Source organism: Candidatus Nitrotoga arctica (assembly GCF_918378365.1).
In the GTDB taxonomy this organism is placed as follows: Bacteria; Pseudomonadota; Gammaproteobacteria; order Burkholderiales; family Gallionellaceae; genus Nitrotoga; species Nitrotoga arctica.
Genome location: NZ_OU912926.1, coordinates 2,473,451 through 2,934,823 on the forward strand (window position 1 = coordinate 2,473,451; position 461,373 = coordinate 2,934,823).

Genomic DNA, 461,373 nt, shown 5'->3' on the forward strand with positions numbered 1-461,373 from the left:
CAACAACGGAATGAACTCGTCGGGTCCCACCAGCCCACGCACAGAATGCTGCCAACGCAACAACGCCTCAAAGCCTGTAATTTTTCCGGTGGTGCAACTCACTTTGGGCTGGTAATAGAGCAGGAATTCGCCATTGCTCAGCGCGTAGCGCAGGTCTGTTTCCAGCCGCATCTTGTCTTGCGCGTTCCGGTTCATCTCCATCGTAAAAAACTGATAAGTGTTGCGCCCCTGATTCTTGGCCCGATACATCGCTGTGTGGGCGTTGTGAATCAGAGACGCACTATCGTCGGCATCATCCGGGAACAAGGTAATGCCAACACTAGCCCAGACGAACAGCTCCTTGCCGTCAATCAGGTACGGCCCAGCGCAACTATCGATCACTTTACGCGCTACCATCGTCGCGTCCTCGCTACGGGCAATCTCCGGCAGGATGATGCAGAACTCATCCACGCCCAGACATCCAACTGTGCCAGTGTCATCCAAACATGCCGTGAGGCGGCGTGCAACTTCCTGCAGCAGACCGTCGCCGATACTGTGCCCTAGCGTGTCAATGACCATCTTGAAATTATCTAGACTGACTGACAATACCGCCAATAGCCACTTGTTGCGCCGTGCCGCCATCACCCCTTGATCCAGGCGGTCGTGAATCAGGGTGCGGTTGGGCAGTCCGGTGACAACGTCGTAGTAAGCCAGATAATTTAGCTGCTGCTCTTTTTTGATGTGATCAATCGCGAACGCGATGTCGCCAGTCAATTCGGTTAACAGCTTCATTTCTTCCTCATGGAAGAATTCGCTCTCGCTGGCGTATAGCGCGAACACGCCTACTACTTTATCCGAAACAATGAGCGGCAAAACAGCCATCGAGCGAACTTCTGATTCGGTGTATTTCTTATTGAACAAAACCCTGGAGTCGTTTTTCGAATCGTTGGACACGACGGACTTTTTCTCCCTTATCGTCAGCGCGAGCATGGTATTGGATGCAGTCTCACTGGATGATAATACGTCTTTGATAGCGGTCAGGAGAGCCTCGTCCTTGCCCGCAGAGGCAATAGGAACAATTTTCATTGTGCTCCGATCCACGAGGGCTATCATGGCCATGCGGAACCCGCCTACCTCGACCGCTATCCGGCAAGCCTCCCTGAATAGCTCGTCGCGTTCACGCACGCGCATGATGAGTGTGTTAATACCGCTAAGCATGGCATATACGCGGTTGAGATATATGATACTGGCTTGCGCTTTCTTGCGTTCAGTGATGTCTTCGCCGATGCTGGCCGTTCCGATCACGTCGCCGGCTCCCGACCGTAACACCGAATTGTTCCAGCGAATGAACCGACGCTCGCCGGAACGTGTGAGGATCTCGTTCTCGTGATGCCTTTCTTCGGACTGGTTGGCGAGGAGCGCCGCGAAAAAAGAATTTTTTAAATCGTTAATTTCTGGTGGTATGAAAAGCTCAAACCAGTTTTGCCCAATAACCTCCCCGAGTTGCCAATCGGTCAGGTGCAGTAAATACTCGTTGCAGTACGTAATCCTACCTTCGCAATCGAGCATCACTGAAACCAGCTCTACATTTCCCAGTAGGTCGCAAAAGCGACGCTCGCTTTCGCGCAGTTCCTGCGCGACCTTTTTTCGCTCCGTTATGTTCAAGTGCATAACCACGACGCCATTCGGATGATCATCAGCCAAGGGAGTTACCATCAACAGGAACCAGCACTGTTCTGTCGACGAATGACAGGAATATTCAAGCGAAAAGCTTTTAACTCCGCCACCCAGCACCGATCGAATCCCTGCGGCGGCCTGGTGCGCCTCAGATGCGCCCTCTCCCCGTGCGCTATCGCAAATCTCTAAGTAATTAACGCCGACCCCATGCCCTTGGCCCTGGATCGCATTCGTGCTGGCAAATCGCCGCCATGCCTCGTTCACCGATACGATGAGTCCTTGGGTATCAAGCAAAGCGATATGCGCGGGCAATGCGTTGAGAATGGCGGCCTCGCTGTGGCGCATGTGATCCTGGGCGCGCCGCAGCAAGAATGGCCGGCCATCATGACCCGCCACCGTATCCACCTGGCCTGCCGTTAGTTCCTCCAAGCGTTGCTCGGTGTGACGTAGAGTCTCAATTAACGCAGAAATTTTCTCACTCGAGTCTTCCAGAGATGGCGGGTCTTTGGGGTTCATGGCGCGACGACTTCCAGATTCAAAGCACGCAATACGATCTGGGTGTGATTGAGTGAACCTACGATTATTTGGACGGGGGACGGCGCCAGTTTGATCAGAGTCGGGGTCAGGAATACACCGTCTATCAGTGCACGCTTCGGTTCCCGAAACACATCTACGATTTCAATCTCGTGCCGATTCGTAAGGTGCGCCCGACAAAGTGCGGTAAGGTTGGCAATCGCCTGCGCGGAGTTCGGCGCATCACCTGCGACATACAGCCGGAATTTGAACATGGTTTGTGGGCTCATAGTAAGCTCATTTCCGATCGGGCTTTGTTGCATCTGCCCCACGCAACTCTTCCATGCGAGTGAGGCCTTGCGATATCTCCCCCTTGCGGCTTTCCGTAGTACGTACCAACAATTCTTTTTCGACTTGCTTTGCCAAGAGTTCCGTCTGCAGCGATTTCACTCGCACCTCGAGCTCGGCCTCTTCGGCATCGAGCCTGACGCGCTTAAGCTTCATAGCGACTTCGTTGACCTCGTTCGCGACCCGGTCGGCGCGTTCCTTTTGCCAGCGCAACGCACCCATCAAAACCTCACCGCCTGCAGTATAGGTGTCGGTCAGTGTCACACCCGAATCGCTGAGGATCAGCTCGCGCACTTGGTTCGAATGCGCCGTGCCACGGGACTTGATGATGGACAAGCCCCGGTTGCGCTCCCCGGCCTGAAGTAAATAGTTGAGGTGGATCCAGGTGTCCGCGATCTTCGATATCTGTAAGGACGAATTGCCTTCCGACTGACTGGACATCTCGTCAAGCAAGCTAGTGCAGACCAGGGTCGTGCCGTTAGCCTTAGACCAGTCAATTAACCGTTCTGCCACACTGCGCGCGGTCAATGCATTGCCGGATTTGGACCATGTGGAGACTGGATCGATCACCAGACAACGAGCTTTGTGCTCCTTAGCAAGCGTCTTGATGCGCGCAAGAAATGTTTCTGCACTACCGGTGATGGTGCGAGCTGAGATCATGCGCAGACTCCCGCTTTTTACGTAACGACCAAGCTGGATACCTACCGAAGCCAGGTTACGAATCACCTCGGCCCCGTCGGAATCAAAACTCACGAACAGCGTGCGCTCGCCGCGCTGACAGGCTGCATCCGCGAACGCACCACTCAAAGTGGTTTTGGCCGTGCCTGAGAATCCCGTGATCAGCACACTGGCGCCGCGGTAATAGCCGCCGCCCAACATAGTATCGAGCCGCTCCACTCCGCTGGAAATGCGCTCGTTGGTTATCTTGGCGTCTACACGGCTCGGCGTATGCGCGACGGCGACCTCCAGTCCATTTTTGCCGATCACAAACGGTAATTCATCTTCATCGAAGCTGGAGCCACGATACTTCTGAACGCGCATGTTGCGTTGCGACACGCCTAAAATCACGCTGTGATTGAGGATCACGGTGCAATCCACCAAGAAGTGTATGAAGCTGAAAGGCGGTTCGCTCCTGGTGCTTATATATTCCCCACCAGCCTTAAGGGTAATGATGCCTGTCAGTTCACGCGCCAATAACCACTCATGCAATCTACAGACCTCCCGCCTTCTCGCCGCCTCATCAGGAAGCAGTGCCAATATGACATCCATGGCATCGAACACAATACGCCGCGTCCTTGTTTCATTGGACTTAGCCTCCAGCACCGCGAGCATCCCTCTGAGATCGAAATCCCCCGACTGGACCATGTCGGGCATTGGGTTGATATCCATGAAAAATAGTTTTTTCCGCTGCAACTCCGCGAGTTTCCACCCAAAGCTTTCGGCATTGGCCACGATGCGCTTTGAGTTTTCCTCAAAAGCGACAAAAATACCCGATTCTTTGCACTCTTCCGCGCCATACACCAAAAATTGCAGCGAAAGTACGGTCTTGCCGGAACCTGGCCCACCTACCAGCAACGTCGTGCGGCCGTGTGGCAAACCTCCGCCAGTGATTTCATCAAAACCGGCGATGCCAGTCGGTGCTTTGCTTGCCACCTTTAAAATGGGAGATCGGACAGATTTCATCTTTACTCCTGTAGGAAGAATAATGAACTCGGCCACCGCGATGGCGGTTGATAATAAGCATCTGATGCTTTGGTTGCAATTCGCTCGACCATTTGTTGCGGATGCCCAACATGAAAGAACGAGACCTGACGTTTACCAGGCATTGCCTTGGAGGGGTAGGCTAATAACCTTAGACCAAGACTCGAATCCGATAGACACAAGAGTTGGGTACCTCCAGCGTCGTAGTCGAGAACGAAAGCGCGGGAATTGCTAGCAGACATATATAGTCTCCTGTCGAAACATGGAATGGTTCCGAATACAGATCACGCAGAAAAAATCGCGTGAAAGCACGGAAAAAACGGGTTAGGTCATTAGATCAGGAGAATGATGATGACCCACAACTTCTTAAAGTATATCACCTTGTTTGCTATAGATGAATACGCGATAACACGCATAAATTACCCATCTAATCGAGCAGCTTCCAATAGAAAATTTCTGTATTATTCGGTTAATACTAAATGAACTTAGCTGATTCTCGTCCTCTCCCTGTTCAGTTTTGAATTCGCCTCAGGTAACTTCACATCTGAAGCAGATCGACTTCCCTGACCCATTAAATTGATTACCAGTCTGCAAAGCAGCTACCATCAATAGCCCTGTTGCAATTGCTATACAGGCCGCATTATCGTCTTGATTCTGGAAATCAACGATTTGATAGTTTGCTTGACCAGTTGATAAGCTGGCCATTGATCCAGGTAAGAGTGAATCAGATTGAGGTGAAACATCACTTTGTTATATAGCCCAGCAAACCAACGAACTTGCATGAGTGCCGGTCGAGTCAAGTTGAAAATACGGGAAAATAGCGCCATACCAAGCAGCTTGGCCACCACAAAAATTGCGGTACCCAAAAGCCAATGCCCAGATGCAATAGCATGCAATCCAATGAATTTGGCCGGAATTAATATTAAGCTGGGTAGTAAAAAAACAAACATAGCCCAGCGGGGTGGCAGTGCCGCGATATGACGTTCTATCGCATGGATCAAGGATAGCGTTCCAAGCCGAGCCATCAGCCGTTCCGTTTGATCCCAGATAAACTCTTCAATCAAGAAGAACATGGCAACAAGCCAAGTGAGCGGAACGAGGATGAAGCGTTTCATTTTGGAGGGATTTTTATAGGGACGATTTGTTGTCTATAGTAGCCTAGCCAAACTGCAACGGTTAAGATTTGTAGCTTAGCCACCCAGACAATAATCGTCTCGCTCGTTACCTAGTATTCAATAATAGTCATATCCTTAAAATATTCCGAGGTTATGCTCACAGTATCCATGAGCCTGGACCATCCGATTCATCTATCCGACAATAGAAAATCGCCATGCTAAAAGCTATCGAAAATGGTGCGAAGCCGCGCTCTAGAGCGAGCGCTTTGTGTTGATGGCAGCGATTGGGGCGAGCGATGCCGACTTGATTGAGACTAAATAGCTAACCAGCGCAAAATCATAAAGCTCAGGATAGTACTTAAAACCCATGCAAATTTCAGAATGCGTCGAAAGTAACTCTTTCAGTCCAGCCCGTTAATCCGTAAATGATGTGTTTTCATTGTGTTGCCGGCATTAATACTTATAGCATTACTACTGAATCAGCAAACGAAAAAATATCAAGGACGTAATGGGCAGTTCGGGCATTTTGATCGTTCAATTTTTTTGCTAAAACAGCATTCCAGCGACTGCGCCAGATAGCTTGTGGATCGACGGCAAGCTATAAAGGGTATGCCTTGAACTTGCGCCACGTTACGAAAATGGCGCATCACGTTATGGCCCAAAAAATCCGTGAATAATATCAAAAGTTCTGTATTCCTTGGCAAGCCATGTTGTTTGCGCTGATGTGATACATGCCGTCCAGTGATATGACGGGTAATGTTTATGTTCCAATCAGAAAGTAATTCAGGAATATTTCCCAAGCGATCCGCACCTATTAAAATTGCATTCATAACAATCACCTAAATAATTATCGGTATACAACGGGCTGCATTTGCTGCTTCTTAACCAAGGCGAAATGTCATGGTTAATATGAAAACTAAATTTAATCTTTACGAAGCAAGCAGTCCGTGAAATCGTAATATACACTTAAATATAACGATAATTCAAGCCGTTTCCGTAATAATACTGAACGACTCAGCTGCTCATTGATAATATGATTTGTAATCAATTAATTACGTCCTATCGTCGGACGTCTGTCCGTTCCGTTAAAATCGACTAATGGATTTTATTTGGGATAAGCCTTAATTTATTTTGCAGTGACATAACATGTCGTTATCGTGTTGTTGCAGACTGGTCTAGAACGGAAATTCGCTCTTTCGGTACCATTCAAAATTCCATAATGAACGCATATAGCACTCTTTTGAATCATTTTTTCTGCATACCGGAAAAACACAAAATAGAACTTATTCCTCCTCATTGAATTGGGTAAATTACAAGGTAAAAATAACCTGTTACCATGATGTGCACAGTCAAAACGGCTAGTTCCGATATACTTTAATTACGAAATGGAATGGACATTAAGAATGGAGCCAAAAGAAAGTTCGATTGAATTACATGGTTCAGTATGGATGACGGTGGGAGGTGAAAATTTTGGTGGTCCGGGCCGCATTGGCTTGCTCTCTAAAATCGCCGAATGCGGCTCCATTTCCCAAGCAGCCAAGTCCATCAAGATGAGTTACAAGGCCGCTTGGGATGCCATTGACAACATGAACAATTTGTCAGGCGAACCATTGGTGGAACGGGTAACGGGGGGCAAGGGCGGCGGCGGTACCCGATTGACTCGGCGCGGCGAGCAATTAGTAGAGAGCTTCAGAATCATAGAACGGGAACATCGTGAATTTGTTGATCGACTCAGTCGGCAGGCTGAGGGAGTCGCGAGCGATTTTTTATTGATTAAACGAATGAACATGAAAACCAGTGCCCGCAACCAGTTTCTAGGCAAAGTCTCAGCAATCAAACGCGGGGCCGCCAACGACGAAATCGAACTGAAAATAGTCGGAGGGGAAAAAATTGTCGCTATCATTACTCACGAGAGCACAGAGGGACTTGGGTTGTGTCTCGGCGCAGAAATGTTCGCCCTCATCAAGTCATCATCGGTAATTGTCGTGATAGATGATAAAAGCACTAATTTTTCCGCCCGCAATCGTTTACGCGGCACCATTTCTCGCGTGAACTCCGGGGCAGTCAATACGGAAGTGATCATTGATTTGGCTGGCGGAGGCTCGATTGCTGCCATCATCACAAACGGAAGCGCTAGTTCGCTCGGACTCGTTGTTGGGGCGAAAGCCATGGGAATTTTTAAAGCATCCAGTGTGATTTTGGGTATTACAGCATAAGCTGGTGTAACGAGGGCACTTGATTGAACTTATGAAAGCTGCAAAATATCAATATACTTTTGTGTTGTTAACACTGAAAGATCCGTATTCGAGTCGTTCCTGAAATTGTTCTGAATTATTCTGACTAGAAAAAAACAACGTTGACCAAACTTATGCGATCCAAGCGTCCTGCGGAGTAAGGCCACAAGCCCGCCGATCTGTGCGATAGAGCATAGAAGTGCCAATGGTTATATATTAATATATACTGCGCTTTGTATCACCTGTTATCAATTGTTTTTTCTAACTTAGGAGAATAAATATGAAAACCAGTGCCCGTAACCAGTTTCAAGGCAAGGTAACGAATGTCAAACAAGGTTCTGTCAACGACGAGGTTGAGCTGGAAGTGGCTGGAGGGAAAATCGTCGCTATAGTCACTCATGAGAGCGCAGATGGACTTGGATTACAAGTTGGGGCAAAGGCATTCGCACTCATTAAATCCTCATCAATCATTATTGCGACTGACAATAAGGGAGCAAAGTTTTCTGCCCGTAATTCTCTGAATGGTACCATTTCACAAGTGAAATCCGGTGCAGTCAATTCTGAAGTGATAATCGGGCTTGAAGGTGGCGCTTCTGTTGCGGCTATTGTCACTAACGAAAGTTGCAAGTCACTCGGACTCGCTGTTGGTATGCCAGCTACCGCAATCTTCAAAGCATCAAGCGTGATCATCGGGACTCAAACGTAACTTTCGAGTTATTCCAAACTAAATATGTCGTTAAATTAGGGTGAATTCAAAATTCAAACGTCGCCTGCTTTTGTAGTCGAGCAGGCGGTGTTTCGTTTATGCCGATAAACTGGTCGTTTTTTGACACATTAAATATACCACTTTCCTTCTCCTGTCCAAGGCATGGCATCTTGCAGATACAACGCTTGAGCCTTGAAATTTTAGTGCGCTTTGATTCTCGTCTCTGTAAACACTACTAATAACACGATCCAATTTCTATTTTCATTATCAATTCGGTCTAAATAGTTTCAAACGGCATGTTTTATGCATGAATCCAGGAAGAAGAAGCAAATCCTTCTCGCTTGCCATCCATTATGTTCATGCAATTATCAGGCAACCTTAGCGAGATTATGATTTTTTGCCATGCGTTATTTAGTGTGCTACATTTCGCTCATGCCATCCCAAAATAAAATTGGAAACTTTAGGGCATCACTGTCACTTTGCTTAAACAGTGGCGGATGGATTTCCCCGCGAAGACTCGAATTACTCGCCGCGATTGGTCGAACAAATTCAATTAGCAATGGCGCAAAAGCGGTCGGCATGACTTACAGAGGGGCTTGGGTAGCAGTTGAAGAAATGAACAGTCTAGCTGGAGTACCTCTGGTCAAGTCATGGCAAGGAGGACACGGAGGAGGCGGAGCCGAACTAACTGAAATAGGGAAGCAACTAGTAGTTGAATTGAGTCGCCTCAGTGCATTACAAACACAGTTATTTCAGTCAGTTGCAGTATTGGATGAATTCGATTAATAACAAACGCTGGATAATTTTCATAACTGCCAAGGTAATTTAAATGAGAACAAGTGCGCGTAATACGTTGAAAGGGATTATTGAAACAGTTATTGATGGAGTAGTTAATTCAGAGGTCACACTTAGGTTAGAAAGTGGTACTGCTGTATACGCTATTGTAACAATCGAAAGTGCACGGTTACTCGGCCTTGTGCCAGGAAAAGTTGCCTATGCGCTAATCAAATCATCGTGGGTGATATTGGCACTGGCGGACGAAAAGATCACAACCTCGGCACGTAATCGACTGTGTGGGGTGGTCAGCCGAATCGAAAAGGGTGCTGTAAACACTGAAGTGGCAATTGATCTTGGCAATGACAATAGTCTGGTTTCAATCATCACCAATGAATCGCAAAATTTCCTCAAATTCTCGATTGGTAGTCCAGCTTGTGCATTAATCAAGGCTTCTCACGTTCTTATTGCCGTTAATGAATAACTGTAACCAATAAGTAGTAATACCGCAGTTAATGCGGTTTTTTTTAATTAGCGCTGTATATATTTTTATATTTCGAATTTAGATAGTTTACTCAGGGGAGATCATGATCAAAACTTTTTATTGCCCACTAGGCAAAATGATAAATAAGGCAGTCAGTTTCAAGAAAGTTACAAAATTAATAGAATTTCGCGATTCAGATCTTTTTAAAATTAAAATGTCAGAATCAAGTCTAAGAGCCGGTATTTTGGCGAGTAGTTTGTTAGTGGCATCCCCCTATTCCGCAGCACTGGAAAATACACAGTTAAAACCGCAAATAGGAGAATTGGGTCAGGAAATACCCGCAATGGAGCAATCGCAAGTAATCGCCCAAGCGGATACTTCCTTGCAAGTACAAAAAACAACTAAAACTGAAACATCAGAAGTTAAGACCCCGGCTAAGGCTCCGGCTCAGACGCCTAGTTATTATGTTCAATACCGTAGCTCTGGGTTAGCCCTTCAAACTGAACCCCCTCGCTATGTCAAGCAAGCTAATAAAACATGGCTTAAAGATATTGACGGTTGGCAAGATGTTAATTGGTTGGACCTGGGTGTAGAAGCTCGACTTCGTTATGAATCTCGTGAAAATGACTTTCGCCGAAGAACAGATACAGTGGATGAACCCATCTCATTACGGACACGCCTTTATGCTGCTGTAAAAAACAAATTTGACCCATTACGCGCTACCTTTGAATTCCAAGATTCTAGACGTTTTAACCAGGGATACCCGTATACCAATTTGGAGGTCAATAAAACAGAATTTATTCAAGGTTATGGAGAATTATATTTTAAGGATGCACTGGGTGTGGATGATCTGGGTAACGATAGGCCGCTCAGTCTGCGAGCGGGACGTATGGCTTTTGAATTAACAGACAAACGCTTGGTTGCACGAAATGAATATCGTAATACCACGAATAATTTCCAAGGTTACCGTGCAGTTTTAGGCCAAAAAAATAGCGACTGGCAAGGAACTGTCTTTGCCTTTAATCCAATAGTTCGTTTTATGGAGCAAGCGGACAAAGCCAATGAAGGTCAGTGGTTCTACGGGGCTATGTTTGATGTGCGCAAATGGTCAAACATAGCCACGCTGCAACCTTATTACTACTTGCTGCAACAAAATGGCAGTAAGGTAAAATATGCTTCGACGGGCGCACTTGCCATCGCAGCCGACAAAACCAATCGTGAAATTAACACCGGGGGCTTGCGTGCCTATGGGATAGTAAGCAATACCGGTATCGATTGGGACTTGAACTATGTCAAACAATGGGGTACCGATAACGGGCAGAATCACGATGCCTATGGTTATAACGCGGAAGCAGGTTATACCTTCAACCATGCTTGGAAACCCCGTGTCATGGCCAATTTAGGCTATGCCAGCGGCGATAAAAATCCAAATGACAATAAAAGTCAACGTTTTGAGCGTTTATTCGGCTTTGCCAGACCGTGGTCCCATACTGATTATATCCAGATGGAAAATATCCATGCCACTAAGATTCGCGGAGAGTTCAACCCTACCGCTACCTTAAAACTTGATTTTGGCTATAGCTGGTACAAACTAGCCAGTGCCACCGATCGCTGGGCTGGGGGAAACAACTTGCGCGACACAACGGGAAAAAGCGGCAAGGATATAGGCAATGAATTTGACATGCGTGCGCAATTTCCAATCAATAAGTACTTAGGGATGGTCATCGGCTATTCCTACTTCATGGCGGGGGATTTTGCCATTGCGACATCCCAGAAAGCGACGCCTGGAAGGGGTGAAAACTCCCACCTAGTATGGATAGACGCTACTGTAGTCGCATTTTAATTCCAACCAATAAAAAGGAGTTTTACCATGATTAAAGTTTTTCACACTCTTGCTATCGCAGTAGCATTCGCGATTGGATCCAGCATCGCAATGGCAGAAAACATCACGATCGTCGTCGCTTCCAGTGTTAAATTTGCTATGACCGATATCGTGAATAAATTTAATGCCGAACACCGCAATGATGAAGTAAAGACTATTTATGGCGCATCAGGAAAATTTGCTGCACAAATCCAGAATGGCGCGCCTTTTGATATATTTTTCGCGGCGGACACTAATTTTCCGCAGATGCTGAAGAAAGAAGGGCTAACGAGCACTGATCCAGTAGTTTATGCGGTTGGCCGACTGGTAATTTGGTCTTCAACGACGGATGCCACTAAGCTGACCCTGCAAAAACTTTCTGAATCGACCATTCGTAAACTGGCCATCGCCAACCCCGAACTGGCACCCTACGGTATGCGTGCCAAGGAAGCGATGAAATCAGCCGGAGTGTGGGAAAAAATCAAGGACAAGCTCGTCTTTGGCGAAAATGTTGAACATACCGCACAGATGGTAAGTACCGGGGCAGCCGATGCCGGGCTTATTCCCCTTTCGCTGGCGCTTAATCCTGCAATGGTTAAACAAGGTGGCTATAGCTTAATTGATGACGGTCTTCATGAACCGTTGGCACAATCCTTCGTTATCACGAAGCGAGCCAAAGACAGCTCACTTGCACGGCGATTTGCGGCTTACTTCCAGACGCCCGAAGCGCGCAAAATCATGGAAAGCTATGGCTTTGTGGTGCCTAAAAAATAACAGGTTGAAAAATGGATGTTGGAGTACTGATGTTGGAGTACTTAAGACAAAGCTTGAGTTTGAGTGCAGAGGATTGGACGGCAATCTGGCTTACGCTACGGCTTTGTCTATATACGACCCTAATTTTGATGGTGATTGCCACGCCGATTGCGTGGTGGTTAACTAGCGGATGCTCTGCCAGTCGAACCGCCGTGCAGGCGGTGGTTGCCTTGCCGCTGGTGTTACCGCCCACCGTGCTGGGATTTTATCTCTTGATCACGCTGGGCCCGCGCGGTTTTATCGGCGGAACGTTAGAGAACATGGGACTCCATCATCTTGCCTTTACTTTTGAGGGCATATTGATCGGCTCAGTGTTGTATTCCATGCCCTTTGCCGTACAACCCTTGCAGCAAGCCTTCACTAATCTGGGGCGACGCCCGATTGAGGAGGCTGCCTCACTCGGCGCAGGTCCGATAGATTGTTTCTTTAGCGTCATTTTACCGATGACTAAAAGTGGCTTCATCGTTGCCCTGACCCTCACTTTCGCTCACACCATGGGCGAGTTCGGGGTCGTCCTGATGGTGGGCGGCAATATTCCGGGCGTGACCCACGTATTATCAACCACCATCTATGGCTATACTGAAGGGATGCAGTATGCCGCTGCGGGAAGACTGAGTCTGATGCTATTGATCCTCGCGTTTATCGTACTGTTTGTGGTGTACCGGTTTAATCGAGGTTTTGAGATGGTAAAACCATGACCGTGTCAGTACGTGCCCGGATTACCCGTTCAAATTTTGTTTTTGATGTCGATGTTGATTGGCCCGCGGAGGGTGTCACCGTTCTGTTCGGACGTTCCGGCTCGGGTAAGACGACATTGCTGCGACTGATTGCCGGTCTGGAGCGCCCGAGCGACGCGCGCGTGAGCTTTCGCCATGAAGTTTGGCTGAATGGACGCAGCTGGGTACCCCTCCATCGGCGTCGGATCGCCATGGTTTTTCAAGAAGCCAGTTTATTACCCCATCTATCTGTACGTGAAAATCTCCTCTACGGTTACAAGCGCACCCCGATTGCGGAGCGTAAACTCCATCTGGATGAAGTGGTTCGTATGTTGGGCATCGAAAACCTGATTGGACGTAATATTAATAAACTTTCCGGTGGGGAGCGTCAGCGTGTTGCCTTGGGGCGTGCGCTGTTGACCAGTCCGCGCCTGCTCTTGATGGATGAGCCCCTTTCGGCGCTCGATACTCAAACCAAGCGGGAGATTCTTCCCTATTTCGAGCGCTTGGTCGAAGAAGCGGATGTGCCGATTGTCTATGTTACCCATGCGCCCGCCGAAGTAGAGCGTCTTGCAGACCGAGTGGTGTTTTTGCGGGATGGACGCATCGACCGCGTTGAAACGCTCAAACACACCTTATCTCGGTCGGATTCCCCGCTGTTTCACGATGACGGCGTGGTGTCGGTCATCAAAGGTCAGCTGGGGCAGAAAGAGCATGGGTTAACGTCTTTTTATGTTGGCCAAGATTGTTTTTGGTTGAGCACCCCTATTTATTCAGATAGCGTTGGCAAGTCGCAACGTTTGCGTATTCTTGCCAAGGATATAGGAATCGCGCTCACTAAACCGGAGAACACGAGTCTGTTGAACGTATTGCCCGTGACCGTGCAGCGTATAGACCCCGCTCGTGAGGGGCACGTGCTGCTGGGTTTACGGTTAAGTGAAGGGCAAAATCTGTTCGCTGAAATCACTGCATGGTCACGTGATCGACTCGACTTACGCAAAGGACTTGTCGTGTATGCCATGATCAAGACGGTTGCGTTGGCGGAGTAAAGATAAATCAGATGTGTTGAAACTTAGACGGACAGAATGTCTATTCTGCGCGGAGGAGTTTTGCGTTTATTTTTGAGTAACCCATATGCTACTGGCCTACATTACACCACGCCTGTTAAGCGATATTTAGTTGGACTCAAAAAATAAAATTGGAACTGCCGAAAGTAAAAGTGACAATATAAATATCGGTATCACGCGCAAGTCGCCGACAAGGATATCAAGCTTGCTGTCGGTGAAAAATATGCCGAGTGTTGCGTATTCCAAATGTAATGAGCCAGCCTCGACCCCGAGACGGTCGAGCGCGGCTGCGCGCAGTTCAGCAATGAGAGAGCAGGTCTTGGTTCTCGTTTCCATCATACGCCCCTCACGCGCTCGCTGGACGATGGGCAAAATGTAGTTTGGTATTGCCGTACTCGCCAGCCAGGTCATCGCGTTCGGCATTGATTAGCCCGGCCTCATCCAGACATTTGCAGAACTGTTCGACGTGGCATAGCTGGTGGCTGTTGGTTAGCATCCCCTTGTCCAGATCGCGCATGCCACCCGGGACGGTTTCGCAAGCTTCGAGGCAGAACCAGTGGGCGCAACACAGTTCACCTCCCGGTAACAGACGGGAGGCGATAGCGGCCAGCGAATTGGCAGTGAATTTGCGCACAGAATAGAGGTTGTGAAAGCGTACCGCGTAATCGAATAACTCTGCGGTCGGTGGATCGAGCGGTGTACCCGCTACGACGCGGCAGCGCCCGGCTAGTCCGCTTGTAGCGATAATTTCTTCGGTGTGCGCCAAAGCATCCGGCATAACGACTACGGTAACGCGTGCATTCGTAAACTGTTGGCAGAGCGCAGCGGCGAGCAAGCCGTTGTCTCCATCGAAGCAAAGCAAGTTACGCACGCGCGCGAGATCACGGCGTGTTACCAGGTAGGCAACAAGACGGCGCGCCTCCCCTAGAAATGGATGTAACGTCAAGGGTAAGGCCTTCGCAGGTGTCTTTGGTGTCCATCCCTCCGACATGAATCCGGTAAGATCAGACCAGCCGCAGGATGAATCGTACATATTATCGATCACTTTCGCCTGGCACCATGGACTTGTCGAGCACAAAACATCGCTCATTTCTTGCGCCAAGGCATAGGTGCCGTTCTGCCTGACTAGCAAGCCAGCGTCTTCAAGTGCCTGCAGAAAACCGCCGAGATGGCTGCCACGCAGCCTCAGCGAGGCAGCGATTGCAGATTTTTATGCTGGTCCGTGGTGCTCCAGCCAGTCGAACTGGCCACTCTTATAGCCTGCGCGCAGCACCTGGAAGACTTTAAACCCATCGCCGATGCGGCGAATGACAGCAACAGACGGTGGCGGTTCGAGGGTGTTGAGATCGACCTTGCCACTTGTCAGATTGATATCCATATCCATCTTCCTATTCGCATTCATCTTCATGTTCTATCTCCTAACGTTAATGATGTGAATCAAATCATTTTGCTATTTGCATGGTGCGTGGTCCGCCCGCGAGAATCTCAGTTGCCTGAGATTGTGTAATGGTGATTCCGAAAAGTTCGTGGTAAAAACGCCGCGTTTCGGCCACCAGATCGAGGTCTGCGAATAGCTTTAAATGAAACTGCTTGGCTGCCCACAGGATAGTGAGCGGTTGCTCAGCCGTACGGTTTCCCCATGTATGCGCGCCGCAGGGCGCCACCAGATGCTAATGGCGCGAATGCCGATCAACAGTCCATGTTCCAACTCGTGGCTGGTAACGAACAAGCTTATGTCTTCGATAACTGACGGCAGCCACGATATGCGAAGGGGATAGCTATATCTTCGACACGCAGGGCCATCATCTAAGTCGATGACCCTGATACCTCCTCGCATCTTGCCGGAATGATTATTCGACAATCCTGCGCACCTCGATCTCTTTCAGCCACTTGACATGGCGCGGACCGGTGCGGATATCTTTGGTAGAAATAAGTGCGATACGTCCTTCTTCTTTCGCTAAAGGTTGCCCGTCTTTTTCGAAGAACACCATCACTCCCTCTCCGACCGGGGAATTGAATATTTCATTCAATGAGAATATGACCTTATAGTCATCACTAGCGATGGCGATGATGGCCATCTTTTTGACATCATTGTGATGGTGCGAAACGACTACTGCCTTTTCTAGAATGTCACGGAGCAGAACGCCTTTCATTTTTACAGGCTTGCCTCCAAACTGACCGACAACCTGAGTTTCGCTGATTTGATGAGCGGGAAACTGCTTCAAGTCGTCTACGTTCAGGATGAGTTTGTGTTCCACAACGCCAGAAACGGAAATGCTCGTTGTCTCAAACTTGGATGGGTCGGTTACGATAGCGGCAGCAAAAGTGCTTCCGGCCAGGAGGACAGCGGCGAGGCAGAAACTGCTGCGGATGAAGTGAATCATGGGGTTTTCCTTTTAATTAAAATTGATAGCTGGCTTTGGCAAACCACATACGCCCAGGATTCGGAAACCCGTTGGCGAGCGAGTAATTCTTGTCTGCCAGGTTGTTGACGCCCACCTCAGCAAAGAGGCTTTTAGTAGGACGGTAGACTCCTTTCAGATTCATGGTGGTGAATCCCGCGAGCTCCATCGTGTTCGATACCCATCTACTACTGTTGTGTTCGACGAAGCCCACGAGGTCGATATAGCCATTCAGATGAGCAATCGCATTGGCAGTCAGCTTCTGCCGCGGCACATCAATTACTTTATTTGTCGGGTCACTGACATTTTTGAGGTCGGTATAAGTGTAGTTGCCACCTAATTCCATCCAGGAAAGAACCGGGCTGCGCAATCCAAGCTCAATTCCCGATGCGTGTACCCTGCCAATATTTTGCATCTGACATTTGGCGGTAGATATGCAACTGGAAGCGACAGTTCCGACGAATTGCGATTGAATCTTGTCGCTGATATCGCTGTAATAGATTGCCGCCTCAGCTTTGGCACCTTGCCATGGTCGGCCTTGGTAGCCGATCTCATAATTAATGGATTGTTCTGGTTGCAAATCCGGATTTTCAATGAAGGAGCCTAAGCGTTGGGAATAACGATCCTTGAGAGTAGGCAAACGCGTTTTTTGCGCTACCGTAGTGTAGAACCGAACCCTCTCCGACCAATCGTAGAACAACCCGGCCTGCGCATTATTGGCTGATTTGGCGCTGGGTAATGAATACGGATTGCCCAGGTTGAATACCGTATCAGGCCGAAGTTGATGGTGAGCGAGGCCAAGGGAAAGATTCAGCACGGAATTAATCTTGATATTGTCTTCCGCCGCATAGGAAACGAGCGTGTCCTTGTAAATGGTGGTAGTGCTTGCAAAGGCATCCAATTCCGTATGTTCATTGGTCTTGTAGTGCGTGACTAAGCGCACGGTATGTGCACGAAAGCGCACTGACTCCAGCTCAATCGAGCCGCCACTGGTACGGTCGTTGTATATACTGCGCCCGGTTGCGACACTTCCCAAACCAGAAGTCTTCAACGTAGAGTAGGTGCCGTCGGTATAGCTGTCGACCTCATTGTCAAATTTATCGTGATAAAGGCGAAATTTCACAGCTTCGGAGCTCCCCAGTGTGGTTTTTGAAATAAAATAAAGGCTTTCCTTATTCCAGTAGGGCCACTTCCAGTATCGAGCAGCGGCAGGGTCGGTAGACTCCGGTTGTCCCTTTTCACCATCCTGTTTGTAGTAACTGATCGTATATTCGTCACTGGCGTTTGGCGTCAGGCCGACCTTGAGAGAAAGCTTGTCATCCTTGCGGTAAGAGTTATTTCTTTTACCGCCATTTTCTGTGGCTGTTGGCCTAAAATCGGACGACAGCGGAAAGTAATCGCTCTCCAAATGCGATACGCCAGCCTGCAGATACCATTTTCCTTGGTTGGTACCCACATTGGCCTGCCCTAACCGCTCATTGCCAGAACCGAAGCCAACCGAGGCATCGCCCTCAAATGTGGCTTTTGGCTTACGGGAGATCAAATTAATAGCACCCCCGATGGCATTGGGGCCATACGCGACCGAACTGAACCCTTTAGCAAGCTGGATGGCGGCAAGATCAGCGGTGGTGAAGCGATTAAAATCTACATAACCGTCATACGGGACATAAACCGGAATACCGTCAATGAAAAGTGGAACTTGGCGCGAATCGAAACCTCGGACCGAGATCATTTTTTCATTGCGGGAGTTGTTCGACAACGTGACACCGGAGAGCAGATTTAGCGCGTCACCGACGTTGTCGCGGTTGAATTGCCGCATTTCTTTCTGAGTGACAACCGATGCAACCTGATCTTCGCCGATTTCGCCGACATGCAAGGGAGTTGCAGAAACAGTGATGGTGCCCAGTTCAAATGGCATTGCTTTAATGCTCGCTTGCTCGGCCCATCCCGGCGATGTGCCTCCAAGAGCCATGAGAACAACTGTAAGTAAGGGTTTTTTGAGGTTCCGATTAACCGGGGTCAATGCCCGCCTTTTTAATCCTGTCTTATGCATATTTTCCCTGAGTTAAAAGTTCTGAATAATTGATATGTAAAAAACACCACTTCCATATCGTTATATAATTTAAAATATAACGATATGGAAGTCAAGCACCACTTTGATTACCGTTTATGCCGAGGCAAGGCGAACTAACGTTGTACTAAAGAAAAAATCAGGAGGCGGTAGACATGACTAACATTAATAAAAGCAAACGAAACGACAACATTTTTACACAAAGTAAAAATTGTCAAAAGATACGTAGAGTTGACATGAAAGCAAGTATTCGCAAAACACCACGCAAAGAAACTGATCGAAATGCGAAAGAGTTTTCCCCGGATTTTGAAGGGTAACGCTGCACACAGCGGCGAAACGTATAAAGGGGTAGATGTTCCATAAATTGCGCGAACACCAATTTACTTAAGAACATGATGCAAAATCTCGGGGAGAAAATTGCAGTTCCCAAAAATTCACGTTCAAATGGGTGATACCCCTAAACATACTATTCCCCATTCAAAATCAATATATTATTTGTCTTGGCAAAATTGCCGTACACTTCTGCCAACCTGCGGTTCTATCCACACCAGTATCGGCAAGATTGCAGGTCGCTGGACAAATTCAGGGCAACAGCAGTGGGCAAAAGAAACACATAGACTTTCAGGTATTTCTTGACGATGCTATTACAGAAGAAGCAACGGAACGCGGGATTTACATTATTTTGGATAATCTATCAACCCATAAAGGGAATGCCGACTGGCTCGCCGCTCACCCCAACGGGACACTTCACTTTACGCCCGCGTCGGCGAATTGGCTCAATCAGATTAAAATATGATTTGGAATTTTGCAGCGTGAAGTATTGCGGGAAGCAAGTTTCAAGAGTATTGACAAGCTTGCGCAAGCCATTAAAGATTTCACGGCCGTATACAATATAAATGCATCGCCGTGCATTTGGCGCAAGCGTGAAGTTAATAGGACTCAACTCCACAATACTATCTTTAATTTATATAATTAATACTGGCTGTATGTTTGAAAGGGAATACGCCATGCGATCAGCAAACTTATCAGTAATTTCAACCGAGTTGCGTCAACGATTAAAAAGACTTTGGGCAGCATGCCTGCTCCCACTCTATAAGCACACTATTCTGGTGTTAAGCATTATCTTTTGTAGCGGTACGTTGCTGGCTTTGTGGTATCTATCTCACGCCACGACCACCCTGATGCAGTCCGCAGCACTGCAGGGCATTACTATGCATGCAGAATCTCTAATGGAGTTACGCAACTTATACACATCTGAAGTTGTGGATCGCTTGAGCGACCACAACATTGAAGTGACCCACGATTACCTGGATAAACCGGGCGCTATCCCGTTACCTGCCACCTTTAGTATGGAACTCGGCAGAAGGATTAGCTTGCTCGGTTCTGGCATGGTGGTGCGTTTATATAGCAATTACCCCTTTCCCTGGCGCAAGGACGGCGGTGCACATGATGATTTTGAACAGCAAGCTTTGGCAGCGTTGCAAGCGCATCCGCAACAGCCGTACTACCGTTTTGAAAATTTTCAGGGACGCGCATCGCTACGTTACGCGACGGCGGATGTCATGCACGCGGAATGTATAAGCTGCCACAATGCACGTCCAGACAGCCCTAAGCATGACTGGAAAGTCGGTGATGTGCGCGGTGTGCTAGAGATTATTCGGCCATTGGACAGTGTAGTGGCGCAAAGTCACGCTGATCTGCGCGACGTCTTTATTCTCTTTGGCGCGCTGCTGGCACTGGGGTTGGGGGCGCTCGCACTGGTAATCACACGCTTACGTCGTGTGTCAGTGGAATTAGAAGATCAAGTAGTGCAGCGTACCACCCAACTGGCTGCGGCCAACCAAGAGTTGGAGGCATTCAGCTATTCGGTGTCGCATGATTTGCGTGCGCCGCTACGCAGCATAGATGGCTTCAGCCGAGCCTTACTCGACGACTATAGTGCGCACCTGGACGAAACGGGTAAAGATTATTTGCAACGGGTACGCGCGGCTACCCAGCGCATGGGGCAGTTGATTGACGATATGCTTAAGCTATCGCGCGTCACACGTAGTGAAATGAGTTTTGAGACGGTGAACTTGAGCATGTTGGCACAGACGGTGGCCGACGAATTGCAACAAGCACAGCCCGAACGTCACGTGGAATTCGTTTGTACGCCAGGAATGACGGTACGGGGCGATGCCCACTTACTGAGAGTAGCGCTGGAGAATCTATTGGGCAATGCGTGGAAATTTACTTCTAAACGCGAACAAGCACATATCGAAATCGGTGTAACTCACCAAGTCGAAGCATCTGTGTACTTCGTTCGTGACAATGGAGCAGGATTTGACATGGCATACGTCGGCAAACTTTTTGCTGCATTTCAGCGGCTGCACGCCATGACCGAATTTCCCGGTACCGGGATTGGATTAGCTACGGTGCAGCGCATAATCCACCGCCACGGTGGTCGAGTATGGGCGGAAGGGGAACCTGATAAGGGTTCGACATTTTATTTCACTTTGCCATAAATAAGCGTGTGTTCCACTCACCATGAACTCTAATTAGGCAATTATCAACAAATAAGGAAACCGCATGGGTAATAAATTTATTTTGCTGGTCGAGGACAATCCCGATGACGAAGCGCTTACCCTGCGTGCGCTCAAGCAAAACCGTATCGACAACGGAGTAGTGGTGGCGCGCGATGGGGCAGAAGCACTCGATTATCTGTTTGGAAAAGGGAAATATGCGGAGCGTGACCTGAATGCAATGCCGGCGCTAATCTTGCTTGATTTAAAATTGCCTAAAGTGGATGGCCTTGAAGTATTGAAGCAATTGCGTGCAGACCCTCTAACCGCACTGTTACCGGTGGCTATTCTCACCTCCTCGAGCGAGGAGCATGATCTGATAGCGGGCTATAAACTCGGTCTTAATAGCTATATCCTTAAGCCAGTGGATTTTGACCAGTTTACTGAGGCGGTGCGCAACCTGGGGATATATTGGCTGGCAATCAACGAAACGCCTCCAAGAGGTAGACGCGCAAAATGAACAAGCCAACATTGCGTACGCTGATCATTGAGGACTCGGAAGATGATGCACTACTATTGACGCGATATTTACAGCAAACCCATGAACTCATTCATGTGCGAGTAGATAGCGCAGAAGGCTTGAGTCAGGCCCTGAAACAGGGTGAATGGGACTTGGTGCTTTCAGACCACTCTATGCCAGGCTTTGACTCATTCGCTGCGTTACAAATTGTGCAGCAAAGTGGACGTGATCTGCCGTTTATTATTGTTTCCGGTGCCATCGGTGAAGACTTGGCCGTGGCGGCGATCAAGGCAGGGGCGCATGACTACCTGCTAAAGAGCAATTTGAAGCGTCTGATTCCCGCTATCGAGCGCGAGTTACAGGCGGCGCAAGCGCGACGCACCCATTTTCAGTCCGAGCAGCGCTTCCGCGCGACGTTCGAACAAGCCGCGGTTGGCATCGCACATGTCGGGCTGGATGGGCGCTGGCTGCGCGTCAACCACAAACTGTGCGTCATCACTGGCTACTCTGAAGAAGAACTCCTGACACACGATCGTCCGAGCATCACTTATCCCGACGATATGCCGGACGAACTGAATAGTATGCAGCAGTTACTGGCTGGCGATGTTCCTAGCTCGACCAAGGAAATACGCTATACACGCAAGGACGGTTCGCCAGTGTGGGTCAATCTTACATGGTCGCTTACTCGCACTTCCACTGGTGAGCCGGATTATTTTATTGAGGTGATCGAGGATATTACCGAACGAAAAGAGGCCACGGAACGGCTCCGACTATTCGCGCGCATATTCGATACCATCAATGAAGGCGTAGCAGTGACAGATGCCAGTAACAATATTATGTTAGTCAATCCGGCTTTTTCCACCATTACCGGTTACAGCGCTACTGAGGCAATTGGCAAGAACCCGCGGATTCTTCATTCCGGATTGATGGACAAGATGTTTTACGACAAAATGTGGCAGAGTATCAAAAAGACTGGCCGTTGGCAGGGCGAAATAACTGACCGCCGCAAGAACGGAGAGAGTTACGTTGAGTGGTTGAGCATTAGCACGATGAAGGACGAACGGGGCGAATTTAGTCACCATATTGCGGTGGTTTCCGATATCAGCGAGCGCAAGGCGGCAGAAGAACGCATGGTCCACATTGCGCAGCACGATTTTCTCACCGGTCTGCCTAATCGCATGATGCTGCATGATCGTCTAACACAGGCGATTGCTCATGCTGAACGCGAACAGCGTAAGGTGGCCGTTATGTTCCTTGATTTGGATCGCTTCAAGGCTATTAACGACACATTGGGTCACCTCACCGGCGACAAGCTATTACAGCTTGTCGCCGGTCGCATCAACAGTGTTGCACGCACGAGTGATACGGTCAGTCGGCTAGGCGGCGACGAATTTGCCATCATGTTGCCGTATATTGAAAATACGGATGATATTGCCATGATTGCCCTAAAGCTCCTGGCATCCATTGCCGGCCCTTATGTAGTCGATGGCAACGAAATTGAAGTGACCACCAGCATCGGCATCAGCGTGTTCCCGGAAGATGGGACCGACAGTGAATCTCTGATAGCGCATGCTGACGCCGCGATGTACCAAGCTAAGGGGAATGGGCGTAATAATTACCAGTTTTTCACCCGTGAGATGAACCGACGGACACTTGAACGAATATTGATCAAGAATAAGTTGAGTCACGCTTTGGAACGGAACGAATTATTTCTACTTTACCAACCACAAGTGGATTTGCAAAGCGGTCACATCATCGGTGCGGAAGCGCTGGTTCGCTGGGATAATCCCCTGCATGGAAAAGTTTTGCCAGCGCAATTCATCCCCATCGCGGAAGAAAATGGTCTGATCCCTCCAATTGGTGAATGGGTGTTGCGCGAGGCCTGTCGCCAGAACCAGGAGTGGCGCAAGCTGGGGTTAATGAAAATTACCATGGCGGTAAACCTTTCGTCCGTGCAGTTCCGCCAGAAGAATCTCGGCGAAACAATTAAGGCGATTCTTAGTGAAAGCGGCCTGGCTCCGTCTGGCCTGGAGCTTGAAATTACCGAAGGTGTCGTCATGCAGGATGCGGAAGCCGCAATTTTATTGCTGGAGGACATGAAGGCGATGGGGCTGAAACTGTCGGTGGATGATTTTGGTACGGGCTATTCCAGTTTAAGCTACCTCAAGCGCTTTCCAATTGATAAGTTTAAGATTGATCAATCGTTTGTACGCGATTTGACGACAGATACGGATGATGCGGTAATTGTAAGCACCATTATTTCAATGGCTCATAGCCTCAAGCTAAAAGTTATCGCCGAAGGGGTGGAAACCGCCGAACAATTGGCTTTTCTGAAACAGCAGGGATGTGATGAGATACAGGGTTATTACTTCAGTCAACCCGTAAGCGCTGAGGAGTTCACCAAGCTTCTTTCTTCAGGTAGGGGATTATTTGAACTTTAGATGTAGTCGTTTTCCTGAAAGTAAATCTTTCCCCAGCTGTCATAAACTCTCTTAAGAAACACCTCCCAACCAACTGATTTTAAAAAGTAGAGTTAAGCGGGCTGTTCATTGACGACGAGTTTCATCCCCATTTTTTCAGCGCGCTGGGCTAGTTGCCGCAACACTCTTTCGCGATAGCGTTCTTCGTAGTAGTCCTGCCCTTGGTCGGTATATTCTTCTCCCTTGGTAAGCATGGTGTAAATCAGGCGTGCCAACTTGTGCGCGGCGGCGGTTACGGCTTTAGGTTTGTCCATGCGCCCGCACATCCTGCGGAAATATGCGCCCAGCGCCGACTGGCTGCTGCGCAATGCTGCTGCGGCCAATCTCAAGGCTTGGGCCGCCCGGTTGGCTACGCGCTTGGTCTTGCCGCTCATCACTTTGCCTCCGGTAATCTTGGTGCCGGGGCATAGCCCCAGCCAACTCGCGAAGTGCCCTGCCGTGGGGAAGCGCGACATGTCCGCCCCGGTCTCGGAGATCACCGCAAGCGCGGTGGTGACGTCGATGCCGTCGATGCGCGTAAGATCAACTCCGCACATCCTGAACAATTGCGTGCGCAGATCAAACTTCGGCGCGTTGCGGGCGCGACCACGCTTCTTTCCCTTCGCTGGTTCGCCGTCATGAACTTGCAGGCTTTGCAATTGCCCCTCGATCTCACGGTCGCACTCGGCTAGCTGTGTGCCGATGAAATCGAACATATCCAGCGCTTGCTTGAGCGCAAACAGATGCTCTGCGCGCCAGTTGCCTTGCAGGCTTTTTGCGATTTCGTCAGCGGTAGCGCGAATGCGCACATTCTTCATTGCGGCCAGCACTTGACCGTCGCGCTCGCCAGCGACAATGGCGCGCAGAATCTTTTGCCCCGTCTCGCCGACCACGTCCGAGATGACGTTGGTGAGCTGGATGTTCATCTGCGTGAGCGCCTTTTGCATGCGCTGCACATGCGTGCCCTGGCTTCTCAAAAGCATCCCGCGCTGGCGCCATAGAGAGCGCAATACGCACACGGCTTCGGTAGGACGAAATGCGCCGCGAAGCAAACCGTAGGTCATGAGTTGCTGCAACCATTGGCAGTCCAGCACGTCAGACTTGCGGCCCGAGACATTTTTGACGTGGCGCGCATTGACCAGAAACACTTTGAAGCCGCGCGATTCCAGAAGCTCGAACAAAGGGATCCAGTACACGCCCGTGGATTCCATCGCGACCGTGTCCACCCCGCAAGCGTCGAGCCAGTCGGCCAAGGCGTTGAGGTCAACCGTAAAGCTCGAAAACTCCCGGACAGGCTCGTCGTCCCTGTCCGGCGGCACAGATACGTAATGGGACGAACTACCGATATCGACTCCAGCCGCATGGGGATGGGTGATCGTTAAAGGCTCTCTGGATTTGCCGGGTTTGATACTGATTTTTTGCTTGCGTTGCACCATGATTATCTCCATCATTCGTTTTGGAATGTGGTGCCACATCGGGTACGTCGTCAAGCTCACTCTCTTAAACGGGATATCGGCCAAGCGTCCCAACAACGCCAAGCCAATTCATCAATGTCGATGACGTCACCCATGACCACGCTAACCCTCGGGCAATATGCACCATTGCTATTCCGGTCTTCCGTGGCACCTCATTCCACTTTGCCACATTCGGAGAGCGACGTGTTTCTTCGGCGCGATTTGCGGCACGGGGCCGATTACTACGCTAACCCTTCAATATCAATTATTCTTTCTCGTTACTGAGGACCATCAGAGCTTGGCAAGAAAAAACGTATGGTGCTGTTCGCAAATTTCAGACTCTGTCCTTAAGAAATACTCGATGCATAGACCAGCTCCATTATTTAAATTCCTCTGAAATATTTCGTCGTTTACTCCAGCTGCTTGCTATAAGAAATGGGGGGTGCAGCCTGGTAGGGTCGGATGGTATTATTCACACCTTAATGAAACAGAAGAATAAGTACTTTTTTTAAGATTGGTGAACAGATGAACAGCAGCGAAATCCGTCTGAAATTTTTAGATTATTTTGCCTCCCAAGAGCACATTATTGTGCCTTCCAGCCCATTGGTGCCAAGCAATGACCCTACGTTGTTGTTCACCAACTCCGGTATGGTGCAGTTCAAAGATTGCTTCCTCGGCCACGACAAGCGTCCGTATGTACGCGCTACGTCTTCGCAGCGCTGTGTGCGTGCGGGTGGTAAGCACAATGACCTGGAAAACGTGGGTTATACCGCACGGCATCATACATTCTTCGAGATGTTGGGTAATTTCAGCTTTGGTGACTATTTTAAACTCAGTGCCATCAAATATGCATGGGAATTGCTCACTGTGATTTATAAGTTGCCAGCTGACAAGCTGTGGGTAACAGTTTACGCCGAGGATGATGAGGCTTATGACATCTGGTCTAATGAAATAGGCGTACCCGTCGAGCGCATTGTGCGTATCGGTGACAATCATGGCAAGCGCTATGTCTCCGATAATTTCTGGCAGATGGCAGACACCGGGCCATGCGGTCCATGTTCGGAAATTTTCTACGACCATGGGCCTGATGTTTGGGGCGGCCCTCCGGGCAGTGCGGAGGCCGATGGTGATCGCTATATTGAAATCTGGAACTTGGTATTCATGCAATACAACCGCGATGACAACGGTGTGCTGCACCCGTTGCCTAAGCCATCGGTGGATACTGGCATGGGATTGGAGCGCATCGCGGCAGTATTGCAACACGTGCATTCCAATTACGATATTGACTTGTTCCAGAACCTTATCTGTGCGGCGGCGCGCGAAACGAACACTAACGACCTTACCAATAACTCGCTCAAGGTGATCGCTGACCATATTCGTGCTTGTTCCTTTTTAATTGTGGATGGGGTGATTCCCGGCAATGAAGGGCGCGGTTATGTGCTGCGCCGTATTATCCGCCGTGCCATCCGGCATGGTTATAAACTGGGTTGTCGCGCAGCATTTTTCCATAAGATAGTAGTTGATCTTGCCAGAGAAATGGGCGGGGCATATCCCGAGTTAGTCGCAGCGCAAGCGGGGGTGACTGAGGTACTGCGTATCGAGGAAGAGCGTTTTTTTGAGACTATTGAGCATGGTATGAAAATGCTTGAAGTAGCACTCGATAAAATCGTAACGGATGGCCTTGGTTTTGATGTTAGCTCGAGTAATGGAAAAGGTCGAGAGGAAGGCAAGTTGCTTCAACCAAAAATCCTTGTGGGACATATTGCTTTTACTTTGCACGACACTTATGGCTTTCCACTCGACCTGACACAGGATGTATGTCGTGAGCATGGTGTCATTGTTGATGAAGTTGGTTTTAATGATGCCATGACACGTCAGCGCGAACAGGCGCGCGCGGCGGGAAAGTTCAAGATAGGTGCGGGGCTGGAATATGAGGGCGTGAAAACGCAATTCCACGGGTACGAAAAACTGGTTACGCAGGGCAAGGTAGTGGCGTTGTACAAGGATGGCGTGGCTGTGCAAGAGCTTTCCGCTTCTGATACCGGTATTGTGGTGCTAGACAATACGCCGTTCTACGCGGAATCTGGCGGGCAAGTGGGTGACGTAGGCGTGCTGCAAATCTCCTCCAATAATCCAACGCTTTTTGTTGTAGAAGATACACAGAAAATCCAACCCGATGTGTTTGGTCACCACGGACAAGTAAAGAGTGGTTTGATCAAGGTGGGCGACTCAGTCGAAGCTATTGTCGATAAAGCTGCGCGCGCGCGCACCATCCGTAACCACTCAGTCACGCACCTGATGCACCGGGTGCTACGTGATGTATTGGGTGCGCATGTGCAACAGAAGGGTTCGCTGGTAGATCAGACAAAAACACGCTTTGACTTTAGCCACAACGCACCGATGACCGATATGCAAATCCGCGAAGTGGAAAATCGTGTGAACCATGCCATTCAGGCGAATGCTGCGGTGAACGCGCAAGTGATGACTTATGACGATGCACTAAAATCTGGTGCCATGGCATTGTTCGGTGAAAAATATGGTGATGAAGTGCGCGTGTTAGGCATGGGCGAATTTTCCACAGAACTATGCGGTGGTACACATGTTCAGCGCACCGGCGACATCGGTTTATTCAAGATTGTAATGGAAAGCGGTGTAGCTGCTGGCATCCGCCGTGTTGAGGCGATCACCGGGGAGGGCGCGCTGAACTGGGTGCAACAGCTGGATGCAAAAGTACATGAGGTCGCCGCCACACTTAAGGTACAGCCACACGAACTAACCCAACGTGTTGCGCTAATGCAAGAGACGATAAAGGCGGTTGAAAAAGAACTTGCTACCTTGAAATCTAAATTAGCTTCTTCGCAAAGTGAAGATTTGGCAAGTCAGGCTATAGAAATTAACGGCGTCAAGATAGTAGCTGCACTTTTGGAAGGTGCGGATATTAAGATATTACGTGAGACACTGGACAAATTGAAAGATAAGCTTAAATCGGCGGCCATCGTATTAGCTGCCGTGGCTGATGGAAAAGTTATGCTTATTGCTGGTGTGACCGCTGATATTACCGAAAAAGTAAAAGCGGGAGAATTGGTTAATGTGGTGGCGCAGCAGGTGGGCGGAAAAGGCGGTGGCCGCGCGGATATGGCTCAAGCAGGGGGTACGCAACCCGAATACCTGGCCACAGCGCTTGCATCTGTATCGGCTTGGGTAAAGAGAAAGCTATAGCAAAATCAAATCCAAGCAGGGATAGGCAATTTTTTGCATGTTATCGCTATGCAATATCCCTGCTAGAAAGGCTTCCTTATCTGACTGAAATATTGATCTCCGAAACACATATGCATTCGTTCTTAGCATCCTGTTTTTTACTACCAGTAAGGACTTCCAAACCGACCTCGCCATGGACCCCAAGGGTTATACCAGTACGGCCCATAACTATTATAGTAAGGATACTGTGACCCATAATATGAATAGGGAATGAGCTTCGGCCATAAGTAGACTGTTTCGGCGATGATCTGAGGATAGTGATATTCGTATTCGCCAAGCTTGCGCACTGTGACACCTTGAATATTACCAATTATTGTCACCTCACGGCCTTTTGCATACACTTCGGGATCGTAAAAGTCGGGGGCACAGGCAATGAAGCGCCCCCAAGTCATATCAGTTTCCAGAGGTCTTGCATTACTGTCCAATGGATGACTCACTATCTCAAAACACGTCTCATTCTTGCCTGGTTCCGTATTTGCAATACTGCCCCCCCAACGTACACGCTGACCTACAAAATTATCGTTTTGGGCGGTGCTTGGCGTAACTTCAACAAATGAGCCAACTGCCAGCGGCTTTGGAACGGTAACACAACCAGCAACTGCAATTGGTAGCAGAAAAAGAAAAATCCAGCGATTCATGGAAGCCTCCTTAAGTTTTATAAATTCTTTAATAGTATTGACACCTACTAGCCAAGTTGCACAGCGCTTCAGATAATGCATAAATTGTTTAACATAAATCAAATTAAGTGTCTAGCACTATTGGTCATTCAACATGTCACCCCTCTACCCACCGCAGCAAAGACATAACTGAAGCGTACTGGTGGTAGCTAGCGCGATGAAAAATCGCAGCAATGAAATAGAGTTCGGCACATGCCACGGTGTTCGTTTGGCTACCGCGAGGAATGTAATCTTCGGGTAAAGAAGATGTTTCTGGTCAAGCACGGTTGTTTTGAAGCCATTATGGTTGAAGCGTTGTGTAACGAGAAAGCTGTAGGCCGCACAACGCACAGAGTGACATGATGATTGAAAGCCCTACCAGCCCCGTCCTCTGAATGCGAGAGGCTAAATTTCTGCTTGAGTTCCTATGTAGCTTTATCGGGGGGCGGAAAAGAAAAATTATTTTGATGGCTCTGGTTGAGTTTCGGGCCATTCGATCAGCAACCACTCCTCAGTACGCATCTCGGGTCAAAATAATGAGCGGGGCAGTGACCACGAAAAAAATGGATAAAGGCTCACTATGGCCCCCACCAAACGATATGCCAAGCTTTTTTCGGCAATGCCAGAACTAATACCTTCACCACTACAGTAAAACTAGGCGTCCATCAAACTTCAACCGTAACAATTGATTATATTGATGTGCCTATTATTCAGGAATAATGCATTCATACATAATAATCAACATATTTTGCGGAAACAAAACCCGAAGCCCGACAGGCTACTAGCCATCATTCTTGCCGCTAGAACTCTCTTGGTACGCTAAGGAAACAGATTATTTATTTTCGTCTGCAGAAAAAGATTTCATGGTAATGTCAGCGTGTTTTTTAGCATCCGCAAGATATGCTTGGAACATTTCATCACTAGTTATTTGACGCAGTTGTTGCATATAACCGGCATGCTTGGTCTCGTTGATGGAAGTAACTTCTTTGATTGCATCGATACGAACCAGTTCATAGCCATTCTGTGCATTTTCGATGCCCACATATGCCGGAAGAATAGCCACGTTTGCTTGGAATACTTGACGAGCCAGACTATTATCAAGCTCAGCATGTTGTTCGCGCGTAATGGTAGTCGGCACTGTCCATTCCACATTAACCTTCTCACCACGTTGCAACTGCGCCAACACCAGTTGGCCCTCTTTGACCGCAAACTCTAACGCTTGCTTACGCAGTAGTTTCTGACGAATACCCTCACTCACTTCCCTCAACGAGCGAGTGCTAACTGGCTTATATTCCAGCAACCGTGCCGCGAACAAGGTATTGGGTGCGATCTCGATGGCTGCGCTATTGCGCTTTTTCTTCGTTACATCTTCAGCGAACACAGCTTGCAATGCTTTGTCCGTCCAAGGCAATGCTCCAACCTGTTTTTTGTTCAACCAACCGCTTTGCTGTAGCGGCATTTTTACCAGTTCTGCAGCTGGTTTTAGAGTATCACTCTGCTCATACACAATATTACTAAATTTCTCTGCCAACTCTGCAAACTTATCATTTGCTTTTTGCAGTTTTAATCTCTGCGCAATAGCACTCTTTACTTCAATCAACGAGGAAGTTTTAGCAGGATTCACCGCCAACAGCTTGATAATGTGAAAGCCAAAATCCGTTTGTACCAAACCGCTAATTTCCCCTATCTTAAGCTTGAATACGGCCTCCTCAAAAGGCTTGACCATCATACCAGGTCCAAACTGGCCAAGACCCCCTCCGCTCGCAGCGGAGCCAGGATCCTGAGAATGTTGTTTAGCTAGCTCGGCGAATTTATCCGGTGACTGCTTAACCTGCTGTAACACCTGCTCTGCCTTAGCTTTGGCAGCCAACTTATCTGCATCGGATGCCTGCGCGGCCGTCGCAATCAGGATATGCGCCGCCTGGCGCTGTTCAGGTGAACCAAATTCATTCTGATGCTCTTCATAATATTTCTTAATTTCATCATCATCCACTGTCACTTGTGATTGCAATGCATCGGCTGAGAATGTCACGTACTCCACCCGCACTTGCTCATCCGTCTGAAACTCTTTCAGATTCATATCATAATAACTTTGAACCGCAGCTTCATCCACTTTCGCCCGTTTTAGGTATGATTCAAAAGAAATTTTTGCCACAGCAACAACGCGCTGCTGTTCATTCAAGCGTATTAAATTATTCGCAGTTATACTTGATGCATAACCATTCCGCATATACGCATCAATCAACTGACGCATATATAGTTCTCGTGCTACGCTTGCCTCAAATGTCAGCGGCGACATTTTCTCACGGCGCAATACTGATTCGTAAAGCTGCTTGTCGAATTTCCCATCTTTCTGAAACACCTCAATGCCAGCGATACTCTGAGCCAAATATTTCTCGCTTACAGTTAACCCAATGGAACGCGCCTGCGACATCAACAAACGTTGGCTAACCAAACTTTCCAGAATCGAGCGTTTTATTTCGGGCTTATCAAACATAGCTTGATCATAGTTACTACCCATCATTTTACGCATTCTATCCTGCTGCTGGCGCGCAGCTTGATCGAACTCCGCTTGATTGATTTTCTCACCGTTTACCGTAGCTAAAGCCTCGCTATGAGATGATTTGTTGTAAGAATCCACACCCCAAAATGCAAACGTCAAAATGATGAGCAACAACACGATTTGTACGAACCGTCTGTTCCCATGCACGAAATCAAACATAATAGCCGCCCGATATAGTTTATTTACAATAAATGAAAAAAAGGCGAACTTTCGTTCGCCTTAATATGGCGGAGTGGACGGGACTCGAACCCGCGACCCCCGGCGTGACAGGCCGGTATTCTAACCAACTGAACTACCACTCCAATAACTAAACAGCTGGTGGGTGCTGAGGGGTTCGAACCCCCGACATTCGCCTTGTAAGGGCGACGCTCTACCAGCTGAGCTAAGCACCCAATAAAAATAGCATTTTACAGCATTCTTTAGACCTTTACCAGCACAGAATTTCGGTACTTCACTGCCTGGAACTTGATCAACTCGCTAGTACTAGCGTGCGTCAATGCTTAATCACAGTAGCACGATTCTCGTCCGCCACCAAAATTGGATTGACTACTGGCACAGCCTCCGGTAGCGGTTCTGGCTTACGCTCCAAGGCCATTTCCAACACCTGTTCAATCCATTTAACCGGATGAATATCAAGTTTATTTTTTACGTTATCGGGGATCTCAACAAGATCCTTGGTATTTTCTTCCGGAATCAAAACAACTTTAATGCCACCACGTTGAGCCGCCAGCAACTTCTCTTTTAATCCACCAATCGGTAGCACCTCACCCCGCAGCGTAATTTCCCCGGTCATTGCCACATCAGCACGCACCGGAATGCCAGTCAATGCCGAGACTATCGACGTACAAATACCTACACCCGCACTCGGCCCGTCTTTTGGAGTAGCACCTTCAGGTAAATGGATATGTAAATCAGTCTTTTGATAAAAATCATCAGAAATACCCAAACTGCGAGCGCGGCTACGCACTACGCTAAGTGCAGCTTGAATCGATTCTTTCATAACCTCGCCCAACTTACCAGTAGGAGTAATATTACCTTTACCCGGCAATACCGCAGTTTCAATAGTTAGCAACTCACCGCCAACTTCTGTCCACGCCAACCCGGTTACTTGTCCAACTTGGTTATGTTTCTCTGCGATTCCATAGCTATAACGCCGCACCCCAAGATATTTTTCCAGGTTACGAGCATTCACCGTTACCTTGCTATCACGCCCTTTAAGCAACAGCGCTTTCACCACTTTACGGCAAATCTTGGAAAGCTCTCGATCCAACCCCCGCACTCCCGCTTCACGGGTGTAATAACGCAATATGTCACGAATTGCGCTTTCTGAAATACCAATTTCTTCAAGCTTCAATCCATTGTTTTTAAGTGCTTTTGGAATTAAATAATGCATCGCAATATTTACTTTTTCGTCTTCGGTATAACTTGACACGTGAATAATTTCCATGCGATCCAAAAGCGGAGCGGGGATATTCATGGTATTTGCGGTCGCAACAAACATTACATCAGACAAGTCATATTCGACTTCGACATAATGATCGACAAAAGTATGGTTCTGCTCTGGATCAAGCACCTCAAGCAGGGCCGATGAAGGGTCGCCACGAAAATCCATACCCATCTTATCTACTTCGTCAAGTAGGAACAACGGATTTTTCACGCCAACTTTAGTCATGTTCTGCAAAATTTTACCAGGCATAGAACCAATATAAGTGCGGCGATGGCCACGAATTTCTGACTCATCACGCACCCCGCCTAGCGACATGCGAATAAATTTACGGCCTGTCGCCCGTGCAATAGACTGACCAAGCGAAGTCTTACCAACACCCGGTGGCCCAACCAAACATAAGATAGGCGCTTTCATCTTGTCGACGCGTTGCTGCACCGCAAGATACTCCACGATACGTTCCTTTACCTTCTCCAATCCATAGTGATCCGCTTCCAAAATTTCTTCGGCAGATTTCAAGTCATTGTTAATCTTTGTTTTCTTTTTCCAAGGCAAACCAACCAACACATCAATGTAGTTACGCACTACAGTCGCCTCAGCAGACATAGGAGACATTAAGCGCAATTTTTTCATTTCGGCTTCAGCCTTGGCACGCGCTTCCTTAGGCAAGTGCGCAGCCTTGATTTTCTTTGCCAATTCTTCGAAATCTGCACCATCCTCACCTTCGCCCAACTCCTTCTGTATCGCTTTTACTTGCTCATTCAAGTAATACTCGCGTTGGCTCTTTTCCATCTGCCGTTTGACACGTCCGCGAATGCGTTTTTCTACTTGCAGGATGTCGAGCTCGGCTTCCAGTAAGCCCAGCAAATGATCAAGACGCTTTCGAACGTCAAAGATTTCCAATATCTCCTGCTTTTGCTCCAGTTTAAGTGGCAAATGCGCTGCTATAGTATCCGCTAATCGTCCGGAATCATCTATGCCAGCCAAAGACGTTAGCGTTTCTGGCGGGATCCTCTTGTTGAGCTTAACATATTGGTCAAATTGATTAATTAAAGCACGACGCATAGCTTCTGCTTCATTATCCAAACTGTCATCTACAGGAACTGGGTCAATGTCCGCATCAAAATGACTTTTTTCATCCAGCACGCGCAATATTTTTGCACGTTGCGTGCCCTCCACAAGAACCTTTACGGTACCGTCAGGCAACTTGAGCATCTGCAAAATATTAGCAATACTACCAACGCGATACAAATCATCCGCGGCAGGCTCATCTTTAGCGGCAGTTTTCTGCGCCACCAATACGATGCTCTTACCCGCTTCCATAGCGGATTCCAGCGCCTTGATTGATTTCGCACGTCCAACAAACAATGGAATGACCATGTGTGGAAACACAACTACATCGCGTAACGGAAGTAATGGAAAAAAACTGGAAACAAGTACATTAGTATCATGCTCAGTCATGGCAGGAAACTCCTCTGTGGATTAACTTGATAGTTAGATGAGGGCGTAGCGAAATAATTCAAGTCAAGATACAAAATCGCCACGCATCAATTTAATTTAGGATGCCACTATAGATACCTAAGCTGCCCTGGATGTATCCGCGTATATCACAATCGGTTTAATTTCGCCATTTGTGCTGCTTACATCCAGCACTACCTTGCTCACATTGTCCATCGAAGGCAGATCGTACATAATATCAAGCAAGGAATGCTCCAGAATGGAGCGCAAGCCACGCGCACCCGTCTTACGTTCCAGCGCTTTCTTGGCAATAGCCTCCAATACACCCTCATGGAACTCCATATCCACGCCTTCCATCGCGAACAATTTATGATATTGTTTGGTCAAGGCATTTCTTGGTTCGGTCAAAATTTGAATTAATGCCGCCTCATCCAGCTCCTCCAGTGTAGCAACCACTGGCAGGCGCCCAACAAATTCTGGGATCAAACCAAACTTGATCAAATCTTCCGGCTCCACATTACGTAGCACCGCACCTACACTCTTCTCGTTACCACGCTTGGCGAGGCTTGCGCCAAAACCAATACCGGCTTTCTCTGAGCGATTGAGTATGACCTTCTCCATGCCATCGAACGCTCCGCCGCATATAAAAAGAATATTGGTCGTATCCACCTGCAAAAATTCGGTATTGGGATGTTTACGACCACCCTGTGGCGGCACAGACGCCTTGGTGCCCTCGATCAGCTTGAGGAGCGCCTGTTGCACCCCTTCGCCGGAAACATCACGAGTGATAGAAGGGTTGTCTGATTTGCGGGAAATCTTATCAATTTCGTCGATATAAATGATACCGCGCTGAGCACGCTCCACGTCATAATCGCACGCTTGCAATAGCTTCAGAATAATATTCTCGACATCTTCCCCAACATACCCCGCTTCAGTCAGCGTAGTAGCATCGGCCATCACAAAAGGTACATCAAGCAGACGCGCCAAGGTTTGCGCCAACAAGGTTTTTCCCGAACCAGTCGGACCGAGCAGTAAAATATTGCTCTTGGCCAGTTCTACTCCATCCTTGTTAGTACTTTTCAAGCGCTTATAATGGTTATAAACCGCCACAGACAAAATTTTCTTGGCATGTTCCTGACCAATTACATATTCGTCGAGACGCGCACGAATTTCATGGGGCACAAGCAGATCAGCCTTGTCTGTCTTGCCAGACACAACACTATTAACTTCCTCACGTATGATGTCATTGCAAAGCTCGACACATTCGTCGCACACGAATACAGAAGGCCCCGCAATCAGTTTGCGAACTTCATGCTGGCTCTTGCCGCAAAATGAGCAGTACAATAGTTTGTCGCCCTTGCTTTTATCCAGCACCATTCATATCCTCCTGTTTTGTTATCACCTACATTTATTTACCTATCGACTAAGCATGCAGTTGTTTAAGCGCGCTTATCCAGCACTTTATCTACCAAGCCATACTCGACTGCTTCAGTCGCATTTAAGAATTTATCGCGTTCACTGTCGCGGGCAATTTCCTCGACATTGCGACCAGTGTGCTGGGCCATCAGGGCATAAAGTCGCTCGCGCAGGCTCAGAATATATCTGGCATGAATCTCGATATCCGTCGCCTGCCCCTGAAATCCTCCCAACGGCTGATGAATCATCACCGAAGAATTAGGCAAAACAAAGCGCTTTCCCTTTGCACCGGCCTGCAATAAAAAAGCACCCATCGATGCCGCCATGCCGATACACAGCGTAGAAACTTCCGGCTTTATGAATTGCATAGTGTCATAAATCGCCATGCCTGCAGAAATAGAACCGCCGGGCGAATTAATATAGAGATGAATCTCCTTATCTGGATTTTCCGACTCAAGAAACAAGAATTGTGCCACCACCAAATTAGCGGTCATATCATTGATGTTGCCAACTAAAAATATTACCCGCTCCTTAAGCAGACGTGAATAAATGTCGTATGCACGTTCCCCCCGCCCGCTGGTTTCTATCACCATCGGAATCATTCCGATGTTTTGCGGGTCCTCATTATTTTGAGGTATTTCGCTATACATCACGCGGCATTCTCCATCAATTCGTTAAATTCCATCGCCTTCTCTGTCACCTTGACAGCACCCGTCACCCAAACCACTACGTTGTCCTCAAGCACCAAGTTTTCTGCGTCTTGCAAGCGTACCGGATCATTATAGTGCCACTGCACCACTTCTTCTGGGTTGTCATAACTTTGTGCATAATCCTGAACCAGCGCTTTAATCTGTTCAGGTTTAGCGTGCAAATCATATTTCTCTACCAGCTCCGTCAAGATCAGACTCAACTTGACACGCTTTTGCGCACGTTCAGTAAACAGTTCAAGTGGTAACGATTCTTCCCCCTTCGGCATTTCTATTCTGCGCTTTTTCATATCGCGCAGAGCTTGCTGCATCAAGCTTTGCGCTTCAGCATCCAATAGCGCCTTAGGTATCTCCAATTGAGTAACTTTCAGCAAGGTAGCCATTGCACTATCTTTGTTACGCACCATTAAGCGACGCTTGATTTCTCTCTCTAAATTATCGCGAATTTCAACTTTGAGCTTATTCACATCGCCATCTTCTATGCCGAGTAACTTGGCAAAGTTAGCATCAATCTCTGGCAAATGCTGCTCTTCTACCTTGTGCAAGATAATGGTAAAAGTCGCTGATTTACCAGCCACTTTCTCTGCCTGATAGTCTGCCGGAAAAGTCATGTCGAACGATTTAGTTTCCCCAGCCTTCATGCCAATGATAGCATTTTCAAAATCTGGTAATAGGCGCCCCACACCCAGCAACACAGCTAAGTTCCTGGCCTCACCGCCTTCAAATATTTTGCCTTCCAGTAAACCACTAAAATCAATATGCACCCTGTCTCCATTTTGCGCCGCGCGATCAGCCACTTCAAATGTCGCGTGCTGCTTACGCAAAGTAGCAATCGTAGTATCAACATCGGCATCACTCAGGGTATAAACCGCTTGCTCAATGCTTTCAGCGCTAATATCACCCAATACGACTTCAGGATAAACCTCAAAAGTCGCACTATATTCGATCCACAAAGCATCTGGATCGGTGGTCTTAACCTCAAAAGCAGGATAACCAACCACTTTCAACTGGTTATCCTGCGCTTCTTTGGCAAAGGACTGCCGCAAAGCATCTTGTAACACTTCCTGCTGTATTTGCGCACCGTGTTTTTGCTCCAAAATCTTGAACGGCACCTTGCCCGGCCTGAAACCAGGCACCTCAGCGGTACGTGCCAGATTCTTCAGGCGCGCTTCCATTTCACTGCTCACCAGTTGCAGAGGGATGGATGCATTAAGGCGGCGCTCCAACCCGCTCATGATTTCTATACTCGACATGCTAACTTTCCTTAGGTTAATAAGTGAATTCTTCAGTTGGTGCGAAAGGAGAGACTCGAACTCTCACGCCTTGCGGCGCTGGAACCTAAATCCAGTGCGTCTACCAATTCCGCCACTTTCGCCATTCCAATTACACGGTTATTGTAGCATATGATAAGTAGATAGTCGGTAGGCCTAGAAGGGAAATGTCAGCCTATTTTTAAGATGGTGCGCCTATACGATGTGCCATGCAGCACCTTCTGAAATACTTCAGATAATTACGAAGCCTCATTGGAAATTCGATAAGCGCGAAACATTCAGGTCATATATGGATCGTGCGTTTATCCACCGCCAGAGCCGCTTCATGCATCGCTTCAGACAATGATGGATGTGCATGAATAGTACGCGCCAAATCGTCACTACTGGCCGAAAATGCCATCGCCAGCACTGCCTGCTGAATGAGCTCAGATGCCATCGGACCTATAATATGCACGCCGAGAATACGATCTGTATTAGCATCGGCGATGATTTTAATAAATCCCGTTGTATCACCCAAGGCGCGAGCACGTCCATTAGCAAGAAAGGGGAATTGCCCAGCCTTATAAGCAACACCCACTGCCTTAAGCTGCTGTTCAGTCTTACCCACCCAAGCGATTTCCGGGGCGGTATACATCACATTCGGCACCAAATTCAAGTCGCTGCCCCCCACCTGTCCGGCGATCAATTCCGCCACCATCACGCCCTCCTCCGACGCCTTGTGCGCCAGCATCGGGCCCCGCACCACATCACCCACCGCATACACATGTGGCAGGCTGGTACGGCACTGCTCATCCACTTCAATGCGCCCGGCAGCGTCCAATTTGAGTCCAACCGCTTCTACGCTCAGACCTTGCGTATTTGGCACACGCCCAACGGCAACGATCAGCTTGTCTGCGACCAATTCCTGCGCGGCCCCATGTATATCACGCCAATTAATTTTTACAGCCTCAGCAGACTGAATGACACCATCAATCTGTACTCCCAAGTGGATAGCCAATTTCTGCTTGGTAAAAGCACGCAACGCTTCTTTCGCCACTTGCTCATCGGCGGCAGGAAGAAATGCGGGCGAGGCTTCCAGTAACGTCACCTCAGCCCCCAATCTACGCCACACACTGCCAAGTTCCAGCCCAATAACTCCCGCACCGATGATAGCGAGGCGCTTGGGCGTCTCGCTAAAACTCAAAGCCCCTACATTATCCACAATCTGCACTCCATCCAATGGGGCTTGCTGCAAAATGCGCGACGTCGAACCAGTGGCAACGATAATGTGCTTCGCCCTCACTTCCTCCCCATCCGTAATTCCGACACGCCAAACATCGCCATCCCGACCGAGAATTTGAGCCCTGCCGTGTAGCGAGTCCACCTTATTTTTCTTGAATAACTGACTAATGCCCAGTGTGAAATCGGACACGATCTTATTCTTGCGCGCCACCATTTTTAACACATCCACACTCGCGTTATCGGCACATATGCCGTGCGCAGCAAAATCATGTGTCAGACGCTCAAAGTTTTCTGAGGATTCCAGCAAGGCTTTGGAAGGTATACAGCCCACATTAAGACAAGTTCCACCCAAACTGGGCTTGCCTTGTGCGCCTTTCCAATCGTCAATACAGACTGTATGCAGCCCTAATTGAGTACAACGTATCGCCGCCACATAACCACCAGGGCCAGCACCGATAACTACAACATCAAATGATTTCGACATAATGAAATTTTTTTATTAAGCTCTAGCCGTAAGAAATTTTAAATTTTCATTCCAGCCGTGATTGGCAAAAGCACACTTACAAATCCAGCAGTACTCGTCCCGGATATTCCAACACCTCTTTGATAGTGGCGAGAAATAATACGGCATCACGCCCATCAACGATGCGGTGATCATAAGACAGTGCGAGGTAATTCATTGGTCGAATGACGACTTGACCATTTTCGGCCACGGGTCTGTCTTTGGTGGCATGAATACCGAGGATGGCGCTCTGCGGCGGGTTGATAATCGGGGTAGAGAGCATGGAGCCGAACACGCCCCCGTTGGAAATGGAGAAGGTCCCGCCAGTCAATTCTTCCAACGTAATCTTACCGTCCTTGGCACGCGCACCGAAATCAATGATTTGTCTTTCGATATCGGCTAGCGAAAGTTTGTCAGCATCACGGATGATAGGCACCACCAAACCGCGCTCGCTGCCGATTGCCACGCCGATATCGTAATAACCGTGATAGATGATATCCGTCCCATCTACCGATGCATTCACCACCGGGAATTTATGCAACGCAAGCAGCGTGGCCTTGATAAAAAATGACATGAAACCGAGCTTTACGCCATGCTTCTTTTCAAAAGCATCCTTGTAATGATTGCGCAACTCAATTACTGGCAGCATATTCACTTCATTAAAAGTAGTGAGAATTGCGGCATTCTGTTGCGATTGCAGCAAGCGTTCGGCGATGCGCTGACGGATGCGCGTCATCGGCACGCGCTGTTCCACACGCCCACCCGCTGTAGGTTGCGGAACCGCAGTGGCTGGCACAGCCGCTTTTTCCTGAACCGCAATCAACACATCTTCCTTGATAACACGCCCATCACGCCCACTACCGCTAATCGCAGCAGTATCAATTTTATTTTCTGCTGCGATCTTCTGCGCCGCAGGCATCACGGCAGCTTGCTCCTTGGCCATCACATCTGCTTGCGCGGCGCGGCTCAAATCAGGTTTGGCATCGGTATCCAGTAGGGCAATCACCTCATTGCTGGTCACCTTGTCACCATTCTGCTTTAGAATTTTGGTCAGCACTCCAGACTTGATAGCGGGCAACTCTAAAACCACCTTGTCGGTCTCAATGTCGATCAGATTCTCACCTTCAGCCACAGCTTCACCCGGCTGCTTGTGCCAAGATACCAGGGTGGCTTCGGAAACCGATTCGGAAAGCTGCGGCACTTTCACTTCAATTTGCATGCTGTCTTGCTCCTGATTTGATGTCGAGATCGCAGCGGAATGCAGCGTCTATCACCGCCTTCTGTTGTTCATTATGCACTGCCAAATAGCCGGCTGCGGGCGATGCCGAGGAAGATCGCAACGCGTAAGCAAGCCTCATGCCGTCACGCAGATGGCGCAGCAGATAATGCTGAATGCGATGCCACGCGCCCTGATTGCCCGGCTCTTCTTGACACCACAGCAATTCCGTTGCATTTGGATAACTGGCAATTTGTGCCTCGAAAGCACTATGCGGAAAAGGATAAAGTTGCTCCAGTCGGATAATCGCAACCTCTTCCGGAGACAAGGACTTCAGCAAGGTATTTTGAATGCCGCGTTCGTGTCGCGCGGCCTTAAGCTCATAATAAATTTTTCCACTACACACAATAATACGCCGCACCTTGGCAGCTTCCAACGCATCCACTTCTCCAATCACTGGCTGAAATGAACCTTGAGCCAACTCATTCAGCGGCGAAGATGCATCCTTGCTGCGCAACATGCTTTTGGGCGTAAACACAATAAGCGGCTTGCGTATCGGGCGTAGCATCTGACGGCGCAGCAAATGGAACAGCTGAGCTGGCGTGGAAGGGATACACACTTGAATATTGTAATCTGCACATAGCTGTAGATAGCGCTCAATACGCCCAGACGAATGTTCCGGCCCCTGCCCTTCGTAGCCATGGGGCAAAAACATCACCAGCCCGCACATGCGTCCCCACTTGGCCTCTCCCGACGAAATGAATTGATCAATTACCACCTGCGCACCATTAGCGAAATCGCCGAACTGCCCCTCCCATATAACCAGCGAATTGGGTTCAGCGCTAGCATAACCATACTCAAATGCCAGCACCGCTTCTTCCGAAAGAATGGAATCAATCACGATAAAATCGGCCTGATCCGGCGCAATATTTTGCAAGGGAATGTGATAGCCCTTGTCCCACTGCACTCGATTTTGGTCGTGCAGCACGGCATGACGATGGAAAAAGGTACCGCGCGCGCTGTCCTCCCCAGATAAACGAACCGGAATACCCTCAGCTACCAAGCTGGCATATGCCATGTTTTCCGCCATGCCCCAATCCAAAGCGAGTTCGCCATTACCCATGGCACGGCGGTCGGCAATAATTTTTTCCACTCGCGACTGAAGCTTGAAATCCGTCGGCACGTCTGTCAGCCGCTCAGCCAATTTTTGCAACTGTTCGCGCGGTACGGCAGTAGTCACCGCCACGTTCCAAGGCACACCACTCCTGAATTTAGACCAGTTTACTGCATGTTCCTTATTGAAATCATTCAGTACTGGCTGGATCGGATTGATGCCCTCATCCATCGCCCGACGATAGGCCGCGATCATTGCCTCCGGCTCTCCTTCCGCCATCACGTTTTGTTCTAGCAGGCGTTTAGCATACAAAGCACGTGTGCCCGGATGCTGATTAATATAACGGTACATGAACGGCTGTGTGACCATTGGCTCATCCTGCTCGTTATGACCCAGCTTGCGGAAACAAACCATATCAATTACGACATCCCTTTTAAAGGTCATGCGGTAATCCAGTGCAATTTCGGCAATTAACAATACCGCTTCAGGATCATCCCCATTCACATGAAAAATCGGGGCCTCTATCATCTTCGCCACATCGGTACAGTGCGCAGAAGATCGGGCGTCACGCTTGTCCGAAGTCGTAAAACCGATCTGGTTGTTAATAATGATATGCACTGTACCGCCCGTGTGGTAGCCGCGCGTTTGGGACAAGCTGAACGTTTCCATGATCACGCCTTGACCGGCGAAAGCTGCATCGCCATGTAGCAATACCGGCATTACCTCGCGCCCTTCCTTGTCACCACGACGGTGCTGACGCGCCCGTACCGAGCCTTCTACCACCGGATTCACGATTTCCAAGTGCGAGGGATTAAACGCTAAAGCCAAGTGCATTGCTCCGCCCGGCGTAGAAATGTCCGAGGAAAAACCTTGGTGATATTTCACATCGCCAGAAGTCAACTGTTCACTGTGTTTACCTTCAAATTCAGCAAACAAATCACGCGGCAGCTTGCCTAGCGTATTCACTACCACATTCAAGCGTCCGCGATGCGCCATGCCGATAACTGTCTCGCGTACGCCCTGCGTGCCTGCACGTTGCAGTAAATGTTCAAGCATAGGAATAAGCGATTCACCGCCCTCCAGAGAAAAACGCTTCTGGCCGACATACTTGGTATGCAGATAGCGCTCCAGCGTTTCGGCAGCAGTCAGCCGCTCCAGGATACGATGCTGCATATCGGCGCTGTAATGGGACTGACCGCGCACACTCTCCAAGCGATTTTGAATCCAGCGCTTCTGCACAACATCATTGATGTACATATACTCTGAACCTATGCTGCCACAATAGGTCTGGCGCACCAGCTGCAGAATTTCTCGCAGCATCATGCGTGGCGATCCCACCAGAGAGCCTGTCTCGAATGTAATATCCCTATCCGCCTCCGTAAGACCATAAAAAGCTGGATCTAATTCGGGCACTTCAGGCTTGAGATGCCGGTTAAGTGGATCGAGGCTGGCACAGTACACCCCGAGGAAGCGATGGGCATTGATAAGTCGCAGTACAGCCACCTGCTTGCGCGCCATTTCAGCATCTTGGGTTGCGCCTTGCGCGCCAGTTAACGGCAACGCAGCAAAAGCACGCACCACTGGGCTATGTGCCAAATCTTGCAGCACCGCGCTCGGCATCTTTTGTAGGACATCAAAATAAGCTCGCCAACCATCCGAAACCAAAGCAGGGTCGGTCAAATACGCCTCATATAGACCTTCAATGTACGGCGCATTAGCACCAAACAACATAGAGTTGCCCAGCATGGTTTGCATTACCGACGTCATGTATGATTACCCATCTGTTTATGCCGCCATATCTTTGCGCTTCATTGCTTTATCAAACTTCCGCACTTGGGTCTCAGATAGCTTCAATATGATATGCACCCACAGCGCATAAATACCTCCGGCCTCTAAGTTTTCCCTGTGTGAGTTTTTCGATCTTACTTTAGCGCTTGGCAAGCGGTATAAAATTCCGCTGCGTCGCACCCTGATACAACTGACGTGGACGACCAATCTTACGCTCGCTGTCGGCGATCATTTCATTCCATTGCGACACCCAGCCTATGGTGCGTGCCACGGCAAAGATAACTGTGAACATATTGCTGGGGATACCCAACGCGCGTAGCACAATTCCGGAATAAAAATCCACATTGGGATACAGCTTACGCTCTATAAAGTATTCATCCCTCAACGCAATCTGCTCTAATTCCAGCGCCATTAAAAATAGAGGATCCTTCTCCAACTTCAGCTCTTTAAGCACCTCATAACAAGTAGCGCGCATCACTTTTGCGCGCGGATCCATGTTTTTGTATACCCGATGGCCAAAGCCCATCAGACGGTATTTTTTGTCCTTCACACCCTTTATAAAATCAGCCACGCGCGACACATCACCGATCTCTTCCAACATTTTCAGCACTGCCTCATTCGCGCCACCGTGCGCCGGCCCCCACAGTGCTGCAATGCCGGAAGAAACACAAGCAAATGGATTTGCTCCACTGGAACCCGCTAGCCGTACGGTCGAAGTCGAAGCGTTCTGTTCGTGATCAGCGTGCAGTATCAAAATCCGCTCCAGTGCACGCACCAGCTTCGAGTTCGGCACATAGTCTTCTGCCGGAGTGGCGAACATCATGTACATGAAGTTTTCCACGTAGCTGAATTCATTCTTAGGGAACATGAATGGAAAGCCGGTGTAGTACTTGTAGGTCATTGCGGCGATGGTCGGCACTTTGGCCAGCAGGCGTAATGCCGAGATTTCGCGATGTTCCGGGTTATTAATATCAAGCGAATCATGATAAAAAGCCGACAACGCACCCACCACCCCCACCATTACCGCCATCGGATGAGCATCGCGGCGGAAGCCGTTAAAAAAACGGGCAAGCTGATCATGCACCATGGTGTGCTGCATAACCTTTCCCTTGAACTCGCTTTTCTGCACTGCATTCGGTAATTCCCCATGCAGCAGCAAGTAGCACACTTCTAGAAAGTCCGACTTTTCCGCCAATTGTTCGATAGGATAACCACGGTAATACAGCAACCCGGCATCGCCATCAATGAAAGTGATACTGGAAGAGCAACTAGCGGTGGAAACGAAAGCCGGATCGTAAGTAAACATGCCGAGCTTACCTAATCCGCGGATGTCGATCACATCAGGACCCAGAGTCCCGGACAGTATTGGCAATTCGATACTACGGCCATCATCCAGCATCAGTGTTGCAACGCGTTTTTCTTTCATTACGCCTCCTGTTTTCACATCTTAATGTAGAGCAGATCACGCTGCTAAAGTTCAAACTGCCTGAAGTAATACTAGCACCGCACACCGTTCACTTTGCAGCGGCGAAGGCCGCGTGTTGGTAATCATATCCCACAGTGTCGGGTCGGGCATATCCAGCAACGTATCAAATGCAGCCTGCTGCGCCTTATTCAAATTTGCATAATGCTGCTCGATAAATCGACCCAGCACGATGTCAAGTTCCAATAGACCGCGTCGACAACGCCAGCGCACACGTTCCAGTTCTTTCATACCGTACGCTTCACCATCAGAGCTTTTATTTTTCCTATGGCTGCCGTGGGATTCAAACCTTTGGGACATACATCCACACAATTCATAATCGTGTGGCATCGAAACAGTCGGTACGGATCTTCCAGATTATCCAGTCGCTCACTCGTTGCCTGATCGCGGCTATCGACGATAAAACGATAGGCTTGCAGTAAACCGGCAGGACCTACAAACTTATCCGGGTTCCACCAAAATGATGGGCAAGCAGTCGTGCAACACGCGCACAGAATACATTCATACAAACCATCCAACTCGGCGCGCTGCGCCGGCGACTGTAAGCGCTCGGTTTCCGGCGGCGGATCGTTATTCACCAAATAAGGCTTGATCGAATGGTACTGCTTGAAAAACTGCGTCATGTCCACGATCAAGTCACGTATCACTGGCAGGCCGGGCAATGGACGCAATTCAATTGGTTGTTTCAAACTGGACAACTGCGTGATGCAAGCCAAGCCATTGCGCCCATTTATATTCATGGCATCCGAACCGCAGACTCCTTCACGACAAGATTTGCGCAAACTCAGGCTGTCGTCTTGCTCCCTGAGAAGAAGCAGCGCATCCAGCAACATCATATCGCCCGCTTCTATGTCCAGCTCATAATTGCGCATATAAGGCTGCTCATCGGTTTCTGGGTTATACCGATAAATTTTGAACTTCATGGTTTTATTCCTCTGCTCATCGCTTCGAGTAATCTGCCTACGTCATCATTCGCACTTGCCAAACCGCTCACCTCAAAATAATTACAAGTTCACCGCCTATTTTTGAACGCGTCCTCGTGTATAGCTACGCTAGTACGCTTTATTTTTTGCTAAATTATATTGAATGCTTCAGTCACTGGCCGCACACCAGATAGTTGTTTTGCATATGACTGCAAAGCTTTTCACACAAGAGCGGCAATCACGACGGCTTACGCCACTTCGATAAGATTGATCAAGTTCCAGTGCTGTGGCAGCCCGACAGAGTTACCAACTTACAATTATTTGATTTTATGAAAAAATTATTTATGTTAAGGCTAGCACTTTCAAAATCGTAACCATTTCCTGGTACCTATTTTTCCAACTTATACAGCGGGAAGTTGTTGCGCTGATTTTTTTATCAGAAAAAGCACTACGAAATTCATCATCACTAGGGTAAACAAATTGCATAGCCTCCAATACAGCTGCTGCAGTGCTGATATCGCCACGTGAAATTTTTTGGGCCACTGAATAATAAATACTCTCTTGTTTATTCGTCGGCTGGCCGCCAATTACAATGTAACGAAACGAAATCGCTATACAATTGCGTAACACACGCTCAAAGTCATTAGCAGATAGCATTCGATGTGCTGCTACAAGCAATGGAAAAGGCTGACGCACTCTAAGCAAGTGCAAGTCTCGAATATACTCCTTGTGATTTACAGACCATTGTGATAATTCCACCTGGGTAAGTGCCAGATAGCTATTAATATCCTCTTCCATACCCTGTAATAGTTTGAAAACTTCCTCACGGCTTGCAACACGGGAACGTATGGTTCTGAAAAGTTCGGACTGCCTGACAAAGGTATGGCGACTAATCCAGTGCACCAGCAAAAAATCAGGAAAACTCTCGCTACCCAAGCAAACTACCATTGCTTCCCAACGATCTTCCAACGCTTTCATTTCATGAAGATGATCCTTATCACCATACAGCACAGAGAAGAGATGGTTTTTCAGCAAATCCGTTGAAGATAGACTTATACCGCGCGCATTGAGTGTTTCAAATACTTTATAGGCATTAAGCCCATCAGTCACACTAATAACAGTAAAGAATAGCCTGTCACTGATTGATTCTACTAGACTGGCCAACGTTACTCCCTCATCCCCGCCAGCAATTTTTGTATATTCACTCATTTTCATCGCAAACCATTCAAATGCTTTGCACAGTCTGCGTTCAGATTCCTTACAACCACTCTGAAAAAAATGATCTAGCGGAATCAAGTAATTTTGAAAATAAACATCGTTATTACGATTGAGCGTGAGCTTGGTTCGTGACACCAACGTTACAGGATCAAGATAGGTAATGTAGGTTTGACGAATTTGATCCATTCGTTGCTGATTATTTTCCGGATTGTTTTTCTCTGCGATCAATCGCGCTAAATTCTTGAGCGCCGCTAGAGTAATCAGCATGAGGGTCGTCAAACGCTGCTGCCCTTCAATCACATCGAATGTTCTGTTATCTTTCGATTGCAATACAAGGTGACCCATATAGTGCGCGGGTTCGCCGTCGGCCTGAATAACCCTCATAATATCTGCCCACAAATCTCCCCATTCATGTTCCGTCCAGCTATAGTCCGGCTGAAAATGAGGTATGCGGTAACTCAAACCACTACTGATCAACTTACGATAAGTATTATTTTCCGTTTTAAAATCAGTTACAGACACGTTTCAATCTCCTGATCAGTACACCCGCGCCTTAAGTGGAAATGATTCCACACTCAATGGCTTCAGCCGAACCGGCTTGTAATCCAGTTTTTGCCCTTCGCTGAAATATAGTGAATGCTTCAGCCAGTGATCGTCGTCGCGTTCCGGGAAGTCATCGCGCGCGTGGCCGCCACGACTTTCTTGTCTCGCCGCAGCGGAAACCATGGTGGCTTGCGCCACTTCGATTAGATTATCGAGTTCCAATGCCTCCACGCATGCAGTATTGAATACCTTACTTTGATCATTAATCATGGTATTTTTGACACGCTCGGCCACTGTGCGAATTTTTTCCACCCCTTGAGTCAGCAGGTCCGGAAACCGAAATACACCGCAATGATTTTGCATCACGCGCCGCATCTCTGCCCCCACTTCGGCCACACTCTCACCATTTTTTTGTGATTTCAGTCTTGCAAGACGTGCCAGCGGACGCTCAGCAGCATCGTGTGGCAATGGTTTTGGATGCGGGTTACGCTGCAAGTCCTCGATAATCTGCCGCGCCACCTCACGCCCGAACACCAACAGATCAAGCAATGAATTGCAGCCCAGCCGGTTAGCGCCATGCACTGACACGCAAGCGCATTCACCCACCGCATAAAACCCCTGCACCACTTCTTCTGGCCCTGTTTTATAAGGGGCGACCACTTGGCCATGATAATTAGTGGGAATGCCCCCCATCATATAATGCGCAGTGGGCACCACCGGAATGGGGTCCAGAGCCGGATCAACATGCGCGAACTTTAGGGAAATCTCCCGGATACCGGGTAAGCGCTGACGAATGACAGCATCACCAATGTGGTCCACTTTCAACAAAACATGATCGCCATGTTTGCCGCAACCGCGCCCTTCCTTGATCTCAGTAGCGATGGCGCGTGACACCACATCGCGGCTGGCGAGGTCTTGGGCGTTTGGCGCATAGCGCAACATAAAACGCTCACCGTCTTTGTTGATGAGATAGCCACCCTCCCCGCGTACACCTTCTGAAATCAGCACGCCCGCGCCGTACACGCCAGTGGGATGAAACTGGAAAAATTCCATGTCCTCCAGCGGAATACCAGCACGAGCTGCCATGCCTAGGCCGTCACCGGTATTAATATAAGCATTGGTACTAGCCTGAAAAATGCGCGCCGCGCCTCCGGTAGCAAACAGCGTGGCGCGCGCCTGCAAAATCATCACTTCACTGGTTTCAATTTCCATTGCCACCACGCCGAGAACATCACCGTCTTCGTCGCGGATTAAATCCAGAGCCATCCACTCCACGAAAAAGATGGTATTGCTCTGCATATTTTTTTGATACAACGTATGCAACAAAGCATGGCCAGTACGATCAGCAGCAGCACAGGCGCGCTGCACTGGGTTCTTGCCATAGTCTTGCATGTGGCCGCCGAATGAGCGCTGATAAATTTTGCCATTTTCCAAACGATCGAATGGCATGCCAAAGTGTTCCAATTCATACACAACTTCCGGTGCCGCGCGACACATGAATTCAATGGCATCTTGATCGCCCAGATAATCCGAACCTTTCACCGTGTCGTACATGTGCCAATGCCAATTGTCCTCGCTGATATTACCCAACGATGCCGCAATACCACCTTGCGCCGCTACCGTGTGCGAGCGAGTGGGAAAAACCTTGGATAATACCGCCACCTTCAAGCCCGCCTCGGACAGTGCCAAAGCCGCGCGCATCCCGGCGCCACCCGCCCCCACGATTACAACGTCAAATGTACGTTTAGCCACTGCCATCACATTCCCCACAAAATTTGTACTGCCCAAATCGAATACAGCAACAGCGCCATTATCACCAGTACATATATCACAAGGCGTGTTCTTGCCGACTTGACGTAATCCATGACAATGTCACGAACACCAATCCATGCATGAAAAAAAACGGCAAATAGAAACAGCAACGAGAACGAACGCATCACCAAGTTCGAAAATAACCCTGTCCAGGTATTGTAATCAAGTCCGATCCAGATATTGCTTTCAAAACGGGAATGCAGCACCACATAGCCCGCAATGAAAAGCGTATAGGCCACCATCAGAACAGCGGTAACACGCTGCACCAGCCAATCCCGCAATCCATAATGCGCGCCGGTTACGATGCGATCTACCATAGCCACGCTCCTATTAGCAAGGTTAAACCCCAACTCACAAACAACACCCACTTGCTACTGGCACGTGCCTGCGCCAGCCCAACGCCAATATGCATGTCAATCGCGAGATAGCGTATTCCAGCGCACAGATGATGTAAAAATGCCCACAACAGACTAATCAAAATTAATTTGCTTAAGGGATATCGTAGCGTAGCGGCCAATTGAGTATATGTCTCGATAGAAAACAAGCTGTACTGCAGCATCTTCAAAAACAGCGGCAAGGTTAAAAACAGTAACAATCCGCTAACACGATGCAAAATAGATACAAAGCCTGGCAAGGGCAATTTGATCAAGCGCAAGTCAAGATGTATAGGGCGATTTTTATTCATTGGCGCACACGAAGTGGAGTTATAAACCAACGTTTGTAATTTTACACATGATGAGTAATTAATTATAAATCAGAAATATAAACGACCAATGGATACCTGAAATAAGGAGCAAGCATACCCTATTGTTAGCAATGAATTGTCGTTGTATGCCCACATGCTGTCGAACCTTTCACTCTTCAAGAATGGTGTTCAACTAGTTATGAGATAAGCTGGAAAAATAGAGTCTGATGCTTCTGTAAAATACTGGGACGTGAACTGACCGAAATCAGGATGGAGCACGATCTGCTAAAAAATGGCGACCTACTTTACGAGGGTAATCGCGGTAAAGTAGGATCGAATGGAGAAATTACGACAACATTATTCCGATGACGTTGATGAACCGAGTTTTTGAGGTTTCGAAGAGCGGGTTTTATGAAAAACAACTTGCTGCTTAACCCGTTAGACTCCACTGCTAAAAACCGACCTCAAGTAACGATTGAACTTATTGGACAAGTTTCTCATGTTTTTTATGTCACAGTTAAGACTCAATTTATTTAGCATTGCGATGTGCTAAAAAATCTGCCTGTTGCAGTTTAACGAGTGCGTGGATATCTTTCTCGACAGGCTGATAAAGAGGGCGGATCTTACGCACAACGATATTGTTCGCTTCTTTAACATCGTCTGTACGTAAAGCAATTAATACGGGTTTCAAACCCTCATTAATGAATCTATTTCGGTTAGCGGCAAATTTCTCGGCCAGTGTTCGTTCAGCGGGTGTGAGGTGGTTAGCCATGTAGGCCTTCCATGTTTGTTCTATTTCCGCAATATTTTCTTCGACCTGTGCCGTATTGTGGCTAATCACTTCGGGCGTCGGTGTTACCAGGGTAGACGCGACTGCAAGTCGGTTTTCCAATAGTAATACTTCAATATGCGCCACCTGTTCGAGCGGAATCGTGCGGTCCTGCTGGGCAACTTTCAGACCTTGCTCGGTCTTGCTCATGCCGACAATCAATAGCGGTAGAGCACAGAGCATTCCAAACAGCAGCGCCAGCTGAACCCGTCCGAAACCATTAACAATGAGTGGGCCTCTAATATGGGTCAATTCTTCTTCAAGGGGTTCATATCCTTTGCTGACTTTTCTGCCCGCGAGGGGGTGATTGGAGAAAGGCTGGAACCGGTCGAAGCCTTTCACGATGACGGTACCGCCCGTGTGCGTATAGTCTTCTTCAAAGTGTTTGAGAAATTCCATGAAACTATGGTCAACCAGTTTGGCCTTGGAGAAGTCCAGTTCTACTTTTTTTCCGGTTTTTAATTGGTTGAACGCATTTTTAAAGCCCATCAGGTTGGAGAATATGGCAGCGCCCTGAATGGTTAAGTTATATTCATCTTCTTTTTCTTTCAGGGTGTAACGCGCCTTGAACATGCTGCGTAGGGGAGCTCCATTGACAATATGGATGATAAATTTGGCTACGATGCCTGAGGCGATTCCTATCAGTAGATCCGTCGCGATGGTTGCGGCAATGGTGATTAAAAAGACCACTAATTGCTCACTCCCAATTTTGTAGGTTTTGTAGAACAGCGACGGGGAAGCGAGTACGTAACCCACAAATATCAACATGGCTGCCAGTGCGGCATTGGGGATCATTTCAATCACGGGGATCATCAGGAGCATGGCCACCAGCAAGAAGAAGCCATGAAAGAAATTGGCCCAGACGGTACGACCACCAAAGCGTACATTGGCTGAGCTACGTGCGACTTCAGATATCATCGGGAGTCCGCCCAATAATCCCGAGACGACATTACCAGCTCCGACGGCAGCCAGGTCTTTGTTGAAATCCGACTGCCGCTTCCAGGGGTCCAGTCCATCCACCGCTTTGACGGTCAGCAATGATTCCAGGCTGCCTACGGCCAGGAGCATGAAGACATATTTCCAGAACACAAAAGTGGTGATGGCAGAGAAATCGGGGTTGTATCCGACTGAAGCCCAGAAGTTGCCGATATGAACCAGGGCATGAGCGGGTTGTGTGGTGTTGAAGTCCAACATGAAAGCCGCGGGAATGGCGATTAACAGCACGATCATGGGGGCCGGAATTTTTTTCAAGAAGTTGATTTTTATTTTCGGCATACCGAATAAGATGATCAAACTGATCATGCCAATGATGGCAATCGGTTGATTGGCGTGCATGACAGAGTCGGGAATGCGTTCCAAAAGTCCAATGGGATCCAGTCCTTTTAATGTGGACGGGTCAATTCCCAGCAAGATATGGATTTGTTTGGAAAAGATGATTATTCCGATGGCCGCCAGCATGCCGTGCACGGCCGAATGCGGTATAAAATCACTGAGTGAACCGGCTTTCAAGAAGCCTAGAATGATTTGAATCCATGAAGCAACGACAATGACGCCAAGAGCAAGATGCCAGCCTTCCGGACCGCCGCCCAGTTCGGTGACACATCCTGCACAGATGGTGATTAAGCCCGCAGCAGGGCCTTTGATGGTCAGACGTGAGCCGGCAAAGAAGCTGACAAATAGACCTCCAATCATGGCGGTAAGCACGCCCATCGCAGGGGGAAATTCGCTGGCTTTCGCGATGCCTAAACTGAGCGGTAACGCCAGCAGGAAGACCAGAAATCCCGAGATGAAATCAAATCGAAAATTTTCCTTTAATCCGGCTATACCCTCTTTGGGAAAAGATGATTGAATGGAACTCATGATATGTTGCTCCTAATTGTTGGGCAAAAACTTCCGGCTTGACAGTCGTAGGGTTAGGGTCTTTTTTTACGGCGCTTTTAACCGTACTGACTGATTGTCAATATACGATTTATCCGGCGGTTTATTGTCTAGCATGGGGGGCTGTCTTTTTGCTTATAGAGACCGACGCTACGTGACAGCATCGAGTAGCTCACTTCCAGCATCACCATCAGACTAATCAAATCTTGCTTCTTCCGAGAGAACACCAAACTATTCGGCCAATGCCGCAAAAATCTTGGTTCCTTAATTAGCATAATCAATTTTCACTCCTCTATTAATTATCATGTTCACCATGGTTTGTATTGAGAATTCCCCATTCAATTCTAATTAAGAAGACCTGTTCGGATGTGCATGATAAGTTTTAATATGAGGCCCAAGAAAGATACGCGCATACATTCTAATCAGTGAAAGTCCCGAAATTACGTAACTTAAGGCAGCGAGAAATACCAGGCTAGCCTGATCTTCATGAATGTGAGTAAATATTAGTTCTACCCCAATAAATGTTGGAGTCATTGGGAATGACATAAGGCCTAAACAAGCTAATAGAAAAATAAAAGCTAATCTAGGATGCTCGTAAGAGTGACCTTGAAATTGATCTAAGGTGATTTTGTGTTCGTGAGATTTGAGTTCATTCAGGCAAGCGTAGCCTAAGACACCTGAAATAATTACGCCACTTAAATACAGAATGATTTCATTGGTACTTATATCGCCATTTAACGAAATAGCGAGAGGTCTATATAGATGCATGACAATTACTAAGACCCAACTTAGCAGAGCATTTTTTCTTTCTGCAAATGATTTGAGCAGCATCACCAAACCAATAAATGCAAAAAATTCAGGTAAGTATTTGTATACTTCTTTTGGTATTAACTCTTCATTGAATAAGCAGATTAGACCAATAAGATAGGTCACAATAAAGAAAATAAAAACTTCTTTTCCTGAGAAAAAATTTAATTTTCTACCACACCATTTTAATGGGTTCCAAAAGAAACGATATACGAAGCTATCCAGATTAAACTCTTTAAGACATAACAAATAAATTGAGTACTCTACTTTTTTGAGAACTGAATTTCTATCAATATAATGACGTGGAATAAAATTATAAAATTGCTCGCGAATCATATAGCTTACGACCGAGGGCGACACCAATAGTTGATAGGTTCTTAAAAAGGCGTTTCCGGCAAAATGTATTAAAGCAAGGCCGTGAAAACCTAAAGCAATTTCAATAAAAATCAGCCCAATTTGTGCAATCGAGGAATAGGCAATTTGCGTTTTAACGGATGACTGGACTCGTGCAATTCCTGTCGCAACAATACTAGTCAATAAACCTAAACATATGACCGTTATTACTATGGAAGTAAGGTGTTCCCAAAAAGGAAATGTTCTTAATAAAAGGAATGCACCTAAATGAACTGAGAGCGATCCATAAAAAATTGCACTGGATGGAGTTGGACCTTCCATTGCTCTTGGAACCCAGGAAGAGAAAGGAAGTTGACCTGATTTTACTGCGGCGGCAAGTAATATCATTAACGAAATAAGAACACCCAGGAGAGGATGGTTTTGAAGATGCTCGCTAATAAATTGTTTATCGGTTAATTCTGAAAAATTAATATTTTTACGCCATAAATAATGATTCATCCACATAACAATGAGTAAACTCATATCGGCAATACGAAATACTGTAAAGACCTTGAGTGCATTTTTTATAGGCAAATATCTATCTCTATAAAATCCAATCAACAAAAACGAAGAAAAACCAAGTATCTCCCAGCCCACAAACAAGGTCTCAAAATTTCCTGAAAATATTATTATGTTATAGCCAATATAAAAGAAAAGAATGATGTTAAAAAATCGTTTGTAACCACTTTCTCTATGAAGATACCAACGGCAATATTGTGTCACCAGAAATGTCAGTGCCGAACCAACAAATAGATAAACAGCACTGATTTTATCAAAATAAAAAGAGACTAGAAATTGATACTCTTTTGTTTTAAAAAGAATAATCTCACTTTTCTCAAGTGTTGGATGATTATAGAGTAGCCATATAATCAGGAATACCCAAGAAATAATTAAATGCAAACCCACGGTGAAAAGAACAGTCCGTGAGACAGCATTTTCCATTTTATCTGGGATAAACAGACTAAAAATAAATCCCACAAATGGTATGAGTATAAAAAATTGAAGCAGTGCTGTAAGTAGCAAAGTCATATTAAAACCTTAATTAATTAAGTAGACTGGCAAATTCTCTTTAGTGGCTTCAACTATATGTGTTGATTCTGCTGCTTTAACTGATTCAATTAAAGTAATCGCATCCGAAATAGAGCCAAGAGCTCGTGTTAATGGACGGTAAAGAGAGAAGCTCCCGTCTTTAAATAAGAAAATCTCGCGCGTCTCTGGATTTACTGCAACTAGCAGAACCCACTCATTCAAATAAAATTCATAATTTGCTGGTAGCTGATTAATTGCTCCCAATACAATTTCAGGAAAGTGTTCAACAATAACCAGGAGACGGATAGGATCATGAACTTCAATCATCTGACTTGGGAGACCTGATCTTAAGTCGCCATCACTGCCATTAGCCACGCCAATAAGTCCCATAACATTATGGGGAAGCTTGGTTCCTGCACCCAGTTTGTAATTGTCAACACGTGAAAAAAAATATTCGAGACTGATACCCCCCATAACCGGTGCAATAGGTTTCATAACATTACATAGATACTTTCCTTCAGGATCCAGCCTATAATCGTAAGAGCTCATAGACGACCGCCTATCTAGATAGATGTCCTTTGATAAAGTTCGCCTGCCGACAAAACAAACTGCGTTGGTTGAATGGTTAAGTTCTTGTCGAGGTTCGAATAATGAAACTGATCTCCTAAGAATTTCTCCATGAATTTTTTTAGCGCTCAAGTTAGTATCAATTGACACTAATCTTCTCGATCTTTCTTTTGAATTTAAATCCAAAGCCTTGACAAAAACGGGGGTGTTTTTTTTATGGTTTGTCGAATTCACAGGAGAAAGTAAGTTCTCATCGAAATAAGTGATTTCGTCACGCGTAGTATCATGAAGGGCGCCTAGAAATTGTGTTTCTATGGGAATGACTAGCCCTCTTGAACTCAACAATGCTCTAACTTCAGAGTGATTAGCCATCACGCAAAATACTCTTGCATTAACTGAACCAGGCCTACCTCCACAAGCTCCGCAGTCATAAGCACAATAATGAGGATTATTAATACTGGTTGCACCATGTCCAACAACATAGACAATTGATGCGAAATCTTTGACAAGTCCAATGCTGGTTAAAATTGTTTCTACTCTTTGAGTCATCTCCTCGATTGTAAATCCCACTTGTAAATCGTTTTCCCGATGGTTCGTAAATTTGTTCTCAACAGTAAGGTTCGAAGCCTTATCCATATGTGCAATCGGTGAGGCCATGGCAGGCATCGCGGAAGGTCGAAAAATATTCAGTGCCAGTTTAAATCCTGACAACAATCCCAATGTTTGAGTAACTAGCCAGCCTCGAAAAAGAGAATGTGATACTTTAGAAAAATAGGCTTCTTTCTTCCTCTTTTTTTTGGTTTCTGTTTCCTTAATTAAATATTTTGGTGTAACAGGTGCAGGACAACATTTTGTATAGAATTTTCCATGCTCAGGTTGAAAATAGAATTCAACGCCAAAGAATCCAGGTGTAGCAAAAGTTTCACATTCAGAATCAATTCTTTCAAGGTAACGACGGAAGGAAAGCTCCCTATCATCGATACATGTAAACACTTGAAAACTTTTGTGGAATGGTACTGTTTCCTCCTTCTTTTTTTGCAATTGAATAGCGGCAAGCACTTGATCATAATAAGACCATTCAAAAGCATCTTGCCAAATTGAAAGGACTTCATCCAATTCTGTGTTGGGAACTTCATCAAAAAGCTCTACAGGTCTGTTTTTTAAATTGCTGCCCATTGGCAACCAATCCTCTTCCAATTGGAAGTCAAGTGCATCAATCTCTAATAAGAGTTCAAAAACAATTAAGTCATGAATTGATATTTTTTTTGGGTTCAACAGAGATTGCGGTTGATCCTCAACAGTGGACACCATACCCGACCAACCTTGATGTGCAAATTGCTGATCATATAAATATTGCTTGTAAAGCGATTCGGCACCAACAAGAATTTTTAGTAAATCTTCAATTTTACAATTGCCCTTAAGAAGGAGTTCTTTAGCTCTTTTTCTTTTAAAGAAACTTGTAAAACTGTTTGCTTCTATTTCTCTCATTGAAGAAAGAAAGCCTTTATGCCCAACAGGAAAACCCCATATTGAAATTCCCTGATCAAGATAGCTACAAAGAATTCTGAAAAGCAGTGGATGTACAAATAAATCCAGGTCTATGCGGTATTGCTCTTTCCAATTTAATCGCAGCAAACCAATTCTTGATGAAATAGAAGTGTCATATTTCTTGCTAAGCACATTTTTCATCCATTCATTTACATGCTCTAAACCCTTTCTTTCAGCAATCGTTCTTTTTAGAATATCTTCCCGGATACGTGTAGATATATAGAGCGATCTATAATCTTCTAACTGAAGGGAGACAAAATAACCAAATATTTTTGATGCATGACGAATGCCATCATAGAACTTAAGATGCTGAAATGCATGTAACGTGTTGTGATGAATAAAATCTTTTAGTGGGGCTTGACTAGGCAAATAGTGCTTCAATTCATGAAGTACTTCTTGTTCATTAAAAATAGAATTATTTGAATTCATTGTTATAAGCTCTATGTAGTGTTCTTTTTCTTTAAACCGATTGTGGCAATTAAAATTTTTTTTAATTAACGTGACGCACTACTTCTAAATATTTGGTAAATTATTCTTAATTTTTAAAATGGTATGGGTAATGTATGTTTATGAAAAAATCTTGTCAAACTGAAGCTTGATATATGTCGATCATCAAAATTTGATGATTTTTACTCATTTATACGTTACTGACTTTACTTTTCTTTATTTTTAAATATGATAATAACCAAAACGATACATAAAAAAATAGTGATTCGCCTTGCTGAAATTCGTGATGTTTTAGTTATCACTCAATTTAATCAAGCGATGGCTTTCGAAACAGAAAAAAAAGAATTAATACCGAAAGTAGTATCAAAAGGTGTCACAAAAATTTTAAAAAATTCTAATTTTGGATTTTATGTGATCGCTGAACGTAACAAGGAAGTCATTGGATCACTAATGGTAACTACCGAATGGAGCGATTGGCGAAATGGTATGTTTTGGTGGATTCAAAGCGTTTACATCAAGCCAGATGAGCGTCGAAAAAAGATTTATACCCAGCTATATAATTTTGTTAAAGAGTCTGCGAAAAATAACCCCAGTATTTGCGGGTTTCGTCTTTATGTGGAAAATGAAAATATTCTTGCCAAAAACACATATGAAGCTCTTGGCATGATGGAAACAGGTTATCGGATATACGAAGAACTGAAACCAGAAACTCACAAGTAGATCGTGTATTCAGGGAATTTCGTGCTCGTTTCATCGGTAAGCCCAGTCCGTGCACTTCTTTTGGAAAGCTTCGACCTTGCTCTCACCCGCCGCAGAGATGTCTTTAAACAATTTTTTTCGCGTTATTCAGTGCCAAGGCAGCATTATTGCCACTCTAACTCAGTTATAGTTCAAAACCATGTACCCTATTTTGAACCACTCCTTCCGCTCATCCAACTACTGCCAACCTCCACCAAGTGATTTATAAAGATCCACCATTGCGTCAATTTGTTTTTGTTTCGTTTCAATTAAATCTTTTTTGGCATCCAAGGTATCCCTTTGTGCCAATAGCACATCCAGATAGTCCACACGGGCAGATTTGAATAGCTGGTTAGCAACCTCAATTGATTGGGCAAGCGCTTCCACTTGGCTTGTCTTAAGCTGATAGTTTTTGTCGAGGTTATCGATATTTGAAATTTGATTCGCTACTTCCGTATAAGCTTTTATAATACTTTGCTCATACTCATAAGCCGCCTGAATCTGCTTGGCATTGGCGTTTTTATATTCCGCTATGATGGCATTTTTATTGATCAGCGGAGCCACTAACCCTCCGACGATAGTGGCCGCCAAGGACTCTGGCGTATTGATCAGGTATTTAAGTGCGAAAGCATCATACCCTATTCCGGCGTTTATGCTAAAGGAGGGATAGAAATTTGCCCTAGCCACCTTTATGTTTAATGCCGCTGCCGATAATTCAAGCTCCGCTTGCCTAATATCAGGCCTATTTTGTAGCAATTGTGACGGAATACCTGTCTTAAGCACTTTAGGTTTTAACTCCATAAAACCACTAGAAGCACGCTGGATAGGCTGCGGCGTTCTCCCTAACAAGAAATTTATCCGGTTTACAACAACATTAACATGTTGATTTAATTCGTATATTTTACTTTTGTTTTTTGCCACTTCTGCTTCATAACGTCTGACGGCAAGTGCGGTTGTCCTTGCATACAGCTGTAGTTGCTTGACCATCTCCAAACCATTTTGCTGGATACTAATATTTTCCTCTAAATTCTTAAGCTGGTTGTCCAAGGTAAGCAGTTCATAGTACGAATGGGCTACTTCAGCGACCAGATTGGTCACTAAAAAATTTTTACCTTCTTTTGATGCCATATACTCGAGAACAGCCACCTGTTTCGCATTCCGCAACTTTTTCCATACGTCGATCTCCCAGGTTGAAAAGAGCCCAAAGTGAAAATCGCCCAAGTACGTAGGGAAGGCTTGGCCATTGGCTCTTGGGAGATTTTCGTCAACAGCGCCATTGCGCGTAAACTGGCCGGTTCTGTCCCCGCCTGCACCAGCACCAATATTTACAAATGGTAAATATTGGCCTCTACGCGCTTGAATTTCATTCTGTGCAACACTGATGCGCTGCATCATGATATTAATTTCTTTATTGTTAACAACAGCTATATCTATCAAACTTAATAAATTAGGATCATCGAAAAAATCTTTCCATTTAATACTCGCCGTATTGGTCTGTTCCGAAATGCCCGCTTTATAACCAGCAGGAAGACGCGTGTCTTCTTTTTTGATTATTACCTCAGGAGTACCACAGGCTTGCAACACCAGCCCCAAAACGCCTAAAGCCATAAACTGAAATGTTTTAGTTTTCGTTGTCATTTGGGCCGTAGTGATAAGTTTCGGTTAAAGGATCAAGGTCTTCATGTTGAATTAATTTTTTGCCTTCTATCATTTTGGCAAACATATAATAAAGCCCTGGAATAATGATGACACCAAACACGGTACCGAAAAGCATCCCACCCAGCGCTGAGGTACCAATTGTTCTGTTGCCTACTGCGCCCGCCCCCGTAGCCATCGCTAAGGGTACCAGCCCGGCTATAAAGGCAAAGGAAGTCATCAAAATCGGTCGAAAGCGCTCTTTTGCACCCGCAATCGCCGCTTCTAAAACAGTCATGCCTTGGGTTTGCTTCTGGGTTGCAAATTCGACAATCAATACCGCATTTTTGCCGAGCAAACCAATTAACATAATCATTCCCAATTGAGAATAGACATCATTGGCAAGCCCTAATCCTTTTAATAATAAGAAAGCACCGAAAATACCGGGGGGCAGCGAACATAGCACGACCAAAGGCAAAACAAAGCTTTCGTATTGTGCGGCTAACACCAGGTAAACAAACATGATAACGATCGCGAAGATCAGCAGGGCTTCATTGCCCCGGAGGGCTTCATCAAATGACAAGCCTTCCCAGGCAACCTCAAAACCATGCGGCAAAGTGGCTTTCGCAACCTCTTCAACTGCGTTGATGGCCGCACCAGTGGTATAACCCGTTGCGGGCTCGGCGCGGATCGCCGCCGAGTTATAGAGGTTGTAACGTGTGATCTCGTTGGGTCCCTGCTTTTTCACCATAGTCATAAAGGCGGAGTACGGCACCATTTCGCCTTTATCATTTTTTACAAAATATTTCAACACATCCTCAGGGGAACGCCGGAATTCCGGCAAGGCCTGGGCGTAGACTTTAAAAAAGTTATTGAAGCGAATAAAGCCCTGTTCATAGGTACTGCCGATCATGATGTCCAGGTGATTCATCGCTTTTTCGATGGTAACCCCTTTTTGCATGGCCAGTTTATTGTCGATGACCAGTTCGTATTGCGGATAATTGGCCGCATAAAAGGTAAACAAGCCGGTCAGTTCCTTACGTTTACGCATCGCATCCATAAACGTTTGGTTAATTTTATCGAACTCGAAATAATCCGTGTCTAATGTCTTGTCTAATAAGCGAAACGCCAAGCCCGATGCCGCTCCGTATCCCGGCACTGCCGGAGGTTGAAAAAACTCGATGACTGCGCCCAAGTTATGGGTTTTTTCCTCCAACTCGTGGATAACATCTAGTACCGAATGTTTACGTTGCGACCAATCTTTCAGGTTGATAATACTGGTGCCTGCATTCGATCCGCGGCCTTCGGTGAGTATTTCGTAGCCGGCTAAGGAAGAAACCGATTGTACGCCTTCGATTTTTGCTGCTATCACTTCCAGTTGCCGTGCCACTCTGTTGGTCACTTCGATGGTTGAGCCGGGCGGTGTTTGAATAATCGCATAAATCATGCCTTGGTCTTCGCCAGGAATAAAGCCCTCAGGCAAGGTTTTATCGATCATGAAAACGCCGAAGCCAAACCCGGCCAACACCAAAAGCGTGACAATGCGCCGGGTGACCGTGACATTCAACAATTTGATGTAGCGCCCGGTGACCTTTTCGAAAACAGAGTTAAAACCATCGATGAAAAGGCTGATTGGATTTTTCCGTTTCGGCTGGCCGTGGGTGTTTTTAAGGATCATGGCACACAGTACCGGGGCAAGCGATAAAGCCACAACTGCTGAAATAATGATCGACGACGCCATAGCGATAGAGAACTGTCGATAAAACACCCCGACCGGCCCTGGCATAAACGCAATTGGGATGAACACCGACACCATGACCAGTGTAATCGCCACAATGGCGCCGCCAATTTCCCCCAATACTTTTCGGGAGGCCTCATATGGGCTGCAATTTTCGGCTGCCATTTTTGCATGCACAGCCTCTACCACCACAATGGCATCATCGACCACAATACCGATAGCCAAGACCAAGGCAAACAAGGTGATGAGGTTAATGGAAAGCCCGAACGCAGACATAACGGCGAATGCTCCGACCAGCGAAACCGGTACCGCAAGAATGGGGATCAAGGTAGAGCGCCAGTCGCCGAGGAAAATAAAGACCACCAAGGAGACCAATATGAAGGCTTCAACCAAGGTGTGTAGCACTTTTTCGATGGACGCATCAACGAAACGCGACACATCGTAATTGATTTCGTATTCCATGCCTTCCGGGAAGGACTTTTTCATTTCTTCCAGTTTTTCCTTCACATTCTCTATGACCTTTTGGGCATTAGTGCCGTAGTTTTGCTTCAGCACGATAGACGCCGAAGGGTACCCGTCTTTATCAGAGAAAATATTATAGAACTCGCTGTTTAGATCGACCCTGGCAACGTCTTTAATGCGCAGAATTTCGCCGGTCGGGGTAGACCGGATAATAATGTCTCCATATTCTTCCGGCTTGTTGAAACGTCCTTTATAGACCAGCACATACTCTTTGGATTGGGCGGCTATGCCTGTGCTTTGTCCCAGTCGACCAGGACGTCCGATAATGCTTTGATTCCCGATGGCCTCCATCACCTCCTCTGACGAGACGCTATAGGCCCGCATCCGTTCCGGATTCAGCCAAATCCGCATCGCATATTGGCGGGCGCCCAATATGGTTGCTTGGGCGATTCCAGTAATGCGCTGAATTTCCGGAATAACATTGACGTAGGCATAATTAAATAGAAGCTTCTGATCGGCGTTTTTATCTTTGCTGAAGAGGTTGACATACATGAGCATGCTGGGCTGGACGAAGTTCACAATCACGCCTTCCAACTGCACCAGTGTGGGCAGTCTGCTCATCATCTGATCCACGCGCGTCTTCACATTAACCATCGCGATATTGGGATCGACACCTAGATTGAAATACACTTGAATGGTCGCTTCGCCAGCGCTGGTCGCATCCGAAGTAATGTATTTCATGCCGGGCACGCCATTGATAGCGCGTTCTAACATAATCAGGGACGATTTCACCAGTACATCGGCACTGGAACCGGGAAACGATATCGAAACCGTGACCCGCGGCGGCGCAATATCTGGAAACTGGGAAATGGGCAATGATTTCATTGCCACAAACCCCATAAACAGGAACATCAGCGATAACACGATCGCCATTACAGGTCTCTTGAGAAAAATATTAAACATGGTTTAATCCTGACCTGAAGGGTTACTCTGTATACAATTTCTTCAACTCTGAGCGAACCTTTTGGGGTGGCCTTAAATCGATCTTCACCTTTTCTCCAGGACGAACTTTGCGTATACCTTCGAGCAGAATCCTGTCAGTGTCATTCAGGCCATCTTTAACAATAAATAGCTGTGGCAATTCGGCCTCTATATGGATCAGCCTTTGCTCCACTTTTTCTTCTTTATTGATGACGTAGACATAGGTTTTATCCATGATTTCGAACGTCGCTTTTTGGGGGATGAGCATGGCGTTTGGGTAAGGCTTGGCCATTAGAATTGTTCCTGTCTCACCATGCCTGAGAATTTTGTCCGGGTTAGCGAACAAGGCACGGAATTGGATATTACCGGAGGTATTATTAAAATCACCTACAATTGCTTCAATAACACCCTTTTGATTGAAAATCTCGCCATCTGCCATTCTTAGCTGTACTTCTTCACCGATTTTGTCTTTTTTTTGCGTCTTAAAGTTTAGGTATTGGGCTTCTGGGACATTGAAATAGACCCATAATTGACTGACGTCAGACAGTGTCGTCAACACCGCACCTTCATCGAGAAGGCTGCCGACCCTAACAACTAAATGATCCATAATCCCTTCAAAAGGTGCTTTGATATCGGTGAAACCTAAACGGGTTTCCGCCATTTTCACTTCCGCCTTGGCCTTATCTAATTTTGCTTTTGCCAAAGCCAATTCATTGGTCGATACGATATTCTTATCAGCCAAGCCTTTGGTATTAAGGTATTCGATGTTCATATTCTGCGCTTCGGCTTGCGCTTTAAGAAGTTCTGCCTGATAGATATTGGGCATGATCTTGAACATAGGCTGTCCCTTTTTTATCAATTGCCCTTCATCCACAAAAATATCCTGTAAGTAGCCCTTTTCCAAAGAGCGTACATCAATATGCCTAATGGCCTGAATCTGACAGACATAGTCTTTCATGACGAAAGTGTCTTCACGAAACGGTGTAGTCGCCCCATATTTTGGCATTTCTTCATGTGTCTCGGTTTCTGCCTTAAGATGACATCCACTCAATAATAGGGTGGCGATTAAGCCTAGAACTACGGATGATTTAGTGATCATTTTTATGGCCTTTACATTGCAAGGGAGCAAAGTATTGTGTTAAGGGACTAAAATTTTTTAACGTGCGTTCTATCATTAAAAATATTTAGTAAATTATTTTAAATATTAAAATGACATGGTTAATGTATGTTTAGGTAAAAATCTTGTCAAACGGAAGCTTGATATATGGCGAAGCATCAATTTTTGATTATTTTTATTCGCACCGGATACTAATAAATATGGTAATAATTCAATTTATTCATAGCACTAAGATAGGGAAGAACGAATGTACTATGCTAAAAGTCGATATGCAGAATTATTTTGCCAACATCAAATTGGCAGGTAAACCAACATTTTTGTCAGTTTTGCCGAAGTCTTATTTTTTTATATTACCTTCCCAATTACTGAGCTGGCGATACGGAGCGTCGTAAGGTAGTGTCTTGTCCAAACAATATTCACGATGAATCCCGAGATTGCATTGGAACGGATACGCTGAGACATCTCAGCGGGTAGCCGTGGGCGCGGTGTTGGCAGCAGCTAATTAAGGTAATCAAACTGTCTTTCAGGGGCTTCACTGAAATGGTCATCTGCTACCGGTCGGCATTCCCTCGGTTACCCCCGGTAGGACACCGCGGACTGCACCAATTCCGAGCCAAACAACGCCACTGGATAAACCGATGTGCTCGTCACCATGGTGCACAGGCGAATCAATCGGGATTCAGGACTTGAAGCAGAACTTTGGACTAAGCCCTATGAAGGAATGAGCTAGCGAGGGTTTCATCATCACGCCACTCAGAGCATCGCTCCTTACGGGACGAACGAGCCTGATGATCCGTATTTTGAAATCACCCAAGATGGCTGGCATCTTTTCCGAGGTCGAAAAATGGGGATTGATCTCCATCGAGAATATTTTTGGGTTTGCGTGAATGATCATTGAAAACCCTCCCCTTTGCGGGAACAGGTGCAAGGCGCATTTTCCCGATATCACAAACCTTGTCGGGACTTTAATGTTAAATTTACTTACCGATTACACGAAGACCCAATTGATTCTACCTATCAAGCCAAATTATTGATGCATTTACATTGGAGAACGCTAATGATTAATTCAAATTTATCGAACAATCCACCCCACTCCGAACAGTGGCCAAGCTTAGCCTTTCAAGCATGGAAAGATACCTACGCGACGCTACACCTGTGGACACAGATTGTCGGCAAAATCCGGCTCGTTCAGACGCCGTGGGTCAATCACTCCTGGCACGTAACCCTCTATGTAACGACGCGCGGTCTGACCACATCGCCCATCACCTACGGTACGCGCACATTCCAGATTGATTTTGACTTCATCGACCACCGGCTCGTGATCCAAACGAGTGAGGGGGCTGTTAAAACGCTGGCACTTCAGCCTCGCTCAGTTGCTGATTTTTACAAAGAACTACTTGCGAATCTGTCCGACCTTGGCATTAACGTCAAAATTCACACAACGCCTAACGAAATAGCCGATGCCATCCCCTTCGAGAAAGATCATATCCACGCATCCTATGACGCAAAGTATGCCAACCAATTCTGGCGCGTTCTGGTGCAAGTAGATCGTGTATTCAAAGAATTCCGTGCTCGTTTCATCGGCAAGTCCAGTCCAGTGCACTTTTTTTGGGGAAGCTTCGATCTTGCCCTCACCCGCTTTTCCGGACGCCCAGCCCCCAGTCACCCTGGCGGCGTACCCAATCTGCCCAATTGGGTCGCACGCGAAGCATACTCGCACGAAGTGAGTAGCTGCGGATTCTGGCCGGGAGGCGGACCGGTACCCTATCCGGTCTTCTATGCGTATGCTTACCCCGAGCCGCAGGGATACAATATGGCTCAATTGCGCCCCGATGGGACCACATATCACTCTATATTGCGCGAGTTTGTCTTGCCATATGATGATGTGCGACTCGCAGAGTCACCTGACACGATGCTGCTTGATTTCCTGCAGAGCAGCTACGAGGCAGCCGCCAACCTGAGCGGCTGGGATCGTCCAGCGCTTGAGCGGATTGCGCAATTATAAATTATCGGCTTAATTTTTCCGACAGCTTAATCCATACTGACTTGTTTCTACCCTGACATGCTGGAACGTAATTATGCCGCGCCCGCGCAATGCATTGCACGCCCATTTTTTCATTTTCCATTACCGGTAATTTGAAAATTACCTTAACGGTGCCTGCCATGCACTCTTGCTCAAGCATGCTTGTCGTTACTTTGCAGAATTCTAATATCGCGCTTCAACAGGCGATTCGATCTTCATACCATGATAGTAAGGATTGCGTATGTTGCACCGAGCACAACGCCCATGCCTAATCGTCTTCTTAAATTGACTAATGATTGACGTAATCAGGAAAATGAATGAGGCGTTACGCGAATACATGAAGCAACATGCCAAGCCGGATTGAATCTGTGAAATATAAATCCCCGCTACAAGGATTTATATGAACCAAAAATCTTCTTGGCGTGCCAATAACTGTCCTTACAGCTAAAAAAAGCACCAGTCGCCCAGTGCTTGATTTTTTACTTAAGGGGCTTAGGCCGATTTACGACGACGCGCCAAACCAAAACCAAACAGTCCCGCACTCATCAATAGTAAAGTAGTTGGTTCTGGGACGGTTACAAAATCACAGTCTGTGCAGGGAGGGTTGGTACCTTCACGAACATACAATGATAGGTGTGATAAGTCAGGTATTTTTCCACCATTATTTAGAAAGTTAATTGACCATGTGCCGCCATCATTACCGTCAAATTTTACATCATCCAGTAACCACGCACCAAAACGATCACTTGCTTTCAGCACTACAATAAAATCCAAGAATGTTGGTAGGATGGTAGGAAAATTTGTATCAGTACCAGTTAGTGCCCAGTCGCCGCTTTTACCAGCAGTTGTGGTCAAGCTAAAATTGATGCCCAAAAAAGTGCCAGTGCCAGTGCCGGTAGCGCCGGGCGTATCGTCTTTTGCTAGAAGTTTCCATAGGTCAGTACTCCCGCCCCATAACGACGCTAGCTCGGTATTTATAGTGCCTTTTACATTATCATTGCCCATTATGACGCCGTAACAATCATTGGAAGCAGCACCATTATAGGTCACGTTGCTTTTCTGCATTCCACCAGGATTTGGGTTGCTAACGCTACAAAGTGCTGCAGCTGATGCGCCGCCCGCAAACATCATCAATGCAGTGGTGACAATACCGTATTTTAAAAGTTTATTCATGATTCTTCCTTGAGAAATTTAAAAAAGACATATATTTCTTACTGACAAGCAATATTTGTGCCACAATTTAATCTATTCCTTAACATGATGTATCTACAGTGTGTATCTGTTTATACTATGACTTTGGTGCAATCTTTTTGTCTGGACTGTAAAGTATTTCGACAAACAAAAAGCCGAACGCCGAGCCCGCAGAAATTGGTGGTTGGAGAGATCGCCAAAATCAATGAACGATAAGGCGCATCAAGAAACCATTACCGCAGAAAAACGTACTCCGACGCGGAAGCTTATTTAAAAATGATGATTGCAAGGGGTTTAAGTACGGGGTGTATGCAGGGACTGCATGGAAACGAGAGTTCACGACCAATTCATCATCTGTATTAATGGCTTTCAAGTAGTCCTTAAAGCCCAGATACCGAAAGCCTTCGAATAACGTATTATTTTTTATACTTCTTCATCCATTCACTGGCCCGTCGCTGGGCTTCGGCAATTTCTGCTGGCGTCATGAACGATTCCACAATTCCCAGCCCGCTTCCTATATCTTCATCATCGCCCATGCCTGCGATGTTATTAACCCATTCACCAGCAACTTTAAACCATTTACCCCCTGCACCAGCAATATTGAACCACTTATGCGCTTCAATGTAGTCCCGGGGAACGCCCAAGCCCATGTCGTACATGACTCCCAGATTATTTTGAGCCTCTACATCGCCCTGCTCTGCAGCCTTGTTCCACCAAAACACAGCTTGCTGGGTATCCTGAGGAACGCCTATACCGTTGTCATACATGAATCCCAGTTTAAATTGCGCATGTACGACTCCCTGCTCTGCAGCCTTGCCATACCAAGACACAGCCTGGTCGTCATCCTGAACAACGCCGTTGCCCTCTTCATACATAAAGCCCAATTTGTATTGGGCCTGCGCAATCCCCTGCTCTGCAGCCTTGCCATACCAAGACACAGCTTGCGTGTAGTCCTGCGTAACGCCTTGGCCTTTTTCGTACATGAGACCTAGTGTGTATTGCGCCAATGCATCTCCTTTCTCTACCGCCTTGTTATACCAGTGCACAGCCTGCTCGTAATCTTGTGTAACGCCCTGACCTTTGTAATACATAACTCCCAAATTGAATTGAGCCTCCGCAAAACCCTGATCTGCGACCTTATGATACCAATGCATAGCCTGTTGGTAGTCCTTTTTAATCCCTTGACCATCGGCATACATACCTGCCAGATAAAATTGCGCTTCCACATGTCCATGCTCCGCAGCTTTTTTTAATGATTCAGCAGCTTTTATATAGTCCTTGCGGTCAACAAACTTCATCCCATCCTCAAAGTTTTTTGCAACATCTTGAGGTGTCAGTACTGCCATGAAATCGTCCTTCCCATTGATAACCACATAATTTTTCTCCTTAATTCAATTTAAAGCAAAATGAATAATTACAATATAGTTTAGCGCATCTTTACTTCCCGAAAATTATTCCATTATATTAAACGATTGCGCTAATTGCAGAGTATTACGAGCATTGACGTAATAAAGGAGCAAATGCAACAAACGATAGAGCCACTTAACCACCAGCCCCTCACATTTGCTGGATGTTAGGTCGCAGCATGAAGTAATATTCTGGTTAAATAATACCCCAGGCCAACACATTAATCATTACACTTAGAACTTTAATCCATTAATTATACAGTAACATCAATATGATAGCTCCAAGTATTGCGGTCAATGAAAGAACGCGGATCGACACCTTGCGGTCATTCAATATTTTGGATACTTCTCCGGAAGAACGTTTTGATCGCATTACTCGCTTAGCCAAACATCTCTTCAACGTGCCCATTGCTCTAGTCAGTTTAGTGGACACGGACCGTCAGTGGTTTAAATCATGCATGGGCCTTTCTGTTAGTGAAACGCCTCGCAACATTTCCTTTAGCGGACATGCAATTCTGGGCGATGACATCTTCATAGTGCCCGACACGCTTCTCGACAAACGTTTTTACAACAATCCACTTGTTACTAGTGGCCCAAGCATTCGTTTTTACGCAGGATGTCCTTTGGCAGTTCCGAATGGAAGCAAACTGGGCACCCTTTGCCTGATCGATAACAGGCCACGCATGTTGAATAACGAGGAGCGCAAACTCCTACAAGAACTTGCCTGCATGGTTGAGCAAGAAATTGCAAAGGTCCAGACGGTAACCAAGGATTCAACCACGCTACCTAACCGCCGAACCTCCGAGACACTGACACAGCGTGCATTGAAAGTTTGTCACCGTATAAAAAAACCTACGCCTTTGCAGTTTAAGGAGAGTTCTATATCTCAAGGTTTGTGTACGTCATGCGCCTATGTAGGTAAAACGAAAAGTATAATCAAAGGTAACGTCAACACCGGGATCATCCTCTGGTTTTTCTTCTTGATTCCGGGCTTAATTTATTCAATTTGGCGTTTTCGTTCTCGGCATGAGGTATGCCCAATCTGTAATCGAGCAACGATTATTCCGGCTGTGTCTCCCAAAGCCCAGCAAATCATTCGTGAAAACCGGGCAGCAAAAACCCCCGTTACGAGCCAGGATTTGAAACAACCATCGAAAGCAGCTATTGAAGTAGAGAAAGCAGTTGGAATAAATATACAAACCAGCAGCACATCTTCCCCCTCCAGCAGCCAACATATTGATATTAGACAGACTGTCAAGAATATTGATGCGCTACCCGCCATGCCGGTCATTGCACAAAAACTACTGGCGCTACAGATCAATAGCGACGAAAACGAACGGGAAATGTTAATGCTGATCGAGCAAGACTCGCAGATCTCAGCAAAAATTATCGGACTATCCAATTCAGCAAAGCTTGGCTCCACACGAAAGTCAACGTCAGTAAAAGAGGCTGCGATCTTACTAGGCATGAGCCGTGTCAAATCGATTGCAACTGGCATCGCCATCATGTCCTTTTCGACCAAAGTATCCACGGGTAAATTTAAGGCACAGGATCTTTGGTTGCATAGCTTTGGCATTGCGTTTGCCATGCTCGGCATCGCCCGTGCCATGCCCGCAAAGATCCGCCCTAACGATGATCAAGTTTTTTTGGCTGGCATACTGCACGACATAGGCTATCTTGCGCTCGCTTTCCTGGATCCAAAACGGAGCGATGATCTGCATGCCCTCTTGTCAGCAGAATCTGATCGTCCTGTGCTAAGTATAGAACGGGAAATGCTGGAAATATGCCACGACGAATTAGGTGCAGAGCTAGCGCGCCACTGGAATTTGCCGGATGAAATTATTGCCGTGCTGCGCTACCACCATACACCAGATGTAGTCGAAGCGGCAGCGGGACAACCAATGGTGCACATGATCAGCTTGGCAGAAAAATTGCTGGCTTCCTTTGGCATTAATGAGCACGTCGATGCCAACATCAGCGACGAGGATTGGGAAGTTTTGGGCATCGATCCAAGTAAGGCTGAGGAAATTGGGGTTGAGGTAGCGGAACAAGCGGAACAGGCTGCGGCAGCATATTGATTGTCAAACAGCGCCCAATACATTCCACTCACCAGTCCCCTTATTATGCATACAGCGAATGGGGCGATACGCCGACATGCATATTAGCGCTGCTAATTATCGACGCTATTGAATACAACTGGGCATTTCGTGCCATACTTCAAATACCCAATTCAGCAACCTGTACATCAGCTGGCTGATCAAACGCTGGAAATGTAACAGATACGATGTAATTTCAATTTAGAACAAGAACTTGAGCAAGCAGTATCTTTACCAAGTACTCAATGTGGATATTACCAAACACTATCCTTCAGTTTCTCAATTTCTCTTCGATCGCGTTTGGTTGGCCTTCCTCTGAGAAAAGTGGGCATCGGCTGTGCTTTTAACTCATCCGATAGTTCTTTCCTGCGCCGGAGACTTTCTTCCGTCTCTCTGTAAAGCATCTGTGCTTGGGGAGCTGGCCCTCGTTTACTGGAAAGAGCTAATACCTCTACCAGGAATTGATATGGCCCAATACGGATAGAAAGCATATCGCCTACTGCTACCGATTTTGCAGGCTTGACACGCACGCCGTTGCATAAAACCTTGCCGCACTCTAAAGCGTCTACAGATAAAGATCGTGTTTTGAAGAAACGTGCAGCGCATAGCCATCTGTCTATGCGAAATTTGACGTCATCATTTTTTTCGTCAAGGGTATTCATAAATTATAAGTTGTGAAGTATAGAAAGCCAGGACAGTGTTTCCGCCCTTTGGATTTTTTGGCTGCGATTTTAGCCAACCTTTCATTAATATAATAAATTGATTATGTAGTATTTTTATACTCACCTCAAAATCTCATGACCCCCAAACTGAAAGAAATAGTTACTTAATAAAAACTATAACATAGCACAATAACCCGGCACAACAATTCACCAAGGCCCAATTTTTTGAACAGAAAAAATTGACAATTTCCCCATTCTCCCTACAATTCGCTCCTCAGATTTATCTTTTGGGTTGTTAGCTCAGTTGGTAGAGCATCGGACTCTTAATCCGTTGGTCGTGTGTTCGAGTCACACACAACCCACCAAATTTTAAGAAAAGTATCAACAAATTACAGCGATATTTTTACTGTCAAGTAGCAAGCTCTGCTCCGCAAAAAATATGGGCGACATGACGATCTTTATTTGCAAACATTAAAAATATAAATGTAACGGGGAGCAATAAGTATTTTCTGTTTCACTGCAATCATAAAAGCTGTCCAACCTGAGGTTCTCGAAAATGCCGTATTTCAAGGGAACAAACGACCCACAACAATCTTTCCGATGATCGCCCCACATGCCGAACTAAGCGGCCCGCGACTCTCAATCTGCCTCGCCTTGAGGTACGCTACCGACTCCAGGCTGATCAATCCGGTTATTTGCGGCTTGAATGTTTCCTGACCTGCGCCAGCTCACGGCCAAAATCTTTAACCTGCACCGGATTGACGATGGAAACCATCACGCCAGCATCCACGAGCGCCATGACAGCTTGTTCGTGATAGATGCCGGTGGCTTCCATGACGATATGCAATTCTTCTGGGGAAACGTTTTGTTTGGCAACCCAAGTCAGCAAATCAACAATGTCTTACTGGATGTTATTCACTACTTTCGTCTTGCGCTTGCGCTGCCTCAGCCATGCTCGATTATCTGTTCCCGCTGGAGTCGCCCGGGCGTTATCAGGTATTGGGCCGGGCCGCTTACCTAGCCTATACAACTGACTCACGACAGGGGTAGAAGGGGCTAAGATGCTGCGTGCCCCACCTATCAAGCCTTGTAGACGGGTTCGAACCGGGGCATACTGCATAAATTAATTTATTTCAGATAGAAGAAATTCTGATAGAGAATCATAAAGGACAAGCAACTGGAAAACATATGCAATGATCAACGATCCATTGCTCATCAAATCAGGCCCTAGAAACCCAAGAGATCGTTGCTATAAATGTGCAGATGAGCAAAAGTATGGATTGGCCATCACTGGATAAGATAAAGAGGGCAAATTATGAAACTCATAACATTAATCGCCTTGATCAGCCTCACCGGTTGCGCTGCTAAATCTGACCATAACCCGCTTCAATTGAGCGAGCAAGAAAAAAAGGATCGGTCTACTTGTATGGACAAAGTAGCAAAAGAAATGTCCAAGAATCCAACTGGATATGGCATGGAGAGCAGCGCTATGAACGGGTTCAATATTTCTCTGCGTGAAGGTGAGCTGATAAACCTTTGCATGAAAGCAAAGGGGGCTTATTAAGCCTGAATGAAATCTAAAAAGTATGCGGGGTAGCGGTTAACTCTCCTTCTCATGAATAACAAGGTATTTTTTATAAAAATCGACTAAAATTTTATGAATTTATTTGACTCTGACGAAGTAAAAAAACGTGTAGATAAAGTTTGGGAGCGGGTCTTTTTAAATTGTAATTCCGTATTAAGACAATCAAAAATTTACGGTTTTTATTGCTGCCAAGAAGTACCTCATCCCAATATGCATGCGCTGATAGTTCATTTGAACATTTTTTCTGCTGTAATGAATATTTTGGTAACGCAAGGAATGGAGACTGGCGTGGATTACGACCAAACGAGGTTAATTTTAAATGCCAAAGAGCAATTAACAAAAATGGAACGTGTGGCCGCCGCAATAACTGCAAATAATAAAAAAGACTATCAAATGGCAATCCAAGATATGGAAAAGAAAACCTCATTGAAGCTTGCACCGTTATTAATTACAGACAAATTGCTACTGCTTGAATCAAAAAAACGGTCCGCTATTGATAGATCAGATTAAATATTAAGCCGGGTGACCCGTGCTTTACTCAGTAAATAGCAGGGACGACCCTGCCTTTTAAATCATAAATTGAGGACGACCTTATTTTTTCGGGAGGAATTATGGCTTGGGTCATTCTCACCATCGCTGGACTTTTTGAAGTAGGATGGGCTATCGGTCTCAAATATACAAATGGCTTTACCAAGCTATGGCCGACCGTAGGAACGGTAGCGGCCATGCTCATCAGCTTGACACTTCTTGGTATTGCCATGAAAGATTTGCCAGTTGGAACAGCCTACGCGGTCTGGACCGGGGTTGGAGCTGTCGGAACCGTCTTCTTGGGGATTTTTTTGTTCGGCGACTCTGCCGCAGTAGGCCGGTTGATTTGCGTTGGACTGATTCTTGCTGGGATCATCGGTTTAAAAATTCTTTCCCCTTCCTAAGTTCGAATTAGTGGATAAACGATGCACAGGGGGCGATATTCTCAAAATTACACCACGGATTGGAATGAACTAATGGTTGTTGGGAAAATATAAAACTAAAAAAAACCGCTCTAATCCTGGGGGGAGGGAGCGGCGAAGGGAGGTTTAAATTGATTTCTAGATTAACTTTAGCCTCTTAACATTACATGACTATGACAATCAATATTTTTTAGATACTGAAATCCAATTAAAATTGAGAATGAGGTCATTCTAATTGTTAGATTTACCTTGGTATGCAAGGCAGCTGACATATAGGGGATTGTATTTATATCGGGCGTGGCTGCCTGAACAAGGGTATATCGCATAGGGGATTCATGGTATCGCCAATTCCTGGCAATAAATAAATCCGCTCGCTCTCAACTCAATGGAAGCGAGCGGAAAGGGCTGTTAAACATGAAGTCCTCTATTTCATGGTGTCAGAGGAACCTCAGGTTAAAAATAATCAGAGGGAAATTTTGCACTCCATAGCAAGAAGCAGAAAAATACGCGCATAGAACTGACCGATGCGTATAGCGTATCTATCGAACGCTTCAACAAGCCGCATATTCCTAAAGAAGACTTGATTGCCAATAAGCACAGTGGTTTTCAGCGCTCACGACCGATACAAGCCCCTAACGATAAACTTTTCCTATCTGCCAATTCGAAAACATTTTCTCCGCTGCTTCGCGTTGTTCTGGAGTCAAGGTGATTGAATCACGTAATTTTTTTGCGTTGACATTACCGCCATATTCGACAGCCAGATTGGACCACACATAGGACAGCAGCTCGTCCTTCTGCACCCCACTACCTAGGTAGTACGCCAAAGCGAGGTTGTACTGTGCATCGGTATTTCCGTGAGCAGCCGCTTTCTGCCATAACTCAGCAGCCTTAACGACATCCTTTGGCACACCTTCGCCAAAATAGTACATTGACCCGAGATTTAACTGTGCATCTGGATATCCCTGCATTACTGCCTTCTGCCATAGCTCAAGTGCTTTGGTAACATTCCTCGGCACAACTTCGCCTTTGTTGTATATCACCCCCAGGGCGAACTGTGCATGGGCAAACCCCCGCTCTGCCGCATTCTGCCACCATTCAAAGGCCTTGGCGGGGTCCTTCGGTATACCCTTGCTGTCGCGGTATAGCCAACCAAGGTTTAGCTGCGCATCGGCATTCCCTTGCGCCGATGCCTTCTGCAGCCAATCTACAGCCTTGACATAATCCCTGGGAACACCGTCGCCGTTGACATACAACAGCCCAAGGCCAGCTTGTGCCTTGACATGGCCCTGTACTGCAGCTTTCTCATACCACTCTGCGGCCTTGCGTGTATCCTTGGCCAAGATTTTATTATCCCCACCGGTATCGTACATCCAGGCTAAATCATACTGTGCGTTTGCATCACCAGATTCCGCATACACTCTCAATTGCGCAAGATTCTCTTCTGCCTCCTGATTTACTGATGATTGTGACATTGACTGACCATACGCACTCACCGCAACAGCAAACAACAATGTAAGGAGCACTTTTCCTGTAATGCGCATATAAATATGTACCAATGACATTTTTAGACCTCATTCAAATTCATCATGTCCGCCGACTAGCGAAGTGTTAATGGAAAACGATTATCAAACTAATAACTATTATTTTACGTTGTAAACGTTAACGCACATTATCCACCCGTATCTCCATAGTATTTCACGCCTGACTTAACTTTCGCACAGGGCATAGAGTTAACCGGTGATGTGACTTTCGTGTAGCTCGGATGGAATATGAAGTTGGATAGCTAACCAACGTTGTCATTATTTTACCAATCAATTCCCCTACCGGCTCAATATCTGTCCCGGCTTCCAGTTTGCAGACAATCGTTCTGCTTCGGCGCGTTGGACAGAATTCAAATTAGTTAAGTCGCGTAATTTTTTCGCATTGTCATTACCATGTGCAACAGCCAAATTGTGCCATGCATAAGCCAACACACCATCCTTTGCCACGCCCTTACCATTCTGGTACATCCATCCAAGACTGGTCTGCGCTTGGGCAAGACCCTGCGCTGCCGCTTTTTGATACCATTCCACAGCCTTAGTGGCATCTTTCTTTACGCCTTCGCCTGTGAGGTAAATCGACCCGAGTTCAAACTGGGCCTTGGAGTACCCTTGGGCTGCTGCTTTCTGATACCACTCTGCGGCCTTGATCGGGTCTTTAGCGACGCTAGTCACAGTTTCCCCACTGCCATACATTGCCCCGAGTTCAAACTGAGCCTTGGGGTACCCTTGAGCTGCTGCTTTTTGATACCACTCCACGGCCTTGTCGGCATCTACAGTTACACCGATGCCGTTGGCATATACCCATCCTAGGCGGGTCTGAGCGCTGACATCTCCGGCCTCTGCTTGCTTTTGAACTTGCTCCAAACTATTTGTTACGGTCGATACTTCTTCTGCTAAAACATAGCCATTCAATGTCAAAAGCAAGGTCACAAACTGTACAATTATTCTCATATTGGCCCCATCGTTATTACGTTATAGAAAATGCTGCCGCATGCACTACCTTCCCAACTTGCTTTGAGTAAGTTACTTCAATATAGTTCGCAGGCAATAATTGTCAAGAGCTAATTTACATGCCTGTAGCAAGCAAAAAAAATGTTCAAGTGTGAAATAAAAAGCAAGTTTTATTTTAAGATAAACAATCTAAATTCACACTGACCATTACTACGTAGTTAATGTAAATGACGTAGCACAGGTGCACTAAAAAAACTTGGTATTTCCATCAACTGAATAGCGTGCGCAGTTTCCCGGCATCAGGTTGGTGAATCACTCCCTTTTCGGTAATCAGCGCTGTAACCAATTCTGCAGGTGTAATATCAAACGAAGGGTTACGTATCTGCACACCCTGCGCAGCCCAGTGGAAATCTCGAAAGCCTTTTACCTCATCTGCATGACGTTCTTCGATGGGAATATCCACACCGCTTGTGATAGACATGTCTATCGTGGAAAGCGGACAGGCTACATAGAAAGGAATGTGGTGGCGTTGTGCCAGCACGGCGACCATATAGGTGCCAATCTTGTTAGCGACATCGCCATTCGCGGCTACGCGATCCGTACCGACCACTACGGCATCCACTTCGCCGCGACTCATCATGTAGCCAGCCATATTATCAGTGATGAGGGTCACCGGAATTTTTTCCTGCACCATCTCCCATGCGGTCAGGCGCGCACCTTGTAGGAAAGGACGTGTTTCGTCAGCAATAACGGAAATTTTTTTCCCTGCCTCCACAGCGGACCGAATGACACCCAACGCAGTGCCATGGCCAGCTGTAGCCAGCGCTCCGGCATTGCAATGAGTCAATACATGTGCACCGTCCCGCAACAATTCGGCACCGTGCGACCCCAGAGCGCGATTGATGCGAATATCTTCGGCAAAAATCTCATGCGCCTCGGCCAACAGGCACATAGCTACTTGCCTGTTGGATTCATTCGATACGCTTTGCCATACCTGCTTCATGCGGGCTAACGCCCAAAACAAATTGACCGCAGTCGGCCTGCTTTGAGCCAGCGTATTAAAACCTTCATTCATCCCACGCTGGAAGGATTCATCCGTAACAGAAAGCAAACGCAGTGCCTCCAGCGCCACGCCGTAGGCTGCTGCCACGCCGATGGCTGGAGCGCCACGCACCACCATACTGCGGATACCTTCGGCCACAGCAGCGGCAGAGTCATATGACAAGTAAATAAACGTCGCAGGCAAAACGCGCTGATCTATCATCTCCAGCACACCATCCGACCAACGCAGAGTTTCAACTTTCATAGGGTGCCTCAAAAATTGCCATTCCCATTATCGTAATTATCCAGTTTGTAATTTCTCTGGACTACTACCCTTATTGAATGACAGCAATCACAATTGTGCAGGTGTTCAGTCACCCTCAAATTCACACAGCGCAAACACACTGTAGCCAAGTTTCTCTAAGCGCTTACGTCCACCAACATCGGGTAGATCAATGACAAAACAGCATTCAACAATTTGGCCACCAATCTTCTCAATCAGCCTGGTTGCCGCCTCCGCCGTACCGCCAGTAGCAATTAGATCATCCACAAGCAATACCCTTTCGCCTGAAGTAATCGCATCGGTATGAACTTCAATACGGTCAGTACCATATTCCAGTTCGTAGTCATGCCCTATAGTTTCTGCCGGCAACTTGCCTTGTTTACGAATCGGCACAAAACCTTTACCCAAAGCATAAGCCAGCGGCGCTCCTACGATAAAACCTCGCGCTTCAATACCCATCACCTTGTCGATTTCCATATCAGCATAACGACGTACCAACTCGTTTATGGTGATCCTGAAACCTATCGGATCCTTAAGGAGGGAAGTGATATCGCGAAACATGATATTCGGCTTGGGATAGTGCGGAATGGTGCGAATAAGAGATTTGATAGGCATATATCTTCAGGTTGTTAGGTGCATTTTTTGTAATCGACAAATTTTTCTTGCACGTCGTGCATTTGTTGCGACGTAAGAATGTGCGGTTCACCTGCCTGCAAAGCGCGCCAGTACAATTCGCACAAAAATTCGACCTCGATGGTTACCGTCAACGCATCCGTTAAATCAGAGCCCAGCGCAATCATGCCGTGGTTAGCCAGCAAGCAGGCTTTACGACCCTCCAGCGCGGACAATGCATAGTCTGAAAGCGTCTGTTCGCCAAACAACGCATAGGGTGTGCAACGGATCGTATTGCCGCCCGCCGCGGCGATCATGTAATGCACGGGTGGAACATCCTTGCGCAAACAGGCCAACGTGGTGGCAAACGCTGAATGCGTGTGGATGACAGCGCCCACGTCAGGACGGTTGGCTAGAATGTCACGATGGAAGCGCCACTCGCTGGTGGGCTTACCACCACACAAAACATTGCCATTCAAATCCATACGGACCATGTCGGCGGGGGTCATTTTCGCCACCGACATCGCAGACGGCGTAATCAATATGCCATCACCACAACGCACGGCCGCATTGCCGGAAGTACCGCGATTCAAACCTTGATCGAGCAAACGCTGGGACGCATCCAGTAACTCTAGGCGCAGGCCATCTTCCCCGGATGACATCAGGGCTTACCTTTCAACACCCGGCCCGCAATAGCATCCAGCTTTTCAATCATGGCTGCATCGCGCACTTCCGGCGCAGTAATGAGCGCGAATTCCAACGCCGAGCGACAACTACAGGCATCGGCCAGAGCATCAGTGCGCACTTTCGGAATGACATGCTTTACCAGCGTTTTCGCCTTGTCGGCATTTTCGGCGAGTATCTTGATGATCTGCCCTACCGTTACATGCTCATGATCGGGATGCCAACAATCATAGTCAGTGACCATCGCCACGGTGGCGTAACACAACTCTGCCTCACGGGCGAGCTTAGCCTCTGGCATGTTGGTCATGCCAATTACATCGCACCCCCAAGTACGATAGAGATTCGATTCAGCCAGACTCGAAAACTGCGGCCCTTCCATAACCAGATAAGTACCGCCACGAACGATAGGGATATTTGCCTCTTTCGCGGCCATCTCAATATGATCACCCAGCCTTTTGCAAACAGGGTAGGCCATAGAAACATGCGCCACCAATCCCGTGCCAAAAAAAGACTTATTGCGCGCAAAAGTACGATCGATAAATTGATCAACAATCACGAACGTGCCCGGCGGCAAGTCTTCGCGCAAGGAACCAACGGCGCTAACTGAAATGACATCGGTCACCCCTACCCGCTTCAGCACGTCGATATTGGCGTGAAAATTAATTTCGGTCGGAGGAATTCTGTGTCCGCGACCATGACGGGGCAAAAACACAATATTGTGACCGTCCAGTTCACCGAACAATAACTCGCTGGACGGTTCGCCGAACGGCGAAGTGACCTTTTCCCAGCGCTTGTTGGTCAACCCGGCAATGTCGTAAATCCCGCTGCCGCCGATGATGCCGATTCTTTCTGGTACATGGATCATGGTTGTCCGTAATTATTTTATATTTACAGGCAGATTGAAACAGGAAGTACAGTTTTATTCAAGACAATGAATGCTTGCCCACGCGATTGCCTTTAACAAACGTTGGTATGATACCCATCCATTTCCTACTTGAACTCTGCAAGCGTAGGTTGGCGCTGAGCTTGCGAAGCCCAACACGAAATCAAGTGGGCCAGACTTGACACAACGTTAGGCCGAATGCGTGATGTCAAGACTTGACCCAATACTGTTTGGTTAATAAAAATAAGTTAAATAAAATCAACTTACTGAACAGAAAAAACACTCCGTCAAACGCGCTATCCGAACAGTATTGAGACTTGACCCCTTTATTATTGAGTGGTGGTTGATGATTTCGAACGTAGAGTTAACCAGCCGCGCTTTTGACGGTCTGGTTGAACGTGGAGTTGATGGTCATACGTTTACTGGACGAGTCCGATTCGTCGCACCTCAGTTTCGGTAGCCATAACGATGCACTCCACTTCGCACGCCATCGCGCCGAGAATGTGTGCCGCTGGATATCCGCGAATAACCTCGATTTCGTCAAAAGATACACAGTAGGCACCATTAACGTTGTACTCAATTTTCGCATCATTAGAAGTGACAGCAAATACGACCTCATTTTTTCTGCGATCCCAGATTGGTGGCGGGATGCGGCAGTCACCGCCAGACCCACGAATTTTCAAGTTCATGTTACTGAGAAACTGGCAGGCCGGAACAAGAAGCCTATGTTTGTTAATGTTATTAGCTTTGTTGAGTGCCCAGATCAGGTCATTCCCTCCCTGATAAGGCTGGAACCCGCGAAAGATCGCAACAATCTCACTAGGGATATTTTTGCAATTCATCGTAATAATGCTTTCGAGATTCATTGCATCGTCGCCGATGGGAAAGTATGCCTTTCTAGGATCACCCACGCCAGCCGCGACAGCGACTGCGTATCCGGCTTGATCAAGCGCGGCTCTGAGATTTTCGAGCGCGTCTGCGGCGATTTCCCCGAAGCTGTCGGGGATTGTGGTGCTGAATTTGATCTTATGAAGTTGGTCAATGCCATTAGTGTCGGTCTCAACAGCATGGGAGCATGGGTAATCCACAAGGAATTTATTGATCCTTCCATTGAGGTCGTGGATGTGTACCTTAGCGCGAGAGATGCGGCGCTTTGAGCTGTTGAATGGGTCAGTCATAAAAATCAAAGAGATCAAGTCTTGACACAACGTTAGGCCGGATGCGTGATGTCAAGGCTTGACCCCTTTATTAATGTCGTAAATCCCGCTGCCGCCGATTATGCCGATTCTTTCTGGTACATGAATCATACTTGTCCGTAATCGTTTTATGTTTACAAGCGGATTGAAACAGGAAGTACAATTTTATTCAAGGCAATGAATGCTAGCCCACGCTATTGCCTTTAGCAAACGTTGGTATGATAGCCATCCATTACCTACTTGAACTCTGAACTCAATATGAAACTTGCGGTTGCACAAATCAATTGCATGCTGGGTGACTTGGCGGGCAATTCTGCCAAGATCCTTGCTTATGCAGAACAGGCCAAGCAACAGGGAGCCACTTTGCTACTTACGCCTGAGTTAAGCTTATGCGGTTATCCACCAGAAGACCTGCTGTTACGAAGTGGGTTTTACCGCACCTGTGATCTGGCATTGCAAGAACTTGCGCAACAAATTTGGGGGCTCACCGTGGTAGTTGGGCACCCGCATGAAGTAGACGACAAGCGCTACAACGCTGTCTCTGTGTTGCGCGACGGCCAGATCATCGCCACCTATCACAAGCATGAATTGCCGAACTACAGTGTGTTCGACGAAAGACGCTATTTCACGCCCGGTAACTCCCCCTGCATATTTGAAATGCAGGGCGTCAAATTTGCACTTAACATTTGTGCTGACATCTGGGAGGATCATACAGCGCAACGTGCATACGAAGCAGGAGCGCAGGTATTGTTGGTGCTGAATGCCTCACCATATCACATCGACAAACAGTCATTGCGCTATAAAATCATTCGTAATCGTATCGGTGAAACCGGTCTGGCGGTAATATATGCCAACATGGTGGGCGGACAGGATGAATTAGTGTTCGATGGCGCTTCGTTTGCGATGGATGCACACGGCACGTTAACGCATCACTTCGTTTCTTTTGAAGAAACGCTTGGACTGATTGAAATCCATGACGGCAAGCTAATGACTGGCGAGAGAATCCCTGCTCACAAACATGAGGACAGTATCTATCGCGCGCTGTGCCTGGGAGTCCGGGACTATATCGGCAAGAACCGTTTTCCGGGTGTGTTATTGGGTTTATCCGGAGGGATCGATTCGGCGCTGACATTGGCGGTAGCGGTAGATGCGCTGGGCGCAGACAAGGTACATGCGGTAATGATGCCATCGCCTTATACCGCGCAAATTAGCCTGGATGATGCGCGCGAAATGGCCGTAACGCTGGGTGTGCGCTACGATGAATTGGACATCAAGCCGACGTTTGATGCTTATCTCACTACATTAGAGGGTATGTTCAAGGGACTAACACCGAACACCACCGAAGAAAATTTACAGGCTCGCATACGAGGCAATTTGTTGATGGCCTTGTCCAACAAGTTCGGCTCTTTAGTGCTGACAACGGGCAACAAATCGGAAATGACCGTCGGCTATTGCACCCTATACGGCGATATGGCGGGCGGTTTTGCAGTGCTCAAAGACGTCAGCAAAACCTGGGTATATCGTCTGGCTACCTACCGTAACAGTTTGAGCAGGGTGATCCCGGAGCGCATCATCACACGACCGCCCAGCGCGGAATTAAAGCCCGATCAGACCGACCAAGATAGCTTGCCACCTTATGATGTGCTTGATGGCATAATGTTTCATTATGTGGAGCAGAATTTAACCATCGCTGAGATAGTGGCACATGGCTATACCGAGACGGATGTATATCGGGTGGTGAATATGATCCGCGTCAACGAATACAAACGCCGCCAAGCACCCGTTGGAGTGCGTATTACCGACCGCGGCTTTGGCAAGGACTGGCGCTATCCGATCACCGTGCGTTATCAGGACGGCTTTTAGATAAGCTATACTTAACAACATCTATACATTCGAGAACATCCATGAAAAAAATCGAAGCGATCATCAAACCGTTCAAACTCGATGAAGTGCGTGAAGCACTTTCAGAACTGGGGGTCAGCGGATTAACTGTGACCGATGTGAAAGGATTCGGACGACAGAAGGGGCATACCGAGCTGTATCGCGGCGCAGAATATGTAGTGGATTTTTTGCCCAAGATCAAAATAGAGGTAGTGATTGTTGCTTCTCTGCTGGACGCGGCAGTGAACGCCATCATTAAGGCAGCACATACCGGTAAGATTGGTGACGGCAAAATTTTTGTTACTTCAGTAGAACAAATCATCCGAATCCGTACAGGTGAGACGGACGAATCAGCAATTTAAGATTTTCGTTCATTCTCTTCGCAATACATTAAAAATCTCAAATCGGACGAATTCTCGATGAAGGGTGGAAACCTCTGATCTGAATGCGGTAACGTGTTAAATAATTCTGGATCTTTTAAAATTTGCACGCAAATACAAGCCATGCACTCTTCCGAATAGTCGAGAAATCCAGTAAAGTAGTTGCCCGCCATAACCAATAAGAGCAAAACCGATGAGTACAAAAGGGCAACAATTACAAGACCCGTTCCTGAATGCACTACGTAAGGAACATGTGCAGGTCGCCATTTATCTGGTAAATGGCATCAAATTGCAAGGTCAGGTCGAATCATTCGACCAGTATGTAGTACTCCTGAAGAACACAATCACACAAATGGTTTACAAGCACGCCATTTCCACCATTGTTCCCGCACGCGCCATAACCATTCCATTTGATGCTGAGTAATGCACAAAAGCACTGCGGTAATTAACACGGCAGTATTAGTCAGCCTGGATTTTGGTGCGCCGGATTATGCAGAAAGCCTTGAGGAATTGCGACTGCTGGCAGAAAGTGCAGGTGTGCGTTGCATCGCATTAGTGGAAGGGCGGCGGCATCGTCCTGATGCGTCATTATTTGCGGGGAGCGGTAAGGTGGATGAAATCTCCGCCATTGTCGAACAGAACGACGTTCCGCTGGTTATTTTTAACCACGACTTGTCCCCTGCGCAAATGCGCAATCTGACCGCTAGAATTAAGGCTCGTGTGATTGACCGCACCATGCTGATCCTGGATATCTTTGCCTTGCGCGCTCAAAGCCATGAAGGTAAGGTACAGGTGGAACTGGCCCAGCTTAAATATCTTTCCACACGTTTGGTCGGGATGAATACCGACATGGGCCAACAGAAATACGCAGTAGGTGCTCGCGGTCCAGGCGAAACACAGTTGGAACTGGATAGACGCAAACTGGATAAACGTGTAGTTTTATTGAAAGAGCGCCTAGAGAAGCTTCATCGCCATCGCCAAGTGCTACGCCGGTCACGTACACGATCAGATGTGTTATCGGTATCTATCGTTGGCTACACTAACGCGGGCAAGTCTACTTTATTTAATAAATTGACCCACTCGAATGCATATGTTGCAGATCAGTTGTTTGCCACGCTCGATACAACTGCTCGGCGCGTATATATCGAGGGATCGGGTCAGGTGGTATTGTCAGATACGGTAGGCTTCATTCGTCATCTGCCGCATAGTTTAATTGCAGCCTTTCGCAGCACATTAGACGAAACGGCGCAGGCCGATTTGCTACTGCATGTAGTGGATGCAAACAGCTCGGAACGGTTTGATCAGATAGCTGAAGTTAATAAAGTATTGCTGGAAATTGGCGCACAGCATATCCCGCAGATTTTGATATTCAATAAGATTGATTTACAGGATTTACCGGCGGGTGTGCAACGTGACGATTATGCTAGAATTGCGCGCATTTATTTGAGCGCTAAAACTGGCGCAGGTATAGATGAATTGCGTACGGCGTTGGCGGAAGTATGTAATACCCGAACACAATGGGATGTCCCTGCAACTAAATAATTGATTAAATAGGATGAGTTATGGGATTGAATGACCCCCAATGGGGCAACAAAAACGGTGGCGGCCCACCAGACATAGAAGCAGTGTTGCGCGATATCAATAAAAAAATCTCCGCACTGTTCGGCAACAAGGGCGGTGGCACCGGAAACACTGGCGGTGGAAACAACTCTAATAAATTCAATGCCAGCATCGGCTTGATTGCAGTGGTAGTTGCACTGATCTGGATCGCTAGCGGGTTTTACATCGTGGACGCTAGTCAGCGCGGCGTGGTGTTACGTTTCGGTAGTTTTGTCGAGACCACTCAGCCCGGCCCACGCTGGCATATGCCATTCCCTATTGAGTCCGTCGAAGTCGTGAACATTAGTCAAGTCAGGACAGTGGAAATCGGTTACCGTGACAACGTCAAAAACAAGATTTTAAAAGAGTCGCTGATGTTGACCGATGATGAAAATATTATCGATATTCAATTCGCTGTTCAATACTTCTTGAAAGACCCAGGCGAATACTTGTTTAATAACCGCGCACCGGATGAGAATGTACGTCAAGCGGCAGAAACCTCAATACGTGAAATCGTTGGCAAAAACAAGATGGACTTCGTGCTGTACGAAGGACGCGAACAGGTAGCTGCGGCCACTACCAAACTCGCCCAAGACATTTTGGATCGCTATAAATCCGGGATCCTGTTGAGCAAAGTTACCATGCAAAATGCGCAACCGCCTGAACAAGTGCAGGCCGCATTCGACGATGCGGTTAAAGCGGGACAGGACAGGGAGCGCCAGAAGAACGAAGGCCAGGCTTACGCCAATGATGTAATACCGAGAGCAAAGGGTGCCGCGGCACGTCTGATGCAGGAGGCCGAAGGTTATCGCCAGCGCGTGATCGCGAGTGCCGAGGGTGATGCCAGCCGCTTCCAACAAGTGCTGCTGGAATATGAGAAAGCACCTGTTGTTACTCGTGAACGCATGTATATCGACATGATGCAACAAATTTTGACCAGCACAAGTAAAGTGATGGTGGATCAGAAGAATGGTAACAACCTGCTGTACCTGCCGTTGGACAAGTTGATTCAAAGCACAGCGCAGGGTGGCCTACCTTTACCGGAAACACAAGCAGCGGGCCATATTGATCAACAAGCGGCTTCGTCTGCACCGATAAATGAAAGTGCGGCACTCATGCCGCGCGCACGCGAGGAATTACGCGGCCGCAACAGGGAGGCACGTCAATGAAACCTAATTTTGTCAATATTTTGATGGGTGCAGCCGCAGTATTAATCTTGCTCAGTCTCAGTATGTTCGTGGTAGATCAACGCCAGACGGTCATCGTATTACAACTTGGCGAAATGGTAGGAGTGAAGACCGCACCCGGTCTCTATTTCAAAATCCCGCTGATACAGAATGTACGTTATTTCGACTCGCGCATTTTGACCTTTGATAGCGTGGAACCAGAACGTTTTATCACAGCTGAAAAGAAAAACGTGATGGTGGATTCCTTCGTAAAGTGGCGCATCGCCGATGTAAAGCAGTATTACCTCAGTGTGAGCGGAGACGAGATCCGTGCAAAAACACGTTTGATGCAAACAGTAAACTCAAGCATGCGTGAGGAGTTCGGCAAACGAACTATTAACGAAGTGGTGTCCGGCGAACGTGAAAAAATCATGAATACTCTGCGTCAAAAAGCCGATTTAGACGCACGAAAAATCGGCGTACAAGTACTGGATGTACGCCTGAAACGGGTGGATTTCCCAACTGAGATCAGTGAATCAGTATATCGCCGGATGGATGCCGAGCGTAAACGCGTTGCCAATGAGCTACGTGCAACCGGTAATGCCGAAAGTGAGAAGATTCGCGCCGATGCTGACCGGCAACGAGAAGTGACGCTCGCCGATGCATACCGTGACGCACAAAAAATAAAGGGGGATGGTGATGCAAAATCATCTGCAATTTATGCTGCTGCATTTGGCCGTAATGCAGAGTTTTATGCATTTTATCGCAGCATGGATGCCTATAAACAAAGCTTCAAGAACAAGAGCGATGTCATGGTGATGGATCCCAGCTCCGCATTCTTTAAATATCTCAAGGGTTCCAGTAAACCGGGCAAATAAGTAGAGGTTTTCAATATGCTGACTTATTGGTTTATCGGGTTGGCATTGATGCTGGTTATTGAAGGTATCATGCCGTTTCTATTTCCTGCCTTGTGGCGCGAGGCGCTTCGCAAACTGGTACTGTTTTCTGATGGACAAATCCGTTTTTTAGGCCTCACTGCCATGCTATCAGGGCTGCTGTTACTGTATTGGGTAAAATAATGCCGAATTCAAATTGGCTATTGCCAGAATACATTCAAGATATCTTGCCGGACGAGGCATGGCGCATTGAAAGCATGCGCGCCAATGTACTTGAACTGCTGCGCCTGTCCGGTTATCAATTAGTAGCACCACCGCTGTTGGAATATGCCGAGTCTCTACAGATCATTGGCAACCATGATATGGACTTGCGCACTTTTAAGCTGGTTGACCAATTGAGTGGACGTACCTTGGCCCTGCGCGCCGACATTACGCCACAGGTAGCGCGCATTGACGCACATTTGCTCAATCGTCAAGGCATAACCCGGCTGTGCTATGCCGGCAGCGTACTCCACACCCAGCCTGCGGGATTAATGCGCACGCGCGAATTATTACAGATTGGTGCAGAGCTATATGGTCACAGCGGTTTGGAAAGTGATTTGGAGGTGCAGCGTTTAATGCTCCAGGCTTTGACTTTACTCGGTGTCGAAGGAGTTCATCTTGATCTTGGCCATGTTGCGCTTTTTCGCGCGCTAATCAATCGCGCGGGAATCCCGAAAAAACTGGAAATAGAATTGTCCAACGCATTGCAAGGCAAGAATGTGCCTGCATTGCGCCCATTAGTAGCTGATTTGATGCCTGAAGTGAAAAATGCGCTGTTGGCATTACCTAAATTGTACGGTGGGATAGAGGTGATAGAACACGCCCGTGCGACGTTGCCAAACTATCCTGAAGTGGCGGCAGCGCTGAATGAGCTGGAACAAGCTGCGGGTCATCTGCAACCTCTGGCACATAGCATTGGCATCGATCTTGCCGAGCTGCGAGGCTATCACTACCACAGTGGCATGGTATTTGCCGCTTATCATGCAGGCAGCCATGATGCCATCGCTGTGGGCGGACGCTATGACGACGTAGGTAAAAGCTTCGGCCGCGCCCGCCCCGCCACCGGCTTTAGCATGGATTTACGCCAGTTGCATGGCTTGCTGGCGCAACACTCGCAACCTATGGGCATATTGGCACCACATCGTGATGATTCAGCACTCCATGAAAAAATCGCGCAGTTGCGCGCACAGGGGCACGCAGTGGTAGTTGATTTTTTGGACGCTTTGGAACTGCGCACTGAACTCAATTGTGACAGCGAACTAATCATGCGCGATGGTGCATGGCACGTGGAAAAAATGAAATTTTAAATTTATCCCCACTTACCGAAGAGGTGGGGACAGTTTTGAATGCCAACGATCAATAGTAAATCAGGAATCAGTAATGTCGAAAAATGTTGTAGTTATCGGGACGCAGTGGGGCGATGAAGGCAAGGGTAAGATAGTCGATTGGCTCACTGATCACTCGCAAGGCGTGGTGCGCTTCCAAGGCGGCCACAATGCCGGACATACACTCGTAATTGGTGGCAAAAAAACCGTACTGCACCTCATTCCCTCTGGCATCCTGCGCGAGCATGTGATGTGTTACATCGGCAACGGTGTGGTGGTATCGCCACAGGCGCTGCTTAAAGAGATGGATGGTTTGGCTGCTGCCGGTGTGGATGTCTATAGCCGCCTGCGTATTTCCGAAGCGTGCCCATTGATTTTACCTTATCACGAGGCCTTGGATAAAGCTCGTGAGTTGGCTAAGGGCGCAGCTAAAATTGGGACTACCGGACGCGGTATCGGCCCCGCTTATGAAGACAAGGTAGCGCGTCGTGCCATCCGTCTTCAAGACCTGTTCCACCGTAAGCGCTTCGCCGCCAAGCTGGGAGAGGTGCTGGATTATCACAACTTCGTATTGAAGAATTATTTCAACACCGAAACAGTTGATTTCCAGAAGACATTAGACAACACGCTAGCGCTGGCTGAGCGCATCAAACCATTGGTGCTGGACGTGCCGCGCGCTTTGTATGAGGCGAACAAAGCCGGGTTGAATCTACTATTTGAAGGCGCGCAGGGCACTTTGCTGGATATAGATCATGGCACTTATCCTTTCGTTACTTCCAGCAACTGCATCGCAGGAGCGGCTTGCACGGGTAGCGGTGTCGGCCCGCAGATGTTGCATTACGTACTTGGAATCACCAAAGCATATACCACACGCGTTGGATCCGGCCCCTTTCCAACCGAATTAGACGACGAAGTGGGTAAGCATCTGGCAGAGAAAGGGCATGAATTTGGCTCAACCACCGGACGCGCACGCCGTTGTGGCTGGTTTGATGCGGCTGCGCTCAAGCGTTCCATTCAAATTAACGGCGTGTCAGGCTTATGCGTAACTAAGTTGGATGTGCTGGATGGGGTTCAAACGCTACGCTTAGGCGTGGGCTATCGTAGCGAAGGACAGTACAGCGACATCCTGCCAGTCGGTGCGGAATCCCTGGTTGGCTGTGAGCCGATATATGAAGACATGCCAGGCTGGAGTGGCAGCACAGTAGGGGTGAAGCGTTATGAAAACCTGCCGCTGGAAGCGCGCAACTATCTTCAACGCATTGCAGAAATTTGTGAAGTGCCGGTTGACATGGTTTCCACTGGATCAGATCGCGATGAAACCATCGTGTTGCGTCATCCATTCGAGTGCTAAGTAATTTTTGGCATTGAGAACTTAATAACACAGCAGAACCAGGCCACGGCGTTTATTGTTTCATGATTGCGTGGATGTAATTGCTGGGGATAGCATATGAAATACCGCTCGGGTGGGTTAACACGTTTTCTTTAGTGCCTTTTACAAATACCATATTGAGGATGCCAAAAACTTTTCCTGTTTTAGGGTCAAACAGCGGACTGCCGCTATTTCCGGGATAAGCAGTTCCATCCAGTTGAAATACCAAATAGGGTGCTCGAAGTCGCTTGATTATATTGATGTCAAGCTGTTTCGTGGATAGTGCTGGGATAACAATAGGGGTAATAGCCGAAATAATGGCTTGGTGCGTCACCGGATAGAGTCCCAGCACCATGCCAATGGGAAATCCGGTAAAGGCGACTGTTTCTCCCTCTTTTACAGTATCTGAATCTCCGATTACCAAGGCAGGCAAGGCTTCGCCACTTATTTTCAACAACGCCAAATCATGCTCAACATCAACCTCGACTATAGTCGCAGACCGAGCCTTGGCTGATGCACCGCGACCAACGAAAACAGCCAACGATTCCTTTTTTTCCGTGTTTAGATTTTGCGGAACGACATGGGCATTGGTAATGATATGGAGACCATCACCTACAGCAAATCCCGTTCCAAGAAAATTGGCTGGTGGTGCGCGAGTTTGTAATATGGTTCCGATAGCTACAATAGAAGGCCTGACTATTTCTATGGTCTGGGAGAGCTCACCCCCAGATGCGTTACCAAAATGGCAACACAGGGCCAAAAAAGAGGTCCATATGAATTCAACAGTGAATCGTTTTTTTCGATTATCAAATAAGAGCCCAACCACCTTAAGGTTCTCTCCCTTGCGCTTAATATAGTAACGGTACTGATTAAAATAGCGCGTATTTTCAACATCCAGCTTGGACAATAAGTGAACAAACAAGCGACTGAAACGCCAGCTCCCAACAGACAAATCGATAAGTACCTTGGTAACGGAACGGTCGCATATACAGCCATCATTAGTCACTATAATCCCCCAAAATATTGAATTTTCCTTTCCAATTATGCGCTTCGGTCGATGTCAAGACAAGCGTAACAAAAGTAATAGCGGCTCAGAAGACCTCGCAATAGCGTATTCAATTTCTAATTCCATTTACAGTCTCATGTTCTGTGGCTACTTGAGTAACCGACTGGGGTATCAACCGACACCATTGAATACCATTACGATTTTGTCGTTTGGGTACTGATCTCGCATAACGTTCCATCCGAAAACAGCAATGCGCAGCGAACTATTTTTCCAGCATAAACGGTCTGCATCGCGACACGATATTCCTGCATCTGCACACTATGAGACATAAAATCTGACGGTGCGCCGGTCTTGTAATCGAGTATCCATACTTCGTCGTCAAACTCCACCAATCGGTCGATGCGGCGCAGTTCGCCGCGCGCATTGACATAAGACATTTCATTGCAAGCCCCACGGTATTGCTGCGGATCGAAGAAACGTTGCAATGCCGGTAATGCCAACAGGTGTTGTGCCTGTTGCCAGAGCGATTCCATGTCGCTGGGCGAAATGTCACACTGTAGCTGCAGCGCCATTTTGTCAGTTATCGCTCTTTTTTTCATATCATCATTTGCAAATAAGGCAGAGGTGCCTAGCACAGCTGGCGAAGATGCGCTTAAATGTTGCAGCAACGTGTGTAACCCAATACCTTGCCGCTGCGCAGCGGTGGAACGCATCGCGCGCTGACCAGTGGGTAATGGACGCAATAATCCCGCATCAATTTCAGTAGTGATTACAGGTAAAACAGGAGCGAGATTATTGGCCGCAATCAGCAAGGGATTGTCGCCCTCCTCCACAGCCGCCGAAATGCGGCCATACCAGGAAGTTTCTTTAAATCCGCCATTTCCACTAACCAGCAGCGCTTGTTTCGCACGCGTCATGGCGACATACAGCAAATTCATTTCTTCACGCCGAATATAATCTTCCTCGGCATCAAAATAAGCCACTCGCTTGGCTCCGCGTCTACGCTTATCCGTAAATAGCGAGAAATGTACGGGTCGCAGTGCGTTGGGAGGCCAATCGAGCAGCACGTCATAATTATCTGGTTTACGTTGCGTATCGTTGGCATCAAGCAGCCACACGATGGGTGCCTCCAGCCCCTTGGCCTCATGCACGGTGTAAATACGCACGGCATTACCAACTTCACCTACCTTGCCCTCGTCCGGAGATTCATTGTTGTCAGCTGCGCGAAGTTCTCTCAACTCAGCAAGAAAGCGGGGCAAGCTGGGATAGCGTCCTGCATCCACATTCAGCGCAATCTCAATAAAGGCTTGCAGATTGGCGCGAATCGTTTCATACAGTTCGACAGGCAGCGTAGCTGCATACCGATGCAACACATCGCCCTCAAAATAGATGCGATCAAGCAGATCATGAACTGGCAATTTGTCGGCGCGATCCAGCCAATTATTCAGCAGGCGATATGCACGCGACAACTCGGCAGATGCTGCGCCGCTCTGTACACAGCGTTGCAGCCGTGACCACCAGCTACCAGCGATTTCGTCTTGAGCCAATTGCATTAAATCGCCATCGGAGCAGGCGAAAATAGGGGAACGCAGCACTTGCGCTAATTCTAAATTGGCGAACGGGGTGATCAGAAAGGTTAGTAATGCCTGTATATCTTCCGCTTCCAACGTGTCCAGCAGCCCGCCACGTCGCGAAGTTAAAAAGGGAATGCGGTACGTACGCAAGGCGTTCTCATACACTCGTAAATGGGTGCGCTTGCGTACCAGAACCATAATGTCACAATATTCTGCGCGCCGCACTGTGCCGTCAGCATCGTGCACACTCCAGTGCGCCATGATATCGGCAATGCCAGCGGCAAACTGCTGCGCCTCAGCTTCACGCTCGCCGGTCGCTTGTTCGATACGCGCTTCCCGCAAAGGGTTACGCAACCAACCCGGTCTACTCAGCACGTCAATCTCTGCCGAATTTTCAATTATCGCTAGCGGCAAGGCAGTGACGAAACCTGGTAAATTCGTGTGATGCGCGATGTGTGTTTCAAAATCCACGAAGCCTTCCGGCTGCGAATCAAACACATTATTTACCGCTTGCAGCACTGCTGGAGCATTGCGCCGCGTGATATTCTGGTTAAGAGGATACGCGCCAAATTCTTGTTGCAGCCATGCACTCACTTCTCCGAATAGGCGCGCATCGGCACGACGAAAGCGGTAAATGGATTGCTTGGGATCACCCACCACAAAAACGTTTGGCCGCGATTCCACTGCAGCAGAAGCAGCAAACCAGGCTTGCAGAATCTGCCATTGCACCGGATTGGTATCCTGAAATTCGTCCAGCAAAACGTGTTTGTAGCGGCTATCCAATTTGTACTGCATATACTCGGCACAATCGCTCTGATTGAGCAGGCGGCACACCTGCCATTCCACATCAGTAAAATCCATTAACTGCTGACGCAGTTTCAAATCCTGATAATGTTGCAGCACTGCTGCCCCGCAATGCAACGCGGCCTGGTTCATACGCAGCACTTCGCGCTCTGCCAACGCGTCACGCACCGACTGCAGAGATTTAAATAGTGCACAACAAAGGTTGGCATAAAGTTCTGCGTCCTGTCCTTTATTGGCCTTGAGTTTGCGCGGCTCACCCTTATCGGTATAAAGCCCGTCACTTAGTGCTTCGAAACGTGCACGTGCATCTTGTAAACGTAAAGCTTCAGCCAGCATGCACGCGTCTTTCTGTTGTGCTGCTGAGCCACTTTGTAACAAGTTTGCAAATGTCTGTACGATTAATTCGAAATCTTTATCCAGCAGCATCACAAGCGAGGCATCCTCGGGATCAACATCCAGTTTGATACGAAGTTGCTCCATCGCGTAGCCCACCGCGTCTTCCTGACCGCTGGTATAAGCCCACCATTCGGCTCGCTTCTGTACAAAATTCTTCAGCAGCGTGCGCGTACTGTGTAAACCATATTCCGCAAACAACCATTGCATCTCTTGCGCAGTGACATCGTCAGGTGCGGCACGCAGGCTATTGGCAAACATTTGCCATGCTTCCTCATACAGAACCGAAGTGCGCTCCAGCAATTGCATACCTATAAGCAGACCAGCATTCAAGGGTGCGCGCTGAATGATCTGTATGAACCAGCCGTGAAAAGTATTGATGGTAATAGCAGGTTGCGCCATTAGACAGTCGCGATACAGACTTCGCGCGCGCGCCAGCAGTTTATCGCTTACATCGTGCAATTCACGCTCCACAAGAAAAGCACGCACAGCGATATCATCTTGCGTGGCAAGAAAATGTAACCATTCGTGCAAGCGCGCCTGCATTTCCTGCGCGGCTTTTCGTGTGAAAGTGATGGCTAAAATTTCTCCAGGCTTAACACCAGCCAACAGCAAACGCAGAATTCGTGACACCAGCAGCCAAGTTTTGCCGCTGCCCGCGCAGGCTTCCACGACAACGCTGTGCTGAGGGTTGAGAGCAATGAAATTGTTCATTGCATGCTCCACATTCCTTACATCTCTTCCATTAGCGTTCATTCCATTCCGATTTCCGGCATAGCCCGCGCATCTCGCAATACTGGCATGCCTCTGCCGTCCCATGCGCGGGCAATGCTGCACCACTGCGCATCTGTTCGAACACTTCCAACAGGCGCGCGATATTTGCCTGCGCCAGATCAGCCACGTCCTGTGGTGGCGCAACTGCAATCACCTTGTCTTTTTCGATACTGATAAATGCGGCTTCTTCAGCCTCATATACGTAGGCATAGCAAGCCAGTTGAACGTCCTCGCCTGCTTCTTTGAGCTTATTGCGTAATCTGGCCGCATCCATCATCTTGTAATCCAGCACGCGCACTGCGCTACCTCCCTTGGCCTGCACATCTACACGGTCTAACCGTCCGTGCATAAGCAAATCAGCAGTCAATGGCAATTCAAACGGCACTTCTCCACTTTGATATCGCCAACCTTCCGCTTCATTTTTTAACTGTTCGTCCAGATATGAGGGGATTGCTTGCTGCCAACGCAATAGCCAAGCACGCGCTAAATAATCGCGTTGCACAGCAGGCGCAAAAATCTCGACACTGATGCGCAGCAGGGCCGAATCCAGATCGGCGCGCAGATGATTGCCCAGCACCTGATATTGCTCATGGAAGCGCCGCAGAATGTCATGTACCCATTCACCATAATCGCGTTTCTCCACGTCTTCACGCACCTCATCCATTTCATTGAGGTGCAAAATATGGCGGGCATAAAATTGATAGGGACAAGCCACCAGACTGTTATAGCCGCTAGCTGAAATACGTTTCGGAATAAGTCCTTGCCGCGCGACTGGCGCAGGCATTGCAGCCGCAGGGGGCAGTGGAAATTCTGCACTGCGCACCTGCGTGCTTTCAAGCAATTTATCCCATTCCCCCGGCTTTATTGTTAGATCGTCGCCATAAGCCAACTCGTGCAGGGCACGCAGCATTTCGAAACAGGGACTCAACAGATTTGCTTCGCCACTTTTGCTGGCTTGCCAGGTAACCAACACGGTGTCATTCATAGCGAGCAATGCCAGTAACTCATCGCGCTGCTGAGCCAAATACACTTCGCGCGTCGGCAAGCCAAGTGTAATGCGCACCGCATCATTGAACCACCGTCCGCTGTTGTCAGTGCCCGGCAGATGTGCGGCATCACAACCAAGCATCAGCACTGCATCGAAGCTGCGCCAGCGCGTTGCGGCAAGATGGGTGAGTAACACCGGGCTGTCGATAGTTATATCAAGGAAGGTGTGCTCATCGAGTTGTTGCGCCAGCCAATGACGCCACTCGGTCAGGCTAACGCGCGTGGTATCGACATGCAGTTCACGCTGCCAGTTTTGCAGCGCCTGCAGCAACTGTATGCCGGCATCATCCATCTTCAGCCCCTGCACTATGCCGAGAATTTCCAGGCTGGAGTAAAGCGCGCATAGCCAGCCGGACAGCGTATCGTTTTTTTTATGCAAAACCTCTGCCGCCTGACGCAACCGTATCAATGCCATCCGCATCTCAACATTACCCTGCGTCAAATCGAAAAATGTATCAAGATGCGCCACCACGCCATGCCTGCGCACCAGTTGTTCAAGCTGATAGACCGTCTGCTTACGCTCGCACACGGCTTGATCGGCAAAGATGAATGGCGATTTGAGCAAGTCGAGTAAATCCTGATAGTAGAAATCACTTTGCAGCGCATCCAGCCAGCGCATTAACACCGTACTCACGGATAACGTTGAGAGTTTCCAGCCTGTTTCGTCGCATACCAGTACGCCAGCACGCTCCAGCAATGCACGCATACGCCTTGCTACTATGCGATCTTGTGCGACGATGGCAATGTTTTTCTTACCTGCCAGCAACCAGCGCCGTATCTGTACCTCGGCGGCACGCGCTTCTTGTTCCAAACCATGAGCGCCAAAAAAGCGCAAACGGTGCCCCAATGCAGCGTGAGGGAAATGTTTTTGCAGGTGATTGGCTTGCTCACGCAATGACAGGGCATCCATCTCCTCCACCCTCTCCTGCGAGCGAGAGTTGCCTACCACTTCCTTCAAGTTATCGTGCACCCCTCTCTCATTTTCCGTTGGAATATGGTCAGGAAAGCGAGGCCGGCTGGAGGCGATGATGCGCATCGCCGCACATTCTGGCTGTCGTGATGTCAACTCGCGCAAATCAATAATCATCACAGACGCGCGTTTATGATATGCCTCCAGGAAGCGTACTTCAGCCGCGGCAAGATCTGAGGTCAATAACACATACAGCGGTAACTCAGCTTGCTGCGCGAGTTGTGCCAAGCTCTGCTGATAAGCGCGTGCGGTATCGAGTTCGCCACTATTATTCATCGCATACCATAGTTCATACACTACGCGTGCCTCGAACTGCATGGCGATGCCACGTTTGGACTGATAGGCTTGTTCCAATTGCAATAGAAAATCTTCGGCACTTTGTGGCAGCGTGACATGATTTTGTGTCAGTTCATCCAGCAAAATCAACAGTTCACGCGTGATACTCCATAGATCAGCATCGGCAAACCAACGTCGCGCGCGCAGTGCCTGATACAAAGTGGTGATACGGCAAGTGTCGGGAATAACAGATAGTGCGAGGGGAACGGACTGAACCCAATCATTTAGCGTAACCATCTGCGGCAATAAAATCACAGGCAGGTTGGCTACACGTGCCAAACTTTGCGCCAATGGTTGTGACACATGGTAATTGGGCAACAATACCCTGGCACGGCGCAGATCAGGTATTTCGTGAGAATGCTGCGTCAGAATGACGCGTGCAACAGAATCAAAAAAAACAGTGGCGGTTGATGCATTACTTTGCGGTATCGGGTTCAACGCTTATTACCTCTATCGTCATTCCCGCGCAGGCGAGCATCATTAATACTTATCGATTGAAAGATAAATAAATTACGCACCCACTGATGTACTTTGCATACTCATGTTCTTCATTACTGCTTGCGCGGGAACAAAGAACTATGAGCCTTTAGCGATACCACTGAAGCAATAAATAACGAGGGATGCGCTAACATTTGCATATCTCTATCAACAGATTCAACACTCAAAAAACATATTCTCGTAATGTGAAAGAAATATTTCAGCGCATCAGCAGCTTATCCATTCCTGTCAAGCCATCCTCGTCCTTCCCATCCTTTGACCCACCAGGATAGTTCCGCTCTTCCTCACCAGGAGCATATTCCTTCTCCAACAGATGCAACTTGTTCTTCACTTCTTTCCACTCATCTGCATCAGCAGGTGGATCCTTTTTCTCTACAATACACTTCCATACCTTACAGAGCTCTGCATTCAGCGCACTGAATTGCCGTTGGTCTTCGGGTAAATCATCCTCGGCATAAATTGCATTGACTGGGCATTCGGCAACACACAGAGTGCAGTCTATGCATTCATCCGGGTCAATCACCAAGCTATTCGGCCCTTCGTAAAAACAATCCACAGGGCAAACTTCAACACAGTCAGTATATTTGCATTTGATACAAGCTTCGGTAACTACGTAGGTCATGGATTCAAACTCCTATTGAAATATGTTTGCCATTTTAAACAAAATACAGGTCAGTGTCAGCTATAGCGACCTAATTATTCAGAGTAAAGCGAGTCTGAATCCAATTTCTCACCGTCCCGCTGCATGCTGTTGTTAGGCAGATTTGAGAATGGAGTCAATTTGGAACTACCTTACCAGCCTTTACCATCTTAATGTAGGTAATACAATCCTCAAGTTCGCCGTCAGCAAGCAACCCGCGCCGGTAATTTTCGCGCAGAAATTCGTCAGCGTTCTGCGCGTGTTTTCGTGAGTTGCACTCAAAACACGCCGCGACGAGATTCCTGAAAGAATGGCTGACTCCGTCAGTCTGCGGGGAAATATGGTCGATCGACGCGTTCTGCGAATCGATGGGTCGTAGGCAATAGCGGCATTTGTCTTCGTCGCGGGCAACGATTCTCGCTCGATTCTCAGGCGTCGAAAAAAAATCGATGATCTCTACGTCGACCTCGTGCTCGTGCGTGTGATCGACGATCAAGCCAGGTATCTCATGTGGCAAGAACACTTCAACCTCGGTGCCTTCATGGGTCTTGCGAACAATCTTGATGACCCGCTTTTCTTCAAGCGACCGAAGCTTTCTTGGGACATTGTTGCGCGCGAGTTCGGATGCATCCTTCCGGCCTTTGCCAAGTTTGGGCCCAATTGATCGCGCCGGCACCACAATTTTCCGGATTCCGGAAAAATATGTGTGCCGAAAAAGGTAGTGGTAGAGCATTTGCTCAAACGGATCCAGCGTGGGGGCAAGGAAGTCTTGAATCTCTACAATGATTTCTTCTAGCGGTCTCATGTCGCGTTCATCTGCCTAACGTTTTTAAGTTAAGGGGCGCATTGCCCACAGCGCCATTGGAAAAAAAGAAACTGGGGGGCAGACTCGATTTAATCTCCCAATTTATCTTGAGTCTGACCAATACATTTCGTAATCATTTAATGGTTATCGCTTTTGTCCCACTCTATCAATGCATAAGCAGAATGATTATGTATTGATTCAAAATTCTCCGACTCAACCACATACGCCTCAATACGCTCGTCACGATTGAGCGCTGCTGCGACATCGCGCACCATATCTTCAACGAACTTGGGGTTATCATAAGCTCGTTCAGTGACAAATTTCTCATCTGGACGCTTAAGTAAACCATACAGTTCACAAGATGCCTGCTCCTCGGCATAACGCACCACCTCCTCTATCCATACAGAACGGCCGGTACGCACGGTAATAGTCACATGTGAACGTTGATTGTGTGCACCTCGCTCAGATATTTTTTTGGAGCATGGGCACAGGCTGGTTACCGGCACTACTACCTTCATAGTGAAGCGGTATTGCCCGTTGTTAATTTCGCCAATAAAGGTAACGTCGTAGTCCAACAAGCTCTGCACACCAGAGATCGGGGCAGTCTTATTGATAAAATATGGGAAGCTCATTTCGATGTGGCCAGACTGAGCCTCTAACTTCTTAACCATCTCGCGTAGAATGCTTTCAAATGACTCTACGGAAATCTCCCGCCCATGATGGTTGAGTATCTCAACAAAACGCGACATGTGCGTGCCTTTGAAATTGTGCGGCAGGTGCACATACATATTAAAAGTGGCAACGGTATGCTGCACCCCCGTGTTTTTGTCTTTAACTTGCACTGGATGACGAATACTCTTGATGCCGACTTTGTTGATCGCCAGATGGCGCGTATCAGCCATGCTTTGTACATCAGGAATAAGTGTAGCCTGGGGAGAGTTCATGTTTGCGCAATGTAATAGCTAGAAATACAAGAATTCGGATAAATTTAATGACATTAATATAGTCTGTAGCGTTATCAACCGATACCTTACTGAGGCTATCAACTACCAAAAATAGGTGGATTAACGCAGCTTGAATGTAGACAAAAAGTCGTCTAACCGCATTAAGCTAAACGTACGTAAGTCAAAGCATTAAGATCATGGACAAAAGTTCAATACGACAGACATAAGGTAAAACCTTGTGGAGTCCCCTGGAAGACCAGGGGATTACATCATAAAATTACCTTTTAACTCGGTTGCTTGACTACACGTAAATAAGGTTTAACTGTTTTCCAACCTTCTGGGAACATTGTCTTTGCATCATCATCAGATACCGACGGTACGATAATCACGTCATCACCATCTTTCCAATTGACAGGCGTCGCGACTTTATATCTGGCGGTTAACTGCATGGAATCCAGAACACGTAAGATCTCATCAAAATTTCGACCTGTGGACATCGGGTAGGTAAGTGTCAATTTAATCTTTTTATCTGGACCAATAATAAAAACTGAGCGAACAGTTGCATTAGTAGCCGCAGTACGACCCTCGGATGTACCCGTTTCTTCAGCGGGTAACATGTTATAAAGCTTTGCTATAGTTAAATTTTCATCACCGATCATAGGGTAATTAACAGCATAACCTTGTGTTTCTTGAATATCTTTTGCCCATTTTGTATGGTTTTCCACTGGATCGACGCTTAATCCAATTATTTTGCAGTTTCGTTTTTTAAATTCCGGCTCTAGTTTTGCCATGTACCCTAATTCAGTTGTACATACTGGCGTAAAATCTTTTGGATGAGAAAATAATATTGCCCAACCGTTGCCAATCCACTCATGAAAATTAATAGTACCTTGAGTTGTGGGGGCAGTAAAATTTGGTGCTTCATCATTAATCCGTAGTGACATGGTCAATCCTCCGTTTATATTGAAATTATGTCGTAACACCTTTTACTACTACATATTGATTACACACTTATTTTTTGCAATCAAATATATTTTTTGTGAATTTTCACTCGTCAAAAGTATACTTCAAAATAAATCTAATAATCCGTTGATCTGATTTATATATTTAGCGAGACCCAAGTTAACTTAAGAACATCTTTATCAATTATAAATTCTGTAGCAATACAGTACTTTAATTTATAAAGACATTTTTTGACGAATTGAGGCAACGATACCTGTTTCGTCCAAACCGCACATAGCCAACATTTTTTCTGTCTCTCCTTGCTCCAAAAAACTATCTGGTAATCCGAGTTGGAGTAGCGCATTTGTCATACCGTATTGTTGCAAACACTCCGCCACCGCGCTACCCGCACCGCCTTGGATAGCATTTTCTTCTATAGTTACAAGCAAAGCATGCTCGCGTCCCAAATGCAGCACCAGCTCTGTATCCAGAGGCTTAACAAAGCGCATGTTAGCAACCGTGGCATTAAGTGATTCCGCAGCGTCAAGAGCTGGGCCAAGCATAGAACCAAAAGACAAAATTGCTACCCCTGAGCCCGCACGACGCACTTCCCCCTTGCCCACCGGCAGCGCATGCATTTCCTTACGTGATGCAATACCCGGTCCATAGCCCCGCGGATAACGCACAGCCGTCGGGCTATCCAGCTGAAACGCAGTGTATAAGAGCTGACGGCACTCGTTTTCGTCAGAAGGAACCATTACTGTCATGTTGGGGATGCAGCGCAAAAAACTCAGATCAAAACTACCCGCATGCGTAGCGCCATCAGCACCGACCAGCCCGGCACGATCTATCGCCAGCAGCACCGGCAGGTTTTGAATCGCGATATCGTGTATCAGTTGGTCGTAAGCTCGTTGCAAAAAAGTAGAATAAATCGCCACGACCGGCTTGTAACCTTCACACGCAAGCCCGGCGGCGAAGGTCAGTGCATGCTGTTCGGCAATACCTACGTCGAAATAACGTTGTGGAAATTTTTTTGAAAATTCAACCAGGCCGGAACCCTCACACATGGCAGGGGTAATGCCTACTAAACGCTTATCCTGTTCTGCCATATCGCACAACCATTCGCCAAAAACCTGGGTGTAAGTAGGCTTGCTGGGTTGCCCTTCAATATTTCTCTGAACAGGTTTGGTAACGATGCCTTGCTCTGGATCAAACTTGCCCACGCCATGATAGAGCAGGCAATCTTCCTCTGCGTGAGTGTAGCCTTTGCCTTTTTGCGTGACAACATGCAGAAATTGCGGCCCTTTTAGCTGACGTATGTTTCCAAGAGTTGTGATTAAGGTATCAAGATCGTGCCCATCAATAGGGCCAATGTAATTGAAACCAAATTCTTCAAACAACGTACCCGGTGTAACCATGCCCTTGACATGCTCCTCGGCACGCTTAGCAAATTCAAGTACTGGCGGCATGCCTTTCAGCATTTTTTCACTACCGCGTCGCACGGCAGAATAAAAACGTCCTGACATCAACTTGGCAAAATAATTATTGAGCGCACCGACTGGCCTCGAGATGGACATGTCATTGTCATTAAGGATCACCAACAGGTTAGTATTCATCGCACCAGCATTGTTAAGTGCCTCAAATGCCATGCCACCGCTCATCGCACCATCACCAATAATAGCCACCGCACAGCGATCGCTTCCATCAATTTTCGCCGCCACCGACATTCCCAGAGCTGCGCTGATCGATGTGCTGGAATGCGCGGTACCGAAGGCATCGTAGACACTTTCAGCGCGATTAGGGAAACCTGAAATACCACCTGCCATGCGCAGGGTTTTCATTGCTTCGCGGCGTTCCGTAAGTATCTTGTGTGCATAGGTTTGATGACCCACATCCCACACCAACCTATCATAGGGTGTATTAAAAACGTAGTGCAATGCAATGGTTAACTCTATCGTACCGAGATTGGAAGATAGGTGACCACCCGTTTTACTCACAGACTCCACCAAGAACTGACGCAACTCGTCCGCCAGTTGCGGCAATTGCTTGCGATCCAACTGACGCAAGACTTCCGGGGTATTGATGGTATTAAGCAGCGAAACCATCAAAACTTTCTTAATAAAATAAAATTAGCCATCTCACATAGGCGACGTGCTGGCTCACCAAACTCCGCCAGAGCTTCCAATGCTTCGCTATGCAATTCCGCCGCCATCTGTTTAGCTGCCTGCACGCCAAGCAGCGTGACATAAGTAGGCTTGTCCTGTTTGGCATCCTTACCTGCGGTTTTGCCTAAAGTGACAGTGTCCGCCTCACTATCGAGTACATCGTCCACCACCTGAAAAGCCAATCCAACGCATTTCCCGTAGCGATCAAGCCTAGCCAATTCCACTTCCCCTAGCGCAGACCCACACTGGGCACCGAGCAAAACAGCAGCACGAATCAACGCACCCGTTTTATGAATATGCATGAATTCAAGTTCCGGCACGCTCAGCTGATTGCCCACACTCGTTAAATCAATCGCTTGTCCGCCCGCCATGCCACGCGACCCGGATGCTGTAGCCAATAGCTTGATCATAGCCAATTGTTGCACGGCATCATTACTGAGTTGATGCTCGGTCAGCAACTGAAACGCCAAACTTTGCAAACTGTCGCCGACCAGCAGCGCAGTGGCATCATCGTACTCCACATGACAGGTAGGTTTGCCTCGTCGAAGCACATCGTTATCCATGCATGGCATGTCGTCGTGTACCAATGAATAAGCGTGAATCAGTTCGACGGCAGCAGCGACTATGCTGACACGCATGCTGTCCGCCCCGACCAAATCACCGGCAGCAAAAGCCAACAGCGGGCGCACACGCTTACCCCCATCCAATACACTGTAGCGCATGGCTGCGTGCAGACGCTGCGGAGCAATATCCGGTTGTGGCAACAGCTGTTGTAACTGATCCTCGAAACGACTCTGGTGGGAACTCGCCCAAATTTGAAAATCAATGCCAAGCATCTTAGGTCTAGTCATCTTCTCGCTTGGCAAAATCACTCACACTAGTAGGATTGGTAGAAAAATTTTGTAGCGTGCCTTCTTCCAGAATACGCACCTGCTGCTGCGCATCCTCCAAACGGCCTCGGCAAATCTGTAACAGCTCAGCACCGCGCCGGTAAGCTGACAGCGAGTCTTCCAACGACAGCTTGCCCACCTCCATATCAGCGACTACCTGCTCCAGTTCGGCCAGTGCTACCTCAAAGCTGGGTGTTTTTTGGGATTTTACTACCATGTATGTACATTCCATTTGCTAAAGTTGCGGCGTATTTTACCTTAACCTGAATCTTATGCTCTTCCGTCGCGAAATGCGTTAAGTCAGGGGCCAATATTTTTTCAATATTGTCATATTAAACCTGTTCATTCTCTCGAGTCATACCCATTCCTGATTAGCCACAAAACTCAGCAGGCTCATCTGGTGAGCCTGCTGATCTTGGCTATGCCATCACCACGCGCCATAATTACGGATACTGTAAGTATCAAGTTCACTGCTCTTAAAGATCCAGTTCAATACTCAGCTTATTTTCGTTCTTTAAGTAAGTCACGAATTTCCGTAAGGAGCACCTCTTCATTTGAAATTTTTGGCAGCTCTGCCGGTTTCTCTTCCGATTCCCTCTTTAATGAATTTATACCTTTTATTGCCACAAATATTGCAAAAGCAATAATCGCAAAATCAATCATTGACTGGATGAACTTCCCGTAGCTGATCACAACAGCTGGTGCTCCGCCTCTGGCCTCCTGAACGGTGAACGCCAAACTGGAAAAATCAACTCCGCCTAAGAGAACTCCAATTGGAGGCATAATTATATCGCCAACAAAAGACGAGACAATTTTACCAAATGCAGCTCCAATAATAATGCCTACGGCCATGTCAATAACATTACCCTTGACAGCAAACTCCTTGAATTCTTTCATCATGCCCATGATATTTCTCCTTCATATTAAGGTGATTGAATATATTATCATTGTGACTTAAAACTCAATTCCCATCAGTATTGCCATGGATACCTCCGTTTCTTGGATCTAGCTGCCCCTAAACAAGCCTCCAAACTCATCTGACTGATGGGTCTAGACTTTAAGTTTAACATCCAACGAAAACAATTGGGCACAACAAAAGGGGAGGCAAAACTAGTTCCTAAGCCGCAGCAATTGAACGTAGCAGTAACCGGACGCTACGCGGCTTTATCGCGCACCGTCCGGTTGACTGCCGAGTCAGTTGCAGCTATGTAACATGGGAATATGGAGAAGATGAAACGGTGGGGTCGGAGTACCACCGCGAAAGCAATTTAGTTCAACGTACGTTATAGCCAATATGTTAGTGTGAACATAGCCTTCTCTTAGGGTCATCAAGCATTAACACGACGCTTAAATTCGCCAGTACGTGTATCAATTTCAATATGATCACCAATTTCGCAAAATGCAGCCACCTGCAACTCTATACCGGAACCAATTTTGGCAGGCTTCATTACTTTGCCGGAGGTATCACCACGCGCTGCCGGTTCGGTGTAGATAATTTCGCGTACGACAGTATTGGGCAGGTCCACCGAAATGGCTTTATCGTTATAAAAGACCATCTCGCAGGCCATACCGTCTTCGAGGTAATTGAGCGATTCACCTAAGTTTTCTTTTTCTACCTCATACTGATTGTAATCAGCATCCATAAACACATACATAGGATCAGCAAAGTAAGAATAAGTAGCATCCTTTCGATCAAGCAAAACCATTTCAAATTTGTCGTCTGCCCTGTATATTGCCTCGCTCGGCGAGTCTGTTAACAAATTCTTGAATTTCATTTTAACGACCGAACCATTACGGCCCGAGCGGGTATATTCTGCTTTTAACACCACCATGGGGTCGCTACCGACCATCACAACGTTACCTGCGCGCAGTTCTTGTGCTATTTTCATGTCTGCTTACCTTAAATCTAATTTACATTCTAAACTGCCTATTCTATCAATTTTTTGAACAAAATTCAGCAAATTCAAAACAAGGCTATTGCCGGATAAATGTTGCGACCATTCGCGCGCATGCCTCTGCAATAGCGCTATGTGCTCCCAATAATCGTCCCAAGCAGTCTTTAAGCTTGTCGAGGCCGCTTGGCCTCCATTGTGTTCAATGTTCCATCCTTGCCACAAGCTATACAATGCTTGTGTTGCGTCTGGCTGCAGTCCAGAACAATACAAATCCATGAAAGCGCTCAATTTTTTTATATGCACCTTGTCCTGTTGAGGATAGATGTGCCAAACAAATGGCTTGCCCGCCCATTGCGCGCGTACGCAAGAATCTTCCCCTCGCACAAAGTTAAGATCACAAGCCCACAACAGCTCGTCGTAACGCTCCTGCGCGATAAACGGTAATACGCGGACTTCCAAATTACCGTGCTGCAATGTGTCACCCGCTACAACAAGTTCCCTCCCAAAAAAGGCTGCTACCTGAGGCAACACACAGTCTTCCGGCACTAAACACAGCATTGGGATATTGGCCTTCGCCCAAATAGAAAATAATTCTGGCAGCGCAATGTTTTCATAACAGAATAATGACACACGCACTTCATCAGGTTTAGGCAATGGCACGTCCAGTGCTCGCCAAAATGCAGCCTGCGTGTGCAGCTCACTCTGAAATGCATCACGTCGTGCGATGAGATCTCGCTCCAGCAGCAGACCTCCAGTTTGTAAGGTGAATCCCGGGAAAAAGAAATATTTGGTGATGGGCAAAGAAGGATTTGGTGAGGGTAGACAATGACACCCAGCCACCCATTCTTCCGCACTGAGGTATTCCAAGTTAACCCAAATCGGTTTGTACTCTTGTCCCACTATCGCTGCCACGTAGCACTCGGGCAGTTCACATGCGAACGCCTCGATCACCAGTTGCGCCGGCTCTATCTTTGGAAATGGAAGCTCCAAAAAAGTTGAATTCCAGTGTCTGATTTCCACGCCAAGACAATGCTGTATTTGCATATCTGGGCTGATTGCCGGGTGTAACCTGCGAAAACTCAACAAATCGTCCACCCATAGTCGCACTGTCATATCATGCTCGTGCACCAGTTGTTTAGCCAACCTCCAGCACACACCAATGTCACCGAAATTGTCTATCACGGCACAAAAGATATCGCAGGTAATCGGTTTATTCATTCCATTCGTAATGTGCATTTAAAATCATTTTTATTTTCTAAATAAAAAAGCCCCATACCAAGGGGCTTTTTTATCACACTATGTTTTCAACCTTTACTCTGAAACAGGAACTCCAGGCTCTGGCACAATAAGAGCCTTCATACTCAAGCGTAAGCGTCCTTTCTCATCAGCCTCCAGCACTTTGACTTTTACAATCTGACCTTCTTTCAGGACATCCGACACAACATTAATGCGCTCATTTGAAATTTGCGAGATGTGAAGCAAACCATCTTTCCCAGGCATGATATTCACAATCGCACCAAAATCCAACAGTTTGACAACCGGGCCTTCATAAATTTTGCCTACCTCAACTTCCGCTACAATATCCTCAATACGTCTTTTTGCTAACATTCCCCCTTCACCGCTAATACTGGCAATAGTTACGTTACCTTCATCGTCGATATCGATAGTAGTACCCGTTTCCTCAGTTAACGCGCGTATCACAGCACCGCCCTTGCCAATCACATCACGAATTTTCTCCGGGTTGATCTTAATTTTAATCATGCGTGGGGCATGTGCCGACACCTCTTCACGTACCGCAGGCATGGCCTGCTTCATGATACCAAGAATATGCAAGCGTCCTTCGCGCGCTTGGCTCAAGGCAACTTGCATAATTTCACTTGTTATCCCGTTGATCTTGATGTCCATTTGTAGTGCAGTAATACCCTGTTCTGACCCCGCCACCTTAAAATCCATGTCACCCAGATAATCTTCGTCGCCAAGAATGTCGGTCAGTACAGCAAAACGATTGCCTTCTTTAATCAAACCCATGGCGATACCTGCCACATGAGTCTTGACTGGCACTCCGGCATCCATCATCGCCAAGCAACCGCCACATACTGAAGCCATTGAACTGGATCCATTCGACTCAGTGATTTCAGAAACCACGCGAATGGAATATCCGAATTCATCCTCACTCGGCAACGTTGCAACTAGGGCACGCTTTGCCAAACGACCATGGCCAATTTCACGTCGCTTTGGTGTACCGACGCGACCAGTTTCGCCGGTGGAATATGGGGGGAAATTATAATGAAGCATAAAGCGATCCAAATATTCGCCTTGCAACGCATCGATTTTCTGCGCATCGCGTGCAGTGCCTAGAGTGGCCACTACCAGTGCCTGAGTTTCACCACGGGTAAACAGGGCCGAACCATGCGTGCGTGGTAATACGCCAGTGCGTATGGTAATTGGACGCACGGTACGTGTGTCACGCCCGTCGATCCGCGGTTCACCGCTTAGTATCTGGCCGCGCACAATTTTAGATTCCAGTGCTTGGAACAGATCATTAAGATGATTTTTTGGTACCGAACCATTTTCCGATGCAAACACAGCTTCCAAAACGCGCGTACGAATCGCGTCCACCTGATTGGTACGCGCCTGTTTCTCGCGAACGGCATAAGCTTGCTGTAAGCTATTTTCGGCCAGTTCGGCAATTTTTGAACTCAACAAAATGTCATGAACAGGTGGATTCCAATCCCAATCCGGTGCACCAACTGCATCCGCCATTTCGATGATTGCCTGAATCACTGCTTGCATTTGCTGGTGGCCAAACATGACTGCGCCCAGCATGATGTCTTCAGGTAGTTCTTGTGCTTCTGACTCCACCATCAAGACTGCCTGTTCCGTACCAGCAACAACTAGATCCATCTTGGATAGAGTAAGTTCATCTGCAGTCGGGTTGAGTACATATTCACCGTTAAGATAACCGACGCGCGCCGCGCCTATGGGACCATCAAAGGGAATTCCGGACAGCGCCAAGGCAGCAGAGGCACCAATCATGGCAGGAATATCAGAATCAATCTGATTATCGGAAGATATCACCGTAGCAACGATTTGCACTTCATTATAAAAACCTTCCGGGAACAACGGGCGCAACGGACGATCGATCAAACGAGACGTCAAGACTTCCTTTTCGCTAGGACGTCCTTCACGTCGAAAGAAACCGCCTGGAATCTTGCCTGCAGCATAGGTACGTTCCTGATAATCCACAGTCAATGGGAAGAAATCTTGGTCCGGTTTGGCATTTTTCCTGCCTACCACGGTAACCAGCACAACCGTATCATCCAGGCTGACAACAACTGCTCCACTAGCCTGACGTGCGATTTCCCCAGTTTCCAAGGTGAGCTGATGATTGCCATACGCTAATGTTTTCTTGTAGTGACTCAAAGTACGCCTCTCTGTGCATGACGTGGCGCTAATGCGCCATGGAATAAAACCATAACTGGGATAAATTCGCCCAAAACAACGTGGGTCGCATCTGCGACCCACTTAATATATTATTACTTGCGCAATTCCAAACGCTGAATCAATGCACGGTAGCTGCCCTCATTCTTGCCCTTAAGGTAATCCAGGAGCTTGCGGCGACGGCTCACCAATCGCAACAGACCGCGACGAGAATGGTGATCCTTTATGTGTTCCTTAAAATGACCAGTCAAGTAGTTAATACGAGCCGTCATCAGTGCAACCTGTACTTCTGGTGAGCCAGTATCACCTTTAATTCGTTGGTAATCAGTCACAATTTGCGCTTTTTGCGCTGCCGTAATAGACATAATATTCACACTCCACTAAATAAAAAAGTGCCGCATTTTACTCTCGAATGCGGCGGTTACTCAAGTCTATTCGGACAAGAACGATTCATTTTCTCGAGCGCCTCTATCAGAAATACCTTTAATAAAGCCGCAACCTATTCTATGCAAGCGGCGCTTTTAGCCACGCTGGACAACAATCTTACTGGAGTCAGTCGCTGTTCCATAAGATCGGCTACTCCAATGAAGCAACCTGCGCCATATAATCGAACTTTGCCGTCCGGCAATGCTGCTTCAATGGCAAGCCGCTGCCCTTGAGCAATGCGGGTCACTTGCACCACATCCAGATCAAACACAGGTAGATCCTGCAGCAAACTATCTAACGGTAAAATGTATGCCTCTCGTTCTAGCATGGTTACCGACTCCATCTGCGCCAAATTATATGCACCTTCAAGGCCAAATCGGCCAATCGCTGTACGGCGTAATCCTTGTAGGTGCGCACCACACCCCAAAGCCAATCCAATATCTTCGGCCAGCGTGCGCACATACGTGCCCTTACTGCAACGCACTGTAATCTCCATCTCGTCACCAGCGAAGCGCTCCAATATCAGCTCGTGTATGATCACGCTACGGCTTGCACGTATTACAGTTTCGCCCTTACGAATGTACTCATACAGTGGTTTTCCCTGATGTTTGATGGCGCTATGCATAGGCGGCATTTGCTGAATTTCACCGATAAAATTGCGTAACACCGCGCATACCTGTGCTTGATCCAACTCTACAGCATAGGTGCTGGTAATTTCGCCCTCGGCATCGCCCGTAGTAGTGGTTTGACCAAGCCGAATCAAGGCACAATAAGTTTTGTCCGCCTCCAGCAATGAGCTGGTGAACTTGGTAGCCTCGCCAAAACAAACAGGTAACAGACCAGTCGCCAAGGGATCAAGCGTACCAGTATGCCCCGCCTTCTCCGCCTGAAACAAGCGACGTACCTTTTGTAAGGCGATATTGGAACTGAGTCCTAGAGGCTTGTCGAACAACAAAACGCCATCTAATGGACGCATTATGCGGGTCATAATTATCTTCTCGAAACGTCCTTCGCTCCCTCCTTGTCAGGAAGAAGCGAGTGTTCGACTTCGCCCTCCTTTGACAAGCGGCCCAAAGGAGCTTCGGAAGAGCTGTTTAATGTTTTGTCGCTGGCAACCGCTTGATCAATAAGCTGCGATAAATGCGCGCCACGTTCAATCGACGGATCGTAAATAAAATGCAGTTGCGGCATGATGCGCAATTTCATTGAATGTGCGAGTTGGCTACGCAAATAACCGCTTGCATGCTCTAAGCCTTGCTGCACTGCATCGCTTACCCCGTCCAGGGTCGTGTAGAACACCTTGGCGTGGGAATAATCTTTGGTAACCTCAACTCCCGTGAGAGTGATCATGCGCACGCGCGGATCTTTCACTTCGAGGCGCAACAGTTGAGCCACCTCGCGCTGAATCTGCTCGGCTATCCGGTCTGTCCTGGCATAGCCTTTAGGCATTTAGAGGGCGGGCCACTTCGATTATTTCAAATACTTCAAGCTGATCGCCCACTTCAAGGTCATTAAAATTACGCAACGATAAACCACATTCGAAATTTGATCGCACTTCTTTAACGTCATCCTTAAAGCGTTTCAACGAATCCAGTTCGCCAGTATGAATAACCACATTGTTGTGCAGCACTCGTATCTGTGCATTACGCTTGATTATGCCACTGGTTACGTAGCAACCGACCACAGTGCCAATCTTGGAGATGACGAATACCTGACGTACTTCCACCATACCAAGGATAACTTCCTTTTTTTCCGGCGCCCGCATACCTGACAGAGCCGCTTTAATATCATCTACCATTTCGTAGATAACATTGTAGTACCGCACATCTACGCCAGCAGATTCCGCCAACTTGCGCGCAGCAACATCGGCACGGGTATTAAAACCAATCGCGATTGCCTTAGAAGCCAGTGCCAGGTTAATGTCGGATTCGCTGATCGCGCCCACGGCACTGTGAATCAGGTTAACTTTGACTTCATCGGTTGATAGTTTTTGCAGGGCATGTGCAATAGCTTCACAAGAACCCTGCACATCGGTCTTGATAATCAATGGCAGCATACGCACTTCACCTTCTGCCATCTGTTCGAACATATTTTCCAGCGTGGCGGCCTGCTGCTTGGCTAGTTTCACAGCACGGAACTTGCCTTGACGGAACAAAGCAATTTCACGTGCTTTCTTCTCATCCGAAAGTACTAGCACGCTTTCACCCGCTATAGGCACTTCGGATAACCCCTGAATCTCCACTGGAATTGACGGCCCTGCCTCATTTATTGCCTTACCATTCTCATCCAGCATGGCACGCACGCGTCCGGATACTACGCCGACTAGCACTGCATCACCCCGCTTCAAGGTACCAGACTGCACCAATATGGTCGCCACTGGCCCCTTGCCCTTATCCAACCTAGCTTCAATCACAATGCCCTTGGCCAAGCTCAATTTAGGTGCGGTGAGTTGCAGCAATTCAGCTTGCAATAACACACTTTCCAACAAGGAGTCGATACCTAGTCCGTTCTTTGCAGACACTTCAACAAACATGGTGTCACCGCCCCAGTCTTCCGGTACCACACCCTCGGCAACCAATTCTTGTTTTACGCGCTCGGAATTAGCATCAGGCTTATCAATCTTAGTCACCGCTACCACGATGGGTACGTTGGCTGCTTTGGCATGGTGGATTGCCTCTTTGGTCTGCGGCATTACACCATCGTCGGCTGCAACTACTAAAATCACAATGTCAGTCACTTTCGAACCGCGTGCCCTCATTGCCGTAAATGCCTCATGGCCCGGCGTATCAAGAAAAGTAACCATGCCGCGCGGGGTATTTACATGATAAGCGCCGATGTGCTGCGTGATGCCGCCTGCTTCGCCGCTGGCCACGCGGGTTCGACGGATGTAATCTAGCAATGAGGTCTTACCATGATCAACGTGACCCATCACGGTAACTACTGGAGCGCGCGGCTCGAGAGGAGCATTCTTGTGCTCTTCAGATTCTGTCAGGTAAGCACTAGGATCATCCGCTTTGGCTGGCTTGGCAATATGCCCCAATTCTTCCACCACAATCATCGCGGTTTCTTGATCCAGCACCTGATTAATGGTCACCATGGAGCCCAGTTTCATTAGTGCCTTGATAATTTCGATGGCTTTGATTGACATTTTCTGTGCCAATTCAGCGACACTTATTGTCTCTGGCACCATGACCTCATGCACGACGGGTTCAGTCGGCAAAGAGAAAGCATGCTGGGCAGTTTCTTCCTGCTTGACATGCTTGGCATGATGGCGTGGGCTAACATTTCCACGGCCAGCCGTCCAACCGCCAGGTCGCGCATCAATGACTGCCGGGGTGCGTTTTTTGTGACCAGCCTCGGTCCATGGACTGGCTTTATCTGGGGCGGCGGTTTTAACACCTTTTTTGGCCGCAGGCCGAACAACCTTATCACCAGGCTTGGGCATAGGCTTGTGCAGCGTACCTTCGGCCAAATCAGGTTTAGCAACAGCGATTGCCGCTACTTCGGTAATTGAAACCACATTGATTTCTGGCACTTTAATGGGCGGCACCACAGGTTCGACAACTGGCGCCGCTTTGCGTTTGGCGTGTTCTTTCTTGGCTTGGACTTCGGCGGCCTGGCGCGAGGCTAATTCTGCCTGATTACGTGCTTCTTCAGTACGCAGAGCAATCTCCTGCTCGCCTAATATTTCCGCTTTTGAGGTCTTTACTACAGCATGCGCTGGGATGACTTTTACTACAACAACAACTGGTTGTTCTATCTCGACAGCTGTGATTGGTGCAACCACGCGCTTCTTGCGCACTTCGACTTGAATGGTGCGGGCTCTGCCTGTGCTATCCGCCTTCTTGATCTCCGTGGTTTCACGGCGAGTCAATGTAATTTTTTTACTTTTGGCACTGCCACTACCATGCGTGCTGTGCAAATGCTCCAGCAATTGTGCCTTGTCCTGCTCCGATATGCTGTCTGATTCCTGCTGTTTGGCAATCCCGGCCGCCTGTAGTTGTTCAAGCAGCAATCCAACTGGCAAGCTGAGCTCGCCAGCAAACTGCGCTACATTCATTTTTCCCATCACTACCCCTTAACCCCCAAAATTTGAGACTTATAGCTCTCAATACTCAACAGAAACAGTAACCAGAACCGCTTTAAATAATTTATGCCCTCGCTAGTCTTTACCAAGCAAGATTTTGTTCATCGAATATGCATATATGACCGCATTGACCCTTATACAAAATTTGTATATTTAATAATATTTGGAATATCTATCATACAAATTTATGAATCGTTCGGGTTAACATAATTATCCTAAGTCAACTCCATTAAACAAACCAAGGAGCGCGGGCAGCCATAATTAACCGATTTGCGCGTTCTTCATCTATGCCCGCCTGTTCAACCAGTTCGTCCACGGCCAAATCAGCAAGCTGTTCCTGTGTGCCGATGCCCTTGCTTGCTAGAACGCGCGCGGTTTGCTCGTCCATACCATCAAGTTTAACCAAATCCTCAATGTTATGCTCCACCAGCTCTTCATTGACAATTGCTGCAGTCAGCAGAGCATTACGCGCACGGCTACGCAACTCATTCACTGTTGCCTCGTCCAGTGATTCGATTTCCAGCATTTCATTCAGTGGCACATAAGCCACTTCCTCTAGTGTATTAAAACCTTCCTGGACTAGAATATCCGCCACCTCTGCATCCACATCGAGCTTGCCCATGAATAAATCACGCACCTTGGAAAATTCCTGCTCATTCTTCTGGCTGGATTCCTCCATAGTCATAATATTAAGCTCCCATCCGGTCAACTCACTGGCCAAGCGTACATTCTGCCCATTTCGACCAATAGCCTGCGCAAGATTTTCTTCCTCAACTACCACATCCATGCTGTGATTGTCTTCATCTACCATAATGCTGGTCACGTCAGCGGGGGCCAGGGCATTGATTACACTGGTAGCAGGGTCTTCCGACCACAATACAATGTCAACACGCTCGCCCGCCAACTCATTGGTTACAGCCTGCACACGTGAGCCACGCATGCCCACACAAGTGCCAATCGGATCTATCCGCTTATCGTGGGAGCGTACCGATATCTTTGCGCGAACTCCTGGATCGCGCGCAGCACTAACTATCTCCAGCAGCCCCTCCTCAACTTCCGGAACTTCAAGTTCAAACAATTTAATCAAGAATTCAGGTGTGATGCGCGACAGGGTAATTTGCGGTCCACGTATTGAACGATCCACACGCAATAAATAGGCGCGCACACGATCTCCAACACGCATATTCTCTTTTGGAATCATCTGATCACGTGGCAGCAGCGCTTCAATCTTACCAAACTCGACGATGGCATTGCCACGCTCGATGCGCTTTACCGTGCCGGATATCAAATGCTCCTTTCGCTCCATGAAGTCACTTAGAATCTGTTCGCGCTCAGCGTCACGGATTTTCTGAAAGATCACCTGTTTGGCTGCTTGTGCACCTATACGTCCAAAGTCAATGGACTCTAAAGGCTCTTCAATAAATTCTTCCAACTGAATATCCGGATTACGTTTCCGAGCCTCGCTAAGCTTGACATGCAGATCAGGCGTTTCGAAAGTTTCATCATCCATTACCTGCCAGCAACGAAATGACACATATTCACCCGTGTTACGGTCAATACTGACACGTACATCAGACTCCTCGATAAAACGCTTCTTGGTTGCGGACGCCAAAGCAGACTCCAGCGCACCAAACACGATTCCCTTGTCCACGTTTTTTTCACGCGCCAAGGCATCAACTAACAATAAAACTTCACGACTCATCACTGCCTCCAACCAACCGGAATGTTTTTCAAACTAACACGCTCACTCGCTTATTTTTTATACTTAATATTTGTTATGTTAAATTTTATTTCAGCCAGATGCATAAGTAACCATCCTGCTCTTCCACATTGCGGGGCCAGACAAACACAACTTTTTTATGCATAACGCGTAAAGCGAATTTTAAAAGCATTCGTTTTAAGCAAATCGTTTACCGCAAGCAAACGGTCATAATATTAAAATGTAGGCACTAAATGCGCCTTATCCAAATTCGATAGCTCGATCAACACCTGCTTGTCATCCACATCTAACTGTAATACACCATTCTCAAGGCTACCGAGAATGCCGATGAAATTCTTACGACCTGCCAACGGGATGCGCAATTTTAACTGCGCCTTCTGGCCGCGAAAGCGTATAAAATCTGCTTCTTTCTTGATCGGCCGATCCAACCCCGGAGATGAAACTTCAAGGCGCCCGTAACTCACCCCCTCTACTGCAAGCAAGCGGGTCAGCTGGTGACTGACTAATTCACAATCTTTCACCGTAATTCCCATTACCTGATCGAGAAGTACTCGCATCAAGCCCCTGCCAGATAATTCAAAGTCAACTAACTCATACCCCAAGCCAGTCACCGTCGTTTCCACCAATCTCGCCACATCCATAATCATGCCCACAAATAAAAAATGGGCCTAGGCCCATCTGGAAAACTGCACGGATTATAGCAAAAATAATCTGTTAGTGGAAATTGACCTCACCTCATTATTATTCTACAGGATTTGTGCGGTCAATTATTTGGCTATGTCATCATTAAATAATGATGTAATTTTTATCTTAAATCTTTGCGTCGAATGACCTACAGAAAATTTCAATGGAGATCATCATGAGAAACGCAGAATTATTGAACTAACAATCCGACGAACAAAAACTACATTAGCAGAGCGAGTATTTCGCGGATTTCTCGGCGTAATTCAGACGAATTAGCGGATGGCTGAAGCAGTTTTAGCTGTGAATCTTCTACCCGTTGTTCGATAAAACTATTGAGGCGACCACGAGCTCCACTGATAGTGAAACCCTCTTCATATAGCAATTGCCTGATACGACGTATGAGTAAAACTTCATGATGCTGGTAGTAGCGCCGATTACCACCCCGTTTTACTGGTTTAAGTTGGGTAAACTCCTGCTCCCAATAACGCAATACATGCGCCTTGACCCCGCACAAGTCACTAACTTCGCCAATAGTAAAATACCGCTTCGCCGGAATCAATGGCAGGGCGGAATTAAGCTTGTGGTTTTCCATGATAGTTCATCTCTACCATACTCTTGAGTTTCTGGCTGGGATGAAAAGTGACTACACGACGTGCCGTTATAGGGATATCTTCGCCTGTCTTTGGATTGCGCCCGGGGCGCTGAGGCTTATCACGTAGCTGAAAATTGCCAAAACCGGACAGCTTGACACTTTCACCATGTTCAAGTTGAGCACGAATTTCCTCGAAATAGGACTCAACCATATCTTTGGCTTCACGCTTATTCAAGCCAACTTTGTCAAACAGTAAATCAGCGAGCTCTGCTTTGGTCAATGTCATTGATCACCCCTTATATACGCACCTGCGCACCATGCTGTTGCAAAACCGCGGTCAACCGCGCGATACTTAGTTCAATTTCACTATCAATTAATGTTTTTTGAGTATCTTGCAATAACACACGGAAAGCAAGGCTTTTTTTTCCATCCCCCACACCTTTGCCACGATATAGATCAAACAACGCAAACTCTGCCACATAAGAAGTATTACTTCCTAGCATAGCATCCAATAAAGATTGGACCGTTACACTTTCATCCACGACTACGGCAATATCGCGACGCACTGGCGGAAACTTAGAAATATCGATGGCATGTGGTACATCGGCTGATATCAAGGCATCAAGCTCAACCTCAAACCACACCACTGCCTGCGAAATTCCATACTGCTGCAACCACTTCGGATGCAACTCTCCTATCCAACCCACTACCTGTCCATGCAGCAATATTTGTGCCGAACGTCCAGGGTGTGAGGCAGGATGCGGTGACGCTAAAAAACTTAATAGCACGGGGGCAAACAGCGCTTCTACATCTGCCTTTACATCGTAAAAATCCACGCTGCGCACCGCTACACCCCATTGTTCAGGAAGCTGCGTGCCATAACACAATCCCGCGAACCGCTCACGTTGGGCATGACTTCCACCTGTAAAACACACTCCTGTTTCAAACAATCGCACACGCGATTGTTTACGTGCAAAGTTTATACGCAAGGCACCGATCAAACCACCTAAAAGACTGCTACGCATTACCGCCAATTGACTAGAGATGGGGTTTTTCAGAGTAACGGGCGTGGTATTAGCACACAAATCACGCTCGACCTCTGCATCAAGAAAAGCATAACTGATCGTTTCTTGATAGTCGCGTGCCACCATCAGTTGACGCATGCAAGATACTGAACGCAGTGTTTCTGTTTGCGGCACCATCATAACTGCAGTTTGTGGCGGCTGTGCCGGAATGTTATCGTAACCGGCTATCCGTGCGATTTCCTCGATCAAGTCCACTTCCAGTGACAGGTCAAAGCGATAGCTAGGCGGTGTTACATGGAAATCATCACCCTGCTGTTCAAATTTAAACTGCAAGCGTTGCAGCAAAGCGGTGATTTGGGCAGTATCCAGCATAATACCCAAAACGCGTTTTACTCGGCTGGTGCGTAACATTATCGTATCGCGTGCTGGCAATTTTCCATGCACCTCGCTGATCACCCCAGCTTGCCCACCACAAATTTCCAGCAACAATTGTGTTGCACGCTCCAGCGCCATGCGTGTCGCGGTGAAATCTACACCACGCTCAAAACGATATGAAGAATCAGTGGAAATGGTCAATCTACGCGCCTTTCCAACAATTACATCGGGTACGAAGAAGGCACTCTCCAGAAAGACATCACGAGTGGCTGTTTCCACGCTGCTGGCCGCGCCACCCATAATTCCAGCCAATGCCAGCAATCGCGTATCATCTGCAACCACCAGCATGTCATCCTGCAGCATGACGTTTTGTCCATTAAGCAAAGCCAATTCCTCATCCGCTCGCGCATAGCGCACTATAATGCCACCGGCAAGTTTTGCCAGGTCGTAGGCATGGAGGGGCTGACCTAGTTCAAGCATGACGTAATTGGTAATATCTACCACCGCGTTGATACTGCGCAGCCCGCCACGCTCCAAACGGCGCATCATCCATAACGGCGTCGCAGCAGCGGAATTCACACTGCGCACGATGCGGCCGCAATATAATCGGCAAGCTTCGGGAGCATCAATATTTACCGCTAAAGTTTCAGTCAAACTCGACAGAACGGGATCAATCTTCAGCGCATTCAATGTGCCGCCGGTAATCGCCGCCACTTCCCGCGCCACGCCCACCATGCTTAAGCAATCACTACGGTTAGGTGTGAGCTTCAAAGTGAACAGCATATCGTCTAATTCTAGATATTCGCGTAGCCCTCCCCCCACCGGCGCATCCTCAGGCAACAACCATAGACCTTGGCTGTCTTCGGCCAATCCCAATTCACTGGCAGAGCACAACATGCCGGAGGAATCGACATTGCGCACCTTGGCTTGCTTTATAACAAAGTCGCCTGGCAATACCGCCCCGATGCGCGCGCAAGGCACTTTCATACCAACGGCAACATTGGGTGCGCCGCAAACGATAGTCAATGGCGCAGCCTCACCTACATTGACCTGGCACAGACTTAGCCGATCCGCATTAGGATGTTTGATCACCTCCAGCACTTCCGCCACTATTACATTGCTGAATACAGGCGCAACTGATTCCAGCGCTTCCACTTCCAGCCCAGCCATGGTCAACGCATGAGCCAGCTCGAGGCTGGAAAGCTCGGGATTGATCCAGTACCTTAACCAATTCTCAGAAAATTTCATGCTAGTTGAATTGTTTCAAAAATTGTAAATCACCTTCATAGAACATGCGCAGATCAGCCACGCTATAGCGTAACATCGCCAAGCGCTCGACCCCAAGGCCGAAGGCAAAACCCAAATACTTTTCGCTATCAATATTGACGTGCTGCAGCACATTCGGATGTACCATACCACTGCCTAACACCTCGAGCCAGCCAGTATGGCTGCACACGCGACAACCCTTGCCATTGCACTGCACACACTGGATGTCCATCTCTGCCGACGGCTCGGTAAATGGAAAGAATGAGGGACGAAAACGAACCTGCAAATCATCGCGCTCGAAGAAACATTGCATAAAATTCGACAGCACGCCCTTTAGCATAGAGAAATTCACATCCTCATCGATCCACAGGCCTTCCACCTGATGAAACATGGGCGAATGGGTCACATCTGAATCGCAGCGGTACACCCGCCCCGGCGCAATAATTTTCAGTGGAGGTGCATTATTTTCCATATAGCGGATTTGCACCGGCGAAGTGTGGGTGCGCAATACATGCTTCTGGTCGACGTAAAACGTATCATGCATGGCACGTGCTGGGTGGTTCTCCGGAATATTGAGCGCTGTAAAGTTGTAAAAATCGCTCTCGATTTCCGGACCCGATGCCACAATAAAACCGAGTGAATGGAACAGGCTCTCAATACGCTCAAGCGTGCGCGTAACCGGATGCAACCCACCACAACCCAGCCCTCTGCCCGGCAGGGTGACATCCAGTGCCTCCGCCTTAAGTTTCAGCTGTAACTGGCTATACTGCAATGCCTCGCGTCTTTGCTGCAAGGCACTTTCGATACCCTGCTTGACATGGTTGATCCGCACTCCTGCTGCTGGCCGCTCTTCGGCGGACAGTTTGCCGAGACCTTTCAACAACACAGTCAAACGGCCTTCCTTGCCTAGATAGCGCGCCTTGGCTTGCTCCAATTCCGCTGCCTGTTCAATCGCAGCAAACTGTTGCAGCGCTTCGTCGAGAATTTTCTCAAGTTCTTGCATGACAATTATTTTTTATGTATCTACCCTGACAGGGGAGACAGAAAGGTTAGTGGCGTAATCTGGTCGAGATCGCAAACTGCAAGAAAGTCGCTCAGAAAAGTTAATTCCTAATCAAGCATATAACTTGAACTACTTTATACAAACAAAAAAGAGGCGCCAAACGCCTCTTAAATGTGGTTTAGCTTACGCTTAAACGCCGAGGCTGGCTTTGGCCTGTCCAACAATCTGTATGAAGGCAAGCTTATCAAATACGGCAATATCCGCCAACACCTTGCGGTCGATGCTAATTGCAGCTTTCTTCAAGCCGTTCATGAACACACTGTAGCTCAGTCCTTGCTCACGTGCCGCTGCATTAATACGTGCAATCCACAATGTACGGAACTGGCGCTTGCGTTGTCGACGATCACGATAGGCGTATTGGCCAGCCTTCATTACTGCTTCTTTGGCAATACGATAGACATTTTTACGGCGGCCACGATAACCCTTGGCCAGATCTAAAACTTTCTTATGGCGCGCTCGCGCCGTTACACCACGTTTAACTCTTGGCATGTTTACTCCTTATGCGTAGGGCATCATGGCGCGAATAGACGCCGTGTTGCTTGCGTGAACTTCGGTAGTACCACGCAATTGACGCTTGCTCTTGGTGGTCTTTTTGGTCAGGATGTGGCGCTTGAATGCTTGTGCGCGCTTAATGCTGCCGCCTGCACGCACTTTAAAACGCTTTGCAGCACCACTTTTTGTTTTCATTTTAGGCATAACAACTCCTTTATTTGATGACACCAGGAGGCTCCTGGCAGGAACACTTAAAAACCTGGGATCACTTATCTGGGACTGTTTACTGCTAGTCTGCTCTGACCAATCCCTTAACCCGAGCAAAATCAAAAATTACCACATTAAATTATTTTTTCTTCGGCGCCAGTACCATCACCATCTGACGACCCTCCATTTTAGGGTACTGTTCCACGGTACCGTGTTCCCCGAGATCAGCCATGACCCGTTCCATCATTTGCATGCCAATACCCTGATGCGCAATTTCACGCCCACGAAAACGTAACGTGATTTTGGTCTTATCACCTTCTCCTAGAAATCGAGTCAGGTTACGTAATTTGATATTGTAATCACCATCATCCGTGCCAGGCCTGAACTTGACTTCCTTTATCTGAATCTGCTTTTGTTTAAGCTTAGCCTCGTGCTGCTTCTTGCTCTCGGCATACTTGAACTTGCCAATATCCATGATACGACAAACCGGCGGCTCCGCCATCGGCGCAACTTCCACCAAATCCAAATCAGCCTCTTCAGCTAAGCGTAGCGCTTCCGCGACTGCCACAACACCGAGTGGCTCCCCTTCTACACCAACCAGCCGCACCTGAGGTGCTGTTATTTGCTCGTTAAGGCGTTGTTCTTTATCCTGAGCTATTGCAGTTTCTCCATCAAAAAATTAAACCGTACTACCCGCTTGCAGTTCCAATTGGAGGTGTTGTAATAACACCTCCATTGACATCTGCCCAAGATCCTCACCTTTTCGGGTTCGTACAGAAACTAAGTCAGCAGCCATTTCCTTATCGCCCACTATCAATTGATAAGGTAATTTTTGTAAGCTATATTCTCGTATTTTATAGGTAATTTTCTCATTGCGCAAATCCAAGTGCACACGAAACCCGGCTGCTCTCAAAGTTTCCGCAACTTGAGTAGCATAACCATTTTGTGCCTGTGAGATATTCACCACTGCCATCTGCACCGGTGACAACCACAGTGGGAAGGCCCCAGCATGGTGTTCGATAAGAATCCCCATAAAACGCTCTAAGGAGCCAAGAATAGCACGGTGCAGCATCACCGGCGCTTTGCGCGTGTTATCCTCATCCACATATTCCGCGCCCAAGCGTACCGGCAGATTAAAATCCAACTGAATGGTGCCGCATTGCCACACACGCCCCAGTGTGTCTTTCAAAGAGAATTCTATTTTCGGCCCATAGAATGCCCCTTCACCGGCTTGCAATTCATATTCCAGATTATTTTGACGTAATGCCGCAGCCAGTGCCGCCTCCGCCTTATCCCAAGTTTCATCGGAACCCACACGTTTCTCTGGGCGAGTCGAAAGCTTTACCAAAACATCATTGAAACCAAAATCTGCGTACACTTTTTGCAACATCACGATGAAATCCGCTACTTCACTTTCGATCTGACGTTCAGTACAGAAAACATGTGCATCATCCTGGGTAAAACCGCGCACACGCATCAAGCCATGCAGAGAACCAGACGGCTCGTTACGATGACAGGATCCAAATTCGGCCAGTCGCAAGGGTAACTCGCGATAACTGCGCAGGCCATAATTGAAAATCTGTACGTGCCCTGGACAATTCATCGGCTTCACCGCAAAATCCCGCGCCTCTGAATGGGTAGTGAACATATTGTCGTGATAATTTTCCCAATGTCCAGACTTCTCCCAGAGCGTGCGATCCATCATAGTTGGAGTGCGCACTTCCTGATAACCATACTCGCGGAACTTGACGCGCATGTAGTGCTCAACTACCTGCCATATGGCCCAGCCATTCGGATGCCAAAATACCATACCAGGTGCATCGTCTTGCATGTGGAACAAATTAAGCTGCTTGGCAAGTTTTCGATGATCACGTTTTTCCGCCTCTTCCAAGCGGTGTAGATAGGCATCAAGATCTTCCTTCTTAGCCCAGGCTGTACCATAAATACGCTGCAACATTGCATTGCGTTGATCGCCCCGCCAGTAAGCGCCAGCCACACTCATCAATTTGAACACCTTGAGCTTGCCAGTGGACGGCACATGCGGGCCACGGCACAGATCGGTGAAATCACCCTGAGTATAAAGTGACACGCCCTGCTCTACGGGAATAGATTCGATAATCTCCGCCTTGTAATGCTCACCTATGCTTTTGAAATAGGCCACCGCTTCATCGCGCGGTAGCTCTTTGCGCGTTACCGGAACATCGCGCTTGGCTAATTCCGCCATGCGTTTTTCAAGCGCCGCCAAATCATCTGGAGTAAACGGGCGTGCATAAGAAAAGTCATAGTAGAACCCGTTTTCAATCACCGGGCCAATAGTCACTTGAGCCTCGGGAAATAACTCCTTAACCGCGTAGGCCAGAAGGTGTGCAGTGGAATGGCGAATAATCTCTAGCCCGTCCTCGTCCTTATCGGTGATGATAGATAATTCTGCGTCAGAAAAAATAAGATGAGAGGTATCAACCAAATGCCCATCTACTTTTCCGGCTAACGCCGCACGCGCCAAGCCCGCGCCTATACTCTGTGCAACTTCGGCGACGGTAACGGGCTGCGCAAAACTGCGTTGCGAGCCATCTGGCAATGTAATACAAGGCATATTTAGATATCTATTAGTTAAAATAAAAGTAATGTACTCGCACCCTCAAATAAACCGCGTCATCCTCAAAGTGCGGCTAGAGCTATATTTATTATATTTATATTTTGTTAAGGGTGTGAATAATTTTGTATAAATGATCATATGGCAAAAGACTCCTGACTTTTAAAAGGAGTGAGCCAAGCCGAAGCAAGGAAAACACCCTCTTCTGATTAATCGGCCAACTACTGGCCCACTACCAAAAGCCTGCCGACCTTTTGGGTAAAGTTAATTTGCTCAAGCAATTCACCAAAATTGGCAGAAATCAAAACGTGCAGGGAATGAGAAACAAAAGATTGGAGGCTGAGGTTCAATCCCTGCGACAACGTTTTGGGGCAACCAAGCAGTTAGAGGCACAAACAATAAATTGAAAATTGAGCGCAAACAGCTAGTTCTGCGGCTACGGCGCGATTTATCTGAACCAAACCAGCGGTTGTCTGAGGTATTCTTGCCTTTGAGGAAACCTCCAGGCAATTTTATGAATCTGCAGGTAACATGATCGTGGATAAGACCAAAAGTGGCCTGCCTTCCAGTTCCCGATGCAAGGTTCCCGCAGCCAGAGTATCAAGAATATGCAGATATTCTGCTTTCGCCTGATACTTCTACGCCTATGTGCGAAGCGCGAAATCGGTCCAGATTTTCTAATACACGACAGCCATCTTTTTGATGAAATTAATGGCCATCAAATTAGTAGTATGTTGAAGATTGGGGTAGCAACGGCTCGTGAACTCGGATTTCAATAGACATTAACCATGAACGAGGACGATGCTTTCAAAGAGAAAACGGACGGATTTGATCTGCACGAATATATCCTACTTGTCGTTCTGACCGACGCAAAGGAGAGGGTGAACTCTTCAAATTTGGTTTCTAAAGTACCACCATGGAGGCCGTCGAACTCATCGACTCCCTACCACTCACTTCAAGACCGAGAGTGAGTATAAATATATGCGAATGCTGCCCAGCGTTTTTATCTTATCTATATTTTTTGTTATATATAAGCTGTATGAGAGGAATCATGCGTCATCAGAAAAATTATTGCGGAGATGTGGAAACAACTGAATAGCGCGACCTGTTGGTTACCGCCGGGAGCGATTATTGAAAGGGATATTTAGTGTAAGATGTTCAACTTTCTCACAAGGTGCTCTTGATAGTGCGTTCCGCAACTTCAATATTTATCCTTAAACCGGGTTATTGTTTTAGTGTCGGCAAGCCTTACGCCCATTGGACGTTGACCAAATGATATGCGCGCGTTGCAAAAGTATGAACGTGCGTCGTTCTTCGTGGAAGAAAAACGAAGATCACATGAACCACTTACTTTATGCGCCATACCGTTGCCGTGACTGCAAGCATCGATTCTTTAAATTCAGTGGGCCCTTCAAGCTTCCTGTCGCAGCCACCTTGGGTTTGCTTGCCGGCGTAGGTTTTCTTGTCACGATTTATCTACTATCCAAACCTGACCTTACCATCGCCTCTCCACACATCGCCCATGAAATAAAGCCAAGCAGAACGCTTATCCTCGAGAAAGCAAAACGGGGTAAAGCCGATGACCAATACGCTGCGGGCCTCATGTACATGCCAGGAGGCGAGTTCCCCATAAATTACAAGGAGGCACTGAAGTGGTTTGATTTGGCCGCCAAGCAGGGACATGCAGGGGCAGAATTCAATTTGGGTCTACTTTATAGAAATGGCCGTGGTGTATTGCAGGATTTCACGGCTGCCGCTCAATGGATTGAGAAAGCAGCCCACAAAGGTTATCCGGAAGCTCAATATCAGCTTGGAACATTTTACAAAACCGGTGAAGGCATCCAACGTGATCTAACACAAGCTTACGTCTGGTATAACCTCGCGTCCGCACAAGGCTATGAACCCGGCATTTCTGGACGAGATAATGTGGCAAATCTCATGAATGCAGCTGAAGTACTGAAAGCGCAAACGCTGTCGCGGAATTTCAAGCTAACGCCGTCCAATCATGGTGAGGACAAAACGCTTCCCAAGGATTTTTAACAGGTGCTCCTATCAAGTTATCTGCGCCACTTCTCGAACGGTTTGTGCGATGGTTTCCGCCCAGTGCCGAACTTTTTCACCATCCTCACCTTCCACCATCACACGTAACAACGGTTCGGTTCCAGAAGGCCTCAGCAATACTCTGCCACAACCATCAAGCGCCGTTTCGGCAGCCATCACCACTTCACGTATGCTGGCATGCGAAGAACAATCAGCCCCTCTGGCAACACGCACATTCAGTAATATTTGTGGATACAGTGTTAAATCTGAAACAGCTTGAGCCAGGGTCTGCTGGTTAACGCGAAGTGCATGCAATACTTGCAAGGCGGAGATGATGCCATCGCCCGTTGTGTGCCGATCGAGACAGATGATGTGGCCGGAATTTTCTCCGCCAAGTTGCCAGCCTTGTTGCAACATCGTTTCCATTACATGACGATCACCCACCTTGGCGCGCGCGAAGGGTACGTGCATGCGTTGCATGGCATGCTCGAAAGCCAGATTGGTCATTAGTGTTCCCACCACCCCGCCCTTAAGCGTACCCTGCACATGGCGGTGCTTGGCAATAATGTAGAGAAGCTGATCGCCATCGTACAAACATCCATCCGCGTCCACCATTACCAATCGGTCGCCGTCACCATCGAGGGCAATACCCAGATCGGCATGATGGTCTTTAACGGCTTGCTGCAAATTGGCTGGGGCAGTCGCACCATAACCGTCGTTGATGTTTATTCCATCCGGCTGCACACCGATAGTTATAACATCCGCACCCAGCTCGTGGAAAACATGTCGGGCAATGTGATAGCAAGCACCGTGCGCACAATCCACCACCAATTTCAAGCCACGCAAATCTAAATCGTAAGGAAAGCTACTCTTGCAAAACTCAATATAACGGCCTGCCGCATCTTGTAAGCGTTTGGCTTTGCCCAGCCTGGCCGAAGGCATGGTTTCTATTGATGTTTCCAGCCTGGCTTCGATGGCATATTCCGTTTCATCTGCTAGCTTGCTGCCTTGGCTGGAAAAAAACTTAATGCCATTATCCTCGAACAGATTATGCGAAGCAGAAATCACGATCCCCGCCTGCAAACGTAATGCACGAGTTAGATAAGCCACTGCAGGCGTTGGCACCGGTCCAGCCAGATAAACATCTACCCCAGCGGCAATCAAACCCGCCTGCAAAGCCGATTCAAGCAGATAGCCAGAAATACGCGTATCCTTGCCAATCAGTACTCCGGGATTTTCACCCCGTGATAAATGCCAATCTGCGGAAGCCAGCACTTTACCTGCGGAATAGCCCAAGTTCATAACAAATTCCGGCGTAATAGGATATTCACCCACCCGTCCGCGCACACCATCCGTACCAAAAAATTTTTTGCTCACAAGTCGATCCCCCTCACAGCGTTCAAAATTTTCAAGGCATCTACTGTGGCACGCACATCGTGCACGCGCACCATGCATGCTCCTCGCATCACTGCCAACAACGCTGCCGCTACGCTGGCATGTACTCGATGTTCTACGTCTTGGCCAGTAATTGTCCCCAGCATGGATTTACGCGATAACCCGGCTAATAGTGGTACACCCAGTACAGAAAATTTATCCAGATGCCTTAGCAGAGCGAGATTATGCGCCAAGGTTTTGTCAAAACCAAAACCCGGATCGACCATGATACGTTCCCGCGCGATGCCTGCCTTTTGCGCGGATACTATACGTGAACGCAAGAATTGAAGCACCTCTGCCACTACATCCTGATAGTGCGGCGGCTGCATAGCTTGGAGCGCGCCTTGTTTATGCATCAGGCACACCGCTACATCGCTGGCCGCCACGGCGGCCAGCGCATCCGGTTGTTGCAGCGCGTTGATATCATTGATCATGCTCGCTCCTGCCGCCAATGCCGAGCGCATCACTTCTGCTTTATAGGTATCAACTGAAAGAGGAACCGGGGCACCGTGCAAGCCTTCAATCACCGGCATGATGCGATCCAACTCTTCCTGCACGCTGATCGATAGCGCGCCGGGACGCGTGGATTCACCGCCTATGTCGAGAAGGTCAGCGCCTTCTTGAATCAGTTGATGTGCATGAATAAGCGCTGCATCATGTTGCGAATGACGCCCGCCATCATAGAATGAGTCGGGGGTGATATTGACGATGCCCATAACCAAAGTGCGGGACAAGTCCAACTTGAATGAGCCACAATGGAGAAGCATGTGATAGGTGAAGTAAAGGATAAAAGGGAAAATGGGAACATCTAAAAGCGCGGAAACATGCACCCCACCCCTTTCCCTTAAATCATCCTTCTCAGCTTTTCAAGCTCCCGGCGCTGGCTGAGGAGCAGATGGAGTTCCCGATGCTGTCGGTGCTGCATCCTGGGGCGGCTGGGCATCTTTGCTCGACTGAATGACCTTGGGCGGACGTGGCGGTTTACCGGCCATAATATCGTCGAGCTGGTCGGAATCCAAAGTTTCAAATTCAAGCAGTGCTTTCGCCATCGCTTCGACTTTGTCCCGATTGGCTTCGATCAGCCCTCGAGCCAATGCATACTGCTGGTCTATAATGCGGCGAATTTCCTCATCCACTTTCTGCATGGTAGCTTCTGAAACATTCTTGTGGGTAGTCACAGAGCGCCCAAGAAATACCTCGCCTTCGTTTTCGCCATATACCATCGTCCCCAAGGCTTCCGACATACCCCATTGTGTTACCATGCGGCGTGCCATTTCAGTGGCACGCTCAAAGTCATTGGAAGCTCCGGTAGTCATTTGGTGCATGAAAATCTCTTCCGCAATACGACCGCCGAACAATACCGCAAGCGTATCAAGGATCCGATTCTTATCCATGCTGTAACGATCTTCCGCTGGCAACTGCATGGTCAACCCCAACGCACGTCCACGCGGAATGATAGTAACCTTGTGAACCGGATCAGTTTTTGGCAGCAACTTTGCCACCACCGCGTGGCCGGATTCATGGTAAGCGGTGTTGCGACGTTCCTCCTCTGGCATGACAACTGAGCGGCGTTCCGCACCCATCATGATCTTATCCTTGGCTGCCTCGAAATCGTCCATTTCGACGAATCGCTTGCTGCGTCGTGCGGCAAACAACGCCGCCTCGTTTACCAGATTCGCCAGGTCAGCCCCAGACATACCAGGTGTACCACGCGCCAAAATATCGGCTTTCACGTCAGGCGCAATAGGCACTTTGCGCATGTGCACCATCAGAATCTGTTCGCGGCCACGAATATCCGGCAACGGCACTACTACTTGGCGATCAAAACGGCCCGGACGCAACAGTGCTGAGTCGAGTACATCGGGACGATTGGTCGCAGCGATTACAATCACGCCGCTGGCTCCTTCAAAACCATCCATTTCCACTAGCAACGCATTCAGGGTTTGTTCACGCTCATCATTGCCGCCGCCCAAGCCAGCACCGCGCTGGCGACCGACGGCATCAATTTCATCAATGAAGACAATGCACGGCGCCTGTTTCTTAGCTTGCTCGAACATGTCGCGCACGCGCGCCGCGCCCACGCCGACAAACATTTCTACAAAATCAGATCCAGAGATTGAAAAGAACGGTACATTAGCCTCACCCGCAATGGCCTTTGCCAGCAACGTTTTGCCGGTGCCGGGGCTACCCAGCAGCAACACCCCGCGCGGAATGCGGCCGCCCAAATTTTGAAATTTGGTTGGGTCGCGCAGGAAATCTACAATCTCGGATACTTCTTCCTTGGCCTCATCGCAACCTGCCACATCGGCAAAGGTAACACGTTCTTTAGTCTCGTCCAGCATGCGCGCCTTGCTCTTGCCAAAAGAGAAAAGCCCCCCCCCTTTACCGCCGCCTTGCATCTGGCGCATGAAAAAAACCCACACGCCAATGAGCAGCAGCATCGGGAACCACGAAACAAAAATACTCATCAGAAAAGATTGCTCTTCTTCCGGCTTGGCCTCAATCGTAACACCGTTCTTGATCAAGTCAGATACCAACCACAAATCTTGCGGCGCATAGCTGCTGATGCGCTTGCCATCGTTAGTAACAGCCTTGAGCATGCGTCCTTCGATAGTTACCTTGGTAATACTCCCCAGCCTGACTTCTTCCAGAAAGCGCGAGTAATCCACCTGCGTCTGCGAGGTCTGCTGCTGGCGCGTGTTGAATTGATTGAATACGGTCATCAGCACCAACGCCACGACCATCCAAATTCCGATACTCTTAAACAAGTTGTTCAAAGTTACTCCTTAACCCAGCGCATAGTCGCTACCATGCGTCCATTAAACTACGTCTGGCCCGATTACTCAAGGGCACCACTATAAATCCAACAATATTGCAATACTGCGTTGATCTACAGATTTTACCGCTTACATGTTAAACATACTGCCTGTTAAACTTAACTCGCGTCTTGTCTCAATTTAGAAAGTTGAATTTTCAAATGTACTCTCAAATTTTGAAGTTCCCAAGAGATACAGTTCATTACTTCGATCACGCGAAGAGTCTGGCTTACGCGTCACCACTCGAGCAAAGTAACTACGCATCAACTTAATATAGTCCTCAAAACCTACGCCTTGAAACACTTTCACCAGAAATGTGCCGCTTGGTTGCAAATGGCGTAATGAAAAGTCCAGCGCCAGTTCCGCCAAATGCATAGCACGTGCCTGATCGCTTATGTTGATGCCACTAATATTGGGGGACATATCAGAAATTACAAGTCCAATTTTCTTGCCACCCAGCTTGCTCTCAATTTGTGCCATCACACTGTCGTCGCGGAAATCACCTTGAATAAACTCTACGCCATGTATCGGGTGCAATGGCAACAGGTCGACTGCAATTACCTTGCCCCCTTCAGCCACCTTGATGGCAGCGACTTGCGACCAGCCGCCAGGGGCCGCACCCAAGTCAACCACCACCATACCACGTTTGAGTAGCCGGTCACGCTCATCAATTTCTAATAATTTATATGCCGCACGCGAACGGTAACCTTCCTTCTGCGCACGCTGCACATATGAATCATTAACATGTTCATGCATCCATTGTTTACTACTTTTAGATCGCTTCATCGTTTAAAATGTCAGCCTTATCAGGAGCCAATAAAATTGCTAACACTAACTGTATTACAACGCCAAAACCTCAAAGCGCGCGCTCATCCGCTTAAACCCACCGTCATGATTGGATCAGCAGGATTAACCCCCACCGTACTGGGAGAAATCTCCTGCGCCTTGAAAAGCCATGAATTAATCAAAATCAGGGTTATGAATGAGGATCGAGAAGCACGCTTAGTTATCTTGGAACAAATTTGCACACAATTGAACGCAGTAGCGGTGCAACATATTGGCAAAATCCTGGTGATATATCAACCACAAGAAGATGTACCCGAGAGGAAACCTGCACAACACAAAGGCAAGCGGCTCAGCAAAAAACAGTTGGGTAGCCGCTAAATTTCCCGGCCTTATAATTACGTCCTGCCACCTCTTGTGTAGAGGTGAGCGAGCAGCCATACCGCTCTTCCCAGATGCTTGAAAGGTCACTAGCAGCGCAAAACACTTATCTGCGTTTTTCTTATCCCTACCAAAGGTGCTTGGAAGACTTAAATATATTGCACATTCACGATCTCATATTCGCGAACACCGCCTGGAGCTTGAACTTCAGCTACATCTCCACTGTACTTACCGATCAGTGCCCGTGCAATTGGAGAGCTGATGGAAATCTTACCCTGCCTAATATCAGCTTCATCATCTCCGACAATCTGATAAGTCACCACATCGCCGCTTGCGAGATCTTCCAGCCTCACGGTCGCGCCAAACACACAACGGCCGTCCGCATTGATGGTCTTTGGATCTATTACTTGAGCATTACCCAGCTTGCTTCCCAACTCTAGAATGCGCCCCTCAACAAAACTTTGACGCTCTTTAGCCGCTTCATATTCAGCATTTTCAGACAAATCCCCTTGCGCGCGCGCTTCGGAAATGGCATTTATCACCCATGGGCGATCAACGGTTTTCAAATGATGCAGTTCGTTACGCAATAGTTCAGCACCTACCACGGTTAATGGAATCTTGCTCATACTGATTCTTCCTTCTTATGTTCTTAATGGATCAGACGCTGATGCTGCGTCTGCAAGTCATACACATGTAATTCAGCGATGTGCTGCATGCCCAAACAAGCTGCGCGCGCACCTGCCAGAGTTGTGTAATAAGTCACCCGTTTTTGCAATGCGGCATGACGGATAGAATAAGAATCTTGCATCGCGCTACGCTTACTATCCACGGTGTTAATAATCAGGCTGATTTCGCCGTTCTTGATCATATCCACGATGTGCGGACGACCTTCTGCCACCTTGTTCGCCACAGCTACAGCAACACCCGCGGCCGCTAATACCGTAGCGGTACCACGCGTGGCCAACACAGCAAAGCCCATATCGCGCAGGCTCTTGGCAATTTCCACGGCACCCAATTTATCCGCACCACGCACACTGATAAACACCTTGCCGGTGGAGGGTAATTTCACTCCCGCCGCCAATTGCGATTTAACAAAAGCTTCCGCAAAGGTGTCGCCCACACCCATTACCTCCCCCGTGGATTTCATTTCCGGGCCAAGAATGATATCCACACCGGGGAATTTAATAAATGGAAACACCGCCTCCTTGACCGAATAATATGATGGAATAACTTCTTTAGTCACGCCCTGCTGCGCCAAAGTTTTACCAACCATACAACGTGCAGCCACCTTGGCCAGCGGAATTCCAGTAGCTTTGGACACGAAGGGCACGGTACGTGAGGCGCGCGGATTTACTTCAAGTACAAATACAGATTCACCCTGAATGGCATACTGTACATTCATCAGGCCGACTACATTCAGCGCTCTGGCCATCGCCTTGGTCTGGCGGCGCAACTCATCCTGGAGCTGTGGCGACAAACTAAAAGGTGGTAAGGAACAGGCCGAGTCACCAGAATGTACCCCCGCCTCTTCAATGTGCTCCATAATGCCGCCGACCAGCACATCTGTACCGTCACTTACCGCATCCACATCTACCTCAATCGCATCATTAAGAAAGCGGTCGAGCAAAATCGGCATGCGTTCTGGAAAAATATTGGCGCTCTCCACTGCCTCGCGCATATAACGTTCCAAATCAGGCTGAGAATGAACAATCTCCATGGCACGCCCACCCAATACATTGCTGGGCCGCATCACCAGCGGGTAGCCAATCTCTTGCGCTGCCAGCACCGCCTGTTCCGACGTGCTGACCGTCCGATTAGGCGGTTGTTTTAAGTCCAATTGCTGCAACATCACACGGAAACGCGCACGGTCTTCCGCACAGTCGATCATGTCTGGCGTGGTGCCTATAATGGGCACACCGTTTTTCTCTAAGCCACGCGCCAGCTTCAACGGCGTCTGGCCCCCAAACTGCACGATCACACCAGCCGGCTTTTCCACAGCCACAATTTCCAGCACATCTTCCAACGTCAGCGGTTCGAAATACAGACGATCGGACGTATCATAATCAGTAGACACAGTCTCTGGATTACAATTAACCATGATGGTCTCATAGCCATCCTCACGCAACGCCAGCGCGGCATGCACACAGCAATAATCGAACTCGATTCCTTGACCAATACGATTAGGCCCACCACCCAGCACCATAATTTTTTTTCTGGTTGTAGGCTGTGCTTCACATTCCTCTTCATAGGTAGAATACATATAGGCAGTATCGGTAGCGAATTCAGCAGCACAAGTGTCCACCCGCTTGAACACCGGACGGATGCCCAGCGCACGGCGGCAAGCACGCACAGCAGCTGCATCACTTCCCAGCAACTTGGCCAAACGTTTATCCGAAAACCCCTTGCGTTTTAATCCACGCAATTCCCCCATATCCAGACTACCCAGCGTACGGCCCACCAGCGCAATTTCGCGCTTGATCAGGTCTTCGATCTGCACCAGGAACCAAGGGTCAATTTTGCTTAAGCCGAACACCTCTTCCAGTGTCATGCCCATGCGGAAAGCATCTCCCACATACCAGATGCGGTCCGGCCCTGGTGCGCCCAATTCAGCGGCAATCAACTCATGATCGGTTGTTTTTCCGTCTAGTCCATCCACCCCCACTTCCAGCCCACGTAGCGCCTTCTGAAACGATTCCTGAAAAGTGCGACCAATTGCCATCACTTCGCCCACTGATTTCATCTGTGTCGTTAAACGGTCATTGGCCTGCGTGAATTTCTCAAAAGCGAAACGTGGAATCTTGGTCACAACGTAATCTATTGTCGGCTCAAATGAAGCTGGAGTTGCCCCGCCCGTAATTTCATTCTTCAACTCATCCAGCGTGTATCCTACCGCCAGCTTCGCCGCCACTTTGGCAATTGGAAATCCAGTGGCCTTGGATGCCAGCGCCGAAGAACGCGATACGCGCGGATTCATCTCAATGACCACCATATGCCCATTTTCAGGATTAATGGCAAACTGTACGTTAGAGCCGCCCGTATCCACGCCAATTTCACGTAACACCGCAATGCTCGCATTGCGCATGATCTGGTATTCCTTGTCGGTCAGCGTCTGCGCTGGTGCCACAGTGATGGAGTCGCCAGTGTGCACACCCATCGGATCTAAATTTTCAATCGAGCAGACAATTATGCAGTTATCGGCGCGGTCACGCACCACTTCCATTTCGAACTCTTTCCAACCAAGCAGTGACTCTTCAATCAATAATTCCTTAGTGGGGCTAGCCTCCAGACCGCGCTCACAAATCTCTACGAACTCTTCACGATTATAAGCAATACCGCCGCCCGAGCCACCCATGGTAAAGGATGGACGGATAACTGTAGGAAAGCCCATCACCTGCTGCACCTGCAACGCCTCTTCCATACTATGCGCAATCGCCGAGCGCGCCGAGGCCAAGCCAATACGCGTCATCGCCTGCTTAAATTTTTCGCGGTCTTCCGCCATGTCGATGGCCTCGCGCGATGCGCCTATCATTTCCACACCGTACTTTTCCAGCACACCGTATTTAGCCAAATCTAGCGCGCAATTCAACGCGGTCTGTCCACCCATAGTAGGCAAGATCGCTTCCGGCCTTTCCTTGGCAATGATTTTTTCCACTATCCGCCAAGTGATCGGCTCAATATAGGTAGCATCCGCCATGTTTGGATCGGTCATGATGGTGGCCGGATTCGAATTCACCAAAATCACGCGATAACCTTCTTCACGTAACGCCTTACACGCCTGTACACCGGAATAATCAAATTCACACGCCTGTCCGATGATGATGGGACCCGCTCCGATGATCAGGATAGATTTTATGTCAGTACGTTTAGGCATATCAGGAACTCTTGCGCATCAGCGCCACGAAGCGATCAAACAAATAATCCACATCATGTGGGCCGGGGCTGGCTTCAGGATGACCTTGGAAACAGAACGCAGGCTTATCGGTCAACTCGAAGCCCTGTAACGTGCCATCGAACAGCGACACATGTGTCACACGTGCATTCGCCGGCAAGGTCGTCGCATCCACTGCAAAACCGTGGTTCTGACTGGTAATCATCACATGTTTACTCTGCAGGTCCTGAACCGGATGGTTTGCGCCTCGATGACCGAGTTTCATTTTCACCGTCTTAGCTCCCACTGCCAAGCTAAGAATCTGATGTCCCAGACAAATGCCGAACAACGGCACACCCACACGTAAAAATTGCTGCGTTGCCGCAATAGCATAATTGCACGGCTCAGGATCCCCCGGGCCATTTGGCAGTAACACTCCGTCCGGTTTGAGCGCCAATACATCTTCGGCACTGGTCTTAGCGGGCACAACTGTGATCTTGCAGCCGCGTTCGGCCAGCTTGCGCAGAATATTGTGCTTAGTGCCAAAGTCATATGCCACCACATGGAACTCGGAGCGCTCATTATTGCGGTAACCGTCCTTCAAATCCCACTCTCGTTGCGTCCAATCGTAATACTTTTCACAAGAGGCATGCTGCGCCAGATCCATTCCACCTAGCCCCACAAAGTCGCGCGCCGCATGTAGCGCCGCCCCCTCATCTATACCGGTGGCAATGCAGCCGTTCTGAGCACCCTTTTCGCGCAGAATGCGCGTTAACTTACGGGTGTCAATATCGGAAATTGCCACTATTTTATTGGCTTTAAGGTAATCAGACAGCGATTGGGTGCTGCGCCAGTTGCTCACCGTCAAGGACAAATCACGGATCACCAGTCCGCTGGCAAACACTTGGCGCGATTCTTCGTCCTCAACATTCATGCCCACATTGCCGATGTGAGGATAAGTCAGAGTGACAATTTGTTTAAAGTAAGATGGGTCAGTAAGAATTTCCTGGTAGCCGGTCATCGAGGTATTAAACACCACCTCGCCCACGCACATGCCAGAAACGCCAATGGCAGTACCACGAAACACCGTCCCATCGGCAAGCACAAGAATGGCAGGGTTCGTTTGCGACACCAGATCTCTCCAAGGTAGCTATTAGTCTTAACATTTCATAAATTCGCGTGATGATCGCGCAAGATTTTACGAGTTGGGAAATTTCCCCATCCCAGCGAACCTTACTTACTTGATTAGCCAGCTTTGTGAACGAACCAGGCTAAACACCCGATAGAACAACACCTTGCATGGCAACCAAAAAACCAAAGCGAGTACACGCCAATTTATGAAACATTCGGGCTAACAGCTCAGATGACATAAAGAAGCGGGACGAACCGATCGTTCATCCCGCCATTATTTTTTTGAATTATACCTCATAGCGAGGGGGGTATCAAATGCGAAACCTAATCTATCGGCTTAACTGAATTCACAGTCACCTGGTAAATAATCAGGCCACAGCCAGGGCTTTATTAATCACTACCCGCAGTTCTGAAGTAAAGTTGCATTTCAATGCCGTTATGTGACCTTTCTCGGACATTTTTTTCCAAGTTTTGCGGAGAATATTGAGCAGTTTTTCTTCTTCAAAATAACTATATTTATTAACAAACTCTACCAGATAATACTGAAGGAACACTAAGCCAACGACGTCTTCCAATATCTGGCTTTCCGGGTTGGTTTTAAGCTTTTCTTTGCGCAACAGCGCTTGTACATTAGCAATCATTTCCTCGTTGTAACCTACCTCGCGCATAATTCCACCAGTAATTTCACCGTGAAATTTAAACAATTCCATGCGCCAACATTTATAGCCTACCTTATCCATCGGATAATTGTCGCGTGCGATTTTCCAGCGGCAGATATGCTGACAACGCGCTGCCAGTTGTAATATTTCAGATGCATCAGGCTCAAAATGCTTAAGCATGGCAGTCATGCGTTTAGAATAGAGTAGTTCTTTGGGATAAATCAAACCCTCAAAAACATCTTGATTAGGATCAGCAGCGTTAGCGGCATCAAATTTGACAAACGCTTGTTCAAAGCGGGGGAAATTAGCGATCATGTTGCTATCTTTAGCATCTCAACACAATATTAAGCAAAATGATTGTGCTAAATATTAATTATTCTCTGTTGAAGAAGCGCACTACCTAAGCACTTACTTCAACCCAAGCACATCCTGCATGTCATACATCCCAGCCGCATTGACTTGCAAAAAACGTGCGGCGCGTAGCGCACCAAGAGCAAAAGTAGCGCGACTACTAGCCTTGTGAGTAATCTCGATACGTTCGCCGATGCCTGCAAATAGTACAGTATGGTCTCCCACAATGTCGCCACCGCGCACGGTGGCGAAGCCAATGGTGGACGGATCGCGTTCACCTGTAACACCTTCACGACCATATACAGCGCATTTAGCAAGATCGCGCCCCAGCGTTTTTGCAATTACTTCTCCCATGCCCAGCGCGGTTCCGGAGGGTGCATCTACTTTGTGACGGTGATGTGCTTCGATGATTTCAATATCATAGCCATGGCTTAACACTTTGGACGCCATTTCCAGCAACTTGAAGGTAAGATTTACGCCTACGCTCATGTTGGGAGCAAACACGATACCGATATGCTGCGCTGCCGCACCCAACTGCGCCTTTTGCTGCGCAGAAAGACCGGTGGTGCCGATAACCATCGGCACGCCGAGCTTTATACATACTCCAAGGTGATGCATCGTCCCTTCCGGGCGAGTAAAATCAATCAGCACATTCGCGCCTTGCAGAGCATCCTCCACATCATCGGTAATCCTCACGCCGCATGCGCTACCAGCCAACTCGCCTGCATTCTTCCCCAACTGCGGACTGGAAGTATGTTCCAAAGCCGCATGTAATGTCAGATCATCCGACTGTAGTATGCCTTCTAGCAAAGCCTTGCCCATTCGCCCGCTACAACCGGCAATTGCGATTTTTATTTTATTCATCGCTACTCCTTGAATATTTTCCAGGGCTAATTCTCGCCGGCCGGTTCAGCCGATACAGGCACGACCATCGCCGGTAGCGCGGGCATATTGCCATCGTCAATACGAGTTAGGGAGTCCCCCTCAAAATATAGCGTCATACGTTGCTTTTCAAGCAACTTACCCTTTTTTTCGAGCCGATAGACATAATCCCAACGGCTAGCATGAAAGGCATCATTGACCAATGGCGTGCCCAGGATAGCCTGCACCTGCAATCGCGTCATACCCAACTTGAGCTTATGACGCATCTCAGGAGTAACCATATTGCCTTGATTAATTTCCATCTTGTGAGCAGTGAACGAGGGTAGCTTAGGCATAGTTATTCCACTGCACGAAACGAGCAACGCAGAAACAACAATCAACTTAATGCGCATAGTAAAAGCCATGGATAATGGAACTTCAACATGATACATCAAAGCTGCATCAGAACGACAGATCGAGTCCTGCCTCAAGCATTTCAGCCGCATGTTTGCGCGTGGTATCAGTAATTCTTACTCCGCCCAACATACGCGCAATTTCCTCGATACGTTCCGCCCGATTGAGGATAGATATAGTACTCACAGTAGCACCGTTTCGGCTGGACTTGCTCACTTGCCATTGGGCATCCGCCATCGCTGCCACCTGCGGCAAATGCGTTACGCACATTACTTGATGTCGCTGTCCTACGCGCTTAAGCAAAGCACCAACGATCTCCGCCACACGCCCTCCTATGCCACTATCCACTTCGTCAAAGATCAACGTGGGCACGGTGGCTGCCTGACTGGCGGCCACCTGTATTGCCAGACTAATCCGCGATAATTCGCCACCAGAGGCAACTTTTGCCAAGCTGCGCAACGGCGAACCGGGATTGATCGCCACCTGAAATTCGAGTGCTTCCAGCCCCTGTGCATTTCCTTCGGCAAGTGGTTTCAGTGCCACAGCGAAGTTGCCGCCCTGCATGGCCAAAGTCTGCATTGCAGAAGTAATTTCACGCGATAATTTTTCAGCTGCTTTCTTGCGCACCGCACCCACTTTTTTCGCAGCAAACAGATACTGCTCACGCGCGGCAGCCTCTTGCTGCGCCAATGCGGCAAGGTCAGCATCGCTGCCCAGATCATCTAACCGCGCGACAATACACTGCAAGGCTCCGGGCAATTGCTCCGGCAATACCCGGTATTTGCGCGACGCATCCACCACCGCAGCCATGCGCTGTTCCTGCTCGCGTAATTTTTGCGGGTCAACGTCCACTTGCTGTGGATAATGACGTAACGCATACACGGCTTCCTGCAAATCGTTTTGGGCACTTTCCACAATATTAAGCGTGTCCTGCAAAGATCCGTCGAATTCAATGCCGACGCGTAAACGGACAGTAAGCGCATTCAATTGCGCAAGACAGGCAGTATCGGCCTCACTTAATATTTCCACGCCAAACTGTGCGGTTTCCAACAAGTCAGCGGCGTGCGACAGGCGCGCATATTCGCTCTGTAATTCCATCCACGCCTGTACTGTGAAGTTCAGCATTTCCAGCTCGTGCCGCTGGAACAACAGTAATTCACGCTCGCTAGCCACTTCTTCAGCTGTTTGCTCCAGTTTTGTATGGTGGCGAAGCAACGTTTGCCACGCACGGAATAATCCCGCCAACTCTCCCACCTCGCTTATCAAACCGGCATAGCCATCCAACAGGTCGCGCTGAGCATCGGGACGCAACAAGGATTGATGTGCATGCTGACCGTGGATATCGAGCAGATACTCACCCGCATCGCGCATCTGTTGCAACGTGGCGCTACGCCCATTAATGAAACCACGCGACCGTCCGTTGACATCCAGCACCCTACGCAGCAAGCATACATTCGCATCACCTACCAACTCTTGCTCGCGCAACCAGGATTGCAAATCGGGCAAGTCGGCTATATCGAATTCCGTACTGATCTCGGCGCGCTCACAACCGCTACGCACCATGCCCGCATCGCCACGCTCGCCCAACGCCAGCGACAATGCGTCAATCAAAATGGATTTACCCGCACCCGTCTCGCCAGTGAGCGCGGTGAAGCCGGAGGAAAAATCGAGCTCAAGGAAATCAACGATGACAAAATCGCGGATACTAAGAAACTTCAACATTACAATGTTTTATTCCAAAGCAATTTTTCACGCAATGTACGGTAATAGCTATGTCCTACTGGATGCAATAGACAAGCCGGCTTTGGATGACGTCTCACCAGCACTTTGTCATTTTCCTGCAAGTCAAAATAGGCGTGGCTATCAAAATGCACGCGCGCATCAGAAATACGGTGCGGCAGAATTTCCAGCAGCGATTCGCTTTTAACAACGATGGGACGATTGCTCAAGGTATGCGGACAGACAGGAACCAGAGCGATAAGGTCGAGTGAAGGATGCAAGATAGGGCCGCCAGCGGATAACGCATATGCTGTAGAGCCAGTAGGGGTCGCCACAATCAAACCATCTGCACGTTGAAGATATAGATACTCATCATCGATGCGCACTTCGAATTCAATCATGCTGCTGATATTGCCGCGGTGTAACACCACTTCGTTGAACGCTAGCGAACTAAATACCTCAATACCATCGCGCAAAATACAGGTAGCCAACAACATACGCTGCTCAGTGACGAAATTACCGCCCAGCATAGCGGCTATGGTTTGCTGCATGGTATCAAGCGAAATGTCAGTAAGAAAACCTAATCGCCCCTGATTCACTCCCACTAACGGAATACCGAGGGGGGCCAAGGTACGCGCAATGTTCAACATGGTTCCATCGCCGCCCAGCACGATAGCCAGATCTACCTCATCCCCCATCGTGTCCAGAGCCATAACTCTATAGTCGTGCTGTTTTAGGTGCTCGGCCGTGAGACTATCCACCACTACAGAAACATCTTGCTCGGAAAGAAATGCAGCCAACCGCAGCAACGGCCCGGTAATTTCCGGCGTCTTGTATTTTCCGATCAGAGCAACAGTTTTAAAAGGGAGTTTCATAGCATAAATTGTGGCTCTCTAAATTTTTTTTGCAATATCCCCTTCGGCATCCTCTTCGAATTTGGAATTGATAAAGTTCAATTCTCATTTAGAGCATAAATTTATCAAATAGAAACCATGGATGAAATTAAACCATAACAATAAATTAATTTCAAAGCACAAGCTCAAACATCACGGCCGAATTAGAGAAACACGGCATTACTAATCTGAATATTATTCAAGGTACTCGGTAACTAACCAGACGCTGGCTTGAGATAAATAATTCAACTACCCCCTTTATATAAGCAAACAAAAAAATGAGACTAGATAAAATTTAATAAATATAAATTACCCCCCACTTTATGGAAGCGTTCTGGCAAGACGAAACCCAACCTTGTATTCATAACGTTTTATCTCCTCGTTCCCCATACGATATGCGGAGCGCATAAACTTCGAACTGAATTTCCAAGAGCCGCCACGAATAACACGTCCTACAGACCTATCATTTCCAGATGTTTTTTGCACCCAAGCACTTCCATTCGTTGGCGCCCCTTTATAATTATTATGATAAGTATCCTCCGTCCATTCCCACACATTGCCTAACATGTCGTATAGACCAAAAGCATTGGGCTGGAAGCTGCCTACGGGGGCAGACTGTGCCCCTTCCCATGGCGTGGCAGATCCATCCCACTTGTTGCCGCAATCACTACAGTTAGCATTGTTACGCCCGACATCATTGCCCCAGTAAAAAGCGGTTGTCGTGCCAGCGCGAGCGGCATATTCCCATTCCGCTTCAGTCGGCAGACGGTAGTTCTTTCCAGTTTTCTTTGATAACCATTGGGCGTAGAGTTGAGCATCAAACCAATTGACACAGGAAACCGGTCGGTTATCAAACTCGCTGTCGCCCATAAGGTCTTTACGAAAGCCAAAGTCACCCGAATTACGGCCAACACGTTCTTCAACCCAACCGCTTTCGTTGACTGCCCAACATGTTCCCGCATCATGTTTTGTCTCGCCCACAAATGCTGCATATTGACCTCGAGTAACTTCAGTTTTACCCAAGGCAAAAGACGATAGGGTGACCCGATGAACAGGACCTTCATCAACGCCATGCCCGACCTCATCATCCGGCGAACCCATGTCAAAACTTCCTGCAGAGATGACTATCATTTCTGGGCAGCCTGGACAATCTTTGAACGTTCCCTTTTTAACCTCAACCGGCTCAGACTCGCGCTTTTTACCTGCAGCGTTGAGTTGCGCCGCGCCCAATTGAACCTCGACCTTTTTAATCGCACCGTCTCCCACACGGAGTTCTTGTTCAAATGTGCGATCATTAAAAGCATCAACTTTCTTTTGCACCCGCAACTTCAACGTGCCTTCAGGCACCTGCACGTCCAGAGGACATACGCCCTTGAGCTTATCGTCAACGAACACTTCAGCGTCCATATCATCAATTTTACAGGTGACACTTAACAACGATCCCTTCTTCGCCTCAACCTGCTCCAGGCTCAACGGTGCTGACGCCTGACGCTTGTCTTCGATGTTATTCTGCGGCGCACCCAATAACACTTCAATCGTTTTAATCACGTTATCGCCCACGCGAATTTCTTGCTCGAATATACGTGCATTGGAAGCATCAACTTTCTTTTGCACCTTCAACTTTAATGTGCCTTCTGGTACCAGCACATCCACAGGGCATTCACCCTTGAATTTGCCATTAACCAATACATCAGCGCCCACGTCATCACCTTTACAGGCTACACTCAGCGTAGAGTCAGCCGCATAGACGTTAGCGAATGCCGCTAGGGTTACGATTAGTAGGGTTGAAATATAAACTGATTTCATGGTTTCTCCGTTTAAAAAAATGATTGAGGTGGAAATTTTATTCATCTTAAAATCTTTACCGCCATTATTTATGGGCAGCATAATGCGTTAAACTCGTCGTCGCTGAGACTGGCTTGATGCAGAATGGCGCGTAATGTACCACGGGCAAGTTCATTATTGTCAGAACCACCCATTGAAAAATAGTTAATAACCTGCGGGATAATTTTGGGGGGGTATTGGATTTTTTTGAAAACAACCGCCTATAGCAATCTATATCCATAACCAGACTCTCGAACAATAAGTTCGGCTTGTGGTTTCGTTTGTAGTTCCTCTGTTAAACAAATAAATTTTCCTAATGACTTGACTTTCAAGACTTGGGACTACAGACCATTGAAGCGTAAAACATTTGATTATGAATATTAAAATTAAATTATATGGAGATATATGGAGATATCAAGTACAGAACAACATTACAATAACTTCCAGCTTACCAATTCGATATAATCGATATTTAACGATAACTTGTGAACCCTCAGTCTGACGCATTCATGTTTTTATGAAATAGTAGAAATATTTGTGCACGGCATATGACGAAGCTTGAATCCGCCAATGTTAAACTGCTGATATTCGAAACCGACCTCAATTATCGACCAACTCCGAACACAGCAAACCCTTATCGAAAAACGACGCCACTACTTCCAGATCAACTTTAATGTCAACAATTCTTAACAACCGCGCACAAATTTTGCTTAAGACATTGGTGGATCGCTATATTAACAATGGTCAGCCGGTAGGTTCGCGCGCGCTGCTGCAGTTTTCCGGTTTGGAAGTCAGCTCAGCTACTATTCGTAATGTAATGGCTGACCTCGAAGAAATGGGGCTGGTGAGCAGTCCGCACACTTCCGCTGGGCGCGTGCCGACAGCACGGGGCTATCGTTTGTTTATCGACACATTGATGGTGGTGCAACCGCTAGACAGCGCACGTGTGCAACAACTCGAACATCAATTGCAACCGGACAATCCTTCGCGCTTGCTAATGCAGGCGTCCAATTTGTTGTCTGAGCTCACCCATTTTGCGGGCGTGGTCGCCACGCCAAGACGCACCGCCATCACTGTGAGTCATGTCGAATTTTTACGCCTATCCAAAAAGAGAGTTCTGCTAATTATCGTAATGCCAAATGATGAGGTGGAGAACCGCGTATTACTGACACACAAGGACTATACTCAATCGCAGCTCACTGAAGCCGGCAATTTTTTAAGCCAGCACTATGCTGACTGCCCGTTCCAGGATATCCACCAACGCGTGCAGTCCGAGTTACATCAATTGCAACACGACCTGACCGCACTGATGAGCGCGGCGATGGTGGCAGGTGATGCGGTCATTGCACGAAAAAATGAAGATTACGTTATCAGTGGCGAGCGCAACCTTTTATATATAAACGATCTTTCTTCAAACATGCAACAGCTGCGCGGGCTGTTCAACGTATTCGAACAGAAAACCGAGCTGCTGCAGTTACTTGATGTAAGCCGCCATGCTCCCGGTGTGCATATTTTTGTAGGTAACGAATCCGGATTGCCCGGATTGGATGAATGCAGTGTAGTTAGTGCACCTTACACCTCTGACGGTCAGATAATTGGTACGCTGGCGGTGGTCGGTCCCAAGCGCATGAATTACGAAAAAGTCGTCCCGATTGTAGACATCACCTCCAAGCTGCTCAGCAATGCGCTGTCGCACCATTAGCAAAAACAAATATCAACATTAAAGGCACAGGAAAGACCAGTCCAAACTTTTTAATCGGTATTCTGTTTAGCTTTTCTCAGTAGAAAATTTCTTGGATACAACTTTATGCCTTACTCAACCGAACCCACCTATACCCACGGCACACCTGAAAAATGTGCCGTGTTATTGCTTAACCTTGGCACGCCGGATGCTCCCACTGCCCAAGCAGTCAAACCTTACTTGCGTGAATTCCTGGGCGACCCGCGCGTAGTGGAAATTCCAAAACTAGTTTGGTGGTTTATTTTGAACGGTATTATTCTTAACACTAGACCCAAGAAATCTGCCGCCAAATATGCCAGCATTTGGATGGCCGAAGGCTCACCCCTGAAAGTACATACTGAACGTCAAACCAGTCTGCTACAAGGCTATCTGGGGGAACGCACCCATGGCATGCCACTGGTGGTGGACTACGCCATGCGCTATGGCAATCCCTCCATTCCCAGCGTGCTAGCTAAACTCAAGGCGCAAAACTGTCAGCGCATCCTGCTTGTTCCGATGTATCCACAATATGCCGCCAGTGCAACCGGCACCGCATGGGATGTCATTTTTAACGAACTCACCAAACAGCGCAATATGCCCGCGCTACGCACTATTAAGCACTTCTACGACAACCCTGGCTACATTGCAGCCACTGTGCAAAACATTCGCGATTATTGGACACTGCATGGTCGTCCGGATCAGCTGGTGATGAGCTTTCACGGTTTACCGCGCTACACGCTGGAGAAGGGAGATCCTTATCACTGTGAATGCCAAACGAGCGGACGTCTGATAGCTGAGGCACTGCAACTGAATGCAGAACAATACACTGTTTGCTTCCAGTCGCGCTTCGGCCGCTCCGAATGGCTTCAACCTTATACCACTACCATACTTAAAAAATTAGGTATGAAAAAAACTAAACGCGTTGATGTAATCTGCCCTGGCTTCGTAGCAGACTGTTTGGAAACGCTGGAAGAGATTGCAATGGAAGGTAAAGAAGACTTTAGGCATGCAGGCGGTGGCGAATATCACTACATTCCTTGCCTCAATGAACGGCCAGGCTGGATACACGCCTTAGCAGATTTGGTCTTGGATAACCTACACGGCTGGCTGGATAAGCCGCAAGCGGCACAACTGGAACAGAGCCGCTTAAGGGCTCTGTCCATGGGCGCTAAGAGTTAACTTGTAAAACTAATGTGCATTGCTATATGAGTACCATCCAGCGGCACGAAATGCCTTTATATCCGGATAAAATTATCGCGGTAATACTTCATCTCATTGATAGATTCGTAAATATCGGCCAGCGCTTCATGCTTACCGTGTTTCTTTATTCCCTGAGCCACTTCTGGCTTCCAACGTTTAGCAAGTTCCTTAAGAGTACTTACATCCAAGTTACGATAGTGGAAATAGCTTTCCAATTGCGGCATCCAGCGTGCAAGAAAGCGACGGTCTTGGCAGATAGAATTGCCGCACATCGGTGATGTGCGGGCGGGCACATGTTCCTTGAGGAACTCCAGCATCTGAGCTTCCACTACTGCGTCGTCCAGCGTAGATGCTTTCACCTTGTCGATAAGACCAGATTTGCCATGGGTGGCTTTATTCCAGCTATCCATACCGTCCAATACGATATCTGCTTGGTGCACTACCAAAACCGGTGCTTCAACAATAGTATTCAGATCGCCATCAGTAATAACCAGCGCAACTTCAATAATGCGATCAGTTTCCGGAACTAGACCGGTCATCTCCATATCTATCCAAATGAGGTAGTTTTGATTTTGTGCCATAATTGACTGCGTATGTTTATTGAGATTACTGTCGAATAGGTATTGTGCCATATCAACACAACACGCCAATTATTTTTAATTAGTAAATAATAGCCAAGGCTCTGCTATAAAAAAACAACCAAATAACATCAATTACTTACAGTATATATTTTATATAAATATCAGAACACATGAATTCATTCCAATTTTCCGCGTTATTTATTGGCGCACTGTTATTAACTACGATCGCCCAAATGTGGCTGGCACGACGTCATCTTACCCACATCCAAACGCATCGCGCCGAAGTGCCATCGAATTTTCGCGAGCAGATAGACCTCTCAGCACACCAAAAAGCGGCAGACTACACAAGCGACAAAACGCGATTGACTATGCTGAGTACTCCATTCAATGCTCTGCTGCTATTCGTATTCACCCTCGGTGGTGGGGTGCAGTGGATCGCCGACTTATGGTTGACCACCGTTACCAATTCACTCATACAAGGCCTGGCGGTCATCCTAACGGTGCTGATACTTTCATCCCTGTTGGAAATGCCGTTCAGCTTGTACCGCACATTTGTCATTGAGGCGCGCTACGGCTTCAATAAAATGACGCTGGCAATGTATCTGGCCGATGCCGCGAAAAGCTTGTTGCTCGGCGCCCTATTCGGCTTACCATTATTATTCGGAGTATTGTGGCTGATGGAACGCATGGGCGCAAGCTGGTGGCTGTATGTTTGGGGGGTGTGGGTAACGTTCAATCTGCTACTACTATTCATCTATCCCTCTTTCATCGCACCGCTGTTCAACAAGTTCACCCCGCTGCAAGATGAGACGCTCAAAACACGTATTAAGGCACTATTACAAAAATGCGGATTCACCGCACAGGGGCTGTTCGTAATGGATGGCTCCAAGCGTACCTCACATGGAAACGCCTATTTCACGGGCTTCGGCAAAACCAAACGAATTGTGTTTTTCGACACCCTGCTGGAACGCCTCGTGCCAACAGAAATTGAGGCGGTACTAGCGCATGAGCTGGGACATTTTAAACGTCACCATGTGCTGAAACGTATCGTTTTCACCTTTGCTTTAAGCTTGGGATTCTTATGGCTGCTCGCACAATTGATGGAAGCAAACTGGTTCTACGTCGGACTCGGTGTTACTACCCCATCCACCGCGCTGGCGCTATTACTGTTCTTCATGATATTGCCAGTCTTCAGCTTTTTACTGCATCCGCTTATGAGCTACTACTCGCGCAAACATGAATTCGAGGCAGATGCCTATGCCGCGCAACAAACCAATGCACATAACCTCGCCAGCGCGCTGGTAAAGATGTACCAAGACAATGCTGCAACCCTTACGCCAGATCCGCTGTACTCCACGTTTTACGACTCGCATCCACCCGCTTTAATGCGTATTGCTCGATTACAAACTTTACAAAGAGCCTAATTATGAATAAATTTTTTATTATATTTTTGTTACTGTGCAGTACAACACAAGCCGACCCCTTTGCCGATGGCCAACCAGAAACCGGTAAAAAATTGTTCGACAAATACAAATGTAATAGCTGCCACAACGGCAAGATGGGCGGTGACGGTAATGCCATCTTCACGCGTCCCAACCGCAAAGTGACGGACCCGCAGCAGTTAACGGCTCAAATTAATGTATGCGCCAGTAATGTGGGTGCTAATTTTTCCACACAGGAAAAACTAGACCTCGCCGCCTATCTCAACAAGCATTTCTATAAATTCAAGTGAACGCTATGACAACCCTCTGTGATTTGGCAAACAAACAATGTAAACCTTGCGAAGGCGGTGTACAGCCGTTATCTCAAGATGAAATTAACGTTCTGATAAAGCAGCTGGATGGCTGGGTGCAGCGCGATCACACTATCGGTAAAATTTTCGAGTTCAAAAACTATTATCAGACCATGGCCTTCGTAAATGCAGTGGCATGGCTTTCGCACCGCGAAGATCATCATCCCGATCTGAGCGTAAGCTACAACAAGTGCCATGTAGAATATTCTACGCATGCCATTAAGGGCCTGTCGGAGAATGACTTCATCTGCGCCGCCAAGGTGGACGCCTTGCTTAAGGTTTGAACCTACCTATCCAAGGGCAAGTAATCGCCGCCTTCAGCCGCCAATATATGGTTGAACTGTCTGATGGAGAATTGCTACCCTGTCTAACACACGGCAAAAAAAGCGAAGTGGCATGTGGTGATATTGTAGAAATTCAGCGCATAAATGATGCGCAAGGGGTGATCAAACATATCCTGCCGCGCCAGACTTTACTGTACCGTTCTGATGCCTACCGCCAGAAACTCATTGCCGCCAACATTACACAAATTATTGTGGTCGTGGCAAGCGAACCTTCGTTCAGCGACGAACTTCTGGCGCGCTGCCTCATCGCCGCACACGACCAGCAACTTGCCACCCTCATTGTGCTGAATAAATGCGACTTGCTGGAAGCAGCAACGACTGCGCGTGCCCAACTAAAAGCCTACCGCGCCATCGGCTACCGTGTGCTGGAACTGTCTGCCAAAGAGAACGCGGCCCCTCTATGTCCCCTTTTACAAGGCCACACCAGTATACTGGTAGGGCAATCCGGCATGGGTAAATCCACCCTCATCAATAAATTACTACCGGATGCACAAGCAGCCACACGTGAAATTTCCACCGCACTGAATTCAGGAAAACACACCACCACCCACGCACGTCTCTATCACTTAAATACGGAAAGCCATTTGATAGACTGCCCTGGTGTGCAAGCATTCGGGCTACACCACCTGGATTTTGGTGCCATCGAAGCGGGCTTTGTGGAATTCGCAGCCTACCGTGGTCAGTGTCGCTTCCATAACTGTCGTCATACACATGAACCGGACTGCGCACTGAAAAAAACAGAACAAGAAGGAAAGATCGATACACGAAGACTAAAGCTGTTCCAGGAGATTAGCCAGAGCAAGTGCTGACCTGCATCCTTGAAAAGGCAGTGATTGATGACTTACTATTGATCCGGCACGAATTATTCATGAAGCCGCGTAGGCGACTTTTGGGTCGCCGAAATAACGGCGCACGCGTTCGGGGTTTTGCTCAAGCATGGTCATGTGATCAGTCGCAGCAGCTCTGAGTTTTGCCTTGGTGCGCACTGGCACCTTTGAAGTGATGACGTGCTTGAGATCTGCATTCAGTCTTTCTTCGGGGTTGAGTTCAGGGCTGTAGCTGGGCAAGTAGAACAACTCGATTTTCTGTGCGTTCTCGGCAGCCCAAGCCTTTACAGGTTTGCTGTGATGAACTCTCAAGTTGTCCAGTATCAGAAACACCTTGCGGTCTGTATCCTTGATGAGCGCCTCCAGAAATTCAATGAGCTTGTCGGAGTTAAATGCCTCATCAATAATCATCCAGCGCGTTTTACCCTGATTGGTTACCGTCGCAATCATCGATAGCTTGTGGCGCGTGCCGCCTACTGCGAACGTCACAGGTGTCTTGCCCACCGGCGCATAGCTCCTGCCTCTGACATCCGTGTTGACTAGCGCCGTCTCGTCGCCCCAGTGAATTTCCGCACCTTCTGTTTTTGCTCTGGCTTCAATGGCCGGATATTGTTCATCAAGCCAAGCCTGGACGGCTTCAGGCCGCTGCTCGTATGCTTTTTTAATGGGTTTTTGTGGTGTAAAACCCCAACGTGCCAAGTAGTTGCCTACTGCCCGAATAGACAGCTTGATACTGTGCGCCAGCTCAATGTGCTGGCGCACAGCGGGCCTGCTCCATAGCGCAAAATCCATCTTGAGTTGTTCGGGGCGTCTGTCGCAGATGGTTTGTTGAATCGCCAGCTCTTGGCTAATCGTCAAGCGACGTCCACTGCCAGGTTTTTTACCCCGAACGCCGGGCTTGAGTGCCCCCGAACCTTCAGCCTTATACAACCGCAGCGCCGTATTGACTGCCGTCCAGCTCAGTCCCGTTTGCACCACGATCTCCATCACCGCCATGCCTTTGCGGTGCATACGTATGACTTGCTTGCGTCGTTCATGCAGTACTTCTCGCGACTGCTTGCGGGCATCTTCTTTTTCCATACTCCATAGACATCGAAAACCAATAAAAATTCATTTATAAATCGTGCCGGGTCTATAATAGCCTCATTAAATAAGGAGCTAATATTACGGATACGTCAGATCCTCACTAACGTTGCCAACCCTAGCAGTAACAACAACACAATCCAGAATACCAGCGCGCGCCACACCAGACCTACAGTGCTTTGCATGAAGTCCACGTCAGCCTCATCTCCAATTCCCAATTCGGGACGATCCAGCGGCAAACCGCCCTGTGAAATGGGCAATCCAAGCCGTACACCAATCGCTCCCGCACCACTTGCCAGCACAATGCCAGCTTCAGGATCAGGCCAGTTTTGCGCCTGTGTACGCCAGCAATACACCGTGTCTTCAAAATCGCCAACAATAGCAAAGATCGTGGTGGTAAGGCGCAGCGGTAGCCATTCTATCCAATGATAGGCTTGTCGTGCGAACACGCCGAATTCGCTGAGTTCGGCATCACTCTGATTATCCCAACGCGTATAAATGAATTGCGACATACGATACAGGATTGCGCCAACTGGCCCCAGCCCCAGCAGCATTGTAATCACAAACCACACTATTATACCGAACACACGACGGTGCGAGGCCAGCAGCCCTTCTTCGATTGTGACACGCGCAACTTCCTCGTAATTCAATTCATGACATGATATTCCACGCCATGTGGAAAGGATGTTGCGCGCTTTGTCCAAATCGTTGTCACGGAGCGCTTGATGAATTTCAGTGTAGTAATGACTGAACTGACGGAAGCCCATGGTGAGATACAGTACCAGCACACTGAATGCCCAAGCGAACACCGGATGGATAAGGTACGATAACCAATACAGCGCAGCTGTCCCGCATAAGGGTAGTAGCACCGCAAGTAGCCAAGCAATCTTGCCATGCTTATGCTCACCCGTATTTAAGTGATGCTGAAAAAAATTGACATAGCGTGTCAGCCAAACAAACAAGTATTTGCGCGAAGCAAGCGGATGTAATTGTTCCAGCAACAGGGCGGCGATTAGTGAAAACAGGCTCATGGCATCTTAAGGTGCATAGGCTAAGTTAGCCCGCAAGATACCACACACATGATTATGCGACACACCATTAACCCAACCGCTTCATTATATGACACACACATTTGCTGTCATTTATTTGCCATGAAACATTTTGTTCAGTCGGATGTATGCATCTACACTGCTATTTCTATTATTGCAGATCAAACAAGTGAGCTTCGCCGGAATGGCCAGTTTTTGCGAGTTATTGCTACGCAATATTTTCCTACTACTGCCACAGCACCAACTCGCACGCGAATTTTAAAATTTGCAGGTTAAATAATCATTCCCGCCGCAACAGTATTATTCGTCGCCTCATCAATGACGATAAAGCTGCCCGTAAAGCGGTTTTTAATATAGCTGTCGAATACCAGCGGCTGTTGCACCTTCATCGCCACGCGAGCAATATCATTCATATTGAGCGTGGCGCTGCTGTGATGTTCCAGTGTATTAACATCCACACGATATTCAAGGCGCACGAACACACACTTCACCACACGCGTGGTGTGCTTGATAATGTATTTGCGATTCAGATCAAGCGGCGATTCAGACAGCCAGCACAGCATGGCCTCAAATTCCTTGGCAATTTGCGGCATAGTGACTGACTTCACAAACATATCGCCGCGCGAGATATCGATCTCATCCGTCAGGGTTAGCGTGACCGACTGTGGCGCGCAAGCACGTTGCAAGTTGCCGTCGTAGGTGACGATCTCCTTTACCTTGGTGGTGCGGCCGGAAGGCAGGATAGTAATTTCATCGCCCGCCGCGATAACACCTGACTCAATACGTCCCATGTAACCGCGGAAATCGTGATATTCCTGCGTCTGCGGACGGCACACCCATTGCACTGGGTAGCGGAAATCGGTAGTGTTGATGTCATGGTCAATCACCACATTTTCCAGCAATTCCAGCAATGGGCTGCCTTGATACCAATTTAAATTTTCGCCGCGCTCCACCACCATGTCGCCATTCAATGCCGACATTGGAATGCAGGTCATCTCATGCACGCCCAATTGCGCGGCAAATGCACGATACTCTGCGCAAATCGCGTCGAACGTTTCTTCCGAATAATTTACCATATCCATTTTGTTGACGGCCAGCACAATATGCGGCACACCCACCAGGCTGGCGATAAAAGTATGGCGGCGTGTTTGTGTCAGTACGCCCTTGCGTGCATCAATCAATATGACCGTAAGGTTCGCTGTGCTGGCTGCAGTAACCATGTTGCGCGTGTACTGCTCATGCCCAGGCGTATCGCCGATGATAAATTTGCGCTTGGGCGTAGCAAAATAACGATAAGCTACGTCAATGGTAATTCCCTGCTCGCGCTCCGCCTGCAAGCCATCGGTGAGTAGTGATAAATCCACTGCACCCATGCCGCCCCGCCGCTCACTGGTTTTAGTAATGGCAGAAAGTTGGTCTTCAAAAATAGACTTGGAATCATGTAACAAGCGGCCAATTAACGTACTCTTGCCGTCGTCAACGCTGCCGGCAGTGATAAAACGAAGTAGTTGTGTGGTATTGCTCATAATTAAAAGTAACCTTCTTTTTTGCGCAGTTCCATTGATGCCTCTGAGGTCTGATCATCCATACGTGTCGCACCACGCTCGGTAATGCGTGTGATTGCTGTTTCTTCAATAATTTCCTGCGCGTTGCGTGCATGCGACTCTACCGGACAGGTACAAGTCATATCGCCCACCGTACGGAAACGCACCATCATTTTTTCCACCGTTTCGCCTGACCTCGGCTGCACCAAATGTGACACGGGCAAAATACCATTGTCACGGCGAATCACTTCGCGTTCATGCGCGTAATAGATGTCTGGGATATATAGCTTCTCGCGTGAGATATATTCCCAAATATCCATTTCCGTCCAGTTACTGATCGGAAACACGCGAATATTTTCACCGGCATGCACCCGCGTGTTGTATGTATCCCACAACTCGGGGCGCTGATTCTTCGGATCCCACTGACCGAACTCGTCGCGAAAAGAAAAGATGCGCTCCTTGGCTCGTGCCTTCTCCTCGTCCCGGCGCGCACCGCCAATACAAGCATCGAAACCAAACTCGGCAATCGTTTCCAGTAAGGTCACAGACTGGAAGGCATTGCGTCCCTGATCTGCATTTTTCAGCACAATCGTTCCCTTCTTGATCGAGCCATCCAGCGAACGTACGATTAGCCGCTCGCCCAAATCAGATGCCAGTTTGTCGCGACAAGCGATCACTTCTGGAAAGTTATGCTCGGTATCAATGTGCACCAACGGGAACGGAAAGCGCGCCGGGCGGAAAGCCTTTTCTGCCAGGCGCAACATGACGATGGAGTCCTTGCCACCGGAGAATAACAGCGCAGGATTTTTGCATTCCGCCGCCACCTCTCGCATGATGTGGATAGATTCACTTTCCAGCACATCCAGATGGGTAAAAGGTTGATTACTCATTTTTTCTCAACTTCAAAAAATATAAATTCAAGATAACTGAATCTATGGTTCAACAAATAATGCGCCGCAGGTGAATTAAGGTACGCCTTTTCAGATATCTACCGAAAGCCAGAACAGACTATACCTGCTTAATCGGAGTAATTTTGTTCACATGCAAACCGCACTCCTTATTTTGCGTATCCTCCCACCACCAGCGCCCGGAGCGGATATCCTCACCTGGTGTGATTGCACGCGTACAGGGTGCGCAACCAATGCTGGGATAAAAACGATCATGCAGTTTGTTATATGGCACCTCATACTGCTTGAGATATTCCCACACTTCAGCGTTACTCCAGTCGAGCAGCGGATTGAATTTCTGTAAGCCGTTATCGACATCGAACGCCGATACCTGCAAAACACCCCGCGTGAGCGCCTGCTCATGACGCATACCTGTGATCCAGGCGCGTTTGCCCGATAAAGCACGACGCAGGGGCTCCACCTTGCGGATATGGCAGCAGCTCTTACGCAGCTCTACGCTGTCATAAAAGCCGTTCACCCCATTTTGGGCGACGTACTCTTCGATCCGCCGAGCATCTGGGAAAAAAATTTGCAGCGGCACGCTGTAATACGCACGAACCTCCTGCATCAGGTCATATGTTTCTTGCGGCAGACGCCCGGTGTCCAAGCTAAACATTTCGATGTCGGGCTGATATTTATTGATCAAATCGGTCAGCACCATGTCTTCCGCTCCCAGACTATTAGCAAAAATAACTGGCGCGTAGTCACGCGCAGCATTGGCCAATATAGTGCGTACTTGATCAATTTTTGGTTGCAACTCACTCATTTATTGAACCTGCTGTTGCAATTGCATCACGTTTTACACGACGGAACAGTGGTAATTTTTGATCCAGCGAAGTTTGATAGGTTTCTGAAAAATCCGTTAAACCCTTTAGCGCATCATGAATGTTCTTGTCCGGGCGCGGCGCAAAAGCATTAAAGCCGACGCGTTGCATGTAGAACATCTGGTCACGCAACACATCACCAATAGCGCGCAATTCGCCAACGTAGCCGAGACGGGCGCGTAGATTGTAAGCAATCGAATAACCACGGCCATCCGCAAATTTAGGAAAATCAACAGCGATGACGTCAAACTTTTCCACCTCGCCTTTCAATTCTTCCGGCCTCTCATTACTGGCCAGCCAAACACCCAGTTCAGCGCGATTTTGCAGCGTGGCCCGTTGCGCCTGCCACACTTTAAGTGGAACAATGATTTTTCCGGCAGGAACGGTGACTAATTCTGGCGTTTCATTTTCACTCAGGCGGAGGATGGTCCAATCATCGCTGACAACGGCTTTGTTTTTAATAATCATGATCGTTAAAACCTCGATTTACGTTGAACGGTATAATTATCAGGCTTCTGTATAAACCCATAAGCATTCTTATCAACAGCATCTTCTGCATCAATCGGTGTTGCGTACACATATTCTTTAAAGGGTGTCATGCCTATCCTGCGTACTGTGTCAATGAAAAGTTCTTCTTCAAAGCGCTCACGCACATAAACTTGCAGCAGCCTATCAATCACCTCAGGCATTTGTTGAAAGTTAAAAGATGGGCCAATTATTTTACCGATTGCAGCATCGTTACCCTGTGCACCACCAACCGACACTTGGTACCACTCACCCCCATCCTTCTTGTCGACGCCGATAACGCCAATATGTCCAACATGATTATGCCCGCACGCATTGACACAACCTGACATATTGAGCTCGATCTCACCAATATCATGTAGGAAATCAAGGTTATCGAAGCGCTCTGCAATCATTTTTGCAAGCGGGATCGATCTGGCAAATGCCAGGGTGCAGAAATCTGCACCAGGGCAGCAGATGATATCAGTCAGTAAACCAATGTTCGGCGATGCCATGCCATGCTCTGCTGCTTCTTTCCAAAGGCTGACAAGGTCAGATTGTTTAACGTCGGCCAGCACCAAATTCTGCTTATGCGTAACTCGCAGTTCGCCGAAGCTAAAACGATCTGCCATATCTGCCACGACATCCATTTGCTCCGCACTCGCATCTCCCGGTGCTATGCCCGTTTTCTTAAGTGACAGCACCACAACTGCATAGCCCGCAATTTTGTGGGGCTTCACGTTGCGCTGCAACCAGTTCGCAAAAGCTTTGTTCTCGGTCTTGTATGACGCCACACCCGGATCATTTGCCGGTAATGTTTCATAAGCGGGCTCTGTAAAGTAGGCCGCGACACGGTTCAGTTCTTCAACAGTTAACGTACCCGGGCCGTTTTTGATATCAGCCCAATCCGCTTCGACCTGGCGTCTAAACTCTTCAATCCCGAGGGCTTTAACCAGTATCTTGATGCGAGACTTGTACATATTGTCGCGGCGGCCATATTGGTTGTAGACACGCATGATGGATTCAATGTACGTCAACACATGCTGCCACGGCAAAAAGTCGCATATTTCGCTACCGATAATAGGGGTGCGTGCCGTACCGCCACCTACCAGCACGCGGAAACCAATTTCCCCTTGCTCATTCTTGAGCACAGACAGCCCAATGTCATGCACTGCGATCGCGGCGCGGTCTTCGGTTGCACCATTTATCGCAATCTTGAATTTGCGCGGCAAGTAGGCGAATTCTGGATGGAAAGTGCTCCACTGGCGCAGAATTTCGGCGTATGGACGCGGATCAATAATCTCATCCGCTGCAACGCCCGCATATTCATCGGACGTGATGTTGCGAATGCAGTTGCCGGAGGTTTGTATCCCGTGCATTTCAACTGTGGCAAGATCAGCCAATAAATCCGGTGTCTCTTCCAGCTTGATCCAATTGAACTGGAGATTTTGACGGGTCGTAAAGTGACCATAGCCACGGTCGTATTTACGCGCGATGTGCGCAAACATGCGCATCTGCGCAGAGGACACCAAACCATATGGTACAGCGATACGCAGCATATAAGCATGAATTTGCATATAAAGTCCGTTCTGCAATCGCAGCGGACGAAACTCATCTTCTGTCAGTTCATCTGACAAACGGCGGCGCACCTGGTCGCGATACTGAGCAACGCGCTCATCAACAATTTGATGGTCATAAACATCATATTTATACATTTTTTAATTTCCTTACATTAACGGCGCATTATAAAGCCAAGTTAAGTTAACCTTGCCTCCGCGGCCAATTTTTTAAACGCACTTTATCGATCAAACAACACTTTCAGTACAACATCAGCTTGATACCTATAATAGTCAACATGGTCGCCAGAATCGGGCGCAACACCTGGTCTGGAATCTTTATACCAAGATGGCTGCCCAGATAAATCCCGGGCAGCGAACCTAGCAACAAACTACCCAGCAGCCCGTAATTTACCGTACCCAGCGCGGCATGACCCAATCCGGCAATCAGGGTGAGCGGTACCGCGTGTGCAATGTCAGTACCGACGATCTTGGCCATAGGCGCGCGCGGATACAGGAACAGCAACACCACCACGCCCAACGCACCCGCACCAACCGATGAAATAGTTACCAGCACACCCAGAACCGCACCGGTTAAAATAGTCGCGCCGTTTAAATGATGTGCATGCAGTTCGAACATCGCACCATCCGGACGTTCCCCAAGCTTTTTCAAATACGGCTTAAGCAACAATGCTGCAGCAGTCAACAACAATGCAATGCTTAAAACGCTGGTAATAAGCGACTTCAGATGTTTCTCGTCCAGCGCCAAATAATGGAGCAGCGCCATACTGAGGAGAGCTGCGGGCAGGCTGCCCATCGCCAGCAGCTTGACCACCTTCCAATCCACCGTGCCGCGTCGTCCATGCACCCAACTACCGCCCATCTTTGTCAGCGACGCATACAGCAAGTCTGTGCCGACTGCCGTGGCCGGGGCAATGCCGAACACCAGCACCAGTACCGGTGTCATTAAGGAGCCGCCGCCAACGCCGGTCACACCGACCACAAAGCCGACTATAAAACCAGAAAATGTATAAAGCCAGTCCATCTAAACTCCCTAAAACGGCGCGCATGGTAGCGCACCTCCATATTGTTATCAAATAACATTATGTTAGTATTTTATAATCTATCGTTATAAGAAAAATTGCTATGAATTTACAACAATTGCGCTACCTGCATGAGATTGTTCAACATGAACTAAACATTTCCAATGCAGCGAAAGCTCTTTATACCTCACAACCCGGGTTGAGCAAGCAGATAAAACTTTTGGAAGAAGAGCTAGGGATCGAGATATTTGTGCGCAATAGCAAACGCCTCATCGCAATCACCGAACCAGGCAAGGCCGTGCTCGAAATTGCCCAGCGCATGCTTCATGATGTAGACAATTTAAAACAAGTGAGTCAGGAATTCCGCAGCCAGGATAGTGGTTCACTTACCATCGCCACCACCCATACTCAAGCACGCTATGCCTTGCCGCCAGTGGTCAAACAATTCATTAAACGTTATCCCAAAGTCAAACTCAACCTACATCAAGGCAGCCCCACCCAAATTGCACAACAAGTACTTAATGGAGAAGCAGACATCGCCATCGCTACTGAAAGCCTTATTATGTACGACGAACTGACAACCTTGCCATGCTATGAATGGCACCACTGCATCGTGGTGCCTACAGAGCACCCGCTATTGGCAGAAAAAAAGCTGACGCTGAAAAAAATTGCTCAATATCCCATCATTACTTACGACTTCGCATTTAGCGGGCGCGGCAAGATAAACGCCGCTTTCAATGCACACAACATTACTCCTAACATCGTACTCACGGCTATTGATGCGGATGTCATTAAAACCTATGTAGAATTAGGCTTGGGTATCGGCATTGTTGCCCAAATGGCATTCATTCCAGAGCGCGACCAGCTCTTACGCATGATAGATACCGGCAATCTATTTCAATCCAGCACCACGCGCATTGCCATCCGCCGCAACGAATTTCTGCGCGGCTATACTTATCACTTCATCGAGCTATTTGCCCCTCACCTTACCCGCGATGCAGTGACTAAAGCTTTGCGCGTTAAAAACACCTCTATAAATTCAAAATCCTGAGCGAGATCAAATCTGAGTGGAGTTTTATCGCGTTGCATATCTCGCACGAAGCATAGCCAGAACAATGCACCATTACTGAGTTAGCAGTGTGATGACATTAACTACGGGAAAACGAAGTGAGTAGGTTATCATAGGGTAAAAGATGCTTCGCTTTTCCGTCCTTTGCGGACAGACTACTTCAATGCAGCAGTCAGCGTAACCGAATTAAAATACAGCACCAAAACCACACAACATTCTGAATTTAGTAACATCATTCAAGGAAAACCATGCAACAAAAAAATATCAGCCCACGTTATAAACCTATGACGACTATCTTGTTTGGTAGCCGTTGGCTGCAACTGCCACTGTATCTTGGGCTAATCATTGCCCAATGCGTTTACGTATTCCACTTTATGGTAGAACTAACACACCTGGTCGCAAAAGTACCTAACCTTGGTGAAGCCGACATCATGCTGATCGTGCTCGGCTTGATCGATGTGGTGATGATTTCCAACTTGCTAATCATGGTGATTATAGGGGGCTACGAAACTTTCGTTTCGCGGTTAGATCTCGAAGGTCACCCGGATGAGCCGGACTGGCTATCGCATGTCAATGCAAATCTGCTTAAGATAAAGCTGGCTACAGCCATTATCGGCATCTCGTCCATCCACCTGCTAAAGACATTCATCAATGCCCCCAATCTGACTGAAAAAACCATGATGTGGCAAACTCTGATCCACATGGCATTCGTGGCTTCAGCGGTTTCAATGGCTTACATTGATCGCCTCATGGCACCCCCTCACGTTGCAACGAGGAACGTCAATGAGCACTGACGAATAATTATTGTTGGAGTACATTAATGTATGGCCGTGAATGCGGCCATACTCACAAAACTCTGACAGTCCGCAAAAATTCAACCGCACGAATTTATGTGGATATAAAGCATTGTAGGGCATCACTGGCACCTACCTTATGCAGCATTTCTTAAATTTTTTTCTGCTACCGCAGGGGCTTTCTCGGCAGCTTTCTGAAAACTTCTTCAATGACCGGTTCTGGCACATTGCTGCCGGTCGCGGTAGTCAGCTCACGGCCCAAAACAGTTGGTCGAACTCCTCCGAAGCGGGCTTTCAACGTTCGAGGTATGCCGCGTTCCCACATCTTTCTTCATTGCGCTCGCGCCAGATTCATTACCAGTAAGCGGCGCAGGATTTCTTCGTCTGCTATCTCCGGCGTGTAGTCGTTCCAACTGTAAGCCTTGGCGACAGCGGCATCCAGTACTTTGTGCGCATTATCCAACCATGCGGGGCGGGCATTATAGAGGTTGGTGAGAGTGCGTTTTTTCAGGTCGGCCTCGTGTCCGGGTTTGGCAACGGAGCGCGCTGGGTAGCCTGCTTTTTCTTCTTCCGGTGTGCGCACCCAATTCGCCCACTCTGGCGGGTTGAGCCAGGTCTCGCGTAGTTTGTTCAATTCTTGCGCGGATGCGGCAATCTCGGCGGCTGCGGGGTTGCTGTATTCGGCTGGTTCGAGGTTGGGTGTCAGTCCTTCGGGGAAAGGGAATGTTTCGAAACACGATTTGGCGTTATAGGTTGGCCTGCCTCCTTCGTCGCCATCTCCATGTTTGGACGAATTCGCTAATGACCAGATTTCGTGAATGCGCGTGGAAAGCACGCCAAAGGCCATGTCATCCTCACGCGCGATAGCGTAGAGGCGACTATCCGGCAGCACGCTAACATCCAGCCACGTGAACATCCTATGCTTGGCGACGCGCGGAGTAGCGATGTAGCGTTTGAGCGGGGCGAATGCGGCGCGTAAATCTGCCCCAGTTCTTCCGTGCAGCCACCATTTCGCCTTACGCCCCGAATCGTTCTGCGCATCACGCTGCGGCTTCACCTCGCGCAATACGAGGGCAAATGGCATCTCGTAGAGAGATGCTTCTTGTTCTGTGCGGTTTGTTCCAAAGTCGACAATCCAAGTATCAGAGGGGCGGCCTGTTAAATCCTGTCCGTTCGCCCACGGTCGTAACACATCGCTGTTCGGCTTACTGTTTGGATTGGGCTGTTTGAGCCATTGCCGCGCAAGCTCACCGGGAATGTCGAACGAACCAACTTTGACCGGACCTTGAAAGGCCACGCCCGTATTCTCATTCAGCGGCTTAGCCTGCGTGAGATTCAGCCCTTCGCCTGCAGTCAGGTCGGCGTGGATGTTCTCAACGGTCTTGCCATCCAGCACAGCACCCTCACCCTCCGCCCTCTCCCGAAGGGAGAGGGAACCAAAGCACACCAGCGACACGCGCACCGCAGCGCCTTCGTTGATCCATTCTTCATCCCTCCAAGCATTGAAGATGCGGGTGGTATCGCAGATTCGCGCCAGCACTTTTTGGTTCGAGCCTTTGCGCACGGATTGTGTGGCAACCAATCCGGAAAGCTGACAATTACCAGCTTCGATTTGTGCACGCGATTTCTCAAACCAGTATGTAACCAAGTCGGCACCGCCCGGCACGCGATCTACGTAGCACTTGCGCAAGGCTTCGGTGTATTCATCTCCCAACTCGCTGCGCATCTTCTTATCGCCTAAAAATGGCGGGTTGCCGATGATGACATTCACGGCAGGCCATTGGGCTTCGACAATATCCCCCTCGCCCTCTGGGAGAGGGGCTAGGGGTGAGGGTGATGCAGCTAGTTCATTCCAAAGATCTTGCAAAACCGATTCCGTTTCTTGCAACACTTGGTTATTCCAATAGCGAATGACGCGAATGCCCTGCTCTGCTATAAATTTTGTTCTAGCTTCGTCATATTCAATATTGTCCGCATGCTGACTGCCATCAAGTTCAACAGCGAGATTTGCCTCATGACAATAAAAGTCAATCACATAAGGCGGCACTGGATGTTGGCGACGAAATTTTTTACCTGCAAATCGCCGATCTCGAAGCAACATCCAAAGCAAATTTTCTGCGTCGGTCTGGTTTTGTCTTAACTCTCTGGCGAATGCTCTTAATTCAGGCGGAATATTTGTATCACTACAAACGGCACCCTTACCCCTAGTTCCTTTCCCAGAGGGCGATGGGAAAGAAAGTAGCGCATCGCGATTTTCAATATGGTCGAGCGGTTGCAGGATAGGGTTCTTGCGTATGGGATAGCCGTGTTTGAGCATCCACTGGATTTCACCAATCCACACGGTGACGCGTGCGAGTTCGGCGGCATAGGGATTAATTTCAATGCCCAGCACATTGGCGGGCGAACATTCGATGGTGATTTGCCGTTGTAGTCCCAAGGCTTCGGCTTCCAGATTTGCCCGATGTTCGAGGTCTTTCAGCGTGCGCAGGGCAAGGTATAGAAAGTTTCCGCTCCCGCACGCTGGGTCTAACACGCGAAAGGCTTTGAGCCGTTCGAGGTAGGTAATGAACACGGCTTGCGCGTCGCGTTCGGCCTTGTCGCCACTCTTCTTGCGCTTGGCAATGTATGTGGCAATCACGGCGTGCGCGACTTCCCATTCCGCTGCCAGCGGTTCAACGATAACGGGGTTGATGATGCGCAAGATGGATTTCTGGTCGGTGTAGTGCGCGCCGAGTTGGGAGCGTTTCTTGGGGTCCAGACCGCGTTCAAATAGCGTTCCGAATATCGAGGGTTCAATCCCGCTCCAATCGAGTTTGGATGCTTGGAACAATATCTTGATTTCGGCGGATTCAAGCGGCAGGACTTCGACCTTCTCGAACAGGCCGCCGTTGAACCATGCTATATCGTCTGCGCCGAAGTCGCCACCTTTACGCATGGAAGTAAACAAAGCTTCCAAGCGCGTGAACAGTTTAACCGGGTCGGTCTGGCTCTTGTCCAGCAAACGTTCAAACAGTTTGCCAGGAAGTAGTTCGGCATCTTCGGCGAACAGGCAAAACAGGCATTGGTTGAGGAAGTGCGCCACGGTCTGCGAGGCGTGTCCTCTGGCGTTCAATGATTGCGCGAGGGCGGCGAACTTGCCCGCTGCTTCTTCGGTGATTTGCGTGATAGTACGCTTCGGGTGGAACTTGTCCGGGTCGGTGAACAGCCAGCGCAGTTTGTCCAGATTTTCCGGTTCGCTGATTTCTTCCAGCGCGATCGTGTGAACTTCGCTGGGCGCGTTAGTAAAGTGTGTGTGGATTTCAATGATGTTGGTATCGCACACCACGAGCAACGGCGGGTTGTCCAACGCCAGCGCGTAGGTCATCAACTGTTTCAGGGCTTCGCCGAGGTTGCGCCGGGTGGCTTTATATTCAAACGCGAAGTGGCCTTGCTTCCACACGTCCGCCCAGCCTTGCCCGGCTCCGGTGCGCGTTGCCCCGCGCTCGAAGCAATAGGTATCGTAACTGGATGGGGAAGGGTGAGGAACGCTAACTAGAGCACACAGGTCAATAAAGTGGAGTTGGTAGCTAGCGCGCTCTTTAAGAGGGTTGTCTTTCCACTTCTGGATGAACTGTTGAGGAGTCATTTGCTCGGCAACCTATTTAACTCGCGTACCCCATCACGCACAAAGTGGTGAAATATCGAATGAGGCCAATCAACCGCACATTGTACATGCCCATTTTTAACCGGGTTGAAATGAATGTAATCGACATGGCGAGCAAAATCATTTTCATCACGAATTTGGTGTTCCCGGAATCGCCGTTGCCAGATAGTCGATTCGCGATGTTTGAGTTTTAATGCAGTCACCCAGTCGGCACAACGACAATCTTCTCTGCAGGATTGGCCGTGCCCCGCCGAAGCTTTGCTATCGTGGCTTTCGGCGCATCGTAAACATCTAAAAAACGAAAGATAAACGTGTCGGCATCAAAAGGCGTTTCCACCAGGTCTTTTTGAGCGACGATTCAATTTCGGCAATGTTCATGTGGAGCGTATCACCAGTTTCCGTTGTTCTAGCAAGTACGCTGGTTTATACCAAGGCTCATGCACAAGCCGATTCGGTGCTGCTGAAGTATCGGAGAGTGGAATTTTCAAGAGCGTAAGTAGTACTCTCTCAAGAAGGATGCTGAGATGCCAAGTCGCGACTGCCAAACCCTGGGGATGTAAGGCTTTCGGCCCACTATGCGCAAGTTTGTCCCTTACCTCTTTGAGTCCTGGTAATGGATCGGGTCCAGATAACGGCCAAAGATCGTCATTTTTTACGCTCCATGTCATCAATACCCACTCCAACCGTTGTAACAGGCTCAACCTCCCATTTTTTACCGTTTTAATGAAGCCTTCAATCCGCTCAACGACTTCAACAATAGCGCCCTGTTTCGCCGCCTCTAGTACTAACAAAAGTGCGTCGTCATCTTCTTTATGTTTGGCATTTCCAAATTTCGGTGCGAACGCTCTGCATGCTTCGAGTGCCTGAAACATCCGGAGAAAGCGTTCCGACACTTGCATATTTATGGAGGGCGTCAATCCTATTGACATGTGTTTGAATATATTTTTCATTTGCGGATCAAGTGCTGCCAGCTCTTTAGTGGCTGAACTCGTCAATGATGCAAAACTACGTTGATCGACCAGATAGTCATGCGGCTCGTAAGGAATATATTTGGTAGTTATTGGATCCAATGGGTATATCCAGATTTGCTCCTGCCGATCATCGTATCTCACTTCCCATCCCGACACGGCAATTCGTTGCCTACAAAAAACAGAGACCACCATTAGAGCCTCTTCAATATGTGAGAGATATTCCTCTGTGGTTTGGGTAGCCTCATAACCCAACTCGACAGCGGCGCAGAAGCCAGACTTTACAACTGCATTGTCGGGATTTGCTGAACGTGCGAACACCCATTCCCTCAATAATCGGACTCGTCCCAATTGTGGAATGTCCACTACATGAAGCTCTGCAGTTTGGCAGTTCGGTGTTTTACTTAGCGCAGAAAGCCAATTGTGTTCTGCTAAAAAAGCATTGCTGGTCAGGTGGAACCTGATACTTTTTTTAAAGTTTTGAAGCTGATCATTTCCGCTCGGCTTATTGAATCGCCTAGTCATCCTCAACTTGCCAATGTGTGTCAGTATAATCGGTGCCAAACCGGCGCGCCTTCGCGGCTGCCTATCCTGTGGCATATGCCTATATCACACGTCATCTAGCCAAAGCTCTATGCCACCAATTTGACCATTGATGTGACAAGGATTGAGAATTTCAGGGAGGGGCATCAATGCGACAGGGACACTGAGTTCGATTCGCGCGACATCGCCACCGACCAATGGAGGCCAGACGCGGCAGTCAATAATCACCGTTTGATCGTTCGCGCTTACCAGTTTACCGTCAAACTCGTAACACACTCCATCTACCAGTTCGATATCCATACCTTAGAGTTCCTTTGCATAAGCATTTTTAGCCAAGGATGGCACAAAGACGTATCCACCCGCTGAAGATGCAATGCCATTGGAGTTATCACCACCTGCGCACCAAGTCACGGCAAGTCAATACCAAACGCAAGAAAAGAGGTCTTCAGTATCTGATATGCAGCCGGAGCACTAGCGAGCGATTGAATAGTTGTTCCGAAGACGTTAAACATATTGAGTAGCTTTGTATCGTTGGGCGACTCGCTGCTAATCTCGGACGTACATTCCTGCACGATCTCCAATAGTTTTTGTCTTTCTGGCTCAGAGAGAGACGGCTCAATCTCAATAGCCTCCTTGAACTGTTGTAGTGAAGTAGCCAGTGATGCGCGTTCATTCTTACCGAGGTTCTGAATGACGTTTGCAACAGCGTTAGTACCTGTTTGAACCGAGCCAACATTCCCATTAAAAATGTAATTGTTAGTCCTGGGAGATACACCTTGAGTTTGAGGAGTTGATGATGAACCCAATAGAGGCAAGAACGGCTCTGCCTCGAACGGTGTGAGGTAGCGCAAATACTGCTTGAGAGCACCTCTGATGTTATTCGACAAAGTAGGAATGCACTCATCTCGAAGTTGCGCTGCCACTAATCCGGCGTTTTCGTCCGAAACCCCCTTTGCTTCGGCATCCTTCGACAACTGTATCGCAGAACCTTGGGCAGCTTCGGCACCCGCCAACATTCCAAGATTCATCAGCACTTCACTTGTCGAAACCTGCCTTGCCGACATGATTAAGGTGGACTTAAAGAACAATTTTTGCCCAAGATCACCTGCCAAATATCCCCACCTAAACTCATGGGAGGAGTGGTCAGCGCCCGTTATTCTGTCATCAAGTTTGAATTTCTCAATTTCGCTTTCAAAATAGCCTTGGGGGACGAAGTCACGCAAGTCGGTCAAGATCATTGCTCGAAGTTGTTTCAATATCCACCAGTCCATAACATCTCCGTCCGTCAGCACCGCACTAGCGCGGCATTGTATGCCGCATTGCGCTCACGCTTGCCGACCGATAACACCAGCACTGTGATGACATGATCCTGCACCTGGTACACCAGCCGAAAGCCTGCCGCCCGCAGCTTGATCTTGTAGAGATGGCTGCCACCACTGATGTGAGACGATTCCACACGAGGATTCTCTAGGCGTTCGCCCAGCTTTTTCTTGAATTGTTCCCTAATGGGCTTGTCCAGCTTGCTCCACTCACTCATCGCGCTTGGGTGGAAATCCAGCTCATAAGTCATTCAATTTGACCTTGATCGGCTGCTGACCATCGTTCAGGCGAACCTCGGCCAGCCGGCGTAGCTCCTCATCCTCCTGTTGGCCACTGTGCGCGTAGGTTGTTGGCACTCGTTTGAAATACTTCTTCAGTGCCCAACCACTGTGATATTGCTGACGTAGCCAGTCGTAGTACTCAATCTGAATCCACTTTCCTTGCTCTGCAAGAGGTTTCACAACTTCACGTGGGAAAAGTTTACTCACGATTAATGATCTATTTTCAGGATCAGACCGCACGGTGGCCACTCGATCAAGAACTACAAAGCGATCATTTGCTCTTTTTGTTTCTTTCTCGATTGCAATCAAAACAAGGTTGGACAATGCTTCAAGTTGGTTCTGTTGTTTCTCAAGAGACTGCCGCTGGAGTGCAAGCTCAGAATCTGTCTTGCCTTGCCATTTTCCCGAGGATAGTTCTTGCAGGTAGGGAATCAAAAAAACCGCAATAAAGCTTATCAACGCCATGAGTTCCATAGCCTTTCGACTTAACCCTATTCCGTTTTCTTGCTCCGCGGTTTCTTCAGTTACTTCTAGAAGCGTCCCATCAGCCCGAATGCCCAAAGCCACAAGCTGTGCCTCTATACCCCTTTCACCTAGAAGCCCAGCAAGTGTTGCAGCGGAAGACCAATCGATCACAGGTATTGTGAGTCTGCCAACCGACTCTTGAAGAACTTTGATGGCACCAACCGATTCCACAAGCCCTCTTGGCACCTCCCAGTGTTGGTGAGCGTCCTGGTATGACTTCATCAGCCGTGTAATCTGGCCAGATGCACTTGTCGCTGCAAGAACTTCTCGTGCATGACGTAGTGATGCCTGTATGCCTTCGTCCATGGCAGAAAAAGCACCAACCTGACCCGCAGCCTTAAATGTACGAGTAAGCTCATCACTCAACCATGCAGGTTTTGTGGCAATGTCTATCATACGTTGCCAGTTCGGATCAAATGCGTACTGCTTGCGGATGTCAGCAATTGGATCAAGCATCCGCTTAAAATAATCTTGCTGATCCAGCAACTGCTTGGCGTCCTGCAATGCTGCTAATTGCCCGACATATAATGCAGAGTTTGTGGCTTTGTTGATCTTGTGAACTTCCTCGGCAATACTGGAGTAGGGCTGAAGATGTTTAAGCCAATCAAGGCGAGCGTCTTCCATTCGGCGTAGCTCACTCGCTAACGTGCCACTAATTCCAAGCTGATCCCACTTAGAGCCCGCGCCAGCACTCATATAGCACCTTTACTATTGGCTTATCCAGACCCCAATGTACCGGAGTCAAATTGTTTTGACTATCTCCGCGGAATGAACAACGTATTGCCTATATCACCTCTTTTAGGATCAATGTATCCTTGCTCACCTGACGCCCGTTGCTGAAATGCAGCACTTCCCACAACTCTACAACTGTAAATCTTTCGAAAAATGAAAGCGAACGCAAGGTATCGAATTTCTCCGTCTCATAAATTTCATTCTGCTCTTAAAAGAGTGAACTAAAGGCAAAGAAAGATGATAGATCTTGAGCAAATTCATTACAATTCTGGTACTGTTGAGACAAATCCTTTTTCATAGCTCGCTGAACGATGGCATTCAGTTCATCTGGGATGTTTTTAGAAAAATCCTAAAAAGATTACTTGCTCAAACATGCTACCGCTTAATCAGCATGGCATCGCCATAACTGAAAAAACGGTATTGCCGTTCCACCGCATGGCTATAGGCGGCGAGCATTGCGTCCATGCCACCGAAAGCGCACACCAGCATCAGCAGGGTAGACTTGGGCAAATGGAAATTAGTTAGCAAAATATCCACCACTTTGAAACGGTAACCCGGAACAATGAAAATACTTGTTTCACCTTCCCCGGCTAGTAACCTGCCTTGTTGCGCCGCGCTTTCCAGCGCACGTAAACTGGTAGTGCCAACCGCGATGATCCGTCCACCTCGCGCCCGTGCCTGCAGAATAGCATCCACCGTTGCTTGTGGAATGACATAATGTTCGCTATGCATCACATGATCACGGACATTATCTACACGCACTGGCTGAAAAGTGCCAGCGCCGACATGTAAAGTTAGATAGGCGAGTTGCGTACCTTGAGCGCGTAAGGTGGCGAGCATTGCCTCATCAAAATGCAGCCCTGCCGTGGGCGCGGCTACCGAACCGGGCTGGCATGCGTATACCGTCTGATACCGCTCTTGGTCCTCGGCATTAGCTGCATGAGTAATATAGGGGGGTAGCGGCAACTGTCCGTATTGTTCCAGCAATGCCGACACATTCTCTGTGCTGTCAAAGCGCAAGCAGAAAAATTCTCGCTCGCGTCCCAGCACCGTAACGGGAAGATGCCCTGCCAGCAACAATCGGCTGCCCGACTTGGGCACATGGCTGGCGCGCACTTGGGCCAGCGCATGATGTTCGTCAAGAATACGCTCGATCAATACCTCAATTTTACCGCCGCTTTCCTTTACTCCGAACAGGCGCGCTTTCAGCACACGTGCATCATTCAACACCAGCAAATCATGTTCACGCACCAGGGATGGTAAATTAGCAAACATGGAGTCTTCTCTAGCCTCCCCGCGTATACACAACAAGCGACTGGCATCACGCCGTTCGGGTGGGTGTTGCGCGATCAAGTGCTCGGGAAGTGCGAAGTTAAATTCGTCGGTGAACATCACAAAATTTTGCAACCATTAAAACGCTTCGTCTTCGCGCAGGTAGCGCCATTGCCCGCTGGGCAAATCGCCCAATTTTATCTTGCCGATACGCACGCGCTTTAGCCCGGTAACTTTCAGTCCAACCAGTTCACACATGCGACGAATCTGACGTTTTTTGCCTTCGCGCAAAATAAAGCGCAATTGATCGTCATTCAGCCAGCTCACTCTGGCAGGCTTAAGCACCTCGCCGTCCAGTTTAAGACCGTGGTTCAACATGGATAGACCGTTAGCTGAAATTTTGCCCTGCACGCGCACCAGATATTCCTTGTCGAGGTCGGAATCTTCGCCGACAAGTTGTTTGGCGATGCGGCCATCCTGAGTCAATACCAGCAAACCCTGCGAATCAATATCCAGCCGGCCCGCAGGCGCGATGCCTTTCAAATGCATGGGATGAAAAGACAGCGGTGATTGATCGCTGGCAAAGCGTGATGAAGCATTAATCAGGGTAACTGCGGGCTTGTGGTTGTCTTCTGCCTGCCCGGAAACAAAACCGATCGGTTTATTCAGCAGGATCGTTACGCGCGTTTGCTGTTGTGCCTGGGCGGCGCGGTTCAACGTGATGCGCTGGGTGGGATCTATTTTCGTACCCAGTTCAGTTACTGGCTTGCCATCCACCAACACCCAACCACGTTCAATATAGCTGTCTGCCTCGCGGCGGGAGCACAAGCCCTGTTCGGACATCAGTTTTGAAAGGCGTATTTTTTCCATATTTTTTTGTAACCAAGTCCAATGCAGTAGTAGCAATACATACTGTGCGGCTATTCCAGAAACGATGCGGGACGCTATGCTACACGATTGCAACTCGTATTATTCCTATGGTTATGCCATTTGTTGCGAGCGCGCTTTAGATAAATAAGTAGAAGCCATTAAATCCACGTTGGCTATTCAGCAAGGAGAGCACTCTCCCGATCAGGAGAGCGTATCAAAAATATTGATTACAAAATTTTAAACAGAAACCGTCTGTTTGGAGAAGTCCAGACCCGCAACCTGATAAAAACTTTCCAGATCGCTTAAATCATCCAGCACCGCTGACGCTCCAGAAAAATCCTGCTTGCTTGTGTAGTGATTTATTGTGATGAAAGTTTTCAATCCAGCGGCCAAGCTGGAACGCAGGCCATTCTCAGAGTCCTCCAGCGCTATGCAATCAGCAGCATCGAGGCCCAGCCTCTCCAACACCCAATAATAAATGTCAGGCGCGGGTTTCTTGTGCTGGACGATATCGCCATAACCAATGACGTCGAACAGAGCTTCGCTATCCGCGCCCAATCCCTGTTGTAAAAGCGTGACGACGTTATCCAGCGATGTGGTGGTGGCAATGGCAAGCTTCAATCCTGCCTGTTTGGCTTCGGTAATCAGTCGTTTTATATTAGGGCGCAATGGAATGCCACCTTCGCGTAACATCGCGGTGTAATGCGCGGTCTTGACCAAATGGAGGTGTTTCACAAAACTTTCATAATCAGCTGGCTTCTGAAAACCAGGCACATAAGTAGTAATAAAATGATTGATTCGTTCTTTGCCGCCGGTCACTTTAAGCAACTTGTCATACAGGGCAACGTCCCAGTTCCAGTCAAGATGATTTTCCGCGAATGTTCTATTAAACGAGAGGCGATGGGCCTCTTCGGTATCTGCTAACGTGCCGTCTACGTCAAAAATTATAGCTTTAGTTTTCATTCCGAACCTTCCATTAGCGATTTAGCAATACTCATAAAAATTGCACCTTGCATCTTAAGTCGAATTCCAAGTTTCCACGGGCAATTATAAATAATATTGGAGAAGCCATATAATTGGCAAGATCAATCCGGCGGTAATTTTCTGTGAAATTCATTTCTACGTATCGATTCATTATTGCTTTTTGTCTTGGCTTGCTTACCGTTCTAGGCTTTGCACCCTTTTCACTATTCCCTCTTGTTATCTTTACACTAGCTGCACTGTTCTGGCTATGGCAACAGGCAAATGGGAAACGTGTGGCAGCATGGCTGGGATTTTTCTTTGGTTTTGGTTTATTCAGTGCCGGCATAGGCTGGCTATACATTGCGCAGCATGATTACGGCGACATGCCATTCTTACTGGCCCTCTCCACTACCGCTCTGTTTGCTGCATTCTTGGCGTTATTTCCCGCATTGATTGGTTATACACAGGCAAGGTTGCTAGCTCCTTCTTGGGCACGCTTGATACTGGTAATGCCTGCATTATGGGTACTTCTGGAATGGATACGCGGGTTGTTGTTCACTGGCTTTCCTTGGCTGACACTGGCTTATTCACAAGTATCTGCTAGCCCTTTGGTGGGATATGCACCAATATTCGGCGTTTATGGTGTATCACTAGCGGTGACGATAAGTGCAGGATTGCTGGCGCTATTATGGCAAATGCGTTGGAATGCTCAAGGGAAAGCGGCACTGGCGGCGCTGTTACTGCTATGGGCCAGCGCTACGGCACTTCGTACCATAGACTGGACACAGCCTGAAGGCGAACCGTTCAAGGTTGCATTGTTGCAAGGCAATATTCCGCAAGATCTCAAATTCCACGAAGAGAAGCTTATCGACACGCTGGAAACCTATCGCCGACTGGTGCTGCAAACCGATGCCCGTTTGATCATTTTACCGGAAACCGCACTACCACTGCTACGCCACAATCTGCCGGAAAATTACATGGATATTTTGCGCAAGCACGCCAGGCAAAACGGCGGCGATATACTTATCGGTGCATTTGAAAGTGACAATGAACTGCACTACAACAGCGTATTTACGCTTGGCACAGCGAATAGCCAAAACTACCGTAAAAACCATCTGGTGCCATTCGGCGAATTCATCCCATTGCGCCCAGCGTTGGGCTGGATCGTCAACGAAGTATTGAATATTCCCATGTCTGACTTAGCGCGTGGCGGGGAACGACAACAAGTATTGCGCATAGCGGGCCAACGCGTTGCCGTGCAGATTTGCTACGAGGATGTATTCGGCGAAGAAATCATTCGTTACTTGCCGGAGGCAAGCTTGCTGGTAAATGTTAGCAACGATGCCTGGTATGGCAAATCACATGCAGCGATGCAGCACAACCAGATCGCACAAATGCGCGCACTGGAAACAGGACGCATGATGCTGCGCGCCACGAACACTGGCGTAACCTCTATCATCAGGCGCGATGGCAGCATACAGCAGATGTTGCCACAACATGAGGAAGGCATACTCGTTGGACAGGTGCAGGGCTATACCGGCAGTACACCGTATGTGCGCTGGGGCAATGCGGCGGTGCTGATTATTTTGATAATGATGCTCGTCTTAGCCAAACTGGTGCAGCGAAGGTCACCCTTTCACCCACCTTCAGCGCACTCTCCCAGAGTAAGAAAATCAAGGTGACGAAACACATTGAGGAATTCACAATGAACTGGGTTTGCTACCTCATTTGTTGTGCGGACGGCACGCTGTATTGCGGCATCACCAATAATCTGAAAAAACGTCTGGCCGCGCACAATGCTGGTGAGGCGGCGAAATATACTCGCGGCCGTCGCCCAGTACGACTAATGCACGTCGAGCCATGCGCCGACAAATCCGCTGCCTTGAAGCGCGAGCTACAGATCAAAGAGTTATCGCGTGGCGAAAAACAGGCATTGTGCGGAATGATATGAAAGTCATCTATGAGGATCACCTAGCGCTGACCTTATCGTCAGGCATTACTAAGTCCGTATAGAGCCGATACAATTAATATCGACAGGCTTTTTTGACAAAAACAGGTGAAATATATATCATGCCCGCCTTATGTTTGAACGGCAATTTATAGATAGCTTGGACTTTGCTAATAACAACCGAGAGTTACGCGGTGAAATTGCAATGGCTCAAATGCCTCGGCTTCAAGATAAGCTGGTTGTTCTTGATGCTGGTTTTGAACACGATCACAAAGAAGACATTAGCTACATCCTGCGCGGTTTTCGTGACAGGAATGACAAACCAATGTTGGAAGTGAAACTGGACGGACTGTGCCAACTGCGGTGTCAGCGATGTTTACAGGGCTTAATTTATCCATTGAAGCTGGTTTCCCAGTTACTTTTGGTGAAAAACTGGGATGAATCTTCTGTTGAAGTAGAAGATGAGATAGATAGCATTTTAGTTGATAGTCATTTGGACGTGTTTTCCTTGTTTGAGGAAGAGATTTTACTGAATCTGCCATTTGCACCGAGACATCCTGTAGGCGTTTGTCGACCTGTGAAAGAAGGATATGTAGTGGAAGAGATAGATCGGATAAATAAAAACCCATTTGCTGTGCTGTCCGAATTGAAATACAAGTAGTTTTTTATTATAGGTTTTGCAAGGAGTTAATATGGCTGTTCAACAGAATAAAAAATCCCCATCCAAGCGTGGCATGCACCGCTCGCACGATTTTCTGGTTAGTCCGGCGCTGGCGGTTGAACCCTCCACTGGTGAACAACATCTGCGTCACCACATCAGTCCAACTGGCTATTATCGCGGCAAAAGAGTTATCAAAATAAAAGGCGACTAATCACACTTGCGGTAGCGGATACGCACCCCATAAAAAGGTGCAGACGCATCCATGTATCCAAAATCCAAGTTGAACAAAGCGTAAGAGGATCGCCTGGTGGATGTCACAATAGCCATTGATGCCATGGGTGGCGACCACGGAACGCGCGTCACCATTCCCGCTGCGGTAAGATATCTGAAACAACATCCAACCGATACGATCGTATTGGTTGGTTTGCCCGACGCCATCGAAGCTGAGTTGCGCACCATCAAAACGTCTATCGAGCCACGACTGCGTATCCAGGCAGCCAGTGAAGTGGTCGGCATGGACGAATCCCCGCAATTGGTGTTACGTAGCAAAAAAGATTCTTCCATGCGTGTCGCCATTAATCTTGTAAAAAATGGCGAGGCGTCTGCTTGCGTAAGTGCCGGAAATACTGGTGCATTGATGGCAACAGCGCGTTATGTACTTAAAATGCTGCCTGGTATAGACCGCCCCGCGATTGCTTCATTTCTGCCCACTTATAAGGGGCAAGTCTGTATGCTGGATCTTGGCGCGAATGTGGATTGTAACGCTGAGAATTTATTACAGTTCGCCCTGATGGGTACCGCTCTGGTTTATGCTATTGAACATAAAAATAATCCTACGGTAGGCCTGCTCAATATTGGAAGTGAAGATATTAAGGGCAATGAAATCGTCAAGCAAGCAAGTGAACTGTTGCGGCAAAGCGATTTAAATTTTTACGGCAATATCGAAGGCAACGATATTTTCAAAGGAGTAACTGACGTAGTAGTTTGTGACGGCTTTGTCGGGAATGTTGCACTAAAAACAACAGAGGGACTGGCGCAGATGTTGGGTGGTTTCCTGCGTGAAGAATTTAACCGTAATATGTTTACCAAATTGGCCGGGCTACTTGCCACTCCGGTACTCAAGGCATTCAAACGCCGTGTTGATCCCCGCCGTTACAACGGTGCCAGCCTATTGGGACTGAAAGGTATCGTGCTGAAAAGTCATGGCTCTGCCGATGCGTTCGCCTTCTTTTGCGCCATTGAACGTGCCGCCGAAGAAGCGCGCGGCGGCATGTTGCATCATATTAGCGAGCACATAGAGAAATGGCATGATGCATGCCAACAAAAGACAAGGGAGGCTTCCTGATATATTCAAAAATAATCGGTACCGGCAGCTACCTGCCGACCAAGGTGTTGACTAACTTCGACCTCGAGAAGCTGGTCGAAACTTCGCATGACTGGATTGTCACTCGCAGCGGCATTGTCGAACGGCATTTTGCCGCTGAAGGTGAGCAGGCCAGTGATATGGCATGGCATGCCAGCCAGCGTGCACTGGAGGCGGCTGGCATCGGCGTTGATGAAATTGACCTGGTCATTGTCGCTACAACCACGCCGGATCATATCCTACCCAGTACTGCGTGTATCCTGCAAGACAAGCTAGGCATTAAGAATGGCGCGGCCTTCGACGTGCAAGCTGTATGCAGCGGCTTTATTTATGCGTTAAATACCGCTGATCTGTTTATCCGAGGCGGGCAGGCACGCAATGCTTTAGTAGTAGGCGCCGAAGTGTTATCGCGCTTGCTTAACTGGGAAGATCGCACTACCTGTGTGTTGTTTGGTGATGGAGCGGGCGCGGTGATACTGCAGCGTAGCGATGTGCCGGGTATCTTGTCCGCCAAGTTACATGCCGACGGTAGCCATCGCAACAAGTTAAGTGCCGACGGCGGCATACGTGATGGCGCGATCTTCGGCAACCCTTACATTAAAATGGACGGTCAGGCGGTATTTAAGTTCGCTGTCAAGGTACTTAGTGAAGTAGTGGAAGAGGTGTTGGCCGAGAACAAGATGAAGTGTACCGACATCGATTGGCTCGTTCCTCACCAAGCCAATATTCGCATAATGGAAGCTACAGCCAAGAAACTTGGGCTGAGCATGGATAAAGTTGTGGTGACCGTTGCTCATCATGGGAATACGTCGGCGGCATCCATCCCACTAGCACTCGACACCGCAGTTCGGGATGGGCGTATTCAGTCCGGTCAGCATGTGCTACTGGAGGCAGTCGGCGGTGGTTTCACCTGGGGTGCAGTTTTACTGCGCTGGTAACTTCTCGTAATATTCTTCAAGTGCTTATAACTAAATTCGCTTTCGTTTTTCCAGGGCAAGGCTCGCAATCACGCGGCATGATGAACAATTATGCCGACTTCCCCGTAGTGCGTGACACCTTTGCCGAAGCTTCCGATATATTGCACCAAGACTTGTGGCAATTGGTTGCGGAAGGCAGTGATGCGGAACTCAACGCTACTGTAAATACGCAGCCGCTCATGCTGACTGCCGGAGTGGCGGTGTACCGCGCCTGGCAAAGCTTGAATGCTCCGACACCCGTATTGCTGGCTGGTCACAGCCTCGGCGAATATACCGCGCTGGTGATCGGGGGAGCGCTTCAATTTGCTGATGCTTTGCCATTGGTGCGTTATCGAGCTGAATGTATGCAGGACGCCGTACCGAACGGTGTAGGAGGCATCGCTGCAATTCTTGGGTTGGATGACGAAAGCGTGCTTAAGATGTGCATCGAAGCTGCTCAAGACGAAGTGTTGGAAGCCGTCAATTTCAACACACCCGGACAGGTAGTAATTGCCGGCCACCGTGCGGCGGTGGAACGCGGTATGGAGTTGGCCAAGGTTAGAGGTGCGAAACGTGCGTTAATGCTACCGATGAGCGTACCATCGCATTGCAGTCTATTACGTGGTGCGGCGGAATTGTTGCGAGTGAGATTAAATGACGTGACGATGCAAGCTCCCTCCATTCCTGTGCTGCACAATGCCGATGTAAAAAGCTATATGGATGTAGCCTCTATTAAAGATGCTCTCGTACGCCAGTTATATTCGCCGGTACGTTGGGTAGAAATCGTGCAATGTTTCAGTCAAAAATTTATTACACATAACGTGGAATGTGCACCAGGCAAAGTGCTGATGGGTCTGAACAAACGCATTGATACCAACCAACAGGCATTGGCACTGAACGATAGCATAGCCTTGAAATCCGCATGGGCAGCATTGTCATAAAACAACTGGAGGGTGAATGAGTTTGCAAGGACAGATCGCATTAATAACCGGCGCCAGTCGTGGCATCGGGCAGGGAATTGTGTTGGAACTAGGTAAACAGGGTGCAACCGTGATCGGCACTGCAACTACCAAAGATGGAGCACTGGCAATTAGTGACTATTTGGCAGCAGCTGGCCTCAAGGGCTGTGGCATGGCGCTGGACGTCAATGATGTCGTACAAATTGATCAGGTTATCAGCGAAACTCGAAAACAATATGGTGAAATTTCTATTTTGGTAAATAACGCGGGCATTACTCGCGACAATTTGCTAGCGCGCATGACCGATGAGGAATGGGACGACATCATGTCGACCAACCTGAAGTCTGTGTTTCGAATGAGTCGCGCCGTACTACGAGCCATGATGAAGGCACGCCATGGCCGCATTATCAATATTTCATCGGTGATAGGCAGTATGGGCAACGCGGGACAAGCTAATTACGCGGCCTCCAAGGCTGGCATCATCGGTTTCAGCAAATCGCTAGCTTGCGAAATTGGGAGTCGAAACATCACTGTTAATTGCATCGCACCCGGTTTTATCGCTACCGACATGACCGAGGCATTGTCGCAGCCCCAGCGTGACAAACTGGTTGAACATGTGCCGTTAAAACGCTTGGGGCAAGTGGCCGATGTTGCTGCCACCGTAGCATTCCTTGCCGGTCCAGGAGCGGCTTACATAACTGGCGCGACCTTACATGTAAATGGTGGAATATACATGGAGTGAGATAAATTTCAGTCGCGCTTTATCCTGCACAGACAAACGACTCTTTTCAAATTCCGGTGTCAAATGCTGTACCCAGTACATGTTCGTCTTGTGAGCAAACGTAAGGCTGCACTCTGCCCTTATCTCTACCAAATCGCAAACCGACAACTTATAGCGCAGATATTACCGAATGCAAAGTTCGGTCAATCTCTTGTTCGAAGTATCGTCCCATGCGCAATACCTCCATACTTTTTTAAGTTTGCCATCACTATCGTTCGTCAGTCGAAAAGATGTCAGTCTAGCCCATAGCGAAACTTGCATCAAAACAGTCCGCTATTAGCTCAACAGCACCGCTGTTCATACCTTCAAACGAGCTTTCGTATAAATCGACTTCTCAAGTATTAACGCCATGAACATCACTCTGTTTACTTCAAAACAAACGTTTGATACACTTGTTTAATTATTTGTTAAGAGAAGAAGAATATGATCGTCGTTATGCCCGATATGAATCTACCTGCTCTCAGCGTTTTATCGTTGAGCACCTCTCTGCATGATTACTGAGACAAAAATTAACTTGAGTGAGCAGACACGCGAACGCTTGCTTGCGGCCGCTCGTGTAGTTTTCGCGGAAAACGGTTTTCAAAACGCTACAGTACGTGAAATTTGCCGTCATGCAGAAGTCAATATTGCAGCGGTGAATTATTATTTTAGCAGTAAAGAAGCTTTGTTCGCTGCCACCTTGAATTTTGAGCCACTGCTAGCATTGTGCAAAAAAATCAATCAAGACTCCATCTGCGCCCAAGTGCGCTTACTAAATTTCATCCACGATTTTTTGATGCAACTGCTGGATAAAAAAGAATTCTCCGTGCAATGCCAATTCATGGCACGCGAACTGGCGGAGCCAACTCCAGTACTAGGGAAGATCGTGCAGGAAGCCATTGCACCGATACATCAGTTTGTCGCTAATCTAGTGCGCGAAATCGTGGGTAAACAAATCAGTGAAGCAGAATTGCGCCGCTGTGTGTTCAGTATTTTCGGCCAGTGCGTGTACTACCGTCACGGACAATCAGTAATTCAGCGATTGCATCCAAATTTGAGCTATGACCATAAAGAAATCGAAGCTATTGCGAAACATATCGGAGAATTTTCTCTTGCTGGTTTGAAGCAGATTACTCAAAACAAATGTCCGTGATTACCTGCGTTTAGCCATTCAGCAATTATTCTGAATATGTTTAGGAGGATTGTTATTTTTACGGATGACTTGGTTAAATTGAGAAAAATGATTTACTGGAGATATACATGAAACAAGACGCTTTCTTGTCAGTTTGCAAGGCAGCATGTGCAGCCATATTTTTTCCCATACTGCTTTCAGGTTGCGGTTCTGGTGACAGTCAACCAAAAACTGCAGCGGCTGCAACCCCTCCGCCTCCCGAAGTCGATGTAATCACTGTTACTCGAAGCTCAGTAGTTCTCACTCAAGATTTGCCCGGCCGCCTGCAAGCATATCGTACAGCCCAAGTACGAGCGAGAGTGGAAGGAGTGGTTGAAAAACGAAAATTTATCGAAGGCAGCAATGTTAAAGAGGGAGATTCGCTGTATCAGATTTTTTCACGCAACTATCAGACAACCCATGATGCGTCCAAAGCAGACGTAGCTGTTGCCCGTCAGACATTGGCGCGTTATAAATATCTTCTAGACGCAAAGGCAGTGAGCCGGCAAGAATATGAATTGGCAGAAGCCAAGCTCAAACAGGTCGAAGCAGCCTTTTCCAAGGCACGAGACGATTTGGACAACACCCGTGTACCTGCTCCTATTTCGGGTCGCATAGGGCGCTCCCAAATTACCGAAGGGGCACTCGTAGGCCGTAACGAAGCCACACTACTTGCAACTATCGAGCAAGTCCATCCTCTTTATGTCAACTTCACGCAATCGGGTGCGGATACTCTCCGCCTCCAGCAGGCAATTAAAGCTGGCAAGTTGACGCGAACCGCGTCAGCTGGAGTGGAGCTGGTTCTTGAAGATGGAAGTGTTTATCCCCAATCGGGCAAATTTCTGTTCTCAGATTTGGCCGTTGATCCCAGCACAAATAGCGTTTCACTCCGGGCAGAATTTCCAAATCCTAAACAAGAGCTGCTACCCGGGATGTTTGTTCGCATTCGCTTCCCAGAGGCGAATGTCGACAACGCTATCAGGATACCTCAACGTGCACTGCTAGCGGATGCACAGGGACAATTTGTGATGATTGTAGATCCACAGAGTAAGGTGGCAGTCCAGCGGGTTAAGACGGGCAGCATGGCGAGTGGGGATTTCATCATCACCGAGGGGTTAAAAGGCGGTGAACAGGTCATTGTTAACGGCTTGCAAAAAGTGCGGCCGGGCAGCGTTGTGAAGCCCGTACCCTTAAATCAAACTGCGAATGCAAATGCTCCGGCGGCAATAGCTCCCGCGAAAAAATAGAGGTTAACGTGTTAGCTAATTTCTTTATAGACCGTCCCATCTTTGCCTGGGTCATCACCTTAGCAATCCTCCTTGGCGGAGGACTCGCGCTACGTAGCTTGCCGGTTACCTCTTATCCGGCTGTGGCTCCTCCGGCTCTGGCTATTACGCTTAGCTATCCTGGTGCCTCCGCCCAAATAGTTGAGGAAACCTCCGTTGCCTTGATTGAGCAGGAATTGAACGGCATCGAACACTTGCTCTACATGGATTCGTCCTCCGAGCTTGGCCGCGGTACCATCACACTAACCTTCGAAGCTGGCTCTGATCTGGACATTGCCTCGGTCGAAACCCAAAACCGCATCAAGCGTGCCGAAGCGCGTTTGCCAGAGGATGTGCGCCGCTTGGGGGTAACTGTAGCGAAATCAGCCCGAAATTACTTGATGTTCGTCTCACTTGTTTCGCCAGACAAAAGCCACGATAACGTTGCGCTTGGCAGTTATGCGGCGGCTAACCTACTGGAGAGTATCCGCCGTGTGCCCGGGGTAGGTGAAGGAATACTCTTTGGCACCGAATATTCAATGCGAATATGGCTTCAGCCAGAACGACTTCATGCATTCAGCTTGACCCCAGGCGATGTTTCACGCGCGGTACGAGCGCAGAACATACAGCTTGCCATGGGCGAGCTTGGACAACTACCAGCAATGGCTGGACAACAATTGAACGCAGTCATCGTTACCCAAGGCAGATTGTCATCCCCTGAGGAATTCGGCAACATCATTGTGCGCGCCAACCCGGATGGCTCCACAGTGCGCATTAAAGACGTAGCGTCGGTGGAATTAGGGGCACAAGATTATTCCGTTGCCGCTCGTCTTGATGGTCAACCGTCTTCAGCCATAGCCATTCGCTTATCACCAGGTGCCAATGCCTTGGATACAGCTAAAGCTGTCAAAGCCAAGATGACGGAGCTAGCCAAATTTTTTCCAAAAGGAATCAATTGGGTAGTGCCTTATGACACCTCTCAATTTGTTGAAATATCCATCCGGGAAGTTGTGAAGACTTTGGCAGAAGCGATGGTCCTCGTTTTTTTGGTTATGTATCTATTCCTGGGAAGTCTTCGTGCCACTGTCATTCCCGCTATCGTTGTACCGATTGCTCTCATCGGAGCCACCGTGGGACTATACGTTGTAGGCTACTCAATCAACACTTTAACGCTATTTGCCATGGTGTTGGCCATCGGCATTGTGGTGGATGACGCCATTGTGGTAGTAGAAAATGTCGAACGCATCATGACCGAAGAAGGGCTACAGCCACGCGAAGCCACACGCAAGGCGATGGGGCAAATTATAAATGCCATTATCGCCATCACTTTGGTGCTAATGGCAGTATTCATTCCAATGGCTTTCTTTAGTGGTTCTGTCGGCGCCATCTATCGTCAATTCTCGGTAACGCTGATACTGACTATAGCCTTTTCAATGTTGATGGCGTTAACGTTAGCGCCAGCGCTGTGTGCCACATTGCTGAAACACACACCGGAAAATGAAAAAAAGCCTGGCAAGGGTTTCTTTGGCTGGTTTAATCGTTTTTTCAGCAGAACGACCCAACGCTATACATCTGGCGTGGGACACGTTTTGAAAAAAACTGGACTCTATCTGATTATCTATGCCGTCATTCTAATTGCAGTGGGGGGACTGTTTTCACGTTTGCCAACCAGCTTCCTGCCTGAGGAAGATCAAGGTTATTTTATTAGCGTGATCCAGTTGCCACCAGGTTCTACTAGTGAACGTACGCTTGAGGTTCTTACTCAAGTAGAGCAGTTTTATCTTAAACAGTCTGAAGTTGAGCACGTTATCGGGGTGGCTGGTTTTTCATTCTTTGGTCGTGGCCAGAATGCTGCTATTGCTTTCGTTCGGCTTAAGGGCTGGGATGCACGTCCTGCGCCAGAAAACTCTGCTTCTTCTCTAGTCCAACGCGCCAACATGACGTTGTTTCGCATCAAACAAGCCATGATTTTTTCCATTAACGTACCACCCATTCCAGAGTTAGCCGCTGTGGGCGGATTTGATTTTCGCTTGCAGGACCGCTCAGGCCAGGGACGTGAAAAACTACTTGAAGCGCGCAATATGGCATTGGGCATAGCCAGCCAAAATCCAGCATTAGTGGGCGTTCGGCCAGAAGGACAAGAAGCGGGGCCACAATTGCGGCTGGATATTGACCGATTAAAAGCGCGTGCCCTAGGCATCGATTTGGCTGATTTGAATGAAACCCTGCAATCGGCACTAGGCGTTGCCTATATCAACGACTTCGTGCGTGAAGGCCGCATTTTGCGGGTCCAAATGCAAGCAGAGTCCAGTGTAGGCACATCACCTGAGGAAATATTGCGCTTGCCTGTACGAAATGCTCAGGGCGCAATGGTACCCCTGTCCGAATTTGCTTCTCCGCGCTGGGATGTCGGGTCGCCGAAGCTGGATCGCTACAACGGCCTGCCATCAATGAAGATTTCCGGGGGTCCCGCTCCCGGTCGGAGCAGTGGCGATGCAATAGCAGCGATGGAGCAAGTGGCTAGCCAATTACCATCAGGTTTTGGTTTTGAATGGTCTGGAACCTCTTATGAGGAACGCCTGTCTGGCAGCCAGGCAATATTACTCTTTGGCCTTTCGTTAGTTGCCGTATTCCTGTGCTTGGCAGCGCTTTATGAGAGCTGGTCAATTCCAGTAGCAGTGCTGCTGGTAGTGCCCATCGGCATCCTTGGCGCATTGCTAGCCGTGACGTTGCGAGGCATGCCAAACGATGTTTATTTCAAGGTAGGGCTGATTGTTATCATCGGCCTTTCGTCCAAAAATGCGATCTTGATTATTGAATTTGCGCGTGATCTGCAGGAGCGTGGCTACAGTCTATTTGATGCTACGCTGGAAGCTTGCCGGTTAAGATTCCGTCCCATATTAATGACCTCAATCGCCTTCATTTTAGGCGTACTGCCCTTGGCTATTTCCACAGGTGCAGGGGCTAATGGTCGCCAAGCCATTGGCACTAGTGTCATTGGGGGGATGATAGCCGCGACGGTTCTGGCGGTATTCTTGGTGCCGGTATTTTTTGTTGTCATTCGTCGCATCTTCCCCGGTCATCCACGTCGGCATCAGGAAGACGATCATGCGTAACCCAAAAAATAGCGCAATCTATTGATATGAAACATTGCACAAATAACTATTTAACGAAGGCCAGAACATCGCTCGTGCTTATGTCTAGTGGTTTGTTACTAGCTGCATGCGCCGCTGGACCGAACTACCAACGTCCGGAAATGGATTTGCCAGAACATTGGGTAACCCAGCCAAGCACTATCAGTCCTACTACACAGAGGCCGGCAAATGCTGCTGGAGAACGTTGGTGGAGTCTGTATGCCGATCCGGTCCTTGATAAGATCGAAGATGAAGCACTTGCTCATAATGTGGATGCCCAAGTTGCCACTGCACGAATATTAGAAGCGCGTGCCCAACTCGGAATAACCGAATCAGATCAGTATCCAAAACTTAACGCCAATGGAGCTCAATCACGCACCAAAAGAAGTATTAACCCCGGGCTTTTTATACCTCCAGTACGTATCTTAGAGTTCTCGCGCGTCACCCTGGATGCCAGCTACGAGCTGGATTTATGGGGAAAATTTCGCCGCGCCAGCGAGGCTTCACGTGCTGATCTATTTGCGGCACAGTTTAACAGAGACTCTGTACGCTTATCACTCACTGCACAAGTGGCGCAGCAATATTTTGCTTTGCTATCAACAGATGCCCAAGAATCTGCGATACGTAAAGTATTAACCGGTCGTCAGGATAGGCTCGCATTAGATAAAAAGCGTTACCAAGTGGGCGTCATAGCTGAATATGACCTGCACCAATCTGAGGCTGATGCTGACGCTGCACAAGCGCAACTCATTTCCATTATTAAAACGCGTGACCAACAAGAAACAAGTCTCGCGTTGTTGCTGGGTCGCTCGCCACGCCATGTGATGAATGGCAAGTTGGAGCGTGGCAGTCCCACTCTTACTAACGTTTGGGTTCCCGATGGGTTACCGGCTGAATTACTACTGCGCAGACCAGATTTACAAGAAGCAGAGCAAAAGTTAATGGCAATGAATGCACGTATCGGCGTAGCGCGCGCGCAGTTCTTCCCTTCAATTAGTTTGACCTCCTATCTCGGCAGTGAAAGTATCTCTCTTTCTAATCTTTTCACCGGACCGGCGGGCGTTTTTCAGTTTGCCGCTGGTATTGGTCAGCCAATCTTTAATGCTGGTCGCATTAAATTTGGGGTACAGGTAGCAGAATCTCGTCGTGATCAGGCGTTAACTCAATATAAGCAGGCAGTCGCCAGCGCTTTCGCCGATGTGCGCAACGCTTTATTCGCACAAGAATCCGCGCGTCAGATACTAGCCGCCGAAAGCTCCCGTAGCAGGGCACTTTCGAAAGCTCATAAACAAGCGGAATTGCGATATCAAATAGGTATTTCCAGCCGCTTGGAATTATTGGATGTGGAACGGAATTACTTGCAAGCAGAACTCACCCGCATAGATGCACAGCGTGCCCAGCGTACTGCAGTTGCTGACTTGTTTAAAGCATTGGCTGGAGGGTGGCAGCAACCCACTGTTAAACCGACACAACGACTACCATCTTGAAAATAAATAACGTATGGACGCATCTTAAAATTAATTATCTTTGCCCATTTTTAAACTGAGCATTCCATTACTCATTACACCGAAATGCAAAAACTTGCAATTTCTTTTCAAAGCGATGATAATAAGCGCGAATTATTCGCATTTACATTTCTTGGATTTTTATAGTGTTTCTAACTAAAAAGAGATGAAAGCTTTTGGTGGCACTACATTTGCATTAGCTTCCGCTCTAATACAAGTTCTGTTATTGATATTTAAGAATTAGAATTTGTTTCATCAAAAGGGCGAAATAGTGATCAACACATATGGGCCGAATGAATAGGCTTTAAGCTACCCCTTGCAACAAGTTGAACTTTGTCGCGAAAATACTAAATATCAAATAAATCCGGGATGCCAACACCCATCGGCTTGCACACCTTAATGGAGAAGTCATGTTTCAAACACTGATGATTACCTTTCGAGAAGGCTTGGAAGCTTTTTTGATCATTGCAATTTCATTAATTTATTTAACACAAACTAACCGTCGCGAACTGATCCCTGCAGTGCATAGTGGCGTGGGCTTTGCGCTACTACTATCCGCATTGCTGGGGGTAGTACTGGCTCGCATCGGCGCTATTTCTCCATTTTGGATGGGGATAATGGCACTTGTTGCCGCCATATCAGTCATTTATTGCACAGTGCATATGAGCAAGATGGGCAAGTTTATGAAGAAAGAAATTACCGATGGCTTCAATAAAGCGTCGGAACAGTCTTCCAGCCGCGCCTGGATGGTCGCTTTCTTCTTTTCCGCATTTATGGTGGGACGTGAGGGAGTCGAAACAGCAACCATGATTGCTTCGCTCGCAGCGCAAGCAGAAACCTCGCATATGGCGATCGGAGCAGTGATTGGCGTGTTACTGGCAAGCTTACTCGCATGGGCTTGGGTCAAATTTGGGCGACGAATAAACTTACAGAAATTTTTTCAGTTTACCGCTGTCTTCATGACAATCTTTGCATTGCAATTAATATTCTATGCGTTCCATGAATTTACCGAAGCGGGTGCGCTACCTTTGGTCGATAACGCTTATTGGCATGTAGCCACCGAGCCTTGGTCACCAGAAGGTGAGTATAGTCAATGGTTTTCATATAGCTTTGGCATTTTACCTTTAGGTTGGTTAATCTATGCCTATTTCTCCGATCGGAAAACGAATACTGCTAAACCAGCCTCTTAGCTTGTCAACTTTCGTTTAATATGCCTTAATATTCAGTACAAGCAATGGCTTGCTAACCTCGCGCAATGGCAATTGCAATATAAAAACGGCACATGAGCGCAATATCATTATTTTCAGCACCACATCTCCCTATAATGACTTGGCCACAGGTCAAGCGCCTAGTACCATTGCTGTTGATCATCTTGCTTCACATGGGTTTTATCTATGCATTGCTAAACGGCTGGTTTTACCAAACCGAGCAAACATTACCAAAAGCCGAACAAGGACTACCAAAAGAAATATTTGTCAGCTTAATCACCGTTGACAATACACCAGAGCCCATGCCACCAGAACCTCAGCCAACACCACCAAAACCAGTGCCGGTTGTCAAGCAAACTGTCACTCCCCCACCGGTAATTCCGGTTATTAACAAAACACCGTCAGAACAAGCCATCACGGCACCGCCCGTTCCTCCACAACCACCTGTTCCACCTCAACCGGCGGTAGTGGCTCCGCCCTCTGAACCGGTGCCGCCCGCTCCACCTACGTCTGCGCCTCCGCCTCCCCCCTCTCAACCCAAGACTGTTTCAACCGGCGTGGAGTATCAACAAGCACCTGCACCGGAATATCCACCCCTCGCCAGACGCATGGGTGAAGAAGGACGGGTTACCCTTCGCGTATTGGTGAATGAAGCTGGCCGCCCGACCCGGGTCGATGTACAAAAAACATCAGGGTCGTCTCGGCTCGACGAAGCAGCGCGGCAAGCAGTCCTGCGCGCAATGTTCAAGCCGCATATCGAAGATGGCAGAGCGATCTCTGTTTATGCCATCGTGCCTATTACCTTTCATTTGGATAACTAAAGAAGGAATCATCATGCAAGCAAATCCTTACGGATTAGAAAGTTTATGGATCCAAGGCGATTTAATCACCAAGGGCGTCACTACAATACTTGTCGTTATGTCGATCGCATCCTGGTATGTGATTGTCACTAAAGCGCTGCAACTCTTGAGTTATCGTCGTGCATCACATGCTGCCGGTCACGCATTCTGGGATACCACCAACCTGACTGAAGGTGTTGCCACACTTGGCACCAACAATCCATTTTCCGATATCGCCCACGCAGGCATAACCGCCATGCGCCATCATGCTGCGCACAAAGGTCATTTGCACGACCAGCTATTAGTCAGCGATTGGGTTACGATGTCATTGCGGCAAGCGATAGATGAAACTTCCGGCAAACTTCAAGCCGGTATGGCGGTATTGGCATCGGTCGGTTCGACCGCGCCATTTGTCGGCCTGCTCGGTACGGTATGGGGTATTTATCACGCTCTTGTATCGATCGGCACTTCAGGACAAGCTAGTATCGACAAGGTTGCTGGACCAGTAGGCGAAGCATTGATTATGACCGCGCTAGGCTTAGCGGTAGCGATTCCCGCCACCTTTGGCTATAACGCTTTAGTCCGAAGCAATAAATCCACTATTGCAAAACTAAATAAATTCGGATTCGATTTGCACGCGCTGTTCATCACCGGCGCCCGTTCCTGCAGTACCGAGATTGTCGGCGATAATGGCGCTAAAATTGTCGCCGTCAGGAGTACATAATGGGAATGGGCTCCCTGTCCGATACGGACGACGACTTTAACCCGGAGATTAACACCACACCGTTAGTCGATGTCATGCTGGTATTGTTAATCATATTTATAATCACAATTCCGGTGATAAACCACAGCGTAAAAATTGATTTACCACGTGCGACCAACCAGCGCGATGAAATCAAACCGGAGAACATCAACCTGTCGATTGATGCGCAAGGCCTGATGTATTGGAATAACGAAACCATTGATGCGGCTCAAATGAATGCCCGTATCGCTGAAGCTTCGAAAAAGACACCACAGCCTGAACTGCATATACGTGCAGAACGTACTACTCAATACGAAAAAATTGTAGAGATCATGGCTGCTGCACAGTCGGGTGGTCTAAGTAAAATCGGATTCATAACTGACCCGCAAGATAAATAACGAGGCGATCATAGTTCATATGGGAGTACGTACTACGGCAAATTCCCTCAGAATATATTGAGCGCTTAACATGCACTCTTCTCCGCCCCATTATCGACTTCGGTATTTGACTTAACATCGCTCACTCTATTGATCAGTTTTGCCATACAGAAGTTGGTGTAAATCCAATAGGTACATTCGAAAGTATTAAAGACGTTGGTCTGGTAAAGTAATAGTTGCGCCGAACCTGTAGGCGGTACCGCTCTAAAAATTCAAAAATTGCTGTGAATGGAAACCAAATCCATCCCTGTAGCTTCATGCAAAAACATCAGGCCGAAAAAAATTATTTAAGTTAAGCATCATGAAAGGCCAGTAGGCAGCCATTTCTGGCATGATGCGGCTATCAATGGCAAAATATTCATACCATGTATTTTAAAGAGTGAATTTTAATTTAATAGTTTTTTAAAGGATAACCTAATGACTACGCCAAACGACCTCAAGACTGTCGGCCTCAAGACTACGCTGCCGCGCCTAAAAATCCTCAATCTGTTCGAAAATGCCGAGGTACGGCACTTAAGCGCCGAAGATGTTTATAAAATGCTTATCGGAGAGGGGCTCGATGTCGGTCTGGCAACGGTCTATCGTGTACTCACACAATTCGAGCAAGCAGGACTGCTTGTCCGTCACCACTTTGAAACTGGCAAAGCGGTATTCGAACTTAATAAAGGTGGACACCATGACCATTTAATATGTTTGCAATGTGGTCGGGTGGAAGAATTCCACGACCCAGCAATCGAAAAACGCCAAATAAAAATAGCCGATGAGCTTGGTTTCACGATCCGTGACCATGCGCTTTATCTTTATGCTGACTGTAGTAAGGTCAATTGCCCACACAAAACATAAATCAAACTCAAGGGCGAAGAGTATATTTTTAGCTCTTTAAAATAAGTATTGAATTAAGAGAGTGGCTTAAATCTGGTGTCCTAAACGGAAGAACAAGCCTGCTTCATGACGCCGCACTTTTAATAAGGGGAAAAGCCACCACATGATCCACCTCCAAACGGATCCCAATCCACTCACCGATGGCATGGTTATGGTGGCTCGACACCAGGGAAAGCACGCGGTTACCACCAGGCAGGCGCAAGGTATAAAGAATATCCGCACCACGAAACGCCTTGTGCTCGACTTGAGCTAAGAGGGAGCTTGCATCGTCATGGATAATATCGTCCGGGCGTAACAACACCTCCACCTCACACCCCTTTTTATTGCTACCATCATTACAGTCTACGGTAGAGTAAGCACTAGGAGTTTTGCTATACAGTGTACCCAGCTCGATTTCAACCTGGTTAGCGTTAAGTAACTTCCCCGGCAGTAAAACGCCTTTACCAACGAAATCCGCAACGAAGCGGTTCTCGGGCAGATGGTACAAATTGTAGGCTTTGTCCCACTGCTGGATCTCACCATCATGCATTACCCCTATCATGTCGCCCATGGCGAATGCTTCATGCTGATCGTGAGTAACAATAATAGCGGTAGCGCCCTGCTGCTTGAGTATATCGCGCACCTCCAGCGAAAGTCGTTCACGCAGCTCAACATCCAGATTAGAAAACGGCTCGTCCATTAACAATAAGTTCGGGCAGGGTGCTAGCGCGCGAGCTAATGCCACGCGCTGCTGCTGACCACCGGAAAGTTCATGCGGATAAGCATGGCCACTCCCTGCCAGACCTACTGTTTGCAACAACTCTTCCACACGCTTATTACGTTCGATGCGCGATTGCCCATGCAAGCCAAAGCCCACATTGGCGGCTACATTCAAATGCGGAAATAGAGCATAGTCCTGAAATACCATGCCGATACGACGCTTCTCGGCAGGAACAATAAAACCGGGTGCGCTCACTCGCTCACCATTAAGCACAATTTCACCACCAGAAATGGGCTCGAATCCGGCGATAGCGCGGAGTACGGTGGTCTTGCCGCACCCTGATGGGCCAAGCAGGCAGCCGATATCGCCAGTATTCAGTGCAAAGGAGAGATCGCGCAATACTCTACGTGCCGCGTAGGACTGACTGACGTGTTTAAGTTCAAGCAACATGATGAGTAGTCTTCAATTTTCTTTTTTATTTATTCAACCACATAGGCGTAACTCAGAAATCTCCCCCAAGGATCCAGAATGTCAGAAACTTCCTCTAACCTTTTTTATGGAATAGGGTGCCCTGCCTTGCCTTTGTTCAAACCTGATCCCCAACACACCAGCGCTACTTTGAGCGATATCTGATCAGGACAATCACTGGTGCTAGCCCGGCCAGTACCAGTGCCACGGCGGGTAATGCAGCGCGGTTCCACTCGCCTCCCGAGGTCATCTCGAACACCCGCACTGCCAGAGTATCCCAGCCAAACGGTCGCGTCATCAGAGTAATCGGCATTTCCTTCATCACGTCCACAAATACCAACGCCGCCGCTGTTAAAAGGCCGCCACGCAAGATTGGTAAATGCACCCGGGCGATTAAGCTGACACCAGACACACCCAAACTGCGCGCAGCCTCATCCACGCTACGGGTAATGCGATGCATTTGACTTTCTATCGGACTGTGGGCCACCGCCAGAAAGCGTACCAGATATGCCAGAAGCATTACCATCAAGGAACCTTGCAACAGCGGCGATTGCACCCAGCCCGCAGCCACAAATCGATTATCCAGCCATGCCACCGGAATGAATACCCCGACCGCCAGCACCGCCCCCGGTAGCGCGTAACCAATAGTGGCGATACGTGCCGTCATACGTAACAGCAAACCAGGATGCTGGCGGGCGCTATAGCTCAATAATAAGGCAACTGCCCCTGACAATAGCGCGGCCAAAGCAGCCAACGCCAACGAATGCCAGAAAAAATCCAAATATCGTACATCTAAATCTTGCTCCACTACTTCCGACGCCCAAAGCAACAACTGGGTGATAGGTATGATAAATCCCAGTGCCAGCACTACCAAACAAAAACCGGTAGCCAACCAAGCCTGAGCACCCGTAAGAAGAATGCGAGCCTGAACGCTGTGTTTGCCAGTCTGAGTATAGTGCATGCGTGTGCGGGTCTGCTGCTCTGCCAACAACACCACCAATACGAACACAATCAACAGTGAAGCTAGTTGCGAAGCAGCTTGAAGCGAAAACAGCGAGAACCACGCCTTATAGATAGCAGTAGTGAACGTATCGTAGTTGAATACCGCCACGGTGCCAAAATCCGCCAAGGTTTCCATCAGGGCCAACATCACGCCACCCACGATCCAAGGCCGCGCCATCGGCAGGGCCACCCGAAAAAACCCGACGGCGGGCGACAATCCGAGGGACTGCGCCACTTCCAGCGCATGCTTACCTTGGGTGAGAAAAGCATTTCGAGCAATCAGATAAACATAGGGATAAAGCGCAAATGTCATCACCGCAATAACACCGCCCCTCGAGCGTATCGAGGGGAACTCAATCGGCCCCCACCATTCTCGCACCAAGGTTTGTACCGGTCCGGTGAAATCAAGCAGGCCGATAGCGACAAATGCCGTCACATAGGCGGGAATTGCCAACGGCAATAATAGTGCCCAGGAAAACTGCTTGCGCCCTGGAAACTCACATACAGCCGTAAGCCACGCTAGGGAGACCCCCAATATTGCTACACCTAATCCCACCCCTAATACTAGCCAGAAAGTGTTGGTCAGCAATTGTGGCAGTTGATATTCCACCAGATGCGTCCAGATTTCTCGTTCCGGCGTCAGTAATGAGCTAAGCACTACAGCAACGGGAACCAAGGTGAGCATAGCAGTCAGCAATGCCGCTAAAACCCAACCGCTGGGCAAACGAAATTTAAAAATAAAAGCGCCCACAATGGGCGCTTTTGCAGTAGATGTAGGCAATTGCTGCATTTAGCTATTTATTTATATCTGGCACGATCCATTAATTTAACTGCAGCGGTTTGCAATTCACCCGCTTTAACCACGTTAAGGGGGTTTTGCTTGAATTCTCCCCAAGCCGCAACCGCAGCATCAGGCTTCACCTTAGGATTGACCGGATATTCCATGTTTACATCAGCAAACAGATTCTGCGCTTTTTCTGAAGATAGCCACTCAAGAAACTTAACGGCCTCTGCTTGATGTTTAGCATGACGAGTGATGCCTGCCCCAGAAATATTCACATGCACACCGCTGTCTTTCGTATCCTGATTTGGCCAGAAAATCGCCAGCGGAAGATTGGGTTTTTTCTTCATCAGACCACCAAAATAATAAGTGTTAACCACCGTTATATCACACTGGCCAGCGGCCACTGCGGCCATCGCTCGGGCATCGTCGGATATAGGAGAAGTGGCCAGATTAGCCACCCAGGATTTCATTATCTGTTCAGTTTTAGGCTCACCGTATTCCTGAATCATCATCGCCACCAGCGATTGGTTATACACCGACTTCGAAGTGCGTAAACATAGACGCCCTTTCCACTTTGGATTACCCAAATCTTCGTAGGTAGAAAGAGCAGCTGGTTTCACTTTGTCTTTGTTGTAAATGATGGTGCGGGCACGCACCGACAAACCGAACCACTGGTTAGCCGGGTCACGCAAATGGGCAGGAATATTATCTAACAGCGTCTGGGATTGCACTGGTTGCAATAGCCCCAGCTTGGTTGCTTGCCACAGGTTACCGGCGTCTACAGTAATCAGCATATCGGCGGGAGTATTGGCTCCCTCTGCTTTGAGCTTTTGTAGTAACGCCCCTTCCTTGTCAGTGAGGAACTTGATGCTGGTGCCGGTTTCCTTGGTGTAGGCGTCGAATAGTGGCTTGATGAGCTGTTCGTTACGAGCCGTATAAACCACAATTTCATTAGCCGCGTAAGTAGTCATTGCCACCGTTAGCATGGCAGTAGCAGCAAGAATGCCAGAAAAACGATGTAAAAACGACAGGCATTTGTCCATTTCTATAAACTCCAAAGTGTCAGTTAGATGAATTAAATGAAAAGAAAACCAAGCATGCACCAGTTAACCATAAGTGATCATTATTTTCCAATCCGATGAAAACATGCTCTCTATATATTTGTTCTTCTTGAAAAGCCTCGACTTTCATCCTGAACTAGACTAAAGGATGCGCCGCGCGCCATTAAAGCGTTTCACCCAATATCGCTCTCCCATGTCAGAGACCATCACACTATCGGATTTGCTGCTGGATGCGTGGACAAATCGATTGTCTCCCAGATAGATGCCAACGTGGGAAAATGTGCGCCTCATCGTATTAAAAAAAACCAGATCACCCAGCTGAAGTTCAGCCCGATGAATTTTCATACCAGCTCGACTAATGGCTCGTGCATTATGGGGTAGCAATATTCCAGTCGCTATGCTGTAAACGTGGCGCACGAAGCCACTGCAATCCATGCCAGTATCAAAAGACTGTCCGCCTAATTTATAACTCGTACCAATCAAACTCATGGCGTAGAGAAGTAACTCAGCATGCAAGCCCTCGTCGGCCTTGGAAAACATAGACGCATCGTTCTTAACAACGTCATCCGCCCAAGCGGATGGGAACGTGACAAGCAGCAAATTGACCAATAGAAGTATTATTAAACGCATGCAAACAATATAGTAATGTAGGTAAGAATTCGAAATTGACTTAGTGCAGCACATTTTAATTTGAAGAAGAATACCTCAAATGTGGCCTAAGAGGTATAAGAGCATTTTCCTGTCCCAAACGGCATCAGGCAAACGTTAAATCGATTATTACTTCTTCATGAAAAAGCGAAGTCTATAATTCAAGTGATCACTTTTTGTAGCTAAAATACCAGCATGTATCCAGTTTTTAAATCTTGCCAAGAATAATTGTAGTTTAACAGAATCAAACGACATGTTTTTCGTTCAACCTCTTTAGAGTCTCCGCTTTAAGGTTCATAACTTTGGCTGTTCAGGCTTAAACTTGATTGAGATGATTTAATTGGTTTTCAGCACGCAGTCTCTGAGTACTTAGTCAATAAAACCAAATATTTAGAGCTAATGATGGCGATAACCAAGATTCTTAACGTAGCAAGGCAATACGGTTAACTGATGTCGTCGTATAATAAGTTACAATTTTATCAAATCTGGGTTTGCAGATGTATGAGTACGGTATCATCACAACTTAACAATACTTTTTAAAGGAATCTTCATGTTAACAACAAAATACTGCGTAACTGGACGATGGCTACCGGCGTTAATCGCCAGCTTTGGTTTAACATGGGGAGTTAACGGATATACCTCGCCTCAATGGGATAATTTGCAAGCTGTAAACGAGAGTTACCAACAGGCGGTTAGCAGCCCCATACGTACCAGTGATGACAAGCGTGCTGATGCAACGCGCAAACCAGTAGAGTTCCTGCAGTTCGCCCAAGTACGGCCGGGTATGCTGGTACTGGATATTGCGGCAGGCGGAGGAAATACCTCGCAGCTACTCGCGCTGGCTGTTGGGAGCAAAGGAACCGTATGGGCGCAAGGTGACCAACAACGACCAGCACTCGCCAAACGATTGGCTGATCATCCCCAGTCGAATATCGTTCCGGTAATAAGCTCTTTCGAAGACCCTGTACCCAGTGATATACCCAAGCTGGACTTAATTACCATCAACTTGAGCTACCATGATATCGCCTATAAACCCGTTGACCGTACCAAACTGAACCAACGACTGTTTGATGCATTGAAACCTGGTGGACATCTCGTTGTAATTGATCACTCAGCAAAATCGGGCAGTGGGGTTTCAGCAGCAAAGTCACTTCATCGTATTGACGAAAAGGTCGTTGGGGAAGAATTCCTGAAAGCAGGTTTCCAGTTGGAAGAAGAGAGTAACTTCCTGCACAATCCGTCCGACCCTCGTGATCAAGCTTTCTTCAATATGAAAATTCCGTCAGACAAATTCGCCTTGCGCTTCGTCAAGCCCTGATAAATATAAACATTTATTGACGTGGACGCTAACCTACACATGTTTTGGACGTTAGCGTTCCATTGGTACCTGTCACTGTCACGCTCCAATAAATGTGATGACTGTACCTGCTAAAAATATCTTCAGCCTTGATATTTTGAAAAGATTTTTTTGTGATTCCACAATACTACTTAAGTGGCCGATGGATACTGATACTTATTGCCACCTTCGGCTTTGTATGTTGGGAATTGGCATGGGGAATAAATGGATATGCCGCGCCTGAATTAAACAACTCACAAACACTATCCGAACTTTACAAACAAGCAGCTACCAGCTCCATTCGAACTAATGAAGACAAGCGTGCTGATTCTTCACGCAAACCGATTGAATTCCTGCAGTTCACCCAAGTACGGCCCGGTATGCAAGTACTGGATATCGCGACTGGCAACGGATACACGACACAACTGCTTGCGCTGGTTGTTGGCAGCACCGGAACGGTATGGGCGCAAGGAGACCAGCAAAGGGCAGCATTCATCAAACGATTGACCGATCACCCCCAGCCAAACATTGTGCCAGTGATACGCCCTTTCGAAGACCCCATACCCAATGATGTGTCCAAACTAGATTTGATTACCAACATCATGAATTATCACAACAGTTCCTACATGACGGTTGCCCGTCGGGTCAGATTGAACCAGCGATTATTCAAGGCATTAAAGTCTGGCGGATACCTCATCGTGATCGACCACTCCACCCAGACGGGCACTGATATTACCTCGGCCAAGACGCTCCATCGTATTGACCAAGCTATCGTTTTGGATGAGATTCAAAAAGCCGGTTTCCGACTTGAACAAGAAAGCGACTTTCTTCGCAATCCGTCCGACCCTCGCAATCAAACTTATTTCGATATGGCAATACCGACAGACAAATTCGCATTTCGCTTCGTCAAGCCTTGATGGATGGAATAAGCATCCGTTGCCTTGGATGGCACAATGACGTAACCCACCATCTCGGGCCATATCTGAAAAAACAAACCATTTCTAAATCGAAAGCTGCCAGGGTGGGCACGCCTTATCGTACTTTTTTAATGTTGTAAGGACAAACCAGCTTGAACACGCGTTTCCTCGAGCAGTTACTTCAATCCTTCCGCCTTAAGCGCCGCCTGCACTGCGGGACGGACAGCTACACGAGCCACATATTCCTTAAGTTCCGGCCAAGCTGACATGTCGAACTTCAAAATATCAGACCAACGCAATACGGTGAACAGATAAGCATCTGCCACCGTAAACGTTTCGCCCATCACCCAAGACTTACCTTCGAGGTGCTTGGAGAGAAAATCCATGCGTTTGCCGAGGGTTTCAACCACCACCACCCGCCATTCCGCTGGCAGTTGTGGTTTGAACATCGCACCCATCCCCTTGTGAAGTTCAGAAGTAATGAAGTTAAGCATTTCCTGCAGGCGGTAGCGCTCCATCGTGCCGTTTGCGGGAGCGAGTTTCTTTTCGGGGACGAGATCGGCCAGATACTGAACAATGGCAGGGCCTTCCGTGAGCAGCTCACCGTTGTCGAGCAACAGCGCAGGCACATAACCTTTAGGATTATGCGTCCAGTAATCAGCCCCGTTTTCCTCTTTTTTAGTAGCGAGATCCACCTTCACCAATTCGAAAGGAAGCTGCAGTTCGCGCAGGGTAATATGGGGGGAAAGGGAACAGGCAGCGGGTGAATAAAAAAGCTTCATAAAAACTCTCCTGATGTATTGTTGGGTTGATTCGTTTCGGGGCAGACAAACAGCCCTGCCCTGCAGCCACTTACTAGATTAACCAGCTTATATTATACATCCATTAAAAATGCTCAACTTTAGACATTCAGCCTTCATTTTTACGTTATCCAAACGGCAACGCAATTAAAATTGAAACAATCAAAATTCTTGCTGTCTGCTATTGAAATAGCACCGCCGCCGTAGAACAAAAGGTGCAATTCGATGACTAAACCTCGCGGTCAACACGTACCACCTGCAAGCTACGCTTCCAGGTTATTTCCACGGTTTTGCAGCCTCATAGCCGGTTACCTCAAACATTAGGCTGCAATGGCACATCGGCACAAAGATTAAGCATGAAAGAAATGAAAATCTATGAAACTGCAGATGCTCTTCACCGTTTTACTGGCCAGCACATTGACTGCAGCTTGTTCTTCAGAACAGCTTTACGCTGCAGGCCGTAATGCCCAAAGGTCGGAATGCATCAAGCGCCCCGACACTCAAGAACGAGATCGTTGCCTCAAAGACGCGAGCCTCTCCCATGACGCTTACAAACGTGAAGTTGAAGACGTAAGCAAATAAGCAGACTAAGGCCACCATCGGCCTAACATTGCGTTGCACGTGGATGTCCACGCTTGCGCCTGCATGGGAAAGGTTTGTTGAACTTCCTTGAGCAACAGCAAGCAACAACATACTTAATCGATCAATTCGATCGTCAGGTTATCCGCCCACAGCGTTCCACCATCTTCCAGCATGACGCCTACTATCAGAGAATAGGCAGAAGACGGGATTTTGAGTTCGATAGTGTACTGCTTCCAGTCTTGCGTGCCTTTCACACGGACATTTTGCATGAAATTCCAAGCGAGAATTTGGCCACTTCCGTCATCTGCACGAAGGACGAGTGCGCCACCAGCTCCGCTGATGTCCACGCCTCTAAGCGAGCCAGCAAGCCGTACTGTCTTGTTGTGCCATGAGGAATGGACGCTGATCGATTGCTGGAGCAAACCAAAAGGCTCAGAGCCATGGCGCCTGATTCGCGCACTACTCGGAATGGAAAGCGCATTTTCCGCATCGGCCACAAAGGTATAGGAATTGCCTGAACCGTGCTCAATCTCTACCCAAGGACTCATCTTGCCTAGCTTGTCAGGATTGAACGAAGGATTTTTTAAGCTGATTACCGCATCGGGAGCTGGGCGTCTGGCTTGGCGGCGTGCGAATAGAGATGACAGGGCGGCAGGAGGTACTGCAACTTGCGTCACAGCAGATGTGGCTGGTGCTGACGGAGTATCTGCGCTAAGAGCATGGTTTGTATAGCCGGCGAGCAGGAGTACAACCCACAAATGGGATATTGAGTTATTCATAAATTTACAAAGATAAAGTGGTGCACAATTATAGTTTGTAGACATGGGTAGGGGTAAGCAGAAATCGTAATTTCGATGGACAATTTGTCAAGTTAACCTCCAACCTGCTGACGCTTATACTCCTTGCGTTTCATATCTAAATATTCGCTCTGCTCCAACTCATGTAGCTGGAGTGGGTAGCGCTCAGTGAACGCAAACCAGTCTCGCAGGCGCTTTTCCAGTTGTTGCTGAGGGCGCGCGGATAAAGCGCCGAGATAAGCATTTATTGCCAAAAAATAGCGCATGGTGTTGCGTTCCAGTGCTCCACGTATACCGCTGACATGAAGGGGCTGGCCGTCCGGCAGCTTTTTAATGACGGTGAATCCTACCTTGTCACTTCCCAACGTCTTCAGATAGGCCTGCATTGCAAGCTTTGCGGTAAAGCCATAGGCATACGAATAAGATAAGTGAATAAATGTTCCACCGTCTTTTAGAGGGATTGCTTCCAACATGAAGCGATAGTTTTTAGTGCCGAATGGACCTTTATCGGCGTCCAGAAAAATCTGGAAGTAATCAGCTGATATGGAATCAACTCGATATTTAAACTCCATTCGGGGGGCAATATTCAGCGCCTGCTCGGTTTTCCTGCCGATATGTACCGTGAGGTTACTGCCTGGTTTATCAACGGATTCACGACAATATTTGACATTCAGATGCAGGATCAGGATGTCGCACCAATGATTTGCTCCCTTAAGCGCTGTACTTACCGTTGCAAAGGGATAATCCATGAACGCATAGATGTCGCCCTTTAAGTCAGTTGACGTTTGACTGGAATCCAGATTAAGCGGTAATTGAAACTGGTTGTGGCTGAGTGTATCCCGCAATGCCAGGTACTTTGCGCGGAGGGATGCTGCTGAATTCGTGTCAGGGATATCGGCATGGGCGATTCCTGAACCTGCACTTATAAGGCAAGCGAGAAAAAGATGTATCACCCGCCACAGTCCCGTTTTTAATCTTTTTCTCACGTTACGTATTCTCCGTATCACGTTTAAGAGATCTGTCGTAACAGTTCTTCGCGTAGCGCTGTAATTGTCTGCGGTTGAATTAACGCTGCGCTGGCTATATGGAAGATGTCCTCGGCGCGTGCACCAAGCGTATTGATTTTGGCGCTACGTATTGCTATGCCATGCCGCGCCAGCACATGTGCGATACGCGCCAACAAACCGGGGCGGTCGCCTGCGATGATGGAAAGCAGATAATTGCCTTTATCATCTGACGTTATATTGATTTCGGATGCGATGGGAAAATGTTTGAGCTGGCGGGATATTCTCGCAGATTTTGGTACGGAGGGTTCATCGGCGGGGGCTATCTCGCGTGACAGTTCATACTCTATGTAATTCATTACATCGCGATATGCTGGCGTGCTATTACCTGCATCCATTGCCAGAAAGCTGTCCAACGCATAACCGTGCTGGGTGGTGTGGATCTTTGCTTCCATGATGTTGTAGTTCAGTCGCTCAAAAAAACCACAGATACGCGCAAAAATATAAGGCTGATCGGGGCTATATACCATCAACTGAATGCCTTCCCCGAGGGGGCTTAAACGTGTCTTGACGATGGCTGTTTCGCTATTGACTTGATGTGCCAACAGGCGAGTGTGCCAGGCAATTTCCTGCGGTTCGTGACGCAGAAAATACTCTGGGTCTAGTTGCGCCCACAGTGTTTCATGTACCTCAGGATCAATCGCATGCAAGCTTAGTATTTCCAGTGTGCGGGTGCGGATTTCGCCGATCTGATCGGCAATTTTACCGTCAACCATATAGCGGCGCGTTGCCCAGAACAGATCTTCAAGTAACTTGCCCTTCCAGGCATTCCATACTTTTGGGCTCGTGCCACGAATATCGGCCACAGTAAGCAAATACAACGCTACTAGATAACGATCATTTTTTATTTTTGCAGCAAATGCCGCGATCACATCCTGATCGGACAAGTCTTGTTTTTGTGCTGTGGTGGACATTGTTAGATGGTGCTCGACCAGCCATACCACCAGTTCGGTATCTTCTTGCGTTAGTCCGTGTTGTTTGCAAAAGCGTGCAGCGTCTGCACATCCCAGTATTGAATGGTCGCCGCCGCGTCCCTTGGCGATGTCGTGGAACAGTCCGGCGATATACAGCACCTCGACGCGCGCGAAATCCTTGATCAGCTTGTTACACAAGGGGTATTCATGCGCGTGTTCTGCCAAGGTTAAACGGCGCAGATTGCGTACCACCATCAGGATGTGCTCGTCTACCGTATAAACATGAAAAAGATCGTGCTGCATTTGCCCGACGATGCGACCAAACGCAGGTAGGTAGCGACCCAGAATGTCATTTTGATTCATGCGTCGCAGCGCATGGGTAAGGCCGTGTGGCTGGCGCAGGATAGCCATGAACAGTGCGCGGTTGTGTACATCGCGTCGGAATGCAGCGTCTATCTTATGACGTGCCCGCCACAGAGCGCGCAGAGTGGGGGCGGAAAATCCGCTCAGGTGTGGATGTTGTTCCAGTAACAGGAAACTTTCCATAATGGCGGATGGTTCGCTTTCGAACAGGGCTTCATCGCGTGCTTCGAGCAAATCATCACGCGTGATGAAGCGGGCATTTAGTGGATGTATTGCGCTAGCTTCCGGGAACAGGTGTGTATGCAAGTTTTGCAATAACACGGCATTGAGTTGTAGCACAGCTTGCTTAGTGCGGTAGTAGCGCTGCATCATGTGTTCGCTGGCACGGCGTACACCTGATGCAGTGATGTGCATTTGTTTCGCCAGGTCGGTCTGATAATCAAATAACAGGCGATCTTCACGCCGGCCGGCTAAATAATGCAGGCGAATGCGCAGGTTTTGCAGCAAAGCTTCGTGACGCGCGATGGCGCGCGCCTCAGGCACGGTAATCATGCCCGCCTTGGCCAGCTCGCGCCAGGTGTCGCCCAAGTTACAGGCGCGGCTAATCCACAGTACGGTCTGCAAATCGCGCAGACCACCAGGACTTTCTTTCAGGTTGGGTTCAAGATTATAGTCCGCGTCAATGAAGCGAGCGTGGCGCCGCTGTTGTTCATTTTGCTTGGCAAGGTAGAAAGCACGATGATCAAGGTGTAGTGTCAGCGTGCTGACCATTTCCTCAAACAGTTGGGGTGCGCCGATAATTAAACGTGCTTCTAATAGATTGGTCTGTACCGTAATATCGACCGATTCCTCTACGCATTGTGCAACGGTACGAATACTGTGACCGACTTCCAGGCCAATGTCCCACAGCAGACCAACCAGTTCCTGCAAATGTTGTTGCAATGCTGGGTCCGGTTCCTCCGGCAACAGTATTAGCAGGTCAATGTCGGACTTAGGATATAACTCGCTACGCCCATAGCCGCCCACACCAACGAGCGTTAGGTTTGGCGGCATGACGAGGAGTTGCCATACCGCGCGTAAATGCTCATCCACCAGCTTGGCGTGGCCACGCAGCAGGCGGGCTGGTTGCGCGTGACGTTCATAATCCTGTTGCAGGAATAATCGTGCAGCACGCAAGCTCTGACGGATTTCAGTGGCGCTTTGCACGGCTTATTTAAGGTGGAGGGGATGGAGATCCAGCAGAAACAGTCAGCACTTCAAAGCCAGATTCGGTTACCAGAATGGTGTGTTCCCACTGAGCCGACAAACTGTGATCCTTAGTCACGATGGTCCAGCCATCGCCGAGTTGAGTGATACCAGCCTTGCCTGCATTAATCATCGGTTCAATGGTGAAGATCATGCCCGCTTCGAGTTTCAACCCACTTTTAGGCTTTCCATAATGCAACACCTGTGGCTCTTCGTGAAATCCCCTACCGATGCCGTGGCCGCAGAATTCGCGTACCACGCTGTAGCCCAGCACTTCGACGAAGCTCTGGATGGCGTGGCCGATATCGCCCAAATATGCGCCGGGTTTGACCACACGGATGCCTCGCCACATCGCCTGATAAGTGATTTCGCACAACCGTTTTGCCTGGATGGATGTTTCGCCGACATGGAACATGCGGCTGGTATCGCCGTGATAGGCTTGTTTGATAGTGGTGACGTCTATATTTAGGACATCGCCGTTCTTGAGTTTTTTTTCACCCGGCACACCATGGCATACCTGATGATTGATGGAGGTACAAATGGATTTTGGATAGGGTGTATGTCCTGGTGGCGCGTAATTGAGCGGCGCAGGAATACATTGCTGAATATTCACCATGTAATCATGGCAGAGGCGATCAATTTCGCCCGTAGTAATACCAGCTTGTATAAAAGGTGTGATGTAGTCCAGCACTTCGCTAGCCAAGCGGCCTGCGATGCGCATTTTTTCTATTTCCTGAGTGGTCTTGATGCTAACGGGCATAATTACTTAGATTTTAAGATAAAACGGTGGCAAGCATAGTGGATAGCGACTGTCAGCACAACAGGGCACCTCTAAAAACCCAGCTATTGCGGTACAAAAGTGAGGCAAGCAGCAGATGCAAATTCTTTTCACCCTTGGCGTTTGAGCAAACTCTGAATTTTTAAAGGCGCCCAACAGTACGATTACCAGCAGAAACAAAAAAGGCACGCCTAAGCATGCCTTTTTGCTTTTAGCGAAAAAGTCGTTTAATGTTTAACGATTGCCGCTGTTGTGGCCACGTCCAGAGAAGCTGCTTGCCGGACGACGTTCCTGGCCAGCAGGACCCGTGTTGCCGGTGTTCCCATTACGCCGGGGTGCATTATCACCGAAACGATTGTGAGATTGGCCTTCCCGTCGAACGCCATCAGGATGACCATGGCGGCTGTCAGGGGAAGTATGGCGTCCGAATCCGCCGGGTTTGCCACGGGTGGTGGAGGGTTGTGAGCGCGGTTTGAATTTAGGTTCCAGACCGGCAACGATATGAGCAGTTATGCTCTGCCCGGTGTAGCGTTCGATCTTTTGCAGATTTCCGGCATCGCGGTTAGACGCAAACGATACTGCGATACCGGAAGATCCGGCGCGACCGGTACGGCCAATACGGTGCACATAGTCTTCGGCGGCCTTGGGCAGGTCAAAGTTGATTACGTGGGAAATACCCGGAACATCGATACCCCGTGCGGCCACGTCAGTCGCCACCAAAATACGCACTTGACCACGGCGCAAGTTAATCAAGGTGCGATTGCGTTCGCGCTGGTTCATATCGCCATGTAGCGCGGCGGCGGAATGTCCTTGGGACAGCAGTTTGTCAGCCAAAGCATCAGCATCGCGCTTGGTAGCAGTGAATACCAATGCTTGGTTCAAGTCCGTATCACGCAGTAAGTGATCCAGCAAACGGCCCTTGTGCGCCATGTCGTCCACATACATTAGGCGTTGTTCGATGTTTTCGTGACGTGCCTGCGTAGCTGCAACGCTTATGCGCTTTGGATTCGTGAGCAACCGTTTTGCCAGGTTGCCAATTACACCATCCAGTGTGGCGGAGAACAGCAGCGTTTGGCGTGTGGCCGGGGTGGCTGCGGCGATGCGCTCCACGTCATCAATGAAACCCATATCCAGCATGCGGTCGGCTTCGTCCAGCACCAACATTTCGAGGCGCGAGAAGTCGATACGGCCGCGTTCAATGTGATCAATCAAGCGACCCGGAGTAGCCACTAAAATATCTACTGGGCTGGACAGCAGTTTGTTTTGTAGCGGGTAGGGCATGCCACCGAGAATGCTCACTACTTTCAGGCGCATGTTCTTGCCGTATTTAGTGGCGGCGTCTGAAACCTGTTGTGCCAGTTCGCGTGTCGGGGTCAGCACCAGCACGCGCGGGCCCTTGCTACGCACGGCAGCAGGTTCGGCGATGCGGTGTAACGCTGGCAGTATGAAAGCGGCAGTTTTGCCGGTACCCGTCTGGGCAGATGCCATCAGATCGTGGCCCGCCATCACTTCGGGAATGGCTTCGGCCTGAATCGGCGAGGGCACGGTATAGCCGGATTCTTCTACAGCACTGAGGATTAAGGGATTCAATCCCAGAGAGGCAAAGGTAATAACTTTAATAGGTGCAGCTGTGTTTTCAATAGGCACGATTGTTCCTTAATTAATGATTAAATCAAAGCGCATGCGTGGCTAAAGCCACACAATAAAATTTAGTAGGGAGATCATAGACTCTACCAGCGCAAAACATCGTCGCTAACCGGTAAAAGCAAGACGCGTCAGAGACGCCAGAGGTCAGAAAACGATGAGCCAACGCTGCACGAATATCGCAGCGAGGGGCGCATTATACACAACTGAGTAACAATAGCCAGAAAATAAATCTGGACAGGCCTTGCTACCTGAGAAATAGCTGCAATAATTTTTATTCAAAATAGTAGTTTGGAATGAATTGTAATGTTTAGAGGTGTCCTTATGCTAGAATGCGCGCCCTTTATCTAGCTTAGGTCGTAAACATGTCGCGCGCACTCCGTAATATCGCCATCATTGCCCACGTTGATCATGGCAAAACCACCATGGTGGACAAGCTGCTGTCCCAGACGGCTACCTTCGCCGCGCACCAGCATATCGCTGAGCGCGTGATGGATAGTAACGATCTCGAGAAGGAACGAGGCATCACCATTCTGGCAAAAAACTGCGCAGTGGAATATGAAGGCGTCCATATCAACATCGTGGACACGCCAGGGCACGCTGATTTTGGTGGTGAGGTGGAACGCGTTCTGTCGATGGTGGACGGCGTGTTGTTGCTGGTAGATGCGGTGGAAGGCCCGATGCCGCAAACCCGTTTTGTTACGCGCAAGGCGCTGGCACTGGGTTTGCGTCCTATCGTGGTAATTAACAAGGTTGATCGGCCCGGCGCGAGACCAGAGTGGGTAGTAGACCATACTTTCGATTTGTTCGATAAGCTTGGCGCAACCGACGCACAAATGGATTTTCCGATAGTCTACGCCTCGGCGTTGAATGGTTACGCGACATTGGATTTGACGAACCCGAGCACGGATATGCGTCCATTATTCGATACCGTGTTAAAGCATGTGCCGGCGCCGGTTGGCGATATGGACGGGCCGCTGCAATTCCAAATTTCTGCGCTAGATTATTCCAGCTTTGTTGGACGCATCGGTGTTGGACGGGTTTCGCGGGGGCGAATTAAGCCTGGTCAAGAAGTCATGGTGCTGAATGGCGATAAACCGCCGAAGAAAGCACGGGTCAATCAGGTGCTGGGCTTCCGTGGTATCGAGCGGGTACAAATGGAAGAAGCGGGTGTTGGCGACATCATTCTGGTCAACGGTATCGAAGATATCGGAATTGGCGTTACCTTGACCGATATTAACCAGCCAGAAGCTTTACCTATGCCTAAAGTGGATGAGCCTACGTTAACTATGACCTTCCAAGTGAACAACTCCCCCTTGGCAGGACAAGAAGGCAAGTTCGTTACTAGCCGCCAGATTAAAGATCGTTTGACTAAAGAATTGTTGGTAAATGTGGCATTGCGCGTGGAAGAAACGGGTGAGACAGATTCTTTCCTGGTGTCGGGACGTGGTGAATTGCACTTGACCATTCTGCTAGAAAACATGCGTCGAGAGGGCTTTGAATTAGCTGTATCTAAACCGCGTGTGGTGTTTCGTGAAGTTAACGGTGAAAAATGTGAGCCGTATGAAATGCTCTCTGTGGACGTTGAAGAGACAAACCAGGGTGTGGTGATGGAAGAGCTGGGCCGCCGGCGCGGCGATTTGCAGGATATGCAGTCGGATGGAAGAGGCCGTGTGCGTTTGGAATATCGTATTCCGGCACGCAGCTTGATCGGTTTTCAAGGTGATTTTATGACTATGACCCGTGGCACCGGACTTATCTCGCATGTGTTCGACGACTACGGCCCGGTCAAGCCGGATATGCCAGGTCGTCATAATGGAGTGCTGGTTTCTCAAGACAATGGTGAGGCCGTGGCCTATGCCTTATGGAAATTGGAAGATCGCGGCCGCATGTTCGTTAGCCCCGGGGATAAATTGTATGAAGGCATGGTCATTGGCATACACAGTCGCGATAACGACCTTGTGGTTAACCCGATCAAAGGCAAGCAACTGACCAATGTGCGTTCCTCCGGCACGGATGAAGCAGTGCGCTTGACCACGCCAATTCAGCTGACGCTGGAATCTGCTGTTGAATTTATCGATGACGACGAGCTAGTGGAAATCACTCCGCTGTCCATACGTGTGCGCAAGCGTCATCTTACTGAACAAGATCGTAAGCGTGCTTCTCGGTAGTAGATAAATACGTATTTTAAATGTTAAACAAAAAGGGGCGTAAATGCCCCTTTTTTTACGCCGAAGAAGAATGTCACGGGTATCGTTTAGAATGCACAGCCATATGTAAAAGTTGAGGGCACCTCTATAAATCACTATTTCCGCCCAAATCCGGCTTCATCTATCGGTTTTATTTGGTACTCACCAAAGATCAGCGTCCGTCGCTCAGTCAAATATACATTCAAACCGTTAGGAGAAATAATTGTCGATCCAAGGGCCGTTACTCACAGTCCAACAAGGTAAAGACGGCACCTTCGTTCGTTGGCTAGAAGAACTGGGACTTAAAGAGTTTTTACAGAAGCATCCATTCCCGAAGTTAGTCGAGTGGGGCTGGCTTGTTCCTCAATACCGTTATTCCTTTCCGCCTGAGGAGTTCGAAAGCGATCCGGAATCTCCGGTAGCATATTGGCCACCTTTGCCAAGAGATGACCCGCTAGAGCAGTTGTGGGAGTCAGATTGGTACATCAAGACTATTGATGAGCCGCTCTGGTTCCTTCACCCGTTCTTCCGACCCACAGACGCTGCGGGCAAAATACTCCGTAATTATGGGCAGCCTTGGGATGCAATTTCTATCCCGCCCACAATCAATCAAGTTAATGGCGAAACTATTTGCCCTTATGTGGACTATTTTTTTCATTGGCAGGGCTACGCGTTGATAGATTTAATTCGGGCATCAGACTGCATTCCGCCTATCCTACATACACCCGATGTTAAGGAGCGTATGCAAGGCATTGTCCGCAATGTAGAGCGATTAGGTGATTGGAATCCAAATAGCTTTTTAACCGCTCCCCAGCGATGGGGTGGCTTCGCACAATCTATGACATGGATTTCCCATTACCACGCATTTCGCAATGCACTAGCAACGTGGAATCTCGCACATACGCGAGACCCTGAAGTCCACAAGCGCGGTTGCATCGAGTTGGCGTCCCATCTCGGTGTAACTGCGGAAACGCTCTCGACTGCTATTAAAAATGACTTCTTGCGACTAGCCGGTCAGTGGATAAAAACAAAAGATCGAAAGAATGTCTGGGTGGACTCTGCATGGACATGTCTTCAACAAGACATCTATTTTGCAGTGGAATGGCTATGCTACCTCACCGATAAAAAAATTGACTACTACTTAGAAAAATGGAGTCGGCCTAGTCACCAACAATACGATGGCACTGCGGAATTAATAGATGTTTTGCCATTTGAATTTTTCAGTGACCGATACTACTTCCTAGATATGGCGTCACATTATCTGAAACCATTTAATGAATTTCTTGCGGAGAATGAAAAGCTTGCCGACAGTCGGCTTAAAAACATTGTAGACAACCTACGTTCAGTGAATTACCCGTTCGACGGATTTCTAAGTTCATTTCGCCAGCTTCATGATGAACTAACATTTAAGCCTGAGGGTTCTGGAAAGCTTGATTTCCGCAACCGAAGGCCATTAGACTTTTATTCATTACTGGCAATTCGCGCAGAAGGTTGTTTAATGTTCGCGCTTCGTAAGTCGGGTGAGTTGGAGAAGATCACTTCATTGCCTCAATACATATCACATTTCGCTGCAAAACGAGGGCTTTCCCAACAGGCTGTTCAATTCTTCAGGGATAACAAAAACCTTGTCCAACTTCGTTCGCAACCTAAGACCCCAATTCGTGAGGTGATGAATTTGGTATTGAACACCACACCGCGCGAACAGCAGTTGGTGCGGGCTTTCCTGTGCTGTGTATTGGCTCGTAACTACTTCGCCCATCATCATTACCTTGACCAAGAATTGCTACGAAGCAAAGAATCCGCTTTCATGCTCGGTGGAATTATCTTGACGTTACTATTCCTGCTTGAATAATCAAGGATTGAAGTAATAATAAGGGCCAAATTTTTTGCAAGTTGCCATTCCTAAAAATGACCAAGGCGTATCTATCTTACTTGGCGAACGGCACTATAAAAGTATTGGAATACGTGTTCGCTATTTGCAAGTCGAGTTTGCGTAGGGTTTGATAAATCTCTAGCACTTTGTCCTGCTGACCGGAGCGGGAGTAAGCCTCACCCAGGTTATACCAGACACTTGCTTTTTCCGGTTCAATGCGAACCGCCTCTCGAAAGGCGGAAATCGCCTGCTCGTATTGTTTAAAATTGCCGTAAGCAATACCCACATTATTCCAGGCAGAGGCATATTCTGGATCAATGCGTAGTGCCTCCCGATAGGCCTGAATTGCTTGTTCATATTGTTTGATGTTGTTATGGATATTGCCCAGATTATTCCAAGCGTCGGCATATTCCGGCTGAATGCGTAGCACACTTCTATAGGCTTTAATTGCCTGCTCATATTGTTTGAGGTTTTTGTGGGCAATGCCCACGCTAAACCAAGCGTCCGCACTTACCGGCTCGGTTTTAACCCACTGCTGCGAAAGCTTCAACATTCCTTGCCAATCTTTTTTGTGCTCCAACGCAACGACGCGGTTAAGCCAAGCCAACCCGCTCTTTTTCGCTACCACCGGAGCGCCCTGAGCTCGTTTCGGCAGTTCCCCTATCCAATCTACGGGCAAAGCAAAGTTAAGATTTTGCCCCTCCGCGTGATAAAACGTGGTGATACCGATTAATTGCCCTTGGTCATCGAATAGCCCACCACCGCTGGAACCAAGAGAAATCGCGGCGGAGGTCTGAATATAGTCCGAGCCTTCATGTGGACGCAAACTGGAGATAAGTCCTTCGCTCAAGGTCAACTCCAGGTCTTCCGGTGCACCGATGGCATAGACGCGTTGGCCCACCTTAAGTTTTTTGGCTGTGCCCAAAAGAGCGGGGGGAGCTTGTAAATCCGGCACATTTAACTGGCACAGATCGCGACTAGGGTCTGAATATTGCATAGTGGCAGAAAATGTTTTGCCGGATTGCCGTACTTTTCGACTTTTGCCTCTTTTCGCAACATGACAATTAGTAATGACCTGGCCGGTGCCTATCACCACGCCACTGCCCTGCCCTATGAATTCATCCTTCGAATCGAAGATGTCCACTACCACAACGGAAGGCGACACTTGTTCAAAAATTTGTTCCGGTGTTTTGGCTACAGCAAGCGAAGAGAACAAAACAAGTATGAAACTGGCAGCCAGCACTGGGTAAAAATATTGGAATCTCATGATTTCCTCATTTTAATTTCTAGACAATGCCATGCATAGGCATTGGGTCAGTGAAAGCGGTTGGAAGACACGGCGTTGATTTAAATCCAACAAGTCAATATAACGATAATACAATCGAAGCAGTCATAATCTTTGGTTTAAAGTCATAAATTATCACGAGTATGTTTTCTGTTAAATACAGAAAACATATAAAACCCTCTTAACGAGGTTCAATTTTCCATAAATGCTGGGCGACGGACAACCAAGCACCTAACCAGCCAAGGTAGGCCGAGAATAACAACAGTGTAGAGCTCTCGCCTACAGAGGGTAAATGTAGCGTAAAGCTGCTGACATACAAATGCGTCAAGTCAGAGAGGCTGTTATTGAGCAAATATAAGCTGATGGTAATAATAAGCCACGCTGCACCAGCACCTAGCAGTCCCTGCAGAAGACCAAAGTACAGAAATGGGCGGCGAATGAAGGCATTAGTGGCGCCGATCAGTTTGGACACTTCGATTTCCTCGCGCTGGGTGAGGATTTGCAAACGGATCGTGTTGAAAGTAACGGCTACTAGCGCAAAGCTGAGCAGCACGGCAAGAATAAGTATAGCCAACAAGCCGAATTTGAGCATTGCGTCTAGCTTGTGTGCCCAAGCTGAATCCAATTGCACATGTTCGAGTTTAGGCCATTTTTGCAACTCATCGCGCAACGCTTCCAGCGCTTGCGCATCAGATATTTTTGGATAGATAACGTAAGCATCCGGCAGCGGGTTTTGTGCCAGTCCGCCGATTACGTCGGTCAGTCCCGTGGTTTGTTTGAGTTGCTCCAGCGCTTGGTCACGTGGCACAAACTTTACCTGGTTGATACCAGCATGTTGCTTTAATTGTTTGCCGATATGAGCGACGTCGTCCTTGCTGGCATCCATACTCAAGAAAATACTGATCTGAGGTGTACCAACTGCTTGTTCAGCCAGATTTTGTACGCTTTTAAGCAATAAATACATACCCGCTGGCAAGCTAAGTGCGATTCCAATGACTAGAATATTTAATAGGCTGGACAGTGGCGTGGTGAGGAAACGGCGCAAGGTGAACAGCAACACGTGAACATGCGATACCAGCCAGTTTTTCATGGGCACAATTCCCCATTTTTTAGTGCCAGCACGCGTCCCTTGAACTGGCGCAAAATGCTTTCGTCATGAGAGGAAATTAGCAGCGTGACGCCAACCTGATGGAACGATTTAAAAATACTCATGATGTCGTTGGCATAGTCCACATCAAGATTCCCGGTCGGTTCATCTGCCAGCAGGATTGAAGGGCGGTTGACTATGGCGCGTGCGATGCACAAACGTTGTTGTTCACCGCCAGACAGAGAAATCGGGCTGTTTTTTTCGCGCTTGAGCAAGCCTACCTTATCTAGCGCAGCCCGCACCCGCTTGGCGCTTTCGCGATGGTCGAAGCCGCAGATTCGCAGTGGCAACATTACGTTGTCAAACACGCTGCGATCGAACAGTATTTTATGATCCTGGAAAATTAAGCCAAGATTGCGACGCAGGTAGGGCAATGCCCCGCTTTGGATCGAACTGACGTTCTGTCCTTTGACTACAATGCTGCCAGAGCTGGGGCGTTCAATGGCGGCGATGAGCTTGAGCAAAGTGCTCTTGCCTGCACCGGAATGGCCGGTGAGGAATATCATTTCGCCTTCGGCGACCTCAAAACTAACATTTTTCAGTGCTTCATAACCTCCGGGGTAACGCTTGCATATTTGGCTAAACTGGATCATTCGTCCAGTCCCAGAAGTGCCGCGACGAAGTCTTCCGCTACAAATGGGCGCAGGTCATCCAGCCCTTCTCCCACGCCAATAAAGCGCAGGGGAATAGGATGCGCCTTGGCGATGGCAGCAATTACGCCGCCTTTGGCAGTACCATCCAGCTTGGTCAGTATCAGTCCCGTGACAGCCAGCGCATCGTCAAATGCCTTGACTTGGCTTAGCGCGTTCTGGCCAGTGTTTGCGTCCAGTACCAGCAGCACTTCATGGGGTGCACCGGGTAACGCCTTGGCGATAACGCGCTTGACCTTTTTAATTTCTTCCATCAAATGGATCTGGGTAGACAGACGTCCGGCAGTATCGGCCAGCACGATGTCGATTTTTCGTGCTTGGGCTGCTTGCACAGCATCGAAAATCACCGCTGCGGCATCGCCGCTCTGCTGGGCGATGACGGTAACATTGTTGCGCGCGCCCCACTCCATCAACTGTTCACGCGCAGCGGCACGGAAGGTATCGCCTGCGGCCAGCAGTACTGATTTGCCTTGCCCTTGAAAATACTTCGCCAGCTTGCCAATGGAGGTTGTTTTGCCAGCGCCGTTTACCCCGGCCAGCATAATGACGCAGGGATTATGTAAGCCCGTTTCCAAAGGCTGAGCCAGTGGCTTGAGCAGTTTAATCAGGTCGTACGCCAACGCCTCCTTTAGCTGAACTGCTTCAGTGAGTCGCTGCACTTTGACTTGTCGGCGCAACTCGGCCAGCAAGAAACGGGTTGCGTCCATTCCGACATCTGCGGTAATCAGAATGGTTTCCAGCTCCTCATACAGATCGTCGTCGATCTTGCCGCCTCGGCCAAACAAATCGGACATTTGATCGGCAGTGCGCGCCAGCCCGCACTTAAGTCGGCTGATCCAGCCGCTTTTTTTAGGCGTGTCTTCGACCGGGTTGGACTTGCTTTCAATTGGAATTTTTTTTAGGAAGCCGAACATTTTAAGGGAGTTTTGGGAGGTGGCAGAAAGATAACTAAATAGCGCATAATACACATCAGTCGTGGCGGCTTTTGCCGCCATCGTTATTCTATTCTGATTGAGTTGTTTTGGGCTAAAAAAATGCGTATACCAACATTAAAATATCTGCTGACTATTGCTGTTTTATGGCCTGCGATGCTTTTATTCGCTGTTAAGGCGCAAGCAGAGGTGTTTGAGAAGACTCTCGGCAATGGCCTTAAGGTCATAGTCAAGGAAGACCACCGTGCGCCAGTTATAGTTCAACAAATATGGTATCGCGCCGGCAGCATGGACGAAAATATTGGCGTCACCGGTATCGCACATGTGCTGGAACACATGATGTTCAAGGGCACCAAAAGCGTGCCGGTTGGGCAGTTTTCCAAGCGTATATCTGCTGCGGGCGGACGCGAAAATGCTTTCACCAGTAACGATTACACTGCATATTTCCAGCAGTTGCACAAATCCAAGTTACCTCTCGCCATGCAACTCGAATCCGATCGTATGCGCAACTTGCATCTGACGGAAACTGAATTCAGCAAAGAAATTAAAGTCGTTATGGAAGAGCGGCGCATGCGCACGGATGATGAGCCGCGCGCCCTGATGAATGAAAAATTGATGGCCGCGGCCTTTCAGGAACATCCTTACCGGACTCCAGTAATTGGCTGGATGAACGATTTGGAGACACTTTCCGTAAATGATGCCAAGACGTGGTATAAAAATTGGTACGTGCCCAATAATGCGACATTAGTCGTAGCAGGGGATGTGAAGGCGAGCGAAGTGTTTGCGCTGGCGCAACGTTTCTATGGCAGAATTCCAGCGCGTAGTTTGCCTGGGCGCAAACATTTTAGCGAGCCGCCGCAGTTAGGCGTGAAGCGCATTGTAGTAAAAGCTCCTGCGCAGCTGCCACATCTGGTAATGGCTTATCACGCCCCGACGCTACGTGACCCAGAGAAAGACTGGCAGCCCTATGCTTTGCAGATACTGGCCGGCATTCTCGATGGGAATGCTTCGGCGCGCTTGAACAAAACATTAGTGCGGGAAAAGCAACTGGCCAGCAATGTGGGCGCCGAATATGATGCCACCTCGCGCGGCCCAAGCCTGTTTATGTTAGAAGGTACCCCTAGCGAAGGCAAGAACGTGACGGAAATAGAAGATGGTTTGCGCGAACAAATAGCAATTCTAAAGCGTGACGGCGTGAGCGAAGATGAACTTAAACGCGCTAAGGCACAGGTGACTGCCAGTGAGGTGTACAAGCTCGATTCGCTGTTTTATCAAGCGATGCAGATTGGACAGATGGAAAGTATAGGACTGTCATACAAAACTATTCCCTTGATTCTGAAAAAATTGCAGGCGGTAACAGCGCAACAGGTGCAGGATGTGGCACGGGAATTTCTGCAGGACGACCAACTGACCATGGCCGTGCTTGAGCCACAGCCACTTTCCGGCAAACCGAAACAAATGAATAAAGGGGCAATACATGGACACTAAATTACTTGCCGCTGTGGTGTTGTTTCTAGCCGGCATCGCAACTGCACTCGCCACGCCCCATATCCAGCATTGGACATCGCCGAGCGGCGCGCGTGTATATTTTGTGGAGAACCATGATCTACCCATGCTCGATTTGACAGTGACTTTTGCCGCAGGAAGTAGCTTCGATGTGGCCGAAAAATCCGGATTGGCGGGGCTGACACATAGAATGCTGGATCTCGGTGCAGAAGGTTTGAGCGAGGACGACATCGCGCGAAATCTGGCCGACATTGGTGCACAATTTGGAAAGAATTTTGATGCGGATCGTGCGGGAATAAGTTTGCGCACATTGAGCAGTACTGCAGAACGCTTTCAGGCGCTGGATATTCTGGCGCGCGTGCTGCAACATCCGCTATTTCAAGAAGAGGTGTTGGCGCGAGAAAAGACACGCTTGATTGCTGGTTTAAAAGAAGACGAAACCAAACCGGAAAGGATTGCCGAAAAAGCTTTCAGCAAGGCCGTATTCGGTACCCATCCTTATGGTTTGCCATCGTCGGGTGAAGTCTCCACCGTAGAAAATATTCAGCGCACCGACACTGAAGCATTTTATCGTACACATTATTTGGCCAAAACTGCCGTGGTAGCCATTATGGGCGATGTGACGCGCGCCGAAGCTGAAGCTATCGCGCAAAATCTTACCGCGCAATTACCGCAAGGCATTGAGGCGGTGCAGGTTGCGCCGGTGGTCATGCAAATTAAAGCGAGTGAGCAGCGCATAGTACATCCGGCCACTCAGAGCCATATTTTGATGGGCGCACCCGGTTTGGCACGCAAAGATCCGGATTATTTTGCCCTTTATGTGGGCAACCACATTCTCGGCGGAGGAGGATTTGTATCCCGCCTGATGCACGAAATCCGCGAGAAACGCGGCCTTGCCTATAGTGTATATAGCTATTTTATACCGATGAAGTTGCCAGGCGCGTATCAGATCGGGCTGCAAACCAAAAAAAATCAAGCCGATGAAGCGCTGCAGCTAGTGCGCGCTACGCTGCGCGAGTTTATTGATAAAGGCGTGACGAAAAAGGAATTACAAGCATCCAAGCAAAATATTATTGGTGGTTTTCCGCTGCGTATCGATAGCAACAAAAAAATAGTTGACTACTTGAATGTCATTGGATTTTATGAGTTACCTTTGACCTATCTAGATGATTTTGTCGGAAATGTTGATAAAGTCACCATCGCGCAAATTCGCTCAGCCTTTGACCGACGCGTGAATCCAGATGCGATGGCCACTGTGATAGTCGGTGCTCCGGAGACCCCAAAGCCAGGTAACGAGGGAGCCGTGCAATAAATCGGATACGCATCATCGGTGGCACTCATCGTAGTCGTTGGGTGGAGTTTCCAGACGCGGAAGGCTTACGCCCCACACCAGATCGAGTGCGCGAGACTTTATTTAACTGGTTGGGGCAGAATCTTAATGGCACACGCTGTCTTGATTTGTTCGCTGGCAGTGGGATATTGGGATTAGAAGCGGCATCACGCGGTGCGACAGAAGTAGTAATGGTTGAGCGCAATCGTACGGTCTTTCGCGCTTTGCAAGAGACCATCATTAAATTAGCCTGTTCTAATGTATTGCTGCGTTGTGAAGATGGGTTAGAATTCGCGCGCCAAAAAAATGGGCTATTCGATGTCATTTTTCTTGACCCCCCGTTTCAGAGTGACCATCTGCCAAAATTGCTTCCCCTGCTTGCTGACAAGCTAACGCAAAACGGTATGGTGTATGTTGAAAGCGGTGCAGTATTTGAACCTGACAAAGCTTGGCAGGTGGTGAGACGTGCTAAAGCGGGTGCTGTGCATTATCAATTATTGAGATGCGAAAATGCGTTATAAGTATGATTAAAGTTATTTATCCTGGTACTTTTGATCCAATCACGCGCGGACACGAAGATGTAGTTCGCCGTGCCGCCGGGCTGTTCGGCGAAGTTGTGGTGGCTGTGGCAGAAAGTCGCAGTGTCACTTTGTTCACCATGGAAGAGCGTGTGGCCATGGCGAGTGAAATTTTCGCTGATTTTGTCAATGTCCGGGTGGAAGGTTTTTCTGGTTTGCTGATGAATTATGTGCGAACGCAAAATGCGCGCGTAGTATTGCGTGGCTTGCGCGCAGTATCGGATTTTGAATATGAATTTCAAATGGCGGGGATGAACCGCAGCCTGCATCCTGATGTCGAAACATTATTCTTGACGCCAGCGGAACATTACACCTTCATCTCCGCTAGTATAGTGCGTGAAATCGCGCGCTTTGGCGGCGACGTCAGTAAGTTTGTTTCACCTTTGGTGGCGATCAAATTGACTGAGAAAAAATTAACCTGATTTACAAAGGAACAGTGTGGCCCTGATTATTACCGACGAATGTATCAACTGCGACGTGTGCGAGCCAGAATGCCCGAACGATGCTATTTCACAAGGCGATACTATTTATTACATTAACCCTAGCAAATGCACCGAGTGCGTGGGACACTATGAAACGCCACAATGCGTGGAAGTTTGCCCGGTAGACTGCATTCCGCTCGACCCCGTTCATACGGAAAGCAGGGAGCAACTTCAAGCTAAATATGAAAAACTAATGGCAGCGAAGAACAAATAACAAGCGATGATTATTTAGCTGGAATGCTAATGGATCTGGATAAAATGACCAATCACCGCAATATGTTTTTCCGTATCTCTTTCCCCTTCCCTATCATTTGTAAAAATTACCCTGCACTGATGATGTTTATCAGTTGCTGGGCAATTAGTACCATACTCTCTTGACTTGGTGCTGGCCCATTATTCGCCTAACGCGGACAGCACCGAGCACCTTATCAAATCTTAAAGGGCTGCTGCGTCAGAAAACGCGCCGCCGCACCAAGCGTAAACAGATTAGGCGTCTGGTCGGCAGGCAAAAGAGTCTTAATAGCGGCATGAAATTTAGCATAATTGCCGCTGAAAGAGCCGTTGTTCCACACCTTTAACAGCTGCTCGGTAAATGCGCCGTTGTGGTCACCATCCATGGATGTCTGATTGTCCTGGCAACCAGAGATTAGAATTACCGCCGGCTTGAATTTTTTCGCAATCGCAGTTAGCCGCGGACTCACGGCCAGTTGGGCGAGCACGCTGTCCGGATCCGGTAGAGAAGCTTTGCCAGCGGCTTTAGCCACGTCTTGTTGCAGCTTATCGTAAAACGCTTGGTGCTCGCGATAGGTGCGCATGCCCACGGCAAGCGGCATCATCTTTGAGCGTCCAATCGTCGGCCAGATCATGCCGGGCTGCGGCGGTGCAGCACGTGTTACGGTGCCGCTATGGCAACTGTCAGAAAACACAAGCACGCGTACTCCTGTTGCAAATTGACTTAATTCAAAATACAACTCGTCGTCGATAAGTTGGCCGTCGTACAGGCACCAAGTCTCGTCTTGTTTATCCTCTTCTTCTCCAGTGACATCGGGAATTTGGCCGCCATGACCGGAATAGGTAAGGAAGAACAAGTCACCGGCTGTCAATTGCTTGGCGGCACTACGCATGGCAGCCAGCATATTGGCGCGCGTGCTCTTCTTAGTCAGCAACATGGTGGATTTCATGCCGCACGATTTGGCAATCGCCGCCATGTCCTTGGCATCGAACTCACAGGCATTGAGCTCGCCGCTCCAGCCACCATATGCAGTAGCGCTCACAGCATTCAGGCCAATGTGTAATGACATTGCCTTGGCTTTGGTTGTGGGTAATTTAGCTTTCTTTTCCATTTTAATCTCCTAGGTTAATGCCGCATGATATGCGGCAAAATTTTGATACTTGAGATAAAGTGACTGCGGTGCAATTGTAAATACACCCTGAGCGGCTTGGCAAACCTGCGACACACATTTTTATCAAGTTCAGTTCGATTTATATCCGATTTTTACTGTACGCGCTAAGCAATCATACGGCTCAGCGTGGTATAGGTGCGCAATCCATATCGAATAATTGTTGTATGATGAGCTGTAAATAAAAGTAGTCGTTCTTCCCCGCATTGAACTTCGAATAAAAGATTCTTAGCACCATTTTGCCTGCATAGTCTGCGTACCAAACGGCACCGGCATTAAATCGACATCATAAGATGCAAAATGCATTATTGAGATAATTGTCCGAACTGTGGCCTGATCAACAGCCAACAGTTTCAATTTAACGTGAAATGATACTTCAAGGATTAAAAAATGAGCCCGTTGGATGTAACCACGCTTAATCAGAAATTCGCCATTCCTGGACAACTCAAGTTCACTGAGGACGTGAACGGTTTGATAATTGCGTGCATTGCCAACGAACAAGCGCAATCTACCATTTCATTACAGGGTGCGCATGTCATGACCTTTGAGCCTGTGGGCGAAAAACCGGTCATTTGGCTTAGTCCTGCAGCCAAATTAGTACGCGGAAAATCCATTCGTGGCGGCGTGCCAATTTGTTGGCCATGGTTCGGTGCCCATGCAACCGACAGCACCTTTCCAGGTCATGGGTTTGCCCGTACCGTTCCCTGGCAAATTGTGGCCAGCGAAGTATTATCCGATGGCAGCACGCGCATCACCTTTGAATTACCACAGAGTTCAATTCCTGTTGCGCAATGGCCGCATGCTTGTCAAGTACGGAGCATCGTTACTATCGGCAAAGAGATGACCGTGGAACTTATCACCGAAAATACGGGCCAAATGATGTTTGAAATTGGCGAAGCGTTGCACACTTACTTCGCTATCAGCGATGTGAATAAAATTCGCATCACCGGTTTGGAAGGCTGCACTTATCTTGATAAGGTGGGCGATTGGCAACGCAGAACACAAGCAGGCGCAGTCACCATAGCTGCAGAAGTAGACCGCCTCTATGTGAATACCGACTCAGATTGTCTGATTGTTGACAGCGGCCATAAGCGCTGTATTCGTATTGCCAAGCGCGGCAGTCTTTCCACAGTAGTGTGGAACCCATGGGTAGAAAAGGCCACAAAAATGGGCGATTTCGGCAGCGATACGGGCTATTGCGGTATGGTCTGTGTAGAAAGTGCGAATGCGGCGGAGAATTGTGTTGAAGTCCCAGCGGGCGCAACTCATTCGTTGCATGTAACCTATAGTATTGAGAAAACACAATAGTCAAGATGTTGTTATGGGATCAAACGATGCAGGAAATTTATATGCTAATGCTAGATTTGGCTCCATCGATTCTTTTGACGGCGTAAGTAAGATTGATCTTGCGCTAGAAGTCGATTACCTGAAAAATTTTTGACTTTAAAGACGGTACCTACCGGCTACACCATTAAAAATAAAAGTGTTATGTCAAGACTCGACCCTTTCTTTGTTTTTCTATACCATAAGGACTTTCAAGCCGCCCGTTTTGGCTTGTTACTTTATGCTTCCTCCGTGCCTCTTACGCCATGAGAACGAAAGCGCGTTGAGCGATCAACTAGATCAATCATATGCTTTGCTGCATGAATTGTGAGCGGATGAGGGGTGTAGCCCGGCCTGGGAGAAATATAATCGGCCATTTCCCGAATGAGGTTGAGTTGATGGTCAGCGGCGTTAACGAGAAGGGAAGTCAGGACGTTCTCCAAGGCGATCACGCGCACCCTAAGCGCCACGAGTTCGACATTCGTCATCTCCGTCTGCTCGACACCATCCACACATGGTAAATCGGTATGGAGAGTATCACCATCTTTGTTTTCCCACCCAGCCAAAGCCTGAGCTAGCGGATTATTTTTTGTTAAAGCGTCTGAGTTATTGTCCACCATAGTTCCCTTCACCGATACCCCACACCCATGACATAATCTCGCAAAAGAGCCTCATCGTAACCTTTTTCTTCAAAAAGAATAAGGAGGGCATCCCGCTCATTGATGACGCCTAACGGTCTGAAATCATCATCTACGATAGGAACATGCAAAAAGCCCTTCTCTCTCATAAGCGACCACACATCTTGTAACAACTCATCGGGGTGACAGCAGATAACGTCCTTAGTCATCACCGTTCCAACGATAGCGTTACAACCACAGCCCTGACAAAGACTCATCTGGCGAACAACATCCGTTCTCGTCACAATGCCCACCATAACGCCACTCTTGTTACAAATAATGACAAGATTGTGGTGACTACCATCAATAGACTTGGCAGCCTCCGTCAGTGGAGCGTCGTCCGTGATTGTAACAAGACGCTCCCGCGCCAGAGGTAATATTTTTTTTACTAATGCCATCATATCCTTAGGGAAGCGCTGATTAACTCGCGTTTCAGAATTCACACATTTAAAAATCAATTTGTTACGCGCGAAATTCTGCGAAATTTTGAATTAATCAGCGTCTCCCTAGTTTTTACTGTTGATCATTGTAGCAGTGCTTTTCTGCTAAAGACAATGCGTAGTGTAGCGATTGTCAACGCTAAATAACAACATCCCTTGCTCACGCCGAGCGTCGGAGATATTGGTAACTGAGACGGATTTATCGATGTGCATTTTTCTCCAAGAATGACCCGCTACTGAATTGCAGATTAAAGGCTAAAGGACAGCATGGCAACTGGGGGCAGAGTAAATTTAAAGTTTCTGTTATGCCACCTTACAATTATTCACTTCACTAAGTTACTCTGCTCCCCCTTATACTGACCCCAGTTACACGTAGTACGGAAGTTTGAAGAAGACTGGGGAAAAATGTTGTAATGTTAAAACTGACCCCGTGCTTTGTGATTGAGAAGGAGCCAGTCCATGAAAATACTGATAACAGGCGGAACTGGATTAATTGGCCAAACATTATGCCCAGCATTACTGGCAGCGGGTCACACATTAAGGGTTTATAGCCGCCACCCTGATAAAGTCAATACCATATTGGGTGATCAAGTTACGCCACTCAATTCTTTGAAGACACTATCCGAGTCTGATTATTTTGAAGCCATTATCAATCTTGCTGGCGCACCGATTTTTGGTAAACGCTGGACGGATGAGCGCAAACGAGTCCTTCTACATAGCCGCATTGATGTTACTCAGGATCTGGTGAAGTTTATTGCGCGTGCGCAATCTAAGCCTGAAGTTTTCTTGAGTGGCTCAGCAATTGGCTTCTATGGTAACCAGGGCCATACCATACTTGATGAAACATCACCTGGCCAAGATGATTTTGGCCGCCAGCCTTGTGTCGAATGGGAAAACGAGGCAGTGAAAGCTAAGGAGCATGGTGTTCGAGTATGCCAATTACGCACAGGCCTGGTTGTTGGCAAAAATGGCGGTTTCTTACAACCGATGATACTGCCGTTCAAATTAGGGTTGGGTGGGCAACTTGGTAGTGGCGAACAATGGATGCCCTGGATTCATATCGACGACCATGTGGCCATTTGCTTGGCATTACTTAATAGCACTGAGCTTAATGGCCCATTTAACCTGACCGCACCTAACCCGGTTACTAACCATATATTTGCCCAAACGCTAGCAAAAACTCTTCATCGCCCCGCTTTTTTACCTGCACCAGCATGGATTCTTAAGCTCTTACTGGGTGAAATGTCTGAGTTACTACTAGGCAGTCAACGTGTTATTCCCAGGCGGATGTTGGGTGCTGATTATCAATTCAAGTTTACTGAATTGGGTGCAGCGCTACGTCAAGTTTTGTGTGATTAGATTATTAACACCGTGTGGGGGCAGGTTTTTCACACAAAAACATAACGTAAATTCGCTGTGATGAAATAAAACGATGCAGGTAGTTTATATAATATATGTAAGACACGATCCCGCTTCCCCACAAGATAGAATCAATCCAGTAACGAAATTCAATTCTGTTATAATTTAAAAAAGTGGTATTAGTTTCTAGTCTTCTTGCCACTGTCCATACTGGTTTTACAAACCCATCTATCTGCCTAAGACTGGCGCCATCAACGGCGACAGGCCGATTTTTTTCTAGGAATAATTTATGACTTTCTCAGCTCTCGGTTTGTCCGATGAAATCGTCCGCGCCGTTACCGAGCGTGGTTACACTGAACCGACGCCCATTCAGGCGCAGGCCATCCCGGTTGTGCTATCCGGCGGCGACCTGCTGGCTGGTGCACATACTGGCACCGGCAAGACTGCTGGTTTCACCCTGCCTATCCTGCAACGTCTTACTGCTTCTGCCAAACCTGTAACCGGTAAGGCACCAATTCGCGCGTTAGTTCTTATCCCTACGCGCGAGCTTGCCGCACAGGTAGAAGAGAGCGTGCGCGATTATGGCAAATACCTGAAACTTACCTCGATGACAATGATTGGTGGCGTTAACATTAATCCACAAATACAGCGCTTAAAAAGCCGTGTGGATATTTTAGTTGCCACACCTGGCCGGCTGCTCGATCACTTGCAGCAGAAAACGTTAGATCTGTCGCATATAGAAATACTGGTGCTGGATGAAGCCGACCGCATGCTGGACATGGGCTTCATTCGCGACATCAAAAAAATCTTGGCTATATTGCCCAGGCAGCGACAAAACCTGTTGTTTTCCGCTACCTTCTCCGACGAAATCAAAATGCTGGCCGATGGGCTGCTCAATAAACCGGCGATGATAGAAGTGGCGCGCCGCAACGCTACTGCAGAACTGATCACGCAGAAAATTTACCCAGTGGATCGCGAAAGAAAGCGTGAGTTGCTTACCCATCTTATCAAGGAATATAACTGGCATCAGGTGCTGGTGTTTACACGCACCAAACACGGTGCCAACAAGTTAGCTGAACAACTCAATAAGGACGACATTCCAGCGCTGGCCATCCATGGCAATAAGAGCCAAGCGGCACGCACTCGCGCATTGGCAGAATTTAAAACCGGCAAACTACAGGTGCTAGTGGCAACTGACATTGCTGCGCGTGGCATCGACATCATTGAATTGCCACACGTGGTCAACTTCGAGATGCCCAATGTATCGGAAGATTATGTCCACCGCATTGGACGCACCGGTCGCGCAGGCAGCGAAGGCGAGGCGAGTTCCCTGGTATGTATTGATGAACATAAGCTGCTGGGGGACATTGAGCGACTGACCAAGCGCGAAATTCCGGTTGTGCAAATACCCGGCTTCGAGCCAGATCCTCGCATCAAAGCAGAGCCTATTTTAAACGGTCAGAATCGCGGTCAAGGTGGGGAGCGTAAGCAAGGGCAAGGTCGAAGTCGTACTCCTCGGGCAGCGCCGCGTGCGGGCGGTGGTCAAGGCCGCACCAGTGTTGCTACTGCTACTACTGGTAAACCTGTTGCCCGCAAACCGGTATCACACCGTTCCGGTGGCTACAATCGCTAACCATGTTTTTGCCAAGACGCAGGGCCAGGTAATTAAGTAGATTAGCCCCGACACAATTAATAAATTTGTTTTTATTAAAATGAATCTCACAACAGACGAAAAAATCATAGCTGCGACGAAACTTTGGTTGGAGCGGGCCGTCATTGGCCTCAACTTGTGCCCGTTTGCCAAGGCCGTTCACGTGAAAAATCAGATACGCTATGTGGTGAGTTCTGCGGCCACACATGAGGATTTGCTAAGAGACCTCATGCGAGAGCTGGAAGTGTTGGCCGAAACGCCAGCAATAAATATCGACACAACCTTGCTTGTTCATCCCTATGTGCTCACTGATTTTCTTGAATACAACGATTTTCTCGATGTAGCCGATGCGGCGCTGGAAGACATGGATTTGGAAGGTGCGTTGCAAGTGGCCAGCTTTCACCCGCAGTATCAGTTTGCCGGAACGCAGCCTGACGATATCGAAAACTACACCAATCGGTCGCCGTACCCAATGCTGCATCTGCTACGCGAAGCGAGTGTCGTGCAGGCGGTGTCGGCTTTTCCTGAGGCCGAGAAAATATTCGACAAAAACATTGAGACACTGCGCCGTTTGGGTCACGCAGGCTGGAATGACTTGGGGCTGGTTAAGGCCAGTCCTCTCCTGGAAAATTAATAACTGCGCAAAGACCTTTAACGGTGACATCACCCACTTTCTCTTTACTTACCCCCGATTGCGTCATGAACGCGCTGGACAGCTTGAACTGCCGCAGCGATGGCCGTCTGTTAGCGCTAAACAGCTATGAGAACCGCGTCTATCAGGTAGGCATGGAAGAAGGCTCACCGCTGGTCGCAAAATTCTATCGGTCGGAACGCTGGACGAATGCGGCCATACTCGAAGAGCACACTTTCGTGCAGGCGTTGGTCGAGCGCGAAATTCCGGTGGTACCTGCTTTGGTGCTGGGTGGCAAAACACTGCACACCTTCGAAGGATTTCGCTTCGCCGTTTTTCCCAAACACGGCGGACGTGCGCCCGAACTTGAAGATCGAAACACGCTGGAATGGATGGGGCGCTTTCTGGGTCGCATCCACGCCATTGGTGCGCTCAAACCGTTTCAGCATCGCCCCACACTGGATATAGCGAGTTTCGGTGTAGAACCACTTGATTTTTTACTGACCAATAACTTTATCCCGGCTGATCTTGTTGCTGCCTATCGTAGCGTAGCAGAGCAGGCACTGGCTAGCGTGCGACATTGCTTTGAGCGTGCCGGCAGCAATGTAAAAACACTACGTCTACATGGGGATTGTCATGCAGGTAATGTGCTATGGACGGATGACGGTCCGCACTTCGTTGATTTTGACGATAGCCGCATGGGGCCTGCTGTGCAAGACTTGTGGATGCTGTTATCGGGCGAGCGTGCTGACATGGCGCGGCAGTTGAATGACGTGCTGGCAGGGTATAAAGACTTTTACGATTTTGATTCATGTGAGTTGCATCTGGTCGAAGCTCTGCGCACCTTGCGCCTGATACATTATTCCGCCTGGCTGGCTCAGCGATGGGACGATCCAGCCTTCAAGCAAGCCTTCCCGTGGTTTAATACTCAACGCTATTGGCAAGATCGCATTCTGGAATTGCGCGAGCAGATCGCGCTGATGGACGAGCCGCCACTATGGCCGGTTTGATTGATATGCAAGCTCGTTGCGCTTGCGGCAGCAAGAAAATTTTTACAGACTGTTGCGAGTGTTATATCGAGGGCAACACGCCTGCCCCCAGCGCTGAAGCTTTGATGCGTTCCCGCTATGTCGCTTACACATTGGGATGCGATGATTATTTACTGGCAACTTGGCATCCCTCTACTCGCGCCGTTACGTTGGATACAGTTGATAAAGTTGAGACAAAGTGGCTGGGGCTGGAGGTGAAACGCCATGAGTACAATCTTCAAGAACCGAACCGCGCCCTAGTGGAGTTTGTGGCGCGCTACAAAGCAGGGGGTCGTGCGTATCGACTGCACGAATTGAGTCGCTTCGTGCGCGAGGGCGACCTATGGTTTTATGTGGATGGAGACATTCACTAAGTTAGACTTAGCACCTTACAGCCCTTAGACTTACTTATTTTTTGCAATACATATTTCGCGAGAACATTCATCATGGCATCAGATTCTGTAACACAGCCTGTACTAGAAGCAATTGACGCACCCGCACCTGTTTCGCGTGATTTAATCACGCGCGAAGTGGCGCGCCGTCGCACCTTCGGCATCATCTCTCACCCGGATGCGGGCAAAACCACACTGACCGAAAAATTACTGCTATTTTCCGGCGCGATTCAATTGGCGGGTACGGTAAAGGCACGCAAGAGCGGTCGCCACGCAACGTCCGACTGGATGGACATCGAGAAGCAACGTGGTATCTCTGTAGCCAGCTCAGTGATGCAGTTCGAATATCGTAACCATGTCGTAAATTTGCTCGATACCCCCGGCCACCAGGATTTTTCCGAAGACACCTACCGCGTGCTCACCGCCGTAGATTCCGCGCTCATGGTTATTGACGCGGCCAAGGGCGTGGAAACGCAAACCATCAAATTGCTCAACGTGTGCCGTATGCGCAACACACCCATCATAACCTTCATTAACAAGATGGACCGTGAAACACGCGACCCGGTGGAATTGCTGGATGAGGTTGAGTCGGTACTTAATATCCAATGCGCACCGGTGACTTGGCCGCTGGGGATGGGCAAAACTTTTCGGGGTGTCTATCACTTATTGCGCGACGAAATTTTACTGTTCGCGGCAGGCGAAGAACGCGCCGATCAGGATTTTGAAATAGTTAAAGGCATCGATAACCCGCGTCTTGTGGAAATGTTCCCATTGGAAATAGGTCAGCTTAAAGCGGAAGTTGAACTACTGCATGGAGCTTCTCATCCTTTTGATCTTGCCGCGTTTCTGGCCGGCACGCAAACTCCCGTATTCTTTGGCTCCGCTATCAACAACTTCGGCGTGCGCGAAATTCTCAACGCCCTGTTGGATTGGGCACCGGCGCCGCGTGCACGGGATGCCACTGTACGTGTTGTCGCACCTAACGAGGCGGCTTTTACTGGCTTCGTGTTCAAGATACAAGCCAACATGGACGCAAATCATCGTGACCGCATCGCCTTCTTGCGTGTTTGCTCCGGGCGCTTCGAGCGTGGCATGAAGATCAAACACCTGCGTATTAACCGCGAAATTCGTGTATCCAACGTTGTCACCTTTATGGCCTCCAGCCGTGAGCAGGTAGAAGAAGCCTACGCTGGCGACATCATCGGCTTACCCAACCACGGCAACATGCAGATCGGCGACAGCTTTTCCGAAGGCGAATTATTGCAGTTCACCGGCATTCCTTATTTCGCACCAGACTTTTTCCGCTCCGTGCGCATCCGGAACCCGATCAAGGTCAAGCAACTGCATAAAGGTTTGCAGCAGCTGGGTGAAGAGGGCGCTGTACAAGTATTCAAACCAGTTAGTGGGGGTGATTTAATTCTAGGCGCGGTCGGCGTACTGCAGTTCGATGTCGTCGCCAGTCGCTTGATGGGCGAATACGGCGTGGATGCAGTATTCGATGGCACCAATACCACGAGCGCGCGCTGGGTAACTTGTGACGACAAAAAAATGCTCGCCGATTTTGAGAAGGCCCTATCGCACAATGTCGCCTACGATGCCGCCAGCAACATGGCCTATCTCGCACCGAACAGCGTCAATCTCAAACTCACCCAGGAACGCTGGCCGAAAGTAGTTTTCCACACCACGCGTGAACATGCGGTGAAACTGTAGTTGATTTTCTTCCATAAAGACTTCCATGCAACAATTTGAATTCAAGCTTAATGGCGAATTTATCGAGCTAAACCAACTGCTAAAAATGGTTGGCGTGTGCGATAGCGGCGGAGCGGGTAAGGTACTGGTCGCAGAAGGTGTGGTATCGGTGGACGGGCACGTGGAATTGCGCAAAACCTGCAAAATACGTGCAGGATCGGTGGTAACCCTAGGCGACGTGCGCATCACAGTGCTTGCATAATTTTCATGCTGTATATCTCCCACAACGTTACCATTGCTGATCATGAGATCGAGTTAACCGCCGTGCGTGCGCAGGGAGCAGGCGGTCAGAACGTCAACAAGGTTTCCAGCGCCGTGCATCTGCGTTTCGACATCAACGTCTCATCGTTGCCAGACGCTTTTAAAGCGCGGCTCTTTGAACTGCACGATCACCGTATCACCAAAGACGGCGTGATAATTATCAAGGCGCAGGAATTTCGCAGTCAGGAAATGAATCGTGGTGAAGCATTACGACGCTTGAAAGAGTTGGTGCAGAGTATCGCGGTGTTGCCCACCGTCCGTCGTGCAACAAAACCTACGCGCAGTTCGCAGAGGAAGCGTATGGACAGCAAAGCCAAGCATGGTGCAACTAAAAGTATGCGTGGCCGGGTGGTGGAATAATTTGACAGAAGCCTACTTCTGCATGAGACGGATCCAGGAGCTATATGGCTATTAAAGCAACCATCTTCAAAGCCAATCTGCAAATCGCAGACATGGAGCGTCACTATTACCAAGATCACGCGCTTACTCTTGCACGACATCCTTCTGAAACAGACGAGCGCATGATGGTGCGGCTGTTAGCCTTTGCGTTGCATGCCCATGAATATCTGGAGTTCGGCCAAGGGATGACCACTGATGATGAGGCAGATTTGTGGCGGAAAGATTTAACGGGTGCGATTGAGTTATGGATAGACGTCGGGCTTCCCGACGAAAAACTAATACGTAAAGCCTGCGGCCGCTCTAACCAGGTGATTGTTTATACCTATGGCGGTCGTGTCGCTGATATGTGGTTCGCACAAAACAGCAGTCAATTCGAACGACTCAGGAATCTGAGCGTGATTAACCTGCCGATGAAACATACGCGCGCCATCGCCAAGCTGGCTCAGCGCAACATGCAGTTGCAATGCACCATTCAGGATGGACAGATATGGTTGAGCGATGGGAATGACAGTGCGCAGGTGGAACGGGTGTTGCTAAAAGTCCCATCCACTCGCGGGCATTGAGCGCAACTAGTCGGCGCTCAACGACTTAGTCAATTTCAATCGCTGCCGCCACAACACAGCACTTGCCCAACTCAGCGCGGCAAGCATAACCAAGCCGCCCAGCGTATGCGCCAGCGCGCCCCAGTGCTGAGCATTGGGCCGCTGACCAAAGCTATCGAGTAGATATATCCAATCGTGCGGGCCATCTTCGCCGACGCTCCCTCCGAGCAAAATTAATTGCGGTCGCAGGGCATCATATATGTAGGGTGCAAGGTCTATCAAGCTGACACTTGTCCACCATAGCCCGATCGCCGCGCCGAAGTTGTCGCGATTTTTCCAGATAAAGGCGATAGCAATCCCGCCGGGTAATGCCAATTGGAACAAGCTGCCGCCGAGGATGGTGAGCCACTGACCGAAAGGCATAAACAACACGTGCCCGGCCTCATGGATAGGAAGCAGGATGTTGTGCATGAAGGAGCCGCCCATCTCGCCGCTGCGGTAATCATAAGAAAATAGTCTCCAGCTCCACCCTGCCAAGAGAACGAGCAGCAGACAACGCCCATAGAAAGATAGCTCATCCATCTGTTCCTTGGGCGTGAGAAAATCCTGCGTGCGTTTGCGCCAACTACGAGTGGTCGGGCCCGGGTCAGCATCGTAAGTCACGGGCACTTCTGTCAATGCTTGCCACTTAAAAAAATAAATGCCGCAGGCAGGGCATGCGGCATTGCTCGGTAAAGATTGCGGTAACTTGCATCCGCACTTGGGGCAATCAGTGTAGGTATCAGGCATTACTCTCGCGCTTTACCGGCAAGCTAGCCACAGACTTACCGAAAGCTGCACTGTACTGATTTAGGTGGACGAGCTTTCATCGTTAGCGTGACCGGATTGGTCTGAGGAAGACGGGGGTTTATCTTCTAATTTACGCTGCTTTTTTTCTTCTTTCTTTTTTTTCTTGGCTAATTCTTTTTGACGCTTTTCGAATTGAAAATTAGGTTGTACCAATTTGTCGCCTTTATTATTAGGATTTATTTAAATGCCCGATTTGCAGCCGCTATTTTCACACATTTACGACTAACCATGGGGGGTGCTTTGGGAGGACCCGTACAAACCGCGAAAAATTGATCTCATGCTGGCAATGAAACGTTCTGTGGATGGCTTGCCGGGCCATCGCGTCAAAAACAATCCCTCAATATCCCAAGCTGGCGGCACTGCGTTTGATCAGCAATGCACTATCATGCAGCGCTTTCCTTTCATCCTGATTCATCGGGGGTCGTAGCGTGGCTTGAACCCCGGTTTGTCCGATTATCAGCGGCAGGGAAAGCGCGACGTCGGTCACGCCTTCGACCTCCGGCACCACCGAGCAAGCGGTAAACACCGTGCGTTCGTCATAAAGAATGCAGCGGCTCAAGCGTGCAAGCGCGGCACCGATCCCATAATACGTAGCGCCTTTGCCATCGATGATGCGGTAAGCAGCGCGGCGTACGCTTTCGTCAACTTGTTTTTTAAAATCTGCCGTCAGCGGGCAGCCGCACGAAGCGGCAAACTGTTCCAGCGGGATGCCCGCTATCTCGGCGCCGGACCACAGCAGCACTTCTGAATCGCCGTGCTCACCCAGCACATACGCATGCACCGAACTCGGTGAAACCTTGCATAACTCACCAAGTAGCGCACGAAAGCGTGCAGTGTCGAGGATGGTTCCACTCCCGAGCACCCGGCCCGCCGGTAAACCGGCCAGCCTGTGTGTGATTTGCGTCATTACATCAAGCGGGTTGGTCGCCACCAGCAGAATGGCATCTGCCGCGTACCGCACGATCTGCGGCACAATGTCGGCAAAGATAGCGGCATTCCTTTGCAGCAGCTGCATGCGCATTTCACCCGGCAGCTGGCCGACACCCGCGGCTATGATCACTAATCCACATCCCGCTAGATCGGAAAAATCACCACTGCGAAGGTGAACCGGATGGGAAAATGGGGTCGCGTGCAGGATATCCATTACATGCGCTTCGGCCAGTGCGCGATTCTGATCGACCAGCACCAATTCGCTGCCCACTCCCTGTAACACTAGTGAGTAGGCGGTGGTACTGCCGACCTGCCCGATACCGACGATGCCAATTTTTAATGCAGTATTCAATATAGCCTTCCAAGCCGGATAACAGGGACAACAATTCAATTTCTCTCTACGTTTGGCCTTAAGCCAGGGCCATAGAAGGCTGCCTCCATTTTATTATTTTCTTTTACTCAAGAAACTGCTCGTAGTATTTCGTTATAAAACGCGGGTAAGCCAACTTTTTCGGAATTTTTACGTCGCCAGGCTGTAACCATTGTGTTTGGATTGGTGAGGCATTGCCGCCAAGCGTGTTAATCGCCAGCTTATTGTATTCCTGTGCGAAACGTTGCCAGCGAGGTTCTACAGGGTTGGAACAAATCGGGTCAAACGAGAACGAAATACCGGAACCACCCGAGTAAAGTCCGAAGGGTTTCTTCTCTTTTTCCGGGCGATGGACGAAATAGGTCGCCCATCCGTTCGGGGCATAGCCGGTCTGCTGTTCAAACTCCTTTGTAAATTTATAGGAGTCGACGATGACACGAGTAAGTTGCGCGATATCGTGTTCATAAAACTGGAAGTCAAGACGGCGCTCATCCGCTGATGGGCGCCAGTACTCGTTAACAAAATCATGGCGTGAGTAAATAAGCTCTTTGGGTTGCGGCACTTCGACCCCCTCAAATCCGTGCTGGATCGCCAAGCGTTTTGCGATGCGAAATTCCTCACAGGCAGGCTGTGACGAAACGGGCGTTACCGAACCGAAACCTGCCTTGAATCGCTCATCTAAGAAACTCGCCAGTTGATTAAGAAATACAATCGCAAACAAAGCGTCACACGCCTCACGTTTGCTAATCAACCGATGGGCAAGTTCCTCCGGCGACTGAAAAACTTCAAATGATATTTCTGACCTGCAAAGCGTAGCCGGACGTACTTCGATCTGGCATTCGACGACGATGCCGGAGAGTCCAAACGAACACTTGAACTCATAAAACACAATTCCATCGTTATAGTCAGACAGTGTGCGAAGCTTGCCTTTGTCGTCAACATAAGTCAGAGCGACGACATGCGCGGAAAAATAACCGAGGCCATCCAACGACGAATCCTTGGTATCGCCAACCGCGACGGAGCCTACGGTGGCCTCGCCGATTTCCGCCTGAAACGGGATTTCCATTCTACGTGCTTGAAGCCACATGTTGAGCTTTTTAAGGCGGCACCCCGCCTGCACCCGAACGACCTTTCTTCCTGTGCTGTCTGATTCGAGGCCTAGAATTTCGTCGAGCTTACGCGTACACAACATCGTCCCGCCGTCATTGACGATAGTAGATGTCACAGATAATAGTGAGCCAACCGGGTGGACAGGCGTTGGAAACCGCTGCTTATCGCACACCACGGCCTGCACATCAGCGTAGCTTATGGGTTCGACATAAACGGCGGGTTTCGTTGTATGGCTCAGTCCCCAATTGCTGCGAATATGGCCTTCATTTTCAAGCAAGCCATGATAGGGTTGAGAGATCGTAATATCATTCATTGAACACCTCGAACTGATGGTTAGGGACGAGTAATCAATCGTAAATTGCTGATACTGTTATCGAAGAACCCCATATTTTCTGATATCAGGCGCTTTGACGAGCAACGATTGAGCCTTCAAGAAAGCGTCTTGTACATGAGAGGATGTCATGTGGACATCTATAGCCGAATCGCTACTCCATTCTTCAATGAAGACGAACTCGGCGAGGTCGGTTTTATCTTGTACGAGCTGATAGCTGACACAACCCTTTTCTAATCGCGTGGGTTCAACAAGACCCAGCAATACAGATTTAAGTTCCTCAACTTTATCAAGCTGAGCAGTGATCCTCGCGATCACCCTTACCACTTCACCTGACATGTGCTACCTCCAAGTATCAATCGTTTAATGTTATTCCGGCGATGATTACATAATAAGACCACACATAAAAAAGACGAATAAGCAAATTGCTTATTTTTTGATTAAGAAAAATTTGTGGCTGTATGCAAATGAACCTGAATGTAGCCTCGTAAACTTCATGAGGTTGCCTCATGTCTGGTGAGTGGATAATTGAAACCAGGTCAACGAACCTTCAAAGTAATAGGGGCGGCATGTATCGGAAATTTTATGTCCAGCACGGACATCCATAAGATATAAAAAAACTGCATGACTACCTTGGCAGCCTGCTCCCGTTTTTCAGCGCAAATGCTTGCGTCCTTCCTTCGGATGTTCCTGCACTTGACAGGCGCGGCGGTAGGCCAGTAAGGTTTTCTGGGCGTGGCCCAGCACGCTGTCATAAGGATAATTGCCCGTTCCGTTCGCGACGCCGATCGGGAAACCGGTAAGCAGTTCTATGCCTTCGTTGGTATGCTCTGCGGTGTAAATATGAAATAAACCTTTAGCGACGGCCTTGATGACCTTGTGTTCCAACATCAGATTCCGGCGATTACGGTGTGGAATCAGCACGCCTTGGCTGCCGTCCAATCCGGCCGTTTCGCAGACACGAAAGTAACCTTCTATTTTTTCGTTAATCCCACCTACCGGCAACACTTCTCCATGCTGATTGACCGCGCCGGTAACCGCGATACCTTGCTTGAGAGGCAAACCCGACAAGGATGAAAGTAAAACATAAAGTTCGGCACAGGAAGCAGAATCACCCTCTACCCCGTAATAGTCCTGTTCAAACACAATTGATGCATTAAGCGCGAGCGGTGCAATATGGGCAAATAAGGCGGACAAGTAGTTCTGCAAAATGAACACGCCCTTATCATGAATTGGTCCGGACATTTCCACCTCGCGTCCAATATTGAGCAAGCCGTCTTCACCGGCAAAGGTGCGCGCCGTGACTCGTATCGGAAAGCCGAAGCGGTAATCTCTCAGATCTATTTGGGAAAGACCGTTGAGCTGGCCCACTTTCTCACCATGCACTGTAATCAGCACATCGCCTTCGGCGATGGATTCTTGCAAACGCTGATCGGGGTAATCGTGGCGCAAGATGTGCGCCTGAAGTGCAGCCTCTACATCCGCTGCATCAACTAAAAAACCGGCACGAGCGCGGCAGAGCGCAGCACTTTCCATTACCAGCGCCTCAGTACGGGCGAAGATCGCGCTTTGGCGAGATTGGTCGTCCGCTTCTCGATGGGAACCCTCTAGCAAACGTGCTACGGCGGCGGCGGAAAAATGCGGCAGCCCCATCTCCTGGCAAGCGTGGGCGATAAAAATTGACGAAGCGCGGCGGGTTTCAGCACTGGATAAAAAGCTTTCGGCAAAGTCTACCTTGACCCGAAAGCGGCGTGCGAACTCCGGATCCTCCTCCTGCAACTCATAATACTGTTCGCGCGAACCGATCAAAATGATCTTAACTTCAACCTTCACCGCCTCGGGTTCGAGGGAAACGGCCGCAATCGGTGTGAGAGCGGTACCCGGCTCTTCGATTTGCAGCTTGCCGCTACGCAACAAGCGCCGCAACTTCTCCCACACCATTTCATCGGCCAGCAGATCGCGTAGATGCAGCATGAGAAAACCCCCATGCGCTTTGTGCAAGCTACCAGCGCGTATGCGGGTAAAATCAGTTACCAACACATCGCTTTCGGTCTGATATTCAATGCTACCGAACAGTGAGCGGAATAATGGGTTATCTTCCACGATTACCGGTGCACCGCTCAGGCCATCATTGTCCACTACCAGATTAACTCGGTAACGGGATAACACTTTACTTAATGCCCCCTGCCGACTTTCCTCATCGGTATCGGAAACCTTGAACTGCTCCACATGATCAAGTATGTCCTGCATGACCTGCTCCAGATATGCACTCAGCTTGACGTAATCTTTGCTCTCCTGTTTCAATCCGTCCCTGATTCCCTGTAATTCATGATTCAACAACGGCTTCACGACTTGGCGCCGCAACGCCGCCAAGGCATCGTTCATAGCTCGCTCCAGCGGCCGGGTTTTCTCAAAATAGCTGGTAATCTTCGCGCGCAGTTCCTGCTCAGCCTGCTCTATCTCAGCCCGATGTTCTTTCGGCAAGACAAGCACTTCATCTTCAGTAAGTGCATGCCTTTTTTTACCCAGAAAAGTGAAAACCATGTGCCCTGCCTCGCGCTGAATTGCAAACTTGCGGGCTTCGGCAAATGCATCGAGTTCGGCGTAGTTCTTGCTTTCTTCTTCCTTGTAGGTTTTTTCAATGCGCTCGCTTTCTACTTTGAAACCCTGCCCCTCCAGGCATTGCGGTATTTCTGTCTGCAGGGATTTCGTCATTCGCGCCATAAGTTGACGCAGCAAGCGTCCCTGCCCGGCAGACAAATATAGAGCCTGCGGTCTTTCCGGTGCATCGAAATTGTGCAAATAGCATAAGTCGGGCGGCACCGCCTTATTTGCGGCAGCCACCTGCATCGCTTGCCTGAGCAGCGAAGAGCGGCCACTGCCGACTTCACCCAATACGAAAAGGTTATAGTCGGACTGGTCCATTTCAAGGCCAAAGCGGGCGGCCATTTCCGCGCGCTCCTGCCCGATCCAGGGTAGTGGATATGTCAGCAATTCTGAAGTATCAGAAAACCCAAGCGAATCGGGATCAATGTTGATGCGCAGGTCGGCGGCAGTCAGATTTGAGATCAGCATTTTTAAACCACAGAGTTACACAGGATTTTCGAATTGTAACCATTAATCTGGATTACATTATTCCTGTGTCAAGACGGATGCGCTTGTGAAGATTCGCACAGCATTGCCGACTCAGCCAAATTTAATCGCCGTGCTCACCCAGCTTTTCCAGCTTGGCTAGCCATCTCATGTATCACGTAACGAATGCGTAGTCGGAACTCCGCTAATCCGAACCGGGAGAGATATGTCAGTATGCTGAGTAATACGTCGATTGGCTTACTAAGCAAAAACTGGCAGTATAAGAAATAATTCTTGGCATTCTTATTGATTCGGCCAGATTATGTTTGAAGTCCGTTCGCCTTGAGCCCGTCGAAAGGTGAATGGGCTTCGACAAGCTCAGCTCGAACGGAGTTAATACTTCACCGTGCCGGATCAATCAAAAATAAGACAAGCTCATAATCCAATCAATTCGCGCTTGCACCAACTTGCACCAACTTGCACTCAACTTGTTGCTGACCTGCGCCCAAAAATATATTGGACTTAGCCGTGATCACTTTCAAACGCAAAGTTGCACTCAAGATTGCGATGGTATCGCTGGCCCTTGCCAGTATTGCCAGCCCTCTAGCTTGGTACATATCGCGTCTAAATGCCGAGAAAGGCATCGTCTCTTTTGCCATGGAAGAGTCACACCGTGTGCTAATGCACCGGCGCGACTCTCAAAGGATAGACATGGATGCTGAAAAGTCTGCCCGCACCTTGGTAGGAGGATTGTTTGAGATTGCGGAAATCTACGATTCAAACGGAATCAAACTGGCCGAGGCCATGACTGCTGAGGGGCAATTGCTTGAGCATGAAATCCACCATCACGCGCCGCCAAGCTATCAAGACTCCATGTATGAAAGCTTTAATTTGTCCGCAGATCGTTGGGTCTTGCAAGTGTTTACGCCCTTGCGGGAGGGGAATGGAAATCTGGCGGGCTACTTCGAAGGTACTCGTCTTGTCCCCGCGTGGCAAAAAAAACAGATTCTGGTGGATTCCCTTACGGTCGCTTTGATGGTGGGATTGGCATCTTTACTTTGTGGTGGCGTGCTATTCCCCGTCGTGATTCGTCTCTCCTCCGAAACTCAACGCAAAACTCAAGAGTTGCTTGAATCGCATATTTCGATGATGGAAGCGCTGGGACGTGCAATTGCCAAACGTGATTCGATTACGGGCGCGCACAACTATCGTGTGGCATGGGTATCCGCCATACTAGCCGAGACCCTCGGAATTAAGGGAGACAGGATGCAAGCATTGATTACCGGCAGTTTTTTACACGATACTGGAAAGATCGGGATTCCCGATGCGATTCTGCTCAAGCCAGCAAAGCTAACAGAGGATGAAATGAAAGTGATGCGCACTCACGTTACAATCGGCGAAGAAATCATCAGCGGCAGTGGCTGGCTGGATGGCGCTAGAGAGGTAGTAGCCGGCCACCATGAAAAATGGGACGGCTCAGGGTATCCGCGAGGACTAGCCGGTGAGGCCATCCCTTTAGTTGCACGCATATTTGCCATAGTTGATGTGTTTGACGCCCTATGTTCAAAACGTCCCTACAAGAACCCGCTACCGCTAACCGAGGTAATGGATATCCTTCAGAAAGGCTCGGGCACCCACTTTGACCCGAAATTACTCAAAGTGTTCTCAAGTATTGCCAGTAAAGTTTACGAAACGACCGTTCACGCATCTGAAGCAGAAATGAGAGCCCTAATGAAAAAAATGGTGCGACGGCACTTCGGCAACTAACCACCCTTACCAAATTTGTCTGGTTTAGTGTCTGAATAGATCAAACGCCTATTTTTGATGGCAGAAGGGATTTTTCCAGAAGTTCATCTGCAATAGCCATGAAATCCGTCTTGCCGTTAAACAGTTTAAATGCAGATCCGGCAATCTCTCTGCCGAGACGCCAATAACTATCAAACTGGTCTTCACCGTAAAACTGATCACTCGTCGATTCATGCGGAAACTCTGGGTGACTGTCCATGTACTGCCGTATTGCAGTATCCTCACTACCGTTCATTGAAGCCTTCAGATAGATGAGTACGCCCACCGTGCCATCACTATAATTGATACGGCCGACGGCAAAACGAGAGTCACTCCAGTCTGATTCCGTTTTTAAACGGATTGCGTCAACGTTAATCAGGATCTCAGTTTTGAAGTCTAACTGGCACATGCGGATTAATCTTGCAAGACCTTCGAATTTCAGCTCTGGATCGCACTCGGCATCGCTGATGATTATCACCCGACACTGGCGCCGTATCAATTCGTATGCGGCCAAATTCTCAAAATGACCGCCATCCGAAATCATAAGGTAATTTGAATTGTCATCGGCGGCGCCGAATAGTTCTTTGACCAAGTATCCTAAGCTGAACCAGGGCGACGAAGATTTGAGAGATCTTTTCGGATTCAGAAACCACCAGCCCAAACGCACATTAAATACAGTTAAAAGAAACGCCACTGTCGAGGACGTGTGATATCCCATATTGGGGCTCGCTGCTGCGCCTGAGACCGATATCGCTTGCGCAAGCGTAAGCTGACTATCCCGGCCACCATATTCGTCTATCGAGTGGTAACCCAATGGTTTTCTCACCCCAGTGAAGGGGTCTTTCGACAGATAGCTGCTGCCCACCGCGTAGGGCGTCAGTGTAAATGACGCACAGTGCCGTGTGTGGAGCGCAAGGTCACTCGATCCGCCCAAGTTCAGCGCACAGTTGATGATATGCAATGGACCCACCGGCAGATTCTGATCACCTGTTATTCCAAGATCAGCCAAGCGCAGATCATCATTTTCGTCGAAGTCGGTGAATTTCCGGGGACGCCGTTCTCCCGCAAGAAAACGCGCTGCGCCAAGATAACATCGTGAAAGGCGGCTTCGATAAAACGCATTCAGGCTAAATTCGTTGATGTCAACCCGCCAAGCCAGAAGAAATAGGCATGCAAATGTTAAACCCATCAACCTCCACACTACTGTAATAGGCGAATCATTCATATAATGCCAATGACGTAAGTGCAAATCGGAAATGGCATCCCAACCCCAGTCAATGCCAGAAATGCTTAGTAAAATTAGATGAAGTCCGGTTGAGATGCCGACAAACAGCCCTGCGATGAAGATAATTCGGACGACAGTAACGAACAGATTCAGAAGTTTTCTTGTGGTTGTTTTCTCGGATTTTGACCTTTGCCGCACGCCACCCTTTAAATCCAATTTTCCGGCCAAAAGTCCGGCCCGCGTAATTGCCAGCCAGCCGACAATTACAGAAACACCTTTCCAAGCATGACCGTCTAAGAGCCTGTTCACGATCTTCGCAGCAGCAGAACCAGGAAGGCAAGGTGGATGAATTGCAGGCTGGTATTGAGTTTGCGTTCGCAGTTCTTCCATAGCCGTCTGCATTTCTCCAACCAGGCGAAGCTGCGCTCAACCACCCAACGCTTTGGGATGACGGCGAAGGTGTGCAGTTCGTTGCGCTTGGCGATCTGCACCGATGCCCCCAGTATTTCATCGACTGCCAACGCAAATGGTCGACCTACATAACCACCGTCAGCCAGAATACGTTGTACCTGCGCAAGGCCTGGTTTGCACCGTGCCATCGCCTGCAAGATACCTTTCCGATCAGTGACCTCAGCGGTTGGTCACCGCAACTGCATGCGGTAGTCCTTGGGTATCCACCGCAATGTGGCGCTTGATTCCAGAGATCTTCTTGCCTGCGTCATAACTCTTCTGACCCGCCGTGTCCGTGTTTTTCACGCTCTGCGCGTCCACAATCAATAGCGTCGGCTGTGCGTTGCGCCCCTGTCTCGTACGGGCCACGCCAACTTGATTTTTTTAACGCCCGCTCCAGCAGGCTCATTCCTTCCTCGTCCTGCTCACTCCACTTGGCAAAGTAGGAGTGCACCGTGCGCCATTTCGGAAACTCCCTCGGTAGCATTCGCCACTGGCAGCCGCTCTTGAGCAGGTACAGTACCGCGCTCCAGACCTCATATAAGTCCACCGTGCGGGGCTTGGTACGCTTGCGCGCCCCTTCCAGCAAGGGCCTAATTTGCTCGAACTGCTCGCGGCTGATGTCGCTTGGGTATTTTTTCTTGCGCATTCGGACATTGTCTCGGATTTCAGCAAGATCGTGAACAGGCTCTAAGATAAATGCCGTCCATTTAGGCCCATAGACAGCCGCGACGACAATCATCGTCCAGACAAAACTATAGATGCCTAGATAGGCACCGAGGCGACTCAACCATTCTCGACCCGGTTCAGTCATTTGGCGCCCCATCATACCGATTAGCATTACGATCGACAAAAGAGACGCACACAGCACCATGACTGGCGCCCAGACGAATGCGAGCCATATGCCTTCGTAAGGGTCAACCTGTAATATCACCCCAAGCTGAGGATTCGCCCATCCGTGCATCATCAGGGTGATGGCACATAGAAGTACATAGAGGACTATCACAGCAGGGATCGGAGCAAGTAATGCTATGAACAGCCCCATTTTGCCTTCCCGTTTCGAAAACCATGAGATTACCCAAAGCGAAACCAGAACTAAGGAGAGCGGAAAAGCCAAATATTGCCACCCAAGCATGAAAATCCCACTAAAGCCCAACGTATTAAATTCATTGGGCGTATGATCCTCTCTTATTTTCCCCCAAAGGATTGCTGCAAATAGGTAACAGGTCACCATTATCGGAATTACGACCAATGCCTGCACCCAGCCTTGTGAATAATTGTTATGCTGGGGTGCGTCGTTTTCCTGCCAGATATGGCTTCTCTCACCTATTAAGCCTATCAATTTAAAAGCGCTTCTTAATAAGAAAAAACCGGTCAAAACCAAGACGCAAGCAACAGGCGCGGCAATAGTCCAATTAATTTCGTCATACGTAAAAAAATTAAAGTTAAAATAATGAATTGGTCCAACCGCCATAACAAGACAGATCACAACAGCAGTGAGGCTACGGGCCCAATATTTGGGTCTTAAAAACGGCACATCATTATTCCTAGAGGGCTGCCACTGATTACTCGCGATACCGACAACGGCTAAAATAAATAGCAAGACTGTCCATCGCCAATTCCCTAACTCAGGAAACCTAAGAAAAAGCTCAAACAGCAGTCGCGGCAGCAGGAGTAACACGGCGATAGCGAAAATCACCGTCAATTGAACGAGAAGTGTATTTCGAATCCAGACAGCAGCCATTGACCAGGAATCGGCACTTAAAAAACCCATCTTGGGCGACAGGTAATTGGAGTAGCGGCGCAGATGCCTGATGGATTCCGTCCAATTGGCCCGCTTATTGAGCCAATCCTCAGATGCATCTACGAATTTCTTCTTGTCCCCTGTGTATGCTTCAGCGTAGTTTGGATCTATTGGTTCATTGGGATTCTTGAGGCATTTATTAACTACATCTTTGCGTTCGGCGGCGCGCTTGCAGTTCGCACTCAGCCAAGCGCCTATGTAACCCCCACCCGATACGGTTGACAGGTAACCTATCTTTTCCAGCAGCCCGTGTGATTTCAACCCTTCGAGTACCCCAAGGCCAAAGGTGGCGCTCCGAATTCCGCCCCCGGAGAGTGCAAGACCGACAAGAGTACTTTTAACATTCTTCCCGTCTTCATTATTCATTTCATCGGGTGTTTTTCCCGTTTGACGAGAAAAAATGTGTCGATACTCCGCTTCAAATTCATCAGTTGATATATACGGATTTTCAGTACTCATAGTGGTTCCCCTTAAAAAAGCGCACTGCTTATCACTGTAACTCCGAAATCTGCTAATTCGAATTTAATCTAGTTGCCTATACTTTTAACAGGTCAAGCCAATGCTCGAATAGGCAACGGAGTGATTCTCTCCCTGTAATAATCCAACAATATCTTGCATCAACTGACGAGCTCTGAACAGTGCCCAGCTATGGACAGGGATATGATCACACGAGACGGTACAACGACCAAGTGAAAGGGAGATCGGATGCCATTTCGGGATACACTATATGAAAGTATGTCGCGTAGTGCGAAAGCTTGAAGGAGACCCAAATAAATGTAATGTTAGCCGACCCCATTCTTTCCTGGCTGTAACTGGTGCATCAGAGATGATGGTGATGAATTTTTAGAGGTGCATTTAAACATGGAGGGAAACCCTTCGATAAGTGCAAAAGGCTGTCTGAAAGTCAGCGAACTGTAAGAGCACAGTTAATACCCAGCTACTTGCGGCGGGTGCGTTGTTTTTTCCCATCTAATCTTTGGAGTTGTCTTGTTTAAACTAATTGGTGCCTTATTAGGTTTTTATTTCTGGGGGTTTTTCGGGGCCTTTATTGGTTATTTACTAGGAAGCTTTATTGATCGTTATCAAGCTTATGGTATGGGCGGAGTTAACCCGCTTAGCCAATCTCAGCGCCAATCAGTATTTCTTGAAACTGTTTTTATTTCAATGGGTAAACTGGCTAAAGCGGATGGCCATATCTCACAAGATGAAATTGATCATGTCGAACAGTTCATTCAAAAACTAGGAATGTCCGCTGAGCATAGGCAACAGGCCATCGCCCTTTTTAAGCAAGGAGCCGATGCAAATTTTGATATTAAGCCGAACTTAAATAAATTTATTGCCATTTGTGGCAATACGAATGATTTAAAGCAAATGTTGCTGGTCTATCTCATAGTCATGGCTTTATCTGATGGGCATATTCATTCAGATGAAGAAATAATGCTAAAAGACATTGCCCGTTATTTTGGTTATGACGAGGCTGCATTTAAGCGAATGCTGGATATGGTTTTAAACCAGTCGCACTTTGCTGGAGGGCAAACATCTTCCGCCACCAGTTTGGACGATGCCTATAAAGCGCTGGGCGTGAGCAAGGAAAGTAGCGACCCAGAAATCAAACGCGCTTACCGCAAGTTAATGAGCCAATATCACCCTGACAAGTTAATGGGCCAGGGTGTCCCTGAAGACATGATCGCTGTAGCAACTGAACAAGCAAAGGAAATACAGATTGCTTATAATTTAATTACCAAGAGTCGAAAGAAAACGGGGACGTAAATAGTTTTATGCAAACGGTCGTATGGCACTTAGTAAATCATAATTAAACACGCCATTCGCCATTACCAGCGAATTCATTCGCTGTTTAAAATATCATTCTTTCTCTAGTACTATTTATTCTTTCCTGCCATAAGTGACGAAATGATATTCCAATGCCTGGGGAGTTTCCTGACTGCATGGCTCGCGCGCCAATTCCTGCCATAGTTTTTTATCAAATTCCGGAAAATGAGCATCACCTGTTACGTCTTGCCTGATTTCAGTGAGGTAGATCGTGTCCACTAACGGCATGGCCAATGCGTAGAGTTCAGCGCCACCGACAATAAAAATTTCATCATCCCCCGCACAAGCACTTATCGCATCTTCCAGCGAGTACGCCATGATGCAGCCTTCAATCTTTAATGCGTGATTGCGTGTAACCACCACGGTAGTGCGACCGGGCAGGAGCTTACCGATAGAATCGAAAGTCTTGCGCCCCATAATAAGATGATGTCCCATGGTGAGCGATTTAAAACGTTTAAGATCCGCCGGGATATGCCAAGGCAGCCTGTTATTAAGCCCAATGGTACGATTACGGGCCATCGCAACAATGATTGCCACCCTGCCCTTCCCCATTTCTTCCCTTTGTTCGTTCATCATACCGCCACGGTAGCCTTGATCGCCGGATACGGGTCATACCCTTCCAGGCTAAAATCCTCAAACCTGAAGTCAAATATATTTTTCACATTGGGATTAAGGTGCATGACCGGAAGTAGTCGCGGCTCACGCGATAGTTGCAGCTCAGCCTGTTCCAGATGATTGAGGTACAGATGTGCATCCCCAAACGTATGAACCAAATCACCTGGTTTCAAGCCGCATACTTGCGCCATCATCATGGTGAGCAACGCGTAGGATGCGATATTAAACGGCACACCCAGAAAAATATCCGCGCTACGCTGATACAGCTGGCAGGAAAGCTTGCCATCCGACACATAGAACTGGAACATGACATGACAAGGCGCCAGCGCCATTTGATCCAGCTCCCCTACATTCCAGGCGGAAACAATCAAGCGGCGTGAATCAGGATTACATTTAATCTGTTCTATAACATCTGAAATCTGGTCAATGGTGAGACCGTCCCTTACTGTCCACGAGCGCCACTGTTTGCCATACACCGGACCAAGATTGCCATCCTCGTCCGCCCATTCATCCCAAATTCTGACTCCATTTTCCTTGAGATAGTGGATATTGGTATCGCCCTGCAAAAACCATAGCAACTCATGGATGATGGATTTCAAATGACATTTTTTGGTGGTGACCAGTGGAAAACCATGTTCCAGATTAAAGCGCATCTGATAACCAAAGATACTGATCGTGCCGGTTCCGGTGCGGTCGCTCTTCCTTGTGCCGTGATTCAGCACGTGCTTCAATAAATATAAATACTGGCGCATAAAGATTCAGGGAATTAGGTGATGACTGTTTGTATAATGCCAAACAATACATAAAATTTATTGAGGAACAAATGCTAGCACAACTTACTCTCTCCCTGACACCGCCCAAGAACCTGACTAATCAACATCTGCTGGTGCTGCTACCGAAAGCCAAAACGCTACCCCAAGACTTGCCGCATAGCGACTTACTCAAGACAGTGCTGGCACGACGCAGCCTCAAGGTAGATGAACTGACTAACACGCCGGTTTCTGCTAATGCAGCTAATGGCGCGTTGATGGCCTGGACGATGCTGGATTTTTCCAAGGATGCTTTCGCCATCCAGACCCAAGTGCGCAAAGCCATGCAATTGCTTCTGGCAGAAAAGCCCAAAAGCATTGCCATTGTGGTGCTGGGTGATCCTGCGCAACGCAAGCTGGCTGCAGAGCTGGCTGTGTATGGTGCATGGGTGAATAGCGCCCTATTGCCGGAACATAAGAAAAAAGACGAACGTAAACCGCTGCGAAAAATTGAACTATATGGTTTTGCCGACAAGCAAGCATTTGTATCACTCAAGGCGCAGGCCGAAGGCAATTTCCTATGCCGCGAACTGACTGTGCTTCCGCCTAACGAGCTTACTCCAGCTCTATATCGGGCGCGAGTAAAGATACTCGCGCAACAACATGGCTGGAAACATGTTGAGTTTGACCTTAAGAAACTGCGTAAATTGGGCGCGGGTGCTTTCGTGGCTGTGGCACAGGGCAGCGCTGACGAGGATGCCGCCATCGTACATCTGCGCTACACTCATCCGAAAGCCAAGCAAACCGTCGGGCTGGTAGGCAAGGGGATTTGCTTCGATACTGGCGGACACAACCTGAAACCAGCCCGCTATATGCATGGCATGCACGAGGACATGAATGGGTCGGCCGTAGCACTCGGCATCTTGCTTGCCGCGTCACAGTGTAAGTTGGAGGTGAATATCGATTGCTGGCTGGCAATCGCACAAAACCACATCAGCCCCAAAGCGTATAAGCAAAACGATATTGTAATTGCGCTGAATGGCACCACCATCGAAATTATTCACACCGATGCCGAAGGACGCATGGTACTAGCCGATACACTCACGCTGGCGGCACGTGCCAAACCAGATTTGATAATCGACTTCGCTACCCTGACTGGCAGCATGGCCGTGGCCTTAGGCGCGCGCTACAGCGGCGTGCTCGGTAACCGCGATGAACTTCTACAGCGTGCAGTCAGCGCAGGCAAGCAAAGCGGCGAACGCCTGTGCGCCTTCCCGCTGGATGACGACTATGAAGCTGCGCTAGATTCAAAAGTGGCTGACATCAAGCAATGCACGCTGGACGGCGAGGCCGATCACATCCTGGCCACCCGATTCCTAAAGCGCTTTGTCGAGGATACGCCCTGGTTGCATATCGATCTCTCCGCGAGCCGCTGCCCAGGAGGACTAGGCATCGTAGCAAGCGAAGTGACAGGATTTGGCGTGGCATGGGGGCTACGAATGCTGCTAGAAGGTTCGCTCTCAGTCTAGGGAGACGCTGATTAATTCAAAATTTCGCGGAATTTCGCACGTAACCAATTGATTTTAAAATTTGTTAACTTCTGAAACGCGAGTTAATCAGCGCTTCCCTAGGAATCGATCTCGAAAGTGAAAGCGAGAACATTGCCCGTCAATCCCGCCACAGCAAGAAACAATGCCGTGACCAAGCCCGCGTAACGATGGATACGCACCCAGAAAAGCCGGTCAAACCAGCTTTTCCAGAATGCCCGGCACGCCGGTAACGTCATGTCAGAAGTCGATGGTGGTCGACAACAGAATCGTGCGTGGTGCCGCGTAGGTTGCGATCTGGTACGAAGGAACGGTGTCCCAATAACGACGATCGGTCACATTTTCAACGCTGGCGCGAAAGATAACCGGCCGTCCATTGATTTTGATCGCGTAACGGGCACCCACGTCGAGCCGTGCCCATGACGGCACCTTGATCGTGTTGTCTGCATTAAAGGCCTGAGACGATGCATATTGCAACCGCGCAGTAGCGGTCAGGCCCGGCATGCGCGAGAGGTCCCACTCGCTACCGAGCTTCACCACCCATTCGGGCGCGCCTGCGGCTTCCTTCCCGTCGAACTGACCATTTTGCGTTTTGGTCAGCTTGGCGTCCATCTAGGTTACGCCGCCCAGTATCCGTACACCGGGTGCAGCCTCACCGGCAAGCTGAAATTCCAGCCCGCGATACGCTGTTCTCCCGCCACGAGGTAACGGTTAGATGCATTGAGAAAGCCGCTGGGTTTGCTGATCTGAAACGCGCTAAGGCTGGTGTAGAGTTTCCCCCAATCAATCTTGACGCCTGCTTCACCCTGCTTGGTGACAATAGGGGCGAATACTTCATTCGGGTTGACGGCAGTCGACAGAGCGACAGTACCTTGCGAAAGCGCCTCTACATAATTGGAATACAGCGACACTGCATTGGTCACCTTGAAGACCAATCCGACAGCAGCCGTCGTTTTGCTTTTCAGGTAATCTGATTCAAATGCGCCAGTGGCCCAGTTATAGGCGGTGACCTGAATCTCCTGGTAACGCACACCTAATGTCAACAAGATGCGCTCATCTAACATCGACAGCGTGTCGGCCAGCGCATAGCTGTTCATCCGTGTTGACGACAATTTCGTCAGCGGCTGGTTGAGGTCAAGATTTATCGGTTGGGGCAGGGTCACCGGTTGGTAGATATTGGAAGATGGCGAAGCGGCCAGTGTGGGCTGATAGTTGTGATATCGGAAGTGAATTGGGTCGCAGCAAGCACCATTTGATGCTTCACTGCACCCGTGGCAAAACGCAGGCGCATGTTGCCTTCCATGCTGCGGGTATCCGTATCGGACGCAAGCCCGCTTCCAAAGAAATCGACGTTGCCATTCGTGTTACTGAGAATTCCAAAGGGCGAGATCATGTCACGCTTCGAGCGCGAACCGCCATAGGCCATACCAAATGTAACATTGTCATTCGCGTCATAGTCTGCACGCACGACGCCAAAGATATTTTTCTTGTCCTGATATGACCATTCCGGCCAGACGTTGTTACTGCCAGAAGGTGCGAGCGGCAATGCAGCGGCAGAGACAAAGAAATTACTTTTTGCTCCATCAATGCGTTGCCTGCTGACGCCGAAGTCACCGCTGACGCGCAAGCGCTGTCCGCGGTAATCAAGCCCGGCGGTGAATGTACTGGCGCGTTGCTTTTCATGATCGACCTGCGTATTGCCATCGCGGTGGGATGCATTGATGCGCACGCCGAATGAGTTATCCGGCCCGAAGGGCCGACCAAGATCCAGGTGACCACCAACATTTCCATCGCTGAGATAAGACGTGGTGAATCGCGTCAGAGGGATGTCACCCGCTCTCTTAGGTACCAAGTTAATTGCCCCGCCCGCCGTACCTTTTGGGGCGCCGCCGTTGACAAGGGTGTTGGGGCCTTTTAGTACTTCGACGCGTTCGATGCCGTTAAGTAGGTTACCTTCCGCACTAGCAATCCCGTACAGGCCGTCAACGCCGATTTCCTCGCGATTGATGGCGAAACCACGGATGTAGAAATTATCGAAGTACCACGGGCCAGAGATTTGAATGGCAGCATCGTTGACCATGACGTCAGCGATGCTGCGCGCCTGCTGGTTGGTAATCAGTTCGGACGTATATGCAGTGACGTTGAACGGGATGTTCAGATTATTGATGTTACCGAGCATGCCGAGTCGCGCGCCGCGCGCCACCTGACCGCCGGCATAAGGCTTGGGCAGTCACCGGGCAGACGCGCACTGCTCCGCACCATCACTACGGGCAGCATGGCCTCGTCTTCTTTCGAGGCAGGAAATACGACCGACGCAGCGCGCAATATATAACCGCCATTCTCCAATTGCACCGATTGTAGTCCGGTACCCGTAAGCAAGGCAGCGAACGCAGCTTGTGTCATGTACTTTCCATTCAGTCCGGCGGTGGTCTTGTCAGCGGTCTGTTCAGCAGTGAAAGTCAGCAATACGTTGGCCGAGCTGGCCAGACTGCGCAGCGCGGGCGCCAAAGGACCGGCCGGTATATTGTAATTCTGTCCGGCACTCTGAAGTTGCTGAGCAGCAGCGGTCTGGGCCTGCGCGGGTACAGAAAACGCGACATAGAGGGAAATGCTGCATATCGCCATCGAGACTGCATGTGCAACGGGCCTTAACATGAACGGCTGGCCCTCTATCCGTTTAGATTGATTGATACAGCGATGTTCCGCTCGGCGCTCGTTGTCTGGCATAGTTTCCTCACAAGTTGGATGTTGAAAATAAAGTCCTCACTTGGTAGGTGCCGCGAGAAAGCGAATCGGGCAGACGAAAACGAAAATTTCCTTAAAAAAATTGCAACACCGGCTCCGGCAGCGCTTGTGGATCGATAGTAGGATCGATTGGAGAGACGAAATCTACAGATAGAGCCGAAGCGACATGCTACTTCGTGGCTTCGACCATTACCCAGTAGCGGGTGCGAAACCGCACCTGCACCGGTAGCACGCTCGGCAGCGTAGCGAGGATGCGATCGGTGTTGTGCAACGGGAACACCACGGAGAAGCGCAGGTTGGCCACGGCCGGGGCGCAACGCACAAGACCCGGACGGTAGCGACCCAGCTCAACCATGAAATCACCCAGGCGCACGTTGTCGGCCACGATCTGGCCGCGCGCCCAGGCAGAGTCCTGTTCGTCCAGGGCTACCGGAACGTCGAATGTGCTGCGCGTAAACCACATACGCTCGCCTGCCCGAAGCATCTGCGGCTGACCGCTGGCGTCAACCAGCGTAATCTCCACGGCGCTTTCCAGCACGGCCACGCTGGTATGGCCGGCCCACTGGCGCACGGCGAAACGGGTACCCAGGGCACGTATGCCGCCTTCGGCGGTTTCAACGATGAATGGTCGGAGATCAACCACGCCATCCGTCGCCGCGTGGGCGGTGACTATCATCACCTCGCCCGCCACCAGCCGCACCAACCTGCGATGCACATCAAAGTGCACATTGATAGCGCTACCGGTGTTAAGCGTGACGCGGGTGCCGTCATCCAAAGTTACACTACGCTGCTCGCCGGTACCGGTATGGTGGTCGGCCGCCGCCTGTTGCCAAGTCTGCGTGCGCGAGGCGAGCACGCCCGTAGTGCCGGTCACACCGCACCACAGCAACAAGTTGATGGCCTTACGGCGCCCAGGCGACTTCAGTTCGGCGGGCTTGGCATAAGGCGAGAGCGCCTTATAGGCCGCCTTCGGATCCATCACCTTAAGCCGACCGATGACGGCCTCAATATGCTTCCAGGCGCGCTCGTGATCCAAGTGGGCAGCACGCCATTGCTGCCAGCGCCGCCGATCCTCATCCGTCGCTTCGCCAGACATCAGCAGGGTCAGCCATTCGGCCGCCTGATCAGCAGTGGCGTCGCCGATCAACTGACCGCCTGCCATGGGCGGTGGGCGGATGCTATCAGTGGAACCAGACAGAGACATGGATAGGGGCTGACTGCGCTATGCAGCGAGTACAAAAAAACACTGCCGGTTAGCGCGCATCAGATACTGCTTGACGGAGCTGGTAGACACAGCCAGGCGCTCGGCAATCTCGGCGTAACTCAGCTCTTCCAGATGCGCGAGCAGGAAAGCTTCCTTCACCTGCGATGGCAGACCGTCCAGAACGCGATCAAGTTGCTGCAGGGCTTCCAACGCGAGCAATTGAGCCTCAGGCGAGGGTGCCAATTCCTCCGGCATCTCGGCCAGCATTTCCAGATAACCGGTTTCGAGCAATTGACGGCGGTAACGATGCGCCATCAACCTGCGGGCGATGGTAACCAGGAAAGGGCGCGGTTCACGGATATTACCGGCTGCTCCCGCCGTGATTACGCTAACGAAGGTATCCTGCGCCAAATCGGCAGCGACAAAGGAGTCACCCAGCTTGCGGCGCAGCCAGCCCTGCAACCAACCATGATGGTCAGCGTACAAAATGTCGATCTGCTGATGTAATGCGATATTGGTGACGGCCACGATCCCCTCCCGTGCTCAACGACCGGACAGGAAGAGCAGGCGCCGAACAGAAATGATAACTGTTATCAGTTTATAGAATTCATTGCATAGATGCAAATTATGCTTTCAGGCGGACTACGCCTAAGGATTGCGCCGCATCGACAGCGGGCTTGATGCGCTTTATCTTAACCATGACGATATCTAGAAACTTCAATTCTAAGCGCGACTGAAGGGAAAAGCAGAACGGATTTAGGAAGGCACCGACATACGGAAAATCTCATATTCTTTGGAGAAACTGACTGTGGCAAGCCTCAGTGAACGTCAGCCAATTTCAATGCTGACATCAGCATAAAATAAAAAAGCCCGGCATTTTCATGCCGGGCTTTTTTGATCTAATCAAGAACCGATTAAGGAGCCTGAATATTGGATGCTTGCTTACCTTTAGGGCCTTGTGTGACTTCAAAAGTAACCTTTTGGCCCTCTTGAAGAGACTTGAAGCCGCTCATGTTAATTGCTGAAAAGTGTGCAAACAAATCTTCGCTTCCATCATCGGGAGTGACAAATCCAAAACCTTTTGCGTCGTTAAACCATTTTACTGTACCAGTTGCCATGTGAATTACTTCCTTAACTAAAAACGAGGAAATCCCCCGCGAAACTATTTGAATCGAAGATTGCACATGGAAAAAACCAGTATCGCAAAAACTTTGAATCAAACGCCAGTCAACCTTATACACTTGTTAAGGGATATTGTCAAAGTAATTCACAGTACATCTCAAATCCATGTATATACGCCCATGCTTTCGTTGACTGTACCAGTGAATACTCATACCTAAAAAATGCCAGTACTTGTACTCCATGGTAAAAACCCAACAGATGAGGATACGAAAGACGTTTATATCGCTCCCTCCATGGATTTCATATTAACCCTGTCATAACTTGATCAAGTATACGTTCGATAACATCAAAAAAACCTCGTTTATACACCACTGCGCGAACAATATTACGCTTGATTGAAATCCGAACAAGCTTATGGCAATAACTGCCGCAAAACAAATTACGTCTAGTCGAAACGGAATTCATAAGTTTTCACCTTCAAACTCGGCAACATAGTTGATAATACCCACCACCCATGAAAATTATAAATGTTTCAATCTCTGATTCAGATTTCTGCTTATGTCCTTCCTGATTAAACTGCGCGAACGTCTTCTTGGTAAATCACTCGACCCTCTCAATCCATCTACGCGCCACAGCATTGTTCTGGTGTCGTTCCTTGCTTGGATCGGCTTAGGAGCAGATGGCTTATCTTCTTCTTGCTATGGCCCTGAAGAAGCCTTTCTGGCTCTCGGCACCCACACTCATTTGGGTCTCTATCTCGCACTGGCAACGGCATTCACGGTATTCATTATTGCCCTGGCCTATAATCAAGTTATTGATTTGTTCCCTACGGGAGGGGGTGGCTACAAGGTCGCAACACATTTAATAGGTCCACACGCAGGGCTGGTTTCAGGCGCAGCACTGATCGTGGACTATGTGCTGACCATTGCGATTTCAATTGCCAGCGGCGTGGATGCGTTGTTTAGCCTGTTCCCGGCCGAATTACAAAGTTTCAAACTGGGTAGCGAAATCGGATTACTCGTATTGCTGATCGTACTCAACCTACGCGGTATGAAAGAGTCCATTAAAATTCTGCTGCCGATTTTTCTCGGTTTCTTCGTCACCCATGCGCTGCTTATCGGTTACGGCATTATTGCCCACGCAGAAGGTTTGCCTGCTTTAATCCCAAATACCTTGAAAGAAACCTCCTCACTGGCTCAAGAGACCAGCTGGATATTCGTCTCCGCGTTATTTCTGCGTGCCTATTCGCTCGGTGGCGGCACGTACACTGGCATTGAAGCGGTATCCAACAATGTGAATATGCTGGCCGAGCCACGCATCCGCACCGGAAAGCTGACCATGCTGTACATGGCGCTATCCTTGGCCTTCACCGCGGGGGGCATCATCGTACTGTACTTATTGTGGGAGACTAAGCATGTAGACGGACAAACGCTAAATGCGGTTACCTTCCAGTCCATCATCAGCACGCTCGGTATGCCGACATGGGCTAACGGCAGCACGCTGGCGCTAGTACTTGCTCTGGAAGCGGGATTGCTGCTGGTTGCGGCTAATACCGGCTTTCTCGGTGGCCCGGCAGTTATGGCTAACATGGCGGCTGATTCATGGGTACCGCGCCAGTTTCTTCACCTCTCCTCGCGTTTGGTCACACAGAACGGCATCCTCGTAATGGGCGTGGCGGCGCTACTCATTCTGATTTGGAGCCAAGGCGATGTATCGCTGCTGGTGGTGCTATACAGTATTAACGTGTTCCTCACCTTCAGCTTGTCGCTGCTTGGTTTGTCCGTACACTGGTGGCGCCAACGGCTCAGCGTACGTACCTGGAAAAGAAAACTCGCGCTTTCCATGCTGGGGCTTTCTGTCACCGGCAGCATCCTGTTGGTCACTCTGGTAGAAAAATTCGGTGATGGCGGCTGGATGACAATACTGATCACCGGACTAGTCATCGGGTTCTGCCTGCTTATTCGCACGCATTATGACGAAACACGAGAAAAGTTGAAGGAGGTGGAAAAACTTTTTGCCCAAACAATTAAATTTGATCCAGGCACGCCTCAAAAACTTGATCCGGCATTACCCACTGCGATCTTCTTGGTTGACGAAAATCGCGGCGTGGGTATTCACACTATCATGTGGGTGTTGCGGCTGTTCCCCGGTCATTTCAAGAACTTCATTTTCCTGAACGCTGGTGAAGTTGATACCCAAAGCTTCGATAGCAACGCCACCCTCCGTACCATGCAGTATAAAATAGAAAATGCGCTATGCTATTACGCTGGATTTTCCCGCAGCCAGGACCTCAACGCGAGCTGGCGCATGGCTTATGGCACCGATCCGGTGATGGTCTTGGATAATTTAGTTCAAGAAGTCATGACCGAGTATCCGAACAGTGTTTGCTTTGCCACCAAACTAATTTTCGTGAACGACAACATGTTTGTGCGCTGGCTGCATAACCAGACCGCCCTGACCATGCAGCGCCGCTTGCACTTGCGCGGACAACAGATGGTCATTTTGCCGATGAAGGTAAGTTAATTCTTGGATCGACATAGGTAAGGCGCTCATCACTCAACAGCAGAAAGCACTTCAGGGTCAGTGGCGAAATCCCGGTAATATTCGCCACGTCTGAGTATAAAGTAGATAGTCCAAAAGCTTGTGTGCCCAAACACAATGGAGCGTTTGTAACCACCTTCAATTCCTTAAGCAATCGAGCATCAAAGCGAACGATGCAATCTTATATCTAATTGATATTAATAAAATTAATACGATGATAAACTGACTTAGGTAAAAAATTTTGCCTCAGCTAAGTGTCAGAATATTTAAGCAGAAATATCCTTCCTGAATCCGACAAGCCAATGTTTTCGCAACAATATATTATGGTAAATATTCAACATTAATGGTGATGTCCACCTTCGTCATGCGTATGACCATGTTCCAGCTCTTCGGCAGTAGCAGCACGTACATTGGTAACAATACCTACAAAGTTTAGCGTTTTGCCAGCAAGCGGATGGTTACCATCTACGGTCACTTCGGTATCGGTTACATCTACAACAGTATAGAGCGAGTAATCGTCATCGTCGCCATCTTCCACTCCTCCCTCGAACTGCATGCCAATGGTAATTTCATCCGGGAACAAATTGCGCGGCTCAACGTGCACCAGGTCGTGCTCATATTCTCCAAAAGCATCGTCCGGTTCCATCGTAATTTTAAGTTCAGCACCTACATCCTTACCTTGTAACGCTTCTTCCACAGTCGGAAATATTCCGTCATAACCACCATGCAGATAGCTGATAGGATCTTCTGTTTTTTCCAGCAGACTGCCGTTTGCATCAAATAACTCATAGCGCAACGATACAACAGTGTTTTTTGCAATTTTCATTTCAACTCCTTAATATCAGATTGAGAATTTCATCGGCATGGCCGTGTGCTTAAACACTATATAAAGCATGAAGTAACTTGCCTTGTTTGTCGATCACAAAAATGGAATGTTTAATTGAGATTTTTTATGTCCATCTACCTTTTTGTCCCCGTCCATTTTTTCCATAGAGCACTTCGTATTTTAGGCAAACTTTAGATTCTGCGTCTAAAAAAATCAGCGCAAATAGACCATATTTATCGCGAAAGTCAGTATGATTCAAGCGTTCGTCGCGACTAATTAGCATTTGCTAGCAACTGATGAACCAACTTCATTACGCGTGCCGATTAGCAAATACCATGATGTATTCGTTAATAAAATGAGCGTGATCAATCCAACGCTGCAGATTGCACTTTGATAAATTAAATCTAGTTTCATGTGGACGAAAATATTTTCGTGTGCATTAGCGTGGGTATAATACTAGTTATGAAAACCAATTCCACCATGCTTGGTGGGTTAACGACAGAAGCGTTTTTACGCGATTACTGGCAAAAAAAACCCTTACTCATTCGCCAAGCATTCTCGCAATTCAATGGATTGCTTGATCAATCACAGTTATTCACCTTGGCTTGCACTGAGGATGTGCAGTCACGCCTCGTGACCCAACGCCACGGTCAGTGGCAAGTGCAAAATGGCCCATTTAAAGCGACGAAGTTCGATAACTTGGGAAAAAGTCAGTGGACTGTACTGGTGCAAGGCGTGAATCAGCACCTGCCAGAAGGAGCCGCACTATTAAAGAATTTCAGCTTCATACCGCATGCGCGTTTGGATGATCTGATGGTGAGTTATGCCCCCAAAGGAGGGGGCGTGGGCGCGCATTTCGATTCTTATGATGTGTTTCTTTTGCAGGGTTCCGGCCATCGTCGCTGGCAAATTTCTGCACAACAGGATCATACACTGGTAGAAGATGCTCCATTGAGGATCCTGCAGCGCTTCCAAATGGAACAAGAGTGGGTGCTAGCACCAGGCGATATGCTTTACCTGCCGCCGCATTACGCTCATAACGGTATTGCCGAAAGCGATTGTATGACATATTCCATTGGTTTCCGCACCCCGACCTATCAAGAATTGGCGGAACAGTTTCTGGTGTACTTACAGGATCAAGTTTGCTTGGACGGCATGTATGTTGATCCGGATCTAAAAGTTCAACGCCATCCCTCAGAAATTAGTACGGATATGCTACATCAGGTAGCGCAGAGCATCCGGCGGATAAAATGGAGTAAGCGCGACATTGCCAATTTCATCGGTAGCTATCTCAGCGACCCTAAACCGCATATATTTTTTGATCCGCCTATGAAGCCACTTAGCCGTGCTCGCTTCGAACAGGCGATACAAACCTGCGGCATAGCGATGGCCCTGAAAACCCAAATGTTGTGTCATAACGGCGTGGTGTTCATTAATGGCATAGCACACACCGTCAGTAAATATGCTTATCGAGAATTACGTTCTCTCGCCGATGCGCGCCAGCTCGATTCCACTGAGGGTCTATCGCGGGAAGCATTTGAATTGCTTTATCTATGGTACACAGATGGATATATTGTACCTATTGTTAAGCAAGCAATAAGTAAATAAGCTTATTTTTAGAATGAATCGAATAAAAGGCATCAATTTTGATTGTATATCCTAAATATCTTACGTCACCTCTGCCAACGGTCTATAAATTAGGTTTCATATCCCTCAAGCCTCGCTTCGATAAAATGCGGATGATGGTTTCTATCCAGAGTTCAGCCACTGTCTTGGATTTGAAAAAATCACGATAAGTATCATTATTTGCTAGAATTATTGTATATATTGGTATAGAATGTTGCGTCTTCGCTGTAATTTACTGTAATTTAGCGTTGTAGCGGACTGAAATTCCCCGGTTTTGTATGTAAATTTAATTATTGTGAAGGAAAAGTAAATGAAACGTTTTGCTCTAGTTGCTGCCCTGTTGGCATTGTCCTTGACTGCTTGTGGCGAAAAGCCTAAGGCACCTGCAGTGGAAACTCCAGTTATTGTATCACCAGTTGTTGTAACACCTGCACCTGCTGTTGATGCTGCTGCTACTGCCGCTGGTAGTGCTGCAGAAGCCGCTGGTAGTGCTGCGGATGCCGCTGGTGCTGCTGCTACTGCGGCTGGTACTGCTGCTGATGCCGCTCATGGTGCTGCTGACGCTGCTAAGGATGCAATGAAGAAGTAATTTCTCTTCTTGCACATTGCACACTAAAAAGCCGATGTAAAGTCGGCTTTTTTATTTTCATATCTTACCTCTAAACAATTTCTCGCCAGGCAAGCCCTTCGTCTTGTCCAGCCACCGCAACCCATTCTGGGTTGCAATTGAGTGCTGTACTTAACGCATATACCGCCAGTTCAGGCGTGTTATTTTTACGGCTTAAATGTGCAGCCACAATATGCTGCAAACGGCTATAGTCCAACCGAGCCAGCAGTGCTGCCGCGTCCGCATTATTCAGATGTCCGAATCGTCCACCGACACGTTGTTTGAGACTTAGTGGGTAATTACTGTTGGCCAACAGTGCAGCATCATGATTGCATTCCAGCACCAACGCATCACAGCCGCTAAGCGTCACTTCGATATGAGGAGTGGAACAACCAATATCGGTCAATACCCCTAACCGTTTTGCACCATCGCTGAACATATACTGTACTGGCTCAGCCGCATCATGTGGCACAGGAAAAGGCTGCACCAACAACCCATCAATAGCGAAGGGACGATGAGAGTCAATTTTTGTCAGCTTGGGTATATTGCTGAGAAATTTGAATTGCGCGCGAAATGTGCCGTGCGTTAGCCATATCGGAATCGAATACTTACGTGCTAGCCGCGCTACTCCTGCAATGTGGTCGCCATGTTCATGCGTCACCACAATGCCGTTAAGACAACCAGGAGCCAAGCCAAGACGCGCCAGACGCATACAGGTGTCAGTTAGAGTAAAGCCGCAGTCCATTAATACAAAGGTTTTGCCAGCTTGCACTACCAATGCATTACCTTCGCTGCCGCTACCAAGTGAAGCGAAGCGCATCAATTAAGCTCGAACGCTACTTGGTCAACTGTTTGTACAATAGATCCATAATACGCTGCGTGGCTTGATCCTTACCACCACCTTGGTTGAGAACACTGACTTCACAACCAGCGTTATTCTCACGCACGGTCACCTGATAGCGTGCAGTTCCTTCGACCGAATTTTTAGTAGATTTTCGGTCGCTATCATTGCGCCAGAACATCAAATTATTGACCCAACTTTTCTTCGCTATATCCTTGCTCGCACTCACAAAGTATATGCCGCTGACTCTATCCTTGTCCTGCACCTCGATGCCCGCCTGATCTAACGCCAGTCCTATCTTGCGCCAACTTTTGTCAAATGGCTCGTTCAATATAATGATTTTGTTGCCGTTTATTTCTTGTAGCTTCGGCATGACGGCCTCTTGCGACTTAGGTATTTGCCCTGCCTGAACCTGGCCTTCCGTGCTACCGCCTAACTTGATCATCAATAACTGCAACATGTTGGCTTCCAGCTCAGGATCATTCGGACGAGGCCTCCATTTATAGCCGTTCTTATCCACATCCAACGCTTCTTCCATGCCGCTATGGCTAATATAAATTTCCGAACTGCTGCCATCCTTGCTACGCTCCAAGCGGGTACGATACATGTCCTGCACGCCAGATGAATGAAGTTTGTCGAATACCTTGCCAAGTATTTTACCTAAGCCACTTTGCTGAATTTTGGCGCGCCTCTCCGTCCAGTCTGTTTCGATGAGACCAGCCGCAGGATTGTCGGATTTGATGATAAAACCTTGTTCCTGCCAGAATTCTTTAACCAGCGGCCACACCTTCTCTACTTTTTCCCCCACGACTAGCCAACGCTGCGTGCCATTACGTTCTAAATGCACATTCTTCACTTCCGGCAAAACAGTGGTGTCAACACCAACTTGCGCCACTTGGCCTCCCTTAGCAAAATCAGAAAAATTTGTCACAATCTCGCCATCACTGCCCGGTATCGTATGTTGATTTCTAATTGCAGGAGTAGTCAGGTCAGGTGGAACTTCTAGCGCCGGGATCTTGATTGCGGCAGATTTATAATCAACACGCTTGTTTTCAATGCCAATGGCACTGCACCCGGCCAAAATCAATAATGAAAAAAATAATACGGTTAAATATAGTGTTCTCATGCCATCCCTGAAATTTTTTATTACCGTAAGTTTAATTATTTGAACATTGCATGATTAATAAATGCAATGACATTTCGGATACGCAGTAGCAAACGGAATCCGCGTTCCGCCATTTCTCCCACCATAGCGAGGAAATTGTACTGGTAATTGGTCTGAATTAAACTAAAACTAATTGATCGCTCCTGCCTGGCGCATCGCATCCTCAACTAGATCTTGGGAGACTAAAGACAGTGGTGTAAGCGGCAGGCGCAGTACATTTTTCATTTTTCCCATAGACGACACAGCCCATTTTACCGGTATAGGGTTGGCCTCAATAAACAAGTAGCGGTGCAACCCAAGCAAGCGGAAATTGATCTCGCGCGCCTTGACCACTTCACCGTTCAAGGCTGCTAAGCACATCTCATGCATTAACTTGGGTGCCACGTTGGCGGTAACAGAAATCGTGCCATGTGCGCCCAGCAGTATCAATGCCAACGCACTCGCATCATCACCACTGTAGATCGCGAAATCTTTGGGCGCCCGCTGTAATAGATCACTTCCACGCTCGATATCCCCACTTGCATCCTTAATGCCAACGATATTAGGAATCTGTGCCAAGCGCAGCACAATATCATTATGTATGCCCACACAAGTGCGTCCCGGCACGTTATAGAGGATATGCGGCATATCCACAGCCTCGGCAATAGCTTTGAAGTGCAAGTACAAACCTTCCTGTGTTGGCTTATTGTAATACGGCACCACTGTCAGCGAAGCATCTGCGCCTGCCTTTTTTGAGAAAGCTGCCAATTCGATAGCTTCTTTCGTTGAATTAGCGCCTGTTCCTGCAATCACTGGAATGCGCCCGGCCACGTGCTCCACTGCCACCTGAATCAACGACTCATGTTCAGTTAAATCCACCGTAGGCGATTCGCCTGTAGTGCCAACCACTACGATACCATCCGTGCCCTGCATAATATGAAAATCAATTAGTGCGCGGAACGCAGCTAAATCCAGACCGCCGTCTTCTTGCATTGGGGTCACGATTGCAACAATACTGCCCTTAATCATAGTGTTGGCAATGCTAAAATTGAATCGATCATTTAGGCCATTTATGTCTTAGTGAACGCCGAACAATTCAACATCAAAAATCAATGCTGCATTTGGCGGAATAGCACTTCCTGCCCCTCGTGCGCCATAACCCAAGTCAGCCGGAATAATGAGCGTGCGTTGACCGCCGACTTTCATACCAGCGACTCCTTGATCCCAGCCTTTAATTACGCGCCCTTCACCTAATGGAAAAGAAAAATGTGCACCACGATCGCGGGAACTATCAAATTTTGTACCTTTATTATTTGGCATGGTTGCATTATAAAGCCAGCCCGTGTAGTGCACGTCGACCGTTTTACCTGCTACGGCTTCTTTACCATCGCCAATTTTCTGATCTATTTTAATGAGTTTTGTAACAACAGTCGTTACATTATCGGCGGCAGAAAATGCATTCTGGGTCGGCAACATCATAGGTATAAGAAGCATGCCAGAAAATAATAATTTTTTAATTTTATACACAATCAAACCTCCGTAAAAAGTTAAGCATCCAATAGTATCATTTTAGGAAACATCTAGCAGCCTATCGAAATTACATCCATTTAAAAATAAAAAAATCAACCATCACCACTATGAAATAATATAACTAAATATTAATAAATAGTGAGTTGAATATCATTTCATGGCCGTCGAGCGAATATGCATCCATAACGCCAGCACAATACATTCTGCCGCCACAGATTGTTCAAACCCCACCAGCGCGCCTGATAGCTATACAAGCTTCACTGGCAAATGAATTTGTTCTTCAAATAGATCAAGCAGCATTTGCGTATCAAAAAGTTCTACGGCAATTTTAAGGTCTGTCTTGACGTTTAACCATTTCGAAAATCAGATAGCTCTCTCAAAACCAGACAATACTTAAGCTTAGTGGGATTCGTCGTAACTCATAGCAGTACCCTAAAGTATTTCTGCAACTTGTCGTAAAGTAAAATGTAAACATGTATTGGATTAGAAAGGTGAATTTTTAAATTACAAAATATTTTTCGTCATCCAACATATTGCTATCTTGATTTATTAACACTTTTGGAAGTGCAATGCAATTTAAGACTGTAATGAAAATTATTTATATTCGTAATAATTCGTTATTGTTATTATTTAAACCACTTAATATATAAAGTTTCAATCATCACTTATGATCAAAGGCAAATTAAATATTCCATTAGATTTCTTGTATACCAAGAGACCGCCTTTAGTCGGGGTCGATATTTGCTCGTCTTCAATCAAAATTGTGGAGCTAAGCGAATTAGCGAAAAAAAACGGCTATGTGATTGAGCATTATGCAATAGAACCATTGCCCCAAAACGCTGTAAGCGATGGCAACGTCAATGATCTGGAGGCAGTTTCGGAATGTCTGCGACGCGCTTGGAAACGAATGGGGACTCGCATTAAAAATATTAGCCTTGCACTTCCCGCTGCTGCCGTGATTAGCAAAAAAATTTTGCTGCCTAGTGGATTGAATGAGGAAGATATGGAGTATCAGGTGGAGGCAGAAGCAAATCAGTACATACCATTTGCTATTGACGAGGTTAACCTGGATTTTCAGGTCATAGGCCCAGCACCTGGCAATACTGCAGAAATCGAAATACTGTTGGCTGCCTCGCGTAATGCTAACGTTGAAGACCGCGTTGCTGTCGCACAAGTGGCCGGACTCAAGGTGATGGTGATGGATGTAGAGCATTACGCCGCTGAAATGGCATTTGATCAGGTCCGTTTGCAATTGCCGGGGGGCGCCACTGATCAATGCGTAGCGTTGGTAGATATAGGTGCAAACGTCATGAATGTAAACATAATGCGCAACGGGCAATCGGTGTACATGCGCGACCAACAAATGGGTGGTGATCAATTAACACAATATATCCAGAATGCGTTCGGCTTGTCCGCTGAGGAGGCAGAAGCAGGCAAACTTAATGGCGGATTGCCGGAAAATTACGAAAGCGACGTGCTGGCACCATTCCGCGAAAGCGTGGCGGGCGAAGTGTTTCGTGCCATTCAGCTTTTCTATACCTCAACCCAGTTCAACGAAGTAAGCTACATTGTTTTAGCTGGTGGCTGCGCAGCACTTTCTAATTTGGATGATGCTGTAGCAACACGTACACAGGTGAAAACACTGGTGGCGAATCCATTTGCTCACATGAGCTTATCCGGGCGCATTAATCAGCGCCAATTACAGATTGATGCGCCAGCGCTAATGATTGCCTGTGGTCTTGCGATGAGGAGGTTTGATCCTTCATGATACGCATTAATTTATTACCGCATCGTGCTGAGAAGCGCAAAGCGCGGCAGATTCAGTTCTACGCGTTCAGCGCCATCACGTTAGTGTTGGCAACAATGCTTGTTGGTTTTGTACATATTGTCATTAACACGCAAATTGAATATCAGGAACGCCGCAACCGATATCTGACAGATCAAATTGCCCTGCTAGACAAGCAGATCTCTGAAATAAAGCATCTAAAGATGGAGATTGCAGCACTGATGGAGCGGAAAACCGTGGTTGAAAAACTGCAAAGTACCCGCTCAGATGTGGTGCATCTACTGGATCAGATGTTAAATATTTTGCCAGAAAGCGTGTATTTAAAATCAATTAAACAGATTGGCAACAAAGTTGACCTGGTTGGCTTTACTCAGTCGAATGCGCGGGTATCCACTCTGATGCGCTCTATTGATAGTTCTCAATGGCTAGAATCGCCGACACTGGTTCAAATTTCTGCAACAACCGCGAATGCGAATGGGCCACGCTTGAATGAATTTACTCTGAATTTCAATTTGACCACTCAGGTACCAACAACCCCCGTTTCTCCGGTTAAGCCAGCTGGCACGAAAGGTTAGGTAAGATCATGAGACTGCTAGAAGATCTAAAGAATATTAACCCCAAAGACCCGGGCGGCTGGCCTTTGTTGGTGAAATTCAGCGCATTTGTGGCAATATTCGTGACCGTTTTACTTTTAGGTGCTGTATTTGACTGGAGGGATCGTTGGGAAGCGCTGAGCAATGCCAAACAAATTGAGACTACATTAAAAACAGATTTCAAGACCAAAAAGGCAATAGCCATCAATCTGGATGTTATCAATAAAAAACTTACGGAAGCCAGGCAATCGTTTGATGCGTTGCTGAAACAATTGCCGAGCAAGTCAGAAATGGACGCGTTGCTGACTGATATTAATCAGGCTGGCCTGGGTCACGGTCTCCAATTTGAATTGTTTAGACCCGGCGCCGAGATTATTACCGGCGTGTTTGCTGAGCAGGCAATTACCATTAAAGTAACGGGCAATTATGATGACATTGGTAAGTTTGCTAGCGATATTGCCCAATTGCCGCGCATCGTATCGTTAAGCGAAATTAGCATTAATCCAACGGGAGGACACCTGACTATGGATACGATAGCTAAAACATATCGCTATTTAGACGATGAAGAATTAACTGTTCAAAAACAATCGTCTAAAACCGCTGGAGCACACAAATGAGACCCGCTTATTTGCTGCTATTCACATCTTTATTGTTGTCTGCCTGTGCTGACGAGGAGTTTCAGGACTTGCGCAATTTCGTCAAAGACACTGGAAGTGGAATGCGTGGCAAGGTGGATCCACCCCCCGAGATTAAGCCTTATGAGCCATTTGTTTATGATAACTCTACAGCTTTGCCCGATCCATTCAAACCACGCAAGCCCGAAGTGAAAAGTGGCGATCTCCCTGGCCTCAATCAGCCGGATATGAAACGACGTCGAGAAACACTGGAAGAATCCCCATTAGAAAGTTTAAAGATGGTTGGTTTCCTTTATAAGACTAAAGTTGGTCATGCCATCGTACGCTCGTCGGATGGCAAGCTGCATCGAGTCAAGACAGGCAATTACCTGGGATCAAATTTTGGTCAAATTATTTCAGTCACAGAAACCGAAGTGAAAATCAAGGAAATCGTGCAAGATAGTGCGGGAGACTGGACGGAACGTATAAGTAGTTTGCCATTGATGGAATGAATGATTAGGGAGTGAAACATGAGACATTATAAAAACGCAGTCAAAAACCTTGTTTTGCTTGTTGTCGCAGCATTTGCGGTTTGTGCGTTAACTGCCCATGCACAAAGCAATACCAATGCGCAAAACGCTAACACACAAAATGCTAGCGCAGCAAATAGCATACAGTCGCTCAGCGTCAGCGCTGCACCGGGCGGCAAGCTGGTGCTTAAATTGGGTTTGAAGAATACGCTTACCAATCCGCCTTTAAATTTTGCAATCAGCAATCCGGCTCGCATAGTATTTGATTTCCCCAATACAACAAATGGGCTAGGCAAATCGACGCAGAAATTTGGCGTAGGTGAATTGCATAGCGCCAATATCGTGCAATCAGACAATCGCACCCGCTTGGTGATTAACCTCAATCAAACATTGGTTTATGACGCTCAAACACAGGGAACTAACCTGCTCATTACCCTGCAGGGCAAAGTTCCTGCGGCATCAGCGACAACAGCTACTGCACGATTTGCTGAGGCGAAGTCAGGTACCCAGAAATATAGCCTGCGTGATATTGTTTTTCGTCGTGGTGGGAATGGTGAAGGACGCATCCAGATAGACTTGTCTGATCCGGGTGTGGGTATAGGGGTTAAGCAGCAGGGTAAAAGCCTGATCGTGGACTTCATGAATACCAGTCTACCGCGCAACCTGCAACGTAAACTTGATGTAGTGGATTTCGGCACGCCAATACAAGGAATCGATACATTCATGCAGGGTGACCATGTGCGCATGGTCATCGAACCCAAGGGTTTGTGGGAGCACGTCGCATACCAGACGGATAACAAGTTTATCGTGGAAATAAAAGCAGTGGCGGATGACCCGAATAAACTATTGAAAAATAGACAGATAGGTTATGCGGGCGAAAAATTGACATTGAGCTTCCAGAATATTGCAGTGCGCGAAGCACTGAACGTTATTGCCGACTTTACTAATCTGAACATGGTGATCAGCGATTCCGTTAGCGGTAATCTCACCTTACGACTTAAGGATGTACCGTGGGATCAAGCATTACAAATCATTCTTGATTCACGCGGCTTGGACATGCGCAAGAACGGCAACGTGATCCAGGTTGCCCCGCGCGAGGAATTAGCAACCAAGGAAAAACTTAATTTAGCCGCGAATCAAGAAATCTTCGACCTTGAAGCTATCCACACGGAAAGTTACCGACTTGCTTATTCAAAAGGAGTGGAAATTGTCGCTTTGCTACAGAGTCCCACCCAGCGCATGCTCTCTAAACGTGGGAGCGCAGTGGTGGATGCACGCACTAATACTGTGTTCGTTCAAGATACGCCATCGCGTTTGGAGGAAGTACGCAAACTGATCAAGCAAGTTGACGTGGCGGTGCGCCAAGTAATGATTGAAGCACGTTTTGTTGAGGCAAGCGATACATTTACTCGAACCTTGGGCGGAAGATTAAGCTATACCGGGCCACCTCCACCTGGAGGCGGGTTTTCCATAGGTGGTGATCAACGTGGCTCTATAGGCGGCAGTGCTGGTGGTGGGGCAGTTAACCTGCCAGGAACCCCCGGGCTAATTGGTACTGGTGTGGTGACAGCGATGCTTTTCAACTCATCGGTGACCAAAATATTAGGATTGGAGTTGCAGGCATCCCAACTGAATGGAATAACTAAAAATATTGCTAGTCCTCGTGTGGTGACTGCAAATGGAACTGAGGCGATAATTGAACAAGGTGTCCAAATTCCCTATCAGACAGTTAGCCTCCAAGGAACAAATGTGTTATTTAAAAAGGCAATTTTAAGCCTTATCGTGACTCCTCAAATCACGCCTGATGATAATATCAACATGAAAGTAGAAGTAACTCAGGATTCTGTGGGCGAGATAATCAACACGACAACAGGGGGGGTGCCCAGTATTAATACGAAGAGAATCAGTACCCAAGTATTGATTGATAATGGGGGGACTGTTGTTATTGGCGGAGTCTACATTCAAGACGAGTTAAGATCGACTCCTAAGGTGCCGCTGTTAGGCGATATACCGATTCTTGGATGGCTATTTAAAAGTCAAACTAATACGAGTAACAAAAGGGAGTTATTGGTTTTCATTTCCCCCAAAATCCTGAGTGATAGCTTGAACCTGCGTTAAAAAATGGGTGTATGAACTTAAAAAGCCCGGCTATGCCGGGCTTTTTAAGTTGTAGAACAAAATGAACACGGTAATTTTCAGCTACAATTCGATCATGTATCCTATTAATAAAATACACCCCAAGCGTCTTTCCGGCAACATCTTCCTTGTAGGAATGATGGGGGCAGGGAAAACTACCGTAGGGAAATTACTCGCCCAGCAGTTAGGCAAGATTTTTGTAGACAGTGATGAAGAAATTCAGCAGCGTACTGGCGTAACTATCCCGCACATCTTTGATGTTGAAGGTGAGGCTGGTTTTCGTCAACGTGAAGCAAGCATAATTCAAGACTTGGTACTGCTCGACAACATCGTTTTAGCGACGGGGGGTGGCACGGTATTGAATGAGAATAGCCGCGTTGCATTGTGTTGCAATGGCATAGTGGTGTACCTGAAAAGCACAATTCATGACCTCTGGCAGCGAACCCGCCATGATCGCAATCGCCCGTTATTGCAAACAGCCGACCCACACGCCAAACTGAAAAATATGTATGAACAGCGCGATCCACTATATGCACAAGTGGCCAATTTGGTTATGCCTACCGGCAAACAAAGCGCGCAAAGTCTAGTTTTGCATTTGCAGCAAGAGCTAAACCGATTTTCGAAATTAAGTCATAATAACCATTGAGATTACTTTAAATCATGACAGCAGCGCATTTCCGTGCACCCGACTAATAATTCTACCCATTTTTAAATATAGAAAAACGAGCAATTTTGTTGGAAAGTCAGCTATTCAAAAGTAGTTTCCGCTCAAACCTATTGGGTTTTAACCTGCGCTGGAATCTTGGAATCCCAGAAATAACGGAGCAATTCATTCAGTCTGCGTCTGTACTCCTTCACAAGGTTATAGCTTTGCCCGCCATTCATTATGCAATCTTAACTAGAAGTTCTCAAAACTTATGCAAACATTAACCGTTGGGCTGGCAGAGCGTAGTTATCCTATTTATATAGGCAGTGACTTACTAGGATGTGCAGAATTACTATTACCGCACTTGCCCCACAAAAGAGCGGCAGTGGTGACCAACACTACCGTGGCACCATTGTACTTGGACCCCCTGCGCGCCACGCTGCAAGCTCATGGCGTGAACATGATACCCATCATCTTGCCGGATGGTGAACAACATAAGAATGCAGAAACGTTAGGGCTAATTTACGATGCACTGCTTTCCCATCGATGCGAACGCAACACACCATTGATCGCCTTGGGCGGGGGAGTGATAGGCGACATGACAGGCTATGCTGCCGCAACCTATTTGCGCGGCGTTCCTTTCATTCAAATTCCCACCACTCTGCTGGCACAGGTGGATTCATCGGTCGGCGGCAAGACCGGTATCAACCACCCGTTGGGTAAGAATATGATAGGTGCGTTTTACCAGCCGCAAGTTGTGCTTGCCGACATCACCACATTGAATACATTGTCGGATCAGGAGTTACGCGCGGGCATTGCGGAAGTCATAAAATACGGCCTGATCCGCGATCTATCTTTCTTCGAGTGGCTGGAACAAAACATGGAAAAATTATTGGCACGCGATGCGGATGCGCTGCAATACGCTATCACACGCAGTTGCCAAAACAAGGCCGAGGTAGTCGCTGCAGACGAGCGTGAAAATGGAGAACGCGCCCTGCTTAACCTAGGCCATACCTTCGGTCACGCTATCGAGACAGGTATGGGTTATGGTGCATGGCTACATGGCGAGGCAGTTGCTGCAGGTACCATTATGGCTGCCGATCTGTCGTGTCGCCTGGGTTGGCTAAGCAAGGAAGATACGGATCGCATCCGTGGTTTGTTTGAACGCGCTGGCTTACCGGTAATCGCGCCTGCTTTGGGAGTGGAGAAATACCTGCAATTGATGGGCCTGGACAAGAAAGTGGTTGGCGGCAAAATCCGTTTCGTGCTGCTTAAAAGCATCGGTTGTGCGGTGATAAGCGGGGACGTACAGCCGGAATTGTTGCGGCAAACTTTGGTGGCGAACAGCGCGCATGGCTGAACTTGCACCTTATGCGGTAACAGAGGGCAACACACGCGGCAGAATTGAGCGTGAGGAAGCGCCTTTTGGACGCAGCGAATTTCAACGTGATCGTGATCGCATCATCCATTCCACCGCCTTCCGTCGCCTGGAATATAAGACTCAGGTATTTGTTAACCATGAAGGCGACCTATTTCGCACCCGGTTGACTCACAGCATGGAAGTAGCACAAATCGCCCGCTCCATCGCGCGCTATCTGAAATTAAATGAAGATCTGGTGGAGGCTATATCGCTCGCTCACGATCTCGGCCACACACCATTCGGCCACGCCGGGCAGGATGCACTCAATGCCTGTATGAAGGATTACGGTGGCTTCGAGCACAACTTGCAATCGCTACGCGTGGTGGACGTACTCGAAGATCATTATGCCGCCTTCGATGGACTCAATCTGTGCTTCGAAACGCGCGAGGGTATTCTCAAACATTGCTCGCCGGTAAATGCCGCCAAGCTGGGTGCAGTGGGCGAGCGTTTCCTTAAGCAGCAGCGTCCTTCGCTGGAAGCGCAGATCGCCAATTTGGCCGATGAAATCGCCTACAACAACCATGATGTGGATGATGGGCTCCGCTCCGGATTAATTACACTGGAGCAATTTACCTCGGTGCGCTTATTTGCCAGTCATCTCGATGCTGTACGACTAGCCTACCCCGGCCTAGCCGAGCGCCGCCTGATTCACGAAACGATACGGCGCATGATTAATACACTTGCAACAGATTTAATCCATGAAACTGAAAAAAATATTCAGACTTATGCTGTGCATGACATCGCTGAGGTCCGCGCCGCGCCGCCGCTGGCAGCATTTAGTGCCGAAATCTATGACCAACAGCGCGAACTCAAAGCCTTTCTGCGTACGCATTTATATCGTCATTACCGCGTCATGCGCATGAGCGCCAAGGCGCGCCGCATCATCAGCGACCTATTTCAAGTATTCATGGAGGATAGCCGCCTGCTGCCTCCGCAGTTTCAGCAGCAGGCGCAAGCCGACCGTGCCCGCACCGTGTCCGACTACATCGCCGGTATGACTGATCGCTACGCCATCAAAGAGCACCAAAGGTTGTTTGCCGTTGAAGAAGGATGATTCCCGCTCTACTTCAATAATGAAGTCTGCGTCATTCCACAGACTTCTAAACTATTCAGCATAGATCGGATTAACGATAAACAAGGATACCTTGGATTCAAGCTCGAAGTGCGCCATTCCATATGCACGGTTGATCAAAGAATACCTGCTGCGAAGTTTTTTATACGAATTAAGATTCAAGTTACTATCCCCGCAAAAAACATGAGAATTTTTCAATCCATGCCAACTGCGGAACTTCCCTTATATAATGCCGCACCCTGAAACTTGGCTGTACTTAATTTTTCCATGCTGTTTTCTTCCTCACACTCCCGTCCACGTTACACCCATCTGTATGGCTCGTCCGATGCCCTGGCTCTGGCGCAATATGCCGAGCTGCATGTGCCGCTGGTGGTAATTGCCGCCAGCGCACTGGAAGCGCAGCGACTGGTGGAAGAGATTCCGTTTTTCTCTCCTGAGCTGCGTGTACATCTGTTGCCGGATTGGGAAACGCTGCCCTATGATCACTTCTCGCCGCATCAGGATCTCATCTCCGAGCGACTTGCTACGCTGCATCATATTCGCAGCCAGTCGTGTGATGTGATCGTCGTCCCGATAACCACTGCGCTATATCCGTTGTCCCCAGTGGAATATCTGGCTGCGTTCACATTCTTTCTTAAGTGCGGCGAGAAACTGGACATTGCCCAGTTGCGTGAACAAATGACATTGGCCGGTTATACCCATGTTCAGCAGGTGCTGACACCGGGCGAATACTGCGTGCGTGGTGGTTTGATTGACCTTTTCCCGATGGGCAGTAGTGTGCCTTACCGCATCGACTTGTTCGATGACGAAATTGATACTATCGCGACCTTCGATGTAGATACCCAACGCACCATTTATCCAGTGCGGGATATTCGCCTGTTACCGGCGCGCGAGTTTCCACTGGATGAGGCCGGACAAGCATGTTTTCGTCAAAATTTCCGCGATCGTTTCGAGGGTGATCCATCCAAAGCAAGCATTTACAAAGGTGTGAGCCGTGGCATCGCGCCCGCCGGGATTGAATATTACCTCCCCTTGTTTTTCGAGCGAACTGCCACATTATTTGATTATTTGCCTGCACATGCCACGCTGTGCATGCATCACAATGTGGATGCTGCCATTGCCACTTTTGCGAAAGATGCGCAGTCGCGCTACAACCTGCTTCGCGGTGACCCGCAACGTCCTTTACTGGAACCACACGAATTGTTTTTGAACGCAGAAAGTTTCTTTGTTGCTGCGAAAAATTTCAAACGTATCGATCTCATCACAAATACTCCCTCTTCCTCCCAAACTGACAATTCCGAGCAGAAAGAATGCGTAGAAGAGACTCCCCCTACTCTCTTTCAAGAAGAAAAGACACATAAAACCCTTACTTCTTGCGCTACCAAAAAATTGCCCGGCATCGCGGTAAATCGGCGCGCCGACATTCCGACACATGCACTTCAAAGCTTTCTACAAGATTACGCTGGCCGGGTATTATTGCTCGCCGACAGTTTGGGGCGGCGCGAAATAATGGCCGAGTATTTGCGCGAATACGGCCTGGTACCTGCACTGTGTGATAACTATGCGCAATTTCTCGCCGGTAACGATCACTTCATGCTTACCGTAGGGGCGCTGCAGAATGGTTTCATTCTGCAAGATGAACAATTAGCAATTATCACAGAAAGTGAGCTGTATGCCGCGCAGCCACGCAGCCGAATTGCGCGCACCACAAAGAAAAGCAATGTGGAAGGAATGCTGCGCGACCTGTCGGAGCTCAAGCCGGGCGATCCTGTGGTGCATGAACAGCATGGCATCGCGCGTTATCATGGCCTGATAAACCTTGATCTCGGCGAAGGCGAGAACGAATTTTTGTTGCTGGAGTACGCCGGTGGAGACAAGTTGTATGTTCCAGTGGCACAGCTGCATGTAATCAGCCGTTACAGTGGTGGAGCCCCGGAAACCGCACCGTTGCATAAGTTGGGCAGCGGCACTTGGGACAAGGCCAAACGTCGCGCCATGCAGCAGGTGCGCGATACCGCTGCCGAATTGCTCAATCTGTATGCCCAACGCGCCACGCGCAAAGGTCACCAATTCAAACTGTCACAACATGATTACGAGGCGTTCGCCGCCGGTTTTGGTTTTGAAGAAACACCTGATCAGGCCGCCGCCATTGAGGCGGTGGTCACTGATCTGCAGAGCGGCAAACCCATGGATCGGCTAATCTGCGGCGATGTGGGTTTTGGTAAAACGGAAGTGGCGCTGCGTGCTGCCTTTATTGCGGCGATGGATGATAAACAAGTAGCAGTACTGGTACCCACCACGCTGCTCACAGAACAACATTTCCAGAACTTCTGCAATCGTTTTGCCGACTGGCCCATCAAAATTGGCGAACTGTCGCGCTTCCGCTCCGCTAAGGAACAGGCTCAAACACTGAAAGACATGGAAGATGGCAAGCTAGACATTATCATCGGCACGCACAAGCTGATCCAGAAGGGTATTAAATTCCATAACTTGGGACTGATCATCATCGACGAGGAACACCGTTTCGGCGTGCAGCAGAAGGAGCGCCTCAAGGCGCTACGCGCCGAAGTTGACGTGCTCACCCTGACCGCCACGCCTATCCCGCGCACGCTGGCAATGTCTTTGGAAGGCCTGCGCGATTTCTCGGTGATTGCCACTGCACCGCAGCGCCGTCTGTCCATCAAGACCTTCGTCAGCAACTACAGCCAGGGCGTCATCCGTGAAGCGGTGCTACGCGAACTGAAGCGCGGCGGACAAATCTATTTCCTGCACAACGAGGTAGACACCATCGCCAATATGGCGGAAAAACTGGGTACTTTACTGCCTGAAGCACGTATCCGAGTAGCGCACGGCCAGATGGGAGAACGCGACTTGGAAGCGGTCATGCGTGATTTTTACCAACAGCGCTTTAATGTGCTGCTATGCACCACCATCATTGAAACCGGCATTGATGTACCCAGTGCCAATACCATCATCATGAACCGCGCGGACCGTTTTGGATTGGCGCAGCTACATCAGTTGCGCGGCCGGGTTGGGCGCTCGCACCACCAAGCGTATGCCTATTTATTGGTGGACAATATGGAGGGACTGACCGCACAGGCGAAGAAAAGATTGGAAGCTATCCAGGCCATGGAGCAACTAGGAAGCGGTTTCTATCTTGCGATGCATGATCTGGAAATTCGCGGCGCGGGCGAGGTGCTGGGCGAGTCACAAAGCGGTGAGATGCATGAGATTGGTTTTTCACTCTACACGGATATGCTCAACGCGGCCATTACCTCGCTCAGACTGGGCCATGAACCGGACATGGCCCACCCACTTGGGGTCGCCACCGAAATTAACCTGCATACCCCCGCCTTGCTGCCCAACAATTATTGCGGCGACATTCACCAACGGCTGGTGCTGTACAAACGTATGGCCAACTGCACCACATCAGAAGAACTGGACGACATGCATCAGGAGCTGATAGACCGCTTCGGTCTACTGCCGCCGCCTGCTCATACATTGCTTGATTGCCACCGTCTGCGCATCGCTGCCAAGCAGCTCGGCATTGTCAAGGTGGATGCTTCCAGCGAGGCGATTCAAATTCAGTTCATGCCAAATCCGCCCATAGATCCGATGCGCATCATCACGCTCATCCAGAGCAAGCGCCAATACAAATTGAATGGTCCGGACAAACTGAGAATTGAATTAAAATACGGCGATGTCGGCCAGCGTGTGTTGGCAATCAAGAACTTTTTTCATGAGCTATCATAAATCGTTTAGCTTCGTTACAACCATTGTCATACAGTCTTTGAGGGAATGAGAAGTCGTCTTTTCTCATCGCACCCAAATAAAATTCTATAAGCACATGAACTTCATTATTCAAGGCATTCAAGACATCGCCCCTGCTCATTTAACCTATCTTGCCGGGTTGACCACCGCATCCCGCATTGAACAGACCTCGACCCATACCTACCGACTGTATGATGCCAAGCCGCATGATGCCGTTGCTGCTTATTGTCACGAACACCAATTCGACTATGGCTATGTCCGTCCAAACCAGCATCTATCAGACTTTGGTTTGGTAGTGATGGACATGGATTCCACCCTCATCTCCATAGAATGTATCGACGAGGTGGCCGATATGGTCCACATTAAGCCGCAGGTAGCGGCCATCACTGAAGCCGCGATGCGCGGCGAGATTGATTTCAGTGAGAGCCTGTGTCGCCGTGTGGCATTGCTGGCTGGGCTGGAAGAAAGTGCATTGCAACGCGTGTATGACGAGCGTCTACAGCTCAATCACGGTGCTGAAGCCCTGTTGGCGAAACTAAAAGAATACGGTATCAAGACCATGTTGGTGTCGGGTGGCTTTGACTTTTTCGCTGACCGCTTGAAACAACGTCTGGGTCTCGACTACGCGCATGCCAATACACTGGAAATCATCAACGGCCAACTTACTGGTAAAGTACTCGGGGGTGTTCTCGACGCACAAGGTAAAGCTGATTGGTTGGTGCGTATCCGCGATAAATTGAAGCTTAAAGCGGAACAGGTTATTGCTATGGGCGACGGCGCCAACGATCTCAAGATGATGGCGCAAGCGGGCGTCAGTATCGCCTATCACGCCAAGCCGATAGTACTCGCACAGGCCAGTTATGCGTTTAACTTTGTGGGACTGGATGGGTTAGTGAATTTATTTGACAATTAAGTTCAATATCTTTAATTAAGCATCGGACATAAAAAACATACTTTACAATTAGCCAGAAGAGAAACCTGACGTCATGGATTTTAAAGAGTTTATTCTGTCTTTTAAGACACATACTGCGCCTATTCCGTTCACCGAGAAATTACGCAACGGCTTGATCGGTGGACTTGCCATCCTGCTCTTGGGATTAGTGCTCAAATATTTGCCACAGGCCAACTATCCTTTTGTCATGCTGGGTTCAATAGCGGCCTCTGCGGTGCTACTCTTTGCTGCACCCCATAGTCCGATGGCGCAACCATGGCCTGTGTTCGGTGGCCATTTAATTTCGGCGCTAGCAGGTTGGTTATGCAGCCAGTTCATTAGTGACCCATTATTAGCCGCAGGCTGTGCCGTGGGATTGGCGATCTTTCTGATGCATTACCTGAATTGCCTACATCCCCCGGGTGCATCCACGGCGCTCACGTTAGTGCTGTTCAGTGCACAATTTCACCCTATGGGTTGGCCATGGGTAGTATGTATCGTGCTGGCGAATATCGTAATTTCCTTGCTACTGGCATTACTGATCAACAACCTTCTGCCTGGCAGGAGTTACCCGGTGCGGCATACTCCCCAACCCATAGTACCAACAGATACTCGACCCAAGCACGTCCAACTGAAACAGACTGATATCGAATGGGCACTGACTCAAATGGATGGCGTGATCGACGTCAGCGAAGAAGACCTGGTCGAGATCTACGAGCTAGCCATTAACCATGCACGGAATCGTGACGGTAAAATTAGCGCTTGATCCGTTGCCATAGCACGTTTGTGATTATTTGTAATGCAAAGGAACCGAGATGAGTGACTTATTGGGTGACGCATTCGCTCCAAGCTTCGATAACCCATTGGAAATGCTGTTAGCGTGTCACGGCAAGATACAGTCACAGTGCGCCACGCTGCGCAAGTTACTGCAACACCTCTCCTCTCATGGCTGCGATGCGCAGGCACAACAAGCAGCGCAGGCCATCCTGCGCTATTTCGATACCGCCGGGCAGAATCACCATGACGACGAGGAGCAGGATTTATTCCCGTGCCTGCTCGCCACCCCAAACGCAGAGGTACACGAATTAATAGCGCGCTTGCTGGACGAGCACAAGGTGCTAAATGCGGCGTGGCAACAGTTGCGCCCTTTGTTACTTGGTATTGCAGAAGGCCGCGCGGCGGAGTTGGACATTAAAGTGGTGGAGCATTTCATCACAGTCCATGATCACCACATCTCCCTGGAAAATGCGCAGCTATTGCCACAAGCGGCAAAGCTGCTGGATCATATCCAACTGGAAACACTTGGTAGAAGCATGGCGGCACGGCGCGGGGTTGTGTTTCCAATACATGATCCTAATGACGGTTAATCCATTTATACGTCAATGGTGGAATAATTACTTCCTCGCATAAACCGATGAGGTAATTCATGCCACGACCACCGCAGAACAGGACAGACAAGGACAGGGTAGAGTAGAAAACAGGATCTCACCTGCCCTCCCTCATCAAACCGTGCCTGCAGTTTTGCGAGTTTTTGCTTCGCAAAAGCCCTGCCAACCCCAATTCCCGCACACGGCTTTCCGATGTTCTTCACGCCAAAGCATGCGCCGTTTTCCAGCCAGCCGTTGTCGGAACCTTATATAGCCCATAGCGCGTATAACGATAATTGGGGTTAGATCAAATTAAACTGATTGATGGTAGGCCGCTATACATATGAACCCACCGCAATAACAGCACCGACCCCGAGACCGTAGGGAATATGGGAAAGTGTGCTGGCAAGCAGTGCATTCGAACCTTGCGGCCCATGCTGCCCGAAAAAGCCCCAACCGAAAGATGGCAGAAGAACGAGCCAAGGCAGCAATGATGTAGTCAGGCCGAATAGCAAGCCGCCAAGCAAATGATTGCTGGGAAGGGGCAGCCCTGTGGCTTGGAAAAAAAGCGGGTAGATAAGCGCCACACCGCCACCGCCAACAAGGAAATGGAATGCCCATCCAGCCTTTACCTCGCATGTAGATGGCTTGGAATCGAGGATGTTGGCATGGACGAATTGTCCGCGCAGCAAGCCCAAGAACCAACGGCCAACCAAAGCGATATTTACGCCACTGGTAATGCCGACCTTGGCCGCATAAGTTTCGGTGACGTCCATGAGCACCGCACCAACCATGCCCCCTAGAAAAGCCCAAGCTAATATTTCCATCAGTTACCTCGCGTAGCCTGAGGTTTAAAGTAAGGGGCTGCCGTGCTCTTGCGGCGGTCCCGCTTGAATGCACGGTTGCTCGTTAGATATTTTTCGCAATGATGTGAGTTGGGATATTGTCGATACTTGATTGGTTTTTTTCTTCCCAGTACTGCTTCAGCCCGTCGTTACCTTTCTTCATTGCCCAGTCCGAGAGCAGCCCCCTGTCGCCCGTATAGGCGTAATAAGGTGCCGCCATTCCACAAGATGTTTGCATCTATAGACCCGGCACGATTTATAAGTGAACTTTTCTTGATTTTCGATGTCCATGGAGTATGGAAAAAGAAGATGCCCGCAAGCAGTCGCGAGAAGTACTGCATGAACGACGCAAGCAAGTCATTCGTATGCACCGCAAAGGTGTGGCGGTGATGGAGATCGTGGTGCAAACGGGACTGAGCTGGACGGCAGTCAATACGGCGCTGCGGTTGTATAAGGCTGAAGGTTCGGGGGCACTCAAGCCCGGCGTTCGGGGTAAAAAACCTGGCAGTGGACGTCGCTTGACGATTAGCCAAGAGCTGGCGATTCAACAAACCATCTGCGACAGACGCCCCGAACAACTCAAGATGGATTTTGCGCTATGGAGCAGGCCCGCTGTGCGCCAGCACATTGAGCTGGCGCACAGTATCAAGCTGTCTATTCGGGCAGTAGGCAACTACTTGGCACGTTGGGGTTTTACACCACAAAAACCCATTAAAAAAGCATACGAGCAGCGGCCTGAAGCCGTCCAGGCTTGGCTTGATGAACAATATCCGGCCATTGAAGCCAGAGCAAAAACAGAAGGTGCGGAAATTCACTGGGGCGACGAGACGGCGCTAGTCAACACGGATGTCAGAGGCAGGAGCTATGCGCCGGTGGGCAAGACACCTGTGACGTTCGCAGTAGGCGGCACGCGCCACAAGCTATCGATGATTGCGACGGTAACCAATCAGGGTAAAACGCGCTGGATGATTATTGATGAGGCATTTAACTCCGACAAGCTCATTGAATTTCTGGAGGCGCTCATCAAGGATACAGACCGCAAGGTGTTTCTGATACTGGACAACTTGAGAGTTCATCACAGCAAACCTGTAAAGGCTTGGGCTGCCGAGAACGCACAGAAAATCGAGTTGTTCTACTTGCCCAGCTACAGCCCTGAACTCAACCCCGAAGAAAGACTGAATGCGGATCTCAAACACGTCATCACTTCAAAGGTGCCAGTGCGCACCAAGGCAAAACTCAGAGCTGCTGCGACTGATCACATGATCATGCTTGAGCAAAACCCCGAACGCGTGCGCCGTTATTTCCGCGACCCAAAAGTCGCCTACGCGGCTTCATGAATAATTCGTGCCGGATCAATAGATCAATTGAAAGATCAAATATCTGACGTGCCCCGGGCAACGGATTGAAATGGGCGAAAAGCTTTCCCCAATCATCGTCGTTCTTGTGGACAACCCTTGCTGTTCCGTAAAGACGAAGAATAAGAGGCGGCCCTTCGAATGCGCAAAACATAATCGTCATGCGCGGGTTTTGCTGTACATGGGCTGATGTTTCGTTTCCGCTACCTGTTACGTTAAGCCAGATCGCCCGATTATTTTTTAAAACTCGAAAGGAGTCCATTCCCTTTGGAGATACATTAACTCGACTATCGCCAGTTGCCGTGCCCACGAAAAATATCTTTTGTTCAGAGATGAATTCAATCAATCGTTGAGAGAGTGCTTCGTATCGCTTACCCATGGCATTCCTTGATGTTTATGTTATAACCGGCACCGGCGGCCTTATCTCCGGCGTCCGTGTTGATGGATGGGTTGGGCGTCGTCTTCAAGGACTTGAGCTGCTCCAACCGACTTCCGAGAATGGCAAAGCCACGACTTACGCGTGGCGAAGATTTGCATTGGGGATACGACGCGACAGCCATAGTAGATATGCACCGATAACAACATCAACCGAGAAACAGAAAACGGGATACCAACCAGGAACACCAGCGTTTGTGATGAACTGACTATGCGTCAAGTCGTACAGCCCGTGAAGTATCCAGAATGCGCCGACCACTACCGCTGACTGACGGACGCTCACCAATGCGAAAACCAGCCCAACTACGACAAACGGAACACCGTAGATCATTTCTTTGACGCCCACAGCCTGCTCACCAGCTTGTAGAGCAAAAAATGCGTACAAGCTAGGCAGAGTGAGCAGACCAAATGAATACAACCAACTCTGCCCACGAATGATCCGTGCCAAGACTATCGTGAGAACACCTACCGCGACACCAATGAGGGCTTCAATCAAGACTCTCTCCTTCCTTTAGACGCATAACGTTTGAGCTAACCGGCACATTGTGGTGTGACGGCACTTGACCCAGAATGAAATGGCGGGGCAAATGACGACACGCTGCAATTTGTCCGATTGAGCGAATGGTTCCAACAAACGATTCAGATTGTGGCTCGCTTCGCGATCACAATCTAACCTTACTCGTTGAGCGCCCATATTCACAAGAAACTAGGCTGATGCCGTGGATGAAAAACGATTTGGCTCTTTGCCTTCCTGAACAGCCCACACGATCAGGACAATCCATCCGATTATTGGGATGAGCCAGAGAAGAAGAAACCATCCACTTCTATTAACGTCATGCAGCCGCCGTGCCCCCACTGCCAGAGACGGTAATAGAACTCCCAATGAAAATAGCCCTGACAATGTTTCGCTTACGATGCCTGATGCCGCTGACACGAGAAATGTAAAAAGGAAAAACCACCAGTACTCTGACCGAGGCGCGCGCCCGTCAAATGACGCATATTTTGAGAAGCAGGTGCTAATAGATTCACCAAACGTCATTTTGTCTCTCCCTATTTAAGTCGATTAGAACAACATGGGTGCAACAGCTTCGGATACCGATCGAGCACAGTTCATTCAGGTAGGGCGCCCAATTTGTAATATATCGCAAAACACGGGCAATGCTGAGCTAGCCGCCACTCTTTCCTACACTGGCTACCAACATTGATTTCTTAAGTAGCCAAGCCAGATAAACCGCTAATACAACGTCGCAAGAAAGGCAGAACATCGGCCACCAGACCGGAACGCCGGGGTTGCTGGTTACGAGTGCGTGGAAAAAGTCGAAAACGCTGTGAGCAAGTAGTGCTGCAACAATCAACCATAAATTTCGTTTGAACCCGAGAACAGCCACGCCAAAGAATATGGCAATAAAAATGAATTCAATCAACAGGGTTTTGCCTGATCCTCCCATGACCGCAAAAAGCCCATAGTAAGAAGCAATCACTACCATGATGGTTGGATAAAATACCCGGTCACGGTCAAACCCAATGAACGTTGCGGATAGTGACACAGCTAATGCGATCGCTAGACCTACAAAATATTCCATGCTTTTTCCTTTGCTCTTCTGTTCAGTTTAATCCACATGAACATCATTTTTACCTCAACAGTTTTTGCAGTTCGGCGGCAATCGGCATCCGTTTAAATATCCCTACATTCGTACCGCCAGTATTTCCGGTTGGGACAATGCCGATGCACGATCCTATTGCGCCCAACATGATGCGTAGCAGCTGCCCGCTCATTTCGCGCGAAGAGTTGCGCTGATAGCCGATTTTCAGCATGAACCAATGCGTCTGAACATGCCGCAGAACATGTCGTTGGCCCAGTATATGGACTGTCAAGCTTCTTGAACGCTTGATCAAGGTCGCCTGCATGGATCAGATGCCGAGCAGCGTAGAGCTCGGTGTCATAGGCTAGTGTCAGTGCAGTCCTTTTCATGTTGCGCTCCTTTTTGTTCTTAATATCCCGTTATTTCACAGATCATTTCTTTACAGGTGTCTCGATGATCGGCCCCGAGATGCTGCCCAGAAACGCGACAATGTCGGTTATTTCCGTTTCGGATAAGCGCAACGGCTTGCGTTCTGAATGTCCGACTGCGGCCTTCGGCGCACTGATGTAATGGTGAATCACTTCATTGAGCGTACCGATTTGACCAGCATGCATGTAAGGCGGCCTGAGCGCCACATTGCGCAGGCTGGGTACCTTGAAAGCGCCTTCCATTCCACGATCCTCTTTGGCCATGAATCGAAGTTCCTGGCACTGATCGTGTTTAGCATCACTAAATTGGCCAAGGCAATTAAATTCGTCGTTCAATACCTTGGCCAGTGCCACACTTCGCCCATGATCCGGTTTGGCAGGATCGCGTGGCGGCACACCGGTATTATGGAAATACTGATCTGTCAGCAGCGGCCCACCATGACACGTCACACACCCGCCTTTGCCGATGTAGATTCTAAGGCCATTGATTTCCTGCGGCTTGAGTAACTGCATTGCAGCGGGATCCTGTTTCAAGACTCCTTCGACGTAACGATCGAAACGCGATTCTCCATAATGAAGTGTTTTCTCATAAGTCGCGATTGCTTTGCCCATATTGGCAAAAATGCGTGAAATTTGATTCCGAGTAGTCGCATCGATTGCGTTCCAGGCCGCCTGCTCCGATGGCGAGCCATTTGGTCCTGCATTTCGTGGAAGTCGACCAAGGTCTGGCATGGGACCGAATATCGCTTCATACTCGCTCTGATAGTTCGCTTGCATGACGTGCGCATAAGCCAGACGGTTGCCCCCATGTTCAACACTATCCTCCAGCGGGCCGAGCGATTGAGCCCATATGCTGTCTTTGCGGCCATCCCAAAAGAACCAGGCGTTGTGACCTAACTCGGCAAGCGGCATTGCCCTGCGCGCGCCAATCCCGACACCCTTCCCAAGCGCACGACCGTCTTGGAACTGCTTCTTTGGATCGTGGCAACTGGCACATGAAACAGCACCGTTGCTACTGAAGCGCTCATCCGAAAAAATGCGTTTGCCAAGGTCGGCTGCCGCAGGCAAATTCTCGAACGCATTGGACGCATCTTTTGGTGTGGGTGGGAGTGCGCTGATCCGCAATGACGCCAGGGTCAAAAGTTCGCTCTGTGTCCAGCGCCCGTTAGTGTCGCCAACCACCTTACTCATCTCGGTTGAATTACTGGTTACAGATAAGCTGGAAAGCAGGACGACACCGGCAATCGCTGTAGCTATTAAAACGAGCTTGGACATTGTTCGACCTTTATTGAAGGCGCGCTATAGCAACTGAACCAGGTTGTTCAATAACCTTGTTAAAGGTCACTCTATCCGTGCCGAGCTTCGACGTAACTGCCAACTTGATTTCCCACCAGCCTGACATGCTGAACTTCATGCCCTCCAGCAGATACCGTCCGTCACCGAGCTCCTTGGTCACTTTAGGTTGAGTTGGAAAGCCGTGTCCATGCTGGGGCATTCCCCCGCTCACATCAATGTGGGCGTTGGAGACAGGATCACCTGACGGTGTTCTGACCTTTATTTCCCAAGCGTGCATCTTGTTGATGTCGATTGGGGTTACCAATGAATGCGCTTCAACCAGGTATATGTTCTGATCCGTTGTACGGCCCAGCGAGAGATTCAGGTTGTTCGGCACGGACATGCAGCCTGAAACCGCAATCAGTCCGAGGGACGAAATTATGAGAAGAATTTTTCTATACATTTTGATCACCTTGAAAAAGTATTGAGGTGTTGTGATCGATTGAAGACAAACTGCTCCTTCGATCACAACTCTTTTTTGTTTAGCCTTTGACACATGCGCAGTTATCACCGCATTGGCATTGAGAGCCGCAGTTGCAACTACTTTGTTCAGCCGGCTGCTGACAGCCGCATTGACAAGCCGCGCCGATGCAAGCATTACATTTACAAGTTGATTCGATAGATGTGTTCATGATGATTTTCCTTTTCAGTTAAATGGAGAAGATGTGTTGCGATCGATTGAAGACAAACTGCTCCTTCGATCACAACTTTTTTTGGTTTAGCCTTTGACGCATGCGCAGTTATCACCGCATTGGCATTGAGTGCCGCAGCTGCAACTCTTTTGTTCAGCCGACTGCTGACAGCCGCATTGGCAGGTTGCGCCGATGCAAGCATTACATGTACAAGCTGATTCGATAGATGTATTCATGATGACTTTCCTTTTCGGTTAAATGGAGAAGTCAGTGTAGGCGCCGGCATTGAAGCTAGCTTGAACGAAACGGCTATTCTGGTTGAATACTGATTGGCGCAACGCCAAACATCCGTTTGAAGGTGCGGGAAAAGTGGGCGGAGTCGGCAAACCCTCCCGCATATGACGCTTCGGTCAGACTTGCACCGGCTGCATAGGAGGAAATGGAGCTTCCAAGACGCAGCCATAGAATGTAAGGCCGGAAACGAATGCCGGTTTGCTCGATGAAAAGGTGGCGAAAACGTTCAGGGGACAAGTGCACAGCATCTGCAATGTCGGCGAGACTGATGGTTTGTCCAAGTCGCTCGTGTAGCAACTCTATCGCACGCAAAATTCGTTTGTCTACGGGTGTCGATGGTAGCGGGCTCGTTGCGGCCAGACTAATAATCACGGCGCGCGCGCAAGCAATTAAGTCCTGGTCAGCGCGTTTTTCATTGTATGCGGCAGCGAGGGTTGCAATGTCTGGAAGAATTGTTTCGTCGGAAAGCGATGTGATACCTTCGCAGAATCGCGCGCGTATTGCTTGGCCTTCGCATGATTCCGGCTCGACAAAAATCAGTGCGACAAGCTCGCCGCGCGCCTCGAAAGCGTGGGAATGGTGGGCCGGGACTATCGCTGCCGTATAATTTTTCCAGTCTTCACCGGGGCATCGGATCCGCAACTCGCCTTTAGAAAGCACCAATGTAATCTGGATTGCATGGTGAGAATGAAAACCGGTAGACTCTTCAGCACGCCCTATCCAAACACTCCCTCCCCGCCAAAACAAGATACGCCCGGTTCCGGTTTGCTTGATTCCACCTCGTAGCGAAGAAGCCATATAGTTACCCTCAGTTACGAACTATTTCACCGTTAACTAAAATGTTCTTCGTACTACGAGAAATGCCCGCCCTCATGCCCGATAGTCGTAAAGATTGGAAACTAGAAATTGGCAACAAGTAATCAAGTTTTCAATCCCCAGTCGCTCCTCTTGCACTTTATTCTTCGCTAATCTCCACCTTGGTCATCACGTCGCCTTGATTAATGGCATTGACCGCATCCATGCCTTCGATAACTTTGCCAAAAACCGTGTGCTTGCCATCCAAGTGGTTCTGGGGACTGTGGGTAATAAAGAATTGGCTACCGTTGCTGTTAGGGCCGGAGTTGGCCATGGAGAGATATCCGGTGCCATGTTTGAGCGGATTGCCACTGGTCTCATCTTCAAACTTATAGCCTGGCCCACCGCGTCCACTACCTGTGGGATCGCCGCCCTGAATCATAAAATCACTGATCACGCGGTGGAAAATGAGACCATCGTAGAAACCCTCACGCACCAGGAAAACAAAGTTGTTCACAGTCTTGGGAGCATGTTGCGGGTAAAGTTCGATCACAATGTTCCCGCGCTCAGTTACCACGGTAGCTGTGTATTTTTTATTAGGGTCAATCAGCATTGCAGGGGAGGTTGTCCATTGTTTTGACATTTTTCGGTTCCTTATGGTTTGTCTTGATAAAAAGTTAAAAGTTAAAAAACACTAGCAGATACTTAGAAAAAGTAATGGATGTGAGAATATTTAACTGTCCGATGCAGATATGTCAGAGTTATTGGCAGAAGAAGTTAGATAGGCTTTCTAATTGTTATCATCACCGCCCACACACCCAAGAGCACATACAAAAGCAGAGACCATTCCGGGATGCCCAAGCCAAGGAAAGTCCAGCCTTTTGCGGCACATTCACCGGAACCGTGCATAAGTTCCTGCCACACTTCTGCCATAGGGAAGTTTCCCAGCATGTACTCCAAACCTGGGCCGCAGGCAGGTACTTGATCTTTGGGCAAATGCTGAAGCCATATATGACGACTGGCAGCACTCACACCGCTCAACGCCAATAGTGCTATCAATGCTCCATACACTTTCGTACCGCGGCGTTTGGGGTTGTGCAGAGTGGCAATAGCAAACAGAACGAACATAGCAATGAAGATGAAGCGCTGGATCATGCATAAAGGGCAGGGCTCCTGATGCAGAACATATTGCAGATAGAGCGCTGTGCCGAACGCACCGGCGATGACCAACGTCCCGGCCAGATATAGCCAGCGATTTGAAAGAGTGCGCCACAGATTATAAATTTTCATTGTGCAACCTCTTTATTCACGCCATCTATATCAATTCAGGCGCAGGATTTCCTACTCAAGATTCTGAATTTATTGGGACACTACGATGGAGGGCTCTTGTTCGTTACGCAACTTGCTGATTTTATTTTTCAACAGTTCTATCGTGAAGTTCACTTCCTCCTCGGTGGTGAAGCGTCCCACGGTGAACCGAATCGAGCTGCGTGCCAATACATCGCTGCGTCCCAAACCACGTAGCACATAGGACGGCTCCAGGCTTGCCGAAGTGCAGGCAGACCCACTGGATACCGCAATATCGGTGATCGCTTTGGTCAGCGAATCACCATCCACATAGTTGAAACTGACATTCAGGTTATGCGATACACGCTGCTTAAGGTCGCCGTTCAGGTACACGTCTCCTATGCTGGACAGGCCGCGCCACAGGCTGTCACGTAACGTGCGGATGCGTTCGTTTTCTGTTGTCATTTCCGCTTGCGCTATGCGAAACGCTTCGCCCATGCCAACGATCTGGTGCGTTGCCAAGGTTCCTGAACGCATACCACGTTCATGCCCACCACCATGCATCTGTGCTTCCAGACGCACTCGTGGCTTGCGCCGCACATACAGCGCACCGATACCTTTTGGGCCATAAGTTTTGTGTGCGGAAAACGACATCAGGTCAACTTTCAAGCGCAGCAGGTCGATCACTATTTTTCCGGTAGCCTGCGCCGCATCAACATGGAACAGAATGCCACGCGCACGGCATATTTCACCGATCGCAGCAATATCTTGAATCACACCGATTTCGTTGTTGACATACATTACTGAAACAATGATGGTATCAGGACGCAATGCCGCCTTGAATTTATCCAGATCGAGTAAGCCATTCGGTTCGGAATCAAGGTACGTTGCAGAAAACCCTTGTCGCTCCAGTTCGCACACGGTATCGAGCACCGCCTTGTGCTCGATTTTCATCGTGACAATGTGCTTACCCTTATTCTGGTAGAAATATGCTGCGCCCTTCAGCGCCAGATTATTGGATTCGGTCGCACCTGAAGTCCAGACGATTTCTTTGGGGTCGGCGTTTACCAGTGCCGCCACCTGCTCACGCGCGCGTTCCACCGCCTCCTCCGCCACCTGACCATAGATATGGGGGCTTGCCGGGTTGCCGAACTTCTCTGTTAGATAGGGGATCATTGCTTCAGCAACACGCGGATCAACTGGCGTGGTCGCTGAATAGTCCAAGTAAATTGGGAGATGCAGACTCATTTTAATTTTGGATTCAAATTATGCCTCGCGCGCTAACGCCAGAAATTCCGTACGCAATGCCAGATTTGGTTGAAGTTCACCGAGCATCGCTGACGTGACGGTTTCTTCTCCCTCGGTGCTAATGCCGCGGCTTTCCATGCACATATGCCGACAGCGAATCACCACGCCCGCTGCTTTCGGTTCCAGATGCGTCATCAAGGCGTTGGCAATTTGAATGGTGAGCCGTTCTTGTACTTGTAATCGCCTGGAAAAACAATTGACCAAGCGCGTCAGCTTAGATAAACCCACTATTTTTCCGTTAGGAACATAACCGATCGTAGCTTTGCCAAAGAAAGGCGCCAGATGATGCTCACAATGACTATAAACAGGAATGCCTCGTATCACGATAAGTTCGTTGTACTCCTCAGCTCCATCTTCAAATACCTTTAGAAGTTCAGCCGGGTCTTGGGCATATCCGGAAGTCCAGTGCTTCCAGGCAGTAACAAGGCGAGACGGTGTTTCAACCAGACCGGCTCTATTGGGATCCTCTCCTAAACTCACCAGAAGCCGACGCCAGTCCTGCTCGGTAAACTGTTGTTCTGACATCTGTGCTTTTCCTGTCAATGTTGGTACCCTATAAAGCTTGGATCAATCCCAGCGGTTGTCGCGTACTTGAATCTCGTCGTCTTCGATGCGTACGGGAAAGGTAGCGGTCGGTTCGTAAGCAGGAGCAGTCAATGCCTCGCCAGTGCGGATGCTGAAACGTGCGCCGTGGCGAGGGCAAATAATCTGGTCGCCTTCGACCGTGCCGCCAGTGAGCCGGCCAGAATCATGAGTGCAGACGTCCTCAATGGCATAATATTGGCCTTCAAGATTGAATACCACCGCCTCCGCGCCATCCAAATCCACGACTCGCCACTCGCCTGGCGCAAGTTCACCGACACGCGCAACCGTCACCCAATCACTCATTCCAATTCCATTTTAATTGTTCCAGTGCGCTAATCTAGAGCTTGATACGAATTTATGTAGCAAGTCTTGAATAGATAAAGATGTTGCCGCAACTTATTCTCCAAAAGCCAATACTTGATTTAATAGGTTGGCATTGTGCTATCGACTTGCTGAGCCCAAGCATGGACGCCACCTGTCAAGTTGCTAACTTGAGTAAAACCATTCTGTTCTAAAAAAACCGCAATCTGCATACTGCGCATACCGTGATGGCAAATACAGACAATTGATTGCTCCGCATCTAACCCCGACAGCCTGTCAGGAATGGTATTCATCGGCATCGTCAACGCTCCGTCAATATGACAGGTTTGAAATTCCCATGGCTCACGCACGTCGAGCAATACTGGTTTATCTCGCGTTATATCCGAGAGCCATGCGGCTAAATCCGGTGCAGTTAAAGTTTGCATAATAGTGGGGCCATTTATTCGCGAATGAAATAAATATAGTTATCTGACTCTATTTAAATATATTCTTAAAACAGAAACTACAACTACACAGACAGGACTTCTATGTCCGGTTCAATCGTCCGAAGTAGGCTCGTGATACTGATGAGCGTGGCCGATGTCGAACTCGGACATGAACCGCACGCGCCTTGGAGATGCACGCTGAGAAAGTTGCCGGAGAAGCCGATTACATGCAGGTCGCCACCGTCGCTTCGCAGGTAGGGACGGATCTTTTCGTCAAGCATCGCGTTGATCTTATCGAAGCGCACTTGATCCTCTGGGCTAAGACCGGCAATTGCAACGGCCGCCGCTGCAACCAAGGCTTCCGAGGATTCATCCGCTGCAGGCGCCTCGCGAAGTGGCACGGCAATTAAGCGCGCCAACTGCGGCCAGTGTGCTTCACCGTCCTGCGTGACCGTTAGACAGCTATCAACATAAAACACATTGGTCACATGCTCGATATCGAACAGCGCAGAAGCCAGGGTATCGGACTTGGCCTCCTCGGCATTATCGTACGAGTGTGATATCCCCCATGTGAGTGGCTCTTTGAGCATGAACTTCACAGCGTTTGGGTTGGGTGTGTCTTCTATTTCAGCAATTTTTGGCATTTCTATTCCTTAAAAATTAAGGCCTCATTTTTAACGCCTTTGACAATCCCGTAAGCAATAGGTTGCAATAACCGCTTGTCCAAGCCCTCCTCTTTTAACTGTGCTGCTTGCACCAGTTTTTGCATATCGCCTTGCTTGAAAGTTTTGATCATGCTGGAGCTGCCGACAAGCTCGATCTAAAAATAGCACTGAAGGATGCTATAGGCACGATGAGATGCCCTTCATGTAATACATACGTAACTTATTCGTTAATAATATTCTAAACAGTTTTAATTATTTTCAGGCATCACCGATCGGAGCGTGCATTGGATCTTCTTCCGCCTCGGTCGAGGTAGTTGCTACTGCGTTAAACGCGCCATGCAGCGTATGCCAAGGCAGAATTGCACATTTGACACGTGTTGGCAAGTCGCTCACTCCAGCAAATACCGCAAGCCTGCCAATGTTGGGGCAGGCATCATAAGGGAGCTTGCCAGTCGCCATAGCGAGAAACTCCTGGATCAGTGTTTCCGCCTCCGCCCGTGTCTTGCCTTTAATAGCAGTCGTCATCATCGACGCAGATGCCTTGCAGATCGCGCAAGACTCCCCCTGAAATGCAATGTTATCGATACGTTCACCACCGAGTACGATATCCACGGTGATGTGATCACCACACAGCGGATTGTGTCCTACCGCATGATGGCTCGGATGTTCAATCGTGCCGTAATTACGCGGTTTTTTGTTGTGGTCAAGGATCACCTCTTGATAGAGAGATTTATAGTTAGTCATTATGTAAATATCTTCTGTACGGTGCGGATGCCGCCGATCAGTGCATCGACTTCATCCATGCTGTTGTAAAACGCAAACGATGCGCGCGAAGTGGCCGGCACATGCAAACGTTGCATAACTGGCTGTGCACAATGATGTCCAGTACGCACAGCAATACCTTCCTGATTGAGCAATGTGCCGATGTCATGTGGATGCACACCATCGACCGCAAAAGACAATACTGCGGCTTTGTGCTCGGCGGTGCCAATAATCCGCACGCCTGGCATAGAATTTATTTGCTCTGTTGCATATTCTAGCAGCGCGAGTTCATGCGCGGCTATTGCATCCATGCCGATCTCCGACAAGTAATCAACTGCAGCGCCAAGCCCAATTGCCGCCGCAATTGGCGGAGTGCCAGCCTCGAATTTATGCGGAATTGTGTTGTAGATGGTTTTTTCAAACGTCACCGACAAAATCATGTCGCCACCGCCCTTGAATGGCTGCATGTTTTCTAGCAGCGCAGCACGGCCGTAAAGAATGCCGATACCTGTCGGTCCGCACAGCTTGTGACCCGAAAATGCGTAGAAATCGCAGTCAAGATCCTGCACGTCAACCTTCATGTGCGGGGCTGCCTGCGCACCATCAACCAGCACCGGTACTCCGCGCGCATGTGCAAACGCAATCATTTCCTTTATCGGGTTTATCGTACCCAGCGCGTTTGAGACGTGCATCACGCCGACAAATTTGGTGCGTTCACTAAAAAGTTTCTCGTATTCGTCTATGAGCAACTCACCCGCATCGTTAATCGGTACCACACGGATCTTCGCGCCCTTTTCTTCAGCCAACATCTGCCACGGCACAATATTTGAATGATGCTCAAGCGTGGTCAGGATGATTTCGTCTCCAGCTCCGATGAACTTACGGCCATAACCATGCATCACCAGATTGATCGCATCGGTGGTACCACTGGTGAAGATCACTTCGCGCTCTTCATTCGCATTAATAAAGTGCTGTAACTTGCGACGTGCCTCCTCGAATTCAGAAGTTGCAACCTCTGACAAGTGATGCACCGCGCGATTGATATTGGCGTGCTGCGTCGTCTGGTAGCGCACCAAGCGGTCGATCACTTGCTGAGGCATCTGGCTCGAGGCAGCGTTGTCGAGATATATCAGCGGCTTGTCGTTGACCGTCAGCTTAAGGATTGGGAAATCAGCGCGAATGCGCTCAACATCGAATGCGGACGGCGATCGAATTTTTAGTGCGGTCTGGATTACGCTCATGGCTGGATTGTGGTCTGTTCGAGTACGGTTTGTTCAAGCTGGCATTTGAGTGATGAAATAGATATGCGTTCGATGATTTCGGCCCCGAATGCATAAGTAAGCATGTTACGCGCTGCTGTATCGGACAACCCGCGACTCTGCAAATAAAACACTTCCTCGTTGTCGAGCTGGCCGATGGTCGCGCCATGTGTGCACTTCACGTCGTCGGCGAAAATTTCAAGTTGCGGTTTGGTATCGACGTGGGCTTTGCTGGTCAATAGCAGGTTGCGACTGGACTGCCTGGAGTCGGTACGTTGTGCACCTTGGCGCACCATAATTTTGCCGTTGAATACCGCATGCGCACTGCCGCCGACGATACATTTGTGCATCTGATGACTTACGGCGTGCGGCTTCGCGTGGTCGATGCAGGTATGTGTATCGGCCAACTGACGCCCTGAGATTAGCGCCAGCCCGTCAACCGCACATTCGGCCTCCTCAGCTAACTGTACATTCAGGTTATAACGCGAAATGCGTGCGCCGAACGCGACACTCACCGACTGATAATTACTAGCCCGTGCGAGTGATACCGCACAGTTTGCAATATGGAACGCCTTCACGCCTTCACGCTGCACCCGGATATGGTTAACGCGCGCATTATCGACCAACGCGATTTCGGTCACTGCATTGGTGAAATAGGCATCTTCTTGCAATGAAACGTAATCCTCAATCACTGTCACTGCACTACCAGACTCGGCCAGCAACAAACAACGCGGGTAGCTTACGACATCCTTTTGCGTCGCAATGAATAGTAGATGTACCGGCACCGCAACTGAAATGTCACGTGGCACGACGATCAATGCCGCGTCATGCAGAAATGCAGTATTAAGGGCTGCGAATACATTGTCGCGGAATTCTGTGAGACGGCCCAGATATGGCTCGATTGCCGCTGCGTGCGCGGCAAATCCAGCTTCCAGATTGATAACCGTTACGCCATTGTCCGTGATGCCACTAGACAGCTGGGGAGCATAGACACCATCGACAAACACCAGCCGGGTAGTTGCTTCTTCAATATAAAAGCGCTCTATATCTGCGGCTTGGAGACTGATGGTTGCACGCACCGGATGGAATGACATCTTGGTAAGCAGCGAAATATCGGTAAAGCGCCATTCCTCGTCGCGCAGGGTGGGCACCGTCAGAACGCCGACGCGGTCAACCGCTTCCGCGCGTAGCGCGTTGAGCCACGCCAACGGACTTGCAGGCAAGTGCGGCTGTCCTGCCAGCAGACTTTCGAGGTACCCCGCATTAATTGTGCCGGGTGCGCTCATGCCGTCGCCCTCGCTGCAGCCTTGTGCTCGACCCCGACCCAATCGTAGCCGCGCGTTTCGAGTTCGAATGCAAGTTCCTTGCCGCCAGTTTTGATGATGCGGCCCGCTTCCATCACATGTACGTAATCGGGAACGATATAGTTCAACAGACGCTGGTAGTGCGTTACCAGCACGATCGCATTATCTTTATTAGCAAGCTGGTTGACGCCGTTGGCGACGATCCTAAGTGCGTCAATGTCGAGGCCGGAATCGGTCTCATCTAGTATCGCTAGTCGTGGGTCCAACATCGCCATTTGCAATATTTCGTTGCGCTTTTTTTCGCCACCGGAGAAGCCTTCGTTAACGCTACGCTCAAGAAAATCAGGACTCATTTCAAGCAGTTTCATCTTCTCGCGCACAAAATCATCAAACTCGAGCGGGTCGAGCTCTTCTTTGCCACGATGCGTCTGAACAGTATTATAAGTAAGACGCAAGAATTGGCTATTGCCGACGCCGGGTATCTCAATTGGATATTGGAAAGCAAGGAATACACCGGCTCGTGCACGCTCTTCGGGAGCAAGGTCGAGCAAGTTCCGGCCTTCGAACATCACTGTGCCGCCCGTGACTTCATAAGCTGAATGACCTGCGAGTATCTTGGAGAACGTGCTCTTGCCCGAGCCGTTTGGCCCCATAATGGCATGTATTTCGCCACTCCTTACCGTCAAGTCCAATCCTTTTAAAATTTCGGTACCATTTACGGTTGCGCATAGTCCGCGCACTTCGAGCAAAATCTTGCTGTCTTGGTAAATCATCCGACACTCCCTTCTAGTTTGAAACTGAGCAGTGCGGTTGCTTCGACCGCAAACTCCATTGGTAATTGTTGAAATACGTCTTTACAGAATCCATTAATAATCATTGATACTGCAGCCTCTGCGTTGATGCCGCGTTGTGCGAAGTAGAACAGCTGATCCTCACCGATCTTCGAAGTCGATGCCTCGTGTTCGACTTGGGAACTGTTGTTAGCTACTTGGATATAGGGAAAAGTGTGGGCACCGGACTGTTGACCAACCAACATCGAATCACATTGCGAATAATTGCGTGCACCAGTGGCGCTCGGCGCAATTTTGACCAATCCGCGGTAACTGTTGTTGGAATGGCCAGCCGAGATCCCTTTGCTGACTATGGTGCTGCGCGTATTTTTGCCGATATGTATCATTTTGGTGCCTGTATCGGCTTGCTGATAATGGTTGGTAACCGCGACGGAATAAAATTCACCGACCGAATTATCGCCAAGCAGCACACAGGAAGGATACTTCCAGGTGATAGCCGAGCCGGTTTCAACCTGGGTCCATGAAATGCGCGAGTTAACACCTTTGGCCAAGCCGCGCTTGGTCACGAAGTTGTAAATACCACCAATGCCATTTTCGTCACCCGCATACCAATTTTGCACTGTTGAATATTTGATGTCGGCGTTATCGAGCGCTACGAGTTCCACTACCGCCGCATGCAGCTGGTTACTGCTAAACGCAGGCGCGGTACAACCTTCAAGATAGGAGACCGAAGCCCCCTCCTCAGCAACAATCAACGTGCGCTCAAATTGACCTGATTCCTCAGTGTTGATGCGGAAATAGGTCGATAAATCCATTGGACATTTAACCCCCTTGGGGATATAGCAGAACGAGCCGTCGGTAAATACCGCCGAGTTGAGCGCGGCATAAAAATTATCGCTGGACGGAATCACGGTACCGAGATATTTTTTCACCAGCTCAGGATGATCAAGCACAGCCTCTGACATTGAACAGAAAATAACGCCAACTTCGGCAAGTTTATGCTTGTAAGTAGTCGCCACCGATACACTGTCAAAAATGACATCCACTGCAACGCCAGCAAGCGCCATGCGCTCATGTAACGGCACGCCAAGCTTCTCGAACGTACGTAACAATTCAGGATCGACCTCGTCCATGCTTTTCAATTTCGGCTTTTGCTTCGGCGCAGCATAGTAGCTGATCGCCTGGAAATCAATCTTCGGATAATGAACATTGGGCCACACGGGCTCTTCCATCTTGAGCCAAGCTTCGTAGGATTTGAGCCGGAACTCCAGCAACCACTCCGGTTCTTTTTTCTTGGCCGAAATCATCCGGATGGTATCTGCATTCAATCCCTTCGGCGCAACATCAGACTCGATGCTAGTGACGAAACCATGTTTATAAGGTTGGTTGACGAGGTTTTGCAGCGTTGCACTCATTGTGTTACCTCCGAGAAATCATCAAGATCGAAGAAAAAGGCTTGTCCATGGGTTACATGAGGCAATTAAATGGTTATACCGTTACTATGAATTTTGAACTATGGATTTTGCCGCCTCCCCTGTCAGGTTGAAGCTCTCACCACAGCCGCACATGCTGCCGACATTGGGATTGTCAAATTTAAACATCTGCTTAAGCCCTTCGGTCACAAAATCTAAACGCGAGCCGTTAATGTAGGACAGGGTATTGTCATTAAAGACAACCTTGGCGTTATGCGCTTCGAACATATGATCTCCCGCAAGCACTTCATCAGCATAGTCATAGGTATAAGCATAGCCGGAGCAGCCCACTTTTTTGACGCCGACGCGAAGAGCAAGGCCTTTCCCACGCTTTGCGAGTTGAGTTTGGATCTGTTTTGCTGCACTTTCAGTTAATGTAATCGCCATTATTTAACTCCTAATAGTAGCCGAATAGAACATCGAGCAAAGGCCAAGGAAAATCTCTAAGCCAATCTCCCTTATAATTTTAGATCTAGATCACATCGGAACAAGCGCTGGCTTAGCCATACTTTTGTTAATGCTTACCGTCTTAACTTCGGACTTGAGTTTAGTTGCACCGTCGACCAAGTTCTGCAAGCTTACCCCTGCCATATAGCCATATAAAGCTTCATTAAGCCCCATCCATAAATCATGTGTAATGCATTGTTTCTCGCCATGGCAATTAGCCTTTCCACCACACCGGGTAGCATCCACTGACTCATCCACTGCTACGACGATGTCGGCGACTGAAATTTGTGCGCTTGGTCGTGCTAGATAATACCCACCACCCGGGCCGCGCACTGCAACTACAATGTTGCGCTTACGCAACTTACCGAACAGCTGCTCAAGGTAAGATTGTGAAATTTTTTGGCGCTCACTAATGCTGGACAGTGTTACCGGGCCGCATCCGCCATACAACGCCAGATCAGCCATTGCCATCACGGCAAAACGCCCTTTAGTGGTAAGCCGCATGATTTCTCCCTGAGTTTGCATCGCACAAGATCAGCATCTTTATCTGTTATTCATGCCGACGTGAACTAGCTATTTATACTTTAAAAATAGCCGCATGATCATCACTCGAAATTTATGAAAATCCTTATTGGGAATAATAAAATACCCAACCAATTTAGTCAACTAATAACTTCAGTCAACAATTTTATTCAGGTAATTGGGATCAAACTTGTCGGCCGTGGCACGTTCCTCTTCGATGTTCACACCCATTTTCTCGAGTTGGTCCAGGATAAGATTGATGCGTTTATCTACCACCATGCCGTGTCCTAACAAGCCGTGAATAGCTTGCGCCAACGGATCATTCTGGTCATTGCTGATGCCATAAGCATTGAAACCCGGCCTCTTTGTAGCCTCATCAAGGATGCGCGCCGGAATCCCGGCAGCCGTCGCTCCCATCGGTACATTCTTCACTACCACGGCATTGGAGCCTATCTTGGCGCTATCGCCGATGGTAATAGGACCCAATATTTTGGCACCGGCCCCAACCACGACACCATTACCTAACGTGGGATGACGTTTGCCCTCTTTCCATGAAGTCCCGCCCAGCGTTACGCCGTGATACAAAGTACAATCATCACCGATCTCGGCGGTTTCACCGATCACCACACCCATGCCGTGATCAATGAAAAACCGCCGCCCAATCGTTGCCCCCGGATGAATCTCAATGCCGGTCAAAAAACGGCCCAAGTGAGACAAAAAGCGCGCCAGCCATTTCAGCTTTGCATACCATAACCAATGTGCCATGCGATGCACCAAGCGCGCATGAAATCCCGGGTAGCAGGTTATTACCTCAAATACACTGCGCGCTGCTGGATCGCGCGCAAATACGCTGTCTATATCTTCTTTAATCGATTGGAACATCAGGGCACCTAAAATTTACTCACTCAATTTATTTTTGTTTTGATCGTCGAGTTTTTGTTGCGTATTGTACTCAGTCGTAACTGTCAAAATACCACGCAGAATGTTCACTTCCTCAGGCTCCAGCCGTGCACGTGCATATAAACGACGCAATTTTTGCATCAGCTTGGTCGATTGCTTATCCCGTAAAAAACCAATTTCGGTAAGCGTGTCTTCCAAGTGCCGAAAAAATCTTTCCACCTGTTCCGCCGATGCCGGATTCAGTTCGGGCGGGGCATACTCTCCCTGTCCTGTAGCCAGGCGCAGTTCATAGCCTATCAGTTGCACCGCAGCCGCCAGATTAAGCGACGTATAAGCCGGGCTGGCAGGAATGCGCACAATGAAATGACAGCGCGCCAACTCATTATTGGTCAAACCGGACATTTCGGTACCAAACAGAAGCGCCACAGGTTGCTGCGTTGCCTGCTGCGCCAGTAGCGGCATCGCAGCGCGCGGAGTGAGTACTTCTTGCGAAATGTAGCGTGCACGTGCCGACATTCCCGCCACCAAAACCACGCCTTGCAACGCCTCGTCCAGCGAGCCACACACAACTGCGTTTTGCAGCACATCTGCCGCGCTGGCAGCCATCGCATCCGCTTGTTGATCAGGGAAACGTTGTGGATTAATCAAATACAGACTCTGCAGTCCCATGGTCTTCATCGCGCGTGCAGCCGCGCCAATATTGCCTGGGTGAGTGGTATGACTCAGTACCACACGTACATTATTTAAAATCTCTGGTTTATCCAAAGTGCAATTCACACTAAAATACGCTATCGGAACAATCCGACTGCTCATTAAAAAGGTTCGTTATGCATCCCATGCTCACCATCGCGGTGAAAGCCGCGCGTCGCGCCGGCAATTTGATCCACCGTGCTGCCGATAATCTTGACCACTTAACGGTCACCAAAAAATCTCACTCCGATTATGTCAGTGAGGTGGATCGCGCAGCCGAGCAAGCCATCATCACTACCTTACTGGATGCCTACCCAAACCACGCAATTCTAGCAGAAGAGAGTGGTGCCCGAGGCGACTCGGAATATGTTTGGATTATCGACCCGCTTGATGGCACCACTAACTTCCTGCACGGTTTTCAGCAATACGCCGTGTCCATCGCATTGCAGCACAATGGTGTATTGACCCAGGCAGTAATATATGACCCCACCAAAAATGACCTGTTCACCGCCACGCGTGGCAGCGGCGCTTATATAAATGACCGCCGTCTGCGTGTAAGCAAGCGCATCGAACTGGCCGACTGCCTGATAGGCACCGGATTTCCTTACACCAAGTTTGAGTATCTGGATGCCTACATGAACATCTTGCGCGACATGATGCAAAAGACCTCCGGCCTGCGCCGGCCCGGCTCTGCCGCACTTGATCTCGCCTACACGGCAGCGGGACGCTATGATGGTTTCTTTGAAATTGGCCTTAAACCCTGGGACATCGCGGCAGGATGTTTATTAATTACAGAAGCGGGCGGTCTGGTAGGTGACATGCAAGGTAACGATACCTTCCTCAAAAGTGGCAACCTTTGTGCAGGTAACCCAAAGGTATTCGCGCAGATGCTGCAAGTAATTGCTCCTCATCTGACAGAGGGGCTGAAATCCAGTAATTCATAAATGGTTCTAGTGCTAGCTGCAATAATTCGACCACAAAAATTTACGTGAACGTAAAACGTTATGAGGTAGCTGGAATATCAGAGTAAATGATCTTCCAGCGTGAGGTCTACTTTGCGTCGCTGTAATCTGAACTAAACCAATTTCTTCAACTGATACAATTTTTCCAGCGCCTCCTTTGGGCTAAGTTCATCAGGCGTGATATCACGCAACGAGGTCAATGCCGGATGTTCTGGCAGTTCGGGCAAGTCCGGCACGGCGCTGAATAAATCACCCTGCGGATTTTGTGCCGCGCTATTCTGTTCCAGTGTCTGCAATTGCTTACGTGCAATTTTAATTACGCTCCTCGGCACCCCCGCCAGAGCAGCCACCTGTAACCCATAGCTCTGGCTTGCCGCACCTTCGCTCACGCTGTGCAAAAATACAATGCTGTGCTTGTGTTCAATGGCGGCGAGATGAACGTTGGCAAGCTGAGTGTACTCATCGGCAAGCCGGGTCAATTCGAAGTAATGAGTGGCGAACAGGGTGTGGCTACAATTCTCTTCCAGCAAATGACGTGCGATGGCATAAGCCAGCGCCAAGCCATCGAAGGTAGAAGTACCGCGTCCGATTTCATCTACTAGAACTAAACTATTCTTGGTCGCGTTGTGCAGGATGTTGGCCGCTTCCATCATCTCTACCATAAAGGTGGAACGGCCGCTGGCGAGGTCATCCGAAGCACCGATGCGCGTAAAAATCTGGTCAATCTCGCCCAGCACGACTTCATCTGCCGGAACGAAGCTGCCACAGTGCGCGAGCAATGTAATCAGCGCGACTTGGCGCATATACGTGGATTTGCCGCCCATATTGGGACCGGTGATAAGCAGCATCTTGCGCGCGCTGTGCAGTTGGGTATCGTTGGCGATGAATTGCTCCACCTGTGCTTCCACCACCGGATGACGACCGCCACGGATGTGCAATACGGATTCTGCACTGAATGTTGGCGCGCTGAAATTCAATGTTGAAGCGCGTTCGGCGAAAGTAGCAAGCACATCCAGCTCGGCGATGGCGGCGGCAATGTGTTGCAACGGTAAAATATAAGGCGCCAGCTGATCCAGTAATTGTTCGTAGAGCAATTTCTCGCGAGCCAGCGCACGGTCATTGGCAGACAGCGCTTTGTCCTCGAAGGCTTTGAGTTCCGGTGTGATATAGCGTTCGGCATTTTTCAAGGTCTGGCGACGGCGGTAATCGTCCGGCACTTTGATGGACTGCACAAGCGACACCTCAATATAAAAACCATGCACACGGTTGTATTCGACTTTCAGGGTGGCAATGCCGCTGCGCGCCCGTTCGCGTGCTTCCAGCTGCAGCAGGAATTCGCCGCAATTGGTCTGAATGTTACGCAGTTCATCGAGATCAACATCATAGCCATCAGCGATAACGCCGCCTTCGCGCAGCATGCTCGATGGCTCCGCGCGCAACGTACGTTGCAACAGCGCGATTAGTTCGGCATCCGGCTGCAAGGCTACGGCCAGATCGTCTATCAGTTTCGAAGCATGGGTATTTGTTAATACTGCATGCAATTGCGGCAGTTGCGTGAGCGTGTCACGCAAGCCGGATAAATCGCGCGGACGTGCACTACGCAGAGCGATGCGCGCAGTAATGCGTTCTACGTCTACACAGGGTTTGAGTTGTTCATGAACAGTTTGATAAAGCGCCTGCCTACTGCTGAAGCTCTGCTCCCCCTGCCCCACTTGCGAAAAAGCAGTTGCCTGCAATTTGTCCACTGCATCCAGCCGTGCACGCAAGGTGATGCGGTCGCGCAGTGGGTGATGAAGCCAGTGGTTAAGCAAACGGCTGCCCATATTACTGGCGCAGGTATCCAGCAAGGAAAGCAGGGTGGGAGCAGGCTCGCCGCGCAAGGTCTGGGTGATTTCCAGATTGCGCCGAGTGGCGGCATCCATACGCACGAAATCCTCGGCGGCATAAACCTGAATGGCGTGCACATGGCTGATACCTTGCCCCTGTGTCAGCTTGGCATAACCAAGCAGCGCGCCCGCCGCTTCCAAGCCAAGGGTAAAATTATCACATCCGAAACCACTCAGGTCGTGCGTGGCAAACTGTTGGCACAGTGTGCGCCGAGCGGTTTCCAGATCAAAATTCCAAACAGGCAGTGACTTAATGACTGCTTTGTTTAGTGTCGGCTGAATGGCATTTTCGGCAAGCAGAATTTCTGAAATCTGCAAGCGTTCCAATTCGGCTGGCAAATTGTGTGCATCGGTTTCGCTGACGAAAAATTTGCCTGAAGCCAGATTCATCCAAGCCAGCCCCACCTTGCCGGAGCGCTCATGCAGCGCCAGCAACAGGCTGTCTTTCTTTTCATCCAACAGTGCGGAATCGGTGAGTGTGCCGGGGGTAACGATACGCATCACCTTGCGCTCCACCGGGCCCTTGCTGGTGGCGGGATCGCCGATCTGTTCGCATATGGCGATCGATTCTCCCAGTTTTACCAGCCGCGCCAAATATTGTTCAGCAGCATGGTAAGGCACGCCCGCCATTTTGATCGGCTGGCCATTGGTTGCGCCGCGCTGAGTGAGCGTAATGTCGAGCAGCTTGGCAGCGCGAACTGCGTCCTCATGGAATAGCTCGTAAAAATCTCCCATGCGATAGAAAAGCAGCATGTCGGGATACTCTGCCTTGATGCGCAGGTATTGTTGCATCATGGGGGTGTGCTTCGAGCCATCTACGCTGCCAGGCGGCGATTTATCAGTTTGTTCTTGTTCTATTTTCATTCAATTATTTTCGACTTAATTCAAATTACTCCAACCCGCAAAAGCAAAGCGTCGGCTTACGCTGCGCTAAGCCGACCTACGAGACTATTGTTATTTTATTTGCCCTAGTATCTAAACTCATAAATAACGAAACATATATTATACTGTCGCATACCCACCCCATGATGAGGAGCCTGCCATGCGACAGACTGAACTGTATCTTACCGACGAGGATCGTGAGTTGATCGAGACATATCGTACAAAGGGTTTGCACCATGCCCGAGAAGTCAATCGGGCACATATTTTATCTGCCCTTGATCGCGGGATCCCCGAAGCCCAGATCATGGCAGTTCTCGGCGTTGGACGAACCGCCATCTGGCGGACACGAAGCGCATATCTGGAGGATGGTGCCGAATATGCACTGTGCGATGTCGCGCGTCCCGGCAAGCCTCGGCAGTTTGCTACCGACGTCGAGGCGAAGATTACCGCTCTGGCCTGCTCGGAGCCGCCGGAAGGTGCCAGGCGCTGGACGCTCGAGTTGCTGGAACAGGCAGCGCAGAGGCAGGCGGATATTGGTCCGATCAGCCGCGAGACTATTCGCCGGCTGCTAAAAAAAACTGTCTCAAGCCATGGTGCAAGGTGATGTGGTGCATTGGCGCTTTGACCGAAGAATACCGGCAGCGAATGTATGACCTGCTCGATCTTTATGCCCGTCCGTTCCGGGCGGAAGAACCCGTGGTCTGTTTGGACGAGAAGAGCAAGCAGCTGCTCAAGGATACGCGGCCCCCTTTGCCAACCCAGCCCAACTCGTCCGCGAAGCAGGATTACGAGTATGTCCGCGCCGGTACTTGCAACCTGTTCGTGGCGGTCGAGCCAAAAGGAGGGCGGCGGACGGTCGTGATCACCGATCATCGCGCCAAGACCGACTTCGTGGCTTTCATACAGCACCTGCTCAAGCAGGTTTATGTCACGGCGCAGCGTATCCATCTGGTGATGGACAATCTCAACACCCACTTTCGCAAGTGCTTCGAGGAAGTGCTCGGTGCCAAGGAAGCAAAGGCACTGCTGCGACGTGTAGTCTTTCACTACACGCCGAAACATGCCAGTTGGCTCAACATGGCTGAAATCGAAATCGGTATTCTTGACCGCCAGTGCCTTGATCGACGCCTGCCAGACCGTGTTACGCTCACCGCCGAAGTGAATGCTTGGCAGTTGCGCCGTAACATGGAGCAACGTGGCATTGAGTGGACGTTCACTCGGCAGGATGCAGATACAAAAATGGCTAGACATTATGTTTTGTAATTAATGGGTTGTTATACTAGTACACCGTGCTGTTCGGTTCTATCAGTAAACCGTCCAACCATTCCTCAAACTCCTCGTAATTTTTCTTGGAGAATATTTTGCACTGGAATCGCTTGATCTCATCGTCCACAACCTTGCGCTTACATAGATTATGCATGTCCTTATCTGTCGTTAGTGCGTTTACATAAGGCACAAATGCAGAAACGTGGTCAATATCGTTTTGGCGAGACAGGCCAACGTAATTAAAGGGGCCAGGCTCGCATTGTTTGCCAGGAGCACTGGAATCTCACAGACTGCCCCCGTTTTTCAGACTACTATCGCCATGCAACACCCAACATCGGCATCAACCGATGGTCAGCTTGACCGGCTTGCCGACGCGACTAAGCATTTCCACCAGCGTGTCGATGGTGAACTTGGCCGTTTTCTTGTTCACCACATCAGACACGCGCGGCCGCGAGACCATTAGAATCTCGGCAGCCTCGGCCTGCTTTAAGTGATGTTCCACAATCCAGGTAGACAGCTCTTCCATCAGTTGCTGTTTCAGCAGCCGCGTGTCATTAATCTGTTTGCGGGACGCAGCCTGTAGGCGCTTGGCCTCGTCCGGCGCAAAACCCAGTTCCAAGAAGAGGTTCGCGCCCGGCTTTGTCACATGGCGAATTTCGGTGTCAATCGTCATTTCTTTGCCTTTCTCGAGTTAACCACGGCGCGATAACGCGCCTCGGCAATAGCTTTGTCCTGCTTGCTGCTCACCTGGGTCTTCTTCTGGAAGCAATGCAGGACGTAGATGGCTTCCTCGAATTTGGCGATATACATCACACGGTAGACGCCGCTCGCGTCCTTGACGCGAATCTCTTTCGTGCCAGCACCCACGTCATCGAACGGCTTCCAGTCGGTCGGCTCAAGCCCAGCCTGGACCTTGCTCAATTGGAAGCCTGCTTCCTTTCTTGGATCTTGCGGAAATGCCAGCAGATCGTCGTAGGCAGACCCCACCCAACGGATCTCTTTTTCATCGTCCATAAAATTTATATGTATAAAATATTATACGCGCCTGTGGTGCAAGTCAAGATGCTTTATAAAGAGAATCATCCGGTCGTCACCTCACTCCAGCAAGATTGATCCAAGCGCTGGGTAGAGGCTATTCAATTATTTAAGCCTTATTGCAGTACTGTTGTTCCTTGAGAAGCTCCCATTAGTTTATCTCGATTTTTTATTATTGCCTTCTTCAGTCAGGCTAACTACTTGGCATATTCACATGCTCTGGACGAAATCCGATTCCAATCAATCTGGCAGGAATCCGACGCAGGAATGGGAAGCGTGCCAAGAGTCGGATAAAAATCGGTGGTGAGAGCTGACCCTCACCATGCAACACGCGACTAATGACGCGGTTTTGAATGAAGAGTTGCATCCTTTGCGTCATATGCGTCGGCCACTCGCGTCGTTGCTGGACTCGGCGCAGATCTTCGGTAGTCAATTTGTTCGCACGTAACGGTGCAGCCAGCAAATTCGCTGCGGCGATTGCATCCTGGATCGCAAGATTGATACCGACGCCAGCGACCGGCGACATTGCGTGCGCTGCATCACCGAGACAAAGAAGGCCCGGGCGATACCACTGACGTAATCGATCAACCTGAACGGTGAGCAATTTTATCTCTTCCCAGTCTTGGAGTTCGTCGACACGGTCGGCCATAAATGGTGCAAGCTGCACGAGGTCGCTGCGGAACACGGATAGCCCTCTCTCTCGAATCTGCGCATGTGAGCCTTTCGGGATGACAAAGCCGCACTGCCAGTAATCGCCTCGGCTCAGCATGATGAATATCCGACCGGCATCGAAACGGCCGATAGGATATTCTGAATCGTCAGGCCGTCGTGAGAGCCGGAACCATAACACGTCCATCGGTGCGCCTAAATCCTCAACCTGCAAGCCTGCCTGTGCGCGGACAACTGAATGTCGACCATCTGCTCCCACGACCAGGCTCGCGTGCACCGTTAATGGTCCGTCCGGACTCATCGCCTGAACGCCAACGACATGCCCCGCTTCTTCAATGAGTCCAGTCACTTCAGAGTGCATCCGCAAGCTGAATGTTGGGTAGCAAACGGCACGATCGGCGAGGAAATTCAGGAAATCCCACTGCGGCATAAAAGCGATAAAACGGCACTGGGTTTTCAGATGGGTGAAATCCGCTATCGTCAGTTTCAAATTACCAAACTGACCATTGATCTGCGGCGCTTCTTGGTGTGGCAATTTCAATAGGTCTCTGAGTAATCCCAGTTCATGCATAACTTCCAGCGTCGAGGGATGAATCGTGTCTCCCCGGAAGTCCCTCAGAAAGTCCGCATGCTTTTCTAAAACCAATACCTCAACGCCCGCACGAGCCAATAGCAAACCCAGCATCATGCCCGCTGGACCACCCCCCGCAATGCAACATTGTACTGTTACCGTATTCATATCCGTCCTTACGAGTAAAGGGAAACATGAAGCAACGAAAGGCTATATTGCGAAACAGAACTTCACAAAAACAAAAGATAAACTAGAAATTTCAGCATTCCTTGTGCCGAAATTTACGCTCAATTTACTTATAAAATACGCTCGAATACAAAGCACGGAGATAGTTTTGCATGGGTCCCGATGTATTCATCGCCCGGCTTCACGTTCCGCTTTCCTTATATTTTCCAGGGCGGCCACGATGGTATGGCGAGGTGCGCCGATATTCATGCGCATAAATCCGCTACCGCCCTCGCCAAACAGAACACCGGGGCTCATGCCCACGCCGGCTTCATGCACGAAGAAATGCTTGAGTTGCGCATCGCTCATCCCTAGTGCACGGCAATCAAGCCATAGCAGGTAGGTGCCCTCTGGTTTGATAAGCCGGATTTTTGGGAGATGGGTAGCCAGATAATTTTCGACATAATCTCGCGTATCCCGCAGATAGGCCAGTAACTCATCCAGCCATGTCTCGCCTTCCCGGTAAGCGGCTTCGAAAGCGACGATACTAAAAGGATTGGATGCACTGATATGCATCCTGTCAAATATCTGAGTGATAGCCGCACGATGCTTAGTATCCGGCACGATGAGTGAGGAAAGATTCAGCCCAGGGATATTGAATGTTTTGCTGGGTGCGACGGCAGTAAGGATATGAGCCGAGTTCTCTGCCAGCGTCGCAAGCGTGGTGTGCTTATTTTCGGGGTAGATCAAATCAGCGTGGATTTCGTCTGAAAAAACGAGTAGGTCGTATTTTTTTGCAATTCGCAAGAGGTGCTCCAATTCCGGCTTGCTCCATACCCTGCCAACCGGGTTATGCGGTGAGCATAGCAACAGCAAACGCGCCTGTGCTGCACACTGTTCCAGGTGGTCGAAATCAATGGCATAGTGGCCGTTTTCCAGATGCAGCGGATTTTGTAGCAGCTTTCTACCGGTGTTTGTGACCGCCGAAAAAAATGGAAAATACACTGGCGGCTGTACGATTACCGATTCACCTGGCTGGGCAAAAGCCATGATAGCGGCGTGCAACGAGGGCACTACGCCGGGGCACATCATGATCCACTCACGCTGCACCTCCCAACCGTGGCGTCGCTTCAGCCAATCTATCAGCGATTCATACAAGCTGTCCGGGTATTGAGTGTAGCCATACACGGGATGAGCGGCGCGCTCGGCGAGGGCACGGGTTACAGCTGGCGGAGCAGCAAAATCCGTATCGGCAATCCACAACGGGATGACTTCGCCAGTGCCAAACATGCTTTTCCGCCCGTCATATTTGACACTGGCGGTATCGGAACGATTGATGTCGTGGTCAAAACTGCTGCTCAAGTAATTTCTCCTAGACCGTTGCTTCTGACAGCGTATGTAGAAATTTTTGCCGGGTTTCGCAGTTGGCAAAAAATCAACCGAAGCATGAAGGCGAGTGTGGCATTGAAACAGGCACAGTGCTCCGTCTAATTCGCCAAGAACAGTACTGCGATGCCGCTCAACTATTAATCCGGTACGATGAAGTATTAACTCCGTTCGGGCTGAGCTTGTCGAAGCCCATACACCTTTCGACAGGCTCAAGGCGAACGGACTTCAAACATAATCTGACCGAATCAATAACAGACCAAACGTAAAGTGAATTCTATTGTATCGAACGGTACAATATTCCACACTGCTTATTCTATGGAAAGGAAACCATGGATAACACTAACGATACACGCCGCTTCGTGCTGACCATAGCAGAATTGATCCTGCTGGTTATCACATCTTTCCTTACGGGCTGCGCCACGGTGGAAACCCGTCCCGCGGCACCTAAAGACGATGTTTTGACTACCTGCCAGACGCTGTACCAGAAAGTTGATGCCGCCATCGATCTTGCGGGAGTGCGCGACTACGGTTCATCGCCGGTTCGAGATTTTCCTTACTTGCGTACAACTCGCCTGCTCGCCTCGTTCCGCGGCGAATTGACCGCAGAGAAACACTGGACAGCATGGATCACGCACATGGCAGATTTGGATGCTGAGTCGCGTGCGCTGGAATTACGTAATCTGCCCACGTCGGTGAAGAGTCGTCACAACGGCAGCTTAGGTGAAGAACTCAACCGCTGTCGTGAACGCTTGCTTGCCGCCGATCTCACGCAACCGGAGCGCCGCGCTATGTTGCGCGATGCTACACGCGTTCCAGATGATTATGTCACCTGGTGGCAGGCGCTCGGCCTCTATCCACTCACTGCCCCGTTCGTTTCCACCAGAATTTCGGCTTGGCATACCGAGACCCACAACAGCTTCGCCACCCCGTTGGCAGCACTGCCAGTTGCAGGTGAACTGGTACGCTGGGCGTCATCGCCCGGTGCGCTGCTCACTGCTCCACAGGTGGGCGAAATTCTGCATCGCTCACTAGATCCGCTCGCTATTCCCATGCCAACGGACACCGACCTCGACCGGCTCTTCGACACCTTTGCCCCGGTATGGGAGGTGGATGTAATAGATAACAATGATCATATCGGAATGGCACGCTGGGAGAACGGGCCGGTGGTAGACGTGGCGCGCCCGACGTTATATCGCAAGGTCTCGCACACGCGTTTCGGCGATCAAGTGCTGTTGCAACTTAATTATATAGTCTGGTTTCCAGCGCGCTCCGGCAACGACATGTATGCCGGACAGCTAGACGGCCTTAACTGGCGAGTGACTTTAGGCCCGGACGGCGACCCATGGCTGTATGACGTTATCCATAACTGCGGTTGCTACCACGAATTCTTTCCCAGCCGCCACCTGCGTCTGCGCGACAACCTTCCCACTTTTTATTTCGAACCCCCACTGCTGCCGCAACCTGCACCTGAACAACAGCCGCTGGTGCTACGCATCGCTCCCGGCACTCACTTTATTCAGCGAATCTACCACGACGAATCACCACCGAAATTACTATCTGAATTACAGCCGATGGCCTGGGAAGAATACGATGTATTGCGTTCCCTGCCCACTGCTGACGGTTACCACAGCCTGTTCAGTAGATACGGTTTAATCGTCGGCACGGAGCGACCTGAGCGTTTTCTTTTGTGGCCAATGGGCATTCGCTCGCCGGGTGCGATGCGCCAGTGGGGGCGTCACGCCACCGCTTTTGTCGGCCGCCGCCATTTTGATGATGCTTTTCTCATCGAATCGCTATTCAAAAGCGTGCCATGAAGCAATTGCTATGCGGGTCACCCGCCAGACTGGGCAATGGCTACACGAGAAGATCCACCGCGTTGACGCCTAGGCGATCATGACCGACACTGATAACACTGGCATCATGCCCACAACTTGGTACCGCGATATCTAATTTAGTGCAAAATAACAGCGTAATTTTTGAGTACACAGTCAAATCTTCCAAACTTCCATAAGGAATTTCCATGAAGCGACGTACCGTACTACAAAGTCTTGCCCTGCTGACCACACTCCCCTTAATTTCGGCTTGTTCGCGCGACAGGGCAGCTACAAATACGACCAATGTCATAACAGTTACGCCTCTGAATAAACCACATGAGGCGTGGCGACCATTGGTTTCCGCTGATGCTTACCAGGTGCTGTTTGAAGAGGATACCGAACGGCAGAATAGTAGCGAGCTTAATCTTGAGCATCGTGATGGCAACTATATTTGTGCGGCTTGTTACTTGCCTTTGTTCGAAAGTGCGCACAAATTTGAAAGCGGCACGGGCTGGCCAAGTTTTACCCAGCCCATTGCGGGGCAGGTGGGAACAAAACGTGATTTCAAAATGATTCTGCCCCGCACTGAATACCACTGCGCGCGCTGCGGCGGCCACCAAGGCCATTTATTTAACGATGGCCCACCGCCACGTAATGAGCGCTGGTGCAATAACGGTATAGCGTTACGATTTATCCCGAAAGTCGAATCCTTACCAACGCTCAGGAGCTGATTATGACCCTATTGAACCTATTCATTTTTGATAAAAAAGCCCGCAGTGCGCTTAGTATTGCCTTGCTGATATTTGCCGTACTGTCTATCTGTGGGCAAGCAAGGGCACAAAATACGTCCGTAGTCTCCAACGAACGAACTGAACCCGTGATAAGCGTGGCTACTTTTGCTGGGGGCTGCTTCTGGTGCACCGAAGCAGATTTCGACAAAATACCGGGCGTGATATCCACTACATCGGGTTATATCGGCGGCACAGTGATTAATCCGACATACGAACTAGTATCTGCCGGTAAAACGGGGCACGTTGAAGCGGTGCAAGTGCGTTTTGATCCTGCCAAAACCAATTTCGCCAAACTGCTTGACGCATACTGGCCGACGATAGACCCGCTAACCCCTAATCGCCAATTTTGCGATAGTGGTACGCAGTACCGTAGCGTCATTTTTTATCACAATGCTGATCAACGACAGCAAGCTGAAACATCCCGAGCCGCGTTGGTATCTTCTGCACGTTTTACCCAACCCATTGTGACCGAGTTGTTGCCCGCTACAGAATTCTATCCAGCGGAGGAGTATCACCAAGATTTTCACACCAAGAACCCGATTCGTTACAAATACTATCGTTACACATGTGGTCGCGATGCTCGTCTGAAGCAGATATGGGGCAGCAAGAACTGATGATTTTTCACTACATTCGAACGGGAATACGCTACAAAGTAAGAATTCGCCCAAGGGTCATCAATATAGCTGAACGTAATCGATATACCCCGTTTCGTCTCCATAAATAACACTAAGTCCAAGCAGCAATGCTTGTTTGAATTTTTAACCATTTCATAAGGAAAAATATCATGAAACGTTTGTCAATTCGCAACCTCCATGTAAGCCTTGTTGCTGGAATCATCGCAGCCATGACGATGCAAACGGCATCTGTTGCCGCGCCGCAGTCGGCAACGGACACAATAACGATAGAGCGATCCAAGATTCTTACCCAGCCGGGTGTTTTTGGCGTATTTACGATGTTTAAACTGCGGCCAGAATGGAACAAGGTGCCTGCAACTGAGCGAATGGATAGCGCTGCTGAAGTAGCAAAACTGATCGAAAAACATAAAGATAATGTGCTGGTGGATCTTTATCTGACTCGCGGTCTGGAAACAAACTCCGACTTTTTCTTCCGTATAAATGCTTATGATCTCGCTAAGGCGCAGACATTCATGCGTGAGTTCCGGTCGACAACCATCGGTAAAAACGCTGACGTTTTCGATACACTGGTAGGCGTGACGAAGCCCTTAAACTACATCACAAAAGCCAAGTCACCCGAACTTAATGCCGGCCTCAGTGCAGCAACGTATATTGGCGACGCGCCTCGCTACGTTATCGTTATCCCCGTGAAGAAAAACGCAGAGTGGTGGAATCTATCATTTGAGCAACGGCTAAAGGAAATGGAGACCCATACCGTGCCAACACTTCCCTATCTGGTCAACGTCAAGCGCAAGCTCTATCACTCTACAGGGCTGGACGATATCGATTTCATCACTTACTTTGAGACCAACGATTTAATTGCCTTCAACAACTTATTAATCTCTCTCGCCTCAGTACCGGAGAACAAATATCACGTACGCTGGGGCAATCCAACCACACTCGGTACTATTCTCAGCCCGGAAAATGTTATCAAGGCTCTTTCTGAATAGGTTTCTCAATACTTGTCTAACAGGCGACCGCACATACACTGTTACAACAAAACCAAGACGATATGCACCGAACAGCATAATCACTGGATAAAATTTATGAATCGAGCAATGGCGCCATGAAGGTACTTGTGATCTTGGGACATCCACGTAGCCCCAGCCTATGTTCCGCCCTTGCAAACGCCTATGAAAATGGCGCGCTAGCGGCTGGTATGGAAATTGAGAAGATAGATTTGGGGGCGATCGACTTCGACCTTGACGTACATCCGGTTTCGCCGCGGGATCAGCCACTGGAACCTGATCTGGAACGTGCCTTGCAGCTCATCACGTGGGCAGATCATGTGGCTTTTATCTATCCTGCCTGGTGGGGAGTAGGACCAGCTCGACTTAAAGGATTTTTCGATCGGATACTGTTACCGGGATTTGCTTTCAGAGAACGTGACGACGGCCGCTTCGAGGGCTTGCTGACCGGCAAGACGGCCCATCTCATCACCACGTTAGATATGCCGCCTTGGGTATATCGATTCATCTACCGCGCCCCCGGTCACAATGCCATGAAGCGATCCGCGTTAGGCTTCTGTGGTATCACTACTACCCGCATTCTTGCGCTAGGTCCAGTAAAAGACTCCGAGCCGGTTCAACGAGCCCAGTGGCTGGAGCAAAGTCGAGGACTCGGTTTTTCCCTAAAGAATGGGGCCTTAAGCTATATCGATCGTATTACTACTAAGCTGAAAGCATGGCTCAAGGCGTTACGGCTCCAATTTTATCCGATGACCTGGATGGCTTACACGGTCGGCGCATTGGGCGCGGCCGCGGCAAGTGGAAACTGGAACCCATGGGTCTACTGGCTGGGTTATGCCTGTCTATTCTTTCTGGAAGCAGCCACGGTATTTACCAATGATTGGTTCGACTATGAAAGCGACCGTTGCAACCGCAATTTCGGCCCCTTTACTGGCGGCTCTCGGGTACTTGTGGATAAAAATCTAAGCTTCAGTGAACTACGTGTAGGCATCGTAATGTCATTGATGGCCGCCGCAGCCTGTACCGGCTTGCTTGTGGATTATCTTGCAGGCAACAGTGCTGTACCTATTGTAATTCTCATAATGACCGTGTTAGGGCTGGGTTATACGGCGCCTCCCCTGAAGCTCGCCTGGCGTGGGTTGGGAGAACTCAATGTAGCTGTCACCCACAGCTTTGGTGTAATACTGTGCGGCTATATATTCCAAGGTGGAGGCTGGAACAGCCCCTTTCCTTGGCTCATTAGCCTGCCGCTGCTTCTGGCGGTAATGCCGGCAATCATCCTCTCAGGTATCCCCGACTTCGAGGCAGATAAACAAGCTGGCAAGCGCACCTTGGTAGTACGCTTGGGATTAGGCTGGACAACACTGCTAGTTCTAGTTCTGGCCGCAGCGGCGCCATTGGTCGTGATACTTATCAAAGATCAGCCGGCTTTGCGCGGGAGCTTTCAAGGATTGCTACCGTGGGTACTTCCCCATGTTTGTCTACTCGGATTTCTGCTTTACCGTGCCTGGAGACAACAACGGCTATGCGGCCGCATTGATGGACTGATGGTGGCATCGCTGACCTATATCATTTGGTTTGGATTAGTTCCCTTGTTGCATTTAAAATGAGCTAGAAGTATCATCAAAAATGTATTAATTGCGCAGCACTATAAAACAATAAAGCTCGACTCAGCACTGCGTTGAACGCCATAAAAAACTGGACGTTCACAACCTATCCGCCATTTATTCCTTTTTAAAGCACCCTCATAAGGACGTTTCTGGTTTCGACTGTGTGCATATTGATAAGGGAAAAAAGATGTCAAGCTTACTGAAGATATCAGAGACGGTGGCAACTAAAAAAATATTCACGATACTTTTTGCGCTCATCGCTTTGCATATCACGATGTTTGATGTACACGCAGCGCCGACACTCGACAGTTCGTTCGGAAGCAGCGGCATCGTGCGCATCGGGGTGCCCTCCGGCGTAGAAAATAGGCCCTCCGCGTCCGTTCTGCAGCGCGACGGCAAATTGCTGCTCGCTGGTTGGACGTCAAAACGGCAAGCGCGTGCTTTTGTTCTCCGATTACTTCCGAACGGCGCTCCTGATGCCACGTTCGGCCAGAATGGCGTTGCCTTGTTCGATCTGCCCAATGTTTACGCAATCCAACAACTCGAGCAGGGTGCCGATGGTTCCATACTGATAAATGGGGCTAGCTCAAGCGGTTTTGTACTAACCCGGCTCACTGCGAGTGGTATCTTCGACACCAGCTTTGGCGCACAAGGTTTCTTCAGTGCGACAACAACCCCAGCGCGCTTCGTGCAACAGCCGGACGGTAGTCTGCTGATCGTTTCGGACGCCACGCAAGATTCGAACATCGCGTCAGGGGAGCAATTTATATTGCGGCTCACACGCCTTAATTCAGCTGGCGTGCCCGATTCGACCTATGCACCGAATGGCGAAAAGATACTCAGCGGCCTACCTTCGAATTTTAGGATGGACTCAGATGTTCCAGTTATTGCCGAACCTGATGGCGGATTTACAGTTATGGCAAGAGCGAACATTAACGGCGGCAACTATCTGTTGGTTCGCGTGACAGCCGCTGGCACACTCAATTTTGACTTTGGAAAAGACGGTTTAGTCTCGGGGTACGACTTGGGCAATCCCTCCGATATTCCGGTCAAAATGGTGCGCACCTCTAATGGCGGATTGCTTCTGATGGGCGATGCTCCGCCCCAAACAAGCGGCACAGTCGTGCTGTGGAGAGTCACTGCCGGCGGTTTAGCCGATACGTCTCTCGGCACTACCGGTCGACTTGAAATCGATAGTGGCGGCTTCCCTAGCTTCACTTTGCGATTGGCAGTATTGAGCGATGGTGGTATCGCATTAGTCAACTCCGTCAACGATGATGGGGCCATTACTGCGCGCGTGCGTCATTTCAATACCAGCGGAGTCCTAGATAGCGCTTTCGGTATTGCCGGCAGCACGACAATTGCACTTACCGGCTATAGCAGGTTCGCCGCCATCAGTGTCCTGCCAAATGACGCAGGCGGCTTATTGATACCAGCAAGTGTCACTCGGATCCTGACATGCGGCTTCACTTGCTTACCTCGCGGCGAAGATGTTGCCGTCGCAAATCTCAATAGAAACGGCCATCTCCAAACCAGCTATGGCCGAGGAAATGGCTTCGCTGTCGGTGTCGTGAACATCGCTGAATACAGCAACGACAAAATTGACACGATACTTGTTGATGCTTCAGACAAAATTGTGCTTGCCGGGAGTTCAGACGCAGACGCAACCATTGATTATTTGCTTGAGCGCCTGACGACAAATGGCTCCCCCGATATCTCATTCGGAACAAACGGGCGAGTGGCACCGAGGCAATACATCATATTAAAGGGCAAAGTGCGTGCAGCTGAACAAACAAGCGGCGCGATAACGGTCGTGACCGGAACCGCAGCCGGATCTTTTGGCCAGGTCGGCACCGTCACGGCGTTTCAACTTGATCCTGCCGGAATGCTCTACCCCGGATTCGCCCGCGCTCTCGCACCACCAGCGCTATCCAATACGGATATTGCGTTAGGCGTTCGTCCAGATGGGCGCTTGCTTTACGGAACAACAGCATACGACGGAACTGCAATTTTGCAGCAGACAATGCCGGATGGCACGCCTGACCTGAATTTCGGCGCAGGCGGTAAAATCGAATTCCCGTTGTCTGCTGAGGAGCAATCGCGCCAGGCGGACCTGGTTTTGCTTGGCGATGGTTCAGTGGTCTTTGCCGTGCTGACAACTCAGAGTCTGCATCTCTATAATGTCGATTCGCATGGATTGTCGATAGCTTCATTTGGAACGGCCGGTCAGTTTACCTATGCTGCTGCGGATTTTGCCAATACATACTCCATTGGAATACCATTCTCCTTGCTCTCACTGAGCGATGGCTCCCTGTTGGTCGGCATTGGTATTAACAAATACGCACTATCCGGCCGGTCAATCGGATCGCTGCTCGTGATTCGGATTTCCAGCAATGGCCTGCTGATCGGAGCAAACCGTTTGTTGGAGGATCCGGGTAGTTTCGATTGGAGTTTTGCTGCACTGCCCGACGCCAGTGTGGTGATAGCGCGCAGCCGTCACGTTGCAACGAATTCGGCAGCGCTATATCGCCTGCTTTCGAATAACAGTCTTGATGCGAATTTTGGCCTCGGCGGGGCGTATCCGCTACCCGGCATGTTGAGCGTCGATGGACTGACGCTCGATGCCCATTCTCGTTTGCTCGTTGCGGGACAAGATGCGACGAGTGCTGTTCTGGCTCGCTATGATTTAAGCGGAGCGCTCGCCAGTACGCCTATCGTTGAGTTTTACAACACCAATCTGGATCATTATTTCATCACCGCCGACGCCGGTGAAGCTGCTGGCATCGACGGAGGGAGTGCGGGCCCCGGCTGGATTCGCACCGGGAATAGTTTCAAGTCGGGTGGCAGCACGCCCGTTTGCCGGTTCTACGGCAGCCAGGTCCCCGGCCCCAATTCGCATTTCTATACACTAGCAGGTTCTGAGTGTGATGGCCTTAAGCAGCTTCAGGCCATCACGCCCGCTACGCAGAAGCGCTGGAATTTCGAAAGTCTGGATTTTGTCTCGACTCCACCGATCAATGGTACCTGTCCGACCGGAACAGTACCGGTCTATCGGGCCTATAACAATGGGTTTGCCCAAGGCATCGACAGCAATCACCGCTTTTCCAGTGATGCGGCCGCCATCCAGGAAGTCGTCATGCGCGGCTGGATCAATGAAGGTGTGGTCATGTGCGCTCCGATTTGACTTGCCTTAAAATTTTTGATCATGACTTCCCAATCCTTCAGGCCAGCCATTCACGCGCCACAGCGTTAAAAGTGGTTTGTGAGGTGCCAAGAAGCGAAGACACACGACAATAATAAAAAACCCCGCATTACCGGGGTTTGTTAGTTGTTTTGTTGTCTCATGCCATGAAACATCAAAAATGGTTTACACGTTGAAGCGTAAGTGCAGCCTATGTGCCCCGTGTCTACTGAGCATTGCTCTGCGACATGCTTTTGCATGCCCCCTAAAATGCCCCCAAACGATTTTGCTGCCCCATCTGACTGACATTACCCGTTGATATTGCTTGACGTAAAAAAACCGCTCTGATCTCGGGGAGAGAGAGCGGTGAACAGGAGGAAGTAACTACTGCTTTAGAGATGTGATTGTATTAGCTTGATGTTGCATAAATATTACAATTCACAATCATTGACCTTCTGAATATTATGATTGGCGCAGGCAATCTAGATAAAAAAACGCTCTCAACCCCCGAAGGCTAAGAGCAGAAAGGACTAACACCATTAAGCCCTCCACTAAATGCGCGTCAGGGGAGACTTTAAGCGCAAATAGGGACTTGGACTATTTACACTCTATAGCAAGTAGCAGAGAACGCTTGCAGAATAGGTTAATGGCGCTTGAGTGTCTGTGCGGTGAGACACAATTTGCTTAACCTAACCCGCAACCAAAGGTTAACCATGTTGTACCAGAGCAAGTGCTATTTGTAGCACTTGATATTCAAAAATGGAACCACGGAGAATGGGTATCTGCTAATGTGCCTTTGTGGCACAACTTCTATCGGGAAAATGAACAAAAAAAGGCTCTCGACTAGAGGGAAGAGAGCGGACAGAAGGTAAAATGATTGCCCACCACTTAATGCAAGTCAGGGGGGAGACTTCCAGTGCAAATATTACATGCGCTAATTATTTGCACCTTTAGGCGTTAAGTGGAAAGCAATCGCATCTTAGGGGAGAGTTGGCTGCCCGTCAGTGCGGTAAAGCACTTAACCTAAAACCACAGCCACAACACTGTAACGGGTGTGTAACGGGTGTTAATACGATCTCAAACTGAGGTTCTCGAAACTTGGGGCATTGAGATTGGTGCGATTGCAAACGATTACCTGCGAACTATTGCGAACGCATTTACTGCTTTTTATCTTATATTTTCTTATAGTTATGGACGATGACGAGCATTCGCAAACTATTTTATTGGCTTTAGACGTTGAAGCGGAAGTGCATAACATCACCATCCTGTACCAAATAATCTTTGCCTTCCAACCGCATCTTTCCCTTTTCTTTTGCGCCCGCCTCGCCTTTGCAAGCAACAAAATCATCATAACTGATCACTTCGGCCCGAATAAAGCCATGCTCGAAATCATTATGAATGACGCCCGCAGCCTGAGGTGCGGTATCGCCTATGTGAATCGTCCAGGCGCGCACTTCTTTCACTCCGGCGGTAAAATAAGTTTGCAAACCTAACAGCTTGTACGCCACGCGAATCAGTCGATTCAAACCGGGCTCCGCCAAACCAATGTCGGCTAAAAATTCTTTTTTATCTTCATCTGAAAGCTCTGAAATTTCCGACTCCAGTGCTGCGCAAATCGCCACTACCGGAGCACCTTCCCGTGCGGCGAACTCTTCCAGCCGCGTCAATAATGGATTATTTTTAAAACCATCTTCAGCCACGTTGGCCACGTACATGGCAGGCTTAATCGTGAGCAGGCACAGTGGCTTAAGCGAGGCGAGCTGCGCCGCATCCAGCTTCATCATACGCGCAGGTTTGCCTTGATTTAAATGGGCAGCAACCTGATCCAGCAATTCACCAAACTTAGCAGCTTCTTTGTCGCCGGAGCGTGCAGCCTTGGAGTTACGCAACTGGGCTTTTTCCACCGTTGTCATATCCGCCAGCGCCAGTTCAGTTACGATCGTTTCCACGTCTGAAATCGGATCGACCTTTCCCGCGACGTGAATGACGTTGTCGTCCTCGAAACAGCGCACCACATTCAAAATACCATCGGTCTCACGAATATTGGCAAGGAATTGGTTGCCCAGGCCTTCGCCCTTGGATGCCCCAGCCACCAAGCCGGCGATGTCCACAAACTCGGTGATGGCATATTGCATTTTCTGCGGCTTGACGATATCGGCCAACGCTTGCATCCGCGCATCCGGAACTTCCACAACGCCGACATTAGGCTCAATAGTACAGAACGGATAGTTGTCCGCCGCTATACCCGCCTTGGTGAGCGCATTGAATAATGTGGACTTGCCCACATTGGGCAGACCGACGATTCCGCATTTCAGACTCATGAATATTCCTTATATTAATTACTGTGCAACTTCAGCATTGCCGCTTCCAGCTTGCCATCAACTATCATGGGAACCACATCCAGTGCACGTTGCATGGCGTGTTCGATTAACTCCGCTTCTTCACGGCGCGGGGCATTCAGCACATAATCAACAACATCCGCACGTTCACCTGGATGACCAATGCCAATACGCAACCGCCAAAAATCACGTGTGCCTAAATGCGCAAAGATGTCCTTCAAGCCGTTGTGTCCGCCGTGACCACCACCCAGTTTAAGCTTGGCGCTGCCCGGCGGCAAATCAAGTTCATCATGCACGACCAGAATTTGTCGAGGTTCGATTTTGTAGAACTGTGTCAGCGCCCCTACCGCACGGCCACTGATATTCATAAAGGTTTGCGGCTTGAGTAAGAATAATTCACGACCCTGCAACTGACCGCGCGCGACCAAGCCGTGGAACTTGCTTTCAGGTTTGAAAGTGAATGGGTGCATGCGCGCAAACGTGTCTACCCACCAGAATCCAGCGTTATGCCGGGTGAAATCATATTCACGACCGGGATTACCCAACCCGACAATTAACTTGATTTCACTCATTTTTAGTTTACACCATGTGAAAAACCGTTCACGACATGTTAAAAACCCGCCATACACATAAGAGTGCATGGCGGGTTTTTAATTGTACTACTTATGCTATTTAGATTTCGCCGCAGGTTTTGCCGCAGCTTTCGCATCCCCAGTAGGAGCGGCCGCTGCTTCAGCCGCGGCCAGTGCTTCCGCTTCAATCGCGCCACGCGGTACCTGAACAGTGGCCACTACGGCATCTCCAATATGGATACCTGCCGCTTCTACGCCTTTAGGTAAATTAAGGTCGGAAACATGAATGGAATGATTTAGCGCCAACGTGGATAGATCGACCTCGATAAATTCGGGCAAGTCAGCCGCCAGGCAAGCAATATTCAGATCATTCATCACGTGGGAGATGATACCTCCGCTCAGCTTCACCCCAGGGGCGATATCGGCATTTATAAAGTGCAATGGCACTTTCATATGGATCTTCTTATTTGCTTCCACACGCTGAAAATCGATATGTTGCACTTGCTGGCGAAATGGATGCATCTGAAAATCGCGCAACAGTACTTGTTCTTTTTTGCCGTCCAAATCAAGTGTCAGGATGGAAGCATGAAACGCTTCCTTACGCAGGCTGTGATACAGATTGTTGTGATCAAGGTCAATCAACGTAGGCTCGACGCCACCATACACGATGCCAGGCACGCGGCCAGACTTGCGCAGACGGCGGCTCGCACCCGTTCCTTGCGCCTTGCGGAATATTGCGCTTAGTTCGATTTTCATTTTATTTCTCCACTTCAAATTCGGAATCACCCGCGACCAGGCAATTCCAGGTTACGCGGCAGTCAACATGACGGCCACAAAAACTATTCCATAAATAATGAGCTGACGGATTCTTCCGCATGAATGCGTCGAATTGTTTCGGCCAACAACGCAGCCACACTCAACTGGCGAATACGCTTACAAGCTATCGCCTCATTGCTCAGCGGGATAGTGTCGGTCACAACCAGTTCATCTATTGCGGAATTCTCTATACGCTCAATCGCCGAGCCAGACAGCACCGGGTGTGTGCAATACGCCACAACCTTCTCCGCACCCTTGGCTTTCAGTGCATCAGCAGCCTCGCATAAGGTATTTCCGGTATCGACCAGGTCATCCATGATCAAACAGGTTCGGTCTACCACTTCACCAATGATGTTCATCACCTTGGCCACGTTGGGCTTGGGGCGACGCTTGTCGATGATGGTGAGATCAGCTTCCAAACGCTTGGCTAATGCGCGCGCGCGTACTACGCCGCCCACGTCCGGCGAGACCACCACCAGATTTTTGTAATCATGCTTCCACACATCTGCCAACAAAATCGGGCTAGCATAAATGTTGTCTACAGGAATATCGAAAAAACCCTGGATCTGATCTGAATGCAAATCCATGGTTAGAACGCGATCCACGCCAACACCAGTAAGCATATTCGCCACCACCTTGGCCGTAATCGCCACGCGCGCGGAACGCGGACGCCGATCCTGCCGGGCATAGCCAAAATAGGGTAGCGCGGCGATGATACGTCCAGCGGAAGCGCGTTTAAGCGCATCCACCATTACCAGCACTTCCATCAAATTATCGTTGGTTGGGGCACATGTTGATTGCAGGACGAATACGTCTTTGCCGCGCACGTTGTCGAGAATTTCTATCATCACCTCGCCGTCTGAAAAACGGCCAACGGTGGCTTGCCCAAGTTGAATATTAAGGTGCTGCGCTACATATTGTGCAAGCTTAGGATTGGCATTGCCGGTGAACACCATCAAGCTGTCGTTGGACACCATGCTCCCCTTAAATAAAAACGGGCGCAAGCGCCCCAAACGAACAACATCCTACAAACTGGCTGGGGAGGTAGGGATCGAACCTACGAATGCCGGAATCAAAATCCGGTGCCTTACCACTTGGCGACTCCCCAATAATCTTGCATTTCACATTACGGTAAAATCCCGAAGTGGATGCTGCGCCAAACCGCGCGCTACAATACCGCGCATATCTGACGGCAAATGTTCTATCACTGCTTGCGCCTGTGCCTCGGTAACAAATTCAGCAAACACACAAGCACCAGAACCACTCATCCGAGCTTGCGCAAATTGCTCAAGCCAAACAATATGCCGTGCCACTTCCGGATATAAACTACATACCACCGACTGTAGATCGTTGTGGGGTAGCCGTAGCGGAAGGCCGCGAATTCTGAGGGAAATCGCATCCCGTGTCAATTCCAAGTTCGCAAAATCCAAGTGTGCGAATACCTTTGCCGTAGCGACACGCACTGGCGGGAACAACACCACATACCAAGCATCCGGCACATCGTAGGCCTGTAACTGCTCGCCTATGCCTTCTGCATAAGCATTTTTACCAAACACAAATACCGGTACGTCCGCACCCAGAGACAGGCCTATCTCCATCAACCGTTCGCGCGACAGCCCCAGGTTCCATAGGTTATTCAGCGCAAGGAGTGTCGTGGCTGCATCCGAACTACCGCCACCCAAACCTCCGCCCATAGGGATACGTTTCTCCAAAGTTATATCCACACCCAACCTGCAACCGCATACCTTTTGTAGCAGACGTGCGGCGCGTACGCACAAGTCCTGTTCCTGGGGCACACCATCAAGTGCACTGATGCGGCGCACCACACCATTCTTGCGTAGCGAGAAATGCAACATGTCACTAAAATCAATGAAACGAAACAGAGTTTGCAGCAGATGATAGCCATCCATCCTGCGCCCGACCACATGCAAAAAAAGGTTAAGCTTGGCGGGTGCTGGCAGGGTTAAAGTTTTTGTTATATTTCCCATTCATCGATCAGCAATTGGATTTCCAGTCCATCACGCTGCAAGGCAAGACGTAACGGCAAACTGTCAGGTGTTTGCGCTGCATAGCGGGTATAGCGTATCACCCAGCCATCCTGGCTTAGCAGTATCACCTGTCCGTTAGCATCATGCTCAATATCAAATACACTCTTCGGCGCTGGCAACGCCAACACCCAATAACGCAAGCCAGACAACGGCAAACGCCAGCCCAGCACTTGCTGAGTTAATTCATCGACGTCTTGTGCCTCGTAATGCTTAAACGGCATATCCAGCACTGCACCCTTTATATCGCTACGAATGCGAGCCACAGTCTGCCCCAACGGGGCAAGCAGCAGGATTTCATCTGCCTCGGCATGATGCATCCAGCGCACTCCAGATGATGATCGCACTCCGTCATGCTTTACGGCAATCCGTCCAGACAGTACAAAAGGCACATTTTCCGATTGCATGGGCCGCGTAACGGACTGGGATACGGGCGGTACACTTGCACATCCCCCCAACAACAAGAGACACAGTAAAAATAATCGATGTATCAAGGCGTAAATTTCTTAATGACCACCTGCAACACTGTACTATCAGGATGAGCCTTTAGTGCATCGCTCCACATTTTTTTTGCTTGCTCCTTTTCACCCTGCGCCCACAGCACTTCCCCAAGATGCGCAGCAATTTCCGGATCTGGGTTGGCAGCATAGGCGCGGCGCAGGAACTCCAAACTCTTGGGCAAATTGCCCAAGCGGTAATACCCGAAACCCATGCTGTCAAGGATGCCGATGTCATCCGGGGCAAGCTGGTATGCCTTCTCCACCAGTTTCATCGCCTCGGGTACGCGCTCATTGCGCTCCAGCAAACCATAGCCCAGCGCGTTATAAGCTTGTGCATAACCAGGCTCAATCTCAATTAATTTTCGCATCATCTGCTCAAATGCATCATATTTTCCAGCCTTATCCGCTAGCATCGCCGCCTCATACATCAGGTCGGGTTGGTTGGGTAATTTTTCCAACCCTAGCATTAGTACCTGATAGGCCGCTTCAAATTGCTGCGCATCGCGTAAAATCTGTACCTCAACCATAACCAGTTGTATCCGCTGCTGATTATTCTTCGCAATGGTCTTGTGCAAGAGCTGTCGCGCCTCATCCAGCTTACCCAATTTATTGGTCAGGAAAGCCATGCGTAAACGCGAGGAGAAGTTATATTCCCCCTCTTTTACTTTGCTGTAGTTCTGCATGGCCGCTTCATCATGCTTCTTTGCTTCACTCAACTGGCCAAGGTAGTAATACACTACGTTCTCATCTTTCTTTCGATTAGTGAGAGCCTGCTGCAACTCTTTCTCGCCACGATCCAGCTCACCCATATCTAACGATAACAATCCCACAGCAAACGCCAGATCGGCGTTGTCTGGATATGCGTTAAGCAGCCGCTGAAATTCAGCGCGCGCCTCTGGATTCTGCTTCTGTTCCATCAGCGCGCGTGCATAAAACAGGCGCACCTCTTTGGTGTCAGGATAAGACTCAAGATATTTTTTCAGCAAAGCCAATGCCTGCTGTGGCGCCACACCCTGTAGCAATTGGGCGTTGAGTAGCACGGCACTATCCCATTCCGGGCGCAAGGCATATGCCTGTTGGGCTTCTTCCAAGGCTAACTCGTGTTTACCTGCGGCTTCTGCTACTTGTGCCAGCGCCCAACGCGCCTCCGCCACGCGCGGATAAGGTAGCGTCAGTTCACGAAGCAAATCAAATGCGGCACTTTTATCGGGATAACTCGCGATCATTGGGGAAATCCGCATAAAAATACTTCCGACATTCTCCGTCGCTGCCGCTAAAAGACTCACGAGATGCGGGCGTGCCTCATCCAACTTACCGCCGCTGATCAGCAAAGTGACCAGAGCCTGTTTCGCCAACGGTGAATCTGGTTCTATTGCCAGCCACAGATTGAATGCTGACATCGCTTTGTCCATTTGGCGCGTCTCAAAAGCCAAATGTGCAGCATAGCGTGCCAAGCGCGGATCACGTGTGGAATTAGCCAGATTTAGATAAAGCTGCGCAGCCAACTCAGGCTGGCCGCGCTGTAAGGCCATTTCACCCAGCAGATACTCATAGAGCACCTGCTCAGTCAATTCCTGCTTAGGCAACTCCGCTTGCTTTTCAACTTCAAATCCCGGCTTCTCCGTGTCCTGCTGCGACGCGTGCGCGCAAGAAACCAACAACAATGCAAAAATAATTGTGCAACGTTTTAAATTCGTCATATTTAATATGTAGGTATTTTAAAAAATAAAAAATTCATGGGGTCGTAATATGCTCTCTGATTGAGCCTTCGTCACTATGAATTGCGTCAAAGTGGAGGGTATCGCAGATTCGAAGAACGTCCAAATGCATCGCTACGGGTCTTTCCGCGTTTTATATCCTTGTTTTATATAATCGAACCATACATTTCTTTGAAACATCCCTCATTTTGTTGCCAGACATAATTGAATTATTTCATTTTGATGTATAACGACATATTAGGTTATATTTACCTTCCCATACAATCTGCATCCGCACTAATGTCAGTCATTGCACCAATCACCCTATCTGCACGCAACCTGATTCGCCGCTTCGGTCAACGCGAGGTCATCCATGGCGTATCGTTAGAGCTTCGGCATGGCGAAGTGCTTGGCCTGCTTGGACACAATGGAGCCGGCAAAAGTACAACGTTACAAATGCTGACCGGCGCACTTTTGCCGCATTCGGGGGAAATTGAAATATGCGGCTTCGATCTAACACGCCAGCCTCAGAAAGCTAAAGCACAAACCGGATTCTTGCCAGAAACGCCACCTTTATACCGTGAAATGAGCGTAAATGATTTCCTTATATTCGCCGCCAAGCTGCATCGTATACCTCGTGCACAGATTGCGGATGCTTTGACCGAAACCAAGCGTCGTTGCGGTTTACAGGACAGTGGAAAAAAAATCATCGGGACACTTTCCAAAGGCTATCAGCAACGTATCGGCATTGCGCAAGCAATCATCCATCAACCAGCAGTAATCATTCTCGACGAGCCCACTGTTGGCCTTGACCCATCTCAGATCCGCGGCATCCGCACATTGATCCGCGAATTGGGGAATATGCACAGCGTTATCCTTTCTACTCATCTGCTGGGCGAAGTGGAAAGTATTTGTGACCGCGTCGAAATTATGCATCACGGTCGCCTAATTTACGGTGACAGCAGCACAAAAATGCAGCAATACGGCAGTCAATCAGGCTTCATCGTCACCCTGTTAGCGCCGCCTGCACTTTCCGAATTGGAAGCCCTCACCGACGTACAGCAAATAGACCCGCTTTCCACCACACAGTTCCGCATTCTGCATGCCGCTAACACAAACCCAAGCGCTGCGCTGCTCGCGCTCGCCGCGCAACATGGCTGGCAAGCGGAGCAACTCGTTCCGCTGCGAACGCGGCTGGAAGATGTATTTATGCAAATCACTCAAGACGAAAAATTATGATTCTAACCATTGCGTTCAAGGAATTCCGCAGCCTGTTCGCCATTCCTTCGACCTGGCTGATTTTGGGCGCTCTGCAATTTATCTTTGCCTGGTTTTTCCTGGCACGGCTGGATGCCTTTTTACAAGTACAGTCGCAACTGGCGCAGCTTGCCAACGCGCCCGGCGCCACATTAGCCGTGGCGGCTCCATTACTCGGTACCGTCGCGCTGATTTTGATGATGCTGATACCAATCTTTACCATGCGCTTGATCGCCGAAGAACGACGCAACCAAACCCTGACGCTATTAATGAGCGCACCGGTTTCTGATATTCACATTGTGGTAGGGAAGTTCATCGGTCTAATGTTATTTTTATTACTCATCATCACCAGTTGTCTGTTGATGGTGCTAGCTCTGGCCGCAGGCACGCAACTAGACACAGGGCTTCTTTTCACCAATGCGCTGGGACTTATACTGCTTGCCGCCAGCTACACAGCATTGGGACTGTATATTTCCTCGCTCACCGCACAACCAGTGGTAGCCGCCATCGGTGCATTGGCCATATTTTTCGGTCTGTGGCTGGTGGAAGTTAGTGCGGTGGATAATGACAAGAGTTGGCGCGCGCTCGCGCCCACCAGCCATTTTCAAAGCTTCAATATTGGCCTGTTAAATAGTACAGATCTAATGTTCTTCCTGCTGTTTTGTATCACCTTTCTGTTGCTAACGATACGCCGACTGCATAACAACCGCATTTATAGCTAACAGCCTTCCAGTATGAAATTCCCACAACTCAATCTGCTAATTAAAAACCTTGCCTTCACCGCACTGCTGCTCGCCGCTATCGTCACGTTGTATCAACTCGCTGCACGCCACCCCGCACAATGGGATATGACTCAAAATGCCAGCAATAGTTTGGCAGATAACAGTGTCAATGTACTGAAGCAGCTACAAGGTGAAATAAAACTAACCATGTATGTAACCGGGCAGGATGCCAACTTAGGCGATATGCACAGGCTGACCCGTGATTTTATCGCCCTCTATCAGCGCTATAAACCCGATATTTCGCTTACCTTTATTGACCCGGTGAAGCAACCGGAGGAAGCGCGCAAGGTCAATATTCGTGTCAATGGCGAAATGCTGGTGGAATATGGCGGCAAGCGCGAGCATCTCACTATGTTGAACGAACAAGCGCTTACCAGCGTGTTATTACGCATGGCCCACACAAAAAATCAACTACTTATGTATCTTGATGGGCATGGAGAACGCAATCTGGAAGGCATCGCAAATCACGATCTCGGCGAATTTGGCAAGCGGCTGCAACAAAATGGCTTTCGCCTTAACAGCCTAAATTTAACGCTAGCACAGGACGTACCCAATAATGCCAGCATGTTGATCATTACTCAGCCGCAAATCGACCTGTTGCAGGGCGAAATAGATAAACTGCTACGCTATATCGCCAACGGCGGTAACCTGCTGTGGCTAGTAGATGCCGAGCCATTGCGTGGATTGGAGCGTCTGACTGAAAAACTGGACATCATTCTCACGCCTGGCATCGTTGTTGATCCAGCAGCAGAAGAAATGAATATTCCTTCGACCTGGGCGCTGGGCGCGGGCTACCCGCCGCACGCCATCACGCAAAATTTCAACTTGACCACGGTCTTCCCCTTTGCCCGTGCCATTGACTGGGAGGAAAATGCTGCATGGCAGCACACCACGCTGGTAGAGGCCGCGCCACGTGGCTGGGTTAGCCGCGACACACCGCAAGGTAAATCACACTTCAACAAAATCCGTGACATCCCCGGCCCCGTGACCATCGCGCTCGCCCTGCAACGCAACATAAACGATCGTGAACAACGCATTGTTATCGTCGGAAGCGGCTCGTTTCTTGCCAACGCCTATTCCGGCAACGGCGGCAATCTAGATCTCGGCGTCAACATGACGAACTGGCTAGGCAACGAAGAAAAACTCATTACTACTCAACCCCGCACAGTGAAAGATGGTGCGATTACCTTGAGCAAAATCAATCTGACCATAATCAGTAGCAGCTTCCTGATTGCCCTGCCTACGCTGTTAATGCTGGCGGGCGCTATGCTGTGGTGGCGCAGAAGAAATTAAACTGGCTCTCTTCCCGCAAGTGAAGAGAGATTGATATGTTCATAGGCTGAGTACTAGTGAAATGGAATTATTTGATAACCAGCCGAGGCTGGTAAAGTATGATTTTTTATCAAATAATTAGCAGCTAACTTGCCTTTACTTAATTTGATGTAACTATTTTGAAACCGCATTTTCCCAATGCCTCCCATGCGTGTCTGCCTTCTATATACCCTAATTTGCATTCTCTGTAACGGCTGCGCGGTGGTTGCTGTCGCTGATGCTGCGGTTACCGTGGTTGCAACAACCGTTAAGGTCGGCGCCGCGGTGGTTAGTACAACTGTCGATGTTGCAGCGGCAGGCGTGAAAGCAGTTGCTGGAAGTTCTGACAAAAAATAAGGCGACAAGGGCAATACCTTTCCTTGTTCGAAGGCCAATAGGCCGACTTATTTAAACTCTCACTTTTAGCCTAAGTTTGTGATCGACCGATAACAATTTTATAATTAATATAATGATTTATTCCAAAAAATTTGTACTGGTTTATAAGTACTAGCTTTTAAGTACTAGCTTAAAAAAATGACAATCCACAGAGAAAAATCTTATGCCTGAGTTACCCGAGGTCGAAACTACCCTGCGCGGACTTGAACCGCATTTGGTCGGTCAACCTATCGCGGACGTAGTCATTCGCACCTCTCATCTGCGCTGGGCTATCCCGACGCAATTAGCCACTATCTTGCCTGGTCAGATCATTCACGCGCTGCATCGCCGTGCCAAATATTTGTTAATCAAATGCGACAGCGGCACGCTCATCCTCCACCTCGGCATGTCCGGCAGCTTGCGCATTTTGTCTGCGGACATAGCAGCAGAAAAGCACGATCATTTCGATTTAAAACTGGCAAATGGAATGCTTATGCGGCTACGTGACCCGCGCCGTTTTGGTGCAGTGCTGTGGCATGAAGGCAACCCCGCACAGCATCCATTGTTATTGAAGCTTGGAGTGGAACCGCTGGAAAATGAATTTAATGCCGAGTATCTTTATCGTGCGATACGAAAACGCAATGCCGCAATCAAGCTGGTCATCATGGATCATCATCTAGTAGTAGGTGTCGGCAACATCTACGCCAATGAAGCGCTATTCCGCGCGGGTATCCGCCCGCAACTACCCGCCGCAAAACTTAGTCGACCACGTTGCGCCCGATTGGTAAAAACGATACAAGAAACGTTGACGGAAGCTATTGCGCTCGGCGGCAGCAGCCTGCGCGACTTCGTAGACAGCAATGGCAATCCTGGCTGTTTCCAGCAGCACTACTGGGTGTATGGCCGTGCGACCGAGACTTGTCGTGCATGTAACACGACCATCAAACAGATTCGGCAAGGACAGCGATCAAGTTTTTATTGTTTGCAGTGCCAAAAATAATCAATACCTTCCCCTATCGCTCTGGTGCCGCTAAATTACGAAGCGAGATTTTTAAATCTTGCGCTTTTTTACACGCAATTGCGTACCAAAATTTCTATTTTTAATAAAATTTTTTAATAAAATCTTGGAAAAATTACCTGCACCAGAGTATTTTATTCAGACAGTGCTATCAGCTGGTGGTATGGTTGCTAATATCGCTATATATACGACACAGGAGGAAACATCTTGGCTATAGGTTGGATTAACGCGCTGCGGGTCATACCCTGGAAAGATGTATTGGAAGCCGCGCCGGGCATGGTTAAAGGCGCGAAACGCCTTTTTACTGCGGCAAAGGATGAAACAAATAGCCAGCCTATGGCTGACAGTTCGTCAACGATGGTCTCTTTCGATGCTGAAGGACTCGCAAATTTAGACAATCGCGTTCGTCATCTTCAGGCGAAGATAATTGAACTGAATTCTGACCATAACTCATCAGCCAAATTAATCAAATCACTTGCCGAACAAAATGCACACGTAGTTAATGTAATCGAAGTTTTAAAAGTTCGAATCAAGATCTTGATCTATATGTGTGTTTTACTGGCCATTACTCTGTCTACCTTGATATTTGTGGTGGTGCTGAAGTGAAGAGTTAGAATGAACTCTAGGAGGACTCCTGTCAGACAGTAAACAAAACTCACTTGCTATAACAAGAGTTGAATATGATCTGCTGGCTGGCGCTTCCCCACTCTACGATCGGGGAATTAGACCTCAATTTCTTTTGTTTTACTCGTACTGGCTAAGCTGCTTTTCCGAAATTTAAGTGCCTCGTCGATCACAAACATAAATTCATTGAGTTCAAAGGGCTTGCAGATATAGCGAAAGAATCCTGCTTCCATTCCCTTCAAAATATGATGGGGCATGGCATCCGCGCTCAGTGCAACAATGGGGATGTGCGCTGTTAGCGGATCTTTGAGTAGAATCTCCATGGCTTCGATACCGTTCATATCAGGCAAGGCGATATCCATCAGAATCACATCTGGTAAATGAATACATGCCAGCTCGATACCCAGGTTGCCGTTACTCGCAATCAACAAGTGTATATCTGGACGATTCTCTTCAATAAGCTCTTGGATTAAGGATGAATTGATCGGATTATCTTCAAAATAGAGCACGGTGTACTGCTGGGTGCCAGCATAGGTTTTTGCAGGCAGTTCCTGAGATTTGCATCCTTCCAGGGCAAGTTGAGGTTCCGTAGCCGAGATTAGTTCGAACCAGAATACACTACCCACTCCGACGGTGCTGTCCACCCCGATTGAGCCTCCCATCAATTCGACCACTTGCTTGGTCACCGCCAGACCAATGCCAGTCCCTTCGATGGGCCCATTTTCTTGGCCAAGACGATTGAATGGCTGGAAAAGTTGCGTCAATTTTTCTGGGGGTAATCCCTCTCCCGTATCCTGAACGCTGATGCGAACGTACTCCGACGTACCCGTGACGCATTTCACCTCGACCGTTCCCTGCTCGCGATTGTATTTAATCGCGTTGGATAGCAGGTTGATCAAAGCCTGCTTTAACCGAGTCCGATCCGCCTTGACAGTCAAAGGGCTATCGAACTTGGGAAAAATCAACTGAATGCCATGTTGCTGTGCCTGAGGCTCGATCATAGCCTGACTTTCGGATATAACCTCAGCCAAAGATACCGACTCTAGGTTCAGCGCAAGATTGCCGGACTCAATTGTCGCGAGATCCAGAATTTCGTTGATCAGCTCCAGCAAATACCAGCCTCCATGGAGAATCTCTTTAAGCCTTGCCATTTGAGTGGGCGTAGGCGTAGGAGAGCCGATTTCTATCAACTGGGCAAAACCAAGAATGGCATTGAGCGGCGTGCGCAATTCATGGCTCATGCTGGAAAGAAAATTCGATTTCGTAAGATTGGCTTTTTCTGCTGCTGCATGGGCGTTGATCAGTTCTGCTTGAACACGCTTACGTTCCACAATATCCTGACGCAGATGTTTATTCGCTTCCGCCAGTTCATTGGTGCGCTTTGCCACCAGCTCCTCAAGGCGCCAGCGGTGTTGCCGCAGCTCAGCCTCAATCTGTTTACTGTCAGTGATATCAACCAGAATACCCTGAAGGAATAGCGAGCGTCCCGATTCATCCCGCACTACGCTTGCTTCATCACGAAACCAAAAAACTGTTCCATCGCGGGACACCAGGCGATATTCACAACGCAGGGGAGTGCCGTTGGCGCGGCTCTTGGTCAGTTCATTTAACACGCGCGTCCGGTCTTCTGGATGAATCTGGGTGAGATGTATTCCTGGAGTTTCCAGCCATTGTTCCGAGGAAAAATCCAGCACCTTGATTTGTGGGCTAATGTAAAGAACTCGATTGTCTTCGTCTAGCGCGGCGATATAGGTGATTGCCGGGATTTGCTCTACCAGGTTGCGGTATTTGGCCTCGGCTTGGAGCAGCTTATCTTCCGTCAGTTTCTTTTCCGTCAGCATCTGCCGCTCGCGCACCACGCGCTGGATGACGGTGGGTAACAATTCGAGATATTGCCGGTCCACATCCTTGACCAAGTAATCCCGTGCGCCACGCCTCATGGCCTCCACCGCGACTGCGGCGCTGTCAGCGCCGGTCAGCATCATCACGGGAACCGGAATCTCTCCTATGTCGTCGGCCAGCTCAGTCAAAAACTCTAAACCATTCATGTCCGGCATGTGATAGTCAAGCAAAATACAGTCCGGCTTTTGCGCATGAGCGAACTGCAGCCCCTCTCGTCCGGTTTCGGCTTCTGTTAGCACATATTCGTAATCCGGGCATTGTGCTAGAGCGCGGCGACAGGCTAAACGGTCCACCATGTCATCATCAACTATCAGTATGCGAATATGAGATTTTTTCATCGTAAAATCAGCACCTTGTTAGCCTAAAAATATACCCTGTGGTCTGAGCACATCAGGGCATCTCACTGATGGTCCAATAGGTATCGATCGAACGCATCACTTCCACAAATTGAAGGTAATCCACGGGTTTTGCCATATAGCCGGCCACGCCCAGGTTAAAACTGTTCACCTTGTCCTGTTGCTCTTCAGACGTAGTCAACACAACCACCGGGATGCCTTTTAACTGGTCATCATGCTTCAATACCTGCAAAAACTCGATGCCGTTCATGATAGGCATATTCAGGTCAAGCAAGATAATGCATGGTTTCTCGTTGTTAGAATCGCTCAAATAATTCAGAGCATCTTCGCCGTTTTCTTGCTGTATCAACGGATTCGTTACGTGAATATCTTTTAACGCGCGGATAACTGTCATGGTGTCCACTTGATCATCTTCCACCAGAAGAATGGGTTTGTTGGTAATTCTCATGCTTTTCTTTTTCCTTAATTTGAACTTGCTGTTGTTACACTTTTGGGTAGCGTGAAGAAAAACGTGCTTCCCTCCCCGACTTTAGACTCCAACCATATCTTACCACCATACATTTCCACAATTTTTTTCACCAGGGAAAGGCCGACGCCAGTACCCTCCACCCTGTCCCGCGGCGCCAAAGTCTGGAACAGCTGGAAGATTCGTTCAAAGTGCCGCAGCTCAATTCCTGACCCATTGTCGGCGATGATAAATTTCCACTGCTTATCCTCTGAGCTACAGGCGATGCGAATTTCGCCCTGTGGTTTGTCCATGTATTTGATGGCATTGGAGAGCAAGTTCTGAAATACCTGCTCGATGCGGGTCGGTTCTGCCATGACGGTCGGCAAAGTATTATCAATACTGACCACAATATTGGCCGGTGGCGAAAGAAGGTCAAGCACCTCCCGCACTAGCTGGTCGAGGTCCACCGCAATCACCTTCTCCTTCACCTGGCCTACCCGCGAGTATTGCAAAATTCCATTAATCAGATTATCCATGCGGTATACCCTTTTAATAAGCAGACGCATATGTTCTTTACCCTCTTCATCAAACTTGTCCGAGTAATCATGGGAAAGCCAACCTGCCAATGCGCTGATGGCTCGCAACGGCGCCTTAAGATCATGAGACACCACATAAGCAAAGCTTTTTAATTCTTCATGGGTGCTTTCAAGTTCGTGGATTAGACGCGCCCTCTGTTCCTCAGCCTGCTTACGCGCGCTAATGTCGCGTAAGGATCCGGTGAATATATGGCGTTCACCCTGGCGCGTTTCGATCACTGCCAGCTCCATGGGGAAGGTTGTTCCGTCCTTGCGCAGCCCCACCACCTCGCGGCTGATACCAATGATGTTTTTCTCTCGGGTCTGCAGGTAGCGGGCAAGATAACCATCGTGCGCCTCGCGGTAGGGAGCAGGCATGAGCATGGAAACATTTTTGTCGACTACCTCGGCCTCGGTGTAACCGAATATGCGCTCGGCGGCGGAGTTGAAAGTTCCAATCACACCATATTCGTTAATTGTAATGATGCCCTCAATCAGGTTATTCAGCATGGCGCGGACATGCGTTTCGCTGTCGCGCAACTGACCGACGGTCTTCACCAGACTATCGTTCATTTCTTTCAGTGCTTGCAGCAGCTGGCCGATTTCATCCGCCGATCGAACTTCGATTTGCTGCGTAAAATCGCCTGCGGCAACGCTACGAGCAATCTCCACTGCTTTCTCCAGCGGCCTGAAAACAACTCGGGTGACCGCGACGCTGATCAATACGACCAGTGCCAGTACAAAAATTATCAAGGCGATGAAAATATTGCGAATGGTCGCGTAGCGGTTTTGTTGGTATCTATACTCCTGTTTTGTAATATCTAATTGAAGATCAATCAGCGCGCTAATATCTTCCTTAACTAAGTCATAGAGGGGACGTACCTTCTCCACAACAATTTGATTCGCTTCTTTGATTTCGTGGGTACGCAAAGCGGCTACTGCTGGTATTAGACCCTCAGTGATGAATTTTTTGCGGTCCTGGGAGAATTTATCAGCCAGCTTTTCCTCCTCTGGAGTCAGATACGTCGCCAAGTACTCTTCCCAAGTCTTGTTAATCTCTTTGACGTTTTTTTCGAATGTTGCAGTGTTGTTGTCAATGACCTCAGGTGTGGGTGTCACCAAAGCAACCGCGATGGAGAGACGGCTTTGCTGCAAGAGCGATTCAATATGCCCCAATTGGCCAAGCGGAATAACGCGATCCTCATAAACGGTTTTCAGACCGTCGTTAGCTTTGCTCATACCCAACAATCCCAGCATTTCGATTCCTAGCAGAAAGACTACCAAGAAAGAAAGAATGAAAATCAAGCGTGTTTTGATGGTCAAATTTTTAAACATGTGAACCTGCGTTAATAATTACGGCACTGAATAATAGTGCTTTATTGCAATAAACGATGCCCTATAAAACTTCTGTCACTGGTTTTTAGGGCTGGTAATATCAATCAGCCCGCGCGCATGATTAGGACTCAGCCAACGCTTTCTTCCTATAATTTCTTCCCGCTCTACCCGGCCTTATTTTGTTCAAGGTACCTAATTTTGTAGTACCGCTCCGTTTCTGGGAGGAAAGAAAAATTCACGTGGGTTACTCACAAAGCGAGCCCCCAGCATCTGAAACAATTCGCCAATACGATTGAAACGTACTTGGCGCGCCTTCATCGCGACATAAAGAGCCAAGCCAAAACTCACCGCAAGATTGACTATCCCGATCAGCGCGATGCCTAACAGAGAAATTGCTACTAGCTGCCAACTCACCATAAAATCAAGCGCAACCAACGCAAAAGCAAAGTTGGCTGACGAAAATGTGACGTGACGCACATCAATGAAAGGAAGACCGAGCATAAAGCCAATCATCCCCATGCTACCGAGCATGATACCGAACGTAAAATTCCCCATTAACGCACCAAGATTGTCGCAGATATAAGCTGCAAAGCGGTCAAGTCGGTGCTCTCCTAATAATTTCCGCAACCAGTGCAATTGTTTTAAACGAGCAGGAATTCGAGTGTAAGCACACTTATTGTCGTAATAACCAGAGATCAACCCGGCAAAGAAAAGACACACACCAGCAATCGCGGCGTGAACCAAAGCCAAGCTATAGAAGGGATTGATATCATGCAATGTATGCCAGGCTTTCTCCTCCGACATCACCGGTGCGCCAGCCATGTAGCTTAACAACGCAATTAGCATGCCGGTTGGAATCGCGAGTATCACATTGCCAAAAATTGAAACGATCTGGGTGCGCCACACAATAGCGATGAGTTGCACTACCCCATCAAGCGGCGCTTTACCTTTACAGTTCAATGCAGCATTCTGATCAACCGTAGCCGCAATCATCGCCGCAGTCATTGCTGGTTGTTTGGTGGCAACCGTAAAATGCATGACGTGTATCAGCAAAAAGCCAAAGGCATAGTTCATGCTGAAGAAAAAAGCTTGGGTAAAAGGCGCTAACATCATCTTGCTAATCCCGATCTTGATCAGCGCCATAAATCCGATTATAAAACCCGCTCCCATGGATGAGCGCAGCATATTAAAATACTCGCCTGGCGTCGCGGCAGCATAATGTTCACCGGTTTTCCCTGCATTCTCTGTAACCTGCAAAGCCACCAAATCGGTGACGCGAGTAAATACATCACGCACGCTGTACTTGCGATTCTCCTCACGCACCAATTCACGCAGCAAAGCCAAACTGCGCATCGTGGTTTCGTTCGGGTTGAGCAATACCAGCAAAGTTTGCAGCCGCTTGATCATCTGATTCACGCGCTGCAAATGGTATGTAAGGCTGATGCTCGCGCCATTTTGTAAAGCTTGCTTGCGCACCTTTACCAGCACCTCTTCGCATTGCTGCAGCAACACCGGGATATGCTTGTCGTCAGGTAGAGCAGGATCTCCGCTGAGATGAGCATGGTAGGCCCGGTAATAATCGCAGACCTCTACGTTCTGCGCTAAAAACGGAGATTCGAAGCGTTCAATATCCGGATAATTACGCACCAGTTCATGTTCAAGTCCCGTGGATGCAATGCGATAGGACAGCATCTGAACTGCATCCAGCATTTCCTCCTGAATTTTTGCCCATCCGGGATGAGAGGGCTCCGCATCAAAATCAATACATTTCAATAATTCAATCCATACTTCATCAGGAATCTGATCGACCCATAGATAATCAGTATGCTTATGGAACACGAGCCCGAACATATCCTTCAGGTAATCATCACGTGTTTCCTGCGGTAGTAAACGAAAGATGAAACGATTCCAGACTGTAGTAAAAAAACCTTCATTAGATAATATGCCGATATCGGCATAGAGATGGCTGTGGCGACGCTTCTCAAATAGTGCCAATACATAGCTCCGCAGTGCGGCAACATATTCTGGGTGCATCCTCAACAAAGTGATCAAAGCGCGCAAATTTGTCGTAGCCACCTCCCCGACATTTGGATTCTTCGGCCGAATGCTATCGACCAGTTCAATCAACAGGGTTGAATCAGTCTCCTCGGGAGTTGCATGTATTTTTTTGAGTACAGATTCCATTCATTTTGGTCCAGGTAAAGGTAGGTAGATCGGTGAGCAGGTTTCATATTTGCAATGTCTAAGCGACGGAGCGTTGAAATCAATATTGCATCCACCCAATAAGGTTTGGCTACAACCAACGCAAGAATGATAGAAACCCCGACAGCGTCTTGTTCTCCACAAGCGATGTTTCGATGGGAGGTCAAATACATTGAGGATTAAATGATGGGAAGATGTACAGTTATTTTGAATAACTGCAGATTCGTCAAATAGTTTTCTTTCTTAATTTAATCTATTGCACACTTGTTGCTGCCAGCCAATGAAACGGTCTAACTAAAGACTGGATTCGTGTGAAGTAATATTAGTTGGATCAAGGCATAGATCCGCGCCTTGGTCCAACTACCGCCTTATGCGACGCGGGTTCCTGCGTTTTCTGAATAAGCCGTCCGCAATCACTGTCCAGGCCTGGTCCGGTTTCAATAAGAGGGATCAGAGCGAGTAACGGATTAATCACACCAAGCAATACCGCACCCAAGCCGCGCTCAGCAAGTTTGACCTTGTCCAGTTGCACCGCAGGCTTGGCTAAAGTCCCGCGTATATGAATAGGGCCGCGAAATGACACCAAGCTTACATCTTTTGGTTGCGGGTTTAACGTCAAATCCAGCGTCTCTTTGCCAAAATCGATAGTACCAGTGCCACCGATATTAGTGTCCACCGTATCGAGAACCAGCGCATTGGCCGCCATCACGCCATTCTTGACGCTAAAATCGGCGACGCCGCAACGGATGCGCGTGGGCTGATCACCCTTCACCTTGAATCTAAGCCATTCCCACAAATCTAGACCAATTATTTCAATCATCTCGTTACTGATCTCACCCCCTGCAATGACGAGACCGAGCTTGCCATTTGAGGTTGCCAGCATATGCGCTACCGAGTTGCCCTTCCCAGTTATATCGAATGCGCCATTGATCTCGCCGATGCTTGCTTTGGACAAATCGACCGTCGGCAATAACTTACCCAGCAAAAGTTTTTTTGCTTGAACTTTAACATGTGCCCGGATCGGATCTTCTTTACCATCGAGCGAAACCACGGCGACAAGATTACCGCCAGCCAAGCCAAAGTTAAGCGGATTAAGCGTCAGCACGGAATCTCGCAGTTTCAGATGAACTACCAGATCTTCGATAGGCAGCGCCTTGGCGCGATGGATGGACTTTGCGCGCAGTTTTACGTCCGCATCCATGGTGCTCCAACGGTCAGTTTTGAACGGCTCGGCAGGCAACACGCGAGTATTGACTGAGATTGCTACCCGCTGGTCAGACGACGAAGCAGGAGCCTTTATGGCTTTTGCGGCACTCCCCTGTTTGGCGCCAATCAGTGGGCCTAAATCCGCCAGATAGAGTACCTTGGAAACCAGTTCACCTTGCATGAATGGGCGTTTACCGCCGGTATCGACTTGCAGCGTACCGGCAATGTCACTCTTGCCTGTCTTGCCTGCAAAATTTTCATAACGCCATTTGTGTTCGCTGTGCATCAGGTGACCCTTGGTCGAATAGGGGGGAGTTTCTGGAAGCGCGACACCAATCAATGGAAAAAGATCTGCGAGACTATCGCCACGCAAAACGAGATTCAAATCGATCGCAGAAATTTTGGTCAAACCGGTAATTGTTCCATCGGCCTGCGCGGCAGTATTTCCTATTGTGGCATCGATCTTCAATGGATAGGGCATTGCTTCATCACGCAGGGCTAACACCGACCCGCCCGTACCATGCACCGCGAGTAGAAGGCCTTGGAACTTCCCCTTGGCACTGAAAACAATGCCCGTTTTAGCCGTGCCATCTTTTCGCTCACCTTGCGTCGAAATTTCTGCCTGGATACTGATTTTTTTCACGGGGTCGTCGTACGCGAATCGCCCGTGATCAAGTAGTATATGGTCAATATGGATGCGCGAATCCTCATTCTTCTGATCATGGTCAAGCAACCAGTTCTTCCGACCGTCTGCGCTCTGCTCCAGGAAAACTATTGGACGCTCAAGACGCACTTCGGGCAACACCACGTTTTTCCTGAGCAACTCTGACAAATCAATGGTGAATTCGACGCCATCAACTGCAACCATTTGTTTTTCCTTGGCCCATGGCGGATTGGCAAACGTAATGCGTTCAGCGCGAAACGATGGTCGTGGCCAAGCAAGATGAGCGGACAAATCGCCATTGATTACCAATTGACGACCCGTCTTTTCCGTAGCCATACGCTCTATCGGCCCACGCAACCAATTCCAATTGAAAAACGCAATAATCAGAACGATCAACAGGGTTATCCCGAGCAAAAAGCCGCCAACCCATTTCAACAAACGGCGCAACACCATGAAAGACTGTCCATTGGATTTCATCAGGCACCTCTATAAAAACATTACATTTTTAAAAAACTCCAAAAAAATATTTGATCAAATACTTTGGTACGGGTGAAGTCTGGCGCTCACATTAATCAAAGCTGCACTGTTTTATGCGCGAACATTACCTAACCGTACCTCAACAGTGTGGGACTCACCATCGTTAACCAGAGCAATGACCAAATCGAGCTGTGCGACACCGTCGATGGTCACACCTGGGGCATTATTTGTTTCGTCAATCTGAACGATAGTGATGTGATAATCCGTCTCTCGATAACGGTAATTCACCGTGAACGTCTTCCAGTCCGCAGGAAGACAGGGTGCGAAACGCAGCTTGTCAACCTCCAGCGTTAAGCCCAAGAGTGTTTCCAGGATCAATCGATACAGCCAGCCGGCAGATCCCGTATACCAGGACCATCCACCCCGGCCGGTGTGGGGTGAGACCGCATACACATCGGCAGCGACAACATACGGTTCTGTCTTGTATACCGCTACCGCCTCTGGCGTTTGCGCATGGTTCACCGGATTGATCATCGCCAATAGTTCCCACGCACGCTGGCGATCTCCCAATGCAGCGAATGCCATCGTCGCCCAGATGGCCGCATGCGTATACTGCCCACCGTTCTCACGTACACCGGGGACATAGCCTTTGATGTAGCCTGGATTCAATGGCGACTTGTCGAAAGGTGGATCGAGCAGTTGAATAATCCCTGAATCCCGTCGTACCAAACGCTCGCTCAATGCTTCCATGGCTTGCCGCTGACGATTGTCGGCGCCTGCTCCGGACAGCACAGACCAGCTTTGTGCAATCGAATCAATCCGACATTCAGCATTGGAGGAAGAACCCAACGGGCTGCCATCATCAAAGAAAGCACGGAGATACCATTGACCATCCCAGCCATGCAGCTCAATATTTTGGCGCAAACGGGCGGCTTCTGTTTCGCAGCGCTCGACAAAAGCCGTATCGCCAAACTTGGCGGCGACGTCGGCAAATTTAATGAGCACGTCATACAGGAAGAAAGCTAGCCAGATGCTTTCGCCCCTACCATGGATACCGACCAGATTCATTCCGTCGTTCCAGTCTCCGGCACCCATCAGTGGGAGACCATGTTCGCCAAATCGCAAGCCGTGAACGATAGCGCGCACGCAATGTTTGTACAAACTCGCGGCCTGCTCGGAGTGGACAGGCAAGTCGTAATATGAATCTTCGTCAGGGTGAACCAAACGACCCTCAAGGAATGACACGGATTCATCCAGCACACCCATATCGCCGGTAGCTGTTATGTAACGACACGTTACCAGGGGTAACCAGAGATAATCATCTGAACAGCGCGTGCGCACACCGCGGCCCATTGGGGGATGCCACCAATGCTGAACGTCACCTTCAATGAATTGACGCGCTGCACAACGAAGCAAATGCTCGCGTACCAGAACAGGTTCAGCATGGACGAGCGCCATCGCATCCTGCAACTGATCACGGAAGCCAAAGGCCCCTCCCGACTGATAATAACCGCTGCGACCCCACATACGGCAAGCCAAAATCTGGTATACGAGCCAACCGTTCGTCAGTAGATTAATGGACAGGTCGGGGGTTTGCACCTGAACAGCACCCAGTGTCCGCTGCCAGTAATGTTGCACTTTCTCTAATGCATTGTGCGCCGCCATCGAACCGCGGAAACGTCGCACCAGCGTCTGGGCATCATCAGCATCACGGCCAAGGCCGAGGCGGAAAACAGTCTCATGCGTCTGGCCCGCACCCAGCTCGAAAGATACCCGGAGGGCACCGCAGGGATCCAGCGCCGGACCAACTCGACCCGAGAGTTCCGCCCACGCCATCGCCGCCGGGTTTTTGAGCCCACCGTTACGGCCAATAAACTCGGTTCGATCACCTGTCACACTACGCATGGCATCGTCCGTGTCAAAGAAAGCAATCCGGCCTGCGAAATCGTTGTTATAGGGATTGCGCGCGAGTAGCACTCCGCTCTTGGGATCGATCGCGGTGATCACGTGCATGCCCGTTTTCTCCCGCAGATCACCCAACACCCATTCGGTGTACCCGGTGACGGAAAGCTGGCGTGGCCGTCCGGAATCATTACGAACTTTCAGCATCGTGAATTTAACTGATGCATCCAATGCAACGAATATCCATAGCTCCGAATGGATGCCCCCCTCACTATGTTCGAAGACGCTATAACCGAACCCGTGCCGTGTAATGTACGGCGTTACACCACATTTTGGTAATGGTGTTGGCGACCAGAAATAGCCACTTTCTTCGTCGCGGAGATAGAAGGCCTCTCCGCCTCCATCACTCACCGGATCATTGCGCCAAGGTGTCAGGCGGAATTCGTGCGCATTCTCGCCCCAAGTATAGGCTTGACCACTTTCAGAAATCACCGTTCCAAAGTGCGGGTTAGCCAGCACATTCGACCACGGTGCAGGGGTCATTTGGCCAACTCCGGTGGTGATAACATATTCGCGGCCATCCTCGGAAAACCCGCCGAGACCATTATCGAAGAGCAGGCGACGCCGCGGCAACTCAACCATTCGCTTGGAATCAGAACGCCGGATCGGCGCCGATCCAGTAAGTACAACGGGCAATTCCGCAGGAATACGACGGGTAACCTGGTCTGCCAGACTACCCTTGCTATCAACAATGATCGCGCGTGCGACTGTTTGCAGCAATATCCGATCCTCTGGCGCAATTTGCTCGCCGCGATGAATGAAGATGCCTCCCGGACAATCGAGCATGTGTGCCTCGACACTACTGGAGACGAGTCCCATTACCTGTTCTTGCAATATTTGCCGGTAACCTGAGCGATCTTCATTCCAGATGATCAGATCGACCGCCAGACCTTTAAGACGCCAATACGCATGCGCTGCCACCACTCTACGCACTAAATCAATGTTGGCCGGATCGCCAATCTGTAGCAGCACGATTGGGAGGTCGCCAGAGATGGCGTACCCCCACAGGCCTGATTGACCGCGCTGATTGTTGCGCAGCACGCTGGTATCGGCACGCAATGAAGCATTGGCAAAGAGCACCGAACCAGCCAGACGGCAAAATAATTGTGCATCGGCCTCGCTCGCATTGAGTTGCCGCAACATCACAAGGCTGTGGGTTCGCGCCACATCGAAAACGCGATCTGCCAAACGATGATCCTGATATTTATCGATCAGATTTAATACGGTTTGATGAGAATCACCGACCCCGGTGACGATGTCGATCGTAGCGCATTCACCGGGACCAATGGACAAGCGTTGCCGAATCGCCACGATTGGATCTAAAACCGAGCCGGCGCTACCCGAAAGTGACGCCGAATCCGTCATCGCATAGGGAGCAGCAACCGTGTTTCCACGTCCGACAAAACGCATGCGATCCGTCTCATAAGAGACGGCATCAACGGTCGCCCCATGTACGGTCATCAAGTGGAACATCCACGGAGTCTGATCGCTCTGCGAACGCGGCCGCCGATGGCAGACGATCGCATGCCGTTCGGGCAATATCTCAGTCTGCACAAAAAGATTGCCGAAGGCCGGTGCCTGAGCATCGGCCGCTGGCGTTGCGAGCACGACTTCAGCATACGTAGTGATCTCGATAGTTTGACGTGTCCATGCACGGTTGGTGATGCGAACACGACGCAGCTCTATATCATCTTCGGGCGAAACCGTAATCTCGGTATGCGTATCAAAATCATGGTCGCGACGACGGAACTCGACTCGCCCTTCCGAAAAAACTACTTCATACCGCTTCGATGGTTTGTGTGTGGGCTGATAAGTAGTTGACCAAAATTCGCCGCTCGACACATCGCGCAAATAGCAAAAACTGCCCCAATTGTCACATGTCTTGTCTTCGCGCCAGCGAGTGACGGCAAGGTCTTTCCAGCGGCTGCTCCCTCCACCCGCATTCGTGACCATAACGTGATAACGACCATTCGACAGCAATTGAACCTCTGGAATCGGCGTATTGGGGTTTTTAAGTATGCGTATTGGCATCTCCGGGACTTCCTCAGCCACGTGGATTTCAGGAAGATCGGCAGAGCGCAACGGGAAGACCTTAGCCTGGGGAATCCGTTCCTGAAGCAATAACATTGTCGCCTGAAATAGAGGATCTGATTCGAATCTCCGCTGCATAGGGCGATCCAGCAGCAAATAGGCCAGGGAAAGTATGCTCATCCCTAAATGATGAGCCATAAATGAGCGCACCACGGCCCGAGTTTCACCTCGTCGTACTCGCGACGGCGTGTAATCGATCGCTTCGTAAAACCCGAATTTGCCAACGATACCTTCAGTGGCGAGTTTTTGAAGGTTCAGACATGCTTTTTCGGGCGCAACCATCAAGGCCATTACCGAGGCATACGGCGCAATGACAAGATCATCGCCGAGGCCGCGTTTCAGCCCTAGTCCCGGTACGCCAAAAGCTCGATACTGATAATTTAAATGAATGTCGACGCCGTTGTACCCGGACTCCGACATACCCCAAGGCACGCCGCGTTGATTGCCATACTCGATTTGCCGATTCACCGCTGCCTTGCATGTCTGATCAAGCAGAGTATTGTCGTAGGTCGGCATCACCAGCAGCGGCATGAGATACTCGAACATCGAGCCACTCCACGATAATAAAAGCGGCTTCCCTCCGGCAGTCGTCAACATCCGACCAAGCGCAAACCAGCTCTCCTGTGGCAATTCGCCTTGAGCAATCGCGACGAAGTTGCACAGCCTGGCCTCTGAGGCAAGTAGATCATAGTAACTGGCATCTAATCGACGCTCACCCACGTTATATCCAATTGAGAGTAAACGTCTTGCGTGGTTGTACAGGAATCCATATTCCATCTGCGCAAACTCGCATGATTTTCGCGCAAGATATTCGAGGGTTTCTATCTGCTCTCGTGCACGTTCATGACCCTCACTGGCGAGTTGACGCAATGATGGAATTTTTGCGGTAAGCACCGAACTGTGCATCTCGGACGAGGTATTCGACCGCAACGAAGGTATATGGAAAGCCAGATCAGCGAGAGCACCTTCGCATTGCCTGACCAGCGCCTGTGCCCATTCGACACTTTCATAGAGGGAAAGATTTACTGTACTTTTGGTGAGTTGATTGACCACTTCACGCGCGTAAGTAAGCAAGCCATCCAGATACACTCGAACACTCCCCAATGTAAGCGGATGAGCTACAGCCGCCGCTTTAAGAGTTTTTTCGAATTGCGCCAAAGGAGTTGCTGCGGCACCACTGGCCGTCTCAACAACAATCCGCCACGTGTCGCCCAGCCCCGTGAATAATCGCCTTCCGATAATCGGAGCATCGGGGATCTCCAGCAATGCCACGCGCAATGTCAGCAAATGCGCTGCCAGATTCCCACTGTCCACGGTAGAAACATACCGCGACAATGGTTTGAGCGACAGGGTGTCATACCAGTTGTAAAAATGTCCTCGGTGCCGTTCCAGGACTTCCATGGTTTTCAATGTATTTGCCGTACGCTCTATGAGTTGGCCCGCTCCAATGTAGCCAAAATCGTACGCAGTGATATTAGCAAGCAGCGCCAAACCGATGTTAGTCGGTGAAGTGCGATGTGCGATTGTCGCAACAGGGTGTTCCTGAAAGTTGTCAGGCGGCAGCCAATTGTCTTCCGCCCCGACAAAAGTCTCGAAAAATGCCCACGTGCGACGCGTAATCTGACGCAGAAAAAGAATTTGATCGATTTTCAACTCTGCGTTTCGACGTTCCAGCGGTCGACTTATCCACCAAGTGATGGCCGGAGAGGCCGCCCATAGCAACAACACTGGGAGAGCAACGATCAGCGCGACTGGCATGTTGATCGCCAAAATAATCATCATCATGACGGCAATGGTGGGTGCGATCCACATCAACCGGTAGGAAGCACCAAGGCCCATGTAGCTGGAGGGTGGAATTGCTTGTTTGGGTCCACGTTCGACCTCGCGCCACGGATTCCATTCGAGAAGCCGCTGATGAGTGACCATCAACCGCACAATCGTGCGCAAGATCGCGTCTAGACTGAAATAGACCTCATAGGGCAGACACGCCAGCGTAAATAGAACCTGACCGAATTGTCGACCTGCCCCACGCATCGCAGCAATCAAGTGCTGGCGCAGTAACACTTCACGCGGTTTTCGCAACAGATCAAAGAGGGCCGCAATCACAATGGGCGTAAAGAGGATACAGATTACCGCCAATGTCCAGAACCATGCATGCGGCAGCGCCACCCACCCCAATATTAGCAATAGCGCCAGTGCCGCCGGCACCAGGCTTCGCCGGAGATTATCGAACAATTTCCACTGCGCCAGCGCCGATAGCGGATTGCGGAGATGACTCCCATCAGGGCCGGGTATACGCGACAATAACCAGCTCGCAATTTGCCAGTCTCCACGTATCCAGCGATGACGGCGGCTTACGTCCGCGCTGTAGCGGACAGGAAATTCCTCATATAACTGAACATCGCTAAGTAAGCCTGCGCGGGCATAAGATCCTTCCAAAAGATCATGACTGAGAATTCGGTTATTTGGGAAACGTCCTGCAAGTGCTCGCTCAAAAGCATCGACGTCGTAAATTCCTTTGCCGATGAATGAACCCTCACCAAACAGATCTTGGTAAACATCAGAAACTGTCCGAGTATACGGATCAATACCAATCTCGCCGCTAAATAGTTGCGCGTATCGCGAGCGATTTGATCCGGGCAAACTTACATCAACACGCGGCTGCAAAATACCATAACCATCTGTAACAATTGTATTTTTATCATCGGCTTGGCCGGTTTCGCCGAACCGTGGGATATTCAGCGGATGCGCCATCGCACCGACAAATTGCCGAGCTGAATCACGCGGCAATTGCGTGTCGGTATCGAGCGTAATGACGTACTTTATTTCCGACAATAATGCTGTATTACCCACAATGAGCGAGAACGCATTACCCGCTCGCCCACGCAAGAGCGCATTCAAGTCCGCAAGTTTTCCGCGCTTGCGTTCGAAACCCATCCACATTCCCTCCTGCGAATTCCAACGACGCGGGCGATGAAACAGAAAAAATTGACTACCATTTTGAACATCATTCCCGATTGAAGCCGCGGTTTCACCCGCATCGTTACTGGAGGCATCGCCATACTTTTTGTTTAGCTCCTCGATACTGGCTCTTGCGATTTGCAAAAGCGCCTCGTCCTCCGGGAGCTTTTCCTGATTTGCATCCCGAAAATCGGTCAACAGGCCGAAATCCAGATTGCGGTCACGATTGGCGAGAAATCGCACTTCAAGCGCTTCGACCAAATTCAAAACATCGGCAGCATTCGTGAGCATGGTTGGAACCACTACCAGTGTACGGAACACTGAAGGAATTCCACTGGAGAAATCCATCCGTGGCATGGGATGGGGTGTCACTAGCAATTGAGTCACCCAATTCACCAACGCAACGGCCAATTGGCTTGTCGCAAGCAACAACAGGACATACACTGTGCCCAGTAACCAATCGCGCACACCATCCTCATAGGCTTTAATCACGAGACTGCTGGTCAGGAACAATGTGATCAGCGTAATCGCACTCAGATAAAAGAAAAGCGCAAACCGGCGATTTATCCGACTTAGCTTCTCAAGGATAGACAGGCGTGCCTGCACCACTCGCTCCAGATGCGGCAATCCTTTACCAATCAAATGAAACCCGACATGAGCCGCAGTCTCGTCGCCCCTCCCTATTGCCGCACCTTCCCGAGCCAGCCGAAGCGTCGTTTGAGCCACCTCCACTTCTGACAAAGCACCACCCTTAGCCAGTCGTTCCACGACATGGCGGTACCGATCACGGGTGATAAAATCCATACGGCCATATACACCACCTGGATCCTCCCGCAAGATCGTTTCGATTGCACTAGCGGCTTCAGTAAAATCGCGCCAATCGACAGCTCCAAGCATGCGCAAGCTGCCGATACTGTTAGAAATCGAAACCTGATCAGCCGCCTGTTGCTGATTGCCGGACTGCACCAACTCCTCGATCGTGCGATTTGATTCGGCAAGGCTTTGTTCAATCCACTTCAACGGCAATACCAAAGCGGAGCTCTGCCCCTGTAGTCGACGCACAAATTCTGAAACAAATGGAGCCGTCATTGGCGGATCGGATCGTGCCATATCCGCAATGACCAAAATCAAGCCCTTGGGATCCGTCTCCACAACCTTGGTCATTTCATCGGCCCATTTGACGGCAAGGTTTCTCTCTAACCTGCCAATCTCGATGTATACCGCAACGCGGCGTAGATTCTCGATTAATGCCAGACGCAACATAATCGGGATCGCCCATAATTCACCCAACTGCAGGGTGGTAACGGACTGGTAGGCTGCCACAAATCGACTAAGCGTTTCCGTATCGACTCGACCATCGCCATGGGAAATAGTCTGCAGCGCGATGTCATACACCCGCGGCAGACCAGCCGATGGCCCACGTACCAGGCACGGCAACTCGCGGCTATAATTTTTGGGAAGGTGATGCTTGGCAGTACGGATTTGCTCTTCGAGCAGGTGAAAATTGTCGAACAGCCATTCTCCGGCTGGCGTCAACCGATGGTTCGCCTTAACTGATGCTGTCAAAACATTACAAACACTAATCAGTGTGCTTTCATTCGCGGCTAGCCGTGCCAGAAGTTGGTCTGGACTGCGTTTCGGCGACACGGTATGTGACGCCGCAAGCGTTCTACCATATAACTCCATTTGATCGGCGCTAAATAGTTCCGATCGTAGTGGTAGTTCTTCGAGAAGCTGAGTTCGTGGCCATCCAATTTTGCGAAACCACGTAATCAAGGATAGCAAAAAAACAGAAATTCTTGTGTCTCCAGCCTTCAAGTTAAACATCCTCCAATTTAAAATACTCTGTTTACAAACAGGGACGCAATGCAGAACATTGGTCGTGGCTTAGGCATTTCGAAGTGTCAAACACTTAAAGTCAAAAACGGCCACGCCATTTAACTATCTGGCTTAAGTGCATCTACCTTCCATCTTGAGCAAATTGTAGTAATTTCATGATCTAGCGATAGGCGCAACAATGCATTTATCAAATTGCATTTAAATGAAAATTAAAATGAACAAAAAAATAGAAGTTTTGATGAAAACTTCAAACATGAATGTTTATTTATTTATTGAGTTTTACAATGCCGCCGGCACTGCAATCACAGTTTGGCAATCTGGTCGCCCACCGTGTTCTAGCGAAAAAAAACTCTCGCTGTAACTGTGATTACACGTCATTTTTTATAGATAGAGGCAAACGTATCGAGTTTTTTTCGGTACCTTGCCCACAGAGGCAAAACTCAAGAAGCTTAGTGCATGTACAAATTCATGAGCACTTAACAGGACAACAGCCGATTCCGCTCATACACAAGTAACATTTCTTCATGCAGATATACAAATTATGAAACATTCAAGTTAACAATGGTGTCACCCCATTTGGGAGATTACGCTGGTAATCTCCCATGTCAGCTTTACTTAACTCGCATGTCATTCTTGACAGATTTCACGCCTCTAACACCACGAGCAACTTCTTCGGCCCTATCAATACTGGACTGAGAACTCACAAAGCCGCTTAATTGAACGACACCTTTATAGGTCTCGACATTTATTTCCGTAGCCTTCAACGTAGGCTCATTAAAAACCGCCGCTTTAACCTTCGTTGTAATTACGCTATCATCTAAATATTCTCCTGCTCCTTCTGACTTCGTAGTGGCCGCACAACCTAAAATTGACATGAATACGATGGCAGTAAAAATAGTAATAAAATATTTTAATTGTTTCATAATGAAATCTCCTGATTTTAAAGAAGCCGCTTAATTGGCTGACTCCTTGGGTTATGAATGCTCCACCCTGCTCGCGCGGGCTTTCAATGCCAACTTAAGAAAGCTGGTGGAGTGTTACTGCGACATGCTGGAAGCTTGTACTAGCCGCCGAAGTGCAGATTACTATCCAGCGCATGTACAGTCTGTGCGGTATCGTACACAACTTAAGCCAATAGCTTTACTATAGAGTTCCACTAATTAGTTAATTAGCGGATGTGCCTATAAAATTTAAAATATTTTAATAAGCTGCTTATGTTCATTACCTCTTCACAGGTAACAAACCAGAACTATCTCCTCGCCGCTGTGCAAGCGGATGAATTTGAACGCTTGAAACCACATCTGGAGCTGGTTCAAATGCCGCTCGGGAGCGTCCTCCATGAATCCGGTAGTCGGTTGCAACATGCATGGTTCCCCACGACTGCCATCGTGTCTCTGCAATACATCATGGAGGATGGTGCTTCGACAGAAATCGCAGGCGTCGGCAATGAAGGCATACTAGGTGTTTCACTACTTATGGGTGGCGCAGCGACACCTAGCCGGGCAATTGTGCAAACGGGCGGCTGCGGCTACCGCATAAAAGCCGGATCAATGCTGCAAGAATTCAATCGCATAGAATCGCTACAGCGCCTATCACTGCTTTATATTCAAGCGCTCATCACACAAATGTCCCTGACTGCGGCGTGCAATAGACACCATTCAATCGAACAGCAGCTTTGCCGCTGGCTTTTATTAACCATCGATCGGCTGACCTCAAATGAGTTAATCATGACGCAGGAATTAATTGCCAGCATGCTTGGCGTGCGCCGCGAAGGCATTACGGAAGCAGCCGGAAATTTAAAAAATGCTGGTTTTATTAATTATCGCCGTGGACACATTACCGTACTCGATCGATCTGGACTGGAAACGCTCTCTTGCGAATGTTATAAGGTGGTCAAAAAAGAATTTGATTGCTTACTCTCGACGTACGCAACCACCCAACATTCGCATTCTCAAGCGTATAGCAAAAAATAGAACTCACCTGCGTTATTTAATTCACCAGAACCCAAGCCCCTGAGCCTTCAGAATAGGCAAGGTATGATTCGACAGATTGCCATATGTCTACCATCCTCCTCCCATTCAAAAATGTGCTAACCAACCACACACCGTAAACAGTTCGCGCCTAACAACAAATTTTTTTACGTACAACCATCAACCAATTTAAGAAGACGATAATGCATGGGCGCTGTGCTCAGTTCTGCATACGCAAATCTAGCGATCATGGTGTTAAAGATCGAATCACTTTTTGAAGTGATGAAGTCCTATGTGTGTAAACGCACAGAGAGCACGTATCACAAATGATATTTTGTCTACAGGCAGCATTTCCCCTTACCAGCATAGGGTGAGAATATAGGTTCGCAATATGAAGCACGGGTATAGACATGTACACATACTAAATGTGCAGACAAAAACTAGCGGGTTTCGATATGCACATATTTATTAGTGATTACGTAATTGACAAGAGAACATTTCCATAAATCTCGCTCAGTCATGTTAAAATGTTTTGTTAATTATTCCAATTTTTTGTTAATTAAAACAATATAGAAACGCTTCAAAATTTTTTAGTTAGCAGCCGTTACAACCATACAGGTTCAACCAGGTATGCCATAACGACGTACACCTCAAAATGAAATTGGAAATTCGGTGAAATTTGTGTTGGTGTTTGTTACTCAGTTTTTAAAGGTATTCTTAAATTATGCTTAGCCGGTCTGATATTCTAAACGCCAGCCTCCTGATCGTTGACGATCAGGAGGCGAATATACGTCTACTTGAGGAAATGTTACGTGGCGCTGACTATACGCGTATAGCATCGACACAGAATCCTTATGAAGTCAGCGAGTTATATCGCAAAAACCGCTATGACCTGATTCTGCTCGACTTACAGATGCCTGGCATGGATGGCTTTCAGGTGCTGGAAAGCTTGAAAAAAGTCGAAACAGATGGCTACCTTCCGGTACTCGTAATTACCGCCCAACCAGATCACAAGCTGCGCGCGTTACAAGCCGGTGCGAAAGATTTCATCAGTAAGCCTTTTGATCTGACCGAAGTACGAACACGTATCCATAACATGCTGGAAGTACGGCTTTTATACAAAAAAATTGAACATTACAACAAGGTATTGGAGCAGACTGTACAAGCACGAACAGCAGAACTACGGGAAAGCGAAGCTCGTTTTCGCCGCCTGACCGAGCTGTCGTCTGACTGGTATTGGGAACAAGATGAGACCGGACATTTCACCAAAGTTTACGGCCCGGTTCTTGAAATGCTCGGAATTGAGGTTGACGACTTACTCAGCGAACCGAGTGAAGCACAAGCAGCACATTGGAATAAAGATGAACGGGCGGTACTAGAAGAACATATAGCAGCCAGACGACCATTCCTGGATTTCGTCTACAGACGACATAATTCAGATGGTTCGCAGCAATACTTTATGATTAGCGGAGAACCGATGTTCGATTCATCCGGTCGTTTTACAGGTTTCCGTGGAGTGGGTAAAGACGTCACTGGAAGCATGCGTTCCGCCTCATAACAGGGTGTTCATATTTATAAGGTGACTCGCACACCTCCAGTCTTCGTAGATGGTAGATGCCCAATTTATTGAAAACTCCAAGAAAGCTGGAATTGCTTTTGTAAAATAGATTCATAACTCCAAAAGCCTCTCGCAAACTCTTATCTTTGACCTCCACAACTACTCTTCTCCGGCACATTTTCCTGAGCTATATCAACGAGTAGAAATCTTTTAATTTCTCACTCTGGTGACGATGGTAAAATTTCAGTTGTAACCGTCATTTCGCCACCATGTCCCAACCCTCTTTCATCCATCTGCGTCTGCACAGCGAATACTCCATTGCTGATGGCATTGTGCGCATTCCCGAGGCAATTGCCGCCGCCAAGCAGGATGTCATGCCCGCCCTGGCACTTACCGACCTCAATAATGTGTTCGGCTTGATCAAATTCTATCAGGCAGCGCGCGCTGCCGGCATCAAGCCCATCATCGGCTGTGATGTATTCATCAGCAATCCAGCCGAGCGCGACAAGCCGTTCCGGCTGCTGTTGTTATGCCAGTCCAATGTTGGCTATCTGCGATTGTGTGAATTGGTGACACGCGCCTATCTGGAAAGGCAAAACAGTGGTCGCATCGAGATACACAAACAATGGCTGCGCGACGGGACAGAGGGACTGCTCGCATTATCCGGCGCACATCTCGGTGAGGTCGGCACGGCGCTGCTGAATGGCAATCAGGCAACGGCTCGTCAGCTGGCGCTTGAGTGGGCGGAGCTGTTCCCCAGTCGATATTATCTGGAAGTGCAGCGAACCGGCATGGTGCGCGAAGAGCTGCACGTGAGTGAAACGGTCAAACTGGCCGTAGAGCTGGCGTTACCGGTAGTAGCTACACAACCAATCCAGTTCCTAAGCCGTGAAGCTTACAAAGCGCACGAGGCGCGCGTCTGCATCGCCGAAGGGTATGTGCTGAATGACAAGCGGCGCGTGCGCCAATTTACCCCGCAGCAGTATTTCAAAACCCAGGCCGAGATGATGACGCTGTTCGCCGATTTTCCTGAAGCGTTGCAAAACAGTGTGGAGATCGCCAAGCGATGTAATTTGACCTTGCAACTAGGTAAGCCATATTTGCCGGATTTCCCCACCCCAAATGGCGAAAGCCTGGATGATTTTCTGCGTACGGAATCCGAACTCGGTTTGCATCAGCGCATGCTGCAGTTGTATCCGGATGAAACTGTGCGCGCCGCGAAGATGGAGGAATATACCTCACGCTTGGCATTCGAAATTGAAACCATTATAAAAATGGGGTTCTCCGGTTACTTTTTGATTGTGGCCGATTTCATCCGCTGGGCCAAGCTCAATGACGTGCCGGTCGGCCCCGGCCGCGGCTCAGGCGCAGGTTCACTGGTGGCTTACAGTCTCAGTATCACCGATCTTGACCCGCTACGCTACGCCCTGCTCTTTGAACGCTTTCTGAATCCGGAACGCATATCCATGCCCGACTTCGATGTGGATTTCTGCCAGGATGGGCGCGAGCGCGTTATCGAGTATGTGAAACAAAAATACGGCGCGGCGAGTGTGTCGCAGATTGCCACCTTCGGCACCATGGCGTCCAAAGCGGTGATCCGCGATGTCGGACGCGTGCTGGATTTTCCTTACGGCCTGTGTGATCGCCTGTCCAAGCTCGTTCCGCTGGAAGGCGTCAAACCGGTATCACTGAAAAAAGCACGTGAACTGGAGCCAGAATTTAACAGTATTATCAGCAGCGAAGAAGGTGTGGAAGAGCTGCTTGAACTGGGTACACGGCTGGAAGATTTAACGCGCAATGTCGGCATGCATGCGGGCGGGGTACTGATCGCACCGGGCAAGCTGACCGATTTTTGTCCGCTATATTACGCCGAGGGCAGCGACAAGGGCATCAGTCAATTTGATAAAGACGATGTGGAAAAGATCGGCTTGGTGAAATTCGACTTTTTGGGGTTGCGCACGCTCACCATCATTGATTGGGCGGTGAAATATGTAAACAAAATGCCCGCAGGCCTAGGTTTTCCCATTGAAAATCGCTTCTCCATCGAAAACCTTCCACTGGAGGACAAACCAACTTACGCCCTGCTTAAGGCTGCTAACACTACAGCGATATTTCAGCTTGAATCTCCTGGCATGAAAAAGCTGATTATCAAGTTGCAACCGGACACATTTGAAGACATCGTGGCGCTGGTTGCATTATATCGCCCAGGTCCGCTCGAATCAGGCATGGTAGAGGACTTCATTAACCGCAAACATGGCCGTTCCAAGGCTGATTATTTTCATCCCGAACTGGAAATTTCGCTCAAGCCAACTTACGGTGTGATCGTGTACCAAGAGCAAGTGATGCAGATCGCGCAGATCATCGGCGGTTATTCGCTGGGAGCGGCGGACTTGTTGCGCCGCGCGATGGGGAAAAAAAATGCTGAGGAGATGGCGCTGCAACGCAGCATCTTCGTGGACGGCGCTGTGGCGCGCGCTATCAACAAGCGACTAGCTGAGCAACTGTTCGACCTGATGGAAAAATTCGCTGGGTACGGTTTTAACAAATCGCATTCTGCTGCCTATGCGTTGGTGTCATATCAGACCGCCTATCTAAAGGCGCATTACCCGGCGGCATTCATGGCCGCCACACTATCATCTGATATGGATAACACCGACAAAGTCCATATTTTCTATCTCGATACCCTGGCGCAAGGAATAAGTATTTTGCCGCCGGATATTAACTCGTCTGTAAACCGCTTTATGCCAGTGGACGAAAAAACGATTGCATATGGATTGGAAGCCATTAAAGGTACAGGTAAAGCTGCGATAGATAGCATTGAACATGCTCGTAAACTCGGTGGGCCATTCCGCGACCTGTTCGATTTTTGTCATCGCGTAGATAAGCGCGTGGTGAACCGTCGCGCCACTGAAGCGCTGATCCGCAGTGGCGCATTCGATAAGATTTCGGATCATCGCTATCAGTTGCTGGCGTCGCTCGAGATCGCGCTTTGCAGCGCGGAACAGAAAGCACAATCAGTCAATCAAAATAGTCTATTCGAATACGATGCAAGTGTGACGATGTCGGTGCAAATGAAGAACGTCCCGCGCTGGACGGTGCGCGAGCAATTGCAACATGAAAAAACCAGCTTGGGTTTTTATCTCAGCGGCCATCCCTATCAAGAATATGCCAACGAACTAGAAAATTTCGTCAAGACACGCCTGGCCGATATCACGCTGCAAGCGCTACCGCAAAACGGCAACACCAAACGCGGTGGAGTGCCGGTAGTATTGGCTGGCATAGTGTCTGCCATGCGAATACAGCAGACGCGGCGTGGGCGCATGGCAATTGTCACACTGGACGATGGCAGCGCACAGTTGGAAATGATGGTATTCAACGAAGTTTTCGAGGCCAATCGCCCGTGGATACGTGAAGATGAATTGCTGGTGGTGCGCGGCAAAGCCAGTCTCGACGAGTATTCCGGCAATATGCGCGTCAATGGTGAGGAGTTATTCGATTTCGCCTCGGCGCGTTCCACTTTCGCGAAGCGCCTGGAACTTACTGTTGCGTCTGACGCACGCATTAGCGTGACTCAGTTAAAAGAACTACTCGAGCCCTACCGAGAAGGCAAATGCATGACTGTAGTGTGCTACCGCAATACGAGCGGGAGCGCAAACCTGAAGCTGGGCGAGGCTTGGAGTGTCACGCTGCACAGTGATCTAATGAGCGGATTAAAGAAACTGCTAGGCGAGCAGAATGTTCATATTGCTTATACTTGAGCAAGTTTTTTCTCTTCCAATAATTTGGTAGCACGGCGTAATGCGGTGCCCAGGCCAGCCGTTACATTGTCGCTTTCCATCTCGTCAAAAAATCCTGCTTGATGCACCCTGAAATAGGGTTGTTTGTGGGCGCCGCAAAGAATGAGAATTGGGGGCGGAAAAATTCGGCCAGTTTCTTGGAGCAGACTACTTAATCCTCATGCCAGGTTGTGCGCCATCGTCCGGACTGAGGATGAATAAACCGGGCGCATCGCCGGAAGCCGCCAGCACCATCCCTTCCGATAAACCGAATTTCATCTTGCGTGGCGCAAGATTCGCAACCATCACCGTCATGCGACCCTTTAATTTTTCCGGCTCGTAAACCGACTTGATGCCCGCAAACACCGTGCGCGTTTTTTCCTCACCGATGTCCAACGTCAGTTTCAGCAGCTTCTCCGCGCCTTCAACATGCTCGGCGTTGACGATTTTAGCCACGCGCAGATCGACCTTGCTGAAGTCGTCGATACTGATGGTTTCAGCGATGGGCGCAATGGCGTGCTGCTGCGCCTCAGCATGACGAACAGGGGATGGCGGCGGTGCAAGGGTTTCTTTATTGGCTTCAATCATGGCATCTATTAGTTTTTGGTCAATGCGGGTCATCAGGTGTTGGTAAGGGTTAATTCGATGGCTGATGATCGGGCGATTAACATCTCTTAAGCTTAGTGGTGCAATGTTTAAGAAGGTCTCTACACTGCTTGCAAGTTGAGGTAGGACCGGTTTGAGATAAATTGTGAGAAGGCGAAATAGCTCAATAGCGGCAGTGCATACTTGGTGAAGCTCATCCCTTCTCGCGTCGTCCTTGGCGATTGCCCAAGGGGCTTTTTCATTTACATAGCGATTTGCAATGTCCGCAAACTCCATAATTTGGCGGATGGCCTTTCCATAATCTCGTTCTTCATACGCCTTCCCAATATCATTTGCACGTTTCCTAAATCTGCCAAACAAATCTTCGTCACCAGGGATAATTTGCGCCACAGCAAAGCTACCGCCTTGCTTCTTGGCAGATTCAAGTTCATCTTCGGCAATTTGCTTGTAATAGGGTTTGGGGTCGATTTGTGGAAGAGAAGAAGCTAATTGACCATCAAAAAGTTTATGGATGAACCCCGCACACCGGCTCGCAATATTGATGTACTTCCCAATCAAGTCGCTGTTCACCTTCGCGACAAAATCTTCCAAACTCAGGTCAATATCTTCCATCGTCCCATTGAGTTTCGCGGCATAGTAGTAGCGCAAATATTCCGGGTTGAGTCCCTGCTTGAGGTAGCTATCTGCGGTGATAAAAGTCCCGCGTGATTTGCTCATTTTCTCGCCGTTGACGGTGAGAAAGCCGTGTGCGAACAGCTTAGTTGGCGTGCGAAAACCGGCATGTTGCAGCATCGCGGGCCAGAACAAGGCGTGAAAATAAAGGATGTCCTTTCCGATGAAGTGGTACAGCTCAGTATCGGAATCTGGCTTCCAGTAATCGTCGAAGGCGATGCCATCGGCATCGCACAGCTTTTTGAAGCTGCCCATGTAGCCTACCGGCGCATCCAGCCACACATAAAAATATTTGCCCGGTGCATCGGGTATCTCAAAGCCGAAATAGGGCGCGTCGCGAGAAATGTCCCAGTCGGTGAGTTTGTTCTCGCCTGCAGTGCCCAGCCATTCCTGCATCTTGTTGGCGGCTTCTGGTTGCAGTGTTCCGCTGCGTGTCCACTCGCGCAGGAACTGTTGGCATGTGTCAGCGGAGAGCTTGAAAAAATAATGGTCGGAGTTACGCCGCTCGGGTTGCGCACCGGACACGGCGGAGTAGGGATTGATCAGTTCGGTGGGCGAATAAGTGGTGCCGCACACTTCGCAATTGTCGCCGTATTGATCCTTGGCGTGGCATTTGGGACATTCGCCCTTGATGAAACGATCCGGCAGGAACATATTCTTGACCGGATCATAGAACTGCTCGACTGAACGCACTTCAATCAAGCCCGCGGCTTTAAGTTTGCAATAAATTGCCTCTGCATATTCTTTAGTTTCGTTACTGTTAGTGCTGCCATAGTGGTCGAACTCGACATGAAAACCTTCAAAATCTGACTTGTGTTCATGCCACACGCGATCTATCAATTGTTCCGGGGTGATACCTTCTTTTTCAGCGCGAAGCATGACAGGCGTGCCGTGAGTATCGTCTGCACAGACGTAATAACATGTGTTGCCTAGCATTTTTTGGAAGCGCACCCATATGTCGGTCTGAATGTACTCAACCAAATGACCCAAATGGATACTACCATTGGCATAAGGCAATGCGGACGTAACCAGTATCTTGCGCAACATAAATAGAAAACCCCTTGTAAAGGGCCGTAATTGTAGCAAAATTGAACTATAGGCGTGACGGGGAATCTTGGGTAGAATGCTTGCCCCCTATCGTTTTAATTGCAGGAGCAGCACATGAGTTTTACCGACGCAGACGTACAGGCCGCATTGGCAAAGTTGATTGACCCCAATACAAAAAAAGATTTTGTAGCGGGCAAGTCGGTAAAAAATATAAAGATCAGCGGTGATAATTTATCGCTCGATATTCAGCTTGGCTACCCTGCGAAAAGCGTGTGGGACGAGATACGAGTGATGGTAGAAAATCACCTGCGTAGCGCTTTACCAGGTATCAACACTCTTTGCGTGAATGTAAGCAGCAAGGTAGTGCCCCATGCTGTGCAGCGCGGCGTAAAGCTAGTTGATGGGGTAAAGAATATTATTGCGGTGGCCAGCGGCAAAGGCGGTGTGGGCAAATCCACTACGGCGGTGAATCTGGCGTTGGCACTGGCTGCGGAAGGTGCCCGCGTCGGGATTCTGGATGCGGATATTTACGGCCCTTCCCTGCCCACCATGATGGGCATCAAAGGCGAGCCCGTATCGCGCGATGGCAAGTCGGTCGAGCCTATGCAGGGACATGGACTGCAGGTCATGTCCATCGGCTTCATGATTCAAGGCGAGGATGTGCCGATGGTCTGGCGCGGCCCGATGGTCACTCAGGCACTGGATCAATTGTTGAATCAGACGCGCTGGGATGAGCTGGACTATCTAGTGGTGGATATGCCGCCCGGCACTGGCGATATCCAATTGACTCTGTCACAAAAAGTACCGGTAACCGGGGCGATCATCGTAACCACTCCACAGGACATCGCACTGATGGATGCGCGCAAGGGACTCAAAATGTTCGAGAAGGTGAGCATAAAGATACTTGGTATCGTGGAAAACATGAGCACGCACATCTGCTCGAAATGCGGGCATGAGGAACACATCTTCGGGAGCGGCGGAGCCGAAAAGATGTGTAACGACTACAAAGTAGAGCTCCTCGGTTCTTTGCCTTTGGACATCCGCATTCGCGAGCAGGCCGATTCCGGCAACCCCACCGTCATGGCCGACCCCGATGGTGTAATTGCCAAAGAGTACAAACAGATTGCGCGGCGCCTGGCGGTGAAAGTTGCTGAAATGGCGCAAGATTATAGTGCGGCGTTTCCTAAAATTGTGATGCAGAAGACATAAGGATAAAACGCGAAGTGCAAAGTGTCATGGAGCATTTATATTTTTATTCTTTTCCCTGGACCATAACTTTTGTATCGAACTAAACATGAGCATTAAATCAGACAAGTGGATACGTCACATGGCCAAACAGTACGGCATGATCGAGCCGTTCGAACCCGGGCAGGTGAAAGAAATGAATGGCCAGCGTATCGTGTCATATGGCACGTCGAGCTACGGCTATGACATCCGTTGCTCAGACGAATTCAAGCTATTCACCAACATCAATAGCACCATCGTCGATCCAAAGAATTTCGATGCCAACTCTTTCGTCGAGCTCAAGAACGACTATTGCATCATCCCGCCCAACTCTTTCGCGCTGGCACGTACCGTGGAACACTTTCGCATTCCCCGCAACGTACTGACCATTTGCCTGGGTAAATCTACCTACGCGCGGTGCGGCATAATCGTCAATGTCACACCCTTAGAGCCGGAATGGGAAGGTTATGTAACACTGGAGTTTTCCAATACCACGCCTTTACCGGCAAAAATTTACGCCAATGAGGGCGTGGCGCAAGTGATCTTCTTCGAGTCTGACGAAGTATGCGAAGTCTCATACAAAGATAGGGGCGGCAAGTATCAGGGGCAAGTTGGGGTTACGCTACCCAAGATATGAATATAGTCAGGTGAAGAATAAGCAGTCCAACACTCACCCGCCATTTAGCAAAGTATGAATCAGATGAGTGGTTACATTCCGCCCATCCATTGAACTCTACTGAATCAAATAGAGGTATAAAATTTAATGGCACCCAATCCGCAAACCATTTGGCGCAGCCCCACAGGCGAGGTGGTCGCCTGCGTGGAAAAGAACAAGGTGCTGAGCGAGAACATGGAAGAAATCCGCCAAATCTGCCAAGACGCGCTGGAAGATGCCGTACTAATGGGTTGTGACGAACAGCAGTTTCGCACGGTACTGACTGAACTAGTCCAAGCCCTTAAAAACCCCTACCCTCCGCGCGGCTAACTGCACCAGAATAGCATTAAGCTTTTTGATCAATTCCGGTTTAATCGTCCCCCTTAATACAGCTGACAATCTTTTATTCGCGTTACCGGATGACATCATTCTTAATTGTTATTTAACGCTAACCACATCATCTAAATCTGCGACAATCGGCCCCGACTCGCTGTCCGGCAGATATTCCCTACCAAGGAGCACTGAATGAAATTTGATTTTCCCATCATCATCATCGACGAGGATTTCCGCTCAGAAAATTCCAGTGGTCTGAGCGTGCGCGCTTTGGCCGGGGCCATCCAGAAAGAAGGCATGGAGGTGCTGGGTATAACCAGCTACGGGGATTTGACTTCATTCGCGCAGCAGCAAAGCCGAGCTTCGGCCTTTTTACTATCGATAGACGATGAGGAATTCGGCGGCGGCAGTAAAGAAGAGACAGCCATTGCACTGAAAAGCATCCGTGCTTTCGTGGAAGAGATCCGCTTTAAAAATGCCGATATCCCCATCTATCTATATGGCGAAACGCGTACTTCACGCCATATCCCGAATGACATCCTGCGCGAATTGCATGGATTCATTCATATGCATGAAGACACGCCGGAATTTGTGGCGCGGCATATCATCCGTGAAGCTCGATTATATTTAGACTCACTCGCCCCGCCGTTTTTCCGCGCTCTGGTTAATTACGCGCAAGATGGTTCCTATTCTTGGCATTGCCCTGGCCACTCGGGCGGGGTCGCTTTCCTGAAATCGCCGGTAGGTCGAATGTTTCACCAATTCTTTGGCGAGAATATGTTGCGTGCAGACGTGTGCAACTCAGTCGACGAGCTGGGTCAGCTGCTCGATCATACCGGACCGGTAGCGGCCAGCGAGCGAAATGCAGCGCGTATTTTCAGTTGCGATCACCTGTTCTTTGTGACTAACGGCACCTCTACATCAAATAAAATTGTATGGCATTCCACCGTCGCACCCGATGACATCGTAGTGGTGGATCGCAACTGTCATAAATCCATCCTGCATTCCATCATCATGACTGGTGCAATACCCGTATTCCTGATGCCGACACGTAATCATTTCGGCATCATCGGACCAATTTCACTGGACGAGTTTAAAATTGAGACTATCCAGCGCAAGATCGATGCAAACCCGTTCATCAAGAATAAAAAGCAAAAGCCGCGCATCCTGACTATCACTCAAAGTACTTATGACGGCGTGTTGTACAACGTGGAAACCCTCAAACAAATGCTCGATGGGCAAATTGACACCCTGCTTTTCGACGAGGCATGGTTACCGCATGCCGCCTTTCATGATTTCTACAAGGATATGCACGCCATCGGCCAAGGCCGTAAGCCGTGCAAGGAATCCATGGTGTTTTCCACACAATCGACCCATAAAATGTTGGCCGGATTGAGTCAAGCCTCACAGATTTTGGTGCAGGACAGCGAAATGCGCAAACTGGACCGCGACTGCTTCAACGAAGCCTATATGATGCATACCTCTACCAGCCCGCAGTACGCCATTATCGCGTCATGCGATGTGGCTGCCGCAATGATGGAGCCGCCCGGCGGCACCGCTCTGGTAGAAGAATCCATTGCTGAAGCGCTCGACTTTCGTCGTGCCATGCGCAAGGTGGATGAAGAATGGGGAGTGGATTGGTGGTTCAAAGTCTGGGGGCCGGACTTTCTCGCCGAAGAAGGCATGGCCTCGCGCGCGGACTGGATGCTGGGTGCAGATGATCGCTGGCATGGCTTCGGCAACTTGGCACCGGGCTTCAACATGCTCGACCCGATCAAGGCCACCATTATCACCCCGGGGCTGGATGTCGGGGGAGACTTCGCCGATTCCGGCATTCCGGCTGCCATTGTCACCAAGTACTTGGCGGAAAATGGTGTTGTGGTGGAAAAAACCGGCCTCTATTCTTTTTTTATCATGTTTACTATTGGCATTACCAAGGGACGCTGGAATACCATGGTAACCGAGTTGCAGCAATTCAAGGATGACTATGACAAAAATCAGCCACTATGGCGTGTGCTGCCCGAATTTGTCGCCAAATACGCACGCTACGAGAAGATCGGCCTCCGTGACCTTTGCGACAATATTCACGGCATTTACAAGATCAATGACGTAGCGCGGTTAACCACCGAGATGTACCTTTCCAACATGGAGCCCGCCATGAAGCCGTCCGACGCTTTCGCTAAAATGGCGCACGGTGAAATTGACCGCGTGTCGATTGACGAACTGGAAGGACGCATCACCAGCGTGCTGTTGACGCCTTATCCACCAGGCATTCCGCTACTCATCCCGGGCGAACGCTTCAACAAAACCATCGTGGACTACCTCAAGTTTGCGCGAGACTTTAATCAGAAATTTCCAGGATTTGAGAGTGACATTCATGGCTTGGTAGCAAATGAGGGTAGTGACGGACCACGCTACTATGTGGATTGCGTAAGACAAGAGTAAGTGCGATTAGAATTTGAATCTGGCCTGAATTAGGCCCGGCTAAAACTACAATTACGGCTTGGCAAATTCTATTTTATAACTAGCTGCTTTCAATACGAGGCCGAGCAGTAAAAAATATTCTCGAAGGCCATGCATGCCGGTCATAAGCTTGGTGCACTCAATATCAACCAGTCAAGGTAATTTTTTTTGACTTACCCATTGCGCACTGAGCATACGGTGGCTCCTATTTTCAGGCAAGTGCTGCATGAATGAACAATCCTGACGATGAATAGTCATCCCCCGGTCGCGCGTGACATATCCAACAATCAAATCCTGCGGCACGGGCTTGCAACATTTCGCTATTCGGGTCAGCAAATTACCCATGCCTTCAACCAGAATATCTGTGGGGGATGAACGTGCAGCAGTAGACCTGAAGACAATTGGTTTTATTATTTCTACTGTCCTCGCTGGCATCTCGTCCTGAATGGCGGTGACAAGATGTCGTTGCGTGACATCGCCCCGCCCGAGTGCGGCCAACAAGTTTTCCAACTTATTAAAATGCAACTTTTGCGCGATTTTTTCCTGATTTAAGGAGGTAACGCCCAGCCGGTGCAGTTCACGATCCAACTGCATCCTACCCTGAGAAATATGTTCATCAAAACTCTGATACTTGAACCAGTGCCGCACCTTGGCCCGGGCTCGCTGACTTTGCAAATAACCATGGGCAGGATTAAGCCAGTCACGGCTCGGTGAACCCTGTTTGGCAACCAGGATTTCTACCCGTTGCCCGTGTTGCAACTTGTAATTGAGCGGCACTATGCTGCCATCTACCTTGGCACCGCGCGTACGGTGTCCCAAATCAGTATGCACCGCATAGGAAAAATCCACCGGAGTCGCGCCTTGGGGCAAATTGATCACCTTCCCCTGAGGCGTAAGCACATAAACCTGATCATGGAATAATTCATTCCTGAATTGCGCCAGCATGTCACCACTATCAGTTACATCTTCTTTCCATTCTAAAATCTGGCGCAGCAATACAATCTGTTCATCGAACCTGACATCCGATTTTGCGCCTTCTTTATATCGCCAGTGGGCAGCGACACCCAATTCCGAATGCTGGTGCATCTCAAAAGTTCGTATCTGCACCTCAAGTGCCAAGTTGCGCGGACCGAACACAGCTGTATGCAATGAGCGGTAGTGATTGCTCTTGGGATGCGCAATGTAATCATCAAATTCGCTTGAAATAGGCTGCCACAAGTTATGTACCAGTCCAAGTGCCGCATAACAATCCTTGACATCATTCACCAGAATCCGCACTGCACGCACATCATAGAGCTCGCTGAAATCTATGCGCTTGCGCTTCATCTTGTTGATGATGCTGAAGATGTGCTTGGGCCGTCCTGTCACCTCCGCCTTGATGCCTGCCTGATTCAGTTCCAGCCTCAACTGAGTCAGCACATCCGCGATATATTGTTCACGATCTACCCGGCGCTCATCCAGCAGCGTAGCCACTTTCTTGTAAATATCCGGTTCCAGATAACGCAGAGAAAGATCTTCCAGTTCCCATTTTATTTGCCATACGCCGAGGCGATTTGCCAGTGGCGCAAAAATACCCTGCGTTTCAAGCGCAATCAGCTTTTGCTGATCTTCGCTGGCACCTGACAAGCAACGCATAGTCTGGGTTCGCTCAGCAAGCTTGATTAACACCACACGAATGTCTTCCACCATGGACAAAACCATTTTTCGCAAACTTTCTATCTGCTGGCCGCTATCACCTTTTTTCTTTTCTATTTTATGCAGGCCTTGCATCTCGCTGAATTCCCGGATTTGCTCAATACGCGAAATCCCTTCAACCAAATGGCTTATATTAGCGCTAAAACGTGTTTCCAAAACTTCAGCCCAGTTGCCCAGATACTCGGGCACCGCGTGCATTATGGCGGCGGCTATGGTTTCAAAATCCATATTCAAATCAATCAGGATAGATGCCGCACCAAGCGCGTGCTGAAACAAGGGTGCGCCCGTTATTTCAACTTGCCCGGCATAAAGTGGCTCAGCCAATTCGCAGGCGTGGCGGATCGCCCCGACTTCTGCAGAAACAAAAGTTTTTGATAAGGAATCAAGCCAGGAATCGATATCCACTCCGCCATTAGCAGACGAGGAAGAAAATTTTTGTTGAACGGACACCATGGAATATTATCGCATCAATGTAGTCATTCAGGATTTTTTAGGCATTGACGCTCGCATCAGCCTGCTAAAGTGCTTTCCCCTATCACTCCAAATTATCAGACAGCAATTCTAATCGAGCATCAACACACCCAACCGCTTATGGGCACCTCTAAAAAATAAATTACGACGAATTCCGCCAAGTTTAAATATTTCCTGGTTTTTAGGACGTCATCTGATTTCCGAGCTTATCAACGCCAGGATAGACCTTTTTCATTAAACTTCTTCTATCTTATGCTATAGCGAGCGCACTCTCATTAACGACCATCGCCGTCAACTTGGTCGACGTGTCTCAACATCAAAAAGACCGGGGCATGGGGGTATGGAACGATTTGAGTAGCAGAGATGTGGACATAGTATCCCAAGCTCTGACCGTAACTGGTGCCTCAGTGGCGATTGATGGTGAATTTTAGAGGTGCCTATAGAGAAGGCCTCACTACGGTACAGAAAAAGCAGAGCGAAAACGCTTCTTCATCACTTTATCGAAAAAAATTTGGGTACAATACCACGCTATATCCAATATGCAGTCTGTGTCATTACCTTTGCGCTCACTTGCATCGCCAACTTTATCGGCAGTGGCAATTCCGCACCACCCAGCTGCGCTGCAATATCCCCGTGCCGAGTTTCGTCTATGAGCATTTGCCGAACAACCGTACGACTTTTTATATCCTGTTCTGGCAATTTCTCCAAATGACTTTGTAAATGTGCACCTACCTGACGTTCGGTTTCCGCCATAAATCCCAGATTCCATTTATCACCTAGCAATCCGGCGAGCGCGCCAATGACCAACGAATTGCCATACCAAATTGGATTGAGCAAGCTCAGATGACCTCCTAACTCATGCACACGTCGCGACGTCCATGCCAGATGTTCGGTCTCCTCGTTCGCTGTCTGCTGCAATTCTTCCTGCACCACAGGATCGCGCGCCGTCAGTGCTTGTCCTTGATATAATGCTTGAGCGCAAATCTCACCGCTATGATTGACCCGCATTAACGCTGCTGAGAGCTTTTTCTCATTCTCGTCTAATGCGGCATCCGGCAAACCGGCATCAGGAAAAGGGCGAATACTATGCGCTTCGCTAAATAGAGTGCGCAAACTTTTGTCGAATTTTATAATCAAGCTGTCGAAACTCAACACAGAACTCTCCTTTGCATTTTTTTACCCATCTCGATAGTACGGACACCTTTAAAAATTAACACTCTATTCCACCTACACGATTTCGCAGCAAAAAATTTTGGTTACCTATTTTAGCGTATACGGTGAGGGGAAATTGTTGTTTTCTGCTTACCAAGCTTGCCCTTCAATTAAACTAGAGGGAGTTTTTGTTTATCCTATTTGATGTTGTAATAATACAACATGCAACTTGCTTATCTCTTAAGCTCTCTGTCAGAATACGGTCTGACTTCTCATAAGTGGTTTAAATTTGAGAGGTTTTCCCGGAAAACCAATTTAGTAAATCAAGGAGAACATTTTATGAACATGAATAAAAGTTTGATTGCTCTAGCCGTCGCAAGTGTATTTGCGAGCTCAGCAGCAATCGCCGACGTCAGTATTTACGGTCAAGCTAACGTATCCTATGACCTCATACAAAATGATGGAAACAGGGACAGCACCGGGGTAGGTAGCAATGCATCACGCATTGGCTTTAAGGGTTCGGAAGATTTGGGTGGCGGTTTGTCCGCAATCTGGCAAATTGAAAACCAAATTGCGATTGGCGCAGGTCAAGGCGGCACAGATAGCCCAGGTTCTGATACACGCCTTGCCTTCCGTGACACCTTCGCTGGCTTGAAATTCGACCAAGCAGGTACTGTAAGATTAGGTCGTTTCGATACCCCCTACAAGGTCTCTACTCGTGACATGGACATGTTCCAAAATACCATCGCTGATAACCGCAGTCTGATGGGTATCGGGCATGATGTTCGTACCAACAATACCGTTGGTTTCAACACCTTGAATTATAGCGGTTTCAGTCTGGCAGGTTCTTATTTTGGTGATCAAGGCGGTACAGCACCAGGGAAAAATCAAAACTTAGGTCCAAATAACAGCTTAAACCACACAAATGAAGGTGCATCGCTTGCTGCCATGTACGGCAATGATCAGACTCCGTTTTATGGTGCTTTGGCTTATCAAAGCGTAAGCAATGGTCCTGGTCAATTGGATTTGCCTAGTTTTGGTGCTGCTGGACTTAGCACCAGAGCATGGAAAGGGGCCGTTGGTTACGCTACAACTCTGTTTGCGTTAAACGGTGTGTATGAAAAAATCAACAATAAAATTGGCTCTGGCGATTCCAAAGCTTGGTATCTATCCGGCAAATACAACATGACTTCAGCTGACGCGCTTAAACTGGCGTATGCTAATGTCGATAACAATGCTGGAAATACTCCAAACTCTGGAGCCAAGCAGTATACATTTGGTTACGACCACAAAATGAGTGCACGCAGCACGTTGTATGCTTTGTACAGCAAGCTGAAAAATGATGGAAACGCAAACTACCAGCTTGGCTGGAACAGTGAAGGCACTTCCATTAGTAATACTGCTCGTGGTGGTGACGCGGATACCTTCTCAGTGGGTATGAAACATTCGTTCTAAATTATTGTCCTCGCAAGAGGATAACGACTTGAATGTTAAACGGGTACCTTCGGGTACCCGTTTTTTATATTGATATAATACGGGGGAGATTCTTCAATACCAGCGCCTGCAAATGATCCGTGGTAACCATTTTCCCAAGTTAAGATAACTTGTTTGTATATCTCTGTTGCTCTGTAATCTAGGAATAGTCCAAGCCACCACGAGCGCGCACATGCATCACAACCCAAACAGCCTTGCTAAGGCAACGCCTGGTTCGGGCGCACGCATAAATGCCTCGCCTACCAAAAAAACATTGACGTGATTATTGCGCATCAGTTGTACATCTTCTGCTTGGAGGATGCCACTTTCGGTTACCACAATACGTTCTTGTGGAATGTGCGGTAATAAATCCAACGTAGTTTGCAGTGTTACCTCAAAAGTACGCAAATTGCGGTTATTAATACCGATAAGCGGAGTGGTGAGTTGTAATGCCTCGTCCAATTCTGATTTATTATGCACTTCTATCAGCACGCTTAGTCCCAAGCTATGTGCCAAAACTTCGAATTCTTGCATCTGCGCCAAACTTAATGCTGCCGCGATCAGCAGGATGCAGTCCGCTCCTAACGCACGTGCCTGATAAATCTGGTAGATATCTACCATGAAATCCTTGCGCAGCACCGGAATTGAACAAGCGGCCCGCGCTTCTTGGAGATATTCGGCACTGCCCTGAAAGAATTGCGCATCGGTTAATACTGACAGGCAGGCCGCGCCATGATTTGCATAACTCGCAGCAATTTCCGCTGGGTGGAAATCCGCGCGCAACACACCTTTGCTCGGACTGGCTTTTTTAATTTCGGCTATCACAGCGGGCTGACCTGCTGTAATTTTTCTGCGAATTGCTCCGATAAAATCACGAGTAGGTAAGGCTTGCTCCGCCTTAGCGCGCATGGTTACCCATGAGCATTCGGCTTTTGCGGCAGCAATTTCTTGCGCCTTAACAGTAAGAATTTTTTGCAGAATGTCAGACATGGCAGACCCTAATATACTAAGGTGCGTATTTTAACTTAAGTGCAATGGTAAAATGCGCACTTATAGAGGGACAAAATGCAGCGATATCCGTCATCAATGAGATGAATGAGATGGCTGTGTTGACAATGATGGAGTCGCTGCGCTCTGCCCATCTACTGGCTCCACTTGAATTATGAGGTAGAAATGGATGACATAAAAACATATATGCAACAGGTCGGGCAGAAGGCCCGCGCCGCTTCGCGCATTATGGCGCAAGCTGGCACAGCGAAAAAAAATCTTGCCCTGGAAAATATTGCTGCTGCTGTTCTGAGCAGCACTGCACAACTCATTACGGCGAACGCCAAGGATACCGCTGCTGCCCGTGTTAACGGATTGGATGCTGCCTCCATCGACCGTCTCACCCTAACTGAAAAATCCGTGCGCAACATGGCAGAAGGGCTATTGCAGATAGCGGCCCTGCCGGATCTCATCGGTGAGATTAGCGACCTGAAATATCGTCCTTCCGGCATCCAGGTCGGTAAAATGCGTGTACCGCTTGGTGTTATCGGCATCATTTATGAATCCCGCCCAAATGTGACGGCTGATGCAGCAGGGCTTTGCCTGAAATCCGGCAATGCTGCCATTTTACGCGGTGGCTCCGAGGCGATTTATTCCAACCAGGCAATTGCGGCATGCGTCCACCAGGGACTGCGCGAAGCTGGCTTGCCGGAGACTGCGGTGCAGGTGATCAACACCACCGATCGTGCAGCAGTAGGCGAACTTATTACCATGCGGGAATATGTGGACGTGATCGTGCCGCGCGGCGGAAAAAGTCTAATCGCGCGCATCGCGGAAGAAGCCCGTGTGCCGGTTATTAAACATCTGGACGGTATTTGCCATGTATATATCGACGACGAGGCTGATTTAGAAAAAGCCATCCGCATCGCCGATAACTCCAAAACTCAGCGTTATGGTGTGTGTAATACCATGGAAACCTTGTTGGTGGCTGCCAGTATGGCGCCGCATGTGCTGCCTCAATTATGTAAAATATATCTGGATAAAGGCGTGGAGCTGCGTGGTGACGAAACCGCATGTAGATTCGTTACACAAATGACAATTGCTACAGAAGAAGATTGGCGCACCGAATATCTTGCGCCGATTTTGAGCGTGCGTGTGGTGGCGGGGCTGGATGATGCTATTGCGCATATCAACACCTATGGATCACAGCACACTGACAGCATCGTGACTGAGAATTACACCAAGGCGATGCGGTTTTTACGCGAAGTGGATTCCAGCTCGGTCATGGTGAATGCTTCAACACGCTTTGCCGATGGCTTTGAATACGGATTAGGCGCGGAAATCGGTATCTCCACGGACAAAATTCACGCGCGCGGCCCCGTGGGATTGGAAGGATTAACCTCGCAGAAATTTATTGTATTGGGTAGCGGGCATATAAGAAATTAGCAGGAGTATTTCTCACCAAGAGTTTATGTGTAAATGCACTTCTGAAATGATCACGAAAGAAAATTATGAAACAAACTATCGCAGTTAACGTGCCGGATATTGGTGACTTTAAGGATGTAACTACTATCGAGGTGTTAGTCCAAATAGGCGAGGCGGTGGTAGCAGAGCAATCACTGATCACATTGGAAACCGACAAAGCGACTGTGGACGTACCTTCCCCCGCTACGGGGGTGGTAACGGAATTAAAGATCAAAATTGGTGACAAGGTCAGCCAAGGCGACTTGATCCTAATGCTAGAAACAGAAACGACAGCGGAAGTACCAATCTCCTCGTCTGCTCAATCCACTCCTGTCACTTCCATCCCCTCTTTTTCAGAGGAAAAGCCAACCCCCTCACCTGATAAAGAAAAAACGGAAGAAAGCATAGAGACAGGAGAAAGTTTATCTACGCCACAAGTCACTTCCACCCCATCTTCGACGCCAGAATTTGCTATCCCAACCTCCCCCTCATTTGAAAAAGGTGACCTTCATGCCGAAATAGTCGTCCTGGGCGCTGGCCCCGGTGGCTATACCGCAGCTTTCCGTGCTGCTGATCTGGGCAAACAGGTAATATTAATTGAACGTCACTCTAAACTCGGTGGGGTGTGTCTTAATGTAGGCTGCATTCCATCGAAGGCGCTGTTACATCTCGCCAAGACTATCACCGAGGCAGATGAAATTTCGAATCATGGCGTCACATTTAGCAAACCGACGATCGACATTAATAAAATTCGCAGCTGGAAGGAAAGCATTATCGCCAAACTAACCGGCGGCTTAGTCGTATTATCCAAGCAGCGCAAAGTGAACGTAGTTTACGGTGTGGCGAAATTCAATTCCCCTAACAGCATCACGGTGAAAACCAGCGACGGTAGTAAAACTATCACGTTTGACAATGCCATTATTGCAGCAGGCTCCAGCGTGGCGCGTATTCCCGGTTTTCCGTACGATGATCCACGCTTGATTGATTCCACCGGTGCATTGCAGTTGCAGGATATCCCTGAGCGTATGTTGATTATTGGCGGAGGCATCATCGGCTTGGAAATGGGCATGGTATATGACGCGCTAGGCTCCAAAATTTCTGTAGTCGAATTGGCCGATGGCCTCATTCCCGGCGCTGATCGCGACCTTGTACGTCCGTTGCACAAGCGCATCGAAAAACGTTACGAAGCAATTTATTTGAAGACCAAAGTCACTAAAATTGAGGCACGGAAGGAAGGGTTGAATATAACCTTTGAAGGTGACAATGCACCACAGCCGCAACTATACGACCGTGTGCTGCTCGCCGTAGGACGCCGTCCAAACGGACACGAAATTAACGCAGCAGCGGCAGGTGTAGTGGTCAATGAAAGTGGTTTCATTCCAGTGGATAAACAACAGCGCAGCAACGTGCCGCACATCTATGCTATCGGCGACATTGTGGGCGACCCCATGCTGGCGCACAAAGCAACGCATGAAGGCAAAGTGGCGGCGGAAGTGATTGCCGGGCATAAAGCCAGCTTCGATGCGCTTGCTATCCCGTCTGTGGCTTATACCGATCCGGAAATTTCCTGGATGGGTCTGACCGAAACGCAAGCTAAAGCACAGGGCATACCCTATGAGAAGGCAGCTTTTCCATGGGCGGCGAGCGGCCGTGCATTGTCAATGGGGCGGGAAGAAGGGCTTACCAAGCTGCTATATGACCCGCAAACAAAACATATTCTGGGTGCAGGCATCGTGGGCAGCAATGCAGGTGAATTGATCGCCGAAACGGTGCTTGCACTGGAAATGGGTGCGAACATGGAGGACATCGCTCTGACTATCCACCCGCACCCCACATTGTCGGAAACTGTCGGCTTCGCTGCGGAAATTGCCGAAGGCAGTATTACGGACTTATACATGCCGCGCAAAAAATCAGGGCGTATCTAAAAATTTAAATACGCCCTTCAGAGTCATTATGACGCCTGCTTTACTTCGTCATAAAAATGATCCGAAACTACTTGACGATAGCACCTACCGTCTACCACCCAGGAGCGAACCCAGTACCCCACGAATAATTTGCCGCCCGACTGTTGAGCCAATGGCACGGGCAGCACTCTTGGCAAACGCTTCACCTACACCTTCACGACTTCTTGAGGTACTGCCACCAAATATACTTCCCAACATCCCGCCAAATCCACCGTCGCCACTCGTCTCCTCCTGAGTTGGGTCAGCAGCTTTTGCTGTTGTGCCTTCGGCAGATTTATTGCTGGCGCGTTTCTTGATAATTTCGTAAGCCGATTCGCGATCCACTGCCTTTTCATAGTGACCCACAAGCAGCGAATCTTGAATAATGGCTTTGCGTTCAGCGTCATTAATCGGACCTATTTGAGCCTGTGGCGGAACAATGAATGCACGTTCAACAATACCCGGACGGCCTTTTTCGTCCAGGCATGAAACAAGTGCTTCGCCTACGCCCAGCGTAGTAATAACGGCTTCTTCATCCAGATCGGGATTGTCATGCATGGTTTCAGCTGCTGCCTTCACAGCCTTCTGGTCGCGTGGGCTAAAGGCACGTAACGCGTGCTGAACACGGTTGCCGAGCTGACCCAGTACCTTATCCGGCACATCTGCTGGGTTTTGAGTGACGAAATATATCCCTACGCCTTTGGAACGAATCAGACGTACCACTTGTTCGATTTTATCGAGCAGTGCTTCAGGGGCATCATTGAACAGTAAATGTGCTTCGTCGAAGAAGAATACCAGCCGAGGCTTGGCGAGATCACCCGCTTCGGACAGATGCTCGAATAACTCGGAAAGCAACCACAGCAACATAGTGGAATACACTTTGGGCGAAGACATCAATTTATCGGCGGCCAGGATGTTAATCATGCCGTAGCCGTTAGCGTCGGTCTGCATCAGGTCGGTAATATTGAGCATCGGTTCACCAAAAAAACTTTCGCCGCCTTGCGTTTCAATTTGCAGCAAGCCACGCTGAATCGCACCGATGCTGGCGGTGGAGATGTTGCCGTATTCAGTAGTAAAATCTGCGGCATTGTCACCCACGTTCTGCAACATTGCGCGCAGATCCTTCAAATCGAGTAATAACAGTCCATTGTCATCGGCGACTTTGAACACTAGCGCCAGCACGCCCTGCTGTACTTCGTTCAAATTCAACATACGCCCGATGAGCATCGGTCCCATGTCAGAGATAGTGGCACGCAATGGATGACCCATGGTTCCGAATACATCCCAGAACGTTACTGGATAAGCGCGATGTACAAAATTTTCCAGATTGAGTTGCGCGACTCTTTCGGTGACTTTTTGGTTGTTGCCACCGTTCTTGCTCAAACCGGACAAATCTCCCTTGATATCAGAAAGGAATACTGGCACGCCAATACGGCTGAAGGATTCCGCCAATGTTTGCAGGGTGACAGTCTTACCCGTTCCTGTCGCACCGGTTATCAGCCCGTGGCGATTGGCCATTTGCGGCAGTAAAAAAAGTTCTTGCTTGTTATTTTTAGCGATCAGTAGCGGTTCGCTCATATTGGCTCCGAGTTGATTGGGTGGTTCTGCACAAAAATGTAGCAGGCTACGATAGTTGCATCAATACACTAATGCAGATTAATCAGGCAAAAAATGATAACGTAGATTCAGTTTCACAATGCAGGAAAATTATGCATCCTCACTAACACACTTTTTACCACATTGTAATAATATGCTCGATACTATATCTGCGTGCTTCCCAGAAACTTTACAATAGTTACATATAAACTTTTAAGCCCACTCTTACAGGAGAAACATCATCATGCCTCGACATATGATCCAAAGTATTCTATTTGCCTCTATTACACTTGCTGCTAGCCATGCTCACGCCATTGATTTTGGTGATTTAATCAACAAAGAACTTGGCAGTTTGGGGAAATCTACCCAAAAAAATTCAGAACCTGCAGCCTCTAGCAACACACCGGCAACAACGGGAACTCTAAAATCTGCGGCAAATTTGGCTAATTTTAGCAACAATGATCAGGTTAGCAGCTTGAAGCAAGCCCTCATTCAGGGTGCAGAAACTGCCGTTGCCAGTCTTGCCAAAGAGAACGGTTACCTCGGTAACGATAAGGTGCGCATTCCGCTGCCGGAAAGTCTGCAAAAAGCGGACGGCTTATTACGTAAATTTGGCATGGGAAAGTATGCCGACGACTTGACTACCTCTATAAATCGGGCCGCCGAAACAGCGGTTCCTGAAGCAAAAGATCTGCTAGTGGGTGCAGTCAATAAAATGACCGTGGACGATGCCAAAGGCATACTCACGGGCGGCAGTGATGCCGCCACGCAATATTTCCGCAAAAACACTGAAACTGCGCTGGCCGGAAAATTTAAACCTGTCGTGGCAACTTCAATACAGAAAGTGAAGCTCGCGGAGACCTATGATCAATTCGCTGAAAAGGGGGTGCAGTTTGGTTTGATAGACAAACGCGATACCAAGATGGATGACTACATTACCCGCAAAGCAATGGACGGCTTGTTTTTGATGATGGCCGAGCAGGAAAAAGCGATTCGCGCAAACCCGCTGGAAGCAACGGGTAATCTGGCGAAAAAGATTTTTTCGGCAATCAAATTTTAATCGGTCTGTCATTCACTTTTAGTGGGAAGGGTGGTTTTGGCAGAAACCACCCACTTTCTGGACATGACTGAGTCTACCAGTCTGTTATCGCTTTTCATTAGCAGCTTCCTTGCCGCCACCTTGCTTCCTGGTGGCTCTGAAATTGTACTAATCAGTGTGCTAAAGCTGTACCCGGAATTATTCTGGCCTGCGCTTTTGCTCAGCACTCTCGGCAATACGCTAGGCGGCATGGTGTCATTTGGTATGGGTCGATTGTTACCGCAAACCCATAAGCTCAAACATGTGGAGAAAATACAGCACTACGGCACACCTGCATTACTGCTTGCCTGGGTGCCATTACTGGGTGATGCGCTGTGTCTTGCTGCCGGATGGCTAAGACTCAATCCTTGGCACGCTGCGTTATTCATGGCGATAGGCAAATTCGCGCGGTACTGGATCATTGCGATCGCAACCCAAATTTGAATCAATGCAATCAGACGAAAAACTCACGATCCCATTACTTCGATACCGTTTCCTCATAAAAGAATAACGTATGGATAATCGTAGAAGATTATGACGCTAACAAATAGGTTGAATTTAAGGTTATCAGGCCTTTGATCGAACAAATTCCTCGAACTGATCGGCCGGCAGTGGCTTGCAATAATAGTAGCCCTGCATCTCATCGCAACCCTGTTCCCGCAGGAACGCCAGTTGCCCCGCCGTTTCCACTCCCTCAGCGATGGTTTGCAGACCAAGGCTCTTCGCCATGTTGATGACGGCACTAACGATAGCCCTGTCTTCCGGATCGGTGCTGATGTCGCGTACAAAGGACTGATCGATCTTGAGTTTGTACACCTTGAATTTTTTCAGATGACTCAGTGAAGAATAGCCGGTACCAAAATCATCGATCGACATACGCACGCCGCGCTCGTGCAGTTTGTTCATCACGGCAATAGCATTTTGTGGGTCATGCATCGCTACGCCCTCGGTCAGCTCCAGCTCCAGATATTCTGGCGGCAAGCCCTCTTCGTCGAGGATACGCGTGATCAAATTGGGCAAATCGGGATGGCGGAACTGAACTGCGGAAAGATTCACCGCCATGACCAGCGGAACCAGACCGTTCTGCATCCACGATTTTGCCTGTCGCGCCGCGTGCCTCAGCACCCACTCCCCAATCGGCATGATCAGCCCGCTTTCTTCTGCGGAGGGAATGAATTCCGATGGCGAAACTGAACCCAGCGCTGGATGTGTCCAGTGCAGCAGAGCTTCCGCCCCAATGATCCGTCCGTCCTGCATAGAAACCTGAGGCTGGTAGTGCACTTGTAGTTGATTGCGTTCCAACGCCTGGCGCAGCGCATTGACCAGTTTCAAGTGGCGCGCCGAACGAATCTGCATTTCAGCAGTAAAGAAACGGTAGCCATGACGACCTTCATGCTTGGCGCGATACATGGCAGAATCGGCGCTTTTAGAGAGGGTCTCCAGATCTGTGCCGTCGCCTGGATAAAGGGCAATGCCAATCGAGCCGGTTACATTCAGGTCATACTGTTCTATCTGGCAGGGTACAGCGATAACATCCAACAGCTTCTGCGCCACAAGAGGCGCTTCGTGTGCGTCGACACCGTACAATAAGAAGATGAATTCATCCCCCCCAAGGCGCGACACCATGTCTTCCTCGCGTAGCACCAAGCGCAGCCGTTTGGCCAGTTCCACCAGCAAAGCATCACCAACACTGTGGCCGAGCGTATCGTTAATATCCTTGAAGTGATCGAGATCGAGGAACATCAACGTCACTGGCACTTGACTCCGCTGCGCCAAGCTGATGACATATTTAGCGTGGTTGTTCAACTGAACGCGATTCGGTAATCCGGTGAGCGAGTCGAAATGCGCCAGGTATTGAATACGCTTTTCGGCTTCCTTGCGCGCAGTGATATCTCTGGTAATACCAAGCAACATCGTAATTGTGCCGTCCGCATTACTTAAGGGCGCGGCATGAGTTTCCAGCCAGCGCTGAGCTCCTTTGATGCCTTTTATTTCGAACTCAAAAAAACAACTTTCGCCACTCATCACGCGTTTATGCATGGCGAGAAAGGAATCGTGATACGCGGAAAGAATAAAATCTACGAGTTTACGCTGTTGCACCTCCTCTATGGAGTCTGCTTCAAGCATGGCGAGTCCCATAGCATTCATTTCCAGGATTCGACCGCCGCTGTCTAAGACCTTTATGCATTCCGGCTCTGTCTCGATGATGGTGCGCAAGCGCTGTTCGCTCTCCCGCAACGCCTCTTCTGCTCGCTTACGTTGCGCTTCGTGCCCAAAACTTTTCAGCGCATAGTCTATGTCCATCGCCATTCCCACCAGCAAATTACGCACATTTTCGTCGAAGGCGTTGTCCACATCGGTATAGAGGGTTAAAACCCCGATGACTTCACCATTACAATGCAGTGGCAACGCGGCAGATGACGCCCACCCAAACCGTGCACCGTGCTTATGCCATAGCGTAGTGATAGGGTCATGCTGAAAATTTTGACACCAAAATGGCAAGTTTTCGCGGAACGCAGAGCTGGTCGGTCCACGTCCGTATGGTTCATCGACTGCCACTGGAATCTGCAGCCCTTTCAGATATTCCACACCACTGCCAAAGGATGCGACCGGCTTTATATAGTCACTCTGTTCTTCAAGTACACCTACCCATGCCATATCAATGCCACCAAAATTCACTACAACGCGGCAGACTTGCGTGAATAACTCCGTCTCGCTGGTGCAGCGCACGATGGCCTGGTTACACTTGCTCAAAGCGGCATAAAGCTTAGTCAGGCGTTGATTTTTTGCTTCGGCTTCCTTACGCTGAGCGTCAATCCTGGCCAGACTGATCTGTGTTTCCGATAACCAGTCCAGCACGCTGTTTTCCATGCCTTTAGCGACCGTAATGACGGATGAAAAATTTCCACTGCCAAGATGGGCGATGCGCGTATGCAGTTCGTTCACTGAGCCACCCAGAGTCGCATGCAAGTTCCGTTGCAGTTTCCAGAGTAGGACTGCCAGCAGCATGCCCAGCAGGATGAAGATCGAACGCATCAAGGTGGCGTAGGTTTCGGCGGTATGCACGGCCTCCAAGGTACGTTTATCGGCCATTCTTTGAAACTGGCTGATCGGCCGCATGACGCTAGCCTTGGCTTGGTGGTAAGCCTCGTCATGCAACATAGCAATTGCCCCGGCGCGGTTCACCTCAGTCAACGGGCTGGTTGATTCGATCAATTTCATTGCAGCAAATTCAGTGCGTGTGAGCGTATCCGAGTTGGCTTTTGCCTCCGCCAGTTTGGCGAATTCTTCTGCAGTAAAACCAGCCCCTCGCATCAACTCCAGCAAGGGAACCGCCAGTCCCGGCGGCCGCGGACGCTGGTCATCACGCAGCACGATATCCCAGTAGATGTTGCGGTAGTCGATTGGGCGAGGCTTTCTGCCATCCTGGATGTCGAGGATTTCCTGATAGTGTTGCTTATAGATTGGATCTCCGATCACCACATAGGTGCGAACCATACGTGTAAGGTCATCAGACGACTGGCGCAATTCATCCGCCAGCAAAAAAGACCGCTGCCGCGACTCATTAGCGCGGCCGATCTCCCTTTCTGCGCAAGCATAAACGGCAAAGGTTGCGGCGAAAACAACGAGCATACCCAGTGTCACCCAGAGGTGGTTCGAAAATCGGGGCAAGTTGTTCTTGAAAATTGTCATTGTGTTTATTCCTTCTGAGCGCGTCGCACATCGTGAAAAAGAGTTAACCGGCGCGTAGATTCTGACGCGGATTCAATTTCAGGACGCAACAAAAGCATTCGGCATTTATGCCCGATTCTGCGCTAAGGTAACGCTGATTTAATAAACGCAATGCTGTTATGAAATATTTAAACATAATAGATGACAAACACAGTGGGCCGCAATGAAACTGCAAATCTTGGATGAGAAGCTATACCTAACCAAGGAGTACATGCGCGTATCGAATGCCATTATAATGATCAAAAGGTAAGCAACTTTGGTTTGGTGGACGCTAGGCAGTAGGGGCGGGCTTTTCATACACGGTGCGAAGTATTAATTTTTTCTGGGGAAATTCAATGAAAAAATGGGTTTTTTATTTAACTGTAATATTGGCAATGAGCAGTGGCCTAGCCAAAGCACATCCTGATGAGGGCAAGGCAGAAGGCAAATATGTGCACGTTAAAGAAGCATTACGCTTGGCTGCCGAACAAGGTGATGCAACTGCGCAAAACGACCTTGGTGAACTGTTTCTCTATGGGGACGGCGTTACACAAGACAGTCAGGAAGCGGTAAAGTGGTTTCGCCTGGCTGCCCAACAAGGACATGCCAATGCACAATTTAACCTGGGATTAAGTTACGGCAACGGCCAAGGGGTTACTCAAGATTATCAGGAAGCGGTTAAGTGGTTTCGCTCGGCGGCCGAACAGAAACATGCAAAAGCACAGTTTAATCTTGGCCTAAGTTATGCCAATGGGCAAGGCGTAATACAGAATTTTGAGGAAGCTATAAAGTGGTTTCGTTTGGCTGCCGAGCAGGGTGATACAGTCGCACAATACATCCTTGGCGGAATCTATCTTGATGGGAAAGTTGTAGCGCAAAATTACCAGGAAGCGGTGAAATGGCTTCACTTGGCTGCCCAGCAAGGGCATGCAAAAGCACAATTTAATCTTGGAGTAAGCTATGGCAACGGCCAGGGCGTTACCCAAGACACTCAGGAAGCGGTAAAGTGGTTTCGCTTGGCGGCCGAACAAGGACATGCAAAGGCACAATATTATCTTGGCTTAAGTTATGCCAACAGGCAGGGCATTAACCAGGACTATCAGGAAGCAGTAAAGTGGTTTCGCTTGGCGGCCAAGCAAGGAAATGCAAGCGCACAAAATAGTCTTGGCTCAAGTTATGACCTCGGTCAAGGCGTTACACAAGATTATGTTCGCGCACATATCTGGTTTAATCTCGCAACAGTCAATGGTCACAGTGCCGCGCAGGAAAATCTTAATAAAGCGGCTCAACACATGACACCGGCCCAAATCGCTGAAGCGCAAAAATTGGCACGCGATTGCAAGAAGAGCAATTACACAAACTGCGATTAGAACAACCTATTTGTTGTTCTGAAGAAGACAAATAAATTTCCTGCCTAATTTATCTTCGATTCCATGAGACGTTGAATAGGGGTAGGAAATCCGGCCATTGTTTGTAATCGCCTCGTATCGTACTTGACCACGGCTATCAAAGCCGTCGTTTGACGAGTTGGTCTGTATTATGTCGCCATGCACAATCAAAATCCGAAATCCTTCATCTGGACGACCAAGGCAAATGACATTCTTTAATTAAGTCATCCTCGCCAACTACCACTTAAATTCCATTAAAAACACCCGCCTCTCTGTGTGAGAGGCGCACAGACAGCGGTCGGCTACAGTATTTAACGTTCGTCCATATCTTACTGGAGCTGGGCGAACGGTTGCCACCCGTCTCTCAGGTTGCTCAGCTGGGCTAAGCTACCTTGCATCGTCTTTTTCCATATTTTTTCAACCCGAATATTAACCGGAGGTTAAATCCATTTGCGGGCTGAGCCTATCGTTAAATTACTGGCATGGCTTCTCGGCGACTACGAGTGCAAAATCGTCACAGAGATGCTGATTCACCACTAGCGCAATCAGCAAGGGTCAAGCTCTATAGATTCGACAATTGAATTTCAACTACCGCGCGCACTGCGAGCCTGATTCGGCCAGCGCGCCTCGACGCCGACGCCGACGCAACAGTCGAGCCAGTGGCCTCAACCAGGCTGAGCGCCAGGACAGTGTGAAGGCGAGCGCCATCGCCGCCGTCGGCAGCATCACCAACGCCAGCACCATGCCAAAGCTCGGCCCCTGTCCAAACAGCACCAACGCGATGGACAACGCTTGCAGAGCAGCGCCGCCGATGCTCAGGCTAGCGGAGTCGATACGCGCAGTCGATGTGCTGCCAGAAACGGCGTACCAGTGCCGTTCCTGCGCCAGCGCTAGCAGCGCAAACCCGCAATAACTACCTAACGCGGCGAGGCACAGTAGAGCGACTTCAATCACTGGACTGCTCCTTTTGCAAGGCAGGGATACCGACGCCGACCAGTCGTGCCGTGCATCCCAAGCGGCGCACGGCCTGGCAAGCGACAACGGCGGCAACAAGCAGCAAAAGATCGAACCCGGCCACTGGCCAGTAGCCACGTACCAAGGTGTGGAACAAATGATCGCCGGTGCTCCAGCCATTGAGCAGCACGGCCGACAAAGCCAACAGGGCGATGGCGATGCATTGCTCGCGCCAAGCGCGCCGGGCTGGTGCGGTTACCGGATCGGCCCGGCGCCAGGCGGCATGCGCGAAGGTAGCCAGCCAAACCAGGTAGAATACCCAGTACTCGAGCGCCGCTCGGTCCTGCCCACCGAAGCTCGCGCCCAGCGGCAACAGCCGGTTCGCAACAAACAAGCTTAGCGTAGCGTAGCGATCATAATGCCGCTCACGCTGCCAACCGTCAGCGCCTCGACCACCCGCACTCCGGCTAGCCCCTTTTTGGCATGCCGCACGCGGCGCGACTCAAGCCAGAAAAACAGGCCAGTGGCGATCATCACGCAGCCGGACAAACCGGCGAAGAAGTACAAGCAACGTATGCCCCAGTGGTCGAACTGGATGAAATGCATGCCGCTGATGAAACGCTGCGCCTTCATCACTGGTGCGCCCACGAAACGTTGCAGTAGAGCGCCACTCTGGCCGTCAAAAGTCAGACGATCCAGGTGCATAGTGACGTCGTTCGCGTAACTGCGAGTCACTTCAACATAGGCATTGGTGTCGCCGGGATGCCAAACCCGCAGGGATGATGCCTGGCCGCCTGGCCACTGCCGTTCGGCCTCTGCCAGCATGGCATCGAGCGAGGCCAGATGGTTCATGCGGCCAGCGCGGGGCCGCTTGTAGTTGCCAAACGCTTCGCGGGTATACTGCTGCTTGGCCTGCTCCCCCATACCATAGGCTCCGACTTGTGCCTGCGGAAAATAGATTCCCATAAAAATAATCAGGCCTGACAGCGTTATCACGAAATGAAACGGCAGTGCCAGCACACCGGTCAGGTTGTGCAGATCAAGGCTGGCGCGCGGCAATTGTTTGCGGGGCCGGAACAGAAAAAATTCGATGAAGATTTTTTTGTGAATGATTATCCCGGATACCAGCAGCACCAGCATCGCCATACCGGCCACGCCGACAATCCAATAGCCAAGGTCGCGCCACTGAATATGTAGCGAAAAATGAAAGGGGAAGAAAAAGCCGGTACCGGCCCTGCTCCCCTGGTCAGGAATCAGCATACCGCTACGCGAATCGATTGCGCGAGTAATAGTCTGGCCGCCGCCGTCGCGATAAAAAAAGCGCAGCTGGGGCGCGCGCTCGGTGGGCAGATTTACGCCCCATTGGCTGCTGCCGGCAGCGAGTACTTGCGCGATCGGAACCACGCTGTGGTCAAGCGCGAGCGGCGTGGTCGGTGCGACTAAACGAGTGCCCGGCTGCATCCAGCGGTCGATCTCGCGATCAAATACAGTGAGTGAGCCCATCCAAAAAATGACGAACAGCACACTGCCTAGGAGCAGCCCAGCCCAGGTGTGAAGCCATGTTAACGAAAGACGCAAACTTGAATGCATAATTTCAGACGCCGATGGGCATCTGCCACAGCATGGCGAAGGCGACTGCCAAACCACCGCCGACCACGCCATACAATCGTCCCATACTACACACGCTGAAGGCCCATAGCAGCAGCACAAGGTAGAACACGGGGCCCAGCATTGACGCCAGGGCGACCGCGTCTGAACGCGTCAGCCCTAGGGCCGGCAGCACCCCGCCGAGCACGGCCACCATGGCGGCACTGAGCACATAGCCGCCCACTATGGCGACTAACAAACGCAGGCCAAGCGTGCGCCGCGCTTGAGCCGGGATCGACACCATCCGTTACGCCATCCTAATTCAACTTATTGGGCGTGGCGGCGGGTGCCGCTGGCAGCGATGGCAAGCCTTCTGTGCTCTCAAGAGTGAGCGAGGTCACATAGCTGGCGCGGTCGTATATTTCAGCGCCAGCAGCGCTGGTGCGCTCACCTGGTGTCGAATCAACGTGTGCCAGTTCGAGCACATAGGTGCCGCGCCACGGCAGCTTTACGCTGAACTTGCCTTCATCATCGGTACGGTGCTCTTTGATCCAGCCCAGCGGGGTGATCACCACCACCTTGACCTTGGGCAGTGCATAACCCTTGAAGACGGCCTGCACCTGCACCTCATCCGCACTGTGCACGCCGGTCGGTACTAGATCCAACGTCAAACGCGGCGGCTGCCGGGCGTGACCTGCCGCCAGTCGCGCCGCCGGCAGGTACAGACTGCGCACGGTCTTGTCGCCCTCCTTACGCTCCGAGATGGGATAGTTGCGTTCTTCGGCAATCAACGATTCCCCCGCGTCAGCCCGGGCCGACAGCGCAAAACCGGCGCCGGTCTTGCGTATTTCCAGCGTTTGCAACGCTTGGCCACCAATCTTGTGGGCTGCCGGCTTAACGAACTTGTCGAGCAACCCGGGCGAAACCTCGCGCAGGTTATGGCCGTACTCACCGAAATACAGCGTGGCTCCCTGCGCGCTCTGTTCGATCCAGACTTGATGGGCATGAGCCGGCGCCAGTGCCAGCCAGGCCACGACCAGTGCCACACCGTACCGCGCCGCGGTTAAATAGGGTGTCATAGTGTACTTTTTCAATAAAGTGATGAGGGATGTCATGGTGTTCCTTTCAATAAAATGATGATGAAGAGTACGCTCAGCAGATAGCTCAGAAACGCATTCTCGCGGTCAGCATGGCGCTACGCGGTTCGCCATACACGTTGCCGAAATCGACCCCGCGAATGCTGGAGTAGTAGGTCTTGTCGAATAAGTTATTCAGGTTCAGCGCGAGCTGCCACTGTTGGTTCGGCCGGTAGCTCAGGCGCAAGCTGGTGATAGTGTAAGCTGCCTGCTCCGAACGTACCGCGCCGTTGAGCGCGTAGTAGCCGCTCTGCGCATTGAGCCCGCGCCCAGAGTCCAGCGGCTGGCGTCCCATGGCAAGCCCCACTGCGCCCACAGCTTGAACATATGACGCGGCGTCTGCGGACGAAACGCCAGCCCTTGGTTAGCCCTGTCCTTCAGGTAAGAGGTCAGATTGAAAGTATAGCCAGCAAACAGATCCAGCTGGGGTGCCAACCTTCCCGATATTTCCGTCTCGATGCCCTCGCTGCGTACTTTGCCCTCGGCGCGGTAGCAACCGTTAATGATCACCGCCGTCGCGCACGGTGCAGCTGGGTCCTCGAAGGCGCGGTTGGACTGGTTGATGCGAAACATTGCTAGCGAGGCGTTCACGGCACCGCCCAAGTACTCGCCCTTAACACCGGCCTCATAATTGGCGCCGACGATTGGGTCCAGTTCCCGACCGCTGGCGGTAAATTGCGCGCTCTGCGGCAGGAAAATGTCGGCATAACTGGCATACAGCGAATAGGTTGGGTCCAGCTTGTAAATCAGGCCCGCATATGGCGTAAGCTCACGATCGTAACGCACCTTCCTGCCCTGAACGGTAGTACCAGTGAGCAGATTGTGGTTGTCGGTGCTGGTGTCATACCAGCTCAAGCGAGCACCAAGGATCAGTTTCAGATCTCTGGCCAAGGTAAATCGGCCACTCCCGTACACACCATGCTGATGGGTGCGCAATGTGGTTCCAGAGATGAACGGCCCTTCGTTTGGTTCGGCCACACTGTAGGGGTCAAAATTGAAGATGTTCGGTACCGGCACGGCAGCAAAGAAAGCCGATTGCCGGGTCCGCGACACGTAGTCCTGGGCGCTGGCACCGATTATCAGCTCGTGCTGGTATCCGAACAGAGTAACCTTGCCGCTGGCGTTGGCGTCAAAGTTGCGGCGCGCACCCTCGGATTGGTAACGCAGGCCGGTATAAATGGAAGCAGCCGAATTGGCTGGATTAACACCGAAGCCTGCACCCGTACCACGCATCACGGTGCGCTTGAAATCCTGGTCCTGTGGCGTACTATTGCCCCCTACGTTGAGCTTCCAGCCGTTTGCCAAATAGTGTTCAAGGTTGAAGAAGGCATCATCGATGTCCTGCGACCAGCGGCTCCAAGCTGGCGCCAGAAAGGTCGAACGCGGTAACCCCAGACTGTGGCCGTCACTATAGCGCGGCAGGCCAAAGATCAACGGCACGGCGTTGGTCTGCTGCCGCTGCAGGCCCAGCGAAAGCATGGTAGCAGGGCCGAGATCAAGCTCGATGACTCCGTACAGCATGTCCTTGCGCGATGCCATCACCTTGACATTGTAGTCACGGTCTTCATGCACTGCCACCACCCGCGCCCGTAATGTGCCAGCATCGTTGAGCGGGCCGCCGATGTCGGCCTCGGCACGGTAAAAATCCCAAGAACCGGCACTGGCCGCTAGGGAAGCGGCAAATTTGTGCCCCGGCTTCTTGCGTACCAGATTCACCGTCGCCGAAGGATTGCCTGCGCCCTGCAGCAGCCCGGCCGCACCGCGAATAACTTCGATCCGGTCATAGGATGCCAGATCGACACTGGTAAACGAAGTACCAAGAAAAGTCTGCGGCACTCCATCGGCCTGGTAATTATTGATGAGAAAACCGCGCGATATAACGTTGGCCGAGCCAGCTGGACCGGTGCTGGTGTCGAACTGCAAGCCAGTCATCTGGTCGAGCGCACTCTCGAGCTGGTACAGGTTCTGATCTTCCATGCGCTGACGCGTCATCACGCTCACCGACTGGGGGATGTCGCGTAGCGCCTGCGGCGTCTTACCGATACTGACCGCGCGTGTGGTGTAGGAACGTGTACCTTCAGTACGAGGATCGCGCTCCGTATTAGTTGTCACCGTCACCTCCGGCATGGTCGCCTCAACTTTTCTCGCCGCCGCGGAGGAATCGGCTTCAGAAGATGGATTCTTGGCGGCAGGCGCTTTACGCAGCGAATAGCCGCCACCCGGCTGGGCGACCGCTTCAATGCCGCTGCCGGCCAGCAGCATGCTCAGCGCCGAGGCAATGCTGTAGCTGCCGGACAGCTCTCTGGATTGCAGGCTACTGAGCAGCGCAGTGTCGTAGGAGAGATTGACTCTGGCGGTGCGCGCAAAGCGATCCAGCGCCCCCACCAATGGACCGGCCGGCACGTTGAAGCTGCGGATTTCATCGCCAGCGGGCAGCGCCGTGGCCGCCTGTGCCTGGGCAGCGTGCGGCAGCACCACGCCAACAGCCAGACTCAGCAGCATGCCCTGCACAGCGACGGTCAGCAGCGTGAGCTGCGGACGAAATGACGGGGATATGGATCGGGTCTGGCGCTCTGCACTAGGGAACTGCGAACGATTTAAGGTCATTTCTCACTTTCGACAAGGTAGGTTATTGATGGCTTCCTACTTGGGAGGCCGGTCGAAAATCGAAATCCCCTCAGTATTTTCTAAAAAAATTTTTACAGCCTGTTTCCCCTCTTCGTCAGTGGGCTTCTCGTGGCCCCACCGTAACCCAAAAGCGCGTGTGGTAAGTGACGCTGATCGGCTGTGTCTGAACAAGAAATTGCAGCGCCCGATCGGTCTCTTTCACATGGAAAAGACCAGACAAGCGCAAATCAGCCACGCGTGGATCGCAGACGATGCGGCCAGGCCGGTAGCGTGCCAGCTCGGCCAGCAAGTCTTGCAGAAGAATGTTCTTGCCGGCGATGACACCCTCGGCCCAGCCATCGGCCTCAAAGCCTTGCAGCTCGGCCGGTGCGGTGCCATCGTCCATGAGCCAACGGCTTTCGCCAGCCTGCACGACGGCGGGCACACCACCGTCCGCCGGGTGCAATTCCACGGCACCTTGCTGCACGCTGATGCGGGCGCGCTCCTTGTCCAGCCGCACGACAAAGCGCGTGCCCAGGGCCTGCATCCTGCCAAAAGGCGTGTAGACCCAGAACGGGCGTTTGGCCGGCATGCCGGCATCCGCACCCGTAGTGATGAGGATCTCGCCCCGCCGCAGCACCACGAGACGGCGCGGGCCGACCAGGTCGGTGCTGATCGCGCTGTCGATATTAAGCACGATAACGCTGCCATCATCGAGGTGCAGCGTCTTCTGTTCGCCGATACCGGTACTGACATCGGCCAGCAGACGCTGCCAGGGCGTTTGCTCGCGTACGATCCAGCCCGCCGTCACGGCGATGCCGGCCAGGGAGAGTAACTTCATGGCATTGCGGCGGCTCAGGCTGCGATGTTCGCGGCCGGCCTGCGCCGTTTGCAGCGCATCGAGCGCCAGCTTGGGCGGCAGTGCGCCCAGATCGGACTGAAAGCCTTTCAAGGAATGCACGCGCTGCCAGGCGATACCGTGCAAAAGATCGGCATGCAGCCAGCGCTCGAACGCGTGCCGATCCTGGACAGTGGGTGCATTGTAGTTAAGTCGAACCGCCCAAGTGATTGCGGCATCGATGACGGATTCGGGCAGCCGGTCAGGCGGCGGCACATCGGAGGGGTGATAAGACTTATCTGGTACTTCCGCTGTGCCGCCGTGTGGCAGAGCGCCTTCGCTCATGGCTCAAACCGCAGAGCGTAACAATCGCGCAGAGCCTTGGCAATGTAGCGTTCCACAGTGGACAGCGACACGCTCAGGTGCTCAGCGATCTGCGGGCAAGTGAGCCCGTCGAGTTGAGCCAGCAGAAAAGCAGTACGTACCTGAGGCTTGAGCGAGTCGAGCAACCGATCGATCTCGATCAGCGTTTCCAGAAAGATCAGGCGCGTTTCGGGCGAAGGCTCCTCGGCCTCAGGCAGAACGGCCAAAATTTCCAGCCAGGCCAGCTCCAGCTCGCGCCGCCGCCAGTGATCCACGACCAGACCGCGCGCGATGGCGGAAAGATAGGCACGCGGCTCGTCCAGGTACAGGGGCTGCTGTCGGGTGAGCACGCGCATGAAGGTATCCTGCGCGAGGTCCGCGGCGTGGCAGGCGTTGCCGAGCTTGCGACGCAGCCAACCATACAGCCAACCGTGATGATCGGTGTACAGTATGTGGATCTGCTGCGTTGCAATATCATCCGCCGACACGATACTCTCCTTGTGATTGGTCGAGCACGTGTGCAGACCTAGTAGATAATGAGAATTATTTGTATTTTACAAGGTGTAATACAGATCGTGCAAGACTGATCTAAATATGGCTGGACAAATGGCCGTCACCTGCCCACGACATATCCCCGCTGCCGGCCGATGAAAGTGTGCCTTGAACAGCAGCGTGCTGTCTCAACCCACGCTTCGGAGTCGGATACCCTGATCACCCCAGAGAGATAGCCCATGTCGAATTTCATCAATGGTGCCGTGGCGTACTGCTGCCGCATAGGCCAGAGTCATCATTGTGGTCGATGTTGGCATTAAGAATGAGGACCCCTCCTCGGCTTCTCACGCCACGGCGTTTTCGACGCTATCGTCGAATGTATTCACCACGGCGGACGACTTGAGTACTGCATAGTTGAAAGACCTGAGATTCAGGCACAATTTTGCCGTGATCAACGGCAGTGGAGTTTTACCAAAGTTCGCTACCGTGCTTTAGTCAAGAATGCCGGTCGCGTATTTACCTTGCTAGAAATAGCAAATACTTGTCTCGAAATCGATTAATGACACATGTGTGCCCATAGCGGGCGAAAAATGCAAGGAGCAGCCCGAAAGGGCAAAACAAAACGAGCTGAACTCGCCATTTCGCATAATCACGTATATTTCGTAATTGAAATCTTGGAAATGAGGGCTTGGTTTTTCAGCATAGCTCTAACCATAAAAGGAAAGAGCCATCCGGCAAAAACGCATGAACACCCAGTTAAACAGAAAACAAGCAGTGCCCAAACTAGCCATTCGCTGAAGTCATCCTCACTCAGAAAAGTATCTTCCGACTATCCCCTGCGTGTTAACGTTTTCCTGTTGCAGAATTGAATCCAGAAGTTTCGCGGCCATGCACTAGCTGGTTGCCCCGGAGAACAATACTCTTTGTCGTGATTGTTCAGTATTACCGAAATAAATATTCCGCCACGTATCATCCACCTTCAAAAACTGCGGTGTCACGTTGGGATTGCCCTGATTTTTTGCCAACCATTCGCGAAATGCATAATGATTCCAGAGACGGAAAAACTCCGTCAGATAGATGTCTGCCACAGTCGTGTTGCCTTGAATCACCAGCATGTTCTCGTCGTTGGCATTGGTCGAGGGATCCGAGAAATTGGCCGATCCTGAGATTACAATCGGATTCGATCCCAACGGATCGACCAGCATGAATTTCGTATGAATATACGGCACATGCGAATTCAATCCACTCAATCCCTCCTTCAGCCACTTATCAAAACAATTTACGCGAATCAAGCTGCCGATTGCGAAGCGATTAAAGGGTAATTTCCGCAGCCGTAATACCTCCGCTTCTGGTTCGGGCCGATTGCCATCATTATCGAGCAAGGCATAACGCAACCCACTAAAGGGCTTATCAAATACGGGGACAAAAGCCTTGTTGATGCCGAAAGCAAAGGTCATGCAAAGCATCGATTGCGCAGCGGCGGCCTGTTCGGCATACCACGAGAGCAGCTTCAGGCCAGAGCGGGGACTAAAGAGCGCGCTGGTCGCTTGCCTTGGCGAGCTACCAAGGTCAGGCGTCGGCGTCAACGTTTCCACACCGGGGCGCAACAAGAGAAATTTAGGATCAACTGCAAGTAAATTCCAGTAATCATGATAGCTACTTGCAATGCTCATATCGTTCACCACGTGTCCGACATTCGAATGTCCGAAGATGCCGCCATCAGTGATATTCGTCGAGCCCGTCCAAACCGCCTGCGGCTGATTATCCTTTAACAACACGATAAACTTATTGTGTGCGATGGCGCTTGGATTTGCGGTACGCTGCCTGCATAGACTGTCGATACCGGCGTTGAGCACCGCTGCCTTATTAAGTGCGGATACCTTTTCGTCACGGCCGTCATATAGGATGCTCACGTCAACCCCGCGATCCTTGGCCGATTTCAACGCCTTTAAAACAGTTTCGTTGGTGAACTGATAAGCGGCCACGCGCAACGCCCATTGACTGTTCTTCGCACGCAGCAAAAACTCGAGCAGCGCTTCCATTAAACCGCGCGAAAGCCAATCGAAGGCTGGTTTACCCACTATTTCCGGACTCTGGTTTTGGAAGCGACGTGCGTACTCCTGACTGGCGGCGGCGCCGCGATTGAACCACACTTCGTGCAGGCCGTTGTCTTCCTTTTCAGTTTGCACACGCACCTCGACCTCATCCTCTTCAATCAAGCTCTTGGGCGAACCCTTCAGTGCCACTACGCGATAGGTATAATCGTAGCCTGGCTTAGCCGTGAAATCGGACCAAGTGAAACCCTGAACCGGATGGGAACGCAACGAGGCCTTGTCCGTACCTGGATCGGTTTCGGCGAATACCTTTATTCCCTCCAGCCAATAGGCCTCGTCCTCGGTATGGTCCGTGCGATGAACGGCAAATCCCAGCACGCGGCGCGAATCGGCTTTCGTCATGCTCCAGCCAAGCAGCACCACATGCGTACCCGCGACCGCCTGCACCGTCAATTTGCCAAGTTTCTTGGTAATGCGCATGACACACTCCTAAAAGACAATTGTCCAGCCAGGCTGGTTGGCTTGCTCCTTGGTGTAGGAAACGCCATGCACCTTCAAACCGTTCTGATTCAGCAAGGTGATGATGCCCCCCTTGTTAGACAAGACCATGGGGATTGCACATCGATGCCGCACGAAGGCATATTAAGCGCAATGTCAGGCTCTGGAGAAGACAGGCCAAACACTGCGATTAACTAAAGTTGCTTGCACATCTACAGATCAATTAAGTTTCACGAGATTGATCGTAAATTACTTTATTATTTATTTTTCTTTTGCTACGCGTTGAGCATTTATCGAAATGACCTTGTCAGTGATGGTATGAAGGTGTTCGCGAGCTTCTGCATCCTGAATCCCATTGGCTAACTCATGGATAGCCAAGCTAACTAATATCTGGTTAACAGGCCTTCTTCCCCATTCAGGGTCTTCCCAGTGACCATGAAAGTAGTTGGTAATGTGAAGGATGAAGTCTCTTGCTGATTTAGATAACATGATTAACTCCCGCAATGAATGATGAAGGTTGCTTTTAAAGCCTATCTGTCGCCGCAACCTATTTGCAACAGCGGTTTAACAACGTCTAGCTTGAGAGACCGTAACCAGCAAGCGAAGCCACCGCTGGCTGTCCATCCGACAGCAAAATTATTGTCAGTGGTACCGTGGGGAACATGATAGAGCGTCAGCTATAAAAGAGAATAAGCAAAATCCTTATTTTATGGCTGGGGAGAATAGAATGGGTATTGGGATAATCAGGTGCCGCTTTCTCATCAGCTGTCAGTCATTCAAGCAAAGATAAACCTGCGAGAGAATAGCTCCATTCGCATGTGTATTAAACGGTTTGCCAAGGAGAAATACCGTTATGTCAAAGTGTGGACGGCGCATAGAATGGCGAGCATGACGACGAGCTATACCCGACTCATCAGTTAAGACGCCCCAAGGATTTGTCATGTTCGGTGGCTTGCGCCGGAACAGTTTCATGCGACGCAAGCCAGTTATGCACTTGGGCAACCACTGCGGCGCCTTCACCCACAGCGGCGGCGACACGTTTGGTTGAGCTGGCACGCGCATCGCCAATCGCGAATACTCCCGGTACCGACGTTTCGAGCGACAGGGGATGATGCTCGTTTTTCAGGTGCGTCGAACGCGCGTCGTCGACCGGCGATAGATCGATCCCGGTACAGACGAATCCCTTATCATTGACATTCACGCCGCAATTCTCCAGCCAGTCAGTGTTCGGATCGGCACCCACGAACAGAAAAATGCGCCGGATGGATTTAGTTTGTTTGCTGCCGTCTTTGCGATTGTGCCACTGCACGCCGCTCACGCCTTCATCGCAACCTTCGATTGCCACGATCTCTGATTCCGTATACAGCGTAACGTTCGCCAACAATCCAATACGGTCGATGAGATATTTCGACATGCTTTTTGCAAGGTCGGAGCCGCGAATCAAATGATGGACGTGCGCCGCGTGGCTGGCCAGGAATACGATTGCCTGCCCGGCCGCATTGCCACCCCCCACGAGCACGACTTCCTCCTGTCCGCATAGCGCGGCCTCAATCGGCGAAGCCCAGTAATAAACGCCGCGACCTTCGTATTTCTCGAGTTCAGGTATACCTGGACGCCGATATTTTGCGCCTGTCGCGATAACCACAGTTTTGGCCAAAACCTGTCCGCCACAATCGAGTTGGAGCGCGCGAGGAAAGCGTGAGCAATCGAGCGACATCACTTCAACCGGTACCACCATTTCAGCACCGAATTTCAGCGCCTGAACATAAGCGCGTCCAGCGAGCGCCTGACCGGAAATCCCGGTGGGGAAACCGAGGTAATTTTCGATTCTCGCGCTCGCACCCGCCTGGCCTCCGAACGCATGAGTATCGAGTACAAGCACGGAAAGCCCTTCCGATGCGGCATAGACCGCACAAGCAAGGCCAGCGGGGCCGGCGCCAACGATCGCAACATCGTAGACACGGTCAGGGCTCAGATCAACATACAAGCCGAGATAACGCGCAAGCTCCCTTTCGGTGGGATCTTTAAGGACTGTTCCATCGGGACAAACAACCAGCGGCAATTCATTTGAACGTGGTTGGTGGAGCTTCACCACCTCTTCCGCGACGCTATCTAGTGCCGGATCCAACACAAGATGAGGATGACCGTTCCTTGAAAGAAATCCCTGCAACCGCACCATACCCGCGCTACCGGGGGCACCGATCAGCAATGGGCCGCCTCCGCCGGTTTCGATCAATCCCATACGCCGCAGGATCAAGGCTCTCATAATACGTTCCCCGAGTTCGGCCTCAGCCACGACCACTGCGCGCAAGGAAGGCGGATCTATCACCAGTGCTTCGACCACCTCAAGGGCGCGTCCATAGGCAAGCGGGGGACGGCCCGAAAGCTGGCCGACTTCTCCCGCGAAGTTGCCCGGCCCGCTTTCAACTATGGGAATCTCGATGCCCAGGCCATTTTTGCGCGTAGTCAGGATGCGCCCGCTCAGCAAAACGAACATGCCTGCTCCGCGCATGCTGGGATCAAACAATATTTCGCCGGGCTGCCAGGTGTGCACCGTGCCAAATCGCCGTAACCGGTTAATTTCTGCGGGGGTAAGCTTGGGAAACATTTGCTCGCGACGCGATGCCAAGCTTGGAGGCAAAGGCGCATCTGCCTCGTTGGCTGAAACGTCACCCACTTGACCAGACGCTGATGAGAGCAAACCGTCAGTAACTTCGTTTATCACCGCTTGCGATCCTTGAAAGAAACCGATGAAGGGTGGAGGTGTGCGGTCTGGTTTCCGCTGAAATCGAGCATCTCCTGATCGATGTAGCACCAGCCCCACGGATCCGGGGGGTCGTAGGATTCCATAATCGGATGGCCGGTCGCATGATAATGCTTGGTCGCATGTTTGTTTATCGAACTATCACAGCAGCCGACGTGGCCACACTGGCGGCATAAGCGAAGGTGCACCCATGAATCACCGGTCTTCAGGCAATCCTCGCAGCCCTCCGCAGAGGGTGTTACTTTGCGAATGCTATCGAAATGCGTACAAGCCATACAACCTCCCCATATGTTTCAAGCGATTATATCTTGAGGAAACCTCGATTGTCAGTGGCCTGTTGCGAACATGATAGACCGTCAGCTATAAAAGAAAATAAGTAAAATCCTTATTTCTGACTGGTAAAATTTAAGTGGGCATTGGGATAACCCTGCGCCGCTTTCTCGTCAAGCTGTCAATCATTTAAGCAAGGATAATAGTGCATGCCGTGGCATCGGCCTGAGGAGAATCGCCGCTTGCGCATCTCTGGAAAGTTCGTCGCTGTGGCAATAGGCAATATTATTCTTTTTGAGCTTGAAGAAAAATCAATTTAGGTCTATTGGCTGTTAAGAAATTCGTCTTGCGTGAGACATGGTAAAATCTACTCTCACTTTTAAGTCTGACACTATGAACCGCACACCTCATCTAATTGAACGTTTGCTGGAACGACGCATCCTTATTTTGGACGGTGCGATGGGAACGATGATTCAGCAATACAAGCTGACCGAGGACCACTACCGCGGCGTAGTCGCACATGATGGCGATACCGAGCCTCGCCAGAGTTTCGCCGACCACCCGCTCGACCTCAAGGGTAATAATGATCTGCTGTTGCTGACGCAGCCGCAGATCATTCGTGGCATCCATGCAGAATACCTGGAAGCGGGGGCGGATATCCTTGAGACCAATACTTTCAACGCCAACTCCGTATCGATGGCGGATTACCAGATGGAGCATCTGGTATATGAATTGAACGTGGCTGGGGCAAAATTGGCGCGTGAGGTGTGTGACGAATACGAAATCCAAGTGCCGGGCAAGCCCCGCTTTGTGGCGGGCGTGTTGGGACCCACTACGCGTACCGCATCCATCTCACCGGACGTGAACGATCCCGGTTTCCGCAACATCAATTTCGATCAGCTGGTAGAAGGCTATACCGAAGCCATACGCGGTCTGCTGGATGGTGGAGCGGATCTACTGATGGTGGAAACCATTTTCGATACGCTGAACGCCAAGGCCGCCCTGTTCGCCATCGAGCAGTATTTTGATCTGCATAACGTGCGCGTTCCGATCATGATTTCCGGCACCATCACCGATGCTTCCGGGCGCACCTTGTCGGGCCAGACGACTGAAGCATTCTGGAATTCGCTGTCACATACCAAGCCGTTATCCATCGGCCTGAATTGTGCGCTGGGAGCGGAACTGATGCGCCCTTACGTCGAGGAATTGTCGCGCGTCGCCACCACTTATTTAAGTGCCCATCCCAATGCCGGCTTGCCCAATCCACTGTCGGAAACCGGTTACGACGAATCGCCGGAACATACCGCCATGCTGGTTAAGGAATTTGCCACCAGCGGCTTCCTCAACATCGCGGGCGGCTGCTGCGGTACCACGCCAGCGCACATCAAGGCGATTGCCGATGCATTAAAAGATATCCCACCGCGCCGCATTCCAGAGCTGGAAAAGAAGTGTCGGCTATCCGGGCTGGAGCCATTCAACATCGGCGATGATTCCTTATTCGTGAACGTCGGGGAGCGCACCAACGTTACCGGTTCCAAAATGTTTGCACGCCTCGTCCTCGCCGGCGATTACCCGACTGCCGTCAACGTGGCGCGGCAGCAAGTGGAAAATGGCGCACAGGTTATCGACATCAACATGGACGAAGCGATGCTGGATTCGCAGCTTGCCATGATGAAGTACCTCAACCTGATCGCATCGGAGCCGGATATTTCGCGTGTGCCGCTGATGATTGATTCGTCCAAGTGGTCGGTGATCGAAGCTGGATTGAAATGCGTACAGGGCAAGGCCATCGTCAACTCGATCAGCATGAAAGAGGGCGAAGCGGAGTTCATCAAATATGCCAAGTTGGTACGCCGCTATGGTGCAGCGGCAGTCGTGATGGCATTTGACGAACAGGGACAGGCCGATACGCAACAGCGCAAAATCGAAATTTGCCAGCGCAGCTATGACATTCTGGTGAATCAGGTCGGCTTTCCGCCGGAAGATATAATTTTCGACCCGAATATTTTCGCCATTGCCACCGGCATAGAAGAGCACAACAACTATGCGGTGGACTTCATTGATGCCACGCGCTGGATCAGGAAAAATCTGCCTTACGCAAAGATTAGCGGCGGCGTGTCCAATGTATCGTTCTCATTCCGTGGTAACGACGCGATGCGCGAGGCTATCCACACCGTGTTTCTCTATCACGCGGTGCAAGCTGGTATGAATATGGGGATCGTCAATGCCGGTCAGCTCGGCGTATATGATGAAATTCCCAAAGATTTGCGCGAGGCGGTGGAAGACGTAGTACTGAATCGCCGTCCCGATGCGGGCGAACGGCTGGTAGCGGTGGCGGAAAATGTGACAGGCGGCGCCAAGGTCCAAGTGGAAGATCTGGCGTGGCGACAGGGCACGGTGCAGGAACGCCTGACCCACGCGTTAGTGCGCGGCATTAACACCTATGTCGTGGAAGACACCGAGGAAGCGCGGTTACAGGCGACTTACCCGGTCGAGGTGATCGAAGGTGCACTGATGACCGGCATGAACGTGGTCGGCGACCTGTTCGGCGCGGGTAAAATGTTTTTGCCACAAGTGGTGAAATCCGCACGCGTGATGAAGCAAGCAGTGGCCCATCTGGTGCCCTTCATAGAGGCGGAAAAGGCGCGCTCCGGCGACAACAAACCCAAGGGCAAGATCGTCATCGCCACGGTCAAGGGTGATGTGCATGACATCGGCAAGAACATCGTCACGGTGGTGCTGCAGTGCAACAATTTCGAAGTTATCAACATGGGCGTGATGGTGCCATGCCAGAAAATTTTAGACACAGCGCGCGAGCACAACGCCGATATGATCGGCCTGTCCGGATTGATTACGCCCTCGCTGGAAGAGATGGCGTATGTGGCCAAGGAGATGCAGCGCCAAGGATTCACCATCCCGTTGCTGATCGGCGGCGCGACCACTTCACGCGTGCATACGGCAGTGAAAATCGAACCCAACTATACCAGCGGCGTGACCGTTTATGTGACGGACGCATCGCGTGCGGTGGGGGTGTGCAACAACCTGTTGAGCAGCACTTTACACGACACTTATGTGGCTGGCATAAAGGCCGACTATGCCAAGACACGCGAACTGCATGCCAACAAAAAACCTCAAGGTGCACGTTACAAACTGGCAGACGCGCGCGCGCATGGCCTGAAAACCGATTGGGCCAACTATACGCCGCCCAAGCCCAGCTTCATCGGTGTGCAGGCGCTCAGCGACTACTCACTGGCAGAGATCAGTTCCTACATTGACTGGACCCCATTCTTCCAGACTTGGGAACTGTCCGGGCGCTATCCGAAAATTCTCAATGATGAAGTAATCGGCGAAGCAGCACGCAATTTGTTCCACGATGCGCAGGCCATGCTCAAGCGCATCATCGACGAGAAGTGGTTAGGCGCAAATGCAGTGTTTGGCCTGTTTCCGGCCAACAGTGTAAATAGTGACGACATCGAGATTTACACTGATGAATCGCGAAGCCAGGTAGCGATGACCTGGCACAACCTGCGCCAGCAAATGGTCAAACCGGAAGACAAGCCCAACCTCAGTCTCGGCGATTTCATCGCGCCCAAAGAAAGCGGCGTGGCCGATTATATCGGCGCGTTTGCGGTTACAACCGGCATCGGCATTGATGAACGCGTGGCGGAATTCGAGAGCAAACATGACGACTACAACAGCATTCTGCTGAAAGCCTTGGCCGACCGACTGGCCGAAGCCTTTGCCGAACTGCTGCACGCCCGTATTCGACGCGAGTTCTGGGGCTATGCCACCGACGAACAGACCAGCACTGAAGATTTAATCAATGAAAAATATCGCGGCATCCGCCCTGCCCCGGGCTACCCGGCTTGCCCTGACCACACTGAGAAACATGCGCTGTTTGAACTGCTGGACGCACCCAACAAGGCCGGCATTACGCTGACTGAAAGTTTTGCCATGCTGCCGACTGCTGCAGTAAGTGGGTTTTATTTTTCGCATCCGCAATCGCAGTATTTTGCTACAGCAAAAGCAGACAAAGATCAGATAGAAGACTACGCACAGCGCAAGGGTCTAAGCCTTGAAGAAACCGAACGCTGGTTAGCTCCCGTGTTAAATTATGATGCTTAACAAAATGGCTTCAATATTTTGATCGCAACCCTGTTATTTAAGACTACGCTGAACAAGTCCGTTCGCGTTGAGCTTGTCGAAACGTACCAATTGAGAACCAATAAGTTACAAATGGCTTCGGCAGGCTCAGCCCGAACGGAGGGACTTATTCAGCAGCATTGCCTTAATTATTAACGCGACTAGGACCGCGCCATGCCTCACCCACTGTTGCTAACCACACTCCTGCTGATTGCTTCAAATGTGTTCATGACATTTGCCTGGTATGGACACCTCAAGAATTTCACCCATTCACCGTGGTACGTTGCTGCACTGGTGAGTTGGGGTATCGCACTATTCGAATACCTGCTGCAGGTGCCAGCCAACCGCATCGGCTATACCGAACTCAGCCTGGGACAACTGAAAATTTTGCAGGAAGTCATCACGCTGTCGGTATTCGTTCCTTTCGCCGTGCTATACATGGATCAGCCGCTGAAGCTGGACTATCTATACGCTGCACTGTGCCTGATGGGTGCGGTATTTTTTATTTTCAGGGCATAACATGCACATCCATATATTGGGTATCTGCGGCACCTTCATGGGCGGCATTGCAGTGCTAGCCAAGCAAGCAGGACATCGCGTCACCGGCTGCGATGCCAACGTTTACCCGCCAATGAGCACGCAACTTGAAGCGCAAGGCATAGAACTGATTGAAGGCTTCGGCCCGGAACAGATCACCCTACAGCCGGACATTTTCGTTATCGGCAATGTGGTATCTCGCGGAAATCCGCTCATGGAAGAAATTCTCAATCGCAATCTGCCCTACATCTCCGGCCCGCAGTGGTTGGCGCAAAATCTGCTACAGGATAAGTGGGTACTCGCAGTCGCAGGTACTCATGGCAAGACCACCACCACCTCAATGCTGGCGTGGATACTCGAATATGCGGGCTTGAACCCGGGTTTCCTGATCGGCGGTGTGCCGCAGAATTTTGGACTCTCTGCGCGCTTAACCGATACGCCTTTCTTCGTCATTGAAGCGGATGAATATGACACCGCCTTCTTCGACAAACGCTCCAAGTTCATTCATTACCGTCCGCGTACCGTCATCCTCAACAATCTGGAGTTCGATCACGCGGACATCTTTGCCGACCTCGCCGCCATCGAAATGCAATTCCACCATCTGGTGCGCACTGTGCCCGGCAATGGTCTGATAATCAGCAACGGCCGTGCCGATTCATTAAAACGCGTGATCAGCCACGGCTGCTGGACGCCTGTGGAATTATTTGCCTGTGCGGACGGCTGGAACATCGACGCAGATAATCGCGTAACTTTTAATGGCGAAGCGCACGGTGAACTGAAATGGGAATTGATGGGCGAGCACAACCGCTTGAACGCACTCGCCGCACTTGCCGCCGCCCGTCATGCCGGTGTGTCTGTAGTGGATGGACTAGCGGCATTGAGCGAATTTAAAAACGTCAAACGACGCATGGAAGTACGCGGTGTAGTAAACGGTATCACCGTGTATGACGACTTCGCGCATCACCCCACTGCGATTGCTACCACCGTGTCAGGGCTGCGCGACAAAGCAGGTAGCGCGCGCATACTGGCGGTGCTGGAGCCGCGTTCCAATACCATGAAACTAGGCGTGATGAAGAACGCTCTGCCCGACAGTCTCAAGAATGCCGACATGGTATTTTGCTACGATTTCAACCTCGGCTGGGACGCTCGCGCGGCTCTCGCTCCGCTAGGAGACAGGGCTATCATAAAAGACAATCTGAACGAACTGATTGCTGCCATTGCTGCCGCCGCTCGCCCCGGCGATAACGTACTAATCATGAGCAACGGCGGATTTGGCGGGATACATGAAAAGTTGTTGCAGCGGTTAGCCGATTTGTAATACCGGGCACATCTAAAAATTCAGAGTTTATACAGACTGCCTTAATAAGCTTGTAATTATTCACATGGTTATAAACCAACCCCATAAAATTTTTAGTGTTTTATTTGGGATTTCTTTACGTTAGGCATAATTGTTACGGAGAATCAACAATGAATAAATTTATGGCGTACACATTATTTTTACTTTTAGGTGGCTGTGCTATTACCAAGCCTGTCGCAGTTGTAAGTAAAGACGGTGTGATGAGAGGAACAGCCACATCAAGTTTATCTGGCGGCACTTTCAGGGTTTCAAATACTACAAAGGTTTGCTCTGGTTCTTACGACTCTCTCGACTCAAGCCCTACTATAACCATGATAGTTCAATGTGATGATGGTAAAAAAGGTTTTGCCATAGTTACCCGAGACCGTAGTGGCCTTTCTGGTCATGGCCGTGTTCGAATGAATGACGGAACTGAGGCAGATTTAATTTTTGGTGATGCAGCCGCGGGTTTCTAAAATGCCCATCTACCAAGCTGGACGTGCTAAAACGTGCCCCTAATGTCAAACTTTAGTCATGTGAAAGACCTCCGATGACATCGAACTCCCCAAGAACTTACACCCTTGATGCGGAGAAGCTGAAACTCAATGCCTACCGATTACTTTGCCTCTTCTATGCAAACACTGAGATCGCTCGCACGTCCGATCCCGAAGAACCAACCGACGCAGCGACTTCATTGGAGCGCCAGTTCTTTGCCCGCGAAATGACAGAACTTCTGCTGTCCATAGCAATTGGTATAAGAGTATTGGACGATCAGATGCTAAGTCTAGAACCAACCAACGATCTTCGAGTGAGTTATCTGGCGAAGAAAGAACAAGTAAACAAAGCCAGACACTGCATGATGTTCGATGAGATGCCGCTACGCGAAGTTTGCAACAAAATAATCCATGCAGTGGTCGTTGAACCTCACTCGACCGAAGGCACTGGCTCACATCAAATAGACAAATACAATTGGCAAGGATATTCCGAGGCAAAAGACCAGTCACCCGACGAAGAATGGGCGGAACCTGAGCCAGTCAAGTGGAATCATCTATCGGGCAACATTCGACTTGGTGGCTCGCGCAAAAAAGAACAATGGTGGCTGCTGTTAATGGTGCCTGAATTCGTTGAAGCGGTGTACGGCCTCGTGAATTAAAGGGTAGAAAACAAAATGGATGGGGTCAGATACCGTCTTGAAAGTCAAGATTGCAGCCGGCTTGAAGGTCCCTCGGATGAATGGTCTCCCTGCAGCATGCACTGCGAGACTTCGACTTCGAGCCAGGTGAGCCTAACCTGTTGTTCCTGCCGACCGCCTTCGGCGGCGGCTGAACGCCAACGTTGGGTCTATTGCTTTTGAACAAACGCTACTCCAAACCCTCTCAAAGGAAACTTCATGAAGACATACAAGAAATCCGATGCTGCCATCGCCAATCTGACACCGGAACAACGCCGCGTAACCCAGCAGGGCGGCACGGAACATTCAGGGACGGGTGCGTATCTTCACAATGACGAACCGGGCATCTATGTGGATATCGTGTCGGGGGAGCCGCTGTTTACGTCGTCGGATAAGTTCGAGTCGGGCTGCGGCTGGCCCAGCTTCACCAAACCCCTCGAACCCGCGCACATCAACGAACTGCGCGATATCAGCCATGGCATGATCCGTACCGAAGTCCGCTCGGTTCACGGCGACAGCCATCTGGGGCATGTGTTCCCGGACGGCCCGCAGGATCACGGTGGCTTGCGCTACTGCATTAATTCAGCCTCGCTGCGCTTTATCCACCGGGATGACATGGAGGCGGAAGGCTACGGCGAATATCTTAACCAGGTGGAGGATAAGTAATGGCACAGGAACGCGCAGTACTGGCAGGGGGCTGCTTTTGGGGTATGCAGGATCTGATCCGCAAGTTGCCGGGCGTGGAGAAAACGCGGGTGGGCTATACCGGCGGCGACGTGCGCAACGCCACCTACCGCAATCACGGCACACATGCCGAAGGTATCGAAATTTTCTTTAACCCAGCGGAAATTTCTTACCGCCGCATTCTGGAATTCTTCTTCCAGATACACGATCCGACGACGGCCAATCGGCAAGGCAATGACCAGGGTTCGTCCTACCGCTCAGCGATTTACTACGTCAACGACGTGCAGAAGCAGACCGCGCTCGATACGATTGCCGACGTGAACGCCTCAGGCTTGTGGCCGGGGAAGGTGGTTACCGAGCTGGCGCCTGCCGGTGATTTCTGGGAAGCCGAGCCCGAGCATCAGGATTATCTGAAGCATTTCCCCAACGGCTATACCTGCCATTACCCGCGCCCGAACTGGATGTTGCCAAAACGAACGGACAAATAATGGCCATGCTGGAGCCCGCATAAACGCACAGCCCCAGGATAGAGATTTGGCGATCGCTCAGGCTTACCTATTCAGTGCTTGTCGATGGCAGAGATCGGGGAGCATTTAATGACAGAGAGCGAGTGTCATTTCGAGGTACACCACATGACGGTAATTCGCGCGCCCATAAGGTCGCGGGTTTAACAAGTTTGGGGAGGCGGCAGATAAATGCAATACGTTAGTCCCCCTAATCCAATCACGTAGCGTCGTGCACTGATGATCACCCAAATGATCGCTTGAGGTTAGTAACGCTACGCGTTATTATACGTTTCATGACGATCAGAAGCTTCAAGTGCGAGGACACAAGAGCACTATTCCTCGGCCAACGAGTGCCAAAATGGATAAACATTGAACGATCAGCACTACGAAAACTAGAGCAACTCAATTGGTCCAACGTGCTGAATGATTTACGTGTACCGCCTGGAAACAAGTTCGAAGCACTCAAGGGCAACCGCAAAGGACAACACAGTATTCGAATCAATGATCAATGGCGCGTCTGCTTCATTTGGAATACCGATGGCGCAACTGAAGTTGAGATCGTAGACTATCATTAAAGGAAATATGATGCGTACGATTCCCCCGGTAACTCCAGGCGAAATGCTTGACGAAGAATTTCTTAAGCCTCTTGGCCTTACTAAGTACCGTTTAGCCAAAGATATTGGGGTTCCAGCTCAGCGAATTGGCGACATTGTCGCTGGCAAGAGGGCAATTACAGCCGATACCGATCTGCGTCTATGTCGGTACTTTGGTCTTAGTGATGGCTGGTGGTTGCGTGGGCAAGCCAACTACGACATGGCAATGGCACGCGAAACGATGGGCGAAACACTTGCAAAAATCCAACCCTGTGCGTTACTCACGGCCTGATAGACCAAAAACGAGTGGGGCCTAGCTATTTGCTCACCCTTGAGTGGATGCGGAAATTTTGCCTGTCCCCGCCAACTGGGTAAGAAAAACCTCCACATTACGCGCGCCCAAATTTTTCGGATGGCGCTTGTCATGAAAGAAAATAAAGCATTTAATCCAATCAAAATAAGTTTGCATCAGCGCGGATGCTGTAATGCTTGACCCGCAGCTTATTGCGCTCTTTGATGGCATTTTTTAAGGTGTCTACATTTACATTTACGTTAAGCCACAAAATTCACCTTACCCATTCACTACCATTATCGGAGAACCTATGACCCTAACCGTCTCGCCAGACTGCGATCTTGTTCTGTATACCCATCCTTGGTCACGAGGCCAGATAGCGCGATGGATGCTCGAAGAGACTGGAGCGAATTACAGACAGGTAATACTAGACTACGGAACATCCATGAAGTCACACGAATACCTTTCCATCAATCCAATGGGGAAGGTACCGACGATTACCCATCGTGGAAGCGTCGTCACGGAATGCGCCGCCATCTGTGCGTACTTGGCAGACGCCTATCCTTCCGCTAACCTGGCGCCATCAAACGCCGATCGAGCTAGCTACTACCGATGGCTTTTCTTTGCAGCAGGTCCACTTGAAGCGGCAATTACGGATCGTAGCCTGAAGGTCGCAGTCAGTGAAAAGCAGGAGCGAATGGTTGGTTACGGCAACTATGAACTTACCGTTGATGTCCTGGCTAAGGCGGTCAATTCGGCGCCCTACCTGGCCGGAGACTCCTTTTCCGCGGCCGATGTCTATGTGGGATCTCAAATTCTCTGGGGTACGCAGTTCGGCACGCTTCCCAAAAGGCCGGAGTTCGAGGAATACATCCAAAAACTGGTAGAGCGTCCAGCGTACAAAGCAGCGAAGGCAATTGATCTTGAGCTCGGTGCTGCACTTTCCAAGCAGCAGTTGCCGTGACGCGTGCGCTGTGGCCACAATCAAACATTGAAGTGAATCGCCATGCAAACCTACCTTGAGCCAACGCAAGAATCCGGTCGAGCCTTGTTCATGCGAGGCATCGCTGGAAGCGTTGTGATGTTGAATCTCCTGCGCTACCGAGCCGTCGCCGACTACTCGGCAACGCCACAACTTGCACCTCCTACGCCTATCACCGGGGAGGCCGCCTACCGCCTCTATATGGAACACACCATGCCGCATCTTGAGAAGTCCGGCGGCAAGCTGCTGTTCTTCGGGCGTGGCGGAGGCTTCCTCATCGGGCCGAGCGACGAGCGCTGGGACGCTGCAATGCTGGTACAGCAATCCAGCCTAACCTCATTTATGGCATTCGCATCCAACGCGGAATATCTTGGCGGCATGGGTCACCGCACTGCGGCCCTCGAAGACTCTCGTTTGTTGCCCCTTGAAGAGAGCGGCTGGTGACGTGGCATAACCCTTCGCACAAGCGGACAGTCACCGGCAAGCCGGTGCCTGCCGATTAGCTCAAACATTAGGCGGCAAAGAAACAGAAGTGAAAGAATGACGACGCCTTTCAGAAAATACTGATTATTAACTTTGCTACGGAGAGAAAACCAGTGAAGACGCTTGCATATTTGAACGGCGATAAAATGCCCATCTTGGGCCTTGGCACCTGGAAGTCAGCGCCTGGTCAGGTTGGTGACGCAGTGAGGGAGGCGATTCGTATTGGGTATCGGCACATCGATTGCGCCATGCTTTACGGCAATGAGGTGGAGATTGGCGACGCAATTCGCGAGGCGATTAAGGAAGGCCAAGTCACGCGCAAAGAACTTTGGATCAGTTCCAAGCTATGGTGCAATTCTCATGGTCGCGATAACGTTGAAAGTGCGCTCAAGAAATCCCTCCATGATCTCGGTCTCGCTTACCTCGATCTTTACCTGATCCATTGGCCCATTCCGCTCAAGCCCAGCGCCGTTTTTCCAAGCTCTGCTGCGGATTTTGAGCAACCTGCGGAGGTTCCGATCCGATCGACGTGGGAGGGAATGGAGGCCGCGGTCAACGCGGGACTGACGCGCCACATCGGCGTTTCCAACTTCTCTGTCAAAAAGCTTCGCGATCTCCTCACTCACTGCAAGATCAAGCCGGAGGTCAATCAGGTGGAACTCCATCCCCTGCTCCAGCAACCCGAACTCGTGGCGTACTGCGCTTCACAGGGCATCCACATGACCGCCTGGGCGCCGCTCGGCTCATCGGATCGGCCTGATTTTGTCAAAGCGCCGGATGCGCCGACGTTACTCGACAACCCAGTGATTCAGTCGATCGCTCAAGGTCGCGCTTGCACACCCGCCCAGGTCTTGCTCGCCTGGCACGTGCAGCGAGGGATTTCGGTTATTCCGAAATCGGTTAACCCGTCGCGACTTAATGAGAATCTCGCGGCAGCAGAGATCGAGCTCAGCCAGGAAGATATGCAACGCATCGCTGACCTAGATCAAAACCACCGCCTGATTGATGGTTCGTTCTGGGTCATGGAGGGTGGCCCTTGGACCGTCCAAACGATTTGGGACACACCGTGAGTACAACGCGTAAGAGCCTGTTCACGATCTTCGCAGCAGCAGAACCAGGAAGGCAAGGTGGATGAATTGCAGGCTGGTATTGAGTTTGCGTTCGCAGTTCTTCCATAGCCGTCTGCATTTCTCCAACCATGCGAAGCTGCGCTCAACCACCCAACGCTTTGGGATGACGGCGAAGGTGTGCAGTTCGTTGCGCTTGGCGATCTGCACCGATGCCCCCAGTATTTCATCGACTGCCAACGCAAATGGTCGACCTACATAACCACCGTCAGCCAGAATACGTTGTACCTGCGCAAGGCCTGGTTTGCACCGTGCCATCGCCTGCAAGATACCTTTCCGATCAGTGACCTCAGCGGTGGTCACCGCAACTGCATGCGGTAGTCCTTGGGTATCCACCGCAATGTGGCGCTTGATTCCAGAGATCTTCTTGCCTGCGTCATAACTCTTCTGACCCGCCGTGTCCGTGTTCTTCACGCTCTGCGCGTCCACAATCAATAGCGTCGGCTGTGCGTTGCGCCCCTGTCTCGTACGGGCCACGCCAACTTGATTTTTTTAACGCCCGCTCCAGCAGGCTCATTCCTTCCTCGTCCTGCTCACTCCACTTGGCAAAGTAGGAGTGCACCGTGCGCCATTTCGGAAACTCCCTCGGTAGCATTCGCCACTGGCAGCCGCTCTTGAGCAGGTACAGTACCGCGCTCCAGACCTCATATAAGTCCACCGTGCGGGGCTTGGTACGCTTGCGCGCCCCTTCCAGCAAGGGCCTAATTTGCTCGAACTGCTCGCGGCTGATGTCGCTTGGGTATTTTTTCTTGCGCATTCGGACATTGTCTCGGATTTCAGCAAGATCGTGAACAGGCTCTAACATCTCATTCCACGGACGGCTTTAAGCCGCCCGTGACTTGAAGCGTTAGCCCTCCTCAATCCGTCTCGTGAGGCGTCATGTCAAAAAAGCCGAATCCGATCGCCGTCACCGCTGCCGAAGTACCGGCCCGCAGTAAGTCATCGGTCTACCCCGAGCCATTCGCGTCACGCATGGTGGGCAGAGAGAAGCACCAGCTTGGCGAAGTCTTCGGCCTTACAAACTTCGGCGTAAACCTTACGCGTTTAGCTCCCAATGCAGTTTCGGCTCTTCGCCACGCCCACAGCAAGCAAGACGAGTTCGTCTACATACTTCAAGGGCGGCCTACGCTACACACAGACGAAGGTCGGAGCCAGCTCTCTCCAGGAATGTGCGCAGGTTTCAAGGCTGGCACGGGCAACGGACACCGCCTCATAAATGAAACCACTGAGGAAGTCGTTTACCTCGAAGTCGGCGACAGAACGGCGGGAGACGAAGGCAGCTATCCAGATGACAATCTCAAGGCCGTGCTACTGGAAGGAATGTGGAAGTTTGTTCACAAAGACGGAACGCCCCATGAGTGAGGCAGAGCGCATCGAATGAGGACTCTCTTAAGAAACACCTCCCAACCAACTGATTTTAAAAAGTAGAGTTAAGCGGGCTGTTCATTGACGACGAGTTTCATCCCCATTTTTTCAGCGCGCTGGGCTAGTTGCCGCAACACTCTTTCGCGATAGCGTTCTTCGTAGTAGTCCTGCCCTTGGTCGGTATACTCTTCACCTTTGGTAAGCATGGTGTAAATCAGGCGTGCCAACTTGTGCGCGGCGGCGGTTACGGCTTTAGGTTTGTCCATGCGCCCGCACATCCTGCGGAAATATGCGCCCAGCGCCGACTGGCTGCTGCGCAATGCTGCTGCGGCCAATCTCAAGGCTTGGGCCGCCCGGTTGGCTACGCGCTTGGTCTTGCCGCTCATCACTTTGCCTCCGGTAATCTTGGTGCCGGGGCATAGCCCCAGCCAACTCGCGAAGTGCCCTGCCGTGGGGAAGCGCGACATGTCCGCCCCGGTCTCGGAGATCACCGCAAGCGCGGTGGTGACGTCGATGCCGTCGATGCGCGTAAGATCAACTCCGCACATCCTGAACAATTGCGTGCGCAGATCAAACTTCGGCGCGTTGCGGGCGCGACCACGCTTCTTTCCCTTCGCTGGTTCGCCGTCATGAACTTGCAGGCTTTGCAATTGCCCCTCGATCTCACGGTCGCACTCGGCTAGCTGTGTGCCGATGAAATCGAACATATCCAGCGCTTGCTTGAGCGCAAACAGATGCTCTGCGCGCCAGTTGCCTTGCAGGCTTTTTGCGATTTCGTCAGCGGTAGCGCGAATGCGCACATTCTTCATTGCGGCCAGCACTTGACCGTCGCGCTCGCCAGCGACAATGGCGCGCAGAATCTTTTGCCCCGTCTCGCCGACCACGTCCGAGATGACGTTGGTGAGCTGGATGTTCATCTGCGTGAGCGCCTTTTGCATGCGCTGCACATGCGTGCCCTGGCTTCTCAAAAGCATCCCGCGCTGGCGCCATAGAGAGCGCAATACGCACACGGCTTCGGTAGGACGAAATGCGCCGCGAAGCAAACCGTAGGTCATGAGTTGCTGCAACCATTGGCAGTCCAGCACGTCAGACTTGCGGCCCGAGACATTTTTGACGTGGCGCGCATTGACCAGAAACACTTTGAAGCCGCGCGATTCCAGAAGCTCGAACAAAGGGATCCAGTACACGCCCGTGGATTCCATCGCGACCGTGTCCACCCCGCAAGCGTCGAGCCAGTCGGCCAAGGCGTTGAGGTCAACCGTAAAGCTCGAAAACTCCCGGACAGGCTCGTCGTCCCTGTCCGGCGGCACAGATACGTAATGGGACGAACTACCGATATCGACTCCAGCCGCATGGGGATGGGTGATCGTTAAAGGCTCTCTGGATTTGCCGGGTTTGATACTGATTTTTTGCTTGCGTTGCACCATGATTATCTCCATCATTCGTTTTGGAATGTGGTGCCACATCGGGTACGTCGTCAAGCTCACTCTCTTAAACGGGATATCGGCCAAGCGTCCCAACAACGCCAAGCCAATTCATCAATGTCGATGACGTCACCCATGACCACGCTAACCCTCGGGCAATATGCACCATTGCTATTCCGGTCTTCCGTGGCACCTCATTCCACTTTGCCACATTCGGAGAGCGACGTGTTTCTTCGGCGCGATTTGCGGCACGGGGCCGATTACTACGCTAACCCTTCATTCAACGGGGCACCTACCGGCGCCCGTTAATTCAAACGTTGAGGCTGTAGAAAAACCTGAATTCGCTTAAATATTGACCTCCTTATCAGCCATAATTCCATTACGAAATAAAACTAGAGTGGATGCGATATGGCGCGATTCAAACCGATACACAAAGGCTTAAAACTTCTGCCAGTCGACTTTGAACGGCAAATCATTCCCGGCAGTTTTGAATACGCGTTATGCCATCTGGTCGATCATGAACTCGATCTTTCCGCCTTCCATGTCCGCTATAAGAATGATGTCGATGGCGCATCTGCCTTCGATCCGGCAGTGCTGATCAAGATAATTCTGTTGGCCTACAGCCGAGGGATCATCAGCAGTCGCAAGATAGAAGCAGCGTGCCGCGAGAATGTGCTGTTTATCGCCGTCTCGGGAGACAGCCAGCCGCACTTCACTACGCTTGCGGCCTTTATCTTGGACATGGGCGATACAGTCGCCAAACTGTTTGCCCAGGTCCTGCTCATTTGCGACCGCCAGGGCTTGATCGAGCGCGAGATGTTTGCCATTGATGGCGTCAAACTCGCGGCCAATGCCAGTAAAGCGAAATCAGGTACCCGGGCCGATTACCACCGCCAAGTCGAAAGAATGGAGATCGCAGCCAAACAAATGTTGGAGAAGCACCATAGCGCCGACTGTGCACCAACAGATGACGCATTAGCAAAGCGCGAAGCCAAGAAGCTGGAACGCCTGCAAAAGGGAGCGCAGCTGTTGCGCGACTGGCTCAGGAAGAACCCGGGAGATCGCAAGGGAAGTAAAGGCAGCATTCGCTTATCCAATCTCACCGACAACGAGTCGGCCAAAATGGCCACCAGCAAAGGCGTGATCCAAGGCTATACCGGTGTGGCGGCAGTCGATGAGAAGACACAAATCATCGTCGATGCGCAGGCGCAGGGCACGGGCTCGGAGCAAGAGCTGCTGCTGCCGGTAATCAAAGCCACTGCGGCATTACGCAACGTCGACACGGTGATCACCGCCGATGCGGGCTATCACTCACAAGCCAATCTCAAAGCCCTGGCCGAGCAAGAAATCAATACCTATATACCAGACAACGGTTATCGCAAGCGTGATGAACGCTATGCCGATCAATACGTGCATGCTGCCAAGCCTGACCCGCTATGGAACAAGACCAAAGAAGCAAAAAACCCCAAGTGTTTCATGTCTACCGATTTCCACCTGGCAGAAGATTACTCCCACTGCGTTTGCCCAGCGGGCAAACGGCTGTATAGCAATGGATCCGATTGCACCATCAATATGGGTATGCGGCGATGAAATTTGCGGGTGCCAAACAAGATTGCGTACCGTGCAAGCGACGTAAGGAATGCCTACGCACACCCGAAAAGACGCATACGCGGCAAGATGCTCTACTCATCGCAAGTCCGGAGTACGCCCACGGCGTGACAGGCGTCATGAAAAATGCCCTCGACTGGATGGTTAGTTGTGAGGCTTTCATCCACAAGCCTGTCGCACTATTGAACGCTTCGCCAAGAGCCGTACACGCTCAGGCTGCCTTAAAAGAAACGCTCATTGTCATGTCCGCGTCCTTCCTCGAAGACGCATCCATCACAGTGCCAATCCTCGGCTCAAATCTCAGTGAAGATGAAATCGTTCTTCACCCCAACATCTCTGCCTCACTCATCTCGGCACTTGTTGCATTGCGTACCGCTGTTGTTACCGCGCGCATCGAAGCAGCGGCAACCTTTTCCATTGGTGCCTGAAAAAATGATGCCCAATCCGGCAGTCACCGGACTGCCCAAAAGCGCCATGAACGATCAAAGACTTGCATTCCCAACTCAGGAAAAGTGGGAAGCCTGGCTTGAGACAAATGTTTGAATTTTGCGATATTTATAAACCAACCCGATAAAATTTTTAATGTTTTGTTGGGATCGACTTTAGGTTAGGCCTTTCACGGAGAAATATGAGCGCCCTTATTATTCGTCAAGCGGTATTGTCTGATCTTGAAGCACTTGTGCTGCTTTTTGATGATTATCGAAAGTTCTACGGTCGTGCTAGCGATATTCACGCCGCAAAAGAGTTTTTATTGGCTCGCTTCAATCATTGCGAGTCGGTTTTATTCATCGCGTATGAAGACAATATTCCTATCGGCTTTACCCAGCTTTATCCCGGCTTTTCATCGGTGTCACTTGCTCGAATATTTGTACTCAATGCTCTTTTTGTGTCTGAGCACGCGCGCAGAAAAGGGGTTGCATCAAAACTAATGTCCGCTGCCGTTGAGCTTGCCCAAACTTCAGGTGCTGTTCGTGTCTCGTTATCAACAGCAACGACCAACGAAACTGCTCAAGCTCTCTATCAATCCGTCGGCTGGAAGCGCGATGAGCAATTCTTTGTCTATCACTATGCTATCCCGGCATAGCCAGGTGCTCAAAAACCTCTTTCCCGACGATTTCAGCCGAGAATTTTCCCCCTGAAGTGCTCCCATTTCAACATAAATAAGATGAAAATAACGTGCTCGTGGCAGGCGCGCTCGATGTTGTGGCTGCTACTGATACTCAGGTGATCCATGGCATAGACGAAAGTACCGAGTAAAAGTTGCCTTTGCAGATCAACAGCAAGCAACCAGATGCAGAGGCCAATGTGTTTGTAGCGCGCATATCTATCTTCCAAATTTTACATTTCGTTTGATCTTGAAATTTGTTTTGGTTCACGGCACGATGCGGGTATAAAGATACTTTTTCTGTAGCTTCATCAGCCAAGACACTCCACATACCAACAGGAGATATTCCATGAGTGACAAAAAGAAACTCACCACGAATGCCGGTTGCCCGGTCGCCCACAACCAGAACGTAATGACGGCGGGCCCGCGCGGCCCGCAATTGCTGCAAGATGTTTGGTTTCTTGAAAAGCTTGCACACTTTGATCGCGAGGTCATTCCAGAGCGACGTATGCATGCAAAGGGTTCGGGGGCGTATGGCACATTTACGGTCACACACGATATTACAAAATATACCCGGGCAAAAATATCCTCTTCGGTTGGTAAAAAAACTGAGTTGTTCGCCCGCTTCACCACGGTAGCAGGTGAGCGCGGCGCGGCTGATGCCGAACGCGATATTCGCGGCTTTGCTGTGAAGTTCTACACGGAAGAAGGAAACTGGGACTTGATAGGCAACAACACGCCTGTGTTTTTCTTGCGCGATCCGCTTAAATTCCCAGATCTGAATCATGCTGTGAAGCGCGACCCGCGCACTAATCTCCGCAGCGCGAAAAATAACTGGGATTTCTGGACTTCATTACCGGAGGCACTGCACCAAATTACCATAGTCATGAGTGATCGAGGAATTCCAGCGACCTATCGGCATATGCACGGCTTTGGTAGCCACACCTTCAGCTTTATCAGTGCACAGAACGAGCGTCATTGGGTGAAGTTTCACCTGAAATGCCAACAGGGAATCAAAAACTTGAGCGACACCGAAGCGGCGGCTCTCGTTGGCAAGGATAGAGAAAGCCATCAGCGCGACCTCTATGAAAGCCTTGAGAAAAATTATTTTCCGAAGTGGACAAAGTACGTTCAGATCATGCCGGAAAAGGATGCAGCCACCGTTCCATATCACCCGTTTGATCTCACCAAGGTATGGCCGCACAAAGACTATCCGCTAATTGAAGTGGGCGTAATGGAACTGAACCGCAATCCAGAGAATTTCTTTGCTGAAGTCGAGCAATCGGCGTTTAATCCGGCCAACATCGTGCCTGGCATTGGGTTCTCGCCAGACAAAATGTTGCAAGGCCGTCTGCTTTTCTACGGTGATGCGCAGCGTTACCGTCTAGGCGTCAATCACCATCTTATTCCGGTCAATGCGCCGCGTTGCCCCGTACATAGCTACCACCGTGATGGAGCCATGCGTGTTGATGGCAATCACGGCAGTACGTTGGGCTATGAGCCAAATAGTTCTGGCGAATGGCAGGAGCAGCCGGATTTTAGTGAGCCTCCACTTGCCCTGAATGGTGCTGCAGATCACTGGAACCATCGCGAAGATACAGATTACTACTCGCAGCCTGGTGCTCTGTTGGTTGATGACACCCACACAGCAACAGGTGTTGTTTGAAAACACCGCGCGTTCCATTGGTGGTGCACCGCGCGATATCCAAATTCGCCATATCGGTAACTGCCTCAAGGCCGACCTTGCCTATGGTGCGGGTATAGCTCAGGCATTGGTTATTTCATTGAGTAAAGTGCCAAAGTAAAACGTATTGACTAACAAGGTGTGCCAGCGGACGTGCTCACGAAGCGACCACGTCCGCTAAATTCACCTGCCTTACCTTTTCTGCACTCCTCGCTTAGGTTTGTTTTCCTTTAATTTATTGGGCTGCCTAATTCTATTTTTACCGGCGACACGGAGGAGACGAAGAAATTTTGGACATTCAAAATGATTTGGCGCCTTGCAGACCGCTGCGTGACGAAGCCCATCACGCATAGACGCTAGCTCTTCAATTGTTCTATCCAACTCATCTGCCTTGGCTAAAAGCAGTGCTCTATTAATATCAAGCCCTTCAGCAGTAAACATTTCACCAATCTCATCAAGCGAAAAACCAGCGCTACGCCCCAAAGATATTAAAGCCAGCCGCTCTATAACATTGGCGCTGAACAGACGGCGCAAACCATTTCGACCAGTTGACTGAATCAGTCCTTTTTCTTCATAAAATCGTAACGTCGAGGCAGGTAATCCAGATGCCTTTGCGACCTCAGCTATATCCATTATTCCACCTGACGAAATTAATACTTGACTTCAAGTCGACTTGAGCTTGTATCCTAGCTCACTACACAACTTGGCACAACAATTAAGCCGTCAAGTTAGTGGGATGTTATTTATACCTGAAGAATTTAAGGAGACGATATGAACGCAAATTTTTGGCATCAAAAATGGGTCGAGGTGATATTGGTTTTCATAAAAGTGAGGCAAACTCGTTACTCATCGAACATTTTGAAAAATTAAATCTGGCAAAAGGCAGTCGAGTATTCCTGCCGTTGTGCGGCAAGTCACGTGATTGTGAATGGTTGCTTGCCTCTGGTTATCGAGTTGTTGGCGCAGAGTTAAGCGAACTCGCCATTACCGAGTTGTTTAAAGAACTTGGCTTAGAGCCGAAAATCTCCAAAGTCGGTGAATTGACCCGCTACAGTGCTAAAGATATCGACATGCTAGTGGGGGATGTTTTTGATGTGTCGGCTGAATATCTTGGGCCCATAAACGCGATATACGATCGCGCGGCTTTAGTTGCATTGCCTGCTTTCATACGACAGCAATATACGTCACACCTGATGAACATAACTAATGCAGCGCCGCAGCTGCTGATCTCTTATGAATACAACCAACTGCTAATGGATGGCCCACCGTTTTCAGTTAATGAGAACGAAGTAAAGCAACATTATGGTGCGACTTACCAATTGAAGTCTGTTGACACCAAAAATGTCACGGGCGGATTGAAAGGGAAAGTTGTGGCAACGGAGACCGTTTGGTTGCTCCAAAAAATCAATAAATAGGGAATATATATGCCGAATATTGAATGGATAGTGTTGTACATGGTGTTGGGTGCCTGTGTGGGTTTTATGGCGGGCTTTCTAGGGCTTGGTGGAGGTGGAATACTGGTTCCTTTGCTGGCATCCATTTTTATTTACCAGGGTATGAGCATAGATAGCGTCATTCATTTGGCATTAGGAACGTCATTGGCTTGCATGATTATTTCTTCATCAGCAAGCATCCGTGCACATGCTTCTCGAGGCGCCGTTGTGTGGCCGGTCGTTCGCGGAATGGCACCCGGGATTATTCTGGGTGCCTTTCTGACTGCACAGGTTGCTGCCCACATTAACTCAACCACCATTGCCCTATTTTTTGCGCTGTTCATGGCACTGATCGCAGTGCAAATGTTTTTTAATTGGCAACCGAAACCTAGCCAAAAACCGATAAGCTTTCGCGGATTAATTGTTGCCGGAGTGGGGATCGGATCGGTATCAGCGCTTGCAGCAGTGGGTGGCGGCTTTCTCACCGTTGTCTACTTGGGCTATAAGAATGTAGACATGAAAAAAGCCATTGGCACTTCAGCCGCCATTGGATTTCCCATTGCTATCACGGGTACTATTGGCTACATGATGAGCGGCTGGTCTAAAACATTGAGCGATCCCTATACTCTTGGATACATTTATGTGCCAGCATTTTTAGCAATATCGATTGCCAGCTTTATTACGGCTCCCTATGGCGCTCGCTACTCCCATAGGTTGCCTGAGGCTTATTTGAAAAAGATATTCGCTGCTATCTCGCTGGTTTTGAGTATCAAGATGCTAATCTCGTTTGTTCAATTTTGAACTAAGAATTCGGGCATTCTTTGGGAGTATTTTGATAATATTTAAATCAAATACATATCAAAGTTCAGCAAGGGAAAAGCAAGCAGCATATCGTGAACCTTTCCGGGTGCAGTTAGACAGCAAGGCGATTGCAGATTCAAGTTTGGATGACAACTTTATTTGCCTGCCAACCCTAACCAACCACGAACCTCCCCTGAAGTAGCTAATGGCCGTCCGTAGACCCGTGCGAGTTCTGCCAGCCAGTTCACCAACCCCAAATTGGTTGCAGCAGTTCGGGTAACTGGATCTTGCCACAAGTTATCCTCCAAGCCGATGCGTACACCAGGAGCGAGGACGCATCCCAGGCCCATCGCCGACTTCTGGAATTTTCCAATGCCTGCCAGCGCCCATATGGAGTCGGGGGGCAACTGCTGCACCAGAGCGGCAATATCCGAAAAAGCCACCTGCGCCCCAGCGATATTACCAAGCAGCAAGTTGAAGTAAAACGGGGGGGTGATGAGTCCTTCAGCGATCATTACCTTGGCAAAATTAATCATGCCCAGGTCAAACACCTCCAGCTCCGGTCGGATACCGCGTTCCAGCATACGCTTTGCAAGGAAACGGATAGTATCGGGAGGATTCACGCTTGCGCCTTGGACAAAATTAAGGGAGCTAAGAGTCAGGCTTGCCATGTCCGGTTTTGCAGCCCCCGTCAAATTGAGTACTGCGGCTCGTTGCTCCGATGTTTGTCCATGTCGACCGCTGGTGCTAACACATAGCACTAAGTCCCGACCCTCTGGTGTGGCGCGCAAGGCAGAAATCAAAGTCTGAAAGCGGCTGGCATCGGCACTCGGCTTGCCCGCCTCATCTCTCACATGCAGATGAACCATCGACGCGCCGGCTCGAGCACACTGAATAACGTCTTCCAGAATCGCGGCTTCGCTAACGGGCAGATGGGGATTTTTGCCTTCAGCGGCGACTGCACCCGTTGGTGCAAGATTAATAATTAGCGGGAGTGCGGCTGGATTCATAATGGTTACGCTTTACAGATTTTTCGGTAACGGATGTCGCCGAGCTGGCACGCCTAGATACAGGCCATCCGGCTCGGTATCTGCCGTGACAAGCGCGCCCGCCGCAATAATACAGTGCGGCGCAACTTTTACGCCATCACGAATAGTACTGTTCAGCCCAAGAAAGCAACGCTCGCCTACCATGGCACCCCCTGCCACTATGGCATGGGCCGCCAGGAAAACATGGTTGCCGATAATGGCATGGTGAGAAACATTGCAGCCGTTGCGCAAGATGCAATTATTCCCAATACGGGCAAAGGGCTGTATGTTTGCCGCTTCATAGATCATAGAGTTTTCGCCGACTTGTAAATCAGGCCAGACCAGTGCTCGAGACGACACATAGGTGACAAAAGAGTAGCCCCGCGCCTTTCCTTCAGCATACTTGGCCGCACGTAGACCATTACAGTCGGTCCAGCCTAGCGAAATTAACAAGGCGTAATCTTCTGGCGGAAAATATTGTTCCAGGTGATCAAAGGGAACAACGGGCAAGTCATGCAAGGTTGAAGTGCGACACCAAGCAGCATCCACTGTAAAACCCATCACCGCATGGGGACTATCGTGGGTGAGCACATAATATGCCAAGCTGGCAAATTGCTCCGCTCCAAAAATCACAACCTTCTTGTGTCTCTTCTGCTGACTTTGCTCCGCGCTCAAAAAAACCTCCTGCCTTACTACATTGATTGTTTAACGATATTACAAATAAATTCGACTTCTTCCTTTTGCAGACCCATAAATAATGGCAGACAGAGAACACGCGAAGAAATACCTTCTGAAACCGGACAAGCTCGTTTTAGCTCTTGCCTTAAATAAGGCAGAGTATTAAGCGAAGGAGAGAAGTAACGTCGTGGGCCAATGCCGTTATCCAATAGCGCTTGGCGTACCCGTATCATGACATGATGCAAAGAGAAAATGACCGGGTAGAAGGCATAATTGTATTCGAAACCAACTGGAGGTACAGGCCGTTGCAAAGAGCAGCCTTCTAGTTGTTTGTCGTACCAGCCTGAGCACTCTTTTCGAGAAGCAATGATATCGCCCACCTTGGGTAATACACAAAGCCCCATCGCCGCATGCAGTTCGGACATCTTTGCGTTGATGCCAATATCCAGATAGTCCTCTTCACCGATGTGGCCAAACTTTTTCATGAGAAAAATGCGCTTGATTACTTCCGAGTCCTTGCAGACCACTGCGCCCCCCTCGGCCGTGTGAAACAACTTTGTGGCATGGAAACTCAAAGCGCTGCAATCTCCGTGAACCAAAAGTGATTCGCCAAAAAGCTTCACTCCAAAAGCGTGAGCCGCATCGTAAACAATTTTGAGATTGTATTGATCAGCGAGTTGCTGAATTTTCACCACATCACATGGATAACCATAGACATGAGTAGCCAGAATCGCGGAGGTTTTCTTGGTAATAGCGGCTTCGATTAAATCGGGGTTGATACAGAAAGTATCGGTTTCAATATCCACGAAAATCGGCTCACAACCCTCCCATAAAATTGAACTCGTTGTGGCGACATAACTGTAAGGCGTAGTGATGATTTCGCCTTGCAATCCGAGCGCTTTGATGGCCAGTTGGATTGCAAGCGTGCCATTTGCAACCAGTTCAAGATGGGGTACACAAAGAAAGCTTGCCACATTGTCGGCCAACCGTCGACATAGAGAACTGTTGTTGGTGAGATAACCATCTTCCCAGATCTGTTCAAGGTAAGAATTATATTCATCCAGGGGTGGGATATAGGACTTCGTAACCGGGATTATGGGGGCTGGATATTTTTTGCTCACGAGACAGGAGGTTCTTTCTTGTTCAGTGGATTGGTGGCAGGGTCTTAAGGTCAAATTATCGGGCTAAATAATGGGGCTAAACGCGATAAGCAGCAAGCAAGTCATCCCGATTTATTTGCATGCGCATCAACTGTACCGTATAAGAAACCCGCAAAAAGTTGCAAAGTTTCCGCATCGATTCGAAATTTTTAATAAAATCGCCACCGTTGGACGGGCGGAGACAGGCTGCCCGGAAGGAAAGGATGAGGCAACCAAAGTGTGTCTTCTCCACATGGAAAAGGCTTGGCCGAGAGTAAGTCCCGCCTAAACCGTCGATGCAACCCCAAGCGCAGCCAGACGCCCTGAAGATTGCGAATACTCTGTATGGTGACCTGCCGGATTTCAGGGTCACGCTGAAGCTGGCCCGGGTGAATACGGAAACGACTCAATTCATCGCGCAAATAGACCGCCTCCCCTCTAAGCAGAATGGTCGACCACATACTCATGTCGATGACGCCACTGCCGACCACGCCGTCGAAACAGAAGTAATCCGGCTTGCCATCCAGCAGATCAGCCTTGCGGAACAGGGTTGTGCTCGGCTCGCCTACCACATTAAGTCCGGCCATGAGCATGGCGTTGGCGAGAGACAGTCCATTAATGGACATATCGTGATCCACGATAGGGCGGGTCGCCGGCTGATCGGGTAGCCGATTGCCCGCTTCGTCAATGCGCTCGCGGTATGAGGTCGCCAAGACAATATCCGGGACTTGACGGAAGGCGTCGAGTAAACGCTCAACACAATCTTGCACCAGGATATCGTCGTCGTTGAGGTACTTGATGAACTCGCCGGTGGCCAGCTCGAAACATTTTTTGTAGTTGCCTCGCCCTTTCAGGCGAGTGGGATTGCGCTCATAGCGTAGGGGCCGGATTCGACCGAGGCGGCCGGCAATTTCTTCAATCTCCGGCCCGGAGGAATCGTCGCAGACGATGATCTCCATGTTTTCATAGGTCTGAGCTATGGCACTTTCCAGACACTTCTCGAAGAAACGCGGTGAATAGGCTGGTATCAACAGCGAAACCCGAGGGGAACCGAACACCCTTCGCTCAGGCTTACGAAAATCTATGAATGTCTCGTCCGGTTGAGGAATGGGAAACGTTGGCGTGACACTATCTATCTCATCCTGCAGGGTTGAGTCCGACAACAACTTAAATCCAACCAACTTTGCCAAATGCGGGATGTCTTGGCCTCCGTGCACTCCCGTATTAGAAATCATAAAACGCGCGACTCCACCGGGATGAAGAATCCGCCTGACTTCGCAGAGCAAAAAAAACACATCCTCCAGAGTAGTCAATTTGGAATAGTGGTAAACCAAGGCAGGTATGGCACGGTCATCAAATGGCAAAGGAAGTGTCAGGGGATCCTTCAGCAACAATACCTCATTCATGAGTTTTCCAGATGCATTTTTTGTGTAGATAGCTGGCACAGTTCCTATGGAAAGCAGGTGTCTGGCCGGAAGGTGTCGGATAGCGATTGCTTCGATTTCGAGCGTATATCATTTAATATTGAAATGTGATTGGAGATTTGAAGAGAGTCGCCACAGGATATGACCACCACTAATAATTATAAAGATGCTAGTCTCATTTGTTCAATATTTGTTCAATATTCACCATTCAAGAGATGCTTGCGGAGGATAATAAATCAGTTATCACCTGGCAGTGAAGCGCAACCCACAAGGGAGATATTCCAGGTTTCCCGGCCACAGGCAAATAACGTCAAGAGGACGGGAGCCACCGTCTATTACATTATTATAAAAACCGACGTCTAACGGGTCACTGGCAAATTACAAACCGGCACGGCGTCTATATGCAACTCCGTCTCTCGATCTGTACAAAAACGCGCAACTGGAATGCAATCATCAAACCAGATGCGTTTCAGCTACAGTTTGACGAGAGCAACCTGCGGGACTACCAATTCGATCACAAAGTAGGTCACCACCTCTTTTGCAAGCACTGCGGCGTGCGCTCGTTCGCTCGTGGATATGTTGAAGAAATCGGCGGGGACTACGTGTCAATCTAACTGTCGACATTCGATAACGCTAGTCCGGAAGAGCTTTTCGAATCGCCAATTCGATTCGGTGACGGTAGAAATAACAACTGGGGCGAACCGCCGGCCGAGACCATGCACCTGTGGAAAATGTCCGTGCCATGGCTCCTGAGCCTTCGCACAAGTGACGCCCAGCCCTTCCATCGAGGGGTTGCCTAAAGGTTGCGCCATTTAGGCATCCCCATATGTCAAACGTTAGATTTCAAGGAACCCACATGGATGCATCCGAGAAGCTCGTACAAGACCATCTACACCATCGCGACTACGTGGACGTTGTGTACGAACCTGATGGGAATGTCGCGCCTGACTTCCTCGTGAATGGCGCGATTGCCATTGAAGTCCGGCGGCTCAACCAGAATCACTTCGGAGGCCCAAATACAAAGGGTCTTGAGGAGGCAGCGATCCCCCTGTGGAACCAGGTCAAAGATCTCCTCTCCTCCATGGGTGCCCCAACCAAGGGCGAGAGTTGGTTCGTTCACTTCGAGTTCAATCGCCCTGTAGAAAGGTGGAAGACTCTTAGAAAAAAGCTGCGAAGCGCGCTCGCCGCATTTGCGGTTGCTACAAAGCAGGAACGGGCAATCATCGCAAAAGGACGAAACTTCGAGCTTGAAGTGTTCTGTCGAACATCGAAGCCGCACGCGACCATGTTTGTCATGGCAGGCTACACCGACAAGGAATCTGGAGGCTGGTTACTTGCGGAGATGGAGACCAATATTCGTTACTGCGCCCGCAAGAAGGAAGAAAAGATTTCTAAGGTCCGTTCGAAGTATCCAGAGTGGTGGCTATTGATCCGGCACAAATTATTCATGAAGCCGCGTAGGCGACTTTTGGGTCGCCGAAATAACGGCGCACGCGTTCGGGGTTTTGCTCAAGCATGATCATGTGATCAGTCGCAGCAGCTCTGAGTTTTGCCTTGGTGCGCACTGGCACCTTTGAAGTGATGACGTGCTTGAGATCTGCATTCAGTCTTTCTTCGGGGTTGAGTTCAGGGCTGTAGCTGGGCAAGTAGAACAACTCGATTTTCTGTGCGTTCTCGGCAGCCCAAGCCTTTACAGGTTTGCTGTGATGAACTCTCAAGTTGTCCAGTATCAGAAACACCTTGCGGTCTGTATCCTTGATGAGCGCCTCCAGAAATTCAATGAGCTTGTCGGAGTTAAATGCCTCATCAATAATCATCCAGCGCGTTTTACCCTGATTGGTTACCGTCGCAATCATCGATAGCTTGTGGCGCGTGCCGCCTACTGCGAACGTCACAGGTGTCTTGCCCACCGGCGCATAGCTCCTGCCTCTGACATCCGTGTTGACTAGCGCCGTCTCGTCGCCCCAGTGAATTTCCGCACCTTCTGTTTTTGCTCTGGCTTCAATGGCCGGATATTGTTCATCAAGCCAAGCCTGGACGGCTTCAGGCCGCTGCTCGTATGCTTTTTTAATGGGTTTTTGTGGTGTAAAACCCCAACGTGCCAAGTAGTTGCCTACTGCCCGAATAGACAGCTTGATACTGTGCGCCAGCTCAATGTGCTGGCGCACAGCGGGCCTGCTCCATAGCGCAAAATCCATCTTGAGTTGTTCGGGGCGTCTGTCGCAGATGGTTTGTTGAATCGCCAGCTCTTGGCTAACCGTCAAGCGACGTCCACTGCCAGGTTTTTTACCCCGAACGCCGGGCTTGAGTGCCCCCGAACCTTCAGCCTTATACAACCGCAGCGCCGTATTGACTGCCGTCCAGCTCAGTCCCGTCTGCACCACGATCTCCATCACCACCATGCCTTTGCGGTGCATACGTATGACTTGCTTGCGTCGTTCATGCAGTACTTCTCGCGACTGCTTGCGGGCATCTTCTTTTTCCATACTCCATGGACATCGAAAATCAAGAAAAGTTCACTTATAAATCGTGCCGGGTCTATAGTACTTGTTGATCACATCGGATACGGCCTCGACAATTCTGATCGTGAGATGTTTCGCGACCAAGTGTCCATAGCCCACACGTGGGACAAAATCGTCATCATTGATCCGCGAGACCACACCCGCTGGTTTGAAATCTAAACGTTCGTTGCATCGCACTGCCCTTGGCATGGTAGGGCTCGACCATCAAATACGATAAGGAGTTCCACATGAATCCAGGCATCAAAATTAGAATGAATCCTGAGGTTGATGGATATTTTAGAAAAGCCAAAAAGTGGCAGACAGAATTGGAAACCTTGAGAATGATCCTTCTCGACTGTCAGCTGACCGAAGAATTAAAGTGGGGTAAGCCTTGTTACACGTTTCAGGGAAAAAACATAGTTTTAATAATTAGATTTAAAGAATACTGTGCGCTTTTATTTACCCAAGGTGATTTGTTAAATGATGCCAATGGTATTCTAATTAAACCTGGAGCGAATACCCAAGCGGCGCGCCAAATTCGGTTTACCAATGTTCAAGAAATAGTCAAGATGGAAACCACCTTGAAAGCCTATATTTATGAAGCAATTGAAGTGAACAAAGCCGGTTTAAAAGTGAATTTTAAAAAGACTACAGAATTCATAATTCCTGAAGAATTGCAAAATAAATTAGATGCAATGCCTGCATTGAAAACTGCTTTTAATGCATTAACGCCGGGACGGCAAAGAGCATACATTCTTTATTTTTCTGCACCCAAGCAATCCAAAACTCGGGAGTCAAGGGTTGAAAAATGTAGGCAGCAAATTCTCAATGGTAAGGGATTAAATGATCAGTAATGCCACCAATTAGACTTCACGACTCAAATGTCCTGATGGTTTATATAAAGAAACTGTTTCTCTATATATTCACTATCATAACAATATTTGCAAGCATCTCAGCTAATGCGGAAAATACCTATCGTCCAAAATCCAACCATACTTACATCACTGGCCCGAAAGGTGGTTGCTACTATATCAACAGCCATGGAAATAAAACCTATGTAGATCGAGCGCTTTGCAAGTCGCGAGCAATTGAAATTAAAAAATCACAAGAAAAACTTGAACAAAATCGATAAAAAGTTAATTCGCGGATGTACACGTAAATTAAAACATTTGTTCTCCAAATAGCCGAAACGTACTCAGTACGTCTCTCAGAGGTGGCCTCTTGAGACTGATGATGGCAGGCCTTGTTTATGTTGTTATTGGCCCAACCAATTTTTGGTTGGAGTTCGTAATTTCGGAAATAATTGGTTTGTTTTCTTCGATCAGAAAGGAGGGGCGGATTCAAGTTCGAAGTGCAACAGCTAATGTTGGCTTGGTGTAGCGCATCTCCACCCCGAATAGTACTTCATGCGGTGATCTGAAACCCAGCACTTTGCGTGGCCGGTGGTTGAGTCGTTCTACCGCTCGCTGCACTTGCTCCTCAGTAATGTCAGTCAACTCCATGCCCTTGGGGAAGTACTGCCGGAATAACCCATTACTGTTCTCGTTCAGTCCTCGCTCCCAGGAACGGTAGGGGTGCGCGAAATAGATCGCAGTCTGTAGTTCTGCTGCGATCCGTTCATGCCCCGCAAACTCTTTGCCGTTATCGAATGTAATAGTGTGGCATTTGTCTTTATGGGGACTCAGTAAACTCGTTGTCACAGCCGTTACACCCTCGGCATGTTTGCTGCGTATGTGTCCCGCCAACACATAGCGCGACTTCCTTTCAGCCAGGGTAACCAGCCCCCCTTTGTGATTCTTGCCGATGACGGTATCACCCTCCCAATCCCCCATGCGTGTCTTTTGGTCAACGATTTCCGGACGTTCATCAATGCTGACACGGTTCTTGATCATGCCTCGCCGCTCTTGCCCACTTGCATATCGCTTGCGGCGTGGTTTCTGGCTTCGCAAATGATGGCACAGGTCGCCTCCGTCACGTTTGTCTGCGGTGACATGCCGATAGATCGCTTCATGGCTGATCTGCAGTTCGCCTTCCAACTTAAGCCGATTGGCGGCTTGTTCTGGGCTGAGGTCTTCTCGGATCAACCTTTCGACTTCAGCCCAGCTGTCCGATGAGAATTGCTTGCCATTGATACAGGCTTGCCGGCGCTCATCACGTAATGATTGCGCTTGTTTTGGCCGCCAGCCGCGTTGGCCTTTGTTTCGCCTGAACTCTCGTGAAATCGTCGATTTGTCCACGCCCATCTTTTGGGCAATCCGAGTTTGATTCAAACCGGCTTGTTTCAACCCGTAAATCTGATATCGTTGCCCGCTGGTGAGCTGCTTATATTTCTTCATCTGTGCTCCTTTTACTTGGTCGTTTAAGTGGCTCCGATATTAACGCAGCTCGCCACCTAAGTTCACTTACAAAAGTTGCACTTCAGAGTTGAATCCGCCTCTGAGATATGTCTAACCTTTTGGTCAAGAGAGGCATACTAAGCATGCCTCTACCACTAATTTTACGTTAGGCCAATGATGACTCCAATGCTGTACAACCTGATTTACATTGGCCCGATCATCCTAGTTGTCTCGGTCATAGCCTTACCCATCTTTTACCTCCTCTATTCGCGCGCCAGTGAGCCCAAAGCTCCGCTTTCCATACCTAAATATGTACTGGGCGCGGTAATGCTCGGCTTGGTGGCATTCATCATTGGAACCATGCTCGGAATTGCGGCGGCGTGCCTGCCAGCCGATGCCGGCAATCTGTGCGGCCTCGTGGGCATTTTCGGATCAGGCCCGCTCGTGGCAGGATTAGCTTTACTCGCGTTCGGATATTTGCGTACCCAATCTGCGCGCACGGGTACTAACAATTCATTCAAGGGGAATGCTCCCTAACGACATCGTCCCTTTAACTTAAAGACTCAAGTGACTAAAGAATCTAAAGCGTTGTCGCAAAAAATGTTTAAAATCGCTGCTGAAGCAAAAAAATCGGCAGACAACAGCAGTAAAGTGAAACCTGATAACAAACCCTAACCTGTCATATAAGTGGGACGCCTAACGGCATCCCCTTAATTCAAACTTTAAACGACAACAAGGATCATATGGGCAAAATCTACAACGAAATCACTCCCGAGCTCACGTCGTGGGTTCAGAAGCAGCACGTGTTCTTCGTCGCAACAGCACCATCAGCAGCTGAAGGCCACGTGAACTGTTCCCCAAAAGGCCTGGACTCTCTCAGAATTCTCACTCCTCAAACGGTCGCGTATGCCGATCTCACAGGAAGCGGAGCCGAGACCATCGCTCACATCAGAGATAACGGGCGAATCGTCCTGATGTTCTGTGCGTTTGAAGGGCCACCGAAGATCGTCCGCTTCCACGGCACAGGCGAGACTGTTTTGCCAGGTACGACGCTTTGGAAAAAGCTTGCTCCAAAGATGTACTTGAAGCCGAGTACTCGGGCAATCATCCTGATCCACGTCACTCGCGTCAGCGATTCTTGTGGATACGGAGTCCCGATCATGCCGTTTGTCGAAGATCGCGACGTCATCGACCGTTGGGTCGAGACAAAAGGCGTCGAGAATCTCTCTGCCTATCGGCGCGAGAAAAACGCTCGCAGCATCGACGGATTGCCCACAGCCGAATTCGAGTGAAACTGGAGAAAAGGTTATTTCGAAGGCACGATTTTAATTCCGGCCCATCAAGGCCTTTAATACAAAGGAGAGGACATGTTAAAGAAAGATATTCACTGCTTTACGCTTGCACAAGATCTAGCACTCAGACCTCTATCTACGCAATTAATTGCGGACTTACATTGCCCTGACTCACCTAGGTGGACCCAGACAATAAATGCTTCCAAACGTTTTGTAGCGATTTGTTTGGGTTTGATGGCAGCGCTTGGGGCTACCGCCGATACGTTCGCCCAGGCACTTCCGTCATCGCCGTCGCTCGTAGACACGGATTACCCAACCGTCGTCACAAAGGTATCGAGCAGCATCAACTGGGACACAATTAGATGGGTCGAACGGCGCTACAAGATCGAGGCAATGCGCTTCAAGGCGCGAGATGAAACCGGCATCGACTGGTTGGGCAGCGACGAAGTGATGGTCGAGACCACCGATGCGAAAGGTTGGACTGTCTCCAACGAGATCGGTGATATCGATACGGGCGATACCCACAACTTTGACCCGGCCAAGAGTTGCATCGTCGGGGTGCCCCCCGGCATCGTCGTGCTCGGCGAATCGTCGGTGTGCGAAAAGGGCGGCGAGCCGGGACCACTGAGTTTTCAGGTCGAGTTCTGGGAAAAAGACACAAGTCCTTTTGGAGGTTTCTGCATTCCTGCCGCTGGAGAACATGTCGGTCCGTACTGCGTGGACGACACGTACGGGGACGATTTTATTGGTAGCGCCCAGATTGACTATTTGACGCAAGAGCTCGAGGCGGCGCTACCTAACGTCGGCGACGAACAGATCGAATCTGTCAGACTAGACTCATGCCCCGGCCAAATTTGCGGCGACGGAGGGGGGCCTTGGAATTTAGGTGACTACACCTTTACTTGGCGCGTCACACGCCTGCCCAACGCTCTGGTTAATTTGGGCTCGTTGCTCACCGAGGCGATGCAGAGAAGCGGTGCCCGTTCCGAACTCGAGGTGATCACAGCCGGTTTGCGGTACTTGCGCGCACCGATCGAGCGCAAAACCAAGCCGGAAATAGACAAGCTGCCGCCTAAGCGCTAAAAGTAGAATGGAGGCAGTTCGTTTATCACTTGAGATTTGAAAACGTCCCTGAAAATTATTATTAAGGAGAGATTAAATGGTGAGTTTACAACCGCCAGTTTGCGATTTTGGCTGGAAAGCCCATGAATTTAACTTGCGGGGGGTAGATGGAAAACGCTACACCCCGAAAAATACATGTGGCAAGAATGGACTGTTGGTGATGTTCATTTGCAACCATTGTCCCTATGTGAAATCCATCCGTGATCGCATTGTGCGGGATACACGCGAACTGCTGAAACATGGCATTAACAGCATTGCCATCATGTCAAATGATTCTGCAGAATATGTGGAAGACTCTTTCGAGAATATGCAGAAAGTGGCTCAGCAATACGCTTATCCATTCCCTTATGTATGGGACGAGACACAGCAAATTGCTAAGGATTACGGAGCGGTTTGTACGCCAGATTTCTTCGGATTTAATGCTCAACTGGAATTGCAATATCGTGGTCGATTGGATGCCTCGCGCAAGGAGGCGATGCCGGATGTACCGCGTGATTTGTTTAATGCCATGGTGCAAGTGGCGCAAACTGGCAAGGGACCACTAGAGCAGATCGCCAGCATGGGTTGTTCTATTAAATGGAAAAGCGAAACATAAACCTGAATCGGTTCGGCTGACTTGAGCATCGTTTTTTAAGTTGAGGCTTATAAGTTTTTCTTAAGTTTTGCGGCTGAATTATTTATACAGAGACGATGAAGCCATGTGTTTGAGTAGCAAACCCGATTTGAGCCGCATCGGCCTATCTGTTTCGTGCCGGTTAGCGCATCACGGTCAGTACACGTCAGGCGCGGTTACAAAGCAGTTGAACATCATGAAAGGCGATTGACGTGCGGATATTGATACTCGGGGCCGGACAAGTCGGTTCGACAGTAGCAGAGAGTTTGGTCGGAGAAGACAACGATATCACCATCGTTGATACTGACGCGGAAAAATTGCGTCTGTTACAAGATCGCTTTGATCTACGTACCCTAGTGGGAAATGCTTCCCATCCTTCTGTACTAGAACAGGCTGGTATTGCAGATGTTGATATGTTGTTAGCCGTTACGCAAAGCGATGAGGTTAACATGGTGGCCTGTAAGCTTGCCGCCAGTCTGTATAACACCCCGACAAAGATTGCGCGCATTCGCGCCGCAAACTATCTGGAACATCCCGAAATATTTAGTGCTGATAATTTTTGTGTCGATTTTTCTATTTGCCCGGAACAGATACTCACTGATTACATCTATAAATTGATTGAGTTTCCCGAAGCCCTGCAGGTGCTGGAATTCGCTAATGGCCGAGTGTCCCTGGTGGCAGTCAAGGCGTTTGAGGATGGCCCTCTGGTCGGACAGGAATTGCGTTACCTGCGCGCACATATGCCCCATGTTGACACCCGGGTTGCGGCAATTTTCCGCCAGGATGGATCGATTATTCCAGAAGGTAGTACGGTGATCAAAGCCGGCGACGAGGTTTTCTTTATTGCCGCAACCGAAAATATCCGCACTGTGTTGAAAGAGTGGCGTCATATGGATAAGCCCGCCAAACGTGTGATGATTGTCGGGGGTGGCAATATAGGACGTCGGCTGGCGCAAGCGCTGGAGCGCGATTATCAGGTTAAGCTTATCGAGCATAACAAAAAAGCGTGTGAGCGCCTGGCAGCCGAGTTGACCCATACGCTGGTACTCTGTGGCGATGGGACCGATGAAAACCTGCTGGCCGCCGAACATGTAGCTGATGTGGACGTGTTTTGTTCTCTGACTAATGATGATGAGAACAATATTATGTCCGCGCTGCTAGCCAAAAAAGGGAGGGCACGTAAAGTACTCTCATTGATCAACCGCAGTTCATATGTAGAGTTGGTGCAAGGCGGGAAGATAGATATTGCACTATCACCGGCCCACGTTACGATCGGTTCATTGCTCGCCTACGTCCGCCAGGGCGACGTGGCAGTGGTGCATGCCCTTAGGCGCGGAGCAGCAGAAGCGCTGGAGATGGTGGTACACGGCGAGCGACATTCGTCTAAAGTGGTAGGACGACGCATTGATGAAATTGAACTGCCCAAGGGCGCGACTATCGGCGCAATTGTGCGGGGCAATCTAGTGATCATGGGTCACCACGACACGGTGATTGAGGCGGACGACCATGTCATCGTATTCGTAATCAACAAAAAGATGATTAGCAAAATCGAGAAGTTGTTTCAGGTCAGCATAGGGTTCTTTTAATGCAACGCTCGCTGACCGTTATTCACGCGCTGGGCACGATGTTAATCCTGTTCAGCGTAACGTATATCTTCCCTATTGGTACATCGCTGATTTATCAAGATGGCACATTGATAGACTTTGCCCTGGCAATGGTGATGACATTTGCGGTGGGCTGTCTGATGTGGATGCTTACACGTCACAACAAAGGTGAGCTGTCTATCCGCCACGGCTATTTGCTGGTAGTACTGATGTGGACGGCGATGCCTGCTTTTGCCACTCTGCCGCTATTGCTGCTGATTAACGGTCTGTCGTTCACCGATGCCTACTTTGAGACGATGTCTGCCATGACAACCACGGGCGCGACGGTGTTGACCCAACTGGACGCTTTGCCACCCGCCATCAACCTGTGGCGGCACGAATTGATCTGGTTGGGCGGCATGGGGATTATCGTGCTTGCGGTAGCAATTTTGCCGCTGCTGGGCGTCGGCGGTCGCCAGTTGTATAAGGCAGAAACGCCCGGCCCGATGAAGGATTCCACACTCACCCCGCGTATTACCGAAACTGCACGCAATTTGTGGCTGGTATATTTCTGTATTACCTTGGTCTGCATCCTATCGCTAAACGTGGCGGGAATGTCCTGGCTAGATGCTATATGCCATGCATTTTCCACGATGGGGTTGGGTGGTTTTTCCACGCATGACGCTAACATAGAATACTTCAACTCTGCTGTTATTGAATTTGTGCTCATCGTATTTATGCTGCTGGCCGTAATGAATTTCGCGACACACTTTCTGGCATGGCGCGAAAAGAGCTTGAAACTTTATTTACGTGACACCGAGACCCTCTGCACCATAATACTTATACTGGCGAGTTGCCTGGGCATTGGCATATTTCTATGGTGGCAGGGGACTTACCCGAGTTTCTGGACAGCACTGAGGCACGCTAGTTTTAACCTGATCTCAATTGCGACCGATTGCGGTTTCGCCAGCGTAGATTTTAACCACTGGCCCATGTTTGCGCCGCTGTGGATGCTGTTCTTGAGCTGTATTTCCGCCAGCTCCGGCTCTACCGGCGGTGGCATTAAAATGATACGCACGCTCATTTTAATTAAGCAGACAGGACGGGAATTCCTCAAACTGTTGCATCCGGCCGCGGTCAACCCATTAAAAATTGGCGGCCGCGTGGTGCCAGACAACATCGTGTTCTCAGTGTTGAGCTTTATCTTTCTTTACTTCATGAGCGTGGTCATATTGACCTTCGCGCTGGTGATCAGTGGGTTGGATTTCGTATCCGCTTTTTCCGGGATAATTGCTTGTATCAACAATGCTGGTCCTGGTTTGGGGGTATTGGGACCGGCCAGCAACTACGGAATATTAAATGATTTTCAGACTTGGATATGCACCTTGGCCATGCTGATCGGGCGCTTGGAAATCGTTACCGTGCTGATCATTTTTACACCGCATTTTTGGCGGCGATAACCTGATGTTTCATCAATTCTGTGCGAGAAACACGCGAATTAGAGAAAACTCATGATTGATTGTTTTGCTAACGCATCACTAAAGAGCTAGGGCTAATGATGATATTGCAACAACCTGTTATTTTGCTATTCGGCAAGAATGGCCAAGTTGGCTTCGAGTTGCAAAGAGCATTGTCGCCGCTTGGCTTGGTGCATGCCTTCGGCCGACAAGCTTGCGATTTGACTCAGTTATCGCAAGTAAGAGCAATTGTGCATCAGTTACGGCCCAATATTATCGTGAATGCTTCGGCTTACACCGCAGTAGATAAAGCCGAAAGCGAACCACAGATTGCTTACCTGATTAATGCCACCCTACCCAGTATGCTCGCAGAAGAGGCGGCTTCTATAGGGGCACTGCTCGTGCATTATTCGACCGATTATGTGTTCGATGGTACGCAGCCCGGGTGGTATGTAGAAGACGATATCCCAAATCCGCAATCGGTTTATGGTACAAGCAAACTTGCAGGCGAGAATGGAATTGCCGCGACGGGTTGCCGCAATTTGATCTTCCGTACCAGTTGGGTATTCGGCGCGCATGGTGGAAATTTCGCCAAGACAATTCTTAGGCTTGCTAAAGAACGTGAATCGCTTAATGTAATAGCTGATCAGTATGGTGCGCCGACATCGGCGCATTTAATTGCGGATGTTACCGCTCAGGTTATTGCTCAGTATTGGAACGAAGTAAATCGAGAAAGCTTTCCCTATGGCATCTATCATCTGGTTGCTGCCGGTGAAACAACTTGGTACGAGTATGCCAAATACGTTATTGCTTATGCTGAAAAGGCAGGAATCGAATTACGGTTAAAATCGAGTGCAATTGAAGCAATTCCGAGCATCCACTATCCATTACCTGCGCCACGTCCGTCCAATTCCAGGCTTGATAGTGGCAAACTACGAAAAACGTTTGATCTGACTCTCCCAGATTGGCAGCAAGACATAGTGCATGTATTGGAGAAAATTATTACGGTTTAAGCATCATGATCAAATAAAGTTCAACCAAACAAATTCCAAGATCACGAACATTGGTGAATGAAGCTGCGGACGGAATGCAGCGTATGGGTATGCGATGGTAGTGTTGACTGACCTTGAATGCCCAAATCGCCAAGTGCTAAATTATTCACCGGAGCGCACTAAGCGCACCCGATAACCAGCACTGTTATGCTCCGAGCCGTAGTCCACGTAGCCATAATCGAAATTAACTCCCCAAGCATAAGAAGGCTCGCCAGCCGCGGGCGGAGCCGACCAGAAAGGAGATCCTGGCGTTCCCGGAAATGCGTCCGTATCAATCGCCGGGTTACAGCGGTTGGAATCCACAATGCTCGACAGTTCCTTTAAACTGGGGAGGCGCCAGGGTTTGCCACTGGTTAAGGCTTCGTTTTTAGCCCAGCTCTGGGCCTGATCCGAGCTATAAGCGGTTGCGCTCCCACTACAGCCATTGGCTGTGATCTTCATGCCTTCTGCGCAGCGCCGCCAGATCAAACCGGTAACGCTGTCAGTGACTTCATTGCCGTCCGTCGAAATTACATATCGAACCTGGGCTTGCGCCTCGGGGTCGCCTGATTCAGCCACTACGTCTGCTAGCGGCAGAGGGGTAACGGTTACCATAATCATGCTCCTAAAATAAATTCGTACATCCTACTCTGGCTATATAAAAAACTAAAAACAACATTTCATTATATTTAATTTTAATCAATAGTGTCCGGTTAAATGAAAGGGTGAATCGCTGAAAGGCATGACTGACGCAGGATTCAGCACAATGATTAGTGTCTCCGATTTGAAAGGCGATTCTGGCAGTCTTCCAGAATATCTTCAAGCATATCTGAACGAGTTTATTTTTCACTTCAACAGGCGCTTCCACAATGAACAAATTATATGAGACATCCTGTAAGTAGTATCTTGGAGTGCAAAATGGATAGACATGTAATAAAATTATGCACAAGCACTTCACATCTTGTCTTTTTTTAGTTACGATGCATTCTTAAGTCCTGTAGCGCACCTTCACTCAGCTTCACATTAAATAAATTTCATCCCTAACTTAATAATTATAAAGCGATATTGATCATGAGTGAGCACATCCATTATGTTACTGATCCAACCTTTGCTGCCGATGTGCTGCAAGCACCGTTACCAGTACTGGTAGACTATTGGGCAGAATGGTGCGGCCCATGCCGGAGTATCGCTCCGATTCTGGAAGAGATTGCCAAGGAATATGCCGGGCGCATCACCGTAGCCAAAATGAATGTAGATGAAAACCAACAAACTCCGCAGAAATACGGTGTCCGTGGCATTCCCACACTAATGCTGTTCAAGAACGGAAATATTGAAGCAACTAAAGTCGGCGCGTTATCTAAATCGCAGCTCACCGCGTTTATTGACAGCCATATCTAAATCATTTAGACTTATTCTGTAATATTTCTTAAGCTCGTTAGATCCTTCTGCACCATACTCACAAATCCTGACATTCAAGACAGTTCATGTACGCGGCATCCCCGCGCAAACCGTAACACCTCCCTAAGCAGGCTCCCTAAACTTCGTAATATCACCCACCCATCTCTATATGCATTTATCTGACCTCAAAACCAAACACATCACCGAACTGGTAGGCATGGCAACAACAAACCAGATCGACAATGCCAACCGCATGCGCAAACAAGACCTGATTTTTGCTTTGCTTAAAAATCAAGCAAAAAAGGGCGAGAGCATTTTTGGCGAAGGTACGCTGGAAGTATTACCCGACGGATTTGGCTTTCTGCGCTCGCCGGACATTTCTTACTTGGCGGGACCGGATGACATCTACGTTAGTCCAAGTCAGATCCGTCGTTTCAATCTTCATACCGGAGATTCAATCGAAGGCGAGATCCGCACCCCCAAAGAAGGAGAACGTTACGTCGCTTTAGTAAAGGTAGACAGGGTTAATTCCGAGGCTCCGGAAAATACGAAGAACAAGATACTGTTCGAAAATCTGACACCACTATTCCCCACTAAGCAAATGGCACTGGAGCGAGACATCCGCGCCGAGGAAAACGTCACTGGTCGCATCATTGATATCGTCGCTCCCATTGGTAAAGGTCAACGCGGATTGCTGGTAGCCTCGCCAAAATCTGGCAAGACCGTGATGTTGCAGCACATCGCCCATTCCATCGCAGCAAACAACCCGGATGCACATCTAATTGTTCTGCTGATCGACGAACGTCCCGAAGAAGTCACCGAAATGAGTCGCAGCGTGCGCGGTGAAGTGGTCGCATCTACCTTTGACGAGCCTGCCACGCGCCACGTCCAGGTCGCCGAAATGGTGCTGGAAAAAGCCAAGCGCCTAGTTGAACATAAGAAAGATGTGGTCATCCTTCTGGATTCCATCACTCGGCTGGCGCGTGCCTACAACACAGTTGTGCCGTCTTCCGGCAAAGTGCTTACTGGCGGCGTTGATGCAAATGCCCTGCAGCGTCCCAAACGTTTTTTCGGAGCGGCTCGCAACATTGAAGAAGGCGGCTCACTTACCATTATCGCCACGGCGCTAGTGGATACCGGTTCTCGCATGGACGATGTGATTTACGAAGAATTCAAGGGCACCGGTAATATGGAAATTCATCTTGACCGACGCATGGCAGAGAAACGTATCTACCCGGCCATTAACATCAATCGTTCCGGCACACGCAGGGAAGAGTTGCTGATTAAATCCGATATTTTACCCAAAATATGGGTACTGCGTAAATTACTCTATCCGATGGATGAATTGGAATCAATGGAATTTCTACTGGATAAAATTAAAGCGACTAAGAACAACGCTGATTTTTTCGATTCAATGCGCCGCTAAAATTTCAAAAGACTGCGCCATGCGGTTCAGCATAATCGAAGGACCCCAAACAAGGGCCTCGATTAATTAATCCTGCAGAAATGTGTAACTTGAAGCAATTATTGCTTTACTTCCCATAACCACACCTGCCCTGGCGTGAAATCCAATTAACGTTCTTCGGGTCTACTGAAAACTCTCTCCTTGGGCCGAGGGAAATTTTCTTTTACCTCTACGGTATCGGATAAATTACAGCCTTTGCGCAGATTATCTTCTTCCTTCTCTAAGGCAAGCGTAGCCATCATTTTTGATGAATGGGTAGCTAAAATAATCGTCAATCCAGGAAACTGTTCCTGTGCCATTTTTTTAAGCCGAGACAGAAGTCGTTGTTGCCAATCTTCGTGTAAATGTGCTTCAGGTTCGTCAATCAGCAGAATTGTGTTGCGCGTCATATATGCGCCGAGGCGTACAAACAATTGCACCAGATTTTTTTCTCCGTTACTGAGTGTATCGAGTCGATGCAGCTTTCCATTGCTCACAACTTCAACCTCATGCGGATCTTTGCGAACATCCTTGATTGCGGTACAGGTATCGGTAAAAACCCTCTCATTAACCAATTTTACCGCGCGATCAAACCGTCCGTCATCAAGCCACTTCAGCCAAACCAGCAGATTGTCGAGCGAGTCACGCCAATCGCCGCTTTCTGCACCAAAAGAGTGAGAAGGAGCATAATTCCAGTTCATAGGGGGAACAATGGCGCGATGTTGATCTGGATTAACCGGCACAATATCACGATGGGCTGAAAAATAAATGACCGTTGGCCAGTCCAGTATGCTTTCTTCAAAGCCACCAATTTTTTCACCCGTAGCTGCATCGATACCTGAAATAAAATTTGCAATCCATTTATCATGCAGGCCGATTGTCGACCAGATTTCTGCTTCATTACGGCAGAAACCAAAACGGTGCCACTGTTGCGCGCCCACTTTGCTCAGCGCTTCTTCATCCCATTGACGCAAACTATTCGTCACCTCCAGCTGACCAGCAAGCAGGGATAACACTGCAACTCGTTCATGGCCATCGTCACTGTAGTGAATACGAAAATCCAATTGCGTCCGCCCCGGGCCACGGTCCAGGTTTTCCAGATTAAAAGGTGAATCAAAGCGGCGATTATGAGCTGCGGCTAAATCCTGAGGCTTGGTAAAGCCTGTCATTCCCACTAAGGCTGGAATCAGTTCTAATGCCGTTGTCTTGCCTCGGCCATTTTTGGAATGGAGCATAAAAAAATTGCAAGACTCGCCATTATCATCGGTGAAATTTATTTCTTCCGGTTGTGTCTGGAATGGACCCATGCGGTCTATAGTCAGCCACAACGGCGTAAATTCATATATCTGGAAGTTATCCATTGATTGCTTCTCCTTGTGGCGATGGCCGTGGCCTGCACGATGTTGTAGTTATTTCAGCAAGAAGCCATACACACGAGCTGTTGCTTGACCCAAGACCCGCCAGCATTCGCCCGTTCACGGCAAGCTTTCCGTACCGGACTCATGGAAAAACGAAAAATATTTTAGACTAAAGAGGATTGCTCAGTCAAGGCGAAGTCAGTTCGAGTGCCCATACGGATGTAATAATTGGAAGGGCATGCTTTGTAATATACAGTCTCCTAAGTAATAAAAATTTAGAAGCCCAAGCCCCCATCTAAGTTACATTTTCCCGTTAAAAAAGCCTGCAAATCGGCCAAAATATGCAGCTGTTCGTCGTTCATATTGATCACCTTGCCTCGGTATAATGATCGATCACGTCTATCTGTTTAGGCTCAAGCTCCGTTAGATCCACGTACCCCGTTTAGAATCAAACCCCATTGAGCAACTATACTGCTAGGCATTGCTCAGAATTCTGATTAGAATGCTAAATTGAATCAATTAAAAGTGTACTTTTTAAGTATCGTCACAAATGCAATTTACCCACTTTACCGATTATTCATTGCGCACTTTAATTTACTTGGGCGCACAGCAAAACACGCTGACTACGATCAGTGAAGTTGCTGAAAAATATGGTATCTCGCAAAGCCATTTAACGAAAGTCGTACATCAACTGGCCAATCGCGGCTATATTCAAACCACGCGCGGCAAAGGTGGCGGCATGCGCTTGGCGCGCTTACCGCAGTTGATCAACATCGGGGATGTAGTACGTGATATGGAAGAAAATATCAATCTGGTTGAGTGTTTCAATGCAAAAAACCAAAGCTGTCCCTTACTGCCCGCATGTATTCTCAAGTCAGTGCTTCTAGAGGCGCGCAAAAATTTCTTTGATACTTTGGATCGCTACACTCTGGCAGATTTATTGACTAATCAATCATTTCTGAGAAAAAAGCCCGAACTCCTGAAAAGCGCACGTTAAAACTAAACTCAATTTTATTGTTAGCGCCTTAATCACCCTATGTTTGAAGGCAGTTTGTCGCTTTACGCAAATTCAGCTAATAAAGTTAGATGGTCGGCAAATTCGGCAACGCAATCTTGTTGTCGGTGCTGAACAGATAATCCTTGAACACATGCTCGGCCGTTAGTATCTGATAAGTCCCATCCGATAGGCGGCGCGTGGTGTCCTTAAGGCGGTAGGTGTTGTGTCCGCAAGTCCAGCAGTCAAAGTTGCGCATAGCGGTGCACAAACAGGTTTTGTCCATAACGGAGATTTTCTTAGCATTTGGGTGAGCCGCCACCTCGGCGTTGTAAGCCGTGATATATGCACAGTTACCGTTGCCGTCCAGCAGGTAGCCGTAGGCTTCGCAGTTGGGACGAATGCCCGCGCCGATGGCCGGACTTTTCTTCAACATGCGCATGGGATAGCCGGTAGGCGAAATCATGTTTACCTCAATGTCTTCCTCGTTGGCCTTAAAATACTCTTGCACAATCTTTTCCGGCAAACCGCACTCACGTGTTGCAGTAAAGCGTGTTGCCACTTGCACCGCCGCCGCACCCGTTTCCAGATACGACACTGCATCGCTGCCGGTAAAAATCCCACCGGCCGGTATGATCGGAATGTCCAATTTTTCGGCCTGCAAGTACTGATAAATTTCTCTACAGATTTCTCGCAGATCGTATTTCATCCAGTCCAAACCGAAGCCCAAGTGGCCACCGGCCAGCGGTCCCTCTATCACGATATAATCCGGTAGGCGGTTAAGCTTGGCGTTTTTGCGCAAAAAAATTTGCAGCGCACGTAGAGAGGAGACAATAATGCCGAGCTTGGCGTCGCGAAAACGTGGATGATCTTCCATCAACGCGAATGAACCCAGATGCAATCCGGCACTCAAGGTAATTCCATCTATACCGGCAGAGAGGGCCCCATGCAATCGTACCCGCAACGTTTCGCGCGGGGCATTCATCGTAAGCTTTTCCATGCAATTAACGAAAATCATACCGGAACCGCGCTTGGCTTCCATGGCTCTGCTCAGGTGCAAGCGCGTCGACTCTGCAATCTGTCCAAGATCAAATTGCACCGTGGACTTATCAGTATTGGCAACATTATATTTATACTGCTGGAGCTTTGATTTAACGAAATTCGTATTTAAAAGCCGGTCCGTTACAGTCGGCAACATGGCATCGGAAAGATGCCCGATGCCGCCAAGACGCGCAGCTTCCAGCGCCAGTTCAGCCGTGGAAATATCAACCCCCATCCCGCCAATCATGATAGGCACCAGCTCTTGCTTGCCAAATTTCAAACGAAAATCATTAACACACTTCATTGCCATCCTTCAATTAAAGACGCTATATTAGCTTGGTAATAATAGGCAGCCTCCCGCATCATACGCAAATATTTGTAAAAAACTGTTTGGGTATTCATATTAACAAGTATCTCGAAAACAGTACTTGACCGATGCTGTGGGAACATAACTTTCAACCACTACAAATTTACCACAGGCAACGCAAAGCCCATTTGCGTTTATTAACGTGGAAATTATGGGATTAATCGGAATGGGAACAGGCACGTTCGGCGAGAACTATTTACACCCTCCTGAAAAATCAGGTTTTCCACAGCCTCAAATATGAATATGGACAAGCGCTTCCAGCTTATTTTTTGCCGCACCGCTGGCAATAACTTCCTTGGCTTTTTTTACACCCTCTTGTAGCGTTTGAGTCAGCCCCGCCACATAAATGGCCGCACCAGCGTTAAGCTGCACGATGTCATGTGCGGCACCGGGCTGATTATCCAGCACCGACAACAACATCGTGCGCGCCTCATCGGCATTGGCAACGCGTATACTATCCAGTGGGGCTGTCTGTAGATCGAAGTCTTGCGGTTGTACTGAATATTCGATTACCGTCCCGTTTTTTAGTTCCGCAATATAAGTTGGCCCGCTGATAGAAATTTCATCCATGCCGTCTGCACCATGCACCACCAACACGTGACGACTACCGAGCTGCTGCAGTACGAGCGCCAATTTCACCGTCAGATCACGCTGGAATACGCCCATTACTTGGTTCTGAGCGCCCGCCGGGTTAGTAAGCGGGCCCAGCAAGTTGAACAGTGTGCGCACGCCGAGTTCACGCCGCACTGGTGCGGCGTATTTCATCGCGCTGTGATGATTGGGCGCAAACATGAAACCCACACCCAGTTCCTGCACACAGTGTGCTACGTGCTGCGGTGTAAGGTTGACATTGACGCCGAGTTTTTCCAAGATATCGGCGCTGCCACAGGTGCTGGAAACTGAACGTCCGCCATGCTTGGCGACGCGCGCTCCCGCTGCCGCCGCGACTAGCGCGCTGGCAGTGGAAATGTTAAAGGTCTGCGCACCATCACCGCCCGTGCCACAGGTATCAATCAAATGTCTATCATCCTGAATCGTCACTTTACTCGACAGATCGCGCATCACCTGCACTGCCGCCGCAATCTCACTGACAGTCTCTCCCTTCATGTGTAACGCGACCAAAACCGCTGCGATTTGAGCAGGAGTAAGCTGTCCGCCCATAATGTTCCGCATCAACTCGTACATGTCGTCATGCGGCAAGTTTTCACGATTAAGCAGTCGATTAAGCAGGCTGGCATAGTTCATTAGCGTTCACCACGCAAAAAATTAGCAAGTAGCTCGTGGCCATATTCAGTGAGAATGGATTCCGGATGAAATTGCACCCCTTCCACCGCCATCGTTTTGTGACGCACTCCCATGATTTCACCATCTTCAGTCCATGCGGTAATTTCCAGACAGTCGGGCAGCGTGGCGTGGTCGATCACCAGCGAATGGTAGCGTGTAGCGGTGAATGGGTTGGGCAGGCCATGAAAAACGCTCCTATTGTTGTGAAAGATGGCCGAGGTTTTGCCGTGCATTAGCTGCTTGGCGTGAACAATTTTTCCACCGAATGACTGGCCGATACTCTGATGGCCCAGGCATACACCAAAAATGGGAATGCGTCCGGCAAAGCGCTGAATGGTGGCGACCGAAATCCCAGCTTCGTTAGGCGTGCACGGTCCTGGTGAAACTACAATACATTGCGGTTGTAGTATCTCAATCTGCTCCAGTGAAATCTCATCATTGCGATGCACAACCACATCTGCGCCTAGCTCGGCGAAATATTGCACCAAGTTATAGGTGAAAGAATCGTAGTTGTCTATCATTAGCAACATAACTATACCTAACTATATGACTTTATTTTTTAATATGAATAATTAAAATTTGTTAACGCTAACAAGCGTTAAGGCTATAGATCCTAATCATTAAAGCAATCCCTTTAATCCAATCGCTCTGTCTGAGGGGCTTCGCTAACGCCCGAAACCTGGACTGGTTCTGACAAACGGCTTGCGAGTACCTTGTCGATCCGTTTACCGTCCAGATCAACAACCTCCAGCCGCCATTGTTCCCACATCACGACGTCAGTGACCTTAGGTAGCCGCCCAAGCAACCACATCACCATTCCGCTAAGTGTATGGTATCGACCCTTGTCTTCTTCAGGGACAGATTTCAACTCTAATTGATCCTTCAACTCGGGCACTGGAATCATTCCGTCCAGTAACCACGAACCGTCTTCACGCTGTACCGCCCAGCGGTCCTCAATGTCAGGCGGTCTAAACTCGCCGGTAACCGCCTCCAATACATCTTGAAGGGTGACCAAACCCTGAACCTCACCATACTCATCTATGACGAAAACCATGTGGGTATCTGATCCTTGGAATTGTGCCAGAAGTTCCAATCCGGTCAACGATTCGGTCACAAAAACACATTGATGCAACTGTGCAGTCAGATCGGGATGTCCGCCATTAAAGGTCTGATTGAACAGTTGCTTAATGGTAGCCACTCCAAGCAGGTCACCCAAGCCACCCCGGCAAACCGGAAAGCGTGAATGATCTGATTCTGCCATGCGTAAGAGGTTGGCCTCAAGTGGCTGGTTGATATCCAGATATACGATATCCGCTCGGGGGATCATAAGTGATCCAACTTGGCGTTCATCCAAACGAAAGACGTTGCGAACCATGTCATGTTCGTGCTGCTCAATGATCCCGGCTTCGGAACCTTCTTCCAGCATCGCATGAATTTCCTCTTCCGTTACGCCAGGCTCCGCTTGCTGGCTTTTTCCCATCATTCTCAAGAGAGCATCAGTGGATATCGACAGCAATCGCACGAACGGATGCGTAATTAATGCCAAGATATGTATAGGTCTTGCCACTAGGCGCGCAATTCCTTCCGGGTTAAATTGAGCGATGCGTTTGGGTACAAGTTCACCGATAACAATGGAGAGATAGGTAATCACCACGACTACCAAGGCGGTTGCACCTAACTCGCTTGGGCGTTGATCAACACCCAGCGTTTGCAGCCATGCTGCGAAGGGGGCAGCAAATACCGCCTCGCCGACGATACCGTTCAGAATACCGATTGACGTGATTCCAATCTGGATAGCGGACAGGAAACGTGTTGGATTCTCGCCCAGACTCATCGCCACTTCTGCCGAGGTGTCGCCATCTGCCGCCAGACGCGCTAGACGGACGTGTCGGGCAGTCACGAGGGCTATCTCCGACATGGCGAAAATGCCATTTAGCAAAATCAGCGTTATCAGGAACAATATATCCATGAGATTATTCGACAGCATGGTAGTGAGGAGATGAAATGCAAATAACGGGGCAGTTGCCTTCGCTGGGGCATTGCCAAATGTGAGATAGACGGAGACACAATACCCAAGTTATTAAACTTATCACCGTCTTGAGAATTACCGGGAATAGTAAAACAAGGTCCCCTCTACGTTCTTTTCCGCACAGCCAAAGGGCGATGGTGATTCGTACGGAGAAAAGACAGGAGAGCAGATAACAAAATAAGTTGTCTGATAAGGACTTCTCCCCATTTATTATTCGTTTACTGATTTCAGTGGAAGATATATACGCAAGTGAACAATCACTACTACTATTCATAGGGCGGAGTGAAACCCCGCTCCCCCTGTCTGTTATTTTAATGGTAGCCATCATAACAGACACCATGAAAATTTGTTATCGATTTGATTTTTATGTTAATTAATTGCATTAATGGCTCTTTTTGTTTCAAAAAAAGACATCGAGAATGTCGCTTTCAACTCTTTAGATAATCGGCGAACCACAGTTAAAGATCAACCACTGCAAATTAGACCGCCATTAATGATTCGACAATTTTAAAACTCTCGCTTAAGCTCTCCCAAGGCCGCAATTTTAAGCAATAAAATTAACATTACTGCCACGGCTTTGCCATCGGTATGGATACACATGGCACTTGGAACAGTTCGCGATCTTCTAGACGAATGGCAGAAAGAACGCCACCCCACAAACAACCGGTGTCGAGCGCAATAATTTGAGGGGTAACTTTCAACCCCAATGCCGACCAATGTCCGAAAACGACTGTAGCATTGGCGCTGGCACGCCCTGGCACATCAAACCACGGCATGTATCCCTCAGGCACATTGTGCACCTCATCCTTAAATTTAAATTCCATTTCACCTCTTAGGGTGCAAACACGTAGGCGCGTGCAGGCATTAGTAATAACGCGCAGGCGCTTGTAACCGCTAAGGTCATCTTCCCAATGGTCAGGATGGTTACCATACATCTGTACGAGAAAATCTTGGTAGTGTTTACTCGCTAATACAGCTTCTACTTCATGCGCCAGCTGCTGTGCTTGGGCCACCGTCCAGCTCGGCAGCAATCCGGCATGTACCAGCACGAAATCACCCTCCACATATAGCAGACGCTGCGCACGTAACCACGTCAGCAGTTCGTTCCGGTCGGGCGCGTCAAGAATGTCATGCAGCGTGTCACAGCGGTGTAATTTAGCAGTGCCCTCAGCCACCGCAAGCAAGTGTAAATCATGGTTACCCAGCACGGTGATGGCAGCATCTCCTAATGATTTTATCAAACGCAGTACGTTCACCGAATCCGGCCCACGATTAACCAAATCACCCACCAACCATAGCCTATCTATTGCGGGGTCGAAGCATATTTGCTCCAGTAATCGCAAAAGCTCGATGTAACATCCCTGTATGTCGCCTATCGCGTAGGTTGCCATTATTTGCAATCAGTCAGTTTTCAATTTTCTGTGCATTATGAGTATTTAGCTCAGAGAATTATATGCCGAATATATGCAGTAAATTCGCGGCGAGATGCCCTTAGTATTATCTAGTTATCTGGGCTTTTTACGCCATTAGAATCTGGACAATATTCCGGTATCCATTGTGTCAAAGCACGTTTAACTTCTGCATCATTATGTGTAGCATGCGCGCTAAACCAAATTAATAAATTTCCCAGCCAGACGGCATCCACTTCACGCGCTTGTGCGATGCGCAGTTTTACATGAGGAGTAGGCAAAGTGTGCTCGTTGTCAGCCAGCAGTTCCTCGTACAACTTTTCACCTAAGCGCAGACCCGTGAATTCAATCCGAATATCATCCTTGCTTAGGCCAGAGAGACGAATAAGGTCATTCGCTAGATCAACAATTTTTACTGGATCGCCCATGTCCAATACAAATATTTCTCCGCCTTTGCCCATTAAACTGGCCTGCAATACTAATTGCGCAGCCTCCGGAATCGACATGAAATAGCGTGTAATGTCTGGATGTGTGACCGTAAGTGGCCCACCCTTCGCAATCTGTTCGCGGAATTTTGGAATGACGCTACCGGTACTACCCAAGACGTTGCCGAAACGCACCATAATGAAGCGCGTTCCGCCCGACTGCTGTAATCCCTGACATACCATTTCTGCCAGACGCTTACTCGCTCCCATCACATTGGTTGGATTGACCGCTTTGTCGGTAGAGATCAATACAAATTTCGCTACATCATGGCGCTGTGCAGCAGTGGCGACAGACCATGTACCCAGCACGTTATTGCGTATCGCCTGCCAAGCGTTATGTTGCTCCATGAGGGGAACATGCTTGTATGCGGCTGCATGAAAAACCACCGCAGGCTTATACTCAGAAAAAACTTGATCAAGACGGGTAGCATCACGTACATCGCCAATCAGGTAGACAATGTCGATGCCATCGAATTTTGCGGCCAGCTCCTGTTCCATGTTATACAGTGCAAATTCACTCAACTCGAACATCACTAAAGTACGCGGTTTGAAGTGTATGATCTGGCGACATAACTCAGAGCCGATGGACCCCCCGGCACCGGTTACCAGCACGGTTTTGTTGGTGAATAATTCATGCAGCCCGGCCGCATCCAATTGCACAGGATCACGTCCCAGTAGATCATCCAGCTCTACAGCACGCAATTGCGAAATGGCAACACGTCCACTTAACAGATCATCGAATGACGGTACCGTCAGCACTTTGACTCTGGCCTGATTACAAATCTCAATCGCACGCTTGCGCACTTGGTGCGGAGCCGATGGCATGGCGATAATGGCTTGTTTTACACCCATGCGTTCTGTCCATTGCGACAGGCTATCCAGCGCGCCCAGCACTTTGACCCCATTGAGGATACACCCATGTTTATCCGCATTATCGTCCAGAAAACCCACCAATCTCCAATCGCGGCTGCGTGCAAGTTCCTTGGACAAACCTACGGCTGCATCGCTCGCTCCTAGCACCAGCACTGGCTCTACATTCAATTTAAGATTGCGATATAAGCCATGCTCTTTCCAGAGACGATAAATAAAACGGCTCCCGCCCATTACGAGTAACAATAACGCAGGGTTAATCACCAGTACCGAGCGTGGTATTACGGCACTGATACGAAACATCCACAACACCAAAGGAATGAACGCGGCAGCCGTCAGCACCGCCAAAAAAATTCGGCGTAAGTCAGTTACACTGGCATAGCGCCATAGACCACGATATAAACCAAAGCGCCAGAAAATAATACTTTGCAATGGTACTACCCAAATCATGGTATGCAGCATCTCATCAATAAAATGCGGTGGTGGCTCGAAATTGAAACGCAATAGATAAGCCAAGCTCCAGGCAAATGCTGCCGCCGTAAGGTCATGCAGCATGGCCAACAGGGTACGCAGATCTAATTTAGCCACGCTGGCTTCGCTGAAATGCTTTCCAGCAATTATCCAAAATTAGCATTAGTCCAGTATAAATCCCCCCCCATATCAGAAACAGTAGCCATGGCCATTCGGTGGACTGATGCAAACACCAAATGGCAGATGCGCCGACCGCAAACATCAAAATATATTCAAATAATGCGACATTACGATGCCCCCAACCAATCTGCACTAAGCGTTGGTAATAATGTTCGCGATGCGCTTGAGAGATTTTTTCACGACGCAACATACGTTTTAGCAAGGTGACACTAGCATCTATAATGAAAGGAGAGAATACCAACAACGGAAACCATCCAGGCCATAATTCCTGTTGCCAGCCCCACAATCCCATCGCGGCAGATAAAAAACCAAGCGGAATGGATCCTGCATCACCCATGAATACTTGAGCCGGATAAAAATTGTAATAAAGCAGACCCAGCCCAGCGGCACCGATTGAAAAATTTAACATGGCCTGAGTATCAGCGCCATGCATCAGTGCTGCTACGCCATACATGGTGAAGCCGAAAAATGTCATACCTCCAGCCAAGCCATCCGATCCATCCATAAAATTAAATAGATTGGTCATCCAAACTACGCACAGCAACACGAGTAAAGCCTGAGCTATACCCTGCGCCAGCAAGCCCGAGCCGAGCACCAGAATTGCAGCAGCCGCGACGTGCGCCAACAAACGTTGTCGCACTGGCAGACCGCGCACGTCATCTAACAAAGAAACAGCAAATAATAAAATCATGGGTAATACCACCCACCAAGCTAGTGACATCACCATCAATGCCCAGGCAGACAGGAGACCCGCCATCAACCCCACCCCTCCAATGCGCGGAATCGGCTCCACATGCAATGAACGTTCATTGGGGATATCTTGAATTTTTTTACCCGCTTTACTGAATACGATAATAGTAATCACCAACATAGTGATCAGAGCTGCAATCAGAGGGGCGTAATGCGACATGGCGATTTTTACTCTATAACAACATTAATAATTTCCGCGCAATACATTTTCATGCGAGGTATTTACAGTATGGGAAATTTCTTAACAAATCATCAGCTAAAGCAATGGATTGCAAAAAAAGTAGCATATTTATTAACTCTTCTTATCTAAGCATCGGTGCGATTCTGCGGTCGCTTGCAGTCCCTGTTGTAAAGTATAAGGAGGAGCCCAATTTAAATCACGGCGGATTTTACCACTATCGACCTGCAACGAACTGAGTAACCGTTCGACTTGATCAGATTTGCCGGATAATTTTCCTAATATACGTAACCAGCTAAGCGGGAACGGCAATAAGCGCGCCGGGAATCCCATCGCACCCCCTAATTGGTGCAACAAATCCGGGGTGGAAACATCCTCACCATCACATACTAAATAAGTCTGGCCTGCGGCGACAGGATGGGTCGCGCAGGCTATCAAGGCATCCACCAGATTTTCCACGTAAATCAGACTGCGACGGTTATGCACAGAAGCAAATGGCAAAGGAATGTGTTTGGCGGCCACCGTTAGCATTTGTGCAAAGTTGCCTTTTACTCCCGCACCGTAAACCAATGGCGGACGCACAATCACAATTTCCAAACCGGTTTCTCGGGCAATGCGCCACAACGCTTGTTCAGCTTGCCATTTCGAGATGCTGTAAAAATCCTGTGGACTGGGTTCATCCAACTCTGTAAATGACTGAGTTGCGCTGGTCTGCTCGCCATTCACCTTGATCGAGCTAACGTAAACAAGCCGCTTCACCCCAAAGCAAGCAGCCTGCCGAGCGAGATTTGAAGTGCCGTGCAGGTTGACCTGGAGAAACTCCGCCAATGGATCGGTAGCGCTCTCGCGCATTACATGCACTCGTGCGGCAAGATGAATCACCACATCCACATCGCGTAACGCATCAGCCCAATTCGTCTCACCATCAATTGCGCCGATGATTATGACTTCAGTATTTTCAATCAACGAACTCCCTGAACGCACCGCCGCGCTTACAGATTGTCCTCGCCGGAGCAATTCAGCACAGAGTGCTTTACCAACAAAGCCACCAGCCCCTGAAATCATAAATTTCATGATGATAATAAACGTTTAAGCATATCTAAGTTGGTAAACTTAAATTGCTCTATCGTACATTTGTCCATGAGTTTTTTTCGTCAAACGCAACCAAACTATTTTTAAAAATAAGGAGGAACAAAAAAATCGCATCATACTCATAAGATGCCATTTCAAATACTTGAAGCTGTGATGACTACTCCTGCGTGCAAGATGAATCACCTTGGCATCAGGACATACGGCCACTTCATAACCCTTTAACCTCAGCCTGGCGCATAAATCTACATCTTCATAATAAAGAAAATATCGCTGATCAAACCCACCTAGTTTTTTGAATACCTCGCGCGGAAATAACATGAACATCCCGCCCACCCAATCAGGAAAGATGGGATTATTTTTTACAAGATAGTCGCTGCCTTTACATCTGCCGAACGCTTTACAAAATATCTTGAGCGGCGTTGGAAAACGACGAGCACTATCTTCTATCTCGCCATTCGTACTCAATATGAGCGGCGCAGCCACGCCAACTGCAGTATCCTGCAGACACGCAAGTAAAGCCTTAAATGGGTTGTCATTCAGCCGGATATCTGGATTCATTACACAAAAAAATTGTCCCGCTGCGTATGTAAATGCTTGATTGTGATTGGTAGCGAATCCCCGAGGAATGGGGTTGCGAATAACCTTTATTGGAAATAAAAAACTATCTACTGTGAACGGTAACATCTCATCCAGATTAAGTGTGAGAATCAATTCGATCAATAAAGCCCGACAATGCTGATTGATATCATGCAGCAAATATTCAATCAAATGAATTTGTGCATGGCTGACAACAGAAATAGAAATTTCAGGTGATTGTTCTACGGCCATTGTGCCCATCAAAAATAATGGACCTGGGGTACTTGAGTAACTTGCTTCGCTATCAGACTTTTATCCATAAATTCTATTCCGCCAGTTGGTAGCGATAATCACAAATACCCTTTGGGAAAAAATAAAAAATCAAGATCATCAACTCCTAGCGGATTAAAATGCCAGTTCTCGCCCAGTTCAGATTCGATTAATAAATATAATCAAGCGCAAGACCAAATTATCAAACCATTTTTGCCGCCATATTTCTTTGGATAACACTAACTGAACGCGACACCACAATGATGATTTTGCTGCAATGAATTTATTGAGAACGAGTCTTTGAGATAACGGAATGCCATTTTCAAACATATTTAAAAAAACGGAAGCTTGTAACCAAGCTTGCAACCAAAGCAATCCTCTTCCGCTGTAAATAAATCTATGCATTTTTCTTTTTAATTCATCAAATATATTCACGGTTGCGCCAATGGTATTATTTCCGTGCTGCCTATATTTAATATTGGCATTACTATCAAAAACAATTTCGCCAAAACAAGATAGAACTAAATAGCACCACCAATCATGCATCAACACTTTACTTGGAAGGTGTTTACAAATAAGTTCCACTGCTTTTCGATTAAGTACCATCGTACAGCCGGTAGCAATATTTTCAACTAGAGCATTGCCAAAGCCAACTTTTCTTGGTGTATTGGTAAATCCAATATGGTTTAACTGTTCGTCAACAATTTCTAACCTGGAGCAAAATAATGCCGGACAGTTATCAGCGACTACTAACAAGGCTGAAACCGCGTGCTCAATTTTATGGGGATGCCAAACATCATCTTGATCACAAAAAGCAACGTATTCTGTTTCAGTTAACGCAGCATTATGCAGTAACTTAAAGAAACTCAGGGCTGGGCCTAGGTTTTCATACCCTCTTAATATATCTATACGCCCACTTAATTGCTCATTTTCTAAAATGCTTCTTGTTGAATCTGATGATCCATCGTCTCTTACCAAAATCCTAATATTTGGATAGGTTTGCTCATACAACGAATTTAGCTGTTGCTGAAGAAACTTGCTTCCATTGTATGTGGACAGTAGTACTGTGACCTTATTTGGCTTGGATACCACTAGCGTCATCGTTTAGCTCCACACTTGACAAATCTATCTGCTTCATTCATGGACTCTTCCATATAGATGTACAACGATATCTGCTACATCTTTTACTTTCTGTATGGAATCTCTGAAATCCATCATATCTAGCTTAAGTCAACGTCCAATTATTTTATTTTACCTACGTATGAATGACGAAATAAGGATTTTGAGTCTCAATTTAATTATTACATTATCAAATTCGACCTAAAAATGTCACAGATACACTTATCGTTTAACAACCTCGATGTTTGGGAGCGGAAACACCAAGTTTACTCCTCTATATTTATCATTTTCTTGGAAGAATTTTCTAAAATGCCATGGCAATACAATCAGATAATCCAATTTTTGTAACAGTAACTCTGTCTCGGGAATGATAGGGATCCATGTGCCTGGTGTGTAGCAGTCATACTTTTCTGGGTTAACCTCGCCAACAAACGAAATGTCTTTTTCTGTCACTCCGCAATATTGCAACAGCACGTTTCCTTTTGTAGATGCACCAAGTGCCGCGACAGTTTTATTTTCTGCATGAATTGTTTCGATGAAAGCCAGTAAATCATATTTCGTTTTAGCTACACGTTCCGCAAATTTTTGATAAGGCACAAGCGTATCTAGCCCATTTGCCTGTTCGCGATCAAGAATATGTTTCACCAAAGGAGCTGGTGTTAAATCGTCATGTGATTTCGATACCGTGATTGAGAAGCTACCCCCATTAACTTCATTGAACTCCACATCAATAATCTTAAAGCCCACTCTGTCAGCCATCCATTTGATCTGGCGCAGAGCATAAAACTCAACATGCTCATGACAAACTGTGTCATATGAATTCATCTCGAGCATAGTCGGCATATAGCTTTGCTCAAATACCCAAACTCCGTCATCTGCAAGTATGTCGTACACCTGTTGCATAAAGTCCGTGGGGTCTTCTAGGTCGTAGAACATCGAGAACGAAGTGACTACTTTGGCCTTTCGCTTTGGGAAATATTCTTTAACTAAAGCTGAAGAAAAGAAATTGGGGATTAATTGAATGTGCGGTGGGTAATAGCTGTGAAATTTGATGCCCGTCGGGTCAATGCCTACCAGATCCGGCCCCGAGGATGGATATGCCTGCAACGTAGTGCTGTCGTTACTACCAATATCAATAACAAGATCGCCTTTGCGCAAATCAACCCGCTCAAGGATTTTTTTCACCTTGTTGTTGAGGTGGCTTACCATGCTGGCATTTAGGCCGGAGCGATAACCATAGTTCTCGCCATACATCTCATCAGAACTGTAGGAGTGCTCAAGCTGCAATAATCCGCAGATATCATTTCCCCCCATGCATTTCACCAAACGCAGTGGGCCAGTCGTGATTTTTGCACTCTTCTCACGCGGAAATATCCCCGTCAGCATCTGCACTCCCAAATCGAGCACACACTCCAGATGCTTATTGCCACAAATTCTGCACTTTTCAATTTTTTTAAACATTATTTCATCCCTATCCTTTTGCGTTATTCTGCTCAATGAGCTTACGCAAATCGGCATCCACCATCATGCTTATCATCTCGTGAAACCCTACCTCAGGTATCCAGCCAAGTTGATTTCTCACCTTCTTGGAGTTTCCCACTAACTGCACTGATTCAATAGGACGATATGAAGCAGAATCCTCGCGGACATAGTCGCGATAATCCAAATTGAAATACCCAAAGGCGATTTCACACAGTTCTCGCACCAAATGCGTTTCACCAGTGGCAACCACATAATCATCCGCGTGCGGGTGTTGTAACATCAGCCACATTGCGCGCACATAATCTCCCGCAAAGCCCCAATCACGGCGCGCATCGAGATTTCCCAAGTAAAGCTCATTCACCAATCCCAATTTAATCTTCGCCACTGCATGTGTTATTTTTCTTGTTACAAAGTCTAATCCACGACGGGGACTCTCGTGATTGAACAGGATTGCCGAACATCCATATAATCCATAATGCTGGCGGTAAATCTGGATCATCGAATGCGCATAAAGTTTTGCGGCACCATATGGGGTACGAGGTCGAAACGGTGTTGATTCTGATTGAGGGCTTTCGAGTGCATTGCCAAACATTTCACTACTCGATGCCTGGCAGAAACGAATATTGGTATCCACTGCCCGAATGGCATCCAGAATACGAGCAACCGCAAGTCCATTCACCTCTCCAATATCAACAGCATCATTGAACATTCCGGCCCCCGAGGAGTAGGCGGCCAGGTTATAAATCTCAGCTGGGCGATATTCAGCCAATACTTCTGTCATTCGACATTGATCCAACATGTTCCATGTGACTAACTTAACACTTTGCATCAATACTGTGGTGAGCGACTCTTTGGCATTTTGTATATTTCTAACTGCACCAACGACACGATAGCCGTTGGTAAGCAACAAATCCGCCAAATATGAACCATCTTGGCCAGTTATACCGGTGATTATGGCTGTTTTCATAATGATAGTCAGAGAAACCGGGCCAAGAAGCGACTGGCCCTTGTAGCATACCGACTACGTGAAAGATCATACAATCCTGAACGAGCATTTCTATTCACGCAAACACAGTAAAGAATAGCAAAAAAATTTGCAATGGTGGCAGGGAACATTGCAATTGCCATATATACCCCACGAGACAAGCCTTTTGTCCTACCTGCCATAAAATGGCTGTACTCGGATAGAGAATATCCCCCAATAGCTCTATATAAAATAAGTTTTTTAATTTGCCTCCACGGCTCTTTACAGCATGCAACAGACTTCGACTGATCTGAGAAGTCAGGAAACGACCAAATCAACTGCGGCCATTTGAACATCCAAATTTCAAAACGACGCGATGTCCACATGGCATTACCATAACGTATGATTATTAATGGATCAGCGATAACCTTGACCCTGTTTATCGGCGGATTCTGGAAGATGACGCCGACATGAATGAACAATGTTCCGTAATAAGACGAACGGTCTCTCTCCATCCATAAATTACGTTTAATGACCACGCCACCGATAAACGAAAGATAATTCGCCACGTCGGAAAAAAACTTTTCTCCATCCTTTGTTGCATATTCCCGATCACTAGTAAACTTAAGGAAGCGAGTTTTAAGTACCCTGGAGAAATCTATATTTCTTATTTCTGAATTTACAACGACGAGGTCAAATACTCCATTGATAGACTCAAGAACACGAGAAATAGCCCTGGGACATAACAGATCGTCATCGGTCATCAGCCAACAATACTCTCCCCTTGCATAGCCCACAGCCTTATCATAGTCACCGTCTACACCCGAATTTTCTTGCTCACGGAAATAACGAATTTCAGGATAGCGCAACAAATACTGTGCCATCACTTCAGGCGTGTTATCCGGTGATGCACCATCCACAATGACAAGCTCAACATCAGACACTATTTGACCAAGAATGGAATCCAGAGTCTCACCAATAAATTGCCCTCTATTGTAGGTTGCAATGCAGATGGATAATTTCGGGAGTTCCATGTTGTCATTAAAATGGTTAAGGTTACTGTTCATTGTTCTTTAAGTTATTTAGACAAACGATTCTCATATAACAAACGGTGTTGTCCGCAATTTGCCGTTATTTATCTCTGTCAATATCAGCATGATATTCCCGCCGCATTCCCGCACTAGTAGTTGCTATAGGAATTCTCCACGATATAGTTACTCCAACAATCTACAATAGAGCAAATGGATATTGCTGCAAAACTACTGGAAACATATCTCTCAAAAGCAATACGTCATCTCCGACACTTAAGAGATTACTCATCCATACTGAGAAAATTATGATCCTTCTCGATTCTCATATTTATTTTGAGTTTTTAATGCGAGTCACTCAACAAGCTTAGTGAAATCGACTAGATCTCTCATTGATTGGAGGCATACAAAACCAATTACGTGATGTGTAGACAGATGCTTCATACTGTTGTAGGCGGCAATAGTGCTGCCCTAGAAAGAAAGGACAGAGAGTCATTACAACTAACAACCTCTTTTTTTGCGATATTTTCCGCAATACTCAATCTCACATAACGAGGGTTTGAATTCAGAAACTTTCCGGTAAATTGTATTTAGCTGTAGATTGTCGTGCAGATAGACATTATGCGGTTTTTTTCTGAGTGCAACATCGAATAATGGATAGAACTTGTTTGTACCTGAAACATTGACGAAAAGCAGCTCTAACGTTAATTTCATTCTTTACGTTTTCCGCCACAATTTTTTGAAGTCAAGATACATCTTGATGGTGAAAGGAAAGGCCGTTTTGTATAGTGCATACTTCATCCAATTACTTAAGCTTGGATCGGCATAATGCATTATCACGAGACGATTTAGCACCTTTATGCCTTCTCTATCCTGATTCTCGGTAGCCCTCAACTTTGCCAACATTAAGTACCGAACAGGGATGTCTAATTGTAGTACTCGCCTAATGTGAAACGCTTCTTCGGAAAATTTTCCAAACAGACTATTACCTACATGGTGGAATGCCTCGATAGCTATACGATAACGATTAACCATGCCACGGTCAGAAAATGAATCGTTTTCACCCCGTTTGTGAAGTAGTGTCTCACCCAAATAATTTACGGTAAGCCCTTTGGAAACCATGCTCAACAGGTGTCCGGCAACTATCCAGCATGTGTCGCGAAATGATTCCGGTATGCTTGCACTATCCCAAATTGTTTTCTTAAAAATCGGACCAGACAAAAAGCTAAAAAATGCCTCACTGGTTCTAGCCGAACGGAAATATTCTTTTCTCTGTGAAGCCTCTCCAAGATTGAATAGCCTGGAACCCGACATTTTGTTAAAAGGTGGATGTTTTCTAATAGGATCCATCTTTAAATTGCACAAGACATGCTCACAGATATAAACATCATAATTTGATTTAATGGCTTCCAGTATCTTATTTACCGCGCCCGGTAACATGATGTCATCTGCTGAAAACAACCAGCAATATTGTCCTTGTGCCATGCTAACTACTTTCTCAATATCTCTATCAATTCCGCCACGAAAATTCTGGTGATGATAGGTCAACATTGGATATTCACGCTGCCTGATTGATACTACATCGGCAGTATCATCTATTGAACCGCCATCCAGAACGATCACCTCAACACCCGAGCAAACTTGCGGCAGGAGGCTATCCAATGTTAGCCCAATAAATTTTCCAAAGTTGTAAGTTGGAATACAAATCGACAGCTGTATCATGCCGAAATCAGCTGCTACAAATGTTTAAATATTGCTCAGCAATATTCTGCCATTCCGATGTTGGTGGCTTGGAAAAAGTACGGCGTATAGCATTTTTTTTATTAAGCAAAATAATCCACCTAGGTTTAGCCCTCCTTCTCATGCAGATTTCGCAAAACACTTTAACAAGAAATTTCTAATTTTCACAACCCCGGGCACCTTCTTTATTTGTTTTTTTACTCTGACTTTTAATACAGCCCAATTATATTTGCCCCTGCTATACAGGTTCACAAGTTTTTTATTTTTTCTATGTGCGTACCAATCATTTACGCCCGTTCGCATAAAGCGAACATACTCAAATTGTTTCATATAATTGCTTACGGTAGCATTCTCAAAATTTGAGTTATCTTCAAGAAGAACTACTGTCGGAGACCAGCGCTCAATGGAAAACCCCCTCAGAACATCCAGTTCATGCCCTTCGACATCTATTGAAACAAAATCAATTCCCCGACCAGGTTTTAATTCGCTCAATATTTCATCTAATGTTTTCGTTTGAACCTGGACTTTACTGTAAGTAAAACCATACGACTTGATTTTATTTAAAGATTCTTCATCAGAACTAATTGTAGATACACCATGAGCCCTTTCTGCACCTTCCGCAACAAAAAGTGTTACTACCCCACTTTTATCAGACGCAGCAAACTCATAAAGTCTTGAACTTCGTGCTACCCGAATCATTTGACACAGGACGGGATTTGGTTCGACCAAAATACAATCCCAACCGATTTTCTCAAAATATAATGTGGTACTGTCATTAACTCCATCATTTGCACCGACTTCAATGCATAGCCCATGACTTTTTTCATTGAAAATTTCAGCAAGAATTTTATCTTCACCAAACTGGGAGTAATACATTTTTATAATATTTTAATTATTAATTTTAATCATTAAAAAGACGGATCAAGGTCAGTTTCCCGTTATTTGTCATGCCTAATATTTTGCAACAGAATAGTTCGCATATAAGTAGGTAACATAGCAATTGAAAACAAAACTGCGGTCAAAGCCAACACACCACCAAGCATCAATTTCATATAGGATGAATCGGAGTTTTGAATTACGTAATATCCAGCAAGCCCTGCCAAGAATGACAAGACGAATGGAATACCAACATCCTGCGTCAGCCATATCATACCCAACCCTTTGAGCAAATGGCGATGCGTTAACCACGTCCCCAGCAGCATATACAATACATGGAATAGGAGCCATGCTATAGCCCCACCCAATGCACCATATGTAAGTGCAAAAAAAATAATCAAAGGGATCAATACAATCATTAATAAAGCATTGATTATGAGTGGCAGCCGCGTCATGCCATAAGCTAATTGAAGTGCATAAGGGAAAAACATAACGCCGTGCAGTGCAGAACCGATTGCCAGCAACGAAATAATGGGGGCAACGCTGGACGCAATATCTTGATTACCTACCCAAATTCGGATTAAATCCTCAGCAAAAATGACGAGCACCATCGCAATTGGGAAAAGCACTGTTGCAAGCATACGCGTACCCAGCCGATACAAGTCAGTCAATTTACCTGTATCGCCAGCAACCACTAGCGTAGTCAGTCGGGGAAACATGGCATTAAACATGGGTAAAATTAGAACATACAATCCACTCACCACGACCGTAGCAAGCATATAGTGGCCAAACTCTTCCAAGCCAAGCATCTTACTAAGAATTACTTTATCCAACTGCGTTAACACCGTAGCGGACAAAGCAACGCCACTCATCCCAACAGAGAAGTGCCATATACGCTTCAGCTCATCAACGTTAAACCGTAACCACTTTAATCGCCCTATAACTCGCCATGCCGCCCACCTCATAGTGACCGCATAAACAAGTCCGATCCCAGCCTGCCAAATAAAGAACGCCTCAATTGTCGGCGACACAAACGCGAGCACCAAAACCGCACCCAGACTTCCCAATGTTGCCATTGTAATGCTCACACTACTCGACACAGCCAAACGTTGCGCACCTATCAATGCCCCCTGATACAAGCCGATTGGCCAGCGGCATGCTACCACCAGCCCCATCAACATCACGGCGTGCGAAATGCTTTGCGGTGAGAGTTGTTTGGACTGCAGCCAGTATTCTGCAATCAATGGCGCGAGCACCAGAATCAATAAAGCGATCGCGCCAGCCATACTCCAATAGACAATGGCAAGGGTATGCAGCAATTTCCCTGCTTCCTGCAAATTTCCCGATGCCGAATATCGTGCGACCTCGCGGTTAATCGTTGGAGCTAATCCCATATCAAGAAGGGAGAGCAATGCCTGAGTCGTCACAAAGAAACCGATCAAACCATAGGCTTCTATTCCAAGGTATTTAAGATAAAAGGGAACTACTGCCAAGCCGATCAGTGCCGACCAGATCGAGTTTGCTAATCCTGCAAATAGGTTTCCACTCAGCCTCATGCTGGGAGGTTCGCGAGAGCCGTGCCGTTGCAATACTCATTGAATCGTGCTGCCGACCAAGCCGCGATGGCCCACAATGCAAATCTTGGATTCAAGGGGTAAGAGAAAAAAGATTCAGGGTTCAAGACTAGAGGCACGTGACGAGATTTACGAGCGCAGAGGGTTTTATATTTATTTCTTCTTTATGGATTTCATATTTAAAATCAATCCCCGTTACCGGCCAATGGGAAAGTACTCCAGTCCGTGCGCACTTACCGTAGCCGACTCATACAAGCTACGGCCATCGAAGATTAGTGGGTTTTTGAGCTTAGTTTTGATTATTGCGAAGTCCGGATTGCGGAATTCTTTCCACTCGGTAACAATAACCAATGCATCCGCATCCTTACAGGCTGTAAGTGGATTGTCTGCATAAGAAATCCTGGGGTCATTGCCAAAGATTCGTTGTGCTTCTGACATGGCTACCGGATCATACGCAGTGACAGTAGCACCTGCCTCTAATAAATCTGAAATCAGCTTGCGACTCGGCGCATCGCGCATATCATCCGTGTTAGGCTTGAAAGCAAGCCCCCAAATGGCAAAGTTTTTTCCAATAAGATTGGTACCGAATCTAGCTTTTATTTTGTTCGTGAGGACTTCTTTTTGTGCATCATTGGCTGCCTCCACGGCATTGAGTACTTTGAGGGTGATGCCGGCATCGTCGTTGGCAGTTTTGATGAGTGCTTTTACATCTTTAGGGAAACAGGATCCACCGTAGCCGCAGCCTGAATAGAGAAAATGGTAGCCGATACGGGTGTCAGAACCAATACCTAGTCTTACCATTTCAATGTCGGCACCAAGTTTTTCTGCAACATTGGCCAGTTCGTTCATGAAGCTGATGCGTGTGGCCAGCATGGCGTTGGCGGCGTACTTAGTAAGTTCGGCACTTTTGACATCCATGACAATAATACGGTCGTGGTTGCGATTGAATGGGGCATATAACTCACGCATTTGTTGAATAGCATGTGCATCATCTCCACCGATGACGATACGATCCGGGCGCATGAAATCTTCAACTGCCACGCCTTCTTTAAGGAATTCGGGGTTGGAGACAACGCTATGTTTGAGCTTAATGTCGCGTTTTTGCAACTCTTCTGCGATAACTGCGCTGACCTTGTTGGCAGTACCCACAGGAACGGTACTTTTATTAACAATAATTTTATCTTCAGTCATACGGCTGCCGATGTTTCTGACTGCTGCTAGAACATATTGCAGGTCAGCGGAGCCATCTTCATCAGGGGGTGTACCAACGGCGATGAACTGTATACGGGCATGAGCTACGGCACGGTCTATGTCTGTGGTAAAGCCGAGACGGCCAGCAGCGACATTGCGGCGCACAATGTCGATCAAGCCAGACTCGTGAATGGGAATATGCCCGTTTTCCAAAATACGTATTTTTGCTGGGTCGAGATCGAAGCAGAGAACATGATTCCCAACCTCTGCAAGGCATGCGCCGCTCACTAGACCTACATAACCGGTCCCTACAATTGTGACTTTCAAGCGTTTTCTCCAATATTAAGCCTGTGTAGAGTGTTTTTATGAACTTCAGCAGAGCAGACGGTTTATCCCAATGCTGAAATCCGTGCATGAGATTTCGTCTGAATAGTCCATATGGAACAAATGGTTTCCCTAGGGAAGCGGGTATAACCTATAAATAATTCCAGTACTTATCAATACACATCAATGCTCATCTCTTAGCAAAACAAGAAGGCGCCGCACTTGATGCCCTGCACGATACACCCCTTTTTCAGCAGGCAAACAACCACCATTATTATTCAGCGATGCCGGCAATCAGCGCTGCTTCGCTCATTAAGCAAAGTTCATGCAGTACGCAAGACTTCCCCTCCTAATATTGGATTGCGGATTATAATTCAAGCCATGTATCTCAAGAAATGTTTATCATCAACCTTTTGAAAGTGGCTATGCTCTACCCTGTTATTTTGTCCGGAGGTTCTGGTACCCGTTTGTGGCCCTTATCTCGCGTAGCATTACCTAAGCAATTTTTGCCGCTGATTTCCGAACACACATTATTTCAGGAAACATTGCTGCGTCTTAAAGACTTTCCCAGCATAGCTGCACCATTAGTGATCTGTAACAACGAACATCGCTTCCTCGTCGCCGAACAGTTGCGTGCCGTTAATATTGATCCGTTATTGCAGGTACTCGAGCCATTAGGTCGCAATACCGCGCCTGCAGTGGCTATTGCCGCATTCGCCGCACAAGCTAGAGATGCTCAGGCAATCTTGTTGGTATTACCTGCAGATCATCTAATTCAGGATATTTCAGGCTTTCATAAGGCGATTCAAGCAGCATTCGCGTTGGCGCAACAAGATAAGTTGGTGACGTTCGGTATTACACCCCATGAACCTGCCACAGGATTCGGCTACATTGAACGCGGTGCAATATTAGAACCCGGCGAGCACAGCTTTGAGGTGGCGCGTTTTGTGGAAAAACCAGATTTAGATACGGCTAAACAATTCGTGGCTTCAGAAAGATTTTTTTGGAACAGTGGCATGTTCGTGTTCAAGGCATCCGTGTACCTGAATGAGTTGCAACGTTACCGCCCGGACATTTATCAAGCTGCACAACAAGCATGGCAACATAGCACACATGATCTGGATTTTTGTCGTTTGGATGAAAAGGCTTTTGCCACTTGCCCATCAGATTCTATCGATTATGCAGTGATGGAACACACTCCGGCGGCGGCTATGGTGACAGTAGACATTGGCTGGAGCGACATCGGTTCATGGTCATCACTGTACGACGTCAGCGCACAAGATGAGCAAGGCAATGCTTTACGAGGCGATGTTTATACCGCAGAAACCACACAAACTTATGTTCGTGCCGAAAGTCGTATGGTGGCAACTATCGGGGTGCAAGACTTGGTCATTGTGGAAACTGCTGATGCAGTGTTGGTGATGCATAAGGACTTTGCCCAGAATGTAAAACATACCGTGGAATATCTTAAGCAGGCCGAACGCACCGAACATCTAATTCACCGTCGTGTCTATCGTCCTTGGGGCTATTATGAAGGCATCGATATCGGCGAACGATTCCAGGCCAAGCGCATTATGGTGAAACCCGGTGCAAAATTGTCTTTGCAAAAGCACCATCATCGCGCCGAACATTGGATTGTAGTTTCCGGTTATGCCAAAGTAACTCGTGGCGAGGATATTCTGCTGCTACAAGAAGACCAATCAACTTATATTCCTATTGGCATGAAACACCGTCTGGAAAATATTGGCACAGGATCGCTTTATCTGATTGAAGTCCAGTCTGGCTCTTATCTCGGCGAAGATGATATTGTACGGTATGACGATGATTATAAACGTAGCTAATCCCCCTCCAGTTTTATTGGCTAAATCAAAGCAACAATAAAATTGTTAACCAGAATATTTCATTTTTGATACGTTCTCGCTGTATTGCATAGCAAAAAATTTTGCGCGTGATCATCGCGCAACATAATGAAAAATTCGGCATGTGAAAATGGATGCCGTTTACACTGACTCCTTATCTGGATGATTCACCCGCACTTCTTGCAAGCCTGCCAAATCAACTCTGGTGGTATGACATTCGCTTATCTATGTTTAACCCTCGTCAGATTTATACTCTCCTGCTGTGGCTTTTGTTGCCATATGTATTTTTCCATCTGCTCTGGCGCGCGCGCAAGCAACGTGAGTACCTGCAGCATATTGACGAACGTTTCGGGCGCTACTCTGCTCACAGCGATAAACCGATAATTTGGCTGCATACCGTATCAGTTGGAGAAACACGCGCAGCAGTCAACTTGGTGCAACGTTTGCGAGAAAATTACCCGCATCATCAACTGCTGCTTACACACACCACCCCAACCGGCCGCGCAGCTAGTGAACAGCTTTACGGCGGCGATGTCCTGCGGGTTTATTTGCCTTATGACTACCCATTTGCTGTCAGGCGTTTCTTGCAACACTTTCGCCCACGCATCGGCGTCTTGATGGAAACTGAAATCTGGTTTAATCTGATCTATAGTTGCCACACGATGCAAATTCCTTTGCTGCTGCTTAATGCACGATTATCTGAGAAATCTGCTGCGCGTTATGCCCGCTACCCGAATTTGACGCGACTGGGCTTGAACGAACTGAGCGCTATTTCTGCGCAAAGCGAAGTTGATGCTGCACGCATAATTGGATTAGGTGCAAACAATGTATCTGTCATGGGTAATCTGAAATTTGACATTCAACCACCATTGGCGATGCTGGAACTGGGTGCACAATTACGCACCCAGTTTGGCAAAGACAGGAAGATTTTTTTGCTAGCCAGCACACGCGCCGGGGAAGAGATATTACTGCTATCCATGCTTAAGCAAGTAGACATTCCCCATCTGCTAACCGTCATTGTGCCACGCCATCCGCAACGCTTCGACGACGTAGCTGACATGCTCACCCAGCAAGGCATTCGCTTTCAGCGCAAAAGTGAGAACGCTCCGATTGCGTCAGATACCCAAGTGATATTGGGTGATAGTATGGGAGAAATGTTTGCCTATTATGCCGCCTGCGACCTGACCTTCATTGGCGGCAGTTTATTGCCATTTGGAGGACAAAACCTCATTGAGGCTTGCGCGGTAGGTAAGCCTGTGTTTATAGGTCCACACACATACAATTTTGCACAAGCCAGCCAGCTTGCTGTCGAATGCGGAGCAGCCGTGCGGATACAGAATTCAACTGACCTAGCGCAAAGTTTACAAAACTTGCTTGCCCATCCCGATCAACTGACAAAAATTGGCCAAGCCGGGCTGCATTTTGTCCGCACCCATCGTGGCGCAACAGAGCAAGCACTACGGCATATCACCTATTTTCTTGATGACCACTTTCAGTAAAATAACGCAAGATAAAATAATATATCGACCCTCCAAACTATGAATAAAATCCTTATTACCGGCGGTGCCGGGTTTATTGGCTCTGCGGTTATTCGCCAACTGATCACGGAAACCGACACTACAGTCATCAATGTCGATAAGCTGACCTATGCCGGCAATTTACAGTCCTTGATATCAGTTGCAGAAAATCCCCGCTACCACTTCGAACATGTGGATATTTGTGATGCTGCTACAGTCGCAGGCCTATTTCATGAACATCAGCCGGATGCGGTAATGCATTTGGCTGCGGAATCCCATGTCGATCGATCTATCACCGGCCCGGCAGCCTTTATTGAAACCAATATTATTGGCACGTACACTCTCCTGAAAGCAGCGCGGGAATACTGGAGCGAGCTTGCTGCAGAACGCAAAAACAATTTTCGCTTCCACCATATATCCACAGATGAGGTATATGGCAGTCTCGGTGAAACCGGTTTTTTTACCGAGAATACCGCTTACCAGCCAAACTCACCTTACTCGGCAAGCAAAGCGTCTTCAGACCATCTGGTGCGTGCTTGGTATCATACTTACGGCTTGCCCGTGGTCACCACCAACTGCTCCAATAATTACGGCCCTTATCATTTCCCGGAGAAACTCATACCGTTGATCATCCTGAATGCATGCAATGGGAAACCGCTACCCATTTATGGCAAGGGCGACAACATCCGCGACTGGTTGTATGTGGACGACCATGCGCGTGCCTTGCGCCTAGTACTAGAGCGGGGCCGGGTGGGAGACACTTACAATATCGGCGGCTGGAATGAAAAAACCAATCTGGAAGTAGTTTATGCGATTTGCGCTATTCTTGATGAGCTCCGTCCTCAAGGTGCGCCGCATACTTCCCTTATCACCTACGTACAAGACAGACCCGGACATGACCAGCGCTACGCGATCAATGCCGGTAAAATCGCCCAGGAACTGGGCTGGAAACCTTTGGAAACATTTGAAACCGGATTGCGCAAAACAGTGGAATGGTATCTGACAAACCCAGATTGGGTTGATGCTGTCATTAGTGGAGAATACCAAAATTGGATTCAACAAAATTACGGCGATAGGGAAACATCATGAAAGGCATCATACTCGCAGGTGGCTCCGGCACTCGACTTTACCCTGCTACCCGATCCATCTCCAAGCAATTATTGCCCGTTTATGATAAACCAATGATTTACTATCCGCTGACCACACTTATGTTGGCCGGTATTCAGGATGTTCTCATTATATCTACTCCACAGGATATACCGCGTTTCGAACAGTTACTAGGAGATGGCTCACAGTGGGGAATGAATTTCTCCTTTGCTATACAACCTTCACCGGATGGACTCGCGCAAGCATTTATTATTGGCGAATCTTTTATCGGTCATGACTCCTGTTCGCTGGTGCTGGGAGATAACATTTTTTACGGCCACGACTTTGAAAAAAATCTTTCAACCGCCAGAACCAAACTAGAGGGCGGTACTGTATTTGCCTACCACGTCAATGACCCAGAACGTTACGGAGTAGTAGAATTCGATGCTACTGGGCGTGCAATCAGCTTGGAAGAAAAGCCCATAAAGCCCAAGTCCAATTATGCCGTAACGGGCCTCTATTTTTACGACACCAACGTTGTTGAGATTGCCAAATCCGTTAAGCCTTCTGCACGAGGTGAATTGGAAATCACCACTGTCAATCAGATTTACCTCGATAGCGGAAAACTGGATGTGCAGGTGATGGGGCGTGGCTATGCATGGTTGGATACGGGTACGCATGATTCGTTGCTGGAAGCTTCACTGTTTATTCAAACACTAGAGAAGCGTCAAGGCTTGAAAATTGCCTGCCCGGAAGAGGTTGCGTATCGCCGAGGTTATATCACGATAGAGCAAATGGAACGGTTGGCCGAGCCACTGGCTAAGAATGGCTATGGCCGGTATCTGCTTGACATTCTAAAAGAGAAAGTTTATTAAATATGCAAGCTATCCAAACAGCAATAGCCGATCTTTTAATTATAGAACCCAAAGTATTCGGTGATGAGCGTGGTTTTTTTTTCGAGAGCTTCAATCAAAAAGTCTTTGAGAGTATCACAGGACTATCCGTCAACTTCGTCCAGGATAACCACTCCCGATCAGCTCAGCATGTACTGCGTGGACTACATTATCAAATCAAACAACCACAGGGCAAGTTAGTTCGTGTGGTGGCAGGAGAGGTATTCGATGTGGCAGTGGATATTCGCAAATCATCACCTACCTTTGGCTTATGGGCGGGCGTCGTTCTTTCTGCCGAAAACAAACGAATGTTTTGGGTACCGGAAGGGTTTGCCCATGGCTTCGTCGTACTGAGTGAATATGCAGAATTTCTATATAAAACAACAAATTATTGGGCGCCTGAATATGAGCGTTCTATATTATGGAACGATCCCGACTTAGCTATTGATTGGCATCTTAACCAGAACACTCCTATTTTGTCCAAAAAAGACCAAGAGGGCTCGCTCTTTGTCAAGGCTGAATTGTTCTCATAAAAAATTTTTTTGGTGGGCAAGAATAGCCACAGTGACAACGAGTTGACCGCTATCCAGACAAGCGCGATCCCTTTGTTTGAATCTGCCTAATAAAATCCAAAAATACAATAGATTGAGCAGGATAGCCAGGTTTTTTGATTTGCTTAATATTTGCATGTTTTTTAAGTTAATCAAGTATAATAATGAGTTGTTATAGTAAAAAATCCACAAAAAAGGAAGGCAATAATGTCTATAAATCGTGTTACTTTCTTCCCGGTCGGCAATGGAGATACCACCTTAATCGAAGCGAATGATAAAACGATACTTACTGATATCAATTATCGTTGCGAGCGACATACGGATCGCTTTAGAACATCCATTGATGTTAACGGTAATATAGGAAATGCTGCCACTCTTGGGCTAGAGGAGGCGTCAAAACCGTTCCAGTGGATCTACTACGACTTTGCGCTTGATCTTCAATATGCTTGTTATCAATCCAGTTATCGGAGTAATCGAGAGTATCGATTGTCGCTCTTAGTTTTGACTCACCCAAATCAAAACAACCTGACCGGTTTTGACAAACTTTTTTATTGCGGTGACCCTGCTGAATTCGAGGATCGGCCAAAAGAAGATGATAAATTGATTCTTATCGAAGAGATATGGATCAACCCTTGTTTTACAGACTCCAAATATGAGACTGATGAATCTACACCAGTATTTCAGGAGATTAAACGTAGGCTGAATCTTCAAGGTAGTAAGGAATCAGAATTGAATGGCAATAGAATTAGCAAATTGGAAACAACATCATCATCTGGATTAGTTAAAACTTTCTCGCGAAATATTGAAGCGCATGTTCTTTCTCCTGTCCAAAAAGAAGGTGAAATACCCAAAGCTATATCTGGTAAAGATCAACCTGATGTTAACGACAGTAGCGTGGTCATACGTTGGACAGTTAAAGTTTTCGGTGGAACGAATCGCATTATGTTAGGTGGGGATACGACAGTCGAGGTTTGGGATCGTATTTGGCAAGATTACAAAAATAATACCGATAAGCTGAGTTGGCATATCTTGCTTGCACCGCATCACTGTTCTATTGATGTTATGGCGCGAAAAAATCAGGAGGGCAAGTATGAGTATTCAGAGAATGCACTTAACGCGCTGGGCCAAGTTGAGGATGATGGTTTCGTTGTGTCAAGCAGCAAAGAGATCAAGCACAATGATAACTTGCTGCCTAGTTGGGAAGCCAAGCAAAAATATCTTGGAATATTGAAAGATGTGGATGGAACTCGGTTTTTAAACCCTGATACTCGCGCGAACGCCCCTTTGCTTTACTCACCACTTCAGGATGATAAACCTGAGCCAGTAGTGTTCACCTTGACCAAGGAGGGGCCTTCTCTCGATGAGCCTGCACCTGCTTCACCGCACACACCTCACAAAATAGTGCCGGTTGAAACTGGCAATGACGAATTCGGCTATAAATGGAATATGAAAGTATAAAGTCCTCTTTCCTCAGTCCAAACAATAATTAAGTTGAATGGAGTGAGGATGGCCGATCAACAAGTAGTGAAATGATGTTCAGCCTCTTAAGCTGAACAAAAAAATTTCGCTACTGTTGAATGACGGCACTCAAATTCTCTATGGAAGCCATTATCTCCAATGAAACAAAGATTCACTTTAGATGATGTTTCTCGCGTACCGATAAATTCATCCAAAATTGTCGCACCACCGGTTACTGTCTGGTTCATCACACCTATATTTTGTTCCTGCTCTGCAAGCAATGCCTGCGGGTTATATATTGAACAATAGCGGAGAAATGCCGTGGGTAAAATTACAGAAATTTTGAACGCCGCGCAAAAACGCGCCAAAGAAATGAATTTACCCTATGAGGGCGCCCTGCTGCCGAATGAGGCTTACGAAATACAGCAAGCTGCGCCCGGCACCAAGCTAGTTGACGTACGCACACGGGCTGAATTGGACTGGGTGGGACATATCCCCGATGCAGTGGAAATTGAATGGGCTACATATCCCGGTATGAAACTCAATCCATATTTCATAGCACAGCTTGAACAGCAGGTAGACAAGGAGGCATTGGTATTATTCATATGCCGCAGCGGTGGCCGATCTCATAATGCCGCTATAGCTGCGACCGAAGCAGGTTATGTCGAATCCTACAACGTGCTGGAAGGCTTTGAAGGCGATAAGGACGCCAACAAGCACCGTAATGTGCTGGGTGGCTGGCGCGCACGTGAATTACCGTGGGAACAGAGCTAACCATAGGACTCTCGATAGCCAAGACTTGAAAAATCTACCATTCTATAACACCGCTATAGGCGGTAACCAAGACTAGCAGGCCGAATACAATACGATACCAAGCAAACCCCACAAAAGTATGATTGGAAATAAATTTAAGTAAGGCCGCTACTGCCAGATAGGCGCTGACGAACGCGGCAATAAAGCCTACTACGAATACTGGTAGATCTGTGGCTGATAGCAGATGCCAGTTCTTGTAAAGATCGAGGACGGTTGCCCCGAACATAGTAGGAATAGCAAGAAAGAATGAAAACTCGGTTGCAACTCGACGATCAAGTCCGAAAATCATCCCGCCCATGATAGTTGCGCCGGAGCGAGAAACGCCAGGAAACATGGCCACCGACTGAGCAAATCCCACCTTGATTGCATCCTGCCAGCGCATATCTTCGATACTTTTAATGTGTGGGTGAAACGCTCGTTTCTCCACCCACAGAATCACCAACCCTCCCCCGATTAGCGCCATCGCTACCGTATAAGGATTAAACAGATAGGTTTTGATCCAGTGGTGGAATATTAGTCCAAGCACGACTGCTGGCAGAAATGCCACCAATAAGTTACTGGCAAAGTGCCAAGCAACCGGCTCGCGCACTACTAAGCCACGCGTCACTGCCAATAGTTTGGCTCGGAATTCCCATACCACTGCCAAAATCGCACCCAGCTGAATTACGATCATGAATACTTTTCCCCTCTCATCATTAAAGTTGAGCAAGTCACCCGCAATAATCAGGTGACCAGTACTGGAAATGGGCAGGAATTCGGTCAGACCTTCAATAATGCCGAGAATAAAGGCTAGAATAAGCGGGGGGATATCCATAATAATTTAGATGCGTATCACGTAGG

404 protein-coding genes, 5 tRNA genes, 1 other RNA gene and 7 pseudogenes (2 of these 417 only partly in view) are annotated in these 461,373 nt (G+C 48.9%); 168 read left to right on the plus strand and 249 right to left on the minus strand.

Going from position 1 to position 461,373, the window contains the following annotated elements; translation table 11 throughout:
- The 5 genes from MKZ32_RS11340 to MKZ32_RS11360 all read right to left on the minus strand — a co-directional run.
- Positions 1-2,172, minus strand: the 5' portion of a protein-coding gene (locus MKZ32_RS11340) for an EAL domain-containing protein (protein WP_239797368.1). It extends 1,425 nt beyond the left edge of the window; 2,172 of the gene's 3,597 nt are visible here — the first part of the coding sequence; its start codon is at positions 2,170-2,172; the stop codon falls past the left edge of the window.
- Positions 2,169-2,459 carry a circadian clock KaiB family protein gene (locus tag MKZ32_RS11345; protein WP_239797369.1) on the minus strand — a complete coding sequence of 97 codons (291 nt, stop codon included), beginning with the start codon at positions 2,457-2,459 and terminating at the stop codon, positions 2,169-2,171. The genes MKZ32_RS11340 and MKZ32_RS11345 overlap by 4 nt, the downstream gene beginning before the upstream one ends.
- 7 nt (positions 2,460-2,466) lie before the next feature.
- Positions 2,467-4,200, minus strand: coding sequence for a circadian clock protein KaiC (gene kaiC, locus MKZ32_RS11350; protein WP_239797370.1), 1,734 nt, complete (start codon positions 4,198-4,200; stop codon positions 2,467-2,469).
- A gap of 644 nt (positions 4,201-4,844) precedes the next feature.
- Positions 4,845-5,333: a hypothetical protein gene (locus MKZ32_RS11355; protein ID WP_239797371.1), complete on the minus strand. Its 489-nt coding sequence runs from the start codon at positions 5,331-5,333 to the stop codon at positions 4,845-4,847.
- 497 nt (positions 5,334-5,830) lie between these two features.
- Entirely contained in the window at positions 5,831-6,163 is a 333-nt protein-coding gene (locus tag MKZ32_RS11360) for a DUF2325 domain-containing protein (protein ID WP_239797372.1), read from the minus strand.
- 573 nt (positions 6,164-6,736) lie between these two features.
- Here MKZ32_RS11360 and MKZ32_RS11365 point away from each other — a divergent pair.
- The 8 genes from MKZ32_RS11365 (at position 6,737) to modC (ending at position 13,970) form a co-directional block, all read left to right on the plus strand.
- Positions 6,737-7,549 (plus strand): TOBE domain-containing protein, encoded by an 813-nt coding sequence (locus tag MKZ32_RS11365; protein ID WP_239797373.1) that lies wholly within the window; start codon positions 6,737-6,739, stop codon positions 7,547-7,549.
- 298 nt (positions 7,550-7,847) lie between these two features.
- Positions 7,848-8,273: a TOBE domain-containing protein gene (locus MKZ32_RS11370; RefSeq protein ID WP_239797374.1), complete on the plus strand. Its 426-nt coding sequence runs from the start codon at positions 7,848-7,850 to the stop codon at positions 8,271-8,273.
- A gap of 432 nt (positions 8,274-8,705) precedes the next feature.
- The gene (locus MKZ32_RS11375; RefSeq protein WP_239797375.1) at positions 8,706-9,059 is read left to right on the plus strand and encodes a winged helix-turn-helix domain-containing protein; all 354 of its coding nucleotides are present in this window, start codon (positions 8,706-8,708) and stop codon (positions 9,057-9,059) included.
- 43 nt (positions 9,060-9,102) lie between these two features.
- Positions 9,103-9,531 (plus strand): TOBE domain-containing protein, encoded by a 429-nt coding sequence (locus MKZ32_RS11380; RefSeq protein WP_239797376.1) that lies wholly within the window; start codon positions 9,103-9,105, stop codon positions 9,529-9,531.
- Between the two features lie 103 nt (positions 9,532-9,634).
- Positions 9,635-11,374, plus strand: a complete 1,740-nt coding sequence (locus tag MKZ32_RS11385) for an alginate export family protein (protein WP_239797377.1) — start codon at positions 9,635-9,637, stop codon at positions 11,372-11,374.
- Between the two features lie 27 nt (positions 11,375-11,401).
- Complete coding sequence (gene modA, locus MKZ32_RS11390; protein WP_239797378.1) at positions 11,402-12,166, plus strand: molybdate ABC transporter substrate-binding protein; 765 nt, start codon at positions 11,402-11,404, stop codon at positions 12,164-12,166.
- A gap of 29 nt (positions 12,167-12,195) precedes the next feature.
- On the plus strand, positions 12,196-12,903 hold the full coding sequence (gene modB / locus MKZ32_RS11395; protein ID WP_239795666.1) for a molybdate ABC transporter permease subunit: 708 nt from the start codon (positions 12,196-12,198) through the stop codon (positions 12,901-12,903).
- On the plus strand, positions 12,900-13,970 hold the full coding sequence (gene modC / locus MKZ32_RS11400) for a molybdenum ABC transporter ATP-binding protein (protein ID WP_239795667.1): 1,071 nt from the start codon (positions 12,900-12,902) through the stop codon (positions 13,968-13,970). The genes modB and modC overlap by 4 nt, the downstream gene beginning before the upstream one ends.
- Before the next feature lie 126 nt (positions 13,971-14,096).
- Here the strand turns inward: modC and MKZ32_RS11405 are convergent, their stop codons facing one another.
- The 6 genes from MKZ32_RS11405 to MKZ32_RS11430 form a co-directional block, all read right to left on the minus strand.
- Positions 14,097-14,327 (minus strand): hypothetical protein, encoded by a 231-nt coding sequence (locus MKZ32_RS11405; RefSeq protein WP_239797379.1) that lies wholly within the window; start codon positions 14,325-14,327, stop codon positions 14,097-14,099.
- Between the two features lie 7 nt (positions 14,328-14,334).
- Positions 14,335-15,120, minus strand: coding sequence for a hypothetical protein (locus MKZ32_RS11410; protein ID WP_239797380.1), 786 nt, complete (start codon positions 15,118-15,120; stop codon positions 14,335-14,337).
- A gap of 78 nt (positions 15,121-15,198) precedes the next feature.
- Positions 15,199-15,396 (minus strand): hypothetical protein, encoded by a 198-nt coding sequence (locus MKZ32_RS11415; RefSeq protein WP_239797381.1) that lies wholly within the window; start codon positions 15,394-15,396, stop codon positions 15,199-15,201.
- Between the two features lie 168 nt (positions 15,397-15,564).
- Positions 15,565-15,849: a hypothetical protein gene (locus tag MKZ32_RS11420; protein WP_239797382.1), complete on the minus strand. Its 285-nt coding sequence runs from the start codon at positions 15,847-15,849 to the stop codon at positions 15,565-15,567.
- Complete coding sequence (locus MKZ32_RS11425; protein WP_239797383.1) at positions 15,839-16,372, minus strand: molybdopterin-dependent oxidoreductase; 534 nt, start codon at positions 16,370-16,372, stop codon at positions 15,839-15,841. The genes MKZ32_RS11420 and MKZ32_RS11425 overlap by 11 nt, the downstream gene beginning before the upstream one ends.
- A gap of 16 nt (positions 16,373-16,388) precedes the next feature.
- Complete coding sequence (locus tag MKZ32_RS11430; RefSeq protein WP_239797384.1) at positions 16,389-18,362, minus strand: TonB-dependent receptor plug domain-containing protein; 1,974 nt, start codon at positions 18,360-18,362, stop codon at positions 16,389-16,391.
- 254 nt (positions 18,363-18,616) lie between these two features.
- Here MKZ32_RS11430 and MKZ32_RS11435 point away from each other — a divergent pair, with 254 nt between their 5' ends.
- The 7 genes from MKZ32_RS11435 (at position 18,617) to MKZ32_RS11455 (ending at position 23,923) form a co-directional block, all read left to right on the plus strand.
- Entirely contained in the window at positions 18,617-18,778 is a 162-nt protein-coding gene (locus tag MKZ32_RS11435; RefSeq protein ID WP_239797385.1) for a hypothetical protein, read from the plus strand.
- 127 nt (positions 18,779-18,905) lie between these two features.
- Positions 18,906-19,097 (plus strand): hypothetical protein, encoded by a 192-nt coding sequence (locus MKZ32_RS11440; RefSeq protein WP_239797386.1) that lies wholly within the window; start codon positions 18,906-18,908, stop codon positions 19,095-19,097.
- Complete coding sequence (locus MKZ32_RS15745; RefSeq protein WP_420887732.1) at positions 19,024-19,257, plus strand: transposase; 234 nt, start codon at positions 19,024-19,026, stop codon at positions 19,255-19,257. The genes MKZ32_RS11440 and MKZ32_RS15745 overlap by 74 nt, the downstream gene beginning before the upstream one ends.
- 9 nt (positions 19,258-19,266) lie before the next feature.
- Positions 19,267-19,437 (plus strand): hypothetical protein, encoded by a 171-nt coding sequence (locus MKZ32_RS15750; protein ID WP_420887733.1) that lies wholly within the window; start codon positions 19,267-19,269, stop codon positions 19,435-19,437.
- 31 nt (positions 19,438-19,468) lie between these two features.
- Positions 19,469-20,965, plus strand: a complete 1,497-nt coding sequence (locus tag MKZ32_RS11445) for an ATP-binding protein (protein ID WP_239797387.1) — start codon at positions 19,469-19,471, stop codon at positions 20,963-20,965.
- Positions 20,966-21,029: 64 nt separating this feature from the next.
- Positions 21,030-21,482 (plus strand): response regulator, encoded by a 453-nt coding sequence (locus MKZ32_RS11450; RefSeq protein ID WP_239797388.1) that lies wholly within the window; start codon positions 21,030-21,032, stop codon positions 21,480-21,482.
- The gene (locus tag MKZ32_RS11455; protein ID WP_239797389.1) at positions 21,479-23,923 is read left to right on the plus strand and encodes an EAL domain-containing protein; all 2,445 of its coding nucleotides are present in this window, start codon (positions 21,479-21,481) and stop codon (positions 23,921-23,923) included. Before MKZ32_RS11450 ends, MKZ32_RS11455 begins: the two co-directional genes overlap by 4 nt.
- A gap of 92 nt (positions 23,924-24,015) precedes the next feature.
- Here the strand turns inward: MKZ32_RS11455 and MKZ32_RS11460 are convergent, their stop codons facing one another.
- Complete coding sequence (locus MKZ32_RS11460) at positions 24,016-25,377, minus strand: IS110 family RNA-guided transposase (protein WP_239795878.1); 1,362 nt, start codon at positions 25,375-25,377, stop codon at positions 24,016-24,018.
- Positions 25,378-25,920: 543 nt separating this feature from the next.
- On the opposite strand from MKZ32_RS11460, the gene alaS reads away from it, so the two are divergent.
- Positions 25,921-28,614 (plus strand): alanine--tRNA ligase, encoded by a 2,694-nt coding sequence (gene alaS, locus MKZ32_RS11465; RefSeq protein ID WP_239797390.1) that lies wholly within the window; start codon positions 25,921-25,923, stop codon positions 28,612-28,614.
- A 140-nt stretch (positions 28,615-28,754) separates the two neighbouring features.
- On the opposite strand, the gene MKZ32_RS11470 is transcribed toward alaS, so the two are convergent.
- The 23 genes from MKZ32_RS11470 to MKZ32_RS11580 form a co-directional block, all read right to left on the minus strand.
- Positions 28,755-29,291, minus strand: coding sequence for a Slp family lipoprotein (locus MKZ32_RS11470; RefSeq protein ID WP_239797391.1), 537 nt, complete (start codon positions 29,289-29,291; stop codon positions 28,755-28,757).
- Positions 29,292-30,141: 850 nt separating this feature from the next.
- Positions 30,142-32,031: a SurA N-terminal domain-containing protein gene (locus MKZ32_RS11475; RefSeq protein ID WP_239797392.1), complete on the minus strand. Its 1,890-nt coding sequence runs from the start codon at positions 32,029-32,031 to the stop codon at positions 30,142-30,144.
- A 66-nt stretch (positions 32,032-32,097) separates the two neighbouring features.
- Positions 32,098-32,174 (minus strand) — tRNA-Asp (locus MKZ32_RS11480).
- Between the two features lie 14 nt (positions 32,175-32,188).
- Positions 32,189-32,264, minus strand: a tRNA-Val gene (locus MKZ32_RS11485).
- Between the two features lie 101 nt (positions 32,265-32,365).
- On the minus strand, positions 32,366-34,777 hold the full coding sequence (lon, locus tag MKZ32_RS11490; RefSeq protein WP_239797393.1) for an endopeptidase La: 2,412 nt from the start codon (positions 34,775-34,777) through the stop codon (positions 32,366-32,368).
- A gap of 117 nt (positions 34,778-34,894) precedes the next feature.
- Positions 34,895-36,151, minus strand: a complete 1,257-nt coding sequence (clpX, locus tag MKZ32_RS11495) for an ATP-dependent Clp protease ATP-binding subunit ClpX (RefSeq protein WP_239797394.1) — start codon at positions 36,149-36,151, stop codon at positions 34,895-34,897.
- Between the two features lie 62 nt (positions 36,152-36,213).
- A complete protein-coding gene (gene clpP, locus MKZ32_RS11500; protein WP_275584325.1) occupies positions 36,214-36,840 on the minus strand; it encodes an ATP-dependent Clp endopeptidase proteolytic subunit ClpP in 627 nt (208 codons plus the stop codon).
- Positions 36,840-38,150: a trigger factor gene (gene tig, locus MKZ32_RS11505; protein WP_239797395.1), complete on the minus strand. Its 1,311-nt coding sequence runs from the start codon at positions 38,148-38,150 to the stop codon at positions 36,840-36,842. Before tig ends, clpP begins: the two co-directional genes overlap by 1 nt.
- A 37-nt stretch (positions 38,151-38,187) precedes the next feature.
- Positions 38,188-38,272 (minus strand) — tRNA-Leu (locus MKZ32_RS11510).
- Between the two features lie 179 nt (positions 38,273-38,451).
- Positions 38,452-39,873 carry a dihydrolipoyl dehydrogenase gene (gene lpdA, locus MKZ32_RS11515; protein WP_239797396.1) on the minus strand — a complete coding sequence of 474 codons (1,422 nt, stop codon included), beginning with the start codon at positions 39,871-39,873 and terminating at the stop codon, positions 38,452-38,454.
- 76 nt (positions 39,874-39,949) lie between these two features.
- Positions 39,950-41,110, minus strand: coding sequence for a 2-oxoglutarate dehydrogenase complex dihydrolipoyllysine-residue succinyltransferase (gene odhB / locus MKZ32_RS11520; protein ID WP_239797397.1), 1,161 nt, complete (start codon positions 41,108-41,110; stop codon positions 39,950-39,952).
- The gene (locus MKZ32_RS11525; protein WP_239797398.1) at positions 41,100-43,988 is read right to left on the minus strand and encodes a 2-oxoglutarate dehydrogenase E1 component; all 2,889 of its coding nucleotides are present in this window, start codon (positions 43,986-43,988) and stop codon (positions 41,100-41,102) included. Before MKZ32_RS11525 ends, odhB begins: the two co-directional genes overlap by 11 nt.
- 160 nt (positions 43,989-44,148) lie before the next feature.
- Positions 44,149-45,435, minus strand: coding sequence for a citrate synthase (gene gltA / locus MKZ32_RS11530; protein ID WP_239797399.1), 1,287 nt, complete (start codon positions 45,433-45,435; stop codon positions 44,149-44,151).
- A 51-nt stretch (positions 45,436-45,486) separates the two neighbouring features.
- Positions 45,487-45,723, minus strand: coding sequence for an FAD assembly factor SdhE (locus MKZ32_RS11535; protein WP_239797400.1), 237 nt, complete (start codon positions 45,721-45,723; stop codon positions 45,487-45,489).
- A complete protein-coding gene (locus tag MKZ32_RS11540; protein ID WP_239797401.1) occupies positions 45,720-46,415 on the minus strand; it encodes a succinate dehydrogenase iron-sulfur subunit in 696 nt (231 codons plus the stop codon). Before MKZ32_RS11540 ends, MKZ32_RS11535 begins: the two co-directional genes overlap by 4 nt.
- A gap of 342 nt (positions 46,416-46,757) precedes the next feature.
- Complete coding sequence (locus tag MKZ32_RS11545) at positions 46,758-48,155, minus strand: DUF262 domain-containing protein (RefSeq protein WP_239797402.1); 1,398 nt, start codon at positions 48,153-48,155, stop codon at positions 46,758-46,760.
- A gap of 15 nt (positions 48,156-48,170) precedes the next feature.
- Positions 48,171-49,934, minus strand: a complete 1,764-nt coding sequence (sdhA, locus tag MKZ32_RS11550) for a succinate dehydrogenase flavoprotein subunit (RefSeq protein WP_239797403.1) — start codon at positions 49,932-49,934, stop codon at positions 48,171-48,173.
- Positions 49,934-50,305, minus strand: a complete 372-nt coding sequence (sdhD, locus tag MKZ32_RS11555; RefSeq protein WP_239797404.1) for a succinate dehydrogenase, hydrophobic membrane anchor protein — start codon at positions 50,303-50,305, stop codon at positions 49,934-49,936. Before sdhD ends, sdhA begins: the two co-directional genes overlap by 1 nt.
- Positions 50,299-50,673, minus strand: coding sequence for a succinate dehydrogenase, cytochrome b556 subunit (gene sdhC / locus MKZ32_RS11560; RefSeq protein ID WP_239797405.1), 375 nt, complete (start codon positions 50,671-50,673; stop codon positions 50,299-50,301). Before sdhC ends, sdhD begins: the two co-directional genes overlap by 7 nt.
- A 529-nt stretch (positions 50,674-51,202) precedes the next feature.
- Entirely contained in the window at positions 51,203-53,362 is a 2,160-nt protein-coding gene (locus tag MKZ32_RS11565) for a SulP family inorganic anion transporter (protein ID WP_239797406.1), read from the minus strand.
- A 128-nt stretch (positions 53,363-53,490) separates the two neighbouring features.
- A complete protein-coding gene (locus MKZ32_RS11570; protein ID WP_239797407.1) occupies positions 53,491-53,661 on the minus strand; it encodes a hypothetical protein in 171 nt (56 codons plus the stop codon).
- Between the two features lie 67 nt (positions 53,662-53,728).
- The gene (locus tag MKZ32_RS11575) at positions 53,729-55,609 is read right to left on the minus strand and encodes a proton-conducting transporter transmembrane domain-containing protein (RefSeq protein WP_239797408.1); all 1,881 of its coding nucleotides are present in this window, start codon (positions 55,607-55,609) and stop codon (positions 53,729-53,731) included.
- A gap of 9 nt (positions 55,610-55,618) precedes the next feature.
- Positions 55,619-58,153 (minus strand): YbcC family protein, encoded by a 2,535-nt coding sequence (locus MKZ32_RS11580; RefSeq protein ID WP_239797409.1) that lies wholly within the window; start codon positions 58,151-58,153, stop codon positions 55,619-55,621.
- Positions 58,154-58,399: 246 nt separating this feature from the next.
- Between MKZ32_RS11580 and MKZ32_RS11585 the strand changes: the two genes are divergently transcribed.
- Positions 58,400-58,891: a GNAT family N-acetyltransferase gene (locus MKZ32_RS11585; protein WP_239797410.1), complete on the plus strand. Its 492-nt coding sequence runs from the start codon at positions 58,400-58,402 to the stop codon at positions 58,889-58,891.
- A gap of 216 nt (positions 58,892-59,107) precedes the next feature.
- On the opposite strand, the gene MKZ32_RS11590 is transcribed toward MKZ32_RS11585, so the two are convergent.
- From MKZ32_RS11590 to MKZ32_RS11600, 3 genes are read right to left on the minus strand one after another with little or no spacing between them, the layout of a single operon-like run.
- The gene (locus MKZ32_RS11590; protein ID WP_239797411.1) at positions 59,108-60,547 is read right to left on the minus strand and encodes a TolC family protein; all 1,440 of its coding nucleotides are present in this window, start codon (positions 60,545-60,547) and stop codon (positions 59,108-59,110) included.
- Positions 60,531-63,707, minus strand: coding sequence for an efflux RND transporter permease subunit (locus MKZ32_RS11595; RefSeq protein WP_239797412.1), 3,177 nt, complete (start codon positions 63,705-63,707; stop codon positions 60,531-60,533). Before MKZ32_RS11595 ends, MKZ32_RS11590 begins: the two co-directional genes overlap by 17 nt.
- 22 nt (positions 63,708-63,729) lie before the next feature.
- The gene (locus MKZ32_RS11600) at positions 63,730-64,824 is read right to left on the minus strand and encodes an efflux RND transporter periplasmic adaptor subunit (RefSeq protein WP_239797413.1); all 1,095 of its coding nucleotides are present in this window, start codon (positions 64,822-64,824) and stop codon (positions 63,730-63,732) included.
- A 1,075-nt stretch (positions 64,825-65,899) separates the two neighbouring features.
- On the opposite strand from MKZ32_RS11600, the gene MKZ32_RS11605 reads away from it, so the two are divergent.
- Positions 65,900-66,847 carry a DUF5996 family protein gene (locus MKZ32_RS11605; RefSeq protein ID WP_239797414.1) on the plus strand — a complete coding sequence of 316 codons (948 nt, stop codon included), beginning with the start codon at positions 65,900-65,902 and terminating at the stop codon, positions 66,845-66,847.
- 510 nt (positions 66,848-67,357) lie between these two features.
- On the opposite strand, the gene MKZ32_RS11610 is transcribed toward MKZ32_RS11605, so the two are convergent.
- Positions 67,358-68,038: a PEP-CTERM sorting domain-containing protein gene (locus tag MKZ32_RS11610; RefSeq protein WP_239797415.1), complete on the minus strand. Its 681-nt coding sequence runs from the start codon at positions 68,036-68,038 to the stop codon at positions 67,358-67,360.
- A 434-nt stretch (positions 68,039-68,472) separates the two neighbouring features.
- The gene (locus tag MKZ32_RS11615) at positions 68,473-69,402 is read right to left on the minus strand and encodes a tetratricopeptide repeat protein (protein WP_239797416.1); all 930 of its coding nucleotides are present in this window, start codon (positions 69,400-69,402) and stop codon (positions 68,473-68,475) included.
- 332 nt (positions 69,403-69,734) lie between these two features.
- Here MKZ32_RS11615 and MKZ32_RS11620 point away from each other — a divergent pair, with 332 nt between their 5' ends.
- Positions 69,735-71,540, plus strand: a complete 1,806-nt coding sequence (locus MKZ32_RS11620) for an HDOD domain-containing protein (RefSeq protein ID WP_239797417.1) — start codon at positions 69,735-69,737, stop codon at positions 71,538-71,540.
- A 272-nt stretch (positions 71,541-71,812) separates the two neighbouring features.
- On the opposite strand, the gene MKZ32_RS11625 is transcribed toward MKZ32_RS11620, so the two are convergent.
- The gene (locus MKZ32_RS11625; protein ID WP_239797418.1) at positions 71,813-72,220 is read right to left on the minus strand and encodes an RNA-binding S4 domain-containing protein; all 408 of its coding nucleotides are present in this window, start codon (positions 72,218-72,220) and stop codon (positions 71,813-71,815) included.
- Between the two features lie 289 nt (positions 72,221-72,509).
- On the opposite strand from MKZ32_RS11625, the gene MKZ32_RS11630 reads away from it, so the two are divergent.
- A tRNA-Lys gene (locus MKZ32_RS11630) sits at positions 72,510-72,585 on the plus strand.
- Positions 72,586-72,911: 326 nt separating this feature from the next.
- Here MKZ32_RS11630 and MKZ32_RS11635 read toward each other — a convergent pair.
- Positions 72,912-73,109: an IS110 family transposase gene (locus MKZ32_RS11635; RefSeq protein WP_239797419.1), complete on the minus strand. Its 198-nt coding sequence runs from the start codon at positions 73,107-73,109 to the stop codon at positions 72,912-72,914.
- A 426-nt stretch (positions 73,110-73,535) separates the two neighbouring features.
- Between MKZ32_RS11635 and MKZ32_RS11640 the strand changes: the two genes are divergently transcribed.
- The 4 genes from MKZ32_RS11640 to MKZ32_RS15755 all read left to right on the plus strand — a co-directional run bounded on the left by MKZ32_RS11640 (position 73,536) and on the right by MKZ32_RS15755 (position 74,830).
- Positions 73,536-73,784: a hypothetical protein gene (locus MKZ32_RS11640; protein ID WP_239797420.1), complete on the plus strand. Its 249-nt coding sequence runs from the start codon at positions 73,536-73,538 to the stop codon at positions 73,782-73,784.
- A gap of 93 nt (positions 73,785-73,877) precedes the next feature.
- On the plus strand, positions 73,878-74,315 hold the full coding sequence (locus tag MKZ32_RS11645; protein ID WP_239797421.1) for a hypothetical protein: 438 nt from the start codon (positions 73,878-73,880) through the stop codon (positions 74,313-74,315).
- Positions 74,316-74,416: 101 nt separating this feature from the next.
- The gene (gene sugE / locus MKZ32_RS11650; RefSeq protein WP_239797422.1) at positions 74,417-74,737 is read left to right on the plus strand and encodes a quaternary ammonium compound efflux SMR transporter SugE; all 321 of its coding nucleotides are present in this window, start codon (positions 74,417-74,419) and stop codon (positions 74,735-74,737) included.
- Between the two features lie 21 nt (positions 74,738-74,758).
- The gene (locus MKZ32_RS15755) at positions 74,759-74,830 is read left to right on the plus strand and encodes a DUF4113 domain-containing protein (protein ID WP_420887767.1); all 72 of its coding nucleotides are present in this window, start codon (positions 74,759-74,761) and stop codon (positions 74,828-74,830) included.
- Between the two features lie 557 nt (positions 74,831-75,387).
- On the opposite strand, the gene MKZ32_RS11655 is transcribed toward MKZ32_RS15755, so the two are convergent.
- From MKZ32_RS11655 to MKZ32_RS11680, 6 genes are all read right to left on the minus strand, one after another.
- A complete protein-coding gene (locus MKZ32_RS11655; RefSeq protein ID WP_239797423.1) occupies positions 75,388-76,317 on the minus strand; it encodes a tetratricopeptide repeat protein in 930 nt (309 codons plus the stop codon).
- Between the two features lie 258 nt (positions 76,318-76,575).
- Positions 76,576-77,247, minus strand: coding sequence for a tetratricopeptide repeat protein (locus MKZ32_RS11660; RefSeq protein ID WP_239797424.1), 672 nt, complete (start codon positions 77,245-77,247; stop codon positions 76,576-76,578).
- 268 nt (positions 77,248-77,515) lie between these two features.
- Entirely contained in the window at positions 77,516-78,553 is a 1,038-nt protein-coding gene (gene mtnA, locus MKZ32_RS11665) for an S-methyl-5-thioribose-1-phosphate isomerase (RefSeq protein ID WP_239797425.1), read from the minus strand.
- A 105-nt stretch (positions 78,554-78,658) separates the two neighbouring features.
- Positions 78,659-79,186 carry an adenine phosphoribosyltransferase gene (locus MKZ32_RS11670; protein ID WP_239797426.1) on the minus strand — a complete coding sequence of 176 codons (528 nt, stop codon included), beginning with the start codon at positions 79,184-79,186 and terminating at the stop codon, positions 78,659-78,661.
- Between the two features lie 14 nt (positions 79,187-79,200).
- Positions 79,201-79,845, minus strand: a complete 645-nt coding sequence (locus tag MKZ32_RS11675; protein WP_239797427.1) for a class II aldolase/adducin family protein — start codon at positions 79,843-79,845, stop codon at positions 79,201-79,203.
- Positions 79,845-80,732, minus strand: coding sequence for an S-methyl-5'-thioadenosine phosphorylase (locus tag MKZ32_RS11680; protein ID WP_239797428.1), 888 nt, complete (start codon positions 80,730-80,732; stop codon positions 79,845-79,847). Before MKZ32_RS11680 ends, MKZ32_RS11675 begins: the two co-directional genes overlap by 1 nt.
- Before the next feature lie 425 nt (positions 80,733-81,157).
- Between MKZ32_RS11680 and MKZ32_RS11685 the strand changes: the two genes are divergently transcribed.
- From MKZ32_RS11685 to MKZ32_RS11730, 10 genes are all read left to right on the plus strand, one after another.
- The gene (locus MKZ32_RS11685) at positions 81,158-81,907 is read left to right on the plus strand and encodes a hypothetical protein (protein ID WP_239797429.1); all 750 of its coding nucleotides are present in this window, start codon (positions 81,158-81,160) and stop codon (positions 81,905-81,907) included.
- A 297-nt stretch (positions 81,908-82,204) separates the two neighbouring features.
- A complete protein-coding gene (locus tag MKZ32_RS11690; RefSeq protein ID WP_239797430.1) occupies positions 82,205-83,809 on the plus strand; it encodes an NAD+ synthase in 1,605 nt (534 codons plus the stop codon).
- 41 nt (positions 83,810-83,850) lie between these two features.
- Positions 83,851-84,189, plus strand: coding sequence for a P-II family nitrogen regulator (locus MKZ32_RS11695; protein ID WP_239185152.1), 339 nt, complete (start codon positions 83,851-83,853; stop codon positions 84,187-84,189).
- Positions 84,190-84,400: 211 nt separating this feature from the next.
- Positions 84,401-84,631 carry an RNA chaperone Hfq gene (gene hfq, locus MKZ32_RS11700; RefSeq protein WP_239797431.1) on the plus strand — a complete coding sequence of 77 codons (231 nt, stop codon included), beginning with the start codon at positions 84,401-84,403 and terminating at the stop codon, positions 84,629-84,631.
- Positions 84,631-85,749: a GTPase HflX gene (gene hflX / locus MKZ32_RS11705; protein WP_239797432.1), complete on the plus strand. Its 1,119-nt coding sequence runs from the start codon at positions 84,631-84,633 to the stop codon at positions 85,747-85,749. The genes hfq and hflX overlap by 1 nt, the downstream gene beginning before the upstream one ends.
- A gap of 20 nt (positions 85,750-85,769) precedes the next feature.
- Positions 85,770-86,975 carry an FtsH protease activity modulator HflK gene (gene hflK, locus MKZ32_RS11710; RefSeq protein WP_239797433.1) on the plus strand — a complete coding sequence of 402 codons (1,206 nt, stop codon included), beginning with the start codon at positions 85,770-85,772 and terminating at the stop codon, positions 86,973-86,975.
- A complete protein-coding gene (gene hflC / locus MKZ32_RS11715) occupies positions 86,972-87,850 on the plus strand; it encodes a protease modulator HflC (protein WP_239797434.1) in 879 nt (292 codons plus the stop codon). The genes hflK and hflC overlap by 4 nt, the downstream gene beginning before the upstream one ends.
- Positions 87,851-87,865: 15 nt before the next feature.
- Positions 87,866-88,051 carry a DUF2065 domain-containing protein gene (locus MKZ32_RS11720; protein WP_239797435.1) on the plus strand — a complete coding sequence of 62 codons (186 nt, stop codon included), beginning with the start codon at positions 87,866-87,868 and terminating at the stop codon, positions 88,049-88,051.
- Positions 88,051-89,217, plus strand: a complete 1,167-nt coding sequence (locus MKZ32_RS11725; RefSeq protein ID WP_239797436.1) for an ATP phosphoribosyltransferase regulatory subunit — start codon at positions 88,051-88,053, stop codon at positions 89,215-89,217. The genes MKZ32_RS11720 and MKZ32_RS11725 overlap by 1 nt, the downstream gene beginning before the upstream one ends.
- A 73-nt stretch (positions 89,218-89,290) precedes the next feature.
- Positions 89,291-90,586, plus strand: coding sequence for an adenylosuccinate synthase (locus MKZ32_RS11730; protein ID WP_239797437.1), 1,296 nt, complete (start codon positions 89,291-89,293; stop codon positions 90,584-90,586).
- 52 nt (positions 90,587-90,638) lie between these two features.
- Here the strand turns inward: MKZ32_RS11730 and MKZ32_RS11735 are convergent, their stop codons facing one another.
- From MKZ32_RS11735 to thrS, 28 genes and pseudogenes are all read right to left on the minus strand, one after another.
- Positions 90,639-91,511 carry a S1 family peptidase gene (locus tag MKZ32_RS11735; RefSeq protein WP_239797438.1) on the minus strand — a complete coding sequence of 291 codons (873 nt, stop codon included), beginning with the start codon at positions 91,509-91,511 and terminating at the stop codon, positions 90,639-90,641.
- A 293-nt stretch (positions 91,512-91,804) separates the two neighbouring features.
- Positions 91,805-95,095, minus strand: a complete 3,291-nt coding sequence (locus MKZ32_RS11740) for a UvrD-helicase domain-containing protein (RefSeq protein WP_239797439.1) — start codon at positions 95,093-95,095, stop codon at positions 91,805-91,807.
- A 31-nt stretch (positions 95,096-95,126) separates the two neighbouring features.
- Positions 95,127-97,946, minus strand: a complete 2,820-nt coding sequence (locus MKZ32_RS11745) for a PD-(D/E)XK nuclease family protein (protein ID WP_239797440.1) — start codon at positions 97,944-97,946, stop codon at positions 95,127-95,129.
- Positions 97,947-98,307: 361 nt separating this feature from the next.
- Positions 98,308-98,628 (minus strand): annotated as a pseudogene (fdxA, locus tag MKZ32_RS11750) (ferredoxin FdxA); the annotation flags it as partial.
- 154 nt (positions 98,629-98,782) lie between these two features.
- The gene (locus MKZ32_RS11755) at positions 98,783-99,451 is read right to left on the minus strand and encodes an HNH endonuclease (protein WP_239797441.1); all 669 of its coding nucleotides are present in this window, start codon (positions 99,449-99,451) and stop codon (positions 98,783-98,785) included.
- Between the two features lie 137 nt (positions 99,452-99,588).
- Entirely contained in the window at positions 99,589-100,395 is an 807-nt protein-coding gene (gene folE2 / locus MKZ32_RS11760) for a GTP cyclohydrolase FolE2 (RefSeq protein ID WP_239797442.1), read from the minus strand.
- 284 nt (positions 100,396-100,679) lie between these two features.
- Complete coding sequence (locus tag MKZ32_RS11765) at positions 100,680-101,339, minus strand: peroxiredoxin (RefSeq protein WP_239797443.1); 660 nt, start codon at positions 101,337-101,339, stop codon at positions 100,680-100,682.
- Between the two features lie 234 nt (positions 101,340-101,573).
- Positions 101,574-103,442 (minus strand): 1-deoxy-D-xylulose-5-phosphate synthase, encoded by a 1,869-nt coding sequence (gene dxs / locus MKZ32_RS11770; RefSeq protein WP_239797444.1) that lies wholly within the window; start codon positions 103,440-103,442, stop codon positions 101,574-101,576.
- Positions 103,442-104,353 (minus strand): polyprenyl synthetase family protein, encoded by a 912-nt coding sequence (locus tag MKZ32_RS11775; protein ID WP_239797445.1) that lies wholly within the window; start codon positions 104,351-104,353, stop codon positions 103,442-103,444. Before MKZ32_RS11775 ends, dxs begins: the two co-directional genes overlap by 1 nt.
- Positions 104,346-104,609 (minus strand): exodeoxyribonuclease VII small subunit, encoded by a 264-nt coding sequence (locus tag MKZ32_RS11780; RefSeq protein WP_239797446.1) that lies wholly within the window; start codon positions 104,607-104,609, stop codon positions 104,346-104,348. Before MKZ32_RS11780 ends, MKZ32_RS11775 begins: the two co-directional genes overlap by 8 nt.
- A 284-nt stretch (positions 104,610-104,893) precedes the next feature.
- Positions 104,894-105,298 carry a large-conductance mechanosensitive channel protein MscL gene (gene mscL, locus MKZ32_RS11785; RefSeq protein ID WP_206752335.1) on the minus strand — a complete coding sequence of 135 codons (405 nt, stop codon included), beginning with the start codon at positions 105,296-105,298 and terminating at the stop codon, positions 104,894-104,896.
- Positions 105,299-105,720: 422 nt separating this feature from the next.
- Entirely contained in the window at positions 105,721-106,281 is a 561-nt protein-coding gene (efp, locus tag MKZ32_RS11790; RefSeq protein ID WP_239797447.1) for an elongation factor P, read from the minus strand.
- 6 nt (positions 106,282-106,287) lie between these two features.
- The gene (gene earP, locus MKZ32_RS11795; protein WP_239797448.1) at positions 106,288-107,505 is read right to left on the minus strand and encodes an elongation factor P maturation arginine rhamnosyltransferase EarP; all 1,218 of its coding nucleotides are present in this window, start codon (positions 107,503-107,505) and stop codon (positions 106,288-106,290) included.
- 93 nt (positions 107,506-107,598) lie between these two features.
- On the minus strand, positions 107,599-109,710 hold the full coding sequence (gene pnp, locus MKZ32_RS11800; RefSeq protein ID WP_239797449.1) for a polyribonucleotide nucleotidyltransferase: 2,112 nt from the start codon (positions 109,708-109,710) through the stop codon (positions 107,599-107,601).
- Between the two features lie 113 nt (positions 109,711-109,823).
- A complete protein-coding gene (gene rpsO / locus MKZ32_RS11805) occupies positions 109,824-110,093 on the minus strand; it encodes a 30S ribosomal protein S15 (protein WP_173052917.1) in 270 nt (89 codons plus the stop codon).
- Positions 110,094-110,227: 134 nt separating this feature from the next.
- The gene (gene truB / locus MKZ32_RS11810; RefSeq protein WP_239797450.1) at positions 110,228-111,142 is read right to left on the minus strand and encodes a tRNA pseudouridine(55) synthase TruB; all 915 of its coding nucleotides are present in this window, start codon (positions 111,140-111,142) and stop codon (positions 110,228-110,230) included.
- A gap of 110 nt (positions 111,143-111,252) precedes the next feature.
- A pseudogene (gene rbfA, locus MKZ32_RS11815) lies at positions 111,253-111,603 on the minus strand (30S ribosome-binding factor RbfA); the annotation flags it as partial.
- Positions 111,596-114,223 carry a translation initiation factor IF-2 gene (infB, locus tag MKZ32_RS11820; RefSeq protein ID WP_239797451.1) on the minus strand — a complete coding sequence of 876 codons (2,628 nt, stop codon included), beginning with the start codon at positions 114,221-114,223 and terminating at the stop codon, positions 111,596-111,598. The gene infB and the pseudogene rbfA, both read right to left, overlap by 8 nt.
- 247 nt (positions 114,224-114,470) lie before the next feature.
- On the minus strand, positions 114,471-115,943 hold the full coding sequence (gene nusA, locus MKZ32_RS11825; RefSeq protein WP_239797452.1) for a transcription termination factor NusA: 1,473 nt from the start codon (positions 115,941-115,943) through the stop codon (positions 114,471-114,473).
- A gap of 233 nt (positions 115,944-116,176) precedes the next feature.
- A complete protein-coding gene (gene rimP / locus MKZ32_RS11830; protein WP_239797453.1) occupies positions 116,177-116,602 on the minus strand; it encodes a ribosome maturation factor RimP in 426 nt (141 codons plus the stop codon).
- A 263-nt stretch (positions 116,603-116,865) separates the two neighbouring features.
- Complete coding sequence (locus MKZ32_RS11835; RefSeq protein ID WP_239797454.1) at positions 116,866-117,237, minus strand: MerR family transcriptional regulator; 372 nt, start codon at positions 117,235-117,237, stop codon at positions 116,866-116,868.
- A complete protein-coding gene (locus MKZ32_RS11840) occupies positions 117,218-117,523 on the minus strand; it encodes an integration host factor subunit alpha (protein ID WP_239797455.1) in 306 nt (101 codons plus the stop codon). The genes MKZ32_RS11835 and MKZ32_RS11840 overlap by 20 nt, the downstream gene beginning before the upstream one ends.
- Positions 117,524-117,533: 10 nt before the next feature.
- Positions 117,534-119,885 carry a phenylalanine--tRNA ligase subunit beta gene (gene pheT / locus MKZ32_RS11845; protein WP_239797456.1) on the minus strand — a complete coding sequence of 784 codons (2,352 nt, stop codon included), beginning with the start codon at positions 119,883-119,885 and terminating at the stop codon, positions 117,534-117,536.
- A 1-nt stretch (position 119,886) separates the two neighbouring features.
- Positions 119,887-120,906, minus strand: a complete 1,020-nt coding sequence (gene pheS / locus MKZ32_RS11850; protein ID WP_239797457.1) for a phenylalanine--tRNA ligase subunit alpha — start codon at positions 120,904-120,906, stop codon at positions 119,887-119,889.
- Positions 120,907-121,095: 189 nt separating this feature from the next.
- A complete protein-coding gene (gene rplT / locus MKZ32_RS11855) occupies positions 121,096-121,455 on the minus strand; it encodes a 50S ribosomal protein L20 (RefSeq protein WP_173052936.1) in 360 nt (119 codons plus the stop codon).
- A 9-nt stretch (positions 121,456-121,464) separates the two neighbouring features.
- Positions 121,465-121,662, minus strand: coding sequence for a 50S ribosomal protein L35 (gene rpmI / locus MKZ32_RS11860; protein WP_173052938.1), 198 nt, complete (start codon positions 121,660-121,662; stop codon positions 121,465-121,467).
- Between the two features lie 142 nt (positions 121,663-121,804).
- On the minus strand, positions 121,805-122,323 hold the full coding sequence (infC, locus tag MKZ32_RS11865; RefSeq protein WP_239798145.1) for a translation initiation factor IF-3: 519 nt from the start codon (positions 122,321-122,323) through the stop codon (positions 121,805-121,807).
- A gap of 21 nt (positions 122,324-122,344) precedes the next feature.
- Complete coding sequence (gene thrS, locus MKZ32_RS11870) at positions 122,345-124,258, minus strand: threonine--tRNA ligase (RefSeq protein ID WP_239797458.1); 1,914 nt, start codon at positions 124,256-124,258, stop codon at positions 122,345-122,347.
- A gap of 569 nt (positions 124,259-124,827) precedes the next feature.
- Between thrS and MKZ32_RS15500 the strand changes: the two are divergent.
- Both MKZ32_RS15500 and MKZ32_RS11875 read left to right on the plus strand, forming a co-directional pair.
- A pseudogene (locus tag MKZ32_RS15500) lies at positions 124,828-125,037 on the plus strand (DUF2326 domain-containing protein); the annotation flags it as partial.
- 559 nt (positions 125,038-125,596) lie between these two features.
- Positions 125,597-126,298: a tetratricopeptide repeat protein gene (locus MKZ32_RS11875; protein WP_239797459.1), complete on the plus strand. Its 702-nt coding sequence runs from the start codon at positions 125,597-125,599 to the stop codon at positions 126,296-126,298.
- Positions 126,299-126,310: 12 nt separating this feature from the next.
- Here the strand turns inward: MKZ32_RS11875 and glmM are convergent, their stop codons facing one another.
- The 4 genes from glmM to rlmE all read right to left on the minus strand — a co-directional run bounded on the left by glmM (position 126,311) and on the right by rlmE (position 131,334).
- The gene (gene glmM, locus MKZ32_RS11880) at positions 126,311-127,675 is read right to left on the minus strand and encodes a phosphoglucosamine mutase (protein ID WP_239797460.1); all 1,365 of its coding nucleotides are present in this window, start codon (positions 127,673-127,675) and stop codon (positions 126,311-126,313) included.
- Positions 127,672-128,499: a dihydropteroate synthase gene (gene folP, locus MKZ32_RS11885; RefSeq protein ID WP_239797461.1), complete on the minus strand. Its 828-nt coding sequence runs from the start codon at positions 128,497-128,499 to the stop codon at positions 127,672-127,674. The genes glmM and folP overlap by 4 nt, the downstream gene beginning before the upstream one ends.
- A gap of 99 nt (positions 128,500-128,598) precedes the next feature.
- The gene (ftsH, locus tag MKZ32_RS11890) at positions 128,599-130,509 is read right to left on the minus strand and encodes an ATP-dependent zinc metalloprotease FtsH (protein ID WP_239797462.1); all 1,911 of its coding nucleotides are present in this window, start codon (positions 130,507-130,509) and stop codon (positions 128,599-128,601) included.
- Between the two features lie 180 nt (positions 130,510-130,689).
- Positions 130,690-131,334: a 23S rRNA (uridine(2552)-2'-O)-methyltransferase RlmE gene (gene rlmE, locus MKZ32_RS11895; RefSeq protein ID WP_239797463.1), complete on the minus strand. Its 645-nt coding sequence runs from the start codon at positions 131,332-131,334 to the stop codon at positions 130,690-130,692.
- Positions 131,335-131,370: 36 nt separating this feature from the next.
- On the opposite strand from rlmE, the gene yhbY reads away from it, so the two are divergent.
- Complete coding sequence (gene yhbY, locus MKZ32_RS11900) at positions 131,371-131,712, plus strand: ribosome assembly RNA-binding protein YhbY (protein ID WP_239797464.1); 342 nt, start codon at positions 131,371-131,373, stop codon at positions 131,710-131,712.
- Positions 131,713-131,861: 149 nt separating this feature from the next.
- Here the strand turns inward: yhbY and greA are convergent, their stop codons facing one another.
- From greA to MKZ32_RS11945, 9 genes are all read right to left on the minus strand, one after another.
- Positions 131,862-132,338 carry a transcription elongation factor GreA gene (gene greA / locus MKZ32_RS11905; protein ID WP_239797465.1) on the minus strand — a complete coding sequence of 159 codons (477 nt, stop codon included), beginning with the start codon at positions 132,336-132,338 and terminating at the stop codon, positions 131,862-131,864.
- A 23-nt stretch (positions 132,339-132,361) separates the two neighbouring features.
- The gene (gene carB, locus MKZ32_RS11910; protein WP_239797466.1) at positions 132,362-135,583 is read right to left on the minus strand and encodes a carbamoyl-phosphate synthase large subunit; all 3,222 of its coding nucleotides are present in this window, start codon (positions 135,581-135,583) and stop codon (positions 132,362-132,364) included.
- 1 nt (position 135,584) lies between these two features.
- Entirely contained in the window at positions 135,585-136,712 is a 1,128-nt protein-coding gene (gene carA, locus MKZ32_RS11915; RefSeq protein WP_239797467.1) for a glutamine-hydrolyzing carbamoyl-phosphate synthase small subunit, read from the minus strand.
- Positions 136,713-137,079: 367 nt separating this feature from the next.
- Positions 137,080-137,685 (minus strand): DUF4202 domain-containing protein, encoded by a 606-nt coding sequence (locus MKZ32_RS11920; protein ID WP_239797468.1) that lies wholly within the window; start codon positions 137,683-137,685, stop codon positions 137,080-137,082.
- Positions 137,686-137,778: 93 nt separating this feature from the next.
- A complete protein-coding gene (gene dapB, locus MKZ32_RS11925; protein WP_239797469.1) occupies positions 137,779-138,585 on the minus strand; it encodes a 4-hydroxy-tetrahydrodipicolinate reductase in 807 nt (268 codons plus the stop codon).
- A 26-nt stretch (positions 138,586-138,611) separates the two neighbouring features.
- The gene (locus tag MKZ32_RS11930) at positions 138,612-138,938 is read right to left on the minus strand and encodes an outer membrane protein assembly factor BamE (RefSeq protein WP_239797470.1); all 327 of its coding nucleotides are present in this window, start codon (positions 138,936-138,938) and stop codon (positions 138,612-138,614) included.
- A gap of 106 nt (positions 138,939-139,044) precedes the next feature.
- A complete protein-coding gene (gene recN, locus MKZ32_RS11935) occupies positions 139,045-140,718 on the minus strand; it encodes a DNA repair protein RecN (protein ID WP_239797471.1) in 1,674 nt (557 codons plus the stop codon).
- Positions 140,718-141,590, minus strand: coding sequence for an NAD kinase (locus MKZ32_RS11940; protein WP_239797472.1), 873 nt, complete (start codon positions 141,588-141,590; stop codon positions 140,718-140,720). The genes recN and MKZ32_RS11940 overlap by 1 nt, the downstream gene beginning before the upstream one ends.
- A 339-nt stretch (positions 141,591-141,929) precedes the next feature.
- On the minus strand, positions 141,930-143,414 hold the full coding sequence (locus MKZ32_RS11945) for a formylglycine-generating enzyme family protein (protein WP_239797473.1): 1,485 nt from the start codon (positions 143,412-143,414) through the stop codon (positions 141,930-141,932).
- Between the two features lie 700 nt (positions 143,415-144,114).
- Between MKZ32_RS11945 and hrcA the strand changes: the two genes are divergently transcribed.
- Entirely contained in the window at positions 144,115-145,134 is a 1,020-nt protein-coding gene (hrcA, locus tag MKZ32_RS11950) for a heat-inducible transcriptional repressor HrcA (protein WP_239798146.1), read from the plus strand.
- 105 nt (positions 145,135-145,239) lie between these two features.
- Positions 145,240-146,331: a ferrochelatase gene (gene hemH, locus MKZ32_RS11955; protein ID WP_239797474.1), complete on the plus strand. Its 1,092-nt coding sequence runs from the start codon at positions 145,240-145,242 to the stop codon at positions 146,329-146,331.
- A 56-nt stretch (positions 146,332-146,387) separates the two neighbouring features.
- Here the strand turns inward: hemH and orn are convergent, their stop codons facing one another.
- The gene (orn, locus tag MKZ32_RS11960; protein WP_239797475.1) at positions 146,388-146,933 is read right to left on the minus strand and encodes an oligoribonuclease; all 546 of its coding nucleotides are present in this window, start codon (positions 146,931-146,933) and stop codon (positions 146,388-146,390) included.
- 170 nt (positions 146,934-147,103) lie between these two features.
- Here orn and MKZ32_RS11965 point away from each other — a divergent pair, with 170 nt between their 5' ends.
- The 4 genes from MKZ32_RS11965 to rsgA are packed head-to-tail and all read left to right on the plus strand — an operon-like array spanning position 147,104 to position 149,878.
- On the plus strand, positions 147,104-148,357 hold the full coding sequence (locus MKZ32_RS11965) for a M48 family metallopeptidase (protein ID WP_239797476.1): 1,254 nt from the start codon (positions 147,104-147,106) through the stop codon (positions 148,355-148,357).
- Positions 148,358-148,359: 2 nt separating this feature from the next.
- Positions 148,360-148,665: a c-type cytochrome gene (locus tag MKZ32_RS11970; protein ID WP_239797477.1), complete on the plus strand. Its 306-nt coding sequence runs from the start codon at positions 148,360-148,362 to the stop codon at positions 148,663-148,665.
- A gap of 5 nt (positions 148,666-148,670) precedes the next feature.
- Positions 148,671-149,009: a 4a-hydroxytetrahydrobiopterin dehydratase gene (locus tag MKZ32_RS11975; RefSeq protein ID WP_239797478.1), complete on the plus strand. Its 339-nt coding sequence runs from the start codon at positions 148,671-148,673 to the stop codon at positions 149,007-149,009.
- Positions 149,006-149,878: a ribosome small subunit-dependent GTPase A gene (rsgA, locus tag MKZ32_RS11980; RefSeq protein ID WP_239797479.1), complete on the plus strand. Its 873-nt coding sequence runs from the start codon at positions 149,006-149,008 to the stop codon at positions 149,876-149,878. The genes MKZ32_RS11975 and rsgA overlap by 4 nt, the downstream gene beginning before the upstream one ends.
- Before the next feature lie 57 nt (positions 149,879-149,935).
- Here rsgA and MKZ32_RS11985 read toward each other — a convergent pair whose 3' ends face one another.
- From MKZ32_RS11985 to MKZ32_RS12020, 8 genes are all read right to left on the minus strand, one after another.
- The gene (locus tag MKZ32_RS11985; RefSeq protein WP_239797480.1) at positions 149,936-150,976 is read right to left on the minus strand and encodes an IS630 family transposase; all 1,041 of its coding nucleotides are present in this window, start codon (positions 150,974-150,976) and stop codon (positions 149,936-149,938) included.
- Positions 150,977-151,071: 95 nt separating this feature from the next.
- Positions 151,072-152,010, minus strand: a complete 939-nt coding sequence (locus MKZ32_RS11990) for a CobD/CbiB family protein (protein ID WP_239797481.1) — start codon at positions 152,008-152,010, stop codon at positions 151,072-151,074.
- 290 nt (positions 152,011-152,300) lie between these two features.
- Entirely contained in the window at positions 152,301-153,554 is a 1,254-nt protein-coding gene (gene cysN / locus MKZ32_RS11995; protein WP_239797482.1) for a sulfate adenylyltransferase subunit CysN, read from the minus strand.
- Positions 153,555-153,556: 2 nt separating this feature from the next.
- Positions 153,557-154,462 (minus strand): sulfate adenylyltransferase subunit CysD, encoded by a 906-nt coding sequence (gene cysD / locus MKZ32_RS12000; RefSeq protein ID WP_239797483.1) that lies wholly within the window; start codon positions 154,460-154,462, stop codon positions 153,557-153,559.
- A 118-nt stretch (positions 154,463-154,580) separates the two neighbouring features.
- Complete coding sequence (locus MKZ32_RS12005) at positions 154,581-155,285, minus strand: phosphoadenylyl-sulfate reductase (protein ID WP_239797484.1); 705 nt, start codon at positions 155,283-155,285, stop codon at positions 154,581-154,583.
- Complete coding sequence (locus MKZ32_RS12010; RefSeq protein ID WP_239797485.1) at positions 155,278-155,811, minus strand: DUF934 domain-containing protein; 534 nt, start codon at positions 155,809-155,811, stop codon at positions 155,278-155,280. The genes MKZ32_RS12005 and MKZ32_RS12010 overlap by 8 nt, the downstream gene beginning before the upstream one ends.
- A 5-nt stretch (positions 155,812-155,816) precedes the next feature.
- Positions 155,817-157,562 carry a nitrite/sulfite reductase gene (locus MKZ32_RS12015; RefSeq protein WP_239797486.1) on the minus strand — a complete coding sequence of 582 codons (1,746 nt, stop codon included), beginning with the start codon at positions 157,560-157,562 and terminating at the stop codon, positions 155,817-155,819.
- A 103-nt stretch (positions 157,563-157,665) separates the two neighbouring features.
- Positions 157,666-158,448, minus strand: coding sequence for a sulfite exporter TauE/SafE family protein (locus MKZ32_RS12020; protein ID WP_239797487.1), 783 nt, complete (start codon positions 158,446-158,448; stop codon positions 157,666-157,668).
- A gap of 101 nt (positions 158,449-158,549) precedes the next feature.
- Between MKZ32_RS12020 and cysB the strand changes: the two genes are divergently transcribed.
- Positions 158,550-159,497: an HTH-type transcriptional regulator CysB gene (gene cysB, locus MKZ32_RS12025; RefSeq protein WP_239797488.1), complete on the plus strand. Its 948-nt coding sequence runs from the start codon at positions 158,550-158,552 to the stop codon at positions 159,495-159,497.
- Between the two features lie 266 nt (positions 159,498-159,763).
- On the plus strand, positions 159,764-160,309 hold the full coding sequence (locus MKZ32_RS12030; RefSeq protein WP_239797489.1) for a TIGR00645 family protein: 546 nt from the start codon (positions 159,764-159,766) through the stop codon (positions 160,307-160,309).
- Between the two features lie 132 nt (positions 160,310-160,441).
- Here the strand turns inward: MKZ32_RS12030 and MKZ32_RS15760 are convergent, their stop codons facing one another.
- From MKZ32_RS15760 to MKZ32_RS12075, 10 genes are all read right to left on the minus strand, one after another.
- On the minus strand, positions 160,442-160,537 hold the full coding sequence (locus MKZ32_RS15760) for an SEC-C metal-binding domain-containing protein (RefSeq protein ID WP_420887735.1): 96 nt from the start codon (positions 160,535-160,537) through the stop codon (positions 160,442-160,444).
- 103 nt (positions 160,538-160,640) lie between these two features.
- Positions 160,641-163,934: a DUF559 domain-containing protein gene (locus MKZ32_RS12035; RefSeq protein ID WP_239797490.1), complete on the minus strand. Its 3,294-nt coding sequence runs from the start codon at positions 163,932-163,934 to the stop codon at positions 160,641-160,643.
- Between the two features lie 392 nt (positions 163,935-164,326).
- Positions 164,327-165,484 (minus strand): hypothetical protein, encoded by a 1,158-nt coding sequence (locus MKZ32_RS12040; protein WP_239797491.1) that lies wholly within the window; start codon positions 165,482-165,484, stop codon positions 164,327-164,329.
- Between the two features lie 45 nt (positions 165,485-165,529).
- Positions 165,530-165,763, minus strand: coding sequence for a hypothetical protein (locus tag MKZ32_RS12045; protein ID WP_239797492.1), 234 nt, complete (start codon positions 165,761-165,763; stop codon positions 165,530-165,532).
- A gap of 107 nt (positions 165,764-165,870) precedes the next feature.
- Positions 165,871-166,734: a hypothetical protein gene (locus tag MKZ32_RS12050; protein WP_239797493.1), complete on the minus strand. Its 864-nt coding sequence runs from the start codon at positions 166,732-166,734 to the stop codon at positions 165,871-165,873.
- Positions 166,735-166,748: 14 nt separating this feature from the next.
- Positions 166,749-167,033: a type II toxin-antitoxin system RelE family toxin gene (locus MKZ32_RS12055; RefSeq protein ID WP_239797494.1), complete on the minus strand. Its 285-nt coding sequence runs from the start codon at positions 167,031-167,033 to the stop codon at positions 166,749-166,751.
- Complete coding sequence (locus MKZ32_RS12060) at positions 167,023-168,285, minus strand: SH3 domain-containing protein (RefSeq protein ID WP_239797495.1); 1,263 nt, start codon at positions 168,283-168,285, stop codon at positions 167,023-167,025. Before MKZ32_RS12060 ends, MKZ32_RS12055 begins: the two co-directional genes overlap by 11 nt.
- Before the next feature lie 411 nt (positions 168,286-168,696).
- A complete protein-coding gene (gene queA, locus MKZ32_RS12065; RefSeq protein WP_239798147.1) occupies positions 168,697-169,713 on the minus strand; it encodes a tRNA preQ1(34) S-adenosylmethionine ribosyltransferase-isomerase QueA in 1,017 nt (338 codons plus the stop codon).
- 18 nt (positions 169,714-169,731) lie between these two features.
- Positions 169,732-170,463: a pseudouridine synthase gene (locus MKZ32_RS12070; RefSeq protein WP_239797496.1), complete on the minus strand. Its 732-nt coding sequence runs from the start codon at positions 170,461-170,463 to the stop codon at positions 169,732-169,734.
- Between the two features lie 237 nt (positions 170,464-170,700).
- Positions 170,701-171,426, minus strand: coding sequence for an HAD-IA family hydrolase (locus MKZ32_RS12075; RefSeq protein WP_239797497.1), 726 nt, complete (start codon positions 171,424-171,426; stop codon positions 170,701-170,703).
- Between the two features lie 143 nt (positions 171,427-171,569).
- On the opposite strand from MKZ32_RS12075, the gene lnt reads away from it, so the two are divergent.
- From lnt to fur, 17 genes are all read left to right on the plus strand, one after another.
- Positions 171,570-173,108 (plus strand): apolipoprotein N-acyltransferase, encoded by a 1,539-nt coding sequence (gene lnt / locus MKZ32_RS12080; RefSeq protein ID WP_420887736.1) that lies wholly within the window; start codon positions 171,570-171,572, stop codon positions 173,106-173,108.
- A gap of 23 nt (positions 173,109-173,131) precedes the next feature.
- Positions 173,132-173,377: a GIY-YIG nuclease family protein gene (locus MKZ32_RS12085; RefSeq protein ID WP_239797498.1), complete on the plus strand. Its 246-nt coding sequence runs from the start codon at positions 173,132-173,134 to the stop codon at positions 173,375-173,377.
- A gap of 130 nt (positions 173,378-173,507) precedes the next feature.
- On the plus strand, positions 173,508-174,035 hold the full coding sequence (locus MKZ32_RS12090) for a YceD family protein (protein WP_239797499.1): 528 nt from the start codon (positions 173,508-173,510) through the stop codon (positions 174,033-174,035).
- A 31-nt stretch (positions 174,036-174,066) separates the two neighbouring features.
- Positions 174,067-174,246: a 50S ribosomal protein L32 gene (rpmF, locus tag MKZ32_RS12095; protein WP_173055180.1), complete on the plus strand. Its 180-nt coding sequence runs from the start codon at positions 174,067-174,069 to the stop codon at positions 174,244-174,246.
- A 96-nt stretch (positions 174,247-174,342) separates the two neighbouring features.
- Positions 174,343-175,380 (plus strand): phosphate acyltransferase PlsX, encoded by a 1,038-nt coding sequence (plsX, locus tag MKZ32_RS12100; protein WP_239797500.1) that lies wholly within the window; start codon positions 174,343-174,345, stop codon positions 175,378-175,380.
- Positions 175,350-176,336, plus strand: coding sequence for a beta-ketoacyl-ACP synthase III (locus MKZ32_RS12105; protein WP_275584292.1), 987 nt, complete (start codon positions 175,350-175,352; stop codon positions 176,334-176,336). Before plsX ends, MKZ32_RS12105 begins: the two co-directional genes overlap by 31 nt.
- 26 nt (positions 176,337-176,362) lie before the next feature.
- Positions 176,363-177,295, plus strand: coding sequence for an ACP S-malonyltransferase (gene fabD / locus MKZ32_RS12110; protein ID WP_239798150.1), 933 nt, complete (start codon positions 176,363-176,365; stop codon positions 177,293-177,295).
- Positions 177,296-177,311: 16 nt separating this feature from the next.
- A complete protein-coding gene (gene fabG / locus MKZ32_RS12115; RefSeq protein ID WP_239797501.1) occupies positions 177,312-178,055 on the plus strand; it encodes a 3-oxoacyl-ACP reductase FabG in 744 nt (247 codons plus the stop codon).
- A 529-nt stretch (positions 178,056-178,584) separates the two neighbouring features.
- Positions 178,585-179,226, plus strand: a complete 642-nt coding sequence (locus MKZ32_RS12120; RefSeq protein WP_239797502.1) for a CerR family C-terminal domain-containing protein — start codon at positions 178,585-178,587, stop codon at positions 179,224-179,226.
- Between the two features lie 107 nt (positions 179,227-179,333).
- Positions 179,334-180,491 carry an efflux RND transporter periplasmic adaptor subunit gene (locus tag MKZ32_RS12125; protein ID WP_239797503.1) on the plus strand — a complete coding sequence of 386 codons (1,158 nt, stop codon included), beginning with the start codon at positions 179,334-179,336 and terminating at the stop codon, positions 180,489-180,491.
- Between the two features lie 8 nt (positions 180,492-180,499).
- Positions 180,500-183,625, plus strand: a complete 3,126-nt coding sequence (locus tag MKZ32_RS12130; RefSeq protein ID WP_239797504.1) for an efflux RND transporter permease subunit — start codon at positions 180,500-180,502, stop codon at positions 183,623-183,625.
- An 80-nt stretch (positions 183,626-183,705) separates the two neighbouring features.
- Positions 183,706-185,130, plus strand: a complete 1,425-nt coding sequence (locus tag MKZ32_RS12135; RefSeq protein WP_239797505.1) for an efflux transporter outer membrane subunit — start codon at positions 183,706-183,708, stop codon at positions 185,128-185,130.
- Between the two features lie 428 nt (positions 185,131-185,558).
- The gene (locus MKZ32_RS12140; RefSeq protein ID WP_239797506.1) at positions 185,559-186,338 is read left to right on the plus strand and encodes an FTR1 family iron permease; all 780 of its coding nucleotides are present in this window, start codon (positions 185,559-185,561) and stop codon (positions 186,336-186,338) included.
- A gap of 134 nt (positions 186,339-186,472) precedes the next feature.
- The gene (locus MKZ32_RS12145; protein WP_239797507.1) at positions 186,473-187,177 is read left to right on the plus strand and encodes an energy transducer TonB; all 705 of its coding nucleotides are present in this window, start codon (positions 186,473-186,475) and stop codon (positions 187,175-187,177) included.
- Between the two features lie 13 nt (positions 187,178-187,190).
- Positions 187,191-187,919 (plus strand): MotA/TolQ/ExbB proton channel family protein, encoded by a 729-nt coding sequence (locus MKZ32_RS15505; RefSeq protein WP_275584293.1) that lies wholly within the window; start codon positions 187,191-187,193, stop codon positions 187,917-187,919.
- Positions 187,919-188,335 carry an ExbD/TolR family protein gene (locus MKZ32_RS12155; RefSeq protein ID WP_239797508.1) on the plus strand — a complete coding sequence of 139 codons (417 nt, stop codon included), beginning with the start codon at positions 187,919-187,921 and terminating at the stop codon, positions 188,333-188,335. The genes MKZ32_RS15505 and MKZ32_RS12155 overlap by 1 nt, the downstream gene beginning before the upstream one ends.
- Positions 188,336-188,791: 456 nt before the next feature.
- A complete protein-coding gene (gene fur, locus MKZ32_RS12160; protein WP_239797509.1) occupies positions 188,792-189,217 on the plus strand; it encodes a ferric iron uptake transcriptional regulator in 426 nt (141 codons plus the stop codon).
- Between the two features lie 103 nt (positions 189,218-189,320).
- Here fur and MKZ32_RS12165 read toward each other — a convergent pair whose 3' ends face one another.
- From MKZ32_RS12165 to MKZ32_RS12180, 4 genes are all read right to left on the minus strand, one after another.
- The gene (locus MKZ32_RS12165; RefSeq protein WP_239797510.1) at positions 189,321-190,406 is read right to left on the minus strand and encodes an ABC transporter ATP-binding protein; all 1,086 of its coding nucleotides are present in this window, start codon (positions 190,404-190,406) and stop codon (positions 189,321-189,323) included.
- Between the two features lie 163 nt (positions 190,407-190,569).
- A complete protein-coding gene (locus MKZ32_RS12170; RefSeq protein WP_420887737.1) occupies positions 190,570-192,216 on the minus strand; it encodes an ABC transporter permease in 1,647 nt (548 codons plus the stop codon).
- 8 nt (positions 192,217-192,224) lie between these two features.
- Positions 192,225-193,196: an extracellular solute-binding protein gene (locus MKZ32_RS12175; RefSeq protein WP_239798153.1), complete on the minus strand. Its 972-nt coding sequence runs from the start codon at positions 193,194-193,196 to the stop codon at positions 192,225-192,227.
- Positions 193,197-193,412: 216 nt separating this feature from the next.
- Positions 193,413-193,901, minus strand: coding sequence for a C40 family peptidase (locus MKZ32_RS12180; RefSeq protein WP_239797511.1), 489 nt, complete (start codon positions 193,899-193,901; stop codon positions 193,413-193,415).
- Between the two features lie 568 nt (positions 193,902-194,469).
- Between MKZ32_RS12180 and MKZ32_RS12185 the strand changes: the two genes are divergently transcribed.
- Both MKZ32_RS12185 and MKZ32_RS12190 read left to right on the plus strand, forming a co-directional pair.
- The gene (locus MKZ32_RS12185) at positions 194,470-195,237 is read left to right on the plus strand and encodes a class I SAM-dependent methyltransferase (protein ID WP_239797512.1); all 768 of its coding nucleotides are present in this window, start codon (positions 194,470-194,472) and stop codon (positions 195,235-195,237) included.
- 152 nt (positions 195,238-195,389) lie between these two features.
- Entirely contained in the window at positions 195,390-196,172 is a 783-nt protein-coding gene (locus MKZ32_RS12190; RefSeq protein WP_239797513.1) for a class I SAM-dependent methyltransferase, read from the plus strand.
- A gap of 176 nt (positions 196,173-196,348) precedes the next feature.
- On the opposite strand, the gene gstA is transcribed toward MKZ32_RS12190, so the two are convergent.
- Positions 196,349-196,954, minus strand: coding sequence for a glutathione transferase GstA (gene gstA, locus MKZ32_RS12195; protein WP_239797514.1), 606 nt, complete (start codon positions 196,952-196,954; stop codon positions 196,349-196,351).
- 393 nt (positions 196,955-197,347) lie between these two features.
- Between gstA and MKZ32_RS12200 the strand changes: the two genes are divergently transcribed.
- Positions 197,348-197,554, plus strand: a complete 207-nt coding sequence (locus MKZ32_RS12200; RefSeq protein WP_239797515.1) for a hypothetical protein — start codon at positions 197,348-197,350, stop codon at positions 197,552-197,554.
- A 113-nt stretch (positions 197,555-197,667) separates the two neighbouring features.
- On the opposite strand, the gene MKZ32_RS12205 is transcribed toward MKZ32_RS12200, so the two are convergent.
- The 5 genes from MKZ32_RS12205 to MKZ32_RS12225 form a co-directional block, all read right to left on the minus strand.
- Positions 197,668-198,333: a hypothetical protein gene (locus tag MKZ32_RS12205; RefSeq protein ID WP_239797516.1), complete on the minus strand. Its 666-nt coding sequence runs from the start codon at positions 198,331-198,333 to the stop codon at positions 197,668-197,670.
- Between the two features lie 92 nt (positions 198,334-198,425).
- Positions 198,426-199,337 (minus strand): hypothetical protein, encoded by a 912-nt coding sequence (locus MKZ32_RS12210; protein ID WP_239797517.1) that lies wholly within the window; start codon positions 199,335-199,337, stop codon positions 198,426-198,428.
- Between the two features lie 23 nt (positions 199,338-199,360).
- Positions 199,361-201,898: a [protein-PII] uridylyltransferase gene (locus MKZ32_RS12215; protein WP_239797518.1), complete on the minus strand. Its 2,538-nt coding sequence runs from the start codon at positions 201,896-201,898 to the stop codon at positions 199,361-199,363.
- A 7-nt stretch (positions 201,899-201,905) separates the two neighbouring features.
- Positions 201,906-202,697 carry a type I methionyl aminopeptidase gene (map, locus tag MKZ32_RS12220; protein WP_239797519.1) on the minus strand — a complete coding sequence of 264 codons (792 nt, stop codon included), beginning with the start codon at positions 202,695-202,697 and terminating at the stop codon, positions 201,906-201,908.
- 252 nt (positions 202,698-202,949) lie between these two features.
- A complete protein-coding gene (locus MKZ32_RS12225) occupies positions 202,950-204,326 on the minus strand; it encodes a DEAD/DEAH box helicase (protein ID WP_239798154.1) in 1,377 nt (458 codons plus the stop codon).
- A 398-nt stretch (positions 204,327-204,724) separates the two neighbouring features.
- On the opposite strand from MKZ32_RS12225, the gene typA reads away from it, so the two are divergent.
- Together typA and MKZ32_RS12235 are read left to right on the plus strand one after the other, a co-directional pair.
- Entirely contained in the window at positions 204,725-206,530 is a 1,806-nt protein-coding gene (gene typA, locus MKZ32_RS12230) for a translational GTPase TypA (protein WP_239797520.1), read from the plus strand.
- Positions 206,531-206,771: 241 nt separating this feature from the next.
- Positions 206,772-208,400 (plus strand): hypothetical protein, encoded by a 1,629-nt coding sequence (locus MKZ32_RS12235; protein WP_239797521.1) that lies wholly within the window; start codon positions 206,772-206,774, stop codon positions 208,398-208,400.
- 76 nt (positions 208,401-208,476) lie between these two features.
- On the opposite strand, the gene MKZ32_RS12240 is transcribed toward MKZ32_RS12235, so the two are convergent.
- The 4 genes from MKZ32_RS12240 to ftsY all read right to left on the minus strand — a co-directional run bounded on the left by MKZ32_RS12240 (position 208,477) and on the right by ftsY (position 212,417).
- The gene (locus MKZ32_RS12240) at positions 208,477-209,688 is read right to left on the minus strand and encodes a tetratricopeptide repeat protein (RefSeq protein ID WP_239797522.1); all 1,212 of its coding nucleotides are present in this window, start codon (positions 209,686-209,688) and stop codon (positions 208,477-208,479) included.
- Positions 209,689-209,887: 199 nt separating this feature from the next.
- The gene (ftsX, locus tag MKZ32_RS12245; protein WP_239797523.1) at positions 209,888-210,796 is read right to left on the minus strand and encodes a permease-like cell division protein FtsX; all 909 of its coding nucleotides are present in this window, start codon (positions 210,794-210,796) and stop codon (positions 209,888-209,890) included.
- Entirely contained in the window at positions 210,793-211,446 is a 654-nt protein-coding gene (gene ftsE, locus MKZ32_RS12250) for a cell division ATP-binding protein FtsE (RefSeq protein ID WP_239797524.1), read from the minus strand. The genes ftsX and ftsE overlap by 4 nt, the downstream gene beginning before the upstream one ends.
- Positions 211,443-212,417, minus strand: coding sequence for a signal recognition particle-docking protein FtsY (gene ftsY / locus MKZ32_RS12255; RefSeq protein WP_239798155.1), 975 nt, complete (start codon positions 212,415-212,417; stop codon positions 211,443-211,445). The genes ftsE and ftsY overlap by 4 nt, the downstream gene beginning before the upstream one ends.
- Positions 212,418-212,591: 174 nt before the next feature.
- Here ftsY and MKZ32_RS12260 point away from each other — a divergent pair, with 174 nt between their 5' ends.
- The 5 genes from MKZ32_RS12260 to MKZ32_RS12280 are packed head-to-tail and all read left to right on the plus strand — an operon-like array spanning position 212,592 to position 216,545.
- A complete protein-coding gene (locus MKZ32_RS12260; RefSeq protein ID WP_239797525.1) occupies positions 212,592-213,923 on the plus strand; it encodes a M16 family metallopeptidase in 1,332 nt (443 codons plus the stop codon).
- Positions 213,913-215,253, plus strand: coding sequence for a M16 family metallopeptidase (locus tag MKZ32_RS12265; RefSeq protein ID WP_239797526.1), 1,341 nt, complete (start codon positions 213,913-213,915; stop codon positions 215,251-215,253). The genes MKZ32_RS12260 and MKZ32_RS12265 overlap by 11 nt, the downstream gene beginning before the upstream one ends.
- Before the next feature lie 14 nt (positions 215,254-215,267).
- Positions 215,268-215,792, plus strand: a complete 525-nt coding sequence (gene rsmD / locus MKZ32_RS12270; RefSeq protein ID WP_320412282.1) for a 16S rRNA (guanine(966)-N(2))-methyltransferase RsmD — start codon at positions 215,268-215,270, stop codon at positions 215,790-215,792.
- A 2-nt stretch (positions 215,793-215,794) separates the two neighbouring features.
- Positions 215,795-216,271, plus strand: a complete 477-nt coding sequence (gene coaD, locus MKZ32_RS12275) for a pantetheine-phosphate adenylyltransferase (RefSeq protein ID WP_239797528.1) — start codon at positions 215,795-215,797, stop codon at positions 216,269-216,271.
- 16 nt (positions 216,272-216,287) lie between these two features.
- Positions 216,288-216,545 (plus strand): YfhL family 4Fe-4S dicluster ferredoxin, encoded by a 258-nt coding sequence (locus MKZ32_RS12280; RefSeq protein WP_239797529.1) that lies wholly within the window; start codon positions 216,288-216,290, stop codon positions 216,543-216,545.
- Positions 216,546-216,759: 214 nt separating this feature from the next.
- Here MKZ32_RS12280 and MKZ32_RS12285 read toward each other — a convergent pair whose 3' ends face one another.
- Positions 216,760-217,674: a caspase family protein gene (locus MKZ32_RS12285; RefSeq protein WP_239797530.1), complete on the minus strand. Its 915-nt coding sequence runs from the start codon at positions 217,672-217,674 to the stop codon at positions 216,760-216,762.
- 447 nt (positions 217,675-218,121) lie between these two features.
- Between MKZ32_RS12285 and MKZ32_RS12290 the strand changes: the two genes are divergently transcribed.
- Positions 218,122-219,039 (plus strand): D-hexose-6-phosphate mutarotase, encoded by a 918-nt coding sequence (locus tag MKZ32_RS12290; protein ID WP_239797531.1) that lies wholly within the window; start codon positions 218,122-218,124, stop codon positions 219,037-219,039.
- A gap of 254 nt (positions 219,040-219,293) precedes the next feature.
- On the opposite strand, the gene MKZ32_RS12295 is transcribed toward MKZ32_RS12290, so the two are convergent.
- Entirely contained in the window at positions 219,294-219,686 is a 393-nt protein-coding gene (locus tag MKZ32_RS12295; protein WP_239797532.1) for a hypothetical protein, read from the minus strand.
- A complete protein-coding gene (locus MKZ32_RS12300; protein ID WP_239797533.1) occupies positions 219,683-220,174 on the minus strand; it encodes a CBS domain-containing protein in 492 nt (163 codons plus the stop codon). Before MKZ32_RS12300 ends, MKZ32_RS12295 begins: the two co-directional genes overlap by 4 nt.
- Before the next feature lie 456 nt (positions 220,175-220,630).
- Between MKZ32_RS12300 and MKZ32_RS12305 the strand changes: the two genes are divergently transcribed.
- The 9 genes from MKZ32_RS12305 (at position 220,631) to MKZ32_RS12345 (ending at position 228,204) form a co-directional block, all read left to right on the plus strand.
- Positions 220,631-221,530: a TIGR01777 family oxidoreductase gene (locus MKZ32_RS12305; protein WP_239797534.1), complete on the plus strand. Its 900-nt coding sequence runs from the start codon at positions 220,631-220,633 to the stop codon at positions 221,528-221,530.
- 289 nt (positions 221,531-221,819) lie between these two features.
- Positions 221,820-223,163: a DEAD/DEAH box helicase gene (locus MKZ32_RS12310; RefSeq protein WP_239797535.1), complete on the plus strand. Its 1,344-nt coding sequence runs from the start codon at positions 221,820-221,822 to the stop codon at positions 223,161-223,163.
- Between the two features lie 79 nt (positions 223,164-223,242).
- Entirely contained in the window at positions 223,243-223,815 is a 573-nt protein-coding gene (locus MKZ32_RS12315) for a DUF1415 domain-containing protein (RefSeq protein WP_239797536.1), read from the plus strand.
- Positions 223,816-223,880: 65 nt separating this feature from the next.
- Positions 223,881-224,822, plus strand: a complete 942-nt coding sequence (locus tag MKZ32_RS12320) for a serine/threonine protein kinase (protein ID WP_239797537.1) — start codon at positions 223,881-223,883, stop codon at positions 224,820-224,822.
- Complete coding sequence (locus tag MKZ32_RS12325) at positions 224,810-225,214, plus strand: YchJ family protein (protein WP_239797538.1); 405 nt, start codon at positions 224,810-224,812, stop codon at positions 225,212-225,214. Before MKZ32_RS12320 ends, MKZ32_RS12325 begins: the two co-directional genes overlap by 13 nt.
- A gap of 72 nt (positions 225,215-225,286) precedes the next feature.
- Positions 225,287-226,942 carry a peptide chain release factor 3 gene (locus MKZ32_RS12330; protein WP_239797539.1) on the plus strand — a complete coding sequence of 552 codons (1,656 nt, stop codon included), beginning with the start codon at positions 225,287-225,289 and terminating at the stop codon, positions 226,940-226,942.
- Positions 226,943-226,967: 25 nt separating this feature from the next.
- On the plus strand, positions 226,968-227,183 hold the full coding sequence (locus MKZ32_RS12335; protein ID WP_239797540.1) for an RNA-binding S4 domain-containing protein: 216 nt from the start codon (positions 226,968-226,970) through the stop codon (positions 227,181-227,183).
- A gap of 5 nt (positions 227,184-227,188) precedes the next feature.
- Positions 227,189-227,602 (plus strand): alternative ribosome rescue aminoacyl-tRNA hydrolase ArfB, encoded by a 414-nt coding sequence (gene arfB, locus MKZ32_RS12340; protein WP_239797541.1) that lies wholly within the window; start codon positions 227,189-227,191, stop codon positions 227,600-227,602.
- Positions 227,603-227,646: 44 nt separating this feature from the next.
- Positions 227,647-228,204, plus strand: a complete 558-nt coding sequence (locus MKZ32_RS12345) for a YaeQ family protein (RefSeq protein ID WP_239797542.1) — start codon at positions 227,647-227,649, stop codon at positions 228,202-228,204.
- A gap of 6 nt (positions 228,205-228,210) precedes the next feature.
- On the opposite strand, the gene MKZ32_RS12350 is transcribed toward MKZ32_RS12345, so the two are convergent.
- From MKZ32_RS12350 to MKZ32_RS12375, 6 genes are all read right to left on the minus strand, one after another.
- Positions 228,211-228,972, minus strand: a complete 762-nt coding sequence (locus MKZ32_RS12350; RefSeq protein WP_239797543.1) for a hypothetical protein — start codon at positions 228,970-228,972, stop codon at positions 228,211-228,213.
- Positions 228,973-229,032: 60 nt separating this feature from the next.
- Complete coding sequence (locus tag MKZ32_RS12355) at positions 229,033-229,185, minus strand: hypothetical protein (protein ID WP_239797544.1); 153 nt, start codon at positions 229,183-229,185, stop codon at positions 229,033-229,035.
- Between the two features lie 184 nt (positions 229,186-229,369).
- Positions 229,370-230,314 (minus strand): L-lactate dehydrogenase, encoded by a 945-nt coding sequence (locus MKZ32_RS12360; RefSeq protein ID WP_239797545.1) that lies wholly within the window; start codon positions 230,312-230,314, stop codon positions 229,370-229,372.
- A 103-nt stretch (positions 230,315-230,417) separates the two neighbouring features.
- Positions 230,418-231,755, minus strand: coding sequence for an FAD-binding oxidoreductase (locus tag MKZ32_RS12365; protein WP_239797546.1), 1,338 nt, complete (start codon positions 231,753-231,755; stop codon positions 230,418-230,420).
- A gap of 57 nt (positions 231,756-231,812) precedes the next feature.
- Complete coding sequence (locus MKZ32_RS12370) at positions 231,813-232,112, minus strand: putative quinol monooxygenase (RefSeq protein WP_239797547.1); 300 nt, start codon at positions 232,110-232,112, stop codon at positions 231,813-231,815.
- Positions 232,113-232,427: 315 nt separating this feature from the next.
- Positions 232,428-234,848: a Lon protease family protein gene (locus MKZ32_RS12375; protein WP_239797548.1), complete on the minus strand. Its 2,421-nt coding sequence runs from the start codon at positions 234,846-234,848 to the stop codon at positions 232,428-232,430.
- Between the two features lie 525 nt (positions 234,849-235,373).
- On the opposite strand from MKZ32_RS12375, the gene MKZ32_RS12380 reads away from it, so the two are divergent.
- Positions 235,374-236,612, plus strand: coding sequence for an HD-GYP domain-containing protein (locus MKZ32_RS12380; RefSeq protein ID WP_239797549.1), 1,239 nt, complete (start codon positions 235,374-235,376; stop codon positions 236,610-236,612).
- A 40-nt stretch (positions 236,613-236,652) separates the two neighbouring features.
- On the opposite strand, the gene MKZ32_RS12385 is transcribed toward MKZ32_RS12380, so the two are convergent.
- The 3 genes and pseudogenes from MKZ32_RS12385 to MKZ32_RS12395 form a co-directional block, all read right to left on the minus strand.
- Positions 236,653-238,164 (minus strand): hypothetical protein, encoded by a 1,512-nt coding sequence (locus tag MKZ32_RS12385; protein ID WP_239797550.1) that lies wholly within the window; start codon positions 238,162-238,164, stop codon positions 236,653-236,655.
- Positions 238,161-238,954, minus strand: a pseudogene (locus tag MKZ32_RS12390) (IS5 family transposase). Before MKZ32_RS12390 ends, MKZ32_RS12385 begins: the two are co-directional and overlap by 4 nt.
- Before the next feature lie 1,248 nt (positions 238,955-240,202).
- Positions 240,203-240,568, minus strand: a pseudogene (locus MKZ32_RS12395) (patatin-like phospholipase family protein); the annotation flags it as partial.
- A 528-nt stretch (positions 240,569-241,096) separates the two neighbouring features.
- Between MKZ32_RS12395 and djlA the strand changes: the two are divergent.
- The gene (gene djlA / locus MKZ32_RS12400) at positions 241,097-241,879 is read left to right on the plus strand and encodes a co-chaperone DjlA (protein ID WP_239797551.1); all 783 of its coding nucleotides are present in this window, start codon (positions 241,097-241,099) and stop codon (positions 241,877-241,879) included.
- Positions 241,880-241,993: 114 nt separating this feature from the next.
- Here the strand turns inward: djlA and MKZ32_RS12405 are convergent, their stop codons facing one another.
- Positions 241,994-242,515, minus strand: coding sequence for a dihydrofolate reductase (locus tag MKZ32_RS12405; RefSeq protein ID WP_239797552.1), 522 nt, complete (start codon positions 242,513-242,515; stop codon positions 241,994-241,996).
- Positions 242,512-243,306: a thymidylate synthase gene (locus MKZ32_RS12410; RefSeq protein ID WP_239797553.1), complete on the minus strand. Its 795-nt coding sequence runs from the start codon at positions 243,304-243,306 to the stop codon at positions 242,512-242,514. Before MKZ32_RS12410 ends, MKZ32_RS12405 begins: the two co-directional genes overlap by 4 nt.
- A gap of 71 nt (positions 243,307-243,377) precedes the next feature.
- Between MKZ32_RS12410 and MKZ32_RS12415 the strand changes: the two genes are divergently transcribed.
- Positions 243,378-244,832 carry a M17 family metallopeptidase gene (locus tag MKZ32_RS12415; RefSeq protein ID WP_239797554.1) on the plus strand — a complete coding sequence of 485 codons (1,455 nt, stop codon included), beginning with the start codon at positions 243,378-243,380 and terminating at the stop codon, positions 244,830-244,832.
- Between the two features lie 98 nt (positions 244,833-244,930).
- Here the strand turns inward: MKZ32_RS12415 and MKZ32_RS12420 are convergent, their stop codons facing one another.
- The 8 genes from MKZ32_RS12420 to MKZ32_RS12450 form a co-directional block, all read right to left on the minus strand.
- The gene (locus tag MKZ32_RS12420) at positions 244,931-245,089 is read right to left on the minus strand and encodes a PepSY domain-containing protein (protein WP_239797555.1); all 159 of its coding nucleotides are present in this window, start codon (positions 245,087-245,089) and stop codon (positions 244,931-244,933) included.
- Between the two features lies 1 nt (position 245,090).
- Positions 245,091-245,462 carry a TonB-dependent receptor domain-containing protein gene (locus MKZ32_RS15510; protein ID WP_275584294.1) on the minus strand — a complete coding sequence of 124 codons (372 nt, stop codon included), beginning with the start codon at positions 245,460-245,462 and terminating at the stop codon, positions 245,091-245,093.
- 5 nt (positions 245,463-245,467) lie between these two features.
- On the minus strand, positions 245,468-246,013 hold the full coding sequence (locus tag MKZ32_RS15515; RefSeq protein ID WP_275584295.1) for a TonB-dependent receptor domain-containing protein: 546 nt from the start codon (positions 246,011-246,013) through the stop codon (positions 245,468-245,470).
- Positions 246,010-247,053 carry a TonB-dependent receptor gene (locus tag MKZ32_RS12430; RefSeq protein ID WP_239797556.1) on the minus strand — a complete coding sequence of 348 codons (1,044 nt, stop codon included), beginning with the start codon at positions 247,051-247,053 and terminating at the stop codon, positions 246,010-246,012. The genes MKZ32_RS15515 and MKZ32_RS12430 overlap by 4 nt, the downstream gene beginning before the upstream one ends.
- Positions 247,005-247,577, minus strand: a complete 573-nt coding sequence (locus tag MKZ32_RS12435; RefSeq protein WP_239797557.1) for an STN domain-containing protein — start codon at positions 247,575-247,577, stop codon at positions 247,005-247,007. Before MKZ32_RS12435 ends, MKZ32_RS12430 begins: the two co-directional genes overlap by 49 nt.
- Positions 247,578-247,764: 187 nt before the next feature.
- On the minus strand, positions 247,765-248,757 hold the full coding sequence (locus tag MKZ32_RS12440) for a FecR domain-containing protein (RefSeq protein ID WP_239797558.1): 993 nt from the start codon (positions 248,755-248,757) through the stop codon (positions 247,765-247,767).
- 60 nt (positions 248,758-248,817) lie between these two features.
- The gene (locus MKZ32_RS12445; RefSeq protein WP_239797559.1) at positions 248,818-249,327 is read right to left on the minus strand and encodes a sigma-70 family RNA polymerase sigma factor; all 510 of its coding nucleotides are present in this window, start codon (positions 249,325-249,327) and stop codon (positions 248,818-248,820) included.
- 386 nt (positions 249,328-249,713) lie between these two features.
- Complete coding sequence (locus tag MKZ32_RS12450) at positions 249,714-249,917, minus strand: cold-shock protein (RefSeq protein ID WP_173055054.1); 204 nt, start codon at positions 249,915-249,917, stop codon at positions 249,714-249,716.
- Positions 249,918-250,479: 562 nt separating this feature from the next.
- On the opposite strand from MKZ32_RS12450, the gene MKZ32_RS12455 reads away from it, so the two are divergent.
- Complete coding sequence (locus MKZ32_RS12455; protein WP_239797560.1) at positions 250,480-252,444, plus strand: APC family permease; 1,965 nt, start codon at positions 250,480-250,482, stop codon at positions 252,442-252,444.
- Positions 252,445-252,802: 358 nt separating this feature from the next.
- Here MKZ32_RS12455 and MKZ32_RS12460 read toward each other — a convergent pair whose 3' ends face one another.
- Complete coding sequence (locus MKZ32_RS12460; protein WP_239797561.1) at positions 252,803-253,288, minus strand: FKBP-type peptidyl-prolyl cis-trans isomerase; 486 nt, start codon at positions 253,286-253,288, stop codon at positions 252,803-252,805.
- 462 nt (positions 253,289-253,750) lie between these two features.
- Between MKZ32_RS12460 and MKZ32_RS12465 the strand changes: the two genes are divergently transcribed.
- Positions 253,751-254,896 carry a cupin domain-containing protein gene (locus MKZ32_RS12465; RefSeq protein ID WP_239797562.1) on the plus strand — a complete coding sequence of 382 codons (1,146 nt, stop codon included), beginning with the start codon at positions 253,751-253,753 and terminating at the stop codon, positions 254,894-254,896.
- A 328-nt stretch (positions 254,897-255,224) separates the two neighbouring features.
- A complete protein-coding gene (locus tag MKZ32_RS12470) occupies positions 255,225-255,503 on the plus strand; it encodes a hypothetical protein (RefSeq protein WP_239797563.1) in 279 nt (92 codons plus the stop codon).
- 70 nt (positions 255,504-255,573) lie between these two features.
- Here the strand turns inward: MKZ32_RS12470 and MKZ32_RS12475 are convergent, their stop codons facing one another.
- The 4 genes from MKZ32_RS12475 to MKZ32_RS12490 all read right to left on the minus strand — a co-directional run bounded on the left by MKZ32_RS12475 (position 255,574) and on the right by MKZ32_RS12490 (position 259,033).
- Entirely contained in the window at positions 255,574-256,341 is a 768-nt protein-coding gene (locus MKZ32_RS12475) for an MBL fold metallo-hydrolase (protein ID WP_239797564.1), read from the minus strand.
- A gap of 16 nt (positions 256,342-256,357) precedes the next feature.
- Positions 256,358-257,488, minus strand: coding sequence for an outer membrane protein assembly factor BamC (gene bamC, locus MKZ32_RS12480; RefSeq protein WP_239797565.1), 1,131 nt, complete (start codon positions 257,486-257,488; stop codon positions 256,358-256,360).
- Between the two features lie 168 nt (positions 257,489-257,656).
- Positions 257,657-258,535, minus strand: coding sequence for a 4-hydroxy-tetrahydrodipicolinate synthase (gene dapA / locus MKZ32_RS12485; protein ID WP_239797566.1), 879 nt, complete (start codon positions 258,533-258,535; stop codon positions 257,657-257,659).
- Between the two features lie 48 nt (positions 258,536-258,583).
- Positions 258,584-259,033 carry an FKBP-type peptidyl-prolyl cis-trans isomerase gene (locus MKZ32_RS12490; protein ID WP_420887739.1) on the minus strand — a complete coding sequence of 150 codons (450 nt, stop codon included), beginning with the start codon at positions 259,031-259,033 and terminating at the stop codon, positions 258,584-258,586.
- Between the two features lie 670 nt (positions 259,034-259,703).
- Here MKZ32_RS12490 and MKZ32_RS12495 point away from each other — a divergent pair.
- The 12 genes from MKZ32_RS12495 to MKZ32_RS12550 all read left to right on the plus strand — a co-directional run bounded on the left by MKZ32_RS12495 (position 259,704) and on the right by MKZ32_RS12550 (position 273,902).
- Positions 259,704-260,804, plus strand: coding sequence for a pilus assembly protein PilM (locus MKZ32_RS12495; protein ID WP_239797567.1), 1,101 nt, complete (start codon positions 259,704-259,706; stop codon positions 260,802-260,804).
- Positions 260,801-261,397 (plus strand): PilN domain-containing protein, encoded by a 597-nt coding sequence (locus tag MKZ32_RS12500; protein WP_239797568.1) that lies wholly within the window; start codon positions 260,801-260,803, stop codon positions 261,395-261,397. Before MKZ32_RS12495 ends, MKZ32_RS12500 begins: the two co-directional genes overlap by 4 nt.
- A 101-nt stretch (positions 261,398-261,498) precedes the next feature.
- A complete protein-coding gene (locus MKZ32_RS12505; RefSeq protein WP_239797569.1) occupies positions 261,499-262,032 on the plus strand; it encodes a type IV pilus inner membrane component PilO in 534 nt (177 codons plus the stop codon).
- Positions 262,029-262,541 (plus strand): pilus assembly protein PilP, encoded by a 513-nt coding sequence (locus MKZ32_RS12510; RefSeq protein ID WP_239797570.1) that lies wholly within the window; start codon positions 262,029-262,031, stop codon positions 262,539-262,541. Before MKZ32_RS12505 ends, MKZ32_RS12510 begins: the two co-directional genes overlap by 4 nt.
- A gap of 18 nt (positions 262,542-262,559) precedes the next feature.
- Positions 262,560-264,677 (plus strand): type IV pilus secretin PilQ, encoded by a 2,118-nt coding sequence (locus MKZ32_RS12515; protein ID WP_239797571.1) that lies wholly within the window; start codon positions 262,560-262,562, stop codon positions 264,675-264,677.
- Between the two features lie 94 nt (positions 264,678-264,771).
- The gene (locus tag MKZ32_RS12520) at positions 264,772-265,341 is read left to right on the plus strand and encodes a shikimate kinase (protein WP_239797572.1); all 570 of its coding nucleotides are present in this window, start codon (positions 264,772-264,774) and stop codon (positions 265,339-265,341) included.
- A gap of 271 nt (positions 265,342-265,612) precedes the next feature.
- Positions 265,613-266,701, plus strand: a complete 1,089-nt coding sequence (gene aroB, locus MKZ32_RS12525; RefSeq protein WP_239797573.1) for a 3-dehydroquinate synthase — start codon at positions 265,613-265,615, stop codon at positions 266,699-266,701.
- Complete coding sequence (locus MKZ32_RS12530) at positions 266,694-267,815, plus strand: deoxyguanosinetriphosphate triphosphohydrolase (protein ID WP_239797574.1); 1,122 nt, start codon at positions 266,694-266,696, stop codon at positions 267,813-267,815. The genes aroB and MKZ32_RS12530 overlap by 8 nt, the downstream gene beginning before the upstream one ends.
- A gap of 285 nt (positions 267,816-268,100) precedes the next feature.
- Positions 268,101-271,586 carry a transcription-repair coupling factor gene (mfd, locus tag MKZ32_RS12535; RefSeq protein ID WP_239797575.1) on the plus strand — a complete coding sequence of 1,162 codons (3,486 nt, stop codon included), beginning with the start codon at positions 268,101-268,103 and terminating at the stop codon, positions 271,584-271,586.
- A 94-nt stretch (positions 271,587-271,680) separates the two neighbouring features.
- Positions 271,681-272,517, plus strand: coding sequence for a phosphoserine phosphatase SerB (gene serB / locus MKZ32_RS12540; RefSeq protein ID WP_239797576.1), 837 nt, complete (start codon positions 271,681-271,683; stop codon positions 272,515-272,517).
- Between the two features lie 73 nt (positions 272,518-272,590).
- Positions 272,591-273,301 carry an HPP family protein gene (locus MKZ32_RS12545; RefSeq protein ID WP_239797577.1) on the plus strand — a complete coding sequence of 237 codons (711 nt, stop codon included), beginning with the start codon at positions 272,591-272,593 and terminating at the stop codon, positions 273,299-273,301.
- 49 nt (positions 273,302-273,350) lie between these two features.
- Positions 273,351-273,902 carry a hemerythrin domain-containing protein gene (locus MKZ32_RS12550; RefSeq protein ID WP_239797578.1) on the plus strand — a complete coding sequence of 184 codons (552 nt, stop codon included), beginning with the start codon at positions 273,351-273,353 and terminating at the stop codon, positions 273,900-273,902.
- 335 nt (positions 273,903-274,237) lie between these two features.
- Here MKZ32_RS12550 and MKZ32_RS12555 read toward each other — a convergent pair whose 3' ends face one another.
- Both MKZ32_RS12555 and MKZ32_RS12560 read right to left on the minus strand, forming a co-directional pair.
- A complete protein-coding gene (locus tag MKZ32_RS12555; protein ID WP_239797579.1) occupies positions 274,238-274,729 on the minus strand; it encodes a DUF2938 family protein in 492 nt (163 codons plus the stop codon).
- Positions 274,730-274,811: 82 nt separating this feature from the next.
- Positions 274,812-274,967 carry a hypothetical protein gene (locus MKZ32_RS12560; RefSeq protein ID WP_239797580.1) on the minus strand — a complete coding sequence of 52 codons (156 nt, stop codon included), beginning with the start codon at positions 274,965-274,967 and terminating at the stop codon, positions 274,812-274,814.
- Between the two features lie 76 nt (positions 274,968-275,043).
- Between MKZ32_RS12560 and MKZ32_RS12565 the strand changes: the two genes are divergently transcribed.
- The gene (locus MKZ32_RS12565; protein WP_239796039.1) at positions 275,044-276,084 is read left to right on the plus strand and encodes an IS630 family transposase; all 1,041 of its coding nucleotides are present in this window, start codon (positions 275,044-275,046) and stop codon (positions 276,082-276,084) included.
- On the opposite strand, the gene MKZ32_RS12570 is transcribed toward MKZ32_RS12565, so the two are convergent.
- The 26 genes from MKZ32_RS12570 to MKZ32_RS12690 all read right to left on the minus strand — a co-directional run bounded on the left by MKZ32_RS12570 (position 276,011) and on the right by MKZ32_RS12690 (position 294,465).
- Positions 276,011-276,481, minus strand: coding sequence for a pyridoxamine 5'-phosphate oxidase family protein (locus MKZ32_RS12570; protein WP_239797581.1), 471 nt, complete (start codon positions 276,479-276,481; stop codon positions 276,011-276,013). The two genes, MKZ32_RS12565 and MKZ32_RS12570, sit on opposite strands and share 74 nt — an antisense overlap.
- 135 nt (positions 276,482-276,616) lie before the next feature.
- Positions 276,617-277,033 carry a hypothetical protein gene (locus MKZ32_RS12575; RefSeq protein WP_239797582.1) on the minus strand — a complete coding sequence of 139 codons (417 nt, stop codon included), beginning with the start codon at positions 277,031-277,033 and terminating at the stop codon, positions 276,617-276,619.
- Between the two features lie 210 nt (positions 277,034-277,243).
- The gene (locus MKZ32_RS15765; protein ID WP_420887740.1) at positions 277,244-277,576 is read right to left on the minus strand and encodes a DUF805 domain-containing protein; all 333 of its coding nucleotides are present in this window, start codon (positions 277,574-277,576) and stop codon (positions 277,244-277,246) included.
- A 127-nt stretch (positions 277,577-277,703) separates the two neighbouring features.
- Positions 277,704-278,120, minus strand: coding sequence for a DUF6010 family protein (locus MKZ32_RS12580; protein ID WP_239797583.1), 417 nt, complete (start codon positions 278,118-278,120; stop codon positions 277,704-277,706).
- A 49-nt stretch (positions 278,121-278,169) separates the two neighbouring features.
- On the minus strand, positions 278,170-278,445 hold the full coding sequence (locus MKZ32_RS12585; protein ID WP_275584296.1) for a DUF3703 domain-containing protein: 276 nt from the start codon (positions 278,443-278,445) through the stop codon (positions 278,170-278,172).
- A 106-nt stretch (positions 278,446-278,551) separates the two neighbouring features.
- Positions 278,552-279,823: a cytochrome-c peroxidase gene (locus MKZ32_RS12590; protein ID WP_239797585.1), complete on the minus strand. Its 1,272-nt coding sequence runs from the start codon at positions 279,821-279,823 to the stop codon at positions 278,552-278,554.
- A 10-nt stretch (positions 279,824-279,833) separates the two neighbouring features.
- Positions 279,834-280,481 carry a FixH family protein gene (locus tag MKZ32_RS12595; protein WP_239797586.1) on the minus strand — a complete coding sequence of 216 codons (648 nt, stop codon included), beginning with the start codon at positions 280,479-280,481 and terminating at the stop codon, positions 279,834-279,836.
- Positions 280,482-280,486: 5 nt separating this feature from the next.
- Positions 280,487-280,717 (minus strand): hypothetical protein, encoded by a 231-nt coding sequence (locus MKZ32_RS12600; RefSeq protein ID WP_239797587.1) that lies wholly within the window; start codon positions 280,715-280,717, stop codon positions 280,487-280,489.
- A gap of 107 nt (positions 280,718-280,824) precedes the next feature.
- Positions 280,825-281,607 (minus strand): helix-turn-helix domain-containing protein, encoded by a 783-nt coding sequence (locus tag MKZ32_RS12605; protein WP_239797588.1) that lies wholly within the window; start codon positions 281,605-281,607, stop codon positions 280,825-280,827.
- A gap of 157 nt (positions 281,608-281,764) precedes the next feature.
- Positions 281,765-282,247, minus strand: a complete 483-nt coding sequence (locus MKZ32_RS12610) for a peptidylprolyl isomerase (RefSeq protein ID WP_275584297.1) — start codon at positions 282,245-282,247, stop codon at positions 281,765-281,767.
- Between the two features lie 134 nt (positions 282,248-282,381).
- Entirely contained in the window at positions 282,382-282,894 is a 513-nt protein-coding gene (locus MKZ32_RS12615; RefSeq protein WP_239797589.1) for a disulfide bond formation protein B, read from the minus strand.
- A gap of 69 nt (positions 282,895-282,963) precedes the next feature.
- On the minus strand, positions 282,964-284,139 hold the full coding sequence (locus MKZ32_RS12620) for an IscS subfamily cysteine desulfurase (protein WP_275584298.1): 1,176 nt from the start codon (positions 284,137-284,139) through the stop codon (positions 282,964-282,966).
- Between the two features lie 18 nt (positions 284,140-284,157).
- Complete coding sequence (folE, locus tag MKZ32_RS12625; RefSeq protein WP_239797590.1) at positions 284,158-284,724, minus strand: GTP cyclohydrolase I FolE; 567 nt, start codon at positions 284,722-284,724, stop codon at positions 284,158-284,160.
- Between the two features lie 42 nt (positions 284,725-284,766).
- Positions 284,767-285,087 carry a non-heme iron oxygenase ferredoxin subunit gene (locus tag MKZ32_RS12630; RefSeq protein ID WP_239797591.1) on the minus strand — a complete coding sequence of 107 codons (321 nt, stop codon included), beginning with the start codon at positions 285,085-285,087 and terminating at the stop codon, positions 284,767-284,769.
- Between the two features lie 119 nt (positions 285,088-285,206).
- Positions 285,207-285,530 (minus strand): rhodanese-like domain-containing protein, encoded by a 324-nt coding sequence (locus MKZ32_RS12635; protein WP_239797592.1) that lies wholly within the window; start codon positions 285,528-285,530, stop codon positions 285,207-285,209.
- Between the two features lie 83 nt (positions 285,531-285,613).
- Entirely contained in the window at positions 285,614-286,174 is a 561-nt protein-coding gene (locus MKZ32_RS12640) for a NifU family protein (RefSeq protein WP_239797593.1), read from the minus strand.
- A 2-nt stretch (positions 286,175-286,176) separates the two neighbouring features.
- Positions 286,177-286,326: a hypothetical protein gene (locus tag MKZ32_RS12645; RefSeq protein WP_239797594.1), complete on the minus strand. Its 150-nt coding sequence runs from the start codon at positions 286,324-286,326 to the stop codon at positions 286,177-286,179.
- 127 nt (positions 286,327-286,453) lie between these two features.
- Positions 286,454-286,939 (minus strand): Fe-S cluster assembly sulfur transfer protein SufU, encoded by a 486-nt coding sequence (gene sufU / locus MKZ32_RS12650; RefSeq protein ID WP_239797595.1) that lies wholly within the window; start codon positions 286,937-286,939, stop codon positions 286,454-286,456.
- On the minus strand, positions 286,939-288,198 hold the full coding sequence (locus MKZ32_RS12655; protein WP_239797596.1) for a cysteine desulfurase: 1,260 nt from the start codon (positions 288,196-288,198) through the stop codon (positions 286,939-286,941). The genes sufU and MKZ32_RS12655 overlap by 1 nt, the downstream gene beginning before the upstream one ends.
- On the minus strand, positions 288,195-289,502 hold the full coding sequence (sufD, locus tag MKZ32_RS12660) for a Fe-S cluster assembly protein SufD (RefSeq protein WP_239797597.1): 1,308 nt from the start codon (positions 289,500-289,502) through the stop codon (positions 288,195-288,197). The genes MKZ32_RS12655 and sufD overlap by 4 nt, the downstream gene beginning before the upstream one ends.
- Entirely contained in the window at positions 289,499-290,293 is a 795-nt protein-coding gene (gene sufC, locus MKZ32_RS12665) for a Fe-S cluster assembly ATPase SufC (protein ID WP_239797598.1), read from the minus strand. The genes sufD and sufC overlap by 4 nt, the downstream gene beginning before the upstream one ends.
- A complete protein-coding gene (gene sufB, locus MKZ32_RS12670; RefSeq protein ID WP_239797599.1) occupies positions 290,290-291,726 on the minus strand; it encodes a Fe-S cluster assembly protein SufB in 1,437 nt (478 codons plus the stop codon). Before sufB ends, sufC begins: the two co-directional genes overlap by 4 nt.
- Before the next feature lie 84 nt (positions 291,727-291,810).
- Positions 291,811-292,170, minus strand: coding sequence for a HesB/IscA family protein (locus MKZ32_RS12675; RefSeq protein WP_239797600.1), 360 nt, complete (start codon positions 292,168-292,170; stop codon positions 291,811-291,813).
- Between the two features lie 90 nt (positions 292,171-292,260).
- The gene (locus tag MKZ32_RS12680) at positions 292,261-292,734 is read right to left on the minus strand and encodes an Rrf2 family transcriptional regulator (RefSeq protein WP_239797601.1); all 474 of its coding nucleotides are present in this window, start codon (positions 292,732-292,734) and stop codon (positions 292,261-292,263) included.
- 171 nt (positions 292,735-292,905) lie between these two features.
- Positions 292,906-293,634 (minus strand): serine O-acetyltransferase, encoded by a 729-nt coding sequence (gene cysE, locus MKZ32_RS12685; RefSeq protein ID WP_239797602.1) that lies wholly within the window; start codon positions 293,632-293,634, stop codon positions 292,906-292,908.
- A 15-nt stretch (positions 293,635-293,649) separates the two neighbouring features.
- A complete protein-coding gene (locus tag MKZ32_RS12690) occupies positions 293,650-294,465 on the minus strand; it encodes an RNA methyltransferase (RefSeq protein ID WP_239797603.1) in 816 nt (271 codons plus the stop codon).
- 14 nt (positions 294,466-294,479) lie between these two features.
- On the opposite strand from MKZ32_RS12690, the gene MKZ32_RS12695 reads away from it, so the two are divergent.
- The gene (locus MKZ32_RS12695; RefSeq protein WP_239797604.1) at positions 294,480-295,286 is read left to right on the plus strand and encodes an inositol monophosphatase family protein; all 807 of its coding nucleotides are present in this window, start codon (positions 294,480-294,482) and stop codon (positions 295,284-295,286) included.
- A gap of 131 nt (positions 295,287-295,417) precedes the next feature.
- Here the strand turns inward: MKZ32_RS12695 and mutS are convergent, their stop codons facing one another.
- A complete protein-coding gene (gene mutS, locus MKZ32_RS12700; RefSeq protein WP_239797605.1) occupies positions 295,418-298,054 on the minus strand; it encodes a DNA mismatch repair protein MutS in 2,637 nt (878 codons plus the stop codon).
- Positions 298,055-298,232: 178 nt separating this feature from the next.
- Between mutS and MKZ32_RS12705 the strand changes: the two genes are divergently transcribed.
- Both MKZ32_RS12705 and MKZ32_RS12710 read left to right on the plus strand, forming a co-directional pair.
- The gene (locus MKZ32_RS12705) at positions 298,233-298,676 is read left to right on the plus strand and encodes a helix-turn-helix domain-containing protein (RefSeq protein WP_239795975.1); all 444 of its coding nucleotides are present in this window, start codon (positions 298,233-298,235) and stop codon (positions 298,674-298,676) included.
- Positions 298,676-299,335, plus strand: a complete 660-nt coding sequence (locus MKZ32_RS12710; RefSeq protein ID WP_239798090.1) for an IS630 family transposase — start codon at positions 298,676-298,678, stop codon at positions 299,333-299,335. The genes MKZ32_RS12705 and MKZ32_RS12710 overlap by 1 nt, the downstream gene beginning before the upstream one ends.
- 343 nt (positions 299,336-299,678) lie before the next feature.
- On the opposite strand, the gene MKZ32_RS12715 is transcribed toward MKZ32_RS12710, so the two are convergent.
- From MKZ32_RS12715 to MKZ32_RS12730, 4 genes are all read right to left on the minus strand, one after another.
- Positions 299,679-300,011, minus strand: a complete 333-nt coding sequence (locus MKZ32_RS12715) for a helix-turn-helix domain-containing protein (protein WP_239797606.1) — start codon at positions 300,009-300,011, stop codon at positions 299,679-299,681.
- A complete protein-coding gene (locus tag MKZ32_RS12720; RefSeq protein ID WP_239797607.1) occupies positions 300,008-300,352 on the minus strand; it encodes a type II toxin-antitoxin system RelE/ParE family toxin in 345 nt (114 codons plus the stop codon). The genes MKZ32_RS12715 and MKZ32_RS12720 overlap by 4 nt, the downstream gene beginning before the upstream one ends.
- Before the next feature lie 214 nt (positions 300,353-300,566).
- A complete protein-coding gene (locus MKZ32_RS12725) occupies positions 300,567-301,781 on the minus strand; it encodes an FAD-dependent oxidoreductase (protein ID WP_239797608.1) in 1,215 nt (404 codons plus the stop codon).
- A 186-nt stretch (positions 301,782-301,967) separates the two neighbouring features.
- Positions 301,968-303,140 carry a MalY/PatB family protein gene (locus tag MKZ32_RS12730; protein WP_239797609.1) on the minus strand — a complete coding sequence of 391 codons (1,173 nt, stop codon included), beginning with the start codon at positions 303,138-303,140 and terminating at the stop codon, positions 301,968-301,970.
- A 356-nt stretch (positions 303,141-303,496) separates the two neighbouring features.
- Between MKZ32_RS12730 and MKZ32_RS12735 the strand changes: the two genes are divergently transcribed.
- From MKZ32_RS12735 to MKZ32_RS12760, 6 genes are all read left to right on the plus strand, one after another.
- Positions 303,497-304,981 (plus strand): hypothetical protein, encoded by a 1,485-nt coding sequence (locus MKZ32_RS12735; protein WP_239797610.1) that lies wholly within the window; start codon positions 303,497-303,499, stop codon positions 304,979-304,981.
- Between the two features lie 206 nt (positions 304,982-305,187).
- Positions 305,188-305,712: a peptide-methionine (R)-S-oxide reductase MsrB gene (gene msrB, locus MKZ32_RS12740; protein WP_239797611.1), complete on the plus strand. Its 525-nt coding sequence runs from the start codon at positions 305,188-305,190 to the stop codon at positions 305,710-305,712.
- A gap of 2 nt (positions 305,713-305,714) precedes the next feature.
- Complete coding sequence (msrA, locus tag MKZ32_RS12745) at positions 305,715-306,386, plus strand: peptide-methionine (S)-S-oxide reductase MsrA (protein ID WP_239797612.1); 672 nt, start codon at positions 305,715-305,717, stop codon at positions 306,384-306,386.
- 170 nt (positions 306,387-306,556) lie between these two features.
- Complete coding sequence (locus tag MKZ32_RS12750; protein ID WP_239797613.1) at positions 306,557-307,396, plus strand: chlorite dismutase family protein; 840 nt, start codon at positions 306,557-306,559, stop codon at positions 307,394-307,396.
- A gap of 116 nt (positions 307,397-307,512) precedes the next feature.
- Entirely contained in the window at positions 307,513-309,024 is a 1,512-nt protein-coding gene (locus MKZ32_RS12755; protein WP_239797614.1) for an NAD(P)H-dependent oxidoreductase, read from the plus strand.
- Positions 309,025-309,211: 187 nt separating this feature from the next.
- Entirely contained in the window at positions 309,212-312,208 is a 2,997-nt protein-coding gene (locus tag MKZ32_RS12760; protein ID WP_239797615.1) for an NHL repeat-containing protein, read from the plus strand.
- A 1,226-nt stretch (positions 312,209-313,434) separates the two neighbouring features.
- On the opposite strand, the gene ychF is transcribed toward MKZ32_RS12760, so the two are convergent.
- The 8 genes from ychF to MKZ32_RS12800 all read right to left on the minus strand — a co-directional run bounded on the left by ychF (position 313,435) and on the right by MKZ32_RS12800 (position 320,177).
- A complete protein-coding gene (ychF, locus tag MKZ32_RS12765; protein WP_239797616.1) occupies positions 313,435-314,526 on the minus strand; it encodes a redox-regulated ATPase YchF in 1,092 nt (363 codons plus the stop codon).
- Between the two features lie 14 nt (positions 314,527-314,540).
- A complete protein-coding gene (gene pth, locus MKZ32_RS12770; RefSeq protein ID WP_239797617.1) occupies positions 314,541-315,116 on the minus strand; it encodes an aminoacyl-tRNA hydrolase in 576 nt (191 codons plus the stop codon).
- A 96-nt stretch (positions 315,117-315,212) separates the two neighbouring features.
- Complete coding sequence (locus MKZ32_RS12775) at positions 315,213-315,872, minus strand: 50S ribosomal protein L25/general stress protein Ctc (RefSeq protein WP_239797618.1); 660 nt, start codon at positions 315,870-315,872, stop codon at positions 315,213-315,215.
- A gap of 83 nt (positions 315,873-315,955) precedes the next feature.
- Positions 315,956-316,906, minus strand: coding sequence for a ribose-phosphate pyrophosphokinase (locus MKZ32_RS12780; protein WP_239798157.1), 951 nt, complete (start codon positions 316,904-316,906; stop codon positions 315,956-315,958).
- Between the two features lie 59 nt (positions 316,907-316,965).
- Positions 316,966-317,040, minus strand: a tRNA-Gln gene (locus MKZ32_RS12785).
- Positions 317,041-317,053: 13 nt separating this feature from the next.
- Positions 317,054-317,920: a 4-(cytidine 5'-diphospho)-2-C-methyl-D-erythritol kinase gene (gene ispE, locus MKZ32_RS12790; RefSeq protein WP_239797619.1), complete on the minus strand. Its 867-nt coding sequence runs from the start codon at positions 317,918-317,920 to the stop codon at positions 317,054-317,056.
- Positions 317,908-318,384, minus strand: coding sequence for a lipoprotein insertase outer membrane protein LolB (lolB, locus tag MKZ32_RS12795; RefSeq protein ID WP_239797620.1), 477 nt, complete (start codon positions 318,382-318,384; stop codon positions 317,908-317,910). Before lolB ends, ispE begins: the two co-directional genes overlap by 13 nt.
- 83 nt (positions 318,385-318,467) lie before the next feature.
- Entirely contained in the window at positions 318,468-320,177 is a 1,710-nt protein-coding gene (locus MKZ32_RS12800; RefSeq protein WP_239797621.1) for a tetratricopeptide repeat protein, read from the minus strand.
- Between the two features lie 297 nt (positions 320,178-320,474).
- Here MKZ32_RS12800 and MKZ32_RS12805 point away from each other — a divergent pair, with 297 nt between their 5' ends.
- Genes MKZ32_RS12805 through MKZ32_RS12815 form a run of 3 tightly spaced genes read left to right on the plus strand, consistent with a single transcriptional unit; the run spans position 320,475 to position 323,506 of the window.
- Complete coding sequence (locus MKZ32_RS12805; protein WP_239797622.1) at positions 320,475-321,413, plus strand: ABC transporter ATP-binding protein; 939 nt, start codon at positions 320,475-320,477, stop codon at positions 321,411-321,413.
- Positions 321,410-322,153, plus strand: coding sequence for an ABC transporter permease subunit (locus tag MKZ32_RS12810; protein ID WP_239797623.1), 744 nt, complete (start codon positions 321,410-321,412; stop codon positions 322,151-322,153). Before MKZ32_RS12805 ends, MKZ32_RS12810 begins: the two co-directional genes overlap by 4 nt.
- A 12-nt stretch (positions 322,154-322,165) precedes the next feature.
- Positions 322,166-323,506, plus strand: coding sequence for a GldG family protein (locus MKZ32_RS12815; RefSeq protein ID WP_239797624.1), 1,341 nt, complete (start codon positions 322,166-322,168; stop codon positions 323,504-323,506).
- A gap of 53 nt (positions 323,507-323,559) precedes the next feature.
- Here MKZ32_RS12815 and MKZ32_RS12820 read toward each other — a convergent pair whose 3' ends face one another.
- Positions 323,560-323,889, minus strand: a complete 330-nt coding sequence (locus MKZ32_RS12820; protein ID WP_239797625.1) for a hypothetical protein — start codon at positions 323,887-323,889, stop codon at positions 323,560-323,562.
- 194 nt (positions 323,890-324,083) lie between these two features.
- On the opposite strand from MKZ32_RS12820, the gene mutM reads away from it, so the two are divergent.
- Positions 324,084-324,899 carry a bifunctional DNA-formamidopyrimidine glycosylase/DNA-(apurinic or apyrimidinic site) lyase gene (gene mutM / locus MKZ32_RS12825; RefSeq protein ID WP_239797626.1) on the plus strand — a complete coding sequence of 272 codons (816 nt, stop codon included), beginning with the start codon at positions 324,084-324,086 and terminating at the stop codon, positions 324,897-324,899.
- A 225-nt stretch (positions 324,900-325,124) separates the two neighbouring features.
- Positions 325,125-325,523: a hypothetical protein gene (locus MKZ32_RS12830; RefSeq protein ID WP_239797627.1), complete on the plus strand. Its 399-nt coding sequence runs from the start codon at positions 325,125-325,127 to the stop codon at positions 325,521-325,523.
- A gap of 116 nt (positions 325,524-325,639) precedes the next feature.
- On the opposite strand, the gene MKZ32_RS12835 is transcribed toward MKZ32_RS12830, so the two are convergent.
- The 6 genes from MKZ32_RS12835 to MKZ32_RS12860 form a co-directional block, all read right to left on the minus strand.
- The gene (locus MKZ32_RS12835) at positions 325,640-327,781 is read right to left on the minus strand and encodes a response regulator (protein ID WP_239797628.1); all 2,142 of its coding nucleotides are present in this window, start codon (positions 327,779-327,781) and stop codon (positions 325,640-325,642) included.
- A gap of 52 nt (positions 327,782-327,833) precedes the next feature.
- Complete coding sequence (locus MKZ32_RS12840) at positions 327,834-328,247, minus strand: response regulator (protein ID WP_239797629.1); 414 nt, start codon at positions 328,245-328,247, stop codon at positions 327,834-327,836.
- A gap of 14 nt (positions 328,248-328,261) precedes the next feature.
- On the minus strand, positions 328,262-330,157 hold the full coding sequence (locus tag MKZ32_RS12845; protein ID WP_239797630.1) for a Tar ligand binding domain-containing protein: 1,896 nt from the start codon (positions 330,155-330,157) through the stop codon (positions 328,262-328,264).
- Positions 330,158-330,349: 192 nt separating this feature from the next.
- Complete coding sequence (locus tag MKZ32_RS12850) at positions 330,350-332,341, minus strand: site-specific recombinase (RefSeq protein WP_239797631.1); 1,992 nt, start codon at positions 332,339-332,341, stop codon at positions 330,350-330,352.
- 349 nt (positions 332,342-332,690) lie between these two features.
- Positions 332,691-334,706, minus strand: a complete 2,016-nt coding sequence (locus MKZ32_RS12855) for an AsmA family protein (protein WP_239797632.1) — start codon at positions 334,704-334,706, stop codon at positions 332,691-332,693.
- A 111-nt stretch (positions 334,707-334,817) separates the two neighbouring features.
- Positions 334,818-343,547 (minus strand): GH36-type glycosyl hydrolase domain-containing protein, encoded by an 8,730-nt coding sequence (locus MKZ32_RS12860; protein ID WP_420887743.1) that lies wholly within the window; start codon positions 343,545-343,547, stop codon positions 334,818-334,820.
- A 226-nt stretch (positions 343,548-343,773) separates the two neighbouring features.
- Between MKZ32_RS12860 and MKZ32_RS12865 the strand changes: the two genes are divergently transcribed.
- Positions 343,774-343,920: a hypothetical protein gene (locus MKZ32_RS12865; RefSeq protein ID WP_239797634.1), complete on the plus strand. Its 147-nt coding sequence runs from the start codon at positions 343,774-343,776 to the stop codon at positions 343,918-343,920.
- Between the two features lie 250 nt (positions 343,921-344,170).
- Here the strand turns inward: MKZ32_RS12865 and MKZ32_RS12870 are convergent, their stop codons facing one another.
- Positions 344,171-344,482 carry a BON domain-containing protein gene (locus MKZ32_RS12870; RefSeq protein WP_239797635.1) on the minus strand — a complete coding sequence of 104 codons (312 nt, stop codon included), beginning with the start codon at positions 344,480-344,482 and terminating at the stop codon, positions 344,171-344,173.
- A 291-nt stretch (positions 344,483-344,773) separates the two neighbouring features.
- Between MKZ32_RS12870 and MKZ32_RS12875 the strand changes: the two genes are divergently transcribed.
- The 3 genes from MKZ32_RS12875 (at position 344,774) to dnaE (ending at position 350,845) form a co-directional block, all read left to right on the plus strand.
- On the plus strand, positions 344,774-345,532 hold the full coding sequence (locus tag MKZ32_RS12875; protein WP_239797636.1) for a Crp/Fnr family transcriptional regulator: 759 nt from the start codon (positions 344,774-344,776) through the stop codon (positions 345,530-345,532).
- Positions 345,533-346,253: 721 nt separating this feature from the next.
- Entirely contained in the window at positions 346,254-347,087 is an 834-nt protein-coding gene (locus MKZ32_RS12880; protein WP_239797637.1) for a response regulator, read from the plus strand.
- A 269-nt stretch (positions 347,088-347,356) separates the two neighbouring features.
- Positions 347,357-350,845: a DNA polymerase III subunit alpha gene (gene dnaE, locus MKZ32_RS12885; protein WP_239797638.1), complete on the plus strand. Its 3,489-nt coding sequence runs from the start codon at positions 347,357-347,359 to the stop codon at positions 350,843-350,845.
- 186 nt (positions 350,846-351,031) lie between these two features.
- Here dnaE and metG read toward each other — a convergent pair whose 3' ends face one another.
- Positions 351,032-353,188: a methionine--tRNA ligase gene (metG, locus tag MKZ32_RS12890; RefSeq protein WP_239797639.1), complete on the minus strand. Its 2,157-nt coding sequence runs from the start codon at positions 353,186-353,188 to the stop codon at positions 351,032-351,034.
- Between the two features lie 114 nt (positions 353,189-353,302).
- On the opposite strand from metG, the gene apbC reads away from it, so the two are divergent.
- From apbC to MKZ32_RS12910, 4 genes are all read left to right on the plus strand, one after another.
- The gene (gene apbC, locus MKZ32_RS12895; protein ID WP_239797640.1) at positions 353,303-354,397 is read left to right on the plus strand and encodes an iron-sulfur cluster carrier protein ApbC; all 1,095 of its coding nucleotides are present in this window, start codon (positions 353,303-353,305) and stop codon (positions 354,395-354,397) included.
- A gap of 85 nt (positions 354,398-354,482) precedes the next feature.
- A complete protein-coding gene (gene dcd / locus MKZ32_RS12900; protein ID WP_239797641.1) occupies positions 354,483-355,049 on the plus strand; it encodes a dCTP deaminase in 567 nt (188 codons plus the stop codon).
- Between the two features lie 126 nt (positions 355,050-355,175).
- Positions 355,176-355,397: a hypothetical protein gene (locus MKZ32_RS12905; protein WP_239797642.1), complete on the plus strand. Its 222-nt coding sequence runs from the start codon at positions 355,176-355,178 to the stop codon at positions 355,395-355,397.
- Positions 355,398-355,592: 195 nt separating this feature from the next.
- On the plus strand, positions 355,593-357,845 hold the full coding sequence (locus MKZ32_RS12910; RefSeq protein ID WP_239797643.1) for an arginine/lysine/ornithine decarboxylase: 2,253 nt from the start codon (positions 355,593-355,595) through the stop codon (positions 357,843-357,845).
- A gap of 171 nt (positions 357,846-358,016) precedes the next feature.
- On the opposite strand, the gene MKZ32_RS12915 is transcribed toward MKZ32_RS12910, so the two are convergent.
- Complete coding sequence (locus MKZ32_RS12915) at positions 358,017-360,011, minus strand: RelA/SpoT family protein (protein ID WP_239797644.1); 1,995 nt, start codon at positions 360,009-360,011, stop codon at positions 358,017-358,019.
- Positions 360,012-360,557: 546 nt separating this feature from the next.
- Complete coding sequence (gene coq7 / locus MKZ32_RS12920) at positions 360,558-361,184, minus strand: 2-polyprenyl-3-methyl-6-methoxy-1,4-benzoquinone monooxygenase (RefSeq protein WP_239797645.1); 627 nt, start codon at positions 361,182-361,184, stop codon at positions 360,558-360,560.
- Between the two features lie 336 nt (positions 361,185-361,520).
- On the opposite strand from coq7, the gene MKZ32_RS12925 reads away from it, so the two are divergent.
- On the plus strand, positions 361,521-362,636 hold the full coding sequence (locus MKZ32_RS12925) for a porin (RefSeq protein WP_239797646.1): 1,116 nt from the start codon (positions 361,521-361,523) through the stop codon (positions 362,634-362,636).
- A gap of 216 nt (positions 362,637-362,852) precedes the next feature.
- Here MKZ32_RS12925 and trpC read toward each other — a convergent pair whose 3' ends face one another.
- The gene (gene trpC, locus MKZ32_RS12930; protein WP_239797647.1) at positions 362,853-363,644 is read right to left on the minus strand and encodes an indole-3-glycerol phosphate synthase TrpC; all 792 of its coding nucleotides are present in this window, start codon (positions 363,642-363,644) and stop codon (positions 362,853-362,855) included.
- 183 nt (positions 363,645-363,827) lie between these two features.
- Here trpC and MKZ32_RS12935 point away from each other — a divergent pair, with 183 nt between their 5' ends.
- Positions 363,828-365,087 carry a glutamate-5-semialdehyde dehydrogenase gene (locus MKZ32_RS12935; protein ID WP_239797648.1) on the plus strand — a complete coding sequence of 420 codons (1,260 nt, stop codon included), beginning with the start codon at positions 363,828-363,830 and terminating at the stop codon, positions 365,085-365,087.
- A gap of 65 nt (positions 365,088-365,152) precedes the next feature.
- On the plus strand, positions 365,153-367,030 hold the full coding sequence (gene lpdA, locus MKZ32_RS12940) for a dihydrolipoyl dehydrogenase (RefSeq protein WP_239797649.1): 1,878 nt from the start codon (positions 365,153-365,155) through the stop codon (positions 367,028-367,030).
- 84 nt (positions 367,031-367,114) lie between these two features.
- Here lpdA (MKZ32_RS12940) and MKZ32_RS12945 read toward each other — a convergent pair whose 3' ends face one another.
- On the minus strand, positions 367,115-368,626 hold the full coding sequence (locus MKZ32_RS12945) for a helicase HerA-like domain-containing protein (RefSeq protein ID WP_239797650.1): 1,512 nt from the start codon (positions 368,624-368,626) through the stop codon (positions 367,115-367,117).
- A gap of 262 nt (positions 368,627-368,888) precedes the next feature.
- Here MKZ32_RS12945 and MKZ32_RS12950 point away from each other — a divergent pair, with 262 nt between their 5' ends.
- Together MKZ32_RS12950 and MKZ32_RS12955 are read left to right on the plus strand one after the other, a co-directional pair.
- Entirely contained in the window at positions 368,889-369,704 is an 816-nt protein-coding gene (locus MKZ32_RS12950; protein WP_320412269.1) for a DUF4197 domain-containing protein, read from the plus strand.
- Between the two features lie 63 nt (positions 369,705-369,767).
- On the plus strand, positions 369,768-370,166 hold the full coding sequence (locus MKZ32_RS12955) for a YqaA family protein (RefSeq protein WP_239798159.1): 399 nt from the start codon (positions 369,768-369,770) through the stop codon (positions 370,164-370,166).
- Between the two features lie 123 nt (positions 370,167-370,289).
- Here MKZ32_RS12955 and MKZ32_RS12960 read toward each other — a convergent pair whose 3' ends face one another.
- Entirely contained in the window at positions 370,290-373,415 is a 3,126-nt protein-coding gene (locus MKZ32_RS12960) for an EAL domain-containing protein (RefSeq protein WP_239797651.1), read from the minus strand.
- Between the two features lie 374 nt (positions 373,416-373,789).
- Here MKZ32_RS12960 and MKZ32_RS12965 point away from each other — a divergent pair, with 374 nt between their 5' ends.
- Positions 373,790-374,803, plus strand: a complete 1,014-nt coding sequence (locus MKZ32_RS12965; RefSeq protein WP_239797652.1) for a tetratricopeptide repeat protein — start codon at positions 373,790-373,792, stop codon at positions 374,801-374,803.
- 606 nt (positions 374,804-375,409) lie between these two features.
- Here the strand turns inward: MKZ32_RS12965 and MKZ32_RS12970 are convergent.
- The 13 genes from MKZ32_RS12970 to MKZ32_RS15770 form a co-directional block, all read right to left on the minus strand.
- Positions 375,410-375,775: a DUF3325 domain-containing protein gene (locus MKZ32_RS12970; RefSeq protein WP_239797653.1), complete on the minus strand. Its 366-nt coding sequence runs from the start codon at positions 375,773-375,775 to the stop codon at positions 375,410-375,412.
- Entirely contained in the window at positions 375,768-376,169 is a 402-nt protein-coding gene (locus tag MKZ32_RS12975; protein WP_239797654.1) for a hypothetical protein, read from the minus strand. The genes MKZ32_RS12970 and MKZ32_RS12975 overlap by 8 nt, the downstream gene beginning before the upstream one ends.
- Before the next feature lie 2 nt (positions 376,170-376,171).
- Complete coding sequence (locus MKZ32_RS12980) at positions 376,172-377,437, minus strand: PepSY-associated TM helix domain-containing protein (protein WP_239797655.1); 1,266 nt, start codon at positions 377,435-377,437, stop codon at positions 376,172-376,174.
- Positions 377,370-377,666: a hypothetical protein gene (locus tag MKZ32_RS12985; protein WP_239797656.1), complete on the minus strand. Its 297-nt coding sequence runs from the start codon at positions 377,664-377,666 to the stop codon at positions 377,370-377,372. The genes MKZ32_RS12980 and MKZ32_RS12985 overlap by 68 nt, the downstream gene beginning before the upstream one ends.
- Before the next feature lie 13 nt (positions 377,667-377,679).
- Positions 377,680-378,477 (minus strand): DUF4198 domain-containing protein, encoded by a 798-nt coding sequence (locus MKZ32_RS12990; protein ID WP_239797657.1) that lies wholly within the window; start codon positions 378,475-378,477, stop codon positions 377,680-377,682.
- A 49-nt stretch (positions 378,478-378,526) separates the two neighbouring features.
- Entirely contained in the window at positions 378,527-378,685 is a 159-nt protein-coding gene (locus MKZ32_RS15575) for a hypothetical protein (protein WP_338140771.1), read from the minus strand.
- Complete coding sequence (locus tag MKZ32_RS12995) at positions 378,676-381,105, minus strand: TonB-dependent siderophore receptor (RefSeq protein WP_338140772.1); 2,430 nt, start codon at positions 381,103-381,105, stop codon at positions 378,676-378,678. The genes MKZ32_RS15575 and MKZ32_RS12995 overlap by 10 nt, the downstream gene beginning before the upstream one ends.
- 115 nt (positions 381,106-381,220) lie before the next feature.
- Positions 381,221-382,288, minus strand: coding sequence for a FecR domain-containing protein (locus MKZ32_RS13000; protein ID WP_239797658.1), 1,068 nt, complete (start codon positions 382,286-382,288; stop codon positions 381,221-381,223).
- Positions 382,285-382,794, minus strand: coding sequence for a sigma-70 family RNA polymerase sigma factor (locus MKZ32_RS13005; protein WP_239797659.1), 510 nt, complete (start codon positions 382,792-382,794; stop codon positions 382,285-382,287). The genes MKZ32_RS13000 and MKZ32_RS13005 overlap by 4 nt, the downstream gene beginning before the upstream one ends.
- Positions 382,795-383,691: 897 nt before the next feature.
- On the minus strand, positions 383,692-385,332 hold the full coding sequence (locus MKZ32_RS13015; RefSeq protein ID WP_239797660.1) for a phospholipase D-like domain-containing protein: 1,641 nt from the start codon (positions 385,330-385,332) through the stop codon (positions 383,692-383,694).
- A 279-nt stretch (positions 385,333-385,611) separates the two neighbouring features.
- Positions 385,612-385,839: a hypothetical protein gene (locus MKZ32_RS13020; RefSeq protein WP_239797661.1), complete on the minus strand. Its 228-nt coding sequence runs from the start codon at positions 385,837-385,839 to the stop codon at positions 385,612-385,614.
- Positions 385,840-386,263: 424 nt separating this feature from the next.
- Positions 386,264-388,075 (minus strand): FAD-dependent oxidoreductase, encoded by a 1,812-nt coding sequence (locus MKZ32_RS13025; RefSeq protein WP_239797662.1) that lies wholly within the window; start codon positions 388,073-388,075, stop codon positions 386,264-386,266.
- On the minus strand, positions 388,072-388,389 hold the full coding sequence (locus tag MKZ32_RS15770) for a UBP-type zinc finger domain-containing protein (protein WP_239797663.1): 318 nt from the start codon (positions 388,387-388,389) through the stop codon (positions 388,072-388,074). Before MKZ32_RS15770 ends, MKZ32_RS13025 begins: the two co-directional genes overlap by 4 nt.
- A gap of 352 nt (positions 388,390-388,741) precedes the next feature.
- Between MKZ32_RS15770 and metH the strand changes: the two genes are divergently transcribed.
- The 9 genes from metH (at position 388,742) to MKZ32_RS13075 (ending at position 397,646) form a co-directional block, all read left to right on the plus strand.
- Positions 388,742-392,509, plus strand: a complete 3,768-nt coding sequence (metH, locus tag MKZ32_RS13035) for a methionine synthase (protein WP_239797664.1) — start codon at positions 388,742-388,744, stop codon at positions 392,507-392,509.
- A 192-nt stretch (positions 392,510-392,701) separates the two neighbouring features.
- On the plus strand, positions 392,702-393,046 hold the full coding sequence (locus MKZ32_RS13040; RefSeq protein WP_239797665.1) for a DMT family protein: 345 nt from the start codon (positions 392,702-392,704) through the stop codon (positions 393,044-393,046).
- Between the two features lies 1 nt (position 393,047).
- The gene (gene mpl, locus MKZ32_RS13045; protein WP_239797666.1) at positions 393,048-394,382 is read left to right on the plus strand and encodes a UDP-N-acetylmuramate:L-alanyl-gamma-D-glutamyl-meso-diaminopimelate ligase; all 1,335 of its coding nucleotides are present in this window, start codon (positions 393,048-393,050) and stop codon (positions 394,380-394,382) included.
- Positions 394,383-394,531: 149 nt separating this feature from the next.
- Complete coding sequence (locus MKZ32_RS13050) at positions 394,532-394,876, plus strand: cupin domain-containing protein (protein WP_239797667.1); 345 nt, start codon at positions 394,532-394,534, stop codon at positions 394,874-394,876.
- Between the two features lie 74 nt (positions 394,877-394,950).
- On the plus strand, positions 394,951-395,553 hold the full coding sequence (locus tag MKZ32_RS13055) for a hypothetical protein (RefSeq protein ID WP_239797668.1): 603 nt from the start codon (positions 394,951-394,953) through the stop codon (positions 395,551-395,553).
- A gap of 237 nt (positions 395,554-395,790) precedes the next feature.
- Positions 395,791-396,237, plus strand: coding sequence for a peptide-methionine (R)-S-oxide reductase MsrB (gene msrB, locus MKZ32_RS13060; protein ID WP_239797669.1), 447 nt, complete (start codon positions 395,791-395,793; stop codon positions 396,235-396,237).
- Complete coding sequence (msrA, locus tag MKZ32_RS13065) at positions 396,237-396,743, plus strand: peptide-methionine (S)-S-oxide reductase MsrA (RefSeq protein WP_239797670.1); 507 nt, start codon at positions 396,237-396,239, stop codon at positions 396,741-396,743. Before msrB (MKZ32_RS13060) ends, msrA (MKZ32_RS13065) begins: the two co-directional genes overlap by 1 nt.
- A 311-nt stretch (positions 396,744-397,054) precedes the next feature.
- Positions 397,055-397,336, plus strand: a complete 282-nt coding sequence (locus tag MKZ32_RS13070) for a type II toxin-antitoxin system RelE/ParE family toxin (RefSeq protein ID WP_239797671.1) — start codon at positions 397,055-397,057, stop codon at positions 397,334-397,336.
- 7 nt (positions 397,337-397,343) lie between these two features.
- A complete protein-coding gene (locus MKZ32_RS13075) occupies positions 397,344-397,646 on the plus strand; it encodes a HigA family addiction module antitoxin (protein WP_239797672.1) in 303 nt (100 codons plus the stop codon).
- Positions 397,647-397,679: 33 nt separating this feature from the next.
- Here MKZ32_RS13075 and MKZ32_RS15775 read toward each other — a convergent pair whose 3' ends face one another.
- On the minus strand, positions 397,680-397,877 hold the full coding sequence (locus MKZ32_RS15775) for a phage integrase N-terminal SAM-like domain-containing protein (RefSeq protein ID WP_420887745.1): 198 nt from the start codon (positions 397,875-397,877) through the stop codon (positions 397,680-397,682).
- Between the two features lie 79 nt (positions 397,878-397,956).
- Here MKZ32_RS15775 and MKZ32_RS13080 point away from each other — a divergent pair, with 79 nt between their 5' ends.
- The 3 genes from MKZ32_RS13080 (at position 397,957) to MKZ32_RS13090 (ending at position 400,181) form a co-directional block, all read left to right on the plus strand.
- A complete protein-coding gene (locus MKZ32_RS13080; protein ID WP_275584299.1) occupies positions 397,957-398,610 on the plus strand; it encodes a glutathione S-transferase family protein in 654 nt (217 codons plus the stop codon).
- Between the two features lie 42 nt (positions 398,611-398,652).
- Positions 398,653-399,072 (plus strand): DUF1330 domain-containing protein, encoded by a 420-nt coding sequence (locus MKZ32_RS13085; RefSeq protein ID WP_239797673.1) that lies wholly within the window; start codon positions 398,653-398,655, stop codon positions 399,070-399,072.
- Between the two features lie 152 nt (positions 399,073-399,224).
- Positions 399,225-400,181 carry an aldo/keto reductase gene (locus tag MKZ32_RS13090; RefSeq protein ID WP_239797674.1) on the plus strand — a complete coding sequence of 319 codons (957 nt, stop codon included), beginning with the start codon at positions 399,225-399,227 and terminating at the stop codon, positions 400,179-400,181.
- Between the two features lie 21 nt (positions 400,182-400,202).
- Here the strand turns inward: MKZ32_RS13090 and MKZ32_RS13095 are convergent.
- A protein-coding gene (locus MKZ32_RS13095; RefSeq protein ID WP_239795800.1) for an IS5 family transposase occupies positions 400,203-400,995 on the minus strand; the annotation gives its coding sequence in 2 pieces (ribosomal slippage) (positions 400,203-400,725 and positions 400,724-400,995; 795 coding nt in all).
- Between the two features lie 215 nt (positions 400,996-401,210).
- On the opposite strand from MKZ32_RS13095, the gene MKZ32_RS13100 reads away from it, so the two are divergent.
- The gene (locus MKZ32_RS13100; protein ID WP_275584300.1) at positions 401,211-401,600 is read left to right on the plus strand and encodes a cupin domain-containing protein; all 390 of its coding nucleotides are present in this window, start codon (positions 401,211-401,213) and stop codon (positions 401,598-401,600) included.
- A gap of 68 nt (positions 401,601-401,668) precedes the next feature.
- Here the strand turns inward: MKZ32_RS13100 and MKZ32_RS13105 are convergent, their stop codons facing one another.
- Positions 401,669-403,030 (minus strand): IS110 family RNA-guided transposase, encoded by a 1,362-nt coding sequence (locus MKZ32_RS13105; RefSeq protein ID WP_239795878.1) that lies wholly within the window; start codon positions 403,028-403,030, stop codon positions 401,669-401,671.
- A gap of 405 nt (positions 403,031-403,435) precedes the next feature.
- On the opposite strand from MKZ32_RS13105, the pseudogene MKZ32_RS13110 reads away from it, so the two are divergent.
- Both MKZ32_RS13110 and MKZ32_RS13120 read left to right on the plus strand, forming a co-directional pair.
- A pseudogene (locus MKZ32_RS13110) lies at positions 403,436-405,063 on the plus strand (transposase).
- Between the two features lie 200 nt (positions 405,064-405,263).
- The gene (locus MKZ32_RS13120) at positions 405,264-405,719 is read left to right on the plus strand and encodes a GNAT family N-acetyltransferase (RefSeq protein ID WP_239797678.1); all 456 of its coding nucleotides are present in this window, start codon (positions 405,264-405,266) and stop codon (positions 405,717-405,719) included.
- A gap of 32 nt (positions 405,720-405,751) precedes the next feature.
- Here the strand turns inward: MKZ32_RS13120 and MKZ32_RS13125 are convergent, their stop codons facing one another.
- On the minus strand, positions 405,752-405,970 hold the full coding sequence (locus MKZ32_RS13125) for a hypothetical protein (protein WP_239797679.1): 219 nt from the start codon (positions 405,968-405,970) through the stop codon (positions 405,752-405,754).
- A 119-nt stretch (positions 405,971-406,089) separates the two neighbouring features.
- Between MKZ32_RS13125 and katE2 the strand changes: the two are divergent.
- Positions 406,090-407,545, plus strand: a pseudogene (gene katE2 / locus MKZ32_RS13130) (catalase KatE2).
- A gap of 71 nt (positions 407,546-407,616) precedes the next feature.
- On the opposite strand, the gene MKZ32_RS13135 reads toward katE2, so the two are convergent.
- A complete protein-coding gene (locus tag MKZ32_RS13135; protein WP_239797680.1) occupies positions 407,617-408,057 on the minus strand; it encodes a helix-turn-helix domain-containing protein in 441 nt (146 codons plus the stop codon).
- 164 nt (positions 408,058-408,221) lie between these two features.
- Here MKZ32_RS13135 and tmpT point away from each other — a divergent pair, with 164 nt between their 5' ends.
- Both tmpT and MKZ32_RS13145 read left to right on the plus strand, forming a co-directional pair.
- Positions 408,222-408,839: a thiopurine S-methyltransferase gene (gene tmpT / locus MKZ32_RS13140; RefSeq protein WP_320412271.1), complete on the plus strand. Its 618-nt coding sequence runs from the start codon at positions 408,222-408,224 to the stop codon at positions 408,837-408,839.
- A gap of 9 nt (positions 408,840-408,848) precedes the next feature.
- Positions 408,849-409,658 carry a sulfite exporter TauE/SafE family protein gene (locus MKZ32_RS13145; RefSeq protein WP_239797681.1) on the plus strand — a complete coding sequence of 270 codons (810 nt, stop codon included), beginning with the start codon at positions 408,849-408,851 and terminating at the stop codon, positions 409,656-409,658.
- A gap of 155 nt (positions 409,659-409,813) precedes the next feature.
- On the opposite strand, the gene MKZ32_RS13150 is transcribed toward MKZ32_RS13145, so the two are convergent.
- From MKZ32_RS13150 to MKZ32_RS13165, 4 genes are all read right to left on the minus strand, one after another.
- Positions 409,814-410,668, minus strand: coding sequence for a beta-keto acid cleavage family enzyme (locus MKZ32_RS13150; protein WP_239797682.1), 855 nt, complete (start codon positions 410,666-410,668; stop codon positions 409,814-409,816).
- Positions 410,669-410,680: 12 nt separating this feature from the next.
- On the minus strand, positions 410,681-411,361 hold the full coding sequence (locus tag MKZ32_RS13155; RefSeq protein ID WP_239797683.1) for an acetyltransferase: 681 nt from the start codon (positions 411,359-411,361) through the stop codon (positions 410,681-410,683).
- A 17-nt stretch (positions 411,362-411,378) separates the two neighbouring features.
- On the minus strand, positions 411,379-412,485 hold the full coding sequence (locus tag MKZ32_RS13160; protein WP_239797684.1) for a DegT/DnrJ/EryC1/StrS family aminotransferase: 1,107 nt from the start codon (positions 412,483-412,485) through the stop codon (positions 411,379-411,381).
- A 188-nt stretch (positions 412,486-412,673) separates the two neighbouring features.
- Positions 412,674-413,909, minus strand: coding sequence for a glycosyltransferase family 2 protein (locus tag MKZ32_RS13165; protein WP_239797685.1), 1,236 nt, complete (start codon positions 413,907-413,909; stop codon positions 412,674-412,676).
- A 419-nt stretch (positions 413,910-414,328) separates the two neighbouring features.
- On the opposite strand from MKZ32_RS13165, the gene MKZ32_RS13170 reads away from it, so the two are divergent.
- Both MKZ32_RS13170 and MKZ32_RS13175 read left to right on the plus strand, forming a co-directional pair.
- Positions 414,329-414,541 (plus strand): GFA family protein, encoded by a 213-nt coding sequence (locus MKZ32_RS13170; protein ID WP_239797686.1) that lies wholly within the window; start codon positions 414,329-414,331, stop codon positions 414,539-414,541.
- A gap of 242 nt (positions 414,542-414,783) precedes the next feature.
- Positions 414,784-415,446 carry a hypothetical protein gene (locus MKZ32_RS13175; protein WP_239797687.1) on the plus strand — a complete coding sequence of 221 codons (663 nt, stop codon included), beginning with the start codon at positions 414,784-414,786 and terminating at the stop codon, positions 415,444-415,446.
- Here the strand turns inward: MKZ32_RS13175 and MKZ32_RS13180 are convergent.
- Positions 415,373-416,413 (minus strand): IS630 family transposase, encoded by a 1,041-nt coding sequence (locus MKZ32_RS13180; protein ID WP_239797688.1) that lies wholly within the window; start codon positions 416,411-416,413, stop codon positions 415,373-415,375. The genes MKZ32_RS13175 and MKZ32_RS13180 overlap by 74 nt on opposite strands.
- Positions 416,414-416,676: 263 nt before the next feature.
- On the opposite strand from MKZ32_RS13180, the gene MKZ32_RS13185 reads away from it, so the two are divergent.
- Both MKZ32_RS13185 and MKZ32_RS13190 read left to right on the plus strand, forming a co-directional pair.
- Positions 416,677-417,282 carry a YdeI/OmpD-associated family protein gene (locus MKZ32_RS13185; RefSeq protein WP_239797689.1) on the plus strand — a complete coding sequence of 202 codons (606 nt, stop codon included), beginning with the start codon at positions 416,677-416,679 and terminating at the stop codon, positions 417,280-417,282.
- A 328-nt stretch (positions 417,283-417,610) separates the two neighbouring features.
- Positions 417,611-417,674, plus strand: an RNA gene (locus MKZ32_RS13190) — hammerhead ribozyme type II.
- A 94-nt stretch (positions 417,675-417,768) separates the two neighbouring features.
- Here MKZ32_RS13190 and MKZ32_RS13195 read toward each other — a convergent pair.
- Complete coding sequence (locus tag MKZ32_RS13195; RefSeq protein ID WP_239797690.1) at positions 417,769-418,764, minus strand: IS30 family transposase; 996 nt, start codon at positions 418,762-418,764, stop codon at positions 417,769-417,771.
- Positions 418,765-418,938: 174 nt separating this feature from the next.
- Between MKZ32_RS13195 and MKZ32_RS13200 the strand changes: the two genes are divergently transcribed.
- From MKZ32_RS13200 to rfbD, 7 genes are all read left to right on the plus strand, one after another.
- On the plus strand, positions 418,939-419,301 hold the full coding sequence (locus tag MKZ32_RS13200; RefSeq protein ID WP_239797691.1) for a hypothetical protein: 363 nt from the start codon (positions 418,939-418,941) through the stop codon (positions 419,299-419,301).
- Between the two features lie 206 nt (positions 419,302-419,507).
- A complete protein-coding gene (locus MKZ32_RS13205; protein WP_239797692.1) occupies positions 419,508-420,056 on the plus strand; it encodes a pyridoxamine 5'-phosphate oxidase family protein in 549 nt (182 codons plus the stop codon).
- 75 nt (positions 420,057-420,131) lie between these two features.
- The gene (locus MKZ32_RS13210) at positions 420,132-421,139 is read left to right on the plus strand and encodes a hypothetical protein (RefSeq protein WP_239797693.1); all 1,008 of its coding nucleotides are present in this window, start codon (positions 420,132-420,134) and stop codon (positions 421,137-421,139) included.
- A 76-nt stretch (positions 421,140-421,215) separates the two neighbouring features.
- Positions 421,216-421,773 (plus strand): thioredoxin family protein, encoded by a 558-nt coding sequence (locus MKZ32_RS13215; protein WP_239797694.1) that lies wholly within the window; start codon positions 421,216-421,218, stop codon positions 421,771-421,773.
- 230 nt (positions 421,774-422,003) lie between these two features.
- Entirely contained in the window at positions 422,004-423,377 is a 1,374-nt protein-coding gene (gene trkA, locus MKZ32_RS13220) for a Trk system potassium transporter TrkA (protein WP_239797695.1), read from the plus strand.
- Entirely contained in the window at positions 423,377-424,834 is a 1,458-nt protein-coding gene (locus tag MKZ32_RS13225; RefSeq protein ID WP_239797696.1) for a TrkH family potassium uptake protein, read from the plus strand. The genes trkA and MKZ32_RS13225 overlap by 1 nt, the downstream gene beginning before the upstream one ends.
- Positions 424,835-424,929: 95 nt before the next feature.
- The gene (rfbD, locus tag MKZ32_RS13230) at positions 424,930-425,844 is read left to right on the plus strand and encodes a dTDP-4-dehydrorhamnose reductase (protein WP_239797697.1); all 915 of its coding nucleotides are present in this window, start codon (positions 424,930-424,932) and stop codon (positions 425,842-425,844) included.
- Between the two features lie 141 nt (positions 425,845-425,985).
- On the opposite strand, the gene MKZ32_RS13235 is transcribed toward rfbD, so the two are convergent.
- Positions 425,986-426,483: an Lcl C-terminal domain-containing protein gene (locus tag MKZ32_RS13235; protein WP_239797698.1), complete on the minus strand. Its 498-nt coding sequence runs from the start codon at positions 426,481-426,483 to the stop codon at positions 425,986-425,988.
- A 450-nt stretch (positions 426,484-426,933) separates the two neighbouring features.
- Here MKZ32_RS13235 and trxA point away from each other — a divergent pair, with 450 nt between their 5' ends.
- Together trxA and rho are read left to right on the plus strand one after the other, a co-directional pair.
- Positions 426,934-427,260, plus strand: a complete 327-nt coding sequence (trxA, locus tag MKZ32_RS13240) for a thioredoxin TrxA (protein WP_239797699.1) — start codon at positions 426,934-426,936, stop codon at positions 427,258-427,260.
- A 169-nt stretch (positions 427,261-427,429) separates the two neighbouring features.
- Positions 427,430-428,686 (plus strand): transcription termination factor Rho, encoded by a 1,257-nt coding sequence (rho, locus tag MKZ32_RS13245; protein WP_239797700.1) that lies wholly within the window; start codon positions 427,430-427,432, stop codon positions 428,684-428,686.
- A gap of 146 nt (positions 428,687-428,832) precedes the next feature.
- Here the strand turns inward: rho and MKZ32_RS13250 are convergent, their stop codons facing one another.
- Positions 428,833-430,065 (minus strand): AAA family ATPase, encoded by a 1,233-nt coding sequence (locus tag MKZ32_RS13250; RefSeq protein ID WP_239797701.1) that lies wholly within the window; start codon positions 430,063-430,065, stop codon positions 428,833-428,835.
- 547 nt (positions 430,066-430,612) lie between these two features.
- Here MKZ32_RS13250 and MKZ32_RS13255 point away from each other — a divergent pair.
- Positions 430,613-431,059, plus strand: a complete 447-nt coding sequence (locus MKZ32_RS13255) for an Rrf2 family transcriptional regulator (protein WP_239797702.1) — start codon at positions 430,613-430,615, stop codon at positions 431,057-431,059.
- A gap of 85 nt (positions 431,060-431,144) precedes the next feature.
- Here MKZ32_RS13255 and MKZ32_RS13260 read toward each other — a convergent pair whose 3' ends face one another.
- The 17 genes from MKZ32_RS13260 to MKZ32_RS13340 all read right to left on the minus strand — a co-directional run bounded on the left by MKZ32_RS13260 (position 431,145) and on the right by MKZ32_RS13340 (position 452,359).
- The gene (locus MKZ32_RS13260; protein ID WP_239797703.1) at positions 431,145-432,401 is read right to left on the minus strand and encodes a nitronate monooxygenase; all 1,257 of its coding nucleotides are present in this window, start codon (positions 432,399-432,401) and stop codon (positions 431,145-431,147) included.
- 294 nt (positions 432,402-432,695) lie between these two features.
- Positions 432,696-433,709, minus strand: coding sequence for an anthranilate phosphoribosyltransferase (gene trpD, locus MKZ32_RS13265; RefSeq protein WP_239797704.1), 1,014 nt, complete (start codon positions 433,707-433,709; stop codon positions 432,696-432,698).
- Positions 433,709-434,278, minus strand: a complete 570-nt coding sequence (locus MKZ32_RS13270; RefSeq protein ID WP_239797705.1) for an anthranilate synthase component II — start codon at positions 434,276-434,278, stop codon at positions 433,709-433,711. The genes trpD and MKZ32_RS13270 overlap by 1 nt, the downstream gene beginning before the upstream one ends.
- 104 nt (positions 434,279-434,382) lie before the next feature.
- Positions 434,383-435,735, minus strand: coding sequence for a hemolysin family protein (locus tag MKZ32_RS13275; RefSeq protein ID WP_239797706.1), 1,353 nt, complete (start codon positions 435,733-435,735; stop codon positions 434,383-434,385).
- A 605-nt stretch (positions 435,736-436,340) separates the two neighbouring features.
- A complete protein-coding gene (locus MKZ32_RS13280) occupies positions 436,341-437,168 on the minus strand; it encodes a symmetrical bis(5'-nucleosyl)-tetraphosphatase (RefSeq protein WP_239797707.1) in 828 nt (275 codons plus the stop codon).
- A gap of 110 nt (positions 437,169-437,278) precedes the next feature.
- The gene (locus MKZ32_RS13285; RefSeq protein ID WP_239798161.1) at positions 437,279-439,096 is read right to left on the minus strand and encodes a polysaccharide biosynthesis protein; all 1,818 of its coding nucleotides are present in this window, start codon (positions 439,094-439,096) and stop codon (positions 437,279-437,281) included.
- 25 nt (positions 439,097-439,121) lie between these two features.
- Positions 439,122-440,102, minus strand: coding sequence for an MraY family glycosyltransferase (locus tag MKZ32_RS13290; RefSeq protein WP_239797708.1), 981 nt, complete (start codon positions 440,100-440,102; stop codon positions 439,122-439,124).
- 132 nt (positions 440,103-440,234) lie between these two features.
- Positions 440,235-441,194: a UDP-glucose 4-epimerase family protein gene (locus tag MKZ32_RS13295; RefSeq protein ID WP_239797709.1), complete on the minus strand. Its 960-nt coding sequence runs from the start codon at positions 441,192-441,194 to the stop codon at positions 440,235-440,237.
- Between the two features lie 39 nt (positions 441,195-441,233).
- A complete protein-coding gene (locus tag MKZ32_RS13300) occupies positions 441,234-442,040 on the minus strand; it encodes a glycosyltransferase family 2 protein (protein WP_239797710.1) in 807 nt (268 codons plus the stop codon).
- Between the two features lie 177 nt (positions 442,041-442,217).
- Positions 442,218-443,159 (minus strand): glycosyltransferase family 2 protein, encoded by a 942-nt coding sequence (locus tag MKZ32_RS13305; protein ID WP_239797711.1) that lies wholly within the window; start codon positions 443,157-443,159, stop codon positions 442,218-442,220.
- Positions 443,160-443,399: 240 nt separating this feature from the next.
- Positions 443,400-444,638, minus strand: a complete 1,239-nt coding sequence (locus MKZ32_RS13310) for a class I SAM-dependent methyltransferase (RefSeq protein WP_239797712.1) — start codon at positions 444,636-444,638, stop codon at positions 443,400-443,402.
- Between the two features lie 10 nt (positions 444,639-444,648).
- Positions 444,649-445,626, minus strand: coding sequence for a GDP-mannose 4,6-dehydratase (locus tag MKZ32_RS13315; RefSeq protein WP_275584301.1), 978 nt, complete (start codon positions 445,624-445,626; stop codon positions 444,649-444,651).
- 8 nt (positions 445,627-445,634) lie between these two features.
- Complete coding sequence (locus MKZ32_RS13320; protein WP_239797714.1) at positions 445,635-446,690, minus strand: glycosyltransferase family 2 protein; 1,056 nt, start codon at positions 446,688-446,690, stop codon at positions 445,635-445,637.
- A gap of 678 nt (positions 446,691-447,368) precedes the next feature.
- Entirely contained in the window at positions 447,369-448,373 is a 1,005-nt protein-coding gene (locus MKZ32_RS13325; protein ID WP_239797715.1) for a glycosyltransferase family 2 protein, read from the minus strand.
- A 138-nt stretch (positions 448,374-448,511) separates the two neighbouring features.
- A complete protein-coding gene (locus MKZ32_RS13330) occupies positions 448,512-449,267 on the minus strand; it encodes an FkbM family methyltransferase (RefSeq protein ID WP_239797716.1) in 756 nt (251 codons plus the stop codon).
- A gap of 62 nt (positions 449,268-449,329) precedes the next feature.
- Positions 449,330-450,823 (minus strand): lipopolysaccharide biosynthesis protein, encoded by a 1,494-nt coding sequence (locus tag MKZ32_RS13335; RefSeq protein ID WP_239797717.1) that lies wholly within the window; start codon positions 450,821-450,823, stop codon positions 449,330-449,332.
- A gap of 213 nt (positions 450,824-451,036) precedes the next feature.
- Positions 451,037-452,359: a UDP-glucose dehydrogenase family protein gene (locus tag MKZ32_RS13340; RefSeq protein ID WP_239797718.1), complete on the minus strand. Its 1,323-nt coding sequence runs from the start codon at positions 452,357-452,359 to the stop codon at positions 451,037-451,039.
- A 422-nt stretch (positions 452,360-452,781) separates the two neighbouring features.
- On the opposite strand from MKZ32_RS13340, the gene MKZ32_RS13345 reads away from it, so the two are divergent.
- The 7 genes from MKZ32_RS13345 (at position 452,782) to MKZ32_RS13375 (ending at position 460,494) form a co-directional block, all read left to right on the plus strand.
- Positions 452,782-454,197 carry a mannose-1-phosphate guanylyltransferase/mannose-6-phosphate isomerase gene (locus MKZ32_RS13345; protein ID WP_239798162.1) on the plus strand — a complete coding sequence of 472 codons (1,416 nt, stop codon included), beginning with the start codon at positions 452,782-452,784 and terminating at the stop codon, positions 454,195-454,197.
- Positions 454,198-454,349: 152 nt separating this feature from the next.
- Positions 454,350-455,714, plus strand: a complete 1,365-nt coding sequence (gene waaA, locus MKZ32_RS13350) for a lipid IV(A) 3-deoxy-D-manno-octulosonic acid transferase (RefSeq protein ID WP_320412272.1) — start codon at positions 454,350-454,352, stop codon at positions 455,712-455,714.
- A gap of 39 nt (positions 455,715-455,753) precedes the next feature.
- Positions 455,754-456,821 (plus strand): dTDP-glucose 4,6-dehydratase, encoded by a 1,068-nt coding sequence (gene rfbB, locus MKZ32_RS13355; protein WP_239797719.1) that lies wholly within the window; start codon positions 455,754-455,756, stop codon positions 456,819-456,821.
- The gene (gene rfbA / locus MKZ32_RS13360; RefSeq protein ID WP_239797720.1) at positions 456,818-457,693 is read left to right on the plus strand and encodes a glucose-1-phosphate thymidylyltransferase RfbA; all 876 of its coding nucleotides are present in this window, start codon (positions 456,818-456,820) and stop codon (positions 457,691-457,693) included. The genes rfbB and rfbA overlap by 4 nt, the downstream gene beginning before the upstream one ends.
- Before the next feature lie 2 nt (positions 457,694-457,695).
- Positions 457,696-458,244: a dTDP-4-dehydrorhamnose 3,5-epimerase gene (gene rfbC / locus MKZ32_RS13365; protein ID WP_239797721.1), complete on the plus strand. Its 549-nt coding sequence runs from the start codon at positions 457,696-457,698 to the stop codon at positions 458,242-458,244.
- Positions 458,245-458,469: 225 nt separating this feature from the next.
- Positions 458,470-459,720, plus strand: a complete 1,251-nt coding sequence (locus tag MKZ32_RS13370) for a ComEC/Rec2 family competence protein (RefSeq protein WP_239797722.1) — start codon at positions 458,470-458,472, stop codon at positions 459,718-459,720.
- Positions 459,721-460,041: 321 nt separating this feature from the next.
- Positions 460,042-460,494, plus strand: a complete 453-nt coding sequence (locus MKZ32_RS13375; RefSeq protein WP_239797723.1) for a rhodanese-like domain-containing protein — start codon at positions 460,042-460,044, stop codon at positions 460,492-460,494.
- A gap of 34 nt (positions 460,495-460,528) precedes the next feature.
- Here MKZ32_RS13375 and MKZ32_RS13380 read toward each other — a convergent pair whose 3' ends face one another.
- Both MKZ32_RS13380 and MKZ32_RS13385 read right to left on the minus strand, forming a co-directional pair.
- Entirely contained in the window at positions 460,529-461,347 is an 819-nt protein-coding gene (locus MKZ32_RS13380; protein WP_239797724.1) for an undecaprenyl-diphosphate phosphatase, read from the minus strand.
- A gap of 17 nt (positions 461,348-461,364) precedes the next feature.
- A protein-coding gene (locus MKZ32_RS13385; protein ID WP_239797725.1) for a hypothetical protein crosses the window boundary here: on the minus strand, positions 461,365-461,373 show its 3' portion. 213 nt of this gene lie beyond the right edge of the window; the window shows 9 of its 222 coding nt (coding positions 214-222); its start codon lies off the right edge, out of view; it ends in the stop codon at positions 461,365-461,367.

What these genes read in the sequence shown, in the direction of transcription:
- MKZ32_RS11345 (WP_239797369.1), bottom strand. Translation starts at nt 2,459, where the DNA reads ATGAGCCCACAAACCATGTTCAAATTCCGGCTGTATGTCGCAGGTGAT.
- kaiC (WP_239797370.1), bottom strand. Translation starts at nt 4,200, where the DNA reads ATGAAATCTGTCCGATCTCCCATTTTAAAGGTGGCAAGCAAAGCACCG.
- MKZ32_RS11355 (WP_239797371.1), bottom strand. Translation starts at nt 5,333, where the DNA reads ATGAAACGCTTCATCCTCGTTCCGCTCACTTGGCTTGTTGCCATGTTC.
- MKZ32_RS11360 (WP_239797372.1), bottom strand. Translation starts at nt 6,163, where the DNA reads ATGAATGCAATTTTAATAGGTGCGGATCGCTTGGGAAATATTCCTGAA.
- MKZ32_RS11365 (WP_239797373.1), top strand. Translation starts at nt 6,737, where the DNA reads ATGGAGCCAAAAGAAAGTTCGATTGAATTACATGGTTCAGTATGGATG.
- MKZ32_RS11370 (WP_239797374.1), top strand. Translation starts at nt 7,848, where the DNA reads ATGAAAACCAGTGCCCGTAACCAGTTTCAAGGCAAGGTAACGAATGTC.
- MKZ32_RS11375 (WP_239797375.1), top strand. Translation starts at nt 8,706, where the DNA reads ATGCCATCCCAAAATAAAATTGGAAACTTTAGGGCATCACTGTCACTT.
- MKZ32_RS11380 (WP_239797376.1), top strand. Translation starts at nt 9,103, where the DNA reads ATGAGAACAAGTGCGCGTAATACGTTGAAAGGGATTATTGAAACAGTT.
- MKZ32_RS11385 (WP_239797377.1), top strand. Translation starts at nt 9,635, where the DNA reads ATGATCAAAACTTTTTATTGCCCACTAGGCAAAATGATAAATAAGGCA.
- modA (WP_239797378.1), top strand. Translation starts at nt 11,402, where the DNA reads ATGATTAAAGTTTTTCACACTCTTGCTATCGCAGTAGCATTCGCGATT.
- modB (WP_239795666.1), top strand. Translation starts at nt 12,196, where the DNA reads ATGTTGGAGTACTTAAGACAAAGCTTGAGTTTGAGTGCAGAGGATTGG.
- modC (WP_239795667.1), top strand. Translation starts at nt 12,900, where the DNA reads ATGACCGTGTCAGTACGTGCCCGGATTACCCGTTCAAATTTTGTTTTT.
- MKZ32_RS11405 (WP_239797379.1), bottom strand. Translation starts at nt 14,327, where the DNA reads ATGATGGAAACGAGAACCAAGACCTGCTCTCTCATTGCTGAACTGCGC.
- MKZ32_RS11415 (WP_239797381.1), bottom strand. Translation starts at nt 15,396, where the DNA reads ATGAAGATGAATGCGAATAGGAAGATGGATATGGATATCAATCTGACA.
- MKZ32_RS11425 (WP_239797383.1), bottom strand. Translation starts at nt 16,372, where the DNA reads ATGATTCACTTCATCCGCAGCAGTTTCTGCCTCGCCGCTGTCCTCCTG.
- MKZ32_RS11430 (WP_239797384.1), bottom strand. Translation starts at nt 18,362, where the DNA reads ATGGCTCTTGGAGGCACATCGCCGGGATGGGCCGAGCAAGCGAGCATT.
- MKZ32_RS11435 (WP_239797385.1), top strand. Translation starts at nt 18,617, where the DNA reads ATGACTAACATTAATAAAAGCAAACGAAACGACAACATTTTTACACAA.
- MKZ32_RS11440 (WP_239797386.1), top strand. Translation starts at nt 18,906, where the DNA reads ATGGGTGATACCCCTAAACATACTATTCCCCATTCAAAATCAATATAT.
- MKZ32_RS11445 (WP_239797387.1), top strand. Translation starts at nt 19,469, where the DNA reads ATGCGATCAGCAAACTTATCAGTAATTTCAACCGAGTTGCGTCAACGA.
- MKZ32_RS11450 (WP_239797388.1), top strand. Translation starts at nt 21,030, where the DNA reads ATGGGTAATAAATTTATTTTGCTGGTCGAGGACAATCCCGATGACGAA.
- MKZ32_RS11455 (WP_239797389.1), top strand. Translation starts at nt 21,479, where the DNA reads ATGAACAAGCCAACATTGCGTACGCTGATCATTGAGGACTCGGAAGAT.
- MKZ32_RS11460 (WP_239795878.1), bottom strand. Translation starts at nt 25,377, where the DNA reads ATGGTGCAACGCAAGCAAAAAATCAGTATCAAACCCGGCAAATCCAGA.
- alaS (WP_239797390.1), top strand. Translation starts at nt 25,921, where the DNA reads ATGAACAGCAGCGAAATCCGTCTGAAATTTTTAGATTATTTTGCCTCC.
- MKZ32_RS11470 (WP_239797391.1), bottom strand. Translation starts at nt 29,291, where the DNA reads ATGAATCGCTGGATTTTTCTTTTTCTGCTACCAATTGCAGTTGCTGGT.
- MKZ32_RS11475 (WP_239797392.1), bottom strand. Translation starts at nt 32,031, where the DNA reads ATGTTTGATTTCGTGCATGGGAACAGACGGTTCGTACAAATCGTGTTG.
- lon (WP_239797393.1), bottom strand. Translation starts at nt 34,777, where the DNA reads ATGACTGAGCATGATACTAATGTACTTGTTTCCAGTTTTTTTCCATTA.
- clpX (WP_239797394.1), bottom strand. Translation starts at nt 36,151, where the DNA reads ATGGTGCTGGATAAAAGCAAGGGCGACAAACTATTGTACTGCTCATTT.
- clpP (WP_275584325.1), bottom strand. Translation starts at nt 36,840, where the DNA reads ATGTATAGCGAAATACCTCAAAATAATGAGGACCCGCAAAACATCGGA.
- tig (WP_239797395.1), bottom strand. Translation starts at nt 38,150, where the DNA reads ATGTCGAGTATAGAAATCATGAGCGGGTTGGAGCGCCGCCTTAATGCA.
- lpdA (WP_239797396.1), bottom strand. Translation starts at nt 39,873, where the DNA reads ATGTCGAAATCATTTGATGTTGTAGTTATCGGTGCTGGCCCTGGTGGT.
- odhB (WP_239797397.1), bottom strand. Translation starts at nt 41,110, where the DNA reads ATGCAAATTGAAGTGAAAGTGCCGCAGCTTTCCGAATCGGTTTCCGAA.
- MKZ32_RS11525 (WP_239797398.1), bottom strand. Translation starts at nt 43,988, where the DNA reads ATGACGTCGGTAATGCAAACCATGCTGGGCAACTCTATGTTGTTTGGT.
- gltA (WP_239797399.1), bottom strand. Translation starts at nt 45,435, where the DNA reads ATGAAAGAAAAACGCGTTGCAACACTGATGCTGGATGATGGCCGTAGT.
- MKZ32_RS11535 (WP_239797400.1), bottom strand. Translation starts at nt 45,723, where the DNA reads ATGAAAGAACTGGAACGTGTGCGCTGGCGTTGTCGACGCGGTCTATTG.
- MKZ32_RS11540 (WP_239797401.1), bottom strand. Translation starts at nt 46,415, where the DNA reads ATGAAGTTCAAAATTTATCGGTATAACCCAGAAACCGATGAGCAGCCT.
- sdhA (WP_239797403.1), bottom strand. Translation starts at nt 49,934, where the DNA reads ATGGCAGTGGCTAAACGTACATTTGACGTTGTAATCGTGGGGGCGGGT.
- sdhD (WP_239797404.1), bottom strand. Translation starts at nt 50,305, where the DNA reads ATGGTAGATCGCATCGTAACCGGCGCGCATTATGGATTGCGGGATTGG.
- sdhC (WP_239797405.1), bottom strand. Translation starts at nt 50,673, where the DNA reads ATGAATAAAAATCGCCCTATACATCTTGACTTGCGCTTGATCAAATTG.
- MKZ32_RS11565 (WP_239797406.1), bottom strand. Translation starts at nt 53,362, where the DNA reads ATGAGTTCCATTCAATCATCTTTTCCCAAAGAGGGTATAGCCGGATTA.
- MKZ32_RS11575 (WP_239797408.1), bottom strand. Translation starts at nt 55,609, where the DNA reads ATGACTTTGCTACTTACAGCACTGCTTCAATTTTTTATACTCATACCA.
- MKZ32_RS11580 (WP_239797409.1), bottom strand. Translation starts at nt 58,153, where the DNA reads ATGAATTCAAATAATTCTATTTTTAATGAACAAGAAGTACTTCATGAA.
- MKZ32_RS11585 (WP_239797410.1), top strand. Translation starts at nt 58,400, where the DNA reads ATGATAATAACCAAAACGATACATAAAAAAATAGTGATTCGCCTTGCT.
- MKZ32_RS11590 (WP_239797411.1), bottom strand. Translation starts at nt 60,547, where the DNA reads ATGACAACGAAAACTAAAACATTTCAGTTTATGGCTTTAGGCGTTTTG.
- MKZ32_RS11595 (WP_239797412.1), bottom strand. Translation starts at nt 63,707, where the DNA reads ATGTTTAATATTTTTCTCAAGAGACCTGTAATGGCGATCGTGTTATCG.
- MKZ32_RS11600 (WP_239797413.1), bottom strand. Translation starts at nt 64,824, where the DNA reads ATGATCACTAAATCATCCGTAGTTCTAGGCTTAATCGCCACCCTATTA.
- MKZ32_RS11605 (WP_239797414.1), top strand. Translation starts at nt 65,900, where the DNA reads ATGATTAATTCAAATTTATCGAACAATCCACCCCACTCCGAACAGTGG.
- MKZ32_RS11610 (WP_239797415.1), bottom strand. Translation starts at nt 68,038, where the DNA reads ATGAATAAACTTTTAAAATACGGTATTGTCACCACTGCATTGATGATG.
- MKZ32_RS11615 (WP_239797416.1), bottom strand. Translation starts at nt 69,402, where the DNA reads ATGGCAGTACTGACACCTCAAGATGTTGCAAAAAACTTTGAGGATGGG.
- MKZ32_RS11620 (WP_239797417.1), top strand. Translation starts at nt 69,735, where the DNA reads ATGATAGCTCCAAGTATTGCGGTCAATGAAAGAACGCGGATCGACACC.
- MKZ32_RS11625 (WP_239797418.1), bottom strand. Translation starts at nt 72,220, where the DNA reads ATGAATACCCTTGACGAAAAAAATGATGACGTCAAATTTCGCATAGAC.
- MKZ32_RS11640 (WP_239797420.1), top strand. Translation starts at nt 73,536, where the DNA reads ATGAAACTCATAACATTAATCGCCTTGATCAGCCTCACCGGTTGCGCT.
- MKZ32_RS11645 (WP_239797421.1), top strand. Translation starts at nt 73,878, where the DNA reads ATGAATTTATTTGACTCTGACGAAGTAAAAAAACGTGTAGATAAAGTT.
- sugE (WP_239797422.1), top strand. Translation starts at nt 74,417, where the DNA reads ATGGCTTGGGTCATTCTCACCATCGCTGGACTTTTTGAAGTAGGATGG.
- MKZ32_RS11655 (WP_239797423.1), bottom strand. Translation starts at nt 76,317, where the DNA reads ATGTCATTGGTACATATTTATATGCGCATTACAGGAAAAGTGCTCCTT.
- MKZ32_RS11660 (WP_239797424.1), bottom strand. Translation starts at nt 77,247, where the DNA reads ATGAGAATAATTGTACAGTTTGTGACCTTGCTTTTGACATTGAATGGC.
- mtnA (WP_239797425.1), bottom strand. Translation starts at nt 78,553, where the DNA reads ATGAAAGTTGAAACTCTGCGTTGGTCGGATGGTGTGCTGGAGATGATA.
- MKZ32_RS11670 (WP_239797426.1), bottom strand. Translation starts at nt 79,186, where the DNA reads ATGCCTATCAAATCTCTTATTCGCACCATTCCGCACTATCCCAAGCCG.
- MKZ32_RS11675 (WP_239797427.1), bottom strand. Translation starts at nt 79,845, where the DNA reads ATGTCATCCGGGGAAGATGGCCTGCGCCTAGAGTTACTGGATGCGTCC.
- MKZ32_RS11680 (WP_239797428.1), bottom strand. Translation starts at nt 80,732, where the DNA reads ATGATCCATGTACCAGAAAGAATCGGCATCATCGGCGGCAGCGGGATT.
- MKZ32_RS11685 (WP_239797429.1), top strand. Translation starts at nt 81,158, where the DNA reads ATGGTCATACGTTTACTGGACGAGTCCGATTCGTCGCACCTCAGTTTC.
- MKZ32_RS11690 (WP_239797430.1), top strand. Translation starts at nt 82,205, where the DNA reads ATGAAACTTGCGGTTGCACAAATCAATTGCATGCTGGGTGACTTGGCG.
- MKZ32_RS11695 (WP_239185152.1), top strand. Translation starts at nt 83,851, where the DNA reads ATGAAAAAAATCGAAGCGATCATCAAACCGTTCAAACTCGATGAAGTG.
- hfq (WP_239797431.1), top strand. Translation starts at nt 84,401, where the DNA reads ATGAGTACAAAAGGGCAACAATTACAAGACCCGTTCCTGAATGCACTA.
- hflX (WP_239797432.1), top strand. Translation starts at nt 84,631, where the DNA reads ATGCACAAAAGCACTGCGGTAATTAACACGGCAGTATTAGTCAGCCTG.
- hflK (WP_239797433.1), top strand. Translation starts at nt 85,770, where the DNA reads ATGGGATTGAATGACCCCCAATGGGGCAACAAAAACGGTGGCGGCCCA.
- hflC (WP_239797434.1), top strand. Translation starts at nt 86,972, where the DNA reads ATGAAACCTAATTTTGTCAATATTTTGATGGGTGCAGCCGCAGTATTA.
- MKZ32_RS11720 (WP_239797435.1), top strand. Translation starts at nt 87,866, where the DNA reads ATGCTGACTTATTGGTTTATCGGGTTGGCATTGATGCTGGTTATTGAA.
- MKZ32_RS11725 (WP_239797436.1), top strand. Translation starts at nt 88,051, where the DNA reads ATGCCGAATTCAAATTGGCTATTGCCAGAATACATTCAAGATATCTTG.
- MKZ32_RS11730 (WP_239797437.1), top strand. Translation starts at nt 89,291, where the DNA reads ATGTCGAAAAATGTTGTAGTTATCGGGACGCAGTGGGGCGATGAAGGC.
- MKZ32_RS11740 (WP_239797439.1), bottom strand. Translation starts at nt 95,095, where the DNA reads ATGAACAATTTCATTGCTCTCAACCCTCAGCACAGCGTTGTCGTGGAA.
- MKZ32_RS11755 (WP_239797441.1), bottom strand. Translation starts at nt 99,451, where the DNA reads ATGAGACCGCTAGAAGAAATCATTGTAGAGATTCAAGACTTCCTTGCC.
- folE2 (WP_239797442.1), bottom strand. Translation starts at nt 100,395, where the DNA reads ATGAACTCTCCCCAGGCTACACTTATTCCTGATGTACAAAGCATGGCT.
- MKZ32_RS11765 (WP_239797443.1), bottom strand. Translation starts at nt 101,339, where the DNA reads ATGTCACTACGGATTAATGATGAAGCACCAAATTTTACTGCCCCCACA.
- dxs (WP_239797444.1), bottom strand. Translation starts at nt 103,442, where the DNA reads ATGGTTTCGCTGCTTAATACCATCAATACCCCGGAAGTCTTGCGTCAG.
- MKZ32_RS11775 (WP_239797445.1), bottom strand. Translation starts at nt 104,353, where the DNA reads ATGACTAGACCTAAGATGCTTGGCATTGATTTTCAAATTTGGGCGAGT.
- MKZ32_RS11780 (WP_239797446.1), bottom strand. Translation starts at nt 104,609, where the DNA reads ATGGTAGTAAAATCCCAAAAAACACCCAGCTTTGAGGTAGCACTGGCC.
- mscL (WP_206752335.1), bottom strand. Translation starts at nt 105,298, where the DNA reads ATGGGCATGATGAAAGAATTCAAGGAGTTTGCTGTCAAGGGTAATGTT.
- efp (WP_239797447.1), bottom strand. Translation starts at nt 106,281, where the DNA reads ATGAAAATAGCACAAGAACTGCGCGCAGGTAACGTTGTGATGGTCGGT.
- earP (WP_239797448.1), bottom strand. Translation starts at nt 107,505, where the DNA reads ATGAATAAACCGATTACCTGCGATATCTTTTGTGCCGTGATAGACAAT.
- rpsO (WP_173052917.1), bottom strand. Translation starts at nt 110,093, where the DNA reads ATGTCTATTACGGCAGCGCAAAAAGCGCAAATTGTGACTGATTACCAA.
- truB (WP_239797450.1), bottom strand. Translation starts at nt 111,142, where the DNA reads ATGACCCGCATAATGCGTCCATTAGATGGCGTTTTGTTGTTCGACAAG.
- infB (WP_239797451.1), bottom strand. Translation starts at nt 114,223, where the DNA reads ATGGGAAAAATGAATGTAGCGCAGTTTGCTGGCGAGCTCAGCTTGCCA.
- nusA (WP_239797452.1), bottom strand. Translation starts at nt 115,943, where the DNA reads ATGAGTCGTGAAGTTTTATTGTTAGTTGATGCCTTGGCGCGTGAAAAA.
- rimP (WP_239797453.1), bottom strand. Translation starts at nt 116,602, where the DNA reads ATGGATGTGGCGAGATTGGTGGAAACGACGGTGACTGGCTTGGGGTAT.
- MKZ32_RS11835 (WP_239797454.1), bottom strand. Translation starts at nt 117,237, where the DNA reads ATGGAAAACCACAAGCTTAATTCCGCCCTGCCATTGATTCCGGCGAAG.
- MKZ32_RS11840 (WP_239797455.1), bottom strand. Translation starts at nt 117,523, where the DNA reads ATGACATTGACCAAAGCAGAGCTCGCTGATTTACTGTTTGACAAAGTT.
- pheT (WP_239797456.1), bottom strand. Translation starts at nt 119,885, where the DNA reads ATGAAATTTTCTGAGAATTGGTTAAGGTACTGGATCAATCCCGAGCTT.
- pheS (WP_239797457.1), bottom strand. Translation starts at nt 120,906, where the DNA reads ATGCAAGAACTTGAGAAAATTCTCGACGAAGCGCTGCAACAGTTTGCT.
- rplT (WP_173052936.1), bottom strand. Translation starts at nt 121,455, where the DNA reads ATGCCAAGAGTTAAACGTGGTGTAACGGCGCGAGCGCGCCATAAGAAA.
- rpmI (WP_173052938.1), bottom strand. Translation starts at nt 121,662, where the DNA reads ATGCCTAAAATGAAAACAAAAAGTGGTGCTGCAAAGCGTTTTAAAGTG.
- thrS (WP_239797458.1), bottom strand. Translation starts at nt 124,258, where the DNA reads ATGCCTTGTATTACATTGCCAGATGGCTCGCAACGCAGTTTTGCGCAG.
- MKZ32_RS11875 (WP_239797459.1), top strand. Translation starts at nt 125,597, where the DNA reads ATGAACCACTTACTTTATGCGCCATACCGTTGCCGTGACTGCAAGCAT.
- folP (WP_239797461.1), bottom strand. Translation starts at nt 128,499, where the DNA reads ATGCTTCTCCATTGTGGCTCATTCAAGTTGGACTTGTCCCGCACTTTG.
- rlmE (WP_239797463.1), bottom strand. Translation starts at nt 131,334, where the DNA reads ATGAAGCGATCTAAAAGTAGTAAACAATGGATGCATGAACATGTTAAT.
- greA (WP_239797465.1), bottom strand. Translation starts at nt 132,338, where the DNA reads ATGAGCAAGATTCCATTAACCGTGGTAGGTGCTGAACTATTGCGTAAC.
- carB (WP_239797466.1), bottom strand. Translation starts at nt 135,583, where the DNA reads ATGCCTAAACGTACTGACATAAAATCTATCCTGATCATCGGAGCGGGT.
- MKZ32_RS11920 (WP_239797468.1), bottom strand. Translation starts at nt 137,685, where the DNA reads ATGATCGCTAATTTCCCCCGCTTTGAACAAGCGTTTGTCAAATTTGAT.
- dapB (WP_239797469.1), bottom strand. Translation starts at nt 138,585, where the DNA reads ATGAATAAAATAAAAATCGCAATTGCCGGTTGTAGCGGGCGAATGGGC.
- MKZ32_RS11930 (WP_239797470.1), bottom strand. Translation starts at nt 138,938, where the DNA reads ATGCCTAAGCTACCCTCGTTCACTGCTCACAAGATGGAAATTAATCAA.
- recN (WP_239797471.1), bottom strand. Translation starts at nt 140,718, where the DNA reads ATGTTGAAGTTTCTTAGTATCCGCGATTTTGTCATCGTTGATTTCCTT.
- MKZ32_RS11940 (WP_239797472.1), bottom strand. Translation starts at nt 141,590, where the DNA reads ATGAAACTCCCTTTTAAAACTGTTGCTCTGATCGGAAAATACAAGACG.
- MKZ32_RS11945 (WP_239797473.1), bottom strand. Translation starts at nt 143,414, where the DNA reads ATGAAATCAGTTTATATTTCAACCCTACTAATCGTAACCCTAGCGGCA.
- hemH (WP_239797474.1), top strand. Translation starts at nt 145,240, where the DNA reads ATGCCTTACTCAACCGAACCCACCTATACCCACGGCACACCTGAAAAA.
- orn (WP_239797475.1), bottom strand. Translation starts at nt 146,933, where the DNA reads ATGGCACAAAATCAAAACTACCTCATTTGGATAGATATGGAGATGACC.
- MKZ32_RS11965 (WP_239797476.1), top strand. Translation starts at nt 147,104, where the DNA reads ATGAATTCATTCCAATTTTCCGCGTTATTTATTGGCGCACTGTTATTA.
- MKZ32_RS11970 (WP_239797477.1), top strand. Translation starts at nt 148,360, where the DNA reads ATGAATAAATTTTTTATTATATTTTTGTTACTGTGCAGTACAACACAA.
- MKZ32_RS11975 (WP_239797478.1), top strand. Translation starts at nt 148,671, where the DNA reads ATGACAACCCTCTGTGATTTGGCAAACAAACAATGTAAACCTTGCGAA.
- MKZ32_RS11985 (WP_239797480.1), bottom strand. Translation starts at nt 150,976, where the DNA reads ATGGAAAAAGAAGATGCCCGCAAGCAGTCGCGAGAAGTACTGCATGAA.
- MKZ32_RS11990 (WP_239797481.1), bottom strand. Translation starts at nt 152,010, where the DNA reads ATGAGCCTGTTTTCACTAATCGCCGCCCTGTTGCTGGAACAATTACAT.
- cysN (WP_239797482.1), bottom strand. Translation starts at nt 153,554, where the DNA reads ATGAGCAATACCACACAACTACTTCGTTTTATCACTGCCGGCAGCGTT.
- cysD (WP_239797483.1), bottom strand. Translation starts at nt 154,462, where the DNA reads ATGAGTAATCAACCTTTTACCCATCTGGATGTGCTGGAAAGTGAATCT.
- MKZ32_RS12005 (WP_239797484.1), bottom strand. Translation starts at nt 155,285, where the DNA reads ATGAGTGAGTTGCAACCAAAAATTGATCAAGTACGCACTATATTGGCC.
- MKZ32_RS12010 (WP_239797485.1), bottom strand. Translation starts at nt 155,811, where the DNA reads ATGATTATTAAAAACAAAGCCGTTGTCAGCGATGATTGGACCATCCTC.
- MKZ32_RS12015 (WP_239797486.1), bottom strand. Translation starts at nt 157,562, where the DNA reads ATGTATAAATATGATGTTTATGACCATCAAATTGTTGATGAGCGCGTT.
- MKZ32_RS12020 (WP_239797487.1), bottom strand. Translation starts at nt 158,448, where the DNA reads ATGGACTGGCTTTATACATTTTCTGGTTTTATAGTCGGCTTTGTGGTC.
- cysB (WP_239797488.1), top strand. Translation starts at nt 158,550, where the DNA reads ATGAATTTACAACAATTGCGCTACCTGCATGAGATTGTTCAACATGAA.
- MKZ32_RS12030 (WP_239797489.1), top strand. Translation starts at nt 159,764, where the DNA reads ATGCAACAAAAAAATATCAGCCCACGTTATAAACCTATGACGACTATC.
- MKZ32_RS15760 (WP_420887735.1), bottom strand. Translation starts at nt 160,537, where the DNA reads ATGTGCCAGAACCGGTCATTGAAGAAGTTTTCAGAAAGCTGCCGAGAA.
- MKZ32_RS12035 (WP_239797490.1), bottom strand. Translation starts at nt 163,934, where the DNA reads ATGACTCCTCAACAGTTCATCCAGAAGTGGAAAGACAACCCTCTTAAA.
- MKZ32_RS12045 (WP_239797492.1), bottom strand. Translation starts at nt 165,763, where the DNA reads ATGGATATCGAACTGGTAGATGGAGTGTGTTACGAGTTTGACGGTAAA.
- MKZ32_RS12050 (WP_239797493.1), bottom strand. Translation starts at nt 166,734, where the DNA reads ATGGACTGGTGGATATTGAAACAACTTCGAGCAATGATCTTGACCGAC.
- MKZ32_RS12055 (WP_239797494.1), bottom strand. Translation starts at nt 167,033, where the DNA reads ATGACTTATGAGCTGGATTTCCACCCAAGCGCGATGAGTGAGTGGAGC.
- MKZ32_RS12060 (WP_239797495.1), bottom strand. Translation starts at nt 168,285, where the DNA reads ATGAGTGCTGGCGCGGGCTCTAAGTGGGATCAGCTTGGAATTAGTGGC.
- queA (WP_239798147.1), bottom strand. Translation starts at nt 169,713, where the DNA reads ATGTTCACCGACGAATTTAACTTCGCACTTCCCGAGCACTTGATCGCG.
- MKZ32_RS12070 (WP_239797496.1), bottom strand. Translation starts at nt 170,463, where the DNA reads ATGGAAAAAATACGCCTTTCAAAACTGATGTCCGAACAGGGCTTGTGC.
- MKZ32_RS12075 (WP_239797497.1), bottom strand. Translation starts at nt 171,426, where the DNA reads ATGAAAACTAAAGCTATAATTTTTGACGTAGACGGCACGTTAGCAGAT.
- MKZ32_RS12085 (WP_239797498.1), top strand. Translation starts at nt 173,132, where the DNA reads ATGAACTGGGTTTGCTACCTCATTTGTTGTGCGGACGGCACGCTGTAT.
- MKZ32_RS12090 (WP_239797499.1), top strand. Translation starts at nt 173,508, where the DNA reads ATGTTTGAACGGCAATTTATAGATAGCTTGGACTTTGCTAATAACAAC.
- rpmF (WP_173055180.1), top strand. Translation starts at nt 174,067, where the DNA reads ATGGCTGTTCAACAGAATAAAAAATCCCCATCCAAGCGTGGCATGCAC.
- MKZ32_RS12105 (WP_275584292.1), top strand. Translation starts at nt 175,350, where the DNA reads ATGCCAACAAAAGACAAGGGAGGCTTCCTGATATATTCAAAAATAATC.
- fabG (WP_239797501.1), top strand. Translation starts at nt 177,312, where the DNA reads ATGAGTTTGCAAGGACAGATCGCATTAATAACCGGCGCCAGTCGTGGC.
- MKZ32_RS12120 (WP_239797502.1), top strand. Translation starts at nt 178,585, where the DNA reads ATGATTACTGAGACAAAAATTAACTTGAGTGAGCAGACACGCGAACGC.
- MKZ32_RS12125 (WP_239797503.1), top strand. Translation starts at nt 179,334, where the DNA reads ATGAAACAAGACGCTTTCTTGTCAGTTTGCAAGGCAGCATGTGCAGCC.
- MKZ32_RS12135 (WP_239797505.1), top strand. Translation starts at nt 183,706, where the DNA reads ATGTCTAGTGGTTTGTTACTAGCTGCATGCGCCGCTGGACCGAACTAC.
- MKZ32_RS12140 (WP_239797506.1), top strand. Translation starts at nt 185,559, where the DNA reads ATGTTTCAAACACTGATGATTACCTTTCGAGAAGGCTTGGAAGCTTTT.
- MKZ32_RS12145 (WP_239797507.1), top strand. Translation starts at nt 186,473, where the DNA reads ATGACTTGGCCACAGGTCAAGCGCCTAGTACCATTGCTGTTGATCATC.
- MKZ32_RS15505 (WP_275584293.1), top strand. Translation starts at nt 187,191, where the DNA reads ATGCAAGCAAATCCTTACGGATTAGAAAGTTTATGGATCCAAGGCGAT.
- MKZ32_RS12155 (WP_239797508.1), top strand. Translation starts at nt 187,919, where the DNA reads ATGGGAATGGGCTCCCTGTCCGATACGGACGACGACTTTAACCCGGAG.
- fur (WP_239797509.1), top strand. Translation starts at nt 188,792, where the DNA reads ATGACTACGCCAAACGACCTCAAGACTGTCGGCCTCAAGACTACGCTG.
- MKZ32_RS12165 (WP_239797510.1), bottom strand. Translation starts at nt 190,406, where the DNA reads ATGTTGCTTGAACTTAAACACGTCAGTCAGTCCTACGCGGCACGTAGA.
- MKZ32_RS12170 (WP_420887737.1), bottom strand. Translation starts at nt 192,216, where the DNA reads ATGCAGCAATTGCCTACATCTACTGCAAAAGCGCCCATTGTGGGCGCT.
- MKZ32_RS12175 (WP_239798153.1), bottom strand. Translation starts at nt 193,196, where the DNA reads ATGCTAACGGTGGCAATGACTACTTACGCGGCTAATGAAATTGTGGTT.
- MKZ32_RS12180 (WP_239797511.1), bottom strand. Translation starts at nt 193,901, where the DNA reads ATGCGTTTAATAATACTTCTATTGGTCAATTTGCTGCTTGTCACGTTC.
- MKZ32_RS12185 (WP_239797512.1), top strand. Translation starts at nt 194,470, where the DNA reads ATGTTAACAACAAAATACTGCGTAACTGGACGATGGCTACCGGCGTTA.
- gstA (WP_239797514.1), bottom strand. Translation starts at nt 196,954, where the DNA reads ATGAAGCTTTTTTATTCACCCGCTGCCTGTTCCCTTTCCCCCCATATT.
- MKZ32_RS12200 (WP_239797515.1), top strand. Translation starts at nt 197,348, where the DNA reads ATGAAACTGCAGATGCTCTTCACCGTTTTACTGGCCAGCACATTGACT.
- MKZ32_RS12205 (WP_239797516.1), bottom strand. Translation starts at nt 198,333, where the DNA reads ATGAATAACTCAATATCCCATTTGTGGGTTGTACTCCTGCTCGCCGGC.
- map (WP_239797519.1), bottom strand. Translation starts at nt 202,697, where the DNA reads ATGCCCGTTAGCATCAAGACCACTCAGGAAATAGAAAAAATGCGCATC.
- typA (WP_239797520.1), top strand. Translation starts at nt 204,725, where the DNA reads ATGTCGCGCGCACTCCGTAATATCGCCATCATTGCCCACGTTGATCAT.
- MKZ32_RS12240 (WP_239797522.1), bottom strand. Translation starts at nt 209,688, where the DNA reads ATGAGATTCCAATATTTTTACCCAGTGCTGGCTGCCAGTTTCATACTT.
- ftsX (WP_239797523.1), bottom strand. Translation starts at nt 210,796, where the DNA reads ATGAAAAACTGGCTGGTATCGCATGTTCACGTGTTGCTGTTCACCTTG.
- ftsE (WP_239797524.1), bottom strand. Translation starts at nt 211,446, where the DNA reads ATGATCCAGTTTAGCCAAATATGCAAGCGTTACCCCGGAGGTTATGAA.
- ftsY (WP_239798155.1), bottom strand. Translation starts at nt 212,417, where the DNA reads ATGTTCGGCTTCCTAAAAAAAATTCCAATTGAAAGCAAGTCCAACCCG.
- MKZ32_RS12260 (WP_239797525.1), top strand. Translation starts at nt 212,592, where the DNA reads ATGCTTTTATTCGCTGTTAAGGCGCAAGCAGAGGTGTTTGAGAAGACT.
- MKZ32_RS12265 (WP_239797526.1), top strand. Translation starts at nt 213,913, where the DNA reads ATGGACACTAAATTACTTGCCGCTGTGGTGTTGTTTCTAGCCGGCATC.
- coaD (WP_239797528.1), top strand. Translation starts at nt 215,795, where the DNA reads ATGATTAAAGTTATTTATCCTGGTACTTTTGATCCAATCACGCGCGGA.
- MKZ32_RS12285 (WP_239797530.1), bottom strand. Translation starts at nt 217,674, where the DNA reads ATGGAAAAGAAAGCTAAATTACCCACAACCAAAGCCAAGGCAATGTCA.
- MKZ32_RS12290 (WP_239797531.1), top strand. Translation starts at nt 218,122, where the DNA reads ATGAGCCCGTTGGATGTAACCACGCTTAATCAGAAATTCGCCATTCCT.
- MKZ32_RS12305 (WP_239797534.1), top strand. Translation starts at nt 220,631, where the DNA reads ATGAAAATACTGATAACAGGCGGAACTGGATTAATTGGCCAAACATTA.
- MKZ32_RS12310 (WP_239797535.1), top strand. Translation starts at nt 221,820, where the DNA reads ATGACTTTCTCAGCTCTCGGTTTGTCCGATGAAATCGTCCGCGCCGTT.
- MKZ32_RS12315 (WP_239797536.1), top strand. Translation starts at nt 223,243, where the DNA reads ATGAATCTCACAACAGACGAAAAAATCATAGCTGCGACGAAACTTTGG.
- MKZ32_RS12320 (WP_239797537.1), top strand. Translation starts at nt 223,881, where the DNA reads ATGAACGCGCTGGACAGCTTGAACTGCCGCAGCGATGGCCGTCTGTTA.
- MKZ32_RS12325 (WP_239797538.1), top strand. Translation starts at nt 224,810, where the DNA reads ATGGCCGGTTTGATTGATATGCAAGCTCGTTGCGCTTGCGGCAGCAAG.
- MKZ32_RS12330 (WP_239797539.1), top strand. Translation starts at nt 225,287, where the DNA reads ATGGCATCAGATTCTGTAACACAGCCTGTACTAGAAGCAATTGACGCA.
- MKZ32_RS12335 (WP_239797540.1), top strand. Translation starts at nt 226,968, where the DNA reads ATGCAACAATTTGAATTCAAGCTTAATGGCGAATTTATCGAGCTAAAC.
- arfB (WP_239797541.1), top strand. Translation starts at nt 227,189, where the DNA reads ATGCTGTATATCTCCCACAACGTTACCATTGCTGATCATGAGATCGAG.
- MKZ32_RS12345 (WP_239797542.1), top strand. Translation starts at nt 227,647, where the DNA reads ATGGCTATTAAAGCAACCATCTTCAAAGCCAATCTGCAAATCGCAGAC.
- MKZ32_RS12350 (WP_239797543.1), bottom strand. Translation starts at nt 228,972, where the DNA reads ATGCCTGATACCTACACTGATTGCCCCAAGTGCGGATGCAAGTTACCG.
- MKZ32_RS12365 (WP_239797546.1), bottom strand. Translation starts at nt 231,755, where the DNA reads ATGAATGATATTACGATCTCTCAACCCTATCATGGCTTGCTTGAAAAT.
- MKZ32_RS12370 (WP_239797547.1), bottom strand. Translation starts at nt 232,112, where the DNA reads ATGTCAGGTGAAGTGGTAAGGGTGATCGCGAGGATCACTGCTCAGCTT.
- MKZ32_RS12375 (WP_239797548.1), bottom strand. Translation starts at nt 234,848, where the DNA reads ATGCTGATCTCAAATCTGACTGCCGCCGACCTGCGCATCAACATTGAT.
- MKZ32_RS12405 (WP_239797552.1), bottom strand. Translation starts at nt 242,515, where the DNA reads ATGATGAACGAACAAAGGGAAGAAATGGGGAAGGGCAGGGTGGCAATC.
- MKZ32_RS12410 (WP_239797553.1), bottom strand. Translation starts at nt 243,306, where the DNA reads ATGCGCCAGTATTTATATTTATTGAAGCACGTGCTGAATCACGGCACA.
- MKZ32_RS12415 (WP_239797554.1), top strand. Translation starts at nt 243,378, where the DNA reads ATGCTAGCACAACTTACTCTCTCCCTGACACCGCCCAAGAACCTGACT.
- MKZ32_RS12420 (WP_239797555.1), bottom strand. Translation starts at nt 245,089, where the DNA reads ATGACGTTACCGGCGTGCCGGGCATTCTGGAAAAGCTGGTTTGACCGG.
- MKZ32_RS15510 (WP_275584294.1), bottom strand. Translation starts at nt 245,462, where the DNA reads ATGGACGCCAAGCTGACCAAAACGCAAAATGGTCAGTTCGACGGGAAG.
- MKZ32_RS12435 (WP_239797557.1), bottom strand. Translation starts at nt 247,577, where the DNA reads ATGCCAGACAACGAGCGCCGAGCGGAACATCGCTGTATCAATCAATCT.
- MKZ32_RS12440 (WP_239797558.1), bottom strand. Translation starts at nt 248,757, where the DNA reads ATGGCAGGCGGTCAGTTGATCGGCGACGCCACTGCTGATCAGGCGGCC.
- MKZ32_RS12450 (WP_173055054.1), bottom strand. Translation starts at nt 249,917, where the DNA reads ATGGCAACTGGTACAGTAAAATGGTTTAACGACGCAAAAGGTTTTGGA.
- MKZ32_RS12455 (WP_239797560.1), top strand. Translation starts at nt 250,480, where the DNA reads ATGTCCTTCCTGATTAAACTGCGCGAACGTCTTCTTGGTAAATCACTC.
- MKZ32_RS12460 (WP_239797561.1), bottom strand. Translation starts at nt 253,288, where the DNA reads ATGAAAATTGCAAAAAACACTGTTGTATCGTTGCGCTATGAGTTATTT.
- MKZ32_RS12465 (WP_239797562.1), top strand. Translation starts at nt 253,751, where the DNA reads ATGAAAACCAATTCCACCATGCTTGGTGGGTTAACGACAGAAGCGTTT.
- MKZ32_RS12470 (WP_239797563.1), top strand. Translation starts at nt 255,225, where the DNA reads ATGAAACGTTTTGCTCTAGTTGCTGCCCTGTTGGCATTGTCCTTGACT.
- MKZ32_RS12475 (WP_239797564.1), bottom strand. Translation starts at nt 256,341, where the DNA reads ATGCGCTTCGCTTCACTTGGTAGCGGCAGCGAAGGTAATGCATTGGTA.
- bamC (WP_239797565.1), bottom strand. Translation starts at nt 257,488, where the DNA reads ATGAGAACACTATATTTAACCGTATTATTTTTTTCATTATTGATTTTG.
- dapA (WP_239797566.1), bottom strand. Translation starts at nt 258,535, where the DNA reads ATGATTAAGGGCAGTATTGTTGCAATCGTGACCCCAATGCAAGAAGAC.
- MKZ32_RS12495 (WP_239797567.1), top strand. Translation starts at nt 259,704, where the DNA reads ATGATCAAAGGCAAATTAAATATTCCATTAGATTTCTTGTATACCAAG.
- MKZ32_RS12500 (WP_239797568.1), top strand. Translation starts at nt 260,801, where the DNA reads ATGATACGCATTAATTTATTACCGCATCGTGCTGAGAAGCGCAAAGCG.
- MKZ32_RS12510 (WP_239797570.1), top strand. Translation starts at nt 262,029, where the DNA reads ATGAGACCCGCTTATTTGCTGCTATTCACATCTTTATTGTTGTCTGCC.
- MKZ32_RS12515 (WP_239797571.1), top strand. Translation starts at nt 262,560, where the DNA reads ATGAGACATTATAAAAACGCAGTCAAAAACCTTGTTTTGCTTGTTGTC.
- MKZ32_RS12520 (WP_239797572.1), top strand. Translation starts at nt 264,772, where the DNA reads ATGTATCCTATTAATAAAATACACCCCAAGCGTCTTTCCGGCAACATC.
- aroB (WP_239797573.1), top strand. Translation starts at nt 265,613, where the DNA reads ATGCAAACATTAACCGTTGGGCTGGCAGAGCGTAGTTATCCTATTTAT.
- MKZ32_RS12530 (WP_239797574.1), top strand. Translation starts at nt 266,694, where the DNA reads ATGGCTGAACTTGCACCTTATGCGGTAACAGAGGGCAACACACGCGGC.
- mfd (WP_239797575.1), top strand. Translation starts at nt 268,101, where the DNA reads ATGCTGTTTTCTTCCTCACACTCCCGTCCACGTTACACCCATCTGTAT.
- serB (WP_239797576.1), top strand. Translation starts at nt 271,681, where the DNA reads ATGAACTTCATTATTCAAGGCATTCAAGACATCGCCCCTGCTCATTTA.
- MKZ32_RS12545 (WP_239797577.1), top strand. Translation starts at nt 272,591, where the DNA reads ATGGATTTTAAAGAGTTTATTCTGTCTTTTAAGACACATACTGCGCCT.
- MKZ32_RS12550 (WP_239797578.1), top strand. Translation starts at nt 273,351, where the DNA reads ATGAGTGACTTATTGGGTGACGCATTCGCTCCAAGCTTCGATAACCCA.
- MKZ32_RS12555 (WP_239797579.1), bottom strand. Translation starts at nt 274,729, where the DNA reads ATGGAAATATTAGCTTGGGCTTTTCTAGGGGGCATGGTTGGTGCGGTG.
- MKZ32_RS12560 (WP_239797580.1), bottom strand. Translation starts at nt 274,967, where the DNA reads ATGGCGGCACCTTATTACGCCTATACGGGCGACAGGGGGCTGCTCTCG.
- MKZ32_RS12565 (WP_239796039.1), top strand. Translation starts at nt 275,044, where the DNA reads ATGGAAAAAGAAGATGCCCGCAAGCAGTCGCGAGAAGTACTGCATGAA.
- MKZ32_RS12570 (WP_239797581.1), bottom strand. Translation starts at nt 276,481, where the DNA reads ATGGGTAAGCGATACGAAGCACTCTCTCAACGATTGATTGAATTCATC.
- MKZ32_RS15765 (WP_420887740.1), bottom strand. Translation starts at nt 277,576, where the DNA reads ATGACGTTTGGTGAATCTATTAGCACCTGCTTCTCAAAATATGCGTCA.
- MKZ32_RS12580 (WP_239797583.1), bottom strand. Translation starts at nt 278,120, where the DNA reads ATGGAATATTTTGTAGGTCTAGCGATCGCATTAGCTGTGTCACTATCC.
- MKZ32_RS12585 (WP_275584296.1), bottom strand. Translation starts at nt 278,445, where the DNA reads ATGCAGGCGACCTTGATCAAGCGTTCAAGAAGCTTGACAGTCCATATA.
- MKZ32_RS12590 (WP_239797585.1), bottom strand. Translation starts at nt 279,823, where the DNA reads ATGTCCAAGCTCGTTTTAATAGCTACAGCGATTGCCGGTGTCGTCCTG.
- MKZ32_RS12595 (WP_239797586.1), bottom strand. Translation starts at nt 280,481, where the DNA reads ATGCTTGCATCGGCGCGGCTTGTCAATGCGGCTGTCAGCAGCCGGCTG.
- MKZ32_RS12600 (WP_239797587.1), bottom strand. Translation starts at nt 280,717, where the DNA reads ATGCTTGCATCGGCGCAACCTGCCAATGCGGCTGTCAGCAGTCGGCTG.
- MKZ32_RS12605 (WP_239797588.1), bottom strand. Translation starts at nt 281,607, where the DNA reads ATGGCTTCTTCGCTACGAGGTGGAATCAAGCAAACCGGAACCGGGCGT.
- MKZ32_RS12610 (WP_275584297.1), bottom strand. Translation starts at nt 282,247, where the DNA reads ATGTCAAAACAATGGACAACCTCCCCTGCAATGCTGATTGACCCTAAT.
- MKZ32_RS12615 (WP_239797589.1), bottom strand. Translation starts at nt 282,894, where the DNA reads ATGAAAATTTATAATCTGTGGCGCACTCTTTCAAATCGCTGGCTATAT.
- MKZ32_RS12620 (WP_275584298.1), bottom strand. Translation starts at nt 284,139, where the DNA reads ATGAGTCTGCATCTCCCAATTTACTTGGACTATTCAGCGACCACGCCA.
- folE (WP_239797590.1), bottom strand. Translation starts at nt 284,724, where the DNA reads ATGTCAGAACAACAGTTTACCGAGCAGGACTGGCGTCGGCTTCTGGTG.
- MKZ32_RS12630 (WP_239797591.1), bottom strand. Translation starts at nt 285,087, where the DNA reads ATGAGTGATTGGGTGACGGTTGCGCGTGTCGGTGAACTTGCGCCAGGC.
- MKZ32_RS12635 (WP_239797592.1), bottom strand. Translation starts at nt 285,530, where the DNA reads ATGCAAACTTTAACTGCACCGGATTTAGCCGCATGGCTCTCGGATATA.
- MKZ32_RS12640 (WP_239797593.1), bottom strand. Translation starts at nt 286,174, where the DNA reads ATGCCAAAAATTGCTGAAATAGAAGACACACCCAACCCAAACGCTGTG.
- MKZ32_RS12645 (WP_239797594.1), bottom strand. Translation starts at nt 286,326, where the DNA reads ATGATCAAAACTTTCAAGCAAGGCGATATGCAAAAACTGGTGCAAGCA.
- sufU (WP_239797595.1), bottom strand. Translation starts at nt 286,939, where the DNA reads ATGACTAACTATAAATCTCTCTATCAAGAGGTGATCCTTGACCACAAC.
- MKZ32_RS12655 (WP_239797596.1), bottom strand. Translation starts at nt 288,198, where the DNA reads ATGAGCGTAATCCAGACCGCACTAAAAATTCGATCGCCGTCCGCATTC.
- sufD (WP_239797597.1), bottom strand. Translation starts at nt 289,502, where the DNA reads ATGAGCGCACCCGGCACAATTAATGCGGGGTACCTCGAAAGTCTGCTG.
- sufC (WP_239797598.1), bottom strand. Translation starts at nt 290,293, where the DNA reads ATGATTTACCAAGACAGCAAGATTTTGCTCGAAGTGCGCGGACTATGC.
- sufB (WP_239797599.1), bottom strand. Translation starts at nt 291,726, where the DNA reads ATGAGTGCAACGCTGCAAAACCTCGTCAACCAACCTTATAAACATGGT.
- MKZ32_RS12675 (WP_239797600.1), bottom strand. Translation starts at nt 292,170, where the DNA reads ATGGCGATTACATTAACTGAAAGTGCAGCAAAACAGATCCAAACTCAA.
- MKZ32_RS12680 (WP_239797601.1), bottom strand. Translation starts at nt 292,734, where the DNA reads ATGCGGCTTACCACTAAAGGGCGTTTTGCCGTGATGGCAATGGCTGAT.
- cysE (WP_239797602.1), bottom strand. Translation starts at nt 293,634, where the DNA reads ATGTTCCAATCGATTAAAGAAGATATAGACAGCGTATTTGCGCGCGAT.
- MKZ32_RS12690 (WP_239797603.1), bottom strand. Translation starts at nt 294,465, where the DNA reads ATGAGCAGTCGGATTGTTCCGATAGCGTATTTTAGTGTGAATTGCACT.
- MKZ32_RS12695 (WP_239797604.1), top strand. Translation starts at nt 294,480, where the DNA reads ATGCATCCCATGCTCACCATCGCGGTGAAAGCCGCGCGTCGCGCCGGC.
- mutS (WP_239797605.1), bottom strand. Translation starts at nt 298,054, where the DNA reads ATGAAAATAGAACAAGAACAAACTGATAAATCGCCGCCTGGCAGCGTA.
- MKZ32_RS12705 (WP_239795975.1), top strand. Translation starts at nt 298,233, where the DNA reads ATGCGACAGACTGAACTGTATCTTACCGACGAGGATCGTGAGTTGATC.
- MKZ32_RS12710 (WP_239798090.1), top strand. Translation starts at nt 298,676, where the DNA reads ATGTGGTGCATTGGCGCTTTGACCGAAGAATACCGGCAGCGAATGTAT.
- MKZ32_RS12715 (WP_239797606.1), bottom strand. Translation starts at nt 300,011, where the DNA reads ATGACGATTGACACCGAAATTCGCCATGTGACAAAGCCGGGCGCGAAC.
- MKZ32_RS12720 (WP_239797607.1), bottom strand. Translation starts at nt 300,352, where the DNA reads ATGGACGATGAAAAAGAGATCCGTTGGGTGGGGTCTGCCTACGACGAT.
- MKZ32_RS12725 (WP_239797608.1), bottom strand. Translation starts at nt 301,781, where the DNA reads ATGAATACGGTAACAGTACAATGTTGCATTGCGGGGGGTGGTCCAGCG.
- MKZ32_RS12735 (WP_239797610.1), top strand. Translation starts at nt 303,497, where the DNA reads ATGGATAACACTAACGATACACGCCGCTTCGTGCTGACCATAGCAGAA.
- msrB (WP_239797611.1), top strand. Translation starts at nt 305,188, where the DNA reads ATGAAGCGACGTACCGTACTACAAAGTCTTGCCCTGCTGACCACACTC.
- msrA (WP_239797612.1), top strand. Translation starts at nt 305,715, where the DNA reads ATGACCCTATTGAACCTATTCATTTTTGATAAAAAAGCCCGCAGTGCG.
- MKZ32_RS12750 (WP_239797613.1), top strand. Translation starts at nt 306,557, where the DNA reads ATGAAACGTTTGTCAATTCGCAACCTCCATGTAAGCCTTGTTGCTGGA.
- MKZ32_RS12755 (WP_239797614.1), top strand. Translation starts at nt 307,513, where the DNA reads ATGAAGGTACTTGTGATCTTGGGACATCCACGTAGCCCCAGCCTATGT.
- MKZ32_RS12760 (WP_239797615.1), top strand. Translation starts at nt 309,212, where the DNA reads ATGTCAAGCTTACTGAAGATATCAGAGACGGTGGCAACTAAAAAAATA.
- ychF (WP_239797616.1), bottom strand. Translation starts at nt 314,526, where the DNA reads ATGAGTCTGAAATGCGGAATCGTCGGTCTGCCCAATGTGGGCAAGTCC.
- pth (WP_239797617.1), bottom strand. Translation starts at nt 315,116, where the DNA reads ATGAGTGAAATCAAGTTAATTGTCGGGTTGGGTAATCCCGGTCGTGAA.
- MKZ32_RS12775 (WP_239797618.1), bottom strand. Translation starts at nt 315,872, where the DNA reads ATGAAAATCGAACTAAGCGCAATATTCCGCAAGGCGCAAGGAACGGGT.
- ispE (WP_239797619.1), bottom strand. Translation starts at nt 317,920, where the DNA reads ATGGGAAATATAACAAAAACTTTAACCCTGCCAGCACCCGCCAAGCTT.
- lolB (WP_239797620.1), bottom strand. Translation starts at nt 318,384, where the DNA reads ATGCAATCGGAAAATGTGCCTTTTGTACTGTCTGGACGGATTGCCGTA.
- MKZ32_RS12800 (WP_239797621.1), bottom strand. Translation starts at nt 320,177, where the DNA reads ATGACGAATTTAAAACGTTGCACAATTATTTTTGCATTGTTGTTGGTT.
- MKZ32_RS12805 (WP_239797622.1), top strand. Translation starts at nt 320,475, where the DNA reads ATGTCAGTCATTGCACCAATCACCCTATCTGCACGCAACCTGATTCGC.
- MKZ32_RS12810 (WP_239797623.1), top strand. Translation starts at nt 321,410, where the DNA reads ATGATTCTAACCATTGCGTTCAAGGAATTCCGCAGCCTGTTCGCCATT.
- MKZ32_RS12815 (WP_239797624.1), top strand. Translation starts at nt 322,166, where the DNA reads ATGAAATTCCCACAACTCAATCTGCTAATTAAAAACCTTGCCTTCACC.
- mutM (WP_239797626.1), top strand. Translation starts at nt 324,084, where the DNA reads ATGCCTGAGTTACCCGAGGTCGAAACTACCCTGCGCGGACTTGAACCG.
- MKZ32_RS12835 (WP_239797628.1), bottom strand. Translation starts at nt 327,781, where the DNA reads ATGAAAAAATCTCATATTCGCATACTGATAGTTGATGATGACATGGTG.
- MKZ32_RS12840 (WP_239797629.1), bottom strand. Translation starts at nt 328,247, where the DNA reads ATGAGAATTACCAACAAACCCATTCTTCTGGTGGAAGATGATCAAGTG.
- MKZ32_RS12845 (WP_239797630.1), bottom strand. Translation starts at nt 330,157, where the DNA reads ATGTTTAAAAATTTGACCATCAAAACACGCTTGATTTTCATTCTTTCT.
- MKZ32_RS12850 (WP_239797631.1), bottom strand. Translation starts at nt 332,341, where the DNA reads ATGGAATCTGTACTCAAAAAAATACATGCAACTCCCGAGGAGACTGAT.
- MKZ32_RS12855 (WP_239797632.1), bottom strand. Translation starts at nt 334,706, where the DNA reads ATGAAATCCAATGGACAGTCTTTCATGGTGTTGCGCCGTTTGTTGAAA.
- MKZ32_RS12860 (WP_420887743.1), bottom strand. Translation starts at nt 343,547, where the DNA reads ATGTTTAACTTGAAGGCTGGAGACACAAGAATTTCTGTTTTTTTGCTA.
- MKZ32_RS12865 (WP_239797634.1), top strand. Translation starts at nt 343,774, where the DNA reads ATGAACAAAAAAATAGAAGTTTTGATGAAAACTTCAAACATGAATGTT.
- MKZ32_RS12870 (WP_239797635.1), bottom strand. Translation starts at nt 344,482, where the DNA reads ATGAAACAATTAAAATATTTTATTACTATTTTTACTGCCATCGTATTC.
- MKZ32_RS12875 (WP_239797636.1), top strand. Translation starts at nt 344,774, where the DNA reads ATGTTCATTACCTCTTCACAGGTAACAAACCAGAACTATCTCCTCGCC.
- MKZ32_RS12880 (WP_239797637.1), top strand. Translation starts at nt 346,254, where the DNA reads ATGCTTAGCCGGTCTGATATTCTAAACGCCAGCCTCCTGATCGTTGAC.
- dnaE (WP_239797638.1), top strand. Translation starts at nt 347,357, where the DNA reads ATGTCCCAACCCTCTTTCATCCATCTGCGTCTGCACAGCGAATACTCC.
- metG (WP_239797639.1), bottom strand. Translation starts at nt 353,188, where the DNA reads ATGTTGCGCAAGATACTGGTTACGTCCGCATTGCCTTATGCCAATGGT.
- apbC (WP_239797640.1), top strand. Translation starts at nt 353,303, where the DNA reads ATGAGTTTTACCGACGCAGACGTACAGGCCGCATTGGCAAAGTTGATT.
- dcd (WP_239797641.1), top strand. Translation starts at nt 354,483, where the DNA reads ATGAGCATTAAATCAGACAAGTGGATACGTCACATGGCCAAACAGTAC.
- MKZ32_RS12905 (WP_239797642.1), top strand. Translation starts at nt 355,176, where the DNA reads ATGGCACCCAATCCGCAAACCATTTGGCGCAGCCCCACAGGCGAGGTG.
- MKZ32_RS12910 (WP_239797643.1), top strand. Translation starts at nt 355,593, where the DNA reads ATGAAATTTGATTTTCCCATCATCATCATCGACGAGGATTTCCGCTCA.
- MKZ32_RS12915 (WP_239797644.1), bottom strand. Translation starts at nt 360,011, where the DNA reads ATGGTGTCCGTTCAACAAAAATTTTCTTCCTCGTCTGCTAATGGCGGA.
- MKZ32_RS12925 (WP_239797646.1), top strand. Translation starts at nt 361,521, where the DNA reads ATGAACATGAATAAAAGTTTGATTGCTCTAGCCGTCGCAAGTGTATTT.
- trpC (WP_239797647.1), bottom strand. Translation starts at nt 363,644, where the DNA reads ATGTCTGACATTCTGCAAAAAATTCTTACTGTTAAGGCGCAAGAAATT.
- MKZ32_RS12935 (WP_239797648.1), top strand. Translation starts at nt 363,828, where the DNA reads ATGGATGACATAAAAACATATATGCAACAGGTCGGGCAGAAGGCCCGC.
- lpdA (WP_239797649.1), top strand. Translation starts at nt 365,153, where the DNA reads ATGAAACAAACTATCGCAGTTAACGTGCCGGATATTGGTGACTTTAAG.
- MKZ32_RS12945 (WP_239797650.1), bottom strand. Translation starts at nt 368,626, where the DNA reads ATGAGCGAACCGCTACTGATCGCTAAAAATAACAAGCAAGAACTTTTT.
- MKZ32_RS12950 (WP_320412269.1), top strand. Translation starts at nt 368,889, where the DNA reads ATGCCTCGACATATGATCCAAAGTATTCTATTTGCCTCTATTACACTT.
- MKZ32_RS12955 (WP_239798159.1), top strand. Translation starts at nt 369,768, where the DNA reads ATGACTGAGTCTACCAGTCTGTTATCGCTTTTCATTAGCAGCTTCCTT.
- MKZ32_RS12960 (WP_239797651.1), bottom strand. Translation starts at nt 373,415, where the DNA reads ATGACAATTTTCAAGAACAACTTGCCCCGATTTTCGAACCACCTCTGG.
- MKZ32_RS12965 (WP_239797652.1), top strand. Translation starts at nt 373,790, where the DNA reads ATGAAAAAATGGGTTTTTTATTTAACTGTAATATTGGCAATGAGCAGT.
- MKZ32_RS12980 (WP_239797655.1), bottom strand. Translation starts at nt 377,437, where the DNA reads ATGGCGTGGTCGGCGGTGGTTTGGCAGTCGCCTTCGCCATGCTGTGGC.
- MKZ32_RS12985 (WP_239797656.1), bottom strand. Translation starts at nt 377,666, where the DNA reads ATGGTGTCGATCCCGGCTCAAGCGCGGCGCACGCTTGGCCTGCGTTTG.
- MKZ32_RS12990 (WP_239797657.1), bottom strand. Translation starts at nt 378,477, where the DNA reads ATGACATCCCTCATCACTTTATTGAAAAAGTACACTATGACACCCTAT.
- MKZ32_RS12995 (WP_338140772.1), bottom strand. Translation starts at nt 381,105, where the DNA reads ATGACCTTAAATCGTTCGCAGTTCCCTAGTGCAGAGCGCCAGACCCGA.
- MKZ32_RS13000 (WP_239797658.1), bottom strand. Translation starts at nt 382,288, where the DNA reads ATGAGCGAAGGCGCTCTGCCACACGGCGGCACAGCGGAAGTACCAGAT.
- MKZ32_RS13015 (WP_239797660.1), bottom strand. Translation starts at nt 385,332, where the DNA reads ATGCGCATTACCAAGAAACTTGGCAAATTGACGGTGCAGGCGGTCGCG.
- MKZ32_RS13020 (WP_239797661.1), bottom strand. Translation starts at nt 385,839, where the DNA reads ATGTTATCTAAATCAGCAAGAGACTTCATCCTTCACATTACCAACTAC.
- MKZ32_RS15770 (WP_239797663.1), bottom strand. Translation starts at nt 388,389, where the DNA reads ATGGCTTGTACGCATTTCGATAGCATTCGCAAAGTAACACCCTCTGCG.
- metH (WP_239797664.1), top strand. Translation starts at nt 388,742, where the DNA reads ATGGTAAAATCTACTCTCACTTTTAAGTCTGACACTATGAACCGCACA.
- MKZ32_RS13040 (WP_239797665.1), top strand. Translation starts at nt 392,702, where the DNA reads ATGCCTCACCCACTGTTGCTAACCACACTCCTGCTGATTGCTTCAAAT.
- mpl (WP_239797666.1), top strand. Translation starts at nt 393,048, where the DNA reads ATGCACATCCATATATTGGGTATCTGCGGCACCTTCATGGGCGGCATT.
- MKZ32_RS13050 (WP_239797667.1), top strand. Translation starts at nt 394,532, where the DNA reads ATGAATAAATTTATGGCGTACACATTATTTTTACTTTTAGGTGGCTGT.
- MKZ32_RS13055 (WP_239797668.1), top strand. Translation starts at nt 394,951, where the DNA reads ATGACATCGAACTCCCCAAGAACTTACACCCTTGATGCGGAGAAGCTG.
- msrB (WP_239797669.1), top strand. Translation starts at nt 395,791, where the DNA reads ATGAAGACATACAAGAAATCCGATGCTGCCATCGCCAATCTGACACCG.
- msrA (WP_239797670.1), top strand. Translation starts at nt 396,237, where the DNA reads ATGGCACAGGAACGCGCAGTACTGGCAGGGGGCTGCTTTTGGGGTATG.
- MKZ32_RS13070 (WP_239797671.1), top strand. Translation starts at nt 397,055, where the DNA reads ATGACGATCAGAAGCTTCAAGTGCGAGGACACAAGAGCACTATTCCTC.
- MKZ32_RS13075 (WP_239797672.1), top strand. Translation starts at nt 397,344, where the DNA reads ATGATGCGTACGATTCCCCCGGTAACTCCAGGCGAAATGCTTGACGAA.
- MKZ32_RS15775 (WP_420887745.1), bottom strand. Translation starts at nt 397,877, where the DNA reads ATGCCATCAAAGAGCGCAATAAGCTGCGGGTCAAGCATTACAGCATCC.
- MKZ32_RS13080 (WP_275584299.1), top strand. Translation starts at nt 397,957, where the DNA reads ATGACCCTAACCGTCTCGCCAGACTGCGATCTTGTTCTGTATACCCAT.
- MKZ32_RS13085 (WP_239797673.1), top strand. Translation starts at nt 398,653, where the DNA reads ATGCAAACCTACCTTGAGCCAACGCAAGAATCCGGTCGAGCCTTGTTC.
- MKZ32_RS13100 (WP_275584300.1), top strand. Translation starts at nt 401,211, where the DNA reads ATGGTGGGCAGAGAGAAGCACCAGCTTGGCGAAGTCTTCGGCCTTACA.
- MKZ32_RS13105 (WP_239795878.1), bottom strand. Translation starts at nt 403,030, where the DNA reads ATGGTGCAACGCAAGCAAAAAATCAGTATCAAACCCGGCAAATCCAGA.
- MKZ32_RS13120 (WP_239797678.1), top strand. Translation starts at nt 405,264, where the DNA reads ATGAGCGCCCTTATTATTCGTCAAGCGGTATTGTCTGATCTTGAAGCA.
- MKZ32_RS13135 (WP_239797680.1), bottom strand. Translation starts at nt 408,057, where the DNA reads ATGGATATAGCTGAGGTCGCAAAGGCATCTGGATTACCTGCCTCGACG.
- tmpT (WP_320412271.1), top strand. Translation starts at nt 408,222, where the DNA reads ATGGGTCGAGGTGATATTGGTTTTCATAAAAGTGAGGCAAACTCGTTA.
- MKZ32_RS13145 (WP_239797681.1), top strand. Translation starts at nt 408,849, where the DNA reads ATGCCGAATATTGAATGGATAGTGTTGTACATGGTGTTGGGTGCCTGT.
- MKZ32_RS13150 (WP_239797682.1), bottom strand. Translation starts at nt 410,668, where the DNA reads ATGAATCCAGCCGCACTCCCGCTAATTATTAATCTTGCACCAACGGGT.
- MKZ32_RS13165 (WP_239797685.1), bottom strand. Translation starts at nt 413,909, where the DNA reads ATGAATGAGGTATTGTTGCTGAAGGATCCCCTGACACTTCCTTTGCCA.
- MKZ32_RS13170 (WP_239797686.1), top strand. Translation starts at nt 414,329, where the DNA reads ATGCAACTCCGTCTCTCGATCTGTACAAAAACGCGCAACTGGAATGCA.
- MKZ32_RS13175 (WP_239797687.1), top strand. Translation starts at nt 414,784, where the DNA reads ATGGATGCATCCGAGAAGCTCGTACAAGACCATCTACACCATCGCGAC.
- MKZ32_RS13180 (WP_239797688.1), bottom strand. Translation starts at nt 416,413, where the DNA reads ATGGAAAAAGAAGATGCCCGCAAGCAGTCGCGAGAAGTACTGCATGAA.
- MKZ32_RS13185 (WP_239797689.1), top strand. Translation starts at nt 416,677, where the DNA reads ATGAATCCAGGCATCAAAATTAGAATGAATCCTGAGGTTGATGGATAT.
- MKZ32_RS13195 (WP_239797690.1), bottom strand. Translation starts at nt 418,764, where the DNA reads ATGAAGAAATATAAGCAGCTCACCAGCGGGCAACGATATCAGATTTAC.
- MKZ32_RS13200 (WP_239797691.1), top strand. Translation starts at nt 418,939, where the DNA reads ATGATGACTCCAATGCTGTACAACCTGATTTACATTGGCCCGATCATC.
- MKZ32_RS13205 (WP_239797692.1), top strand. Translation starts at nt 419,508, where the DNA reads ATGGGCAAAATCTACAACGAAATCACTCCCGAGCTCACGTCGTGGGTT.
- MKZ32_RS13210 (WP_239797693.1), top strand. Translation starts at nt 420,132, where the DNA reads ATGTTAAAGAAAGATATTCACTGCTTTACGCTTGCACAAGATCTAGCA.
- MKZ32_RS13215 (WP_239797694.1), top strand. Translation starts at nt 421,216, where the DNA reads ATGGTGAGTTTACAACCGCCAGTTTGCGATTTTGGCTGGAAAGCCCAT.
- MKZ32_RS13225 (WP_239797696.1), top strand. Translation starts at nt 423,377, where the DNA reads ATGCAACGCTCGCTGACCGTTATTCACGCGCTGGGCACGATGTTAATC.
- rfbD (WP_239797697.1), top strand. Translation starts at nt 424,930, where the DNA reads ATGATGATATTGCAACAACCTGTTATTTTGCTATTCGGCAAGAATGGC.
- MKZ32_RS13235 (WP_239797698.1), bottom strand. Translation starts at nt 426,483, where the DNA reads ATGATTATGGTAACCGTTACCCCTCTGCCGCTAGCAGACGTAGTGGCT.
- trxA (WP_239797699.1), top strand. Translation starts at nt 426,934, where the DNA reads ATGAGTGAGCACATCCATTATGTTACTGATCCAACCTTTGCTGCCGAT.
- rho (WP_239797700.1), top strand. Translation starts at nt 427,430, where the DNA reads ATGCATTTATCTGACCTCAAAACCAAACACATCACCGAACTGGTAGGC.
- MKZ32_RS13250 (WP_239797701.1), bottom strand. Translation starts at nt 430,065, where the DNA reads ATGGATAACTTCCAGATATATGAATTTACGCCGTTGTGGCTGACTATA.
- MKZ32_RS13255 (WP_239797702.1), top strand. Translation starts at nt 430,613, where the DNA reads ATGCAATTTACCCACTTTACCGATTATTCATTGCGCACTTTAATTTAC.
- MKZ32_RS13260 (WP_239797703.1), bottom strand. Translation starts at nt 432,401, where the DNA reads ATGAAGTGTGTTAATGATTTTCGTTTGAAATTTGGCAAGCAAGAGCTG.
- trpD (WP_239797704.1), bottom strand. Translation starts at nt 433,709, where the DNA reads ATGAACTATGCCAGCCTGCTTAATCGACTGCTTAATCGTGAAAACTTG.
- MKZ32_RS13270 (WP_239797705.1), bottom strand. Translation starts at nt 434,278, where the DNA reads ATGTTGCTAATGATAGACAACTACGATTCTTTCACCTATAACTTGGTG.
- MKZ32_RS13275 (WP_239797706.1), bottom strand. Translation starts at nt 435,735, where the DNA reads ATGCTGTCGAATAATCTCATGGATATATTGTTCCTGATAACGCTGATT.
- MKZ32_RS13280 (WP_239797707.1), bottom strand. Translation starts at nt 437,168, where the DNA reads ATGGCAACCTACGCGATAGGCGACATACAGGGATGTTACATCGAGCTT.
- MKZ32_RS13285 (WP_239798161.1), bottom strand. Translation starts at nt 439,096, where the DNA reads ATGCTGCATGACCTTACGGCGGCAGCATTTGCCTGGAGCTTGGCTTAT.
- MKZ32_RS13290 (WP_239797708.1), bottom strand. Translation starts at nt 440,102, where the DNA reads ATGTCGCATTACGCCCCTCTGATTGCAGCTCTGATCACTATGTTGGTG.
- MKZ32_RS13295 (WP_239797709.1), bottom strand. Translation starts at nt 441,194, where the DNA reads ATGAAATTTATGATTTCAGGGGCTGGTGGCTTTGTTGGTAAAGCACTC.
- MKZ32_RS13300 (WP_239797710.1), bottom strand. Translation starts at nt 442,040, where the DNA reads ATGGCCGTAGAACAATCACCTGAAATTTCTATTTCTGTTGTCAGCCAT.
- MKZ32_RS13305 (WP_239797711.1), bottom strand. Translation starts at nt 443,159, where the DNA reads ATGACGCTAGTGGTATCCAAGCCAAATAAGGTCACAGTACTACTGTCC.
- MKZ32_RS13310 (WP_239797712.1), bottom strand. Translation starts at nt 444,638, where the DNA reads ATGTTTAAAAAAATTGAAAAGTGCAGAATTTGTGGCAATAAGCATCTG.
- MKZ32_RS13315 (WP_275584301.1), bottom strand. Translation starts at nt 445,626, where the DNA reads ATGAAAACAGCCATAATCACCGGTATAACTGGCCAAGATGGTTCATAT.
- MKZ32_RS13320 (WP_239797714.1), bottom strand. Translation starts at nt 446,690, where the DNA reads ATGAACAGTAACCTTAACCATTTTAATGACAACATGGAACTCCCGAAA.
- MKZ32_RS13325 (WP_239797715.1), bottom strand. Translation starts at nt 448,373, where the DNA reads ATGATACAGCTGTCGATTTGTATTCCAACTTACAACTTTGGAAAATTT.
- MKZ32_RS13330 (WP_239797716.1), bottom strand. Translation starts at nt 449,267, where the DNA reads ATGTATTACTCCCAGTTTGGTGAAGATAAAATTCTTGCTGAAATTTTC.
- MKZ32_RS13335 (WP_239797717.1), bottom strand. Translation starts at nt 450,823, where the DNA reads ATGAGGCTGAGTGGAAACCTATTTGCAGGATTAGCAAACTCGATCTGG.
- MKZ32_RS13345 (WP_239798162.1), top strand. Translation starts at nt 452,782, where the DNA reads ATGCTCTACCCTGTTATTTTGTCCGGAGGTTCTGGTACCCGTTTGTGG.
- waaA (WP_320412272.1), top strand. Translation starts at nt 454,350, where the DNA reads ATGCCGTTTACACTGACTCCTTATCTGGATGATTCACCCGCACTTCTT.
- rfbB (WP_239797719.1), top strand. Translation starts at nt 455,754, where the DNA reads ATGAATAAAATCCTTATTACCGGCGGTGCCGGGTTTATTGGCTCTGCG.
- rfbA (WP_239797720.1), top strand. Translation starts at nt 456,818, where the DNA reads ATGAAAGGCATCATACTCGCAGGTGGCTCCGGCACTCGACTTTACCCT.
- rfbC (WP_239797721.1), top strand. Translation starts at nt 457,696, where the DNA reads ATGCAAGCTATCCAAACAGCAATAGCCGATCTTTTAATTATAGAACCC.
- MKZ32_RS13370 (WP_239797722.1), top strand. Translation starts at nt 458,470, where the DNA reads ATGTCTATAAATCGTGTTACTTTCTTCCCGGTCGGCAATGGAGATACC.
- MKZ32_RS13380 (WP_239797724.1), bottom strand. Translation starts at nt 461,347, where the DNA reads ATGGATATCCCCCCGCTTATTCTAGCCTTTATTCTCGGCATTATTGAA.